This is a genomic window from Rhizobium sp. PP-CC-3G-465 (assembly GCF_004343445.1).
Classification (GTDB): Bacteria; Pseudomonadota; Alphaproteobacteria; order Rhizobiales; family Rhizobiaceae; genus Ferranicluibacter; species Ferranicluibacter rubi.
In genome coordinates, this window is record NZ_SLYH01000001.1 from 1,465,302 (window position 1) to 1,860,524 (window position 395,223).

A 395,223-nucleotide genomic window follows, 5' to 3' on the forward strand; every position below is an offset into this window, starting at 1 on the left:
CGTTGCGGGTCGCGATTTCCTGGGCGAGCGACTTGGAAAAGCCGATCATGCCAGCCTTGGCGGCGCAATAGTTCGCCTGTCCCGGATTGCCGGTGACGCCGACGATGGAGGTGATGTTGATGATGCGACCATGGCGGCGGCGCATCATCGGGTGGGTCAGCTCGCGGGTCAGGCGGAACACGGCGGTCAGGTTGACCTCCAGCACGGCATCCCAATCGGCATCGCTCATGCGGACGAACAGGCCGTCCTTGGTGATGCCTGCATTGTTGACGAGAATGTCGACGCCGCCGAGTTCGCTCTCGGCCTTTTCGCCGAGCGCCTTCACGGCGTCGCGGTCCGACAGGTTGGCCGGGAACAGGTGCACGCGCTCGCCGAGCGCATTGCCGAGTTCCTCCAGCTTTTCGACGCGGGTACCGTGCAGACCGACGGTCGCGCCCTGCGCATGCAGGATACGGGCAATCTCTTCGCCGATGCCGCCGGAGGCGCCGGTCACCAGGGCTTTACGGCCTGTCAGGTCGAGCATGATCATCTTCCTTTATCTTCGGTTCCCACGGCGGCGTCTCAGCCGACGTCGGGATCACCTGCCCGCAACCGCGAGCGTTCAGAGCACAGCCGCGAGAACGGCCTCGATATCGGCCGGCGAATTGACCGCAAGCCCCGTGACGGATTTGTCGATGCGGCGTGCGAGCCCGGTCAGGACCTTGCCGGAACCAACCTCGTAGAGGGTCGTCACACGATTTGCGCCGAACCATTCCACGGTTTCGCGCCAGCGTACCTGTCCCGTCACCTGCTCAACCAGGAGATCGACGATCTCGTCGGACGAGGTGACCGGAGCGGCACGCACGTTGGCGATGAGCGGCACCACGGGATCGCGGCGCTCGACCTTCGCCAGCGCCTCGCGCATCGCATCGGCTGCCGGCGCCATCAGCGCCGAATGGAACGGAGCGGACACAGGCAGGATGATGGCGCGCTTCGCACCGTTCTCGCTTGCCTGCTTGGCGGCCTTTTCCACGGCTTGCCTGTCGCCTGAAATCACGATTTGCCCGCCGCCATTGTCGTTGGCGATCTGGCACGGGCCGATCTCCGACATCTCGGCACAGAGTGCCTGGACGGCGTCATGATCGAGCCCGATGATTGCCGCCATCGCGCCCTTGCCCACGGGCACGGCCGCCTGCATGGCATTGCCGCGAATCCGCAGGAGGCGGGCGGTATCGCCCAGCGAGAAGGTGCCGGCGGCGCAGAGGGCCGAATATTCGCCGAGCGAGTGGCCGGCCACGAAATCCACATGCTTTGCGAGATCGAGCCCGCGCGCTTCCAGAACCCGGATCGCCGCGACCGAGACGGCCATCAGTGCCGGCTGTGCATTCGCCGTCAGCGTCAGCTGATCCTCCGGCCCGTTCCACATCACACCGGACAGTTTTTCGCCCAGCGCATCGTCCACCTCGGCAAAAACCGCAGATGCTTCGGGAAAAGCCTCTGCCAGATCCCGCCCCATGCCAACCGCCTGGCTGCCCTGCCCCGGAAACGTAAACGCGATCGCCATGAGGAACCTCCTGAATTTTTGGCTTCTCCATTCACATTAAGGCTCTGGAAGTCAAGCAGCGAGGGGAAATGGCATTGGTGAAGCACGACGTCGTGAAGGCATCGCAAGGCATCGACGGGGTCTTCCGAAGCGCTTGACCTTGCCTCCCTGCCGATTATGTTGCGTCGCAGCAGGGGCGCCAGCCTCTTTCGTGGATCACAAGGGGCCGGGTCTCCGGTCGCGTTCGACAAGGTCATTCCTTCATGCAGTACAAACAACTCGGCCGCACCGGCATCGAGGTCTCCACCATTTGCCTGGGGACTATGACGTGGGGATCGCAGAACACGCAGGACGAGGCTTTCGCCCAGCTCGACGCCTCGGTCGAGGCCGGGGTGAACTTTATCGACACGGCGGAGCTTTATCCGACGACGCCACTGTCGGAAGAGACCTATGGCGGGACCGAGCGGATCATCGGGAACTGGATGGCGGAGCGTGGCAACCGTGACCGGATCGTGCTCGCGACGAAGATCGCCGGGTCGGGCCGCAACTACATTCGCGGCGGCGGGCCGATGACGGCGGACAGCATCGCGACGGCGCTCGACGCCAGCCTGCAGCGGCTGCAGACGGACCATGTCGATCTCTACCAGCTGCACTGGCCGAACCGCGGACATTATCACTTCCGCAATTCTTGGAGCTACGATCCGAGCAAGCAGGACACCGACAAGGTGGTCGAGGATCTCGGCGCGCTGCTGCATGCGCTGGATGCACAGGTGAAGGCGGGCAAGATCCGGGCGATTGGCGTCTCCAACGATACGGTCTGGGGCACGCAGAAGCTGCTCGATCTCGCCGAGCGCCACGGGCTGACACGCGTCGCTTCCGTCCAGAACGAGTACAATCTTCTCTATCGCCCGCATGATCTCGACTTTGCCGAGCTGTCGCATCACGAATCGGTCGGGCTTCTTGCCTACTCCCCGCTTGCTGCCGGCCTCCTATCGGGCAAATATATCGGTGGATCGCGGCCTGATGGCAGCCGCCTGTCGATCAATGGCGATCTCGGCGGTCGCTTCACACCGCATCAGGAGCCGGCCGTCGAGGCCTATGTGGCGCTCGCCCGCGACCACGGCATCGACCCCTCGCAGCTGGCGCTCGCCTTCGTGCTCGCGCGCCCCTTCACGACCTCCGCCATCATCGGCGCGACGACGATGGAGCAGTTGGAGATCAATCTCGGCGCCGCCGATCTCGTGCTGACACCGGAACTGGTCAACGGCATTCGCCGGATCCACCGCCTCTACCCGATGCCGATCTGATCGGCATCCTGCGCCCACATTAACAGCGCGCTCTCGATACGTGGATTCTCCGGTCTTGCAATTCCGGAGAATCCACGTATAAGCCGCCGTGTTCGAAACACCCGGTTATCTGGCTGGTGGCTGAACGGAGGGCCGGCGCTCTTGTAGTGCCTGTCGGGATCCTGAAGGGATCCAGCCTCCCGTGTCTCCGCTCTCGACCGTCTCGAAACAACACTTTCTTGCCGGCGCTCGCGCGTCTTTAAGAACAGTCGTTGAGGCTTAGCGCCGTTGCCGGGTGACGTTAAACGCAAGAAAGGTAAGCCAATCATGGCTCTCTATGAACATGTGTTCCTGGCCCGCCAGGACGTGTCCGCACAGCAGGTCGAAGCCCTCGTCGAACAGTACAAGGGTGTGATCGAAGCCAATGGCGGCAAGGTCGGCCGGGTGGAAAACTGGGGCCTCAAGTCCCTCACCTACCGTATCGCCAAGAACCGCAAGGCTCACTACGTCCTCATGGACATCGATGCTCCGGCACCGGCCGTCCACGAAGTCGAGCGCCAGATGCGCATCAACGAAGACGTTCTTCGCTACATGACCATCGCAGTCGAAAAGCATGAAGACGGCCCGTCCGCCATGATGCAGAAGCGCGACCGCGACGACCGTCCGCGCCGTGACGGCGACCGTCCGGACCGTGGCTTCGGCGACCGTCCGCGCCGCGATGGCGACCGTGAAGACCGTCCGCGCCGTCCGCGCGAAGACCGCGTTTAAGATCGAAGGGATTATAGACAATGGCTGACATCTCCTCCGCTCCGGCACGCCGCCCCTTCCATCGCCGCCGCAAGACCTGCCCCTTCTCGGGCGCAAACGCTCCGCGGATCGACTACAAGGACGTACGCCTCCTGCAGCGCTACATTTCCGAGCGCGGCAAGATCGTCCCTTCGCGTATCACCGCCGTTTCCCAGAAGAAGCAGCGCGAACTGGCCCAGGCCATCAAGCGCGCCCGCTTCCTCGGCCTCCTGCCCTACGTTCTTTCGTAAGTCAGGCTTTCATTGACGAAAGCGGCCGATCCCGGATCGGCCGCTTTCTCCCTTCCGCGATGGGCGCGGATCGGACCTGAGCGCTTTAAGCGCCAAAACCCATGTTGGGGACATCTCGTCCTCTAACTGCCGAAGAGCAGGACAGCGACACGTGACAGCCATCAACAGGACATCGTTGCTCACCGGCATTCTGGCCGGCGTTACCGCCGCGTTCCTGTCGTTCGGCGCAACCACGCCCTCCTCGCTCGCCATCGTTCTCTATGCCGCCTCCGCGCTGCCGATCCTGATTGCCGGGCTCGGTTGGGGCAATGCGGCTGCCATCGTCGCCGTCGTCGTTGCGGGTTTTCTTGCGGCCATTGCCGTCTCTCCCTATTTCGCGCTGCTCATTCTCGTCGTCACGCTCATTCCCGCCGCATGGCTGTCGCATCTGGCAAACCTTGCGCGGCCGGCAAGCGAGATTGGCGGCCCCGACGACGCCATGGCGTGGTATCCGCTCTCCGATATCCTCACCCATCTTGCCGGGCTCGTTGCCGGGGGCATGCTGATCATCGGCGTGGTGCTTGGCTACAGCACGGAAACCGCGGCCGGCATGGTCGATATGGTCATCGAAGCGCTGAAGAGCCAGGAACCGACCTACAATCCGGATCCCGCCGCTCTCGCGCAGATCAAGGCGGTGTTCAGCGTCGCGCTGCCGATGGTTCAGGGTGCGCTCTGGGTGCTGATGTTGTTTGCGGCCTATTACACGGCAACGCGCATCGTACAGATGTCCGGTCGCAGCCTGCGTCCCCGCGAGGATATTCCCTCGACGTTGCGGATGCATCGCTTCGCCATCTTCGCCTTTCTCGGCGGGCTGGTACTGACCTTTGCCGGTGGTGCGGTGGGTGCCGTGGGTGCTCTCGTCTGCGGCACGTTCGGCGCCGGCTTCCTGCTCTCCGGCTTCGCCGTCTTCCACTTCCGCACCCGCGGCAAGTCCTGGCGGCTACCGGTGCTGTGGCTCGGCTACCTCTCCGTGCTGCTCTTCACCATTCCCGCCTTCTTCTTCCTCCTGTCGGGCCTCATGGATACACGCCGAGCGATCGCGCTGTCTCCGGGAAAGCCGACGGGAAAGACGCCTGAATAAACTCCAGACACAGACACCTGAAAGGACAAAACCATGGATGTCATTCTTCTCGAACGCGTAGCAAAGCTCGGCCAGATGGGCGAAACGGTCAAGGTCAAGGACGGCTTTGCCCGTAACTACCTGCTGCCGCTCGGCAAGGCGCTGCGCGCCAATGCCGGTAACAAGGCCCGTTTCGAAAGCGAGCGCGCAACGCTCGAAGCCCGCAACCTCGAGCGCAAGTCGGAAGCCCAGGCGGTTGCCGAACAGCTCGACGGCAAGAGCTTCAACGTCGTTCGCTCCGCCGGCGAAACCGGCCAGCTCTACGGTTCGGTCGCGGCTCGCGACGTTGCCGAAGTGGTTGCTGCCGAAGGCTTCAACGTCGGCCGTAACCAGGTCGACCTGAACAACCCGATCAAGTCGATCGGCCTGCACCCGGTCAAGATCCACCTGCATGCCGAAGTCGAGATCACGGTCACGATGAACGTTGCCCGTTCGGCCGATGAAGCCGAGCGTCAGGCCAAGGGTGAAAACCTCAACTCCGCCGATGCCATCTACGGCGTCGACGAAGATGCCCTGCGTCCGGAAGACTTCTTCAACCCGGAAGCCGAATTCGACAACGACGAAGAATAAGCCTTCGCGAATCGATCATGACAAAGGCCCCGGAGCGTTTGCCGCTCCGGGGCCTTTGTCGTTTCAGCCATGCCGTCTCATGCCCTCATTCAGCGTCTGCGATCTTCGCGTCGGGATCGAGCGACTTGTCGATGCGCACCACGACCGACAGGCCGGGGGCGAGCCGTTCGGCCGCCGCCTGGCCCGGGTCGATGGAAATGCGGACACCGACGCGCTGGGCGATCTTGGTGAAGTTGCCCGTGGCGTTGTCGGGACGGATGACGCTGAACTCGGAACCGGCAGCCGGCGAGAAGCGCTGCACATGGCCGGTCAGCCTCTGGTGCTCCAGCGCATCGACCGAGAAGGTGACGGGCTGGCCGACCTTCATACCGTCCAGCTGGGTTTCCTTGTAGTTGGCGACCACCCAAAGCTCGCTCGGCACCACCGACATCAGCTGGGTTCCGGCCGTCACATATTGTCCGAGACGAACGCCGACTTCGCCGAGATGCCCGTCGCGGGGCGCACGGATAGCGGTATTGGCAAGGTCGATCTCCGCAAGCTCGACGGACGCTTCGGCGCCCGCCACGGCAGCCTGCAGCGAACCGCGGTTGACGATGATGGTGGCAAGCGCCTGGCGGTTGACCTCGACGGCGGCCTCGGCCTGCGCTTCCGCCGCTTTCGCCTGCTCGAATGTCGCCTGCGCCGACTCGACCTCGCTGGTGGAGGCAACGCTGCGCGCCGCCAGCTGGTTCACGCGCTCGGAGGCCAGCTCCGCCCTGCGAAGGGCGGCTTTCGCCCCGAGAACCTGCGCATCGCTGGAGGCGATGCTGGCCTTGGCGGAGGCTTCCTGCTGGCGCGAATTGTCGAGCGCCGCCTTCTGTCCGGCAAGCGTCGCGCGAGCTTGCGCCACCTTCTGCTGGTAGATGCGATCGTCGATGCGGGCGAGCACGTCGCCCTCCTTCACCGCCTGATAATCGCGAACGGGAACCTCCACCACATAGCCCGCGACCTGCGGGCTCATGATGGTGACGTAGCCTTTGACATAGGCGTTATCGGTGGTTTCCACCGAGGTCACGAAGGGCGGCAACCGCCAGGCATAGAGCACCAGCAGGACGCCGATGACGCCGGCGAGGAGGACGAGGATGGTAACGGGAGAGCGGGTGAGCTTGGACATGGCGGACTCTGTTTAAAGGCGGCTTCAATGAAAGGATGTTGAAATCAGGCCGGGACGGCTGCCGGGTCGGAAGACGCGACCAGACGGCGCCAGATCAGGTGACCAATGAGGATGGCCAGCGAGATCGCGCAGCCGATGAAAATGACGAAGAAAGCATCGTTATAGGCGAGCACATAGGCCTCGCGGCTGACCTGTTGCGTCAGGAGTTGCAGCCCCTCGGCATTCAGAAGCGTCTTGTCGGTGATGACCTTGCCGTAAGAGCCGGCCAGCTGCGTCACGCGGTTGGCGACCAGCGGGTCCGACAGCATGATCTGCTCGGCCAGAAGGTTGGAGTGGAATTTCTCGCGAATGGTGACGAAGGTGCCGAGCGCGGCGGATGCCATCAAGCTGCCGAGGCTCTGGGTGAACAGGAAGATCACGATGAAATTGACGACGTAGATGGGTCCCTTGGCGAGTGCTGCGCCGAAGCCCGTCGTCATCACCGGTGGCAGGAACATCGCGGCGCCTGCCGCCACCAGAGCTTGACTCAGATACATCTGCTCTGGCCGGGTCAGGTTGGTCGACTGGCTGTCGAGCCAGGCACCGGCGCCGATGAGAAGAAGCGCGATGACATGGGCAAGATCGAGCTGTTTCTTCACCATGAGGAAGGTGCAAAACAGCCCCGCTGCGACCGAGGCCGCGAGCACGATCGCATAGAGCAGCGTCGTCTGGTCGTTCAGCAGGCCGATCTGTTGGTAGAAGCCAGAGACCGTCGCCGTCTGCTCGGAGGAAACGGTGCGGAACAGGATGAGGACACCGGCCATGTGGATGTTCGACCAGGAGAAGATCCAGCGCAGGTCGAGCATCGGCTGTGACCGGTTGATCTCGATGGCGACGAAGACCGAGAGCAGGCCGATGGCGCAGGCCAGAAGCACGCCGAGCCAAGGCGCCTCGAACCACCAGTAGAAGCGCCCGAGCGACAGGAGGATGGCGAGACAGCCGAAGCCGCCCGCGAGGATGAAATAGCTGAAGATATCGAGCGTTTGGATGACTTTCGCACGGGGCGGGGCTGTGACCGGCAACAGGTAGATGAAGGGCAGCGCGATCAGCGCCAGCGCCACCTCGAACGTATAGAGCGCACGCCAGCCGCCATACTCCATCAGCGCCGGCGAGATGATGCGCGCGAGGGGCGCCGACAGCAGCGTGTTCATGACCGCGAGGCTGAGGCCCATGGACAGTTTCTTCGCCGGCGGAAACGCCTCCAGCATGTAGAGAATGCCGATGGTCGAAAGCGGCGCGGCCGCGACGCCGTTGACGAAGCGGATGATCAACGCGGAATGCAGGTCGGACACGAAGAGATTGGCGAAGGCGGCAAAGACGAAGCAGAGGATGCCGAGTTCGGCAAAGCGACGCAGGCCGTATTGCGTGCGGATCTTGAAGAGCGCCACCGACAGGCTGGCATAGGGCGCCATATAGGCTGCCGACAGCCAGGCAAGCTCGTTGACGGTCGCCGAGAAAGCGCCCTGCAGCTGGTAGAGATTGGCGTTCAAGAGGTTCATGCCGAGGCCCTGCGTCAGGAACATCAGCACGGATGTGAACATGTAGAGCGAGGCACGGCCGCGCGAGATATGCACGGCCGGCTGCGGCACGGTTGCCGGCAGTGTGAGCGCTGGCATCTCGGGCTCGGAGGCCGGCCGGTTCTCTATCGAGGGCGTGATGGCGCTGGTCACGAGACGCTCTCCCGCCCGATCAGGATCATGTTGTCCGCCATCGCCGTCATTACCGCGAGCGCGGTCTCCTTGTCCTGAAGACTGACGCCGGAGAGGAGGTCTGCGCGGATGCCGCAGGCGATGACCTCGATCTCCTCAGCCAGCGCCCGCCCCATCGGCGTCATGTGGATCTGCTTGGCGCGCCGGTCGGACTTTTCCACCCGGCGCTCGATGAAGCCCTGCGCCTCCATGCCGTCCAGAAGCCGCACGATCGTGGGCGTCTCGATCGCCAGCTCTTCGGCAAGCTCGCGCTGGTTCAGTCCGTCGCGACGCGACAGTGCGAACAGCGCGCGCGCACGCGACAGCGTCAGTCCACGTTCCTTGACCTTGGCATCGAAGACGGCGCGCAGCTTCCGGTTCACGGATTGCAGGGCATCGAACAAAGCGCGATTTGCGAGATCGGTCAACTGCTACTCTTTCCATAATAGTAGTGTACTAACTATGTGTGGTCGAAGTAATACAGAGCGTCGGCTATTTCAAGCCGTCATCGGGCTGTCCACCGCATTTCATGCGGCGGTCGTTTGGCGTATCCTGCCGAAACGATTCGCTGCCGTGGCATATCCGGTGGCCGGTCAAGCAGAGATGGCGCAGACGGGACCGATTTCTACCGTACCCTCCCTGCGGCTGTGGAGAGCGGTAACAGGCCGTGCCCTCACCCCGACCCGGCACCAGCACCGCTTGACACCGTGTCCCGATCAGCCAATCACAGGCCCTCAAGCGGTACAGACGAGAGATGACGATGAATGAAGCAGCGCGCAGAGTGGCAGCGATGAGCCAACAGCCCATGGAACCCCAGTACCGGGAAGCTCCGAGCAATATCGAGGCGGAACAGGCCCTGCTCGGCGCGATCCTCGTCAACAACGACGCCTTCTACCGCGTCTCGGATTTCCTGAAGCCGGTTCACCTGCACGAGCCGCTGCACCGCAAGATCTACGAGGTCGCCGGCGACATCATCCGCATGGGCAAAACCGCCCATCCCGTGACGGTGAAGACCTTCCTCGCACCCGACCAGAAGGTCGGCGACATGACGATTTCGCAATATCTCGCGCAGCTCGCGGCCAATGCCGTGACGATCATCAATGCCGAGGATTACGGCCGGGCGATCTACGATCTGGCGCTCCGCCGCTCGCTGATCACCATCGGCGAGGACATGGTCAACATCGCCTTCGACGCACCGCTGGACATGCCGCCGCAGGGGCAGATCGAGGATGCCGAGCGGCGCCTGTTCGAGCTGGCCGAAACCGGCCGCTACGACGGTGGCTTCCAGGCGTTCAACGACGCCGTGGCACTGGCCATCGACATGGCGGGCCAGGCCTTCGAGCGCGACGGCCACCTGTCGGGCATCTCCACCGGCATTCACTCGCTCGACGGCAAGATGGGCGGCCTGCAGCGCTCCGACTTGATCGTGCTCGCCGGACGTCCCGGCATGGGCAAGACCTCGCTGGCCACCAACATCGCCTACAACATTGCAGCCTCCTACGAGCCGGAGATCCAGGCGGACGGCTCCTACAAGGCAAAGAATGGCGGCGTCGTCGGGTTCTATTCGCTTGAAATGTCGTCCGAACAGCTGGCGACGCGTATCATCTCCGAGCAGACGGAAGTCTCCTCCTCGAAAATCCGCCGCGGCGAGATCACCGAGCACGACTTCGAAAAGCTGGTCGCCTGCGCCCATATGATGCAGAAGGTGCCGCTCTATATCGACCAGACCGGTGGTATCTCGATCGCCCAGCTTTCCGCGCGTGCACGCCGCCTCAAGCGCCAGCGGGGACTCGATTGCCTCGTGGTGGACTATATCCAGCTGATGACCGGCGCCGGCAAATCCGGCGAGAACCGCGTGCAGGAAATCACCCAGATCACGACGGGCCTGAAAGCGCTCGGCAAGGAGCTGAACGTTCCGATCATCGCGCTGTCCCAGCTGTCGCGTGCGGTGGAAAGCCGCGAAGACAAGCGCCCGCAGCTCTCCGACCTTCGCGAATCCGGCTCGATCGAGCAGGACGCCGACGTCGTGCTCTTCGTGTTCCGCGAGGAATACTATGTGAAGAACATGGAGCCCCGCGACGAGTTCGACCCGAAATACGAGGAGTGGAAGCAGACCTTCGAGAAGGTGAAGGGTACGGCCGACGTCATCATCGCCAAGCAGCGTCACGGACCGACCGGCACGGTAAAACTCGCCTTCCAGTCCGAATTCACCCGCTTCACCGACCTCGCCGACCCCTCGTTCACGCAGTACGAGGAGCATTGATCGGGATGGGGGATGGCGCTATCTCGCTGAAGTGAGCGAGGCCTGAGAGCGTGTCCGCATTCAATGGGCTCGCTCCCCGCAAACTTCCGAGGGTATCATGGACGACGTCTTTTCCGCTGCGGCGAACCGCCTGACCATCGACCTGCAGGCGCTGGCCGATAACTGGCGCCAGATGAAGGCGCGGTCGGGACGTGCGCGGGCGGCGGCCGTGCTGAAGGCCGATGCCTATGGGATCGGGATCGAGGCGGCGGCGGAGACGCTTTACCGGGCTGGAGCGCGGGATTTCTTCGTGGCGAATGCCGAAGAGGGTGTCGATCTTCGCCCGCTGGTGCCCGAGGGCCGCATCTATGTGCTCGCCGGCCTCTGGCCCGGCATCGAGCCGCTGTTCTTTGAAAACGGGCTGGTGCCCGTCATCAATTCCGAGGAGCAGCTCGCCTTCTTCATGGCGGCCCTTTCCGAGCATGGCGATCACCCTTGCGTGCTGCATGTGGACACCGGCATGAACCGGCTCGGCCTTTCCATGGAAGAAGCGATGGCGCTTGCCTCCGACCCGGCGCGCCCGGCAAGCTTTTCGCCGATGCTGGTCATGAGCCACCTCGCCTGCGCCGACGATCCCGCGCATCCGCTGAACGCCCGGCAACTCACGGCCTTCCGCGAGGTCAGCGCCGCCTTCGAGGGCGTCGAGGCGAGCCTTGCCAATTCTGCGGGCGTTCATCTCGGGCCGGACTATCATTTCGACCTCACCCGCCCGGGCATCGCCACCTATGGCGGCGAGGCGGTCAACGGAATGGCCAACCCGATGACGCCGGTCGTGACCGCAGAGGCGCGGATCATCCAGGTGCGCTCGGTAGCGAAGGGCGGTTCGGCGAGCTACGGCGCCACCGCCGCCTTTGCCCGTGACAGCCGGATCGCCATCGCCTCGGTCGGCTATGCCGACGGCTACCACCGCTCGGTTTCCGGCAGCGGCGTCGCCCTGCGGCAGGCGGCACCCTCCGGCGCTTATGGCTTCCTCCATGGCCGCAGGGTTCCCCATGTCGGCCGCGTCACTATGGATCTCAGTCTGTTCGACGTGACGGACCTGCCGGAAAACGCGGTGCGTGCAGGCGATTACATCGAACTCTTCGGACGCAACATCGCGCTCGACGATGTGGCGCGCGCAGGCGGGACAATCGGCTACGAGCTGCTGACAAGCCTCGGCCACCGCTACGATCGCGCCTATCGCGAGGCCGACGAGGAAGTTTGACGCGGCATCTTGGAATGCCGTTCGAGATACGCTAGAAGAGAACAAAGGGAGATCAGAATGACTGACATCCATTTGAGCGACGAAGATTGCGCCTTCATCGAAGGGCAGCTGCAGATGGGTGCCTATCGCACCGCCGACGATGTGATCCGTGCCGGACTTCAGGTTCTGCGGGAAGAGGACGAGGAACTGCGGCGCCTCATCAAGATCGGCGAGGACGGTATCGAGGCAGGGCGGTACGTCACGTTCGAGAAGGTTGGCGACCTGAAGAAACATATCCTCGCACTCGCACGGAAACGACAAGATGCTCGCTCGGCGCCTGAACATGAGCCGTCGCGCACTGAAAGACCTGGCGGACGCCTTTGAGTACATTGCAGAAGAGAACCCGGTCGCAGCCGACGCTTTCATAACCGACCTGACGGATCACATCGAAAGGATGGCAGGCCTCGGCCTCATCGGCACCAGCCGCGACATCGTTCTCGGTCTGCGGTATTTCGTCTATCGCGAGCGCCGCATCTATTTTTTCGTCACTGAAACAGACCTCAACGTCCTGCGCGTCCTTCACGGACGCCGGACCATCTTCGCCTCAACTTTTACCGAAAGCGATACCGACTGAATGGCCAAGGCCAGAACGAATTTCATCTGCCAGAATTGCGGCACCGTCACCTCCCGCTGGGTGGGAAAGTGCGAGGGCTGCGGACAGTGGAACACCATCGTCGAGGAGGACCCGCTGGGCGGCATCGGCGGCGGGCCGGGCAAGACGCCGAAGAAGGGGCGCCCCGTTGCGCTGACCACGCTTTCCGGCGAGACAGAGGATGCGCCGCGCATCACGACCGGCATCTCGGAGTTCGACAGGGCGCTCGGCGGCGGCTTCGTGCGCGGGTCGGCGGTGCTGATCGGCGGCGATCCGGGCATCGGCAAATCCACGGTTCTCATGCAGGCGGCGGCAGCTCTTTCGCGCAACGGCCATCGCATCATCTACGTCTCGGGCGAAGAGGCCGTGGCGCAGGTGCGGCTGCGGGCCCAGCGGCTCGGCGCTGCGGATACCGACGTGCTGCTGGCCGCCGAGACCAATGTCGAGGACATCCTCGCGACGGTGTCTGAGGGTAAGCGGCCCGATCTCTTCATCGTCGATTCCATCCAGACGCTCTGGAGCGACGTCGTCGATTCGGCGCCGGGCACTGTGACGCAGGTTCGCACCGGCGTGCAGGCGATGATCCGTTTCGCCAAGCAGACCGGCGCCACAGTCGTGCTTGTCGGCCACGTCACCAAGGAAGGCCAGATCGCCGGTCCGCGTGTAGTTGAGCACATGGTCGATGCCGTCCTCTATTTCGAGGGCGACCGTGGGCATCATTACCGCATTCTGCGCACGGTAAAGAACCGCTTCGGGCCGACGGACGAGATCGGCGTGTTCGAGATGTCGGACAAGGGACTGCGCGAGGTCACCAACCCCTCAGAGCTTTTCCTCGGCGAGCGCAATGCGAAATCGCCGGGTGCTGCCGTGTTCGCCGGCATGGAAGGCACGCGGCCGGTGCTGGTGGAAGTGCAGGCACTGGTGGCGCCGACCTCGCTCGGAACGCCACGCCGCGCTGTGGTGGGTTGGGATTCAGCGCGGCTGTCGATGATTCTCGCGGTGCTGGAAGCCCATTGCGGCGTGCGGCTCGGGCAGCACGACGTCTACCTCAACGTGGCCGGCGGATACCGTATCGCGGAGCCCGCGGCGGACCTTGCCGTGGCTTCCGCACTGGTTTCCTCGCTTGCCGGACTTGCCCTTCCCACCGATTGCGTTTATTTCGGCGAAATCAGCCTGTCCGGGGCCATCCGGCCGGTTGCGCATACGGCCCAGCGCCTGAAGGAATCCGAGAAACTCGGCTTCTCGCAAGCTGTCCTGCCTTCCGCCTCCCCCGATCTGCCCAAGGGCTCGGGCATGGTGTGGAGCGAGATGGAGAGCCTGCCGGATCTGGTCGCGCGCATCGCCGGTGCCAAGGGTGCTCTGCGCCAGACGGATGAGGACGACTGACCGGACGGCGGGAGACCGCAAGACGGCTACTGCCCGAGATTATCGGGCCAAAGCATATCGGGACACGGCCGCCGTTTCGGTATAGATGCTGCGTCCGGTTCCGCGAGAGATCGGAGCCGGGTTCACGTGCGGTGACTGCAGATGCCCCGGTGCGGACCCCGCCTGGCGCTTGTTCGGAGTAGGACGACCATGCCCATAACCATTCTCGACGGGATCGTGATCGGTGTCGCGCTGTTCTCGGCCGTCCTTGCGATGGTCCGCGGCTTCTCGCGCGAGGTGCTTTCGGTTGCCAGCTGGCTCGGTGCCGCAGCGTCTGCCTATTTCCTCTATCCCTACCTGAAGCCCTATGCCGCGCAGTACACGACGAGCGATGCCATCGCCACGGCCGGTTCGGCCGGCGTCATCTTCCTCGTCGCCCTGATCATCATCTCCTTCATCACCATGCGGATTGCGGATTTCATCATCGACAGCCGCATTGGTGCGCTCGATCGCACGCTCGGCTTCCTGTTCGGTGCGGCACGCGGCGTTCTCCTGATCGTCGTCGCCATGCTGTTCTTCAACTGGATCGTGAAGCCCGAGCAGCAGCCGACCTGGGTCATCCAGGCGAAATCGAAGCCGCTGCTCGACAATCTCGGCACGAAGCTCGTGGCGCTGCTTCCGGAAGATGTCGGCACGACCGTGGTGAACCGCCTGACCGGCAAGCCGACGCCCGAAGGCGAGCTGGACGGTACGACGCCGCCGAACGAGCCGGTTCCATCCGACGATGCGCCGGCCCTTGCGCCCGCTGCGCCGACGACCAACAACTGACGCGCCTGCGCCAGAGATGCCAGCCCGCTTTGCGGGCTGTTGTCGTTTCATCGCTCTTTTCGCCGGTATTGCTGGTTGAAGGCGCGATGACGCGCTACGATATGCCAACCGCACCCGCCGAGAAAAAGGTGATACCGCGATGACCCTGTCCCAGTCCCCCACTGCCGCCGCCAAAAACCTGCGTGCGACCGAGATCCATGACGAGATGGACGGCGATACGCTGCACGAAGAGTGCGGCGTTTTCGGTATCCTGGGGCATGAGGACGCCGCCACGCTGACGGCGCTCGGCCTGCATGCGCTGCAGCATCGCGGACAGGAAGCGGCCGGCATCGTCACCTTCGACGGGCGGCAGTTCTACACCGAAAAGCGGATGGGCCTCGTCGGCGACCACTATACGGACCCCGCGACGCTTGCCAAACTGCCGGGCTTCATCGGCATCGGCCATACGCGCTACTCGACGACCGGTGAAGTGGCGTTGCGCAACGTGCAGCCGCTGTTTGCCGAACTCGAGGTCGGCGGCATCGCGATCGCGCATAACGGCAACCTGACCAACGGCCTGACGCTGCGCCGCCAGCTGATCGCAGATGGCGCCATCTGTCAGTCGACCTCGGATACCGAAGTCGTGCTGCATCTCATCGCCCGTTCCAAGCATGCCGGTTCCGGCGAGCGTTTCGTCGATGCGATCCGCCAGGTCGAGGGCGGCTACTCGATGCTCGCCGTCACCCGCACCAAGCTGATGGCGGCGCGCGATCCCTACGGCATCCGCCCGCTCGTGATGGGCGAACTCGACGGCAAGCCGATCTTCGCTTCCGAGACCTGCGCGCTCGACATCATCGGCGCGAAGTTCGTGCGCGATGTCGAGAATGGCGAAGTCGTGATCTGCGAGATCCAGCCCGACGGTTCGATCAGCATCGAATCGCGCAAGGCGGAAGCGCCGATGCCGGAGCGGCTCTGCCTCTTCGAATATGTCTATTTCGCCCGGCCCGATTCGGTCGTCGGCGGCCGCAACGTCTATGTCGCCCGCAAGAACATGGGCATCAACCTTGCCAAGGAAGCACCGGTTCAGGCGGATGTCGTCGTACCCGTTCCCGATGGCGGCACGCCGGCGGCCATCGGCTTTGCGCAGGCGAGCGGCATTCCGTTCGAACTCGGCATCATCCGCAACCATTATGTCGGGCGTACCTTCATCGAGCCGACGCAGTCGATCCGCGCCTTCGGCGTGAAACTGAAGCACTCCGCCAACCGCGCGATGATCGAGGGCAAGCGCGTCGTTCTGATCGACGATTCGATCGTGCGCGGCACGACCTCGCTGAAGATCGTCCAGATGATCCGCGAGGCGGGCGCGCTGGAAGTGCATATCCGCGTCGCAAGCCCGATGATCTATCATCCGGATTTCTACGGGATCGATACGCCGGACGCTGAGAAACTGCTGGCCAACCAGCATGCGGACCTTGCCTCCATGTGCGCCTTCATCGGCGCGGATTCGCTGGAGTTCCTGTCGATCGACGGTCTCTACCGGGCTGTCGGCGGCGAGCCGCGCAACCCGAAGGCGCCGCAGTTCACCGACCATTACTTCACGGGCGACTATCCGACGCGCCTTCTCGATCGCGAGGGGACCAGCAATGTCCGCAAGCTGTCCGTCATGGCGAGCAACGGCTGACGCATGAACCCGATCGACCTGAAGGGGCGCATCGCGCTTGTCACCGGCGCCTCGCGCGGCATCGGCTATTTCACGGCGCTTGAGCTGGCCCGTGCCGGCGCACAGGTGATTGCCTGCGCGCGGACCGTGGGCGGCCTCGAGGAACTGGACGATGCGGTCAAGGCCGAGGGCGGCCTTCCGCTCACGCTGGTGCCTTTTGACCTTGCCGATATGGAGGCGATCGACCGGTTGGGCGCGGCGATCCACGAGCGCTGGGGCCGGCTCGACATTCTCGTCGCCAATGCCGGCGTGCTCGGCACGATCTCGCCGATCGGCCATGTCGAGGCGAAGGTGTTCGAAAAGGTGATGACGATCAATGTCACCGCGACATGGCGACTGATCCGCACGGTGGAGCCGTTGATGATCCAGTCGGATGCCGGGCGCGCGCTGATCCTCTCCTCGTCGGCCGCACACAAGTGCAAACCGTTCTGGGGCCCCTACTCCGCCTCCAAGGCGGCCGTCGAGGCGCTGGCGCGGACATGGGCCGGGGAAACCCAACGCCTGCCGTTGCGCATCCTCTCGGTCGATCCGGGCGGTACGCGCACAGCCATGCGCGCGCAGGCCATGCCGGGCGAGGATCCGGAAACTGTCCCGCACCCCTCCGAGGTCGCGCGGACGCTGCTGCCGCTCGTCGGGCCGGACCAGACCGAGACCGGCAAGCTGTTCGTGGTTCGCGAGAAGCGGATCGTGGATTATCGCCTGCCGGAATAGCCGCTACAATCCCATCACAAGCCTCAGCGCGATCGCGAACATGACGATGCCGATAATCGCCTCCAGGATGCGCCATGCCGCTGGCTTCTCGAAGAGCGGCCGCAGGCGGCGGGCACCGTAGCCGAGCGAGAAGAAAAACAGGAACGAGGCGGACATCGCGCCGGCTGCAAACGCGCCCTGCGCACCGGGAAACCGCGTCGAAATGGTGCCGAGCAGGACGACCGTGTCGAGATAGACGTGCGGGTTGAGCCAGGTGAGCGCGAGGCAGGTCGCCAGCGTGACGCCAAGGCCGCGGCCCGTCTGCCCTGACATATCGAGAGCACCCGAAGCGCGCATGGCCGACAGCAGGCTGCGTGCACCATAAACGAACAGGAACGCGGCGCCACCATAGCGCATGAACGGGTCGATACCCGGCAGGATCTGCGCGATCTGGCGGAAGCTCGTGACACCCAAGGCGATCAGGGCAGCATCGGACACGGCACAGGCGAGGCAGACCGCGAAGATGTGCTCGTTGCGCAAACCCTGCCGCAGCACGAAAGCGTTCTGTGCGCCGATGGCGACGATGAGGGTGAGGCCCATCGCGAGACCGGTCGTAAAAGCGCTCAGGGTCATTTCGTCGAGCAGTGAGGCAGGCGGCATTGATCTCTCCCGAGTGGTGTGAGCTTCGATAGCGCTGAGTCTCGAATTAGGATAGTTAATGATCCTAATATTGATGAAGGACAGCTAATGGCGCTTGACTATATCTCCCTTCGCGCGGTGTCTGCCGTCGTACAGACGGGAAGCTTTGAAAAGGCGGCGCGCTTGTTGAACGTCACGCCGTCCGCCATCTCGCAGCGCGTGAAGGCATTGGAAGAGCGCCTGGGAACGGCGCTCATCATCCGCGGTGCGCCCTGCGTCGCGACCGAGAAGGGGGCGTGGCTCTGCCGGCACATGGAGACGGTGGGCATGCTGGAAAGCGAGCTCTTCAGCCACTTGCCAACACTTGCCGATCCGCTTTCGCCCAGTGCCCGCGTCACCCTTCACATCGCCACCAATGCCGACAGCCTTGCCACATGGTTCCTGACGGCGGCCTCAGCTTTTTCACGCGACGCGCCGCATCTTCTCAACATTGCAGTTGATGATCAGGACCATACGGCCGAATGGCTGCAACAGGGGCGCGTGCTGGCGGCCGTCACGTCGCTGGAAGCACCGATTTCCGGCTGTCGCCGCACGCCGCTCGGCGCGTTGCGGTATCGGGCGACGGCGAGCGCGGATTTCGTGGAACGGTATTTCGACGGCGGCATGACGCCATCCGCCTTCGCCCAAGCGCCGGCGCTGACCTTCAACCAGAAGGACCGGCTTCAGAGCCGATGGCTCCGGCAGGCGCTCGGCGAGGACCCGGTGTGCCCCACCCACTGGCTGCCTTCGACGCAGAGTTTCGTGGAGGCAAGCCTGTCCGGAATGGGGTGGGGCATGAATCCCGAGATCCTCGTCGCAGAGCACCTCGCCAGCGGTCGGCTGGTCGAGCTTATTCCGGACAGGCCGCTGGATGTTCCATTGTTCTGGCAGATCAATCGGCTCGCGGCAGACCAGTTGACCACGCTGACGCGGGCGGTGGTCGATACGGCGCGTGGGGTGCTTCACGCGCCATCTTGAGCGTCATCGCCGACTGATTACCCAGAGACTGGGGTGCACAGCTCCACCAGCAAACCATCAGGACACCTGACATAGGAGACGAACTGACCCCAGGGCTGCTTCTTTGGCGAACTGATCTCCTGCGCACCGCATGTCAATGCAAGGGCATGGGCCACGGCCACATCGTCGGTGACGAGAGCGATCTCCATCCCGAGAGGATGCTTCGACGCGTGCGCGAGCACATAGCCTTCGGGAAAATGGGCAGAGGCGAGATGGGTCGAGGCGAAGGCCAGCGTCGTCTCACCCGTCTCCAGTTCGCCGTAGTCCCCGCCCTCATGCAGGAACTTGACAGGGACGCCGAACGCCTTCTCGAAAAAGTCGAGAGAGGCTGCGACGTCGGGGACGTAGGTAATCGTGTAGCCGAACTTCATGGGCCAAATTCCCTCTTGCTGCCTCACCTCGGCCTGCTCATTTATTGTCCTGGCAAGCCGTCGTCCCTGACGCCCTCAGGATGCTCCGGCCACTTGCTGCCATACTTCTTTTTCCAGGCGCGGGCGCCGAAGGGAAGCGTGGCGAGGTAGGCGATGGCGGTGATGACCATAGTTTCCCAGGTGAAGCTCATCAGGGTCGCGACATAGATGACCACAGCCAGAATGACCGGGAGAACGAGATCGCGGCGGACGCGGTTTTCCGATTTGCCCGACCAGACGGGCAAACGGCTGACAAGGAGGAAGGCGATGAGCAGCGTATAGGCCGAAAAGATGAGGCCAATGGTGCGGTTGGGCTCGACGCCGATGAGGCCGAGATAGACCGGCAGAAGCACCAGCATAGCACCCGCCGGCGCGGGAACGCCGACGAAATATTCCGACTGCCACTTCGCCTTGATATCGCGCTCGGCCATCACGTTGAAGCGGGCCAGCCGCAGGCCGGCGGCGATGACGTAGATCAGGGCTGCGATCCAGCCGATCGACTTGGCTTCGTCCAGCACATAGGCAAACAGCACCAGTGCCGGGGCGACGCCGAAATTGACGATATCGGCGAGCGAATCCATCTGCACGCCGAATTTCGACGTGGCCTTCAGGAGGCGGGCGATGCGGCCATCGACGCCGTCGAGAAAGGCCGCCACCAGCACCATGGCCACCGCCAGCTCGAACCGGCCTTCGAAGGCCAGCCGCACGCCGGTGAGGCCGGCGCAGATGGCCAGCACCGTGATCAGGTTGGGAATGAGCAGCCGCAGCGGGATCTCCCGCAGGCGCGGGCCGCGGGCCTCGTCGTCTTTCGGCCCGTTCGGCTCGAAGGGGGGAAACGGCGTCGTATCCATGGCGCTTGGGTCCTCGGGAGCACGGCGGGACGGGTCGTCCCTGCGGAAGAATTGCAATTCAACATAGCGCGGCGGCGGAAGCGTTCCAGCGCGGTCTCACCTCATCTCCGATCAAAGCGGCTTGATCGGGCATCACCTTGACGTCAGTCGCGGCGACCGAGCGTCGGGCCCTTTTCAGAGCCGAACTCGGCCAGCACGGTCTCGCCGGCGATGGCGAGCTGTCCGAGGCTGACACGCGGCTCGGCGCCGGCCGGCAGGAAGACGTCGAGGCGCGAGCCGAAGCGGATGAGGCCGAATCGCTGGCCTGCCTGCAGCTGCTCGCCCTGCGAGGACCAGCAGATGATGCGCCGGGCAACGAGGCCGGCGATCTGCACCGTGCCGATGGCGCCATGGGCGGTCTCGATGACGAGGCCGTTGCGCTCATTGTCGCTGCTGGCCTTGTCGAGTTCGGCATTGACGAACTGTCCGGCGCGGTAAGCGATGCGCGTGATGGTGCCGCGCATGGGGGCGCGGTTCACGTGACAATTGAAAACGTTCATGAAGACGGAGATGCGCAGCATCGGCTCGAAACCGAGGCCCAGCTCTTCCGGCGGAACGATATGGGCGATGGACGAGACGCGGCCATCGGCGGGGCTGATGACGAGATCGTCATCGACCGGCGTCACGCGCTCGGGGTCGCGGAAGAAGTAGGCGCACCAGGCGGTGAGGATGAAGCCGATCCACAGCAGCGGCTCCCACAGGAAGCCGAGAAGAAGGGAGACGACGAAGAACCCGGCAATGAACGGGTAGCCGGCCTTGTTGATCGGCACCAGCGTGTTGCGAACGGACGTGATCAGGCTCATGAGGGCAGCGTCTCCATTAAACTCCGTTCCTGCACCTATAGGGAAACGTGCCCTGCGGCAACAATCGCGGTGATCAAGGGGATATGGGGCATGACTGCGAAAACGGTAGCGTTTCCTCGTGCGAAAGGCCCTACGCCTCAACAGTCTATGCGAACCGTTGACCTCATATTAAGGCTCATTATAACAGACCTATCTTATCTAAAGAGAAGACGGACATGCTGGCATGTTGCATCGACCGGGATTATGCCGAGCTTGCCGCCGTGATGCTGCGTTCGGCGCACGTCAACGGTAACATTCCCGACGTGGAATTCTGCGTTCTGGGCGACGGGCTGCGGGCGTCCGACAAGGAAAAAATCCAGCGCTCCGTCGGGCGGCCTGTCACGTTCATCGATATCGATGACGAAATGCTGGGCAGGATCAAAAACCTGAGAACGACGAGCGGATGGAGCCGCGCGACCTATGCGCGATTGCTTCTGCCGGACCAGATGGGCGCTGCCTATCCTCGCATTGTCTATCTGGACGCCGATACGCTGATCCTCGGCGACATCTCGTATCTCTTCACCCTGCCGCTCGGCGATCATCTCGTTGCAGGCGTCGCAGCCCGTGGCAGCACGAGTTCGGCCGAACTGAACATGGCGCTGGGGCGAAGCGACGATGCGTTCTATTTCAATGCCGGCGTTCTCGTCATCGACGCGACCAAATGGCGAAGCGAGAAGGCGAGCGAGACATGCTTCGCGCTCCTCCATTCGAGGCAATTCCCGTTTCTCGATCAGGATGTCCTCAACCTGCTCGCCAGCGGCCGGGCGCTGCAGCTCGGCTGGCAGTGGAACGCGCAGATGGCGGACGACTATACCGATGCGGTCGTCGTGCACTTCACCCATGCGAAGCCGAACTCCTTAGAATGCCGGCATCCACAGCAGGGCGCATACCTCGCGGTTCGCGCAACGACGGCCTGGGCAGACGCACCTCTGCGAACGAAGCGGCAGAGGCAATGGAAGCGTTATCGCCACTCCATCCGTAAAAGATGGCTGGCCGTGCTCCGCCGCCTTTCACCCCGGCGCGCGACGCCCTGAGCGACGCAGAACTGCCGACCGATAGGCGTCTCAAACCGCCGGCGGGCGGCGGGTGACGATACCGAGATCGTCTTCGTCCTGCACCTTCTTCAGCTGCTCGGCCGCCTGGGTCGCCTCCCGCTGGCGGCTCCACATCGAGGCGTAGAGCCCGTCCCGGTCGATCAGTTCGCCATGGGTGCCGCGTTCGGCAATCACGCCGTCCTTCAGCACGATGATCTCGTCGGCCTGGATGACGGTCGAGAGGCGGTGGGCGATGACCAGCGTCGTGCGGTTGCGCGAGACGATGTCGAGCGCTGCCTGTATCTCCTGCTCGGTGCGCGTGTCGAGCGCCGAGGTCGCCTCGTCGAGGATGAGGATCGGCGGGCTTTTCAGCACGGTGCGGGCGATGGCCACGCGCTGCTTCTCGCCGCCGGACAGTTTCAGACCGCGCTCGCCGACCATGGCGTCGTAGCCCTCCGGCAGTGTCTCGATGAAAGTGCCGATCTGCGCGATGTCGGCGGCAGCCTCGACCTCGGCCTGCGAGGCCGACGTGCGGCCGTAACGGATATTGTAGGCAATAGTGTCGTTGAAGAGCACCGTATCCTGCGGGACCATGCCGATCGCCGCACGCAGGCTCTTCTGCGTCAGGCTGCGGACGTCCTGCCCGTCGATGGTGATCGACCCTTGCTGCACGTCGTAGAACCTGTAGAGCAGGCGCGACAGCGTGGACTTGCCGGCGCCCGAGGGACCGACCACGGCAACGGTCTTGCCGGCGGGAACTTCGAAGCTGATTCCCTTCAGGATCGGGCGTGCCGGATCATAGGCGAAATGCACGTCCTTGAAGACGATGGCACCCTTGTCGATCGCGAGTTCCCTCGCGCCGGGACAGTCGACCACCTCGGCCTGTACCTCGAGTAGATCGAACATCTGCTCGATATCCGTCAGGCCCTGGCGGATTTCGCGATAGACGAAACCGATGAAATTGAGCGGGATCGACAGCTGCATCAGCATGGCATTGATGAAGACGAAATCGCCGATGGTCTGCTCGCCGCGCTGCACGGCCAGCGCAGACATGATCATCATGATGGCGGTGCCGAGGCCGAAGATCACCGCCTGACCGAAGTTCAGCCAGCCGAGCGAGGTCCAGACCTGCGTTGCTGCCTTCTCGTAGCGCGCCATCGACTGGTCGAAGCGCGTCGCTTCCATCTGCTCGTTGCCGAAATATTTGACGGTCTCGAAATTGAGCAGCGAATCGATCGCCTTGGTGTTGGCATCCGTGTCGCTGTCGTTCATCGAGCGGCGAATGGAGATGCGCCAGTCGCTCGCCTTGACCGTGAACCAGATATAGACCGCAACCGTAACGGCGGTGACCAGCAGGTAGGAGAAGCCGTAGCCCCACCAGAAGATCGCCGCGGTCAACAGGAACTCGATCAGCGTCGGCACGGTGTTGAGAATGGTGAACCGGACGATCGTCTCGATGCCCTTGGTACCGCGCTCGATGATGCGCGACAGGCCGCCGGTCCGGCGCTCCAGATGGAAGCGCAGCGAGAGTTGGTGCATGTGCACGAAGGTGCGATAGGCGAGCTGGCGCACCGCATGTTGGCCGACGCTGGCAAACAGCGCATCGCGCAGCTGGTTGAGACCGGCCTGCAGGAGACGCGCCAGATTGTAGGCGACGACCAGCATCAGCGCGCCGGTCATGACGGCCGGCAGGACGCCGCTCATATCGGCGCGGCCGTTCAGTGCGTCGGTCGCCCATTTGAAGAAATAGGGTACGAGCAGCAGCACGACCTTGGCGATCAGAAGGATCACCGTCGCCCAGACCACGCGCATCTTCAGGTCGGCCCGGTCGCTCGGCCACATATAGGGCCAAAGGTTGAGGATGGTCCGGAGCGGATTGCCGGCATCGGCCGACACGGTCTTCTTCTGGTCCGTCATATCTCTTCGATTTCACGCCGGCAGGGCTGTGCGGCCGACAGGGGAGTGCCGGTCAAACGTGCGAACGGCGCCCCCTGCGGAAGGCGCCGTTCGCGTCGAGCATCACATAGGCTTACCCGGCGGCCGCGGCAATGGCCTTGCGGACATGCCTTTGCTTGTTGCCACCGGGCGCGCTGCCGTCAGGGTGTGTGCTGCATATGCCGGCGGTGGATTTCCTGCGATTGCGCATCCGGCAGCGCCGTCTCGGGAACGCCGAAGACCTGACCCGGCAGGATGCGGTCGGGATCGAGGATCTGGTCCTCGTTGGCCACGTAGATCGTGGTGTAGCGCACCCCTGCCCCGTAGACCCGGCGCGAGATCTGCCAAAGCGTATCGCCACGGCGGATGATCACCGAGCTCTTGCTCTGCTGCAACGGTGCCTGCTGCACCGTCTCCGGCTCGCCGCTGGCCGTCTGCGAAGACGGGGCGACGGTGGGTTGCGATGGGGCTGCACCCGGCGCGGTCGAAGGCGTGCCGGCGTCCGTGTTGGGAGCTGGCTGGCCGGCTATGGACTGGCTTGTGGAAGGCTGGCCCACAGGTGCAGGCGATGTCGCAACGGACGGAGCCGTCTCCAGCACGCGGGCCATCGCGGTATCGAGGCGGCCGATGACCGCACCGACGGCCGCGGCATCGCGCGGCAGCGGCTTCAGGATCGCGAGCGCTTCGCCGGCTGCCTTCGTGGTGGCGTTGACGCGGTCGGTCACACTTGCCTGCATGCCGGTGACCGGCTTGACACCGGCCAGCGACGTCAGGGCGATTTCCGTGGCGGACCGTGCGGCTGCGAGCTGGTCGAGACCGGGCAGCTTGCCGCCGGCATAAAGACCCTTCAGCAGCGCGAAAGCCTTGGCCGCTTCCATGCGCGAGGCATCGAAGATGGCGCCGTCGAAGGCCGGATCGGAGCCGCTGGCCGGTGTCTGGGCGACGGCCGAGATCTGGTCGCCTTCCGGACGTTCGAAGGGAACGGCAGCGCGCATCTGCACCTTGCCGTCGGCGCCGACCATGTCGACCCGGATGACGTGCTGGCCGACGGACAGGCTGAGTTCGCCATCGATGACGAAGCGGCCCTGCGCGTCCGCCTTGCCTTCGCCGACCAGTTGGTCGTCTGCATAGATGCGCACGGTCGAGCCCGGACGCGCCGTGCCGGCGACGAACAGCTTGCGGCCCTCGATTTCGACGGCGGAGACGGCAACCGGCGAGGCCGGTGTGCCCGGAGCCGAGGTGCCCGGAGACGGCGTGCCATTGGCAGGAACGGGAACGGATGTCGTCGGTGTGGGTGTCTGAAGGGCGGCCTGATCGCCGGCAGCAGGTGCTGCGCCCGTGGGTGCAGCCGGGGCTGTCGCTGCCGGTGCAGCCAGCTCGCTCGGCGCGGTCAGGATACGACTTGCCTGTCCCGGCTTCGTCACCATGGCGAGAAGCTGGCCGTTGTCGACCTTGGGAATGGAAACGGTTGCGACTTCGTCTGACGCGGTGACGGCACCGGATGGCGTCGTGCTGCGCAGCGTCAGCTGATAGTCGCCGGGCGGAAGCGGCTTGTCGAAGACGGCCGCGAAATCGCCGGTGCCGCCGACATCGGCCGTGCCGACGACGGCATTGCCGTTGACGATCTCCAACTTGCTGTTGGGCTCGGCACGCCCGGCAATGACGGTGGAGCCATCGGGCTCGACGCGCAGCACGTCGAAGCTCGGCGTATCGGTGCCGTCAGCCATCTCAGTTGGCGCAGCGGGTGTCGCGGTCGAAGACGGCGCGGCAGCCTCGCCGGACGGAGCCGGCTGGGCGGTGTTCGCCTGATCGGTATCGGCCTGGCTCGTGGGATTTGCGGCATCGCCGGCACTGGGGCGGTTGCCCTTGGCGTCGGCCGTGGTGGTATCGCCGCTGCCAGAGAGCGCGTCGGGCGCATCGTCCGCAGCTGTCGAGGGGCTTTTCGCACCCGTGCCTTCGGCAACCGTCGGCACTGCCTCGTCACCGACATTGGGCAACACGACGAAGATCATCAAAAGCGTGGCGATTGCCAGCACGACGAGCGCGACCAGACCTGCCGTATTCTTCCTCATGCACCTCTCCACCACGGACGTTTCGGCTGACTGTGTTCGCCAAAAACGCTTGCCGTGTTCTGCAGCCCCAACCGGGGGCCATATCGTCTTGCGCGCAGGCGGCTCTGCTCAACGCACATCTCTTGAAATTGCTAGCGATATCCGGCCTTCTCCACAAGCAGCGATGCATGTTCTGAAGGCTTCGTGCGTGCCTTTTTACACGTTTTGCCTCTTCCGTACCTTGACGCGGTGCAGGACCGGATGTCTGCTTCCCCTATGAGTGATCAAACTGTTCCGATTCGATCCATCTGCGTCTATTGCGGTTCCCAGCCCGGACGTGAGCCCGAATTCATGGATGCGGGCCGCAGGCTCGGCAAATCCATCGCAGAGCATCATATGCATCTGGTCTATGGCGGCGGCACCAAGGGCATCATGGGCGCCGTCGCGAGCGGCGTCCTGTCCAATGGCGGCCGCGTGACCGGCATCATACCACAGTTCCTGATCGATATGGAGGCCACCCGGCACTCGCTCGGTCAGTTGAGCGAACTGGTCGTGACGGCCGACATGCACGAGCGCAAGCACAAGATGTTCGAGCGTGCCGACGCCTTCGTGACGCTGCCGGGCGGCATCGGCACGCTGGAGGAGATTGTCGAGATCATGACATGGGCGCAGCTCGGACGGCACCGCAAGCCGATCGTGCTCGTCAACATCAACGGCTTCTGGAACCCGCTGATGAAGCTGATCCACCACATGGCCGATAGCGGCTTCATCCACACCGCGCATCTCGTGCAGCCGCTGGTCATCGACGATCCGGATGAAGTGGTGCCCGCGCTGAAAGCCCACTGGGCCGGTACGGTCGATCGCGGCGGCGAGAGCGATATCATCGACAAGCTGTAACGTGCAGCCGCTTTAAACAGGCGGCTCACATTGCGGCTAACCGTTGCCGGATCAGGCCTTCAGAGCAGCTGCCGCCTGTCGGGCGTTCCGGCTTTCCACGAGCATTGAGCCCGTATAGATCACCAGCGCCATCCAGATCAGCCCGAACGCCATCAGCTTCACCATGCCGAACGGCTCGCGGAAGACGAAGACCGCGATGAGGAACACCATGCTGGGCGCGATATACTGCATGATGCCGATGGTGGAGAGGCGCAGCAGCTTGGCGCCGTTGGCATAAAACAGCAACGGCACGGCAGTGACGACGCCGGACGAGATGAGCCACACCACATCCGCGATGCCCGTATCGGTGAAATGCCCCTGCCCGGAGCTTTCCAGATAGAAGATATAGGCGAGCGACGGCACGGAGAGCAGCATGACCTCCAGGAAGAAGCCCTGGTTCGGCCCCACCGGCAAGGTCTTGCGGAAAAAGGCGTAGAACCCCCAGGACACGCAAAGCCCGAGCGACACCCAGGGCAGCCCGCCGGCATCCACGGCGATGATCGCGACGGCGGCGACCGCAAAGCCGATGGCGACCAGTTGCGCCGGGTTCAACTTTTCCTTCAGCAGCACGGCGCCGAGGAAGATCGAGAAGAGCGGATTGATATAGTAGCCGAGCGCCGCCTCCAGCGTTCGCCCGACGCTGATGGCCCAGACATAGATGCCCCAGTTGAAGGTAACGAGCGTCGCCGTCAGCGCCGCCATGGCCAGCATGCGCGGCGAGCGCAGCGCGACTTTCAGATCCGCGGTCCGGCCGAGCCACAGGATGAACGCGCCGACGAGCGGCACGGACCAGACGATGCGATGCGCGACCACTTCGGCGGCCGGAATATGGCCGATGCCCTTCATGAACAACGGCAGGAAGCCCCAGCAGGCATAGGCGATGGCGGCGAGCAGGAAACCGCGCGGGCTGTCGCCGTTGCCGGGAACGACGGCCGTCGGCACGGCGCCGGTCGTCGCCAGCGGCTCGCTTGTCCTATCAGCCATGTCGCGGCCCTCCTCCGGCCTCTGCGCCCCTGCCTGCACGCTTCCCGTCGCGCGGAAGGTAAAGCCCGCGTGGCGCATGTCGCTTCAAGGCGCGGCTTACGCGAAAAGGCGATGCCGCTCCAATTCATTTCCCTGAACCATCGACGAATTCTGGTGACACACGACCGTCGCTTTTGCCTGCGAGATTTCCGATTGCGGTTCGCGCGTCCACGATGAGCCGATGCCATCCGTCCGAAGGTCGCCAAGCCCGTCTTTTGGTATATGGTCGCTACGAAGTGATCCGGCACGAAAGGAACGTCATGTCCTCCCCCTCAGCGCCCTTCCTCCCCACCTCCCGTCCCGCAGCCATGGCGGTAACACGCCGCACCTTCCTCGGCGGGCTTGCGTCAGCCTCCGGGCTCGTCATGCTGCATCCGTTCGCCGCGCATGCCAGCGCCAACCAGGCGCATCTGCGTCTAATGGAAACGACCGACATCCACGTCCACGTCTACCCTTACGACTATTACGGCGACAAGCCGAACGAGACGCTGGGTCTCTCGCGCACCGCCTCGATCATCGACGCCATCCGCGCCGAGGCGGGCAACACCCTGCTGGTCGACAATGGCGACTTCCTGCAGGGCAACCCAATGGGCGACTTCATGGCCTACCAGAAGGGCCTGAAGGAGGGCGACGTCCACCCCGTCATCAAGGCCATGAACCTGCTCGGCTACGAGGCGGGCACGCTCGGCAATCACGAGTTCAACTACGGGCTCGACTTCATGGCGAAGGCGCTGGCGGGCGCCAATTTCCCTTACGTGTGCGCCAACCTGACGAAGGGGACGCTGGCCGATGACCCGACCAAGGACGTGCTGTTCTTCAAGCCCTATACGATCGTTGAGAAGACCGTGACGGACGGCAGTGGCGCAACGAGCCTGCTGAAGATCGGGCTGATCGGCTTCGTGCCGCCGCAGATCATGCTCTGGGACGTGAAGAACCTCGAAGGCAAGGCGCAGACGCGCGACATCGTGGAAGCCGCACGCGCTTGGGTGCCGGTGATGAAGGAGGACGGCGCCGACATCATCGTGGCACTGTCGCATTCCGGCATCGACGGCAGCGGGCAGACCGACCGCATGGAAAACGCGTCTCTCTATCTCGCCGGCGTGGAAGGCATCGATGCCGTGCTGACCGGGCACCAGCATCTGGTGTTCCCCGGACCGAAGAGCTTCGATGGCATTGCGGGCGTGGACCCGGTGAAAGGCACGCTGCAGGGCAAGCCGGCCGTCATGGCGGGCTTCTGGGGCTCGCATCTCGGGCTGATCGATCTGCTGCTGGAGAAGGACGTCAAGAGCTGGAAGGTCGTCGATTTCACCACCGAGGCCCGGCCGATCTACCACCGCGAGGACAAGAAGGTCGTGGCCGACGTCAACGACCGCGCCGACGTGCTGACCGCCGCCAAGGCCGAACATGAAGCGACCCTCGCCTATGTCCGCACCCCCGTCGGCAAGACCTCGGCGCCGCTTTACTCCTACTTCGCGCTGGTGGCCGACGACCCCTCCGTGCAGATCGTTTCACAGGCGCAGACCTGGTACATCAAGGACATGCTGAAGGAGACGGCATGGAAGGACCTGCCCGTGCTTTCGGCCGCAGCCCCTTTCAAGGCCGGCGGACGCGGCGGTGCCGACTACTATACCGACGTTCCCGCGGGCGACATCGCCATCAAGAACGTCGCCGATCTCTATCTCTATCCCAACACCGTGCAGGCCGTCGTCATCACCGGCGCGCAGGTGAAGAACTGGCTGGAAATGTCGGCCGGCATGTTCAATCGCCTGACGCCCGGGCAGAAGGACCAGCCACTGCTGGGCATCGGCTTCCCGTCCTATAATTTCGATGTCATCGACGGCGTGACTTACGAGATCGACCTGTTGCAGCCGGCGCGTTTCGATACGGACGGCAAGCTGGCCGATGAGGCTGCACACCGGATCACGGACCTCAAATTCGACGGCCAACCCATCGATCCCGCACAGACATTCGTGGTCGCCACCAACAATTACCGCGCCGGCGGCGGCGGCAAGTTCCCGGACATCGCCAGCGACAAGGTCGTCTTCGCCGCCCCCGACACCAACCGCGACGTCATCGTCCGCTACATCCACGACCAGGGCACGATCAACCCGACGGCCGACGCCAACTGGCGCTTCAAGCCCCTGCCCGGGACGACGGCCCTGTTCGAGACAGGCCCGAAAGCGCGGCTGCTGCTGGGCCAAGTCAAGGCGGCAAAGATCGAGGATGCTGGGGATGGTGCGGACGGGTTCGCGCGGTTCCGGCTGGTGTTGTGAGACTTGATCCACAAGACCTACGATCTGCCGTACCCCGTTTTTTCGCCGCTACGCGACCGTCTGCAAAACCAATTTCCGTTTCAGACGTCATGCGATAGAATATTTGCAGAACCTCAAAGGAGCCGAGGACATGCAGGCATTTCGCATCACTCTTCCGGACGAAATGGCAATGCTTGTGAAGGAGAAGGTCGCCTCTGGCGAATATGCGACAGAGAGCGATGTGTTCCGCGAAGGCCTCATGACGATCGCCATACAGGACGCGGCATTCGAAACTTGGCTGCATGACGAGGTTCTGCCGACCGTTGATGCGCTTGCACGGGAGCCGGGTCGCGCGATGAGTGCGGATGCCTCCTGGGCGGCGATCAAAGACCATATCGACAGGTCCAATTTCAACGACAAGCCGTGAGCGATCTGCCTGTCCAGTTCACGCCGGAAGCCAACGCCGATCTGACGGAACTCTTCGACTACCTTGCACCCCGAGCCGGATATGCCGTTGCCTTCAAGTATGTGAGTGACATTCATCGCCATTGCCTGGGCTTTGCACTGTTTCCACAGCATGGTTTCTCAAGAGAAGACCTCAGACCTGGACTCCGTGTCGTCGGTTTTCGCCGCCGGGCAAGCATCGTCTTTCAGGTGAAGGACGAGCAAGTGACCATCATTCGCATATTTCATCGCGGCCGCGATCTTCGCGTTTCCGAAGACTGATCTACTCCGCCGCAGCCGCCACCGCGCCGTCGCGGTTCTTCAGCAGCTTGAACACGATGCTGTCCATCAAAGCCTGAAACGAAGCGTCTATGATGTTGTCGGAGACGCCGACGGTCCACCAGCGGGCGCCGGTGGCGTCGGTGGATTCGATGAGGACGCGGGTGATGGCCTCCGTGCCGCCGTTGAGGATGCGGACCTTGTAGTCCGCGAGTTCGAGATCGGCGATTTCGTGCTGATACTTGCCGAGATCCTTGCGCAGGGCGAGATCGAGCGCGTTGACCGGGCCGTGACCTTCAGCGACGGAGAGGGTTTCCTCGCCGTCGATCAGAACGCGGACGACGGCTTCCGACACGGTCTTCAGCTGGCCGTTGGCGTCGAAGCGGCGCTCGACCATGACCCGGAAACTTTCGACATGGAAGAAATCGGGGACGTGGGCAAGGATGCGGCGGGCGAGGATGGCGAAGCTCGCATCGGCGCCTTCATAGGCATAGCCCGTCGCCTCGCGTTCCTTGACGATGGTGATCAGTCTGTCGAGGCGCGGATCGTCCTTGCCGACCACGATGCCGCGGCGCTTCAAAGCATTGATGAAATTGGCCTTGCCGCCCTGGTCCGACACCATGACCTTGCGCAGGTTGCCGACGCTCTCCGGCGTCACATGCTCATAGGTGCGCGGGTCCTTGAGCAGTGCGGAGGCATGGATACCCGCTTTGGTGGCGAAGGCGGAGGCGCCGACATAGGGCATCTGGTGGTCGGGCGAGCGGTTCAGCAGCTCGTCGAAGGCGTGGGAGAGCTTCGTCAGCTCCTGCAGGCGGTCGGTGTCGATGGTCGTTTCGAAGCGGCTGGCATATACATCCTTCAGCGCGAGCGTCGGGATGAGGGTGACGAGGTTGGCATTGCCGCAGCGCTCGCCGATGCCGTTCAGCGTGCCCTGGATCTGGCGAACGCCGGCCTCGACCGCGGCCAGCGAATTGGCCACCGCCTGCCCTGTATCGTTGTGCGCGTGGATGCCGAGACGGTCGCCGGGGATGCCGGCGGCGATGACGGAGGCGACGATCGTGCGAATTTCCTCCGGCTGCGTGCCGCCATTGGTGTCGCAGAGCACGACCCAGCGCGCACCGGCATCATAAGCAGTCTTGGCGCAGGCGAGCGCGTAATCGGGGTTCGCCTTGTAGCCGTCGAAGAAGTGCTCGCAATCGACCATGGCCTCGCGGCCGCTCATCACAACGGCGTCCACAGAGGCCGCGATGTTGTCGAGGTTTTCCTCGTTGGTGCAGCCGAGCGCGACCGCGACGTGATAGTCCCAGCTTTTCGCCACGAGACAGATCGTGTCGCTGGCCGACTGCAGCAGACCCGCAAGGCCCGGATCGTTGGCGGCGGAGACGCCGGTGCGCTTGGTCATGCCGAAGGCGACGAAGCGGGCGTTGCGGGTGCGGCGCTTTGCGAAGAAGGCGGTGTCGGTCGGGTTCGCACCGGGATATCCGCCCTCGACATAGTCGATGCCGAAATCGTCGAGCATAGAGGCGATCGCGATCTTGTCCTCGACGGAAAAATCGACCCCGGGCGTCTGCTGGCCGTCGCGCAGCGTGGTGTCGAAGAGGAAGATGCGCTCGCGCTTCATGGGTCAGGCTTCCTTGCCGGCGAAGGTGTCGGTGGTGCGGATCATCCGGTCGAGGATGCCGGGCTCGCTCATCGCGTGGCCGGCGCCTTCGACCAGATGGAATTCCGCCTGCGGCCAGGCCTTGTGCAGCGCCCAGGCGTATTTCGCCGGGCACGGCATGTCGTAGCGGCCCTGGATGATGACGCCAGGGATGCCGTGGAGACGGTGGGCATCGCGCACGAGCTGGCCCTCGTCCATCCAGCCTGCATGCACGAAGTAGTGTGTTTCCAGCCGGGCGAAGGCATCGGCGAAATCGTCTTCGGCGAACTTGCTGCTGGTGTCGGGCTGCGGCAGGAGCGTGATCGTCTCGCCCTCCCACGTGCTCCAGACCTTGGCCACCTCGCGACGCAGCGCCATGTCGTCGCCCGTCAGGCGGCGGTAATAGGCCTGCATCATCTCGTGGCGCTCTTCCGGCGGAATGGGTGCGACGAAGCGCTCATACTTGTCGGGGAACATCTCGGACACGCCGAACTGGTAGTACCAGTCGAGTTCGGCCTTGGTCAGCGTGTAGATGCCGCGCAGCACCAGTTCGGAGACATGCTCCGGGTGGGTTTCGGCATAGGCGAGCGCCAGCGTCGAGCCCCAGGAGCCGCCGTTGACGAGCCATGTGTCGACCCCGACCATCTCGCGCAGACGCTCGATGTCGGCCACCAGATGCCAGGTCGTGTTCGCCTCGAGGCCCGCATGCGGCGTGGACTTGCCGCAGCCGCGCTGGTCGAAGAGGAGCACGTCGTAGAGCGCGGGATCGAACAGGCGGCGGTGGTTGGGGCCGCTGGTGCCGCCGGGGCCGCCATGCAGGAACACGGCGGGCTTGGCGCCCGGTGTGCCGGAACGTTCCCAATAGATCGAATGTCCGTCGCCCACATCGAGATGGCCGGAGGCGTAGGCTTCGATCGGCGGATAGAGGCCGCGCAGGTTGTCGGTATCGTGTTCGGAGGTCATAGGCTCAATCCGTGAGTCGGCCAGTCGGCCGTATCGTGATCGGGATGCTGGAAGGAAATGACGGATTCCTGCTGGGCGTAATAGTCGGGATCGCCATGCACCGGCTGGTCGAAGATGGTGGTGACCCAAGGGATGCGGGCCTCGACATTGACCTGAATCTGCGGCGCGAGATCGGTGCGGTCGTCGAAGGCGCCGATGGCGATTTCGAGCCCGCCGGGATGGCGATAGGCCAGCGGCGTGCCGCAGGACGCGCAGAAGCCGCGGGAAATGTTGATGGACGACTGGAACCAGGCGGGCTCGCCGCGGCTCCAGCTCAGGCCGTTTTCGGGGGTAGTGACCAGTGGCCCGAAGAAGCCGCCGAAGGCTTTCTGGCACATGCGGCAATGGCAGATCGACGGGCGGCCGAGCGTGCCCTTGATCCGGAAGCGCACCGCGCCGCACTGGCAGCCGCCTGTTCTTTCGCCGCCTGTTCTAGCATCGTCGTTCATTGCGGTCTCTCCTCTAGCGGCCATTGGTCCGTCTCGTGGTCGGGGTGCTGGTAGGAAACGAGACCATCTAGGAAGGGCGCATCGTCGAGGTCCTCTTCCGTAGGGTGACCCGGCAGCTCATGTAAATGATCAACAAATGCGATCTTCGCCTCGGTGCCGAACTGTGTGCTGGGGACAAAGGCGGATGGATCATCGAAGGCTCCAGCCGCGATTGCCATACCGTCTGGCGCCTCGTACGTCAGAGGTGTACCGCAATCGCCGCAGAAGCCACGCGACACGACATTGCTGGAGCGGAAAGATTTCCGCTCGCCGCGCGTCCATCGAAAATCCAGTCCGCGCACGGAGACGAGTGGCGCGTAATACGCACCAAATGCCTTCTGACACATGCGGCAATGGCAGACGGAGGCGTCGTCGAGCGTGCCTTCCACCCGGAAGCGCACGGCACCGCACTGGCAGCCGCCGAAGTGTACATCCATCGTCATGATGCGGTCCTCTTCTGGTATGGAATGCTGGAAAGACCTGATGCGTCAAAGGTGTAACGCCGGTCGCTCACACTCTGAGTCTTCGTGCGCATGTATCGCATGAACGGACAGATCATCGCATTCTCCTCCCGCAACTCAACGTCCATTGTCGCGTCTCGCCGGCCGATCCGGCGATTCCACCCATTCCGCATCCCATGCCGATCGAGCGCTCAACGCAAGGCTGCTCCAGCAGCCTCTAGCGCTTGACCTCCCAAGTCGTCACCCGCTCGCCGGTCTGCGGGTCCTTGCCGTCCTTCAGCTGGATGCCGTCTGCAAGAAGTTCATCCCGGATGCGGTCGGCGTCAGTGAAGTTCCGGGCCTTCAGGAGCGCCAGCCGTTCCTCGATCCGCTGCGTCACGCCGGCCCATTTGTCCTCGTCGGCAAGGCTGAGGTCCAGATCGGTCGCCTGCTGGCTGAGATGCTCGATCGCCTCGAAACCCATCAGATCCAGTAGCCCGAGGAAAGCGGCAGCAGCAGCCGGATCGCCCTTCACCGCGTCGGTCGCGAGCTGGTTCATGCCGGTGATGACGGGATAGAGGTTGAGATCATCGAGGATCGGGCTATCCTGCGGCAAGGTCCAAACGGGCACTTCCGAGCTTTCAGCCAGAAGAGCGGCGACCCGAACCTTGGCGTCGGCCCAGCGACGCACGATGCCTTGTGCCTCCTCCAGCCGTTTGAGACTGAAATCGATCGGTTGGCGATACTGCGTCATCAGCATGGCGAGGCGCAGGACCTCGCCCGGCCACCTCCGGCCACCGAAGTTTTCCGTGTGCAGCAGGTCGTGGATGGTGACGAAGTTGCCGTCCGACTTCGACATCTTGCGGCCTTCGATCTGCACGAAGCCATTGTGCATCCAGACGTTGGCCATATTTTTCGTGCCGTGGGCGCAGCGCGACTGGGCGATCTCGTTCTCGTGGTGCGGGAAGATGAGGTCGAGGCCGCCACCGTGGATGTCGAAGGTCTCGCCGAGATAGCGGTGGCTCATGGCGGAGCATTCGATGTGCCAGCCCGGACGGCCGCGGCCCCAGGGGCTGTCCCAGCCGGGTTCGTTGTCGGAGGACAGCTTCCACAACACGAAATCGCCGGGGCTCTTCTTGTGCGCATCGACGGCGATGCGGGCGCCGGCCTGCTGCTCGTCGAGATTGCGATGCGAGAGCGCGCCGTAATCGGCCATCGAGGTCGTGTCGAACAGCACCTCGCCAGCCGCGACATAGGCGTGCCCGCGCGCGATCAGCGCCTCGATGATCGTGATCATCTCGGCGATGTTCTCGGTGGCGCGCGGCTGGACGGTCGGCTCCAGCGAACCGAGCGCGCGCGCATCGTCCCGGAACTGTGTCTCGGTCTTCTCCGTGACGGCCCGGATCGCCTCGTTCAACGGTAGATCAGGAAAGTCACGCAGCGCGCGCGCGTTGATCTTGTCGTCCACGTCGGTAATGTTGCGGACATAGGTGACGTTCGGCGCGCCATAGAGATGGCGCAGCAGGCGGAAGAGGACGTCGAACACGATGACCGGGCGCGCATTTCCGATATGCGCGAAGTCGTAGACGGTCGGGCCGCAGACATAGAGGCGGACATTGGCAGCATCGATCGGCGAGAAATCGGCCTTTTCGCGCGTCAGCGTATTGTAGAGCCTCAGTGCCGGCACGTCCGTCATGCGTATCGTCTCCCTTGTCGTTTGTCCCGAACGGTCGATCCGGCGAATGGCCGCCGCAGATCGCGCGCGCCGGCCTGCCGGCCTTCGCGTTGTCATCTTGGTCTTGGGTAAGGAGACGAAACGGAAAGGGCCAGCGGCAAGCGCTAGCGAATAATCGAGCCGCAGAAAATGCAGGTGTCCGTTTTCATGGCGGCTTTATCGCTGTTCTCGCGCCTGGGGTCAAGGGGCCCACCCCTTGGGTCAAGGGGGTCCGCCCGTTGGGCCGAGGGGTCATATCAAACCGACAAACTCGCCGCATCGCAGCATCCATCCGGTTGCATTGCAGCATGTTTTTGCTCGCAAAAAGCTCGCAGGATGGACATGAATTTGTCATGATTCAAACGTTTGAAAGCCGCAGAATTTCAGGAGATTCGAGCTTGCGGGGACAACGCGAGACGCTCGGTTCTCCGGGAACGAACGAGGTGCTGCAGGTTGTGATCGTCAAGCGACGGTTTCACCCAAGCAGGACCCGACCCGGGACGGAATCATTATCAGGAGAGAGTGACATGACGGAACGCAAGACGGACACGACTGAAGCCGCTGCCAAGAACGAAACGCTGATCGACCGCTACCGTCCGCTCGGCCTGAAGGCCGTGGCTGCCGCAGCGCTGCACCAGAAGCCCAAGGCAGCGGCGCAGCCGGCAAAGGTTGCCGATCGCATTCGCGACTGGCGCGAGCACTGATCGCTCGCCACGGCAGGGCTTGCCCTCGATTCCATCACTAGAACAGCGAGAGCTGTGGGCCGTCGCCATCGTCTGGCGGCCCTGCGGATGCAGGCTTGTTCCTGCCCGGTTTGGTCGACGTGTGCGCTGACTCGGTAACGCTGACAGGCGTCTGAATATCTGGCGTCGTATTGGCGACCTTGTTGACCGCGTCGGAGACCGGCACGAAATCGAACAGGTCGTCATCGGCCGGCACCATCAGATCGGCGACGTCTCGCGGCTCCTGCGTCTTGCAATCGAGCCAACGGGCGAAGTCTTCGGGCCGGATGATCACCGGCATGCGATCGTGGATGAAGGCCATCGCCGCATTGGCGCGGGTCGTGAGAATCGCGCCCGTGTCCATCTCCGAGCCATCGGCAGAGGCCCAGGTTTCCATCAGTCCGCCGAAAGCGACGATGCCGCCGGATTTCGGCCTTATCCAGTAGGCTTGCGATGGAAGGCCGCTGTCCTTGGGATAGCGCCGCCACTCGTAGAAACCCGATGCGGGCACGAGCACGCGACGGTGACGCATGGCTGCGCGGAACGAGGCCTTCTCGATGGCCGTCTCGGCGCGCGCGTTCAGGAGAAGCGGAAAATCGTTCGGGTCCTTGACCCAGCCCGGCAGGAAGCCCCAGCGCACGAGCGCGGTCCGGCGCGGCGGGGTGTTGCTGCGCGGATCGGTGCGGTCGGCGGCGGTGACGACGATGATCGGCTGCGTCGGCGCGATATTGTAGCGCGGCGGGAAATCACCGGCGTCGATGACGGCCAGCGCCTCCTCTAGTCCCTCGGGCTTGACCGTCAGAGCATAGCGTCCGCACATGATGTCGATCCCTTATCCTCGCCGAACTCTCGGGGCGTCGCGGCCTGCATTCGATCGCGCTCGCCCCTCCGGCTGATGTAGGATCGATTCGTCCGCAACGCCATAACGGAACTGCCATGACTGCCTCTCCGCCGCCTGCCCTCGCCTCTTCCGCCATCGTGGTGCGCAACGGTCGCTACCTGCTCGTGCGCCGCTCCAAGCCGCCATCTGCCGACATGTTCGCCTTTCCCGGCGGGCGGGCGGAGCCGGGCGAGACGCCGGCGGAAACGGCGGTGCGGGAATTGTTCGAGGAGACCGGCATCACGGGCTCAGTGCCGGTGCTCTTCGCAACCTACGACCTGCCGGTGGACACGGCGGATGGCGCGGGCGGGCGGCATTTCTTCCTCTCGGTGTTTCGCGTCGAGGCGGATATCGACGCCGAAGCGGTCGCCGGAGACGATGCGGCAAGTCTTGGCTGGTACACCGCCGCCGAAATCGCCGACCTGCCGGCCCCGCCGAGCGTGCGTGATTGCATCGCCAAGCTGGAAGCCACGAGGGCATGATGAGGAAGCCGGGACTTGCGAAATCGAGGGAAACGGGCATTTTCGCCGGCATGACCCTCAAGACTCCCCTGCGCCCTGCCCTTGCCGGCCTTCTCCTTGTGCTCGGCCTGCCGCTGTCTTCAGCCCAAGCGCAGCCGGTTACGGAACGCCTGCCTGCAGCCAGCGCCGATGCGCATGCGGCAAAGCCCGCGCCTTATGACGCAAGGCTTCTGCGGATGGCGGAAATCGTGGGGTCCGTCACCTATCTGCGGACGCTCTGCGCGGACGTGAAGGCCGGGGAATGGCGCGCCGACATGCAGGCGCTGATCGACCGGGAGGCCGGCGCGGAGCCGGATCGCAAGGCGCGGCTGACCGCCGCCTTCAACAGGGGCTATCGCAGTTTCGCCTCGGTCTATACAAGCTGTACGCCGAGCGCCGTGCTGGCCGACCAGCGCTACCGTGACGAAGGGGCAACACTGGCCGCCGAAATCGTCTCGCGGTTCGGAAATTAGGGCTCCGTTAACCTTTTTTCGAACGGGCCGTGTCGTTTCGGTAAAAGACTGCTAGTCTTGTTAAGACCATGGTAACAAGTGCCGCCGCGATTCCGATGCGGCGTGATGTGAAAGCGTATAATTGCATGGAACGGTCGATGGAACAGAGCCTCAACGAGATAGACGACATGATCGTCCACGAGAAGATGCAGGCGGCGCTGGAACATCAGAACGAAGCTTGGGCAGATGGCATGGCCGATGGAATCGAGCCGGAGATCATCGCCGATGCCGCCATCGCGCTCGCCATGCGCGAGACGATCCGCCTGCATGGCGAGGACAGTGCCGAGGCCATGCTGAATTCGCTTCGCGAGCGCATGCTTGCCGGCGAGTTTTCCCCGCAGCGTTCGCTTCAATAGCGGCTGCCCGATCCGGACCCCGTCCCCTTGCGGACGCTCCACCAGTAACGAGAGTGCCATGACACGTTCGTCGAATAGCCGGACTCCATCCGCTCTTCTTGGTGCGCTTGCGTTCACCGCCCTTCTTACCTCGACATGCCTCGTGCCCGCGGCACCGGCCCTCGCGCTGAGCCAGCTACGCACGATTCCGGGTGATGCGACGGCGGAAGAGCCGGATGCACCAACTGAGCCAAGCAAGGACGACACGGTTTCTCCGAGCGCGCCCGGTGCCATCCCCATGCCCGACCCGCTGGTGAACAAGCCGACGGCGCAGTCACCGAAGGGAAAGGCTGACGGTCCGGCACCGGGGCAGCATCCGGGCAAGACGCCGGACGCCGAGGCGGATGACGGGCCCGTCGAAGTGCTGACCGATATTTCGAAGATCCCGAAGCCCGTCGCCCGGATGCGCGAGCTGATCGTCGAGGCTGCCGCCTCCGGCGATATCGAGCGCCTGCGCCCGCTGCTCGGCAAGGGTGAAACGGCAACCGCCATCGGCGACAGCGAGGAGGAAACCGATCCCGTCGCCGCCGTGAAGGGTCTTTCGGGCGATGCAGACGGGCTCGAAATTCTCGCCATCATGCTCGACGTGCTCTCTACCGGCTTTACCGTGATCGACAAGGGAACGCCGGACGAAATGTATGTCTGGCCCTATTTCGCCGCCAAGTCTCTCGACAGCCTGACGCCGCCGGAAAAGGTGGACCTGATGCGCCTCGTCACGGCCGGCGACGTCGCGTCCATGCAGGAATTCGGCAGCTACAACTTCTACCGCATCGGCATCACGCCCGACGGGCAATGGAAGTTCTTCATCGGCGGCGACTGACGCCGGATGGCGTGTGAGGACCGGCAGACGCTTGCAGGGCGCCGGGCGAGAGCCTACCTTTTAGCGATCCGTCGTGTCTCTCCTGCCATTCCAATTTCTAGGATTGTGTGAGAGTGCGCAGATCAGCGTTCTCAGCGGGGACGCGTCTCATTTTGCATTTGCCGGGCGTGTCAGCCCTTTCAGGATCGATCATGTCTCTCTTCGCTGTCCCAGATCGCGCCCTCGTCACCGTTTCCGGAGAGACGGCGGTCGAATTTCTGCAGGCGCTGATCACCACCGATGTCATCCAGCTGACCGCTGACGAGGTGCGCCCCGGCGCGCTGCTGACGCCGCAGGGCAAGATCCTGTTCGATTTTCTGGTGAGCCGGACGGAAACAGGCCTGCGGCTGGAGACCGGCGCCGAGCAAGCGCCTGCCCTCCTGAAGCGGCTGACGCTCTACAAGCTCCGCGCGCCCATCACGCTCGCTCTGGACACCGAGATCAATGTCGCCGTGTCGTTCGATGCGGTCGAGGGCGCGCTGCTCGACGTGCGCTTTGCAACGTCGGGCGCTCCAGCCTACCGGGTCTATGGCACCAAGGGCATCGCGGACACCGAGGGACGTGTGGATGACGCGCGGATCGCCGGCGGCATTGCGGTGTCCGGCGCCGACTATGCGTTGCAGGACGCCTTTCCGCACGACATCCTTCTCGACAAGAATGGCGGGCTTTCGTTTCGCAAGGGCTGCTATGTCGGGCAGGAAGTCGTCTCCCGCATGCAGCACCGTGGCACGGCGCGGCGGCGGGTCGTGACGGTCGAGGGCATGTCCGACCTGCCGGCGTCCGGTACGGCGATCACGGCTGGCGGCAAGCCGATCGGCACGCTCGGCAGCGTGGCCGGGCGCTCGGGGCTTGCGATCGTGCGGATCGACAAGGCGGGCGACGCGCTGGCAAGCCAGACGGACATCTTGGCGGGCGAGGTCAAGGTGGCGCTGGCGCTGCCCGCCTGGACCGGGCTCGCTTTTCCCGTACCCTCACCCAACACCGAAACGTCCGAGGCTGGCGCCTGATGTCGCCACGGGCCTGGCAGCGCATGCTTTCCGGCCGGCGGCTGGATTTGCTCGACCCCTCGCCGCTCGATGTCGAGCTTTCCGACATCGCGCACGGGCTTGCGCGCGTGGCGCGGTGGAACGGGCAGACCGACGGGCCGCATGCTTTTTCCGTCGCCCAGCACTCTCTCGTGGTCGAGGAGATCTTTCGCCGCAATGGCAAGGCAACTGCATCGGAGTGCCAGATGGCGCTGCTGCACGATGCGCCGGAATATGTGATCGGCGACATGATCTCCCCCTTCAAGGCCGTCGTCGGCGGTGGTTACAAGGCGGTAGAGAAGCGGCTGGAAGGCGCGATCCACCTGCGGTTCGGCCTGCCGCCGATAACGCCCGAGGCGGTGAAGGAGCGGATCAAGAAGGCCGACCAGATCGCCGCCTTTTTCGAAGCGACCGTGCTGGCCGGTTTTACGCTGGAGGAAGCACGGCGTATCTTCGGGCAGCCGCGCGGCATTACCTGCGAGATGTTGACGATGGAGCCCCTGCCCGCGCTGGAGGCGCAGCGGTTGTTCATCGCGCGGTTCGAGGCGATCGAAGCGGAGCGCGCGGGCGTTCGCGTGTCAGAAAGAGCGGAATCATGAGCGTCATCATCGTCTCGCCGCTGGCTCGGATCGGCGAAATGGCCGTCCGGCACGGCTGTCTCGACATGCTGAGCCTGATGGCGGTCGGGCACACGTTTCACCGGCCGGGCGTGATCGCCGCCGGCCGGCACCTGACGCTGGGGCTGAACGACATCACCTTTGCCGGCAATGAAAAGCTGATCGCGCCCGCCGAAGAGCATGTGGACGGCATCGTCGCCTTTGCGCGCGGTTGGCAGCGCGAGACGCCGCTGCTCGTCCATTGCTGGATGGGCGTTTCCCGCTCGCCCGCCGCCGCCGCCATCGCCGCGCTTGCCATCGCACCCGACCAGGACGACGACGCGCTGGCCGACCGGCTGCGCGCCGCATCGCCCTTCGCCACGCCCAATGCCCGGCTAATCGCCATCGGCGATGCCATGCTCGGTCGCAATGGCCGGTTGATCACCGCCATGAAACGCATCGGTCGCGGCAGGGACGCCGATGGCAACACGCCGTTCGTGTTCGATCCGCACCCGTCTGCTATCGTGGTGCCTGCCGATGCCGGGTGAGCCGATGCCGGGCGGCATGACCGTCGAGATCGGGCTCAACGCGGCCATCGTCGCGATGGTCGAGCGGACACCACGCATTCTCGTCGTCAGCGAGGGTGGCGATGGCGGACGGGATGCCCTTCCCTTCGGCCCTTTCGACCCCGCCACACACCGCACCTTCGAGACCAGCCTGCGCGCGCGTGTCGAAGAGCAAACGGCGCTCGATCTCGGCTATATCGAGCAGCTCTACACCTTCGGCGACCGCGGCCGGCAGCGGCTGGCCAACGAAGACCGCCTGCACATGGTCTCCGTCGGCTATCTCGCGCTGACCCGCAGCGATGCGGAGACGACCCTGCGCCTGTCGCAGGCCGGAGCCGACTGGCGGGAATGGTATATCTACCTCCCCTGGGAGGATTGGCGGCACGGGCGCCCCCCGGTGCTCGATCGCGTCATCCTGCCGGCGCTCGCCACCTGGGAGCGTGCGGACCCTGCCAACCGGCGCAGCCGCATCCGGCTCGCCTTCGGGCTCGACGATTTCCCTTTCGACGAAGAGCGTGTGCTGGAGCGGTACGAGCTGCTCTACGAGGCGGGGCTGGTGGCGGAGGCGGCCAGCGACGCGCAGGGGCACGACGCCATAGAGGCAGGCCAGATTTACGAACGCGTCGGTCAGGCCATGCGCCACGACCATCGCCGGATCGTCGCCACCGCCGTGGCACGGCTGCGGGGGAAGATCAAATACCGGCCGGTCATCTTTGAACTCATGCCGCCGGACTTTACGCTGACGGACTTGCAGAACGCGGTGGAGGCGATCTCCGGGCGGCATCTGCACAAGCAGAACTTTCGGCGGCTGGTGGAGGGCGCATCGCTCGTGGAGCCGACCGGCATGACGACCAGCGCGACGGGCGGACGCCCGGCCGCGCTCTTCCGGTTTCGCCGGCAGATCCTCGACGAAAGACCGGCACCGGGCCTGAAGCTCGGCAATCGCTGAGGCGTATGAAGGTCGATCCAACCGGTTGACCCTCAAGGCTTCCGCCCCATGTCCCTCCTTCCAACGAAGAGGGCCTTTCATGGAACCACAACAGCCAGACGTCATCCTTGCCACCCGTACGGCGCTCAGCCAGGCGTCCGCCTTGGCCGTGCAATATTCCTTCTCGATCGTGGGCGCGCTGGTGCTGCTCTGCGCCGGCTGGCTCATCGCCCGGCTGCTGCACAACTGGGCCTATGCCGGCCTGAAGCGCGTTCATGGCATCGACGAGACGCTGGCCCGGTTCTTCTCCAACATCATCCGCTATGCCCTGCTGGTACTGGTCTTCGTGACGGTGCTGGGGCAGTTCGGCGTGCAGACGGCCTCGATCATCGCCGCACTCGGCGCCGCCGGTCTCGCCATCGGCCTCGCGCTGCAGGGTACGCTGCAGAACATCGCGGCCGGCATCATGCTTCTGGTTCTCCGGCCCTTCCGGGTGGGCGAATCCATCGAGACGTCGAGCGTCACCGGCACGATCCGGGAGATCGGGCTTTTCGCAACGGAGCTCGTGGATTCCGACGGCGTCTACAGGCTGGCGCCTAATTCGACGCTGTGGAACACGCCGGTGCGTAATTTCAGCCGCTTGCCGACGCGCAAGCACGACCTGGCCATCTCCGTCGGGGCGGATCAGGACATCGACGATGCGATGCAGCGGCTGCTGGACATCGCCCGTGGCAACGACAACGTGCTGAAGAACCCTTCACCGGCGGTTTTCATCTCCGAGCTTGCGGGCGACGGCGCGACGGTGACCTTGCGCTACTGGGTCTCGACGCCGAACTGGTGGGCGACGACGCGCAGCATGCTGAAGCAGGTGAAGGACGAGTTTGCGGTAAAGCCGGAGGCCGAACTCCAGACAAACGAAGACCGGGGCGATGACCCCGGTCCTCTTGATCCCTAATCCGGAAATCGGCCGGATTTACTTGATGACGGCGCAGGCGAGACGATCGCCCGCGTCGCCGGAAGGCTGGCTGCGGTTGTCGTCTGGCTTGGCATGGATCATCAGTGCGCGTCCGCGGATGCCGTTGGTCTTGTCGTCCAGCGTGACCATGCTGTTGAAGACCTGAGCACGGAGCGTGCCGTCGGCGCTGACATACTGGTTCGGCATATCCCCGGCATGCGGGCCATTGGCGGCGAGGAAGCCGTGTTCCGTCTTGTCGGGATTGAAGTGCGCGCCCGCCGAGGCGTGGGCATGCGCCGGATCGCACTTTCCCGTCTCGTGGACGTGGAACGCGACCCACGTGCCGGCCGGCAGGCCCGTCACTTCGACTTCCATGAGCACACCGTGTTTTCCGGCGGTCAGGAGTGCGCGTCCGGTCTCCTTATCGTCCTTGCCGACGAAGCTAGCGCTGGCGGTCTGGGACTGCATTTGCGCGGCAGCGGGCACGGCTGCGGCGACAGTGGCTGCAAGGGTGGCTGCAGCGAGCGTGATAAGCATGGAGGTCATGGTGGTCCTTCCCTGGTGTTCCCGGCCTTAGGCTTCCAAGACTCCGGGTTGCATTCATGACGTATTTGGAGAATGGCATGAACCCAACGTTTCGGGCTGCGCGAGGTTCCCGCACAAGCGCGTGACGGCAGACGGAACGTGCTGGAGGTCAAAAGAAGCGGACGACGGACGTGGCGATGATAATGAGGGAGACTGCAACCATCAGCGGACGGACCGGCAGGTGCTTGACGATGTAGGCGCCGATGGGGGCTGCGAGGACGCCGCCGATGATGAGGCCGACCGCCGCGTCGAGCTGCGACCAGCCGAGCGTGATGATGAAGGTGGCGGAGATCGTCAGCGTTACGGCGAATTCGGTGAGGCTGGTTGAGCCGATGACCTTCTTCGGGTCGTGCCCACGGCCGATGAGCGAGGTCGTGACGATCGGGCCCCAGCCGCCACCGCCGGCCGCATCGAGACCACCACCTGCAAAACCGACCAGCGGGACCGTCCAGTCGTGCACGTCACGCTGGAACATCGGCCGGAACGCCTTGATGAGGATATAGATGCCGATGAGGATGAGATAGACGGAGATGAAGGGCTCGATGACCTTGCCGTCAATATTGGAGAGGACATAGGCGCCGAGAACACCGCCGATCATGCCGGCCGGTGCAAGCCGCATCACGAGCTTCCAATCGACATTGCGCTGCCAGACGTGGGACGCGCCGGAGGCTGCCGTGGTAAAGACCTCCGTGATGTGCGTCATGGCGCTTGCCACCGCCGGCGGCATGCCGAAGGCGAGCAGAGCGGTGGTACAGAGGACCCCGAAGGCCATGCCGAGCGCGCCATCGACCAGTTGCGCGAAAAAGCCGATGAGGATGAACATCCAGATATCGCTCAAATGCCGTCTCCGTTGTCGTTTATGCTGCGCAAACCTGTGGCGTATCCGACAGGGTTTGCACCGTCAGGGGTTGCCGATCCCGATGTCCAGACCGATGTCGAGCGTCGGCGCCGCCATGGTGATCTTCGACGTGGAGATATAGTCTACGCCCGTCTCGGCAATGGCGGCGATGGTGGTGAGATCGACGTTTCCAGACGCTTCGAGGCGCGTGCGCCGCTGGTCGCTCGCGTAGACATCCGGGGAGAGCCCCCAATGCGCCGCATTCAGCGCCACGGCCTCGCGCAGGAGGTCCGGGCCCATATTGTCGAGGAGAATGGCATCGGGCGTGGCCGACAGCGCTTGCTCCATCTGCTCCAGCCCATCCACCTCGACCTCCACCCTGACCAGATGGCCGGCATAGGCCTGGGCGGCGCGGATGGCGGGAGCGACGCCGCCGGACACCGCGATGTGGTTGTCCTTGATCAGGATCGCATCATCGAGACCATAGCGGTGATTGGACCCGCCGCCGAGCCGCACGGCATATTTCTCAACAGCGCGAAGGCCCGGCAGCGTCTTGCGCGTGCAGCAGACCTTGGCCGTCGTATGGGCGATGGCGTCGGCATAGCGGGCGGTGGTGGTGGCGACGCCGCTCAGATGCATGAGGAAGTTCAGCGCCACACGCTCCGCCGAAAGAAGCCCGCGCGCCGGGCCTGAGATGCGGGCAATGGCGGTGCCGGCGGCGACACGTTCGCCATCGTTTGCCAGTGCCTCGAAGGCGAGCGACGGATCCACGAGGCGGAAGGCGGCGCGGGCAAGCTCGAGCCCGACAACGACGCCGGCTTCCCGGACGTTCATGGTCGCGGTCGCTATGAGATGCGGGGCGATGGTGGCCGCCGTGGTGATATCGCCGGCGCGGCCGAGATCTTCGAGGAGGGCTGCACGAACGATATCCTCGACCATGAGTGTGGGGAGGTAGGGTGGAAGAGCGGTCATCGGGGGTCTCTCGATAGGGTTCGGCGTGGTCACGACGTCGCGGTTTCCGTGGCGTCGGCGAAGATGCCGTCGGCCTCCTCCAGCGTCATGAAGGTGCGGTGCTGCCACTGCGCGCTGGGCTCGGGGAAATCGGAGCGGAAGTGCCCACCGCGGCTTTCCTCGCGGATCAACGCACCGGCGACAATCAGCTTGGCGGTCGTGACGATATTGGCGAAGCGCAGGCGCGGCGTGTCGCGCTCCAGCGCGGCGATGGTGCGGGCAGCCGTTAGCAGGCCCGCCCGGTCGCGGATGACGCCGGCATGGGCAGACATGGTGCGGCGGAGTTCCCGCAATTGCGGGCTGTCCTCGACCGTCACGAGATCGTCGCTCTCGCCGGCATTGCCGGCCCAGTTGCCCTGGCGCGGTGCCGGCAGCATGCCCTGGATGTTCTCGGCGATGCGGGCGGCGAAGACGACGGCTTCGAGCAGCGAGTTTGACGCGAGGCGGTTCGCGCCGTGAACGCCGGTGGAGGTCACCTCGCCGGCCGCCCAGAGGCCGTCGATCGAGGTGCGGCCCTCGGCGTCGGTGAGGATGCCGCCCATGTGGTAGTGGACGGCGGGCTCCACCGGGATCGGCTGCGTCACCGGATCGATGCCCGCTGCCATGCAGGAAGCATAGACGGTGGGGAAGACCTGCGGGAAATGGTCGCCCACCGCCTTGCGGCAATCGAGGAAGGCGCCGCGGCCGGCAGTCACTTCGGCGAAGACGCCGCGCGAGACGATGTCGCGCGGGGCAAGCTCGCCGTCCGGATGGATGTCGAGCATGAAGCGGTGGCCATCCCCGTTGATGAGCTGGGCGCCGTCGCCGCGAAGGGCTTCTGTCGCCAGCGGCGCGGGGTCGCGGCCGATATCGATGGCGGTCGGGTGGAACTGGACGAATTCGGGATCGGCGATGATGGCGCCGGCGCGTGCTGCCATACCGACACCCTGCCCGCTCGCCTCGCGCGGATTGGTGGTGACGGCAAAGAGGTGGCCGACACCGCCCGAGCAGAGCACGACGGCGCGCGCCGGAAACGAGATGCGCTTTCGCGACTGTCCGGCATCCGGCCGGGCGACGACGCCGGCGATGAAGCGGCCTTCGCGGATCAGCTCTTCGACGACATAGCCCTCCATCACCCGGATGGACGGCGTGGCGCGAACCGTGGCGATCAGCGCTTCCATGATGGCGCGCCCGGCCATGTCGCCCTTCACGCGCACGATGCGGCGCTCGGAATGGGCGGCCTCGCGCGAGAGCAGCAGGTGCCCTTCCAGATCGCGATCGAACGGCACGCCATAGGCAAGAAGATCGTGGATGCGGGCCGGGCCTTCCGACACCATCCGGCGCGCCATCTTCTCATCCACGATGCCGGCGCCGGCCGCCAGCGTATCGGCGACGTGGGAGTCGATTGAATCGCCGGGACTCATCGCCGCCGCGATACCGCCCTGCGCCCAGGCGGAGGATGCGCCTTGGCCGATGGGCGCGGCCGCCAACACCGTGACCGGGCGCGGGCTGAGTTTCAACGCGCAGAACAGGCCGGCGAGCCCGCCGCCGACGATGACGATGTCGTCGATGCCGTTGAAGGATTGGGGACGAAAATGATCGGTCAGCATGGCAGTCTCCTCCGCCGGCTTTTCAGGCTGCTACTGCTTGAGGTTGATCATCCGTTCGACGGCCAGCCGCGCGCGGTCGGCGATCTCGGGATCGATCAGCACCTCGTCCGTCATCGTCAGCAGGCTGTCGAGGATCTTCGGCAGCGTGATGCGCTTCATGTGCGGACAGAGGTTGCACGGCTTGATGAACTCGACACCCTCAACCTCCGCCTGGATGTTGGAGGCCATGGAGCATTCGGTGACCAGCAGCACTTTGGGCGGGCGCTTGTCCTTGACGTAGTTGATCATGCCGGCGGTCGAACCCGCGAAATCGCAGACCGCGATCACATCCGGATGGCATTCGGGATGGCCGATGATCTCGATGCCGGGATGGGCGGCCTTGTAGGCGAGCAGTTCGCCGGCCGTGAAGCGCTCGTGCACCTCGCAGTGGCCCTTCCAGGTGAGGATCTTCTTATTGGTCTGCTTGGCGACGTTCATGGCCAGATATTCGTCGGGAATGCAGAGCACGGTGTCGCTCTCCAGGCTCTCGACGATGGCGAGCACGTTGGACGAGGTGCAGCAGATGTCGGTCTCGGCCTTCACATCGGCGGAAGTGTTGACGTAGGTGACGACCGGCACGCCGGGATAGCGCTGCTTCAGCAGGCGGACATCGGCGCCGGTGATCGATTCCGATAGCGAGCAGCCGGCCCGTGAATCCGGGATAAGTACCGTCTTCTGCGGGTTCAAGAGCTTCGACGTTTCGGCCATGAAGTGCACGCCGCACTGCACGATGATCTCCGCATCCACCCGCGTCGCATCGCGGGCAAGCTGCAGGGAATCCCCGACGATATCGGCCACGCAGTGGAAGATCTCCGGAGTCTGGTAGTTGTGGGCGAGGATGACGGCGTTGCGCTCGCGCTTCAGCCGGTTGATGGCCGCGACGTAAGGTGCGTAGACCGGCCACTCGAAGGCAGGGATGAAGTCCCGGACCTTCTGGTAGAGGTGCTCCGTCTCCCGCGCGGTCTCGGGCGTGAAGGTGAGGTCCGGCATGGGCAAGACGCCGAAGCGCTCGGCGGCGGTTTGCGGACGCGCCAGCGTTGCGCCGTCCGTCGACAGGCCTTCCATCGCTAGAAATGCATCGGTCATGCCATCCTCGCTCTCCGCCGCTCCACCACGACAGCAAATATGCTCATTACGAGCATAAAGGGATTAAAACAAAACCGGCTTTGCCGGTCTTGCTGAATTAGAAAGTTTTGTGACAGATATCAAGCCGTCCGCGATCCCTTTTTATCATATCGAGCATAAGCCCTGGCTGCGACGGCGACGGCCCGGCCTTACCGACCATGTGCATTGCAACATAGACCCTCGGGTTCTATGACAGTTCGATGACACTCCGCTCCTTGTTCCGCGCTGCCGCCTGGGCCGCCCTCCTCGTGCTCGTTCTTGTGACGATCTCGCCCCTCGGCTGGCGGCCGCATACGGTGACGATGGTCGGTCTCGACCGGGCTGCGGCCTTTGCGCTGGCAGGCGCGATCTTCGCCATCGCCTATCCGCGACGGTGGATTTCGCTCGCGCTGTTTCTCATCGCCGCTGCCTTCTTCATCGAGATGCTGCAATGGATCTCGCCGACCCGGCACGCGCGGTTTTCCGATGCGCTGGTGAAGTCGCTCGGCAGCGTCATCGGCCTTGCCCTCGGCAAGCTGGCACTGGTCGCCCGCAGGCGGTGGTTCGCCTACAGGCAAAGTCCGGACATCCGGTCAGGCGCGATGCTTCATCGGCCAGCGCTCGGTGCGGGTCGAGACGATGCGGACGGGATCGCCGAGCGCGATGCGCCCGGTGCCGCGCGGTACCGCATTCCAGCCGAATAGGACACCGGGAACCCTGCGGTCGGCCGACATGCGCTCCACCCGCAGCGCCTCGATCGGGTTTCCACCGATGCGTTCGCCGGTCATCTGGTCCTGCGTGGTCATGATGCAGCGGGCACAGGGTTTGACGAGGTCGAACCGGATGCCGCCGATCTCGACCGCTTCCCACAGATCCTCCTCCCAGGCCGTGTCGTGATCGAGGAGAATATTGGTGCGGAAACGGTCCATGCCGACGATGGGCTGGCCCTTCGACGCGAGCGTCCGGTTGAGCGCGTCTAGCGAACCGATGGTCGTGATGAGGATCGGGAAGCCATCCGCAAACCCGACGGGTGCCGGCTCGCCTGCCCACTCCGCGCCAACCGTGCGTTCGGCCTTGTCATCCATGTGCACCAACCGGACCGGGCGGCCGAGCCAGCCGGACAGGGTTTCGTTTGCGGCGTCGTCCGCGCAGGCGGCATCGACGCTGCTCGACCAGACACGCACCGTCATGCGCCGGTCGCCCGTAAACCGAACGGACAGATGGGCGCCGCCCATTTCCAGATCGAGCCCGCCGTCTCGCGGCACGGCAGAGATCTGCGCCAGAGGTTGACACTCGCGCTGGGTGATGAACGTACCTTCGGGATCCACAAGCATGAAGCGGCGGTCGCCGGCAAAGCCATCCAGCCGAACCTCGGCGTGATCGACGGGGATCGCCCGGCCGCTCTTCAGCGGGTGGATATTGAGTGCGACGACCTTGGGGTTCACGGGCATTCGGGTAGTCCTTCAGCGGCAACGGGAAAGCTCCGTTGTAGCCGCCAACGGGTCACGCCGTCGATGCGATTCTTCCGCGCGGTTCGCTCTGCGCGACGACGGCGCTCCGCGCCCGATGCCGCTTCCAACGCTCCACCAGCCTGCGGCGTACCGGGTCCTCGATGAGGTGGTACGAGTAAGTCGCGAAGACGACGGCGAGACAGACCGAGAGGACGACCGCAGCGGGACCGGGGAGAAAGAGGCCGAGCGTCTTCATCGACAGGAACATGACCGGCACATGAAAGAGGTACAGCGAAAAGCTGATCTTGCCAAGGAACCGCAAGGGCGGACTTGCGAGAAGCGCCCGCGACAGGGACTGCTCCTGCGCCGTCAGGAAGACGATCACCCCCGCCGTCACCGCCATGACAAGCCCCCAGCCATCCTGCTGGTCGCGCCACAACAGGATCTTCGACAGGAAGACGAAACCCAAAAGCCCCAGCGTCGCGACGCCGACCACCCAACCTTTGGGGCGGAGACGTCCGGACGCGTAGAGAAGACCGGCGGCGACGCCTGCCATGAAGAAATGGATCTTCGACGGCAGCATAATGCCCGGGCCGGGGAAGTCGAAAACGGCATCGACAGCCACGCAGGCTGCCAGGAACAGCGCTAGAAAACGGTACCTGCGGGGATTGGATAGGCACAGCCAGACCAGCAGGAAGAAGAAATAGAACTGGATTTCCGGCGGCACCGACCAGAAGACGCCGGACGAGCCGAGAAGGATGACATGCCTGACGATCTCGACCGGACCGTGGATCGGGTGAATGTAATCGAGGCCCGGCACCAGCGACAGAATCACGACGAACAGCACGGCCACGAGATAGACGGGGTAGATGCGGGCGAAGCGGTGCACCAGATAATCGGTTGCCGCCACCCGGTCGAGCGGCCGCGCTGCGTAGAGGCTGGCCATGAGGAAACCGCTGAGCGCGAAGAAGATCTCGACCGCCTCGGCACCGATGTTCAGCGAGAACCAGCCCGGCAGGTGCGGATAAAGAAGGGCGACATGCGACATCACCACGAGGAAGGCGGCGATCCCCCTCAGGCCATCGAGGCTGGCAATGTGTCTGGTGGCGCGCATGGACATCCCGCTGGCGGCCGTTTCCGGTCACGTCTCGAAGGTGAAAGACGCGAGCAGAACACCATTGCAACCGGGCAGAGTCAAATTTCCATGGTGAATTTTCGGTTACGAGGTTAATGCCGGGACCACTCGCCGACGCGGCCGAGCGGATCGGCCGCTCTTCTTATTCAGGCGACCTCCTGCATCAGCATGTCAACGACGGTGCGCAGCCGATCCTGCCGTTCGCCCGCCATACGTCGTCCGCTCTCCGTCTGGAAGTTTGCGGCGAGCTTGAAGAGCTTCACTTCGAAGTGGTCGAGCGCGAAGGCCTTGTCATCCAGCGGCCGGCGCTGCGCCAGGGGGTCGAGCGGATCGTAGAGACCGCTGCCGAGGCGGCCGGCGATATAGAAGCAGCGTGCGGCGCCGATCATGCCGATCGCGTCGAGCCTGTCGGCATCCTGCAGGATCTTGGCCTCGATCGTCTCCGGCGGAATGCCGGCCGAGAAGCTGTGGGTGAGGATGGCGTGGGCGACGGCATCGATATCCGCCGCGTTCCAGCCGAGACGTGCGAGAAGTCCCCGAGCCTTGTCCGCCGCAAGCCGGGAAGCGCTCGCCCGGTTCGGCGCGTTCTTTTCGACCGCTACCCCGTCATGCAGCAGCACGGCGGCGCAGAGGCGGCGCAGGTCGCCGCCCTCCTCCGCCTGAAGGCGGCAAACATTGCGCCAGACCCGGACGAGGTGGGCCGCATCGTGCGACCCGTCGTCTCCCGTCGTGCCCTCGGCAAGGAGCGCTTCCGCGAGATCCGCGAACGGAGCGAAGGCGGCCGCCAAGGCCGATGCCGCCTGCGTCACGCGCCTGATCCGGGCAGGACATCGGCGGCGGGTTTCGGCCGCGCGGTCAGAACCTTCTGGTAGAACAGGCCGATGCCGATCAACACGATGCCGAGGCCCATGAAGGACAGCGCGCGCAGCAGGCCTTCCAGATTGGCCATGTCGAACAGAAAGACCTTGAGCACCGTGACGAAGACGAGCACGCCGGAGACGATGCGCATGCTGCGGCTATGGAAGCGAAGGCTGGCGACGAGCAGGAGCACCCCGAGAGCGAGCCAGACGACCGAATAGGTGTAAGTCTCGCCGGCGAGGAAGCCCTTCCAGTCGGCAATGCTCGGACCTTGCCAGGCGCGGCGCACCGACAAGGTAGCCCAGGTGAAGACCAGCACGGCCGCAGCCGTTGCAAGCGCCGCGACGAAAGCGGGCGGACGCCGGCCGATGGCCATGCGTGCCAGCGCGGCGTAGGCGAGGCCCGGCAGCAGGTAGCCGATCAGCAGCAGGTCGAACAGCGGATAGGGCCCGAGAAGTTCGCCGGTGAAATAGGGATTGAGGCCGACGAGGTGGGCGGAAAGCATCATCAGCAGAGAGATCGCGCCGAGACCGATGCTGCCATAGCGGAAGAACGAGCCGGGGCGGCTGAGATCGAGGCGCATGAGGATGGCAGAGGCGCCGATGACCAGCAGCGTATAGATCGACTGTTCCGACAGTGACGGCGCGCCGCCCTGCAGCTGCCCACCGTTCATGGCGTGCCGCACCAGAATGGCAAGCGTCAGCAGGCCGAACAGGCTGGCGATGGCCTGCAGCGTGTTCCGCAGACGGTCTGACGGCCAGTCCCGCAGCGTATAGGCCGACCAGAGGGCGAAGAGCGCGGGAATGCCATAGCCCGGCAGCAGCGCGTTCAGCACCGGTGTCCGGCCGAGCGCGAGCGGCCCGACGATGGTCGGTTCCCAGCCGATGCGCGCGAGGACGAACACGAAGCCGAGCGCTCCGACCCACGGCAGCGCCGCCCAGTTGCGCACCCGCGTGGCTGCGATGAAGGCGACCGCGAAGACGGCCATGGCGAGCACCGTCCACAATCCATCCGACAACGCATGTGCGGCAACGACCAGCTGACCGAGCGCACCAGCCAGCAGCAGGCCCTGGGCGACACTCGGGAAGGACGCATCGCGGCGGGCGAAAATCTCCGCAAGCGCGAGGAAGGCCATGGCGGCAGCCACCGCGGCAAGGCCGTGGAGAGGATCGAACGAATAGGTGCCCAAGATGAGGAAGGAGAGCCCGATGCAGGCGACCGAGGTGACGGCGGCAAGACCCGACCAGAGGATGGCGAACCGGTACCTGTCGCGATGACGATGCAGGGCGAAGGCGCAGAGCGCGATGAAGATGGCCGCGAGGCTCAAGGCAGCGACCGGCGATGTCGCGAACGACCTTTCGGCAACGACGCCGATGCTGGAGAGCTCCAGCAGAAACGGAAGCGTGGCCAGCGTCGAGACGCCGAGGATCGCCATGAGACCGGCCGTCAGTGCTGCGGTGACAGCGCGCGCGCGCAATGCGCCAAGGAAGCCGAGAGCCGCGGTGACCGCCAGGAATTCGAAGGTCGGATTGCCGTCGGTCTCCGTCAGCGGGCCGATGAGCGAAAGCCCCGTCATCAGCACGGCAAAGGCGCCGGTGAGGATGATGGGGGCATGACGCGGCAGCAGCAGGCGGCGCCAGTGCGCAGCGCGGCGCGGTGCCGGTACCGGTGTTGCCGAGGCGTCCCCTGCCCCCGTCGTCGTGTCTTCGGCAACCGGAAGCGTCTCCGCTTCGTCCTCGATTGCCTCCGGTTCCGCGTCGTCGGCACCGGCCGGCCAGACATAGGCGTGGCCGGCGATCAGGACGAGCAGCGAGAGGGAGACCGGCAGGGTGACGGCAGGGTCTTCCGCAATCAGGTAGACGGTGCCCCAGAGGGCAAGGCCGATATTGGCGAAGGCCGGCACGATCCGCCAGCGGCCGATCCGCGCCGTCGCCATCGCGGCCAGCCAGACGAGCGACAGGAAGGCGAACAGGCTCCATGGCGAGGGATCTTCGGCATCGATCAGAAGCGGCGTGACGAGCGACGCGGCAAGGCCGAGGCCGGCCAGCGCCTGTCCGTGACGCAGAGACAGGCCGAGAACGAGGAACGACACCAGCCCCATGAGGACGAAAGCCGTGGTCGGGCCGATGAAATCGTAGACCGCATGGGCCGCGAAGATCGCACCGAGCAGCGTCACCGCACCGGCCGCGGTCAGGATGCCGGGAATCATGGCATTGGCGAAGCGCTGTCCGCCATCTGCGGGACCGCGCCGGCGGATCATCTCGCCACCGACCATGAGTGCCGCGCCGAACAGCGCCGCCAGCACCAGCCGCACGGCGGGGCTGAGCAGCCCGGCATCGATCGACACCTTGACCAGAAAGATACCGCCAAGCGCCAGCGCGATGCCGCCGACCCAGACGGCCCAACGGGCACCGAGCCAGCTTTCGAGGGATTCGCGCGGCTTCTGCGGCTCTGTTTCCTCCGGTGGTACGGAGGCGGGCTCAGCCTCGATCGTCTCCGGGTCGATGGCCGCCGCTGATCGCTCACCCTCCTCCACCTCGGGAGCTTGCGTTTCCACCACCGCGACATCCGTCGCCGGGCCTGCCACAAGCGTCCCGGGAAGGTGGGCCGCGGAAAGGCGGGCGATCTCCGACTGGAGGAAGGCGATGTCGCGCGTGAACCGCTCGTTTGCCTGCCGGGTGCGGGCAAAGGCCAGGAACGAGAAGATGAAGGCAGCGAGGACAAGAAGGTCGGTCATGGGCACCCGTCATGCAAACCCCTGCGGCTGCGGCCGACAGAGGCGATAAGGAAAGACGGCAACTTATCGTCATTGCAGCGGAAACCAAGACAGAAACCGTGCGATTCTCCTCACGGGAGCAGGATGTCGATCGGCTTTTCCCCAGTCGGGGACGCATCAGGCATCGTCCGGACAGCGCCAAGTGCCTTCATCGCCGCCTGGACGAAGCCGTTTCTTGCAGCGGAGATTTCGATACCGCGTGGCTCGTAGACATGCCGATGCAGGAAATAGCCCGTCATGCGCAGCGCGTCTTCAAGGCTTTGCCTGTCGGCAGCCCTGCCCTCAAGCGCGAGGAAAGGCGGCAGCGCGAACATGCGATCAGCATAGGGCAGACCCGCCGTGCGGCTGACGGCGCGGCCGGATTTCGGAGAGATGAAAGCCAGATCCTCCCTTGCGCCCGTGGCGGCGCAGCGCGCGAGATCGAGGCCGAAGCCGAGATCCTCAAGCACCGCGATCTCGAACCGCACGAAGAGTTCGCCGGCATCCTTCGGGTCGTGCAGATGGTCGAGGATGACGGACAGCGACGTATAGAGATGCGGATGCGGATCGCGCTCGGGCAGCAACCGCAGGAGCGCCGCCATGGCCTGGACGCCGTAGACCGCCGTCGCCGTCTCCATCAGGCGTGCGGCGCGCAGTTCCACCGGCTCCATGCGGAATTCGCCGAGATGCTCGTCCAGCCGCGCCCGCCATGTGACCTCGACCGCATTGCCCGGCTGCAGCACGGGCTGGAGCGCTCGCGACCGGCCGCCACGCACGAGGCCGAGATGGCGCCCCCGCGCGCGCGTCATCACTTCGGCAACGACGGAGGTTTCCCCATGTCGCCGAATGCCGAGAATAATCGCCTCATCGGTCCATTGCATGGGAAACGGTCCAGAAAGCAGGAGGGGTGGCTCGAATGAGCGGACGCGGCGGACGCAAGGCCACGCGTCGTTGGCACCAATGGTGATGTAAGACGCGAGCGCCGCTTTGGGAAGAGGTTCCGCCATATCGAGTCCACCGAGGGCGCTCCGGCGGGCGAGGTTAACGATGTCTGAAGATATGACCGAAACGTCTAATGTAAACTCTTCAAAATAAGGATAGCCTGATGGGAATTCGATCCTGCTTTCCCGGAGTTTCCATGCATCCGACCATCAAACGCGTCGCCAAGCCGATCTTTCGCGCCGTCCGGCCGATCATCCCTGCGCCTCTCCTTCTGTGGTTCAAGGGATATTCGGAAATGCGTTTCTGGAAGGGCCTCTACGGTGAAGAGCGCAAGCTCGACAATGATCACTACGAATATTTTTATACCGAGTTCTTCTCGCTCGATAAGGGCTGGTACAAGGGCAAGACACTGCTCGATGTCGGCTGCGGCCCTGCAGGCAGCCTCGAATGGGCCGACATGGCGGGCACGCGCACGGGTCTCGATCCACTCGTCGATCAGTACCGCACGCTCGGCATCGACAAGCACAAGATGGACTATGTCTGCGCACCGGTCGAAAAAATCCCGTTCGCCAGCGGATCGCGGGATGTCGTCTGCTCCTTCAATTCGCTCGACCATGTCGATCACCTCGACACCGCGATCGACGAGATCTTCCGCGTGCTCAAGGTCGGCGGTTCGTTCCTCATCATCGTCGAGGTGAACCACAAGGCGCGGCCGACGGAGCCGATCGAGATCTGGGAAGACGCTTTGCGCCAGACGCTGGCGCGGCATGGCACGATCGCCTCCTGGCGCGCCTTCCCCATCCGCTACGACCACGACATCTATCGCAGCCTGCGCGAGGGAGCGCCGATCGAGCGGATGCCGGACGGCAAGGAGGGCCTGATCGCCGCCCGGGTGATCAAGGGCGTCTGATCGACGTCCGGGATCGGGTCGGGCTTGGCTGCCGTCCATCGCCCGGCCTGGGTATCCTGAAGACCTCGCCAGTGGAGATATCGCCATGTCCAAGATCGGTTCCTACCAGTCCATCCAGTGCCTGCGTGCCGTCGCGGTGCTGATGGTGGCGCTCGTGCACCTCTCTCCGCAGCAGGTGGCGATCGGGGCTGCGGGCGTCGATATCTTCTTCGTCATCTCCGGTTTCATCATGGCGACCATCGGTGCGCGGGAAACGCCCTCGACCTTCGCCGTGCGCCGCGTGGCGCGGATCGTGCCGCTCTACTGGGCGGTGACGCTGTTCATGTGCGCGCTGGCGCTGAAGCCCGGCTTCTTCTCCAACTTCACCTTCGACATGCCTCGCCTCGTGATGTCGCTGTTCTTCATTCCCTACCGCGATGTCGACGGCATCATCTGGCCGCTGGTGCAGGTCGGATGGACGCTCAACCTCGAAATCTTCTTCTATGCGGTGTTCATGCTCTGCCTGTTGACGGCACGGCCGGTTCCGGCCGCCATCGGCGCCATTCTTCTGCTCATCGTCGTCGGTCTATTGCTCGACCCGCAGCAGGCCGCGCCGATCATCTGGACCTCCCCGCTGCTGGCGGAGTTTCTCTTCGGCATGCTGATCGCCATCCTTCCGCGACCGCGCAGCCGGGTCGTAGCACTTGCGATCACGGTCGTGGGCGTACTCTGGTTCACCATCGCCGCCGCATCGCAGGTGACGCCCGATAACGAGGGCTGGCGGTTCGTCGTCTGGGGCGGGGGCGCCGCCCTCCTCGTGCTCGGCTGCCTCGGCCTGGAGGAAGCCGGCGTCTGGCCCCGAGCCGCCCGTCCGCTCGCCCTTCTCGGCGACGCGTCCTATTCCTTCTACCTCCTGCACGGGCTGGTCATCGCGCTCGTCGTCAAACTGCTCGGTCACGGCCTTGCGGCCGGCATCGTCGTCCTCACCGTCTCGACGGTCGCGTCCTTCCTGTCTCTCCATCTCTTCGAGCGCCCCGCCGCCCGCCTCGTCCGCAGCGCGCTGTCCCGCGGTCGCCGCTGACGCCGTCTATCCGGGTTCAGCTTTCCATAACCAAGATCGCCAGCGACTTCACACCCGCGCCGCCAAATCCGCGGATGCGTAAAACTTGAATGATCGGAAACGGCTTATCTTCATTTGGGACAATTAGGTTTTGCTGCATCACCTGCTGGCAATCGACTGCCGCGCAGGCCTTCTTCCTCGGATTTTGGAGATGACAATGGCAAAATCGATCAAGAATGCTGCTGGCAAGACTTTGTATTACAGCAACGACTCCAATGCGTGGGCTGCCGCGACGGAGGCCAATACGTTCGTAAACAAGAGCGGCGGATGGTTCTCGGGTACGGCGAAAGACGACTCGATCTGGGGGAAGGCCGGCCTGAAGGTCACCCTGATGGGCGGCGCCGGCGATGACATCTACTATCTCGCATCCGCCGACAACCTGATCTACGAAGCCGCCGGACAGGGAACGGACACGGTCAGCACATACTTCAGCTACCAGCTGACCAATCCGAACCTCGAAAACCTGATCGTCAACGGCAACGACACCTTCGCGTTCGGCAACAGCCTCGACAACATCATCACCGGCGGCAGCGGCAGCCAGACGCTCTGGGGCGCCCTCGGCAATGACGTGCTGACGGGCGGCGCCGGCGACGACACGTTCATCGTCACCGGCGGCGGCGGTCACGACACGATCACGGACCTCGGCGCCACTGATACCGTCCGCATCGCCTACTACACCTTCACTTCCTTCGCAGACGTCCTGAAGAACGCCAAGCAGGTCGGCAGCGACACCGTCATCAAGATCACCGACAGCGCATCGGTGACGCTTTCCAATACCAAGGTCGGTAGCCTGAAGGCCGACCAGTTCGACCTGAACATCTCCAAGGCCGGGATGAAGCTGACCTTCAGTGATGAGTTCAACAAGCTTAGCCTCAACACCGGCAAGGACGGCGGCACATGGGACACGAAGTTCTGGTATGCCAGCGAAAAGGGCTCATCTCTCGGTGACGGCGAACAGCAGTGGTATATCAACCCCTCCTACGCCCCGACCTCGAGCGTCAACCCGTTCTCGATCAAGGACGGCGTGCTAACGATCACGGCTGCGGAAACGCCGCCGGATCTGCTGAAGACCATCGGCTACGACTATACCTCCGGCGTGCTGACCACGCATTCGAGCTTCGCTCAGACATACGGCTACTTCGAGATCCGCGCCGACCTACCGGACGATGTAGGCGCATGGCCTGCCTTCTGGCTGCTGCCGAAGGATGGCAGCTGGCCGCCTGAACTCGACGTCTTCGAGGCGATCGGCGGCACGAACAGCTATTTTGCCACCGCGCATACCCAGGAAACGGGCAGCCACACGAAGGTCTCCACCCAGGTTCATACCCAGAGCACTGAAGGTTTTCACACCTATGGCCTCCTGTGGACGAAGGACACGCTGACCTGGACCTTCGACGGGACCAAGGTTGCCTCGACGAAGACCCCGGACGACATGCATTCCGATATGTATCTTCTCGTCAACCAGTCCGTCGGCGGCTGGGCCGGCACCCCGTCGGACAAGGATTTCGCGGACGGATCGCAGTTCAATATCGATTACATCAAGGTGTACTCGCTGCCAGCCGATGGCTCGATCATGTAAGCGAACGCCAAGCGTCATAACGGCACACACAAAGGCCGCGCATGCGAAATGCGCGGCCTGTGGCGTCTTTGTTTCCTGCAGGGCTCCCGGCGTTAACGACGGGTCACTGCCGTCTCGTCATCACTCTCACAGGCGATCCCTTTCTCCGCCCTCAGCCGCTCCACCTCGCTGCGCAGCCGGAGAACCTCGCGCTTCAGCGCATCCAGTTCGATTCCGAGCACGTCGATCACGATCATCAACCCCTGTCCCTGCATCATCGTCTCCTTCACGCCAGCGCAACTTCGCCGGAAACCAGAACGCCGGCGGCGTTCTTGGCGGTAATCTTGAACTTCGCATTGGCCTCGTCGTACCAGAAGGTCAGTTCAGCGTTGACCACATCGCTCGGGGCGGGTGCTGATGTCTTCCGGGTCATGACGTAACCTCCGTAGTTGACGCGGCTGACGACCTGGTCCGCGAAATTCAGCATCTGGATGAAATCGCCGGTACCGGATGAGGTCTCCTGGCTGAACTGCGCCACAGGCAGCGTCGCAGCATAGCCTGCAAGCTGCATGGCCGGCAGGTCGGTCTTGCCGGCGTTGGAGAATAAGCTGGAATAAGGCGCCATAACCCGCCCGCTCGACTGCACACGAAAGAGTTGCACGTCGGCGTTGTTCAGAATACTTAGAATATCGGCTGTCTGGCCGGACGCGCCCTTCGCCGTCAGCGCCGCCGTGCTCGTCGCGTTGCTCGTGACCTTCATCGGCGTGCGCCAGTCAAAAAACCCATACAGGATCGCGCCGCGCAAGGTCGTGCCGTCGGCATCGAAGAGGCTCAGCACCGGCTGGTTCGCCGGCACGGGGCGACCGCCGACGCGGAAGCGGATACCGGTGCCGGATGCGGAGGCGGCCTGCGAGAGCGTGACCGTCTGGCTGTCCACGACGGCGCTGATGGTGGTGCTGGCGGGAATGCTGCCGATGGGGCTCGATGCCCCGACAGATGTCAGCTGCGCGATCGTTTGCCCGACATCGCCCGCTGTGAACGTGGCACTAGCCGAGGTAAAGGTGGTGGAACCGGCGTTCGTCACCCCGTCCTTGAAGCCGGCGCCGGTCTTCGGTTGCAGCTTGATGCCGCCGGCACCGGCATAGAGGTCCATCTGCAGCGCGGGATTGGCAGTATACCCGGTGATGTAGGCGCCGAGGCCGGCACCGGGATTGTTGACGATGTTCAGGCCCCAGCTCGCATTCTTGTGGCTGATGAGCAGGCCGCCGCCCAAGCCCTCATCCGTGCCGATGCCGATCGCCCCTGCCAGACCGCCGGAATTGGGACCGGCGCGCAGATGGAAAATATAACCTGTGGTGTCGTCGTACTTGGCGTCCATGATGCCGCCGCGGCCATTTCCGGGGGGCTTGAGCGTGAAAGGCGTGTCGCCGAAGACGCTAAGGCGGAGCGCAGCCTCCACCTCCGTCTTCTCGGTCGAGGAGACCGTTCCGAGATAGGTTGCGAAGTAGGTCATCAGACCTCCGTGCCGGTAAGGCCGATTTGGGCTGTTGTGGTGAGGACGATGCCTGCGGCGGATGCCCAGGCGGCTCGGCCCGTCAGCGTGTCGCCGGCTGAATCCGTAAGGACGGTTCCGTTCTTCGCCGTCAGGGCCATCATCCCTGCGAAAGCGGATGCACCGCCACGGTCGAGGCTTAGGCCAAGGGAAATCTGATGCATGATCTGTCTCCTTTATGTGTCCAGATGCGCCGACCTCGACGGAATGGCGGCCGGACGGTGAATGAAGAAGCGTCAAGAGTATCTGCCGGGGAAGCGGGTTCGCTTCTCCGTCGTAAAAATCTGCAATGACGTGAGGTGGACCCGTACGCCGAAACCGGATTTGGCGGCCCGACTCTAGCCCGGTCGCGCCGAGAGGCGGGCGATCCGCCGGTTCCCGGCATCGGGCGGCAGCGTGTAGGGTCCGCGAATGCCGAAGACCTCCTGCGTGCTCGCATCTTCGTAGGTCAGGGTAATGTTGTGGAGCCTTGGGGGAAGCGCGATGACGACCTCATCCGCCTCCCGCACAGCTGCCTGTCCGGTCGTGGGTATGATGGAAGACGGCGCAGACCCTTTTTCAAGCTGCGGCAAGCCGATCCGGAAGGCGAAGCGGTTCGCTTGACCGACTAAGCAGGGAATGAAGAGATACGGGCGCAGATTTGTCGTGCCTGATGCGGACACGACTGCCGTGCAGGACTGTCGCAAGAGACTGCGTCCCGCCGCAACCTCGGTCGAATGACGCGCAAGCGGTTCGCCGGACGACGCCAGCTCGGTCAGTCCCAGCATCGGCCGCGGTGCATTTCCGCCGCCGATTCGCGCAAGGAAACAGGAGAGCGTCCAGCCATCCTCCGCGGCATCCGGCGTCACCGCGATCTCGCCTTCCTCCTCGAAAAACAGCGTCACGGCATCCGTCTCGGGCACGCCGTCCCATGCAAGGTCGAGGAAGGAAATGCCGGCTTCCGTGCCGGTGCGCAGGACGGACAGCGTCAGCCCATCGCCGCCAAGGGTGCTCCAATGCCGGGGCAGACCTCCGCTGGCCTCCGAGATATCGGTTATGCCGCTATTGCGGATCAGGTTACGTGCGGCAGGCTCGACCAGCAGCCCACCACCGTCGGCACGCCTCGGGTGATGGGCGGCAACGGCCTGCCAGCCGGTACTGCCCTCTGCAAAGCCCGGCGTTTTCCGTTGGCAGGAAAGAAGGCTCGCGAGCGCCGCGAGAGCGCCGTGGATGCGCGCGATATCGTTGACGAAATCGATCTCGATGCCGCGCCGGCCGGACGATACCACCGCATCTGCCGCCATGCGCTGGAAAGCAGCCGATGCGGCCGCGGCCATCGCAACGTGCCCTGCCGCCTGCGGGTGGATGCCATCTGCCGAAAGCGTTGCGCGAACCGGCGTGCCGGCGTCATGGGCAGCGCCGGGTCCGCCGTTCAGGACCGCGGTGACGGGATGTGTTGCCGAGACCGTCGTCACATGCGGCCAGTTGAGCTCCGCGCCCTCGCTTGCTCCGTCAGGCGCGACCGGCAGGAAAACGAGATGATCGCCCGGCAGAGGCGCATCGCGCAGCACGAGCGCGCCGCCCCAGGCCGGAACCGGGGCAGAAAGCACGGTTTCGAAAAGGGGCACATGCCATCTATGGTCCGTCTGCACGGCTCCGACGATATCGAGGATATCATCCGGACCTTCGTGCCCTGCATCTTCGCCGGGGGCACGCGCTCCGGCAGCGGCCCCGATGGCGTCGTTGACCGCCGAGACGACACTGGCTGCGCCGAAGCCGAGCTGGCTTTCCTGGCCCTCGATGGTGGTGTTGGCGTCCGGAGAAATCGTTTCGGAGAGGATGGTCGCCTGTGCGATGTGGCGGACGCCCGCTTCGCGCAAGGCGCTCCAGATCGTCTTCAGGTCGCTCGACAGCTGATCGGCCGTGCGACCGTCACGAATGTCATTGGTACCTAGCGCCACGATAGCGGCCGTGGCGCCCGCCCGCCGGACGAGGACCAGCGATTTTCGAGACCTGCCGCTCACGAACTGCGCCTTGTCGCCGGTGCGCGTCACCGAGAGATAGGGCAGCCCGGCAGCGAAAGCGGCCCGCCGCCCCCAGCCGCCGCCCGTCTGGCCATCGCCGGCCATGTCCACCGCCCCATCGAGGATGCTGTCGCCGATGCCGGCGACGGAGGTGACGGCCTGCGCCGGTGTACCGACCAGCATGACCGGGCACGGCGCCGGTACCCAGAGATCGGCGCCTTCCGGAATCTGCCAGCCGGTTCCATCGATATCATCGCCGCCCTGCCGTGGATCAAACAGCAGCTGGCTTTCACCGGGGAGATAGGCGGCATTGCCCTGCACGGCAATGAGACCTTCGGCCTCGAGATCGACCAGCATACGGATATGCACGACCGTTCCGGGCACAAACATTTTAAGACCGAACGCGTCGGCCGGCACCGCTTCCGGCAGCACCTCAACGGCGCCCGGCTCGACCACCCGGGACCTTTGCCCGTCGAAGAAGAACGGCACCGTTCGCCCTGCCACGGATGCCGAGACCTTAACGAGCGTATAGGCCACTTCGCCGTCGATCTCGCGCTCCGCTGCGTTGACGAGACTGAAATTGGAAAAGACCGGTGCGATCGATAGGGCGCCGCCAGCGCCAACGATGAACCGGGTCGCGATCTTCATGCGGGTCTTCGCGCCTTTGGCGCCGCCCATAGCGTTCGGCACCTGTCCCCGGTTGGCGATGTTCGAAAGGGGGATGGCGGGCGAACCCCATGCCGCACGGGGTCCGACCGCGCCGGCCACTGCCGCAAGGCCGGCAGCTGCGAGAAACTGTCGTCTGTCGATGGTCCACATGCCGCCGTTTCCCTTTTCCACTGTCCTGTCCTCCGCGTTCCGTCCGGCCCACTCCTGTTGCAGTGTCCCGGTCGCCCGCATCCGTGCCAAGCTTCCACTATCGCCGTGGCCCCCAGCAGCCGACACTATCGGCCTCAGCCACAGCACGGGGAGAAGTCGATAGCGGCCCGCGCGAGGGTCACCTTGATATAGCTTGAAAATTTCGCATGCTTTCTCGAAAACAGACGGATTTTCCACCCGGATTTTCCCCGTGACCGGCACGTCACGGTGCCTTCACCTGCCACGTCCGCGCTCCGGGGATAGCGCCGGTGCCGATGATGGCGTCGGCGAGGACCTTCGAGCCTTCCGCCGTCAGATGCCCATAGTCCCACTGCAGAGGGACGTCGCCGACCATCGTCCTGCAGGCCGTATCCGGATTCGGGCAGAGGAGCCGGTAGGGCGAAACGTAGATGGCGCCGGCGGCCTCGACCAAGGTCTGAAGGTCACGATCCCGCTGCAGCTGTTCGGTCGTGCGGCTGTCGACCAGAAGAACACCGCTACGGCCGCCCGCGATCTGGGCGAGGAGACGCGCTAGGGGCCGCTGGTACTCCACAATCGGGCCGGAGACGACAACGGCGCCCGCCTTGTCCTTTACCTGCCGGAGCGTTTCGGCCACCAGTGGCAGGTCGTAGTCGGCCCAGCGTGCCGAGAGGATCAGCACGTCAGGCTTGTTCTTGGGCAGAAAGCGCTCGAATATCATCTGCATCAGGCCGACGCATTCCGGATCGCCCCCCACCCCGATCAGCGGCTTGCATCCGCTGGATGCCGCCAGCATCACATGCGCCTGCGGCAAGGCTGCCTCGAAGCCACTGCGGAGATGGGCAGCGTGACTGTCGCCCATGATCAGGACATTCGGCTCGACCTTGGAAGGAGACAGGCAGTCGGCAGCGGCAAAATCCGCCACAGTCTGCTGGTAGCCAATGAGGAAGCAGGTTCCACGCCTGTAGACGTCCCGGTCGTCGTAGGTGAGATAGGTGGCGAGGCGATCGCTTTCCGTCTGCGGCGACGCGGCCGCGAAATGCCAGATCCCGAGGCCGAGAAGGCAGCAGAGGCACCAGGCAGCACCGGCCTGCCGCCACAGCGAGCCTGCCGTTCGTCCGATCCGGCGTTGCCGGAAGGGCTGTTCCACGAAGCGCCAGGAGAGATAGGCGGCGACCACGCTTGCAAGGAGAAGGCCGATGGCCTCCGGTATCGTCGGCGCCCGCGCGGTCGTCAGTGCGACACCGACGAAGATCGGCCAGTGCCACAAATAGAGCGAGTACGAAATCTTTCCGATGCCGACGAAGGGCGGCAGCGCCAGAAACCGCGTGACGTGGGAGCCGCCGGTGCTGCCGATCGCGATCAGGAGAGCGGCGCCGGCAACGGGCGCGATCGCAAAGACGCCGGGGAAGAACATGCCGCCATGGAACCGATAAGCGCTGCCGAGAATCAACGCGAGGGCGAGGAGTGACAGGCCATCGCGGATGCGCGCCGGCAAGCGGGGCAGCGGCAAGAAGACGAGCAGTCCGCCCGTGATCAACTCCCAGGCGCGAGACACGGGAACATAGTAGGCAAGATCGCGGTTGGCACCCGTCAGCCAGATACCGAAAAGAAAACTCGCGAAGGCAGTCGCCGCGACCACGGCGCCAGCACGCCAACGCCCCAAGCCCGACACGGCCAGAAGGATGAACGGAAAAACGAGGTAAAACTGTTCCTCGACGCCAAGCGACCACGTGTGGACGAGTGGCTGGCTGTAGACATCGGCGGCAAAATAGCCGGATTTCCCGAGCGTCTCCACGGCGAGATAAATGTTTGATACGGAGGTCAGGGCAGCCAGCCCCGTCCAGACCGTCGTCGTGCGCTCGCTCGCAAAAAGGACCAGCGGCGCGCAGACAAGAGTGACCGCGACGGTGACGACCAAGGCCGGGAAGATCCGGCGCGTGCGGCGCTCATAGAAGGTTAAGAGCGAGAACGTTCCCTGCTGCAGCTCATGCCAGACGGCTTTGGTGATCAGGTAGCCCGAAATGACGAAAAAGACGTCGACCCCAATGAAACCGCCGCGTAGTGGACTGATCCCCGTGTGGAACAGCAGAACGATGAGAACCGCGACGGCTCGCAGTCCGTCGATATCCGCGCGGTAGGCGCCCGGTTCGTACCGGGCGATGCCCTGCTCCGGACGTCGCAACGTTCCCTTCGAAACGTCCTGATCCAAAAGCATAAGCCGTCTCCAGTGCAGAGGAAGTCACGGCAGCGCTTGTTTGTCGCTTGCCTCCCTCGGTGTATCGTGTCACTCAATTAGATACAGATGAAATTTAGTTTGTCGACGGAATTTGCGCCGGATATGGAAGACGTTTGCGTGACATTTGGTAGAAACGCATGAGCACAGCGGTTCTCGTTGCCATACCGACCTACAGGCGTCCCGTCGAACTCGAGCGCCTGCTGTCGAGGATCGACCAGCTGGACATCGCCGTGCCTGTCACGGTGCTGGTGGCCGACAACGATCCCGAGAGACGGCAGGGCGAAGAGGTCGTTGCGGCGCTGGCAGCCCACTCCTATCGCTTCCCCCTGGAAGCAATCACGGTTTCAGCCAAGGGATTGGCGAACGTCCGCAATACGCTGTTTACGCATGCACTTTCGCATCACACCTTCACGCATATCGCGATGATCGATGACGACGAGTGGCCGGACGCACCCTGGCTCGGCGAACTCCTGCGCGTCCAGAAGGCGACCGGAGCGGATATCGTCGGCGCGCCCGTCGCCTCCATTTTCGAAGGCGCCGACGGTAGTTGGGTGCGTCGAGCGCGCCTGTTTCAACCGGAAGCCCGGCCCGAGGGGCCATGCCCGATCATCTGGGCGAGCAACAACGTGCTTCTCACGCGCGACTGCATCGAGACAGCCGGACCGCCCTGGTTCGATCTCGCCTTCAATATCACCGGTGGCGAGGATGTCGAGCTCTTCACCCGGCTGAAGGCGCAGGGCAAGCGTTTCGCCTGGGCGCCGGGCGCCCTGATCTTCGAGAGCGTGCCCCGGGAGCGCACGCAGGCGCGATGGCTTCTTCGGCGCGGGTTGCGCATCGGTTCGACGGACGCCCGCATCCAGTTGCGCCACGGCACCGGCCGTCTTCATCGCGTACGCACGGTAGGCAAGGCCGTTCTCGGTCTCGTCGCCAGCCTGTCGCTTCTGCCGTTGCGGGCGCTAAGCGGCAAGCGCCGCGCAGACGGATTGTTCTCGGCCGCGCGTGCGGCCGGCAAGTTCTATGGTTTTTACGGAGGCAGGGTCCATGAGTATCAGTAACGTCCCGGCCTATACGACATTGGCACTTGCGGGCGCGGTGCGGTCCAAGGAGCCGCTCTGGCTTCGCCGCTTCCTCGAATTCATGCTGTGCGCCTTTCTCGCCTACGTCTTCACCGACGGAACGCTGATTGCGGTCAATACCGGCGTCAGCGACATGACCACCCTCGTGCTCGATAGCGGCGAAGGCGACTCCAGCCGGCAGATCTTCTATATCGGCATCGCCATCATGCTCTTCCTGATCGCGGCACGCCACGGGCTGCGCAATGTCGTCTCGCCTTTTCCCACCTCCGTCTTCGTCGTCGTCTTCTGGTGCTTCTGCAGCGTTTCCTGGGCCATCATTCCGGATATTTCGCTGCGGCGCGCCATTCTTGCGACCATCATCATCTTTGCGACCATCACCATCGTCTCGGCGCTGGGGCCGCTCCGGGTCACGCAGTTGCTCTACCGGATCCTCGCCTTCTTCGTCGTCGCCAACATGCTCTCGGTCGTTCTCCTACCCGGCTATGCCATTCATTCCGAGCGGGAACTGGACACGGCGCTGGTCGGGGCATGGCACGGGCTCATGCCGCACAAGAACATCGCCTCGGCGGTAACGGCGCTTTCAGCCATCGTGTTCGGCTATCACGCCTTTCTCACACGCAGCTGGAAATCAACCGCGCTTCTGGTCCTCTCCATCATTTTTCTCCTGGGAACGCGCGGTAAGACCTCGCTCGGCATCGTCGTGCCCTGCCTGTTTGCCGGCATCATGTACAACCACGCCTTCCGCACCGAGCGGCAGAAGTTTCTCATGTTTGCGAGCATTTTCCTGTTCCTCGCAGGGCTTGCCGTGTTCGCCATGGTCTTCACGCCGCTGCTTGCGCAGATTTTCGACGATCCGACCTCGTTCACCGGCCGCGTAGCCATCTGGGACATCGTGCTGCGCTATGTCGAGGAGTATCCGATGACCGGCGCCGGCTTCGGCTCATTCTGGCTGATCGGACAGGATTCGCCCATCCTGCGTATCGGTGGCGACATGCCCTGGCTCTTCGGTATTGCGCATTCGCACAACGGTTACCTCGAAATGCTGGTAACCACCGGTGTCCCCGGGCTCGTGCTGACGGTTATCATGTTCGTCATCGTGCCGTTCTATTCCTTCGTCATGGCCGACCCCGTCTGGCGGAAGATCAATGGGCTCTACTTCGGCATCTGGCTCTTCGCGGTCATCTACAATCTCCTGGAAACGCACATCATGAACCGCGACCGACAGGTCTGGGTCATCATGCTCATCGCCATCCAGGTCGCGTTCCTCCACCGCAAGCGAGAGCCCGGCACCGGCCCCCGCATCGTTCTGGGCACCTAGGTTGATGTCCGCGAGCACGGATCCGCAGGTCAGCGTCGTCATCCCTCTCTTCAACAGGGCGCACCTTATCGGCGCGACCCTGCAATCGGTGCTGATGCAGTCGTTTCAGGACTTCGAGGTGATCGTGGTCGATGACGGATCCGGAGACGATCCACGTGCCGCCATCGCCACCATAGGCGATGCCCGCATCCGTCTCGTCCGGCAGGAAAACCAGGGTGCATCGGTCGCGCGCAATCTTGGCGTACAAGAGGCCCGTGGTGCACTCGTCGCCTTCCTCGATTCTGACGATCGTTTCCTTCCACACCACCTCGCCACCATGGGCGAGTTGCTCACCGGACGAGGGGACACGGCAGCTTATGCGCAGGTTATCGCCGATCGCGGGGATAACCGGACTTTCGTGAAGCCGTCTCGTGGCATCCGGGACGACGAGACGATGGCCGACTATCTCGTCTGCCGGAGCGGCTTCGTGCAGACCAGCACGCTGGTCGTTCCCCGATCCTGGGCTCTTGCCGTGCCCTATCGGCCGGATGTCGGCTTCGGAGACGACACCGACATCGCCATCCGGCTTTCGCTGGCAGGATGCAGGTTCATCATGGCCCCGACGCCGGGCGCCATCTGGTCGGACGAGCGGGGGACCGATCGCTTGTCCTCATCATCCGCGGCGAGCCAAGCGCGCTTTACCTGGCTCGACGATCTGCGCGGACAGATCCCACACAAGGCCTATGCCGGCTATCGCGGTTGGCATGTGGCCAAGACGCTGATCCGGACGGAACCGCGCAAGGCCTGGGGGCTCTACGGAAAGGCGCTTCTCAGCGGCGCCTATCCTCCAAAGCTTGCCCTGCGTGTCGCCCTACAACTGCTCTTGAATGGCGACGGCTACCGGCGGCTGGCCGATCGGCTGGTGGCGCGCAGACGAAGGATACCCTCGTGACCGGATTTCTCAGACGGCAGTTTCTCGCTGGCGCGAGCCTCAGCATCGGGGCGGGCGTTGCAGAGAGGTTCACGGGCGTTTCGCCTGTGGGCGCCGCTCTGGCGAACAGTATCGCGCCCTTCTCTACGACCGAAAGCCAGGACAGCCTGCGCAACCTCGCCGCTCACCGCGGGCTCTTCTACGGCTGTGCCATGAAGAGCGGACAGATCACCGAAGACCCTGCCTTCACCGCAGCGGTCGTCGCGGATTGCAGCGCCATCGTTCCGGAATACGAGCTGAAACGCGTTATCACCGAACCGTCGCCCGGCCGCTTCGACTTCAGCGGTGCCGACCGGCTGTCACGCTTTGCGCAGGAGCACAACATGCTGATGCGCGGACATACGCTGGTCTGGCATCTGGCCAACCCTGCATGGCTTGAGGCGGCTCTTACGGAAGCGCCCTCCATGAAGACGCATATGTTCGACTATATCGACACGGCGATGCGACGCTATGGAAACCGCGTTCCCGTCTGGGACGTCGTGAACGAGGCCGTTGCGCCCGAGGAGGGTGATTTTCTCGGCCGCAGAATCGGCTCACCCTGGTTCAAGGCTTTCGGCGACAGCTATATCGATGACGCCTTCCACCATGCCCGCGCCATCGCGCCCGATGCCGTTCTCGCCTACAATGATTATGGCGTTGAGATGTCGGGAAGCTGGTACGGCGCTCGCCGCAGGGCCATGCTGCTTCTGCTCGAAGGTCTCCTGGCCCGCAACGTTCCCATCGACATGGTCGGCATCCAGGGACATCTCATCGCCTTCGACAAGGCGTTCGACGAAGATGTCTTTGCCGGGTTCCTTGCCGAGATCGCCGGGATGGGGTTGAAGATCACGATCACCGAATTCGACATTACCGACCGGAAGGGCCCGGCCGACCCCGCCATACGCGATGTCGAAGTGGCGGCGCTCGGGCGCCGGTTTCTGGATGTCGCACTAGACTGTAAAGCACTTGTCGGCGTTCTCAGCTGGGGTCTCAGCGACCGGTATTTCTGGGTTCCGGAAGATCCCGAGCAACAGCCGCCCAAGGGTCAGAAACTCCGCCCGCTGCCGCTCGATGAGAACCTTGCGAAGAAGCCGCTCTGGGACGCGATCGCCGGTGCGCTTCGAGAGTCCTGATGGAGACGCGGCGCGGCGCGATCGATGTCAGGTCGAGGGCGTCTCGTTCAGCGACGCTTCGTTCAGGCGGCTCTTCAACAGCTTTGCCGGCACGCCGCCGATAACCGAATAGGGCGGAAAGGTGCCGCGCACCACGGCGCCAGCAGCGACCACGCTGTGCGCGCCGACATGGGCGCCATCCAGAAACGTCACTTTCGATCCGACCCAGACATCGTCATCGATGCGGATGCCGAGATCGGTCGAGGCCTGCATGCGGATCGGAATATCCGTGCGGTCGAAAACATGGCTCGCGGCATGGAACGAGACATATTGGCCCATGATCACGTTGCTGCCGATCTCGATGCCGCCGAGCGCGCCGAAATAGGAATACTGCCCGACGCCGCTGTCAGAGCCGATTTTCAAGCCCTTGCCCAGTTGGCTCGGGTGGTTGGTGATTCCGATAATCGTATAATCGCCGATATTGACGCGCTCGCCAAGGATGAGCCCCTCCCGCCCGTAGCCATCGAGTTGACAATGGGCACCGATGGTGGAGAACCGGCCGATCTTGATGCGGCGACCGCCGCTCATCTTCACGCCCGGCCCGATGAAGACCTTGTACCGCCCTCGGAGGAGCGCCCGCAAGAGCCAGGCCAGCCGGCGCACGAGCGTGTGAACCAGGAAGCCGGCGGGAAGCTCGGGCGACATCGCATAGGTCTTGCCGACCAGCCGCAGAAGGCCTGCGAAGATGCGGTGCAAAAAGGCATCCACTGTCTGTTTCCTTTTGGCGCGAGGCCCTTACGATCCGTGGATCGTCTTGTATTCGTTGTACCGGCGGCCGGCGAAGGCGTTCAGCATGCCGAGGCCGCGTGCGGCGCGCGAGAAGGCCTTGACCCTCGTTGCTGTGCCGAACGGCAGCGCCGCCACGGACAGGACAGCGCCTCCGCCAACACGTGCTAGACCCGACAGGAACAGGGAGACCTGCCGCTTGGTCGAGCATCCCGACAGCTTCTCGGAGAGCACATAGGTGTTGCCCTCGCGGAACTTGCGCGAGATCAGCCACTTCGACGACACGCGGGAATCCGGGACGATCTCGCGAACCCGGGCGTTGCTTGCCCAGAGCATCCGACCGCCCTTCTTGTGTATCATCATGCCGAGCAGCGTATCCGTTCCGCCCGTGTACCGCATGCGCGGATCGAACTGCAGGCCGAAGGCCTTGAAAACTTTGAGGTCGATCAGGATATTGGCCGTGTTCCCGAAGGGGACCACACCGCCATCGGCAAAATCCTGCGCAACGAAGAAGCCGCCTTCGGAGACCCATTGCGGCGGGGTCGTTTCGAACTCCGAGATAACAGGTCCGAGGATCGCCTCAGCACCGGTGGCACGGTATGTCGCCAGCAGTTGGTCCGCCCATTCGGGCTCTGGATATTCGTCATCATCGATGAAGAGAATGACCCCATCCGCGCCCTTCGTCTCCGCAACCACACGATTGCGAGCAAAGGGAATGCCCGATTCCGGGTGGACGGCGTAAGTGATGGGAAAAGGAAACGACGGCCGCATCTCCTCGATCAGCCCGGCCATAGGGCCCTCCCGATCGTTATCGACGACGATCACTGTTATCGGCGGCGGGGTGGTTTCGAAGGTCAGCGCGGCGATGCCTTCCAGCGCCCGGCGAAGGCCTTTCGGGCGCCGAAAGGTAATCAATCCGATGAAGAGATTGTCGATACTCATGTCCGCGATCCGCTTCTTGGTGTGTCCAGTCCGAAGGCCTCCACCATGTTCCGGCCATAGGCTTCCTCGGAGAAAAGCGCCTCGAACCGCGAGAAACCACGACCCCCCATCGCCTTGCAACGCACCCTGTCGACGACAAGCGCGGTCAGTGCCTCGGCCAACGCGTCCTCGCTTCCTGGCGCCACCAGGAACCCGGTTTCGCCATGCTCGACGATTTCCGAAAGGCCGCCGTGATCGGCGGCGATGACGGGGCGATGGTAGCTCATCCCCTCGATTGCGACGCGGCCGAAGGGCTCGGGAAGCGTTGAGGGAACGGCCACGACATCGCTCCAGAGGAAATGCTCGGACGGGTCATCGACGAACGGGTGGATGGTGACCGAGCGCTCCAGGCCGGACGCCGTAATCAGCGCCCTGACGTCGTCAACGAAGTGATCCTGCCCCCCATAAACACCACCAACCAGGCGAATCTCGACGCGATCGCGAATATCCGGTGCTAGGGCCGCCATCGCCTTGACCAGAACCTGCTGGCCCTTCCACGCGTTGAATCGGCCGATCAGAAGAACCTTGAGCGGCCCGGAAGCCTGGACATCGGACTGAACCGCCGGTGCCGCGACCCCGTTATAGATCACCGACTGCCATGTCTTTGCCGGGACGGCGAAGGCGTCGCTCGTGGCTTTGGAATTGAAGATAACCCGGCTGCGGCTGAAGGCGAGAACACGCGAGAAGATGGCCATCGCCTTGCCTGTCGGTATCTCATGCACGTGGCAGATCGTCGGCCCTTTGAAAAACCGGGCAGCGACCAGATAGTCGAACGGCACGAGCGTGCTGATATAGAGCAGATCGCATCCCGATTCGCGGATCACCTTGCAGGCACGCAGCACCGCAAGGGGGAAGCTGATGGCCGCCGTCAGGACGATCCGTTTCAGGTCCGCCTTTCGCAGGACCCACATGGGTCCGTAGAGAATGCGGGTCGAGGCGCGCTCGACATGCGGTGTGATCGGCCCCTCGCCCACGAGACGTACATCGACAGATCCGTCGGGATCAGCGGCCCTTACGGCCTCGAGGACCTGGAGGAAGCTCCTGTCCGAACCATAAAGTTCGATGTTTGGATGTACGCAGAGAATTTTCAAGCGTGGCTCCCCGGCCTGTCTTCGGTCATGATCGACGCCGTCACGGTCACAGGCACGTCAGAAGCAGCGCCTCGTAGGCAGCGTTCACCTTCAGCCAGGTGAATTCCGCCTGATGACGTGCGGCGGCCGCAGCCCCTGCCTGTTTGAGGTCGAGGCCGGAGCCGATCCGGTCGATGAGCGCTTCGAGCGCCGTCTGGCTGTCGAAATAGAATTGCTGATCGCCGGCAACCCAGCGATTGAAGCGGTTGTCGTGAGCGATGATCGGGTTGCCGGCACCGAGCGCTTCAACGAGCGAGGGGTTCGTGCCGCCGACCTGATGGCCGTGGAGGTAGGCCAGAGCATGGTAACGCAGGGCCGAGACGACCTCCGGTTCGTAGATGCCTCCGGGGAAGACGACGTCGTCCGACGCTGCGGCGCGAACCTTGCGGTGGTAGGCATTATCCGGCGAAAAGTTGCCGAGCACCATGAGCTTGATGTCGCGCTTCTTGCTGGAAAAGGCGCTGACGATCTCCAGAATCGAGTTTTCCGGCTCGGCACGGGCGATGGAGATGAGATACTGGCCGCTCTTGAGGCTGTAACGCTCGATCAGATCCTCCGGTGCGGCCTCGATTCGGTCGGCGCCGTAAGGGATCATCACGGCATTGCTGCAACCGTGGCGGCGCAGATGGCGCGCGATCTCGGGGTGATCGGCAATCGCGACATTGCTGATATTGGCCCCGATGAACTCATTGGCATAGAGCCAGATCTTCACCGGAAACGACCACTTGTCCCGGCGCCACTCCACGCCGTCCATGTTCATGAGAACCTTACGCCCTCTGAGCCTCTGGAGCGTGTTGAAGACGGCGGTGTTGTAGCCGAGAACGAGATCGATGCCCGGCCGCTTGCAAACATCGGCGACGCACTTCCTGTCGAAAACCACACTCCCCTTCGAGCCTGTGGCATCGCTGGAAATGTGGATGCGATGAATGCCGTTCCAATCGTCCTCGTAATCGGCTTTGCCGCTTTCCTGACAGTAGACGTTCACCGTCCAGCCATGCTCGACCAGATAGGGAGCGAGGCGACCTGCAAAGGTCTCGAATCCACCATGGGCCGCAGGAATACCGCGAATACCAAGAATGTTCACCACCTTGCGGCTCGTATCGACAGTCTTCGACTGTTCGATCATGCGATTGCTCCCTGTCACACTTCGGACCCAGACAGATATGTTCGTCATGACGTCGGGAGCGGCGCGATGAGCACTTGCCACGACCTCAGGACGGGCCTGTAAAGACCATCCTCGACCGGACAGGCTCAATCCGTATGCCTGTATCCGAATATTCTAATCTCATTTAGTAGGAAGCTATCGCATAGTTTCGCTGCAATGCAAAAAAAATTTGGCTGCAAAGCGCATTTTCCAGCGATTTCAATAGGTAATAAGTGGCTTACGCTCTGGGCTTCGGCGCATTCGCGTTCCGCGTCTGCCGCAACGCAATATAAAGAGCGACCGGATTCGTCGTGAGGTAACGCCAGAAAAGCTGTCGGGGGCGCAGCACCATGCGGTGCAGCCATTCGAGGCCGATCTTCTGCAGGAACAGCGGGGCCCGCTGGTAATGGCCCGCAGCAAAATCGAAACAGCCACCGCATGTGATGATCCAGCGACCTTCGAAATGGTCACGGATCGCCAGCGAGACGAGCTGCTCTTTCGGCTTGCCGAGGCCGACCCACAGGACGTCGGCTTTCGTGGCATTGATGTCCGCGACGACGCCCGGCAAGGCGGCCTCATCGAAATAGCCGTTGCGATAACCGGCGATGATCAGCTGGGGATAGAGGAACGTCATGCGGGCGACGCATTCCTCGATGACAGCGTCGGTCGCGCCGAGAAAATAGCAGGAAATGCCGTTTGCCTGGAAACCTTCGGCAAAATCGTAGAAGAGGTCGGTGGTCGCGCTGCGTCCTCGCACCGGCGTCGTCGTGAGCAGGCGCGACACCATGACCAGCGGCTCGCTGTCGACGTGCACGACGTCCGCCTTCACCAGGCTCTCCGCATAGCGCGGATCGGATCGGCAGAGGCCGACCGCATGGCCGTTGAGATCGAACAGAAGGCGCGGTGCATGGGCTGTTGCGTCGAGCGTCGTCTGTACGACATGCTCGGTCAGTTCGGCACGGCTCTTCCGCGTAACCTTGACCCCGGCAACGATCACCGAATCTTCGTTTTCTGCTTGTTTCGGCACGATGCGTTCTTTGGTCGGAGCTAGAAGGGTACTCACGCGTTCCGGCATCCCGCAACATTCGTTTCGTCGGCGGACGAATGGAGAGAGAGAACCGTCGGCGCGGCAAATCGGGCGATGTTAACCCTTTGACGGATCGACCCTGACAAGCATGCGTTCAGACAGTGCATTCTAAGGCCCCCTTCCTCTCATGCGCCACGATACCTAGTCTAAGTTAAGCATCACTAAAAGATATTTTATGAATGGAAATTTCAATATCCGTCGTGGTGAACGCAATGGGCGTGCACTCCAATGTTTATGACTGAAAACACATCCGACGAGCGCGTTTTCACAGAACCACTCAACCGTCGATGTGCGACGGCAATCATCAGACAGGGTGGTCGAACAGTTGCTTCTGGCGCGTCAGGCGAAAGACGAGCGCCGTCATCACCACCTCACCTGCGATGATGCCGACGATCGAGGCGATCGGGCTTACCGTGTAGATGATGACGGCCGCAATCATCATGGTGACGGGTGCAGCAATGAGGCTGGTCTGTGCGAGAGGTTTGAACTGCCGCGCCGCCTGGATGAGGCTGCTTGCGGGAATGCGCATCGACTGTATGAGGACCACGATGAACCAGAGGCCGCAGGCGACATAAAGCGTGCTCGCCTCGTAGGGCAGGCTCGCGACCTTGTCATGAAAGATGAGGGCGACGGCGACCGCCAGGACGACATTGCCGGCAAGAATCGTCAGGACGATGCGGAGGAACGATCTGGCTGTGCCGCGAGCCCCCTCGACATCGCCCTGGGCGAGTTGCCGCGCCATGATCGGCCGCTCGATGAGCATCAGCGAGGGCAGAACGACCGTCAGCGGGCGCCAGAACAGTGCGGCGACGGCGATCGGTGCAAAGGCCTGCGGCCCTGCCATGAGCGTGACGAGATAGGCATGGCCGTTGGAGGTCATTTCCGTGGTGACGACGCCGAGAAGCGCCCATCGGGACTGGCCTTTCCAGACGCCGGCATAGTGCGAAAGCCGGCTCCTGCCATCGACTCTCTCCAGCGACAGCCAGAGATAGATCGCCGAGAGGCTGGCGGCCGTCGCCACCGTGATGCTGGCCACCAGAAGCGTCTCGCCCAAGTGTCCCAAAAACATGACGACGCAACCGATGACGACGACGGAGGCGTAGATCAAGTCGGAAATACCGGTCGATTTCACCCTGTGACGCGCAAACTCCGCACAGCGAAAACCCCAGCGGAGCGCCGCGGCAAAGGTGAACAAACCCATGAAGAGCGTCACAGCCAGCGGCATGTCGAACAGGAAGCCGGACCCGATGGCAACCAGGCCGGCGAGCACAGAGAGAATCGCATCCACCTTCATGATGGCCAGATACTCCGGTTGCCAGTCCGGGGTGCCCCTGTTGAGGGTGATCGAGAGCGGCGTTCCGCCCATGGCATTCACGATGCTATAGCTGAAGGCCGTGAGCACCTGCCCGAAGATGAAGAAGCCGTAGTCGGCCGGCACGAGCAGCGGAATCAGCACCAGCGACAGAAGAAAGTTCGACCCGGCGATCGCCAGCGTTCCCGCCATCGACAGGCTGACACGGCTGGCTTTGGCCGCGACCGACCGCAGCAGTAAGACGGGCTTCGTCATGAAATCCTCAAGATCCGGAGATGGTTTGGAGCGGCAAGGTCGCCGGCTTCAGCTTCAGGGGTTGTTCAAACCGAGCGAGACGAGCATGTCCGCGTCCTGTTCGCCGCTGGCCTCGTCGAACAGGCCGAAATAACTGCCGTAACACCAATAGGACCAGGGAATACCGTTCGCCTCGGCCTCTCTGCGTACCGCAGACAGCCAGGCAAGCCGATCGGCATTGTAATCGGACAGAAGACCCGATTTTGGCCTCGGCGCGCCGAACTCGCCGAGATACAGGCGTTCCCTCGGTATGTCGTAGCGCTCCGCCCAGGCAAGCGCGCGCTCGAAGTCCTGCCTGATATCACCGGCATCGTAGCCACGGGCATAGTAGACGACGAGCTTCCAGAACCGAGAGCCGATATACCCCCAGGACGACGGCGTGCTCCAGAGATCGGCGACGCTATAACCGAATGCGAGGACCGATTCGCTTGCCCCTTCCGCAGTGGCCGGCCATCGAAACAAAGGCGGATACCGGGCGGCAAGATCCTGCGTCACCGGCGCGTAGCCCTGAAAGATGAACTCGGGCGGCGAGTAGTAATGCACGGAATAGAGAAGATTCGGATCGTCAAAGCTCGAGGGGTCGAGCCGAAGCAGACCGAAGAGGCCTCCGCCACAGGCACCGGTGACCACGAGCGTATGATCCGGCGCAATGCGACGCGCGACGGACACCAGCGTTTTCAGGTACCCTTCCCAAAGCCCGACCGTCTGGCATTCGACCTGCGGTTCGTTGAAGAGCTCCAATGCCACCCAATCCGTGGGACGGCTGGCCGTCCTCTCGGCAAACGCGGCAACAACGCGCGTCAGAGCATCGAACATCCCCGACCCCTCGACCAAGGACTGGGCGTCGTAAGGGTAGTCGCGGCCCCTGTCCGGCGTGTGAATATCGACGAGAACCTTGAGGCCGAGCGCGGAAATGGCATCCACCTGGGCAAAGACGTAGTCGGCGCGCGCCTGCAGCTCCTCCGCACTGGCAAGCACCAGGGGGCCGACATTGACCGGGAGACGGACATGGTCAAAGCCCATGGCCTTGATGCCCGAAAAGTTCGAAAGCGGGAAATAGGACCCGACGGTAACGTAGCCTGCGCCAGGGAACCGGCCATTCTTCAGTGCCGTCGGCTTCCAGAGAAAGGGAAAGACATTCACGCCCTTCTTCACGCGGAAAGCGGGCTGCACGTCATCGGCTTTAGCAATGGGCGTCGTGAGCGGGGAGACGGCAACGACGAGGGCAAGAACGGCTGCAAGAAGACTGCGCCAGAAATCGCGACGTGCGGTGAGAAACTGGGGAACGTGCGGTCTGCCGATCACGGAGTCTGCACCAAAAGACCGCAACCATCCGCGTGGCGGGAATGCCCAAAGACGATTCGGATGGCTGGATCGTCCAAACTGCACTCCTTCGGAACCTTTTTTGGAGAGGTCATCGCCGTCGCATCCGCACCAATTGGCAGGCTGGTTGCATGAACCGGCCGGACATCAACTTTGCGAAATCTACATTAGATATTTTTCATCTTCAAGCTGTGTCCTGCCTTGTCCCATGTCGACAGGTCGCCTTGTGCGGGTTAAAGGCCCATGGCGTGGCATATGATCGGATCTTTCCGATCGGGCGACGGTCTCTTCGCAAGCCTTGATTGGATGAGCATGCGCTATTTTATTACCGGAACCGCCGGCTTCATCGGCTTCCACCTCGCTCACCGCCTCGTCGGTGAGGGCCATACGGTCGTCGGATTCGACGCTATGACGCCCTACTACGATGTGGAACTGAAGCGGAAGCGGCACGCCCTGCTCGAGCGGTTCGAAGGCTTTACCGGCGTGATCGGCCGGCTAGAGGATCGCGTTGCGCTGGCGGCGGCCGTAGAGACGGCAAAGCCCGATGTCATCCTTCATCTCGCAGCTCAGGCGGGCGTTCGCTACAGCCTGAAGGAGCCGCGCTCCTACATCGATTCGAACCTTGTCGGCTCGTTCAACGTCATCGACATCGCGCGGGACATCCAGCCGCAGCACCTGCTCATCGCCTCGACGTCTTCGGTCTACGGTTCCAATGAAAAGGTGCCGTTCGAGGAGGATGACCGCGCAGACGAGCCGATGTCCCTCTACGCGGCCACCAAGAAGTCCATGGAGCTGATGGCGCACAGCTATGCCCATCTCTTTGCCGTGCCGACGACGGCTTTCCGCTTCTTCACGGTCTATGGCCCGTGGGGACGGCCAGACATGGCCTTGTTCAAGTTCGTGGAAGCCATCCGTCAGGGACGCCCCATCGACGTCTATGGCGAAGGGCGCATGAGCCGCGACTTCACCTATATCGATGATCTCGTGGACGGCATTCTTCGGCTGTCGCAGGCCGTTCCCTCGGAAGCCTCCCGCCTCCGCGATGGCGCGGTGGCCGACAGCCTGTCGCACCATGCACCGTTCCGCACCGTCAACATCGGCGGCGGTCAACCGATCGAACTCCTGACCTTCATCGAAACGATCGAGCAGCGGCTCGGCCTCAAGGCCATCAAGAACATGCTGCCGATGCAACCCGGCGATATGCAACGCACCTACGCGTCGCCCGATCTGCTCAAGGCGCTCACCGGCTTCCAGCCAAAGGTGACGCTCGCCGAAGGCGTCGGCCGGTTCGTCGATTGGTATGACGAACATTATCCGCAGGCCTGAGACGGCCGGACCAGCGAGGCGTGAGACTCTCATTCCCACTGTCGTGTCGCTGGCTTCAGAGATGAAGAACGGCGCTCTACGGCGCTTGAAACCTTGAGCAACCGAACCGGCGCTCCGTGAGAAGCGCCGGTCCGACATTGGCTATTTGGTTTCCAGATAATAATCGCCATAGCGACTGTTGTGGTAGAAGTTCTCGTCCTGGTGAAGGTAGAGCTTGACCTTGCTCAGATCGACCTTGTTCAGGATGACGCCTGCGCATTTGCGCATGATGGAGGGGTGCGTCTGGACGGCCGTGCGAACGATCCGGCGTGCGGTCGAACCCCATTCGATGATCATCAGGAAGCTATCGATCTTGCTGGAGATGGCGCGCGCATCGACCACGGGGCCGAGCGGCGGGAGATCGAGCACGATGTAATCGAAGGTCTTGGAGAAAGAGGCCAGGAGGTCGTTCATCGCGCCCGACGAAAGCAGCTCGGCGGAGAACAGGATGCGCTGCTTGATGATGGTCGGCAGGAAGACGAGGCCGGTTTCCACATCGGTCAACAGAACGTCTTCCACCGATTGGCTTTCACTGAGCACCTCGTAGAGGCCGCTGCGGGCATTGGCACCGATGGCGCGCGTGGCGCCGGGATTGCGCAAGTCGGCGTCGATCAGCAGTGTCCGGGCACCTTGCTTGGCCAGATGCTGGGCGAAGTTCACGGCGACCGTGGACTTGCCCTCCCGTGGGAGGACCGAGACCATCCCGATGACCCGGCCGGACTTATGCCCCGCCTTGAAGTCCGCCGCGATCTTCGCGCTGCGGATCGTTTCCGCAAAGGACGAGAGCGGATGATCGATGATGTAGCGATCGAGATTCGATTTGCTCAGCACCCCGCGGGGGCCGACGCGAGACGCATCCAGCTTTGAGCCGCCTGCCTCGTGCTTTTCCAGCGGGATCTGGCCGATGAACTCCATGGAGAGTTCCTTCTGAACCTGCTCACCCGTGCGGAAAAACCGTTCCCCGAACTCGCGATAGGCACCGATCGCCGCACCGACGCCGCAGCCCATGACGAGAGCGAGTGCGAGGATCAGCGGCTTCTTCGGGTAGCTGGCATCCTGCGGAGGCTCTGCCCGTGTGACCACGCGCGCAGCGGTCACGGGGAAGCTTTCCCGCTGGCTCGCTTCCTGGAAGCGCTGGAGATAGGTCTCGTAGAGCGTCTTGTAGGTTTCCGCCGCGCGCTCGTGTTCGCGCAGCTGGACGAGATCGTCGTTTGCGACGGCGGAGGTGCTCGTTGCCGCAGCGACCTGGCCTTCCAGGGCCTTCTGGCTCGCCGAGGCGACCTCGTATTCCTGCCGGTAGGTACCGGCGATACGGCGAAGCTCCTTGAACATGACCTCGTCATATTCCTGAAGCTTGGAGCGCAGGAGAACGGCCTGATAATGATCCCGGCCGAAGCGCTTGGAGATCTCGGCCTCGCGCCGGGACACGTCGAGTGCCTCCTGCTGAAGCTTGTTGATCACGGGGCTTTCGAGCGAACCGACGACGGCCGAACGGATATCGCCGCTCGCGACGACGGCCTGAACACTGTCATACTTGGACTTGGCATCCGCTGCCGCACTCTGTGCCTTGACGAGATTGGTGTTGATCTGCGTCAGCTGCTGCTCGCTGACGAGTTCGCCGCCGGTCGCGATCAGGCCTTTTTCCGCCCGGAACTTCTGCACGAGCAGGTCACTGTCGAGCGACTTCTGACGAAGCGCCTCGATCCGCGTCTGCAGCCAGTCGCTGGCGCGCCGCGTCGCATCGAACTTCGAATTGTACTGGTCTTCCAGATAGGCATCGACAATGGCATTGGCGATTTTCGCCGCGGTTTCGGGCGATCGGGAGACGTAATCGACCTCCAGAATATAGGTCCGGCCGACGCGCGATGCGGAGGTGTTCCGCATCAGGGCTTCCTTGACGTCCTGCTTGAGAGCCTCGACGTCCTCCGTTTTCGGCGGCGTGTCCGAAGCGACCAGCGATTTCAGTGTCGTGACCACCGTGGACACGAGCGATGGCGCCCGCTTCTGGAATTCGGGGTCGTTCACAAGGTCGAGCCGTTCGACCACCAGGGTCGCAACGCGCTCGGAACGCAAAATCTCGACCTCGCTCAGCACCGTCGCGTCATCGTCCCGCGTCGGGTAGCCGGAGTTCCGGTTGCCGTCGGAGAGAAGCTGATCGGCGATCTGCTTATTGTCGCCATCGATGAAGAGCGTTGAGGACGCCGTGTATTTCGGCGTCGCCGTGAAGGCAAACGCGGCACCGAGAAACAGCATCAGGATGCCGCACAGCGCCACGATCCTCCACTGCCGTTTGATGGTGGAGACGATCTCGTTGAGATCGATCCCACTCTCGTTCTGAGAAGGAAGGAACTCGCTTGTCTGGGCCTTATCCAATGTCTGTACGCCTTAATGATGCAACGCCGGAACGACTGTTTCGCATCATCATGGCAGAGATCGACAATGTAAAACCAGATGTTTTTTTGCAACGCAGCAAGTTAATACTTAGTAGGTAAAGACTTACACTGAATCAAACGACAGGATACCGCCGCCGCGCGCACTGACGTCTTGCGACTTGGTCTTGCATTCTGCCGTTCACCCTCGCCCCGCTATAGATCAGAGCTTGAAATCGTCTCTCCGTCGTGGACAGGCATCCGGTCTCTTCCGGACGCCCTTCGACATGCTGTTGCTAGAGGTCCTTCACCGCATCGCGCGTTTTCACGACGTCGGTCGAAACGCCGGATGCCGTCGAGGACACCGAGTTCACCACGTCGAGGAACTTGATCAGCTCCGTCGCCTTCGAATTGGTGATGTAGACGATGTCCTTGTCCTGCATCGGGAACTTCTGGATCATGAACATCGCGGAGGGGTCGCGCAGGTTGGCGCGGAACACCACGGGGATCTGATCGCTCGGGTAGCGGCTGACATCGACGTGCAGCTGCTTCAGGAAGTTGCGATCGACGACGCGGTAGAGAAGCACCTGCTCGGGATCGGCACGATTGTCGAGAAGGCCGCCGGCCTTGCCGAGCGCCTCTCCGAGCGTCAGGTCCGCATCCTCGAAGTCGATGCGCCCGTTCTGGCCGGATGCGCCGAAGGCGAGGAAGGTGCGACGCTCACGGTTGACGATCACGGTATCGCCGGGGACCATGAAGATGTTCTCGGCCGGCGTGTTGATCAGATAGTCGTAGAGGACCGTGGCCGTACGCGGGCCGCGCTGCAGCGTGACATAGGTCTCGAGGCGGGGAGTGCTGAGACCGCCCGCCTGGGAAATGACGTCGAGAATACGGTCGCCGGCTTCCGTCAGCTCGACCTTTGCCGGACTGTTGACGTCACCGAGAACCGCGACCTGGGCTGAGCGGCTGGCAACCTTGGAGATGACCACCTGCGGCTCGATGGCGCGATTGGCCAGCAGCTGCTGGAGTTCGTCCTGCACGGAACTCGTCGTCCGCCCGGCAACGCGGATGCGACCGGCATAGGGAATGGAGATTCGCCCACTCTGGTCGATCGTCTGGTTGGGCATGGTGACGAAATTGCCGGAGCGTGAGCCGGCATCGGCCGGAATGAACAGACCGCCCGACTGGGACTCGAACACCGTGACGCTGATGATGTCGCCGATCCCCAAGGGAAGGTTCGGCACGCCGCCGCGACGGTTTCCGAAACTGCCCTGCAAGGTCGGTGTCGTCGCCTGCGCGACATTGGCAAGGACCGCCGCACTGATATCGACGAGCGCGTAATCGACACCAGGACGCTTCCGCGACGCGGACCGTGTGTTCACCACTTTGAGGGCGGCCTGTTGTTCGACCTGTTCCGAGGCGGGACCCGAGCTCGGCAGGGAGGTGCAGCCGGCAACGAAGGTCGTCGCGGATAGGGCGATAGCGCTGATGCACAGACGGTATGACAAGAAACTCTCCTGCAATAGGTCGTGCAGACCAGCGACCTTCAATAGATTACGATGAGCGACTGCCGGGTGCGGCGACTTGAGACCACCCAGCCATGCCCAAGGGCATTTCGAGAATCACACACTCCAAAAGCGTCTTCTAACGCAAGAATGAAGAGTCGTGGTTAAGCAATCATTAAATTAACGTCAACGACTTTAGATCTTGAGATTTTAGTCATTTAACGCCTTGCCTACACGACTATCTTGACAGGGACACGATGTACAGTGATGCCTTAAATAATGTGGACGCCTTGGAAACAGAATTCACAGCGTAGAGAGAGGCCAGCCGCCTCTCGACAGCGACTGGACCTTCGACAGTGGGATATGGGTGGCAGCATCTATGTCGTCCCCGACATTCACGGCTGCCTGCATGCCCTTCACGAAGCCGAACGGCGAATTGCGGCTGATCGCGATGACACGGAGGGAACGGCGATCATCGTCTACCTCGGAGACTATGTCGACCGCGGGCCGGACTCTGCGGGCGTGATCGAGCACCTGATCGAGGGCTCCATCGAGAAGGCGCACCGGATCATGCTGTGCGGCAATCACGACCAGATCTTCCACGCCGTCCTCAGCACGCAGGCGGACCCGCGCGGCTGGCTGTCGCTGGGCGGACGCGAGACGTTGCGCTCCTACGGCATGTATGATGCGGACATCAATCGGCTCTGCGCTTCCCCCCGTAAGCTGGCTGAGGCCGTGCGGTCGCACGTTCCCGACTCGCACAAGCTGTTTCTGAAACTGCTGCCGGTCGCAGCCAGCATCGGCCCCCGGCATATCTTCGTTCATGCCGGGCTCTACCCCGGACGGCCGCTCGACCTCCAGACGGACAAACACCTGATGTGGATCCGCGAGCCCTTCCTCACCGACGGCCCGCAGATGCCAGTGGTCGTCGTCCACGGGCACACGATCGTTCGGGAGCCCGAGTTTCGCGAGGATCGTATTGCTCTCGACACCGGGGCCTTTCGGAGCGGTCGATTGACCGTCCTCAAGATCGCCAACGGCGTTACCAGCCTCATCTGATCGGCTTTGTGGCGTCGTCGCCCCGGACGACGCCAAACGGGCACACCTGCAGCAGAGCCATTGTAGCGGGCCTTCGCCTGCAACGGCAAAAACGAAAAAGGGCGCCCGACCGGCGCCCGTTACAAACATCATCTTATGGGAATATGGGAGCGTGTCACCAGGCGGCGGATCTCTGCGGCCGCGTGGAAAGCGCCCTGCCAGCGCGTTTGCGTCTTAGAACCCGCTACCGCCGCGCAGCTCGGACATGACCGTCCGGCCGATGATGCTCATGTCCATCCAGAACGAATAATTGTGCATGTAGTAGATGTCGCAGGCGATGCGGGCGCGGGCCTTGGCAGCGTCCGTCGTCGGGCCGCGCAGGCCCCGGACCTGAGCGAGGCCCGTGAGGCCCGGCTTGATCCGGTGACGATCGTGATAATGCGGCACGAGGTCTTCGTAGAGACGGTCAGCCGCCAGCATGCCGACGGCGTGGCAGCGCGGGCCGACCAGCGACATATGCCCGAGAAGCACGTTCACAAGCTGCGGAAGCTCATCGATGCTGGTCTTACGAAGGATCGCCCCGAGACGCGTAATCCGCGGATCGTTCTTCGTCGTCTGCGCGATGCCGCTCGCGTCGCAGAGATCCGTCCGCATGCTCCGGAATTTGTAGATGCGAATACGCGTGCAGTTCACGCCCCAGCGGACCTGGCTGAAGATCGGCGAGCCCTTGCTTTCCAGCCGGATCGCGATGCAGACGAGAACGAAGAACGGCAGCAGGATCGCCAGAGCCGTGAAGGAGACGGCGATATCCAGCGCGCGCTTCGCCGCCAGATGCGCCGTGCGGCTTCCGGAATGCCCGACGGTCGTCAGCGGACCGCGATAGGCGGCTGGCGAGGTCGGAACCGCGGTCACATATGTCATCGCACCAAACTCCTTCATGCCAACCTCCGAGCGAACGCATCTTCATGCTGCATCGCAATATGCCTCACTCTAAATCAGGAGTCACTAAGCAATATACACTTGATTAACTATGGACGGCTGCTATGCACCACACGCATGGCTGGCACATCGCATTTCCCTACGCGGCCAGGGAAAGCATGTGGATACCGCACGCCTCCAGTTGGAACGCACGAAAATGAACCGTTTTTTAGCTGTGTCTTCTGGAAGTCTCGGGTTTGGAGGCCGTTTGGGCCGGATTTAACGGCGTCATAAGATGCGTGCGCCTAGGGTTCCAGAAACGACCTGGAGAGCCCGATGTCCCTTCGCCTCAAGAGCCTGTCCGCTGCCTTCGGCTTGTCGATCGCAACCTGGAGCCTCATCCTGCATGGCGTCAGTTCGCTGTGATGGACGACCCTCATGCGGCAAACGAAAAGAGCGCACGCCGTTTCCGACATGCGCCCTTTCATCTCATGGGTACCCTGCAGCGAACCTGATCCGGCTCAGTCCGAACCGAAAAGGTCACGCGTGTAGACCTTTGCCGCCACGTCCTTCAATTCCGGCGTGTAACGATTGGCGACGATGACGTCGCAGGTTTCCTTGAAGACTTCGAGATCGCGGATCAGGGGGGATTTGAAGAAATCCTCGCCTTGCAGCGCCGGCTCGAAGACCACGACCTCGATACCCTTCGCCTTCAGCCGCTTCATGATGCCCTGAATGGACGAATCCCGGAAGTTGTCCGAGCCCGCCTTCATGACCAGGCGATAAATGCCCACCCGCTTCGGATTGCGGCGCAGAATGCTCTCCGCGACGAAGTCCTTGCGCGTCGTGTTGGCGGTGACGATGGCGCTGATCAGCGCCTGGGGCACTTCGCTGTAGTTTGCCAGCAACTGCTTGGTGTCCTTGGGTAGGCAATAGCCGCCATAGCCGAAGGACGGGTTGTTGTAGTGCGTGCCGATCCGTGGATCGAGGCCGACGCCGTTGATGATCTGGCGTGCGTTGAGGCCGTGAAGCTCCGCATAGGTATCGAGCTCGTTGAAATAGGCGACGCGCATGGCAAGATAGGTGTTGGAGAAGAGTTTGATGGCCTCGGCCTCGCTCGAATCCGTGAGGAGGATCTGCACGTCCTTCTTGATGGCGCCGCCGAGCAGCATGTCGGCGAAGGTCTGCGCCCGCTCGGACTGCTCGCCGACCACGATGCGCGACGGGTGAAGGTTGTCGTAGAGCGCCTTGCCCTCGCGCAGAAATTCCGGCGAAAAGATGATGTTGTCACGTCCGAGGCTCGCGCGCAGGCGCTGCGTGTAGCCGACCGGGATCGTGGACTTGATGACGATGACGGCCGTCGGATTGACCGCGAACACGTCTGCGATCGCCGCTTCGACGGATCGCGTATCGAAGTGGTTGGTCACCGTGTCATAGTTCGTCGGCGTCGCCACGATGACGTAGTCGGCCCCGGCATAGGCATCGGCCGTGTCGCCGGTTGCGCGGAAGTTCAGGGAGCGGCCGAGATAATCCGAGACCTCGGGATCGACGATCGGCGACTGTCCCGCATTCAGCATGTTCACCTTGTCGATGTTGGTATCGTAGGCGACCACCTCGTTGTGCTGTGCCAGCAGCATCGCATTCGAAATGCCGACATAGCCCAGACCTGCAACTGCAACTTTCATCATCACTCACTTTCTAAAAAAGACGGACCTCCAACGACATATCCTAATATTCCGGGTGATGGACACCTTAAATATCTTCAGCGGCAGCTTACCGTTTTACGTCCTGCATGTTGCAGACACGACGAGACCTCTCGCAGCACGGAAAAATGCTGCGGACACCAATGCGAAGGCAGGGGAATGTCGAGACGCGAGCAGCTTTACTAGTCGGTAGCGTTCCGGCGCGAGAGGCGGTCTTCCCAATCCAAAGCGTGGCGAACGATCACGTCGAGATCGTCATATTCCGGCACCCAGCCGAGTTCCTTCATGGCAAGCGCCGGGTTCGCGACGATCATCGCCGGGTCGCCCGCGCGGCGGGGAGCAAAATCGACCGTGAGATCCGAGCCGTTGACGCGCTTGACCGTGTCGAGAACCTCGAGCACCGAGAAGCCGTGGCCATAGCCGCAATTGGCAACCAGGGAGCCTCCCCCGGCACGCATGCGCTGCAAGGCTTTGAGATGCGCCTGTACCAGATCCCAGACATGGATGTAGTCGCGCACGCAGGTGCCGTCCGGCGTCGGATAATCCGTGCCGAAGACGCTCATGGAGGGGCGCTTCCCGAGCGCCACGGCGCAGGCGATCTTGATGAGATGGGTCGATGTCTTCGACGACTGGCCGGAGCGGCCCTTCGGGTCGGCGCCCGCCACGTTGAAGTAGCGCAGCACCGTATAGGTCAGGTCGTGCGCGGCGGCGGCGTCGCGCAACATGATTTCGGTCATCAGCTTCGAGGAGCCGTAGGGCGATTCCGGGCGAAGCTGGACGGTTTCCGAAACGGGCTCCAGCACCTCCGGCGTGCCGTAGACGGCAGCGGTGGAGGAGAACACGAAATGCGGGATGCCGGCCTCGACGACGCTGGCGATGAGCGCGCGCGACTTGACCGTGTTGTTCTCGTAATAGCCGAGCGGATCGCTGACGCTGTCGGGCACGACGATCGATCCGGCAAAGTGAATGACGGCGTCGATGGCGTTCTCGGCGAAGATCCGCGACAGCAGTGCCGCATCCGCGATATCGCCCTCGTACATCCGCGCTTCCGGCGCGATCGCCCAGCGGAAACCGGTGGAGAGCCGATCGATGACCACGACCTCCTCCCCCGCTTCCAGAAGCGCCCATACCATATGGCTGCCGATATAGCCGCCACCGCCCGTCACGAGTACTGCCATGCGTCCCTCACGTCTGTTCCTGCATCAGGTATGAAACGCCTGCCGGGAAATGACAAGCGTCACGCGTTACTTCCGCTTGGTCGCCCGCAACAGCGCCTCGCCCAGCGCCCCGGTGGCGGCTGGTGCCGGCTTCTCCTGCTTGATCGGTCGATGGTCGCGCCGGGGCTCGGGCGGAGATGCAGGCCGCCCACCCGCCTCGCCGCCATCCTTGCGCATGGTCAGGCCGATGCGCTTGCGCGGCACGTCCACCTCGGTCACGCGCACCTTCACCACGTCGCCGGCCTTTACCACCTCGTGCGGATCTTTCACGAACCGGTCGGCGAGTTGCGACACATGCACGAGTCCGTCCTGATGAACGCCGATATCGACAAAGGCGCCGAAGGCGGCGACATTGGTGACGGTGCCCTCCAGCAGCATGCCCGGTTTCAGGTCCTTGATGTCGTCGATGCCGTCGGCAAAGGTCGCTGTCTTGAAGCTCGGGCGCGGGTCGCGGCCGGGTTTTTCGAGTTCCGACAGGATGTCGCGAATGGTCGGCAGGCCGAAGCGGTCGTCCACGAAGACCTTTGGGTCGAGAGACTTCAGGAGCTGGGAATCGCCCATCACGGTGCGGACATCGCGGCCGCAGGCGGAAATGATCTTCTTGGCGACGCCATAGGCTTCCGGGTGGACCGAGGAGGCATCGAGCGGCTCCTTGCCGCCGGGAATGCGCAGGAAGCCTGCGCACTGTTCGAAGGTGCGTGCGCCGAGGCGCGGCACCGTCTTCAGTTCCGTGCGGGTCTTGAACGGGCCGATCGCATCGCGGTGCGCGACGATCGCCTCTGCCGTCGAGCGGCTGAGGCCGGACACGCGCGCGAGAAGCGGCGCGGATGCAGTGTTCAGATCGACGCCGACGGCGTTCACCGCATCTTCCACCACGGCATCGAGCGAGCGGCTCAAGCGGCCCTGATCGACATCGTGCTGGTACTGCCCGACGCCGATCGACTTCGGCTCGATCTTCACGAGTTCAGCCAAGGGATCCTGCAGCCTGCGGGCGATGGAGACGGCGCCGCGCAGGGAGACGTCGAGTGTGGGGAACTCATCGGCGGCCGCCTGCGAGGCCGAGTAGATCGACGCGCCCGCTTCTGAGACGATGACCTTGGTGGGCTTCGTGCCCGGCAATGTGGCCAGCATGTCGGCAACCAGTCGCTCGGTCTCGCGGCTGCCGGTGCCGTTGCCGATGGAGATCAGTTCCACCTTGTGGCGGGCGACGAGCTTGGCGATCTCGGCCTGCGCGCCGCGCACGTCGTTCTTAGGCGGAAAGGGATAGACCGTCGTGGTTTCCAAGAGCTTGCCGGTTCCATCGATGATGGCTACCTTCACGCCGGTACGAATACCCGGGTCGAGACCCATCGTGGCGCGGGAGCCGGCGGGGGCTGCAAGCAACAGATCCTTGAGGTTTCGCGCGAAGACGTGGATCGCCTCCTCCTCGGCCCGCTCACGCAGTTCGCGCATCAGGTCGAGCGACAGCGACATGGAGAGCTTGACGCGCCATGTCCAGCGGATGACCTCCATCAGCCATTGATCGCCGGGCAGACTGCCAAGCTGATAGGCGGCAGCGATGATGCTTTCGACCGGTTTGACGGGCGACGGATCGGCTTCGTCCACGATGATATCGACCGAGAGGATTTCCTCGTTCCAGCCGCGCAGCATGGCCAGCGCCCGGTGGCCGGGGGCTGTCGCCCAGCGTTCGGAATGGTCGAAATAATCGGAGAATTTCGCGCCGGCCGCTTCCTTACCGGCCACGACCTTCGCACGGAGAAAGGCGCCGCCGCGCATATGGCCGCGCAACCGGCCGAGTAGGTCGGCATTCTCCACGATGCCTTCGGCAACGATGTCGCGCGCGCCTTCGAGCGCCGCCTTCACGTCCGGCACTTCGGCGGAAAGGAACGAAGCGGCGCGGTCCGCGGGCGGAATGCGGCGATCGAGAAGAATGGCTTCGGCCAGCGGTCCGAGGCCCCTCTCGCGCGCGATCTCGGCTTTCGTGCGCCGCTTCGGCTTGTAGGGGAGATAGATGTCCTCAAGCTCCGCCTTTGTCGCAACGGCGGCGATCTTGCGCTCAAGATCGTCGGTCAGCTTGCCCTGACCGCGGATCGAGTCGACGATGGAGTTCCGCCGGGCTTCCAGCTCTCGCAGGTAGACCAGTCGTTCGGCGAGCGTGCGCAGCTGCGTGTCATCGAGGCCGCCGGTGACTTCCTTGCGGTAGCGGGCGATGAACGGCACGGTGGCACCGCCATCCAGCAGTTCGACGGCTGAGACGACCTGCGCCTGCGTCGCCTTGATCTCCTGCGCGATCAGGAGTGCAATCGGCGGAACCGTCCGCGGGGACGTTTGTGCTGGCTGCGACATGAGGCACGATCTCCTGTTTCCGAATCGGGCGGACCATAGAGAGATCAAGCGGGAACGCCAAGCGCGAGAGAGGATGCTCAGACGCGCTGGACGATCCCCTCGCCCGCAAGCCCATCCCGGCCATGCGGGCTGGTGAAATCGAGATCGGGGCCAAGGGGCACGATGCCCGTGGGGTTAATGTGGGCGATGGAGTAATAGCCGCGCTTGATATGGTCGATCCGAACCGTCTCCGCGATGCCGGGCCACTGGTAGATATCGCGGAGATAGGCCTGAAGATGCGGGTAGTCGGCGATGCGGCGCAGATTGCACTTGAAGGCGCCGTGATAGGCCGCATCGAAGCGCACCAATGTCACGAACAGGCGGATATCGGCTTCCGTGAGGTGCCGGCCGGCAACATAGCGGTTCCGTGACAGATGCTCCTCAAGTGTATTCAGGGTCGAGAAAACACCGGTGACGGCGTCTTCATAGGCGGCCTGCGTGCGGGCGAAGCCCGAACGATAGACGCCGTTGTTGAGCGTGTCGTAGATCAGCGCGTTCCAGCGGTCGATGTCGGGGCGAAGGGGTTCGGGATAGAGATCGCTACGGTTCCCGGTCAACGCATCGAAGCCGCCGTTGAGGATGCGCAGGATGTCGGCCGACTCGTTGTTGACGATCCGGCCTTCGCGGATGTCCCACAGCACGGGCACGGAGACCTTGCCGGTGTAGTGCGGATCGGACGCCGTGTAGAGTTCGTGCTGGTAGCGGATCAGACCGACGCGCGGCCCGGCATCGGCAGGCGGATCGTAGGTCCAGCCGTTTTCGCCGAGTTCGGGCTCCGAAATGGCGACGGGTATGATGTCGGTCAGGCCCTTGATGCTGCGCATCATCAGCGTGCGGGAGGCCCACGGGCAGATATAGGCGACGAACAGCTGGAAACGCCCGGCCTCTGCCTTGAGCGCGGGCTGGCCCTCCGGTCCCGGGCTGCCGTCCGGGGTGATCCAGCTGCGAAAACTGGTGGGCTCGCGATGGAAGGCGCCACCCTTCATTTCGCCGGCGGCGACATCGCCCTTTTCCCAAACCCCATTCACGAGCTGCGGCATCGGCCGTCTCCTTGTACCTGATATGGATCATCAGGTGACATGACGGATCGGGGCGCACAAGACGGGCGGGACTGGACGGAGCGTTCACCGAATCACGGCGTCGCTCCGCCATTTTACATCAGCGCGGGAATTCCAGCCCCATCTCGCGGAAGCGCTCGGGGTCGTCGCCCCAGTTTTCGCGCACCTTCACGAAGAGGAAGAGGTGGACGGGCTGCTCCAGAATCTCGGCGATTTCCTTGCGTGCGGCCATGGAGATCGCCTTGATCGCGTCGCCATTCTTGCCGAGTGCGATCTTCTTCTGGCTGTCGCGCTCGACATAGATGACCTGCTCGATCCGCACCGAGCCGTCCTTCTTTTCTTCCCAGCCCTCGGTTTCCACATGCGAGGAATAGGGAAGTTCCTGATGGAGGCGCAGGAACAGCTTTTCGCGGGTGATCTCGGCGGCCAGCTGGCGCATGGGCAGGTCGGAGATCTGGTCTTCCGGGTAGTACCAGGGACCTTCCGGCAGGGCTGCCGCCAGATAGTCCATGACATCCTCGCAGCCGGAGCCGGTCAGCGCCGATATCATGAAGGTGCGCTCGAAGGGAACGACCTCATTGGCGGCGGAGGCCAGTTGCAGCAGGACGTCGCGGGAGACCTGATCGATCTTGTTGAGCACGAGGATCTTCGGCTGGTGGACCTCCTTCAGGCCCTCCAGAATCATCTGCGCATCGCCCTTCAGCCCGCGCTCGCTGTCGACCAGCAGCATGATGAAATCGGCATCCTTGGCGCCGCCCCAGGCGGTGGTGACCATGGCGCGGTCGAGCCGGCGACGCGGCTTGAAGATGCCGGGCGTGTCCATGAAAACGATCTGCGCGCGATCGTGAATGGCGATGCCGCGCACGATGGCGCGCGTCGTCTGCACCTTGTGGCTGACGATCGACACCTTGGCGCCCACCAGCCGGTTGACGAGCGTCGATTTGCCCGCATTCGTCGCACCGATCATCGCGACAAAGCCGGAATGCGTCGGCCCGACATTCTCGGCGACATCCGTTGCAGCTTCGGCTTCGACTGCTGCGTCCTGCCCGGTTTCGGTAGGATCCGTGTGATCTTCGGTCATCATATCCGTCAATTCGTTGAGGGCCGGCGTGTCTGCCGACGTGAGTATGAACCGCAATCGCTTCCGCGACCAGAGGTTTGAAACAGGTTCGTTGCGCGCCGGATCAGGCGCACATGATCAGGTACCGGAAGCGGCCCAGACCCCTTCTCGCTCCAGAATGCGGGTCGCGGCAGTCTGCTCGGCGGCCCGCTTGGAGCGGTCCACACCCGTCTCGGGCGCAACGCCGGGAATAATGACCGTCACCGTGAAGCGCGGATCATGGTCGGGACCGGAGCGGTCGTCCACGCGATATTGCGGGGCGACGCCGAACTTTGCGTGCGACCATTCCTGCAATTCCGTCTTGGCATCCCTGCGGGCGCCGTCGGCGCGGGTCGCGCGGGCCTTCCAATGCTTGAGCACGAAGCCGCGCGCAGCCTCCAGACCGCCGTCGAGATAGATCGCGGCGATAAGCGCTTCCACCACGTCGGCACGGATGTTCAACACGTGCTTGCCGGAGAGCTTCTTGACGTCGGCGCCGGCGCGGATGAAGCGGTGAAGCTCGATCTCGTCGGAAATCGCAGCGCAGCTTTCGGCGCTGACCAGCTGGTTCAGCCGCACCGACAACTCGCCCTCGTTCGCCGTTTTGAACGTCTGGAACAGAAGCTCGGCGACACAGAGACCGAGCACACGATCACCGAGGAACTCCAGCCGCTCATAATCGGAGCCGCCGGAATTGCGGGCGCTCGAATGCGTCAAAGCACGGTCGAGCCTGACCTTGTCGGTGAAGACGTAGCCGAGCACGTCTTCCAGGCGCTCGCGCTCCTGCGGCCCCAGATCGCGCGGCTTCATTACTTCAGAACCTTGAAGAGGCGGTCGTAGCGCAGGTTTGCCGGCCACTTCCAGATTTCCAGGAAGGACGTATCGTGCCCGAGCGAGAAGAAGATGAGGCTGGCGCGACCGACAAGATTTTCGGCTGGGACGTAACCGACATCGAAACGGCTGTCGGCGGAATTGTCGCGGTTGTCGCCCATCATGAAGTAATGGCCTTCCGGCACCACGAACTCGCGGGTGTTGTCGCCGCGCGAATCCGGAAACTGGTCCAGCGTGTCGAAGCTGACGCCGTTGTCGAGCGTTTCGCGGAAGACCGGCACGTCGGCGCCGGTGTCGTACTGGTCGTCGGCCCGGAAGACGCCGTCGGGCGCGCGGGCGACTTCCTTGTCGTTGACGTAGAGAATGGAATTGCGCACCTGTACCCGGTCGCCCGGCAGGCCGATGACGCGCTTGATATAGTCGATCTCGGGATTAGGCGGGAAACGGAAGACGGCGATGTCGCCGCGCTTCGGCTCACTGCCGAAAATGCGGCCACTGAAGAGGTCGGGCGAGCGCGGCAGCGAGTATTTCGAATAGCCGTAGGCGAACTTGTTGACGAAGATGTAATCGCCCACGAGCAGCGTCGGCATCATCGAGCCGGACGGAATCGTGAAGGGCTGGAAGAGTACGGTGCGGATCACCAGGGCCAGAAGCAAGGCCTGGATGATGACCTTCACATTCTCCCAGAGGCCGCTGTCCTTCTTTGCGATTTTTTCTGCCACGCCCGTCTATCCTTGTTTGCCGCTGACCGGCGCTTGTTATCGTCTGAATGCCGTTGGTCTGCAGGGGTCCATGGCGCTCGCACGCGCTTGGGTCCATCGGGCTCAAGCGCCCTTGCGAACGCGCGCACCGTCAGGCGCAGCGGACCTCGACTTGGCCATCCTCTAGCCGCTAACGTCTTCCGGAGCAACGGGCAGCGCCTCTATTATGACGAAGGCCTGCGCCAAAGGATCGTCGTCGGTGATCGTCAGGTGCACGACGGCCCGGTGGCCGTGCGGCAGCATGCTCGCCAGGCGCACGGCGGCACCGCCGGTCAGCACCATGGTCGGCTTGCCACCGGGCAGGTTGACGACACCCATGTCCTTCCAGAGGACCCCCTGCCCGATCCCGGTTCCCAGAGCCTTGGAACAGGCCTCCTTCGCCGCGAAACGCTTGGCATAGGATGCCGACCGGTTCTTGCGGCCCTCGGATTTGGCGATCTCCACCTCGGTGAAGCAGCGCTGGATGAAACGCTCGCCGAAACGGTTCAGCGAGTTGTCGATGCGGCGGATGTCGATGAGGTCGCTGCCAAGGCCGATGATCATGAAAACCTGAGGGATCCGAAAGGTTGAGGGTTTAGGCCGCTTGCGAGGCCTTGAGCTTCTCCGCAAGACGCGACACGCGCCGCGACTGGAACAGCCGCGCCGCATAATAGGAGCCGATATAGAAGACAACCGCGCTACCGGCCGCCAGCGGCAGGCTGCCTAGCAGCAATGGCTTCAGCACAGGGCCCCAAAGCTCGGTCAGTTGCAGGTGCGTCAGCTTCTGCAGCATATCTTCGCCATCCAGCGGCGCGTGGGCGCCCGAGCCGAGGATCGCCGTGCCGATCTCGTAGCTGCTCGCGAGAATGACCGGGATCGTCAACGGATTGGCGAGCGTCGTCGCAATGCCGGCGGCGATCAGGTTGCCGGAGAAGAGATAAGCGGCCGCAAGTGCCAGGAGAATATGGAAGCCCACGAAGGGCGTGGCGGAGGACGCGGCCCCGGCTGCAACGCCCATGGCAATGGAATGCGGCGACGACGACAGGCGCAGGATGCGCAGGGCCAGATAACGCAGGCCGCGGGTAAACCCCTTGCGCGGCCAGACCAGCTCGCGGAGCCGGACTGAGAACGATGCGGGCTGACGACGTTTGAATACCATAGTGCCGTGATAGACGATGCCCGTGTGGCCGTACAATGGCAAATTGGGGCAATGCGACGCAATCTCGACGCAGGTGCAGCATTTCAGCAGCACATTTTCTCGACCGTGGCGTGGGGAGGCAGGCCGCGACGGACGGGATCATTTGCGATGCGGACCACTATCGATCCATGACATTCGTCGCCCGCAGGCGACGCGTCGATGATACGAAGATCGCGGCGGACGCGGGCCCCGTAAAGGGCACACCGCACGACGATCCCCGACCGCTCATCGATATCGGCCCATCATGAACCGCCATCTCTCGAGCCTTTCCCGGTCGAGCCGCCATCATGGCCGCATCCTGCCGGGAAAATTTTGGGACTGCTGATATGACCAAGCCCCAGATGAGCTTGCGCATGTCAGCCTTGCACAAGGCGCAAGGCTCTTATTCCTGTTTGCTTCGAATGAGCCTAGCTCAGAAGCCGCTACGGAACAGACCGCGGTCGATCTGGCGCTGGCGGTATTCGAGGTCTATGCGATCGGACGAGCCGTTGAGGTAGCTCAGTTCGCGTTCGGCTGCCGACAAGGGGCGCAGGGCGCCGGTGAGCTTCTTGATCTGCTTGAACATTGGTAAACCTTTCTTCGTTTACCTCCCGAGCCAGAACATAAGCGTATCGTTGCCTTTGCACCAGCGCCGGGTTTGGCGGGCAGCCATGCTGTCGGCGCATACCGCCTTCAGCGGCAGCCTATCTTGCAGGCAGACATCTCAAAGGAAGACCCGCTTGACCGTAGAGATGACGGGCAAGTCCTTCAGCTGCGTCAGCATATGGTTCAGCTGGCGCAGGTCCCAGACCTCGAGATCGAGCATCAGCTCGCTGAAATCGGCGGCGATCGGCCCCATGGTGATGGCGCGGATGTTGATGTCGCCGGTGGCCAGCGACTGCGCGATATCGGCCAGCGTCCCCGGCTCGTTCAGCGCGTTGACCTGCACGCGCACCATGAAGCGGGTGTTGTTGGCCTGGTCGAGATCCCAGCGCACATCGATCCATCGCTCCGACTCGTCATCGAACTGCTGCAGGCTCGGCGACTGGATCGGGTAGATGGTGATCCCCTTGTCCTTCTCCATGATGCCGACGATGCGGTCGCCGGGCACGGCGCCGGATGCGCTGAAGTGGACAAAGGCATTGCCCGAGAGGCCACGGATCGGCAGGTCTTCCGGCCCACCCGCATCGATGGCGGTGGCGCTTTCCTTGGAATGGCCCGGGATCTTGAACGCCATGCCGGCGGCCGAGCGCATCGCGAACCAGCCGTCATCGGTCGAGGGCTTCGGCGTGACGCGCTCGTCCTGGTGGTCGGGATGCATGGCGCGCAGCACATCGAGGGAGGAGAGCTCCCCACGGCCGACGGCGGCGATGGCATCCTCGACCTCTTTCTGGCCGAGCCGGTGCAGGATCGGCTTCATCGCTTCGCGCGTGAACGGCTTGCCGGCGCGCTCGAACGTCCGCTCGAGGATGCGGAAGCCGAGGCCCGAATACTGCTTGCGGATGGCCGCCTTGGTCGCGCGGCGGATGGCGGCGCGCGCCTTGCCGGTGACGACGATTTCTTCCCAGGCCGCCGGTGGCACCTGTATGCCCGAACGGACGATCTCGACCTCGTCGCCATTGGCGAGCCGGGTGACCAGCGGCATGATCCGGCCGTTGATCTTCGCGCCGACGCAGGTGTCGCCGATATTGGTGTGGACCGCATAGGCGAAATCGATCGGCGTCGCGCCACGCGGCAAGGCGATCAGCTGGCCCTTGGGCGTGAAACAGAAGACCTGATCCTGGAACAGCTCGAGCTTTGTATGCTCCAGAAACTCTTCCGGATTGTCGCCTTCCGCCAGCGCCTCGATGGTGCGACGAAGCCAGGAATAGGCGTTGGAGGTCGGCGACAGCTTGACGTCACCCTGCGCCTCGGCGCCATCCTTGTAGAGCGTATGCGCGGCAATGCCGTATTCGGCGATCTCGTGCATGCGGCGCGTGCGGATCTGCAGCTCGATACGCTGGCGCGACGGGCCAACGATGGTGGTGTGGATCGACTGGTAGTCGTTCTGTTTCGGCGTCGAGATATAATCCTTGAACTTGCCCGGCACGACGCGCCAGCGGGTGTGGACGATGCCGAGCGCGCGATAGCACGCCGGGATATCCTCGACGATCACCCGGAAGCCCCAGACATCGGAAAGCTGCTCGAAGGACAGGGACTTGGACTGCATCTTGCGAAAGACGGAATAGGGCTTCTTCTGCCGCCCTTTGACGGCGATGCCGGTGAGGCCCTTGGCGGCGAGCAACTCGCCCAGCTCATCTTCGATCTTCTTGATGAGCCCCTCGTTGCGGGCGGAAAGCTCGTCCAGCCGCTGCGTCACGGTTTCGAAGGCATCGGGATTGATGTGACGGAAGGAGAGGTTTTCCAGCTCCTCGCGCATGTCGTGCATGCCCATGCGGCCGGCCAGCGGCGCATAGATCTCCATCGTCTCCTCGGAAATCCGGGCGCGCTTCTCCGCCGACATATGGTCGAGCGTGCGCATGTTGTGCAGGCGGTCGGCAAGCTTGACGAGGAGGACGCGCACGTCGTCGGAGATGGCCAGCAGCAGCTTGCGCAGGTTTTCCGCCTGCTTGGCCTTGCGGCTGACGAGATCGAGCTTCTTGATCTTGGTCAGGCCCTCGACGAGCGCCCCGATGTCCTCGCCGAAGAGATCGTCGATCTCCGCCCGCGTTGCCGTCGTGTCCTCGATGGTGTCGTGCAGCAGCGCCACAGCGATCGTCGCCTCGTCGAGGTGCATTTCCGTCAGGATAGCCGCGACTTCCAGCGGATGCGAAATATAGGGGTCGCCGCTGGCGCGCTTCTGCTGGCCATGCTTCTGCATGGCATAGACGTAGGCCTTGTTGAGCAATGCCTCGTTGACGTCGGGCTTGTATTTCTGAACCCGTTCGACGAGTTCATATTGGCGCATCATGCGTGTGCGGCTCCGCGGGGGCTGTGTATCTGCAACATCACTCCTTTAATGGAAATCCATTTAAATCATGACGCAGCAGCAACGGAAAGCGCGTCCGGTGCAATCGGGCGCGATTCTTCCGGTATATCATGGCGCTACCGTCGATTTCACACCATCGGAATCATGGATGCGGAAATTTCTCGCGCTTTATCGCCGCAGGGATGCTCCTGCCGCGCGATGCACGGGATGCAGGAGTGAAGGGCGGCCAAAACGACAAAGCGCCGGACGATGCCGGCGCTTCGAAGATTGAATGCTGATAGGGACGATCAGTAGTCGTCACTCTTTTCCGGGGGAACGAGGCCCTCGATACCGGCCAGCAGTTCTTCTTCCGTCATGCGGTCGAAGGTCACGGCTTCGGGCTGATCGTCGTCTTCGGACGCATCGGAGAAGTTTGCCGAGCTGCCCGTGATGGAGGCCGGATCTGCTTCCGGCTCGTCGACCTCGACGTGCTTCTGCAGCGAATGGATCAGATCTTCCTTGAGGTCGCCGGGAGACAGGGTCTCGTCGGCGATCTCGCGCAGGGCCACGACGGGGTTCTTGTCGTTGTCGCGATCGATGGTGATCGCCGCGCCCTGGGAGATCAGGCGCGCACGGTGGCTGGCGAGGAGCACGAGCTCAAAGCGGTTGTCGACCTTGTCGATGCAATCTTCGACCGTAACGCGGGCCATTGCGTATCCTTCGATGGTTTCAAGCGCCGGACGCGGCCAGAGGCTGCCTGCCTGCGCAGATATTGATGACGAGAGCGACCGAGGCTGGCGCGGCTTTCCGGCTCTCAGGAACGGATTGGTTGCCGGATACAGCCATTGGCCTGAAAATTCAAGTTTTTCATGAGAGGGCGGGCGATAAAGGGTAAGCGTTGCCGATAGTATTGTTTTTGGACCATATCGTGGAAATTGCAAAAGGCAGGTTGCAACATTAGATTTGTATGAAAAGCAGACAGCTTACCACATATTTAGGGGTTCGTTTGTCATGTTGATGTGTGCGTTGCCGATCGAGACTAGTGAGCCGGGAAAATTTGTGCTCGAACGACGTTTGTCTTCTATCGAACTTTTCTCTCGATCACTGGTGCGATAAGGACAGTCATCACGATACGCCCGGTCTGCACTTGTTTCGCGTCCGATAATGGACAGGAAAAATTGCGCTCCTCGCCGGACTGAAGGAATGCCGATGTTCGATCCCCGCGAAAAAATAGCTCTCTTTATCGATGGTGCGAACCTGTACGCCGCGTCGAAAAGCCTCGGCTTCGACATCGATTATCGTAAGCTTTTGAAAGCTTTTCAGAAGCGGGGCTATCTGCTGCGCGCCTATTATTACACGGCGCTGATCGAGGATCAGGAGTATTCCTCGATCCGCCCTCTGATCGACTGGCTGGACTACAACGGCTACAAGGTCGTGACGAAGCCTGCCAAGGAATTCACTGATTCGCTCGGCCGCCGGAAAATCAAGGGCAATATGGACATCGAGCTTGCCATCGATGCCATGGAGCAATCGGAAACCGTCGATCATCTCGTGATCTTTTCGGGCGACGGCGATTTCACCACGCTGGTGGAAGCGCTGCAGCGCAAGGGTCGGAAGGTGTCCGTGGTTTCCACCATGTCGACGCAGCCGCCGATGATCGCCGACGACCTGCGGCGCCAGGCGGATCACTTCATCGATCTTATCAGTCTGAAGGCTGAAATCGGGCGCGATCCGTCCGAGCGGCAGTCCCGCACAGTCGAGCCGGCGCATCAGGACGATCTGAACTGACGTCATAACCTCGGATCGGCGCCCTGGCGCCGACCGCGATATCATCTGCGCGCTTCAGCCGTCCTTCAAAAGACGGCTTTTCTGGCGGTTCCAGTCGCGCTCTTTTTCGCTTTCCCGCTTGTCGTGCAGCTTCTTACCCTTGCCGAGTGCCAGCTCGAGCTTGGCGCGTCCCTGATCGTTGAAATAGATCTTCAACGGGATCAGCGACATGCCCTCGCGGTTCACTGCACCCTGCAGCCGGTTCACCTCACGCTTGGACAGCAGAAGCTTGCGGCGGCGGCGCGGCTCGTGATTGAAGCGGTTGGCCTGCAGATATTCCGGCAGATAGGAATTGATCAGCCAGATCTCGCCGGCCTCGTCGGTTGCGTAGGACTCGGCGATATTGGCCTTTCCCTCGCGCAGCGACTTTACCTCGGTGCCGGTCAGCACAAGGCCTGCCTCGTAGGTGTCGAGGATCTCGTAATTGTAGCGCGCCTTGCGGTTTTCGGCGACGATCTTGCGAACGGTGCGCTCGCTGCCCTTCGGGGCCATCAGTTCAGCAGCCCTGAATGAACGAGCGCCGCCTCGATCGCGCTCTCGGTTGCGGGCTCGAGCGACGGCATCAGCGGCGAGCGGACGTGTCGGCTCATGCCGCGCAGCCGGTTCAGCGCGAACTTCGAGCCGCAGACGCCCGGTTCCATGAAGATGGCCTTGTGCAGCGGCATCAGCTGGTCCTGATAGACGAGTGCCTTGGCGAAATCGCCGGCCAGCGTCGCTTCCTGGAACTCGGCGCACAAACGCGGCGCGACATTGGCCGTGACGGAAATACAGCCGACGCCGCCATGGGCGTTGAAGCCGAGCGCCGTCGCGTCTTCGCCCGAAAGCTGAACGAAATCCGCACCACAGGTGATGCGCTGTTCGGATACGCGCTCGATCTTGCCGGTCGCGTCCTTCACACCGAGGATCGACGGATAGGCCTTGCGCAGGGCACCCATGGTTTCCGGCGACATGTCGATGACCGAGCGGCCGGGAATATTGTAGATGACGATCGGAAGCCTGACGGCCTCGGCGATCGCCGAAAAGTGGGCATAAAGCCCCTTCTGCGTCGGCTTGTTATAATAAGGTGTCACGACGAGGATACCGTCGGCGCCAGCCTTCTCCGCGTGCTGGGCAAGCTCGATGGCCTCGCGGGTGTTGTTGGACCCGGCACCGGCGATGACGGGAACGCGACCGCCGGCGGCCTCGATGCAGAGTTCGACGACGCGCTTGTGCTCGGCATGCGACAAGGTGGGGGATTCGCCCGTCGTTCCCACCGGAACGACACCGTGACTACCCTCGGAGATCACCCACTGGACGTGATCGACGAATGCGTCCTCATCCACGGCGCCGGCCGGTGTGAACGGGGTGACGAGAGCGGGAATGGATCCCTTGAACATGCACGACTCCTGACGGCGCGCGGGCACTGGAGACCCATGCTTCGGCCGTATTTCACGGTTAGAAAATTGCCGGCACCTTAATCGTCCCGATCTCCGGCGGCAAGCATTGACTGGCAGCGACGACGCAGAGCGGAACGGACGAGGCGGCCTGAGGGTTCAGGCGGTTCACGCTTATTTTTGAACACTAGACGATCACGGTTCAGGGCAATCTCTCGATCCGGGACTGGCTTAACCTTTCATTAGCGTCTCGCTTGCCAAATGCGGTAGGCCAAATGCGGTAGGATTGCAAAACGGCGGGTTGATCATGGGCGGGAAAGTTTTCATGCGTGGTGCCATCCATCGAACACTGATCGCCGCCTTGGGTGTTTCCACGCTCGGGCTCGGCGCGCTCTTCGTCCCGAGTATCGCCGCACAGGCCGAACCGGCCGGCGTCCCCCTCCCCCTTTCGCGCCCGCCCCTTTCGCGCCCGACAGCCGTCGCATCCGCAGCGGAAGCCTTCGTACCCGTTCCCAAGGCGCCGGCCGCCTTCAGCGGCATGACGGATGGTGGCATGACCGGTGCCATTCCGCGCAGCACCATCCCTGCCTCCGTTGCCGCGCTCAAAGACGGTTTGGACGCCCTGACGAATCGCGATCCCGTGCGCGCCATCGCCGTGCGCAACGCCATGGGCGACGATACGCTCGACCGGCACATCCTCACCTGGGCCATCGCGCAATCGACGCAAAAGGGCATTCCATCCTACGAAATCGCACGCGCGCAGCAGGAACTCAAAGGCTGGCCCGGCCTCAGTGGGCTGCGCGCCAGCTCGGAACGTGCGCTCTACAGGGAGAACCCGGCGCCAAAGGATGTGCTCGCAGCCTTCGGCAGCACCACGCCCGAGACGTCGGAGGGCACGCTGATCCTCGCGCGGGCGCTGGTTGCGAAAGGCGACACGCGTCAGGCGGCAACAAGGCTTCGCACGCTCTGGGCGACGAAAGCGCTGGACGCGGCGACGGAAACAAACGTGCTGGCGGAATTTCCAAGCCTGCTGACGACGGCAGACCATAAGCGCCGCATGGAAATGCTGCTCTATCGCGGCCGTTTCGAGCAGGCGACGCGCTTCAGTGATCTCGGCAAGGCGCAGTCGCTCTATCGCGCATGGATCGCCATGTCGAAAAAGGCCGCGAATGCAGATGCGCTGATCGCCGCCGTCGATCCGTCCTGGCGCAGCGATCCGGCCTTTCTGTTCGTGCGGATCGAGCAGTTGCGCAAGCAGGAGAAGTACGACGCCGCCGCAAAGCTCCTGTCGCAACTACCGAAAGATCCCGAACGCCTGATCGACACGGGAGAATGGTGGGTCGAGCAACGGATCATCAGCCGCGGGCTCGCCGATGCTGGAGATTTCCGCGGTGCCTACCGGGTTGCCGCTGCGCATGTGGCCACGGATGCCGCCGATGTGGTGGATGCGGAATTCCATGCCGGCTGGTATGCGCTGCGCGGTCTTCAGGACGGGCAAACGGCTGCCGCGCATTTCGAGCGCATTCTCAAGGCATCCAACCGGCCGATCTCGGTGTCGCGCGCCTATTACTGGCTCGGCCGCGCTGCCGAGAAGGGTGGCCCCGGACAGGCCAAGACCTATTATGCCAAGGCAGCCGCGCTTTCGGGCACGTTCTATGGACAGCTGGCCAGCGCAAAGCTCGGCCGCAAGACGCTGAACGTCACCTACCCCAGCCCCACGGCCGACGACCGCACGCGGTTCGAGAGCCGTGAAGCCGTTCGCGCGATCGGTAGGCTTGAGGCGGCCGGACATGGCTGGCGGGCAGACGGGCTGTATCTGGCGCTGGCCGACAACCTGACCAGTCCGGGCGAGCTCGCGATTCTCTCTGCCCGCTCGGAAAAGACACGGACGCATAGCCTCGCGCTTCAGGTCGGCAAGCTGGCGTTTGGCCGCGGAATCGACGTGGCGGCCCTCGCCTTTCCCTTGGGCGTCATCCCGGGCACGGCGAACATTTCGGGTTCCGGCAAGGCGCTCGCCTATGCCATTGCGCGGCAGGAAAGTGCCTTCAACCCGGCTGCGGTGTCGCCGGCGAATGCGCGCGGCCTGCTGCAGATCCTGCCGACAACGGCAAAGCTCGTCGCGAGCCGCCATGGCATCCCCTATTCCAAGGAACGCCTGACGACGGATGCCGGGTATAATGCGACGCTCGGTGCCCATTATCTCGGCGAACAGATCAATGATTTCGGCGGCTCCTACATCCTGACCTTCATTGCCTACAATGCGGGCCCTCGCCGCGTGCCGGAATGGATCGGCCGCTATGGCGATCCGCGCGGAAAATCGATCGACGAGGTGGTGGACTGGATCGAGCGCATTCCTTTCGCCGAGACGCGCAACTACGTGCAGCGGGTGATGGAGAACTACCAAGTCTATAAATCGCGACTCGGACAAAGCGCCGATATCGTCGAGGATCTGCGGATGGGACGGCAGTCGTCCTGATCAGGCCGGCTCCCCTTTCTTCCTTTCGCCTTCGTCCCCTTTATAAAGAAGAGAGAACCGAGACGGCGGAGCGACACGAACCTCCGCGAATGGAGGGGATATGGACAGAAACGGGATCGTCGAGCATTTCATCCGGGTTCGTGATGATCTGACGCTATTTGCGGCGGAGTATCCTGCCGCCCATCGTGCAGCGGATGGTGACGATCCCCTGCCCGTTGTCTGCCTCCCCGGACTCAGCCGCAACTCCCGCGACTTCCATGGCTTTGCGCAGGCCCTCTCGAACGATCGGGAAAAGCCGCGGCGCGTGATCGCGGTCGATTATCGCGGTCGTGGACGATCCGACTGGGATCCGGATCCGAGCCGCTACCAGCTCTCGGTCGAGGCGGGCGATGTTTTGGAGATCTGCGGCGCACTCGACATCGATGCTGCCATCTTCGTGGGAACATCGCGCGGCGGCTTGATCCTCCACCTTCTGCCCGGCATGGCGCCCGGACTTTCACGGGCCAACATTCTCAACGATATCGGACCCGTGATCGAGATCGGCGGGCTGCTGGCCATCGCCCGCTACCTGAATGACGAAGGCCGCTACGCATCCTGGCGTGCCGCGGCCATGGCGTTGAAGATGCTGCACGGGCCGGCCTTTCCCGCTCTTCAAGCTTCGGATTGGGACGAGATGGCACAAAGCCTCTATCGCGAGGCCGATGGCGTCATCATACCGGACTTCGACCCTGCCCTCGTCGCACCCCTCCTCGAACTCTCGGCGGAAACGCCCCTGGCGGACCTTTGGCCCCTCTTCGATCGCCTCCGGGCCCAGCCCCTCATGGTGATCCGCGGCGAGACATCGTCTCTTCTCTCGCAGAAGACGGTTTTGGACATGGCGCGGCGCCATCCCGGGCTGCATTCGTTGACCGTGCCCGGTCAGGGTCACGCTCCCCTCCTCCACCTCCCCGGCGTCATCGAGCCGATCGCGGACTTTCTCGCGACACTGGCTTAAGCGACGAGACATATTCTGCGCCCGCGTCAGGTTCCGTCGTGCATCGCCTCGTGCGAAAACGAAAAAACCCGGCATTGCTGCCGGGTTTTCCATCAATGACCGTGAGGTCAAATGATATTAGAAGTCGCGCTGAAGGCGAACGAAGCCAGTCCACTGGTCGTCGGATACGAGCGCGTCAGCTGCGTCGCCGTCGAACTTCGTGTAGTTGACGGTTGCCAGCGTGCGCAGGCCTTCCGTAACCTGGTAGCCAGCCGTCAGGCCAACCTTCCAAGCGTCGAGGTCGTTGTTAAACTGGCTGCCCGTACGGACGTTGCCGAAGTACTGAGCGGCCGGGGTGATCGTCAGCTTGTCGGTTGCCTTTACAGCGTATTCAGCTGCAACGGTCCATTCAGCGCGGTCGTAGTAGTAGTTCGGGTTCGTGGCGTACTGGCCAGCGATGCCGAACGTGCCCGGGCCGATTTCAGCCGTAGCAAGCAGGCGGAACGCAGCTTCTTCGACGTCGACGTCGTAGGAAGCGAGACCGTAGACGTTGAAGCCGCCGATCGTTGCGCCGAGCTTACCGGTTACGCCAACGTCGTTGTTGCTGTCGCGGTCGGTGAAGTAGGTGTTCTCGATTTCTTCAACCGATACGCTGGCGACGAAAGAGCCGGCGTCATAGGTGTAACGAGCCGAGTTCTGCAGAGCGCCGAACGAAGAGTCGAGCGAGTCGGTTTCGCCAGAGAGACCATCGTCCCAGTAGCTGTAGAAGTAACCGACGTCGAAACCAGCGATGTTGATCCATGCGCCGTCAAGGAATACGTCGCTTTCGGTATCAGCCTGAAGGTTGATGTAGGACGACAGCGTGCCGTATTCCGTGTCGTTCTTGGCAGCGAACGTCAGGTAGCCACGCGAGTAGCCATCATAGTCGCCACGGCCGTTTGCGCCGTAGGTATTTTCGTTGAAGCGAACTTCCGTACGAACGTAGCCGCCGATCTTGAGGCAGGTTTCCGTGCCCGGGATGTAGAAGTAGCCGGTGCCGAAAGCGTCGCAAACGCGAACGTATTCCATTGCTTCCGGTTCAGCAGCGACGATAGCGTCGGCAGCGTGTGCGCCGGATACTGCTGCGAGAGCGGCAGCGGAGCCGAGAAGAAGGCTCTTAATGTTCATTTCTGACCTCCAGTCAAAAATGAGTCAAAACTTACCAAACGTCCGGTCAGCAGGGCTTTGAGGCAGTCGGCGCCTCGTGCGGTCCTGCGGCACCATCCGCGCGGGTCGACAGTCCGGACGCCTTGCTCTCGCAATATCGGGTGTCCGAACCTCTCGACATCGATTCTCTTTAGGGAATCATGCGCAGCAACCGATTCTCAGGTCCGGTCGAATGGCACGGTGCCAGGGCACCCAGGCGGCGGATGGTGACGGCGGGGAGGCCTTGCGACCGGCGTAGCCCCCGTTTTGACACCTTAAACACCAGTTTCGCGCAAGCCTCCGCACCGCTAAGCACTTCGCAATAAACGATTTTCTTAAGCTCTCATTAAGACTTCGGAGCCCGGATGGCCATTTTGTGTCGTTTCAGCAACAGGACATGCGGAAGGGCGGGCGAAAGAAGGCGGGATAGCAAGTTGGTGATTGCGCCATCGGCCGGGTCAGGTATTTTCAAATCCAGAAGCAAGGGCGGTTGATCGCCAACTTCTGAAGTGTTGGGGATGGGGCAGGGAACGCTGTCCTTCAGCAAAATACCCAGACCCGTTTTAAACTTTTGACTGGAGGTCAGAAATGAACATTAAGAGCCTTCTTCTCGGCTCCGCTGCCGCTCTCGCAGCAGTATCCGGCGCACATGCTGCCGACGCCATCGTCGCTGCTGAACCGGAAGCACTGGAATACGTTCGCGTCTGCGACGCCTTCGGCACCGGCTACTTCTACATCCCGGGCACGGAAACCTGCCTGAAGATCGGCGGCTACGTTCGTACGCAGTTCAAGTACGACGAAGACGCCTTCGGTATTGATCCTGTTGGCCCGCGCGGCAAGACGGGCGACTGGGACGCTCAGACGAAGGGCTACCTGACCATCGAAGCCAAGAGCGACACCGAATTCGGCGCGCTGACCGGCTACATCAACCTGGAAGCCAACGACACCAAGGACACGCTGCTCGACGGCGCTTGGATCAACATCGCTGGCTTTGACGTCGGTTACTTCTACAACTGGTGGGATGACGGCATTGCCGGCGAGACCGACGAAATCGGCTCTGAAGAAACCCTTCAGAACTCGGTTCGTTACACCTACGAAGGTGGCCCGGTTGTTCTTGGCGTTGCCGTTGAAGAACTCGCAACGACCAACCTGAAGTCCAACGACGACGTCGGCGTCTCCGGCAAGCTCGGCTACACACTGGGCGGCGTCTCGGCAAACCTCATCGGTTCCTACGACTTCAACGTTGAAGAATCCGCTTTCCGCGCCATCGTTACCGCTGATATCGGCCCCGGCTCGCTTGCTGTCGCTGGCGTCTACGCCACGGACCCGAACTACTACTGGTCCAAGTCCGAATGGGCTGTTGCAGCTTCCTACGCCCTCAAGGCATCGGACAAGCTGACGATCACGCCCGGCGCGCAGTATTTCGGAGACGTCAAGTTCAACAGCAACATCGATGCCTGGAAGGTCGGCGTAACCGCTCAGTACCAGATCACGACCGGCCTGAAGACCTTGGCAACCGTCAACTACTACGACGAAAACAACGACGCTGGCCCGGATTCCGAAAAGTGGACCGGCTTCCTCCGTCTGCAGCGCGACTTCTAAGTCACGCACCCGCAACGTCGTCAGACCTTCTGATGTGAAGGTCTGACATCCAAAAAAATAAAGCCTGCAGTTCTCACGAACTGCGGGCCTTGTGGTTTTGGAATTTTGAAAATAAGTATGCTCTGTATAAGGCATATTCACTATGCTTGATCGCGTGCCTCCTGCGCCGATCGGGCTCCCGAAACATCCGAAGCGATCCCGCTTCCCTCGTTCGCAAGGTCTGCATCGCACCCCGATGCCGTCACTGCCGGACTGCGTTCATCATGCTGCAGAGCCCTTCCACGGCCGAGCAGAGAGTACCTGCATAGGCACCCTCGCAGGGTGCATCATTGGAGACGGCATTCATGGATATGAACGGCAAACCCTTCGTAGCGGAGTCCTATGGCGCCGGCTCGTTTTCCGGGCTCTCCTACACGCTGCGCGCGGGGGGCGACTTCGAACGGCCGGCCACGCATACGCTCGTCACGCTTCTCGATCGTTATGGCGACACACTCTGGGAGGGCGGCAAGCACAAGGCCAATGTCGTCGCCTTCATATACGATCTCTACGATATGATGCCCGAAAAGGAATTCAGTGGCTTCTCCCAGGACATGCTCGACCGTCTGGTGAACGCGCTGCGCAAGCGTGGCAACAGCAATGCCACGATCAACCGCAAAATGTCGGCGCTGAGCAAGCTTCTGCGCAAGGCGCACAAGATCGGCGACATCAATGTCCTGCCGGATTTCACCCGTCAGAAGGAACGCGCGGGGCGCGTGCGCTTTCTGGAGCATGACGAAGAGGTGAGGCTTTTCGCGGCGATCGGTGCGCGCAACGAGCTTTATCAGCGCCTCTGCATCTTCCTGGTCGATAGCGGGGCCCGTCTTGGCGAGGCGCTCGGTCTCCGCTGGAACGACCTGCAGGGCTCCATGGCCACCTTCTGGATCACCAAATCCGGGCGCAGCCGCTCCGTACCCCTGACGACGCGGGCGCGCAAAGCCATTGGCCATGCCACGGCGCGCGGTCTCGGGCCGTTCTCGAGCATCGACCAGCAGCAGTTCCGCACGGTGTGGAAGGCGGCGAAGCAGGATGCCGGTTTTCTCGACGATCCGGATCTCGTGCCGCATGTGCTGCGCCACACCTGTGCCTCACGGCTCGTGCGCGGCGGCATCGATATCCGCCGCGTCCAGATGTGGCTCGGCCACCAGACGCTGCAGATGACAATGCGTTACGCCCACCTCGCCTCTCACGACCTCGATCTCTGCGTACCCGTCTTAGAGCGCGCCAGCCAAAAAGCCTCCATGTCCGCAAGGACAAACCGGGTGCCGCAACAGGCGCAGTCGGAACAGGCATGCTAAATTAGCGCCGACTTTCTCGAGAGAAAGCGAGCGCAGTGCGTGGAGAAGAGGCTTCTCCACGCCTGTCCATTTGCCCCTCAACCAAGGAACGTTAAGTCCCTCACCCTGCCCTATGCAACGATAGGCAGCAGAAGGCTTTCGCATGAAGCCCTATGAGGCTGAATCATGCGGAATTTCATCCGTCACCACGTCAAAGCGCACGAGCGCGGCGGGTCCGAAGGCTGTGGAGAGCGCGACGTCCGTCGCATCGCGTCCGGTTGCCATGAGGATGCGGCCGATGCGAGGCTTGTTGTGGCGGGCGTCGGCCGTGTGCCAGTGCCCGCCGAGATAGACCTCGAACCAGGCGCTGAAATCCATGGGATTGACGTCAACCGGCACACCAATGTCGCCGAGATAACCCGTGCAGTAGCGAGCAGGGATATTCATGGCGCGGCAGAGGGTAATGGCGAGATGCGCGAAGTCTCGGCAAACGCCGGTCTGATCGGTGAACCCGCCAAATGCCGAGCGCGTCGCATCCGCCCGCTGATAATCGAACCGGATGCGGTTGTGGGTGAATTCCATGATCGCTGCCACGCGAGGCCAGCCCGGAGGGACGTGGGAGAAGGTCTGCCAGGCAAAAGTCGCGAGGCGGTCGGTGTCGCAATAGCGGCTGCCGAGCAGGAAGACGAGCACGTCGTCGGGCAGATCCTTGATCGAATGCTGCACGGCATCATACGGGATGATATCGGGCTGGCCGCTGTCGTAGATCTCGAACGTGGTCGAGAGCGTCGTGATGCCGGCCGGCGCGACGATCCGGCTGCAGCTGTTGCCGAAGCCATCCACATATTCCCAGGCCTCGATCGGCCGGTCGAACTGCAAAACCTGTTCCGTCAGCAGATCCACGCGCCTGGAAGGATGAATATTAAGCACCAGCAACATGGCGGTGTCCTGTTGGCATTCATAGCTGATGTGGAAACCGGCTTTGATCTTCAAATGCTCTATCCTTCGTTGGGAGGTGACGGGAGGGTCATGCTGGACAGGAAATGGTTTAGGATGCCGATTGTTTCGCGCGCTCGCGTTCCGGTGTCTCGATCTCTGCGGTTTGTGGAACGCCGGCCTGCGCGTGGGGCTCGCTGGCGGATGTGTCGCCGGCCGTCGTCGGCGCCTCGCTTACCACATTGACCTGTACGGTCATGCTGTCGAAGTCGCCTTTCTTGCCGTCATAGCTTCCCGAAAGCGGCACCGCCTGCCGGGGCGTGCGGGCCACGCCGACGCGGATCAGATCGCGGTTGCCGACGATGCCGTTGGTCGGGTCGAATTCCACCCACCCTGCCCCCGGCAGGTAGACCTGACACCACGCATGGGTCGATCCGCCGCCCAGCGTGCGCTGCCCATCCCGGCTCGGCACGTAGATATAGCCGGTGACAAATCGTGCCGCGAGGCCGAGCGAGCGGGCGGCTTCCATCATCAACAGTGCGAAATCGCGGCAGGTCCCTTTGCGAAGACGCAGTGTTTCCAAAGGCTGCTGGGTGCCGTGCTCCTGTCGGCGAGCGTAAACGAAGCCCTCGCGAATCGCATAGCATAGGGTCATCAACAAATGTCCGGTCTCCGTCGGCCGGCCGACCCGCACGAACTGGCGCGCCCATTTGCCGACCTGGTCTTCGGGATCGGGACAATGTCGTTTCATCGTCCGTTCGAGGTCGAAGGCCTCTTCCGGATCGTAGGAGAACGGATAGGTTCGCGCCTCCTCGTCGATCACGAAATCGATCGGCACATGCGGCGTGTGTTCGAGCCTGATCAGCGTCTCGAACGTCAGTTCCCGCGCCGGCTTTTCAAAGCCGACCAAGGCCACGCAGTTGCCGAATACATCATGGATCCAGCGAACATAGCTCGGCTCCGGAGACACATGCAGGGACGCTTCCAGAAGCGTCTGATCGAAACTGTCGCGCGGTCGAAACATCAGCCGGTGCTCGCCGAAGGCAACCGGCCGCTTGTATCGATAGGACGTCTTGTGGTGAACCGAGAAGAGAACCATTAGCCGACGTTAGCACCTCGCCTGCCGTTCGTCGCCGGGAAAGCTTGCAAAAATTGGGATTTTGCAGGCTCACCGAGCCATTCGATCGGCCTCGCAGCGTCCATATGAACCGCGTAAAAGAACGCCCCGATCGCGATTATTGATCAAAAAAACGCATCCAGGGGTTGTCCAACGTCTTCAGCCTGTCGCCCAGTGCAGAGACTTTGCGACGGATCACGACCTCATATTCGCCAGCCGGCATTCCATCATAAACGACATCCGGAACGATGATCGTGACGCTGCCATATTTCCGGCTCTTGCGATGCCGCGTCGCGACGCGATCGACAAGCTCTATCGCACCGGCCTCGATGGCATCCGGGAGAAGACGGGGCTGTTTCATCACGATCATCCTTTCGCCCCATATGTGGCGCCAGCCGGGCAAACGATCAAGGGGTGGCATTCGGCTCGCCGCTGTCAGAACCAGACTTCGACGGCTGGCGAATGCGGGAAAATCGCGAGGCCGAAGAGCAATGCGCCATGCTGGACGTATCGGCACTGGCCGCATAACGTGAACCCATCCGCCTCAAACAAGAGACCTTGATATCGACATGCTTCGGAATGATCTCAACAGCTTCATCGACACCGTTTCCCGCGATCGAGAGGCACAGCTTGTCGCCATCCGCCGCGATCTGCACATGCATCCCGAAGTCGGCTTCAATGTCGAGAGAACGGCAGCCGTTGTGGCGCGGGAACTGTCTGGGCTTGGGATCGAGCATGTGACGGGCGTCGGGCGAACCGGCGTGGTCGGTTCCATCAAGGGGGGAGCGCCCGGCCCTACCCTCCTGATTCGCGCCGACATGGACGCCCTGCCGATCCGGGAGCAAACCGGGCTGCCCTTTGCCAGCGCTGTCGATGGGCGGATGCATGCCTGCGGACATGATCTTCACACCGCGACGCTGATCGGGATCGGCGCCGTCCTCAAGGAAATCGCGCCGCAGCTTCGCGGCAATATCAAGCTGATGTTCCAGCCTGCCGAGGAAACACAGGAGAGCGGCGCGGCGGCGATGATCGCCGATGGCGTTCTCGACGATGTCGATTTCGCGCTCGGCTTTCACAATCATCCCGATGAGCCGGTCGGGACCTTCAGCTTCGTCGAAGGCATCGCGAACGGTTCGTCCGACGAGTTCGACATCACCCTTCACGCAGCCTCTGGCCACGCCGCGCGGCCACATCTGGCCATCGACCCCGTCGTTGCCACCGCGCAACTGATCACGCAGCTCCAGACGATCATCTCGCGCGAAGTCGATCCCATGCAGCCGGCCGTGCTCACCATCGGCTCCATCCATGGCGGCGATACCCACAACATCATTCCTGACAGCGTGGCCATCATGGGAACCGTGCGTTGCCAGGATCCGGCATCCCGCGATGTCATCGAAGCTGCGATCCGGCGTGTCTGTGCGGGTCTGGAAGCGTCGATGCGGGTGCGTTGCGCGATCAATTTCGTGCGCGGCGTTCCGTCTCTCGTCTCCGACGACCGTCTCTTGAAGCTGACGATGTCGGCCATTCGCGATCATTTCGGCGATGTCGTCCATGCCCGTGCTTCAAACCTCGGCGCAGAAGATTTCGCACTGGTCGGAGCGCGGGTGCCGGCGTTCCAGCTGGGCGTGGGTGCCGGACAGAACGGGCGAAACGATCAGCTTCACAATTCGGATTACCAGCCCGACGAAGGCTGCATCGTCAACGGGGTCGTCGCGCTCTCGCTTGCAGCGGCCCGGCTGCTGTCGTGAGGCAAGAGTTCACGGTGTCGGACAGGGGCCGATCTGCATTTTCTTCTCTTTCAGAGAGCAAGTTTAGAACGATATTGCGGGATTGTGGCTTTCGATACAGCTAAGTAGCTCTGAACGCCGTGGGCTCCCGCTTTCGGCCATGAAACGCATTTTCCCAGAACGGATTACCGATGCCGGACCACACGACACCTTCCAGCTTCCTGCAGCCCACGCGTCGCCGGCTCCTGCAAAATGCGGGGCTGTTGTCCGCAACGCTCTCGGCCGGTGGCTTGCTTCTTCCCGGTGCAGCGCGCGCGCAACAGGCGGCACCAGTCAAGGGCGGGCATCTCGTTCTCGGTCTCGATACGGCTTCGAGCTCCGACAGGCTCGACCCGGCCTTTTATACCGAAGCCTATATGTACACGGTCGGCTTCCAGCTCTTCAACACGGTGCTGGAGCTTGGGCCGGATGGAAAGCTGATCGGCGCTCTGGCCGAAAGCTGGGAAGCGGCGACGCCGGATGCCAGCACCTGGGTGTTCAAGCTGAAGAAGGGCATCCAGTTCCACAATGGCAAGGAGCTTGTGGCGCAGGACGTCGTCTACTCGCTCAATCACCACCGCGGCGAAAAGAGCAATTCGGGCGGCAAGGGCCAGCTTCTGGCCGTGACCGACATCAAGGCGACCGACACGCATGAGGTGACGGTGACGTTGAGCGCCGGCAATGCCGATTTCCCGGCGGCGCTGGTGGATTATCACATGGGCATCGGCCCGGATGGCGGCGATTTCGACAAGGGGCTCGGCACCGGCGCTTTCGTTCTCGAAGACTTCCAGCCCGGCGTTCGCGCGCTGACCAAGCGCAACCCGAACTATTGGGCATCGGACCGCGCCTTTGTCGATTCCGTCGAGACCATCGCCATGAGTGACGCGACGGCGCGCATGGCAGCACTTCTCAGCGGGCAGGTTCACATCATCAACCGCGTCGAGCCGCGCGCCTTGAGCCGCCTAAGCGCGCGCCCCGGCGTTCAAATCCTGCGGTCGCAGGAAAACACGATGTTCTGCTTCCCCATGCGGGTGGACGCGGCGCCTTACGACAATGTCGATCTGCGGCTCGCGCTGAAATATGCGATCGATCGCGAAGAGCTGCAAAAGAGCCTTCTGGTCGGCACCGGTGCCATCGGCAACGACAACCCGATCGCGTCCTGGAATCCCTATTTCGCCAAGGACATTCCCCAGCGTCCCTACGATGCCGACAAGGCCGCCTTCCACTTCAAGAAGGCCGGTTCGCCCGGTGGCATTCAGCTCAGCGTGTCCGACAACGGCTTTCCGGGGTCGGTCGATGCAGCCCAGTTGTTTCAGGCGTCTGCCGCGAAGTCCGGTATCACCATCGATGTCGAGCGCGTACCCTCCGACGGTTATTGGGACGAGGTCTGGCTCAAGAAGCCCTTCGTCGCGTCCAACTGGTCCGTTCGGCCGACAGCCGATGCCATGCTGTCGCTGATCTTGCAGTCCGACGCGCCGTGGAACGAGACGGCCTGGAAGGACGAAGCCTTCGACAAGCTGCTGGCGGCCGCCCGCGTCGAACTGGACGAGACGAAGCGCAAGCAGATCTACCACGACCTGCAGGTGAAACTGGTCGACGAAGGCGGCGAACTGATCCCCCTCTTCGTTGACAACATCGCCGCAGCTTCCGACAAGATCGGAGGTTACGTGCCGGTTCCCGGCGGCGGCGACCTCAGCGGCTATCGCATCACGGAGCGCGTCTGGCTCAACGCCTGAGCGGAAAGCGCATCTGATACGGTTTCCGGTTGATCAGACCGGAAACCGTATGACAACCCCCACCCGGAGCAAGTCCGGGTGGCTTTACGGTCGAAACGTGCATCTCCCGTTGCATCGCGCACGGGATCGCGTTAGCGCCAGTGCTTCAACTCTTGCAACACAGGCGTCTTCTCCTTGGCTGATGGAATCGAAGCAGACATCAAGGTCATGTCCGTGCTCGCGGCACCGAAGGCCAGGGGTCTCAGCCTGTGGGCGATGCTCGGCAGGCGGCTTGCGCTCGGTCTCGTGCTGCTCTGGGCGGTGTCGCTCGTCATCTTCGCCGGCACGCAGATCCTGCCGGGCGATGTCGCAACCGCCATGCTCGGCCAGCAGGCGACGCCGGAGGCGGTTGCGAGTATTCGACAGGAACTGGGTCTTGAGCAGCCGGCGGCCGTTCGCTACGTCAAGTGGCTGGGCGGCGCCGTCACCGGCGATTTCGGCCGCAGCTACAGCAACCGGCAGGATATCGCCAAAAGCATTGCACCGCGCCTGAAGAATACGCTGTTGCTGGCGGCGATGGCCGCCGTGATCGCCGTGCCTCTGTCCATCGGTCTTGGCATTCTGTCCGCCCTTCACGCGGGAAGCTGGATCGATCGCACCATAGGCCTCGTGACGCTCAGCGCCGTTTCGCTTCCGGAGTTCTTCGCGGGCTACCTGTTGATCGCCTACTTCTCGGTGACGCATTTCTGGCTGCCGAGCAGCGCCACCGTTTCGGACAGCATGTCGCTGGGGCAACGGCTTATCGTGACGCTGCTCCCGTGCCTCACACTGGTTCTGGCCGTGGTCGGCCACATGATGCGGATGACGCGCGTGGCGCTCCTCAACGTCATGGCCTCACCCTATATCGAAACGGCGCTCTTGAAGGGGCTGCCCTGGTCGCGCATCGTGTGGAAGCACGCGCTGCCCAATGCCGTGTCGCCCATCGTCAACGTCGTCGCGCTCAATCTCGCCTACCTCGTCGTCGGCGTCGTCGTGGTCGAGGTGATCTTCGTCTATCCCGGCATGGGACAGTACCTCGTCGATCACGTGGCAAAGCGCGACGTGCCCGTTGTGCAGGCCGCTGGCCTCGTCTTTGCTGCGATCTACATTCTTCTCAACATCGTCGCGGATATGATCGCCGTCATCGCCAATCCGCGGCTGAGGCATCCGCGATGAGCCGGCTGCCTCCCCTGACGCCCATGGCGGTCATCGGCCTTCTCGGCACTGCCGCCTTCGTCCTGCTCGCAGCCTTCGCGCCGTGGTTGGCGCCGCATCCCGTGTCCGCCGTGGTGGGCGGCGTCTGGGACCCGCCGTCGGCCAATGCGCTGCTCGGCACGGACAATATCGGCCGCGATCTCTTCTCCCGCCTCGTCTGGGGCGCGCGAGTCACGTTCGCCATTGCCGCCCTCTCGACCGCCATCGCATTTCTTCTCGGGGTTGTCCTCGGCTTTTACGCCGCCGTTCGCGGCGGGTGGATCGATCAGGTCCTTTCGCGCCTCAACGACCTCATGATGGCCATACCGACGCTGATCTTTGCGCTGGTCGTGCTCGCGGTGCTGCCGAAGACCATGGTGGTGCTGGTTCTCGTCATGGCGACGCTCGAAGCCACGCGCGTCTTCCGCGTCAGCCGCGCTATCGCAGCGGATCTCGTCGTGCTGGATTACGTCGAGGTCGCACGGTTGCGCGGCGAGAGCTGGCGCTGGGTGATCCTGCGCGAAATCCTGCCGAATGCGCTTTCGCCGCTGCTCGCCGAACTCGGCCTTCGCTTCGCCTTCGCCATCCTGTTCCTCTCGACGCTGTCGTTCCTCGGCCTCGGCGTGCAGCCGCCCATTGCCGACTGGGGCAGCCTCGTGAAGGAAAACAAGGACGGGCTGCTGTTCGGCGTCTTTGCCGCGCTCATTCCAGGCGCCGCCATCGCTGTTCTGGTGATCTGCATCAACCTCGTCGTCGACTGGATGCTCCAGAAGACGACCAGCCTGAAGGGGACCCGCCGCAATGGCTGAGCTCCTGCTGAACGTCACCGACCTCGAAATCAAGGCCGGCACGACTGTCATCGTCGACAAGGTGTCGTTCACGCTCGAAAAGGGTCGCGTGCTCGGCCTGATCGGCGAGTCCGGTGCCGGCAAGTCTACCATCGGGCTCGCCTCCCTCGGCCATGCGCGGCAGGGCCTGCGGATCACCGGCGGCCGTGCCGAACTGAACGGCCGCGACATTCTGAAGCCGGCGCGACGGGATGCCCGGCTTCTGCGGGGCGCCTCCGTCACCTATGTCGCACAATCGGCAGCGGCGGCCTTCAACCCGGCACATCGGCTGATCGACCAGGTGATCGAAGCGACGCTCTGGCACCGATTGATGCCGCGCGCAGAGGCAAAAGAACGCGCCAAAGCTCTCTTTGCGCTGCTGGGATTGCCGGACCCGGCACATTTCGGCGACCGCTATCCGCATCAGGCCTCCGGCGGGCAGCTGCAGCGCGCCATGACCGCCATGGCGCTCTGCCCGAACCCGGAACTGATCGTCTTCGACGAGCCGACGACGGCGCTCGACGTGACAACGCAGATCGACGTTCTCGCGGCCATCAAGCATGCCATTTCGAAAACCGGCACCGCCGCCCTCTACATCTCACACGATCTGGCCGTCGTCGCGCAGGTCGCCGACGAGATCCTCGTGCTGCGTAACGGCCGGATGGTCGAGCGCGGTCCCGTCGAGCAGATCTTTCGTGCACCTGAGGAAGACTACACAAAGCGCCTCGTTTCGCTGAGCCGGAGCGACAAGCCGTCGCAGGCTCGCGGCGGCGATGTCCTTCTCCGGGTCTCCGGCATAAAGGCGGGATATGCTAGGGGCGTCTCCATTCTCGACGATGTCAGCATCGACCTCATGCGTGGCGAAACGCTGGCCGTGGTCGGCGAGTCCGGATCGGGGAAATCGACGCTCGCGCGCGTGATCACGGGGCTTCTTCCCGCATGGTCGGGACAGTTGCAGTTCGACGGCGCGGTACTGGCGCCGGCGCTTGCCGCACGGAATGCCGAGACCCACCGCAACATCCAGATCGTCAACCAGATTCCCGACCTCGCGCTCAATCCGCGCCAGACGGTCGAGGCGATCCTGTCGCGGCCCCTTGCCTTCTATTTCGGGCTGAAGGGTCCGGCTTTACGACAGCGCGTCGCAACGCTGCTCGACCAGATCGAGCTGCCGTCCACCTTCCGCGACCGATATCCTGCCGAGCTTTCCGGCGGCCAGAAGCAGCGCGTCTGTATCGCACGCGCGCTGGCGGCCGACCCGAAGCTCATCATCTGCGACGAGCCGACATCGGCGCTCGATCCGCTGGTGGCAGACGGCATCCTCGACCTGCTGATGCGCTTGCAAAGGGAGGCCGGAACCTCCTATCTGTTCATAACGCATGATCTTGCGATCGTGCGGTCCATCGCCGACAGCGTCGTTGTGATGCTCGGCGGCAAGGTGGTGCGCAGCGGTGGGAAAGCCGATGTGCTCGCACCGCCATTCGATCCCTATACGGAAAGGCTGATCGCATCGGTCCCCGAAATGCGCCCCGGCTGGCTCGATGATGCCATCGCGGGACGCAACCGATCCGAAATGCCCAAACCGTGACGCGGGACGTGAAGCAAAGGAATGATCGCATGACGAAGCAAGGGCTGATTCTGGACGGTGGTACGGGCCGCGAACTCGAGCGCATCGGCGCGCCCTTCCGGCAGCCGGAATGGTCCGCGCTCGCGCTGATGGAAGCGCCGGAATATGTGCGGACGGTGCACGACAACTACATTGCGGCCGGTGCCGACGTCATCACCACCAACAGCTATGCCGTGGTCCCCTTCCATATCGGCGACGCGCGTTTCGAAGCGGATGGTGCCATGCTGGCTGCCCGTGCCGGCCGTCTCGCGCGCGACGCTGCAGACGCCAGCCGTGATCGCAAGATCCTCGTTGCCGGCTCCCTTCCGCCCGTTTTCGGCTCCTACCAGCCTGACCTTTTCAACCCCGCCCTTGCCGGCCGCTACCTCGACGTGCTCGTGGAGGGCATGGCGCCGTCGGTCGATCTGTGGCTCGCCGAAACGCAGAGCAGCCTTGCCGAAGCCCGCGCCGCGCATCAGGCGACGAAGGAGACAGGCAAGCCGCTCTGGCTGTCGTTCACGCTGCGTGACGATATCCCGGTCTCGCAGATGCCCGAGCCGCTTCTCCGCTCCAACGAAACGGTCAAGGCCGCAGCCGAACTGGCGGCGTCCCTCGGTGCGGAGGCGATGCTGTTCAATTGCAGCATGCCAGAGGTCATGGAGGCCGCCATCGCAGCGGCCCGCTCGACGTTCGAAGGCCTGGGCGTCGATATCCAGGTCGGCGTCTACGCCAACGCGTTCCCCTCCCAGCAGGACGACGAGGAGGCCAACGCCACGCTGACCGAGGTTCGCGAGGATCTCGGGCCCGCCGCTTACGGCGAATGGGCAAAGCGGTGGGCGGCATCCGGTGCCAGCATCATCGGCGGCTGCTGCGGAATCGGAGCGGACCATATCCACAGACTGTCGACGGATTACCGCTGCTTTTAATGTCCTTCAGGCTCCGTAGCAGGAGCGAATGCGTTCGTTCCTGCTGACATTTTTCCGACACAGCCAACGCCCGGAAAGCGATCCAAGACCAATGGCCCGTAAGAACAGAGATGACGTATCTGCATGGGACATTGAGGCCTTGCCGCCCGTGCTGTGTCCGATCTGTGAGCGAATCATCCCCGATGATCAAACGGACGCGCATCATCTCGTCCCGAAGAGCAAAGGCGGCAAGAAAACCGTTGTCCTGCACCGGATCTGCCACGATCAGATACATGCGACCTTCACGGATTCGCAACTCGCGAAGACGTTCTCAACGATCGACGCCATCCTCGGGGACCCTGCCATGCAGAAATTCGTCGCATGGATCAAAGGCAAGCACCCGGGTTTTTCCGATACGGCCAAGCCATCCCGGCAAGCAGCCGGTTCCGGTCGAGGGCGCAAATCGTAACAACGTGGGCCTCAGAAGAATCAGCGGACGACCGAATCAGTCGGCTGGTTCTAGCACGGGAAGGCAGGCCGACCAGCAGATCGGCTATGACGTCCGCTATGCGGCAGCGAGCACGTGCGCCAAGCTCTGGACGCCGAACAACCGATACGCGTTGATCGGCTTGTCACTTAAAAGATTGACCGATAATCGGCTCAAGGTTTTTCGGGATTCGGCACTGGAGCCGACACTTCGAAAAAGACAATGAAATGAATGAAAATAATGGCGGAGAAGATGGGATTCGAACCCACGATACCCTTCCGGGTATACTCCCTTAGCAGGGGAGCGCCTTCGACCACTCGGCCACCTCTCCGTCGAGGCCCCTGATAGGATCAATCCTCGTGGGGATCAAGGGCTATTTGGTCTTTCCTGCAATGATATCGCTGATCGGCGGTAAAGATGAGATGGTTTGAGGACGAGTGAGAGACGCGCGAGCGCGCAGCTCTCGTTATTGCGGCCTGTGCCAGTTGCGCCTCTCCTCGGAGAAGCGCGAACGGCCTGTCAGGGCTCTAGCCGGCGGCCTTCGGCGTATCCGCTTTCCTTGAAGTGCGCCTTGGCGCGTGCTTCCGGAGAGGGATCTTCGCGAAAATGCGCGAGGTCGGCATTGGCCTTGACGTAATCGTCCCACTTGAAGCCGTTGAAGCCGGGAAAGCGGCGCTCCATGTTGCCGCGTTCCTGAAAATGCGAAAACCCGGAGGGGAAGTCGCCTCTCTGGACGGCCTGGCGGACGTCGGGATTGGCGCGGATATAGTCGGCCTCGTTGAAAAGGAGAAAGCCGTTCAGCAAATTCTGCAGGTCGCCCGTCGAAAGCTTGTCGCCCGAGGTCACTTCGTTCTTAAAGAGAAATTTTTTCATCGGTCCTACCTGAAGGACGGCGCCGGAAAGCACCGTGCCCCTGTTGAAAACATCTCCTCCTGCGAATTTTTCTAACGGAGAAACCCGAATAATGGAACCTCCAACTTACATATCAGTATCTTGTTAAAGACGGAACGAAGCGGCACTGACGGAATCGCTGGGGCAAATGACCGCTTCGAAAGCGCGCGTTCCCGCAACCAAAAAGCAAGCTCGAAACAAGCTTCATGGCCTAAGGCTTGGCGGAACCAGCGACCGAGCGACCCCTTTTCCGGAGCAATCCCATGTCCATGATCATGCACAGGGCGGAGGCCCGTCCGGGGCAGACGAGTGCAACCTACAAGCACTTTTTCGTCGAACGGCCGTGCCGCATCCTCGTCGTCGGCCAGCATCTGAAGCCAAAGACGAAATATAATGGCCTGCTGCGCCATATCTCGATTGGCGGCGCGATGATCGACTTCAATCCCGCCGTATCCCTGCCCCAGCATTTCTTCGTGGAGATCGTCGGCTTTCCCGAAGAGATCGGCAGCACCGTCGTTCACCGGGCAGGCTCGGAACTCGGCGTTCGCTTCAACATGCAGCTGTCGCAAGACGTCATTCGGCAGCTGATCCGCATGGATTTCGCGCAAAACAGCATCGCCAGCCGTTAAAACACGACTCACCGGTCCCATCCCCACCTTGGTGCCCTATCAATGACGCAGCATTCGGTAATCCGGTGCTGCCCGGCCTTCGTAGACGTGCGAAACAGGAGCGCGACGATGAAGACCTATCTGATTGCCTATGCCGGTACCCTTCTCTCCTTCCTCGTCGTCGATGCCGTGTGGCTAGGTCTGGTGGCGCGGACATTCTATCGCGACCAGCTCGGCGACTTGATGTCGCCGCAGCCGAATCTGACCGTCGCTGCCGTTTTCTACCTGTTCTTCGCCGCCGCCATCGTCATTCTCGCCGTTCTCCCGGGCCTGCGCGCGGGATCGATGATGACCACCATCGGCTATGGCGCCGTGCTGGGTCTCGCAGCCTATGGCACTTACGATATCACCAACCTCTCGACCTTGAGAAACTGGCCCACGATGCTGAGCGTGGTGGACATGATCTGGGGCACCTTCCTCACCGCGCTCGGCGCTGCGTGTGGTCTCATGGCTGTGCGTTGGCTGGGTAATGCTGCCGCTTGATCCTGGTCCGATCGCGGATGAGGAGATGTGTGATTAGCGGTTGATCACGGCGTCGGGCCGTTTCCGGCGCCGTGGTTTCTGCTAGGGTGGCTGACCTTCGTTATCATCGGACCCATCATGTCAGCCTTTGCCCGTTTTACGCCTCTTGCCCGTTCCCTGCCCGCGACCGTGCCCTTCGTCGGGCCGGAAGCCATCGAGCGCCAGCGGCATGCGCGATTGACGGCGCGGATCGGGGCGAATGAAAGCGGCTTCGGGCCGGCGCCGAGCGTGATCGAGGCCATGACGGCGGCCCTCACCAGTGTCTGGAAATATAACGATCCCGAAAATTTCGATCTGAAGCAGGCGCTTGCCGATCATCTCGGTGTGCGGCCGGACAATCTGGCGATCGGCGAAGGGATCGATGGGCTGCTCGGCCAGATCGTGCGGCTGGTCATCGAGCCCGGCATGCCAGTGGTGACGTCGCTCGGCGGTTATCCCACGTTCAATTTCCACGTTGCAGGCCACGGGGGCCGGCTGGTGACCATGCCCTACGATGGCAACGACCGGGAAAATCTCGAAGGCCTGCTGGAAGCCGTCCGGCGCGAGGATGCGCCGCTCGTCTACCTCGCCAATCCCGATAATCCCATGGGCAGCTGGTGGGATGCCGGGAGCATCGTGCAGTTTGCACTGGCTTTGCCGGAAACGACGTTGCTGGTGCTGGACGAGGCCTATGGCGAAACGGCGCCGGCGGGCACGCTGCCGGACCTCGCCGCCCTCATTGATCGGCCGAACATTATCCGGACGCGGACCTTCTCGAAGGCGTACGGCCTTGCCGGGGCGCGGGTCGGCTATGCAATCTCCACGCCGGGAACGGCGGCCGCCTTCGACAAGATCCGCAACCATTTCGGGATGAACCGGATCGGCACGGCAGCGGCTGAAGCAGCGTTGAACGATCAGGCCTATCTGCAGACCGTCATCGCGCGCATTGCCGCCTCCCGCGCAACGATCGCGGACATTGCCAGCCGAGCGGGCCTGAAGGCTCTGCCGTCGGCCACGAATTTCGTGACCATCGACTGCGGTCGGGATGCAGCCTTCGCGCGTGCCATTGTGGATGGGCTGATGGATGAGGCCGGTGTGTTCATCCGTATGCCGGGTGCGGCACCCCTCAACCGCTGCATCCGGGTGAGTGCCGGACCCGAGGCGGAAATGGACGCTTTTGCGGGCGCTCTGCCGCGTGTCCTCGACCGGCTTTCCAAGGCCTGAGGCGACACATCATTGGTCACCGGAAACGAAAAGAGCGCGCGGCCTGAGGCCACGCGCTCTTTTCTATTCGACGTTGTCGGTAATCAGTTGACCGAGGTCAGCGTCATCGATGTGCCTGCGGCTGCGATGTTCAGGCCGACCTGACCCTGAAGGCTCAGGAGCTGCAGATGGATCGAGCCCGACGTACCGCCAGCGAGGACGTTGGCACCGACGCCAAGGCCGACCGTAGCTTCAGCCGATGCGCCCTGGTAAAGGCCGGCCAGCGAACCATGGTGGTAACCGGCTGTCGGCGCGAGAACGGCCCAGATCAGGCGACCTTCCGTGGTGAAGCCGAGATCGACGCCCAGCTTGCGCATGGCACCGGAGTAGTCGTCGACAGGCTCGCCGTCGATGGTCGACTTGAAGGCGCAATTGACCTCCTTGGACGAGCCGAGAATGTAACCGGCACCACCGGCGATGGTGCAATCGAGGTAACCGATCTTCACGCCGTTGCGGGCGCCGGAATCGGAATAGGATTGTGCAGGGGCGAGGTCGGCGGCCACGACCGGCAGGGTGCCGGAAGCGATGGCTGCAGCGCAGACGATGCTGGCGAGGGATTTGTTCATGATTTTCTCCTGTCAGAACGAGATACGGACATCGACCCGAGTTAGGGCGGAAATGCGTTTGGCCGTTCATAACGCGCGAGAGGCTGAAACGATCCGCTCCCGCCTGTGACCGGGATGTCACAAAGAATGACACGCCGTCACGTTTCGCCAAGGCATGCCGCGATGACAACGCCCGGTGGCGCGTGTTTACCGGCTGTTAACCATAAACTCCGCATTTTGGTCTCCACAGAATCACCACAATCGAGGCCAGTCCATGTCCATCTCCCGCCGCGGCCTGCTGCTCGGCTTTTCCGCTCTTCTCGCCGGCTGTGCCGATACCGGGTCCCTTGCCCGGCTGAACTATGCGGCGCTTCCCGAAGAGCGATTCCCCCTGCCCGCCGTGCCGCTGGACCAGATCGAGCCAGAACTGCGCCGGCAGGAGGTCGCCTATGTCTCGGCTTACGCACCGGGCACCATCGTGGTCGATACGCCGGCGCGGCGGCTGTACTACGTTCTCGATAACGGCCGTGCCATGCGCTACGGCATCGGCGTCGGCCGCGAAGGCTATGCGCTGGCCGGCAATGCCTATATCGGCCGCAAGGCGGAATGGCCAAGCTGGACACCGACGCCCAACATGATCCGGCGCGATCCCGGCCGGAACCTGAAATATGCCGGCGGCTTGCCGGGCGGCCCCAACAATCCGCTCGGGGCCCGCGCGATCTATCTCTATCGCAACGGCAACGACACGATGTTCCGCATTCACGGCACGAACCAGCCTCGGTCGATCGGCCACGCGATGTCGAGCGGCTGCGTGCGCATGCTCAATCACGACGTGGTCGATCTTTACGGGCGCGTGAAGGCTGGTGGCCAGGTCGTGGTGCTGCAGGCCTCGGCCTGAGCATTCGGCCTTTATGCGCGGATGCGAAATAAGCAGGGCTCGTCCGCCTGCCATCATCTTGAACCCTGTGACGGACGCCGCATATACGATCCGGCAAGAGGGACAGGCCGGGAGTTTCCCGGTTTCGCCCAGCCTTGTGCTCAGACAAAGCCGGGATCCGCATGAAGCTCAAAGCCATACTGAATAGCGACGGCGGCACCTTTCGCACCACCGACATGGACCTTTACACGAAGGCGATGGACGAGGCGTTCCGGTCGGCCGGCCACGAGATCGAGATCGCCGTGGTGTCGGGCAGCGATATGGAAGCCGAACTGAAAAGGGCGGCGAACCGGGACGATCTGGATGCGATGATCGCCGGTGGCGGCGACGGGACGATTTCGGCTGCGGCTGGCGTCGCGTGGAAAAGCGGGCTGCCGCTCGGCGTCGTGCCCGCGGGAACCATGAACCTGTTTGCGCGCTCGCTGAAGCTGCCGCTCGATATCTGGAAGGTTCTCGACGTGCTGGCCAATGGCGAGGTCATCGACGGCGACATCGGCAGTGCCAATGGTCGCGCCTTCGTGCACCAGTTCTCGATGGGCCTGCATGCGCGCATGGTGCGCTACCGCGAATCCTACAGCTTCGCCTCACGCCTCGGCAAGATTTCCGCCAGCACCCGCGCGGCGATCGGCGTGGTCTTCAACCCGCCGCAGTTCAAGATCGAGTTTCGCGCGGATGGCGTGACGGAGCGTCGGAAGGTCTCGGCCCTGTCCGTCTCCAACAATCATTTCGGCGCCAATTCGCTGATGTATGCGGACGACCTGACCGGCGGTCATCTTGGCTTCTATACCGCCCCGCCCCTCACCCCGCCGGGCGTCGGGCGCCTCGTGTTCGACATCCTGCGCGGCAAGTTCCGCGAGAGCACGCTGATCACCGAGATGAGCGTCAAACAGGTCGAGCTCTATTTTCCGGATGCCCGCAAGCACAAGATCAACTGCGTCATCGACGGCGAACTGCTTCGGCTTCGCGGCGACGTGGAGATCAAGATCCACGCAGGCGAGCTGAAGCTGCTGGTCGGCAGTCCGGTGGCGCCTCAGGCCGCCGCCGTGGAGCCGGCGCCGGGCATGACCGTCTAAACGCGGGGTACACCCAACGCCGACCGGCACAGCCTTACCGCGCTACTGGAAGGCGGTTTCGAAGAAGCTGCGCAGCTTGCGGGAATGCAGCTTTTCCGGTGGCATGGCCGCAAGCTTCTCCAGCGCGCGAATACCGATCTGCAGGTGCTGGCTGACCTGGTTCTTGTAGAACGCCGTCGCCATGCCCGGCAATTTCAGCTCACCATGCAGCGGCTTGTCGGAGACGCAGAGCAGCGTTCCGTAAGGCACGCGGAAGCGGAAGCCGTTGGCGGCGATGGTGGCGGATTCCATGTCGAGCGCAATGGCGCGGGACTGCGAGAGCCGCTTGACCGGGCCGCGCTGGTCGCGAAGCTCCCAGTTGCGGTTGTCGATCGTGGCGACCGTGCCGGTGCGCATGATGCGCTTCAGATCGTAGCCTTCATACCCCGTGGTTTCCGCGACGGCTTCCTGCAGCGCCATCTGCACTTCGGCGAGTGCCGGGATCGGCACCCAGACCGGCAGATCGTCGTCCAGCACGTGGTCCTCGCGGACATAGGCATGCGCCAGCACGTAATCACCGAGCGCCTGGCTGTTGCGCAGGCCGGCGCAGTGGCCAAGCATCAGCCAGGCATGCGGGCGCAGCACGGCGATGTGGTCGGTGATCGTCTTGGCATTGGAGGGACCGACGCCGATATTGACGACGGTGATGCCGCCATGGCCCTTCTTCTTCAGGTGGTAGGCCGGCATCTGCGGCAGGCGGGCGAGTGTCAGGTCGCTATCCGGCTCATCGGAGCCGGCTTGCGTCACGATGTTTCCCGGCTCGACGAAAGCGGTATAGCCATTGCCGCCTTCCGCCATCTGCTTGCGCGCCCAGACGCAGAACTCGTCGATATAGAACTGGTAGTTGGTGAAGAGCACGAAATTCTGGAAATGCGCCGCGCTGGTCGCGGTGTAGTGGCTGAGCCGCGCGAGCGAGTAATCGATGCGCTGCGCCGTGAACGGGGCCAGTGGAAACGGCTCGCCGGGCCCGGGCTCGTAGGCGCCGTTGGCGATCTCGTCGTCGGTGGTCGAAAGGTCGGGCGTGTCGAACAGGTCGCGCAGGGGCACGTCGATGTTTTCGGCCAGCGATGCCTCGACATGCGCGCCTTCGCCGAAGGCGAAGTGCAGCGGGATGGGCGTGGAGGATTCCGACACGGTGATGCCGGTGCCGTGGTTGCGGATCAACAGGCCGAGCTGTTCTTTCAGATAGTGGCGAAAGAGTTTCGGGCGCGTGACCGTGGTCGTGTAGACGCCCGGCGCCGTGACATGGCCGTATGACAGGCGCGAATCGACATGGCCGAAGCTAGAGGTTTCCATGCTGACCTGCGGATAGCAGGCGCGGAACCGGCTCGCGGCGACACCCTTGCCGAGCGCCGTGAAGCCATCCACGAGGAAATTGGTGTTGCGCTCGTAGAGCGCCGTCAGCGCATCGACGGCCTTGACCGGATCATCGAATGTCTGCGGCTCGAAGGCCTCCGGCATTGCGGTGGGAAGGGCTTGGATGGAAGAGATTCGTGCGCTCATGCGGCATTATAGGACGCCGCAATTGACAAGCAAACGACAAGTTGAAGACGAACTAGAGCATTTCCGGTGAACACTGGTTCACCGGAAATGCTCTATTCTCCTGTTTTTGCCGCATTGTCCGACGCCGAAGCGATTTCGCTTCGGCTGGAAATGCTCTGGCGCAATTGATTGGCCCATATGCAGCTATCCGCGCGCAGGCGCGATGATGACGAGCGTACCGGCAAGCGCCAGCAGCACACCCGCGAGATCGAAACGATCCGGGCGAACGCCTTCCGCCAGCCACATCCACAAGACCGAAGCCGCGATATAGATACCGCCATAGGCCGCAAAACTGCGCCCGGCCGCCGGCTGCGGGCTGAACGTCAGAAGCCAGGCAAAGGCGACCAGGCTGGCAATGCCGGGAATGAGCCAGAGCGCGGACCGCCCAAGACGCATCCACGCCCAGAGGCTGAAACAGCCTGCGATCTCGAACAGAGCCGCAAGCGCATAGAGGAGGATGGTGGAGAAAGGGAGTGCGAACATTCCGCTAGATGACCGGAATGCGGGAGCGGACACAAGCCGATTTGCGCATGAAGGCACCCGTCTGGACGGTGCGTCTACCGTGTAACCCGCCGATCTGTGGCGGGTCCTGTCTCATTGTCGCGCCGGATCGAGCGCTCTCACATCAACAAGCCTCAGAGCTTGGCTTGGCAGAACTGGGCGGTGTGGGCGGTGCAGTCTGCAAGCGTCGTGGTGTAATCGTGCTGGCGGCGGCGCTCGGTGTCGGCGCTGACGGCGGCGGCCAGGCTCATGGCGAAGACGACCATGAGAGCGCTGATGATCGTGAGGCGGCGTGCAAGAATATCCATGACAGTCGATCCGTTCGAAGCAATTGGGTTGGTGTTGGTTCGATGACCGCCTTTTCGCACAGGCAAACTGAATTCTAGCTGAGAGGTCGGTTCATGTGCCGTTCAGGTTGAATGCTGCATCGCAGCGATTCCGCTTCTCGGACGTCTCCAGCACCCCTCATTCCGCATCACCTCTCCGGCACGATCGGGACCGATCATCGCGCACGAACGGTTTCGGTTCGCAGGTTTCTGCGCTAGGTTAGCGCCGAACCCGATGCATGCGAGAGACCGGAGACCATGATGTCCGCACCGATAGACCTCTACTACTGGCCGACCCCCAACGGCTGGAAGATCACCATCATGCTGGAAGAACTCGGCCTTCCCTATGCGGTCAAATATATCAACATCTCCAAGGGCGAGCAGTTCGCGCCGGACTTCCTGAAGATCGCCCCGAACAACCGCATGCCGGCCATCGTTGATCCCGATGGTCCGGGTGGCGCGCCGATCTCCGTGTTCGAGTCCGGTGCCATCCTGCAATATCTCGGCCGCAAGACCGGCCTCTTCTACCCGAGCGACGAGCGGGTGCGCGTGGATGTCGATCAGTGGCTGTTCTGGCAGATGGGCGGGCTGGGGCCGATGGCCGGACAGGCCAACCATTTCCGCCACTACGCCCCGGAGAAGATCGCCTATGGCATTGACCGCTATACGAATGAGGTCAATCGCCTCTACGGCGTCATGAACCGGCGCCTTGCGGATCGCGAGTTTCTGGCTACCGAGTATTCGATCGCCGACATGGCCTGCCTGGGCTGGGTGCGCCAGTATGAAAGCGGCGGACAGGATCTGAACGACTTTCCGCACCTGAAGCGCTGGTTCGAGACCCTCTCGGCCCGCCCCGCCGTCATCGCCGGCTTCGATGTCGGCCGTGAGGAGCGCGAGCGGCAGAAGCATCTGTCGGAAGACAAGGATGCGCAAAAGATTCTGTTCGGCCAGCGCGCGCAGTAGGGTGGATCGAGAGGGTAACTCTCCCTTCGTCTAGATTCCGGCTTTCCCGGTAAACCGGGAAAGCTTCGTTTCTCAATCGTTGCCGCATTGTGCGGCGGCGACGCTAACCGCCGTCGCCTCGCATAGGCCTACAGACGGCTCCAGGTCTGGCTCTTGCAGAGGACCTTCAGCACGCAGCCTTTCAGCTTCAGCTGGTTGCCGACGACGGCGGCCGAACCGCTATAGGTCTTGTCATTGTCAGGGTCCGTCACTTCGCCGGAATAGTCCTCGCCCGCGCCCGACAGGGTGCCGATCTTCTTTCCCGCATGCTTGCCGGTCTTCACCGTGATGCAGAAGCTGCCGCCGCAGGTGGCGATCACGGCTGTTTCGCCGCTCGCCGTCTTCCAGTTGCCGACGATCGGCTCCGCCGCCAGAACGGGCAGTGCGAGAAGAGCCGAACCGAGGATAGCGGCCGACATGATCCGTGTGATCTTCATGAAATCTCCCTCCATAGGACGCCTCCCGAGCGTCTCCCTGCTAAATTACGTGAACGTAAAAGGAATGTCAAAAGGCAGATTCGAAAAGATCGCGCATCTCGATATTTTTCGGTCGCGAAAGGCGCACAGCGTTTCGTGGTGAACGAAGCGTTGAAATCGAGATGTAAAAGATACGTAAAATTCGAGACGAAAGCCCGGCTTCGCAGGGGGCCGGATGTTTAACAAAAACCCAAGTTTACCAATCGTTTGAACTTTGTTTGTCGCGAATTAAGCATGCATTTTAAGCGGGAATTGAAGGCCGTGCCGCATACTCCAACCCATAAGACGAGCGGAGACGAACACTCCGCCGACAGCCTCCGGAAGATCAAGAGCCACGCAGAGGGCCGGGCTTTCAGGGGTCGAAACAGGGACTGCACGAAGAAACGCTTTAACGAAACAGGGACAACGACAATGGCACGCTTCGACCTCCAGAATTTCACCTACGCAACGATCGCCGGCGAAAACCGCGCGGAAGCCTTCTGCAACATGGGCCTGATGTACGCCACAGGCCGCGGCTGCGACATCGACGTCGTCGCCGCCCACAAGTGGCTGAACATCGCCGCCATCAAGGGCTCCGAGCGGGCAGCCGAGCTGCGCGCCGAACTCGCCGCCACCATGTCGAAGGCCGATCTCGCCATCGCGCTGCGCTCGGCCCGCGAATGGATGACCGTGCATTGATCGATCCTCACAAAGAAAAACCCTCCCTCCCCGCTGGCCCGACGTTTTGTCAGGCTGGCCGGGAGTGGAGGGTTTTCGTTTTCTAAAGACGCCGCAACTGCGTCTTCCCGGCTCGCATAAGCCTAAAATGTTCGTATATACTTACATATTGGGATAGACCGGCCCCTCACCGCCCTGCGGCGGAACCCAGGTGATGTTGCCGTTCGGATCCTTGATGTCGCAGGTCTTGCAGTGCACGCAGTTCTGCGCATTGATCACGAAGACCTCCTCGCCATCCTTCTCCACCCATTCATAGACGCCGGCAGGGCAATAGCGTGTGGACGGCCCGGCATAGATGTCGTGCTCGGAGCGCTTCTGCAGCTCCATGTCCTTCACCTTCAGGTGGACCGGCTGGTCCTCCTCGTGGTTGGTGTTGGAGAGAAACACCGAGGACAGCCGATCAAAGGTCAGCACGCCATCCGGCTTCGGATAGGCAATCTTCTTGTGCTTTGCCGCCGGCTCCAGGCTTTGCGCATCCGTTTTGCCGTGCTTCAGCGTGCCGAAGAACGAGAAGCCGAAAAGCTGGTTGGTCCACATGTCGAGACCGCCGAGCGCGACGCCGGCCACCGTGCCGAGCTTCGACCAGAGCGGCTTGACGTTGCGCACGCGCTTGAGGTCCTGCCCGATCGGGCCGGCCCGCCATTCGTTCTCGATCTCGACGACCTCGTCATTCGCCCGACCGGCCGCAATCGCCGCGGCGATCTTCTCGGCCGCCATCTTGCCCGAGAGGACAGCATTGTGACTGCCCTTGATGCGGGGGACGTTGACGAGGCCGGCGGAACAGCCGATCAGCGCGCCGCCGGGGAAGGTCAGCTTCGGCACCGACTGATAGCCGCCCTCGGTGATGGCGCGTGCGCCGTAGGACAGGCGCTTGCCGCCTTCGAAGGTACCGCGGATCGCCGGATGCGTCTTGAAGCGCTGGAATTCCTCGAACGGATAGAGATAGGGGTTCTTGTAGTTGAGATGCACCACGAAGCCGACGGCGACCGTATTGTCCTCAAGGTGATAGAGGAACGAGCCGCCACCGGTGCTCAGGCCCAGCGGCCAGCCGAAGGAATGCTGCACGAGGCCCTGTTTGTGGTTCTCCGGCTTCACCTGCCAGAGTTCCTTGATTCCCAGACCGTATTTCTGCGGCTCGCGGTCCTTCTGCAGGTCGTATTTTGCGATCAACTGCTTGGCGAGCGAGCCGCGCACGCCTTCGCCGATCAGCACGTACTTGCCGCGAAGCTCCATACCGCGGGCGAAGCTCGGACCGGGCTCGCCATTCTTCTCGATGCCCATGTCGCCGGTGGCGACGCCGACGACCGCGCCTTCCTCGTTGTAAAGCACTTCGGTCGCGGCAAAGCCGGGATAGATCTCGACGCCGAGCTCTTCCGCCTTGCCCGCCAGCCACCGACAGACGTTGCCGAGCGAGACGATGTAGTTGCCGTGATTGCTCATGAGCGGCGGCATGGCGAAATTCGGCAGGCGCACCGAGCCGGCCGGGCCGAGCAGCAGGAACTGGTCCTCCGTCACCTCCGTCTTGAAGGGATGGTCCGTTTCCTCGCGCCAGCCGGGCAGAAGGGCATCCATGCCGCAGGGATCGACCACGGCGCCCGAGAGGATATGGGCGCCGACTTCGCCGCCCTTTTCGAGAACGACGACGGTCAGTTCCGGATCGATCTGCTTTAGACGGATCGCGGCGGAGAGGCCTGCCGGGCCGGCTCCCACCACGACCACGTCGAAATCCATGCTCTCCCGCTCCGGCATTTCCTGTATTTCGCTCATGACCAGCCTCCGCTCCAACGGCCTATGCCGCGCCCGTCTCCATGGGTCGTCATGTCAAATAAGAGCAAGCTTGTCGAGCCGATGTGCGTCACGAAGCGGCGCGATGCCGTCTCTCCTTCCTGTTTTCAAAGGCGGGCCTTCCTGTTTTCGAAGGCGGGCGCTCTTGTTTGTGAGGGCGGGCCATGCGAGGGAGCGGCATCCCCACAGCCGATACCGGCGACCATTTCCATTCCCGCAGGCCCCCGCGAAGGGCCGGCCCATGCTCGCGATCGACAGCCGTTGCGGCGACCGGAACCCCCGGCGCTCGACCTGCCGCAGCACGGCGATCCCCATGAGGAGAGACACCATGACCCAGTCGCTCGGCTTTGATTTCGGCACCACGAACTCCGTTCTGGCCGCCGTCGAACACGGAAAAACACGCGCAATCGACTTCGACAGTCCTGCCGGACGATACGATACGATGCGGACGGCCCTGTCCTTCATGAAGCATCCGAACCTTGGCGCGCAGGCTCTGCAGATCGAGGCCGGACAGGCCGCCATCCGCACCTTTATCGACAATCCGGGCGATGCGCGTTTCCTGCAGTCGATCAAGACCTTTGCCGCGAGCCCGCTTTTCCAGGGAACGCTGATCTTTGCACGGCGGAATGGATTCGAAGACTTGATGCGCGCTTTCGTCGCACGTCTCAAGGACTATGCCGGTGACGCCTGGCCCGTCGAAGGCACTCGCATCGTCGTCGGCCGGCCGGTGCGCTATGCGGGGGCAAACCCGGACGACAACCTGGCGCTGGAGCGCTACCAGACGGCGCTCGGCAGTTTCGGCTTTTCGGATATCCGCTATGTCTACGAGCCGGTGGCCGCCGCCTTCTACTTCGCCCAGACATTGAAACAGGATGCGACGGTGCTGGTCGCGGACTTCGGCGGCGGCACCACCGACTACTCGCTCATCCGCTTCGAGACCCATGCCGGCGTGCTCTCGGCAACGCCGATCGGTCATTCCGGCGTCGGGATCGCGGGCGATCATTTCGACTTCCGCATCATCGACAACCTCGTGTCGCCGCTGATCGGCAAGGGCACGCAGTTCCGCTCGTTCGACAAGGTGCTGGATGTGCCCTCCGGCTATTACGCGAATTTCGGGCGATGGAACCAGCTGTCGATCTTCAAGACGCTCAAGGACTTCGCCGATCTGAAGCAGCTCGTGCGCTCGTCGCTGGAGCCGGAAAAGCTGGAAGCCTTTATTGACCTCATCGAGCATGACGAGGGCTATCCGCTGTATCAGGCCGTTTCCGCGGCCAAGATGCGCCTTTCGGCCGAGGAAGAGACCGAGTTCTTCTTCGCGCCGCTCGGCGAGCGCAGCCGCAAGATCGTGCGCCGCTCGGACTTCGAACAGTGGATCGCGCCGGAACTCGGACGGATCGAGAGTGCGCTGGACGAGGTGCTGGAAAAGACGAACACGGCTGCCGGCACGGTGGACAAGGTGTTTCTCACCGGCGGCACGTCCTTCGTGCCAGCCGTGCGGCGCATGTTCGAGCGGCGGTTCGATGCCGGACGCATCGAGAGCGGTGGCGAGCTCCTCTCCATCGCCCATGGTCTCGCGCTCATCGGCGCACGGGACGACATCGACCTGTGGACAGCGGAGGCGAAGTGACGCTTGGTGCCTGCGGCGAGCCCGTTCGCAGCATTTGCCGCTTTCAAGCGCGGCGGCGCTTCTGTAAACCTTCTGCCATGAGCTCCCCCGACGAGACACGGTTTTCCGACGGACCGACCCTGGATGCGATGACGCCGCACGAGTTGGCGGCGCTTTTGCATTTCCATGCGGATTCGGGCGTGGAGTGGCTGCTGGAAGACGACCCGATCGACAGGATCGCCGCCTTTGCCGCCAGCCAGACGGCGCGCGGCGAAGCCGGGTCGGGCTCTGGTCGTGGGAGCAACGCCGGAGCCTTGCAGACCGCGCAAAGCTACAGGGCGCCAGCGCCCAAAAATGAAGCGGATGGCCGCGCTCACCCCCCCGCTGCGGAAAAGCCGCAGACGAGAGGGAAGTCGGAGCCCGCACCACGCCCTGTCTCCACCCGCGTCGCCATACCCGATGAGCAGGCCGTGGCCGAAGCGCGGATCGCTGCCGGTTCGGCCCAGACGCTTGCCGACCTCAAGGTTGCGCTCGACGGCTTTACCGGCTGCAATCTGCGCAACAGCGCCCGCAATCTGGTGTTTGCCGAGGGCGATCCGGCCTCCGGGCTGATGATCGTCGGGCCGGGACCGAATGGCGACGACGACCGCGAGGGACGCCCCTTCGCCGGCCGGCAGGGCGACCTTCTGGACAAGATGCTGGCGGCCATCGGACTCGACCGGGCGGGTGTCCTGATCACCAACGTCATTCCCTGGCGTCCGCCCGGCAACCGCATGCCGTCCGCGCGGGAGATGGAGATCTGCCGGCCGTTCCTCGACAGGCAATTCGCGCTCGCCAAGCCGCAGCGCGTGCTGGTTCTCGGCAATTTTGCGGCACGATTCTTCTTCGGCGGCACCGATACGATCCACGAAATGCGCGGCGACTGGCGGACGATCACGACCGGGGGGGAGACCTTCCGGGCGCTGGCGACATTGCATCCGCAGGACCTGATGTCCGCGCCGATCTGCAAACGCCTTGCCTGGCAGGATCTGCAGATGTTTGCCGCCGGCAACGATTCCTGACGCTCCTGCGTCAGGCGCCTTTTTCCAATTGCGAAGAAACTATGAATGGCAAAGGGAAAAAGCCATGCAAGTTGCGCATGGCAGCAACCCGACATCGCGGCTTGTGAAAAAGATGGTGCAGCGCAATATACGATCACGGGGGGAATGGAATCTAAGGAACTGACAATGAACACCCGTCCGCGCCCTCTGCATTGCGGCTTCGAAACGCTCCGTCGCAGTGGCTCTGCCCTCCGCACGCCGTTCAGCGGCTTCGGCTCGGCAGCAAACGAACAGATGACGGCTGCCGGCTACGCTCGCGCCGCACGTCCTGCCAGCATCTACGCCGAATTCATCCAGCGCTGATCGCTGGCTCGCTCGCGAGCTTCAAGCGCTGACGCCGGCATGATCGCCGGCAGACACGACCTCAAAACCGTCTATCCGGGAAACTTTCCGGAAGAGATGAAAAGGACCACCCCATGGCCATCCGCGCTTTGAACGCTCTTGTTTCCGACATCCGAATCGCCGTGCGTGCATCCCAGACCTTTTCAGACCTCAGCCGCGATGCACGCGCATCGTCGGATGCGAACCGCGGTTCGTTCGGCCTGCTGCCGCGCTAAGGTTTACAGCATCTCGCTCTCCTCGCGGCATGATCGGCGTGGGATGGTGACGTTGCCGACATGACTTCGGGTGACGGCTGGCCCGTGTCATCAGGTCGGATGATCGCAAGCGTCTATGACGCCGAACCTGACAATGGCGCTGGCCTGATGCGCCGTCCCATCGAGGCTCACCTCGAACACCTCCCCCACCACCGTTCTTTTCCTCGCCCGTTCCACGTCACCCCTGCGGCGTCACATGCTTGCGGGCGGCCCTTCGCTCCAGGCCCAGCCGGTGTTCGCGCAGGATGATGAAGATACCGGCGCTGATGACGATGGCGGTGCCGATCAGCATGGTGACCGTGGGCACGTCGTCGAAGAGCCAGTAGCCGATCACCAGTCCGAGAACGATCGAGGTATATTCGAACGGCGCGATGGTCGACATATCGGCATAGCGATAGCTCTGCGTGAGCAGCAATTGCGCGACACCGCCGCAAAAACCCGCCGCCATCAGAAAGAGGAAGGCGCGCCAGGTCAGCGGCTCCCATCCGAAGGGCAGCGTCAGCAGCGAGAACAGGGAGGCGGACAGGGAGAAATAGAGGACGATGGTGTGCGTCCGCTCGTTCATCACCAGTTTGCGCACGAGCACCATGGCCGTTGCGCCCAGCGCCGCCGACAGCAGCACCGCCAGGGCGCCATAGGCGGCCCCCGCCTCCCCACCACCGCCCGCAAACAGCGTCAGGCGCGGATAGGTGATGATCATCACGCCGACGAGGCCGACGATGACGGCCGACCAGCGATAGATGCGCACGACCTCTTTCAGGAACACGGCGGCAAAGACGACGGCCAGAAGCGGCATGGCGTAGCCGATGGCGATCGCCTCGGGCAGCGGCAGATGTGTCAGGCCGTAAAAGCCGCAGCTCATGGCGAGAATACCGATGAAGCCGCGAACGAGGTGACCGAACGGATCGCGCGTCTTGAAGGCGGTCGCAAGATCGCCCTTGACCGCGAGGTAGCAGAGGATCGGCACCATGGCGAAAGCCGAACGGTAGAAGGTGATCTGGCCCGTCGCGATACCGTCGCCGGCCGACTTGATGAAGGTCGACATCGCCACGAAAACGAGAACGGAAGAAACTTTGAGAGCAATACCCAGAAGCGGGTTGGGCTCGTCGCGATCCATAAGATCGGTCCTGCATGCACGAGGAGGAAAAGGCAGCTTGAGGCGGCGCGGAGAATCGCAAGCCTACTGCATAAATCCCCAAACCGGAATCAGCCGAGGCGGAAATATGCGAATATCCGCCGAATCAGCGGTTCCCGCGTCCACGTTGCTCGTGACTTACGCATTCTCCGTGGCGGACGACAGCTTGCGCCGCACAGTTTGATCATCGTTACTCGAAAAGAATGAAGTCTGTTCCAAAATGGCTTATTGCTTAAAATCTTGTTAGGCCGAACCGCGTAATTGTTCAGGTCTTTTATCGGCACTGGCCTTCGCATCGTCGCGACCGGCTTTTCAGGGTGCCCCGGGGAGCAAAACGACACATGCGGACGGACACGGGCGAGATCATCCACCTCGAAGACTATCAGCCGACAGATTTTGTGCTTGAACGCGTCGATCTGACCTTCGAACTGGATCCGCTGGAAACCAAGGTCGAAGCCCGTCTGATCTTCCATCGCCGCGAAGGCGTGGCGGCCGACCGGCCGCTGGTGCTGGATGGCGACGAGCTGAAGATGACGGGTCTGCTGCTCGACCAGGAGCCGATCGCCGCCGAAGACTACACCGAGACCGGGGAGACGCTGACCATTCGCGGCCTGCCGGACAGCACGCCCTTCGAGATCACCGTCACGACCGAGCTTTCGCCGCAGACCAACACCAAGCTGATGGGCCTCTACCGGACGAACGACGTCTACTGCACCCAGTGCGAGGCCGAAGGCTTCCGCCGCATCACCTTCTTCCCCGACAGGCCGGATGTTCTCGCCGTCTACACGGTCAATATCATCGCGGACAAGGCGACCGTTCCGCTGCTGCTGTCCAACGGCAACTTCCTCGGCGGCGCCGGCATGGGCGACGGCCGCCACTTCGCCGCCTGGTTCGATCCGCATCCGAAGCCCAGCTACCTCTTCGCCCTAGTGGCCGGCGATCTCGGCGTGGTCGAGGACAGCTTCACCACCCTGTCCGGCCGGGAGGTCGTGCTGAAGATCTACGTCGAGCACGGCAAGGAGCCGCGCGCGGCCTATGCCATGGACGCGCTGAAGCGCTCGATGCGCTGGGACGAGGAGGTTTTCGGGCGCGAATACGATCTCGATATCTTTATGATCGTCGCCGTCTCCGACTTCAACATGGGCGCCATGGAGAACAAGGGGCTCAACGTCTTCAACGACAAATACGTGCTGGCCGACCCGGAAACCGCGACCGACCAGGACTACGCGAATATCGAGGCGATCATCGCGCATGAGTATTTCCACAACTGGACCGGCAACCGCATCACCTGCCGCGACTGGTTCCAGCTCTGCCTCAAGGAAGGGCTGACGGTCTATCGCGACCACCAGTTCTCCGCCGACCAGCGCTCGCGTGCCGTCAAGCGCATCGCAGAGGTTCGCCATCTCAAGGCCGAGCAGTTCCCCGAAGACGGCGGCCCGCTGGCCCATCCCGTCCGGCCGACGCGCTACCGCGAGATCAACAACTTCTACACGACGACCGTCTACGAGAAGGGCTCGGAAGTCACCGGCATGATCGCGACCCTGCTCGGGCCCGATCTCTTCAAGGCCGGCATGGATCTCTATTTTGATCGCCATGACGGACAGGCCGTCACCATCGAGGACTTCATCCGCTGCTTCGAGGAAGCGAGCGGCCGGGACCTGACGCAGTTTTCGCTCTGGTACCATCAGGCCGGCACGCCGCTCGTCAGCGCGTCGGGCACCTATGACGCAAGCCGCCAGACCTTCACGCTGGCGCTGGAGCAGACCGTGCCGCCGACGCCGGGGCAGAGCACCAAGCAGCCGGTGCACATCCCGCTTCGCTTCGCGCTCATCTCCGAAGACGGCACGATCACGGAAGCCTCAAGCGTCTCCGGCGCGGAGGTCACCGGCGACGTGCTGCATCTCGTCGAGCGCAGCCAGAGCGTGACGTTCGAGGGCATCGCCTCTCGTCCCGTCGTGTCGCTCAACCGCGGCTTCTCCGCCCCCATCAACCTGCATTTCGAAAAGTCCTCAGCCGACCGCGCCCAGATCTCCCGTTTCGAGACGGATCTCTTCGCGCGCTGGCAGGCGCTGAACGACATGGCGCTCGATGCGCTGGTCGCAGCCACGGCAAGCGTCCGCGCCGGTACGCCGGTCGTCTGCGACCAGGCTCTCATCGACGCGCTGATGGCGACCGTCTCCGACGACGCCCTGGAACCGGCCTTCCGGGCTCAGGCGCTGGCCTTGCCAAGCGAGTCGGACATCGCGCGGGAAATCGGACGGGATAACGACCCGGACGCCATCTTCGCCGCCCGTCGCGAGATCATGACGGCAATCGCCACGGCCGGCAGGGAAACGTTTGCCGGTTTGTTCGAGACCATGCGCTCGACGGAGGCGTTTTCCCCGGATGCCGCGAGCGCCGGCCGCCGCGCCTTGCGCAACAGCGCGCTTGCCTACCTCGTGCTGGCCGAAAACGCGCCGACACGCGCCGTCGAGGCCTTCTCTGCCGCCGACAACATGACCGACCTCAGCCAGGCGCTCACCATTCTCGTCCACCGCTTCCCGGACACGCCGGAGGCCAAGGCCGCGCTCGAAAGCTTCCAGACGCGGTTTGCGGACAACGCACTCGTTCTCGACAAATGGTTTACTGTCCAGGCGACCATTCCGGGTGCGGCGACGCTGGAGCGCGTCGAGGCCTTGATGGTGCATCCGCTCTTCAACGGCCTCAACCCGAACCGTGTCCGTGCGCTCGTCGGCACCTTCGCCTTCTCCAACCCGACCGGCTTCAACAGGGCGGACGGCAAGGGCTACCGGTTCCTCGCGCGCCAGATTCTCGACATCGACCCGCGCAACCCGCAGCTTGCCGCCCGCATTCTGACCTCAATGCGGTCCTGGCGTTCGCTGGAATCCGGACGGGCCGAGCATGCCCGCGCGGCTCTTAGCGAGATCGCAGCTGGTGAGAAGCTTTCTCCTGACGTCAGCGACATCGTGGAGCGCACGCTCAAGGGCTGATCTGCGTCATCAGAACCTTTAAAATATTGATTCCTTTCAGTGTCTTACACTGAAAATCGGGTTCGCGGCGCGGCAAGCTGCGAATTCGCACCAGTGATAACTGGTTAACGTCCCGTTACCCTTTTCGCTGGACAAGAAGAATCCGAATTGATTCATTGAGCCAGATTCGGGCGAGCGGCGCGTCGAATCAAGCGAGGTTCAAAGATTTGACGAAGATGGCGGAAGCGCAGCAGATGCGCGCGGCCGGGGATCGGCTGCGTCCACGATTCCCGGGCCTTGCGGGCCTTGAGCAGGGTTTCCTGCGGCATGTGCGCAGCCTTGCCGCACCGGCCTCCCTCCGGCTGAACCAGGCGGAGCCGCTCCTGAAGCGATCCATCCCGGTGCTGATCACAGCGTTCCTGATCGTGGTCGCCATCTCCCGCATCAGTGGCATCGTCAACGAATATGCCCGCATGGAAAACAGCGCACGCCAGACGACGGTGATGGCGGCAACGGCAGCCGAAGCCACGCTTGCCCCGCAGGCGCATCTCCTTTTCGATCAGGCGGAACGCACGCCGGTCGAGCAGACGCTGAACGACCTTCTCACGCCCGACATGCTGGAACCCGGCGCCTTCGCGCTCGCGGTGCGCAATGACGGGCGTATCTTCGCCTCCTCTTCGGAGGGCAAGCCCTTCACGGGCCGGGCCCTGTCGGCGATCTCACCCGAAGTCGCGGCCTTCCAGTATTTCGGCGAGCGATCCACCGTCATGAACGCCTTCATCGGTGGAGACGAGTACCTCGTCGCATTGATGCAGGTGGGTGACAAGGCAGGCACGCTGATGGTCGCGACGCCGCTCGCGCACATGGACCGGCTCTGGCGCGACGAGGTCTCGCTGAACGTTACGCTGTTTGCCGGCATTTCGGCGATCCTGCTCGTCGTGCTCTATGCCTATTACATCCAGGCCAAGCGCGCGCGCGACGCCGACCAGATTTTCGCCGAGTCGAACCTCCGCGTCGAAACCGCGCTGTCGCGCGGCCGATGTGGACTGTGGGATTTCGACATGCCGAACCGCCGGCTGTTCTGGTCGCGCTCCATGTATGAAATGCTGGGCATGACGCCGCAGGGCAGCGTTCTCTCTTTCGGCGATGCCGCGCGGCTGATGCATCCCGACGATACCGGCCTCTACAAGGTCGCTCGTTCCATTGCCCGCGGCGACATCCGCCACATCGACCACGTGTTCCGCATGCGCCATGCCGACGGCCATTACGTCTGGCTGCGCGCCCGTGCGCAGGTCATCCGCACCAGCGGCGACCGCGTGCACCTCATCGGCATCGCCATGGACGTGACCGAGCAGCACCGTCTCGCCCAGCGCTATGCCGAAGCCGACCAGCGGCTGGCGGATGCGATCGAGTGTACGTCGGAGGCCTTCGTGCTCTGGGACAAGAACGACCGGCTGGTCATGTGCAACACGCACTACCAGCAGGCCTACCAGCTCCCCGACAGCGTGCTCGTGCCCGGCACCGAACGCTCGGCCGTCAATGCCGCCTCCGCCCGCCCGATCATTGAGCGGCGCATCGCCGATCCGGATCGCGCCAATCATTCCTCCACGTCGGAAGTCCAGTTGGCCGACCAGCGCTGGCTGCAGATCAACGATCGCCGGACGCGCGATGGTGGCCTCGTTTCCGTCGGCACCGACATCACGCTTCTCAAGCGCCATCAGGTGCGCCTGCGCGAATCTGAGCGCCGGCTGATGGCAACCATCGGCGATCTCTCGACGTCCCGCATGACGCTGGAGCACCAGAAATCGGAACTGTCGATCGCCAACGCGAACTATCTGGCGGAAAAGCAGCGCGCCGAAGCCGCCAACCGGGCGAAGTCCGAATTTCTCGCCAACATGAGCCACGAGCTGCGCACGCCGCTCAACGCGATCCTCGGCTTCTCGGAAATCCTGAAGCACCGCATGTTCGGTCCGCTCGGCTCCGACAAATACGGCGAATACGCCCTCGACATCCACGACAGCGGCAAGCATCTCCTCAACGTCATCAACGATATTCTCGACATGTCGAAGATCGAGGCCGGGCAGATGCGGATCGACCGCGAGCGGATCGACCTTGCGCCGTTGATCGAGGAAACGCTGCGCCTCACCACCATCCCCGCCACGCAGAAGAACATCAGCGTCATCCACCAGGTTTCCTCGGGCCTGACGATGGTCGCGGACCGCCGGGCGATGAAGCAGGTGCTGCTCAATCTGCTCTCGAATGCCGTGAAGTTCACCAATGAAGGCGGCCGGATCTCGCTCCGGGCACGCAAGGTCTCCGGCGCGGTCATGCTGACGATCGCCGATACCGGCATCGGCATTCCCCGCTCCGCCATGCGCAAGATCGGCCTTCCCTTCGAGCAGGTCCAAAGCCAATACGCCAAGAGCAAGGGCGGCTCGGGCCTCGGGCTTGCCATCTCCCGCTCGCTGACCACGCTGCATGGCGGCCGGATGAAGATCCACTCGGCCGAAAATGTCGGCACGATCATTTCCGTGCGCATCCCCGACTCGGTCTGATCGCTCAGGCCGGTTCCGAAACGAGCGCGAGGAAAATGCGGCGCACGGCCTTTGTCAGCCGCCGCAGTTCGGCCTCCAGCACCTTGATGTCGGGCGCGTCGCCTGCCCGGCAGAGCCGCTCGATCAGGCCGGCCGGAGCTTGCTTCGGATCGAACGGGCCGTCGATGCAGAGGCGGATGATCTGCGAGAGATCGGTCATCAAGGCCAGCGCCCGCGTCATCAGCGTGAGGTCCGCATCCGACAAGAAGCGCGGGCCCAGTTGCTCCAGCACACCCGCCGTCGGCAGACCGCAAGCGGGCAAAGCCTCACTTTCCGCAGAGGCCAGCAGAAACATCAGCTGCGCCGAGAACTCGATATCCACGAGGCCGCCCGGGATCAGCTTGAAATCCCAACCATTTTCCGGCGGCTTTTCCGCCTCCACCAGCGCGCGCATCTCGCGCACGTCCTTCCGCAGCACCGTCGTATCACCCGGTTCCGCGATGATCGCCTGGATCGCATCCGCCGTCGCCTGCATCATATCCCCGTCACCCGCGATCGGGCGGGCGCGGGTCAGGGCCATGTGCTCCCACGTCCAGGCCTCCTCGCGCTGATACTTGACGAAGGCCGGCAACCGCGTGGCCACGGGCCCCTTGTTGCCGGAAGGGCGCAGCCGCATGTCGACCTCGTAGAGCACGCCTTCGGCCGTCGGCGCGGACAAAGCGGCGATCAGCCTTTGCGTCAGGCGGGCATGGTAGCGAGCGGCGTCGAGCGGGCGAGGACCGTCGGAATCCGCCGCGTCGCCATCATGATCGTAGATGAGAATCAGGTCGATGTCGGAGCCTGCCGTCAGCTCCCGGCTGCCGGCCTTTCCCATCGCAACCAGCGTCGCGCTGCTGCCGGCGATCTGCCCATGCGCCTCGGCAATCTCCAGGCGCACGGCCTCGAAGGTCGCAGCAACCAGGATCTCGGCGAGATCGGTCAGCGCGTGTCCCGTGGCCGGGCCATCGATCACACCGGTCAGGAGCCGGATACCGATGAGGAAGCGCTGCTCGGAGGCAAAGATCCGCAGACGGTCGAGCCGGTCCTCGTAGTGGCGTGCCGTCGAGAGGAAGTCATCCAGCCGGTGCGCAAGGTCCGCCCGCTCCGGCATCTCGTCGAGCACGCGCCGGTCGAGCATGCCGTCGAAGACATGCGGCTTGCCCGCGATGATATCGGCAAGCCGGGGGGCGGCCGACATGATGGTGACGATCAGGGAGAGAAGGGCCGGATTGTTGCCGAGCAGCGAGAAGAGCTGGATGCCGGCCGGCAGCTTGGACAAAAAGGCATCGAACCGCAGCAGCGCCTCGTCCGCCCGCCGGCTCTCGCCGAACACCTTCAACAGCCGCGGCGTCAGCTCCGTGAGCCGCTCGCGCGCCTCGACGGATTGGGTCGCCCGGTAGCGGCCATTGTGCCAGGTGCGCATCACGCGGGCGATGTCGTGCGGCCGCTCGAAGCCGAGGCCGTGAATGGTCTCCAGCGTGTCGGGATCGTCCTTCTGGCCGGTGAAGACGAGGTTGCCCAGCTCCGAGGAGAGTTCGGCCTCCCGCTCGAACAGCTGCACATAGCGCCGCTCCACCGTGCGCATGACGCGCGACAGCGCATCGGCGAAGGTCTTGGTGTCGGCAAAGCCCGCCATCAGCGCGATGCGCTTCAACTCACCTTCCGTGGTCGGAAGCGTGTGGCTCTGCTCGTCGCGCACCATCTGTATCCGGTGCTCGATATCGCGCAGGAACCAGTAGGCCTGCGTCAGCTCGTCCCGCGTCCCCGCGTCGATCCAGCCTGCCTCGGCCAGCGCGGCCAGCATCGCCTCCGTCTCGCGTCCCCGCAGGGCCGCGGCACGGCCGCCTGCGATCAGCTGCTGGGTCTGCACGAAGAACTCGATCTCGCGGATGCCGCCGCGGCCGAGCTTGACGTTGTGCCCCTTCACCGCGATCTCGCCATGCCCCTTATGCGCGTGGATCTGCCGTTTGATCGAGTGGATGTCCGCAATTGCCGCATAATCGAGATATTTTCGGAAGACGAAGGGACGGAGCGCCTTCAGAAACCGCTCGCCAGCCTCCAGATCGCCGGCAACGGGGCGCGCCTTGATATAAGCCGCCCGCTCCCAGTTCTGCCCGCGGCCCTCGTAGTAGATCATCGCCGCCTCGACCGGAATGGCAAGCGGCGTCGCGCCGGGATCGGGCCGTAGGCGCAGGTCCGTTCGGAAGACATAGCCGTCGCCCGTGCGCTCCTGCAGGATCCGCACCAGCCGGCGCAGCAGCCGCGCGAAGATGTCGGAGGCGTCGAGCACATCGGCAAAACCGAGCGCTTCCGGCTCATAGAAGACCACGAGGTCGATATCGGAGGAGTAGTTCAGTTCGTCGGCACCGAGCTTACCCATGCCGAGAACGATGACGCCTGAGCCTGCACTTGGCCGGTCTTCATCGCGGAGCCGGATCTTGACCTGCCGATGCGCGCCGAGAAGCAGATGGTCGATCGTGGCGGAGGTGGCAGCCGCCGCAAACAGGCTGAGCAGCCGGGCACTGTCGCGCGCCTCCGTCAGCCGCGCCAGATCGTGCAGCGCAAGCGCAAACGCCGCTGTTCGCTTGGCCCGGCGCAGACGCTCCATGAGCACGCCGTCTGTCACGTCGAGCCCGCGCCAGCTTTCGCGCGCCTGCCCGATGGTGTCGTCGAGAAGAGGACCGAGGGGTTCTGTCACCACTCTCAGGAGCAGCGCCGGATGGGCAACCGCGATATCGCGCAGATAGGGAGACAGAGAGAAAGCCGCAACGAGGAAGTCGCGCAGCGCAGGCGCCCTCTCCAGCAGCGGCTGAAGCAGCGGTTCGGCCTTCGCCATCGCCTTCAGATCGGCATTGACGCTCCGTGCCTCGCTCTGGCTCATCGGCTTCAGCGCGCATGTCGCCAGCGCCGCCAGCCGCGTCTGCTGCTCCTGCCCGGTCATGAAACCTCCCCGATCACGACGTTTTCCAACGTCTATCAGCTCGGACCTTGCGGGAAAACCATCTCCGTCGTCAAACCCTTCGCACCTTCTGCCTCGGGCAAGGTGCTGCCGAGTGAAAGGCTGCCGTGATGCAGCTCCATGACGGCCTCCACCAGCGACAGGCCGAGCCCCGTTCCCGGCTTCGACCGGCTCTGGTCGAGCCGCACGAAGCGCTGCACCACCACCTCCCGCTTGTCGTCGGGAACGCCGGGGCCGAAATCCGCAACCGATACGACGGCCGCGCCATCGCGCCGAACCAACCGGACGAGAATGCGCGGGTCAGCGGCACCCTCGGAATATTTGATGGCATTGTCGATGAGATTGCCAAGCGCCTGCCCGATCAGCTCGCGGTTGCCGGTGATCGAGATGCCCGGTTCGACCTCGGCTTCCAGCGCCAGCGCGTGCTCGTCCGCCAGCGGCTCGTAGAGCTCGACGCAATCGGCCACGCTTTGCGACAGATCGACGTCGCTCATCTCGGCAGCCGACGAGCCCGCCTCGACGCGCGAGATCATCAGCAGCGCGTTGAACGTGCGGATCAACTGGTCGGATTCGTTGATGATCTCGTCCATCGAACCGCGATAGCCGTCGATGGAGGTATTATGAGACAGAGCCGCTTCCGCCTTGTTGCGCAGGCGTGTCAGCGGCGTTTTCAGGTCGTGGGCGATGTTGTCGGAGACCTGCCGCAGGCCCTCGTTCAGCTTCTCGATACGGCCGAGCATGGCGTTCAGCGATTCCGATAGCCGGTCGAACTCGTCGCCGGAGCCACTCATCGGCAGACGCTGCGACAGGTCTCCGGCCATGATGCGCGTGCTGGCATCCGACATGCGGTCGATACGCTTCAGCGCGTTGCGGCCGATGGCAAACCAGATGATCAGCGCGCCGATGCCCATGACGCCGAGCGCGACCATCAGCGCCTGGCGGACGAGAACGCGAAATTTCTCCGGCTCCTGCAGGTCGCGGCCGACCAGCACGCGCAGGCCGTTGTCGAGAAAGAGGACATGGGCCAGCGCCACATGGCGGTCCTTGCCGTTTTCGTCCGTATAGCGCTGATAGGCAAAGGCCTCGTCGGTCCAGCCCTCCTTGGCGAGCAGGCCCGGCTGCAGGGAGGCGACGTTGCCCGCGAAGATCTCGCCGGTCGGCCCGGCGATCACGTAGAGCGCGGCACCCGGCTGGCGCGCGCGGCGCTCCAGCGTCCGCAGCAGCCCGTTGATGCCGGCCCGCCCGTAGATCGCCTCGATCTGCGAGACCTCGACGCTCACCGCATCCTTGGTCTGCTGGTCGAGCAGCCGCTGCGACATTCCGGTGACGTAGAAGACGAGGAAGGCGGCGCAGAGCGAGAACAGCACGAGATACAGCGCCGACAGCCGCACGGCCGTCGTGCGCATCAGAATGCCGACGCGGCTCATGCCTCGGCGCGCCCCTCGACCTTGGGTTCATCCTTGATCATGTAGCCGGCACCGCGAACAGTACGCAGCAGCGGCTGGTCGAAGTCCTTCTCGATCTTAGCGCGCAGCCGCGACACATGCACGTCGATGACGTTGGTCTGCGGATCGAAATGATAGTCCCACACATTTTCGAGCAGCATGGTGCGCGTCACCACCTGCCCCGCATTCTTCATCAGATATTCGAGCAACCGGAATTCGCGCGGCTGCAGCAGCAACTCTCGCCCCTGCCGCTTGACGGTGTGCGACAGCCGGTCGAGCTCGAGATCGCCGACCCGGTAGACCATGTCCTGCTCGGGTGCGCCCTTGCGCCGGCCCAGAACCTCGATGCGGGCCAGAAGCTCGTTGAAGGCATAGGGCTTCGGCAGATAGTCGTCGCCACCCGCCCGCAGGCCCGTCACCCGGTCGTCCACCTGGCCGAGCGCGGAGAGAATGAGAACCGGCGTGTGAATGCCGCGGGCGCGCAGTTCGGTGATGACGGAGAGGCCGTCGCGGCGCGGCAGCATGCGGTCGATCACCAGAGCGTCGTAACTGTTCTCGCTCGCCATGAACAAGCCGCTCTCGCCGTCGCTGGCGTGATCGCTGACGATGCCCGCCTCGCGGAACGCCTTGGAGAGATAGGCTGCGGCCTCGAGGTCGTCCTCGACAATCAATATCTTCATGTGGCTGACCATACTGCCGGTCCCGTCACTTTCACAGTGTTTCCTTGAAAACAGAACAGGTCTGAAAACGGCAACGCCGCGAAACCTCGTCGATTTCGCGGCGCGCCATTCTATCGAGGCAGCATCAACCCTGGTCGATCGGCAGCGCGATGAAGCGGCTGGCATTGTCGGCCTGGATCTGGAACAGCGCCTTGGAGCGGCCGTCCTTCTTGGCCTGGCTGATCACTTTCAGGATGTCGTCGGCAGACTTCACTTCCTGATTGTTGACCGAGACGATTTTCTCGCCCTGCTTCAGGCCGCGATCGCTCGCGTCGCTGTCCGGATCGACCTGCGAGATCGTCACGCCCTGTCCATCCTCGGAAGGGGCCACCGTCACGCCGAGATCCGCCAGTGCCTTTTCGCTCGCGGGCTGCGCAGGCTCGTCCGGCTGGGTCGTTTCAGCCGCCGCTTCCTGCTTGTCGTCCGGCAACGTGCCGATGACCAGCTTGACGCTCTGCGACTTGCCGTCCCGCCACAGCGAGACATCGACCGAGCTGCCCGGCTTCATCGCGCCGATCTTGCGGGCGAGTTCGCGCGGTCCCTTGATCGGATCGCCATCGACCGCGGTCACGACATCGCCCTTCTTGATGCCGGCTTTTTCGCCCGGCGAACCCGGCTGCGGCTCGACCACCAGCGCACCGCTGGCTTCCGCAAGGCCGAGGCTGTCGGCGATATCCTTGTTGACGGGCTGGATCTGCACGCCGAGCCAGCCGCGCGAAACGCTGCCGTCCTTCATCAGGTCCTCGACCACATCTTTCGCCACCGAGGCGGGAATAGCGAAGGCGATGCCGACATTGCCGCCCGAGGGTGAGAAGATCGCGGTATTGATGCCGACGACCTGGCCTTCGAGGTTGAAGGTCGGACCACCCGAGTTGCCCCGGTTCACCGCCGCATCCACCTGCAGATAGTCGTCATAGGGGCCGGAGCCGATGTCGCGTCCGCGTGCCGAGACGATGCCGGACGTCACCGTGCCGCCAAGGCCGAACGGATTGCCGACGGCCACGACCCAGTCGCCGACACGCACCTTGCTGTCGTCGGCAAAGCCCACATAGGTAAACTTGCGCTTGTCATCGACCTTGAGCACGGCGAGGTCGGTGCGGCTGTCCTTGCCGACCAGCTTGGCATCCAGTTCGGTGCCGTCATTCAGCACGACCGTGAAGGCCGAGCCGTCGCTGACGACGTGATTGTTGGTGACGAGATAGCCGTCTTCGGTGATGAAGAAGCCGGAGCCCTGCGAGGTCGGACGAAGACGACCTTCGCCGCCCTTGCCGTGCGGGCCGCGTTCGGCGCGCGGGCCGTTCGGCCCATGCTGCGGACCGCCGTTCGGGCCGCCGAATTCGCGGAACAGACGCTTCAGCGGGTGATCCTCGGGAAGATCGTCGAAACCGCGACCGCCGAAATCGAACGAGAAGCCGTTCGAGGCATCCTCGGAAACGGGATTGGCGCGGCTCTGCACGCGAACGGACACGACGGCCGGGGAGACGGCATCGACCACATTGGCAAAGCTCGGAACCTGCTGCGGCGCCGTGATGCGGACGGGCTCTGCAAAGGAACTGGTGATAGCGGCCGGGATGCCCGTCGAGAGCATGACGGCGGCCAGACCCGCGACGCCGGACGTCTTCAGGACGGTCTTGAGGGAGGGACGGAAAGAACGTGTCGTTGTCATCCTGATGTACCTTTTCTTCTCTGCTCTGGCTGTGACTGGAGGGAAACAACCGATGACGACAGAGATAGGCTCCCCCACCTTACGAGGGAATGTCTGGGGCATGAACATTTGGTAATGTTGGCTTTTTGCCAGCCATCAGGCGCCGCAGTCGATCTCCCGGGTCCGATGGAGATAGTCTGCAAAGAGGGGAACCGTGAAATCGATATCCCCATGGGACGGGCTGTAGATCATGCCCTTCCGTATGATGCTGGACCGCGTCGGTCCAAGGCTCGTAACCTTCTCGCCCATACGCTCGGCGACATCGCCCGATCGGTACGGACCACTCCCCAGTTCCGCCATGCAGATGACGTAGTCCCGCTCCTTCGGCGTCAGCCGATCGAAACGAACCCTGAAAAAGCCTTCGTCCAGCCGGCGTATCGCATCAACCGAGGCCGTATCGACATCATCGCCCGAAATCGGCGACGCGTCAGCGGTATTCCACACCTGATAGCCCCATTCCTGAAGAAAGTAGGGATAGCCCTGTGTCTTCACCACGATGTTACGGATGGCGTCATCGGTGATCGTCTCACCCTCTTCCTCGACCGGACCTCTGATGGCGGCCTGTGCATCGGCTGCGTTCAGGGCACCCACGGTGGGATAGGTGAAAAGTCGCTCTGCATAGGACTTGGCTTCGCCGGACAGAGCCGCTGCCTGCGGGAGGCCTGCACCGAAGAAAAGAATGGGCAGCGCCTTCTGGTTTGCCCTGTGAAGAGCGACGATCAGCGCCGAGAGGTCGTCGGAACTCAGGTATTGGACCTCGTCGATCAGCAGCGTCCAGGCGCGGCCGGCCGATTTCGCCGCCTCCCCGATCTTGAGAAACAGGTCGGATAGATCGAATTCGAGATTGCCGCTATCCGCCGTTCCGCTTTCCGGATCGACGGACAGGGAGATATCACCGATTTCGATCTTGAAAGCGCTTGCAAAACTGCGCAGCGCACGCATTCCCGAATGCGCCGAGGCCCGTGCGCGCTCCGTCGTGGACAGCTTGCGAAGCACCTGAACGAGTCTTGGATACAAGAGATCGACAATCCGATTGCTTTCGGGCGCCTCGATGAAGGAGGTCAGATGATCCTCATCTTCCGCCATTTCCTGAATGCGGTTGAGAAGAACGGTCTTGCCGACACCACGCAGGCCGAGCAGCATCTGAGATCGGCTGCTGCGCCCCCTTACGGCACGCTGCAAGGCGATGCGGGCCTCGCTGATGATACCGTCACGTCCAGCAAGCTCAGGAGGCTGCGTCCCTGCGCCGGGAGCAAACGGGTTTCGGACCTCATCCATGATATACCGACTTTACAGAGTTTATCGCCATAATGGCCGTAAACATATATGATGATATAACTGCATATAAGTCCATATAATTTGGTAAACCAAATGCAGAGGAGGCTCATTTTAGGAGCTGATCCAGCCGCGCCTCTTCCTCCGCAGACAGCGGCACCCCCGCCACCCGCGACGGCCGGCGGCCACGGGCGGCGAGCAGCATGGCTGCGCCACCGGCGACCAGCAGCAGGACCGGCGTTCCCCAGAGGATCAGGGTCTTGCCCTCGAAGCGCGGCTTCAGCAGCACGAATTCGCCGTAGCGCGAGACGACATAGTCGATCACGGCGGTGTCGGTGTCTCCGCGTGCGAGCCGCTCGCGCACGATCAGCCGCAGGTCCTTGGCGAGCTCCGCATTGCTGTCGTCGATCGACTGGTTCTGGCAGACCATGCAGCGCAGCTCGGCCGAAAGGGCGCGCGCCCGCGCCTCCAGCGCCGGATCGGGCAGCACCTCGTCCGGGTTGACCGCCAGCGCCGGTCCGAGCGTCAGAAGCCCGAGCATCAGGGCGACGAGCATCGTCGCCGCCATCTGCAGGCCCTTGCGCGCCCGTCGAGCCAGTCGAGCCATTGTCATTCCGCGGCCTCGGGCAGTCCGCGGACCGGCTTTCGCGCCCGCGAAGGCGCGCCGATGCGCAGGCGTCGGTCGCTGAGCGAGACCGCGCCGCCGAGCATCATCAGGACGGTGCCGCCCCAGATGCAGAGGATCAGCGGCTTCCACCAGATGCGCACCACGACGCCGCCGTTCGACTGGTCGTCGCCGAGCGAGACATAGAGCTGGCTCATCCCGAAGGTGAGGATGCCGGCCTCCGTCGTCGGCATGCGCCGCGCGGTGTACAGGCGGCGGGCCGACCAGACGTCGGCGACGACGATGCCGGCGCGGCTGATGGTGAAGTGCCCGCGTTCCTCGGTATAGTTGGGTCCCTGGGCCGCCTTCACGCCGTCGAAGCGCAGTGCGTATCCCCCCGCCTCCGTCGACTGCCCCGGCGTCATCGCCAGGATATGCTCGCTCTGGAACGCCGTCACGGCGACGATACCGATGACCGTCACGCCGACGCCTGCATGGGCGAGTGCCGTGCCGAAGCTCGAGCGCGGAAGGCCGGAGAGACGCCGCCAGGCGGTGCCGAGCGGCACCTTGCCGAGGCCGGAGCGGAGCACGAGATCCGTCACCGCGCCGCCGATCATATAGGCGCCGAGCGCGATCCCGAGCAGCGCCAGAACCGGACCGCCGCCCTGCGCATAGGCGACGCCGACGCCGACCAGCAGACCGAAGGCGACGGCGGCAAACAGCCGCTGCCCGGCCGCCAGCACGTCGCCCCGCTTCCAGGCGAGCAGCGGGCCGAAGGGCACGGCAAACAACAGGGGCAGCATCAGAAGGCCGAAGGTCATATTGAAGAAGGGCGGACCGACCGATATTTTGTCGCCGGTCAGGGCCTCCAGCGCCAGCGGATAGAGCGTGCCGGTCAGCACGGTCGCGGCCGCCGTCGTCAGGATGAGATTGTTGAAGACCAGCGCGCCCTCGCGCGAGATCGGCGCGAACAGCCCGCCCGCCTTCAGCCGCGCGGCACGGATCGCAAACAGCGTCAGGGCGCCGCCGATGAAGAGAATGAGGATGACGAGAATGAAGATGCCGCGGCGCGGATCGGTCGCAAAGGCATGCACCGAAGTGAGCACGCCGGAGCGCACGAGAAAGGTGCCGAGCAGCGACAGCGAGAAGGTCATTAGCGCCAGCAGCACCGTCCAGATCTTCAGCGCCTCGCGCTTTTCCATCACCAGTGCGGAGTGCAGCAGCGCCGTGCCTGCAAGCCAGGGCATGAAGGAGGCATTCTCGACTGGGTCCCAGAACCACCAGCCGCCCCAGCCAAGTTCGTAATAGGCCCAGTAGGAACCCATTGAGATGCCGGCCGTCAGGAAGCTCCAGGCGGCGAGCGTCCACGGCCGCACCCAGCGCGCCCAGGCCGCATCCAGACGGCCCTCGATCAGGGCGGCCACGGCGAAGGAGAAGCAGACGGAGAAGCCGACATAGCCGAGATAGAGCAGCGGAGGATGGATCGCGAGCCCGATATCCTGAAGCACAGGGTTCAGGTCCTGCCCCTCGCCGGGCGCCGGTACCAACCGCGCAAACGGGTTGGAGGTCAGCAACACGAAGAGCGCGAAGGCGGTGGCGATCAACGCCTGGATCGACAGGACGTGCGCCTTGAGGGTGGCGGGCAGGTTGCCGCCGAAGAAGGCGACCAGTGCCGAAAAGAAGGTGAGGATCAGCATCCAGAGCAGCATGGAGCCTTCGTGATTGCCCCAGACGCCGGAGAATTTGTAGATCAGCGGGATCGCGGAATGCGAATTGGCCCAGACGTTCTCGACGGAGAAGTCGGACGTCACATGCGCATGCGTCAGCGCCGCGAAGGACAGCGCCACGAGGACAAAGGTTGCGTAGGCGGCAGAGGTGCCGCTCGCCATCAGGCCCGCGTCGCGCCGGAAGGCGCCGATGGATGGCAGTGCGGCCTGCAGCAGGCTGGTCGCCAGCGCCAGCACCAGCGCGTAATGTCCGAGTTCCACCATCATCGGATCGTCTCCTGCCCGCCGAGCGAGACGCCCTGCGCCTTCAGCCGGTCGGCCACGTCCTTCGGCATATAGGTCTCATCATGCTTGGCCAGCACCGTATCGGCCACGAACACGCCGGCCTCGTTCATCGCCCCTTCCGCCACCACGCCCTGCCCCTCGCGAAACAGGTCGGGCAGCATGCCGGTATAGGTCACCGGCACCTTGGCCAGCGTATCCGTCACGGTAAAGGTCACCGTCGTGCCCGCGCTCCGCTCCACCGAGCCCGCCGCAACCAGCCCGCCCAGCCGGATGCGCGTGCCCGGCGCAACATGCGCCTTTTTCAGATCGCCGGGAACGTAGAAATAGGCCACTGCCTGGCTGAAGGCGAAGAGCACGAGCAGCACGGCCATGGTCAGGAATCCGACGCCGCCGGCAATCAGCGTCAGGCGCTTCTGCTTGCGCGTCATGGTGCCGCCCCCGTATCGATGCCCAGTTCCGCCGCCAGCGCCAGCAACTGCCGGCCGCCGTCTCCCGCGCGCGGAAAGGCCGCAAGCCCCTCGCGCAGCGCGCCTTCGGCCTTGGCGGTCTCGCCCAGCACCGCATAGGAGCGGATGATCCGCTGCCAGCCCTCGAGGTTGGCGGGGTCCTCCTTCAGCTTCGCGGCAAGGCTCGACACCATGCCTTCGATCATCTGCCGTCGGTCGTCCGTGCTCATGGCTTCGGCATTGGCGATCGCCGCTGCGTCCGGCCCGCCTAGCTTGGCCTCGCCGGCTGCGGGCGCCCCATCGGCTGGCGCCAGCGCCGCAATATGCTCGTTGACGAGCGGCAGCCACGGCGCGCCGGCCGGCGAGGTCTTCACGATCTCGCGAAACGCCGTCAGGGCCTCGGTCGCCTTGCCGTCCTGCTCCAGCCCCAGCGCGAGGTAGAAGCGCGCGCGGGGATCTCTCGGCTGCAACGCCAGCGATTGCTCCAGCGTCTTACGCGCCTCTGCCGCCACAAGTCCTCCGGATCGCGCGATCAGGCTTTCGGCATAGCCGCCCAGCCGCTGCGGCGATGGGCCTTTGAGGCGGATCGCATTGGAGAATGCGGAGATGGCATCGTCGAAACGGCCGCTCCGATAGTAGATCGGCGCCAGCACGTCATAGCCGGCGCCGTCGTCCGGATTGGCGGCCAGTTGCCGTTCGGCCTGCGCGATGAGAAGTTCGATGTCGCCGCCGGGGTCGGCGAGACGCGCGGCCAGCGGCGCATCGGGCAACTCCGGGCTGCCGGTCGTCAAGTAAAGACAGAGCCCGACCACAGGCAGCACGACGATGACAGCCGCCTGCGCCAGCCGGTTGGCCCTGCCAGCCGAAGACGTCCCGTTCGGCACCCTGTCCTTATCCGCCGTGGCGCTGGCGGCGAGCAGCCTCCGGGCGATCTCGGCGCGGGCAAGCTCGGCCTCTTCGGGCGCAATCAGCCCGTTCCGCGCATCCCGTTTCAGTTCTTCCAATTGGTCGCGATAGACTTCGGCGTCATGCTGTCCGGCGACAGTGCTTGGCCCACCTGCCCGCAACAGCGGCAGAAGCAGCAGCGCCGAGACGGTGGCCGTCATCACGGCAACAATGATCCAGAACAGCATGTCCAGTCTTTCAAGCCCTCACAGCGCGCCCGACAGGACGCTCCGTCATTGAGCCCTTCCTGATGCCTCGGCGGCAGACGGATCAGACCCACCTCGCAGCCATACTATGCGGACAGCCGTGTTCCAATCGGCAAAGCGGGCATGACGGAAAATTGAGGCATCGGCTGGACGGCGATACGCCGACCGCTGCCTTGCCGGCCGTGAAAGCCGGCGTCAGGTCAGCGGCGTCCAGGTGCCGTTGGCATTGCGGCAGGCGACGCCGCGCGCGACGTTGTCGGCGGTGCCCGCGGTCACCGTATGGCTGTACTGCCGGCAGTTCTGCGAGCCCACCTGATAGGGCGCCGCCGCCACGACCGAGCCGCGCATGCCACTGCCCTGCCAGACGACCGGCTGGCCGCCCGGTGCGGCCTCGAGCGCCCGATATTCCGCTTCCAGCGCCCGCTGACGATCCGCACCCGACAGCTTCACGTTGGCGTTCTGCCCGATGATGCCGTTGCCGAGTGCCGCGATAAAGGAGGACGATGCGCCACCCCGCGTCGCCACGCCGCCGAGTGCCGCCGTCGTCGGCCCGGCGGACTTGGAGGCACAGCCGCTCGCCACGCCCAGCGCGACGAGAAGTCCCGTGGTTGCGAGCCTGATCATGCGGGGAAAACGGTGTCTGTCTGTCATGCGCGAAGCGGATCCGGGTTTCATGGGCAAGCAATGATGGGCTTATTTTGCATTGCCGCAAAAGGCGGGCAACAGCTCATCGCGAAATAAGCAACGACATCGGTTCATTTCCCGCCGACCCGTGTCGAAAAAGCACGCCGCAGCGCGTGCCGCCCGTCACGAAGCGGCCGGCAGCACCAGCGTCGCTCTCAGGCCGCCGATCTCTGCGCGGTCCATGGCCAGCGTGCCGTGATATTCGCCGGCGATCTCCCGCACGATCGAAAGGCCGAGGCCGGTGCCCGGCTTGCTCTCGTCCAGCCGCCGCCCGCGCTTCATCGCCATGGCGATCTGTGCGGGCTCGATGCCCGGCCCGTCGTCCTCCACATCCACCGTGATCCAGGCGCGCCGTCCGGGGTCGAGCCCCTGCACGCCTTCGCCCGAGAGATGCGCCGTAATCCGGACTTCGCTCAGCGCATAGCGCGCGGCATTGTCGAGCAGGTTGCCGACGGTCTCCTCCACGTCCTGCTGCTCCATCGCCAGCACGAGGTTGGGCGGCGAGATCGTCAGGAGAAACGTCTTTTCCGAATGCAGACGGCGCATCACGCGCACCAGCCGCTCCAGGGCCTGCTCCACCTCGGTGCGCGCCAGCACGGATTCGCGCTGCGCGGCGATGCGCGCCCGGTTGAGGTAGGATTGCACCTGCACCTGCATGGCGTCGGCCTGGCTGCGCACGAGCTCGCCATGCGGCGCCTCCAGCACCCGCGCCTCGTTGATCAGCACGGCGAGCGGCGTCTTCAGCGAATGCGCGAGGTTGCCCACCTGCATGCGCGCCCGCTCGATGATGCGCCGGTTGCTGTCGATCAGCGCATTGACCTCGCTTGCCAGCGGCTGGATCTCGCGCGGAAACACCCCGTCCAGCCGCTCGCTCTCGCCGGCCCGGATCTTTTCAAGCGACCGCCGCGCCTGATCCAGCGGGCGCAGGCCAAAGAGGATGGCGAGCGCGTTCATGCCCAGCCCGCCGAAGCCGAAGATCGCCAGCGCCAGATAGAGATTGCGGTTGAAATCGTTGATATCGGCCTCGAGCACATCGCGGTTGCCGGCAATGCGGAACCTTGCGGTGCGGCCCTGAATGTCGAGCACCACTTCGGTCTCGGCCACCTCCACCTCGTTGCCGAAGCTGTCGAGCGTCGTGTAGAAACGCTCGTAGCGGATGTCGAACGGCACGTCGTCGACACTGACGATCGGCAGCTTGCCGGAGCCGAGCGAGGTCGAGACCAGCGGCGGCGTGTTGAATTCGCCGATCGGCTCGACGATCCAGTACCAGCCCGTCTGCGGCTGCGAAAACCGCAGGTCGCCCAGTTGCGGGCTGCCGGCGAGCACGCCCTTGTCGTTGACGACGATCGAGTTGATGACGTTGTAGAGCTGCGCCCGCAGAAGGTCCTGAAAGCCGCGCTCCGACCCCTGCCGGTAGAGCGTCGAGATGACGACGCCGATCACCACGAGCGCTGCCGCCGCCCAGATGGTGGAGACGAGGAGAACGCGGGCGGTGAGGGATTGCAGCCGCAGCATCAGCCGCGCCTCAAGACTTCGCGTCCTTGTCCGCCATGCCCTTTTCCGCGACGCCCTTTTCCACGACACCCGGCGCCTGCATGCGGTAGCCGAGCCCGCGCACGGTCTCGATCAGGTCGTTGCCGATCTTCTTGCGCAGCCGCCCGACGAACACCTCGATCGTGTTACTGTCCCGGTCGAAATCCTGGTCGTACATATGCTCGACCAGCTCGGTGCGCGACACCACCTGCCCCATATGGTGCATCAGGTAGGAGAGCAGCCGGAACTCGTGCGAGGTCAGCTTCAGCGCGATGCCGTTGACCGTCGCCTTAGAGCCCTTGGTGTCGAGCCGCACCGGGCCGCAGACGATCTCGGACGTCGCGTGGCCCGCCGCGCGGCGAATGAGCGCGCGGATACGGGCAAGCACTTCCTCGACATGGAACGGCTTCGTCACATAGTCGTCGGCGCCGGCGTCGATGCCGGCGACCTTGTCGCTCCAGCGGTCGCGGGCAGTGAGGATCAGCACCGGCATGCGCCGGCCGGCACCACGCCATTTTTCGAGCACGGTGATGCCGTCCATCTCGGGCAGGCCGATGTCGAGAATGATGGCGTCGTAGGGCTCGCCCTCGCCGAGATAGTGCCCCTCCTCGCCGTCGAAGGCCTGGTCCACGACATAGCCGGCTTCCTTCAGCGTGTCGGTCAGCTGCCGGTTGAGGTTCACGTCGTCTTCGACCACCAGAATGCGCATCAGATACCACTCTCCGTCTGTCCGTCGTCACGGACCTTACCGGGCAAGCCCGGCAGCATTGCGTTCAGTGCCCGCCCCCGCCATTCCATGGAAGAGGCACAGTCCTCCCAGGGCCGATTTACATCGGCACCCGCATCGTCACCTTCTTCGGTCGTCCGCCATTGCCGGGAATGAGCACCGTCACCACACATTGTCCGTCCGAGGTCATCTGCACCGACAGCAGGTCGCCGCCGGTTTCCTCGACGACCTGCGAGGCCGCCGAGCTGCAATCGCCGGAAACGGGCGCGACCTGCAGGGCTTCCACGTCCGCCACGGCGGCACCGGCCCCGAAGGGCGCCGCCGCCGTCGGCAGCGGAAGCAGCGTCAGGCTTCCGGCCAGGCTTCCGACAAGCATCGCGATGATCAGCGGTGACGGCATGAACGCACTTTCGCATTTCCGAGGTGTTGCGTGTGTATTAGGGGTCCCTGCCTGAATGGCGAATGAATGCGCGACTTACGCCACTTTCTCCGCTCCGGATCAAGCCCTGATCCGCCGTCCGATGGCCGCTTCCGGCGTGTCTTCCGGCAATTCACAGCTGCGATCGGCCCCACCTGTCTCACACGGCCAGCAGCGCCTCACCCGGAAGCCCGAGCGCCACCACCTGCCCCCGCTGCCGCACCCGCACCGACACCTGGCTCTGCCGCGCCCCGAAATCCGCGATCTCCTGCGCCAGCGGATAGGCGAAAGCGTTCGTGGTCGTGTCGCTTGCGCGCACCACCTGCGCGCCCGAGAGGATCTCGACACGGTAGGCCTCGACAGGTTCGTCGAGCGGCGTTTCCCCGTCGAGCCAGGCATCGGCGGAGGCACGCGCGCAGCGGATCCACCGGAGCGTCAGGTTACCCCCGGCATCCCGCTGCGCGCTCAGATGCACCGGCGCGAGCGGCGTTTCCGCGCGCAGGCCGCCGGCAAAGCTGTAGGTCTCCGCCGCACCGGCCGGCATGCCCTGCGCCTCGACGATCCAGTTGAGCACTTGGCCCGCTTCCGCACCGCTCAGGCCCAGCGGCTGCACGGCCGCGTCGAGGATCACGATCGCGGCACCGCCCTGCGCACCCGCCCCCTGCGCATCGGTCGATCCGGCAAGCCCGCGCAGCAGCCGGGACAACCGCCAGCGTCCGGGCGCGATCTCCTCGGCCAGACCGAAGCCGAGAATTTCCCAGGCGCCGTTGCGCGACAGCACGGCCATCCGGTTTTCACCCTGAAACAGCGCGAGATCGCTGATCGACGTCAGCTCCCCCGCATGCAGGTCGAGCGTCACCGCATTCGCACGGTCGAACCGCCCGGAAACGCCGACGCCGAGCGCCGCGACGAGCGTTCCCGTCCGCGCCGGCCGCGCCAACGACAGTCGCGCCGCATAGCCCTCGCGCGTCGGCGAGGCCGACAGCGTCACCGATGTCCAGGGCCGTGCAAACACCGCCGCCCGCGCAAAACTGGCCGCGTCCCCGTCCGTGTAGCGCGGCAGGTCCATCAGGTGCACCAGCGGCGCGAAGGCGGCAGAGGCGCTGTGGCCATTCGCGGCCACCCGCGCCTGCGGCACCAAGCGGCTGGCACCACCCATGACGATGCCCCGCGCCTCCACCCGGCGCACCTCGCCATCGTCGATCCGCTCGATGACGAACGTCCCGGACGGCCCTTCAGGGACGGTCACGATATCCCCCGGCATGGCCCCAAGCGCATTCGGCGGCAGCGCGAAGCTCAATTGCCGGCGCCCGGCCTGATGATCGCGCAGCGCCGCGTCCACGGCATCGGTCGCCGCCGCCTCGTGCAGCGTCCCCGCCAGCGACAGCCGCAGGATTCGCTCGTTACCGGGCGCTGCCCTGCGCGAGCGCGCCGTCGTCCGGCCATAATCGCTTGTGGGGTCGAGATGGTCGAGGATCGCCTCGCGGGCATAGTCGCCGGCATCGCCGCGCAGGTCCTGCGTCAGCGGCGCATCCTTCACCTCCGCCAGCGTTTCAAGCCGGGTCGGCGGTCCCGCCTGCAGCAGGCGCGAGCGGAAGACGAGCCGCCCGCCCCGCTCGACCGCATCGATGCCCGCCGCCGCCATCAGCGGCTCCAGAAGGTCGCGCGCCGACATCTGCTCGGCCTGCACATAGCCGCCGAGATCGCCGCAGACGAGATCGGTGTCGCCGTCCGCAAACCGGTGATCGGCCAGAATGGCGGCGATCGTGTCGGCCATCGTCGCCGTGCCCAGCCGGCCGTTCAGCCAGTGTCCCACCTGCCAGTTGCGACCGTCCGCCCAGACGTCGAGGGCTGCGGGAAAGGCCGGCTGCGGCCGCGCGTCCCAGGTCCAGACGAACATATGGTCGGGATCGACGCCCGCAGGCGCATCCGCGCCCTGCCAGAAATCATGGCTCGCCTCCAGAAACCGCCGCTGCACCGCATCGCTGCGCCCGCCACCCGAAAAATACGGAACCGCACTCTCGGAGGATTTCGGATCGGAAAAGACGTTCGGCTGGTTGCTCCCCTTGTCGATGGCCGGGCAGCCTGTCTCGGTAAACCAGACCGGCTTCATGCCCGGCACCCAGGCCGTCGCCACCGCCTGCTCGACGCCACCGATGCGCTCGTGATGCGCGTTCGCCCACCACGCGCCGATGTCCTTGACGCGAAACATCCACGGCTTGCCCGCAAGCCCGTCGGTGATCGCCGTGCGGCGGCGGGCCGTCCGGTCCGCCTCGCTGGCATAATACCAGTCGAAGCCCTCGCCACCTGCATTCATGGCCTTGAGCTTCGCCCCGTCCTCCGGCGTCCGCTGCCCGTCCGGGTTGCCCTCGGCGATGTCGCCGTCCCGCCAGTCCGATAGCGGCATGTAGTTGTCGATCCCCACCGCATCGATGGCCGGCGATGCCCAGAGCGGATCGAGATGGAAGTGGACGTCGCCCAATCCATCCGCCGGGTGGTAGCCGAAATACTCGCTCCAGTCGGCCGCATAGGTCAGCCGCGTCGCCGGCCCCACGGTCGCGCGCACATCCTGCGCCAGCACCGTCAGCGCCTCGACGAAGGGAAACCGGCGTGCCCCGTCGCGCAGCGTCGTCAGACCGCGCAGCTCCGAGCCGATGACGAAGCCGTTCACCCCGCCCGCATCCCACGCCAGCCGCGCATAATGCAGCACGAAAGCGCGATACCGCCCATCTGCGCCCCCAGCCCCCCCGTTGTCGTTTACCGTACCCGCACCGCAAAACGCCGAAATCTCGCCGCGCACGGCCGGCGTTTTATCTGTGCTTCCCGGCAGACCCGGCGCCACCGCCGCCGTGATCCGCCCGCGCCAGGGATAGGCCGCCTGCCGCACCCCGCCATAGGGGTCCGGCAGGGTGTTGGCGGCGGAAATATCCATCATCACGAAGGGATAGAGAAACACCTCCAGCCCCCGCGCCTTGCAATCGGCGATGGCCGCCACGACGCTCCGGTCGGAGGGCGTGCCCCCATAGGCCGGGCCACCACCATTGCGGCTCACCAGATGCGCCGCCTCGCGCTCCACGCCTGCGACCGACCATTCGCGGCTCTCCCGCCCTCGTTCGCGCGTCTCCACGCCCGGCAGGATCCGGCACTGCCCGGCGCGCAAATCGGTGCCGAACCAGGAAACGACCAGCGCCACGCGCTTGAGGTTCGGGCAAAGCGCCTGCAGCTCGTCCAGCGAGGCCTGCCAGTCCGTCTCGCCATGAAAGACGTTGCGGTTGACGATGCGGGCCTCCCCCGGCCCGGTCTTCTCCTGCACCGGCGCGGGGTCGTAGCCATGCTCCGTCGCGCCGGGAATGATCGTCACCGCCCGGATCTGCTTCTCCAGCCGCCCGACCGGGCGGATGACCTCGACATGCAACAGCGGAATCCGGTTGCCGTAAGGCCCGAGCGGCAGGCGCTCGAAGACCACATAGGCAAGGCCGCGATAGGCCGGCGTCTCGCCCAACGCCTGCTTCGCCGATATCAGCGGATCGGGCGCCTGGCTCTCGGCTCCGGTATGCAGCCGCATTTCGACGGTCGAGAGATCGAGCTCCCGCCCGTCCGCCCAGACGCGCCGGATGCCGGCGATCGGCCCCTCGCAAAGGCCGAGCGCGACATTCGCGAAATAGCGGAAGGTCTCGACGCGCGGCCCGCTCGCCTTGCCGCCCTGCCGCTCGCGATGCACCTGCTCCTCGAAACGCGTCGCCCAGATCAGCGTCCCCCCGATCCGCATCGTCCCGTAGACGCGGGGAATGGCCGTGCCTTCTTCGGCGCCCGGCACGCGGGCATCGCCCAGCCGCGCGCCGGTCACCGTCGTCATGCCGTTGAGGATCGAGCGGTCGATGGCAGAGCCCGCCAGCGCGCCTGCCGCACGCCCGACGATGGCGCCCAGCGGCCCGAACACGCTGCCGAGCGCTGCCCCCGCCGCCTGCAGAAGAATGGTCGCCATCTCTCTCAAACCTTCTCGGGAAAGCGGAAGACGCCGGCAATCCGCCGCCGCCAGGAAGGCACCAGCGCCGATTCCACGACGCTCGCCTGCTCATAGGCGTGGATGAAGCGCTCAGTGTCGCTCAAAATCCCCGCATGTTTGGCCGGCATCCCCAGCCGCCAGCGGAAGAGGATGAGATCGCCCGGCAGCATCGCGCTGAGGTCGATGGGCGGCCCCATCGCCCGCGTCGCCGCGTCCCACAGCCGGTCTTCCCCGCTCCGCTCCGCCCAGTCCGGCCGGTAGGGCGGCGGCGTCTCCGGTTCCGCGCCGTGAATGTCTCGCCAGATGCCGCGCACCAGCCCGAGGCAGTCGCAGCCCACACCCTTCAGGCTCGCCTGATGCCGGTAGGGCGTACCCAGCCAGTCCCGCGCCGTGGCCAGCACCTGAAGGCGCATGGACTCGTCATGCAAACAACGGCCGTCCGTCATGCACCGTCTCCCCATCCGCATAGCCATAGGAAAAGTCGCTGCCCGGCATATGCGGGAAGCCGCGAAAGTTGAGCGCGTTCTGAAAGCGGTCCCGGCAGGTGGCAAAGCTCTTGTCGCACCCCATGGTCACCGTGAGCGTATCGCCCGCCGACAGCGGCACCGGCGGCGGCAGCCACAGGGTCAGCCGCGCCGTCGCTCCATCACCCCCGGCGCCATCACCCTCGGCGCCCTCACTCCCGGCAATGTGATCCTCGACATCGCAGGTCCAGCCCGCATTCGCCCCGCTCGTCATGCGGATGAGCCCATAGCGATAGGCACCGACGGCGGCCGAAAGACCCGACACACGCAGCCCCACATCGCCGGCAACCTCAATGATCACGCCGGTCTCGCTCCGCCCGGCAAGGCTCGCGCCGCAGCGCGCATCCCCGAAAGCCGCGTCGCATCGCCGCCCGTAGCTGCGGCCCTGCACCTCGCCCAGCCGGTGCGTCAGGCTGCGAAGCTCGGCGCGAAAGGCGCCGCCCGCCCGCGTCACCTCGCCGATATCCTGCACGGTCAACAGCATATGCTGCTCGGGCGCCTGCCAGTTGACCAGAAACTGCTCGACCCGCGCGCCGTCATAGCGCCCCGCCGCCACATCGGCCTCGCTGATGGCGGCACTCGAAAAGCCGCCCGTCACCTCGCCCGCATCCGCCGCCAGTCCCGCCGCCGCCTCCGTCTCGCTCGCCCGAAAACCGCTCGCCGCCAGAAAGTCGATTCCGGCAAAGCGGAGATCGCGATCATGCTCGGTAAACCCGATGACCACGCCGTCGCGCCGCGTCACCCGCCAGCCATGGCACACCGTCGTCGCATCGCCAGCCAGATGTGCCGCCAGTGCTTCCGGGATCTCTCTCATGGCCGGATCTCCACCAGCGGAATGGTCGGAATGCGCCCGGCCTGAAACTGCGCCAGATCCACGTCGATCCGGTCGGTGTCGAAGCGCACGGGCACGTCGAACTCGAACCCCGCCCGCACCGCGGCCCCCGCAGGCGGCACATGCCCGGCCGCAAACGTCACCATCCCCGTCGTCGCATCCAGCGCCAGATGCTCGCCCGCCACATCAGTGCCATTCACGGTTACCAGCAGCGTTCCCACCACCGGCTTCACGATGTCGCGCACCGTACCGCCGCCCGCATCCGCATAGGTCTTGGTCAATTGAAAACGATCCGTCACCCCGTCGCCGGTGCCGATCACCTGATCGCTCGCCGTCACCGCTCGTCCCGGCGGCCCGGAGCGGAAATCCACCGGATCGCGAAATCGAAACCCGTGCAACTGTCCGGACCGCGCCTCGAAGAAAGCGAGAACCGCATAGAGGTCGTCGATCTCGCGGATGCCGGACCCGGCATCATAGTGCCGCCGCGCGTCCCGCCAGCGGTTGTTACGGTTCTCCCGCCCGTTCGACAGGCTGACGATATCCGTCCGGCGCACCGGTCCACCGCTGGTCCCCAGAGCCAGCCGCATCGGAAACCGCACCTCGTGAAATCCCTGATCCATCTCAACGCCTCCTCACACACCCCGCCGCCCGCGCCCGACGGTGCGGGTCAGCATGGCCGCGATCTGCCCTTCCGAACGTCGAAAACTATCGGCATCGCTGGCCGTCACGTTGAACACGACGTTCGGCACACCGCCTGCCGTCACGCCCGCCCCCGGCACGGGCGCAGCCGCATTCCCGGCAACGGACGACCCCGCACCGCCCGCTGCACCGCCCGCCAAAAGCCCCGACAGAAACCGCGGCGTGGCAAGGCTTCCACTGCCCGTGAACGGCGCCGCGCCACCCCCGCCGGACCCCTGCGCCAACCCGTCGAACACCGCCCCGATCCCGGTGGACACCGCATCCTGCAACGGCTTCAGCCCCGCAGACAGCGCGATATCCACCAGCCGAAGCCCGGTGCTCTTCAGGATGTCGTCGAGCCCCTTTCCACCGCGCACGGCGCTCGAGAGCGCGCTCGTCATCGCCGAACCGAACCGGCCGGCGCTCCGCTCCAGATCGGCGAGCACCGCATCCAGCGCCTTGCCCTCCGCAATCATCGCGGGGAAATCGCCGCCACTATCTGCCTCATCCGCCATATCAGCCTCCTTTGCCGTTATCGTCCGCCGCATCGTCGGGAAATTGTCGCATCATCCGGGAAAGCCCGGCCCGGTCGGGAGCCGCGCCCTTTCGCACGCCAAGGCCCAGCGCTGCCGCCAATTCCCTCGGGGTCAGCCGCCAGAAATCACGCGCCGGCAGCCGCAGACGGGAAAGGCCGGCTTCCATGGCCGCCTCCCACGGAAAGGGCGCCGGCGGCGCCCCGTCCTCACCGTCCACGGCGCTCAGGGGTCCGGCCGCGCCTCCGCATCTCCCGGCTCGCCGCCGAAGGCTGCGGTCAGAAGTTCGCCGACCAGCCGCGCCAGTCCCGCCAGCCCGCCCTCGACGGACATGCCTGCGACATCCTCGTCGGAAACGATGTTGCCGCCGCCGCGCAGGCCGATCGCGAGGATCGCAATCAGATCCTCCGCCTTCAGCCCGCCCGCCAGAAAGCGCCGCGCCAGAGCGGCGAGACTATCGGCCGCAAAGGCGGTTTCCAGTTCCGCAAGGCTGCCGAGCGTCAGGCAGAGGATACGGCGCTCGCCGTCGATCACGGCCTCCACCTCGCCGCGATGCCGGTTCGCGCGCCCGGTCACGCGTCTCTCGCGCGGCCGCATCAGGCAACCACGAAGCTGAGCGGACCGGCCGATTCCAGCGCCGCCTCGAACTGGACTTCACCATTGTGCTGGCCGCTATATTCCAGCGTCGTCAGCTGGAAGAGGCCGCTCACCGTGCCGAAATTCGGGATGATCACCTGCCAGGTCAGGATCGCGCCTGAAAAGAAGGTCGAGCGCACCAGCGCGTCGGAGGACTGATCCTTGAAAATCCCGGCACCGGCGATCGATGCGCGCTGCACGCCCGCCCCGCCCAGAAGCTCGCGCCAGCGCCCGCTGGATTACGCGTCGGTCACGTCGACCGTCTCCGCATTGAACGCCAGCCGCTTCGACCGCAGCCCAGCCACGGTCGTAAACCCGCCACCGGTCTCGATCTTCAGCAGAATATCCTTGCCCTTCTGCGCCACCATCGGCCCGTCCCTTTCCGTGTTCGTTCTGTTGGTTAGATCAGGCCCGGCGCTCGCTCAGCCCATCGGCTCGGTCACGGCGCGAAACCGCATCACCGCCACATGCCCCCGCGCCGCGCCGTCGCGCGCCGTGCGGGTGCCCTCATGCCGGAGGTTCACCAGATGATGGCCGGCAAGCGTCAGGCCTGCATCGTGCAGCAGCCCCCGCACGCGGCCCGCAATCTCCTGCACCACCCGGTTGCCGCCCTCTGCCCCGCGCACCTCGATCGTCATCGCATGCTCCTCGCCCGGCTCGCTCGCCGTCGACCAGTCGCTGCTCTCGATCCCGGCAAGGCGCAGATACGGATGCTCCGCCCGCTCCAGCAGCCGATCATGAATGCCGCCATCCCCCAGCACCGCCAAAAGGGCCGCATCGCCTGAAAGCTTGGCGAAGACCGCCGCCTGCAACGCATTCGCCGCGCTCATCTCAGGGTCTCCCGGCAGCGGCAGACGAGGTAGCGCCGGCTCTCGTCCGGATCGAACGCCGACAAGACGACAAACAGCCGCGCCCCCTTGCGAAAGCGCATGCCGGCGGACACGTCCGTGCGATGCCGGATCCACACATCATGCTCGACATCGCAAACCCCCTCGTCGCGCCGCTCCCCCGTCAGCGCCACGCGCGGCTCGATCAGCGTCCACAGCGCTCCGGCGCTCGCAAACGCCCGCGAAATGCCGCCCTGCCCGTCCGGCGTCTCTACCGGCCTCTCCAGTTCCATCCGCGCCGTCATGCGGCCGGGGTCGATCGTGTCGGTGCGCATGGTCAGAGCCTCAACCGGCGAAAGGGTGCGACCAGCCGGTCGTAGCCGGCCGGTACATCCGCCGGCTGATCCCCAGGGGCAACAGCACCGCGAAAGGCGTAAAGCAGCGCCAGATGCAGGAGCAGCGCCCGCTTCAGCGAGGCCGGCACCTCCGTGCCCGTCGTGCCGAAGCCGGCGGTGAAGTCGATCTCGATGCCGTTCACCGGCCGCACCGTTTCCAGCGCCGCCGGCAGGAACAGGCGTGCGGGAAGGCTCCCGCCATCCAGCACGAACCCCGTCATGTCAGCCTCGAACGGCGCCCCCAGCGCGTCATAGCCGGTGATGGTCTCGATGCTGATGACAGGCCCCCGCCCGATCTCCAGCACGGAGGCATCCGGCCAGCGGTCGAGATAGAGGCGGAAGCTGCGGGCGATCAGCACGAGGCCCGTTGTACGCTCCAGATGGTCGCGCACGATGGTGATAAGGTCGGCGATCACGGGGTCGTCGGCCGTGTCGTCGACGCGTAGATGCGCCCGCGCTTCGGCAAGCGTCAACGGCTCGCCCACCGGCGGCGCCAGTTCGGCAATGGTCATGGATATCTCCGGTCTGGGAAGGAGGAGGAAGCATAGGCGGCGGGCTCCGTCCGCCGCCTTGACGCGCCTGATCGATCAGTTGACGGCGAACTTCACCAGCTTGATCGCCTCGAAGTTCTGCACCCCGCCGCCGACGCGCTTGGTCGTGTAAAACAGCACGTAGGGCTTGGCGGAGTAGGGATCGCGCAGGATGCGCACGCCCGTCCGGTCCACCACGAGGTAGCCCGCCTGGAAGTCGCCAAAGGCGATCGCCATGCCGCCGCCGGCCACATCCGGCATGTCCTCGGCTTCCGCCACCGGAAAGCCCATCAGCGACGCCGCCTGGCCGACGTTCGACGGCGGCTGCCACAGGTAGTTGCCGTCGGCATCCTTGAACTTGCGGATGTCGGCCTGCGTCTTGCGGTTCATCACAAAGCTCGCCTTCTGCCGGTGGCCGGCCTTCAGCGCGTAGATCGTGTCGATCAGCACGTCGGAGGGCCCGCTTGAGCGAAACCCGCCCGCGGCGCCGGTCGCGATATAGCCGAGGCTGCCCCAGGCCCAGCTGGCCTCAGCCACAGTGCCGTAGCTCAGAAACCCCTTCGGCTTGTTGATGCCGTCGCCAGTCACGAAGGCCGTGCCCTCCTGTTCGCTGAAGGCGATGTCCACCTCGTCGGCGATCCAGCTTTCCACGTCGACGGCGGCATCGTCCAGCAGTGCTGCGGTTGCCGCCGGCATGGCATAGAGTTCCATGGTCGGGAAGGTCAGCTCGGAGAGCTGCGGCGTCGCGGTCTGCGGCCGTGCCGCCGTTTCCGAGACCCAGCCGGAGGCAAGGCCCGACACCGCGAACGGCTTCTTCAGAACGCTGCCCGACACCTGCCGCACCGTCGACAGCGCCCGGATCGGCGAGATCACCTGCAGCCGCCGGCCGATCTCCGTGTCGGTCTGCGCCGGCACGAGGTAGCCGCCGTCGCTGGCGGAGCCGATGGAGAACGCCTTTTCCTCCAGCGCCCGCAGCGCGCCTTCGTCGCCGCGGCGGATGTAGCTGTCGAAGGCCGCCTTGTGCTCGGCCGCCTCGAAGCTCATTGCCTCGGCCTTGCCGCCCAGCGCCGGACGCGCCTTCTTCAGGAGCATCTGGTCCAGCGCCCGCTTCTGCTCGTCCATCCCGCGCGAGATCCGGTCCACCTTGTCGCGCGTCACGACGTCGGCCGAGAGCTTGCTCTCGATCTCGCCCAGCCGCTGGTCGTTCGCCTCCTTGAACACCTCGAAGGCGCCCATGAAGTCCTCGAAGGCCGTGGCAATCGTGTCCGGTATCGTCTTGATCTCCGGGGCCGTCTTCAGAGCACCCGCGGTCTGTGTATTGGTCATCTCAAGAAATCCTTTCGTTCCACCATCATCCGGGTCGCCCGCCGCATCGTGCGCACGAGCTCCGTTTCCCTGTCGCGGAAGAACCGCGCATGCTTGACGTTCGAGACCCGCGCCGATGGCAGCATCGGAAAGGTCACGACCGAAATCTCCCAGAGGTCCGCTTCCAGCACGCGGCGGATGCCGCTCTTGGCGTCGGTGCGCGCCTTCACGGTCTGAAAACCGATGGAAAGCCCGTCGAGCGCGCCGCCCTTCATCAGCTGATGCACCTCGCGGGCCCGCGCCACGCCGGTCGAAAGCCGCCCCTCGACGAACAGCCCCCGCCCATCCTCCCGGATCGTCGTCCAGGTGCCGATCGGCTCGTTCGGGTCGTGCTGGAACAGCATCCGCACGCCGCCCGCGCCGCGCTTGGCCAGCGAGTGCAGGAAGGCGCCGCGCTCGATCGTGTCCTTGCCGAGATCGATCTCGCCGAACACGCTGGCATAGCCCGAAAACCGCCCCTCGCCCGTCACCCCCGCCAGCGTCAGCCCGGCAACCGCCGTCGTCCGCCGGACCGCATATCGGTCTGTCGCCATGGAAATCTCCCAGTGATGTGATGTGTTGAAAGGGCCGCCTCGCTCGGCGGAAGGGGCCGCCTATTTCTGCCCGTACCGCCGCGAAATCCGCACGGCGGCGCCCAGCGCCCACCAGGCCATGAGGCTCGCCGCCGCCGATCCCGTCAGCAGCACTTCGGCACCGGACACGAGCCCCGCGATCCCCAGCCGCTCGACAACCCACAACCCCGTCGGCCCGCCGAACACCAGCCCGCAGACCGTGCCGGTCAGAAACCGCGACGCCGCCTCATGCCGGCTTTTCGGCAGGAGATAGATGAGCGACACGGCAGCCCCCGCCACCGCGCCGATCCCGCGCACTGCCCACAGCACCGGGTCCGGCTGAAGTTCGGCCATATGTTTCGTCCTTATGGATGGAAGGAAAATGCGGCGATCACGGACGCAACATCCGATATCGCCTGTGATATCATTCGCCACAGATCAGAAAGGTTATCCTCATGAGCCAGTACCCTCTGCGCGTTCCCGACTATCTTCTCGATCAGGCCCGTGAAGCGGCCAAGGAGGAGAATGTGTCGATCAACCAGCTCTTTCTCGCCTTCATCTCCGATGGAATGGGCCAGCGCCGCGCCTTGCGTTCGTTGCAGGAGCGAGCCGCCCGGGGCGATCCTGCGCGCGCCCTCGCCCTTCTCGGATCCCTGCCGGATCACGGCCCCGAGCCGGACGACCGCATGCCCGAGGCGTTACAAAGCGAAAAGCGGCGCTGACGGCCCTCAATACCCCACCGCCGCCCGCTTCTCCGCGTCGGTCAGAAAATCCGCCGCCCCCACGCGCGCCCAGAGTTCGCTCCGCTCGCCCGAAAGCCCGTTCACCTGATCGAGGTCGGCCTTGAGATGCAGCGGCGCGTCGAAGCGGTCGGACAGCCAGGCCGAGAGCGCCGTCGCCGTGCGGTTGATCAGCGGCAGCACGGTCAGCCGGTAGAAGGCCCGGTGGGCCTCCTGATAGTTCGCATAGGTATTGTCGCCGGGAATGCCGAGCAGCATCGGCGGCACGCCGAAGGCGAGCGCGATGTCGCGCGCCGCGCCGTTCTTCGCCTCCACGAAATCCATGTCCTTGGGCGAAAGGCCCATCGCCTTCCAGTCGAGCCCGCCTTCCAGCAGCAGCGGCCGCCCGGCGCGCATCGGCCCGCTATAGCCCTCGTCCAGCTCGCTTTTCAGCCGGTCGTACTGGTCGGGCGAAAGATTGCCGCCCTCCTTCGGCTGGTAGACCAGCGCGCCCGAGGGACGGGCGGAATTGTCGAGCAGCGCCTTGTTCCAGGTCGCCGCCGCGTTGGAGAGGTCGAGCGCCGTCTGCGCTGCCGCCAGCGGTGGAAACCCCAGATGGTCGTCCAGCGGGTGGAACAGTTTGAGATGCAGCAGCGCCGTTCCCGCCGCATAGCGCCGCACGGCACTGCCCGCGCGATATTCGTAGCCCTCCGGCCACCCGTCCCGCCCTTCGAGAACCCGCACCCGGTCCGGCCGCAGCAGATGCAGCTCCCGTGTCTCGGTGCCGAGCGTCACCGCCTCCACATAGGCATTGCCCGAAAGCAGCAGATGGCCGTAGAGCGTTTCCAGAAAATCCGCCGCCGCCATCTGTCCGTTCGGCCGCGCCAGCAGTCGCAGCACGGGGTGGTCGGTCACCTCGCTCTCGCCGCGATAGACCAGCAGCGGCACGGCGGCAGAGGCCTCCGCGATCATCCGCACCGTGCGATAGGCGACCGGATTGCGCAAAAAACCCTCCCGCGCCAGCGCCGCATAGGATCGCCCCGTCCAGTGCGCCCGCCCCTCCTGCGCGATGGCGACGAAGCCGGCCGCCTTGTTCTCGCGCCCCGGCCCGGACGCCGTTCCCGATGGCTTGGGAACACTCTCGGCAAAACCCGGCATTTTCAAACCGAACGGCATCTTCATGAGCATCTTCACGACAGGGAAATCCTTCTGATAGAGGGCAGTCCCGCAGCGCTCAGCGCCGCATGATAGGCCCGGGCTTGCGCTGCGATATCGACGGCGCGGTCCCGCCCGTTGATGATCCGTCGCGCGCCCACCCAGTCGGTCCGGCCGGCACTGAAAACATCCTTCAGCGACACCCCGGTAAAGGCGCCCGTTTCCATGCCGATAAAGAGGATCTCGACGGCCGTCGCGCCGTCCATCGCCCGAGCAGGGTCAGCAACAAGGTCGATCCCGACAAGGCCCGACACTCTCTCGTAATTGCGCCGGTGCGTCAGCTGCACCAGGCCGCGGCCGAGCCACGCCTTGCCCTCGGCATCGCGCCGCCAGTAGGGCGTGCGCACGGTCGGCAGCTGTCCGGCCGCAAAAGCCTTGTCCAGCCGGGCGATCGCCTGCGCATCGCTCGCCGCCATCGTCTCCCGCACAGGCTGCATCTTTCGCCCGGTTTCGTGATGCACGGTCGCCAGCATGTAGGCGAGCCACCGCCCGTCATAGGACCCGGCAACACCGCCCGGCCCGGCCCGCGCCCGCTCGAGAATGGCGCTCATCCCCACCACCTGCCCGCTCGTCAGCCGCCCGCCAAAAAGCGTCCGGCGAACGTTGCCGAAGAATACAGCCTTGTCCATCCGCTGATCCCCTGTCCACCGGCGTCCGCAGACGCCCGGTTGTCACAAAAAATGCGCAATACAATCGATTTAAGAAAACTAAATCGTTTAAACCGCTTAAGGCACTGATTTACTTTTTGTTTAGGCTCTGCCAGCGTAAAACCAGCAGGCGGGACCGGCCACTCAGGGTCGAATTTAAAAAAACCAACAGGGAGAGACAGCATGACCTCGACGGAAAAGACGCAGACCACCGTGCGCGAAACCATCCCGCCGCATCTCCTCAGCCGTATCGAAAACGAGTGGCAGCAGATGCGCGCCGTCACTGTGGCCACCCCGCGCGCAGACGTCCGCCCGGATGCCCGCCCCGCCGCGACCCCGCGCGACTGACCTTCCGCCCCGCGGCACAGTCCACGGAACCTTTGTGCCCCTTAAGCGTTTTCGCCGCACTCAACCGTCGCGTTAAGGAGAGACCATGACCGTCAAGACGATTTCCCAGAGCCTTTTCGAACGCTTCGAAAACGAATGGCGCCAAATCCGCACCACAACCACCACCCCCGCCAAGCCCGTTCCGGCCAGCGCGAAGTAGGCGATCGAGGTTGGTTCGAGAGTGACGAGAGGCGCACATGGGGTGCGCCTCTTTTCGTTTGTGGGACGGGTTTGGGGGGGGCAAAAAGAAAGACCCTCTCTGCCCTGCCGGGCATCTCCCCCACAAGGGGGAGAAGACTTAGGGCACCCGCTCGCTCTCTACGCAAACCTTGAAGACTTGGGCTGAGGGCGTCCCACGAGTCCTCTCCCCCCTTTTGGGGGAGATGCCCGGCAGGGCAGAGAGGGCCTTCCTTCCTGAAATCCCAAAACCACCACCGTCAGCCCCTCATCCGCCTGCCGGCACCTTCTCCCCGCAAGCGGGGCGAAGAGACACGCGGCGTAGCTCCCGCCCCTCTCATCAGCCTTCGAGAAAGAAGCGAGCGCTTGCCCCAAGTCCCTTCGCCCCGCAGGCGGGGAGAAGGTGGCGGCAGCCGGATGAGGGGCCGCCACACCCGAAAATACCCGACACCATCACACCATCCGCAACCGCGGCTCGCCCCCGCCCTCCAGCATCAGCGCCGTCAGCGCCCAGACCAGCGCATCCAGCCGGTCCGGCGAGCGTCCCGAAGAGAGCCCGTCCGCACCGAAGTCGCACATCTGGTCCTCCAGCGCCGGAAACGCCCCCGCATGCACCACGCGACCCTGCTCGTACAGAGCCGCCACCGGCTCGGCACGCAGCCACTTGCCGCGGCTCGCCCGAACGTTGGTGATCGGCAGGCGCGCGTCGATGCCGCGCAGGACCGCCGCCACCATGTCGCCGCCCTGGTTGATTTCGGCAACAACACGGTCGGCGTCGAAGCGGCGGAAGGCGCGGACCACGGCCGCCGCCCAGCCGGCGGGGCTTGCGCCCTCCACCGAGCAATCCGCCAGCACCACCGCCCGTCCCCGCCCGTCGATGCCGGCCACCACAATGCCGCAGCAGCTGTCGGCACCCGAGCCCGCCGGCGGATCGACCGCCACGACGATGCGGCCGAGCGGCCCCGTATCACGCAAGGTCAGCGCCTCGATCGCCGCCCGGTTCCAGAGCGCATCCTCCCGGTCGGCGATCATCTCGCCGTCGAGTTCCTGCCGCCCGAGCCGCGTGCCGCCATAGCGGCCGTCCATCGCCTTCAGGAAACCCGGCGCCAGATTGCCGGCATTGTCCATGGTGCGGATCCGGCGCAGCACCGTCGCCGGGTCTGCGGCCAGCGCCTTCAGGATCGGGATCGGCCGCGGCGTCGTCGTCACCAGAATGCGCGGGTCTGCGCCCAGCCGCAGCGCGAACTGCAGCATGTCGAAGGTCGCCTGCGCATGTTTCCATTTCCCCAGCTCGTCGCACCAGGCATAGTCGAATTGCGGTCCGCGCAGGCTTTCGGGGTCCTCCGAGGAAAAAATCTGGGCGATCGTCCCGTTCGGCCAGACCAGCCGGCGGCGCGAGACCTCGAAGTCCGGCCGGTGCCGCGTCGCCACCCGGCAGATGCCGGAGACACCGTCGATCATCACCTCGCGCGCATCCCCCAGCGTTTCCGCCACCAGCGCGATCCGCAGGCCCGGCCGGGCGCCGGGCGCGGTCGCGAGATCATGCACCCAGTGCGATCCCGCCCGCGTCTTGCCGGAGCCGCGGCCGCCCATCAGCAGCCACACCCGCCAGTCGCCGGGCGGCGGTCGCTGCTCGGGCCGCCCCGTCAGCCGCCAGTCGGACGTCAGCCGCGCGAGAAGCACCGGCGAAAGATCTCCCGCCGCTGCCAGCCAGTCCGCGAAACCGTTGGGCTGCGCTCCCCCGTCCCCTTGCGGAATGGAGCCCGCCCCGGTCGGCCGAACCGAACCGTTATCCGCCAGACTTCCGGAAGCAATAGCCGTGGAAACCGGAGCTGGCGCCGGAGGCCTGGCAACGGCACCCCCGGCGATCATCGCAGCCATTCCCGCTCCGGCGGAACCACCGGCATCACCCCCGGCAGCTGCGATCCTCCGCGCCATGGTACCCAATCGCGCCGCAGAGCGCGTAATACCTTCATCGATCCGCGCCACGCCATCCTCGAAATCCAAAACGATCACCGCAAACCGCACCGCATGTGCCGCGTCGATCCGCCGACGCCGCGCGGCCTCCGCCGCATCACGCTCATCCGTAAGGTGCGAGGGGGTTTCCGCTTCGGGAGATGGCGGGCACGGAACCGTCGCCAGCCAAAGCGACAGCACCTGCAGCACATCCGGCCCCAATTGCTCCGTCTCGTTCTCCGCCATCCTGCGCCGGCGCCATGTCACGCTCCCGGCTACGCTCGACAGCGCGCTGCTCGACCAGAGCCTCGAGCGTGTCGAGAAGAGATTGGTACCCCGCATCGTCCAGTGCCTCCGCGTCCCGCCGTTCCCGGTCCTGCGCCAGCGTCCGCTGCAGGCTGTCGATTTTTTCCAGCGTCCGCACGATCAGCGACATCGCCTCGATCGAGGCCTTGGCGTCGGCCTGGGCGGCCTTGCGGTCGATCTCCTCGCCGGCCTCCGTCGGCCTGCGGTCGGTTTGCTGGCGCAGCATCTGGAACATCTGCATCTGCTCGCGCAGCTCCCGCGTCATGCCGTTCAGCATGTCCGCAAGCTCTTCGCCAGCGGGCATGTCCGCCGATTTGCGGTCGAGGATCAGGCGAATCTCGTCATCGGAAGGCTCCGCATCCCATGTCAGCGCCTCACCATAGACACACCGCTTCGTCCACGCGCCGAACAGCGCCGGATCATAGGTCCCGTCGGTCATCGCATCGTCCTGTCGTGGAGAAGGAAGGTTTGAAATGAAAAAGGCCGGCTGTGCGGCCCGCGGCCCCGCCGCATCCGCACATCTCCGACCATACGTAAAACCTACCGGAGGACCGTCACGCCGTCAAGGACTATTTTCCTAGTTCGGGAAAATAATCAGTATTCCGTCGCTCTGTTGCCATCTGTCGGCCAGTCCGCCAGATAGTCCTCGAAGTCGTCGATATCGACGTCGTCCTCGCTGACCGTGCGTCCGCGCGCGGAAATGCCGGCGGCATGTACCGTTTCCGGGTCGCCGGAGACCAGCGGATGCCACCAGTAGAGGTCCTCGCCGTCACGCACGAGGCGGTAACCGCAGGTGGGCGGCAGCCAGGGGAGTTCGCGCACCTCTTGGGGCGTCAGCTGGATACAGTCCGGCACGGTCGCCTGCCGGTTCGGATAGTCGCGACAGCGACAGGTGTCGCCGTCGAGCAGCGTGCAGCGGATCGAGGTCCAGGCGATCTCGCCCGTATCCCAGTCTTCCAGCTTGTTCAGACAACAGAGGCCGCAGCCGTCGCAGAGGCTTTCCCACTCCGCGCCGTTCATCGTCTCCAGTGTCTTGGTCTTCCAGAAAGGCATGTCGCCCATGGATCCGTCCTGCCATCCGTACCGGCTTCATCTATACCGAGCCGCCGTCCCGCGCTAGGTAAGTCTGTGTTTCCAGAATTTTAAGGCTGTTGCGACATATCCTCGTGGAAGGGAAAGTCGCTGCGTGGCAGTATAGCGCCATCACGCGCGAAAAAAGCCTGCTTTCGCCAGCAGCCTGTGCGACATCGAAACACCGTGCGAGATTGAGGACGGTCCGAAGCGTTGACAAGCCCGAGCGACGACATTCCCGACACGACACCGCGCCCGGCGCCACCGGAGGGCATGGCTTGCCTGAGTCCGGCTGAGCTTCCGAAGAAGCGCCACATCCTCCTGCGCATCGATGCCTTCATCGATTCGACCGTCTGGCACACCGGTTTTCGCCTCGCCGAATGGTGGGAAGACATCACCATCTTCTTCCGCCGTTTTCGCGTGCGCGGCTGGAAGCGCATCGTGTTCGAACTGCTCGGCGAAGGCATGACCTGGGGCACCGTCGGGGCCGTGGCTCTGCTCGCGCTGGCGCTGCCCGCCTTCCAGGAAACCAAGGGCAACTGGCTGGCGCAGAGCGATTTCGCGGTGACGTTCCTCGATCGCTACGGCAACGAGATCGGCCATCGCGGCATCATCCACGAGGACAGCGTTCCCGTGGACGAGCTGCCGGATACGCTGGTCAAAGCGGTGCTCGCCACCGAAGACCGCCGCTTCTTCGACCATTGGGGCATCGACTTCCTCGGCCTCACCCGCGCCATGACCGTCAATGCCCGCGCCGGCGGCGTCGTCCAGGGCGGCTCCACGCTGACGCAGCAGCTGGCCAAGAACCTGTTCCTCTCCAACGAGCGCACCTTCGAGCGCAAGATCAAGGAAGCCTTCCTGTCCGTCTGGCTGGAGTGCAACCTCTCGAAAAAGGAGATCCTGCGCCTCTATCTCGACCGCGCCTATATGGGCGGCGGCACGTTCGGCGCGGCGGCGGCGTCGCAGTTCTATTTCGGCAAGGCCATCACCGATATCAACTTGGCCGAAAGCGCCATGCTCGCCGGCCTGTTCAAGGCCCCGGCCCGCTACGCCCCCCACGTCAACCTGCCGGCCGCCCGCGCCCGCGCCAACGAGGTGCTGACCAATCTCGTCCAGGGCGGGCTGATGACCGAGGGCCAGGTGGTTGCCGCCCGGCTTCATCCGGCAAGCGTGGTCGATCGCGCCGAGGTCACCGCGCCCGATTTCTTCCTCGATTGGGCCTTCGACGAGGTCCAGCGCATCGCCGCCCCCTTCGCCCAGCACTCCCTTATCGTGCGCACCACCATCGATATGGGCCTGCAGCAGGCAGCCGAAGACGCCATCGAATCCAGCCTGCGCCAGTATGGCGAGAGTTACCGCGTCAAGCAGGGCGCGCTTGTCATGATCGAGAACGGTGGCGCCGTGCGTGCCATGGTCGGCGGGCGGGACTACGGCGAGAGCCAGTTCAACCGCGCCACAAAGGCCCTCCGCCAGCCGGGCTCCTCCTTCAAGGCCTATACCTACGCCGCGGCCATGGAAAAGGGCATGACGCCGGAGACGACGATCAGCGATGCGCCGATCACTTGGGGCCGCTGGTCGCCGCAGAATTACGGCCGCAGCTTCTCCGGCAAGGTCACGCTGCTCAGCGCCATCGCCCGCTCCATCAACACGGTGCCGGTGCGGCTTGCCAAGGATACGCTCGGCATTCCCCGCATCGTCGAGCTCGCCAAGGCTTTCGGCGTAGAAACGCCGATCCGCCCGGACAAGACCATTCCGCTCGGCACCTCCGAACTGACCGTCATGGATCAGGCGACGGGTTACGCCGTCTTCCCGGCCGGCGGCCTGCAGTCGCGCCGCCACGGCCTCAGCCAGATCCTCAATTACGACGGCGATGTTCTCTACGATTTCAACCGCGATGCCCCCCCGGCCCAGCGCGTGCTCAGCGAAAAGGCCACGGCCTCGATGAACTACATGCTGACGCAGATCCCGATCATCGGAACGGCCCGCAAGGCCGCCCTCGACAACGGCGTCGTCGCCGGCGGCAAGACCGGCACCACGCAGTCCTATCGCGATGCCTGGTTCGTCGGCTTTACCGGCGACTACACGGCCGCCGTCTGGTTCGGAAACGACGACTACACCTCCACCAACAACATGACCGGCGGCTCCCTGCCGGCCATCGCCTTCAAGCGCCTGATGGATTACGCCGAGACCGGCATCGACCACCGCCCCATCCCCGGCATCGCCCCGCCACCCGCCCCGTCCAAAAAGGACAAGCCCCCCGTCGTCGCGAAAACCGACGAAAATACCCTCCCCCCTCTCGTGCGCCCCCGCATGCTCTCCGGCGACGTCACCCGCCTCCTGAAGTCTCTCGGCACCCGCTTCGAAACCACCCCGCCCCTCGTCGGCAACGCCCGCAAAGTCGCCAGCGCCGCCCCGGACCCGGCGCTCGACGCCGCCAGCAACTGACGCGATGGTGACGTGTTCTGCTATCCAGACGTTGCCGGTCGCTGGCCAATAGGGTATATAGAAATGGCGTATTTCTATAGGAGCGTGCGATGTCCTCCACGATTTCGGCGAATGTCGATGGCAGAACGGCCACGAAATTGAAGATGGTCGCGTCGATGGAGAACAGGTCCGTCTCGAACGCGGTTTCCAGCGCGATCACGGTCTTTGTCGGCCTTCCCAAGGGTGTTCGAGACTTCCTGCTCGAGTTGAACGCTCAGAACGATCAGGACACGATCGTCCGGCTTGGCCGCGAAATGATGGCCGCGGCAGCGCGGGTTCGACTTGAGAAGGCGACCATGGACCTGGCATCCGAGCACCGTTTCGGAGGATCGGACGACGCGTCCAGCGAGATCGACATGATGGAAGAGGCAACGGCTTTCAGCCGTGCTGCGGCGCAACGGACATAGTCATGGACAGTCCCGTCCGCGTGTTGCTGGATGTCAACATTTTCGTGGGCAATATCATGGCGCACGACCGTGGTCGCAAAGGCACGGCAACACAGACCCTGTTGTCCATGGTCAGCAGCCAGACATGGGGCATGAATGCCAGAGCGCAGCTGGTCATCTCGTTCGATATGATCGACACCTTGGAAACGGTGCTCCGTCGGCTGGATTTTACGGAAGACAGAATTACGGCATATTCCGGCTCCATCATCGACATCATGAAGTATGGTCCGGAAGCGCTCGATCCCTATCTTATTTTGGGTGGAGAAGAGCGCTTTGCCATGCCGGATGTCGAGGATGCCGGCGTGTTGGCGACCGCCATCGGCACAGGAGCTGACATTCTCGTGACGGACAATTTGCGGGATTTCGCCACCAAGGATGCTTCCGTGATCGACACGCAAGTGGTGAACACGACGGCGTCGGGACAGCGAACCCTGCAGGCTCTCCGGTACCAGATTGGCGGCGCGGATCTCATCGTCGCACATCCGTTCGATGTGATGCAATGGATGCGCCTTGGCTATGATTTTACGCCGGAAACCCTATGGAACGCCATTCGGAAGCCCGGAAATGAGCACGTCCGATGACGGTGGAAAGCGGCCAGTCCTGATGTTTCGCGTGCCCTTCCTCGTCGCACTCACGCTCTGCGTCGCCTTCGGCGGCGGCATTGCCGTGAGCATTTCAGCGCTCAAGGCCTCCACCGGCTTCGGCTCCATCCACCTCGGGCCGTGGGTCGCCTATCCCAATGCCCAGACCGCCGACACAGACCCTTACGCCAAGGCGCACCGGGCGCGGGCCGGGCGGCTGCTTTACGGCAAGGCGGAGGGGATGCGCTTCACGGCGGAAACGGACGATACGGGCCGCCCGCTCTCCGGTGCCTGCCGCTACGACATCGTCGGCAACACGCCGCCGGCCCGCTTCTGGACCCTCTTTGCGACAGACACCGCCGACCGGCCGCTGACGGCGTCGGAGACGCTGCCGGTCGCGCTCAATGCCTGGAGCGTGCTGCGCGAGGCGGATACGTCCTTCGTCATCCACGTGGCACCGGACGCCCAGGCGGACAACTGGCTGGCGGTCACCGAACCCGGCCGCTTCCGCCTGGTCCTAACGCTTCTCGATGCGCCGACCGCCAATTCCTCCGGCGCGATCGAGCTGGTCATGCCGAAGATCACGGCGCGGGGATGCGGCCATGCGTAGCCTGCTCTATGCCGTCCTCGTCGGGCTGATCGGTGCCGCCCTGCTGCACATCGTCATCATCCTCGCTCTGCCGCGTTTCACGGCGGAGGATGCCTACAGCCGGGTGCTCGGGCTCTACGAAATGGACAGCTTCTTCCCGCTGACCTCGGCGCCGGGGCCGACGGGTCTTTCCAACGACGATCCCTATCTCCGTGTCGCGGTCTGCGGTTTCTCGGTGCTCGGGGGGCCTGTCCGGTTCACTGCGTCGGGCGATGTGCCGTTCTGGTCGCTCGCGATCTATGATTCCGGATCGAACGAAATCTTCAGCATGAGCGATGCGACGGCGGTCAACGACCGGGTCGATGTCGTCGCGGCAACGCCGCTGCAACTGGTGGAGCTCCGCAAACAGCCAGCGGAAACCATCGGACAAACCATCACGGTCGAGATGCCGGAAGACGAAGGCTATGCCGTTCTCAGAGCGCTCGCGCCGCTCGGCAGCTATGAGGCAGCGGCCAGCAAATTTCTCGGTGAGGCGGGTTGCGAGCCCATGTCTCGGTAGGGCTCAAGGCAGTCAACGCGCACATACGCCTTAAGACCTGCAATACAGCCTTGGATCGTCCGGGGAAAAATCAGTGTTTGTGGTTCGAACCGTTCAGCGGCTTGATCGTGGAAACACCGGGGGAAACCTTGGGAAGGGTCACGCCTTCCATCCGCTCGTAGCGAATACCGGTGAAAAGCAGGATCGTCGCGTCGTGACGTGCTCCATCGGGGTTCATCTTGCGGCCGCCGCGGTGCTGGCGGTCCTGAAGTCTGATTACATCTGCCATTCTCGTCTCCAATAAACGGGATGAGACGGATGAACTTGAAACAGATTTCATCCTGCCCTCGTCGGGCTGACGCTTCACCGACCCGTCAAGGCCAGCCATGAGCGCCGTTCTCGTTGCTCCTTCTTCCGGATGATTCCGGATGTATTTAGGCTCATACTGCGATGTCGGTGATACGTCCAAATCGTGCCGGCCCGCAGGATGATTGGGCCATAGCTTAGTAAACAAGCTCTTAACTTTGGATACCCCAAACCTAGCGATGGAAAACATCCCGAAAACCTGCCGTCCGCCCGTTGAAACCCGTGATTCGCATGTGAAAATGTGCGGCACCGATTGGAACGCCGGGCGCTCCAGTCGCCGAAAGCCGCAATATCCCTCGGGGACATTGCGGCTGAAGAACTTTGCGTCCTGACGACGGGCAGTGTGCCTTAGCGGCGGGCGAGAAGGCCCAGCACGAAGGATACGCCGGCAATCGTCAGAAGCGTGGTGACGGGCTCTTCGCGAACGCGGTCACGCAGGCGCTCGGTCAGCACTTCGGCTTCGGACTGGACGACGGCCTTCGCGCCGCTGCCGATGGCGGAGACCGAGTCGGTCAGGCGGGCGATTTCGGCACGCAGATCAGAGATCTGGCTGTCGAGGTCGCTCTTGGCAACGCTGGCTTCGACTTCGGCTTCCGTGCTGGAAACGGTGGCGAATTTCTTATCGATCATTGTCCGGGGCTCCTGTTCGAACTGACGCGTTAACGGGCGATCGTCCATTTTGTTCCCCGCTTTGCCGCAAGATGCCGTATTTCCGGGCGATGCTGCGCCTGGATCTTGTGACGCCAAAGACGTGCCTCCCGCCCGTTCAGGATCTGTTCAGGCCAGCCCGCCTAGGAACAAAAACAGGCAGACGCTGTTTTCTGCTTCGCCACTTCTAATGTGACGGCGTCCATCCGTGCCTTGCCTGCTTCCTGTGCGCTTGAAGATTTTCCCGGCGCCGTCGATCGACAATCTTTCTCGTGTCGAGGAGCGAACAGGAGGGAACAGTAGTCGGAAGATGCCATGATGTGGACGTGTTTTACCTTGCTCATAACGTTCGGCACGGTCTGCCAGCCCCGCCCGCAGGCCGAAAGCTCGATAAGCTACTGGAGGACCCTAGAGTGTATTCCGTCAAATCCATCCTGTCCGGCATAGCGCTGGCCGCCACGCTGCTGGCACCGGCCGTGGCCAGCGCTGCGGAGGGCTTTGCCACCGCCAATGTCAACATGCGCTCCGGCCCCAGCACCCGCTACCCCGCCGTCGTCGTCATTCCCGTCGGCGCGCCCGTCGAAATCCACGGCTGCCTTGCGGATGCCAACTGGTGCGACGTCTCCTTCTCGCGCGGTCGCGGCTGGGTCTCCGGCTCCTACGTCCAGGCGGAGTACCAGCGCAGCCGCGTCTATGTCGCGCCGCGCTACTATCGCCCGCTCGGCATCCCCACCGTCACCTTCGAACTTGGCAACTATTGGGATCGCAACTACCGTAACCGCGACTTCTATCGCGACCGCGAATACTGGCGCGGCGGCCCGGATCGCTTCGAGCGCGATCGCGATCGTCCCCGTTTCGACCGTGACCGGGACAGGGATCGCCCCCGCGTCGAGCGGGACCGCGACCGGGAGCGCTTCGAGCGTGATCGGGATCGTAACCGCTTCGACAATGACGGCCCGCGTTTCGACCGTGACCGCCCCGACCGCGACCGCCCCGACTTCGAACGGGATCGCAACCGGGATCGCGATCGCGATGGCAATCGTGACCGTCCCCGCTTCGACCGCGACAATGACGGCAACCGCGATCGCCCGCAGTTCGACCGGGATCGTCGCGACAATGATCGGCGGGACAACGACCGTCCCAACGGCGACCGTCGTGACAACGACCGTCGCAACCCCGATCGGCCCACCCTGGAACGCCCCGATCTGGACGGCACCAACGACAACCGCGGGAACCGCGACCGCGACCGCCGCCGCGCCTGCGAGATCGGTGAACCGGGCTGCACGCTCTAAGCAGCACGTCGTCCCAACGTAAGACAGCAGGCGGCGCCGACCACGGCGCCGCCTGCTGCGTTCGAGGGATGCCTCTCTCACGACCCAAACGCCCTCCCCAGCGTGCAACCCCGCCTTGCGGGCCCCTCGCACACAGCACGCCATCGCCTGCCCCATTGCCGCACGCCCTTAAGCCGATGTTAACCACGTCGGCATAATCTCCGTCTCATGGCGCGCTCGTTGCCATCGCCGGGACATCTGCATCATGGATTCCAGAGACTTCAACGCGTTGCGCGGAGACGTTCGGAAGACGCGTGAGCTGGAGCAGGCGGCACGAGGCCTGCGCCCGGAAAAGGGCAAGGGGTGCCTTGCCGAGGGATGCGTCGGTGTTTTGCGTATGAGGTGGACGTGTGGCGGACCGGTTTCGTGATTTGGAAAGACCTCAGAACGGCCGCGTGAAAGACGCGGTGCTGATGGCAACGGTGTCGAGTTTCGAGGGGCTTCGCCAGCCGCGGTCCTCGGATCTCAAGCAGTTCTGCGAGCTGTTCGAGCCGCTGTTTACGGCCTCCAGCGACGAGGCGCGCCGGCAGGCGGCGGCAGCGCTGGCCAGAAGCCCCCATGTGCCCCCGTCCGTCGCCCTGCAGATCGGCAGCGCGCCCATCGCCATCGCCGCCCTGTTTCTCACGCGCGCCGTTTCGATCGAGGAGCGCGTCCTCCTCGACATCATCCGCCACCAAAGCCCCTCCCACGCCAATGCCATTGCCCGCCGCGACAATCTGAGCGTTCGGGTGGTGGATGCCCTCGTGGAGCGGCGCGACAGCACCTCCCGCCCGGCGGCCTCCATGGCGGAGCCTGCCAAGCCCGCGACCGCCGCTGCCACAGCGGGCGCCTCGCTGGAGCGCGAGGAGCGTCTGCGCGCGGAGCTGAAGGCGCTTGCCCGCACCGCCGGCCAGCCGCTCGCAGCGCCTGCAACACCACCTCACCGTCCGCTGCTGGCGCTCGACGCCACGCATGAAGCGCTGCTTGTGCGCTTTTCCCGCTCGGGCGAGGTCAATCTGTTCGCCGCGACCCTCTCGCATGCGCTCGACTGCTCGGCCGTGTTCGGGGAACGCCTCGTCCTCGACGTCTCCGGCTGGCAGCTCGCCGTCACCCTGTCGGCGCTGGGCACGCCCCGCGCGGAAATGGTGCGCATGCTCACCACGCTCTACCCCTATCTCGGGGAAAGAAGCGGTGCGGGAACGCGCTGCGATGCGCTGCTCGACGGCATCGATCCGGTGGATGCAAAAACCCGCGTGGAAGGCTGGATTGCCGCTGACGATGCGCGCCGTAATGGGACTCATCGCCATGCGCCGATGCTCGGCCCGGAGCGCGCGGAAGACCCGCGCCAGCCGGCCGCCTACCCCGCCCCCGCCAACCAGACGCAGCAGGTCGCCTCCACCTTCTACCGCCGCAACCTGACACGCAGCGCGCGCTGATCGGCTTTCAGCCGTCCGGCTTGATGGTTTCGAAGAGATCGGAAACGTCCTGCGTTTCCAGTTCGACGACCCAGCAATCCGGATCGAACCGGATTTCTCCGGCGAGAGCCGCGTCGATGGCGTCAGCATCGGACGACGAGAGGCGGCACTCGAACAGCCGCCCGCCCTCTTCCTCTGCCGTCACGAGGCTCTGCGGCGCCGGCCCGAACAGCGTCTCCTGCCCGTCCCGCGTCCGCTGGCGAATGAAGATCGCACCGGCCGCCTCGGACCCCTTGCGCAGCACGGCCGCATAATCCCCGCGCGAAAAGACGCGGCGGGTGATGGCGGAAACGAAGATATCGGAACGGAGGCGCATGACCCTGCATAGCGCGGGCGAAGGACGGCGTCTATCGATGCCGGCACAAGTGGTTAGGTGCGGTATTCTCCACCGGTTCGCGAAGCGTTTCGCACGTTGATTCCGAAAACACGGAGAATCCGCTGGCGCGATTGTGTTTTCCAACCACCTCCGTCATTCCGGGCCTGTCCCGGAATGACGAGGAGCAATCAACCCGACGCCCCCTCAAATCGCGCCGATTTCCTTCATTTTCTTCAGCACCGCCGCACTCGGCTCGCCGGTTTCCGGCAGGCGGTAGTGCTTTTCGAAATGGCGGATGGCCATGCGGGTCTGGTCGCCCACCACGCCATCGACCGACACGTCGGTGTAAGCGAGGTTCGACAGCCCCCGCTGGATGGAGATGACCATGCCGGCACCGCTCGCGCTCGACTCGGCAGAGGCCGTTTCGGTCGCCTTGGCGTGGACGGACTTCGGCTTCACCTCCGCACCCCCCTCGGCCGCGCGGATCGCGGCGGCGATCGGATCGATCTCGGTTGGCGTCTTCGAGGCCGGCGGGATGGCCGTCGGGCGTGGTGCCGGCGTTATCGTGGCGATGCCGGGGGATGCCGGCGAGCCGCCCTGCAGAGCGGCGAGAAGGCCCTGGCTGACCACGCCAGTTTGCGGAAGGCCGTTGGCCTGCTCGAAGCGGCGGATGGCCGCCGTCGTCTTGGGCCCCAGACGCCCGTCGGCCTCGCCATCATAAAAGCCGTGCCGCGCGAGTTCGGCCTGGACGGTGCGCACGAGGCTCGTCGGGTCGAGGTCGGCCGTCGTGTCCTGCCGGGATGTCGGCTCGCCCGGCAGCGTCGCGAGCGTGTCGAACCCGGGAACGCTGGCGGTGCGCTCGCCGGTGGGCAGGGCTTCGGCGGGCACCTGTCCGGGCTCCGCCTCCCCTGCTTCGTCCTCCCTGCGGATGACGAAGGTCGTGACCTTGCTCGGGTCCGGCACGTCCTGCGGCTCGCTTAGCGACACGCGCGCCGGGTCGGGGTGGGTGAAGGGCAGCCGGGTGCGCATCAGCGGCGACGGGTGGTGGCCGGGCTGATACCAGAGCGCATTGGCCGCGACGAAGCCGAACACGACGGCAAACGCCGCGGTCCCGCCGAAGATGGCGGGATTGCGCAGCGCCAGACGCAACATGCCGGAGGCGGCACGCAGCACGATGTTCGGTCGGGACGTTCCCTTGCGCTTCAGCGCGGTCGCGCCCTTGGCGGCGCCCGTCTTCCCCTTGACTGTAGTTGCGGGGGCTTTGCGTCGGTCAGGCTGTTTTCGCGTAGGCTTCGCCATCTGCCGCACCTCCTTTCTCAACCCCTGATGTGTGCACACCGGGGTTCAGGGACGTGGAGCCGGCCTGGGTCTTCAGGCGCGGCGGAAATTCTGCGATGCTATCGGCGTCGGCAAGGTGATCGGCGCTGCTGATGCCGGAGCCGTCGAGCGGCAGGCTGATCCGGATCGCCGTGCCTTCGCGCGGCCGGCTGGAGATGTCGAAGCGGCCGCCATGCAGCGCCACCAGCCCCTTGACGAGCGCGAGGCCGAGGCCGGTGCCCTCGTATTTGCGGGTATATTCGTTTTCGACCTGCATGAAGGCCTGCCCGAGACAGGCGAGCTTGTCTGCGGGAATGCCGATGCCGGTATCGCTGACGGTCAGCCGCAGGTCTGCGCCGACGATCTCCGCGTCGATGGTAACGATGCCGCCGGCGTCGGTGAACTTGATGGCGTTGCCGACGAGGTTGATGAGGATCTGCTGCACGGCACGGCGGTCGGCATGGACTTCGCCCACGCCCCGCATGACGCGGCTCGCCAGCTTGACGCCCTTGGCGTCGGCCTGCAGGCCCAGCATCGCCTCGCAGGCGGACACGGCATCGGCAACGACGAAGGGCTCGGCGATCAGCTCGTAGCGCCCGGCCTCGATCTTGCTCATGTCCAGCATCGTGTTGACGACGGAGAGGAGATGGGCGCCGGACTGGTTGATCAGAGCGACATATTCGCGCTGGCGGTCGTTCTCCAGCCGGCCGAAATATTCGCCGGAGAGAATGTCGGAAAAGCCGAGGATGGCGTTGAGCGGCGTGCGCAGCTCATGGCTGACGGCCGCAAGGAATCGGGTCTTCGCGTCGTTCGCACTTTCCGCAGCTTCGGCTTTGCTCGCGGCATCGGCCTTGAGCGCGACTTCGGACGAGATATCGCGCGACTGGACGAGAATGCCCGACAGCATGCCGTCTTCGACGATGGCCGCGAGTTCGCACCGCATATGCAAAAGCTGGGCGCCGCCTTCCGTCATGGAGCCGCGTTCCAGCCGCAGCTCGACGGTCTCGCTGTCGGCGCCGAGCCGGATCGTGTCGATGGCGCGCAGGAAGGCGATGCGGTCGGAGACGTGGATCTGTTCGATGAAGCCGCGGCCGGTCGGGTCGCGCATCCAGGCGAGGAAGCTGGACGCATCGCGGCCGTGCACGGACGTTACCGAGCCGCGCAGGTCGTGCAACGTCACGAGGCCGGCGAAGAGGTCATAGGCGAGCGCTGCCGGAGCGACGGGTGCTGCGAGGGCCACGACCGGGGCCGCATTGCGGCCGGCAAGGCCGACGGCGGCGAGACCGCCGACCAGCGTCAGCGCGCCGACGAGGCCGGCACCGACCGGCAGGGCCAGCGACAGCGGCAACACGGCGGCAAGCGCCAGCGGGGCGATCGGGAAGGCGATGAGGGCGGAGGCTGCAACGGTGCGGATGGCGGAAAGCTCGCGCTCGGTGGGTGCCGGGCGGGGCAACCAGAGCCTGGCGGCATCGTCCACGCGGGACGCAAACCTTCCAGCGATGTTCCGCACAATTGTCACGCCCGACCCTGCATTTTTCGTTGCCCGGAACGTCCTGCCCCGGTTGTTCATGAAGTGCCGCGCGGTCGTTTCCGGCCCGTCGAAAAGGGTGGAACGATCGTCATCGGACAAGGCCGAATGTCTCACCGGCGGCTTAATGAAACTCTAAGTGAACACCCCCGATGTGTTGCAAAACGGCTTCACCGGCCCTCCTGAGCCAGATTTGGACGCCCTTCGTTTGTTGTGGTTAACGTGGTGTAACCGTTGAAATCATGGTATTTTTCGAGTTAATTTAACCACTGTGGCATCTCGCTCCACTGCCGGAAGCCGCGTTTGCAGTGGGTTTAGGCGCAGGCGCCGCCTTGACCCTTAACGCGATTGGCTCAAATGCCCTTCAAATGCGGGTCAAATGCAGATCGATCGAATTTTACGAAAAGACGCCTCAAATACAGGTCTCGTTTTCAAGGCCGTGTTGGAAGAGGTGCCGTAGTTTGACGTTCGACCGACCTGCTTCCCATCATCGGTAACCGGCACAGACCGGCCATATCGGTGAGGACATGGAACAGCAGGCGGTCGGGACAGTTGCGTGAACGTGAAGAACGGGGTCGACCATGTGGTTTCTGATCAAGGCAGCATTCTGGTTTTCGCTGGTGCTCGTCCTCCTGCCGATCTTCGGCACGGAGGAAGCCGCGCAGCCGCAAGCTGCGGCCGGTGCCAGAATGGATATCGGCCAGACGGTTTCCGCCGCCAGCGAGGCGATCGGCTATATCAGCGCCATCTGCCTTGAGAAGCCCGACGTCTGCACCAAGGGCGCCGCGACCTTCAATGCGCTCGGCCACCGCGCCAAGGACGGCGCCCGCATCGCCTATCAGCTGCTCGAAACCCAGTTCGGCGACGAGAAGACTGCCTCGGCAGGCGACACCGTAACACCGGGTGATGCCGTGACCACGGGTACCGTGCCGGAGCAGGCCCTGCCCCCAGCCGCGCCCTCTGCCGCCGCTGCCGCCGAACCTGCGCTTTCGGAGACCCATGAGGATCTCGGCTTCACGCGTATCCCGGTGCCGGAAAAACGCATCCCGCCGAAGCCGCATCGCGCCTCCTGACCGGCCCGGCGCTTGCCACCAAAACCCCTGCGAAAGCCTCGCCTACCCAGCCGATCCACCTTCTCAACGCGGACCCGATCCCTTATAGAGACGGCATGACCGATGCCGCCGCCTTTACCCCGACGCCCCTTTCCGAAATCCTCGAGAATTGCGCCTATCTCGACGATTGGCAGGACAGGATGAGCTATGTCATCGAGCTCGGGCGTACCCTGCCGGACCTGCCGGAAGAAAAGCGCACGGCTGATAACAAGGTGCAGGGCTGTGCCAGTCAGGTCTGGCTGGTGACCCACGCCGCAGAGGGCGCCGATCCCGTCCTGACCTTCGAGGGCGAATCCGACGCCCATATCGTGCGCGGCCTCGTCGCCATCGTGCTCTCGATTTTTTCGGGCAAAAAAGCCTCCGAGATCGCGGCGACCGATGCGCTGGACCTGTTCGGCCAGATGGGCCTCATCGAGTTCCTGACGGCCCAGCGCGCCAACGGCCTGCGCTCCATGGTCAAGCGCATCCAAGACCAGGCGGCGGTGCGGCTGAAAGGCTGAGGCGGTTTAAGGTTGATGGCTTCGGGCTTCGGGGGCGACCAATAGCGAAAATCGGAGACGTCCCTTTTCGCAACGATGCAATTTTGAAGGTCAAGCCATCCTCCTCCCCGTCATTCCGGCCTTGAGCCGGAATCCAGCCATCTCACGTCCGTGAGATGAGAAGACTCTTTTGACCTGACGGACGTCAGGTCGCTGGATTCCGGGTCAAGCCCGGAATGACGGAGGATGGTTGGCATCCCGTCAGAGGTTGGCGCGGTTTCAACGTCCCTTCGCGCGATGCCGCCGCCCACTACCCGCCGCGTCCGCGACCCCCGTCCATATCCGGGCGATAGCCCTCCGCGCCCCAGGCATGGGTGCGGCGCGGCGGTGATGCTGGTGGGGGTGGGGCGTAGTGGCGGGCGAGCGCCATGAGGGCGGCGCGCAGCAGGAGTTTTGCCGAGCGTGCCGGCCACTGGCGTTCGCGCTCCACCGTTTCCAGCCCCTTCTCGAAGCCGCAGACGTCGATGGCGACGCCGCAGAGTTCCGGGCCGATCGCCGCCATGGCGCGCGACACGCGGGTTCTGGCCGTCATGGCGCTGTCGGCGATCTCAGGACCGCCGCCGCTTCCCTTCGTGCGCGTTGACAGCCGGGGTTCGTAGGACATGGTCATGCGCGGCAGCAATTGCGCGCGGGTAAAATCCCGGTGCAGCCGCTGTCCGGCTTCCAGCGCTTCGGCCGGCAGAAACGGCTTGCCGGATTTCTCCTTCAGCCGGCTGATATGGGCGAGCGGCGATTCCGCGAGATTGACCTGCACCGTCTGCCGGCCGACTGCCGTTTCCACTGTGCTCGGCGCGATGTGCCGATGCTGGCCCGCGAACGCCGCCTCCGGATCGGACAGCGCGCGCTTGAGAAAGGGCACGGCGGGCGAAAGCACGTGCCAGCGCCCGGACACCTCCGCATCGGGCTTGGCGACGAGGCCGAGGGAGACGGCCTCGCGCATCGCCGCTGGTGGCAGGGTGCGCTTCGCACCGTCCGCACGCGTGACGATCACGTCGGCGCCCTCCTCCGTTACCGTGAAGGTGGCCACGACGGCGGCGTCTTCTGCTATGTCCGGCCGGGCTTCGTCGGATCTCGCCCGCCGGCCGCCCACGAGGTGGCGGACCAGCCGGACGAGGTCGGCGCGGGCGGCGGCCTCCGGAGGCCTCGTGTCACGCATGGGCGGCATCTCCGGCCGGCGGAAAGACGGCCGTGATCACGCGCTCGATGGCGGACACGAAGGCGTCGAAATCGGCATCGTCGCGGCGATCCTCCACCACATGGCAGGAATAGCTGACCGTGGAGCGATCCCGACCGAAGGCGACGCCGATATCGGTCAGCGAGACCTGCAGCACGACATGGCTGACATACATGGCGATCTGGCGGACATGCGTCATCATCCGCCGGCGGTCGCGCCGCAACTGCTGGCGATCGCCGACCATCATGGTGAGTTCCTCGACCACATCGGCCACCATGCGGCAGCGGGCCTGCGCCAGCGGGTCGGGCGCTGCCGTATCGGGCAGTTCGGAAACCCGGGATGTCGCGGGTGCGGCGGACGGCGGCCATACGGATTTGCATTCGGGCGCACGGGCAAACTCATGACCGGGCGCAGCCGTCCCGTAAGACGCGGCCCGGATCAAGAAAGGCCTCGTGGCCATAGAAGACCGTGCGACTGCGGGACGGAGATCGTCCGGATAACGGCCAAGGAGGCCCAGTGGGCCCATTGTCGTCAGAGCGCTATCGGCATGTGCAGGAGGCATGGTCATCGCGGATCTCCGTTATAGGAATAGTTTCACATAACCTACGCCGAAGATGAAGCGAGCGCTACAACCGACTCACAACTTTCTGTTGAATTCCTTCATGTTTCCGATAGCCTTCTGAATCATATAGGCATTTTTTCCTTGCTCCGGTTCCTGACCAGAGGCTTCCGCTCTCCGGACACGAAAAAGCCGGACCGGATAAAGATCCGGTCCGGCGCGATAGAAACGTTTCGCTTTGCAAGGCTTGATAAAAATCACGCCGAGCGTGCTGGTAAGCTTACTTGGCGGCGCGCTTGCGGCGCTGGCCGAGGCCCATTTCGCGGGCGAGGCGCGAGCGCGCTTCGGCATAGGCCGGGGCGACCATCGGATAATCTGACGGCAGTTCCCACTTTTCGCGGTAGTCTTCCGGCGACAAAGCGTGGTGCGTCATCAGGTGGCGCTTCAGCGACTTGAAGTTGCCACCGCATTCCAGGCAGGTGATCTGGCCGTCCTGAACCGACTTGCGCACCGATACGGCAGGCTTCGGCTTTTCCACGGCGGCGACGACGGGGGCCGGTGCACCGGTGTTGTTCAGCGCCGTGTGCACATCGCCGATGAGAGTCGACAACTCCGAGACGGGCACGACATGATTGCTGACATAGGCGGCGACGATTTCTGCGGTCAGTTCCACGAGCAACTCGTTGCCATGTCCTGCCAGGCTAAGTCCGGCCGTGCCATGTCCTGCCATCTGTTCACTCATTTTGTTCTCCTTTCGGGCGATTGTCTCGTTTTCACCCGCAGATTCGCAGGCTTTTCCATGAAAGCGTCATTTGTCCCATGGAAATGCGATCGATTGCGGTAAAAACCAGCACGATTGCATCACAATGGAACGACCGAATTACTTGATGAATGCACTTGCATTGGACGCCGCATATCTTTCCCCTACCCCGAAAAGACAACCGAATTCTGTAGAGATATTTCGGCGACGACAACCTGCAGTATTTTCAGTCTCAGACACTTTGCCGTTACTCGAATAACATTCACCCCAAAAATGTCAAACCCGTTTTTCAATAGATGCAAGACTTGGTGGGCGAAACGACGCGTCCCGGAACAGTTGTCACAAGCAATCCCGATAGAAATGCGCGCGTTCATCTATCGAGACCCCCCTTTCGGGGCAACATCCGTGCGTGCACCACCGGCGAGGGCTGCGATTCTCTGCAACCTGCGATTCTCACCTCGCTCGCATGCGTTTCCATGAGCAGACATTACTATAAAGCCGCGCAGCACGAGGGCTTGCGTTGGCTTTGCTTGCGCGCCGCGCGTTCCTATATGAAGCGCAGTCTCAAGATGAGGAGAACGACATGACCGAACATCGCACGCATGCTGCCGGAGACGGCGCAAACACCCCTCTGAAGGTCGTGAAGAGCGATGCGGAATGGCGCGAGCAGCTGACGCCGGACCAGTATCGCGTCACCCGCCAGCACGGCACGGAACGGGCGTTTTCGAGCCCCGATTTCGCGCTCGGCAAAGCCGGCACCTATCGCTGCATCTGCTGCGGCAACGCGCTCTACGACGCCCGGACAAAGTTCGATTCGGGAACGGGCTGGCCGAGCTTCTTCCAGCCGCTCGAGCCTGAAGCCGTGACGCAGGTCACTGACCGCTCCTACGGCATGACACGGACGGAAGTGAAATGCGCCGATTGCGACGCCCATCTGGGCCACGTCTTTCCGGACGGACCGGCCCCGACCGGGCTTCGCTACTGCATGAACGGCGTGGCGCTGAGTTTCGAACCGGCTTAGGCGACCCGGCTTGAGCGACCGGGCTCAAGCGGGGGTGTTGCCGATGACCGAGAACACGGCCGAGAAGTGGACGGCGGCGGCGGTCACGACGAAGCCGTGCCAGATGGCGTTCTGAAAGCGCAGCCGTTCCCACACATGGAAGATGACGCCGGCGGAGTAGATAATGCCGCCGGCGAGAATCAGCAGCATGGTGGCGCCATTCAGCGTCGTCAGCAGCGGCCCGACGGCCAGCACGCCGCTCCAGCCCATGGCAAGATAGAGCACGATGGCTAGCTTGTCGTAACGCCCAGGAAAGACGCATTTCAGCGCGATGCCGAGAGCCGCGATCAGCCAGATGCCGACGAGCATGACGGCCAGGAACGGATCGTTCCAGCCGCTTTGCAGGAAGGGCGTATAGGTCGCCGCGATCAGGATGAAGATCGAGGAATGATCGAACCGGCGCAGCAGCCATTTGGTGCGCGATACCGGCCACATATTGTAGACGAAGGAGATCGACAGCGTGGCGACGAGGCCGGCGCCGTAGATCGCGGCGGCAGCGATCTGCCCCGCGGTGCTGGCCGCACTGGCATGCACCAGCAGGATGGTGACGCCAATGAGCGCGAAGGCGAGACCGATGCCATGGACGATGCCGTCCGCGATCATTTCGGTCCGGTCGTAGTTCCACTTGATGCCCTTGATCTCCACGCGCGCTTCGTCTCCAGATCCGTTTCAGCTCAGGCTACGCATCCGCTGCCCGTTTGGCGAGCCCCGATGGGCGCGCATCCGTCACTTTCGGTGACGAATCGATCATCGGCGATGATGCGGGCGGGAGGATGACAGAATAGGCCCGACGGGCAGAAATTTGCTGCGAGTGCGAAAAAATTTTGACGCTGGTGCGAACACGTTCGCGCCGGGGCTGACGATTTCCTCGCGCAGGCACGAAAAGTTCGCAAGGGCGCGAATACATTCGCGCCGGGATTGTCAACGCATCCGCGACGATCCATCGCCGATCCTGGGGATTTCGCCTCGCGCCCAAGCGGTGCATAGTCGATCCTCTTCGGGGACCCTGCCATGGACGATCTGCGCCGACGCCGCCTGCTGCACATGACGGGTATGGCGCTCGTCCTGCCCGGCATCTTCCCGAACACCCTCGCAGGAGCGACCGAGATGACCCTTTCCGACCTGATGAGCACCCCTTCGCCGGACCGTCCGCTCGCGCCCGAACATCCTGCCCCTGAACATCCCTTGGCCATGCCGGCCTTTATCGATCACGCCCGGCTGGTGGTGCGCGACCTGCCGCTCGTCTCGTCCTGGTACCAGTCCGTGATGGGGCTGAGCCTGATGGAGCGGTTGCCAAGCGGCGAGACGCTCGGCGCCGGCGGACGGCCGTTGCTGACGCTCACGACCTCCGGCCATGCGACCACGGCGCCGCGCAACGCGCCGGGCCTGTTCCACACGGCCTTCCTCGTGCCCGACCGGGCAGCGCTTGCCCGCTGGCTGACCCATGCCGCCGGCCTTCAGGTGCCGTTGCAGGGCGCGTCGGACCATCTGGTCAGCGAGGCGATCTATCTCGCCGACCCCGAGGGCAACGGCATCGAGGTCTATCGCGACCGGCCCCGCGCCAGTTGGGCAACCCAGCCCGACGGCACGTTGAAGATGGCCACCCTGCCGCTCGATCTCCAGACGCTCTACGACGAGGGCCTCGCGCTTGCCCGGGGACACACCCATTGGGGCGGCATGGCGGCGGGCACGTCGCTCGGCCATCTCCACCTGCAGGTGTCGGACCTGCCGCAGGCGGACGCCTTCTTCCGCGACGTGCTCGGCCTCGATCTGATGGGCACCTATCCGGGCGCCAGCTTCTTCTCCACCGGCCGCTACCACCACCACCTCGCCGCCAATATCTGGAACACGCGCAACGCGCCCCGGCGCGTCGCCGAGATGACCGGGCTCGGCACCTACGCCCTCCGCTTCAACGATACGGCAGCACTTCAGACGGCGCTCGCCGCGCTGGACCGGCTGGAAATCCCCACCGCCCGCACCGGCGACACCGTCTCCCTCACCGATCCGTTCGGCATCGGGCTGACGCTGTCGGCCTGAGACGGCCGAGACCCCTCAGCCCGGGCGCCGCACCACGAGGGATGTGAGCTTCAGCGCGATCGGGCGGACGATCAGCACGCTGACGAAGGCGGCGGGCATGGCAACGAGGTAGGCGGCGGCCACCCGCATCGGCAGGCCGCTGTCGACGCCGCTGTTCACCGAGACGATGATCCAGCACATCACGAAGGCCATGATGCCGGCCATGAAGAAGGCGAAGACGTAAGGTGTCGCCGCTGGGGGAAGCCCCATCTTCGCAGACCGGGCGGCGGTGGATGTAGGGGTTGCGTTCGTGGGCATGGTCTCTCCGAAATGTTGAATGTCGATGTCCTTTCCTAGCCGCAAATGCCGCCTTCGATTAGAGGCTTGCAGGCTCCATCAATCTGAAGCAAAACTTTCGAATGATCGGTATCGGGAGTGCGCGCAGCTATGGACAGCCTTCGCGGAATCGAGAGTTTCGTGCGGAGCGTCGAGATGGGCAGCATTGCGGCCGCCGCCCGGCAGCTCGGCATCAGCCCTGCGGCCGCCAGCCAGAACATCGCCCGGCTGGAACGCGACCTCGGCGTGCGCCTGCTGCAGCGCACGACGCGCCGGCTGGGGCTGACGGATAGCGGGCAGGTCTATTTCGAGCGCGTTCGCCATGTCGTCCACGCGCTGGAGGCGGCGGCCACCGCCGTTTCCGCGCTGAACGACGCACCACGGGGCCGGCTCACCATTTCCGCCTCCGTCGCCTTCGGCCGTCATGTCATCGCGCCGCTTATTCCGGGCTTCGCCAGCCTCTACCCGCAGCTCTCCGTCGAGCTCGTCATCACCGACAGGGCCGTCGACCATATCGCCGAGGGCATCGACATCAGCGTCCGTTTCGCCGAGCAGCTGGAGCCCTCGCTGATCGCCCGCCGCCTCGTCACCGTGCCGATGATGATCTGCGCCTCGCCCGACTATCTCGCCCGCCGCGGCCATCCGAAGACGCCGGAGGATCTCGTGCATCATGATTGCCTGCTCTACCGGCTGGCGACGCATGGCCGCCTGTTCCGCTGGACGTTCCTCAAGGACGGCACATTGTACGAGCCCGACATCAAGCCGAAGATCATCAGCAACGATATCGACACCCTGACCTCCATGGTCCTTGCCGGCGCCGGCATCGCCCGGCTCGGCGCGTTCATCGCCGACGCGCTGATCGCCAAGGGTTCGGTCGTGCCTCTGTTCAGCGACACCACGGCCGGCAGCGACACAATCGCTGCGCACACGCCGTTCACCTTCTACGCCTGCACGCTCGACCGCCACAGCGCCACGCCGAAGATCCGCGCCTTCATCGATTACGCGGTCGCGGCCTTATCCTCGCGCTGAGACAACGCGCTTTGCCGCTTGAATGCACCGGCTGCGGCATCTATGTGCTCGATATCCCAGAGCATCGTCCTGCGGCTATAACGAAGAGATGGAGCGTTTCCGGTGATCCGGAAAGCTCCAGCGAACCCCCGGAGATCGCATTGTCCGACCAAGCCCCCGTCTTTTCCAGCCTGCCCGTTCCGCCTGCAGCACACAAGAAGCCGCTGAGCGACACCCGCCACGGCATCACCCGCACCGACGACTATGCCTGGTTCCGGGCCGACAACTGGCAGCAGATGTTCAAGGACACCTCCATTCTCGATCCCGAGATCCGCGCGCATCTGGAGGCCGAGAACGCCTATATGAAGGCGGCGATGGCGGATACCGAGGCGCTGCAGAAGCAGCTTTTCGCCGAGATGAAGGGCCGAATCAAGGAAGACGACAGCTCCGTGCCGATGAAGGACGGGCCGTTCGCCTATGGCACCGCCTTCGTTACCGGCGGCGAGCAGCCGCGCTACTTCCGCCAGCCACGCGACGGCGGCGAGCGCGTGGTGCTGCTCGACGGCGACAAGGAGGCCGCGGGCAAGGACTATTTCCGCCTCTCCGGCATCGACCATTGCACCGATCATTCGCTCGGCATCTGGGGCTATGACGACAAGGGATCGGAATATTTCACGCTCCGCATCCGCGACCTCTCGACCGGCGACGACCTCGAAGACGTGATCGCCAACACCGGCGGCGATGGCGCCTGGGCGCCCGACGGTCGCAGCTTCTTCTACACCGTGCTCGACGAGAACCACCGTCCGTCGAAGATCTTCCACCATGTCATCGGCACGCCGCAGGCCGACGACCGGCTGGTCTACGAGGAGGAGGATCCGGGCTTCTTCATGGGCGTCGGCGCCTCCATGCTCGACGACGTGATCTACATCGACATTCACGACCACGAGACCAGCGAATACCTGCTGATCCCCACCTCCGACCTCCATGCGACACCGAAGCTGGTTGCGCCGCGCGAGACCGGGCTCGAATACTCCATGACGGAAGGCGGCGACGTCTTTTACATCCTGACGAATGCCGATGGCGCCAAGGATTTCAAGATCATGGAAACGCCGTTCGACCGGCCGGAGCGGGAGAACTGGCGCGAGCTCGTGCCCCACACGCCCGGCCGGCTGATCCTCAACCATATGGCGTTTGCCCGCCACCTCGTCTGGCTGGAGCGCGAGAACGGCCTGCCGCAGATCAAGATCCGCGACCGCCGCACCGGCGAGGAGCACGCGATCGCCTTCGCCGAGGAAGCCTTCTCGCTCGGCCTGTCGGGTGCTGCCGAATACGACACCGACGTCATCCGCTTCTCCTACTCCTCGATGACGACACCGAGCCAGCTCTTCGACTACGACATGACGACGCGCGAGCGTACGCTGCTGAAGACGCAGGAAGTGCCCTCCGGCCACAATCCGGACGACTACGTCACGCGCCGCGTGTTTGCGCCCTCGCATGACGGCGCCTCCGTGCCGGTGACGCTGCTCTACCGCCGCGATGTGCCCCTGGATGGTTCCGCACCCTGCCTGCTCTATGGCTACGGAGCCTACGGCATGTCCATTCCCGCCTCGTTCAACACCAATTGCCTGTCGCTGGTCGACCGCGGCTTCGTCTATGCCATCGCCCATATCCGCGGCGGCAAGGACAAGGGCTTTGCCTGGTACGAAGACGGCAAGATGGAGAGGAAGACCAACACGTTCAAGGACTTCATCGCGGCGGCCGATTATCTGAATCAGGAACGCTTCACGTCCTACGCGAACATCGTCGCCGAGGGCGGCTCGGCCGGCGGCATGCTGATGGGCGCCGTCGCCAACATGGCACCGGAGAAATTCGGCGGCATCATCGCGGCCGTTCCCTTCGTGGACGTGCTGAACACCATGCTCGACGACACCCTGCCGCTGACGCCGCCGGAATGGCCGGAATGGGGCAACCCCATCGACGACGAAGCGGCCTATCACCACATCGCCAGCTACTCGCCCTACGACAATGTCAGCGAGAAACACTACCCCGCCCTCCTCGCCCTCTCCGGGCTCACCGACCCGCGCGTGACCTACTGGGAGCCGACCAAGTGGGTGGCGAAGCTGCGCGACAAGACCACGGGCGACCAGCCGATCCTTCTCAAAACCAACATGGGCGCCGGCCACGGCGGCGCCTCCGGCCGCTTTCAGCGGCTGGAGGAGATCGCGTTCGAATATGCGTTTGCGATCAAGGTGGCGCGGAAGATGTGAGGGGGTAAGGGAGAGAAGAAAGACCCTCTCTGCCCTGCCGGGCATCTCCCCCACAAGGGGGGAGAAGACTTGGGGCGAGCCGCTCGCTTCAAGAAAATACGTTCAAGATTGTAGCGAAGGTCGTGCCACACGTCTTCTCCCCCTTGTGGGGGAGATGGCCGGCAGGCCAGAGAGGGTCTTTCTTCCTTTCTACCCCCTCACCCCACCCTCGACACGCACATGCGCCATCTCGAAAATACACCACCCCGCCCTATAACTCTGCTGCGGCTGCCATCCGGCAGTCCGGTTCGGGAGGTCTTATGCTCAGGTCGAAACGTCTCTGGCAGGTGGTGCAGCTGTCGCGGCGGCTTTGGGTTCGGGCGACACTCTATTGTCTTGCGGGGGTTGCGACGGCGCTGGTCGCCATCCTTCTCGGGCCCTTCATTCCGGAGGAGATGACGCAGGCCTTCGGGGCGGATGCCGTGGATCCGATCCTCAGCATCATCGCCTCCAGCATGCTCGCCGTCACCACCTTCTCGCTGTCGACGCTGGTGGCCGCCAGCGCGGCGGCGGCCAGCGGCGCGACGCCGCGGGCGACGAGCCTGCTGCTGGAGGACACCACCGCCCAGCGGGCGCTCTCGACCTTTCTCGGCACCTTCCTGTTTTCGCTGGTCGGGCTGATCGCGCTGCATGCCGGGCTCTATGGCGGCGGCGGGCGGCTCGTTCTGTTCATCGTCACGCTCGGCGTCATCGCCGTGATCGTGCTGACGCTGTTGCGCTGGATCGACCATCTCTCGACCCTCGGCCGGATCAGCGAGACCATCGACCGGGTGAAGACCGTGGCGATGACGGGCATGCGCGATCATCTCGAAGATCCGCTTCTCGGTGGCGCGCCGCTCGGGCCCATGCCGTCCGGTGCCGTTCCGGTCTCACCTGCCAAGGTCGGCTATATCAAGCATATCGACATGCCGCAGCTGCAGGCGCTCGGTGCGACGAGCGATTTAGAACTGTATCTGGTCGCGCGGGCCGGGGCCTTCTGCGCGCCGGGCACGCCGATGCTCTTCGTTCGGACCCGGGCGACCGGCGGGCCCGACCCCAAGGTGCAACAGGCCCTTCTCGACGCCCTGACCATCGGCCCGCGCCGCACCTTCGAGCAGGATCCCCGCTTCGGCCTGATCGTGCTGGCCGAAATCGCCTCGCGCTCCCTGTCCTCCGCCATCAACGACCCCGGCACGACCATCGACGTCATGACGGCGATGGTCGAGGTGCTCGCCGTGGAGCCGAGAGCGGACCATCTGCGCGGCGCGCCCGCGTTCCCGCGCGTGCATGTGCCGCCTGTGACGCTTCGGGATATGTTCGAGGACGCCTTCCTGCCGATCGCCCGCGACGGCGCCGGCAACCTCGACATCGGCATCCGCCTGCAAAAAAGCCTGCGGGCCCTGGCGGGCCTGCCCGGCGGACGCATGCACACCATCGCCCGCGAGACCGCGGTGGCCAGCCTCACACGCGGGCTGGATAGCCTCGCCTTCGAGGCGGATCGGGAGCGGCTGAAGCGGGAGGCTTTCGTGGAGGTTTGAGGCTGGTCTCTCCAGACAAAGACTGTCGCGAACCACCGCCTGTGCGGGACGCCTGATCACCCTTTCATGCCGAGACCGCCCACCCTATCTAACATTGACGACACCGGTCTTCCGACCGGGCCGACGAATAACGGACAAGGCACGGAGCGGAGACGATGATGGAGGCGACGAACAGGACGCAGGCGCAGACGCCGCCCATCCCCTTCGACAACAGCTATGCACGGCTGCCCGACGCCTTCTTCTCGCGCGTCGATCCGACGCCGGTCGAAGCGCCGGTGCTGATCCGCTTCAACCGGGAATTGGCGGAAGAACTGGGGCTCGATATCGCGCAGCTGGAGGCCGACGGCGCGGCGATCTTTTCCGGCAACACCATCCTTCCCGGTGCAGAGCCGCTGGCCATGGCCTATTCAGGCCACCAGTTCGGCGGGTTCAACCCGCAGCTCGGCGATGGCCGGGCTATTCTTCTGGGAGAGGTGGTGGACCGACAAGGCCGCCGCCGCGATATCCAGCTGAAGGGTGCCGGTCCCACGCCCTATTCCCGACGGGGCGACGGGCGCGCGGCGCTTGGGCCCGTGTTGCGCGAATATATCGTCAGCGAGGCGATGCAGGCGCTTGGCCTGCCGACCACGCGGGCGCTGGCCGCCGTCGTCACGGGCGAGCCGGTCTACCGCGAGACGGTGCAGCCCGGCGCGGTGCTGACGCGGGTGGCGGCCAGCCACATCAGGGTGGGTACGTTCCAGTTCCACGCCGCGCGCGACGATCGGGCCGGAGTCAAGGCGCTCGCCGACCACGCCATCTCCAGGCATTACCCCGAGCTTGCGAACGACCCGCAGCCCTATCTCGCCTTCCTCTCCGCCTTTGCCGACCGGCAGGCGTCGCTGATCGCCCGCTGGCTCTCCATCGGCTTCATCCATGGCGTGATGAACACCGACAATGTGGCGATCTCCGGCGAGACCATCGATTTCGGCCCCTGCGCCTTTCTCGATGCCTATGATCCGGCCAAGGTCTTCTCCTCCATCGACCGCAACGGCCGCTATGCCTATGCCGCCCAGCCGGGCATCGGCCAGTGGAACCTCGCGCGACTGGCCGAAACGCTGCTGCCGCTTCTCGACACCGACGAGGAGGCCGCCGTCACTGCCGCCAACGGCGTGCTGAAGGCCTATGGCGAGCGCTTCCAGCACCATTGGCTCGCCGCCATGCGCGCCAAGCTCGGTCTGTCAACAACGGAGGACGGCGATCTCGATCTCGTGCAGGACCTGCTGACGCATATGCATCAGGAAGAGGCGGATTTCACGCTCGCCTTCCGCCGGCTGTCGGATCTCGCGGCCGATCCTTCGACGGAAACCGCGTTCACCGCTTTGTTCCGCAACCCCGCCAGCACCAGCCTCTGGCTCGACCGCTGGCGCCGCCGCGTGGAGGCCGAGGGGCGGAGCGCCGAAGACACCGCCGCCGCCATGCGCGCCGTCAACCCCGCCTTCATCCCCCGCAACCACCGGATCGAGCAGGCGATCGTTGCAGCCCAGACGAATGCGGATTTTTCGCCGTTCGACGCCCTCATCCGCGTGCTCGCCCGCCCCTATGACGACCAGCCCGACATGGCCCCCTTCGCCGAGCCTCCGGCGCCGGGCGAGGAAGTGCTGCGGACGTTCTGCGGGACGTGAGGGTTGCGAGAGGGCGGCACTTCGGCCACGTGGTGCGTGCGGCTGCCCCTCACCCTAACCCTCTCCCCGCTTGCGGGGCGAGGGGACGTGCCCTGCTCAGCACTTTGACGTGAGATAGAGCGGTGCCACGTGTCCCTTCTCCCCGCGCGCGGGGAGAAGGTGCCGGCAGGCGGATGAGGGGCCAGGCAGCGGCTCAGGGCGCCGCTGCGATGACACGACAGTTCCAGAGCAACACTCTCCAACGTGCGTCACAACCCCTCCCGCCACCGATTGTGCATTGCGGCATTGACCCGCGCGATGCCTGCCCTAATTTCGCCATAACGAAGCCCGGATCTGCATTCGGCTTCGGCTGCATCATTCCCGAAACTGGGATCGGTTTACGACGGGAATAATGCCGCAACTGCAAAGTGTTGGAACGACCTCAACGCGTCATGCATGACGCGCGGCGCTCCGATGTCGATATTGACGGGGCGCGCATCGCTGCGCCAGGAGTCTCTTCCATGATCATCTTTACGTCTGTCCTTTTTGCGCTGATCGGACTGGGGCTGACCGGCTTCGGGGCCTGGCTCGCCGTTCTCGGCGGCAGCTGGTACTATGTGCTGGCGGGTCTTGCCTTTCTCGCAACGGCCATCCTGCTCTCGCGCCACCGGTCGTCGGCGCTCACCGTCTATGCGGTGTTCATCGTCGCCACGCTCGCCTGGGCGCTGTGGGAAGTCGGCTTCGACTGGTGGCAGCTCGGCCCCCGTGGCGGCGTCGTCATCCTGCTTGGGCTCTGGCTGTTGCTGCCTTCGGTGCGCAAGCCTCTCGGCTTCACCAGCCCCACGGGCCATGTCTACCGTGCCAGCGGCTGGCCGCTCGGGATCGCCGTCGTGCTCTCGGTCGCGGTTGCGCTTTATTCCATGACGCAGGATCCGCTCGACATGGCCGGCGCGCTGCCGACCACGGTTGCCAATGCGACGCCCGCGCTCGGCGGCAACGTGCCGGATGGGGAATGGCACCAGTATGGCCGCACACAATATGGCCAGCGCTATTCGCCGCTGACGCAGATCACCACGGCCAACGTCTCCGATCTCAAGGAAGTCTGGCGCTACCAGACGGGCGACGTGAAGCTGCCGGAGGATGTGGGCGAGACCACCTATCAGGTGACGCCGCTCAAGATCGGCGACACGCTCTATGTCTGCACGCCGCACAACTGGGCGATCGCCATCGATGCTGCCACCGGCAAGGAAAAGTGGAAGTTCGACAGCAATTCCGGCATGAACCCGGACCGGCAGCACCAGACCTGCCGCGGCGTCACCTATTATGCGGATGCCGCTGCCGCACCGGGAAGCGCCTGCGCCACCCGCGTCTACCTGCCGACCTCGGATGCCCGCCTGATCGCGCTCGACGCGCAGACCGGCCAGGTCTGCACCGGCTTTGCCGAGCAGGGCACGCTGCGCTTGGAGCAGGGCATGCGCTACCAGCCGGCCGGTTACTACTACTCCACCTCGCCGCCCGTCATCACCGGCAACAAGATCATCATCGGCGGCGCCGTCAACGACAACTACTCGACGCAGTCGCAGTCGGGCGTGATCCGCGCCTTCGACGTCAACACCGGCGCCCTCGTGTGGAACTGGGACAGTGGCAATCCCGACGTCACCACGCCTCTGCCGGAAGGCCAGACCTACACGACCAACTCGCCGAACAGCTGGTCGGTGTTCTCCTATGACGAAGCCCTCGGCCTCGTCTATATCCCGCTCGGCAACCAGGTGCCCGACCAGCTCGGCATGGGCCGCAGCGAGAATGTGGAGCGGTTCTCCTCCTCTATCGTCGCGCTCGACATCAATTCGGGGCAGCTGCGCTGGGTTCGCCAGACCGTGCATCACGATCTCTGGGACATGGACGTTCCCGCCCAGCCCGTGCTGCTCGATATCGACGGCCGCCCGGCGCTTGTCGGCCCGACCAAGCAGGGCGATCTCTACGTGCTCGACCGGCGCACCGGCGAGCCGATCATCCCCGTGAAGGAAATCCCCGCGCCGACCGGCGCTATTCCCGAGGACTTCACCGCGCCCACCCAGCCGATCTCCGATCTCACCTTCTCGCCGCCGCCGCTGACGGACAAGAACATGTGGGGCGTCAGCATGTTCGACCAGCTGGCCTGCCGGATCGCATTCGAGCGACTGAGATATAAGGGGCGCTACACCCCGCCGTCGCTTGAGGGCTCGCTGATCTACCCCGGCAATTTCGGCACCTTCAACTGGGGTTCCGTCGCGGTCGATCCGGAAAAGCAGCTGATGTTCGGCATGCCGACCTACCTCGCCTTCACCTCGCAGCTCGTGCCGCGCGACCAGATCCCGCCGAAGGGGCAGGACCAGAAGGGCAGCGAACAGGGCCTGAACCGCAATGACGGCGCGCCCTACGGCGTGCTGATGGGGCCGTTCCTCGGGCCGCTCGGCATTCCCTGCCAGGCGCCGCCATGGGGCTATGTCGCCGGCGTGGACCTGAAGACCGGCGAGATCGCCTACAAGCACCGCAACGGCACCGTCTACGACATGACGCCGCTGCCCCTGCCCTTCAAGGTCGGCGTGCCCGGCATCGGCGGCCCGATGATCACCAAGGGCGGCGTCGCCTTCCTCGGTGCGGCCGTCGATAACTACCTGCGCGCCTATGACCTCACGACCGGCCGCGAACTCTGGCGCGGCCGCCTGCCCGCCGGCGGCCAGTCCACCCCCATGACCTACAGCACGGATGACGGCACCCAATACGTCGTCATCGTCGCCGGCGGCCACGGCTCGGTCGGCACCAAGCCGGGGGATTACATCATCGCCTATACGCTGCCGAAGTAAGGGTGGCATAGCGCGAAACAATCGAGCCCGGCCGCAAAAGCGCGCCGGGCTTTTTCGTGGGGCGAGGACAACTGCCAATGGCACCGATCAGGAAAGCCACAGCGCGATCTGCTGCTCGGTGAGATTGCCGCCGCAGAGCATGGTTGCGACCCGGCGGCCTTCAAGAGAGGAGGCTTGCGTCAGGATCGCCGCGAGCCCCGCCGCGCCAGCCGGCTCGACAATGCGCCCCCAGGTCCGATGCGCGAACCGCATCGCCTCCACGATCTGGTCATCATCGACGAGAATGACCTCGTCGATCGTGTCCTGCAACCAGTCGACAGCCGCCGGCACGGGAATGCGCACGGCGATACCGTCGGCGATCGTATGGCCCTCCGGCGTCGAGATCGCCTTTCCAGCTCTGTGGGACAGGGCCATGCAGGGCGCGCCTGTGGCTGCGACGGCGATGACGCGGGTTTTCGGCGATTGCGCCTTGAACCAGCACCCGACGCCGGCAGCCAGAGCGCCGTTGCCCAAGGGAATGAAGACGGCATCGAGCGCTCCGACCTCCTCCGTCAGTTCCGCCGCCATCGTGCCGGCCCCTTCCGCGATCGCCGCGCTCGCGCCATCCTCGACGAAGGCAAGCCCACGTTCGTCCGCATGCTGCCGTGCCACCGCCTTTGCGGCATCGAAATCGTCTCCTGCAAGAACGACCTCCGCGCCCAGCCGGCGCATGGCGTCGATCTTGAGGGGATTGGCGTTCACGCTGGCGAAAACGGTCAGGGATCGCCCGCGCCGCACGGCATTGTAGGCAAGTCCCTGCCCGAAATTTCCGGCAGAGGCCGTGACAAGAGGACCTTCGCCGCCCCTGTTTTCCGAGAGAAAATAGCCCGTACCGCGGCCCTTGAAGCTGCGGATCGGATTGTCGGTTTCGTCCTTGGCGAAGAGCGACAGGCCAAGCGTGTCGCAGGTGAGGACAGGGCTTTGCAGGAAAACCGGATCGATGACCTGCCGGGCCGCGCTGATATTCTGATGGGACAGTCTGGGTTGCTTTGTCATGGGCTCATAATAAAGGCTTGCAGCGCGGCAGATCCGCGATCATTACATAGTAGAAGCTGATTTTCCGCTCATGAAAGAGATCTGACGCCATGGATGATGTGGACAGAACGCTGCTGGCGGCGCTTCAGGAGAATGCCGACGTTCCCGGCAAGACGCTTGGCGAGACAGTCCATCTCTCGACCTCCGCCGTCGAACGCCGCATCACCAAGCTCAAGCAGGACGGCATCATCGAAAAGGTCGTCGCCGTCGTCAATCCAAAAGCGGTCGGCCGCCCTCTGTCGATCCTGGTGGAACTGGAGATTCAGAACGAGCATCGCCACACGCTGGACCAGTTCCAGCGATGGCTCGATCGCGCACCGGAAATTCAATCCTGCTGGTACGTGACCGGCGACATGGACTACGTCCTCCTCGTCGCCGTGCGCGACCTCGACGAATACAACGCCTTCATCGAGCGGCTCATGACCGAGCAGCAAGCGCTGGTGCGGAAGTACAAGAGCATCATCGCCCTGAAGACCATCAAACACAGTCTGGCCGTGCCTGTTGAGGAATAGAGGCGCAGACCCGGTAATGCTTCCCGTCGCCGATGGTTATCACTCCGCGCGCACCAAAACCCGTGACATCCATCTGACACACCTCTAAAATACGGGTGGATCGAACCGCCATCATCGCTTCCACCGGATTTCGGCCCTGAGCCTTCAGCAACAGAGCGGGAGGCGCAGGGCCTTGTGCTCCCCCCTCCATCCACCCCCTGGAGATCCCATGTCGTCAGCACCGCCTTCGCTTGTCCGCAGCATTCTCGTCGATTTCTGGCGGGCGTCGCGGGGGATGCTTCTGCTGGTGTCGGTGCTGACCATGGTGACAGCGGTGGTGGCGGTGGCGGGGCCTTATGTGTTTTCGCGGATGATCGACCGGATGCAGCCGGGCGCGTTGGCGGAGACGGTAGCGCTGGGGCTCGTTGCCTATGCGGTGCTGGTCGGACTTTCGAGCGCGCTGCAGCGGGCGCAGAACTATCTGGCGCATGTCTGCGGCGAACATCTCTCGCTCATCGTCTCCACCAGCCTGTTCGAGCGCCTGTTGCACAAGACCGCGCCGTTCTTTGTCGAGCACAATCCGGTGGAAATCGAAACGGCCGGGCAGCGCGGGGATCAGGCGCTTGTGACGATGCTGCATCTGACGCTCGGTTACCTCGTCTCCGGCAGCGTGCAGATCGCGCTCAGCCTGGCGCTGATCGGGGCGACCGTCAGTCTGGAGATCGTGGCGGTTTCGGTCCTCTACGGCGCGGCCTTCATCGCCCTGTCGGTGGCTGCCGACCGGCGCAGCACGCGCTATCTGGAGGCTGCCATCGCGGCGGGACAGGAGAATGCCCGCTTCGTCGGCAATGCGCTCACCGGCATGGAGACGCTGCGGCATTTCGGTGCGCATGGGTGGATGCGGAGCCTGTTTTCGCAGAAGGCAGAGGCCGTGTTCCGGAACTGGCGGGACTATTCGCTAAGCCGGATCGGCTTTGCCGGGCTTCAGGGGGCGGCGCTGGCGTTGCAGCTCGGCGTGACCTTTCTGATGCTGGTGCCGCGCATGCAGGCGGGCCTTATCTCCGTCGGGGATGTCGTGCTGTTCAACACGCTGCTGCTGGCGCTGAACCAGCCGTTCGAGGCGATCGGCGCGACCATCAACGAGCTTGCCAAGACGCGCGGCAACCTCGCGCCGCTTCAGGCCATCTGGGCGGCACCGGAGGAAGAGACGACGAGCGCCGCCGAAGCCCTGAGGCTTTCGGAGGGTACGCTTCGGTTCGAGGCCGTCGGCTATCGCTACGAGAACGGCCGGGGCGTTGAGAACGTCTCCTTCACGGCGGCCCGCGGCGGCATCACCACGCTGACCGGGGAGACGGGTGCCGGAAAATCCACCGTGTTTCGGCTGGCGCTGAAATCGCTGGAGCCGCAGAGCGGCGAGATCACGATCGACGGCCGGCCGCTGGCCGGGATCACGCGCGCGACATGGTATGGGCGGATTGGCGTCGTGCCGCAGGATATCCTTCTTCTCAGCGACACGCTGTCGGTCAACATCACGCTGGGGCGGCCGGTCGATGCGCAAAAACTGCGCCGCGTCGCACATCAGGCTGCCATCCTCTCGACCATCGAGGCGCTGCCGGAAGGGTTCGAGACCAGTGTGGGCGAGCGGGGCCTGAAGCTATCGGGCGGCGAGCGGCAGCGGATCGCCATTGCCCGCGCGCTCTATGGGGATCCCGACATCCTGTTTCTCGATGAAGCAAGCTCGGCGCTGGATGCCGCCACCGAACGGGAAATCCTCATCGGCCTGCGGCAGCTCGCGGATCGGGTGACGGTGATCGCCATCACCCACCGCACGGGCATGATCGAGCCCGGCGACACGGTGGTCCGCATCGGGCCGGAGGCTGGCGGGCCATAAGCGTGGTGGTTGCGTCGAGGCTGGAAAGCCGGGCTCCGTTCGCCTATCTTTGGTTAAAGCGGCCCTCACCTGCCGCACGGAGAACAGCCCCATGTATTCGATCGGCGATCTGTCGCGGCGCACCGGCGTGAAGGTGCCCACCATCCGCTATTACGAGCAGGCGGGGCTGATCGCGCCGGCCGAGCGGACGGAGGGCAACCAGCGGCGCTATGAGCGCCAGGCGCTCGACCGTCTTGCCTTCATCCGCCACGGTCGCGATCTCGGCCTGTCGATCGAGGCGATCCGCGACCTGATCGACCTCAGCGACCACCCGGAAAAGCCGTGTGCCCGTGCGGATGCCATCGCCGTCGAGCATCTTTCCGCCGTGCGGGCGAAGATCGCGCAGCTGCAGCGGCTGGAGCACGAACTGGAGCGGATCGTCTCCCATTGCGCCGGCCACACGGTGGAGGATTGCTATGTCATCCGCGCGCTTTCCGATCACACGCTCTGCGACGGCGACCATGCGCGGCCTCTGGAGGATATGCTGGTTCCCGGGCGGTCATGATCGCCTCTGCCTGCAAAAACCGGCCGGTTGACATGCCTCTCAAAAGGGATCATGCATTGCACATGATCACGACCGCAACCCGTGCCCGCTGGTATTTTACGCTGCATTCATAGATGCGGCTGTCTGATCACGTTCAACAAGCCGCCGCCAGGCGGCTTTTGTTTTGGACGGTGCCTGGGGCGGATCAGCTTCAGGAAACCTCGATGCCCACCTTGTCTTCTCCGTTTGTCTCCCCCTTGGCCAAACCTTCGGCCTCCCCGCTCGCCGGCGGCGCGCTGGACTTGCCCGCCGCGGCCCCCAGCCGGGCACCGCTGGTGACGATCCGTTCCGCGCGGCCGAGCGATATCGCCACGCTCTGCGAGATGATCACCGAACTCGCCGCGCATCACGGCGATGCCGCGCCGCTCGACGCGGACACGCTGGAGCGCGACCTGTTCGGCCCGGTGCCGTGGATCACGGCGCTCGTGGCCGAGGCCGGCGGGGCGCTGATCGGCTACGCCATTCTCGTGCCGCTCTACAGGGCGCAACTCGGCGTGCGCGGCATGGACCTGCACCATCTCTTCGTGCGCGACGCCCATCGCGGCACCGGCATCGGCCGCCATCTCGTGGCCAAAGCCCGCGAAGAAGCCCGCCGCGCCGGCTGCACCTACCTCTCCGTCAGCGCCGCCACGGGCAACGTCAAGGCGCACCGATTCTACGAGCAGCAGGATTTCACGGCGGGTCCGGTGACCGGCATGCGGTATGTGCAGGCTTTGCGGTAGGGGGTGAGTCGGCAGAGCGCATGCGCCTTGCCTTTCAAGACCTTTGAGAGGCGCGACGCTATTCGCTGACCCGTCCCGCGAGACCAAGACCCCGAGACCACGCCAAGCAAAGGAGGGGCATCAAATATTGTCCCGCTCGTCGGCCGCGGCTTCGGCCCGGCGTTCGGCAATCAGCTCCTCGGAGACGAGGCCGTGCCCGATATTCCGTCCCTTGAGCGCATCCTGCAACGCCTGAAGAGCTTCCAGCTGGGACATGACGGGCTGGACATCCCTGCCCGGAGCGGTTGCCGGGTCGTCTGCATCCGGGCCTCCTGTAACCGTCTCTTCAGGCATCTTCCATCGCCGCCTCCGCCAGCACTTCGGCGGCCCACTGGTTGAGGCTCTTGCCGGCGAGTGCTGCCGCGCGGGCGGCCTTGGCGTGGATCTCGGGATCGACGCGGAACATCATGCGGCCGGAATAGGGTTTTTGCGGGTCCTTGCCGGCCTTGGCGCAGGTCTCGATGTAGTCGTCTACGGCCTCGTGGAAGGCGGCTTTCAGGTCGGAGACCGTGTCCGCGTGGAACCCCACGCCATCGGTGATGCCGGCGAGACGGCCGAAGAAGATCTCGTCCTCGGCGTCATACTCCACCCGCGCGAAATAGCCCTTGTGCGACATGACGTTCATGGTTGACCTCCAATCCGCTTGATAAAATCACGCGCCGCTCGAACCTGGTAGCGCTTGGCTTCCTTCTCCGGATGCGGGCGGTGAAAGCTTTCGATCTCGGATCCGCTGACGAACCGCACACGGGACCCCGCCCCTTCCAGAACCTTGCAGCCGAGCGCGATCAGCAGCGCTTCGATATCCGACCACGCGATCGTTCCGGACACCGGGTCCGCAAAAACAGCCATCAGGATTTTGCGATGCCGATTGTTCATGCGGCACTCTACGTAATGCTTGCACTTTCTGCAAGCATTACCGCGCCGGCACCGTCTTCAGATAGGCGGCAATCGCCTCTCGGTCGGCGGCGGGGAGTTTGGCGATGTTCTGCTGGACCTCGACCATGGAGCCGCCGGCGCTGTCGAAGTCCGGGGTGAAGCCGGTTTCGAGATAGTTGGCGATGTCGGCTTCCGTCCAGTCGCCGATGGTCTTCGAGCCGGGCGTGATGTTGGGGATCTGGCCCTCGCCTTCCGGGTTCGGTGCGCCGGCGAGCCAGAGGTCGGTCTTAAAGCCGCCGAGCGCGTTGCGCGGCGTGTGGCATTCGCCGCAATGGCCCGGGCCTTCCACGAGATACTGCCCGCGCACCAGCTTGGCATTCGCTTGGTCGACCGGCACGCGCGGCTTGTCGCTGTAGAACAGCAGCTTCCAGCCGCCGAGCGACGCCCGGATATTATAGGGGAACGGGAGATCGTGCGGCGGGGCGATATTCGGGCTCTTCGGCAGGGTCTTGATGTAGCCGAAGAGGTCGTTGACGTCCTTCGGGGTCAGCCGGGCGTAGGATCCATAGGGGAAGGACGGATAGAGATGCTGGCCATCCGGGCCGACACCGCGCGTCATGGCATCGCCGAACTGGGCGAGCGTCCAGCGGCCGATGCCGCCGGTGTCGTCGGGCGAGATATTGGGGACGTGGAAGGTGCCGAAGGGGCTTTTCAGCGGCAGTCCGCCGGTCAGCACCAGCTTGGCATCGCCCTGCGCGCCCGGGGCCGCGTGGCAGCTGGTGCAGCCGCCGGCCCAGAACACCTGTTCGCCGTTGGCTAGATCCGGCGCGCGCAGCCCTTCCCAATGCGCGGCCGGCCATGCCTCGGGCTTGGTGGTAAACCACACGCCGCCCGCGACCACGATGCCGAGGAAAAGGACGGTCGAGACGAATTTGCGCGCGCGACGGGCCATGCGGCAGGTCCTTGTTGTCAGCGGCTGTCAGGTTCACTCTCAACCGGAAAAGCGCTCGTTTTGTCTGTTTTCGTCGGTCTTTTCGGGGTAACGGGTTTCGCCTATCCCTGACAAACGCCAGGGCACCGGGCGGTTGGGATCGACCCTTACCACCAAGGCGGTGGCGTCCCGCGCGGGCGCGGAATGCCGTGGTCTGCCGGGGCGTGGCTGAAGCTGGTCCCGGTCTACCGCCTACTTCTTGACGCGGTAGACCTGATGACAGTCGCCGCAATGGGGGCCGAGCTTGCCGAGCGCGGCACCGACGCCGGCCGGATCGGCCGGCAGCTGCGCCAGCAGCATATCGGCATCCGCACCCAGGCTCGCGGCCTTGGCGTCGAAGTCGGCCTTGTTCTCCCAGATCTTCGGGCTCGCCTCGGAATTGGCCTCCGACCCCGCCGGGAACTGATCCGGAAAGGCCTTGATGCTGGTGCTGATCGCGGTCAGCGATGTCTTGACCACCTCGGCATCGTAAGGCTTCTGGCCCTTGGCGATGGCCGAGAGCGCGCCCATGGAGCCGCCGATCTTCTTCATCAGGCCTTCGCGCACCTCTTGCGGCTCGGCCGCCGTCACGGCACCGGCGGCAAGGCCTGCCAGCGTTGCGGCGAGAAACAGGGTTCTCAGTTTCATGGGAGTCCTCTCTGGTGGCGACGCCCGTTGCGGGCGCCCGTTCCGACAGACATGGCCGATTCCTGCCGAAAATCCGGTCATTTCGTCGCAGGCATCTTGGCATCTTCCGGTCGCGTTGAAAGTAAAATTTTCGCGACATTTCGAGGGCGGAACAGGCGATGGACAGGGTGTCAGGGGCGCAGGGTTTTCGACAGCGCGGGCCACTCCGCCATCAGCGCATCGCGCGTCAGCACGCCCGGCGAGGTCTTCGTCTTTTCCCGCGTGCGGATCAGCCGGGCAAAGACCACGGCCTTGTCCTTCGCCTCATTCGGCTCGGCCCAGCCGACATACCAGCCCCAGCCATGGGCATAGTCGAAGCTGCGATCGGCGTTGCGCGGAAAGGCAGCCCCGGTCTTGCCGTGGATCGTCCAGTCGCCGACGGCGCGGCTTTCCACGATGCGCTTCGTCTTCTCGATCGCCTCGGGCCCGACCGGCAGCGTGGCATTGACGAGGCCGCGCAGGAACGCGACCTGCTCGCGCGGCGAGACCTGCAGCGACGAGGCGATCCAGGCACGCTCCAGCCCGTTGTCGAAACCGGGATCGCCGGAGAGGTCGGCATTGCCGTACTGAAAACTCTTGAGATAGCGCTCCGGCGTATCGCGGCCGAGATCGCGCGTGATGCGCTGCGAATACCAGACGACGGAATAGCGCATCCAGTCGGCCGGGTTCGTATCCCGCAGCCAGTTGGCGCCGCCCCAGTCCGGGTCGCCCTTCCGGTAGGAAAGAACGGGCGTCGCCTCGTCCTTGAGGAAGCCGGTGTCGTAGCCGATCAGCGCCAGCGGGATCTTGAAGGTGGAGGCCGGCGTCGTGCGGGCGGCGCAGTCGCCCTCCTCGATCAGCACCTTGCCGGTGGCGGCATCGAGCATGATGGTGCAGGTGACATCGACATCGCTAGCCGCGAAAGCGGCGGTGGCGGCGAAAGAGGCAGTGGAGGAGAGTGCGAACAGGCCGAAGGCGAGAGCAAGAGGACGCAAGCCGGTTTTCCTTTCAGGACAGGACGATGCCCGCACCATCCGGGGAAACAGGGCATCATTGCGGCGGCACCAGCGGTCGTTCCGCAGACTTTCAAGAATCCCCGCTTACTTTCCCGTCCTTAGAACCCGGCTTTCCTCCCGCCCGAAACCCTCGATCTCCAGCCGGTCCTCATAGAGGCTGACAATCGCGAAGGCGTTGCGGTCGGGCGTATCGACCATGCCGCGGAAGGTGATGTAGTGCGTGCCATCGCGTGTGACGGTATTGCCGGCGTGGTTGTGGCCGCAGAGCCAGGCGCGCACGTTCGGGTAGGTCTTGAGCAGGTCGAGCAGGCGCTGTGCGTCCCAGAGGTCGTGCGCGTTTTCGGGTGCGACGGGGTAGTGGCAGAGAATGACGACCGGCTCGCCATCGTCGCGGGCCTGGTCCAGCACCTCGGCAAGCCAGGTGAACTGCGCCTCGCTTAAGCCCCCATTCCAGCGCTGGGCATTGATGGCGCCCGCCGCCGTCAGCGCCTGCAGCCGGGCCTTCGCCTGCTCGCGGCGCGGATGGCCCTTCGGCACGGCAAACAGGCTGACCTCGCTGCCATCGAGAATGATGAGGCGATGGCCGGCGACGAGGAGATCGTGATAATGCGCCGGCATGCCGAGGCGGCGGTGCACCTCGCCCAGATGCTCCGGCGCCACCGCGAAATCATGATTTCCGGGCAGGAACAAGGCCTTGTGCCGCAGACGCCGATAGACCGCCAGCGCCGGATCGAAGCTTTCCCAGTCCCGGTCGATCAGATCGCCGAGCGTGACCACGGCATCGAGGTCGCGCCCGTTGAACACCGCGATCGCCTCCTCCAGCTTGCCGAGCGACTGGCGGAAATGGCGGTCGAGCGTGAGGTTCGGCGCGAGATCGGCATATTGCGGATCGGCGATGATGCCGAGGCGGAGGACGGGGTTTTGGGTCATGGGGGCCACCTAGCGCCGATGGATGACATGGGGATGACAGCGCATCGGTGAGGCACGAGAGGCCTCCGTTCAGGCTATCCTTTGAGCGTGCCTTGGTGAAACAACATCTGCCATTTCACTCCGTCATATTTCCAGATGGAACTCCTCAGGACACGACGCATCGAACCATCACCGGACAAGCGCTCCGTCTCATAGGTGAGAAGGACGGCATCGCTCGATATGCGCGTCAAAGCGTAATTCGACGTTCGAAGATCACCTTCATCGCTTCCGCTCTCCTGAGCGAGGAGGTCGATCAGGGTTGGACGGTCGTAAACCGTGCCGGATGCGCCGAACTCTATAAAGCCCTCCGCAAGCAGACGCTCCACGGCCCCTCTGGAACGCCTGATCTCAGGTCTATGAAGAGCCTCTTCAAGCGCTCTGATCTCCTGAAGGCTCGGCACTTCGGTCAAGGCTCTTACCTCCACGACGCCCCTCCAGGATTCACGCAAGATGCGCAGTAAAAAAGCGGGACCCGAAGGCCCCGCTTTTCCCAATTCCGAGCCTGATCAGGCTGCCTTTTCATAAAGCTCCAGGACGTAGTCCCAGTTGATCAGGTTGTCGATGAAGGCTTCGAGGTACTTGGGGCGGGCGTTGCGGTAGTCGATGTAGTAGGAGTGTTCCCATACGTCGACGCCCAGCACCGGGGTCGCGCCGTGGACCAGCGGGTTTTCGCCGTTCGGGGTCTTGGCGATCTGCAGCTTGCCATCCTTGACGGCCAGCCAGGCCCAGCCCGAGCCGAACTGACCGACGCCGGCCGCGATGAAGTCGGCCTTGAACTTGTCGTAGCCGCCCAGGTCGGACTTGATGGCCGTTTCGAGCTTGCCCGGCAGCGACGTGCCGCCGCCGCCCTTCTTCATCCACTTCCAGAAGTGGAGGTGATTGTAATGCTGGCCGGCATTGTTGAAGAGCGGCTGGTTGGTGCCGTAGGACTTCTTGACGATCTCTTCGAGCGAGAGATCGGCAAGGCCTGCCTCTTCCGCCAGCTTGTTGCCGGCCGTCACATAGGCCTGATGGTGCTTGTCGTGATGATATTCCAGCGTTTCGCGCGACATGAAGGGCGCAAGTGCATCGTAGTCATACGGCAGCGGGGGAAGTTCGAAAGCCATGGCGGTTCTCCTCTTGGCATCGGAATTCATTCACGAAATCGTCAAGGGAACATAGGCACCCCGACCACGCGAGGCAACCGGCGCCGTCGCTAAATTCACCTCGCCTTGTGAAATGGTTTTCTCTTGGGGCCGCTTCACGACTGCGTCATCACACTCGCGCCAGCACGATGGAGGCCGTGTGCACCCGGAGGCCGGCCTTCATTTCGCCCGTTTCTTAAGCCCCTGTTAAGACTTTCGAAACCAAGGGAATCCTCCATGGCGCTTGGCGCTTCGCATCGATTGCAGGACGGCATCGAGGCCGTCGAAACCATGACGCGTTTCGCGCTGGCCGTGCTGGCGCTCGCCTCCGGCGTCTATACATATCTGGGCGTGCGCTCGATCCTCGACGGGTCGGCGACGGCGGTGTTTTTCGCCGCGATGATCTATTCCTGCGCCGTATCTGTCGCGATCTATGCCTTCTGGACCTATATGGCGCGGTTCTACCCGCATGTGACCAGCCGTTCAGGCCGTACCGGCATGCTCGGCATCATGGCGCTCGGCTGCGTCATGATCATCGCCATGGCGAGCTGGCTGAATGCGGCGGCCCTTGCCGGCTCCGCCGCCGTCGAGCAGCATCTGGCCGAGACGATCGAGGACTACACGGCCGATCTCGACAAAGCACACCAGAACGCACTCGCCGCCCAGAGCCTGCTGCCCGATATCCAGCGCACCTCCGAGCGGTTCCAGCGCCTGTCGGATCAGGAACAGCGGAGCGGCGCGCTGACCGGAACGACCGGGGCCGGCAGCGTCGTGCAGCTTCTGGCGCAAATGGCGGCGCAGTTGCGCGAGCTTCAGGCCGGCATTGGGGCATCGCGCGACCGGGTGGAAAGCCTCTTCACCGAGGGTCAGGCCCGCATCTCCACCATGCGGGGGCTCCTCTCCTCCCCCGGCGCCATCGAGCCGCGGGCGGATGCGTTTTCCACCGAGGCCGTGGCGCTGACGGGCACGATCACCGCGCTCGAACAGACCTCCATCGCCGGCTCGGTCAAGCGCGCGGCCGACGACCTGTCGCTCGGCTTCATCGCGCCTGTGGCGAGCGGCATGGAGCCCGACCTCGTCAACCGGCAGGATCAGGTTATCGCGACGATCCGCACCTCGGTCGCCGCCCAGTCGAAGGTGCTCTCGGATGCCGCAGCCGAGATCCTGAAGCGCCCGCCTGTGGAGGAGCGCCGCTTCGTGCCGCTGTCGGCGGCGGCTGCCGTCCTCGTCTACGCCTCCGACTTCATTCCGAGCTGGGCCGGGGCGATCTCCATCGACCTTCTGCCGGCGGTTCTGGTGTTCATGTTGGCGATCGCCCATGCGTCGCTCCGCCGTCAGGAGGAAAGCATGCCCTTTGCCGCCCGCATCACCGCGGCCGAGTTGCTGGCGGCGATGGAGGTGCAGCAGGCGCTGGTGCGCAGCGGCGTGGATATCGAGGCGATGGCACGCCGGGAGGCCGCGCCGGGTGCGGACGGCGTTGCCGAGGAGCCCTCCAACATCACCAGCCTCGACCTGCCGCCGAAGGGGGCGCGCATAGGGCCGCAGGGTAAGGCACCTCAGGCATGAGGCCGACGGCAGGCGGCGCCATAAACGCCCTGACGCGCTTTTCCGCGAAGGTGGACGACGGCCAGATGATGCGCGCCTTCTTCTATATCCTGCTCGCAGCAGCCCTTATCTTCGTCGTCATCGATTTTCGCGAGATCGCGGGGCAGAACGCGGCCGCCGCCCTCGATCCGGCAAACCCGATGAGCGAGCCCGTCCTGCCGCCGGCGCTCACCACCGGCGAGCCGGAGGATGCGCCAGGCGAGGTGACGACCGACGCGGAAACCCTGAAGCAGGCGATCCGCTTCGAGCTGCAGCCCGGCGGCGTGATGCTCGCCAAGGGCGCGATCGACCCCGGGGCCGCCGCACGCTTTGCCGCGGAGATCGAGGCGCGCGGGGAATATGTGAAGGTGGTGCAACTGGATTCGCCCGGCGGCTCCGTTAGCGATGCGCTGGCCATGTCGAAGCTGATCCGCGATCGTCAGCTGAACACGATCGTGGAAAAAGGCGCGCTCTGCGCCTCCTCCTGCCCCATCGTGCTGTCGGGCGGGGTGGAGCGGACGGTGGCCGAAGGTGCCGTCGTCGGCGTGCACCAGATCTTCAACGGCACGCGCGAAAAGCTCTCGCCGGACATGGCGATGTCCGAAGCCCAGCGCACCACCGCCACCATCACCCGCCACCTCGACGCCATGGGCATCAAGCCCGGGCTGTGGCAACGCGCGATGGAAACGCCACCGGACCGGCTGGCGTATCTGAGCGTCAAGGAGATGCGGGAAGTTGGGTTGATCCGTGGGGCGGAGGGTGTGCGTTAGCCGTTGGGTGCGTCGGTGGGTGTGGCTGCCCCTCATCCGGCTGCCGCCACCTTCTCCCCGCCAAGCGGGGAGAAGGGACCTGGGGCGCGGCTTCTGCCCCTATCATCAACCTTCAAGAAACAAGCGAGCGCTCGCCGCGTGTCCCTTCGCCCCGCCTGCGGGGAGAAGGTGGCGGCAGCCGGATGAGGGGCGGCTCTACGCTAGAGACGACACATCGCCTCAGAAATCCGACCCATTCCCATGCGCCCAGTCCATATAGACCTCCAGTGCCTTCTTCGCCACCGGCCCCACCTGAAGCTGGCGGTCGTCGAGCCGGATGACGGGGACGATCTTGGAGTAGTTGCCGGAGGTGAAGATCTCGTCGGCGGACAGGAAATCCTCGACCGTGAGCGTCGTTTCGCGCACGTCGAGGCCGGCGCGGCGCAGGAGGTGGAGGACGCGGGAGCGGGTGATGCCGGCGAGGAAGGTGCCGTTGGCGAGCGGGGTGAAGACGACGCCGTCCTTGACCATGAAGATGTTGGACGAGGCGGTTTCCGCGACGTTGCCGTTCATGTCCTTCGCCAGCGCATTGTCGAAGCCGCGGGCGCGGGCCTCCAGAATCATGCGGCCGGAATTGGGGTAGAGGCTGCCGGTCTTGGCCGTGGTCACCGCGACCTCCGGGCTCGGGCGGCGATAGGGAGAGACGGTGAGCGAGGACGGCTCGGCCGTGTTCATCGGCGCCTCGAACAGGCAGAGCGCAAAGCGCGTGGACGTGGGGTCGGCAGCGACGACGGAGCCCGGCATGCCGTGTTCGGCCCAGTACATCGGCTTGATGTAGACGGCGGTCTGCCCGTCGAACTTCTTCACGCCCTCCCAGGCGAGCCCTTCGATATCATCCGCCGTCACGACCGGCTCCAGGCCGAGCGCCAGGGCCGAACGGTTGACGCGCTGGCAGTGGAGGTCGAGATCCGGCGCGATGCCGTCGAACCAGCGGGCGCCGTCGAACACGGTGGTGCCGAGCCACATGGCATGCGAGGTCGGCCCGATCAGCGGCGGATTGCCCGTCACCCACTCGCCATCGACGAAGGTCCAGGTGGTGCTGCGCGGTGACGTGTCGACGGCCATGATGCTTTCCTTGCTTGTCGTCTCGTGATGGATGCCGCGCCCGGTCTGTTGGTCCGCGCTGACATGTTCGACCTGTCTTGTCGCATAGCCGGAAAACGGAGAACAGGGGTGAATGGATCGATCAAAACTTCTGATCGACCGGATTTCAGGGCTTTGCCGGGTTACCCTGTTTGCGCTAGGCACACGGGAACACAACCCTCAAACCTCGCGGAGACCACCATGCGCGCCATGTATTTCGACACGTTCGGGAAGACGCCGGACATCCGCGATGTGCCCGACGCGGAACCGAGCGATGGCGGCGTGGTGGTGAAGGTGGAGGCGACGGGGCTGTGCCGGAGCGACTGGCACGGCTGGATGGGCCATGATGCCGACATCCGCCTGCCGCACGTGCCCGGCCACGAGCTTGCGGGAACGGTGGTGGCCACGGGCCGCGGCGTGATGCGTTATAAGACCGGCGACCGGGTGACGGTGCCCTTCGTCTCCGGCTGCGGGCGCTGCTCGGAGTGCCATTCGGGCAACCAGCAGGTCTGCCCCAACCAGTTCCAGCCGGGTTTCACCCATTGGGGCTCGTTTGCCGAATATGTCGCGATCGACTTTGCCGACGAGAACCTCGTGCTCCTGCCCGACGAGATCGATGCGGCGACGGCGGCAAGCCTCGGCTGCCGGTTTGCGACCGCCTTCCGGGCGATCGTCGATCAGGGCCGGGTGCGCGGCGGCGAGTGGGTGGCCGTGCATGGTGCCGGCGGCGTCGGGCTCTCCGCCGTCATGATCGCCTCTGCCATGGGCGCGAACGTGATCGCGATCGACATTGCCGACACCAAGCTGTCCTTTGCCCGCGAGATCGGCGCGGTCCACACCATCAACGCCACGCAGACGGGCGATGTCGCCGAGGCCGTGCGCGAGATCACCGGCGGCGGCGCGCATCTCTCCATCGACGCGCTCGGCTCGCCCGTCACCTGCTTCAACTCCATCCGCAACCTGCGCCGGCGCGGCCGCCACGTGCAGGTGGGTCTGATGCTGGGCGACCATGCCGCACCGCAGATCCCCATGGCGCAGGTCATCGGGCACGAACTGGAGATCTATGGCAGCCACGGCATGCAGGCCTGGCGCTACGAGGCGATGCTGGCGCTGGTGGCGTCCGGCAAGCTCAGCCCCCAGAAGCTGATCGGCCGGCATCTGTCGCTGGAGGAGGCCGTGCCCGCGCTGACCACGATGGACACCGCCACCGACCTCGGCATCAGCGTCATTACGACGTTCTGAGACGGCCGCGCCGGGGGAGCCAACCCGCGTTTGCGGCGGGAACACTTTGCTCGATCCCGTTTCGGCTGCTAATTTCGCGGGCGGGGCAGACAGAGAATCACGAGGTGGACCATGGCACGCGCAGCGCAGAAGCCGGACGAGGACGTCGTTTTTTCGCCGGTGCTGCTTCCCAATCCCGGCCATGCCAACGGCTGGCCGCTGGCGCTGATGGTGAGTTCGCAGACCGAGGCGCGGCACAATCGCGCCAGCTGGGCGCCGACCCATCTCATCTCTATCCGCGCGCCGGACACCAAGCTCCTGTCGATGATCGACCTGCCGGAAGAGAAGCACCTGCAGCTGATCTTCGGCGACACGATGGACCTGGAAGAGCGTGACGCGGCACGACCCCAGGCGATTGCGGACGCTTTCGCCTTCATCGACGGCCTGCCGGCCGACGCGCGGTTGCTCGTCCACTGCCTGCGCGGCATCGGCCGCTCGACGGCGCTGACGCTCGGCATTCTCGCGCGCTACATGGACCCCGAGGCCGCCGCAGCCGCGCTGCATGCGTTGCGGCCGGATGCCAAGCCGAACCGGCATGTCGTCGGTCTCTGCGATTCAGCGCTCGGGCTGAAGGGCAAGCTCGCCAAACAGGCGCTGCGCTTTCCGGCAAAGGTCTGGAAACCGGCAAAGGGATAAGTATGACTTGGTCGGCGGCGCAATATGTGAAGTTCGAGGACGAGCGGACGCGGCCTGCCCGCGATCTGCTGGCGCAGGTGCCCGACGTGCGGCAAGGCCCGCTGTTCGACATCGGCTGCGGGCCCGGCAATTCGACCGAGCTGGTGGCCGCGCGGTTCTCAGGCGCGCCGCTGACGGGCGTCGACAGCGATGCGGACATGCTGGCTGCGGCCCGGCGGCGCCTGCCGGGCATTCCCTTCGTTCAGGGCGACCTTACCGAGTGGCATCCGGGCGAACCGCCGGCGCTGCTCTTTGCCAATGCCGTGCTGCAATGGATGCCCGACCCGGCGGCCAGCATCGCCCGGCTGGCCGGCATGCTCGCGCCCGGCGGGGTGCTGGCGGTACAGATGCCGGACAATCTCGACGAGCCGACGCACCGGGCCATGCGCGAGATCGCGGCCGAACCGAGCTTTGCCGATGCCTATGAAGCGGGCCTGCCGAACCGGAACAGCCTTCCCGCGCCTTTCCGCCTGATCGACCTCCTGTCGCCGCTCTGCGCCCGCGTGGATGTGTGGCACACGATCTATTATCACCGGCTCGACGGGCCCGAGGCCATCGTCGAATGGGTGAAGGGCACGGGCTTGCGTCCCTATCTCGCGCCGCTGCCCAAGGAACGCCGGCAGGCCTTTCTCGCCCGCTATCTAGAGCGCGTCCGCGCCGAATACCCGCAGCTGGCCGATGGTCGGGTGCTGCTGCGCTTCCCCAGGTTGTTTCTGGTCGCGGTGCGCAAGGAAACCGTGCCGGCATGAGCGGCAGAGCGATCGGGCCCTGCCCTCATACAGAACCCGGGCATGAAAAAGACCGCTGAAATGCGAAAGCGCTTGCTTGCCCTGCCGGCCCGCTTCACAACAGAACAGCACAATTTTTCTAAAACGCATCCTGATCCATGATGGCATGTCTCGTCTTTCCCCTTTTTCCGCACGGCGCCCCGGCACCGGTCGCGGGCGTGTGCCGGGGAGTCTAAGACATGGGACAGTCCAGACAACCGGATTCCACCTCCGTCGTCCTGGTGGTGGAGGATGAGCCGCTGCTGCGGATGATGGCGGTGGACCTGATCGAGGACGCCGGCTTCACGGTGGTGGAAGCCAGCAGTGCCGACGAGGCCGTGCATCTTCTGGAAACGCGGCTCGACATCCGCATCGTCTTTACCGACATCGACATGCCCGGCAGCATGGACGGCCTGAAGCTCGCCGCCGCCATCCGCGACCGCTGGCCGCCGATCGAGATTATCATCACCTCCGGCGCCGTGACCAATGCGGCAGCCCAGCTGCCGGACCGGGCCGTCTTCTTCCCCAAGCCCTACGACCACACTCGGCTGCTTTCGACGCTGCAGGGTTTTGCAGACCTGCCGTCGCTGCCGGGGTTGTGACCGCGGGCAGACGCTCGACAGGGACGACCGACAGATGGCTGTAACGATGCAGCCTCCCCTACCTTCGTCATCCCGGGCTTGACCCGGGATCCAGCCAGCCCAAGTCCTTGGGCTGAAAGGAGTTTTTCGACCTGACGGACGTCAGGTCTCTGGATTCCGGGTCAAGCCCGGAATGACGGAGGGTGTGGGTGGCCTAACCTTCAAAATCGCGCCCTTGCATGAAGGGATTTTTCAGTTTTCGCTTTTGCTCGTCGGGGAAACCATCAAGAGGAGACCGTTCTGCCAAGACAAACCCCTGCGGCCTCTCCACCTCCGTCATCCCGGGCTTGACCCGGGATCCAGTCAGCCCAAGTCCTTGGGCTGAAAGGGGATTTTTCGACCTGACGGACGTCAGGTCTCTGGATTCCGGGTCAAGCCCGGAATGACGGAGGTGGATGGCCTGTCCTTCAAAATCGCGCCCTTGCATGAAGGGATTTTTCAGTTTTCGCTTTTGCTCGTCGGGGAAACCATCAAGAGGAGACCGTTCTGCCAAGACAAACCCCTGCGGTCTCCCTTCGCTCCGCCCCCACCTCCTCTAGAACCGATCCGCCGCCATCAAACCGGATCGCGGGCCTTTTCGCCACTGATCTTCACCACAGGCGTCGCCTCCAGCGCGGCCTTCGCTTCCCCGGACAGCGGTTGCGCAGCGGAACGGTCGCCGTGGAGCTTGCGGATTTCGTCGGCGACCAGGGCCTGGAGGCGCCAGAGGTTACGGTCGCGGATGCCGACGGCTTCGAGGTGGAGGACGGTGTTGTAGAGATATTCGGCGCAGGAGCCGACATGGCCGCAGGCGCGGGCGAGGATGCGGGCGACCTCTTCCAGCGGCAGGCGGGAAACGGCGTCGTGGCCGGTCGATCCGAGCCAGAAGCCGAGCACGTTGACCGGGCCTTCCGGGGTGCGGACCGGCATCCAGCGGACGGTGGAGATGGTTTCGCGGGAGGACAGCTCGCGGCGCAGCAGGCGCTCGATCTGGACGATGCGGTCGTCGTCGGGCAGGCGGTAGATGACGCCGTCGCAGCGCCCGCCCCGCTCCAGCGCCATCATCAGCCCCGGCGCCTCGCGCGAGCCGCGCCAGCGGTCGATCTTCAATGAGAAGGCGCGGTGCCAGCCATAGGCGGTGGCGCGGCGGCTTTCGACGGAACAGAATTCCGGCTTCCAGATCAGCGAGCCGTAGGCGAAGACCCAGAGCGGCGCGCCGCCCGACTGTGCATCGAGATCGAGCGCCAGCGCCCGGTAATCCTCGTCCTCCATGGGCGTCCACCGGGCATTCAGACCGGGATCGACCTCCTCGCGATAGCAGAGCGCCACCAGTTCCGGCGTCAGGGACATCCGGCGCGGCTTGGCACGAGGCAATGCGAGGCCTGGGGCGGGAGATGTTGCGGATGGCATTTCGGACATGGAAGCACGTTTCCTATCGGACATCGAAACCACCTCTTGGCCCCTATCGGAGGCCGAAGCGGTTCGTCTGTCAAGACGGCGGGGGGTGGTCTTCACGTAAGGCGTCGGGTGGCGGGTCTCAAGGGACCGTCGCTTCCTCCGGCAATGCACCTCCCACGGGATCGATACGGGCGACCAGAAAATCGATGAAGGCGCGGATGCGGGCGGCGAGGTGTTCGTGGCTGGCGAAGACGGCGTGGATGGTTTCGCGATCGGCCGGGCGGTGCGCCTGCAGCAGCGGCACGAGGCGGCCGGCATCGACATCCGGCTGGATGTGAAAGGCGCCAATGCGGCCGATGCCGACGCCATCGAGGCAGAGCCGCCGCATGATGAAGCCGGCATTGACGAGGACCGCCGGCTCGAACGGCCGCTGGATCGTCGCGCCTGTGGCCGCGTCGAGAAACGGCCATTCCGTGCGCATGCCCGGAATGTTGAAGCCGAGGCAGGCGTGACGGGCGAGATCGGCCGGCACCTGCGGCGTGCCGTGGCGGGCGAGATAATCCGGCGAAGCTACGAGCAGGCGGTGACTGTCGAGCAGTTTTCGCGTTTTCAGCGATGAGTCGCGAAGCGCCCCGGAGGACCGGATGGCGATATCCGTGCGGTCTCCGACGAGATCGACCACGTCGTCGCTCAGCGAGAGATCGATGAGGACATGCGGGTAGAGGCTGCGAAACTCGCCGATCAGCGGCAGGATGAAACGCTCGGCAAAGGCCATGAGCGCGCTGACCCGCAACACGCCGCGCGGCACGGCCTGCGTGCCGCTGGCGATCAGGCGCTCCGTTTCGTTGATATCGGTCAGGATGGCGCGGGCCCGCGCGAGGTAAAGCTCCCCCTCCGGCGTCGGCTGGAGCGTACGCGTGGTGCGCACCAGAAGCCGCGTGCCCAGCCGGTCCTCCAGCCGGGCGACGAGCTTGCTGACGGCCGACGGCGACAGGCCGAGCCTGCGGCCGGCCGCCGAAAAGCCGCCGCCATCCACCGCCGCCACGAAGACCTCCATCTCACCCGCCCGGTTGTCCATAGGACCTCTCTCATGAATTCAAATCACAGGTGATTATCCGATATGCCGGATTATCGCACAAGCGGGCTGCGCCTATATCTCGGTCATCCCTGCGGTTCGCTTCGAACGCCACCGCCACACAACCCTTTTCGCACCTCACGGAGGCCTTGATGCCCCTCGCCCTTCTTGCCCTGACGATCGCGGCCTACGCGATCGGAACCACCGAGTTCGTCATCGTCGGCCTGTTGCCGACGGTTGCGCGGGATCTCGACATCACCTTGCCGATGGCCGGCATCATCGTCTCGATCTATGCGCTCGGCGTCACCTTCGGCGCGCCCATCCTCACCGCGCTGACCGGGCGCATCGGGCGCAAACCCCTGCTGCTCGGGCTGATGGCGCTGTTCATCGTCGGCAACGGGCTGGCGGCGGTGTCGCCCGGCTATGGTCTTCTCCTCGTCGCCCGCGTCCTCTCGGCCTTTGCGCATGGCGTGTTCTTCTCCGTCGGCGCGACGATCGCGGCGGGGCTCGTGCCGGAGAACCGGCGGGCGTCCGCCATTGCCATGATGTTCATGGGCCTGACGGTGGCCATCGTCACCGGCGTGCCGCTCGGCACGCTGATCGGGCAGACCTTCGGCTGGCGCGCCACCTTCGTGGCCGTGGCCGGCCTCGGCGCCATCGCTCTTGCCGCCATCGCGCTGCTGCTGCCGGCCAATCTGCCCTCCAGCCCGCCGGCCCGGATCATGGATCAGGTGAAGGTTCTCGGCAGCGGCCGCCTGCTCCTCGTCTTCGGCATGACGGCGCTCGGCTACGGCGGGACCTTCGTCACCTTCACCTATCTCGCTCCGCTGCTCGAAGAGATCACCGGCCTGTCCGCCTCCGCCGTCAGCCTCGTGCTGGTGCTCTATGGGCTGGCGATCGCGGCCGGCAACCTGGCCGGCGGGCGGCTGGCCAACCGCAATCCGGTGAAGGCGCTCGCCTTTCTCTTTGCGGCTCAGTCGCTGGTTCTGCTGCTCCTCACCTTTACGGCCAGCGCCACCGTTCCCGCCCTCGTCACGCTGACCGCGCTCGGCTTCCTCTCCTTCGCCACGGTGCCCGGCCTTCAGCTCTATGTGGTGGAACTGGCACGCCAGCACCGCCCGGCCGCCGTCGATGTCGCCTCGGCGCTGAATATCGCCGCCTTCAACCTCGGCATCGCCGCCGGCGCCTGGATCGGCGGCCTCACCGTCGCCTCCACGCTCGGCCTCGGCGCCACGCCCTGGGTCGGTGCGCTGATGGTGCTCGGCGCGCTGGGCCTGACCGTGGTCAGCGGCGTCCTCGATGGCCGCGGCAAAAAGACAGAGGCCGTTCACGCATGACATCCCCCTTCGACATGACATCCCCCTTCGAAAGGACACCGTCCATGGAACATCGCACACTCGGCCGATCCGGCCTGAAAGTCCCCGTGTTGAGCTTCGGCGCCGGCACCTTCGGCGGCTCCGGCCCGCTGTTCGGCGCCTGGGGCACGGCGGGGGAAAACGAAGCGCGCCGGATGGTCGATATCTGCGTGGAGGCCGGCGTCACGCTGTTCGATACGGCCGATGTCTACTCGAACGGAGCCTCCGAGACGGTTCTCGGCGCGGCCATCAAGGGGCGCCGCGACAAGGTGCTGATCTCGACCAAGGCCGGCCTGCCGATGGGCGATGGCGCCAACGAGGCCGGGACGTCCCGCAGCCGGCTGATCAGCAGCGTGGAATCGGCTCTGCAGCGGCTCGGGACCGACGTGATCGATATTTTCCAGCTGCACGCCTTCGACGCATCGACGCCGGTCGAGGAGGTTCTGGCCACGCTCGACATGCTCGTGCGGGCGGGGAAAATCCGTTATGTCGGCATCTCCAACTTTGCCGGCTGGCAGATCATGAAGTCCCTCGCTGTCGCCGAAAAACATGGCTGGCCGCGCTACGTCGCAAACCAGGTCTACTACTCCCTCATCGGCCGCGACTACGAATGGGATCTGATGCCGCTCGGCAAGGATCAGGGGCTGGGTGCACTCGTCTGGAGCCCGCTCGGCTGGGGCCGCCTGACGGGCAAGATCGGGCGTGACAGGCCGGTGCCGGAGACGAGCCGCCTGCATGCCACCGCGGAGTTCGGCCCGCCGGTCGAGGACGAGCATCTCTACCGCGTCATCGATGCGCTGGATGCAGTGGCGAAGGAGACAGACAGGACCGTGCCGCAGGTGGCGATCAACTGGCTGCTGCAACGCCCGACGGTCGCCTCCGTCATCCTCGGCGCCCGCAACGAGGCACAGCTTCTCGACAATCTCGGCGCCATCGGCTGGCAGCTCAGCCCCGAGCAGATCCGGGTTCTGGATGCGGCGAGCACGGTGACGGCACCCTATCCGCACTTCCCCTATCGCAGGCAGGCCGGCTTCGCCCGGCTGGATCCGCCGCTGACCGCCTGATACGGTTTCCGCGGGGGCCGGGCTTTACGGGAACCTTCCGCAGCCCGGTCTCATTACCTCTCTCTCCGGACGGCGCATTTGCCGGCCGACCGGAAAACAAGCGCGGAGAATCCCTTGGCGGGATTTCAGCATCCTCTTGTGGAGGATCAGCGCCGCCCCCTTCCCCGCCCGGCCGCAGGACGGCCGCGCCATTTCGACCCAGGAGATACGCATATGACCATCGTCAAAGCCAACGGCGCCGACATCCCCGCGCTCGGTTTCGGAACCTTCCGCATGCCGGGACCGGAGGTTCTCGAGATCGTGCCGAAAGCCATCCGTCTCGGCTTCCGCCATGTGGATACCGCCCAGATCTACGGCAACGAGGCGGAGGTGGGGACGGCGATCCAGCAGTCCGGCGTTGCCCGCAACGAGATCTTCCTGACGACCAAGGTCTGGCCGGAGAAATACGCCCGGTCGAGCTTTGCGCAGTCGGTGGACGAGAGCCTGCAGAAGCTGAAGACCGACCATGTCGATCTGCTGTTGCTGCACTGGCCGCGCGGAAGCTCCGTGCCGCTCGAAGAGCAGATCGAGGGCCTGAACGCCGCCGTGAAGGCCGGCAAGACACGGCATATCGGCATCAGCAATTTCAATACGGAAGACATGCGCGCGGCGAGCCGCCTGTCGGAGGCGCCGCTGGTGACCAACCAGATCGAGTATCACCCCTATATCGACCAGTCGAAAGTGCTGCAGACGGCCCACGACCTCGGGCAGTCGATCACCGCCTACTACGCCATGGCCGACGGCCGGGTGCCGAAGGAAGCGCTGCTGAACGACATCGGCAGCCGTCACCGCAAGACCGCCGCTCAGGTGGTGCTGCGCTGGCTGATCCAGCAGGACGGCGTCATCACGCTGTCGAAGACCTCGACGGAAGCCCGGTTGGCGGAGAATTTCGGCATCTTCGATTTCGCGCTGTCGGACGAGGAGATGGCGGCCATCCACGCACTCGCCCGCCCCGACGGCCGCATCGTCAACCCGGGGCACCTTGCGCCGACGTGGGATGTGGCGGCGTAACGCGTCCGCTCGTTCGCGTTACGGTCAAACGAAAAACGCCGCGGGTCTCATGGCCCGCGGCGTTTTCTCGATCGTTGATCAAAACCTAGAAACGGCTTAGACGAACTGGCGAAGACCCGGGACCGAGTTGATCACCGCATCCACCGTTTCGTCGCCGGCGTGTTCGCGGGCGTAGGCCAGCGTTTCCTTGGCGAGGCCGGTGATTTCGCCCATGGAAAGGCCCTGGCCCATCAGCTGCTGGCCGAGCGCCATGACGCCGCCGCCGACGGCGCCGATGACCTTGCCGAGCAGGCCGGGCTTGGCGCCTTCGCCGTTGAAGCGGGCGACCAGATCCGGTGCGCCGGGCACGGCTTCGATCATGCGCGCGACAGGGCCGGCATCGGCTTCGCGCTGCAGGAAGCCCAACATCATGCCGATCGCCTTTTCCGCCTTGTCCGGCTCGATGCCGACATTATCGGATACGCGGGTGACCAGTTCGCTCATGCTTTTCTCCTCGGCAAGCGTTCTAACGTTCACGTCAACGTAAAGGGATGGCGGGAGAAATCAAGCCGTCTCGCGGCGCTTTTCAACCGGTCTCTACGAAAGCGAGCCGCATGGTAAAGCGCGGGCCCGCAGACCGCAATGCCGGCATCGGCAGGCCCGGTCTGCTTGCCGGCTTGTCTGCCTGCTTGTTTGCCTCTGGGCAACGTATAGTATCGCGCACAAACAAGCGAATGGATCCCGACATGGCAATGCTGCAGCCCGGAATGCTCTACCTCGGCACGAGCCGCAAGCCGGACGACACGCTCGACAAAGGCGAATATCTGACGCTCAAATACGGCAACCGCCACGGGTTGGTGACGGGTGCGACGGGCACCGGCAAGACGGTGACGCTGCAGGTGCTGGCCGAGGGCTTTGCCAGCGCCGGCGTGCCTGTGTTCTGCGCCGATATCAAGGGCGACCTCTCCGGCATCGCCGCCCGGGGGGAGCCCAAGGATTTCCTGCTCAAGCGCGCCGCCGAGATCGGGCTCGACCCTTATGAGTTCACCCAGTTTCCGGTGATCTTCTGGGATCTCTACGGCGAGAAGGGCCACCGTGTGCGCACCACCATGTCGGAGATGGGGCCCCTCCTCCTCTCGCGGCTGATGAATGCGACGGATGCGCAGGAGGGCGTGCTCAACATCGCCTTCAAGATTGCCGACGAAGGCGGCCTGCCGCTTCTCGACCTGAAAGATCTGCGCGCGCTTCTCACCTATATGAGCGAGAATGCGAGTGCGCTGTCGGCCACTGTCGGCCTGATCTCCAAGGCTTCCGTCGGGTCGATCCAGCGGGAGCTGCTGATCCTTGAGCAGCAGGGCGCCGAGCACTTCTTCGGCGAGCCGGCGCTGAAGGTGACGGACATCATGCGCGTGACGCCGGACGGGCGCGGCACGATCTCCGTGCTCGCCGCCGACAAACTGATGATGAACCCGCGGCTCTACGGCACCTTCCTTCTCTGGCTGCTGTCGGAACTGTTCGAGGAACTACCGGAGGTGGGCGACCCGGAAAAGCCGCGGCTGGTGTTCTTCTTCGACGAGGCGCATCTTCTCTTCAAGGACGCGCCGAAGGTGCTGCTGGAGCGCATCGAGCAGGTGGTGCGCCTGATCCGTTCCAAGGGCGTCGGCGTCTATTTCGTCACGCAGAACCCCCTCGACGTGCCGGAAACCGTGCTGGCGCAGCTGGGCAACCGGGTGCAGCACGCACTGCGCGCCTATACGCCACGCGAGCAGAAGGCGGTGAAGACGGCCGCCGAGACCTTCCGCCCCAACCCGGATTTCGACTGCGCCGAGGTGATCACCACGCTCTCGACCGGCGAAGCGCTGATCTCGACGCTCGAGGGCAAGGGCGCGCCCTCCATGGTGGAGCGCACGCTGATCCGCCCGCCATCCGCCCGTGTCGGCCCCCTGACCGACGCGGAGCGGGCACAGGTGATGGCGCTGAGCCCCGTCGCCGGCCTCTACGACACCGATATCGACCGCGAATCGGCCTACGAGATCCTCGCCGCCCGCGCCGCGCGCGCGAGCCAGCAGGCGGAGGCCGCGCGCGAGGCGGAAACCGGGACCGCGACGAAGCCGAGCCGCTGGACGCTGCCGGGTTTCGGCGACGATGCCGAGCCCACACAGACGGGGCCTATGGGGAAGCCCACACGCGCCGGCACGGCCGCCAAACCGCGCAGCGCCGGCTATCAGCGGGAAACGGTGGTGGAAGCCGCCATGAAGACCGTGGCGCGAACGGTCGCCTCCTCGCTCGGCCGGGCTTTGGTGCGCGGCATTCTCGGCAGCCTGAAGCGCTAGAGTATTTCCGCAGTGTCCGACGCCGAAGCGATTCCGCTTCGGCTGGAAATGCTTTAGGCGGAGATGCATGATCCGTCAGTGGTACGGTTTCCGGTCTGATCAACCGGAAACCGCAGGAAACGGCACCATCCGGCATTTTCCAGCCTTTCCAAGGCCTTGCCGGCCGGCTGTCGCCAGAAGATCGCGCAAATCGACGGAGATGACTTGCAATTGTCGGGGGGATCGGCTATCTAGTGCGTATCGATCTTGCATTTTGAGCTTTGCTCCCGCGCAACGCGCCGTTCAATCTTCTCTTTCAACGTCGATCTATCACCGCCCGCACACTGCGAGCGAAACTTCATCACGATTGAAAAGGAATCACGTCGTGGCAACAGGTACCGTAAAGTTCTTCAACGCAACCAAGGGCTTCGGCTTCATCGCTCCGGACAACGGCGCAAGCGACGTTTTCGTACACATCTCGGCCGTTGAGCGCGCCGGCATGCGTTCGCTGAACGAAGGCCAGAAGGTCAACTTCGAAATCGTTCAGGATCGTCGTAGCGGCAAGAGCGCTGCCGACAACCTGTCCGCAGCCTAATATACAGAATTTCGTTTCCGGCGCCTGACCACGGATGTACTGGCAGAAACCGTCGAGACGATATCGAGAAGGTCGGGAATTTCCCGGCCTTTTTTTATGCCTTTGCGCAAGGGCGCGGGTGGTGATTGCCTTCGCTGTCCGTTGCGACATTGGGCTGCCGCAGGACACGATCGAGCCGAATTCGACTGCTCGGAAAAGGTTGTCGGACAGTCCCGCCGGCGCGCTTTGCGGTTCAGCCTGCCCTTCTCACCGAATTGCCGCAGCCGTCCGGCCGGCCTGCTTCGACCGCTTGTTTCGCCCTGTATTTCCTGTTCCCGGCGCTTTCGATTTTCGGCGCAATGCAGTAAGCTGTTCATAACATTGCGTATGCCGGCCCTTTGCATCCGGAACCGGCCTTTGAGCGACGACGGGACAGGCATCGGATAGCGGGCGGGAACGACAGACATCAGACTGCGCGATCGTGGCCGACCGGCCTTCGACGCCTCACCGATACTCCCGAAGGAGAACGCCTTGGTTCCCGCCGACCGCCTGTTCAAGACCGAAACCCGCCCTGCGAACGCCAAAGCCACGCAGACCGATTCGGCCTCCAGATCCATCATCGAGGTGGAAGCCGCCCAGCGCCGCGCCAAGACCGAGCGCCTGAAGCAGGCCCGCATCGCCCAGGAAGCCAGCCAGCCCGTGCCCGAAGCGCCGGTAAAGAAGGTCGCCAAGTCCCGTAAGAAGGACTGAGGCGGGAGCGCGTCGCGCCAGTCCGCTCGTCAGGTCCGCGCATCGGGCGATCTTCCGCCATGAATGGCCATGCCTGCGGTATCGACCTTCTCACGATCGCGTGGGTAGGGATGTGGGCATTGAGATTCCCCTTGGCGCGTCATGCGTGACGCAGGGCGCTGTCATCCGGCACGGCGCTATTTTTCGTAATGGAAGCGGCACTGGATGATCTCCAGTTGCCGGGCGTCTCCCTTGCCCGACACGCGATATACAAATCGATGCTCGCCCAGGATCCGCCGCGACCAAAATCCCGAGAGGTTACCCTTTAGCGGCTCAGGTTTTCCGAGACCCTTAAACGGCGATCTCTTCGTATCGCTGATTAGGGTATTGATCTTTTCCACCATTGCCGGATCGAGGCGCTGCCAATCCTCGTACTCTTCCCACGCATATGCCGCCCAGAGGAGGTTCATGTTACAAGGTCGGGTCTTTCTCGATGACCTCTCCCTTGCGAAGTTGCGTCAGACTTGCTCGCAGTCGATCGGCGTTCGCTGGCGTAGAAAGAAGATGCAGCGTTTCCTGCATGCTCTCGTACTCGCCCTCGGCAATGAGAACCAATGCCTCTGACCCCTGACGGGTCACAAGCAGAGGCGCACGTGATTCGATCACGGCGTCGAAGTGTGTCGCTATGTTCTGTCGGAACTCGGTCAAGCGCACATGAGCCATTTAGACCTCCCTTGCTAGAGCGTACATATATCTGTACGGATTTTCCGAAATTGTCAATGTCGAACGATGGGAACGGTCGCCATTGGCAGAGGACAGGCCCCCGCAGGAAATCGGCTCAAGGCTCACGGCTCACAAGACCTCCCCGCCTCTCCTTGTATCCGCAATATGCGTAACCATCTATGGACTCTCGACAGGAGACCAGATTGTCCGACTTCATCAGCTACCTCTTCGCCATCTTCGTCGTCACGCCGCTTCAGGCCGAACTGACCGACCGCCTGCAGGGCATGCCCTCCGCCGAGCTGATCCAGGCCGGACGCGCCTGCATCTCGGCCGAAGGCCCTCGCCTGTTGCAGATGGCGCAGGAAAACTGGGGCTGGGCCGCTGCCAACGCCCTCGGCGTCAGCGCCGGCCTGGTCGATCCCGTCACCCTGCTCTCGACGCAGAACGGCCATTGCGGCCTCGTGCGCAACGCCTTGATGAACGAGGCCGGCGAGGACGCGTGAGCGGCCTGCGCGCCTCCTTCACCTGACCATCCGCGATCCGGCATAAGACAGCCGCAGCCTTTCGTTCGCGTCGGGCTGGCATTCGGGACGGTCTCCCGGATGGCGATCGATGACGTCTGGACGGTGCCGGTGCGGGGCTTTCTCGCCCGGTCTGGACGTCGTGAACCGTCGAGAACGTCCCCTTCCAGCTTCGTACAAGTTCCGCCTCATAAACTCTCGCGTGTACAGCATCGACAAGAAACCCTTCTTGCTGTCGACGAGAACCCTATGAAGATCCTAGCGCATCGCGGCTGGTGGCATGTTCCGGCCGAGAAGAATACGGAAGCAGCCTTTCGTCGTGCCTTCGAGCATGGCTTCGGCGTCGAAACCGACGTTCGCGACCAGAATGGTCTCCTGAAGATCTCGCACGACATGCCGATCGGCGATAGCGCCATGGATCTGGACGGGTTTCTGGACCTGCACAAGGCCCACGCGCATGCCGGCACGATCGCGCTCAACATCAAGGCCGACGGCCTTCAGGCGACGATCCGCTCGGCCCTCGACCGCTCCGGGGTTTCCGATCTCTTCTGCTTCGATATGGCCGTTCCCGACGCGCTCGGTTATCTGCGCGCAGGCTTTTCGAGCTACACGCGGCATTCCGAGATCGAACCGGTTCCGGCCTTCTACGACCGGGCGGACGGTGTCTGGCTGGACGCGTTCTTCGACGACTGGATCACGCCCGACATCATCGAGCGGCACCTTGCCGCCGGCAAGAACGTCGCGCTCGTCTCGCCGGAACTGCACGGACGCGACCCGGCGGCGGCCTGGGCGATGTGGCGCGGCCTGCGGGGAGATGGCCTTTCGATCTGTACGGATCTGCCCGACAGGGCTGCGGAATTTTGGACATAGCGCCCGGGGGGCCTAACGGTGGGAAGTCATGATCAAGGCGGTTCTTTTCGACATGGACGGCGTTCTCATCGATGCCAAGGAGTGGCATTACGAGACGCTGAACGACGCGCTGGCCGTCTTCGGCCTGAACATCAGCCGCACGGAGCACCTGGCGGTTTATGACGGCCTGCCGACGCGCAAGAAGCTCGAAATGCTGTCGCGCACGCGGGGCCTGTCGCCCAAGCTGCACGACTTTCTCAATACGCTGAAGCAGCAGATGACCTACCGCGTCATCGTGGAAAAGTGCCGGCCCGTCTTCCACCACGAATATGCGCTCGGCCGCCTGCAGCGGGAGGGCAAGCGCCTCGTCGTCTGCTCGAACTCCGTGCGCTCCACGGTCGAAGCCATGATGCAGCAGTCCAACCTTCTCAAATATCTCGACTTCCTGCTCTCCAACCAGGACGTGGCCAAGGCGAAGCCGCACCCGGAAATCTATCTCACGGCCATCGAGCGGCTGAAGCTGCAACCCCATGAGTGCCTGATCCTCGAGGATAACGAGCACGGTATTCAGGCGGCGCGCGCATCCGGCGCGCATGTCATGGTCGTCGGCTCCGTCAACGACGTCAATTACGAGCGCATCGGCAAAGAAATCGCAGCAATAGAGGCCGTCCACTGATGAGATATCTCATTCCGATCGCGTCGAAGGACGATCTGTTCCCCAAGGAAGACTTTCATTTTCCCAAGCCGCTGATCGAGGTGGACGGGATTCCGATGATCGCGCTGGTCGTCGGAAGCATTCGCAAACGCGACCCCTCGGCACGCTTCATCTTCATCGTTCTGCGGCAGGACGTGCTCGAATACAGCCTCGACTCGATCCTGAAGCTGATCGCCGGCGACGGCTGCACCGTCATCGAACTCGGCAACCCGACGATGGGCGCCATCTGCTCGGCGCTGATGGCCATCGACCATATCGACGACGACGAACCGCTCGTCATCTGCAACGGCGACCAGATCATCAATGCCGATCTCGGCGCCATCGCGGATTCCTTCTACCATTCGGACGCCGATGCCGGCGTGGTGACGTTTCCCTCCGTCCATCCGCGCTGGTCCTATGTGCGGGAGGATGCCGACGGCCGCGTCGTGGAAACGGCGGAAAAACGGGTGCTCAGCCGCAAGGCGATCGCCGGCTACTACTACTTCCGCAAGGCACGTCAGTTCGTGGCCCTCGCGCAGGATTGCCTGCTGAAGTCGGACCCGATCGGCGGGAAATATTATCTGTCTCCCGTCCTCAACGAGGTCGTCCTCTCCGGCGGACGCATCGTCCAGTTCGAAATATCAGCGGAAAGCTACGTCTCGTTCTACTCCCCGAAGCGCGTCGAACTGTACCAGGCCGAGAACCAGGGCCGCATCGCGCCGCTCTCGCAGCCGCGCCCGGCCGTTCAGGTCGTCATTCCCATGGCAGGCCTCGGCAGCCGGTTTTCGCAGGCGGGCTACACCAAGCCGAAGCCCTTCATCGATGTCGATGGCGCGACGATGATCGAGCGGGTCATGGACAATCTGCGCGTCGACAACGGACGCTTCGTGCTGATTGCCCGTCGTGACCATCTGGTGGCCGAACCGCTGGTGGTCGAGGGCCTCCTGCGCCGCGGCGATCTGGTATTCTCGCCCATCGATTTTACCACCGAGGGCGCCGCGTGCACGGTGCTGACGGCGCGGACGCATCTCGATCCCGACGCCCCGCTGATGATCGCCAATTGCGACCAGATCGTCGATTTCGACTGCAGCGCCTTCCTGGAAGACGCCATGAAACGCGATCTCGACGGCTCCATCCTCTGCTTCCGCGACGTCCATCGGGATCCGAAATGGTCTTTCGCACGCACCAACGACCAGGGATATGTCGAGGAGGTTCGCGAGAAGGTGGCGATTTCCGATCTGGCGACCGTCGGCATCTATTACTTCCGGCGCGCCCAGGCCTTCATCGATGCGTCGATCGACATGATCACCGCCAACGACCGGTCGAACAACGAGTTCTACGTTTGCCCGGTCTACAACTATCTCCAGCGCCGCGGGGGCAAGATCGGCGTCTATGAAATCGCGGCGACGGCGATGCACGGGATCGGGACGCCCAGCGATCTGGACGCCTATCTCGGGCTCCGCAAAATTGCATGAAGTGCATCGTGCCGCTCGCCGGCCCGGATCTTTGGACCGAGAAACACGGCCTGCGGCCGCTTGTGAACCATGAGGGAACGCCCCTGATCGAGGCCGCCTTGCGGCCTCGCGCTTGGGGCCCCAGGCTGTTGCCGAGCGACTATGTCTTCGTCGTCCGCGAGACGACGGGGCACCTCGATCTCGTGGCCTTCCTGAAAGACGCCTGGCCCGGCTGCCGGATCGTCACGCTGTCGCATCTCAGCGCCGGCGCCCTGTTTTCCTGTCTCGCCGCAACGGCCCTCGTGCCGGCGGATGAACCGCTGATCATCGACCTTGCCGACGTTCTTTTCCACGAAGGCCCGGACAATCCCGCAGCCCTGTTCGCGCAAGGCCCGTACGGCGCCATCGTTCCCGTCTTTGCCTCAAGCGAACCGTGCTACAGCTATCTGGCGATCACCGACGGGCTGGTGACCAGGGCACGCGAAAAACAGGTGATCTCAAGCCATGCCTCGGCCGGCGTCTATATGTTCGGGAACATCGAAGTCTTCCTCAGCGCCAGCGCCCACAGCATCGCGCATCGCGACGAACTCGCCCACAAGGGTAGCCTGTTCATCTGCCCGATGATCAACGGCGTCATCGCGGACGGACACGCGGTCATCGCGCCGCACATCTTGGACTGCCAGCCTGTGGGTAAGATCTTTCACGACGCGTGACAGCGTTGAGGCGAGAGCCATCCGAATGTTTGCGGGCCGGACGGCGGCGTGGCCGCTACGCCATGAGACCGTTGATATAGTCGCGGAGTTCGCACGCTTCCCGGGGAACGCGCTTGACGCTGAAGACGGCGTCGAGGACCGATGCGCCGATATGCGGCGACCGCAGCGCCCGCGGAATACGGCGCGCAAAGACGGCACCTTTGCCCGCCCGCACGAGATCGACGACATCTGCGTTCATGTCGAGATTGTTGCAATAATTGCACAGCGTGATCGGCTGGCCGACGGTCACGCCGGTCATGGCGAGGCGTGCGGCGAAGGTCGGAAGAATGACCTCCTCGACCGGGAAGCCGACCGAGGCCATCGGAAAATGTTCGATGAAAGCCCGGGAAAGCTGGGAAAAGATATGCCGGCTGGCAAACTGACCTTCCGCCTGTCCCCCGAAAAACAGCGGCAGACTCAAGGCCGAGAGAAATCCCTGCATGGAGGGGCGGTGGAGAAAGCTGTCGCGAAAAACGCCCCAGTCATTCGACGAATCATAGACCTCCATCTGGGACCCGATGTCATATTTTCCGACATAATCCGCGAGCCCTGGCTTCACGAGCATTTCGTTGGAGGAGATCAGGACGATCTTGTCGAAGGCGACATTCATCTCCGTCGCATGGAGAAAGTTGCTGACATGGGTGTGCATGATCCCGGCCGACCACTGCGTTTCGTAGGAGTTCGGATTGACCAGAACGTTCTCCGCCGCGCACAGCGCCCGAAACGCCTCCTTCTCCGCCAAAGCACCGGCAGAGACATGCAGGCAGATGACCGAGCCGGGGCAGAAATAATCGATATTCCTGATCTGCTCGAGAACGATGTCGGGCCGCTCGTGAACCGGAAGCGAGAAAAGAAGCCTGCTCATAACGCACCATTCCCATCGATCATCATCACACCGGCCACACGAACAGGAGTCGCGCAGTGTGGACGTCTTACGTATCGCGGCAATCTGTCGTCAGACTGGAAGCGCCGTTTGTCGAAACCGTAAGGGTTAAAGGGAGCTAAAACTCGCGGCCTGACGCTGGACTGTATGATTCAAGATATGAGTGGCTGGGGCGCCAGGATTCGAACCTGGGAATGCCGGTACCAAAAACCGGTGCCTTACCGCTTGGCGACGCCCCATTGCCGGCCCGGGTGCGGTGATGTCCGGGTGTTGGGCTGATAGCAAAGCGTGAGGGCGGGGACAACGGGTAAGTTTGGCCGGGCGTAAGTTTGTCTTGCGGGGGACGTTGGACGGGGAGCCATGTTTGACCGGGCGTTCCGTTTACGCGGGCGGCGATTTCGGTTCGGGAATTTTTGGGCTAGGGTCGGCCTTGAAGCGCCCGCGCAGTGCGGGCGTCTTCGCAAGGAGAGACGGATGGTGGGATTTCGGGCTCGGATGCCGGCGCGGCCGACGGGGATCGGCGACGATGCAGGGGTGGAGCACACTATCGTTGATGCCGGCACTGCACCCATGCGCTTCATCGAGATCGCACGGACATGAGCGGCGCACCCTTGGAGACCGAGGAAGAGCCGCACTTCGAGCGCGCTTTCGAGCCTGCGCACGGGCAGGCCATCGCCGTTGCCGATGGCGTGCGGCGGTTGACGGTGAACAACCCCGGGCCGTTCACCTTTCACGGCACGAACAGCTATATCGTGGGGGAGCGCACGCTGGCGGTGATCGATCCCGGTCCGCTGGACGATGCGCATCTGGCCGCCCTCCTGCGGGCGATCGACGGGCGGCCGGTCAGCCATATTCTCGTCAGCCATACGCATCGCGATCACGCGCCGCTGGCCCGGGTTCTGCAGGAAAAGGTGGGTGGGGTGATCGCGGCGGAAGGTCCGCATCGGCCGTCCCGGACGCTTCACGATGGCGAGGTCAATCCGTTTTCGGAAAGCGCCGACATGGATTTCGTGCCCGATCTGGCGCTTGCCGACGGCGCGACCGTCGAGGGCGACGGCTGGGCGCTGACGGCGCTCGCCACACCGGGCCATACGGCGAACCATCTCTCCTTCGCGCTGAATGGCACCGGCATCGTCTTTTCCGCCGATCATGTGATGGCCTGGGCGACGAGCATCGTCGCGCCCCCGGATGGCGCGATGCGCGACTACATGGCCTCGCTCGACAAGATGCTGGCACGCGACGACCGGCTCTATCTGCCGGGCCATGGCGGTCCGGTGACGGAGCCTGCGAAATTCCTGCGGGGCCTGCGCGCCCACCGGCGCATGCGCGAGCGTGGCGTGCTGGAGCGCATCCGCCGCGGCGACTCTGGGATTTCCGAGATCGTGCAGGCGCTCTATGCCTCCACCGATCCCCGGCTGCACGGGGCGGCGGCCCTCTCCGTGCTGGCACATCTGGAGGATCTGGTGGAGCGAGGCCTCGTGATGACCGACGGGCCGCCCGCGCTGATGGGGCACTATCGGCTGGCGGGGGATTGAAGGCCGGGCTCTCCGCCTCCCCGTTATTCCCAACGTGATACGGAGGCCATCCAGCGCACGTTCCTGGTCAGCAAAGATGCTTCTTGACCTGACGGACGTCAGGTCGCTGGTTTCCGGCTCAAAGCCGGAATGACGGAAGTTGGGGTTGCCGCTCGTGATACGGTTTCCGGCTGATCGCGTTCCGCGAACCGTAAACAAGAACCATCGAAAATCTCTGGCCGGAGGGCCGGATTTTCAATGGACGGAATACGGCTTCCGATCTGATTAACCGGAAACCGTATGAAATCTCCGCCAAACCAACGGCGGCGTTTCGCCGACCGTCGGGCGGACATAATCGTGCTTCAGTCCCCTGCGATCCCCAGCAGCTCCGCGTCGAGCGCGTGGAGGAAGCGTTCGGCCGTGGCGGCGTCGAGGCCGAGATCGTGGTGGCCGAGGCGGGAGGCGACGCGGATGTCGACGAAGGTGGTCTCGGATTCCTCGCGAAGACGGATGACGAGGTCGAAACGGAAGCCGGCGATGCGGCTGCGGCTTTCGCCCTGCAGGAGGATGTCACCGGCTTTTCGGCCGGGCGGCAGGGGGCCCGCATCCTGCTTCGGTCGCGAGAGCGGAATGGGAACCGGTCCCGGATCCCGTGCGGCGGGGACGTTGCGCCCACCTCTTCCCGTCGCCGTTTTGCCCACAGCCTTACTTGTGGCCTTGTCGGTGGCCTTATCGGTGGCCTTGCCGGGCGCATCGCGCAATGCGTCGGCCGGGGGCTCCGCCCGCAAAGCGAGATCCTCGAAATCCGGCTCGGCATTCTCAAGGCCCTCTTCCGCGACGATGGCGATGCCCGACTGGTCGGCCACTATGCGCACGCCGGTCAACACCCGGTCGAGCGCGCCGTCGTAGCGACGCCCCGTGAGGGCGGGATAGGCGCGCGCCTGGGCCTGCCGGTCGGCAACGACGGGGGCTGCCGGGGTCAGCCAGCCCGTCTCGATCGGACGGTCGCGGATGAAGGGCGGCGGCGTTGCGAGGTCGGTGGAGACATCGGTGATCGCGGGCTTCGCCATCACCTGCGAGAGAACGAGCCCGGCGGCGGCCAGCGGAAGAGACGCATAGAGCAAGGCCATGGTGGAGGCGATGCCGCCGACCGCAGCCACCTGCCACAAGCGGACGAAGCCGACGACGGAGAGGAGGACGGCCACCAGCGCCAGCCCGGCACTGACGAGGGCGAGCGTCACGAAGAGCGTGCTGGAGAGCGAGCCGAAGCGATGGGCTGCAAGCGACAGGACGAAGACGACGAAGGCCAGCCGCGCGACATGGCGCGCCCAGCGGGCGGCGTAGGATATCGGGCGCTCATAGGTGATCATTGTCGGCCGAACCTCTGTCTCTGCCTTTGTCCGGCCGATGCGCCGTTACCCCGTCCCTTGAGCCTGTCAGGAAACCCGGCGGCGGAGAGGCGGCTCTTCAAACAGTCTCTTACACCAAGTCTCGCCGATAAAAACCTGCCGGAAAGCGTCGCATGGGCAACATGCCATCGCCGAAAACCCGATGGCACTTGGCCCGCGCGGTTGCTCTCATCGAGACCTGTCATTTCTTATCCAAGGCTGATTCCGCCCATGACGCAACAGAGGACGGTGTGTTTGGGCAAGCCCCTGCCCTTCCCGCTCGCGACATCCGGAACCTTTCCGGGCATGCGGCGTTGGTAAGCGCTTCATGATCTTCCGCAACCGGGAGACGCGTTGCCACGGAATTGCCATTCTTGTTAACAAGATTATCGATGAACTTGGGCCTGCAAGACCACGGCTGGGCTCTATTCCACCGGATTGGGCCGGTTGCGAAGGGATGACGACCATGCGTTCTCACGATATCGAAACCCAGGCCACTCCGCCCACGCCGGAGGGCAGCGAGCTCGAATTCACGATGGAAATGCTGGAGCTGGAACTGTCGCTCGACGGCACGGCACCGGATGGCGACGACTTTTCCGACAGGGTGCGCGCCGCTGCGGCCGACCTCAAGGGGGCGTTCCTGTTCGATCTCCCCGCCTCGGGCCTCGTCGACAATTGCGAGCGGATCGCCGTCCTGCGGATCCCGCGCGACAGCGGCACGGGCAGCGAGACGATCTTCGCCTGTCTGGAAGCCGACGGCACCTCGATCCGGATCGAGAAGCCGAACGAGCGCACCATGGGCCTTGCCAGTTTCGCGCAGGCCTTCGTGGATGTGTTCCAGCGGATGTAGCTTTAGCCCGCCAGCGCCCGGCGTTCGGGCATGGGCCTTTCCAATGCGCTGCCGAAGATGCGGTAGGTATTCCGGCCGCCTCGCTTGGCGTCATAAAGCGCGATGTCTGCATTGCAGCAGAGCTGCGAGAAAGACGAAGCTCCCGCTTCCCTCCCTTCGCCATCCGTCATCAGGGCGAGCCCGATGCTCGCGCCGACCCGGATGGGTATGCCGTTGATATCAATCGGCCTGTTGAACTGGAGGAGGATATGGCGTGCGAAGGCTTCGAGCCCGGCTGCATTCGGCACGCCGGTGCAGATGGCAAATTCGTCGCCGCCCAGACGCGCGAGCAGGCTTTCCGGGCCTACGGCATTCGCAAGACGGACGGCGATGTCGCGCAGTAGCTGGTCACCCGCGAAGTGCCCGAGCGTATCGTTGACGGTTTTGAATCCGTCGAGATCGATATAGAGCACGCCGATGCGGCTCTGGGTCTCAAGCGTGTCCGCCTCTGTCGTGTCGCCCCGGGCAGTGTCGCCCATAGCGGCGGCGAACCGTGTATCGCCGAGGCCGAGAAACCGGGCGCGATTGAGAAGGCCCGTCAGCGGATCGGTTTCCGCCCGGACGCGCAGTCGCTCGGTCAGCTCGCGCCGTTCGGCAAGCTGCCCTTCCAGCCGGGCAATCGCGTCGAACAGATCGTTGAGTTCGCGCGTGTCCGCGTCGAAACCCGGGCGTCCGACCGGCTTTTCCTCGGCGAGGCCGACGATCATCTCATGGGCCGTCAGCAGCGGGCGAAGCACCGAGAGAAACATGCGCCGCATAACCGCGACCAGCAGCGTCAGAAGCAGCACGGTTCCCGCGCCCATGCCGATGAGCCGGACAAAGGCGATATCGCGGCTGCGGACGATATCGGTCACCATCTGGTGGATGGCCGCCTTGCGCAGGTCTTCGAGCGGAACGAGCGTGGGGACGTAGAGGCCGGTCAGCCCGGCGGGGGCAACACTGTAGTGCCCGCCGGCGCGTCCCTCCAAGGTCAGCTTTTCGATGAGGCGGACGCCCCGCCCGATGAAGAGGCGGCGGACCTCGCCCATCAGCGCGCGCAGGCCTGCATCCGACACGTCGAGACGCACACCGAGCGTCTGCATCAGCTGGTCGATACGGCCCTGCGTGCGGTCGATCCTGCCGGCAGCAATGGGCGAAAGCGGAAGCGCGCGGGATACGCTGGGCACGACATAGCTCGCCAGCCGGCCGGCCTGCTCCCGCAGATTGGTCACGACAAGGGCGGTGAACACGCTGCCGGCCAAAGCCGGGTTCCTCTTTTCCAGCGTTTCCGCCGCCAGCTCGACGGTCGGCTGGATCTCGTCCGCGATCCCGAACATGGCGGCGATCGCCTCGGTCAGCATAGCGAGGGTGCGCTCCGCGTACGGCGTCTGCGCAATGCCGTCGATGCGGGCGCGGGCAAGGCCCAGTGCCTCGCGCAGGCTGCGGACGATGCCCGGCGCAAGCGGTAGGTTCCGCGTCCGGTCCACCACCGACAGGGCCATATCGGTTGCGCGGCGGGCTTCCTTCAGGCGGGTTACGGCCGAGGGATCGGCGCCGACCTCGACCGACATGAGAACATTGGACGGCCCACGCTCGGCCGACAGCGCGCGCGACGCAATCAGCAGCGCTTCATACTCCTGGACGGAGACCAGGCTTCTCTCCGAATCGACATAGGCCGTCACCGATGGCGCGACGATCCAGACTGCCATGCAGATGAGGGCTGCCCCGACGACGAGGGAGGTGTTGCGCCACTTGCAGTAGAGCGATCGTGCGCCGCGCTTTCCCTGATTCATCCGTTCTGTCCTTGAGCTCTGTCTGCTTAATTCCTTACTGATGAACCTTTAAGCGGTCATGAATGACGCGCGTGCGCGCACCAAAAATGGGGTTGTATTCCAGAGATCAGACCCCCGAAATCTTGCCGTTGATGGCCGCCTGCGCGGCGGCGAGACGGGCGATGGGAACGCGAAACGGCGAGCAGGAGACGTAGTCCAAGCCCGTTTCCTCACAAAAACGGATGGAGGCGGGATCGCCGCCATGCTCGCCGCAGATGCCGAGTTTCAGGCCGTTCTTCGTGCGACGCCCGCGCTCGGCGGCGATCTGGATGAGTTCGCCGACGCCGTCATAATCGATCGACACGAAGGGGTCGCGGTCGATGATGCCCTTCATGCGGTAGGTGTTGAGGAACTGCGCGGCATCGTCACGCGATATACCGAAGGTTGTCTGCGTCAGGTCGTTTGTGCCGAAGGAAAAGAAGTCGGCGGACTCGGCGATGACATGGGCGCGAAGGGCCGCGCGTGGCAGTTCGATCATGGTTCCCACGAGATATTCGATGCCGACACCGGCCTCATTAAGGATATCGGCGGCGACCGCATCGATGCGGGCCTTGACGTAATCGAGTTCGGCCTTCAGCCCCACCAGCGGCACCATGATTTCCGGCACCACGGGCGCGCCGGTCTCATGGGCCGCCAGCACCGCGGCTTCGAAGATCGCACGGGCCTGCATTTCCACGATCTCGGGATAGGAAATGGCCAGCCGGCAGCCGCGATGGCCGAGCATGGGGTTGAACTCGTGCAGCGCATCCACGCGCTGGCGCAGCTCCAGCGGCTTCATGCCGAGTGCTGCGGCGACGTCGGCGATCTCCTCGTCGGTCTTCGGCAGAAACTCGTGCAGCGGCGGATCGAGCAGGCGAATGGTCACCGGCAGACCGTGCATGATGGAGAAAAGTTCCGTGAAATCGGCTCGCTGCATCGGCAGGAGTTTTGCGAGCGACACGCGCCGGCCGGCCTCGTCGGCGGCGAGAATCATCTCGCGCATGACATTGATGCGCTCGCCCTCGAAGAACATGTGCTCGGTGCGGCAGAGGCCGATGCCCTCCGCACCGAAGGAGCGCGCGGCACGGGCGTCGGCGGGCGTGTCGGCATTGGTGCGTACGGTCATGCGCCGGCTGGCGTCGGCCCATTCCATGATGCGGCCGAAATCGCCGGAGAGTTCCGGCTGGACCATGGAGACGCGGCCCTTGAGCACTTGTCCCGAGGAGCCGTCGATGGTGATGACGTCGCCCCGGGCGAAGGTGGCACCGGCGGCGATGAGCTTTTCGTTGCGCAGATCGACGCGGATGCTGCCGGCGCCAGAGACGCAGGGGATGCCCATGCCGCGCGCGACGACGGCGGCGTGGCTCGTCATGCCGCCGCGCGTCGTCAGGATTCCTTCGGCCGCGTGCATGCCGTGAATGTCCTCCGGGCTCGTCTCGACCCGCACCAGAATGACGGCGCGGCCCTCCTTCTTGGCCTGCACGGCCTCTTCCGAGGTGAAGACGATCTCGCCGGTTGCCGCCCCCGGCGATGCCGGCAGGCCGGCGCCGATGATGTCGCGGCGGGCGGACGGATCGATGGTCGGGTGCAGCAGCTGGTCGAGCGCTGCGGGATCGATGCGGGTCACCGCCTCCTCCCGCGAGATCAGCCGTTCGTCGGCCATATCGACCGCGACCTTCATCGCCGCGCGCGCCGTGCGCTTGCCCGAGCGGGTCTGCAGCATCCACAGCTTGCCCTGCTCGATGGTGAACTCGATGTCCTGCATGTCACGGTAATGCGCTTCCAGCCGGTCGCAGATGGCACAGAGGTCCGCAAACGCGTCCGGCATCACCTTTTCGAGCGAGGGCCGGTCGGAGCCGGAGGCGATGCGGGCGATTTCGGTGATGTTTTGCGGCGTGCGGATGCCGGCGACCACGTCCTCGCCCTGCGCATTGACCAGGAACTCGCCGTAGAGGGCCTTTTCGCCGGTCGAAGGATTGCGCGTGAAGGCGACGCCGGTGGCGGAATCATTGCCGAGATTGCCGAACACCATGGTCTGGACGTTGACCGCCGTGCCCCAATCGGCCGGGATGTCGTGGAGGTGGCGATAGGTGACGGCGCGCGGGTTCATCCAGCTGGCAAAGACCGCGCCGATGGCGCCCCAGAGCTGAACCGCGGGATCCTGCGGGAACCCCTCGCCCGTTTCCTCCCCGATGACCTCCTTGTAGCGATCGACCAGCCGGCGCCATTCGTCGACCGTGAACTCGGTCTCCTGCTCCTTGCCGATCCGGCCCTTCTCGTCTTCCAGAAGCTCGGCGAAGACCTCGTGGTCGAGGCCCATGACGACGTCGCCATACATCTGGATGAAACGGCGATAGCTGTCCCAGGCAAAGCGGGCATCGCCGCTGTCGCGCGCCAGCGCCTCGACCGTCTCGTCGTTGAGGCCGAGATTGAGCACCGTATCCATCATGCCGGGCATCGAGGCGCGCGCGCCGGAGCGCACCGACAGGAGCAGCGGCCGTTCCGCATCGCCGAAGCGGCGGCCGGCCATGCCTTCGACGATGGAAATGCCGGCGAGCACCTCGATCTTCAGACTATCGGGAATAGAGTGGCCGTTTTCGGAATAGAGCGCACAGGCGCGCGTGACGATGGTGAGGCCCGGCGGCACCGGCAGGCCAAGGCTGCACATTTCCGCAAGATTGGCGCCCTTGCCACCCAGAAGGTCGTGATCCAGCGCCCGCCCCTCGGCCTTGCCCCCGCCGAAGGTGTAAACCCACTTCTTCATGTCCGTCTCCACCCTGAGGCCCAAGCCGTCCGCATGCCGCATTCCCGCAACCTCCGATCCGCCCCGCCTCGTCTCCCCCTTCACGCTACAACATCAGCCCCCGATTAGGAATGCTGCGGATGCGGGATTATTGTTGCATTGCAGCAAAATTATTGCGGGGTGGGTGGGTGGTGGGGCGAGAACTTGCTGTCGGTTCGGTAGAGTTCCAACATCTGCCCCTCATCTGCCTGCCGGCATCTTCTCCCCGCCTGCGGGGAGAAGAGCGATGAAGCGGGCCGCTCGATCTTACTTGGAAACATTGATGGAATGGCGGCTCAACGAGTCCTCTTCTCCCCGCCCGGCGGGGAGAAGATGCCGGCAGGCAGATGAGGGGCAGGCCGGGGGTGACGTGCCTGATCGCGACAGTGGCGGAGGTGATAGCTGCGGACGCCCTGACCCAGTTCCGGGCGCTTGATACATCCAAGCCGGTGGGGATCGATGGCGACGTTTCGGAGAGCGGTTGCGATCAGGCGTTCATAGCGCAAACGGGCCTTGGTCCCGAAATGACCATGGGTCCACGCGAGGATATCGACAATGTCGGCTTCTGCTGCTGCAGAGAGGCGGAACATGACGTCCGACCATCAAGATCGAGATGTTTCAGCCCGACGCCCAAGATCGCCGATGACATCATCGAGCACCTCGTCCCGAATGTCCGTGAACCGCCCGTCATCGAGATCGTCGAAGCCGACCTTGGCAGCGTCGCGCAAGGCGTCGAGCTTGACGGCATCCAGATGCTCGTTGCGTTCGACAAGGCGAAGACCTTCCCGCAGCACGTCGCTCGCACTCTCGTAGCGCCCTGACGTCACGAGGCGATCGATGACGGTCGCGTGGTGTTCGGTCAAGACGACATTGCGCGTGGGCATGGACAATCTCCTTCAGAGAGCGCGTATCGCCAAGAATAGCAAGGACGTTCGGGATTGCCAACGGCTTCCCAGCCCCCTCACACCGCCTCCCGCAACTGCTCCGCCGTCTGCAGATCCACCGACACAAGCTGGCTCACCCCCTGCTCCGCCATGGTGACGCCGAAGAGGCGGTTCATGCGGGCCATGGTGATGGGGTTGTGGGTGATGATGACGAAGCGGGTCTCGGTGGCGTGTCCCTTGGAGAAATGTGCGCCTGACGGCGGATCGACAGGCATTTCGCCTATGAACGGGAAGTGCGCAGGGATTGCACGATCCGGGTGGGGCGCCACACAGGGCTAACGACTGACGTCATCTGCCAAAGCCCGCGCCCGACGTCGCAGCACCATGACGGTGCTCGCATCCCTTTGCTTTCATGACCGGGCGGAAGGCCGTGTTCGACAAGGGGCCTGCGGGGCCGGCTTCAGAACCATATCCGACTGCGATCCATCTCACTCTCTCCAACGACGAGACAGACCATGCACAACAGCATCGATCGCGTACCATCCAAAATCCGCATAATCGGCAAAGTCGCCGCCGTAACCCTGGCGTTCTGGATTATGAAAATTCTGGCAACCACACTTGGAGAGACCGCGGGCGACTTTCTGTCGATGACGCTGAACCTCGGATATTACATCGGGTTCGGCATCACCTTCACAGCTCTCGCCGTCATATTGTTCGTTCAGATCCGCGCTCCCCGCTACAATCCCGCGCTCTTCTGGCTCGCCATTGTCGCGACCACGACTGCCGGCACGGAGATTTCGGACATGATGGACCGGTCGTTCGGACTGGGCTACGCTTGGGGTTCCGCACTGCTCGTTACCGGCCTGATCGTGAGCCTTGGGATCTGGTACTCCCGCGCCCGCAACCTCTCAGTATACCCCATACTGCGTCGGGACGTGGAAATTCTGTTCTGGGTCGCGGTGGTGTTCTCCAACAGTCTCGGAACCGCGTTCGGTGATTTTCTGACCGACAATCTCGAACTCAGCTACTTTCAGGGCGCACTTGTCACGGCAGCGATCATCGGCGCGGTGGTTGCCTGCCACTACATGACGCGTCTCAATCACATTCTTCTGTTCTGGATCGCCTTCATCTTCACGCGTCCGTTCGGTGCGACGTTCGGCGATCTTCTGACCAAGCCCATCGAAAAGGGCGGAATGAACCTTCCCCGTGGTGCCGCATCGATGGTGACCTTAGGCCTCCTTGTTCTCGTCCTCATTGTCTCGACGATGTCGGCTGCGAGAACGACACGCTCCACACTCAAACCCGCAGCTTGATGCTGCAGGAGCCGGACAGGGCGGTAGCCCTGGCCCGACCGGCTTCCTCCGCGCCTCGCGCAAAGGCTCGGCGGAACACGGCTCTCAAACCGCCTCCCGCAACTGCTCCGCCGTCTGCAGATCCACCGACACCAGCTGGCTCACCCCCTGCTCCGCCATGGTCACGCCGAAGAGGCGGTTCATGCGGGCCATGGTGATGGGGTTGTGGGTGATGATGACGAAGCGGGTCTCCGTGGAGGCGGCCATTTCATCCATGAGGTTGCAGTAGCGCTCGACATTGTGGTCGTCGAGGGGCGCGTCCACCTCGTCCAGCACGCAGATGGGCGCGGGATTGGTGAGGAAGACGGCGAAAATCAGGGCCATGGCGGTCAGGGCCTGCTCGCCGCCCGACAGCAGCGTCATGGTCTGCGGCTTCTTGCCCGGCGGGCGGGCGAGGATTTCGAGGCCGGCATCCAGCGGGTCGTCGCTCTCGATCAGCTGCAACTCGGCCGTGCCGCCACCGAAAAGGTGGGTGAAGAGGCGCTGGAACTGGGCGTTGACGATGTCGAACGCCGCCAGCAAGCGCTCGCGGCCCTCGCGGTTGAGGTTCTGGATGGCGCTGCGCAGCTTGCGAATGGCGTCGATCACGTCCTCGCGCTCCTTGAGCAGCGCCGCGAGCCGGTCCGCAAGTTCCGTCTGCTCTTCCTCCGCGCGCAGGTTGACGGCGCCCAGTCGCTCGCGCTCGATCTTCAGGCGTTCGAGATCGCGCTCCACGGTGCGCGGATCGGACGGCAGGGCATCGACCGCGCGGCCGGTGAGGCGCAGCACATCCTGGGGGCCGATGGACAGAGCCTGGCGGATCGCGGCCTCCACCTCGACGCGCTTTTCACGCGCCGACATCAGCCGTTCCTCAGCGCGGCCGCGCTTCTCGCGGGTTTCCGCCAGTTCGGAGAGAGCGGTCGCGGCAAGGCGATCGGCATCCCGCTGGCGGGTTTCGGCCTCGACCAGCCGGTCAGCCGCCGCGCGGCGGGCCGCTTCCATGTCCGAGAGGGCGCTCATCAGCGCGCGGCGCTTCTCGTCGAATTCGTCGGGCGCGTCGAGAATGGCCTCGATCTCGTCACGCGCTTCCGCCTCGCGGTCGCGCAACGTGGCGATATGGTCGTCGGCGCTGGCCGCCCGGCTCGCCCATGTCTGGCGCTCGGCGGCGATCGCCCGCAGACGGCGCTCGCGCGCTTCGGTCTCGCGGTTGAGGCCATCCGAGAGAGCGCGGGCCTCGGCGAGCGCCGCTCGGTCGGTCGCAACGGCTGCGCCTTGCGCGGCGAGGCGCTGGTCGAGGCCGGCCATGTCGGGGGCGTCCTCGAGCGCTGCGACGGCATCCTCCAGCGTGGCCACCGCCTCCTCGTGGCTCTCCGCGATGCGGGCGGCGGTCTCCGTCAGCACCGCACGACGCCGGGCGAGATCGCCCTGGGCGCGCTCGGCCGAGGCCAGCGCATCGCGCGCCTCCGACAGGCGGCGGATCGCCTGCCGTTCCGCCTCGCGCGTCATCCGCACGGCATCGTCGCCCGCGCGGATCGCATCCGTCGCCGCCTTCAGGGCGCGTTCGCAAAGCTCCAGACCGTCGGCGGCCTCCACAATCTCGGCGTCCAGTTCGCTCAGGCGGTTGCGGTTCTCCAGCCTCAGGGTGGCGGCACTCGGGGCGTCGGCTCCGGTGACATGGCCATCCCAGCGCCAGAGCGCGCCGGACCGGGTCACGAGCCGCTGCCCGGGGTTAAGCACCGGGAGCAGCCGCGCCGCCTCGGTATCATCCGCGACGATGCCGACCTGCGACAGGCTGCGCTTGAGGGCATCCGGCACTGTCATATGATTGATCAGCGGGGCGACGCCTGTGGGCAAAGCAGGATCGGCATCCCCCAATCCGGGATCGCGCCAGTGCACGGGAGCGGACGGGTCGAGCGGCGATTCGAGATCGTCGCCGAGGGCCGCACCCAGCAGCGCCTCGAAACCGCGCTCGACGGTGATGGCATCGACCACGGGGCTCGCCCCACCTGCAAGGGTTGCAGCTTCGAGCAGACGGCGGATGGTGCGCGCTTCGGTTTCCGCCGCACTCAGCCGCGCCCGCGCGGCCTCCAGCGGGCCACGGGCCTCGGCCTCGCGGGCCCGCGCCTCGCCCAGCGCGTCCTCGGCCTCGGCAACGGCCTCTGTCCGCGCCTCGATGTCGGCTTCTGCCACTTCCACGGCTTCGCGGCGGATATCGGGGGCTTCGAGCGCGGCAATCTCGCGGTCGAGCGTGTCGATCTCGCTGGCCTGATCGGACATCTGGCGGGAGAGGCGCATGCGGCGGTCGCCGAGATCGCGGATGGTGCGCTCCAGCTGGCCGCGGGATGCCTGCGCTTCGGCGCGTTCGGCCGTCAGCGTGGAGAGTGTCCGTTCGCTCGCGGCCAGCACGTCCTGCGCATCTGCAAGGCGCTCGCGCGCCTCCTCCGCCCGCTCGCCGGCATCTTCGGCGTCTTCCTGCAGGGCTTCGGCTTCCTCCTCCAGCCGCGCCATCGCGCCGGCATTTTCCAGCGCCAGCCGCTCCTCGCGGGCGATGTCTTCGCCCAGCTGCGTCAGGCGGCGCTGCAGCTCGTCGCGGCGGCGCAGCGTGCGGCTCATATCCTCGTCGAGCTGGGTGCGGGCGATCTGCAGCCGCTGGAGGCCGGCGGCGGTGCGGGCCTCCTCCTCGCGCAGTTCCGGCAGCTTCAGGCTTGATATCGCCTGGTTCTTCGCCGCCTCCATTTGCGCCTGCGCCTTTTCGGCCACCAGCGAGGTCGCCTGGTTCAGCAGGCTTTCGGCTTCCGCCTCGGCCTGCTTGGCCTGCACCCAGCGGATGTGGAAGAGCATGGCTTCATGGGCGCGGATCTCGGCCGAGAGCATCTTGAAGCGATTGGCCTGCCGCGACTGGCGCTTGAGGCTTTCGATGCGGTTTTCCAGCTCGCCCGTCACCTCGTCCAGCCGCTCGAGGTTGGTTTCGGCACCGCGCAGGCGCAGCTCCGCCTCGTGGCGGCGGGAGTGGAGGCCGGAAATGCCGGCGGCTTCTTCGAGCAGTTGCCGGCGGGCCTGCGGCTTTGCGGCGATCAGCTCGCCGATGCGGCCCTGCCCGACCATAGAGGGCGAGCGGGCACCGGTCGAGGCATCCGCAAAGAGCAGCTGCACATCCTTGGCGCGAGCCTCGCGGCCGTTGATGCGGTAGACGGAGCCGTTTTCGCGCTCGATGCGGCGCGTGACCTGAATTTCGTCGCTGTCGTTGAAAGCGGCGGGCGCGGTGCGGTCGGTGTTGTCGAGATAGAGGCCGACCTCGGCCGTGTTGCGCGCCGGGCGCTTGCCCGAGCCGGAGAAGATCACGTCGTCCATACCGGACGCGCGCATGTTCTTATAGGAATTCTCGCCCATCACCCAGCGAAGCGCTTCGACGAGGTTCGATTTGCCGCAGCCGTTCGGGCCGACCACACCGGTCAACCCGCGCTCGATGACGAACTCGGACGGCTCCACGAAGGATTTGAAGCCGACCACGCGCAGTTTGGTGAATTTCATGACGGCGTGCCCGTCATGACCGGGAACGGCATCGTTGGGAAAAACGGCACGGTTTCCCGTGCCGCAATCCGTCGCGACTTAGAGCAGAGGGTCGATAAGGGCCGACATGGTGTCAACCGACATGTCTCCGGAATAGCGCTTGCCGTTGATGAAGAAGGTCGGCGTCGAAGCAACCTTGTACTCCTTCATGCCCTTCTGCATCACGGCGTTCACATCATCCAGAAGCTTCTGGTTCGTCAAGCAGGTCTCGAAGCTCTCCTGTGAGAAACCGGCAAGCTTGGACATCTGCAGCAGCGCATCGCGGCCGTTCTGGGCGGCGGCCCACTGTTCCTGCTGCTTGAAGAGCATGGAAACCATCGGGAAATACTGGCCTTCCGGCGCGCAGCGCGCCAGCATGAAGGCGGCAGCGGCACGCGGATCGAACGGGAACTCGCGCAGCACGAAGCGCACCTTGCCCGATTCCACATACTTCGCCTTGATGGCGTCGAAGGTCTTGTTGTGGAAATTGGCGCAATGCGGGCAGGTCATCGACATGTATTCGACGACCGTGACCGGCGCATCGGCCTTGCCGATGGCCATTTCCGGCAGCGCGCCGGGTTCCATCAGCTTGGAAAGCTCGATCTCGCCCTCGGCCTGGGGCAGCTCTGCCGCCGCCGGAGATGCAGCGGGCGCTGCCGCCTGAGCCATCTGGGTCTGGCCAGCAGCCGGAGTCGTTGCGGGAGTGGCGCTGGTCGACGACGTCGTCATCGTATCCGCGGGCTTCATCTCCGTCTTGGTCGCGGTATCGACCGTTTCGACAGGAGCCGCCGCATTCGCCGTCTCCTTCTTCTCGTCGCTGCAGGCGACAAGCGCGAGCGCCAGCGTGGCGATGGCCACACCGCTCGAAAGGCGTTTCAGCAAGGTCATTTCGGAAAGGGACATGGTTCACCTGTTCAAGCGGAGACGGGACCTTTGCGATATCGCGCCCGTCGGGACCGGACAAGGGGGCCCCATGGCTCATCGTTCAAAGAATTGTGAGGCATTTGTGGCGTGGGGGGTGGATGGTGGTGGGAAAGACATCATTGGCAGCGTTGGTGGATGTGGTTTTGAAGGAAGGCCCTCTCTGGCTTGCCAGCCATCTCCCCCACAAGGGGGGGAGAAGACCCGAGGTGGGCCGCTCGCCCAGATTACGAGATTTCAGAAGAAGCGAGCGCGTGCCGCACGTCTTCTCCCCCCTTGTGGGGGAGATGGCCGGCAGGCCAGAGAGGGTTTTCTTCTCCCAAACTCCATCCCCCTACCGCTTCTGCCCCAGCACCGCCGTTCCCAGCCGCGTCAGCGCCGCCTTCAGGCCCTCGTCCTCGATCTCGGCGGTCAGGGCTTCCAGATGCCGGGCGGGTTGGCCGGTCAGGGGGCGTGGGCGGCGGCGGGTGCGGGTTGTGGGGGTGACGGGTTTCTGGACGATGCGGACGCGGTCGATGGCGGGGAAGCCGAAGAAGCCGTTGATGCGCTGGACGAGTTCGCCCTCGGTATGGGCGAGGAACAGCGCGCGGGCGCCGTCGCAGGCGATGGTGAGGACGCCCGGCTGGTGGCGGCTTTCGCCCGCCATTTCGGAGACGCGGCGCGGCCAGGCGATCTTTTCCGGACGGGTGCAATCGGCGAAGGCCTCGCCGGCGATCTCGTCCCAGGAGCCGAGCAGCAGCGTGCTGATGCCGGCGCGCTTGGCCAGAACCGGATCGAGCAGGCCATTGGCGACCTCGCTGATCTGACGGGCGCCCCTCGGGGTATAAGGCTTGGAAGGCGCCATGCGGTTGCTCCCTTGGGCATTGAGTGGGGGTGGCGATGGTGTTGCGGCTCTACCCCGCCGGCGCCATTTCGGCTATGACGCTCGAAACGATACCGGCTTTGGCAAGGCTGCCTGCGACGATCTATAGGGGAAGTCGGGCCCGAGGACCATGATGCAACGTTCCAAGTCCACGGCGGAGGCCCTGCCCCTGCCAGATTCTCTCTCGACGCAATCTCCCGCAGCCCTGCTGCTCGACTGGTACGACCGCAGCCACCGCGTGCTGCCGTGGCGCATCACGCCGCCGATGGCGAAAGCCGGCAAGCGGCCAGACCCCTACCATATCTGGCTGTCGGAAGTGATGCTGCAGCAGACGACGGTGCAGGCGGTGAAAGCCTATTTCGCCAAGTTCCTGACCCTGTGGCCGACGGTCGGCGATCTCGCGGCGGCCGATACCGAAGAGGTGATGAAGGCCTGGGCCGGGCTCGGCTATTACGCCCGCGCCCGGAACCTGAAGAAATGCGCCGAAGAGGTGGCGAGCCAGCATGGCGGGCGCTTTCCCGATACCGAGGAGGGCCTGAAGGCGCTGCCGGGCATCGGCGACTATACCGCCGCCGCCATCGCCGCCATCGCCTTCAACCGGCAGAGTGCCGTGCTCGACGGCAATGTCGAGCGGGTGATCTCGCGGCTCTACCGGGTGGAGACGCCGGTGCCGGCGGCGCGGCCCGAGATGCGCCGGCTGGTTGCCGCCCTCACCCCCACTGAGCGGCCGGGCGATTTCGCGCAAGCCATGATGGATCTCGGCTCGACCATCTGCACGCCGCGCCGGCCGGTTTGCGCGCTCTGTCCGATCAATGCCGATTGTCGTGCCTTCGCGGCCGGCGACCCCGAGCGCTTTCCGGTGAAGCTGGCGAAGAAGGCAAAGCCGGTGCGATACGGCACCGCCTATGTCGCGACCGATGCTGCGGGTGCGGTCTACCTCTGCAAACGGGGCGACAAGGGGCTGCTCGGCGGCATGACCGAGGTGCCGGGCACCGACTGGACGACCGATCCCGGCCAGAACCAGACGCCACCCTTTGCCGGGAAGACCACGCCCCTCTGGCGCGACTGCGGCGGCATCGTGCATGTGTTCACCCATTTCGAGCTGCGCCTCGCTGTGCGCCATGCCGAGGTCGAACGGGACGCTATCGTCGCGAATGGCTGGTGGGAGCCGCGCGAAACGCTCGCCGCGCAGGCGCTGCCCACCGTGATGAAGAAGGCGATCGAGAAGGCGCTGCCCGGCTGTTTCGCAAAAACGTCATAAATCTCGTGCCGTCATGCGATAGGAACCGTCCGGAGACGACCAATCCCCGGATCGATCATTAAGAGGAGAGAGCCCCATGACCGACGCGACGACACCCATCCGCCATATGTTTTCGACATCGGCAAGGTGCTGATCCATTACGATCCGAATATCCCGTTCAGCCGGCTCATTCCCGACGAGGCCGAGCGCAAGGCCTTCTTCGCGACCGTTTGCACCCATGAATGGAACCTGGAGCAGGACCGCGGCCGCAGCTGGGCGGATGCCGAGGACCTGCTCATCGCGCAGTATCCCGAGCAGGAGGCGAACATCCGCGCCTTCCGCACCCACTGGGGCGAGATGGTGCCGCATGCCTATGAGGAGAGTGTCGTCCTTCTCGAAGGTCTCGTGGCGAAGGGCTACGACGTGACGATGCTGACCAATTTCGCGGAGGACACCTTTGCCGAGGCGCGGGCGCGCTTTGCCTTCCTCAACCTGCCGCGCGGCGTTACCGTGTCCGGGGAGAAGCGGCAGATCAAGCCCGACCTTGAGATTTACGAGACGCATCAGGCGGCGTTCGACCTTGAACCCGCAGCCACGCTGTTCATCGACGACAGCCTTGCCAATGTCGAGGGCGCGCGGGCGGCCGGCTGGCAGGCGGTGCAGTTCATCGACGGCCGGACGCTGAAGGCGGATCTGATAAAGCTCGGGCTGCCTGTCTGAGGGCGGGCTGTCTGAGGGCGGGCTGTCTGACGCCGCCCTCTTTGCGCCTGATTTTCATATCACTGAAAAGCCACATTCGGTTCAGCCGGCATTCACACCGCTCCTCGCATGATGGGCGTGTCATCTTGAACGATCATTCTGCGAGGACGCATTCATGGCGAATTATTACGGCACCAACAGGAACGACATCCTGACCCAGAACAAGCTGTCCGAGGTGTCGATCTACGGTTACGGCGGCAACGATACGATCAACCTCAACCGCACCGACAGCCTCGGCGGCTTCAATTATGTGGATGCGGGTTCGGGCAACGACCGGGTGGTGAACTATTACGAGGGTGGCAACGACATCTTCCTCGGCACCGGCAACGACCTCTACATCGCCGACATCCGCGCCGACGACGGCAAGGCCTATGACGTCGTCTCCGGCGGCGACGGCAATGATATCTTCCAGGTCAATTCGGAAGCCAGCGTCTACAAGGGCGACAGCGGCAACGACACCTTCCGCTCCGTCGGCTACAACAACAGCTTCAACGGCGGCACGGGCATCGACACCATCAGCTACGAGCTGCAGGACGCCTATGCCTCGCAGCGCGGCAAGGGCGTCGATATCGACCTCGACAAGGGTACCGCCACGATCGACAGCGACCAGATCGAGGTTCTCGTCAACATCGAGAACGCCTCGGGCACGAATTCCGCCGACGACATCACCGGCTCTGCCGATCGCAACGTGCTGAAGGGCTTCGGCGGCGCCGACAATCTCTACGGCCTCGAAGGCAATGACGGGCTCTATGGCGGCGCCGGCAACGACGTCCTCTATGGCGGCTCGGGCGCCGACGACCTCACCGGCGGCATCGGCAGGGACTATCTGAACGGCGGCACGGGTGCTGACATCTTCTACTTCGATACGCTCATCGACAGCCGGGTCGGCAGCGGCCGCGACGTGATCGCCGACTTCACAGCCAGTGAAGGCGACCTTATCGACCTCTCCGGCATCGACGCCAACACGCGCTCCGGAGGCAACCAGACATTCGACTATATCGGCAATGACGGTTTCAGCCGCCATGCCGGCGAACTGCGCTTCTCGAACGGCATCCTCTCCGGCGACGTCAATGGCGACGGCCGCGCCGATTTCGAGGTGAGCGTGTCGGGCGTCACCAAGATGTATGCAGACGATTTCATTCTCTGAATGCTTTTGACAGGCCTGCAAAACAGCAACGCCCGGCCGCTTTTTCAAGCGGCCGGGCGTTCCAGATTCCTCCGGGACTGAAGGTACGAAACCGGAGGAAAGACGACTGTCGGCGGACTTTCCCGTCGACAGATCGCAGTCCCGCTTCGTCTTAGGGCACCAAGCTCCGGCAACACCCGGAACCCCCGCCCGCATCGCGGTCTGCCGGTGGTTGATCACGCGGCGGTATCGCAGGCATGAGACTAGCGGCGGAGAGGTTAAATTCTCTTAAACATTGCGGGGGGATTTTTGGCGGGTGGGTGACATTTGGACACGACAGGTCACCACCGCCCTCGGCGTGGAAGTGCCTCACCCTTTCACCCCGTCGCTGCCCCTCACCCTAACCCTCTCCCCGCGCGCGGGGAGAGGGGACTTGCCCTGCTCGTTGTTTTGAAATCGGGTAGAAGCGGTGCCACACGTCCCTTCGCCCCGCTCGGCGGGGAGAAGGTGGCGGCAGCCGGATGAGGGGCTGACGCAGGCGTTAACGCGTTGATTTACACCCTCACCCCATCCGCGCCATATCCGCCCGAATAACGGTGCGCAGGTCGTCGATCGGCCGCAGCACGCCGCCGTCGTCGTAGTGCCAGAAGGTCCAGCCGTTGCAGGCGTCGAGGCCCTGCACCTTGGCGCCAAGGCGGTGGATGGAGCCGGCCTCTCCGCCTGAAGCCAGCGTGCCGTCGGCGCGCACGATGGCGCTGTGGCGGCGGCGGGCGTCGGTGAGGATGGCGCCGGGCTTGATGAGGCCGCTTTCCACCAGCACGTTGAAGGCAACGCGGGGCTCGGCGCGCTTGCCGGTCATGACCGACAATGTGGCACCGCCCAAGGGCTCGACCGCCTCGATGCGGGCACGGGCCGCGTCGATATAGGTCTGCTCGCGCTCGACGCCCACATAATGGCGGCCGAGGCGCTTGGCGACGGCGCCCGTGGTGCCCGAGCCGAAGAACGGATCGAGCACGACATCGCCCGGCCGGGTGGAGGCCATCATGATGCGGGCGAGCAGCGCTTCCGGCTTCTGGGTCGGGTGGACCTTGTCGCCGTTCTCGTCCTTCAGGCGCTCGCCGCCGGAGCAGATCGGGAACACCCAGTCGGAGCGCATCTGAACGTCGTCGTTCGCCGCCTTCAGGGCGTCGTAGTTGAAGGTGTAACCCTTGCCCTTGGCGCTCGGGCTCGCCCAGATCAGCGTCTCATGCGCGTTCTGGAACCGGCGCCCCTTGAAGTTCGGCATCGGGTTGGTCTTGCGCCAGACGATGTCGTTGAGGATCCAGAAATTCAGGTCCTGCAGGATCGCGCCGACGCGGAAGATGTTGTGGTAGGAGCCGATGACCCACAGCGTGCCGTTGGGCTTCAGCACGCGGCGGCAGGCCAGCAGCCAGGCGCGGGTGAAGGCATCGTAAGCCTCGAAGGAGGCGAACTGGTCCCACGCGTCATCGACGGCATCGACCAGCGACTGATCCGGCCTGTGCAGCGCACCGCCGAGCTGCAGGTTGTAGGGCGGATCGGCGAAGACGACATCCACCGAATTGTCGGGCAGCTTTTCAAGGGCGGAAACGCAATCGCCCTTGATGATGGTGTCGAGCCACCCACCCGAAGCAGCGGGGGAGATTTCAGCAGACAAAACGACGGAAGACTTCAGGGACACCATGACTACTCGCTGATACGCTGACTCTGGGACACAAATTCTGCTGCTATGGTTACCGAGTTTGGTTACCAAAGGCTGAAGAGGCGTAAAACTTGCGCGAAAAACCGACGGATGGAACAGAGGCGCGTTTTACGGTAAGCTTGCTTTCATGAAAAAGCACCTTGATCGAAGACATGTCATGGAGCGCCTCCGCGATGACGCAGAGGCGGTGCGCTCACGTGGTGCCACATCGCTTTACGTTTATGGCTCCGTTGCACGGGACGAGGCTGAAGCGTCGAGTGACATCGATCTTTTCATCGACTACGACCCTGCCAGTCGGTTCAATGCATTCGATCTCATCGGCATAAAGCTGATGCTGGAAGAGCGTTTGGAATCTACGGTCGATATAACGACCCGAGATGGACTTCACCCAAGGTTGAAAGCAGACATCGAAGCCTCTGCTCTCAGGGTGTTCTAGTGGCGCGTGACTTCCGGCACGCGCTCGATGACATGAATGCTGCGATTATCGGAATTCAAGCAGCAGTCGCCGGTAAGACGATACAGGATTACAGTTCGGACTGGATGCTCAGGCATGCGCTGCAAAGGGCCATCGAGATCATATCCGAGGCGAGCCGATCTCTCCCTGAGGATGTGCGGGCAACCCAGCCTGAGATCCCATGGCCGCGCGTGAGGACGATTGGAAACGTTATCCGTCACGAATATCACGGGCTTTCGGACACAATTTTGTGGGGTGTCATCATCGATGAAATTCCACGGCTCGAGCGTGCCGTTTCGGCCCTCATGGAGCAGTATCCTTAAGCTCGTCGCCTTCGGCGCAGCGCCTCTCCCTCCAGTTTCCATCGTTAGCGCATTGTCCCCCGCCGCCCCCTCGTGTAAAGCGCGGGCATTCCCATGCATCAGAGATTTTCCCCATGTCCGGTATCGACCTCATCATTTTCGATTGCGACGGCGTGCTCGTCGATTCAGAGATCATCGCATCCGAAGTCGAGGCGGCGCTGCTGACGGAAGCGGGGTATCCGATTTCGACGGAGGAGATGGCAGAGCGCTATGCCGGGATGACGTGGCAGAACACGCTCCTGGCCGTCGAGCGCGAGGCGACGATCCCGCTGTCGGCGAGCCTCATCTCGCGCCATACCGAGATTCTCGAACAGCGGCTGAAGGACGACGTCGAGATCATCGAGGGCGTCAAGGCGGCGCTGTCGCAGATCCGGCTGAAAAAATGCGTCTGCTCGAATTCCACATCGGAGCGGCTGGCGATGATGCTGGGCAAGGTGGGCCTGAAGGACGTCTTCGGCCGCAACGTCTTTTCCGCGCGCGACCTCGGTGACGACCGGGTGAAGCCGAAGCCGGATATCTTTCTGCATGGCGCAGCCCAGATGGGCATCGACCCGTCGCGGGTGATCGTGGTGGAAGATTCGGTGCACGGCGTCCACGGCGCCCGCTCGGCCGGCATGCGCGTCATCGGCTTCACCGGCGCATCGCACAGCTACCCCTCGCATGCCGACGCGCTGACCGAAGCCGGCGCCGAAACCGTCATCTCCCGTATGACCGCCCTGCCCGCCACCATCGAGGCGCTGGCGGAATGGTCGGAGGAGCTTGGGGACTGATCGGGATCGCGGGCCGAAAGCGGCGGAGCAAGCGAAACGGGCGAATGCAAGGAAGCGCGGTCTTTAAAAGGACCGCGCCCTTCTACGTTTGATTACTTCCGCTTCTTCGGCGCAGCCGGGGCCGTGTCGAAGCCGACATAGACCTTGGCGAAGTCGCCGGCGCCGCCGTTGATGGGGGCGGATTTGGTGAAGATGAACTGCTGGGCGCCGGTGCCGGCCTGGACGGTGACGGGCAGCTGGGTCACTTCGGAGAACAGCGTGTTGTTCTCGTCGCTCGCGGTGACGCGGATGGGCAGGTTGATCGTGCCGGGGCCGCCGGCCGGACCCGAGGTGACGCGGCCCTGCACCACGACGTTGACCGTCAGGGTCGTATCGCTCTGCACGCACTGGCGCGTCGAGTCGGCGAGCGAGGCCTGGTAGATGATCTGCGACGGGTCGTCCTTCGCGCCCTTGGCGTAGGTGCGGTAGACCGACGTCGCATCGCGCATGACGATCTGCGGGCACTTCGCCTGGATGACGGCCGGCGTGGCGGATGCCGCGCTGGCGCCCGCGTCGATCGCGCCGCCCGTGTCCGGCGTATTGCAGCCGGCAAGCGCCATGAGACCCGCAAATGCCGCGATGCGGCTGACTGTATGACCCACCATTCGATCCGACCCCCTGTCGCTCTTCCCGCGCTCTCGCGGCGCGTGTCCGTCGCTGCCTGTATAGCCGGTTTCGACCGGCGCATACGGCATAATTTCCACCGCCCGACTGCGAGCGGCCGTTGCGCAGACCCGGCGGCACTTGCCGAAAGGCAAGGCTTTCCAGTGCTGCGGCGATGGTCTATAGCAGCGGCGCGCCGGAAAATCGATTGGACTCGCGCGTGTTCCGATCTTTTTTGTAAGCCCCGCCCGAACTTGAGCGTCACGTGCCGCGCTCACCTTCAGGCCCGAACACCGTCGCCGCGCGGCACGAAACGAGGATGACGAACGTGAAGTATGTTTCGACCCGGGGCGAGGCCCCTGCGCTCGGTTTCAGCGATGCCCTGATGGCGGGCCTTGCGCGCGATGGCGGGCTCTATGTGCCGGAGACGTGGCCGACCCTGTCGAAGCGCGAGATCCGGGACTTGCGCGGCCTCTCCTACCAGGAGGTCGCGTTTCGGATTCTCCAGCTGTTCGTCGATGGCGAGATCGAGGATGCGACGCTGCGCGGCATGATCGACGAGGCCTATGCGACCTTCCGGCACCCGGCCGTAGTGCCGATCGTGCAGACCGGGCCGAATGCCTTCGTGATGGAGCTGTTCCACGGCTCGACGCTCGCCTTCAAGGATGTGGCGATGCAGCTGCTGGCGCGGCTGATGGACCATGTGCTGGCCACCCGCAACACCCGCGCCACCATCGTCGGCGCGACCTCGGGCGACACCGGGGGTGCTGCGATCGACGCCTTTGCCGGGCGCGACCGCACCGATATCTTCATCCTGTTTCCCCACGGCAAGGTCTCGCCGGTGCAGCAGCACCAGATGACGACGTCCAAGGCCTCGAACGTGCATGCGATCGCCATTCGCGGCAATTTCGACGATTGCCAGACGCTGGTCAAAGATATGTTCAACGACGGGCCTTTCCGCGACCGCGTACATCTCTCGGGCGTCAATTCGATCAACTGGGCGCGCATCATGTCCCAGATCGTCTATTATTTCACGACGGCGGTTGCGCTCGGCGGACCGGACCGGAAAGTGGCCTTCACGGTTCCTACAGGCAATTTCGGTGATATATTTGCGGGCTATGTCGCCATGAAGATGGGGCTGCCGATCGCGCGCCTCGTGGTCGCCACCAACGAGAACGACATTCTCGCCCGCACGCTGAAGACCGGGCGCTACGAGATGCGCGACGTTCGCGCCACGACCTCGCCCTCGATGGACATCCAGATCTCCTCCAACTTCGAACGTCTGCTGTTCGAGGCCTTCGACCGGGATGCGGGCAAGGTGCGCGCCGCCATGGGCGGGCTGAAGCAGTCGGGTGCCTTCGAGATCGAGGAAAAGGCGCTGAAGATGATCCGCGGTCTCTTCCGCGCCGGGCGCGCGACGGAAAAGCAAGTGGCGGAAACCATCCGCACCACGCTCGCGGAAACCGGGTATCTCTTCGATCCGCACAGCGCCATCGGCGCCTTCGTTGCCGCCAAGCATATGAAACCCAACGCACCTATGGTGACGCTGGCCACCGCACACCCCGCGAAATTCCCCGCCGCAGTAAAATCGGCGAGCGGTATTGACCCGGCGCTTCCGACGTGGCTTGCTGACCTGATGGACAGGGAGGAGCGCTTCGACATTCTGGATCCCGAGCTGAAAGCCGTCGAGGCCTATATCGGCGAGCACGCCCGTATCCGGAACTAGTGCGCAGAAAGACCGATGATGAAAGTTGAGTGCACCCGGCTCGCCTCCGGGCTGACGGTCGTTACCGAAACCATGCCGCATCTGGAAAGCGTCGCGCTCGGCACGTGGATCAAGTCCGGCTCCCGCGACGAGACCACGGACGAGCACGGTATCGCGCATCTGCTGGAGCACATGGCCTTCAAGGGAACGGCCTCGCGGTCGGCCCGCGATATCGCCGAGCAGATCGAGAATGTCGGCGGCGAGGTCAATGCCGCGACATCGACCGAGACGACCTCCTATTACGCTCGCGTGTTGAAGGACGACACGGCGCTGGCCATCGACATCCTCGCCGACATCCTGACGGAATCGTCCTTCGACGAGGAAGAGCTGGAGCGCGAGAAGAACGTCATCCTGCAGGAAATCGGCGCGGCGAACGATATGCCCGATGACGTGGTTTTCGACCGCTTCGCCGAAACCGCCTTTGCCGACCAGATCGTCGGCCGGCCGATCCTCGGCACGCCGGAAACCGTCATGTCGTTTTCCGCCGACCAGATCCGCACCTATCTCGGGCGCAACTACACCACCGACCGCATGTTCGTCGTGGGCGCCGGTGCGGTCGATCACGATGCCTTCGTGGCGCAGGTGGAGGAACGCTTCGCCAGCCTGCCGCAGCAGCCGGCGGAAGCGCCGCTGATCGAAAAAGCCCGCTACACCGGCGGCGACACGCGCGAGAACCGCGACCTGATGGATGCGCAGGTCCTGCTCGGCTTCGAGGGCAAGGCCTATCACGGCCGCGACTTCTACTGCTCGCAGATCCTCGCCAATATTCTCGGCGGCGGCATGTCCTCGCGGCTCTTCCAGGAAGTGCGCGAGCATCGCGGCCTCTGCTATTCGGTCTATGCGTTCCATTGGGGCTTTTCCGATACCGGCATTTTCGGCGTTCACGCCGCGACCGGCGGTGAGAACCTGCCGGAGCTGATGCCCGTCATCATCGAGGAGCTGCGCAAGTCGGCCGATCATATCGAGCAGCAGGAAATCGACCGCGCCCGCGCGCAGATCCGCGCGCAGCTGCTGATGGGGCAGGAAAGCCCCGCCGCACGCGCCGGCCAGATCGCCCGGCAGATGATGCTCTACGGCCGCCCCATCCCCAACGAGGAGCTGATGGACCGGCTGTCCGGCATCACCGTGGAGCGGCTGACCGATCTTGCCGGACGCCTGTTCTTCGAGACCGTGCCGACGCTCTCGGCCATCGGCCCCGTCGACAAGCTGGCGCCGATGGCGGATATTCTCGGCGGGCTGACCCGCGACACAGCCCTGCCGCGGGCGGCGAACGGCTGAACCCCGGTCCGGCGTCTTCTCGCCGGCACCGTCCTTATTTTACGATCCCGGCGGAGCTTTCATGACACGATCGGTGTTTCGGTTTCTGTCACGGCAGCCGGACCCGGTCAGGATCGAAAGCGACACGCATCTGCTGCGCCTGCCGCGCGGCGCCGACTATCGGCAGTGGTTCGCACTGCGCCGGGAAAGCCGGCCGTTTCTCGAGCCGTGGGAGCCGACATGGCGGGCGGAGGAGATGACCGAGAGCGCGTTTCGCGCGCGCGCCATCCGCAGCGAGCAGGAATTCCACTCCGGCCAGGCCATTCCCCTCTTCGTTTTCGCGCGCGACACCGAGACGCTGCTGGGCGGCCTCACCATCGGCTATATCAGGCGCGGAGCCGCGCAATGCTGCATGATCGGCTACTGGATGGGCGAGCGCTTCGCCGGTCAGGGGCACATGTCGGCGGCGGTCAGGCTCTCCATCCCCTACATCTTTTCGACCCTTCAGTTGCACCGTATCGAGGCAGCCTGTATTCCGGAAAACGACAGGAGCATCAGGCTCCTTGAAAAGGTCGGCTTTCATCGCGAAGGCTATCTGCGTGAGTATCTCAAGATCAATGGGCAGTGGCGCGACCACCTGATCTTCTCCCTTCTTTCGCGTGACATCGCGCCCAACAGGACTGCTAGCGAGTGACCCATCCCTTCCGTCCGACGCTTTTGCCGTCGATCCGCAGGCTGCCCGGGCTGATGCTGGCGCTGGTGCTTGCGATGATGTGGCTCGGCGGGAGCCAAGCCCAGGCCATCGAGCCCGTGAAGATCTCGCGCGAGGACACCGCGCTCGACCTCACCGCGACGACCGAGATCTATACCGGCCGGGGCGAGGCCTTTCAGGTCTCCACCGCGCCCGGCACCGACGGCATCGTGCGGCGCATCGAGGTGCGCTCCAGTGCCGACAACCATCAGGGCGACTGGGCGGTCTTCGCGCTCGCCAACGTGTCAGAAGAGCAGCTGGAGCGCGTGATCGTCGCGCCGCATTTCCGGCTGGTGAATTCCAAGATCTTCTGGCCCGACCTCGGTTCGCAACGCATCCTTTCCATCACCCCGTCGGAGGGCTTTGCACTCGACCGGCAGCCGAGCGAGGAGGCCGACGTCTTCCGCATCACGCTCAATCCCGGTTCGGTCATCACCTTCGTCGCGGAGCTCGCAACGCCCGACCTGCCGCAGATGTATCTCTGGGAACCGGACGCCTACAAGGACACGGTCAACGCCTTCACGCTCTATCGCGGCATCGTGCTCGGCATTGCCGGCCTGCTGGCGGTGTTCCTGACCATCCTGTTCGTCGTCAAGGGCACCTCCATGCTGCCGGCGACGGCCGCGCTCGCCTGGGCGGTTCTTGCCTATATCTGCGTCGATTTCGGCTTCCTGTCGAAGCTGATCGCGATCACCGCCGGCGACGAGCGAATATGGCGGGCGGGAACGGAGGTGTTCCTGGCGGCCGGCCTCGTGATCTTCCTTTTCACCTATCTCAACCTCAACCGCTGGCACCAGCACCTGTCCTATGCGACGCTCGCCTGGATTCTCGGCCTCGGCCTGCTCTTTGGCGTGGCGATCTACGATCCCGCCATTGCGGCCGGCATCGCGCGCATCTCGTTTGCGCTGACGGGCACGGCCGGCATCATTCTGATCGCCTACCTCGGCCTCAACCGCTACGACCGCGCCATCCTGCTCGTGCCCGCCTGGCTGCTGACGCTTGTCTGGCTGTTCGGCGCCTGGCTGACGGTGACGGGGCGGCTCTCCAACGACATCGTCCAGCCGGCGCTCGGCGGCGGGCTTGTGCTGATCGTGCTGCTCATCGGCTTCACCGTGATGCAGCACGCCTTTGCCGGCGGCGCCTACAGCCAGGGCCTGTTCTCCGACCTCGAACGCCAGTCGCTGGCGCTGACCGGCTCGGGCGATACCGTGTGGGACTGGGATGTGGCGCGCGACCGGGTGGTGACCATTCCAGACGTGTCGCAGCAGCTCGGCCTCACGCCCGGCGCCATGCACGGGCCGGCCCGCAACTGGCTGCCGCGCCTTCACCCCGACGACCGCGACCGTTTTCGCGCGACGCTCGACATCCTGCTCGAACACCGTCGCGGCCGGCTCAACCATGATTTCCGCATTCGTGCCGAAGACGGGCATTATCACTGGCTGTCGATCCGCGCGCGGCCGGTGCTGGGCTCGAACGGCGAAATCATTCGCTGCGTCGGCACGCTGGTAGATATCACCGAGCAGCGCAATTCGCTCGACCGGCTGCTGCACGATGCGCTCCACGACAACCTGACCGGCCTGCCGAACCGCCAGATCTTCCTCGACCGGCTGCAATCGATCCTGGCGCTGGCGCCGGGTTCGAACGGCGTGCGGCCGACCGTGATCGCCATCGACATCGACCGCTACAAGCAGAACGTCAACGACGTGCTGGGGATCGCGGCCGGCGACAACATCCTGATCGCGCTGACGCGGCGGCTGCGGCGGCTGCTGAAACCGCAGGATACGCTGGCGCGGCTCGGCGGCGACCAGTTCGGGCTGATCCTGATCTCGGAACGCGACCCTGCCAAGGTGGCGGATTTCGCCGAGGCCGTCAGCCGCGCCATCATGGTGCCGATCAGCTTCGGCAATCGCGAGATCAGCCTCACCGCCTCCGTCGGCCTCGTCTCCTGGGTGGACCAGAGCCAGAGCGCGGCCGGCCTGCTGGACGACGCCGAACTCGCCATGTTCCGCGCCAAGAAGGCCGGCGGCAACCGCGTCGAGCCCTATCGCCCGGCCTTCCGCACCTCCGGCACGGACCGTCTGCAGCTCGAAACCGACCTCCGCCGCGCCATCGAGCGCAATGAGCTCAGCCTCGTCTACCAGCCGATCGTGCGGCTGAACGATGCGGAAATCGCCGGTTTCGAGGCGCTGATGCGCTGGGACCATCCGAAGCGCGGCAGCATTCCGCCCTCCGAATTCATCCCCATTGCCGAGAGTTCCGAGGTCATCAACCAGCTCGGCCTGTTCGCCTTCGAGCGGGCGACCAGCGATCTCGGGGAATGGCAGATCCAGACGGGTCAGCTGCCGATCTTCGTGTCGGTCAACCTGTCGAGCGGCCAGCTGCTCAACAATGACCTCCACGACGACATCCGCGCCATCCTCCACAAGAACCGCTGCAACCCATCGCAGGTGATGGTGGAGCTGACCGAATCGCTGATGATGGAGAACCCGGAACAGGCGCGTCTGGTGCTGCAGAAGCTGCGCGACAGCGGGCTGAAGCTGGCGCTGGACGATTTCGGCACCGGCCACTCCTCGCTCGCCTATCTCACGCGCTTCCCGTTCGACACGATCAAGATGGACAAGGCGCTGGTGAAGGACGAGAGCGACAAGCGCACCATCCTTCTCCGCTCCGTCATCGGCATGGCGCGCGAACTCGAGATGCAGGTGGTGGCGGAGGGTATCGAGTCCGAGGAGGACGCGATCCAGCTCGGGCAGATGGGCTGCCATTACGGCCAGAGCTTCCTGTTCGGCCCGCCGATTTCGTCGGATCTGATCCAGCGGTTGTTGAAGGAGCGGTTTCCGTTGATGAAGCGGGCGTAAGGGCGGGCAGTTGGCAGTTGGCAGTTGGCAGTCGAAGAAGTTTAGATTTAGGGAAGAAAAACCCTCTCTGCCCTGCCGGGCATCTCCCCCACAAGGGGGGAGAAGACTCGCGGTCCTCGCTCGCTTTGCCTTTACGTACGCGCCTGAAGAACCGTTTCAAAACGCTCTAGTTTTTCGACGAGAACGAGCGGGTGCCCCCCGTCCTCTCCCCCCTTGTGGGGGAGATGGCCGGCAGGCCAGAGAGGGTCTTTCTTCAAAATTCCACCCACAAACCCGCACCCCAAAACAGAAAAACGCCCCTCCTTTTCCAAGGAAGGGCGCTCCGTATCTCAAACCTGAAACCCTCAGGCCGCAGCCGGCGTCTGCATCGGCGGCTGGGACATGGTCAGCTGTCCCTGCCCGGCCTTGTGGATCAGCCGGTTGAGGAATTCCAGCTTCTGGACCACGGGGATCGACAGCACGAAGGGGTAGCTGTCGGTCTGGCCCATGGAGCGCTGTATACTGTTCAGCGCGACGCTGAGCGGCACCCAGGCATCGACCAAGGTCTGCGAATCCTGAGCGTTGTAGGGGTCGAAATCGACTTCGGCGGCCATTTCCTGGTGGCGGCGGGGATCGGTGGAGAGACCGAAGGCGCGGGCGGTTTCGAGCGTGTCGACGATGTGGAAGAAGTGCGCCCAGCATTCGGCGAAGTCTTCAGACGGATGGCAGCTGGCATAGGTCGAGATGAAGCGGTTCTGCCAGTCGGCCGGCGGGCCCTGCTCATAGTTGCGCTGCAAGGCTGCCGCATAGTCCTCGCGCTCGTCGCCGAAGAGGATGCGGGCTTCAGTCAGCGTTTCCTCGTCGCGGCAGAGTTGGGCGAAGTAGAAATGGCCGATCTCATGGCGGAAATGGCCGAGCAGCGTGCGGTAGGGCTCGCCCATGGAGACGCGGATGCTTTCGCGCGTGGCGTCATCGGCTTCGGCGGCGCGCAGGCTGATCAGACCGTCTTCGTGGCCGGTCATCGCGGCCTGGATGACGTTGCCGTTGGCATCGACCTCGTCGGCGAGGAAATCGAACACCAGACCGCCCTGCGGATCGGCATCGCGGCCCGGGCGCGGCAGGTTCCAGCGCAGGATCGAATAGAACAGGTGACGCTGCGCCTGGCTGATCTTCTGCCAGCGCTGAACGCCTTCCGGATTGTCGGTGACGGGCACGATGTGGTTGTAGCTGCAGGCCACGCAATAGGTGTTCTGGCTACCGGCGGGGACGAGCCAGTTGCAGATGTCGTTCATCGCATTGGCGCAGAAGCGCACGGCGGTATCGGTCTTGCCGATCACGGTCCACTGATCGCCGCCGGCCGGAGCCAGCGCCTTCATGCTCAGGGACTCTGTCTCGAAACCGAGGCGCGATCCGCAATTCACGCAGGTTCGATTGTCGAAATGCACGGAATTTCCGCAATTGCTGCACGTAAAGAGCTTCATAGTCGTTTCGTCCCTGGGGCCATCCCTGCGAATGGCATCTGATTGTTGTGGCTCCGCAGCGCCGGCGTCTTTCAGAACATCCTGTTTTCGCTGCCCTACATATTATGTTGCCTGAAGCGATGGCCATCCGTTTTCACTGACGATGCCGCCTATCGCGCGATTCCGACTGTCAGACGAGGAAATGCCCGCCGGCACGAGGCACAGCGGGCATTCGGCGCACGTCGCCATCCAGTTGAACCCGTCAGGACGGCAACGGTTGCGCACCTGATCGCTACGGACAGAGCCGTAGCAAAACTTTGTTACAGGCGATCGACGGCACCCTTTACGGTGTCCTTGGCCTTGCCGGATGCCTGCTGGACTTCGCCCTTGACTTCCTGTGCCTTGCCTTCGGCCTGCAGACGCTCGTTGTCGGTCATCTTGCCGACGCCCTGCTTGACGTTGCCTGCTGCCTCGTTGGCGAGACCGGAAACCTTGTCGGAAATGCTACCCATGTGCGTAACTCCCTGTCACTGAGGCGGCTGCTTTATTGCTGTGCCGCTTGCCTTCAAAACGGGGTGTCGGACAAAATGTTCCGCGATTTGTTCATCAGGAATCGAGAAAGCAACGCCTTGATCAGGGTAGATAGCGGACACGCCGTTACGCGTGACCGGCCGTCATCGACAGCATGGCGGGGGCGACGCCCATCGCGGCAAGGGTGCGATCGTACTTGTCGCCGAGGTCGCGATCGAAGATCAGGTCCTCGTTGGCCGCGCAGGTCAGCCAGCCATTGTTGGCGATCTCGGCCTCCAGCTGGCCGGCGCCCCAGCCGGCATAGCCGAGCATCATCATGGCGCGGGACGGGCCCGCACCGCGCGAGATGGCGCGCACGATATCGAGCGTCGCCGTCAGGCAGATGTCGTCGCTGACGGGGATGCTCGATTCGCTCAGGTAATCGTCGGAGTGAAGCACGAAGCCGCGACCGGTCTCGACGGGACCGCCGGTCTGGATCTGGAACTCCCGCGTCCGCTCCGGCAGCCGGATCGCCTGAAGGCGATCGACGATCTCCAGGTGCAGGAGCACATCCGGAAAGGTGAGTTGCTGCGGCCGGTTCAGAATGAAACCCATCGCGCCGTCGTCGGAATGCGCGCAGACGAAAATGACCGTACGGGCGAAGTTGCTATCGACCATGCTGGGCATGGCAATCAGGAACTGCCCGTCCAACATGCCCCGTTCACGGTTTTTCTGGAATGTCGCCATCATGGTGCCTTGCCCTTGTTCCGGTTGAGGTCTGTCCCGCCTTTTCGATGCCTGCCGTTTTCTGGTTTTCCGAATGCCGGCGCTGCGGGTGCCCTTGGGGATGACAGCTCGGCCGTCACACCTGTCGAAGCCGATGTCCCGCCAATCGTTCCATCGACCCGGGTCGATTATTGCATCGCGCATTCAAGAAAAGTTGCACGACATTCCGAGCCGCCGCATCATGCCGATCTTCTCCGACTCTGCCAAAACCGCTATGGCTTTGCCCATGATCGAACGCCTCACACCGCAGAGTTTGACGTTTTCGGCACGCGTGGCAACCCTGGCCACCGTGTTTTTTTTCGCGATCGCAGCATCGGGCGGCACGGCCTTTGCGGCGCGCAGCGCCTGGGTGGAGACCGTCGGCGGCGGCATCCGGCTGGTCACCGGCGCGCAGCAAGCGGACGGAACGCTGCCGGCCATGCTGGAAATCCGGCTGGAACCGGGCTGGCGAACCTACTGGACGGACCCGGGCTCGAGCGGCATTCCGCCGGAGGTGACCATTACCGGGAAAGGCCCGGGCGCGGGCAGCCTCGTCTATTCAGGCCTGCGGCTGCCGCCGCCCAAACGGTTTGCGGAGGGCGATCTCGAATATACCGGCTACGACCGGCCCGTCTCCTTCCCGCTTCTGCTCAAAAGCGATACCGGCAAGGATCTGACGCTGGAAGCGTCCGTTTTCCTCGGCATCTGCAAGAGCATCTGCATTCCCGTGCAGGCGGAGCTGGACCTTGCGCTTGCCGCCGATGCTGCCGACAACCCGCTGGACACCGCCCGCGTGCGCGCCGCCTTCGCCGCCCTGCCGGCAGCCCCCTCACTGGATTTCGACGTGGTGCATGCCGCCTTCGATGCGCAGACGCACGAGATCGCGCTGGCCGTGAGGCTGCCGGAGGGTGCGGCGCTCTTAGACGTGTTCCTCGCGGCGCCCTCCGGCTATGTCTTCCATCCCGTAGACAGCCGGAACATGGACAGCCGGAGCGGGGCGGACGGCCTGATACACGTGCGGATCGCCGCGAAACTGCCACTGACAAGCGCGGGCGGGCCAGCGGACGGCGCGATCCGCGCGACGATCAGCGTGCGGATGGGGTCCGAGAACAGGGCCATCGAAACGCCGCTTGTCTTCAAGCCCTGAAAATCTATATCTTTCCTCTGCGCCTGTCCGGCGCACGGATGTTCCACGGGGCGCGCTGCTTGCGCTTCGCGCCGTCATCAGAGCCCATTCCCTGAAGCCCCCCATTCCCTGAGCGAGGATATTCCCTTTGACCATTTCGATCGGCGACAAGATTCCATCTGCGACCTTCAAGGAAAAGACCGTTGACGGCCCTGTGGAAGTGACCACGGACGCCCTGTTCTCCGGCAAGCGCGTCGTGATCTTCGGCGTCCCCGGCGCCTTCACGCCCACCTGCTCGCTCAACCACCTGCCCGGCTATCTCGAAAACCGCGACGCGATCCTCGCCAGGGGGATCGACGACATCGCCGTCGTCGCCGTCAACGACATCCACGTCATGGGCGCCTGGGCCACGGCCTCCGGCGGCATGGACAAGATCCACTTCCTCTCCGACTGGGATGCCGGCTTCACCAAGGCGCTCGGGCTGGATATCGACCTCTCGGCCGGCACGCTCGGCGTGCGGTCGAAGCGCTATTCGATGCTGGTGGATGATGGTGTGGTGAAGACTATCAACATCGAGGAAAGCCCGGGACAGGCGACGGTGTCTTCGGCAGCGACGATGCTGGAGCAGATCTGAGGGGTGTGGAGGGGGTTTAAAAAGACCCTCTCTGGCCTGCCGGCCATCTCCCCCACAAGGGGGGAGACGACTCGCGGGATGCACCCAGCTTTATCCGCACACCTTCTTCGATGTAGCGAGCGGCCAGCCCCAAGTCTTCTCCCCCCTTGTGGGGGAGAAGGCCGGCAGGGCAGAGAGGGTCTTTTTCCCTTCTATTTCATCAACATAGCGCCGCGCCAGCCCCTCATCCGGCTGCCGCCACCTTCTCCCCGCGCGCGGGGAGAAGAGAGCTGGAGCGCCGCTTGAGACCCAACCATTGACCTTCGGGAGGAAGGCGAGTGCTCTCGGCATGTCCCTTCGCCCCGCCTGCGGGGAGAAGGTGCCGGCAGGCGGATGAGGGGCTTGCCGCACATCCGGCGGTGACGCGTCACCTCACCCCAGCTTCACCGCCCGCTTCCCCTTGAACGGCTCCATCCCCTTGCGGGCCAGTTCATCCGCGCGCTCATTCTCCGGGTGGCCGGCGTGGCCCTTGACCCAGTGCCAGGTGACCTTGTGGGTGCTGTTTGCGGCGTCGAGGGCCTGCCAGAGTTCGCCGTTCTTTACCGGCTTGCGGTCGGCCGTCTTCCAGCCGTTCTTCTTCCAGCCGTGGATCCATTTCATGATCCCGTCCATGACGTATTTGCTGTCGGTGTGGAGATCGACCTCGCAGGGCTCCTTCAGGGAGGTAAGCGCGGTGATGGCGGCGAGCAGTTCCATGCGGTTGTTGGTGGTCTCGGCCTCGCCGCCACAGAGGTCCTTTTCGGTCTCGCCGTAGCGCAGCACCGCGCCCCAGCCGCCGGGGCCCGGATTGCCCGAGCAGGCGCCGTCCGTGAAGATGTCGATGTGTTTCATGCGTCGGGTTCCGAAATCGTCAGGCCATATTCGAGCGCCGTGTTCACCGAGCGGTGGAACTGGAGCTTGCGGAGATATTCGAGCGGATCCTTCTTGACCACCAAGGCGCCTGCCGGCGTCGTCAGCCAGTCGTAAAGCCTTGTGAGGAAGAAGCGCAGCGCCGAGCCGCGGGCGAGAAGCGGCAGGGCGGCGATTTCGCCAGCTGTCAGCGGGCGCACCGACTGGTAGCCGGACAGAAGCGCCATGCCCTTGGTCATGTTGAAAGCGCCGTCCTTCTCGAAGCACCAGGCATTGAGGCAGATCGAGACGTCGTAGGCCAAAAGATCGTTGCAGGCGAAGTAGAAATCGATCACGCCGGAGAGGTTTTCGCCGAGGAAGAAGACATTGTCGGGGAAGAGATCGGCATGGATGACGCCTGCGGGCAGATCGGACGGCCAGTTCGCTTCGAGATGGTCGAGTTCGGCGGCGATCTCCGCGGCCACGCCCGGCTGCACCGCGTCGGCGCGGTCCTTCGCCTTGTCCCAGAGCGGACGCCAGCCGGAGACGGACAGGGCGTTCTCCCGCGTCAGAGCGAACCCCTCGCCCGCAACATGCATTTCGGCGAGCGCCCGGCCGACCTCGCGGCAATGGGCGGCGTCCGGCTTGCGCAGCCACATGCCCTCAAGAAAGGTGATCATGGCGGCCGGGCGGCCCGACAGCATGCCGAGCAGAGCGCCGTCCCTGCGGGCGAGCGGCAGCGGGCAATTGAGACCGCGGTCGGCCAGATGCTGCATCAGGCCGAGGAAGAACGGGAGGTCGCCGGGATCGACGCGCTTTTCATAAAGCGTGAGGATGAAGGCGCCCGTGGTGGTGTGGAGCAGGAAGTTGCTGTTCTCGACGCCTTCGGCGATGCCTTTGTAGGAGGTGAGGTCTCCCACGTCATAGGCGCTCAGGAATGTCTTGAGGTCGTCCTCGGAGATATCGGTATAGACGGCCATGTGAGCCCTTGAGGTGGGTGGTTGAAGGAAGGTCCTCTCTGCCCTGCCGGGCATCTCCCCCACAAGGGGGGAGAGGACGTGTGGTGACGTGCACCACCCTTAGACGGCAGATGCAGAGGTCGGGGCCGCTCTTGGTCAGTCGCCGTTGACGAAGGCCATGTCGGCCTGGGTCAGGGGGACGTGGCGCAGTTCGCGGTTGACGAGGAAGTTTTCGGTTTCCTCCACCGTATCGGCCAGCTCGACCACCGCATCGTAGCGCGCGCGAAAAGCCTCGATGATCTCGTTGACGATCACCTCGGGTGCCGAAGCGCCGGCCGAGAGGCCGACGGTGCGGATCTCGCCGAGTGTGTCCCATTCGATATCGCTGGCGCGCTGGACGAGGATCGACTGGCGGGCGCCGGAGCGGAACGCGACTTCGACCAGACGTTTGGAATTGGAGGAATTGGGCGCGCCGACGATGAGGAACAGATCGCAGCCGGGGGCCGCCTGCTTCACGGCTTCCTGCCGGTTGGTGGTGGCATAGCAGATGCTGTCGGCGGCGGGCGCCGTGAGATTGGGGAAGCGCTCGTGCAGGCGCTTGATGACGCCGGCGGTATCGTCCACCGACAGCGTCGTCTGGGTGACGAAGCCGAGGTTGTCGGGGTCGGGCGGCGTGTAGGTATCGACGTCATCGATGGTTTCGACCAGCGAGACGCTGCCCTCGGGAAGCTGCCCCATGGTGCCGATGACTTCGGGGTGGCCGGCATGACCGATGAGCACGACATGGCGGCCCATGCGGTTGTGGCGCATGGCCTGCTTGTGCACCTTGGAGACCAGCGGGCAGGTCGCATCAAGATAGAAGAGATTGCGCTGGTCGGCGTCCGCAGGCACGGACTTCGGCACGCCATGGGCGGAGAAGACGACCGGCTGCTTGCGGTGCTCCGGCGGGATCTCGTCGAGTTCCTCCACGAAGATCGCGCCCTTGGCCTCCAGCCCTTCCACGACATAGCGATTGTGCACGATCTCGTGGCGGACATAGACGGGGGCGCCGAATTCCTTCAGCGCGAGCACCACGATCTGGATGGCGCGATCGACCCCGGCGCAGAAGCCGCGCGGGCCGCAGAGTCTAATCGTGAGCGCCGATTTCTGCGAAACGGGCTTTTCAGCGGGACGAAATTCCATGGGATCAGAACGCCAAGACTGTGAACAGGAGTGCGAGCATCGCCGGGCCGCCCTGCACAGCAAGAATGCGCGCACTGACCGACCACGCGCCATATATAGCGGCGATGACAACGCACACAAGAAAGAACAGCTGTACCTGCACGGCAAAGGCAGGCGGAGACGCCAGAAGCGACCAGCCGAGACCGGCGGCGAGAAAGCCGTTGTAGAGGCCCTGATTGGCCGCAAGCACCCGCGTCGCCTCGGCCTGCTCTTGGGTCATGCGGAAGATGCGGCGCCCCTGCGGCTTTGTCCAGAGGACCATTTCCAGCACGAGGAAGCCGACGTGGAGAAGCGCGGTGAGGCCTGTGAAGATCTGGGCGAGCAGTGTCATTCCGGGTTCCTCCGTCGTGGTTCAGCGTGGTCAGCGCGCGCCTCTGCTCTCTTTCGGAACATGAACAGGCCGCTAACCCCGACCAGCGCAGCGGCAAGGCCGTACCAGGTCAGCGCATATTGAAGGTGATTGTTCGGCAGATCGAACTGGGTGACGCCGCCGACCGGCAAACTGCCTGAATTGGGGCCGCCGGGATTGGGGGTCGCATCGGCATCGATGAAGAAGGGCAGCGTGCGCGCTGGCGACAGGCCGGATGCCGCCGTCATCGCGGTCCAGTCCTTCCAGTAGAAGATGTTCTTGGCGATATCATTGTCCGGCACCACCCAGGAGGGTTTGGCATCGAGCCGGGCGCGGGCAAGGCCCGATATGGTGACGGGGCCTTCGCGCTGGCTCTCCGGTCGGGTCGCGGGTTCCTTGCGCTCATAGGGCACGAAGCCGCGATTGATCAGGACAGTGCGGCCGTCCGCCAGTGTCAGCGGCGTATAGACGTAGAAGCCGGTCTGGCCGTTATAGGTGGCGAAGAAATGCCGCTCGCCCGTGTTTTGAAACGTGCCCGAGACGCGGACGGTGCGGTATTCGATATCCGCGCCGGTCGCCACCATTCCGGCGATGGCATCGACATCCACCGGCGGTGCGTTGCGGCGCTCGGCGATGGCCGCGAGCAGGCTCTCCTTCCAGTGCAGCCGCTGCATCTGCCAGGTGCCGAGCGCGACGAGGGCCGCGAAAAGGGCGAGCAGGAGGATGCCGGAAAGGAGGCGGGCGACGGGTCCGCTCCGGCGGGGTGTCGTGCCGGCCGGTCGGACAGACTCAGCCACGGTCGATTTCGCCGGGCCTGGCATTGTTGCGATATTGCAGATCGATCAGCACGCCCTTGAGCATGCGGGTGAGCGCGAGCGACAGGACGATGGCGAGCGGGATCCAAAGCAGGAAATGCAGCCAGAGCGGCGGGCTGTAATTGACCTCGGCCCAGAGCGCCGCACCCACTGTGATGAAGCCGATGATGAGGATGACGAAGACCACGGGACCATCGCCCGCATCGGCGAAATCATAGTCCAGCCCGCAGGCGGCGCAGCGGGGGCGCATGGCAAGGTAGCCCTGAAACAGCTTGCCCTCGCCGCAGCGCGGGCAACGGCCGCGCAGGCCCGCCTTGATGGGATCGACCGGCGGATAATGCGCGCTGTCTTCGGTCATGATGGTCTCTCGATCCCCCGTATTCGGCGGCACGAGCATGGTCCCTCGTCCCTTTCGGACGTTGTATCGGCAATGCGGGGCTTCGTCCAATCGAACATCTGCGACAAAGGTGACAGGCAGGTAGGATGCCGCCCTGCGGTCATCTATTTTCGTCGTTCAGGGAGCCTTTACTCCATGCGCCCTACAGTCACGTCATCCATCCAGCAGGAGTATCGGCAGGTCGTGAAGCGGTTGATCAAGAGGGGTGTCATTGCCGGCGGGCTAGCGGTTGCGCGGGGGCTTTCCGCGGCGGGGCTGATGCGGGGCGCGCGGAGGCGCGGGGCGATCTTTACGCTGCATCATGTGCGGCCGTTCGTAGCCGCCATGTTCTCGCCGAATGCGCATCTGGAGATCACGCCGCAATCCCTCGATGCGGCCATCGTCCGGCTGAAGCGGGAGGATTACAGGTTCATCGCGCTTGCCGACCTGCCGGCGCATCTCGCCGGCGACGACCGGCGCCCGGTTGCCGTCTTCACGCTCGACGATGCCTATCGCGACAATCTCGACCATGCCGCGCCGGTCTTTGCCCATCACGGGGTGCCGTTCACCGTGTTTGCGACGGAAGGCTTCGTTAAGCGCACGCGGAGCCTCTGGTGGGAGACGCTGGCGGAGCTGCTGCAGGCGAAGCCCCGGCTGACCTTCGACTTCGGTGCCGGGCTGGAGCGCCTGCACCTCCAGACACCGCAGCAGATGCAGGCGGCGTTCGCGCGCTTTGCGGATTTCGTGCATGCCGGGGACGAGGCGACGGCGATTGCCGATATCGACCGGCTGGCCCGCGCGGAAGGGCTCGATCCGCTGTCGCTCACCGATCGGCTGACGCTGGATGCGGCGGGGCTTGGCGTGCTGTCCCGCCGGCCGGGGGCGGCGATCGGGGCGCATACGGTGACCCACAGGGCGCTGGCGCGGCTGTCGGATGCGGACGCCGAAGACGAGATCGTGCGGTCCGTCGATGCCGTGGCCGCCATCACCGGCGTTCGACCGACGACGTTTGCCTACCCCTATGGCGATGGGCGGGCGGTCTCCTCGCGCGACATGCAGCTTGCCGGCAGCCACGGCCTTGTCGCCGTGACGACGCAGCCGGGCACGCTTGCAAGCGATGCCGACCTGACCGCCCTGCCCCGGATCTCGCTCAACGGGCATTTCCAGACGCCGGGCCATGTCTCGGCATTGGCCTCCGGCATTCCCTTCCGCCTGATGAAGGGCCGTTGAAGCCTCAGGGATACATTCGCACCTTGGACCAGTCGCCGGCGGTTTCGGGCCGGCGGAACTCGATGCGGTCGTGCAGGCGGAAGGCGCCGTCCTTCCAGAACTCGATCGACACCGGACGGATGCGGAAGCCGGACCAGTAAGGCGGGCGCTTGATCTCGCCGATCGGGTGGCGGGCGGTGAACTCGGCGACCGCTTTCTCCAGCGCGAAGCGGCTTTCGAGCGGGCGGGACTGCTTGGAGGCCCAGGCGCCGATGCGGCTGCCGCGGGCGCGCGACTGGTAATAGGCGTCGGCCTCCGCGTCGCTGACGATCTCGACCGTGCCGCGCAGGCGCACCTGCCGGCGCAGGCTCTTCCAGTGGAAGCACATCGCCGCCTTGCGGGTCGCCAGGATCTCGCTGCCCTTCTGGCTTTCGAAATTGGTGTAGAACACGAAACCGTCGGCGTCGAAGTCCTTCAGCAGCACCATGCGGACATTGGGCAGGCCATCCGGATCGACGGTGGCGAGCGCAACGGCGTTGGGGTCGTTGATCTCGGTTTCCTGCGCCTCCTTCAGCCAGGTGCCGAACAGCGTAAAGGGTTCGTTTTCCTCGGTGAAGTCACCAGTTGTTAACCGGATTTCCGTCATATTCCGTTTCCAATGCAGGCTGCCGATGCTGACCTCACATGTAGGCCGCGGACATGCCGTTTCGAGCGACACCGTAGCCATTTCCAGTCCGACAGGGTGACCGTGAAAGACATAGCAAAACGCGTCTGCGACACCAAGCTCTTCTCGCGCCTTGCGGGAGCGATGACGCTTGGGCTCTGCGTGGCCGGGCTCTCCGGCTGCATGGGCAACGGGATCGGCCTCGGCGACGCCGCCGGCGTCGACAGCGTCCGCACCGGTTCCATCCCCGCCCCGCCCAGCCCCGCGATGATCGATGCCGCCGCCGTGCAGACCGCGGTTTCCACCGCCGATGTGCGCGAGGTCGCCGGCAACCCCATTCCCTGGGCCAATGCGCAATCCGGCAGCGCCGGCGTCATCTCCAGCATTGAGGAGCAGACCGTCGGAGGCGTGGTGTGCCGCCGTTTCACGACGACGCGCCATTCCTATCAGGGCATCGCCAAGTTCGACGGCAATACCTGCCGGACGGGCGACGGCGACTGGACGCTGACCAGCTTTGCGCGGCGCAGCTGACCCTTTCGCAAAGGCTTTCTTAACCCTCTGCGCACATATGCGTCCGGGTTCTGCCGCAATAAACCTGTCCTTAAGGCGCTTCTTTTCATCATCCCCACCGGCAATGGCGACCCGGCCAACGCTGGACGAGGATGAACGATGAAGATGTCGATGCAGGACCCCTATGCCGTCCTCGGCGTGCGCCGCAATGCCGGCCCCGACGAGATCAAGGCCGCATGGCGCGCCGTGGCGAAGGCCGTGCATCCCGACCAGAACCGTGAAGATCCAAACGCCACCGCCCGCTTTGCCGAGGCTGGCCGCGCCTACGAGGTCCTGAAGGACCCACAGATGCGCAACCGCTACGACCAGGCCCGCCGCAATGCGGACCTGCGCCGCATGGAGGAAATGAAGCGCCGCGCCAACCCCTCGGCACCCGAACAGGCCGTCGGCCCGGAAACGGCCGAGGAGGCGGTATCGCGCATCTTCGGGACGGACGGCGGCAAGCCCGAGGCAGCGAAAACCACTGCCCCGAAGCCTGCGGCGGCACGCCCTGCCCCGCCTCCGAGAAACGAAGCACCGGCCGAGGCGAAGGTCGCGGAGGAGGCTGCGGCCGAGACCGCCACTGACGCTCCGGCAAGCCATGTGCCCTTCGGCCCGGGCATTCTTGCCCGCGCTGCGGCACCGGCGGCCGAGATCGTCTCCAGCCTCTTCCGCCGGATCTTGCCGGCATCCTCGCTCGAGGGCGGCGAAAAGGCATCCGACAAGGCGCATGAAAAGGCCGGCGAAAAGCCTGCCGCCGACCGCGTTCCGGATCTCGTCTGCGAGGCCGTGGCGACGGTGGAGGACCTGTTCCGCAGGCGGCGCGTGACGGCGGCGCTGCCCGACGGACAGGTGCTGAAGGTGGCGCTGCCGGCCGGCACGAGCGATGGGAGCCTCATTCGCCTGCGGGAACAGGGCTATCGGCAGGGCATTGCCCGCGGCGATGCGCTCGTCAGCATCCGTGTCGCGCGGCATGAGCAGTTCCGCGTCGACGGCACGGACGTGCACACCACCCTCTCCCTATCGCTGCACGACGCCGTGCTCGGCTGCACCACGACGGTCGCGACCGTCACCGGACAGGCATCGCTCGTCGTGCCCCCATGGTCGGGCCCGGACAGGCCGCTGCGCATCCCGGACCAGGGCCTGCCGACGGCCGACGGCCAGCGTGGCGCCCTGATCGTCGAACTCAGCCTGACCCTGAGCGCGCGTCCTGACCAGAAGCTGATGGACCTCATGCGCAGCCAGCGCGACGGACTGGTGCTCTGACGCCTCTTTACCGCGCCCTTCACACAGCTTGCGCGTGAAATTCTCCCCCTTCGTGACGAACATGCGACATTCACAGTGGACACTGACCGTTTGTTACCGGTCCTAACAGTTCCTGATCCTCCCCAAGCTTGAACGCCTTGTGAGCCTATGCCATAGCGAGGCCTCGCGAACCGGACCGCCCCTCGCAGACGAGCGGGTGCGGACGCGTTCCGGGCAGTCAATTTTCAGAGACGATTTCGGCTGGCGCCTGGCCGGTCCGATCCAAAAGGCATTCGGGGACAGACACGATGGCGCAGACATCCGGTTTGATGAGTGGAAAGCGCGGCGTGATCATGGGCGTCGCCAATAACAGGTCGATCGCCTGGGGCATCGCCAAGGCGATCCATGCGCAGGGTGCCGAGATCGCGTTCACCTACCAGGGCGATGCCCTGAAGAAGCGCGTCGAGCCGCTAGCGGCCGAACTCGGCGGCATTCTCGCCGGCCATTGCGACGTGTCCGACGAAGCCAGCATCGACGCCGTCTTCGACCATATCGAGAAGACCTGGGGCAAGATCGACTTCGTCGTCCACGCCATCGGCTTTTCCGACAAGGACGAACTGACCGGCCGCTACGTCGATACCTCGCCCGACAACTTCGCCAAGACCATGCAGATCTCGGTCTACTCCTTCACCTCGGTCGCGCGCCGCGCGGAAAAGCTGATGACGGATGGCGGATCGCTGCTGACCATGACCTATTACGGCGCCGAAAAGGTCATGCCGAACTACAACGTCATGGGCGTTGCGAAGGCAGCACTGGAAGCCAGCGTAAAATATCTCGCGGTCGATCTCGGCCCGAAGAACATCCGCGTCAACGCCATCTCCGCCGGCCCGATCAAGACGCTGGCCGCCTCCGGCATCGGCGACTTCCGCTATATCCTGAAGTGGAACGAGTACAATGCACCGCTGCGCCGCACTGTAACGATCGACGAGGTTGGCGATGTCGGTCTCTACATGCTGTCGGATCTCTCGCGGTCGGTGACCGGCGAAGTGCACCATGCCGATAGCGGCTACCATGTCGTCGGCATGAAGGCGGTCGACGCGCCGGATATCGCCGTCGTCAAGGACTGACGTCCGCTCTTCGATCGCGCATCGCCACGCGGCCGGCCTGTGATCCGGCCTTTCCGTGGGATGCGCGTCGCGCCCTCCCCCACAGTCAGGCAATTCCTTATGTTGATCTATATGATCCGTCACGGCCAGACCGATTGGAACGCGGAAATCCGCCTCCAGGGCCAGAAGGACATTCCGCTCAACGATACGGGGCGTAACCAAGCGCGCGGCAATGGCCGGGCGCTGGCCGACATCCTCGGCACGCAAGCGATCGCGTTCGACTATGTGGCAAGCCCGCTCGGGCGGACGCGCGAGACGATGGAGCTGCTGCGCGGCGCGATGGGGCTCGCGCCCGAGGCCTACCGGACCGACGACCGTCTGAAGGAGGTTTCCTTCGGCGACTGGGAAGGGTTCACGCTGGAAGAGCTGGAGGCGCGCGTGCCGGAGCGGGTCGCCGAGCGCGAGGCCTCCAAGTGGGACTTCATTCCCCCCGGCGACGACGCGGAAAGCTACGAGATCCTCTCCTGGCGCATCGCATCCTGGATGAAGGACGTCACGGTTCCCACCGTCTGCGTCAGCCATGGCGGCGTCATCCGCAGCGTCTTCAAGCTTCTCGGCGCCATGGCGCCCGAGGAGGCCTCGATGGGCGCCATTCCGCAGGACCGGATATTGAAGATCGAGAACGGAACGGTCGGCTGGGTCTGAAAAGACCCTTCTACTGAACGACTTCGAGATCGTTGATGACGCGCTTGCCGTCGACTTCCGTGTAGAACACGACGACCTTGACGCCGGCCTTCAGGCCTTCGAAATTGAATTCTTCCGGCGCCTGATAGCTCTTGCCGTCATCCAGCGAGAGGCTGAGCCGCTCGGTGTCGATGCCCGTGATCGTGGCTTCGATATCGGCGCTATCGGCAAATGCCGCGAGCGGCGAGAAGAAACTGGCGGTCGCCATCAATGTCGCAACGACGAAACGCATACCAAGTCTCCCTCTTGACCGTTTGATTCACTGTTCGAATATGATGCAGTTTTTGGGCGCCGATTGTGGCAAAAATTCACCAAGCTTGTGACAATCCGATGAGCATGTGACGGCGAACCAGGTTAGCGCGAACATGGTTAGCAAAGTCTTGACGTCGCTCCAGGCTGCTTTGCAACCCGCTGGCCACCCCATTGCATAAGAGGATCTTAATCTTCGGGCACTACCGTCGGGCGAGTTCACACGGTGGACGAGCGCACAGGGAACGGGTCACATGGCGGGAATTGGGGACGCTGTTCGCGCCAGAGCGTCGATCTTCGTGCGCTTCACCCGTTCCTCCATCATCCCGTCGCTCCTAGCGACGCTGATCCTGCTTGCCGTCGGGCATTTCTATCAGGCACAGAACAGCACGAACTTCCGCGAAGCACTGAGAAGCGACGTCCAGAGCACGCTGCGCCTTGCCGAGGCGCAGATCCAGGCGAATATCGACAGCAATACCGTCGCCCTTTCCGGCCTTGCGAACGATATCGCCCTCGATGGCGACATATCCTCCGCCCGGTTCGCCGCGCTCGCCACGAAAATCATGGAGCGCAATCCCGGCATCCGCCGGATCAGCCTTGCGCCCGGCGGTGTCATTTCCCGGGTCATGCCATCCATGGAGCACGCCCGGATGGCGGGCATGCGGCTCGACAGGTTCTACTCCCAACGCAGCGCATCGCAACGAGCGCAGGCCCATGGGCGCGCCGCCATCGGCAGCCTGCTCGTGCTTCCCGACGGCTCCACGGGTTTCGACGTCTACACGCCGGTCTTCTACAGCCCCGACGGCGTGCCCGCTCTCTGGGGCTTCGTCGAGGCGGTGATCGACGAAAGCGCCGTCTATCTGGGCGCGAATCTAACGACCGGGGCCGGACGCGGCGCGGTGGCCGCCGGCAGGAGCACGCCGGTGATGCTCGGTATTCGCGACATTTCCGATTCCGCCAATATCGGCGATGCCTTCTTCGGTACGAATGCGACGTTTCATGCCGAGGCGGTGCTGCAGAATGTCGTTCTGCCCGGGGGCACGTGGCAGCTCGCCGGCGCGCCCGTCGGCGGCTTCGACCAGCGGCCCGACAACCAGCAACAGATCGCGCTGACGATCATGGCCTTCGCCATGATCGTGATCGTGCCGATCGTGCTGACATTCGGGCTGATGGGCGAACGCCGGCGCGCCATCACCGCGCTCGACCGTCGCAACCGGGAATTCCTGGCCATGTCGCAGCGGCTCAATCTGGCGCTCGAATGTTCCAGCTTCGGGGTGTGGGAGATCGACCTGGAGACGCGGCTGCGCACCTGGGACGACCGGATGTACAGCCTCCACGGCCTTCCATCGCGCAACGGCGCGCCCGGACCGATCTGCTGGAAAGCGAACATTCATCCCGACGACCTGCCGCACGCGGAAGAGGTGCTGAACAATACGGTGATGTTCTTCGAGCGGTACCAGACGGACTATCGCGTCGTCCTGCCGACGGGCACGCGCCATATCCGCCACATCGGCTCGGTCAACATGGGGGCCGACCGCCGCAAGACGGTGACCGGCCTCAGCTGGGACATTACCGAGGACGTGCGCCTGACGAACGCGATGATGGAAGCCAAGGCCTTTGCCGAGGCGCAGTCGGCGGAACTGGCCGCGGCCAAGGACCGGATCGAGCACAATGCGCTTCACGACCCGCTGACCGGGCTCGGCAACCGGCGCATGCTCGATGCCGCGCTCGCCGCCCTTCTGGAGCGGGATGCCGAGCGCGCCACCGACGTGGCCCTGCTGCATCTCGACCTCGACCGCTTCAAGCAGATCAACGACACGCTCGGCCATGCCGCAGGCGACGCCATGCTGGTGCACGCCTCGCAGGTGCTGAAGACGGAGGCCGGGCCGGACGATCTGGTCGCGCGGATCGGCGGCGACGAATTCGTCGTTCTCGTGCCGAACCCGGTCCCGGGGAAGCTGGAAGCGCTCTCCGACAGGATCATCACCCGGATGCGCCAGCCCGTCGATTACGAGGGCTTTTCCTGTCGTTTCGGCGTCAGCGTCGGCATTGCCGTCGGCCGCGGTGCGGACGCCGATCTCGGACGGCTGCTGGTCAACGCCGATATCGCGCTCTACCGCGCCAAGGAGAAGGGCCGCAATCGCTACGAATTCTTCAGCGAGGCGCTCCAGTCCGAGATCTTCAACAGCAAGCGCATCGGCGACGAAATCCTCGAAGGCATCGAGCGCGGCGAATTCACGGCTTGGTATCAGCCGCAGTTCGACGCGGAAACGCTGGAGCTCTGCGGGGTCGAGGCGCTGATCCGCTGGAACCATCCGCGCGACGGCGTGCTGACGCCCGACCGGTTCCTGTCGATCGCCGAGGACCTGAACGTCGTGGCCACGCTCGACCAGATCGTGATGGAGCGCGCGCTGATCGACCTCATGCACTGGACGGCCGCCGGGATCTCCATTCCTAGAATCTCCGTCAACGTCTCGGCGCGGCGACTGCGGGACGAGGCGCTGCTCGACACGCTCTCCAACCTCGCATTCGCGCCGGGACAGCTCTGTTTCGAACTCGTGGAGGCGATTTTTCTGGATGGCGACGACGAGATCATCACGGCCAACATCGCCGGCATCGTCGCGCTCGGCATCGATATCGAGCTCGACGATTTCGGCACCGGCCACACCTCGATCGTCAGCCTCTTGAAGATCAAGCCGAAGCGGCTGAAGATCGACCGGCAGCTGGTCTCCCCCATCACCCACGCGCCCCGCGAGCAGGCGCTGGTGCGGGCGATCATCGAGATCGGCCGGTCGCTGGGCATCGGGACGGTGGCCGAAGGCGTGGAGACGCTGGCGCATGCCGAAATGCTCGCCGTCCTCGGCTGCGACATTCTGCAGGGCTATGCCTTCTCCAAGCCGCTGCCGGCCGACCGGCTCGCGGATCTCGCGGCGGCGAAGTGGCAGCTCGCCTCTTAACGGACCTCTCGCCGGCATCCCCTGTTTTTCTGTGCAAAGCGTTTCCGCCTTGCGACTTATGCAGTAAGAGTGTCCGCCAGAGAACGGGCGCTGCCAGTGGAGGCCGCCCGCAGCAGATAATGGTTGCCGCAGCATGTCGCATAATACGTTCGGTCATCTCTTCCGCGTCACCACATGGGGCGAAAGCCACGGTACGGCGCTCGGTTGTGTCGTGGATGGGTGCCCTCCGGGCATTCGCTTCACTTTGGCCGAGCTGCAGGCCTGGATGGACAAACGCAAGCCGGGCCAGTCGCGCTTCGTCACCCAGCGGCGCGAGGACGATCTGGTGCGCGTGCTCTCCGGCGTGATGCCGGATGCGGACGGCGAGACGCTGATCACCACGGGCACGCCGATCTCCATGCTGATCGAGAACACCGACCAGCGCTCCAAGGACTATGGCGAGATCGCCCGGCGCTACCGCCCGGGCCATGCCGACTACACCTACGACCTGAAATACGGCATTCGCGACTATCGCGGCGGCGGGCGCTCCTCCGCCCGCGAGACGGCAGCAAGGGTTGCAGCCGGCGGGCTGGCGCGGCGCGTGGTGCCGGGCCTCACCGTGCGCGCAGCGCTGGTGCAGATCGGCCAGCACAAAATCGACCGGGCGAACTGGGACTGGTCGGAGGTGGGCAACAATCCGTTCTTCGCGCCGGACCCGGCGATCGTCCCCGTCTGGGAAGACTACCTCGACGGCATCCGCAAAGCCGGCTCCTCCGTCGGCGCCATCATCGAGGTTGTGGCGGAGGGCGTGCCTGCCGGCATCGGCGCGCCGATCTATGCAAAGCTCGACCAGGATATCGCCTCGAACCTGATGTCCATCAACGCGGTCAAGGGCGTGGAGATCGGCAACGGCTTTGCGGCTGCCGGCATCACCGGCGAGGAAAATGCCGACGAAATGCGGATCGGCCCGGATGGCAAGCCGGTGTTCCTCTCCAATCACGCCGGCGGCATTCTCGGCGGCATCGCCACCGGAGAGCCCGTCGTCGCGCGTTTCGCCATCAAGCCGACCTCCTCGATCCTTTCCGAGCGCCGCTCCATCGACGCGGACGGCCAGGAGGTGGACGTGCGCACCAAGGGCCGCCACGACCCCTGCGTCGGCATCCGCGCCGTTCCGATCGGCGAAGCCATGGTCGCCTGCGCGATCGCCGACCACTACCTGCGCGACCGCGGCCAGACCGGTCGCCTCGATTAGTCAAACGGTCGGGCCAGCCGACAAGACCCTGCGGCCCGAGCGGCCATGCGAAACGAGAGGATTCCATCCATGTCCTTCGACCAGAAGCGCGTCGTCGATGCCATCCGGGCCTTCGAGGCCGGCGAAATCGTCGTCGTCACCGACGATGACGGCCGGGAGAACGAGGGCGACCTGATCGTTGCCGCCGTCCACTGCACGGCCGAGAAGATGGCCTTCATCGTGCGCCACACCTCCGGCATCGTCTGCGCGCCCATGCCCAAGGAAGAGGCCAAGCGGCTGAACCTCAACGCCATGGTGGCCGACAACGACAGCGCCCACACCACCGCCTTCACCGTCAGCGTCGATTTCAAGCATGGCACGACGACCGGTATCTCGGCCGACGACCGGACGCTGACCGTGCGCAATCTTGCCAATCCCAATGCCGGTGCCGCCGATTTCGTCCGGCCGGGCCATATCTTTCCGCTGGTATCGCGCGAAGGCGGCGTGCTGATGCGCTCCGGCCATACGGAAGCAGCCGTCGATCTCTGCAAGCTCGCCAGCCTGCCGCTGATCGGCGTGATTTCGGAACTCGTCAACGACAATGGCACGGTCATGCGCGGGCCCGAGGTCGCGGCCTTTGCGGAAGCGCATGGCCTCAAGCAACTCTCCGTCGCCGATCTCATCGCCTATCGCCAGCGCAAGGAAACGCTGATCGACCGCGGCGACGTCTTCGACATCGAGACGCCGTTCGGCATGGCCAAGGGCCACGCCTTCTCCCTGCCCTGGGACCCGATGCAGCACCTCGCCGTCGTCTTCGGCGATATCCGCGATGGCGTCGATATTCCGGTGCGGCTGCATCTGGAAAATGTCGGCGCCGATGTCTTCGGCAAGCAGGGCCAGCTCGACCACATCCTCCAGCGCATCTCCGACTACGGCCGCGGCGTCGTCGTCTATCTCCGCGAAGGCTCCGTCGGCGTCGGCGCGTCACAGACCGCGCGCAAGGGCATGCAGAACCGCGAAGGCCACAGCGAAGCCCAGGCCCGCGACAGCGAATGGCTCGAAATCGGCCTCGGCGCCCAGATCCTGAAAGACCTCGGCATCTCCTCGATCAAGCTCCTTTCCACCCGCGAGCGGCACTATGTCGGGCTGGAAGGGTTCGGGATCGAGATTTCGGAGACGGTGATTTTGTGAGGTCTTGCGGACTGTATCGAATTTGATACAGTTAGGGCATGAAGCCCGTTTCATTTCTTGGAGATAGCCGGGATGTGCTGCGGCATTTCCCGGAATCGGTTCGCTACCGTGCCGGCGTTGCGCTTCGAACGCTGCAACACGGCCTCGACCCTGCGGACTGGAAACCGATGAAGGCGATCGGTTCCGGTGTACGGGAAATCCGAATCCGAGACGAAACGGGGGCCTTTCGGATCATCTACCTCGCGACGCTTGCGGATCGTGTTCTCGTGCTGCACGCGTTCCAGAAGAAGACACAGGCAACCTCGCAGCGCGATCTCAATCTGGCAGCGACACGTCTCAGAAACTGGCAGGCATCTCATGGATGAAACGTTCGACAATGTCTTCGACGCGCTTTCGGACACTGCTGCGGAAGCTGCCAATCTAACGGCTCGCGCCGACCTGATGATCGGCATCCGGCAGAAGGTGACAAGCTGGGACATCCCTCAGGAACAGGCTGCCGTGCGGCTCGGCCTGACACGTCCGCGTCTGAACGACCTGATGCGCGGCAAGGTCGATAAGTTCTCACTCGACGCCCTCGTCAATATCGCGACGGCTGCCGGCTTCAAGCTGCGCATCGCGCTCGACGAGCCGCATGCGGCCTGACAGGTGTGCGGCCAGATCTTGGTTCATCAAGGATTTCGGCAAGTCCTTAAGTAATGGCGAGGACCGGCTTCGGCTGATCGGGAGGCGTCAGGCGCCGCGGTGGTCCTCTGCGGCGGCCTCTATCACGTCGGGGAGCATCGTGATCAACGCAGGAACCGCCTGTTCCAGAGTCGCCCAGATCGTATCGAAATTGAGCGTCGAGAAGCCATGAGCGATGTGGTTCCTCATTCCCTTCATATTCGGCCAAGGCATATGCGGAAACCGGTCGGCGAAAAGACGGTGATCCTGAAGGATGCGGGCCGAGCACTCACCGATGATGAGAAGATTGAAAAGGCACGCCTGGCGCGTCTTCTGGTCTGCAAGAAATTGCTCGCGGCTCATGCCATCACAAAATCGGGACGCCCAGAGAGCCATGTCTTGCATTTCACGCAGATGCAGAACGGCTCGTCTTGAACTCATACAGGCACGGCCTCGTCCAGCACCTTTGCCCGGAGCCCCTCCGGCAAACCGCCTGGCGTCAGCACATAGACCTGCGTGCCGAAAAGCTCCTCCAGCTCGACCTGAAGTCCGCCGAGATCGAGGAGCGTGGTGCCGGGGCGATCGTCGACGAGGAATTCGAGTTCGTCGCCTTCCGCCTCGCCGTTCTCTCCTGCAGCACCGACGATCCGGGGGTTGGACAGGTGAAAGCGGCGGACCAGCGCGTGGACGGCTTCGCGGTGTTTCTCAACGGCGGCGGACGGCTTCATCTTCGGTCCTCTGGGTGGCTCTTATCATGCGCTCGCCTCGGCATCGTACAACAGATGCCGCTGAAATAAAACAGCCCTACCCCCTCGCCCCCTCCAGCCACACCACCTGCTCGACACCGGCAAAGCGGGCGATGCGGGCGAGTTCGGCGTCGAGGCGGGCGTCGCGGCCTGAAGAAGCTCGAATGCCCGGTTCCCACCAGAGGCGCTTGACCTCCAGCAAGCCCGCCTTGCGGTTGGCCTTCATGTCGATGCGGCCGATGAGACGGTCGCCTTCGAGGAGCGGGAAGACGTAGTAGCCGTACTGGCGCTTCGGCTCGGGCACGAAGATCTCGATGCGATAGGTAAAACCGAACAGGCGCTCGGTGCGGGCGCGATCCCGCAGGAGCGGATCGAACGGGCTGAGGACGCGAAGGCGGGCCGGCGGGTCTTCGAGGTCGCCGAGGGTATCGGGGAAGCCGGCGAGCGCATGGGCGGCGCGCGGACGGCTGCCGTCGGCGGGCTCGATCACCACGGATTGCAGCTCGTGGGCGTGGGACAGCACCCATTGCCGCGCGTCTTCCGGCGAGATCAGCGCGAAGAAGGCGGCGAGTTCGCCGTGGGTGGCAAAGCCGAGACGCTCGAGCGCCGCCCGGCAGCACCAGTCGATGAAGGCCTCGCGGTCCACCTCGCCTAATCGATAGGTCTCGGGGATCACGCGTTCGGTCAGATCGTAAATCTTCTGGAAGCTGTCGCGGCCGGCAATCGCCAGTCTGCCGGTGCGCCAGAGATATTCGAGCGCGGTCTTGGAAGGGTGCCAGTTCCACCAGCCGCCGGAGGTGCGGTCCTCGTATTTGAAATCGCGCGCGAGCACGCGGCCGGTCTCGGTGATCTGCTTCAGCGTGTCGTCGAAGACATCCTCGAACCCCGCCTCCCGCCATTTCCGCCAGCGCTCCACCAGCGTCTCGCTTTCGCTCGCGAAGCGATGCTTCCAGTAGACGAAGAAGGCGCTGGGAATGATCGAGGCGTCATGCGTCCAGTGCTCGAACAGCGCGCCGTCCTTCTCCAGAAGGGCTGTCAGATGCTCGGGCCGATAGGTCTGGCTGCGGGCGTGGAGAATCATATGGTGGGCGCGCTCCACCGTGGAGATGCTGTCCACCTGCACGAAGCCGATCTTCGTGATGAGGTCGAGCAGGCCGGCCTTCGTCAGCGCCCGGTTGGGCGGCGATGCCAGCCCTTGGCGGTTGAGGAAGATGCGGCGGGCATCGCGGTTGGATACGAGAATCGTCATGTTTTTGATCATGCTTTGTTCTGACGAAGAATCAACTCCCGCTTTGCCTTTTGCCCGCGTTCGCCTATGAACCGGCGATCCACTGCGACATCCGAGGAGACGGGATTGGAGATCCGCTTTGCCGATTGCAGCATTCGTTATGGCGAGACCGTCGCGCTGCATCCGCTCGACCTCGCGCTCACCGAGCGGCGGATCGGGGTGATCGGGCTCAATGGGTCGGGCAAGACGACCTTTGCGCGGGCCATCAACGGCCTCGTCAAGCCGAGCCGGGGCCACGTGACGGTGAACGGGCTCGATACGGTCGCGGATGGCCCGGCCGTTCTCGGCACGGTCGGCTTCATCTTCCAGAACCCGCAAAACCAGCTGATCCTGCCGATCGTCGCCGACGATATCGCGCTTGGGCTGAAGAGCCGGGGCGTTGGGAAAGCGGAGGTCGCGGCGCGGGTCGAGGGCATTCTCATGCGGTTCGGTATCGAGCATCTGGCGCGGCGGCGGGTGCATGCCCTGTCGGGCGGGGAGACGCAGCTGGTGGCCATGGCAAGCGTGCTGGTGACCGAACCCGACATCCTCATTCTCGACGAGCCAACCAACCAGCTGGACCTCAAGAACCGGAAGCGGGTGATCGACACGCTGGCGAGCCTCGACGAGGCGGCCATCGTCGTCAGTCACGACCTGTCGCTGATCGAGAGCTTCGAGCGCGTGCTTCTGTTCCACGAAGGCCGCCTGATCGCCGACGGCATACCGGGGGATGTCGTAAAGGCCTATGAGGCGGTGGCGCTGTGCTGAAGAGCCTGCATGTCGAGGGCGCGACGCTGCTGCACCGGCTGTCCGTGCGCACCAAGCTCGCGGTCCTGTTCGTCGCCAGCCTTGCGGTCTTTCTCACGGTCGATCCGTTCGTTCTCGGCGGGGCGGTTCTGCTCTCGGCGCTCGTCTTCGCCACGGTGGGCGTGTCGTTTTCTGAAGGCCTGTCGCGGCTTGCCTGGCCGCTCGTCTCCATCGGGCTTGTGGCGGGAGCAACGGCTTTCTTCGAGACGCCAGTTCACGGTCTCGTCGTCCTCTTCCGGTTCGCCACGCTCATTCTCCTTGCCGCCACCGTCACGGCCTCGACAGAGGTGGGCGACTTCATGGAGGAGATCACCCGGCTGATGATGCCGTTCGAGCGGCTGGGGCTCGTCAATGCCGCCGATATCGGGCTGGCGCTGGGGCTGGTGCTGCGCTTCGTGCCGGAGATCTCGACGCGATACGAGAGCCTGCGGGAAGCGCATGCGGCGCGGGGCCTGCCCGTGCGCCCGCTGAAAATGCTGGCGCCGTTGATCATCCTCACGCTGAAAGATGCCGACATGATTGCGATGGCCATTGACGCACGGGGCCTGCGGCGTCACTAATCGGCCTCCATCAGCAACTCGTGAAAGGAGAGGCGAATGTCGACGCGCGACCTGGTTCTGACCGCCCTGTTTACTGCCATCATCATCGTCCTCGGCATCATCCCGCCGATCACGCTCGCCTTCGTGCCGGTGCCGATCACCGCGCAGTCGATGGGCGTCATGCTAGCCGGCTGCATCATCGGTGCCAAGCGCGGTGCGCTCGCCTATCTCCTCCTCATCCTCATGGTGGCCGTCGGCCTGCCGGTCCTTTCGGGCGGCCGCGGCGGGCTCGCCGTCCTTGCCGGCCCGACCGGCGGTTACATCGCGGGCTGGGTTCTGGGCACCTTCGTCACCGGCCTCGTCGCCGAACGGATCGTTCGCGAAACCCAGGGCGGCGCACGCCAGATCGCTGGCTTCTTCCTCGCCTCGATCATCGGCGGCATCGGCGTCGTCTACCTCATGGGCACGATCTGGCTGGCCATCAACACCGGCATGGGCTTCGTGGCCGCTCTCTCGGCAAACGCCGTCTTCCTGCCGGGTGACATCCTCAAGGCCGGCATCGCAGCACTTGCCGCCCGCGCCGTCCTCGTCGGCTATCCCCTGCTGCCGCAGCGGAGCTGACCGGAACCAAGCCTGAAGAGGGAACGGGCGGGGAAAAGCCGGCAAGGTGCTGGACCCTGCCTCTTTAGCGCTCTAGCTTGGCGCCCATGACAACCATCCTCTACGAAAACCCCATCTTCCTCGAGCATCAGGTGCCCGAGGGCCACCCGGAACGGCCGGATCGGCTGCGGGCGCTCAATCTGGCGCTGGAGCACGAGCGGTTTTCCGATCTTGTCCGCAAACAAGCACCGCAGGGCAACGAGGATCTCGTGCTGCTTGCCCATCCGGAAGAGCACCTGCGGGCTGTGATGTCGGTGATCCCCGAAGAGGGCATCAACAGTTTCGAGGCCGATACGCATGCGAGCCCCGCGAGCCTGCAGGCGGCGCTGACCGGCATCGGCGGCGCGGTGGCTGCGGTGGACGCGGTTTTCACCGGCAAGGCCGACAATGTCTTCGTCGCCTCCCGCCCGCCCGGGCACCATGCCGAGAAGATGAAGGCCATGGGCTTCTGCTTCTTCAACAATGCCGCCATCGCCGCGCGGCATGCCCAGCGCGTGCACGGGGCCGAGCGCGTGGCGATCGTCGATTGGGACGTGCACCACGGTAACGGCACGCAGGACATCTTCTATGACGATGCCTCCGTCCTCTTCTGTTCGACGCACCAGATGCCGCTCTATCCCGGCACCGGCGCGAAGGACGAGACCGGCACCCACAACACCATCGTCAACGCGCCGCTTTCCCCCGATACCGGCAGCGAGCATTTTCGCGAGGCGTTCAAGTCGCGCGTGCTGCCGGCGCTCGAGCGTTTCCAGCCGGATCTCATCATCATCTCGGCCGGGTTCGATGCCCATCACCGCGATCCGCTGGCGCAGATCAACCTCGTCGGCGACGATTTCGACTGGGCGACCGGCCGGTTGCTTGACGTTGCGGGCAAGCATGCCAGCAACCGCATCGTCAGCCTGCTCGAAGGCGGCTATGACCTCGTGGGGCTCGCCGAATCGGCGGGTCTTCATATCCAGCGCCTGATGAGGGGATGACCGCCATGGCAAACGAGACACGCACGCAATCACCAAGCGCTGGCCCGGCGGAGCCTTCCGGCCCGGCCGATGTCGCCTCGCTGTCCTTCGAGCGAGCCGTCGAGGAACTGGAATCGATCGTATCAGCGCTGGAGCGCGGCGATGTCGCCCTCGACCGCTCGATCGAGTTCTACGAGCGCGGGGAAGCGCTGAAGAAGCATTGCGAGGCCCTGCTCAACGCGGCCGAAAACCGCATCGAGAAGATTCGCCTCGACCGCGCCGGCAAGCCGCAGGGTGTGGAGCCGCTGGACGGCAACTGATCAGGCGGCCGCGCTTTTCGCGGGCGCGGATGTTTCCGATGCCGATATGGGTTCCGATATGGGTATGAGCCGCAGATGCATGTCCATCACGGCGGCAAGCTTGCGGGCCTTTCTGGCGACGATCATGCTGAGATGGTTGCCCGAGGCCGAGACCCATCTCGCCTCCGGCAGGTAGGCCTTCCAGATGCGCCTGGCGTTGCAATCGATCGGCGAGCCGGACGTCGAGGCAAAGAAGACAAGCGGTCCATCATAGACGCTCGGCCTGTAGAGGCCTTTCATCTGCAGCAATTGACGGGCGCAGGCATCGTAAGCGGGGGTATAGCCGCCTGCCCATTGCGGCGCGTAGAGCGGGTAATCCGACCGACGCGGATTGCGAAAGCGGAAGAAGAGTTGGTGGCCACGCCGCGGCGGGCTGTGATGCGAGGCGGAGACGTCGAGACCCGGACGCGGGGCTTCGACACCGGCATCGCCTTGACGCTCCGCCGACGGCTTGCCGCGGCGCAGGGCGCGGCCTGCCAGTTTCCCGAGCACCGACTTCACCTGCCGCGTGATCGTCCGGCGCATCAGCCCGGCCCAGAGCAGGAGCGGCCAGCTATGATCGTTCTGCGGCGGATCGAGCAGCATCAGCGCCTCGATCACGTCGCCATCCGCCCGCGCCCGGCGGGCAAGCTCCAGTGCCAGCACGCCGCCGAAGGAGTAACCCGCGAGACGATAAGGCCCCTCCGGCTGGATGGTCTTCATGGCGCGATAGGCGCATTCGACCTCGTCGGCGACCTCAGGCGGAGAGCAGGCCGGCCGGCCGAAATCCGTCAGCGTGATGCCGTAGATCGCGCCCTCGAAGGTCAAGGCATCGACAAGGTCCTGCGTCTCCAGAAAGCAGTTCACGCCCCCGGCAAAGAGGAAGAGCGGGCGCGTGCGGTCGCCCTCGCGCAAAAGCAGAATCTTGTCGGTCGGCTGCACGCAACCCTGCCCGATCGCCTCGACGATCGCGCGGGGCGTGCGGTGGAGGTAGAACACGTTGACGTCGAGTTCGATCCCGGTCTGCATCCATAACTGCTTGATAAGCGCGAGCGCCTTGTTGGCGTTCAGGCCTTTGGCCACCAGATCGTCATCGGCGGCAATGGCGGTGCGCATCGTTTGCTGGCACAGGCCTGTCAGTGTCGCGAGCATCCCGTTCATCCCATGTTCGAATGCCGGAGGTCCGACCACCCGTTCGCGCCTGTCGCCGCGTCATGACTTGGATATAGACACTTCGAATTACCAAAGCGTTGAATAGGACATGCTCCATGCGTGTCCTTTCAACATCATACGTCCCGCGTGCCAGCCGGGAATATGCAACCCTGAGGCGATTTCGAATTTCCTCATGGTCTTACCGGATGCATCTTTCCTTCGCGGCTGGCAGAGCTATGTCATTGCGAACAACATCCATGGGAGAAGGGGTTTCCGATGACGGGGCAGGAGAAACAGACGACGCAACCCGAACTGAAGCGCGTGATGGGGCCGGGGCTCCTGCTGCTCTTCATCATCGGGGATATTCTCGGCACCGGCATCTATGCGCTGACCGGACAGGTCGCGGCCAAAGTCGGCGGCATCGTCTGGCTGCCCTTCCTGATCGCCTTCGCGGTCGCGCTGCTCACCGCCTTCAGCTATCTCGAACTCGTGACGAAGTATCCGAAGGCGGCGGGCGCCGCGCTCTATACCCACAAGGCCTTCGGCGTGCATTTTCTCACCTTCATCGTCGCCTTCGCGGTGATGTCGTCGGGCATCACCTCTGCCTCCACGGCGGCGCGGGCGTTTTCCGCCAACTTCACGGCGGCGCTTGGGCTCGATGTGGGCGATGGCATGGTTGTGCTGATCGCGGTCCTGTTTCTCGTACTTGTCGCCGCCATCAACTTTCGCGGCGTCGGGGAGAGCGTGAAGCTGAATGTCGGGCTGACGATGATCGAGCTGACGGGCCTGCTGATCATCATCGGCATCGGCTTCTGGGCGATTTTTCACGGTCAGGGCGACGTGTCGCGCGTCACGACCTTTACGCCCGCTGGGGATAGCGGCGTGTTCTGGTCGGTCATCGCCGCCACCACGCTCGCCTTTTTCGCCATGGTGGGCTTCGAGGATTCCGTCAACATGGCCGAGGAGTGCAAGGATCCGAGCCGGATCTTTCCGAAGGTTCTCCTGACCGGCCTGCTCATCACCGGCGTCATCTATGTGCTTGTGTCCATCGCCGCCATCACGCTCGTGCCTGCCGGCGAACTGAGCGAAGGCGAGACGCCGCTGCTCAAAGTCGTGCAGGCCGGCGCGCCCGGCTTTCCCATCAGCATCTTCGGCGTCATCACCATGCTCGCGGTCGCCAACTCCGCGCTGATCAACATGATGATGGCAAGCCGGCTGCTCTATGGCATGGCCCGCGAAGACGTCATTCCTGCCATTCTCGGCCGCGTGCATCATGGACGCCAGACGCCCTATATCGCCATCGGCTTTACCACGCTGCTGGCCGTCGGCCTGCTGATCTTTGCCGGCGGCGTTCCCCAACTCGGGGGAACGACGGCGCTGCTGTTGCTCTGCGTCTTCGCCATCGTCAACATCGCCGTGCTGGTGCTGCGCAAGGATACGGTGGAGCACAAGCACTTCCGCATTCCCACGGTCTTCCCGGTGCTAGGCGCGCTGACCTGCACCTTCCTCGCCGGCCCGTGGACCGGGCGCGATCCCGTCCAGTACCTCATCGCCGGCGCGCTTCTCAGCATCGGCGTGGTGCTCTGGCTTGCCACCGTCACCATCATGCGCCGGACGAATGCCGCGCGCGCCTGATGCGCCCGGCCCTGAACGTTCAGGGCCGAACATTCAAGGTCGAACTTTGTTGTAGGATCGAGACGGGGGTTCCGGTATCCTGACCGTCGCCCCTTGATGCAGATTCGGGAGCGGATCGTCCTTACCGACCGATCTGCCGCATGGCCTTTTTCGGACACTGCACCATCGTGCGGATGTTGCGGCGACGGGCTTTTGCAATTCCGGCGAATTGCGATTAAGACGCCTTTTTGCGAATGATTTCTATCGCGGCCTACCAACGACCGCGGGTATGAGGACAGCGTGACCCAACCGAACTCCCCGCCGTCGACGCCGCTTCTGGACAAGGTCAACCTGCCCCGGGATCTGAAAGCGATCGACGACAAGGACCTACCGCAGCTTGCCGGAGAACTGCGCGCCGAGATGATCGACGCCGTATCGCGCACCGGGGGCCACCTGGGCGCCGGCCTCGGCGTGGTCGAGTTGACCATCGCCATCCACAAGGTGTTCGACACGCCGCACGACCGGCTGATCTTCGACGTCGGCCACCAGTGCTATCCCCACAAGATCCTGACCGGCCGCCGCGACCGCATCCGTACCCTGCGGCAGGAAAACGGCCTCTCCGGCTTCACCCGCCGGGCCGAAAGCGAATACGACCCCTTCGGCGCCGCGCACTCCTCCACCTCGATCTCAGCCGGCCTCGGCATGGCTGTGGCCTCCGAGCTGCAGGGCGTGAAGCGCAACGTCATCTCCGTCATCGGCGACGGGGCGATGTCGGCCGGCATGGCCTACGAGGCGCTGAACAATGCCGGCGCGCTCGATGCCCGGCTGATCGTGATCCTCAACGACAACGACATGTCGATCGCGCCGCCGACCGGCGCCATGAGCGCCTATCTGGCGCGGCTCGCCTCCGGGCGGACCTATATGGGCTTCCGCGAGCTCGGCAAGAAGCTGACGGCCTATCTCGGCAAGTCGATCGACCGCGCCATTACCCGCGCGGTGGAGCATGCCCGCGGCTATGTGACCGGCGGCACGCTGTTCGAGGAGCTGGGTTTCTACCATATCGGGCCGATCGACGGGCACTCCTTCGAGCACCTGCTGCCGGTGCTGCGCAACGTGCGCGACAATGCGCATGGCCCCGTGCTGATCCATGTCGTGACGCAGAAGGGCAAGGGCTACGCGCCGGCCGAGGCTGCCGCCGACAAATATCACGGCGTCAACACCTTCGACGTCATCACCGGGGCGCAGGCCAAGGCCAAGCCGAATGCACCGTCCTATACCGCCGTCTTCGCCGAGACGCTGGTGCAGGAGGCCAACGAGGACGAGCGGATCGTCGCGGTGACCGCCGCCATGCCGAACGGCACCGGACTCGACAAGTTCGCGCTGGCCCATCCGACCCGCATCTTCGACGTCGGCATCGCCGAGCAGCATGCCGTGACCTTTGCGGCCGGTCTTGCGACGGAGGGGCTGAAGCCTTTCGCGGCGCTCTACTCCACCTTCCTGCAGCGCGGCTACGACCAGGTCGTCCATGACGTTGCGATCCAGGGGCTGCCGGTGCGCTTTCCCATTGACCGCGCCGGTTTCGTCGGTGCGGATGGCCCGACGCATGCCGGCTCGTTCGACACGACCTATCTTGCCGCCCTGCCCGGCTTCGTGGTGATGGCCGCGGCCGACGAGGCCGAGCTGAAGCATATGGTGCGCACCGCCGCTGCCTATGACGAGGGTCCGATTTCCTTCCGCTACCCGCGCGGCGAGGGCGTCGGCATCGACATGCCGGTTCGTGGCGAGATTCTCGAGATCGGCCGGGGCCGCATCGTCAAGGAAGGCACGAAGGTCGCCCTGCTCTCCTTCGGCACGCGGCTCGCTGATTGTCTGCTGGCGGCGGAAGACCTCGACGCTTCGGGGCTTTCCACGACGGTCGCCGATGCGCGCTTTGCCAAGCCCCTGGATCACGACCTCATCCGCCGCCTTGCCCGCGAGCACGAGGTGCTGATCACCATCGAGGAAGGCTCGGTCGGCGGCTTCGGCAGCCATGTGCTGCAGTTTCTGGCGCTGGAAGGCCTGATGGATTCGGGCCTGAAGGTGCGACCGATGGTGCTGCCGGACATCTGGATGGAGCAGAGCAAGCAGGAGGCCATGTATGCCCAGGCAGGCCTCGACCGCGCCGGCATCGTCTCCACCGTGTTTCGCGCGCTCGGGCAGAAGCGCGTCGGCCGCGACGCCGCGGGCTAACCTCGGACGCTTATGATGGGGCGCTACGCCGCCGAGATCCGTGCGATATGACGCAAAAGGCTTGTCAGCCGGGCCCTGACACGCCATGACAGGCGCCATGTCAAACGAACCAAAAACCACCGTCCGCCTCGACCAGCTCGTTCTCAACCTCGGGCTCGTCGCCAGCCGGTCCCGCGCACGCGATGCCGTGCAGCGCGGAACCGTGCGGGTCAACGGCCGCGTCGTCACCAAGCCGAGCTCCACCTTTCCCGACGATGTGACGATCGAGATCGACGATCCGGTCCAGGCCTATGTCTCGCGCGCGGCGCTGAAGCTGAAAGCCGGGCTCGATCATTTCGCGCTGTCGCCTGAAGGGCTCGACTGCCTCGATATCGGCGCCTCCACTGGCGGCTTCACCGAGGTGCTGCTGCATGCGGGTGCCGCGCACGTCATTTCCATCGATGTCGGGCACGGGCAGTTCCATCCGCGCCTCGAGGCCGATCCGCGCGTCACCAACATCGAGGGCCTGAACGCGCGCGTGCTCGACGAAGAGCATCTGGAAGACCGCGAGGTCGGCATGGTCGTCTCCGACGTTTCCTTCATCTCGCTGAAGCTCGCTCTGCCGCCGGCGCTCGATCTTGCCGTGCCAGGCGCGCTCTGCATTCTCCTGGTGAAGCCGCAATTCGAGGCCGGCCGCGATTTCGTCAGCAAGGCGGGACTGCTGAAAGACCCCTCGACGGCGCCCGAGGTGGCGGCGGAGCTGGAGCGCTGGCTCGTGGAAGAGATGGGCTGGGAAAGCCTCGGCCTCATCCCCTCCCCCATTACGGGCGGTGACGGCAACGAGGAGTTTCTTCTCGCCGGCCGCAAGCCTCTGGACGACGGCGAGGATGCCGATCTCGACACAGAGACCGACGAGGACGCGGCATGAGCGCGGAAACCGCGACGATCGAACGGCTCGGCCTGCAGGGAGACGGCATCGTCTCCTCCCCGTCCGGGCCCGTCTTCGTGCCCTTCACGCTTCCCGGCGAACGGGTGACGATGGCCGTCAACAAGCAGCAGGGCACGGTGATGTCGCTGCTCGAACCGTCGCCCGACCGTGTCGCGCCCGCCTGCCGGCATTTCGGGCCGGAAGGCGAGAATGGCACCTGCGGCGGCTGCACGCTGCAGCATGCCGGCGACGACCTCTACCATGCGTTCAAGCGGCAGATCGTCATCGACGCCCTGCGGTCGCGCGGCATCGAGACGGAGGTGGCGCCGCTCGTCATCGCCCGCCCCGGCGAGCGCCGGCGCACGGTCTTCACCGCACGCCGCACCGAGAAGGAGCTGCTGCTCGGCTACAACCAGACGGAAAGCCATCACATCGTCTCCATAACGGAGTGTCCCATCGCGAGCCCCGGCATCGTGTCGCGGCTCGCAGCCATCCGCATCATCGCAGCAGCGCTTGCCGCCAGTGCCGAGCCGTTCCGCATCACCGTGCTGGAGACGACGACCGGGCTCGATCTGGCTGCCGAGGGCATCAAGGCGCTGTCGGACAGGCACCGGCAACAGGCGATCGAGGCCGTGCTGAAACTGCGCGGCATCGCGCGGCTGGCCGTCAATGGCGAGACGATCGTCGAGCCGCTGAAGCCGCTCATCACCTTCGACGGCATCGCGGTCTCGCCGCCGCCCGGCGGCTTTGCGCAGGCAAGCGCCGTTGCGGAGGCCGCGATGGCGGAGCTCGTCATGACGCATCTCGGCAAGGCCAAGCGGGTCGCCGATCTCTTCGCCGGCACCGGCACCTTCGCCCTGCGCATGGCCCGCAAGGGCCGCGTGCATGCCGTGGAAAGCGAAGAGAAGGCGCTGAAAGCGCTCGATCTCGCCGCCCGCAACACGCAAGGCCTGAAGCCCGTCAGCATCGAAAAGCGCGATCTCTTCCGCCGGCCGATGATGACCTCCGAGCTGAAGGTCTACGACGCCGTCGTCTTCGATCCGCCCCGTGCCGGCGCCGAGGCGCAATGTCGCGAACTGGCGCGCTCGACGGTCAAGACCATCGTCGCCATATCCTGCAACCCGCAGACGCTGGCACGCGATCTCTCCATCCTCATAGAAGGCGGCTACCGCGTCACCAAGGTCACCCCGGTCGATCAGTTCCTCTGGTCATCCCACGTCGAAGCGGTGGCGACGCTGACGCGCTAACGGTCCATCATTTTTTTCTAATATTCTGAAAAAGCCCGTGCTACGCTTCGGTCGTTCGTAGCTGAAGCAGAAAGCGCTGCGCCAGCCAGCGCGTCGGGGACGATAAGCCTCCCCGACCTTGGCATAGGCTTTGCTGTCGAACAGGAGTGAAGCAAATGGGGTATCTACCCGTTGGTATCACGCTTGAGATAAGGAAAACCCGCACCGGCTGGCAAGTCCAGGTGCGAGTCATATTCCTAGTCTGAGCGAAAGGCAGTCGGAGTTCGCGCTTCGGCTGCCACTCCGCTAATATACAGCCTTGTCTGCCGGGTGCAAGACACGTCGAGCCACCTCGTCGGCTGCTCCGACGATATAGAAGAAATATCTTATATAAAGAATTTCGTTCTGCTACGCTTGGCCGTTCGCAGCCGAAGCAGAAAGCGCTGTGCCAGCCAGCGCGTCGGGGACGATGAGCCTCCCCGACCTCGGCATAGGCTTTGCTGTCGAACAGGAGTGAGGCAAATGGGGTATCTACCCGTAAGCATCACGCTTGAGATATGGAAAACCCGCACGGGCTGGCGAATGCGCGTGCGGGTTCTATTCCAAGTCTGAGCGAAAGGCAGCCGGAGTTCGAGCTCCGGCTGCCACTCCGCTAATATACATCCTGATGCTTCCTGCTGCAAGACACCGCAGGCCCTTCCGGGCTCCGTCAGCGCTTGGAGAGGAAGGCCATGAAGGCGGCTTGGGCCTCTGTGCTTTTGAGGCGGGCGGCGAAATGGTCCGCTTCGAGGTCGATGCGGGCCAGGGTTTCCGTGGTGTCGCCGCGCAGGAGCTGCCGGGCGATGCGCAGCGCCTGTGGCGGCTTGGCGGCGAGCATGGTGGCGGCGGCGAGCGTTTCCTCTTCCAGCGCCTCGGGTGCGACCGCTTTCCAGACGAGCCCGACGGCGACGGCGTCTTCGGCAGCGATCGGCAGACCGGCGGCGAGCAGCGCGAAGGCGCGCTGATGGCCGATGACGCGGGGGACGATGAGGCTGGAGGCGGCCTCCGGCACCAGCGCGAGATCCACGAACGGGGTTCGCAGCTGGGTGCGGGTGGAGATGACGGTGAGATCGCAATGCAGGTTCAGCGTCGTGCCGATACCGATCGCCAAGCCATCGACCCCGGAGACGAGCGGCTTGGTGGCCGTCGCGAGCACATGCAGAAAGCCGAGGACCTCCGTTCCCAGCGTTTCGCTCATCGCCATCTGGGCGAAGTCGGCCATGTCGTTGCCGGCGGAAAAGCAGCCGGGCGTGCCGAGGAAGACGATGACGCGAACGTCGTCTTCTGCCTCGGCCGCAGCGAGCGCTTCCGTCATCGCCACATACATGGCGCGGGTAATGGCGTTCTTCTTTTCCGGGCGGTTCAGCCGGATGACGCGGATCGCGGCGTCCGGCTTTTCGATGAGGATCGTCTCGTCGGTCATATCAGGGTCTCAGTTCAGCGCGATGCGCGCAGCCTCGAGGCTGTTGGCGCCGTGGAGGATGGCGTCGGCAAGGGCTGCCGTTTCGCCGAGCAGGTTCTCGGCGAAGAAGCGCGCAAGAGCGATGCGCTGCGGCTGACGGCCATCCTCCACCACGACCGCCGCACCCTTGGCGAGAAGCACGCCGGAGAGGACGAGGCCGAAGAGGCGTTGGTAGGCCGTGGCACCGGCAAGGGCTGCCGCCAGGCGTCCGGCGGCGAGTTCGGACTGGAGCCAGTCGGTCGCCGTGATCAGTTCGCCGATCGCCTTGTCGAGACGCGCGGCGGTTTCGCCCCATGCGCCCTTGTCTCCCTCGACTGAGGTCACGGCTTTCGCGATCGCTGAGAGTTCGGCAATCAGGCCGCGCACATGGGCGCCATCGCCGAGGGGCAGCTTGCGGGTGACGAGATCGATGGCCTGGATGCCGTTCGTGCCTTCATAGATCGGCGCGATGCGCGCATCCCGCAGCAGGCGGGCAGCACCCGTTTCCTCCACGAAGCCCATGCCGCCATGAACCTGGATGCCGAGCGAGGCAACCTCGACGCCGACATCCGTCGGGAAGGATTTCGCGATCGGGGTCAGGAGCGCTGCACGATCCTGCCAATGACGCTTTTCGTCGCCTTCAGCCTCGTGGGCGCGATCGACCGCCTCCGCACAGAGATAGGTGATGGCGCGCGACCCCTGCGTCAGCGCCTTCATGGTCAGAAGCGTGCGGGCGATATCGGGATGATCGATGATCGGGCTGGCCGTGGCGGCACCGGGGGCCTTGCCCTGACGGCGCTCCCGAGCATAGGCAAGCGCGCCCTGCGTGGCGGCTTCCGCCATGGCAACACCCTGGGCGCCGACCGCGAGGCGGGCGTTGTTCATCATGGTGAACATGCAGGCAAGCCCGCGATTTTCCTCGCCGATCAGGTAACCGACGGCGCCCGCCTCCTCGCCGAAGCGGCCGTCGCCATAGATCATGGTGCAGGTGGGCGAGGCATGAATGCCCAGCTTCTCCTCGATCGAATGACAAAAGAGATCGTTGCGCGCGCCAAGCGTCTCGTCTTCATTGACGATGAACTTGGGCACGAGGAACAGGGAAATGCCGCGCGTCCCCTCGGGCGCATCGGCCAGGCGGGCGAGAACGAGGTGGACGATGTTGTCCGTGAAGTCGTGTTCGCCCCAGGTGATGTAGATCTTCTGGCCGAAAATCCGGTAGGTGCCGTCGTCGCGGCGTTCCGCACGGGTGCGCAGCGTACCCAGATCCGAACCGGCATGGGGTTCGGTCAGGTTCATCGTGCCTGTCCACTCGCCGGAGACCATCTTCGGCAGGAAGCGGGCCTTGAGCGCATCGGAACCGTGCGCGGCGAGCGCTTCTGCAGCACCGGCGGTCAGCATCGGCGCCAGCGCGAACGCCATCGAGCCGCCGTTCCAGATTTCCATGGCGGCGATCTGCAGGCGGTGCGGCAGGCCCTGCCCGCCCGCCTCCATCGGCGCGGCAAGGCCATTCCAGCCGGCGGCAGCCCAGGCGCGATAGATCTCCGGCCAACCGGTCGGCGAGCGGACCTCACCATTGGCGAGCTTTGAGCCCTCCTTGTCCCCGCGCGCGGCCGCAGGTGCGATCGTCGCGTCACAGAAGCGGCCCGCCTCCCAGATCACGGCCTCCACGATATCCGCATCGACGGACGCGTCGCCATCGAGACCTGCGATATGATTGAGCGTGAACAGAATGTCGTCCACAGGGGATGTGTACATAAGGTTCTCCTGCCTTTGCCGGCGCCCACCCGTCTTCTCCTGCGCCGCGGGTCAAATTATTGATTTTTACGTAAACGTCAACTGGGAGATGCGCGATTGATCGCTAATGTTCCCGATCTCCCGGCCCGGTTTGCGAGGCTTCATTTTGCCTTGCAACGAAACTGTCATAGAACGTCGATACAGCACGACTCCGACTGCCGGACATTCTGTCATGAACCTCGTTTCTCCCGAAATTCCCGGCCTCGTCTGGGCCTATCGCTTCCGCCCGGGACAGGGCCGCGGCGAACGCATTTCCGCGGATGCGCCATTGGAGACGTTGACGGAGGGCGAAGGCTGGCTCTGGCTGCATCTGGCGCTGAGCGACGCGCGCACGCCGGCGCTGATCCAGAAGATCTGCGACCTGCCGCCGGACGCGCTGGCCACCCTGTCGAGCCATGATACGCAAGCCGCGATCACGACCGACGAGGCCATGGTGCACGGCACGCTGGTCGATTTCGAGCGCACCTTCGACCAGATGACGAAGACCATCGGCTGGCTGCATTTCGTCGTGACCGACAAGGTCATCGTGACGACGCGGCTGCATCCGCTGCGCAGCATCGACCGGGTGAAGGCGGCGATCGAGAAGAACCCGCGCTGCCTGCGGCCGATCGACCTTTTCGAGATGATGGTGATCGAGTTCCAGCGCACGCTGATCGGCCTCGTGCTGGAACTGACGGAGGAACTGAACGTCATCGAGGACGAAGTCTACGGAGAGGCCGGGCACAACGACCAGCCGCGGCTAGCGCCGCTCCGCCGCACCGCCGTCCGCCTGCACCGGCATCTGCGGACGCTGCTCGCTCTTCTCAGACGAGCCGCGGCATCGGACGAAGACGAGGTTCCCACGGGCTTCATCGACGTCGCCGAACGCCTGACCGACCGGCTGGAAACGGTCGACCGCGACGTCTTCGCGCTGCAGGAACGGGCGCGGCTGCTGCACGAGGAAATCGACAGCAAGCTCTCCTCCGAGACCAACCGCCACCTCTACATCCTCTCGCTGATGACCGCCTTCCTGCTGCCGCCGACGCTGGTCACCGGCTTCTTCGGCATGAACACTAGCGACCTGCCGCTGGCCGGCGGTATCCACGGCACCCTCATCGCCGGCGTTTTTATCGTCATGTCCATGGCCTTTGCCTGGACCATCCTGAAACGAATCGGGATTCTTTGACACAGAGGTCATAACGCGCAAAAGGCACCGGGGAACCGATGCCTTTTGCGTATTCAAGCCTGCAGGTTCAGCCGATCAATACGGCGAGTTGCACTGGCGACGGGGACCGTTGTTGGGCTGGTAGGTGTTGTCGTAGGCGCGGTAGGAGCGATAACGATCCTGGCACCAGGCGACATGGCTTCCACCGACGCGGGCCGGGCGGTCGTTGTTGATGGCGCCGCCGATGATCGCGCCGGTCGCAAAGGCTGCGAGCGGGAACCAGACGCCATTGTGCTCACGGTAACCGCGGCGGCGTTCGCGATAGCCGCGATGGCCATTATAGTAATAGGCATCGCCACGGCGATGCATGCCGCGACGGCGCCAGTCGTCGCGGTCGCGATCGCGATACTGAACGGGCTCGGCCGCATTCGCCGTCTGGACGGGCTTCTGGACCGGAATCGGCACCATGGCCTGGACGGGGACGAACGATGTGACGAAAAGCGCGGCCGAGAGGCCTGCGGCCGAAAGGAGCTTGGCGTTGAAGAGACCCATTGTTTCCTCCGTGGATTTTTATCGAACGACGGCGAGGCGCACGACGTTCACTGGTCTGACAACGGCCGGAATCGTCGTTGGTTCCCTCTGTGACAGACACATGACGGGCGCAGGCGGCCAAAATTAACGGCGCGTTAACCATGTGGGCGCAGCATTGTGCGCATGCGAAACATCGCCCGAACCATTGCCGGCGCGTTCACTCCCTCCTCTCTCGGGCGATGGCCAGTCGTGTCGCTGGGCCTCCTGCTGGCATTGGGCGCCGTGTTCGCGCCACAGCCCGGCCTTGCCATCGATCTGGAGCCCTGGAAGACGCCGGAGCCGGCGCTGGTCATCGATGCCTATGAGCTGAATATCGTCGACTGGCAGGAGATGCTGAAGGACAAGCGGATTGCGGGTTTCGTGTCGAAAGCTTCCGACGGTCTGCCGGAGAGCTTTTCCTGCACCGGCGACCACAAGGGCGATACGTTCGCGCACTGCAAGACGATGTGGCGGAAATATGCGGTCAGCCGCGAGCTTTACCAGACGCGGCGCATGGTGGCGCGGGCAAGCGGATTGCTCTGGGGTGCCTATCACCTCGCGCGGCCGGGCAACCCGATCGAGCAAGCGAACCACTTCCTCGACTATGCCGAACCCGCGGCCGACGAGCTGATGGTGCTCGACATCGAGGGCATCGACCCTGACAATTTCATGTCGCTCGAAGATGGCGAGATCTTCGCGCAGCATATCAAGACGCGCACGGGTCGGTATCCGATGCTCTACACCAACCACTCGACCGCCCGCCACATCGCCGACAACCGCGCGCTCTATCCGATCCTCTCGCGTCTGCCGCTCTGGTACGCCCGCTACAAGCCGGGCATCCGCAACGTCTTCCCGATGGGCAACTGGGACAGCTACGCCCTCTGGCAGTTTTCCTCCGGCGCCAACTGCAACAAGCGCCGCTGTCCCTACCGCATCAGTGGAACCCTGCCCGATATCGACGTCAACGTGGCGCCGATGGATGCCGCGCGGCTGAAGGTGGAATGGGCGAAGGGCGAGCTGTTGCCGGAAAAACCGCTGCCGCCGGAGCCCGCACCGACCCTCGGTCCGCCGGTCATCATGCTCGTCTCGGCCAACGGCACCCGCCTGGTTTGCATCGGCACGCAAGCGATCGGCGTGGACGCGATGACGACCTCCTCCATCGGCGTTCGGGGCACGCGGATCGCCTTGCGCTAGAATACCGACAAGCTGCGGCACGTTGTCTGAAGGCGCAGTTTCCCCACCCTCGGTCATCGTATCAGGCCGTCTCGCCGCTCAAGCCTCGATCTGCACGTCCGTCAGCGGGCGGGAGCAGCAGGCGAGGATGTAGCCTTCTTCGATGTCCTCGTCGAGGATGCCGCCATTGTGGTTCATCTCGACCTCACCCGAGATCTTCATGACGCGACAGGTGCCGCAGAGGCCGCTTTCGCAGGCGGCGCCGATGCGGACGCCGGCGGCGCGGGCGGTCTGGAGGACGGTCTGGCCGGGGATGCATTTCGCCTCCTTGCCGGCCATGGTGAAGGTGATGCTGGGGGCGACGATCGGCTGGTCGGTATCGGCCTCGCCGGAAGCATCGCCAGGACCGGCGCGGACGGCGAGTTCGTCGACATTGGGGGCTGCCGCCGGCTGGAAGCTTTCCTCGTGGTAGCGGGCCATGTCGAAGCCGGATGCCTGCAGCAGTTCGCGCACGCCGCGCATGAACGGTTCGGGACCGCAGCAGAACACCGTTCGGGACATGAAATCGGGCGTCAGCAGCGCCACCTTGGCGGCATCGATGCGGCCGCGCAGGCCGTGCCAGCCGTGGCGGGGCTCGTGGCCTTCCACGACGAAGCCGAGCGACAGGTTCGGCATGCCGGGGCTAAGCGTTTCCAGCTCGGCCCGGAAGAGCAGATCGTCGGGTCGGCGGGCGCAGGAGACGAAGGCGACATCGGTCTGCGGCGCGCAATCGGAAAACCAGCGCGTCATCGACATCATCGGCGTGATGCCGGAGCCGGCAGAGACGAACAGGTATTTCTCGCCGGGATAGCGCACGAAGGAGAAGTCGCCGAGCGGGCCGAAGGCCTTCAGCGTCATGCCTGGGCGCAGGTTCTGAAACATCCAGCGGGTGCCGATCGACGTCGCCTGCGCCTTCACCGTCACGGCGATGGAAAACGGACGCGAGGGCGTCGAGGACAGCGTGTAGGTCCGCATCACCGGATCGTCCGCCGTCACCGGGATTTCGAGCGTGACGAACTGGCCCGGCAGGTAGCGGAACCAGCCGTCGCGATCCGACTTGAACACGAAGGTCATGACGTCGGGCGCCTCGAGCGTCACCGCGATGCATTCGAGCAGGTGCTGGCGATCGTTCCAGGGCTGGAGTTCGTCGAAGTGACGGAACGGCGATACGACGGACATGCTACCTTGGCTCATGTCAGGCCACGCGCACGAGCGGCGCGCGGACGCCCGTCAGGCGCTCCTGCATGAAGTTCGTGTACCACTCGACGAACTGCATGACGCCGCCCTCGTGCTCGGGCGAGTAAGGGCCGGGCTCATAGGCCGGCGAGCGGATGCCGAAGGCGTTTTCCTCGACGATCTGGCGGTCCTGATCGTTGGTCTCGGTCCAGACGTGGGTCAGTTCCTCGAGATTGTAATCGACACCTTCGACGGCATCCTTGTGGACCAGCCACTTGGTGGTGACCTGCGTCAGTTCGGGGCCGAGCGGCAGCACGCGGAAGGTGATGGCGTGGTCGGCCAGCACATGGTTCCAAGTGCTCGGGTAATGGAACATCAGCAGCGTGCCGATATGGCTCTGGGGCACGGCGTCGGACAGGCGGCGCTTGACGGCGCGGGCACCGGACATGGTGTAGCTCTCGGCATCCTGAATGAGCGGCATGCGCGCGACGCGGAACTGGCCCGTCGCATCGATGCAGAATTCGCTCGGCAGACCGGAGGCTTCGCAGCGGCTCCAGTGCTCGGAGATGACGGGATCGTCCTTCGCACCCTGGACGCCGGTGGCCGACGGCGCCTCGGGATAGGTGCGGCAGAGCTCCGGGTGGTTGCTGGCGCAGTGGTAGCACTCGCGGTTGTTTTCCCAGACGAGCTTCCAGTTGCCCTTCTCCACGATGGTGCTCTCATAGGCGACCTTCGTGTCCTTGAGATTGTGCGGCGCGAGGTAGGACGTGACCATGTCGCGCACGGGCGCAAAATCCAGCGGCTCGGCGGCCAGGCTGATGAAGATGTAGCCGGCAATGGTCTCGCAGGCGACGGGCTTCAGGCCGTGGGCGGATTTGTCGAAGTCCTCGCCCATCTGGCGGGCGAACATCAGCTTGCCGTCCAGCTCGTAGGTCCAGTTGTGATAGGGACAGACGAGCCGCGCCGAGGCGCCCTTGGCCTGGGTGCAGACGCGCGAGCCGCGGTGGCGACAGGCATTGTGCAGGGCATGGATGGCGCCCTGGCGGTCGCGGGTGATGACGACGGGATAGTCGCCGATCTGGACCGTGAAATAGTTGCCGGCCTTGGGGATCTCGCAGTCATGGCCGATGAAGAGCCAGTCCTTGTACCAGATCTCCTGCAGGTCGAGCTTGTAGAGATCAGGATCCGTGTAGAATGCCTGCTCGAGGCTGTGGGTCTCGCGCCGGTTCCGGAGCGTGCGGAGCACTTCGCTGCGAAAATCCATGTTCCCGTTCCTTTATACCACGGACCTCGCCAGGAGGTCGCAATCCCAAGGCCCGCTACAGGCCAACTTAAGGGCTGGTATGGCCGGGAAAGCCCTTCGAAGCTCACACCCGGCAACCCGCCGCACCAAGACATTCACATCAAAGACCGTAACATTGGCACATCAAAGTCCGTCACATCGGCCCCAAGACAGGTGTTCGGGCTCAGGGGCATCTCGCCATGCCGACCTTGGGGATGCTAACCCCTGACAAGGATCTGCCGGCTTCATACTCCACCACCGTTGCGGGCGCAGCGCCGGGTTTCGACCGGCTTCCCAATGTGTCCGGATCCCTTTGAAACCGGCGCCTTGAGCCTCTCACTCTAACGCCGCTCCGGCCGATTTCAGAGGCCAAGAAGCGACACGCGATTTGAGAAAGGCGACACGCGCATTTGCGGGCCATTTTTGAGGCTTCGTGCGCCGATCCTTCAAGATAAACAAGACGATGCGAGAAATTTCGGCAGATGTCGCTTTTCCGGTCAGGCCGATGCGTCGTTGCCGGGTGCGCATTTGCGACATCGAGGCACGCGCGCCTGCTGCCCGCCCCGAGGCGAAGGGCCGGATGACGCAAGCCTCGCGCCATGGCGGGCCTGTAAAACCATGCAAAAGGAAGATCATCCATGCTGGACCAGACCATGGCCAACCTGCGCTACTTCGATGATGCCAAGGCTCCCAAGGAACCACGCGGGGGCGTCTACACGGATTACCTGCGCACCGGCCGGATCAACCGCCCGACATCCGAGGCGCGTGCTGCAAAGCGCTACCTGACGCACAAGGAAGTGGCCGAACGCACGGGCCGCAAGCTGGAGGCCGCGGGCACGCTCGCCTACGACCGCATCAGCGGCTTTCACGCGTCGATCCGCTTTCCCAAGATGATCTTCCACCGCACGCTCGATGGCAGCCCGCATCTCGGCTACTGTCATGTGACGGCGGCGCGCACCAAATTCGCGGACTACGACGATGTCCGCTGGTCGTTCTACATGGCCAACTTCTTCTGCGAAATCGGCAAGGACGAACATTTCTTCGACGATGTCCGCCGCGGATATTCGCGCATGTATTTCGCCGTCGCGATGGACCTCGACCGCGAGCAGGGCAAGCTCGTGATCAACCGGACCGTCCGCGACGGCGGCCTCCTTTTCCGCACGCAGGACCCGAAGACGGCCCTGAAGAACGTGCTGATGCTGGGCGCCCGCAACGACGCCCTGCGCACGATCATCCGCGCGCTCTGAGACGCTTTGCAGCCGTTATCGTTTTGCACTAAGACGTCCACCTCATCGGGACGGAAGCGCGAGACGGCATGGCAGAGATCATCGAGACGACCCTCGACCGGGTGCGGGCGCTGGAGCGCGCCGTGGATGTGCTCGGCCAAGGCCGGCCGATCGCGCTGCCGACGGAGACCGTTTACGGGCTTGCGGCCGATGCGACTCGGGCCGATGCGATCGCCTCGATCTATGAGGTGAAGGGCCGGCCGCGTTTCAACCCGCTGATTTCGCATGTGTCCGACATGGAGATGGCCGAAAGCCATGGCTTGTTCGATCCCGTTTCGCGTCGGCTGGCGGAGGCCTTCTGGCCGGGGCCGCTGACGCTGGTGGTGACGCGGGCGCCCGGCAGCGCCGTGCATGCGCTGGCGACGGCCGGGCTCGATACGCTCGGGCTTCGGATGCCGGCCGGTTTCGCGCGCGAGGTCATTGCCGCTTTCGGCAAGCCGCTGGCAGCGCCCAGCGCCAACACGTCGGGGCGGATCAGCCCGACGACGGCGGCGCATGTGGCCGACGATCTCGGATCGGCCATCGACCTTATTCTCGACGCCGGACCGGCGGGCATCGGGCTCGAATCGACCATCGTCAAGGTGGAGAACGGCCAGCTTCGCCTGCTGCGTCCCGGCGGGCTGGAGGCGGCCGACATCGAGACTGTGGCCGGGCAGCGGCTTTTGCGGCAGGATTCAGCCGGTGCCACTTTGGAGGCGCCGGGCATGCTTGCCTCGCATTATGCGCCGGGTGCGGCCGTTCGGCTGAATGCGACGGATGTGCGGCCGGGGGAGGCCCTGATCCGCTTCGGGGGCATGGCCCTTCCCGGCGAGGCGGCGGCGGTGATCGTGCTCGATCTCAGCCCATCCGGCAATCTGCGGGAAGCCGCCGCCAACCTCTTTTCCTATATGAAGCAGGCGGACGCCACGGGCGCCCGGACGATCGCCTTTTCCGCCATTCCGAGCCAAGGCCTCGGCGAGGCCATCCGCGACCGGCTGGAGCGCGCGGCGGCCCCCCGCTGATCCTGCCATCTTGAGAGCACCGTCATGACCAACACCGTCCCCTCGCCCGATCTCGTCCAGCGCTTCGTCGATCTCGTCGGCGGCCATGCGGAGGTGGGGGCCGATGTCGAGGATCGCTATCTGGTGGAAACCCGCGGGCTCTATCGCGGCACGACACCGGCGGTCTTGAAGCCTGCCAACGTCGCGGAGGTCTCGGCGATCCTGACGCTTGCCAGCGAAACCGGTGTCGCCATCGTGCCGCAGGCGGGCAATACCGGCCATGTGGCCGGGCAGATCCCCCGCACGGGGGCTGCCGACATTCTCCTGTCGCTGGAGCGGATGAACCGCATTCGCGACGTCGATCCGGTCGGCAATGTCATCGTGGCGGATGCCGGCTGCATTCTCGCCGATATCCAGACGGCGGCCGACCGGGTGGACCGGCTGTTTCCGCTGTCGCTCGGCTCGGAGGGCTCCTGCCGGATCGGCGGCAACCTCTCGACCAATGCCGGGGGAACGGCGGTGCTCGCCTATGGCAATATGCGCCAGCTCTGCCTGGGCCTCGAAGTGGTGCTGCCGACCGGCGAGATCTGGGACGGGCTGCGGCGCCTGAAGAAGGACAATACGGGATACGATCTGCGCGATCTCTTCATCGGCGCGGAAGGCACGCTCGGCGTCATCACCGGTGCGGTGCTGCGGCTGTTTCCAAAGCCGCTCGGGCATGAGGTGGCCCTTGCCGGCCTGCGCACCGTCGAGGATGCGCTGGCGCTATTCGAGCGGGCGTCCACGCTGTGCGGGCAGACGCTGACCGGATTCGAGCTGATGCCGCGCATCGGCATCGACTTTTCGGTGCGCAACATTCCCGGCGTCACGGACCCGATGGCGACGGTGCATCCCTGGTACGTGCTGATCGACATCTCCAGTTCGGACAGTGCGGAAAGTGCCGGGCGCACGATGGAGGCGCTGCTCTCCGGCGCCATCGAGAACGGGCTCGTGGACGATGCGATCGTCGCCTCCAGCGAGGCGCAGCGAAAGGCGCTGTGGCACATGCGCGAAAGCCTGTCGCTGGCGCAGCGGCCGGAAGGCGGGTCGATCAAGCATGATGTGTCGGTGCCGATCGCCAGCATCCCCGCCTTCATGGCGCAGGCCGATGCGGCCGTGATGGCGGCGATACCCGGCGCGCGGATCTGCTCCTTCGGCCATATGGGCGACGGCAACATCCACTACAACATCTCCCAGCCGGTCGGTGCCGACAAGCAGGCATTCCTCGAACGCTGGCGGGAGATGAACGCGATCGTGCACGGCCTCGTGCTGGCCCATGGCGGCTCGATTTCCGCCGAGCACGGCATCGGCCAGCTGAAGCGCGACGAGCTGGCGGAGGTGCGCTATGGCATAGAGATCGACCTGATGCAGCGGATCAAGCATGCCTTCGACCCGGCCGGGATCATGAACCCGGACAAGGTGTTGCAGATCAAGCCATAAAGCCGCGGCGGCCGTCGTCCTCAGCCACCCATGCGCAATTGCGAAATGGCGAGCAGCGATTCGCTGCTGATGCCGCCGCTTCCGGCCGTCGAGTTGAAGATGGCCAGCGCCGGAGACGTGTCCGTGTTGTTCTGGACGTCATAAAGTGCGGTAAACCGCTTCATCAGTTTTTCGAGCTTTTCCGGATCGCGCAGATCCTTCACGTCCAGAACCCGCTTGATGTATTCCGACTGGACATCGACGTTGGCACTGCTCATCTCTTCGGGGATGCTGTAGGCCGTCCGCACCACCTGCATCAGGGCATTGTCGGCGAGAATGTCGAAGGTGGATCCGATACCAGGCGCCATACGGCGGAAGTACAGCGCGAGACGGACGCCGGCATTGTCCTCGCCCTTCTGCTCTTCGAGCGTCTGATTGTAATAGAGGTCCTGCGTTTCCAGAAGACCACGGCGGGTCTGGATCTGGTTTTCCTGCGGGCGAACCGTCTTGCCGGTCGCGTCGAAGTTGAAGGAGGCCACGAGCGCGTGGTAGCGCGGGTCGGCCTCCGTGTTGATGAAGCTCTTGGGGTCGGAAACGTCCGATGTGAAGACCTTCTTCAGCTCGTCCTTCTTCACCGTCTTCGGATCGATGCCGGTTGCGACCAGGATGAAGTTCGTCATGCGCGGATCTTTCAGGAGATCGTCGAGCGTTTTGACCTTCTCCATCTGCGCGGCGTAGTATTTGGCCTCGTTCGTCGCGTCGGTCTTGTCCTTCTCCGTGCCGAACTGGCCTTTGGCCACCACATAGGCCTTGGAGATCTGCAGGATTTCGGACTCCGACTGCGCAAGCTTCGGCGCACCGACCTTGCCGTCGGCCTTGAAGTTGAAGGCGTTGGTCAGCTGGACGTAGCGGTCGTCCTTCAGCGTGTTGACGTAGCTCTTCGGGTCGTTGACGTCGCTGGTCAGGATCCTGCGCAGCTCGCGCGCGCTCTTGCCTTCGTTCTCCAGGCCGAAAGCCGAAAGTGCGACCTGCACGCCCTTCGGGTTGTTCAGCAGGGCATCGACGGTGGTGACCGTGCCGATCAGCTTTTTGTAGGCGGAGATCAGGGACTCATCCGTCGCATCCGCCGCATCGTTGTAGCGGTTCATGTAGTTTGCCGAGGCCGCACTTTTCTGCGCCGCCGTCTGGGGTACGTCGCCCGCCGCCAGCGTTCCGTCCGGCTTGAAGTTGAAGCCGGCGGCCAGCACCTTGTAGGCGGCGTTGTTTTCCGCGCCCGTCGTATTGGCATAGCTGGCGGGATCGTTGAGGTCGCTGGTGATGATGGCGTTGAGCACGCTCGATCCCGTTCCGCGCGGAATGCCGTAGGCCGTGATGATGAAGGAGCGCATGCGGCTGTCGGCCAGCAGGTCCGTCGCGGTCGTGAAATCGTTGACGTGCGCCTCGAAGTAATCCTTGTTGATCAGCGCGCCGGTGCCCGTGAGGCGCGGTGCGGAGGCGAAGTAAAGCTCGCGCATCGAGGCCTTGTCGGCATCGCCCACGAGCGGGGTCACGGACGGCGCGGTGCCGTCGGCGTTGAATTTGAAGGCCGTCGCCATGGCCTTCAGATTGATGGCGAGGGTGCCCGCATAGTCCAGCTGCGCATATTCCGACGAGAGCGCCGCGACGTTGGCCGCCGTCTGGGAAAAGGGCGGTAGTTCGGCGTTGCGGGCATCGTAGATCGCCTGCTGTTCATTGATCTTCGCCTGAATGGCCGGCTGGTCGGCGCCGGGCTGCGACAGGCTTGCGGTCAGCGACGCGATCTGCGCGGACGCGCTGGAGCGCTCGTCGTATTTGACGACCGTCGCCCGGATCTCCGCTCCGCGACCGGACAGCGCATCGGCGGCCGTCTGTTGCAGCGTGTTGACGTAGCTCGCGGGGTCGTTGATGTCGCTCGTCAGGGCCTGGCGTACCTGCGCAAAATCGAAACTGTCGGGTTTCAGCCCGAAAAGTGGGAAGGCGTATTCGCGCAAGCGCTCGTTCTGCAGGAACTGATCGACGGTCTTGATATTGCCGCCGACGGTCATTGCGTTGAAATAGTTCACTTCCGTGTTCATCGCGCTGTCGGCATTGGCGATATTGGCATTGTAGAGACCGATCAGCGCATCTTCCTGTGCGCCGGTCTGTGCCACGGTGGTCGACTTGTCGAAGCTGAAGGCCATCGCGAAATTGCGATAGCGATCGTCGCTCAGCTTGTTGGCATAGCTGGCATCGTCGTTGAGGTCGCTTTCCAGCACCTTGCGCATGAACGCCTTGGCGTAGGTCATGTCCTCGAGGCCGTGGGCCTTCATGGCGTAGGAATAGAGCCGGTAGTCGTCGAGGAAGGCATCGACGGTCGTGACCTTGCCGATGTTCTCCTTGTAATACTGGGTATCGCGCTCGACCATCTTCTGCTGGGAGATGCGATTGATGCTCTCCTTCATGTCTCGAACGACGAGATTATAGTCGAGATAGGTCGATGCCATTTGCCGCCCTGCCGCCTGCTCCTGCCGCACGCCGGGCACGCGCCGAAGGGCACGCGCCGGCAAGCTGCGGCCATGTCGCTTCACCATGACGGCTGCTGCTTGCGCGAGGCTTTTTGCGGAGAATGCGCGACCGCGCGTTGACGTCTTCTAAACCGTAAAGCGTCGAGCTTTGCTAACCATCGGGGAATGCAAAGTTTTTTAACCGCGAATTTTAAGCGGTCTCAAACAGGCGCCGCCTATGTTGACCTCCATAGAAGACGAAAACGTCTCGATGAGAAAAGACCGGAAACCGGCTCTCAAAGGTAAAACAAGGGCGAAATGACATGCTGAAAACCGTTTCTCAACCTGCATGGGTCGACACCGAACTGCGGCTCGATCCGAAGCGTTTCCCGCAACATGCCAGCTTTGCGCTGCCGGGCGCCCGGAGCAATGTGACGATCAGCCTCGACGAACGCGGCGCCGTAATGCGCAAGGTTCTGCCGTCGAGCGGCCTGCCGCTTTCCATCGCGCTGCCGGCGCGGGCCTTCAAGGGCGTTGCCGCCCGTGCCATCGATCATGGCGACGGCGAGGTGACGGTGACGCTGGAACTTCACCATGACGATCCGGACCTGTGCGTGCCCCTGCTCGTCGCCCACGACCTCTCCGACATCGCTGCCGACTGGCGCGCCTGGTCGGAAGCCTACCGCATTCCCATGCTGATGGTGGAAGCCGACGGGGTCGCCCGGCCGCTCGACAACCATCTCGGCGATGTAAAGACCCATGCGATCGTCCCCCGCCGCCGCCATTCGCTTCACGCCCAGCGCCGTCCGCGCTTCCTGATGCGCCGGGCCACCGGCAGCCTCGGCGTGGCGATGAAGATCGACGGCTCCGAGATCATCGCCCGTCGCTGATATCTCCGACCTCCTCCAGTGCAAAAAGTCGGCCGTCCCTGCGGCCGGCTTTTTGTTTGTGGAGGGAGCTTGTTTCGTGGGGTTTGCAGAGGAACAATCATGGCGCCGTTCCTGTTGCCTTCGTGAAACCACCAAGGAGGATGCCATGACAGCGGACAAGACGACAACGACAGACGATGCCGCCTCGACAACCCCGAAGACGGAGGCCGAGCGCGAACGGTTGCTGAAAGACGCGGACCAGAACCGGGTCGATAGCGATGATGGTGAGGACGAGGTCGTGCCCGATCCCGCCAACGACTGGCCGGCTGCCTGAATAGGTATGTTTTTTGTGGGCGCGGGTCCGGCGGTGGGTTGGGCTAGGAAAAAAGACCCTCTCTGGCCTGCCGGCCATCTCCCCCACAAGGGGGGAGAAGACCTGTGGCAGGCCCTTCGCCACAATCTTGAACGTTTTTGAAGCGAGCGGCCAGCCCCGAGTCCTCTCCCCCCTTGTGGGGGAGATGGCCGGCAGGCCAGAGAGGGTTTTTCTCTTAGACCAAGCAAACCCACACCGTTTCTGACAAAAGTTGCCCCTAAATCAACCGAACCAGAAACGCCGCCGCCAGTCCTGCAAACACGATCAACCCGACCATGCCGTTGAAGCGGAAGAGTGTCAGGCATTGTCCGGCATCGTGGATGTCGAGGACGAGGATCTGGTAGAAGAGCATGATGGCGGCGGCGGCCAGCGCGAGGTAGGCGAGTGCACCCGCACCGGCGAGTGCGAAGGCGAGACACAGCAGGACGATGGTGAGGCCGTAGAGTGCGACCAGCCAGGGTTTGGGGCGCTCTCCGAAGCGGCGGGCGGTGGAGCGAACGCCGACGAGTTCGTCGTCTTCGCGGTCCTGATAGGCATAGATCGTATCGTAGCCGACCGTCCAGGCGATGGCGGCGAGGTAGAGCACGACGGGTGCGGCCGAGAGGCTGCCGAACTCCGCTGCCCAGCCCATGACCGCACCCCATGAAAAGGCCATACCGAGAAAGAACTGGGGCCAGTCGGTGAAGCGCTTGGCAAAGGGGTAGATGGCGACGAAGCCGAGCGAAAGGATGCCGAGCACGATCGAGAAGCCGTTGAACTGCAGCAGCACCACGAGGCCCACCAGTGCCTGCAAACCCATGAACAGCTTGGCGTTGCGGCGCGACACCCGGCCGGACGGCAGGGGACGCGAGCGCGTGCGGGCGACGGCCATGTCGATCGTCTCGTCGACGATGTCATTATAGGTGCAGCCGGCACCGCGCATCGCGATCGACCCGATGAGAAACAAAGCGAGATGCAGGACGAGGCGCCCGACCGAGGCCGTGCCATCCAAAGCGGCCGCATTGGCCGCCAGTGCCGCCGACCAGAAGCAGGGCCACATCAGCAGCTGCCAGCCGATCGGCCTGTCCCACCGGGCAAGCTGCGCATAGGGCCAGAGCGGCCGCGGCAGGATGCGGTAGACCCAGTTGGTCGACGGCGCATCGAAGACGCGCCCGCTATCGGAGGGCATTGTGTTCATGCCCTCTTGTTTGCCGTCTCGTCCCCGGCCGGTCAAGCCGCTTGAGCGGACCGATCAAGCCGCCTGACTCGCCTGGTTAGAAGGGTTTGACGACGACGAGAAGCACGATGACCAGCATGGTCGCGAGCACGATGGTGCCGGCATGGCGGGCAAAGGCCGGCGGCAGGCGGCTCGGATCGGCGGCGGTGCGGCGCAGCGCGCCGGAGAGCATGCCGTGCAGCGCCGAGAGAAGGACGACCAGCAGCAGCTTTGCGTGCAGCCACGGCGCCGTGAACCAAGCGCCCTGCCAGGCCGCGATGAGGCCGAACAGCCAAGTCAGGCCCATGGCCGGCGAGGTCACGCGCCCGTTCCAGCGCCGGACGGCTGTGATGACCGCGGTCTCGCGGTCGGTGCGCGGACACTGCGCCCGCGCCAGCCACAGATGGATCGCCGACAGGAGAACCATGCCGCCCATCCAGGCAACCATGGTGGCGACGTGGAGGGATTTGATCAGAAGATAACTCAAGGCGACGTCTCCTATGCGCCATCCTCGACCCGGATCGGTCGGATGGCCCTGTGCAATGTCTTGATAGGGCGCGTCGGCCGTTGCCGCGAACACCCGATATCACGAATACCGTGCCCTGTGATGGACGTCTTCCGCAAGGTCTTTTCGTAAGGGCGGCGAGACCTTTCTCAAGGCTTTACCGCGCCCGTTCTCCCGGTAAAGCGCCGTAAAGTTTCAGCAAGTTTTACAGTCTATTCTGCCCCACGACGATCGAAGGGAAGCCGGATGCGACAGGGACTTGCGGCGACAGCGCTTTTGCTGGGGCTTTTCAGCTGCACGACACTGGCGCGGGCGGAAACACTCAACCTTCTGATCTGGGAGGCCTATATCGACCAGGCCATTCTCGATGCCTGGACGGCCTCGACCGGCGTCAAGGTACGACAGATCTATTTCGATAGCGGCGACGCCCGCGACGAGATCCTTGCCGACCCCAACAGCAATATCGACCTGACGGTCGTCGGCGAGAACGGCAGCGCCCTTTTCGGCAAGCGCGGCGTCCTCGCGCCCCTCACGACGGGGGACGTGCCGTCGCTGAAGGACTATGCGACCCACTGGACATCGCGCTGCGGCGGGTATGGCGCGCCCTATCTCTGGGGAACCATGGGGATCGTTTATCGTTCCGACAAGGTAACAACCACGCCGACCTCCTGGAAGGATCTCATGCAACCGGCACCTGCGCTGAAAAAGCACATCGCCATGTATGACGACCACAACGAGGCGTTCATCGCGCCGCTGATCCTGCTCGGCAAATCGATCAATGCCAATGACAGCGACACGCTGAAGCAGGCCTTCGAGCTGATGAAGGGACAGGCGCCGTCCGTGCTGACCTACACCTACGTCATCACCTCCATCGACAATCCGGATTACGGGCGCGACATCTACATGGCGCTGGCCTATAGCGGCGACCAGAAGGTGCTGAACGAGAAGGCGGGCACGCCCGACCTCTGGCGCTATTCCGTCCCGCAGGAGGGTACGCTGTCCTGGCTCGACTGCCTGGCCGTCACCGCGGCTTCGCCGCGCAAGGCGCAGGCGATGAAGCTGGTCGACCATATCCTGTCGGCCAAGAGCGCCGCCCTGAATGCACAGACGCTCGGCATGCCCACGGCCAGCACCGCGGCGCTCGCGCTCCTTCCCGAGGCGATGAAGAACGATCCCGCTATCTATACGCCCGCCGACATCATGGAAAGGAGCCAGTACCAGACGGAGCTTTCGGTTTCCTCGATCCAGACCCGACGACGGATCATCAGCGCGATGGCGAATTTCCAGTGACCCTCGGCAAGCGCGCAGTCTTCCTGATCTTTCCCATCGTGCTTGCCGGATATCTTCTGGCGGCCTGCCTTGTCTATGTCGTGGAAAGCAAGGCTCTGCTGTCGCTCGAACGGGCGCGGATCTTCCAGCAGCTCGACCATGCCGAGGCGCTGTTCCGCGCCGATGCCAACCAGAGCCGCAGCTTCCTCTATTCTCTTCTGGAGGGCAACGCGGTCCGGCTGTTCATGTCCGAGCCGGATGCCAGCTATCGCAACAATGCGCTGTCGCTGCGCATTCAGGAATCCATCCGCATGCTGTCGGACGATATGCGGGCCTATGTCTCGTTCTCGATCCTCCAGCCGGATCTCTCGATCGGCTACTACTTCGAGAACAGCGACGACCCGTTCGCCGAGATCAGCCCGGCGCAGATGACGCTGGCGCGGACCCTGTTCAAAGGCGAGCGCCTGCGAAACTGGACCTACCTGAACGAGGGCACGAGCCGGCCGCTCATCGTCTATTCCGAGTTCATCGACCCCACGACCTTCAGCCGTGCGCTGCCGAGCAACAAGGACCGGGCGCTCCTCGTCCAGGTCGCCGTCCAGCCAGACCAGTTTCTGGCGATGCTCCAGTCGCTGCAGAGAGAGTATGCCACCGAGCCTCAGTTCACGAGCGACGCGCCGAAGACGGCGGCACCAGGCGACCTCTCGGCCTCCGTCGAACTGATCCCGGCGCTGCACCTGACGCTGCGCGTTCCCCAGGCGTATGCGTCGGCGGCGCTCTGGCAGCTGAAGCTGGTGCTGGGCGTCGGCACCATCGGCATGAGCCTCATTTCCATCGGCCTGATGATCACCCTCATCCGCCGCTTCATCACCGATCCCATCGCCGCACTCGACCAGCAGGTGACCGCCGTCATGGACGAGCGGAGCGAGCAGATCGTCGCGGCCGGCGGCGATGGCGAGATCGGGCGGCTGACCGGCAATATCAAGAAACTGCACGATCAATCGTCGAGCGCGCTCCGCCGCGTGCAGGAAGCCTCCTGGACCGACGCGCTGACCGGCATGCAGAACCGCAGCCGGTTCAACGTGCTGGCTGGACGGATCGTGCAGGATGCCGTCGCCGGCCGTGGCAGCGCTGCCCTTCTCTTCATCGACATCGACCACTTCAAGTTCGTCAACGACAAGCATGGACACGAGGTCGGCGACGAGCTGCTGCGCGTCTTTGCAACGCGGGTGCACGATGCCGTGGCACCCATCATGCAGCAGCGCGCTCTGCCGGAGCCCATGCTCGCGCGCCTGTCGGGCGACGAGTTCGCCGTGCTCATCCAGGCGGAACCGGGCACCGGCGCGATCCGCGAGGCGTGCGACGCGATCCTCGCGCTGTTCACCCATGGCTTCGAGGTTCAGGGCAAGATCTATCCCGTGACCGCCAGCATCGGCGTCGCCCTCTGCCCGCGCGATGCGGAAAGCGTCGCGGCGCTGATTTCCAATGCCGACGCGGCGATGTACCAGGCCAAAACCAGCGGCAAGAACCAGTCCTCACGCTTTTCGCGCAACCTGCAGGACAAGCGCGACCGGGTGCGCCAGATCCAGGAAGAGCTGCGCATGCTCGATCCGGACGAGCAGTTCCACCTTGTCTACATGCCGATCGTCGATCAGGCAGGCGCCGTCACCGGCTGCGAGGCGCTTCTGCGCTGGACCTCGCCGACGCTCGGCCGGGTGACGCCGGACGAGTTCGTGCCGATTGCGGAAAGCTCCGGCCAGTTCACCAAGATCGACTGGTGGGTCGTCTCCCGCGCCATGGCCGACTACGGCAAGATCCGCGACATGTTCGGGCCGCAGGCGGTGCTGGCTATCAACATCTCCTCGGCCGAGCTGCACTCCCGCAGCATCGGCGACCATTTCTCGCGGGAAGCCGCCCGTTACGGCATTGCGCCGGACCGGATCGAGATCGAGCTGACCGAGACCTATGCCGTAAAGCTCGGCGACCAGCTGCATCGCAACATCGAGGCGCTGCGCAGCCGCGGCTTCCGCATCTCCATCGACGATTTCGGGGCGGGCTATACCTCCGTGCAGCAGATCATCGAATATACCGCCGACACGATCAAGCTCGACCGGGCGATCGTCGAGACCATGGCGACGCCGGATCTCTCGCCCGCCCTGACGGCGCTGATCGCGCTCTGCCACGCGCGCGGCATGGCGGTCATCGGCGAGGGCGTCGACAATGAGCGGAAAGTCGCATTCCTCACCCGTGCCGGCTGCGACTTCTTCCAGGGCTACCTCATCTCCAAACCGCTGGCGCTGGACGAACTCGGCATCTGGGCGCTGCACCGGCTGGGCGGGACGGCACTGGCGCCGCATGACGAGCATGGGGCCATGATCGGCCCGCGCAAGCAGGGCACGCTGCGGCTGCTGTAAAGACGCCGACATCCGGGCATGACATCCCCGCATCACACCCCAGTGCAGCCGTGGCGGCACGGGATAGCGGGCGTTTTTCCTTGACCCGGGGGGAGCGCCGCCTTAACCGCAACAGCACGGTTGCTTCCCCGGTTGCTTCCCCCATTGTTTCAAGGACGAGACACGATGAAGGTATTGCTGATCGGTTCGGGCGGGCGCGAACATGCCCTGGCTTGGAAACTGGCCCAGTCGCCTCGCCTCACCCAGCTTTTCGCAGCCCCCGGCAATCCCGGTATCGCGGACGTGGCAACGCTGATCGAGATCGACGTCGAGAACCACGAGGCGGTCCTGTCCTTCTGCCTCAGCGCCGGCATAGACTTCGTCGTCGTCGGCCCCGAAGCGCCGCTGGTCGCCGGCCTTGCCGACATGCTGCGCGCGGAAAACATCCTCGTCTTCGGCCCTTCCCAGGCGGCGGCCCAGCTCGAGGGCTCCAAGGGCTTCACCAAGGATATCTGCGCCCGCTACAACATTCCGACCGGCGCCTATCGCCGGTTCACGGACGCGGCCGCGGCGATCGCCTATATCCACGAGCAGGGCGCGCCGATCGTCATCAAGGCGGACGGGCTTGCGGCCGGCAAGGGCGTGACCGTCGCCATGACCGTCGAGGAGGCCGTTGCCGCCGTCGAGGACTGCTTCTCAGGCGCGTTCGGCGCGGCCGGTGCCGAAGTCGTGGTCGAGGCGTTTCTCGATGGCGAGGAAGCGAGCTTCTTCTGCCTCTGCGACGGGACCAACGCTCTGCCGCTCGGCTCGGCGCAGGACCACAAGCGCGTGGGCGAAGGCGATACCGGGCCGAATACCGGCGGCATGGGCGCCTACTCCCCCGCCCCCGTGATGAGCGCCGAAATGGTCGAGCGCACGATGCGCGAGATCATCGAACCGACGCTTTCCGGCATGGCCGAGAGCGGGCACCCCTTCGAAGGCGTGCTCTTTGCCGGGCTGATGATCACCGAAAAAGGCCCGGAACTGATCGAATACAATGTGCGGTTCGGCGATCCCGAATGCCAGGTGCTGATGATGCGGCTGAAGAGCGACCTGCTGCCGCTGCTGCTGGCGTCGGCCACCGGCGAGCTGGCCGGACTTCAGGCCGAATGGCGCGACGACACGGCGCTGACCGTGGTGATGGCCTCCAAGGGATATCCCGCGGCCTACGACAAGGGCACGCCCATCGCCGCACTGCCGGCGGAAGAGGCTGCGATGAAGGTGTTTCACGCGGGCACCGCGCTGAAGAACGGCGCGCTGGTTGCGACCGGCGGGCGCGTGCTCAACGTGACGGCCATTGGCGACACCGTGGAGGCTGCGCGCGATGCGGCTTACGCGGCCGTGGACAAGGTTTCCTGGGAGAACGGCTTCTGCCGGCGCGACATCGGCTGGCGCGCGATCGGCCGCAACGTCTGACACGCGCTTTCGCGCGGTTCATTCAAACTTTACCAATTCTCCTGACGGGTCCGTAACGGCCGGCCGGTAGTGTGCTCCCGAACCTGTGGGAGAAGACTATGCGCGGATTTCTGCTGGCGGGCCTCGCTTTTGCCTCGGCCATCCCGGCCCTGACGCCGTCGTCGGTGCTCGCCTCTTCGATCGAGTATCTCGGCACACCGCCGGCATCGGCGCCGAGCGTGACGGTGCTGCACTGCACGGATTGCCCGGCCCTCAAGCCCGATGCGCGCGCAGTGACCTATGTCGTGCCCGATCTTGCGCCCGGCACGGACCGCACCGAAGTCAAGGATATCAACGGCGAAATGAAGCTCGTCCGGGCGGAAGCCTGGCTGGGTGGCTCGCCGGTGACGTTCGTGAGCAAGGCGTCCGACGAGCAGATCCGGATCGCGCGCGGGGAACCGGCCATCGCGCCGCTCACCATTATCGCAACGGCGGCAGGCGATGCCGGCGGCGGCGCAGCCGCGGCAACCAGCATGAACGTGGCGGTGGATGCGGCGATGACGACGGCCTCACTCAGCCCCGCGACCGCGGTCTCGATCGCCTCGGCCTCGGCGGCCCCTTCCCCACTGGCCGATCAGGCTCCCGCCGGGGCCGAATCATCTTCACACGATTTTGATGGGCAAAGCCTTCAGCTTCGGCTAAACTGATCCCGACTTCCAGTCCCTGCCCTCTCCGGCCTCCAGGCCTGACGGGCAAGCGCCTTACATCAAGGCGGAAAATTGCGTCCCTGAGAGAAGCAGGGGCGCAATTTTTTTGAGGGCTACCTCCCCTAAAATCAGGAGCCGTCGATCTCCGCGGCCAGCGCCTCGATTTCGTGATCGGCGAAGACGCGGATGCCGTTGCGGCGCAGGAGTGCGGCGGCAACGCCCTCGCCTTCGTGTTTGCGCCCGGAAAACCCGCCATCATAGATCATATGCGAGCCGCAGGACGGGCTGCCGTCGATCAGCAGGGCGTGGGTGCAGCCGGTTTCGAGCGCAAGCCTCAATGCATTTTCCGCCGCCTGCCGGAAGCCTTCGGTGATATCGCCGCCGGTCGCCTCGACGACGCGGGCCGCGCCCGAGAGGACGTCGCCGCCGCTCCGGCCGCCGGCGATTTCGGCAGGGGGACGCGGCACTGGCATACCGGCCGACATTTCCGGACAGATCGTCACCAACCGGCCTTCCGCCCGCCAGCGGTCAAGGCTGGCATGGCGCAGGGGCTTAGCCTTGCCGTCATAGCGAACGGCATGGCCCATGAGGCAGGCGCTGACGAGAATTTTACCCCGCGCAGCCACCGCCCGCTCAGCCGGCGATGCGCGAGAAATCGGCGACCGTACCGGTGGCGGCGCGGATGCGGCCGAGAAGTGCCAGGCGGTTTGCCCGGATCGCCGGGTTCTCGTCATTGACGAGGACATCGGCGAAGAACCGGTCGATGGGCGCGCGCAGCGTCGAGAGCGCCTCCATGGCGGAGCGGAAATCCTCTCGCGCGACGGCCTCGGCGGCGTCCGAGGTGGCGCTGCTGACGGCTGCGTAAAGCTCGCCTTCGGCCGGGAGGGCGAACAGCGCCGGATCGACAGCGTCGGTGATGACGGCGCCCTTCTTTTCCTCGGCGGCCAGAAGCTGCGTTGCGCGCTTGGTGCCGGCGAGCAGGTTCAGTCCCTCCTGCGACGTGACGAAAGCCGTCAGCGCCTCGACGCGGCGGGCGACCATGAGGAGGTCGTCGTTGGCGGAGGTAGCTTGCCCCTCATCCGACCCTTCGGGCCACCTTCTCCCCGCCTGCGGGGAGAAGGACGCGGCACCCTCAGCGCTCTCCTCTCCTTCTCCCCGCCTGCGGGGAGAAGGTGCCCGGAGGGCGGATGAGGGGCCGGCCGCAAGCACGGCATCGATCAGGTCATGACGGGCTCCAAGATCGCGGAGATAGACCTTGAGGCGGTCGTGGAAGAAGGTGAGGAGGTCGGATGCTTGCTCTTCATCGAAAGCGCGCGCATTTCCCGACTTGATATCCGCGACAACACGCGGGCCATGAGCCTTGAAAACCGACGTCAGCGCCACACGGATCTTCCGCTCCAGCAGCATCCGGTTAACACCGAGCGCCGCCCGCCGCAGCGCAAACGGATCCTTCGAACCCGTCGGCTTTTCATCGATGGCCCAAAACCCAACCAGCGTGTCCAGCTTGTCGGCAAGCGCCACGGTCAGCGAGACCGGGTCGGTCGGCACGACATCAGTCGGGCCCTGGGGCTTGCGGTGTTCGGCGATCGCCGTCGCCACCGCGTCGTCCTCTCCCTGCAACAGAGCATATTTGCGGCCCATGATGCCCTGGAGTTCGGGGAACTCGCCGACGGCTTCGGTGCGCAGGTCAGCTTTCGAAAGGACCACGGCGCGGTCGACCAGCTTGGGGTCCGCACCGGTGACGGCGCAGAGGTCGGCGGCGAGGGCGCGGATGCGCTGCACGCGTTCGCCCTCGGTGCCGAGCTTGGCATGGAACGTCACGTTCAGCGCATCGAGCTTTGCCATGCGCTGGTCGAGCGGCTTTGCGAGGTCGAGGCCGAATTTTTCGGCGGAGGCGCGGAGCGTCTCCAAGTCCGGCAGGTCGCGCTGGTCGCGGGTCCAGAAATGGCGGGCGTCGGAGAGGCGGGCGCGGACGACCTTGCCGTTGCCGTGCACGATCTCCTTGCCGCCGTCCTTCGCCTCGATGTTGGAGACGAGGATGAAGTGGTTGGAAAGGGTCTCCTCCCCCGGGCGGCGGGTGACGAAGCACTTCTGGTTGGTCTTGATGGTCAGTCGGATGATTTCGGAGGGAATCGAGAGGTCGCCCTCATCGAAGGTGCCCATGAGCACGACCGGCCATTCGACGAGGCCCGCGACCTCCTCGAGCAGCGCGGGGTCCTCGACCAGTTCCAGTCCGCTGGCAAAGGCGAGATTGCCGGCGTCGGCGGCGATGATCTCCTTGCGCCGCTCGGCATCCAGCACGACCTTGGCCCGTTCGAGCTTCTCGATATAGTCGGCAAAGCGGCGGACCGTGATCGGGTCCGGTGCGTGAAAGCGGTGACCATAGGTGACGTTGCCGGCGACCAGACCATCGACCTCGAAGGCGATGACCTGGGTTTCCTCGTTTTCAGGGCCGAAGGTGCAGACGATCGATTGCAGCGGGCGCACCCAGCGCAGCGCGCCGGGACGGGTGGAGGCGACGCCCGAGCGCATGGAGCGGGGCCAGGGGAAATTGCGGATGATGCCGGGCATCACGTCGGCGACGATCTCCTCGGCGGCGCGGCCGGGCTTCACCAGATGCGCGACGTAGAAATCGCCCTTCTTCGGATCGGTATGGACATGCGCGTCGCTGATGGAGGCGAGGCCTGCGGCGCGCAAAAAGCCTTCGATGGCCTTTTCGTTCGCGTCGGTGCGCGGGCCCTTCTTTTCCTCGCGCACATCGGCGGAGCGGGCGGTGACGCCGCGAATGTCGAGCGTCAGGCGGCGCGGGGTCCAGTATTCGCGGGCACCCTCATAGGTCAGGCCCGCCTCGACCATGGCGTCCGTCAACAGCTTCTTGAGGTCGCCGGCAGCCTTGCGCTGCATGCCGGCAGGGATTTCCTCGGAGCGGAGTTCAAGCAGAAGATCGGGCATGGCACTCAGACTTTTCGGTAAAGCGAACGGATGCCCGTCGCCTTAGCAATCCCGCTGCGAAAAGTCACCATGATAGGCGCGGTTCGGCAGCGTTGTTTGCCAGCGACAGAGGCAAGCTACCAGCCGCCACCCCCGCCACCGCCGCCACCCCCGCCGGAAAAGCCGCCGCCGGAGGAAAAGCCGGAACTGGAGCTCTTGGGCGGTGGCGGAAGCGACGACTGCATGGCGCCCGCCATGGAGCCGGCAAAGCCGCCCATGCGGTCGCCGAACCCGCCATAGCCACCGGCGCCCGCATACCAGCCCGGTGCATAGGCAGCAGCCCCGGCGGCCGCGGTGGCGAGCCACGCGTCGAAGGTCTTCGACCAGGGCTTTTCCACACCCAGCGCCACGGCATAGGGCAGCAGGGTTTCATAATGTTTGGGCGACATGGTGGGCGCGCCGGCCATGTTCATGCGCTCCTGCTCGGCCAGCGTCAGGTACTGTCGCAGACCCGTGATATGCGCCGACATCTTCGCGCCGACCGGCGTCGGGGCGCCCATCAGGAACAGGAAGACGAGGTTGACCAGCACGATGCCGCCAATGCCCGCGAACAGCGGCAGCTGGTGCGTTTCCACGGCCTCGAACGCGATGGAGGCGATGAGGCCGCCGAAGACGGTGACACCGATGAAGCCGAAGACCGACACAGCGACGATGCCGGCGATGCGCCCGGCAAGGCTCGACTTGCGTCGGACGGAGCGGCCGAAGACGGCAATGAAGATGGCGACGAACACGGCGATGACGACGGGCACGAGGACGATGGCCGCACCGGCATCGTCGAGCGTTCCGAGCACGAGAATCGCGAGGATGAAGGCGACGGACAGCGCGATGCCGGCGATGATCGCGCCGATATTCGCCTTGTAATATTTACCGCGATGCTCGCTTTCCATCGCCTTGCGGAAGGCTTCACCCGCCTTCTGGACGGCGGGGCCGTTTTCGCGATCGATGACCAGTCGGCCGTCGGCATCCTCGACGGCGCGCATGAGGGCGGCTTCGCCGGTCGGCAGCTTGTCGGTCGCGACCTTCTTGCCGGTGGCGGCGATGACGAGCGCCTTTTCGAGGTCTTCCAGCACGACGCGGCCGGTGACGGCGAGGTTGAGGGCTGCGGCGGAAATCGCGGTCCAGCCGCCATCGGCAAAGCCGCGATTGTCGATGTAGTTGACCAGCGCCGGCGAGGCGTTTTCGGGCGGGTCCCATCGCGGCACGACGACGCCGCCATCCGGATCGCGCCCGGCGCGCCGCCAGATCCAGCCGTAATAGGCAGCGACGACGAGGAGGCCGACGCCGGCAAGGATCGCGGCCATGTTCTCCTGCCACCAGGCCGCCCGCAACTGCGCCTCGCTCGGCGGCGCGATCACGCCCTTCTTCAGGCTCATGACGATCGTCAGGCCTTCCTGGGGCCCGAGCGGTCGCGTGGTGTGGAACGTCGCGCCGTTGCCAGCCGTGGCGCCGCGCGCGAACTTATCCGTGGAGCCATAGGCACCGGTAAAGACATTCAGCGCCTGCGGCCGCGCGCCGCCCGGCAGGAGCACGGTGGCGCTCGCCTCGTCGATCGGAAAGGCCCAGCCGGTGCCCGTGACGTTCCAGAAAAGCTCGTCGTGATCCTCGAAATAGCGGATCTGGCGGTCGGTCGTGTAGGTCAGCGCAAAGGTGTGGACGCCGTTCGGCAGGAAGACATCCTTGTCGCCGGTATAGATGCGGATGCCGCCATCGATGGTTTCGGTGCGCGACGGCTCCGATTCACCATCGCGCTCGACCGAGATCAGCTGGAAGCCGACGCGGTGCGTGCGGCCATCGTCGTCGGTGAAGGTCAGCGGAAAATCGCGATAGATGCCGCGCTTGATCAGGTCGCCCTCGGCGATCGCGCGGATCGTCTCGGTGACCGTCAGGGTGCCGTCCCGGGCGACGTCGATCTGCGAATCATAGGAGAGGATACGCTCTTCGGCTCTCGCAAAACCGGCGGTGATGCCGGCGAGGAGAAAGAGAGCGGTGAGAACCGCGATCAGCCGCGATGCACCTTCTCTCTGCGCCTTTTGCGCCAGCGAACCTTGCCAGATCTTGGTTCCCGCGCGCTTCATCGGATCACGCCGACCGGACTGTCATATCGACGCCCAGCGAAGCGAGCGCATCCCAGTAATCCGGATAGGTCTTGCCGACGCAATCCGGATCGAGAATGGCGATGCCGCCGATCTTCAGGCCTGCCAGCGCAAAGCTCATGGCGATGCGGTGATCGGCGAAGGTGTCGATCTCGGCCGGCAGGGTCTGCCCGGCAAGTCCGGGATCCGAGGCGACCAGCAGATCGTCGCCTTCCTCGGTGGCAAGCCCGGCGCGGATGTTCGTCAGGCCGAGCGAGAGCGCGCGAACGCGGTCGCATTCCTTGACGCGCAGGTTGGCGATGCCGGTGAAGCGGACCGGCGTTTCGTTGAAGGCGGCGAGCACGGCGAGCGTCGGCACGGCATCCTGCATCTGCGACCCGTCGATGACGGCGGGGAGATGCGGGAATTGCGCGATGACATCGTAGGCGCGGGCATCCGGCTGCGAGAAATCCGCCGTGGGAACGCCCAGATCGATGCGGCCACCGGTCAGCTTTTCCATCGCCCAGAGATAGGTGGCGGCCGACGCGTCGGGCTCGATGCGGAAGTCGGTCGCGGTGTAGCCCGTCGGCCAGACCCGCCAGACGGAGGACGAGGCCTGCTCGACGCGGGCGCCGAAGGCGCGCATGGCGGCAAGCGTCAGGTCGATATAGCCGCGCGCACCGATCTCGTCGCCGGCCAGCACGATTTCGAGCGGCTCGACAGTTTCATCTGATGGCGCAGCACCGGCCGCGGCCATCAGCAATGCGGAAACATACTGGCTGGAGAGGCCGGCATCGATCTCGACCCGGCGACCGGGAATGCGGCCCGTGCCCGTGACGGTGACCGGCGGGCAGCCGGTTTCGGCGGAGAGCACGACGCCGAGGGAGCGCAGCGCCTCGACCAGCGGCGCGATCGGCCGCTTGCGCATGTGCTGGTCGCCATCGACGACCACGGTGCCATCGACGAGGGCGGCGGCGGCCGTGAGGAAGCGGGTGGCCGTGCCGGCATTGCCGAGGAAGAGCGGTTCGGAGGGGGCCGTCAGCCGGCCCGTGCCGGTGACGACGAAGGTTGTCGGGTCGGGCTCGCGCACCTCGACGCCCATGGCGCGCAGGGCCTCGGCCATATAGCGCGTATCGTCGCTGCGCAGAGCGCCCGTCAACCGGCTGGTGCCATTGGCAAGGCCCGCGAGCAGCAGCGCGCGATTCGTGATCGACTTCGAGCCGGGCGGGCTAACGGCGCCCTCAAGCGGGTGCAACGGCGGCGTGATGGTCACGGATTTCTGGGTCGAGGTCTTCTGGGCATGGATCATGCGACTGTCTCTTGTGATCTTTTCGGCGCGGCTCAGAACTTGATCGCGGGAACCGCGCGGTCGGCTTCGCTGGTGATCTCGAAATAGGGTGCCTTGGAAAAGCCGAGCGGACCGGCGACGAGGTTCGACGGAAAACTCTCGACCTTGACGTTCAGGTCGCGCGCGGCACCATTGTAATAGCGGCGCGACATCTGGATTTCGTCTTCGGTACCCTCGATCGAGGCCTGCAGTTCGGAGAAATTCTGGTTGGCCTTGAGGTCGGGATAGGCTTCCGCCAGGGCGAACAGCTTGCCGAGCGCCTGGCCGAGCATGCCTTCAGCCTGCGCACGCCCCGCGACATCGCCGGCCGGCACCGCCTGGGCGCGGTTGCGCAGGTTGACGATCTCTTCGAGCGTGCCGCGCTCATGCGCCGCATAGCCCTTGACGGTTTCGAGCAGGTTGGGGATCAGGTCGGCGCGGCGCTTCAGCTGCACGTCGATGCCCGACCAGGCCTCTTCCTTGACGTTCCGCGCCTTGACCAGCCCGTTATAGACCAGGACGAGATAGCCGGCGACGACAGCCAGAATGACGAGACCTGCGATCATTTTCTCTCTCCCCAGATGCCGCACATCTCGATGTGCACGACGAATGACACGGAACACGCGGGCCGAACCGGACCTTACGCCCTGCCGGCCCGCATCTCCATAGCGTGCTTTTACCCCGCTGCCCACTGCCTTGCAGGCCGGGACAAGGCTCTGGAGCCGTCCTTTCACCGGAAATGATGGGCGATTTGTCAGGATTGGCGTCAGCCTCGATCCGGCTTAACCTGCCATGATGGATCTCACGATGACGACGCACTGCCGATGGATGGCGCGCGGCATCTTCCGATTTCCAACGCCGGACCTTGGCGGATACCTCGATCGAGGAGACCGCTCGTTTCGGCACACGTCCGACGTTGCAGCGCGTTCGCGCTGCCGGGTGTCATGGATGTCTCGCTGTCGCGATGCATCGGCACCGACCTGTCGGCAATGACGGCCTGACAAACCTCATTCGGAAGCTATGGCTTCCTCAAGACAAGGAGACCGTGACCATGACGCTTCTCGCCATCATCGCCCTGTCCGCCGTGATGCTCACCGGCATCAGTCATCTCGTCGCGCTGCGCGGCGAACGCAATCGCTTCACGCCGCGCCTGCTCGACAGCGCGCCGCTCAACATCCATCGCCCCATCCGTTCCTGGCAGGACTGAACGTTCAGGCAGCGGCTGACGCTGCCACGAGGTTGACGCCGCCGGCATCGGTCATCAGGAAGGCTTCGCCGCAGGCCTTGGCCAGCGTGCGCACCCGCAGAATATAGCTCTGGCGCTCCGTCACCGAGATGACGCCGCGGGCATCCAGCAGGTTGAAGACGTGGCTCGCCTTGATGCACTGGTCGTAGGCCGGGAACACGCATTTGTGCAGAGCGAGGTTGGCGCTGTCCCCCGGTGCGCTATCCCCGGGTGCGCCGGCCTTCAGCAAGGCCAGGCACTCGGCTTCCGCATCGATGAAATGCTGGTGCAGCATCGTGGTGTTGGCATATTCGAAATTGTGACGTGAATATTCCTGCTCGGCCTGCAGGAAGACGTCGCCATAGCTGATCTTCTCCGCACCCTCGCGGCCGTTGAAGTTGAGGTCGTAGACATTGTCGACGCCCTGGACATACATGGCCAGCCGCTCGAGGCCGTAGGTCAGCTCACCGGACACGGGCGAGCATTCGATGCCGCAGACCTGCTGGAAATAGGTGAACTGCGAGACCTCCATGCCGTCGCACCAGCACTCCCAGCCGAGACCCCAGGCGCCGAGCGTCGGGCTTTCCCAGTCGTCCTCGACGAAGCGGATATCGTGCAGCAGCGGATCGAGGCCGATGGCGGCGAGCGAGCCGAGATAGAGCTCCTGCAGGTTCGACGGGTTCGGCTTCAGGATGACCTGATACTGGTAGTAATGCTGCAACCGGTTGGGGTTCTCGCCGTAGCGCCCGTCCGTCGGGCGGCGCGAGGGCTGCACATAGGCGGCCCGCCAAGGCTTGGGGCCCAGCGCCCGCAGCGTGGTCGCCGGATGGAACGTGCCCGCGCCCACTTCCATGTCGTAGGGCTGCAGCACCGCGCAACCCTTGTCGGCCCAATAGGCGTGTAGGGTCAGGATCAGGGCCTGGAACGAGCGCTTCGGGTTCATGTGGTCGGGCAGGTCGGGCAAATCGGTCAGGGCAGACATGGCAGATCAATCACCGGTGACTTATTATGGAGACCGGACGAGTGCCACGGGCGGCGACAGGGGTCAATGTTTAAGCTATCATGGCCCGTGGTTTTGTCCCCGCCGCCATATGCGTGCTTCCGATCTGGAGATGCCGATGACCATCAAGACGACCGTCAGCCTGCCGGACCATGTGCTGCACTATGCCGAGCGGCTGGTGGAGGAAGGGCGCTACCCCTCGCTCGACAGCGTGCTGGTAGCGAGCGTCGAGGACATGATGCGGAGCCATGAAAATGTCGCGGACGATCCGCTGGCCGGCATGGCCGACGAGCTGCACCGCCGGATGGCGTTGCCGCGGGACCAGTGGATAGCCTGGGACGGCGATGCGATGATCGAGCGAATGACGAAAAAGAGCGCTGGAGACCGCGGGCGCTAGAATGCGCTACGCGGTCACGCGCCATCCGGCGTTCGAGGCGGATCTTCGAGAGATCCAGCGCCTCATCGAAGACTATGCCGGCGCAGGCGTCGCCAACAGAAAGATCGTCGAAATCGTCCGTTTCATCGAACGGCTTTCCGACTTTCCGAAGATCGGCAGCGTTCGCAACGACATCATGGAAGGCCTTCGCGCGATCCCTGCCACCGACAAGGCGACCGTCTGCTTCGTTGTGGATGATGAGGCCATGGATATCCTCATCCTTGCCGTGGGCTATGCTGGCTCCGACTGGCAGGCGCGAATGGCAGAGCGCAGACGACCGCAATGAGCGCCTGTTAACGGGCGGCGACAGGGGTCAATGTTTAAGGTATGTTGGTTGCGGGATTTGCGATGGAGACGCCGATGAATGTCAAGAAGACCGTCACCTTGCCGGACCATGTGCTGCACTATGCCGAGCGGCTGGTGGAGGAAGGGCGTTACCCCTCGATCGACAGCGTACTGGCGGCAAGCCTTGAAGACATGATGCAAAGCCATGAGAACGATCCGTTGACCGGCATGGCCGACGAACTGCACCGCCGGATGGCGTTGCCGCGGGACCAGTGGATAGCAATGGATGAAGATGATCTCTTCGATCGCGTGCGCGAACGCCTTGCTGCCCGTTCGCGAGGATGACGGGCCGGTATAGCATCCTCTACCTGCCGGAAGCCGTGCAGGAGCTCATCGATATCAATGACATGATTGCAGCCTATGCCGGGGTCGAGATCGCGGGACGAAAGCTCGCCGACATCGAGACGGTCACGAAGACCCTTGCGGATATGCCCTACAAGGCTCCGATCCGTGAAGGTTTCCCTTCGGGGTTACGCACCATTCCTACCGGACAGAAAGGCGTTATCTGCTTTACCGTGGACGAGGAAGCGCGAACCGTCCAGATCGTCGCCATCAGCTATGCGGGGTCGGACTGGATGTTGAAGGCTAGAGACCGGCTTTAGCGGGTGAGCGAAGGCTAAATGCCTGCGGCCGGCCTTCACGACGTCACCACCAGGCTCCATGCTCAATTGCATCAATCCTGCTTGAGCCGATACTCCCCCGTCGCCGGGTCCTTTACCAGCGTGCCCTGCGACCCGGTCTGCTGCTGCTTGCGGACGCGTTCGCGCTGGCGGGCGAGGCGTTCGGCGTCGAGCACGAACTTGCGGTAGCCGAACCAGGCAATGGCGGCGACGATCAGAAAGAGGATGAGTTGCGGCATCTTGGGTTCCAGCGGGGGATAGGGCCCGACCTTGTTGCTTTCAAAGGCCGAACCGGCCCCATAATGCCTTTTCTTCTGCCGCTTCGGCAAGACCTGCGACGGCGGAAAGGGCGAGGCCGCTGCCGATGCCTGCTGCAAGGCCCACGCCGGGCTGGCGGCGGCCGAGCAGGCCGCGCGATGCGCTGACCAGCCGCAGCTCCGTCTTTTCGCCGTAACGGCGCTTCAGTTCGCCGCGCATGTCGCCGAGGCCATCGACGAGGCCGAGGGCGCGGGCGCGTTCGCCGGTCCAGAACAGGCCGGAGAAGATTTCGGCGTCATCGGTCAGCAGATGCCCGCGCCGGGCCTTGACCATGCCGGTGAAGACGCCGTGGATTTCCTGCTGCAGGCTTTTCAGATAGGCGACGTCCTTCTCCTTCTCGGGCTGGAAAGGATCGAGCATCACCTTGTTTTCACCGGCCGTGTAGATGCGGCGCTCGATACCCACCTTTTCCAGCAATTCGGTGAAGCCGAAGCCGCCGGAGACGACGCCTATGGAGCCGACGATGGAGGTGGGGTCGGCGATGATCTCGTCACCGGCGAGCGCGATCATGTAGCCGCCGGAGGCCGCGACATCTTCCACGAAGACGAGGACGCGCTTGTTCTTTTCCACCGCGAGATCGCGGATGCGCTGGTAGATCAGCCGCGACTGGACGGGCGAGCCACCCGGCGAATTGATGGCGATGGCGACCGCCGGGGCGTCCTTGTCGGCAAAGGCGCGCTCGAGAAGCGGGCCGACGGCGGAAATATTCAGCATCGGCCGGAACGCGCTGCCGCCCGCCATGATGGCGCCGTGCAGGCGAACGACGGGAATCGTCACACCCTGCTTGCGAAAGCGCTTCGGCAGCAACCTCTTCATGAAACCGGCCAAGTCCGTCTCCTTATCGTGAACATTCTCTGCCGGATGTAGGAATTGCCGCTGCGGACACAATGGCATGCGGGGGGCATCACGGTAAATTCAGCGCCGGGCGTGGAAGGCGCGGCCGTTGTTGAGGTCGTCGACCTCTTTCAGAAAGGCGTGGGAGCCCTCCCCGTGCATGACGAGCGGCGCGCGCAGGGTGAGGCGCGCGCGCGACTGCTTGATGCCCGTTAGGAGGATGCGCACCGCATTTTCGCCGGCCCGCGGCAGGAGCGGCGTGATCTCCACACCGCCGAACCGGCGCCCGCAGGCCGCCATGATCTCGCCGATCGATTCCGGCCGCGCGATCAGCGACAACTGGCCGCCGGGCCGCAGGATCGCGCCGGCCGTGCGGATCCAGGCGTCGAAAAGCCCGTCGCTCATGGCATGCGCCTCGGCTTTCAGCGCGTCCGGCGTCCGGCGGTCGGCGCCGTTGTTGAAGGGCGGGTTCATGACGACATGGTCGAAGACGTCGCTCGGCAGGCCGGCCGCGATGCGGGCGCGACCGGTCAGCGCGACATCGGCCTCCAGCACATCGAGGCGATCCGCAAAAGCGGCGTTTTGCGGCAGGGCAATGCTGCGGCGGGCAAATGTCGCCATTTCCGGCGCGCGTTCCACGAGCAGGACCTGCGCGGAGGGCACGCGAACGGCCACCGCCATGCCGGCCGCACCCGCGCCGGCACCGAGATCGGCAACTTTCACGGCCACCCGGCCTGTGTCGGGCACCAAAGCGGCGAGCAGCATGGCATCCATGCCGGCGCGATGGCCGCGGCCGAGCGGCTGGACGAGGTGGAAGCGTCCGCGGTGGAAACTGTCGACTGTCTCGCCGGCGGCATCCCGATCCATGGTCATCTCAGGCGTCATGCGTGCCCCCGCCGCTCATGGATCCCGCAGTTCCGCCGCAAGGCCCGCATCCGACAGGATGCCCCTGGCTTCGTCGGCACGCTCGCCCTGCACCATCAGCCGGCGCGGCAGCAGGCCGAGCGAACCGTCGAGAATGCTCATGCCCTGATCGGCAATGAAGCAGATAATGCCAGCGTCGCGCATCAGACTTTCGGCGAAAGAGAGCACGACGGCATCGTTGGTACGGATCAATTCTTTCATCTGTCTCGCTTTTTCCCCATTCGTCAGTGGCTTGGGACAAATCGCCACTTGCCGCGAAAGCCACCCCTTTCTATTCTCAGAGGAGTAGCTTGAACAGGAGTGCTTCGCCTTGGGCGTCGTGATACCGCTGGAAGACGGCAAGAACAAACAGGCCTCGGTGCAGCCGCTGGTCGATCTGACCAAAGCCGACATGGAGCGGGTGAACCAGCTGATCCTGGCAAAGGCCGGGTCGGATGTCGAAATGATCCCCGAGGTCGCCAACCATTTGATCTCGTCAGGCGGCAAGCGGCTCCGGCCCATGCTGACGCTCGCCTCGGCCGCCATGTTCGATTTCAAGGGCGATGCGCATGTGAAGCTGGCGACCAGCGTCGAGTTCATGCACACGGCAACGCTGCTGCACGACGATGTGGTGGACGAGAGCGACCTGCGGCGCGGCAAGTCCACGGCACGGATGATCTGGGGCAACCAGGCGAGCGTGCTCGTCGGCGACTTCCTGCTCGGCCAGGCCTTCCGGATGATGGTCGAGGTCGGCTCGCTCGATGCGCTGGACGTTCTCTCCACTGCTGCATCGGTCATCGCCGAGGGCGAGGTGCTGCAGCTCTCCGTCGCCAAGAACATGGAAACGACGGAGGATGACTATCTCTCCGTCATCCGCGCGAAGACCGCAGCGCTGTTTGCGGCGGCGGCCGAAGTCGGCCCGATCGTCGCCAAGACCGATCGCTCCGCCCGCAACGCGCTGAAATCCTACGGCATGAATCTCGGCCTCGCCTTCCAGCTGGTCGACGACGTTCTCGACTATGGCGGCAAATCGGCCGATCTCGGCAAGAATGTCGGCGACGACTTTCGCGAGGGCAAGATCACCCTGCCGGTCATCCTGTCCTATCGCCGGGGAACGGCGGAGGAGCGCAGCTTCTGGAAGGACGCGATCGAGGGCGGCAATGCCACCGACGAGAACCTGGAACACGCCATGGGGCTCATCACGCGCTATGGCGGCCTGACCGACACGATCGCCCGCGCCCGGCATTACGGCATGATCGCACGCGATGCGCTGGCGCCCCTGCCCGCCTCGCCGTGGAAGGATGCGCTGCTGGAGGTTATCGACTTCTGCATCGACCGGGTGAACTGACGCCGGCTGCAGACCGTAGGGATCTGGATGGCAAAGGCAATTTTGTGAGGCTTTGCGCCAAAAAAGCCATTCTGTCTTGCCAAGCCTGCCGCAACCAAGGGTGATGCTTTTCGAGACTCGGCAAACCCGGGTTTACCGAGGGCAAACTCGGCTGGACGCAATTCCGGTTCTGCGCGGACTGCGTTATCACTACAGAACTGATTCCGGTTAGGCGCTTGCGCGGCGCATCCGAAACGAAAGGCTTGTCATGCGGCAAAAACATATTCTTCGGATGCTCACCAGCGTGGCGTTTCTGACGCTTGCCGGCATCGTTTCGGGCCCGGCCTTCGCGCAGGAGGCCAAGGCTCCGGTCGCCAAGGCCGAAGCGGAGACCGCTAAGCCCTTCGACGTCAATTCCGTCAACAGCTTCTCCGGCTCGTTCCTTGCGGCGCGCACCGCGGACGTCGATCACGATCTCGACACCGCGACCAAGCTCTACCGCACGGCGCTGGAGTTCGAGCCCGACAATGTCGAGGTCAAGCAGCGGCTGATGATCACCTCGCTGATGAACGGCGACTTCCCCGAGGGCGTGAAGATCGCGACGCAGCTGAAGGACGATGATTCCGTCGAGCGGATCACCACCGTCGTGCGCGGCGTCGATGCGATCCGCAAAAAGGAATTCCGCAACGCGGAAAAGATCCTGAAATATTCCGGGCCGAACGACCTGGACCGGATGATGAACGGCCTGCTGCTGGCCTGGGCGAAGGCCGGACAGGGCAAGCCCAAGGACGCCATCGCCATGATCCAGGAGATGAAGGGACCGGAATGGTTCGCCATCTTCAAGAACTACCAGCAGGGCGCCATCGCTCTGGCGGCCGGCGACAAGCAGACCGCGCGCACCAAGTTCAACGAGGCCGTGACCGACCGCAACGGCGGCGGCGCTGCCCCCGATACGTTCATCCGCTCGGTGATCGCGCTGGCGCGGCTGGAGGCGACGGACGGCAACAAGCAGAAGTCGCTCGACACGATTTCGCTCGGGCAGAGCTTCGTCAACAATTACGCGCCGCTCGACGCCCTTCGCAAGAGCATCGAGGATGGCAAGCCGCAGGAACAGCAGGTTCGCAATGCGAGCCAGGGTGCTGCCGCCGTGCTGTTCTCCGTGGGTGCCGCCCTCAACCGCGAGGGTGCGGAAGATATCGTCTCACTCTACCTGCAGACGGCGCGCGCGCTCGATCCCGACAGTGCCGACATCCTCGTGATGCTCGGCGGCATTGCCGAGACGCTGAAGAAGCCGGAGCGCGCCATCGCGCTCTACCAACAGGTGCCGCAGGGTTCGCCCATGCGCCGCCTGTCGGAAATGCAGCTGGGACTGGCGCTGGCCGAAGTCGGCAAGGTGGATGATGCCAAGAACCACCTGCGCGAGCTGATCGACCTCGATCCGAAGGACATCCGCAGCTATGTCGCCTATGGCAGCGTGCTTTCTGATGCCAAGGACTACAAGGAGATGGCCGTCACCTACGACAAGGCCATCGAGGTTCTCGGCCCCGTGCCGAAGCGCACCGACTGGTCGATCTACTTCCAGCGCGGCATCGCCTATGAACGGCTGAAGGAATGGGAAAAGGCCGAGCCGAGCTTCAAGAAGGCGCTGGAGCTGAACCCCGACCAGCCGCAGGTGCTGAACTATCTCGGCTATTCCTGGGTGGACAAGAACATGAACCTCGACGAGGGGCTGAACATGATCCGCCGCGCCGTCGAGCTGAAGCCGGATGACGGCTACATCGTCGATTCGCTCGGCTGGGCCTATTTCCGGCTGGGACAGTTCGACGAGGCCGTGGCCGAGCTCGAACGCGCCGCCGAGCTGATGGCCGGCGATCCCACAATCAACGACCATCTGGGCGATGCCTACTGGCGCGTCGGCCGCAAGCTCGAGGCCGTGTTCCAGTGGAACCAGACGCTGGAGCTGAAGCCCGAGGAAGACGAGATCCCGAAGATCAAGGCGAAGATCGAGAACGGTCTGCCGGCTCTGGAGACGAAGGTTCCCGCCGCAGCCGACGCCGAGGGCAAGCCGAAGCCACCGGAAGTGGCTGTGCCCGGCAAGAAGTCCTGATGCCGGCCCGTGCCTGACACCCTTGTCATGCCGGAGGTCTTGAGCGCACCTGCTCCGCTGGATCAGGGTGCTGACGTGCCGCTGGTGCTCTTGGCACCGGCGAAGATCAATCTCGCGCTGCATGTCGTCGGCCAGCGTGCCGACGGCCATCATTTGCTCGAAAGCCTCGTGACCTTTGCGGATGAAGGCGACAGGCTGTCGCTGGCTCTCTCCGAGACCGACAGCTTCACCGTCTCCGGCCCCTATGCAGGCGATGTGCCGGTGGGTGCCGATGGCGGGCATGCCAATCTCGTGCTGAAGGCACGCGATCTGCTGCGCACGCGGCTGACCATGCTCGGCCTGCCCTGCGGCCCGGTTGCCCTGCATCTGACGAAAAGCCTGCCCGTCGCCTCCGGCATCGGCGGCGGTTCCGCGGATGCCGCAGCGACCCTGACCGGGCTTCTGCACCTCTGGGCACCTTCACGTGACAACGATGTGGAAATCGACCTCGCCGCGCTCGGCCTCTCGCTCGGCGCGGACTTGCCGATGTGCCTGACCGGTCGGCCGCTGGTTGCGCGCGGCATCGGCGAGGCGATCACGCCGGTTATCGGCCTGCCGGCCTTTCCGGCCCTGCTGGTCAATCCCGGTGCTGCGGTCTCCACGCCCGCCGTGTTCCGCACGTTGACCGACAAGACCAACCCGCCGCTGACGCTTCCCGAGCGCCTCGCCTCGCCGGAGGACTGGATCGCGGCGATCGCCGCGACACGCAACGATCTGGAGCCGCCGGCGCTCTCGCTCGCGCCCGTCATCGGCGCAGCGCGGGCGGCGCTCGCCGAGGCCGGCGCGGCGCTTGCCCGCATGTCGGGCTCCGGCGCGACGTGCTTCGGGCTCTTCCTCGACGTCGCGGCGCGAGACCGGGCGGCGGCGCGCATCCGCGAGGCTCATCCCGACTGGTATCTTCTGCCCTGCAACACGCTGGGAAGCTAAGGACGAACGGCTATGACGATCGACACGACACGCACCTTCGTGCCCGTTTCCATCGCGGTGCTCACCGTTTCCGACACCCGCACACCGGAGACGGACAAATCCGGCGACACGCTGGTGGCGCGACTGACGGAGGCCGGCCATGGGCTGGCCGCTCGCGGCATCGTGCCCGACGACCGCGCCGCCATCGCCGGTCAGGTAACGGCCTGGAGCCTCGACCCCGAGATCGACGTCATCATCACCACCGGCGGCACAGGCTTTACCGGGCGCGACGTCACGCCGGAGGCGCTGGAGCCGTTGTTCGAGAAGAAAATGGACGGATTCTCCGCCATCTTCCATCGCATTTCGTATGAGAAGATCGGCACCTCGACCATCCAGTCGCGCGCGACCGGCGGCGTGCTCAACGCCACCTTCGTCTTCGTGCTGCCCGGCTCCCCCGGAGCCTGCCGTGATGCCTGGGACGGTATCCTTAGCCAACAGCTCGACCTGCGCCACCGGCCCTGCAATTTCGTGGAGATCATGCCGCGGCTGGACGAGCACCTGAAGCGGTGAGTGTGGGTGGATTTAGAAAGAAAGACCCTCTCTGCCCTGCCGGGCATCTCCCCCACAAGAGGGGGAGAAGATCCTGGGCTGGCGGCACAACCCTATAAAAGACGTCAGAGATACCCTGAGGGCGGGCCACGAGTCCTCTCCCCCCTTGTGGGGGAGATGCCCGGCAGGGCAGAGAGGGCCTTCCTTCTTCAAACCCTCACCGACCCGAAGCCCAAGCCGGCATAAGCTCGCTCGACAGGCGGTGCACGCTGCGACGGGACACGAAATCGGCGAGCGTCATACCCGCCCGCGTCATACCGGCGGCCTGCGTGCGCTTGATCAGAAACCCCTGTTCCAGAACCGGGCTGCGCAATGCGAGACGCGCCAGAAGGGACCGGCGGTGCCGGCGGGAGGCCGAGAAGCAGGCGGGGCCGCGGCCGATGGCCATGTGCTCGGCGATCTCATCCACCCAGCGCCCGAGCGGCCGAGCACCCGGCTCGATCAGAAGCAGCCATTCGCCGCGTACCGAGCGGATGACATCGGCCATCTCCCAACTGGTGAGGAACCGCGCGCCCGCGGCATCGGCCACGTGTCCGGAGGCATCCTGCGAACCGTGATCGAGGATGATCACGTCGCTGACGAGACCTTCCACAGCGCCGGCCACCAGCGCGGCCAGCGATTGCGCCAGCCTCGTCTCGCTATCGCGGGTTTCCATCAAGATCGTCAGCATGGCCGGTCGTACCGCATTGCACGCGGGAATGCCATAAAACCTGTGCGGAACGGAACAGTATCCCGTCATTCATGATGAATCCGGAGGCGTCGGCAATGCCGCCGTGAGATTGCCAGCGCATTTGTTCTTGCATTGTTCTCTTTTTATGGTTACGGCTAACGGAAGAGAGAACGACATGACGGTTCGGCGAAAACCGCACCGTCCATGTTCCCCGGAGTGTCCCATGAACGATCTGTCCCATGTGAGGCAGGGTGCATTTGCGCCCGGCAATCGGGCCGATGTGGCCGACGCACTGATGGTCGAAAGCGGCCTTCGCATCGAGGTGGACCGCCGTCGCGGCCGTGGCGCCGGGATCAACACCTCGGGAAGGTTCGAGCCTGTGACGCGCAGCACGGAGGATGACGGCTGGAACTCGCTGGAGGACCTGCCGCCGTTCAAGACCGAGGTGCAGGTGGAGAAGCCGCGCACGATCATCGCCCGCAACGATTCGCCCGATATTCCCTTCGACCGCTCGGTCAATCCCTATCGCGGCTGCGAGCATGGCTGCATCTACTGCTTCGCCCGGCCGACCCATGCCTATATGGGCCTGTCTGCCGGTCTCGATTTCGAGGCGCGGCTTTTTGCCAAGCCCGATGCGGCCAAGCTTCTGGAGCGCGAACTGGCCAAGCCCGGCTACAAGGTGAAGCCGATCGCCATCGGCACGAATACGGATCCTTACCAGCCGATCGAGAAGGAATGGCGGATCATGCGCCAGATCCTGGAGGTGCTGAAGGCGGCGGATCACCCGGTCATGATCGTCACGAAATCGGCGATGGTCCTGCGCGACATCGATATTCTCGCGCCGATGGCGGAGAAGGGGCTCGCCCGGGTCGGCCTTTCGGTGACGACGCTCGACCGCAAGCTGGCGCGGCTGATGGAACCGCGCGCCTCGACGCCGGAAAAGCGGCTTGATGCGATCCGCAAGCTGTCGGAGGCCGGCATTCCCACCAGCGTGCTGATGGCGCCCGTCATCCCGGCGCTGAACGACCACGAGATCGAGCGCGTGCTGGATTCCGCCAAGGCGGCCGGTGCGACGGAGGCGAGCTACGTCCTTTTGCGCCTGCCGCTGGAGGTCAGCCCCCTCTTCCGCGACTGGCTGCTGCAACATTATCCGGATCGCTATCGCCACGTCATGTCGCTCGTGCGCTCGATGCGCGATGGCAAGGACTACGATGCCGATTTCACCAAGCGGATGAAGGGTGCAGGACCCTATGCCTGGCAGATCGGCCGCCGCTTCGACCTTGCCGCCAAGCGGCTGGAGCTGAACACCAACCGGCGGGCGCTGAACTGCGATATCTTCGTTCCCCCGCTCGGGACAGGCGTGCAGCTTTCGCTGCTCTGAGGCCGTCATCTTCGTTCGGCACGTGCCGGACAGCAAATGGGATCGCATGTCCCTCGTACCATGCGATCGCTCGCGGCAGGTGTCTTCCGCAAAGCCACCTGCCCTCTGCCCCCCGGCGGCGCCGCATCCGCCTGGGGGTCTTGCGGGGAATCGGTCTCCCGTGCGAGTTTGCCGCCATGGCACGCCGCACCACGACCGATTCCCCGCTCCTCTTCGACATCCGCCTGAGCCCCGATTTCAGTCTGGAAGAGGCGGCACAGCGCGAGGGTCTGTGGCCGGTCGCCGGCACGGACGAGGCCGGTCGCGGTCCGCTGGCCGGCCCTGTGGTCGCCGCCGCCGTCATCCTTGACCCGCAGCGCATTCCCCAAGGATTGAACGACAGCAAGCAGCTGACGGCGCAGCGGCGGGAGGTGCTGTTTACCGAAATCCTCGCGAACGCCACCGTTTCCATCGCATCCTCCGGCGCCGGCCGCATCGACGGTACGGATATCCGCAAGGCGAGCCTCGACGCGATGCGCCGCGCGGTCTGCGGCCTTCACCGGCGGCCGGCTTTGGTGCTTGCGGACGGACGCGACGTGCCGCCGGGGCTGGCCTGCGAAGGCCGGGCGGTCGTCAAGGGCGATGCCCGCTCCCTCTCCATCGCCGCGGCCTCCATCGTCGCCAAGGTCGCGCGCGACCGGATGATGACCCGGGCGGACGGCGTCTTTCCCGGCTACGGCTTTGCCATGCATGCCGGCTACGCCACCGCGCATCACCGCAGCGCCATCATTCTCCACGGGCCCTGCCGGCTGCACCGCATGACGTTTCGACCGCTGCGGGTCGACGACGCCGAGATGGATGTCTTGGCGGCCGACATACCGTCGTTACGCTGAAGCCTGCCGGCACGCTGCGTCTGGATCTGCGTTCTATGCCGAGGTTCAACGATGCACGGCGGTTCGGCGGACTTACAGACTGTATCTTCATTTTTAGTAAATGCTTTTATACCATAATTCGCCTCATGAAATTGAGGGCCAGGGCGCCCTCGTCATATCCATGGGGGGGATCATCATGCGCATCGAGGACTATATCCAGACATGGCCGAGCCAGGACCAGGCACGCGGCGAGGCTATCCATGCCCGTGTATCCAAGCATCTGGATGCGGTTCTCCTGAACGTCTACAGGGGTATGGATGCGAACCTGACCGCCCTCCCGCCTGACGTTCTCAACCGCGAACGCCGTAAATTCCGTGCCATCGCCACCGGTAACTTCACGCCGGACTATTTCGCTGAACAAGCGGTCATCGCGCGGAACATCGCTCAGGTGTACACCTATCCCCAATATCTGCTCGGCTATGCGGACTATGCAGCGGGTCTCGTCAATGGCCTGCTGAAGGAAAGCAGCTGGAGCCGCGCAAAGCGCGACGAGGAGGTCGGTCTGCTGCTGCGGTCCATCTTCAACGATGTCACCGTGGCGCTTTTCCACTTCTTCAACGAGATGAACGAAAAGGCCGACGGCGAACGCGCGGCCTTCAACGCGGCACGCGAAGCCGAGGCGCGTCATGACGAGGAGATCGTCAACGAGATCGGCAAGGCCCTGCGGGCGCTGGAAAACTGCCGGCTCGATTACCGGATCGACGCCGATCTGCCGCAGAAGGCGCAGCAGATGAAGAGCAATTTCAACGAGGCGACGGAACGGCTGGCGACGGCCATGTCGATGATCCGCGACCTTTCCAACACGGTCGGCCACACGATGGAAGAGATCGCCTCTGCGACGAACAGCCTCTCCCAGCGCACCGAGCAGCAGGCCGCCGCCGTGGAGGAAACCTCCGCAGCGCTCGCCGAGATCAACCAGACCGTCCGGCGCACCGCCGAGGGCGCGGTGCGGGCAAAGCAGGTCGCATCCGAGGCACGGGCCGATGCCGCGCGATCCGGCGAGATCATGAGCCAGGCGGAAAGCGCCATGGCGGCGATCGCCCATAGTTCGGGCGAGATCAACCAGATCGTCTCGGTGATCGACGAGATCGCCTTTCAGACCAACCTCTTGGCGCTCAACGCGGGCGTCGAGGCGGCGCGCGCCGGCGAAGCCGGCAAGGGCTTTGCCGTCGTCGCCTCCGAAGTCCGGGCCCTCGCCCAGCGCTCGTCCGACGCATCCAAGCAGATCCGCAGCCTGATCGGCGCCAGTGCCGAGCAGGTGACGAAGGGTGTAGGTCTCGTCAACAGCACCGGCGAGGTTCTCAAGGCCATCGTGGCGAAGGTGTCCGACATCGACAGCCTGATCACCGGCATCTCGGCCTCCGCCGGCGAGCAGTCCGCAGCGCTCGGCGAAGTCACCTCCGCCGTCGGGCAGATGGACAAGGTCATCCAGCAGAACGCCGCCATGGTGGAGGAATCGAGCGCCGCGACCGAAGGCCTGCGCGACCGCGTCCGCGAACTCGCCCAGTTGGTCGACGCCTTCGACCTTGGTGCACCGGCCGCGCAACACCGTCCGCAGCAGGCCCGCCGCCGCGCCGCCTGAGCCTGATCAAGGCTATGTCATTGAACGAGAGCCTCGTGTGTCCGTGAGGGCCCGCGGGGCTCTGCGTTTGGCTACCACTTCTTTCGGTCCCGTAGCCTTTCCACCTGAAGAGCCGCGGAGGTGCACCCCCTGCACAGGGCAAAGGCCGTCTTCGCCGCGCATCGCGTCAGCCGTCCCTTTAAGACGCTCTTAGCAGAGAGGATAACCTGCCACTGGCATCGCGGCAAAAGAGAGAATACGCTCGGCTCCAATGGCGGCCACCTTGCCCGCCGGAGGAGATCGACATGGATGCCGTGACGCTTCTTGCTTTCGCTCTGACCTTCTTCGTCTTCGCCGCGAGCCCCGGGCCGGACAATATGACGATCGTGTTGCGCACGATCTCGCATGGCCCCGCCTCGGGCCTTGCCTATGGCGGCGGCACGGTCTTCGGCATTCTCGTCTTCCTGTCGCTCGCCGGCTTCGGTCTTTCCGTCCTTGCCACGGAGATGGGAACGCTGATGACGGTGCTGCGGTTCGCGGGTGTCGCCTATCTCGTCTGGATGGGCATCCGGCTCTGGACGGCGCCGCCTGTGCTTCCGGAGATGCAGTCGATCTCCGAGCGGGGCAGCCTCCTCGGCGTCTTCTGCACCGGCATCGCGCTCAACCTCGGTAACCCGAAAATGCCGCTCTTCACCATCGCGCTTCTGCCGAACGTCGTCGGCACGACGTTTACGATCACGATGCTTCTCGAACTCGCTACGATCATTCTCGCTGTCGAGGCCGTCGTGATCGGCGGGCATGTGCTGCTCGCCGTCCGGGCACGCCGCCTGCTGCGCACCACCAAGGCCATCCGCCGCATCAACCGCGCCGCCGGCGGGTTGATGATCGGCACTGCCATGGGGATTATTGCGACACGGTGATGGTTGTGGATGGTGGTGTGGGTTCGGCGTCGGTATGCGGCTCTCGCCCCTCATCCGGCTGCCGCCACCTTCTCCCCGCGCGCGGGGCGAAGGGACTCGTGGCGCCGGGCTACTTCTCTCGAAAGCGTCGAGCAGGGCACGTCCGCTCTCCCCGCAGGCGGGGAGAGGGTTAGGGTGAGGGGCAGCCTCGACGCGAGGCCTTGCCGGCCGGGCAGACGATCTACGCGAGAACAGGCAGAGAACCGGTCGGATACATTGTCCTCATCCTCATTTCCGTCGCGCCCCAAACGAAAAAGGCCGGCACGATGGCCAGCCTTTTGATCGTTTCAATGCGACTTACCGGATGTCCGCTCGCCTTGCGGCGTATCCGATATTCGGGGGGCTTCGGTGCCGGTAACGCCTCAGTTGAGGCGCGTCTTGACCTCGTTGACCGAACTGGCGAAGAGGGCCTGCTGGGTCGAGGCATCGGCCTTGGCGGTAATGACGCGTTCGGCTGCGGCGATGGCGATGTCGACGGCTGTGGCGCGGACGGCGTTGATGGCGTCGGTTTCGGCCTGGCGGATTTTCTGTTCCGACAGCGTGGTGCGGCGGGCGACGAATTCTTCCGTCTTCAGCTTGGCATCGGCGGTGAGAGCTTCGGCTTCGCGCTCGGCGGCGGCCACGATGTGGGCGGCTTCCGCTTCGGCTTCCTTACGCTTCTGCTGGTATTCCACGAGCAGAGCCTGGGCTTCTTCCCGCAAACGCTTGGCTTCGGCCAGCTCGTTGCGGATGCGCGTCGCGCGCTCGTCGAGCTGCTTGCCCATCATGCCGGGTACCTTGAGGTACACGATGAGAGCGAGGAAAAGAACGAGGCCGACGGTGGCCCAGAATGTCGCCAGAGAGGTCAAATCCATCTGTCTTCTCCCTTACTCTGCCGCAGCCTTGACGGCGGATGCGATTTCGGTGCGCGGCACATCGCGGCCGAGCAGCTGCTCGACGATGGCGGACGCGGTTTCCTCGGCGATGGCGCCGACATCGGCCAGCGCGCTGGCCTTGATCTCGGCGATGTGGCTTTCGGCAGCGACGATCTTGTCGTTCAGAGCAGCCTCGATGGCAGCGCGGTCGGCAGCGGCCTTCACCTTGGCAGCCTCACGGGCGCTGGCGGCGATGGCGTTGCCCTTGGCGCGGGCGGCGGCCAGCTCCTGCTCGTAGGACGCGATGGCAGCGTCGGCTTCGGCCTTGGAGCGCGAGGCGGCGTCGAGATCGCGGGCGATGGCATCATGGCGCTCGCCGAGGATAGCGGCGATCCGCGGCATGATCACCTTCTGCATCAGCAGATAGAACAGGCCGAACGTAATCGCCAGCCACAGGAGCTGCGATGCGAATGTCGATTGGTCGAAAGGCGGAAACACGCCGGAGCCGTGGGCGCCTTCTGATGCGACACCGGTCTCGGTGTGCACGTCGCCAGGCGCGGCATGGGGTGTCTCGCCCTCGGGAGGTGTGGTTGACTGGGCATAGGCCGCGGTCACGAACATGCTCATCTCCAGGGGCAACTCAAAAGGCCACGCTCATATCCCCCTCGATACGCGAGAAAGAATGGCGGCACTGTAAAAGGATGACGGGCCGCGATAGTGTCGCGGCCCGGCGAGCTCGACCGTCTTAGACGGCGAACAGGAGGAGCAGAGCTACGAGCAGCGAGAAGATGCCCAGAGCTTCCGTAACGGCGAAGCCGAATACGAGGCGGCCGAACTGGCTGTCGGCTGCCGACGGGTTGCGAAGTGCGCCCGAAAGGTAGCTGCCGAAGATGTTGCCGAGGCCGAGAGCCGTGCCGGCCATGCCGAGGCATGCCAGACCCGCGCCGATGTACTTTGCTGCTTCCGCTTCCATGTTGATCTCCTTGAGAAGGGTTGTTGCGGCTTTTCTTGGCAGGCGCGACGGTGGTTTGCCGGCCTGCGTGACTTATTCCTCAGTGACCGCCCGGATGGACCGCGTCGTTCAGGTACATGCAGGTGAGTACCGCGAAGACGTAGGCCTGAAGGAAGGCGACGAGGAATTCGAGACCCGTGAGCGCCACGGTCATGATGAGAGGCAGGATGGCGCCGCCGATGCCGAGCGCACCCATGGTGCCGAGCGATGCGACGAAGCCTGCAAAGACCTTCAGCGTGATGTGTCCGGCCAGCATGTTGGCGAAGAGACGGACCGACAGGCTGATGGGGCGCGACAGGAACGAGATGATTTCGATGGCGACGACCAGCGGCAGCAGGATGCCGGGAACGCCGGAGGGCACGAAGACCTTCAGGAAGCCGAAGCCGTGCTTGTAGAAACCGTAGACCAGCACCGTGCCGATGACGAAGAGCGCCAGCGCGAAGGTGACGATGATCTGACTGGTGATGGTGAAGAAGTACGGCACCATGCCGAGCAGGTTTGCCGTCAGGATGAACATGAACAGCGAGAAGACCATCGGGAAGAAGTGCATGCCGTGGCTGCCGGCGCCTTCGCGCAGCATCGAGGCGATGAATTCGTAGGAGAGTTCCGACACCGACTGCATGCGGCCAGGAACGACCGAGCGTGGCGTGGTGGTGAAATAGAGGAAGCCGATCGCCACGACCAGCGTCGCGACCATGAACAGGGATGCGTTGGTGAAGGAGAGATTCAGGCCGCCGATATGGATCGGCACGATCTCGTTGATCATAAACTGGTGGGTCGGATCTACCTTATCGCCTGCCACTGTCGTTCTCTTTCGCTCTCAGCCGCTTGAAGCGGTTGTTTCCCGTTGCCGCACCCTGTCAGGCGCCGCCATCCTTGTTGTCGTCGCCGACGCTGCCCTGTCCCCGACCCAAACCTCCGGGGGCAGTGCGATCGGCCGGATGGGGCGAAGCCACCATGCCTGCAGATCGCATGACGTTCAGCACGCCGGCACAAAAGCCGAGGAGGAGAAGCACGATCATCCCCCAGGGCGCTGTACCCGCAAAAGTATCCAGAAGATAGCCCAGAAGCGCCCCGACAATGACGGCCGCCACGAATTCGCTCGAAAGCTTTATCGCGACTTGGTAGCCCTTGCGGTTGCTGGCAGCCCTCGCCTCATCCGCCGCGTCGCGGCTTTCATTGCCGAGCCGTTCCGACAGTTGAGCATCGAGGCGTTTGCGCCGTTCCTCCAGACCTTCGTTCCGGTCGTCCGTCATGTGGCCCCTCCCCCGCATCTCCGCCGCCCGTGATAAACCATGGGAGCGGCCACACAAAGGCCCGATTTGAAGCCACTCTGGCCCGTTTGAAGTCGGCCGCACCATAGTTTTGGCGCCGCGCATAGTCAAGGCGAAGACACGCCTTGGTGGACGACAATATTCGACTGACAAATCAACGAGTTGTGATCGAAAATCCCGCGTCTGGCGGAATCTGTCCCCAGCTGTTGCGGGGAATGGCCGTCTGCCGACGGGCCGTCAGGAGACCGCCGGGGCAGACGCGCCGTTCTCAAGCCCGATTCCGGGCGATGCGGCGTGGTGGGCGATTCTCAGGCCCTGTGCTCGGCAGACCCTGGGCGCGGTCAGCTCCAGCCGCCGCCATAGGTGCGGTAGAAGATGTGCTTGCCGATCTGCGTCACCCGCTTCATCGTCGGACCCCAGTCGGGGCGGACATAGGTCGCGTGGTAATGCGTGGCGGAGCCGACTTCGGGCAGCCAGATCTTGCCGGCGGTGACGGCCAGCGCGATTTCCTGGGCCGTCTGCCAATGGGCTGGCGACCAGACGATGTCGGGGATGCGGTCGCAGGCAAACGAGAACTGGCAGCGATTGTAAAGCGCCTTGTTCTGGTAGACGACGCCGCAGATGGAGCCGGGATAGGACGGGTTGCGGACGCGGTTGAGGATGACCTGCGCGACAGCGGCCTGTCCCTTCACCGATTCTCCCCGCGATTCGAAATAGATGCCGGCCGTCAGGCATTTCTGCTCGGCTTCGCTGAAGGCGTCGGCCGGCAGCGGATTGGCGGCCCAGGCGTGATCCTCAGGCGAGATATCGGGGATGAAGCGTCCGCTGGCCGTGTCGTCCTTCAGGATCGAGTCGAAAGGCGATTCGCGGGCGTAATCGGGTGCTGCGGGGGCGTAGGCGGTCGCGAGAATATCGGCGCGGTTGTTGGTAACGAGGCTCGCGATCATCGGCGACATGGTGTCGTCGCGCTTCGGCGGCGCCTTCTTGTAAAAGGCCATGGCGATCTCGATTTCCTGGCCGCGGATCTTCGGCCGGGCGAAAACCATGCGCTCCTGTGTGTCGAACAGCGGCTGCGTCAGCGCGCTGGTGCGCTGCAGGATGGAACCGGCCGAGAAATCCTTCGGCGGCGTGACCGGCGCGACGGTGACGATGCGGCCCTTCTTGTCCTTGCGGTTGACGCGCTCCTCGTCGGTGCGCGGATCGGACTGCTTGTCGGCGGAGGCGAGCGAAACCTTGCCCCCATCCGGCAGCGTCATGCCGGCGCCATCACCCAGCGCCACGGTGGTGATCGGATCGTTGAAGACCATCTCCGCCTCGTGGATCGATCCTGCCGGCGACGCGGTCATATGCATCCGCCACCGCTCGCCGCCCCGGTTGATACCGGAGATGAACGTTGCGAGATCGGCATGGGCCGAGACGCTGGGGAAGCCGACGAAGAGGCCGAGGGCGATGAGGAGTGGCGTGGACCAGCGCCGGGAAGGGCTTGGCGAAGCGGATGCTGGGGAAGCAAATACCGGGGACCGGCCCTTGGAACGAACTCTCTGACGCACCGGCAACTCCACGCCCACTCTGGCAACGCACACGCGCAAGACCGCCTGCCCGGTCGAGCGGATCGGCCGGAACGCGTTTTTTCCGCGAACATCCAACGAAATTGCAGGTTTGGCGCGATTCATCCGAAGCGTTGCCGCGTGCCTGCTCTAGGGATGACAATGAAGCATTAACCTTAATGCGGGGTAAATGCAGAGTGACGGATGGGGGTAGCCGAAGAGGAGAAAAGGAAGAAAGACCCTCTCTGGCTTGCCAGCCATCTCCCCCACAAGGGGGGAGAAGACCCGGGGCGGGCTGCTCGCTCCGACCGCAAACCTTGAAGACTCGAGCTGAGGGCGTCCCGCGAGTCCTCTCCCCCCTTGTGGGGGAGATGGCCGGCAGGCCAGAGAGGGTCTTTCTTCTTCCCTTCCACAAAACCTCAAATAATCACATGCGACCCCAGTTCCACCACCCGGTTCGTCGGCAGGCGGAAGTAATCCGAGGGGTCGATGGCGGCGTTGGCCATGGCGATGAAGAGGCGGTCCTGCCATTCGGGCATGCCGGACTGGGCGTCGGGCACGAGCTTGCGACGGCCGAGGTAGAAGGAGGTCGACATGATGTCGAACTTCAGGCCGCTCTTGCGGAAGAGGCCGAGGGTCTGGGATACGTTTTGCGTTTCCATGAAGCCGAAGCGCATTTCGAGCAGGGTGAAACGGTCCGAGAGTTTTGTCGCGCTGACGCGGTGTTCCTTGGAGACGACGGGCGTGTTCGTGGTGCGGATGGTCAGGATGAAGTTCTGCGCGTGCAGGACGTGGTTGTGCTTGATGTTGTGCAAGAGGGCGGCGGGGGCGGATTCCGGGTCGCTCGTCAGGAAGATCGCGGTGCCCGGCACTTCCACGGGCGCATGCTCGCTCTTGCGCTCGATCGACTTGATGAACGCGGCGAGCGGAATGTTGGTGTGGTGCGTCTTGTCCTGCAGGATCTTGGTGCCGCGCCGCCAGGTCCACATGACCAGCACGAAGCTGGCGGCGATCATGACGGGGACGTAGCCGCCATCGTGAATTTTCAGGAGGTTCGCACCGAGAAAGACCGATTCGAGCGCCAGAAGCGGCATCAGCAGGCCGATGGCGAGCGCGAGCGGCCAGCGCCAGCGCATGCGGACGAACTGGAAGGCGAGCAGCGTATCCACAACCATCGCGCCGGTGACCGAGATGCCGTAGGCGGTGGCGAGCGATTCCGACGAGCCGAAGATGAAGACCAGGGCCATGACGCCGAACATCAGGATGATGTTGACGTTGGGCACGTAGATCTGCCCGGTATTGGTTTCCGACGTGTGGAGGATCGCCATGCGCGGCATGAAGCCGAGGTTGATGGCCTGTCGGGTGAGCGAGAAGGCGCCGGTGATGACGGCCTGGGCGGCGATGATGGTGGCGGCGGTCGCGAGGATGACGATCGGCAGCAGCGCCCATTCCGGGAACATCAGATAGAAGGGATCGGACATCGCCTCCGGGTGCTTCAGCACCATGGCGCCCTGCCCCAGATAGTTCAGCGCCAGCGCCGGGAAGACGAGGCACATCCAAGCGCCCTGGATCGGCCGGCGGCCGAAATGGCCGAGATCGGCGTAGAGCGCCTCGGCACCGGTGACGGTGAGGAAGACGGCGCCGAGCACGACGATGCCGACGAAGCCCGCATGGATGAGGAAGCGCACGGCGTGATAGGGATTGAACGCGGCGAGGATGCCGTAATCGTCGTGGATATGGCTGAAACCGATGACGGCGAGGACGATGAACCAGACCAGCATGATCGGCCCGAAAAACTTCGAGACGGCTTCCGTGCCGCGCGACTGGACCGCAAAGAGCGCCAGCAGAATGACGACGGAGATGGGCACAACGTAATCGCTGAAGGACGGCGCGACGAGCTTCAGGCCTTCGACGGCCGAGAGCACGGAGAGCGCCGGGGCGATGATCGCATCGCCCATGAAGAGCGCGGCGCCGGCGATGCCCATAAAGAAGAGATAGGCGGATTGCCCGCGCGTGAACTTCATGAGAAGCGCCAGCAGGGACAGCGTGCCGCCCTCCCCGTTATTGTCGGCGCGGAGCAGGAAGATGACGTATTTCAGCGTGACGATAATGGTCAGCGTCCAGATCATCAGCGAGACCAGGCCGATGATCTCCCCGCGCGTCACGCCATCCACTGCCACCGGGCGCAGGGCCTCGCGAAAGGCATAGAGCGGGCTCGTGCCGATATCGCCGTAGACGACGCCGATCGAGCCGATGGCGAGGCCGAGATAGCCCTTCTTGCCGCCATGCGCCTGATCGTGACCATGCCCATGGCCCTGTCCATGACCTTGGAATTGCCCCGACGCCTGCCCGCTACCGGCCGCCGTTCCCAAGCTCTCGGGAGCCTTGATATCCTTGTGCGCCATGAGAGATGATCCGGCTCGTCAGAGCCAGCCTTTCCAGCGGAAGATATAGAACGGGACGATGGCCGAGACCACCATGGCGATGAGCGCCATCGGATAGCCGTAGGTCCAGTGAAGTTCCGGCATGATCTCGAAGTTCATGCCGTAGAGCGAGGCGACCAGCGTCGGCGGCAGGAAGACCACCGAAGCGATGGAGAAGATCTTGATGATCGCGTTCTGCTCGACGCTGATGAGGCCGAGCGAGGCATCGAGCAGGAAGGTGATGTTGCCGAAGATGAAGGAGGCGTGCTCCGTCAGCGACTGCACGTCGCGGCTGACGGTGCGGCAAAGCTCCTTGGCTTCGCGCGTCTCCTGCAAGGCTGGCACCGTATAGAGGAAGGTCAGCACGCGGGAGAGCGAGGCGAGGCTGTCACGCGTCTTGGCCACCAGCCGGTGATGCGAGGCGACATCGAGCAGCCGGGCTTCCAGATAATGCGGCGGGCGACGCTTGTTCTGGGTGCGATCGCCGAAGACCTGCTGGGACAGATTGTCGAGGCTGGCGACGGCGTGCTCCAGGATCTCGGCCGTGCGGTCGGAGATGGTCTCGAACAGGCGGGCGAGCATCATCGCGCCGTTGGAGCAGCCGCCGACGATGCGCGGCAGGCCGGCGCGGAAAAGATCGAACGCTTTGGGCTCGTCGTAGCGCACGGTGATGAGCTTGCCACGCGCCAGCACGAAGGCGACGTCGGTGATGTCGGGATGGCCGCTATCGGCGCGACAGACGAGCGAGGCCGTCATGAACACGGCATCCGGCGTCGTGTACATGCGGCTCGACGGCTCGATGTCCTTGAGGTCGTCGCGGGTGGGAATCTCGATCTGGAGAAAGCGCTCGATCAGATGGTCCTCGGCACGATCCGGGCGCAGCATGTCGATCCAGACGATATCCTCGGGCATGGCGGCCGCCGGCGCGGCGGCATCGATGACCATCGCCTCGCCTCGGGCGTCATAGACAGTGATCATGGTGTGAACCTCGTGCCGCGGGCCGTGGTGACGCAGGGTCACGGGCGCATGCGGATCTATCCCTGGGAGTGAACGGCGAAAGGAACGGCTGAACTGTAAACCCTGACGAGCGGACCTGCGATGGCCGGACACGAGACCCCGGGATTGCGGCTGAAACCTGCGTCTCGAGGACGCGCCAACCGCAAGGGGGTCGCGACCGACCGACGTGCGGACAGGCATATGACGCAAGGCCCTTCCAAAATCAACCGTCATCCGGTCCCCGCGCCATCCTTTAGCCACAGGACTTAACAGCCGTGGCTGAGGGAAAGTCAATCGGCATCGGTGCGGGACCTATGCGGGATCGGCGGATGTCCTGCGAAGATGGCGGTGGTCGTCGCCTAGTCGAAGACGATCGACGGCATCTCGCGGGAGGTGTCCGCCTTGGCGGCCGCGACCTGCTCCCAGACCTTGGTGGCGATGTCGCGATAGACGGCGGCGACCGGGCCGTCCGGCTCCAGTGCGACCAGCGGCGTTCCCGCGTCCGACGTTTCGCGGATGGCGATGGTCAGGGGGACTTCGCCGAGGAAGGGCACGCCGATGCGCTCCGCCTCGTTGCGGGCGCCGCCATGGCCGAAGATGTCGTAGCGGGCGCCGGTATCGGGGGCGATAAAGTAGCTCATGTTCTCGACGATGCCGAGCACGGGCACCTCGACCTTGCGGAACATGGCCAGCCCCTTGCGCGCATCGATCAGCGCGAGGTCCTGCGGCGTCGAGACGATGACGGCGCCGGCGAGCGGCACCTGCTGCGCCATCGTCAGCTGCGCGTCGCCGGTGCCGGGCGGCATGTCGACCACGAGCACGTCGAGCTCGCCCCAGGCGACTTCGCGCAGCATCTGCAGCAGCGCCGACTGGATCATCGGGCCGCGCCAGATCATCGCGACCTCCTCGTCCACCAGAAAGCCCATCGACATGACCTTGAGGCCGTAATTCTCCATCGGCTTGATCATCTTGCCGCCGATCTGCTCCGGCCGGCCGGAGATCTTCAGGAGCCGCGGCATGGAGGGGCCGTAGATATCCGCGTCGAGGATGCCGACCTTCAAACCGTTTGCATGGAGCGCGAGCGCGAGATTGGCCGAGGTGGTGGACTTGCCGACGCCGCCCTTGCCCGAGGCGACCGCAATGATGGCGCCGACGCCGGGAATACCGGCCTTGACGGCCCCGCGCGGTGCGGGATGGGCGTGTGCGGGGGCTGCCGGACCGGGTGCTCGCGAGGGTGTTCGGCCGGCCGGACCACCGGGAACGGGCGGAGCGGCTGGACGCGAGGCGGGTGTGCCGGCCTTGCGGTCGGCGGTCAGGGCGACCATCGCGCCCTTGACGCCGGGGATGTCCTTGACGACGCGTTCGGCCGCAGCGCGTAAGGGATCGAGTTCACGGGCGCGCTCGGCCGGCACGGTGATCGAGAAATAGACCTTGGCATCCGAGATGAACACATCGGAGACGAGGCCGAGATCGACGATATTGCCTTCCAGCTCCGGGCCGCGCACCGCCCTCAGGGCGTCGAGCACCCTCTCCTTGCTTACGTCGGCGTGATCAGCGGCCATACTCGTTTTCCCTACGCGACGACGCGCGAGCCGCGCATCTCCTGGCAGGTAGATAATCGAGCCGGGCCACTTCGCCAATGGAACGATGGGAAAAGATGTCGGAACCCAAGACCCTCGGCACTCGACGCTCGACGCTTGAGAATGACAAAGGCCGCCTTCTGCTTCCGCGTCCGTTCATCCGGGATCACGTGAGCAAAAGACGGCCTTGTTCGCGACCTTCTGGGGCGCAGTTTTTATAGAGTGGTCCCCTCTGGACCTTGCGTGGAGAGATGCAGGAAGCGTGCCAGTTGGAGAATCCTTGCGTCTTCGGGGTCGTTCGCCCAACAGTTGTTGGCACTTGCTCATTTCGCGAGCAGAATTTCACGCCGTGCATCTTATTCAGACGCTTGCCCAAGGGAAATCAGCTGATCAGGCCGAGCCGCATGGCTTTGACGACAGCCTGAACGCGATTGGCGGCGTCGAGCTTCTTGGCCACATGGTTGAGGTAGTGATTGACCGTGTGCTCGGAGAGGCCAAGGATATCGGCGATTTCCGAGCTCGTCTTGCCGGCAGCCGTCCAGTTCAAACACTGGATCTCGCGATCCGACAAATCGACCTTCTCGGTTTCCTGGTCCATGCCGCCGATGCCGACCAGACGATTATAGACGTGCAGGCAGATCATATGCAGATCGGTCATGACCTCGATGGAGAGATCGGCATCGCCGCTGAGAAAGATGAACACGGCCCGCCCACCTGCGGCATCGTGAACGGGGAAAAAATAGGCCTCGCAGAACTCCACCTCCTGCAGGAGCGTTTCCCGCTCAGGCGAGAAGAGGCCGCCCGCGCTTTCCCGACACTCGTCCGCGGTCATTCGAAACGGCGTGGTCGTCGTGCGCAGCATGACGAAAGCCTGGTTCTCGTGCACCGAGCCGCTGTCGTCATAGCGCCGGGTGACATCGTCGGGGACGTTGGAGAGAACGGCAATCTCGGAATATTTCGTCTGATCGACCGTCGGCAGCGTACAGAGGAGAATGAAGGGAAAGCCGCGCGCAGCCGTGATGCGCGTCATATGGGCAAGGACGTCGTCTCGACTTTTAAGCCGCTCAAGCGCGGCAAGATCGTTTTCGGACGCATCTCCCGCCCATCCGCCTTCCGGCATGGCGGCATTCGACGCAGTGGGCTTCGTGTCAGGCATGGAGCGTCTCCATCCACCTGCCGCTTCTGCCATGCGGGCGTGCCGGCATGGGCTCCGCCACCTGCATCCTTGTCCCATCCTCCAACGGCACTCGGTTCACGTGATCAGCCCAGCCCGAAGGGCTTTTGCGATCGTCTGGACCCGGTTGACCGAATCCAGCTTTCGGGTCGCACGGTTGAGATAGTGGTTGACGGTATATTCCGACAGGTTGAGCAGGCGTGCCATTTCGACGGTGGTCTTGCCGCCTGCGGCAAGGCGCAGGCATTCGATCTCGCGGCGGGACAGGGAGCCGGGTGCACGCCGGGAGGCCGACCAGATCTCGCTCAGGCGATTGAAGGCATGCCCCGCCACGAAGGTCACCACGTTCAATTCCTGTCGGTTCAACTCCGGCCGGTCGCCGCCGAACGCAATGGCGCTGCGACGACCATCGGCATCGTGAACAGGCACGAACACCATGCGCCCGAAGCCCGAACGCGCAAACAGGCCCTTGGCGATCTTGACCGTCCTGACGAAGGCCAGCGGCGAGGTATTGTCGACCGTGAAGGGCACGGTGCTCAACCGCAACTGCTCGAAAACCGGACTGGTCTTCAACAGGCCCAGCGCGTCATACTCCTTGACGATATCCATCGGCCAGTTCGTCATCATCACCAGCTTGCGAAGCGACGAGACGGACCGGGATGGCAGGGACAGGACGGCGTATCCCTGGAACTCATAGAGCTCACAGATGCTCTCGAACAAGCTGCGGACATCGCCTTCCTGATCCAGGTCGCCGATCGTCCAGCTGTTGCCGGAAACGACAATCTCGGGCGAGACACTCCTCAAACCCATGAACATTCCTTTGAGTGATTATGATTGCCGCAGCGAATTCCAACAACGTGGCATGCACCGAATTCCATCATCTGAAACGATTCCGGTGGGCTTTTTTGCCTGATCCGCTGCCGTTCCACTATAAATAAAGTCCATGTGGCGTCTAGCACCACTTAGCAATTGGTCTGATAAATACACAAGACCGAGGTTCGAACGTCCGCTTCACCGGTCGGGCGCAGACACCGGACAGAGACCGACACCCGCATCGTGAGAGATGGAATTCGCCACGTCTCTGACAAGTCCCGACCATGCCTCCAATTGACGGATCGTCACGCGATAAGCCGGTCCCGTCACCGAAATGCCCCCGACGATCCCGTGGCTCTCGCATGCCTTGTCTCCGGAGGAGACCGGCGCGGCGACACAGTGGATCTCGACTTCATGTTCCTCCGCATCGATCGCATATCCTCGTCCGCGGATCCGGTCGAGGTCGGCCATCAGCGCGCCTCGCGACCGGTGCGTATTGGCCGTGAAGGGGTGATAGGAGATGCGCGCGAGGCTCGCATCCAGCCGCGCAGGTGGCAAGACGGAAAGTGCGGCCTTACCCAATCCCGTGCAATAGGCCGGCGAAACCCGGCCGATCTGGCTCTCCATCCGCACCGTCTGGCGACTTTCCACCTTGTCCAGATAGATGATGTCGGTCGTGCGAAGGACGCCCAGATGTACTGTTTCGCCCGTTTCCGCGTGAAGACGATCGAGATGCGGCCGGGCGATTCGCCGGAGGTCGTTGCGCGACCATGCCCGGTGCGCAAACGACAACAGCCTCAGGCCCGGCTCGTAGGCGAGGTCCGCACGCTGAAACAGCAGGCCTTCCTCGACCAGATGCGACAAATGCCGATGCAGCGTGCCGCGTGGCTGGCGCGAGAGCGCGTGAATGTCGGTAAAGCGCAGCGGCATGTCGGCGTTGACGACGAGTTCGAGCACGGCCATCGCCTTCCCGAGCGTTCCCGTATCCAGAGCGGCCGACGACTCCACGCGGTCGCCCGCATGGTCTGCCGTCCTACCGTCGCTGGTCGATGTCTTCACTCTGCCGTCTTTCACCCGCAAGATCCAACGGGGGTTTCGTAGCCTGTTTTGTGCCCTGCCGCGTCGCCGGCGGCACGGTGCCGCGCACCTTTCCGCCTTGACACCCAACCGGGATTTGGCCGATATTCCACATACTAAACGATTGTTCCGAATATTGGAACAGAAATATGAAATGTATGCCTTGAGGGAGGGCGTCGACAGCATGCCCGGCCCTTCTGCAACGTTTCCGGATCTCGCAGATCGTGGCGTACTCATCACGGGCGGAGCCTCGGGCATCGGTGCGGCATTGGTCGAAGGTTTCGTGCGCCAGGGTGCACGGGTCGCGTATATCGACATCAACGCAGATACGGCGGCGGAAGTTTCAGCCCGCCTTAAAGACGTCGGACCCCATGCGCCGCTTTTCATAGAGGCGGATCTTCGGGACATCGCCGGCATACCCGCGCTCGTCGATCGCGCAGCGGCGGCGCTGGGCGGGCTGAAGGTGCTCGTCAACAATGCAGCCCGCGACGATCGGCAGGTTTTCGGCGCGATCTCTGAGGCCGACTGGGACGAAAACCTCGGCATCAACCTGAAGCCGGTCTTCTTCATGAGCCAGGCGGCAGCGCCCTATCTCAAAGCCGGTAATGGGTCCTCTCTTTCGGGCGGGTCCATCGTCAATTTCTCCTCGATCGCCTATCTCCTCAACATGGGTGAGGTGCCGGCCTATGCGACCGCGAAGGCCGGGATCGTCGGCCTGACGAAGTCGCTCGCCGGCGCGCTCGGGCCCTCCGGCGTGCGAGTCAACGCGCTGCTGCCGGGCATGGTGGTGACCGAGCGGCAGAAGGCGCTGTGGCTGAGCGAGGATAGCATCGAAGCGATGCGCCGGCGGCAGTGCATTCCCGAAACGCTTTATGCCGACGACCTCGTCGGCCCCTGCCTCTTCCTCGCCTCCGACTGTTCGGCGCGGATGACGGCCCAGACGATGATCATCGACGGAGGTGTCTTGTGACGACAACGATAAGCCAGCCGGCAGCGGCCCGTTATGCAGCAGCGGATTGGGGAACGTCGAGTTTCCGGATCTGGCTGATCGGCGAAACGGGCGAGGCCCTTGGCGAGCGCCGCAGTGCCGAGGGCATGACGACGGCGGCGAAAACAGGGTTTTCAGCCGTTCTGGAAACGCATCTGGAGGCCATGGGCGCCAGCGCCACGCTGCCGGTCGTGATCTGCGGCATGGCGGGTGCACGGCAGGGCTGGGTGGAGGCGGGCTATCTCGACACGCCGGCCGCCCTCTCCGACATCGTCCGCCATGCGGTCGTCGTTCCCGACGAGCGTCGCGACATCCGCATCCTGCCGGGGCTCGCCCAGCGCGATGCGGTGAGGCCCGACGTGATGCGCGGCGAGGAAACGCAACTGCTCGGCAGCGTCGGTGCCCTTTCGGGCACGCGGCTCGTCTGCATGCCGGGCACGCACAGCAAATGGGTGCGGGTGGCCGACGGCAAGGTCGAGCGGTTCTCGACCTTCATGAGCGGCGAACTGTTCGACGTCGTGTCGCGGCAGTCGATCCTCAGCCATGCGGTGGCCGATGCCGGCGCCTTCGACGGCACGCATCCGGCCTTTGTCGCCGCCGTCGCCGAGGCGATGGAAAACCCTGCCATGGCGACCAATCTCCTCTTCACCGTCCGCTCCGGCCAGTTGCTGCACGGGCATGGCGCAACGGAGGCGAAAGCCCGGCTGTCCGGGCTGATGATCGGCCTGGAGATCGCGGGTGCGACGACCATGACGGCCGATGCCCAAACGCCGGTCAGCCTCGTCGCCTCCGGCCCGCTTGCCGGGCTCTATACACAGGCGCTCACGGCTGCCGGGCTTCAGAGCGAGCTTGTGGATGCCGACGAGGCCGTTCGCGACGGCCTTGCGGCGGCGGCCAAAGCGCTCTGGCCGGCCTGAGATCATTCCCTATTTGCCGCTTTCGAGCCTATTCTTTGCTGATTTCAAGAAAGACGAGATCATGACACGCGTTCCCTTCCCCACCATGAAATATCCCCTGATCGCCATCCTGCGCGGGCTGAAGCCCGAGGAGACGGAGGCGGCGATTTCGGCGCTCGTCGAGGCCGAGTTCACGGCCATCGAAATTCCGCTGAACTCGCCGGATCCGTTCCGCTCCATCGAGATCGCCGTGAAGACGGCGCCGGCCAACTGCCTGATCGGCGCCGGCACCGTGCTGACAAAGGACCAGGTGGAGCGGCTGGAGCAGGCCGGCGGCCGGCTGTTCGTCAGCCCGAATGTCGATGTGGACGTCATCGCGCATGCAGCATCGAAGGGCATGGTGACCATGCCCGGCGTGTTCACGCCGACGGAAGCACTGGCGGCGGCTGCGGCCGGGGCAACCGGGCTCAAGTTCTTTCCGGCGAGCGTGCTCGGCGCCTCCGGCATTTCGGCCATCCGCGCCGTGCTCCCGACCGATCTTGAGATCGCGGCCGTCGGCGGCGTGTCCGAGGCCAATTTCGCGGAATATGCCAAGATTGGGGTCAAGAGCTTCGGGCTCGGGTCCAGCATCTACAAGGTCGGCATGAGTGCCGCCGAGATCGGCGCCCGTGCCCGCATCACCACCAAGGCCTATGACGCCGTCTATGGAGCGTCCGCATGAGTGCCAACGCGAAAATCGTCAGCGACAACCCGTCGGAACTCGGTGAAGGCCCGGTCTATGACCCCTCGACGGGCACCGTCTGGTGGTTCAACATCGTCGGGCGCGAGCTGCACGGGCTGCATCTCGAAAGCCAGGCCAAGAGCGTCCAGCCGCTGAACTTTCTCGCCAGCGTCATGGCGCTGGTGGATGGGGAGCGACAGCTGATCGCCAGCGACCAGGGCCTTTTCCTGCGGGATGCCGAGACGGGGGCCTTCGAGACATACGGCGTGATCGAGGACAAACCGGGCAACCGCACGAATGACGGTCGCGTGCATGCCTCGGGCGCGCTCTGGATCAGCACGATGGGCCGGAGCGCGGAAAAGAACGCCGGCGCGATCTACCACGTCGCCAAGGGCAAGGTGACGCGCATCGTCGGCGACATCACCATCCCGAACGGCATCTGCTTCTCGCCGGACGGCCGCACCGGTTATTACTCCGACACCGGTCTCAACCGCTTCATGCGCGTGGCGCTGGATCCCGCAACGGGCCTGCCGACCGGCGAGCCTCAGCTGATGGTCGAGGAGCCGGAAAGCGAAGGCGGGTTCGACGGGGCGGTGTGCGATGCCGAAGGGCTGATCTGGGCCGCCCGCTGGGGCGCCTCCGCCATCGACGTCTATTCGCCCGAGGGCAAGCGCCTGGCGCGGCATACGGTGCCGGTGTCGCAGCCGAGCTGCCCGGCCTTCGTCGGACGCAGCGCCGACCGGCTGCTCTTCACCTCGGCCTGGCAGGGACTGGACGAGGCAGGGCGCTCGAAAGACCCGGATGCCGGCAAGACCTTCCTGCTCGACATCGACGTGAAAGGCCGTTTCGAGCCCGTCTACGTGCTCTGATCACCGCTGCCGATCGCGCGCCCCCGGGAGGAGAGCGTCATCGGCGATTTACAGTCGAAACGGTAAAAAGTATGATTATTGGTGAACGGCCGAAGCGCCGCGCCAAAGGGAGGTTTCCATGAGCGACGAGAAGAAACGGGAACTGAGAAGCCGTCACTGGTACGGCGGTACCGACAAGGACGGGTTCATTCACCGCTCGTGGATGAAGAACCAAGGCTTTCCGGATCATGCCTTCGACGGACGCCCGATCATCGGCATCTGTAATACCTGGTCGGAACTGACGCCCTGCAACAGCCATCTGCGGATTCTCGCCGAAGGCGTGAAGCGCGGTGTCTGGGAGGCCGGCGGCTTTCCGGTCGAGTTCCCCGTGTCCTCGCTCGGCGAAACGCAGATGCGGCCGACGGCCATGCTGTTCCGCAATCTGCTCGCCATGGACGTCGAAGAGGCCATTCGCGCCTATGGCATCGATGGCGTCGTGCTGCTTGGCGGCTGCGACAAGACCACGCCCGGCCAGCTGATGGGGGCGGCATCCGTCGACCTGCCGACCATCGTCGTCTCCTCCGGCCCGATGCTGAACGGCAAGTGGCGCGGCAAGGACATCGGCTCCGGCACGGATGTCTGGAAGTTCTCCGAGGATGTGCGCGCCGGCAAGATGAGCCTGGCGGAGTTCATGGCGGCGGAAAGCGGCATGTCGCGCTCGCCCGGCGTCTGCATGACGATGGGCACGGCGACGACCATGGCGTCGGTGGTGGAGGCCATGGGCCTGTCGCTGCCGCTGAACGCCGCCCTGCCCGCCGTGGACGCGCGCCGCATGGCGCTCAGCCACATGACCGGCAAGCGGATCGTGGACATGGTGCATGAAGATCTGCGCCTGTCGAAGATCCTGACCAAGAAGAACTTCGAAAACGGCATCGTCGCCAATGCCGCCGTCGGCGGTTCGACCAATGCGGTCGTGCACCTGCTTGCCATCGCCGGACGTGCCGGCGTCGATCTGACGCTCGACGATTTCGACCGGGTCGGCGCGCAGGTTCCCTGCATCGTCAACTGTATGCCCTCCGGCCAGTATCTGATCGAGGATCTGGCCTATGCCGGGGGCCTTCCCGCCGTGATGAACCGCATCCAGGACCTGCTGCATGCCGACGCGCCGACCGTCTACGGCTGTCCCATCTCGGACTATTACAAGGATGCCGAAGTCTTCAACGACGACGTCATCCGGCCGCTCGACAACCCGCTCCGCAAAGCCGGCGGCATCCGCATCCTGCGCGGCAATCTTTCGCCCAACGGCGCCGTGATCAAGCCGTCGGCCGCCAGCGAGCACCTGCTGGTGCATGAGGGACCGGCGCATGTGTTCGAGACGATCGAGGACATGAAGGCGCAGATCGACGATCCCGACCTCGATGTGACCGAAGACACGATCCTCGTGCTGAAGGGCTGCGGCCCCAAGGGCTATCCCGGCATGGCGGAAGTCGGCAACATGCCGATCCCGAGGCGGCTGGTGGAAAAGGGCGTGCGCGACATGGTGCGCATCTCTGACGCCCGCATGTCCGGCACGGCCTTCGGAACCGTGGTGCTGCATGTCAGCCCCGAGGCCAATGCCGGGGGACCGCTCGCCATCGTGAAGACCGGCGACCGGATCCGGCTCGACACGCTCAAAGGCGAACTGAACCTGATGATCCCCGAAGCCGAGTTCGCTCAGCGCATGGCCGCCTGGGTGCCGCCGGAGCCGAAATGGACGCGCGGCTATTACAAGCTCTATCAGGACACGGTGCTGCAAGCTGACAAGGGCGCGGATCTCGACTTCCTCGTCGGCGGCAGCGGCAGCGAGGTTTTCCGCGAAAGCCACTGACCGAAGCCGGCCGAGGTATTTGGTCGGTCTATACTTACCTTATGGCCTGCAGAAAGTTCCTCTTTCCGCAGGCCATTTTTTTTCGGAACCACTTTCCGGGACGGGCCGTTCTCTCAGCATCACCGGTGCGGCGTGTTTGAACCCCGCGCCACGATCCGAGAAGAAACCGAAACAGGAAGGTTACATCATGACCAACAAGCTCGTTACTTCCGTCGCCGCCGGCGCCCTCTTTGCCGGCATCGTTGCTTTCGCACCGTTCGCCTCCGCACAGGACGCCGCACAGCCGGCACCGGCCGCGCCTATGGCAGCAACGGCAGCTGCATCCGGCAGCTACATCACCGAGCAGGGCGCGGATCAGATCGCTGCCAGCACCTATCTCGGCCAGTCTGTCTACAATTCTTCGGATGAGAGCATCGGCGAAATCAACGATGTGATCTTCTCCAAGGACGGTTCCGTCGAAGCAGCCGTCATCGGCGTCGGCGGCTTCCTCGGCATCGGGGAAAAGAACGTCGCCGTACCGCTCGATACCGTGATGGTTACCGAAGTCCCGAACTCCGACGACCTGAAGCTGACCACGACCGAAACGGCCGACACGCTGAAGGCTGCACCGGAGTTCAAGACGAAGGCCGCACAGGTCGCAGAACGGAACGCGACGACACCGGTTGACGGCTCGACGACCTCGTCGACGACCCCGATGGCACCTGCCGGTGGCAACACCATGGCTCCGGCCGGTGGCGCTGCCCCTGCCGGCCAGCCGGCCACGACGACCCCGTAATCCGCTAAACGTGGCTTACCAAGCGGCGGTGCGAAAGCACCGCCGTTTTCGTTCGTGCAGACGACATTAGGGATCAGATGGCGATGGGTCGCTTGGTGTCCGTGTCGCGGTAGCGATCGCGGAGGTATCGCAGGGTTGCCGTGGCATCAGCCGGCTTTCCGTAGAAATACCCCTGCCCCATACCGCAACCCAGCCCCTTGAGCATCAGCGCTTCGGCGAAATCCTCGATGCCCTCCGCGACGACCTCGAGACCCAGGCCATCGCACATGGTGACAATCGCTTTGACGATGTGCTCGGAGGCGCGATCGTTGACGATGCGGCAGACGAAGGAGCGGTCTATCTTCACCTTATCAAAGGTGAAGTCCCGAAGGCGGCCGAGGCTGGACTGTCCGGTTCCGAAATCATCGAGCGAAATCCGCACACCGGCGTCACGTAGTTCCTGCACGATCTTCTGCGCCATGTCGGCATCGCGCATCATCGCCGTTTCGGTAATCTCGAGTTCCAGCCGGCGCGGATCGAGGCCAACGCGATGGATGATGGCGAGCACCGTGCTGCTGGTCGCAAGGTCCATCAGCTGGGCCGAGGACAGGTTGAACGAGAGAAACAGCTCCTTCGGCCAGAGCAATGCCGCTTCCGCTGCCTTGCGCAACAAGGTCTCCGACAGGGCATCGATGAAGCCGCGTTCTTCGGCGAGCGGCACGAAGATGGCCGGCGAGACATAGCCGAGATCGCTGTCGCACCAGCGGGCCAGCGCTTCGAAACCGACCACCATGTCGGTGTCGAGGCTGACGATCGGCTGGAAATGCACGTCGATCTCATCGGCGATGATGGCGTTGCGCAGAGCCTGCTCCAGCAGCGTCGCGCGGCGCATTTCCTGAGCGATTTCCTGGGAATAGACGGTGATCTGCCCGCGGCCGCGACGCTTCGAGCGATAGAGCGCGGTATCCGCACTCTTCAAGAGGTCGTCATAGGCTTCGCCGGCGAAGGGATAGACCGCAAAGCCGAAGGAGGCCGAGAGACGCACCGTGCGCTCGGCCAGTTCGAACGGTGCCTGCAGCACCTCCTTCAGCATATGGCCGATCTTCTCGGCGCCCTTGCGCTCGAAAACGAGCGGCAGCACGAAGGCGAACTCGTCATTGCCCATGCGGATGACGGTCGCACCATCGGGCATGCAGGCTTCCAGCCGGCGCGCGACCTGGTAGAGGATCTCGTTGCCCGCGGCGTGGCCGAAGAGATCGTTGAGCGGCTTGAACCCGTCGAGATTGGCAAGACCGATCGTGAAGGGTGCCGGGTCGGCAGCGCGTTCCGTCGCGATTTCCCGCACTTTTTCCCGCAGCCGGTGGGAATTGCCAAGGTCCGTCAGAGGATCGATGAAGGCCAGGGCATGAAGATCGCGAGCGTGACGGTCGAACGCAGGACTACCGATGTCGTACGGATCGTGTTCCGGGGAGACATCATGACGGCGCTGAGGCATCGCAGCCTGCCGCTCTCGCTGGCTCGGCTCCGTAAGGCGTGACGGACCTTTCTGGCGCGAAGCTGTTTCGTCCTGATCCATTGCGGAGGTCCTGCATATTTTGGTCGGCACGCTGACCGCATGGACCATGGGACCACATCGTTAAGAAATTACAACAGTCTATATCCCTAATTCTCGTATCGCTTGCAAGAACGCGAAGGAAAGAGTGGATTCTATACCTGAAGATGCAGGAGTTTCTCCACTATCGTGGAAGACGTATCAGCGCTGCTGGCGATGATCGCTGCTGTCCTGAAGATAGCGGTTCCGCACGCGCTCGATCATGTCGGGGCTGATCGGCTTTACGATATGGTCATCCATGCCGGCAGCGCGCGCATGCTCCAGGTCGATATCGAGGGCCTGCGTCGTCACCGCGACGATCGGCGTGCGGGACGACAGGTGCACTTCTGCCGCCCGGATGGCCCGCGTCGCGTCGAAGCCGTTCATGACCGGCATGGAGACGTCCATGAAGATGAGCTGCGGGCGGAATTGCTGCCAGAAGCGGACGGCTTCCTCGCCATTGGCGGCGATCCGGTAGGACAGTCCGAGACCTTCGAGGATCTGGGAGAAGACGAACTGGTTGATGTCGTTGTCTTCGGCAACGAGGACGTCGATATCGGAGGTCGGGCGCTCGGTGACCGGCAGGACGATGTCCCAGTCGGCGGGAGATTGCAGGATGGCGGCGGGATCGTCGGGTATCGGCGAGCCCATTGCCGTTTCCCGTATCGTGAACGACGCAAGAACGTGGTCCGCCAGAGCCTCCTCCGCCCAGGATGGATCGAAAACGATGCCTGGCGGACCGGCAGCCGTCTCCAATGTCGCCTTGAGGTCGCCAAGGGCGGGATCGATGAGAACGAGGTCGAGCGAGAGGTTCGCTTCGCGAATGGCGTCGAGGAACGCCGTCATCTCCGGCGCGGAGCTGAGCGCGCAGGCTTCGTGGCCGCGCTTCGACAGGACCGAGAGCAGACGCGCCTCGACGGTCGCATCCGGCGTCATGACCAAGATGCGACCCGCAACGATAGGCTCGGCGGCTTCGGTTGTCCGTTGCTGAGCCGCCATGTCCTGCGGCGTCGGGGCCTGAGCGGTCTGGGCGAGGACGTGCAGGTCCAGTGCCTGATAGGGATCGTGGCAGTTCTGTGCCGGCTCGAACGCATCGTATCGCGCGACGGCGAGGTTTTTCGCCATTTCCGGCGAGACCACGCCCTCGTCGTAGCCCACGACGATATCCGTGACGTCGTTCATGCAGGTCACGAGAAGGCCGCGATGCGCGTCGCCGACGCGGAATTTATGCGTCACCACCCAGCAATCGTCGCCGTTTGCCCGCACGATCTGTTCCGGCAGGCTGTGTTCGCGCCCGGTTTCCAGCACCATGCGGTCGGACGTCTCGAATTTCTCTGCAAGCTCCGGTTCGATGAGATCCCAGACGGAGCGTCCGAGAATCTGGTCGGGCGTCATGCCATGCAGGTCGCAGAAGGCCTTGTTGACACCGATGTAGTTGAGGCTTCGATCCTTCACGCAGATCGGGTTGGGCAGGCCGTCGAGAATGCCTTCCGTCATCTCCATGCGCTCGACGTCGAGCTGCATCTGCTCTTCCCTCTTCTTCTGCTCGGAGACTTCGGTCAGGGAGACGACGCAGAGGCCGCTGGCCAGCCGGCGCTTGCGCACATTGATCCAGCGCTGGCGGGCGATGCGCTCGACCACCTCGTAGCGCTCGCGCCAGTGAAGGGAGACGCGTGCAGAGATCCATTCGTCGCGGTTCACGCGCCGGCGGCTGCGTTCCGTCGCCGTTCCCGAACGCACGCCGAGATCGAAGACGGCGCCCAAGAAATCGCGCAGCCGCGTGCCGCGTGCGAGGAAACGGTCCTCGACGGGGTAGAACTGCTGGATCGGCTTGCTGGCAAAGATCAATTCGTCGTTGCGGTCGCACACAAAAACGGCCAGGCCCAGCGCATCCGAAACCGCTTCCAGCAGAGAGAGCTGGACAGCTGCGCCAGATGACGCGAGATCATTCATTCACGGCCTCACATTTCTGGCGAGCATTGACGGGAACATGCCGACGTCATGACCCTTTACCGGGCATGGCGTTTTCTCCGGGAGCGCGCGGTCAGCATCGCGATCGCTCCGGCGCAGCGCCCACCCGGAAACGGGCCTGGCTGCGACATCTTTTCGTCCGTCACGTCGGGTCATGTTCGCCGGCAACGCCAATGCTGCATGTCCCTCCGGCGGCAGCACCCGGTGTCCTGTCGACCGTTCCGGCTGCCTTGGCCCAACGTCAACCATGCCACAGCGGGCTTAATGCACCCTTAAACCCTCAAGAACCCATGCTCGTTACAACCCATCTCCGTCCCTTTTCGGATCTCACAGGGGATATCCCGGCCGAGCCGCGATCCGGTCCTTGGCGGGGGAGCGGGAATGGCGGAGAATGCACCATGGCCATTACCCTCCTTTCCGAAACGCTCATCAACCAGATCGCTGCCGGCGAAGTCATCGAGCGGCCGGCGAGCGCTGCCAAGGAGCTGATCGAGAACGCGCTCGATGCCGGCGCCACCCGCATCGAGATCGCGACCGCCGGCGGCGGCAAGACGCTGCTGCGCGTGGTCGACAATGGCTGCGGCATGGGGCCGGACGATCTGGCGCTCGCCGTGCGGCGGCACTGCACCTCCAAGCTCGACGGCGGCCTGTTCGACATCCGCACGCTGGGCTTTCGCGGCGAGGCGCTGCCCTCGATCGGCTCCGTCGCGCGACTGACGATCGCGAGCCGGCCGGCCGGCAGCGACCATGGCGCCGAAATCGCCGTGCATGGCGGGGTGGTGCAGGCCGTGCGGCCGACGCCGGCCAACCACGGCACGGTGGTGGAGGTGCGCGACCTGTTCTTCGCGACCCCTGCCCGGCTGAAATTCATGAAAACGGAACGCGCCGAGGCGGCGGCGATTTCCGAGGTGGTGCGGCGCATGGCGATCGCGTTTCCCGGCGTGCGCTTCCTGCTGTCGGGCCCCGACCGCACCACGCTCGAATTTCCCGCGACCGGGGACGACCGTCTGGCGCGCATCGCGCAGGTGCTCGGCCGCGACTTCCGCGACAATGCGATCGAGATCGATGCGGAGCGCAACGAGGTGCGGCTGACCGGCTTTGCCGGCGTTCCCACCTTCAACCGGGGCAATTCGCTGCACCAATATGTGTTCGTCAACGGCCGGCCCGTGCAGGACAAGCTGATCTTCTCGGCGCTGCGCGGCGCCTATGCCGAAACCATCCCGCATGGGCGCTATCCCGTCGCGGTGCTGTCGATCACGATCGACCCGGCGCTGGTGGATGTGAACGTGCATCCGGCAAAGTCGGACGTCCGCTTCCGCGATCCCGGCCTCGTGCGCGGCCTCATCGTCGGCGCGATCCGTCAGGCGCTGGCGGCCGACGGCGACCGGTCCTCGACGCTCGGCGCGCGCGGACTCGTAAACGCCTTTCGGCCGGAATCTTCGGCCCCTGCGTCCGGTTCAGGCTTCGCCTCAGCCGCCCGTTCCCCCGGCGGTTATGGTGGCCAGACCGGGTATGGACAGGCTCCCTCGCCCCCTTGGGCGGCGGAGCGTTCGCCCTACCGGCCGCTGGAGACGGGCGGTCGCGGTTTCGGGGAGGCCGCGCAGGCCGCTTTCGGATCGTTCGCACCGGCCGCAAGGATGGCGCCGGAGCCTTCGGGATCGGAGCCTGTAGTGCCCGAGACGGCGCTGCCGGAGCATCCGCTGGGCGCGGCGCGGGCGCAGCTGCACGAGAACTATATCGTCGCGCAGACGGGCGACGGGCTCGTGATCGTCGATCAGCACGCCGCGCATGAACGGCTCGTCTATGAGAACCTGCGCAAGGGGCTCTCGACGAAGGCCCTGCCCGCGCAGGCGCTGCTGATCCCCGATATCGTCGATCTCGCGGAGGACGATTGCGACCGGCTGATGGTGCATGCCGAAGAGCTTTCGCGGCTGGGGCTCACCATCGAGCGCTTCGGCCCGGGCGCGGTCGCCGTGCGCGAGACGCCGGCCATGCTCGGCGAGATCGATGCGGCGGGGCTCATCCGGCAGCTGGCCGACGAGCTGGCGGAATGGGACACGGCCAACGGCCTGGCCGGCCGGCTGGAAGCGCTGGCAGCAACCATGGCCTGCCACGGCTCGGTGCGCTCGGGCCGCCGGCTGCGGCCGGAGGAGATGAACGCGCTCCTGCGCCAGATGGAGGCGACGCCCGGCTCCGGCCAGTGCAATCACGGGCGGCCGACCTATATCGAGATCAAGCTTGCCGATATCGAGCGCCTGTTCGGACGCAGCTGATGGTGAGAAGCGCCAGCCAGACGGCTCCAAGAGGCGGCTGGCAAAACGGGCGGTGAAGGTTTACAGCGGCGGGACAGGGTTCGGCCGCTTGGGCGAGACGATCAGTCAGGGGATGAGACACGATGAACCGGTTCGAAGGCAGCGGCAACAGGATTGCGAAAATCCGGTATCTCGACGGCGATTTCAACGTCATCCTGCCGGGATCCTTCGTCATCTGCGCCATCACCGGACGCGAGATCCCGGTCGAAGAGCTGCGCTACTGGAGCGTGGCGCGGCAGGAACCGTATGTCGACGCGCAGGCCGCCTTCGATGCGGACAAGCGTGCGGGGATCCTGCCCGGGCAGACGGCAGACGCGGGGTCGTCGGTTACGCCGTAGGCTTGCGGTGGCCCCTCACCCTAACCCTCTCCCCGCTTGCGGGGAGAGGGGACGTGCCCTGCGTGAGGTTTCGATGTGAGGTGGAAGCAGCGCCTTAAGGTCCCTTCTCCCCGCGCGCGGGGAGAAGGTCCCGGCAGGGGGATGAGGGGCCGACGCAAACCGCAAGCCTACGTGACAGAACGCTTTACGCCCCGCTCCGGCGCAACAGCCGATGGCGGGCGGCGAACAAAGCGGCGTCGATCATCTTGTCGGGGGCTGCGGGATCGTCGAAGACGATCTCCACATCGATGACGCGGACTTCGCGCGCGAGTTCGCCCATGCGATCCGCCTCATGACCGGCGTCGAGACGAACGCGGTCCTTGGCGGTCGTCACCAGAAGCAGGCCGGATACGTCGGCATCGTCGAGAAGACCGGCGATCTCGTCGGCTTCCAGATGATGGTGATCCGGGAAATTGCGCGTCGTCACGATCTCCGCGCCGGTTCCGCGCACCGTCCGGTAGAACTTTTCAGGATCCGCGATCCCGGCGAAGGCGAGCACGCGCTGGCCTTTCAGCGAGCCGTCATCCTCGTGCACAATATTGGCGACGAAGACCGGCCGTCCGGCCCGCGCCGCGGTGCGGATGACCGGGTCGGCCGCCGTCTCCCGGCCGATCTTCAGGACGGCGGAGGCGTGGCGCAACTGGTGGCCGAGCGGCGCGCGCACCGGGCCCGCCGGCACGAGGCGGCCGTTGCCGATGCCGCGGCGGCTGTCGATGACCAGCAGCGCATAATCGAACACGAGGCGCGCGCTCTGAAAGCCGTCATCCATGATGATGAGATCGATGCCTTCCGCCACCAGCCGCTGTGCGCCTTCGACGCGCTTTCTCGATATGACCGTCGGTGCCGCGCGGGCCAGCAGCAGCGGCTCGTCGCCGACCTCCTGCGCCCGGTGGTGACCGGGATCGACCAGCGTGGTCACATCCAGCGACCCGCCATAGCCGCGGCTGAGAAAGCCGGGCTTCAGGCCGCGGCGGCTCGCGGCCCTGGCGATGGCGATCGCGGTCGGCGTCTTGCCGGCGCCACCGACGGTGAAGTTGCCGACGCAGATGACGGGAACGGGGGCGGCCCAGCGGCGCGCACGGTCCATGCGGCGGCCGGCGATCTGCCCGTAGACCCAAGCGACGGGGCTGAGCGCGCGGGCGGCCCAGCCGGGCTTTTCCCACCAGAAGGGCGGCGCTTCCGATGCCATCAGGAGGCCGCCTCGTTCATCGTGAGGTCGTCGCCCGTCGGCAGGTGACGATCGAGGAGCGCCAGAAGCTCGGTGATATCGGCAAGGCAGTGGTCGCTGGCGGCGGCGAGCGACTGGCGGGAGCCGGTGCCGGTGAGCACGGCAACGGTGAGGCCGGCGCCGGCATTTCGCCCCATATGCATATCGTGATTGTTGTCGCCGACGACGACGACCTGATCGGGGATGAGGCCCGTCGTCGCGCAGAAGCCATGGACCATGCCAGGCTCCGGCTTGACGCCGTAGCCGCTGTCATAGCCCGCGACATAATCGAGGCATTCGGCAAAGCCGAAGCGTTCGGCCGTGCGGCGGATGGAGGCCTCGTTGTCGCTGGAGGCGACGCCGAGCTTGTAGCCGCGTGTCCGCAATGTCGTAAACAGAACGGAGAGATCCGTCACCGGGACGGCATAGGCGGCGGAGCGGGAGAAGAGGTCGTCGAGGGCCTCCGTCAATGCCTCGCGCGTCCACGGCGCGCCGGCCTCCACCATGCCTTGCGCGATCTCCGCCGTGTTGCCGGCCGCAAGCAGGCTGTCGGGGCCGACGAAACCCGTCTCAGGATCCATGCCGCCGGCGCGCAGCAGCGTGGCGCCGAGGTCCGCATCGTCGCGCGAGGCGATGCGGGCGACCTCGTAATTCACCGGCACCCAGCTTTTGGCATAGTCGAGCAGCGTCCCGTCCTTGTCGAAGAGGATGCCGGCGATCGGTATCGGAAGCGGTGCCTTGCTCATCTCGACGGTCTCTTTGGGATTTGAAACGTGCAGTATGACGCCTGCCGGACTGCGCTAGACATCGTCGCGCGGCAACAGGCGGGCCTTCACCGTCAGCGGGTTGATGTAGGGCTCAAGCCCGCGGATCGTCGCGGACAGAGCACCGCGCATCTCGTGCACGGCTTCCTGCCCCGCCTCGATCATCTTGCGGCGCACCTCGTCATTGGTCAGCAGGTAGTGCACGCCCTTGGCCAGCATCTCGGTATCGCGCACGATCTTGGCGCTGCCGTTCTTGGCAAGCGTCTGGTAGGTCTCGCGGAAATTCTGGACGTTGCCGCCCGACAGGATGGCGCAGCCGAGCATGGCCGGCTCGATCGGGTTCTGCCCGCCCTCCCCGAACAGCGACCGGCCCACGAAGGCGACATCGGTCAGGCGGAGATAGAGGCCCATTTCGCCGACGGTATCGCCGAGCAGGATGTCGGTTTCCGGCGTGACGGGATCGTTGCGGGTGCGGCGCGCGACGGTCAGCCCCTTGGCGACCAGCATGGCCTCGATCGCGTCGCAGCGCTCGGGGTGCCGGGGGACGATGATGGTCAAAAGCGCGTTACGCTCTTTCAGGGCCAGATGCACCGAACCCGCCGCGGCCTCCTCCCCTTCAAAAGTGGAGATCGCCGCCCAGGTCTTGCGGGTCTCGATCTGCTGCCGGTACTGGCGAAGCACGGCGTTATCGACCGGCGGCGCATCCGTATCGACCTTCAGATTGCCCGACACCATGACCGGCAGAGCGCCGAGCGCGCTGAACCGCTCGGCATCGGCCTCCGATTGCGCGATCACGAGCGCAAGGTTCTCGAAGATGGCGTCGGCAAGGTTCGGGCGTTTCTTCCAGCGGGCGAAGCTGCGGTCGGACAGGCGGCCGTTGACGAGGATCTGCGGGATATGGCGCTTGCCGAGTTCCATGATGGTCATCGGCCAGATCTCGCTTTCGGCGATGATCGCAAGATCCGGTTCCCAATAATCGAGGAAGCGGGAGACGGCCGGCTTGAAGTCGAGGGGCACATATTGGTGGATGGCGATATCGCCCAGTCGCTCGGCGACGACCCGGGCCGAGGTGGTGGTGCCGCTGGTGAGCACGACGGCGATGCCGCGGCGGTGGATTTCCTTGATCAACGGAATGACGGACATGGTCTCGCCGACGCTGGCCGCATGAAACCAGACCAGCGGACCCTGCGGGCGGGCGGCACTCGGAAAGCCGTAGCGTTCCTGCCGGCGCGCGCGATCTTCCTTGCCGCGCGCGGCGCGCAAGGCAAGGTAGGACCAGACGAGCGGATAGACCGCGGTTCCGACCCAGCGATAGCCGGACAGCGCCGCGCGCGCCAAGAGGCGCGTCATCTGGCGCTATCCACGCGGGCGGGACGCGACGGCCCGGACACGCGCATGCCGCATCCGCCCAGGTTCATCAGAGCTGGCCCGGATCGAGCAGGCGGTGCATGTGGACGATGAAGTAGCGCATATGGGCGTTGTCGACCGTCGCCTGCGCCTTGCCGCGCCAGGCATGCAGCGCGCTCTCATAGTCCGGGAAGATGCCGACCACATCCAGCTTCTCGAGATCGCGGAACTCGACGTCCTTGAGGGTCTTCAGTTCACCACCGAAGACCATGTGCAGCAGCTGCTTCTTTTCCGTCATTTTCGCCTCTTTTCGTCAGTTTTCGTCGTCTTAACGTGCTGTTTTCGACTGGTGATGTGCGGCATCCAGCCGGAAAGGTCAATGCCCGTGCAGGCCGGCCGATGCGTCCAGCAGTGCCGGCAGAGCGGGCAGTGCCGCCGCGCACAGGACGTCGTGGCGCACGCTGGGCCGGTTGTAGGTCAGGGGCTCGCCGTCGAGACCGGTGAGCACGCCGCCCGCCTGCTGCAGGATCAGGTCGGCGGCGGCGAGATCCCAGTCATGGGCGTTCTTCTTCACCACCGTGCCGTCGATCTGGCCGTCGGCGATCATCGCGATGCGATAGGCGAGCGAGGGAACGTGGGAAACGCGCGCGACATCCTTGCCGTAACCCGCCTTCAGCTTCGGCAGGAGGTCCTCGGCGATGGCGAACCGCAGCGGCTGGCCCGCCACCGGCTTGGCGACATGGATAGTGACGCCGTTGCGCCGGGCTTCCGCGCCGTGCCTTGCCTGATAAAGCTCGATGAGGGCCGGCGCGTAGAGCACGCCGGCGACCGGACGGCCCTTGTGGACGACGGCGACGCTGACGCACCAGACGTCCTTGCCGGCGATGAAGCCGCGCGTGCCATCAATCGGATCGACCACGAACACCGTGTCGCAGCCAAGCCGCGCCTCGTCGTCATCCGTCTCCTCCGACAGCCAGCCGTAATTGGGGCGGGCCGAGAGCAGGCGCTCCTTGAGGATGTCGTTTGCCGCGTAATCCGCCTCGCTGACCGGCGAGCGGTCCTCGTTCTTGTAGCGGAATTCCGGGTTCTTGCGGAAATAGGTCAGGGCCTTCTCGCCGGCGGCCATCGCTGCCGTGGTGATCAGGTCCAGATCCCTGGTCCACTGATCCGGCGGGTGATGGTCGGCGTTCATGGGCGTCCTTTCCGTATGGTCGTGCGATGTATCAGGCGATGTCCGCGTCAGACAGGCGAAGTGCGGCCAAAACATGGTGGCCGCTTCGTCATCCCAGCCTTTCGGTTTTTACCGGGCCGCCCTTACTTTCCGGCGAGCGTCATGCCTTCTACGGCGATCGTCGGCGCGGCGACCGAGTAGGAGCGATCGATATCGTTTGCGAGCGTCAGGGCCATGAACATCTCCTTCAGGTTCGAGGCGATGGTGACCTCGGAGACGGGGAAAGCGATCTCGCCGTTTTCGATCCAGTAGCCGGAAGCACCACGGGAATATTCACCCGTCAGCATGTTGACGCCATGGCCGATCAGCTCGGTGACGTAGAAGCCGGTGCCGACGCTGCGGATCAGGTCCTCGCGCGAGATATCGCCAGGCTCCAGCGCGAAGTTGGTGGAGGACGGATTGACCGCCGTGCCGCTGCGCGCGCCACGGCCGTTGGTTTCAAGGCCGAGTTCCCGCCCCGTAGCGGTGGAGAGGAACCAGTTCCTGAGGATCCCGTCCTCGATCATGGTCATCTTCTGCCCGGTCACGCCTTCGCCATCGAAGGGCCGCGAGCCGGAGCCGCGCACGATCAGGGGATCGTCCGTCAGGTTGATGCCGGCTTTCAGGATGCGCTCGCCCATCTTGTCCTTGAGGAACGTCGTCTTGCGGGCGACCGAGGCGCCGTTGATGGCGCCGGCGATGTGGCCGGCAAAGCTACGGGAGACGCGCGGATCGAAGACGACGGTGACGTTCTTCTGCGTGTCCACCTGGCGCGGATTGACGCGGGCGGCGGCACGCTCGCCGGCATGGCGGCCGATATCGGCGGCACCGCGCAGGTCGGACAGGAAGAGCGCGCTGTCGAAATCGTAGTCGCGCTCCATCTTCGTGCCCTCGCCGGCAATGGCGCTGACGGAGAGGCTGAAGCGGGTGCCCATATAGGCGCCGGAGAAGCCGTTGGACGTGACGAGCACGAGGCCGCCCATGCCGGTGGAGCCACCGGCGCCGCTGGTCTTGGTAACGCCGGGCACTGCAAGGGCCGCGGCCTCCGCCTCGAGCGCGCGTTCGGTCAGCTCTTCGGTGGAGATCTCGCTGGGGTCGAAGAGGTCGAGATCGGGAAACTCGCGGGCGATGCGGGTGTCGTCGGCCAGCGTCGCGTAAGGGTCCTCCGGAGAGGCCTTGGCCATGGCGACGGCACGCTCGGCCAGCACCTTCAGGTCGAAGCCCGGATTGGCGGAAACGCTGGCGACGCGGCGGCCGACGAAGACGCGGAGCGAGAAGTCGTCGCTCTCGGAACTGTCGGTCGCCTCGACCTTGCCGAGGCGTACGGACACGGAGCGCGAGCGGCCCCGGAGCACGACGGCGTCGGCCTGATCGGCTCCCGCCTTTCTCGCAAGGTCCACGAGCTCTGCGGCCCGCGTTTCGAGTGCGGCGGAATCAATCGTCTGGGGCATGAATTGGCCTTTCATTCCCGTCCCATTTATTGTGCAGTGGCCCGGGCATCAAGGGCGTGGCACGATTCTCCCGGAACGCGCGCCTTATTTCCGTCTCGCCACCCGGTGAGAAGGCCCTTTCGCAAAAAACAGGTCGGGCCCGGTGCGTCCAGCACGAACGGCAAAGCCACAGGAAACGTCACGATGTCGACAACGCCCGTCATGACCTCCCAGGCGCTTTTGCTGCTCGGCGGCGCCGTCGTGGCGGCCCCCATCTTCAAGAAGCTCGGGCTCGGCACCGTGCTCGGCTATCTCGCGGCCGGCGTCATCATCGGCCCGGTCTTCCACCAGATCACCGATGGGGAAGCGATCCTCGGCTTTGCCGAGCTTGGCGTCGTCTTCCTGCTGTTCGTGATCGGACTGGAGCTGAAGATGTCGCGGCTCTGGGCCATGCGGCGCGATATCTTCGGGCTGGGGTCCGCCCAGGTGCTCGTCACCGGCGGGCTGCTCTCGGCCATCGTCTACGAACTCGGCCTGCTCGATGCTGCCGGCAGCCTCATCACCGGCTTCGGCCTCGCTCTGTCCTCCACTGCCTTCGCGCTGCAGATCCTCGACGAGAAGGGCGATACGAATACGCGCTATGGCCAGCGCGCCTTCTCCGTTCTCCTCCTGCAGGATCTTGCCATCGTGCCGCTGCTGGCGCTGATCCCGCTGATCGCGCTGCAGGCGCCGGAGGATACGACGCCGCCGATCGAGGATTTCTCGGTCGCCGTCGGCGCCATCCTCGTGATGGTGCTGGCCGGACGGTATCTCATCAATCCGCTCTTTCGTATTCTTGCGCGCACCGGCGCGCGCGAAATCATGATCGCCGCCGCGCTGCTGATCGTGCTGGGTGCTGCGACCCTGATGCAGATGGCGCAGCTTTCCATGGCCATGGGCGCGTTTCTCGCCGGCGTGCTGCTGGCGGAATCGAGCTATCGGCATGAGCTGGAAGCCGACATCGAGCCGTTTCGTGGCCTGCTGCTGGCGCTATTCTTCATGGCGGTCGGCCTGTCGCTGCAGATCGACGTGATCTTTTCCAACTGGCTCACGGTGCTGATCGCGGTTCCCATGCTGGTGATCATCAAAGCCGTGACGCTTTACGCCGTCTGCCGGCTGTTCGGCTCGGCCCATAACGAGGCGGTGCGCATCGCGCTGCTGCTGCCGCAGGGCGGCGAGTTCGGTTTCGTGCTGTTCAGCGCGGCGGCGGCGGCGGGCGTGTTTCCGGCCGCGACCGGTTCGCTGCTCGTCGTCATCGTCACGCTCTCCATGGCGCTGACGCCGGCCGCCTCCGCGCTCTCGCGCACTCTCACGCGGGACGAGGAGGAAGAGGCCGAGGACGATATGGAGGAGGATTTTGAGGGGGCTGGCGCCGATGTGCTGATGATCGGCTTCTCGCGCTTCGGGCAGATCGCCGCGCAGATCCTGCTGGCCGGCGGACGCGACGTCACCATCATCGACCACTCCGCCGCGCGCGTGGAACAGGCTGCGACCTTCGGCTTCCGCATCTATTTCGGCGACGGGACACGGCTCGACGTGCTGCGCGCCGCCGGCATCGAGCGGGCGAAGATCGTGGCGATCTGTACGCACCGGAAGGAGACGACCGACCGGATCGTCGATCTCGTCCAGTCGGAATTTCCCAATGCCCGCATCTTCGCACGCTCCTACGATCGCCAGCATACGCTGCAATTGCGGGCGCGTGGCGTGGATTACGAACTGCGGGAAACGCTGGAATCCGGGCTACTCTTCGGCCAGCGCACGCTGGAGGAGCTTGGCGTTACCGACGCGCAGGCCATCGCCATCACCACCGATATCCGCCGGCGCGACGAGGCGCGGCTGGAGGTGCAGGCCGTGGACGGGCTGGCGGCCGGTCGCGACATGCTGCATTTCCGCCCCGTGAAGCCCGAGCCGCTGATGAAGCCGAAGCGGGAGCCGGTGGCGCCTCAGGGGCCGGACGAGGAGATCGCCGAGGCACAGCGGCCGCGCTGAAACGGCGACGGCGTCTACCGCGACAGAAGCTTGTCGAGCGAGGCCTTCACCTCGTCCTTCACGCCGGCGCTGACCGCCAGCACCTCCTGCGCGCGCAGGAAATCCATGACGCGGAAGCGGCCGACATCCGGGCGCACGAGAAGGTCCGGCGCATGGGCCTTCATCTTCATGGCCGTGATCGTCTGCATCATCAGCTGGCTCGCGCCGAACATCGCGTCCATCCGCGTCGGCAGGGTCGTGCCGTCACCCTCCGGGCCGCCGACGACATCGACGGCCAGTACGATGTCGGCGAGACCTTCGAGATGATCGAAGGGAACCGGATTGACGAAGCCGCCGTCGATCATGACGCGCGCGCCGAGCCGCACCGGCTGGAACATGCCAGGAATGGCGGCGGACGCGGCGATGGCACTGCGCAGGTCGCCCGCCTCCAGCACCGTTTCGCACTGCGCGTAATAGTCGGTGGCGATGACCTTAAGGGGAATGGACAGGGCTTCGAACGTGTCCGGAATGGCTTCCGGCAGGAAGGCAGAGAGCACGCGTTCGAGATTGAACGGGCCGAAGCGCAGGCTGCCGCCGATGGCCTGCAAGGTCGAGGGGCGCAGCCGCCAGAGTCGGTTGGCGATCTCTTTGCGCCGGCCGACGGTGGAGAGCGCGAAGTCGCGAATATCGCTGCCGCGCATGCCGGCCGCCATGCCGGCGCCCATGATGGCGCCGATCGAGGTGCCGGCAATGACGCGCGGGCGGATGCCGAGGTCATCCAGCGCTTCGATGACATGGATATGGGCGAGACCGCGCGCACCGCCGCCGCCGAGCGCCAGAGCGACCGATGGGCCGCTCGATGCTGTGCTGGCGGACGGCATCTCCGACATGACAGGGTCAGCCGCGCTTGCGGAAGCGATAGAAATGCATGCGGGTGTCGCCGAACTGGCGGATGTCGAGCGTCTCGAAATCGGGCCCCGCCATCGGCGTTACATCGGCGCGCTCTTCGAGGATCACAAGCGCATCGGGCAGGATCCAGCCGCCGGCGGAGGCCGCCGCCAGTGCTCGCTCGCCAAGACCCTTGCCATAGGGCGGATCGGCGAAGACGAGGTGGAAGGGCTCGACGGTGCCGACCGTGCCGAGATCGGTCGCGTCGCGCCGGAAGATCCTGGCGCGACCGGTGAGGCCCAGCGTCTCGATATTGGTGCGCAGCAGGCCCCTGCCCTCCGCGCTGTTTTCGACGAACAGCGCCTGCCGGCAGCCGCGCGACAGGGCTTCGAGCCCGACGGCACCGGTTCCGGCGAAGAGGTCGAGGATACGGGTCTCCTCCAGCCGGTCGGGATAGGCGTGGCTGAGGATGTTGAACAGGCTTTCGCGCGTCCTGTCGGATGTCGGCCGGATATCGGCCGTTGCCGGGCTCGCGAGAGCCCGGCCGCGAAATTCTCCGCCGACGATGCGCACCGGGTGCTACTTCCCGCCGCGCGGCTTGGAACCGCCCGGTTTGCCACCGAAAGAGGGTTTGCCGCCCGTTGGGCGACCGCCTGAAGGCTTGCCGCCGAAGGAGGGCTTGCTAGCGGATTTCGCACCGGGCTTGGCAAAGGACTTAGCCGCAGGACGATCGCCGCCAAAGCTCTTCTTTTCGCCGAAGCTTTTCTTGGCACCGAAAGACCGTTCGCCGTCGGGACGATCGCCCCGCGGCTTGCGGTCACCGAAGCTCTTCGTTTCGCGATCGCCGCCGTCGCGGGACTTGAAGCCGCCGCGTTCCTCGCGAACCGGGGGCTCGCTGGCCTTGATCCAGTCGCGGTCCTGCGAATCCCGCTCGACGATCACGCGCGGGCCTGTGTCGGGACGGGCAAAGCTCGCGTTGCTCTTGCGATCCGGATCGAAACGCTGCTTGCCGACAATCGCCTGGCCATCCTTGGTGCGGCCGTAGCGCTTGACCTTGGGCGCGCCTTCGGGACGCTCGCGGCGAACCGGCTTTTCAGCCGATGCCGCCTCGGGGCCGGTCTTCTTTTCGGCGAGGGGACGGGCGCCGGGCGCCATCCAGACATTGGCCTTGCGCGGACGGCCGAGCGGCTCGCGCTTCGGCCCGTCGCCACGCGCTGCCGGTGCGCTATCACGGCCACCACGCTTGTTGTCTGCGGGACGCGTATCGAGACGGCCGCGCAGGCGCTCGTTGCGGTCGGCCGTCTTCTCGCGGAAGGCCGGCTTCTCGTAAGCGCCCTGCCCGCGGTCACTCGACCGGTCGTTGCCGCGTTCGGCACTGCGCTCGGTCGAGACCAGCGGACCTTCATCGTCGGCATCCGGATTGTTGAAGAGCGGTGCATCGAAGTTCGCCTTGGCATCCTCGATCAGGCGCGGGCCCAGCTGGTCGCGCAGCGTGCGGCCGCGGATTTCCTGGGCAGCACCTTCCGGCAGTTCGCCGAGCTGGAACGGGCCATAGGAGATGCGGATCAGGCGGTTCACGTCGAGGCCGAGCGCGCCGAGGACGTTCTTGATCTCGCGGTTCTTGCCTTCGCGCAGACCCATGGTGATCCAGACGTTGGCACCCTGAACCTTGTCCAGCGTCGCATCGATCGCGCCGTAAAGCACACCATCGACGGCGATGCCGTCCTTGAGCTTGTCGAGGTCGGCCTGTTCGATCTTGCCATGCGCGCGGACGCGGTAGCGGCGCAGCCAGCCGGTCGCCGGTAGTTCCAGCACGCGGGCGAGACCGCCGTCATTGGTCAGAAGCAGCAGGCCTTCGGTGTTGATGTCGAGACGACCGATGGAGAGCACGCGCGGCAGGTCTTCCGGCAGGCGGTCGAACACCGTCGCGCGACCTTCCGGATCGTTGTTCGTGGTCACCAGCCCGGTCGGCTTGTGGTAGAGCCAGAGACGGGTGCGCTCGATGCCGCGGATCTGCTGGCCATCGACCTCGATCTTGTCGGACAGGGTAACGTTGACGACCGGCGTGTCCAGCTTGGTGCCGTTGACGCTGACGCGGCCTTCCATGATCATCCGCTCGATGTCGCGACGCGAGGCGATGCCGGCACGGGCGAGGATCTTGGAGATACGCTGGGGCGCTTCGTCGGACACGGCCGTCGCCGCTGCGGCGCGCGCGCGGGCAGGACGCTCGTCGGCGACACGCTCGGCCGTGCGTTCGCCACGCGGCTTATCGAACTTGGGCTTGTCGAACCTGGGTTTGTCGAATGGGGGCTTGTCGAATTTCGGCTTGTCGGAACGGGCCGTCTCGGCGCCGCCCTTCTCGAAGCGAGGCCTGTCTGAACGGGGCTTGTCGAAACGCGGCTGTTCGCCCCACGGCTTGTCGGAGCGGGCCTGTTCGGCACGCGGCCTGTCGAACGCCGGGCGCTCTGTCGCGCGCGTTTCATGCGGCGTCGCGTCGTCGCGCTTTGCAAAAGCGGGCTTGCCACGCGGCGGTCCGCTGGTTTTTCCGAAGGCCGGCTTGCCGAAGGCCGGCTTTCCGCCCTCCCTCTTTTCAAAGGGCTTCTTGTCGCCTGCGTTTTTACCGAATGCGGGCTTGCCGAGTTTGGCCTTGCCGTCGGCTGCCGCTGCGCGCGGCGCGCGGTCTGTCGTCTTGCCGCCGCTTGCGGGCTTGCCGCGCGGACGCTGGGGCTTGTCATTGGATGTCATTTGTGTTGCCTGCCTTTTCAGGCTCTCCTATCAGGTCGGAGCCGATGGGTTAAGAGAAATAATGACGCGAATGGCCGCATCACCGGGGTTCATGGATCTGGCGCTGGCGGAAGCACGGGCAGCGCAAGTGCGCGGCGAGGTGCCGATCGGTGCTGTCGTCGTGCTCGACGGCACTGTGATCGGCGCCGGCGGCAACCGGACGCGCGAGCGCCGCGACGTGACGGCCCATGCCGAAATCGAGGCGATCCGCGATGCTGCGCGACGGCTCAATGCGGAACGACTGGCCGGCGCCGACCTCTATGTCACGCTCGAACCCTGCGCCATGTGCGCCGCCGCCATCTCCTTTGCCCGCATCCGCCGCCTCTATTACGGCGCCGGCGACCCGAAGGGCGGCGGGGTGGATCATGGCGGGCGCTTCTACGCCCAGCCGACCTGCCACCATGCGCCCGATGTCTATTCGGGGCTGGGAGAAACGGAAGCGGCGGGATTGTTGCGCACCTTCTTCGAGGCGCGGCGGTAGGTTTTCAGCCGGTGGCGAAATCCTGCAAGGCCCGGCCGGTCAGGCGGTAGCGGGTCCAGCCGTCCATCGGCTCCGCACCGATGGCGCGATAGGCGCGGATGGCGGGCTCGTTCCAGTCCAGCACGCTCCACTCGAAACGGCCGCAGTTCTTGTCGACGGCGATTCTCGCCAGATGTCGCAACAGGCTGCGCCCGGCGCCCGTGCCGCGGGCTTCCGGGGTGACGTAGAGATCTTCGAGGTAGAGCCCGTTGCGGGCCTGCCAGGTGGAGTAGATCAGGAACCAGACGGCGAAGCCGATGGGCGCGCCATCACGCTCGCAGATCACGGCTTTGGAAACGCTGTCCGGGCCGAAGAGGGCCAACGCGGTGGTGTCCACCGTCGCTTCCACTTCGTGCTCCAGCTTTTCGTAGGCTGCCAGTTCCCGCACGAAGCGCAGGATGATAGCGGCATCCTCAACGGTGGCCTCGCGGATGGTGACGCTCATGGCCGAATCAGAAAACCTGCCACCACTTCTTGCCGCTGCCCTGCACCTGCGCTTCCTTCTTGCGACGACGTTCCTTGATGGTTTCGTCCTCGCCGAGATCGGTCAGGGCTTCCTCGGGTGCCTTGCGGTAGGCGAGCGGGGGATCGCTGAGGAAACGGCGCTTGTCGGCATAGGCCCCCATCTGCACCTTGCGGGCTTCACGATAGGCTTCCTGCTGTTCCTTGGCGGTGAGCTTGCGGCCGTTGGCCGAGGCTTTCGCGAGCGGCGAGACATAGCCCGGCCGGTCCGCGTTCTCGTCGGCTTCCTCGCGCAGACGCTGGCGCGTTTCCTCGGGCGATTCGACCCAAGCCGGATTATCCTTGTTGGCCAGCGAAGCCTGCGGCTGGACGAGGGCCGTGCGCTCAGCCGACGGCGGCAGGACGAGACCCGGGCGCGGCTGGTACTTCACGTTGGCGGACTTGTCGCCGCCCATGCTGACCGTGCTGCCGAGGTCGTCCATCAGGTGCTCGCCGGCCGTCTTGTCCGTCCCGTAGGTCGGCCCGCCGATGCAACCGGTCAGCACGAAGCTTGCGGCCATGATCGAGAGCACGCCGGCGCCCGCACCATACTGTCGCGTCATTGTCATTCAAACCCTTCCAGCGCGTGCGGCCTGCCCCGCCAGCCTCCCGGCGCTCCCGGACCCCCCGGGATGCGCTTGGGCCGATCTGCCCGCCAATTCCTGCCCCATGACGGATAAATCCGCCCATTTTCAGGCAGGGTTCTACCGGATGAACGGCGCGAGCGCAATTCATCCGGTCGTCATGACATCACGACACGTCAAAGCGAAATGCCGAGCTCCCGCAGAGCCGCCGCATCGCGGGCGGTGACATCGGGATAGGCCGGGTCGGAACCGACATCCGTCGTCACCTTCCACGAGCGGGCGCATTTGCGGCCTTCGGCCAGACGCGGCTCGACGGAGACCTTGCCCTCGCCTTCCAGGCGGAACGCGTTTTCCGGCCCCTTGCCGACGACCACCTCGATGGCCGAGGTGATGCAGATCTCGGCGAAATCCTCACCGTCCAACGCTTCCGCCGTTACGGCATCGGCGATGTAGACGACGGGGGCTGCCTCCAGCGAAGCGCCGATGCGCTTTTCACGGCGCTCGACTTCCAGCGCGCCGGTGACGACGCGGCGGATGTCACGGATGACACGCCATTTCTCGGCAACGGCCTCATTGCGCCATTCGGCCGGCAGGTCGGGGAACTGCTCCAGATGGATGGAGACGGCATCGGGCTTCAGCGACAGCCAGGCTTCTTCCGTGGTGAAGGGCAGCATGGGTGCCAGCCAGGTGACGAGGCACTCGAAGAGGCGGCGGATGACGCAGAGGCTGGCGCGGCGGCGCAGGCTCGACGGCGCGTCGCAATAGAGCGCGTCCTTGCGGATGTCGAAGTAGAAGGCCGACAGCTCGACATTGGAGAAATCGATGAGCGCGCGCGTCACCTTCTTGAAGTCGAAGGCATCGTAACCGCTGCGCACGACCTCGTCGAGTTCGGCCAGCCGGTGCAGCATCAGCCGCTCAAGCGAGGGCATGTCGGCCAGGGCGACGTCTTCGCCGGGGTCATGCGCCAGCGTGCCGAGCATCCAGCGGATGGTGTTGCGGAGCTTGCGATAGGCATCGATGTTGGTCTGGATGATCGCCTTGCCGACGCGCAGGTCGTCGGCATAGTCCGATGTCATGACCCAGAGGCGCAGGATATCGGCGCCGGCATCCTTCATGACCTCCTGAGGAGCCGTGACGTTGCCCTTCGACTTCGACATCTTCTCCCCCTTCTCATCCATGATGAAGCCGTGGGTGACGACGGTGTCGTAAGGCGCGCGGCCGCGCGTCGCCGCGCTTTCGAGCAGGGACGAGTGGAACCAGCCACGATGCTGGTCAGAGCCTTCCAGATAGACATCGGCCGGCCATTTGAGATCCGGCCGGTCTTCCAGCGTGAAGACATGGGTAGAACCCGAGTCGAACCAGACATCGAGGATGTCCATGACCTGGGTCCATTCGGCCGCGTCGTGGTCGTTGCCGAGGAAGCGCTCCTTGGCGCCGGCCGCAAACCACGCGTCTGCGCCTTCGGCCTCGAAGGCTTCGAGAATGCGGGCATTGACGGCCTCGTCATTCAGCACCGTGCCGTCCTCGCGGGCGAAGACGCAGATGGGAACGCCCCAGGCGCGCTGGCGGGACAGCACCCAGTCCGGGCGGCCTTCGATCATGGCGCGCAGGCGGTTCTGGCCGGCGGCCGGCACGAAGCGGGTGTCGTCGATGGCGGTGAGCGCGCGGGTGCGCAGCGTCGTGCCGTCGGCAAGGTCCTTGTCCATGTAGACGAACCATTGCGGCGTGTTGCGGAAGATGACCGGCTTCTTGGAACGCCACGAATGCGGATAGGAATGCTTCAGCCGGCCGCGGGCAAAGAGCGTGTTGGTCGCGATCAGCGCCTTGATGACGCGCTCGTTGGCATCGCCCTTCTTGCCGTTGTCGTCCATGACGCGCGCAGGGCCACCCTCGGCCTCCGGGCCGAAACCCGGCGCGTCCTTGGTGTAGTAGCCGGCGTCATCCACCGTGAAAGGAATGCTCGACGAAATGCCGCGTGCTTCGAGATCGCGGGCAACAGACATCCATGCGTCAAAGTCCTCGCGGCCATGACCGGGGGCCGTATGGACAAAGCCGGTGCCGGCGTCTTCGGTGACGTGATCGCCAGAGAGAAGTGGAACATCGAAGTCGTAACCGAGATCGGTCAGCGGATGGGCGCATGTGATGGCGGCAAGTTCATCTGCGGTCACAGTCCGCCGACGTGCGAATACCAGCTTCGCCTTGGCGGCGCATTCCTCGGCCAGTCTGTCGGCAAAGATCAGTTTTTCACCCGGACGCGGCCCGAAATCATTGACCGCTTCCGTGACTTCAAAGAGGCCGTATGAAATCTTCGGCGAATAGGCGATGGCGCGATTGCCGGGGATCGTCCAAGGGGTCGTGGTCCAGATAACGACGAAGGCGTTATGGAGATCCAAATCAATCGTATTGACGACACCGTTGCGGCCGATCCTTGTATCGGGTGTTTCCGCAATCACCGGAAACTTCACCCAGATCGTGTCACTCTCGACGTCGTGATACTCCACCTCGGCCTCAGCGAGCGCCGTGCGCTCCACCACCGACCACATGATCGGCTTCGAGCCGCGATAGAGCTGGCCGCTTTTGGCGATCTTCAGGAGTTCTCCGGCGATGCGGGCTTCGGCATGAAAGTTCATCGTGAGGTAGGGATTGTCGAAATCGCCGGTGATACCAAGGCGCTTGAACTCGTCGGCCTGCACCTTGATCCATTTTTCGGCATAGGCGCGGCATTCGCGGCGGAACTCGATCATGGCGGCGGGCTCGCGCAGGTCGGGCTTGCCCTTCCCCTTGGCGCGGTAGTTCTCCTCCTCGATCTTCCACTCGATCGGCAGGCCGTGGCAATCCCAGCCGGGCACGTAATTGCTGTCGAAGCCGCGCATCTGGAACGAGCGGGTGATGACGTCCTTCAGGATCTTGTTCAGCGCGTGGCCGATGTGGATGTTGCCGTTGGCATAGGGCGGGCCGTCATGCAGCACGAATTTTGTCCGGCCAGCGGCGGAGGCGCGCAGCTTTTTGTAGAGGTCCATCTGCTGCCAGCGGGCCACCATCTCCGGCTCCTTCTGCGGCAGGCCGGCGCGCATGGGGAAGTCGGTTTCGGGCAGATAGAGGGTCTTGGAATAGTCGAAGGTTTGGGTGGTCTCGGTCATATCGGCGATCATTCTCTGGCGCTTGGGAAGCGCAATGTCGGGGCAGGAAACAGACGCGCGGGGCGTGCAAGCCCTGCGGCGGCGCAAATGCTTGAAACCCGGACCTTCCGGCCGCTTAGCGCGCGCGGAAGGCCGGGCCGATAATTCGCAGGGAAGACGCAGGCCGCATGTGTGTCATGATGGCCCGTTGTCTAAGGGTTTTTGCAGCGGAATGGAAGGGGGCCTCCGCACGCAGCAAATGGACTTCACGGGTCGGCTCCGCTATGCTGACCATCTGACGAGATGGGAGTTTTTCCATGGCCAAGAATCTCGCAAAACCTCCAACGTGGAAGCTGGAGGACGCAAAAGCTCGCTTCAGCGAAGTCGTCCGGCGCGCGCGAAGCGAAGGTCCACAACGCGTTACGGTGCGGGGGCGCGACAGCGTCGTCGTCATCAGCGTCGAGGAGCACGAGCGGCTGACGGTATCTCAACCACGGCAAAGCTTCTTGGAGTTCATGGAAGGACTTGGTCATCACGGGTTCGACCTCGATATCGAGCGGGAAGACGACCGGGGACGGGACGTTGATCTGGGAGGATCATGGGCATGAAACGTACGTTCTTCGTGAGGGCCGTCTGGGATGCTGAAGCCGGGGTTTTCATTTCCGAAAGCGACATCGTGGGCGTGCATATCGAAGCCGACGATCTTGATGCCTTTCAGGCCATCATGGCGGACGCGGCCATCGCGTTGATCGTCAACAATCATATCTCGCTGCCGGAGCTGGCAACGACACCGCTGAAGGACCTGATCCCCGCGATCGTCTGGCAGGCACCCATCCTGCCGGTCGCGGCCTGATGCCGGACGGGTTCTACCTGAAAGATGCCGGCTACGACGGCAAACTCTAGAAACACAGCCCCATATCGATCCCGCTGAGCGGCGTAACGCCTGAGAGAAGCGCGCGGGCTTCCGCGTCGTCCTGCTTCATCTGGACGATCAGCGGGTCGAGGCCGTCGAACTTCAGTTCGTCGCGCAGGTGGCCGAAGAAGGAGACGGAGGCGATTTCGCCGTAGAGGTCGCCTGAGAAGTCGAACAGGAAGGTCTCGAGCAGGGCCTCGCCATCGCTGGTCACCGTCGGGCGGCGGCCGAAGCTGGCGACGGCATCGTGCAGGGAGCCATCGGCGCGGCGGAAGCGGACGGCGTAGATGCCGTTTCTCAGGCAGACGCCGGGGTCGAGGCGCATGTTGGCGGTGGGATAGCCGAGCGTGCGGCCAAGCCGTTTGCCGCCGATCACCTCCGCCTCCACCGTGTAGCGATAGCCGAGCAGGCCCGCCGCCTGCGCCACGTCGCCTTCGACGAGAAGGCTGCGGACGCGGCTGGACGAGATGACGTCGGCGTTCTCGTCGCGATAGGCATCGACCAGCGTGACGCCGAAACCGTTGTCGGTGCCGGCCTTCATCAGGAAGGCGGGACCGCCTTCCCGGCCCTTACCGAAATGGAAGTCGAACCCGGTGACGACATGGCCGGCCTTCAGCCAGTCCATCAGCACGTCGCGGATGAAATCATGCGCCGACATCTGCGAGAAGCTGCGATCGAACGGATATTCGATGACAGCGGCAAAGCCCATGCCTTCGAGGATGCGCGCCTTAAGCGGCGCCGGCGTCAGGCGGAAGACGGGCTCGTCGGGCCGGAAGATGGCGCGGGGATGGGGCTCGAAGGTCAGCACGAGCGCGGGCACGCCCAGCGCGTGGGCCTCGACCAGCGCACGATCGAGCACCGACTGGTGACCGCGATGCACGCCATCGAAATTGCCGATGGCGATGACGCCGCCGTGGAGGGCGGCCGGCAAAGGATTTTTCGTCTCGTTGCGGTGAAAGACTGTCATGTCACGCGAGCCGGGGCATCCACCATTTCGGCGTCGCGCCCTCCTTTTTCAGGAAGGCGGCGAGTTTCGCCTCATCGGTCTTTTCGCCGGTCATGTACTCGGCTCCATGAATGCCCGCGCTGATATAGAGAACGTCGATACCGCTGTCCTGCGCGCCGCGAACGTCGGTTGGCATGCCATCGCCGATGGCGATGACGCGGGCGCCTTCCAGCGTGCCGCGGACACCCTTGGCTTCGCTCAGCGCCGCACGATAGATCGGCTTGTGCGGCTTGCCGGCGATGCGGGCCTCGCCGCCCAGATCCTCATAGAGCTTGGCGATGGCGCCGGCACAGGGGATCAGCCGGTCTCCCCGCTCGACCACGAGGTCCGGATTGGCGCAGATGAAGGGCAGCTTGCGCTTGGCCAGGACCGAGAGCGTGGCGCGGTAATCGTCCGGCGTCTCGGTTTCGTCGTCGAAGAACCCGGCGCAGACGACGATCTCGGCATCTTCGGAGGCGACGATATCGACGCCGAGGCCAGCCAGCAGCGGAAAATCGCGATCGGAGCCGATGAAGTAGATCTTCTTCGGGCCAGCGGCGATCAGCGCGCGGGTGACATCGCCCGAGGTGACGATGCGGTCATAGGCGGTATCGGGCACGCCGAGCCCGCGGATCTGGACGATGACGCCGGGATGCGGACGGGGGGAATTGGTGACGAGAACGACGGTGACGCCGCGGCTGCGCGCGTCCGTCAGCGCTTCGCAGGCCGAACGGAAGGCCGCAACGCCATTGTGAAGGACGCCCCAGACGTCGCACAGCACCACGTCATAGCGGCTCGCGATGTCACGAAAGCTGTTGATGCGAACGGCCATGCAGGCTTCCCGTTGAGACTTCTATCGGCTGACATCGCAAGGACGTCGCCAAAAGACAAGCCTAAACGCGGCAATCGTATCGCTTATCCGCCGCATTCCTCTGTAAATTGCGCGCCCCGGCGCCTCAGAGCAGCGAGAGCATGAGCCCGCCGGCGGCGCAGACGGCGAGCGTGCCGACCACGCCAAGCCGCGCGACGAAGAGCAGGCTGCCTGCCAGCAGCGCGAGAAGCGCTGCCGCGACGTTGAAACTCGCCAGTTCGGGAACGGACAGGACCAACGGCCCGAACCGGCTCTGCTGCACGTTCGCAAACAGCACGTGCAGGGCGAACCAGACGGCGAGGTTGAGGATGACGCCGACCACGGCGGCCGAGATCGCGCTCATGGCCGCGACCGCCATGCGGTTGCCCCGCAGCCGCTCGACGGAGGGCGCGCCGAGGAAGATGAGGGCGAAGCACGGCACGAAGGTGACCCAGGTGGCGACGAGGCCGCCGATGAGGCCTGCAACCACGGGATCGAGCCCGGCCGGCGGCAGGCGGAAGGCCGCCATGAAGGCGACGAAGGTCAGCACCAGAACCAGCGGCCCCGGCGTGGTTTCCGCCAGCGCCAGCCCATCCAGCATTTCACCGGGCCGCAGCCAGTGGTGGGTTTCCACCGCCTGCTGGGCGACATAGGCGAGCACCGCATAGGCCCCGCCGAAGGTGACGACAGCCATCTTGGAAAAGAAGATGTGGAGGGCGAAGAAGACGTTTCCGGCGGCCCAGAGGGCGAGGATGAGGCCGAGCGGGGCGACCCAGAGGCACGACCAGAGGCCGACGAGCGCCAGCGTCTGCGGCCAGGTTCTCGACCTGTCCGTTGCCCCTGCCACCCATCTAGCTTCCGCCTTCCGCTTGGCTGTGAGCAGGCCGAACAGGCCGGCGGCGAGGATGACCAGCGGAAAGGGCACGGAGAAGAAGAACAGGGCCGCGAAGGCCAGCGCGGCAATGGCGCGCGACGAGACCGTCTTCAGCGCGCGCCGGGCGAGACGCAGGAGCGCTTCGACCACGATGGCGAGCACCGCAGCCTTCAGGCCGAAGAATACCGCCGAGAGCATGCCCGTCTGGTGGTAGAGCGCGTACAGCGTCGAAAGGCCGAGCAGAATGCAGAGACCGGGCGCCACGAAGAGGATGCCGGCCACGAGCCCGCCGCGCGTGCCGTGCAGCAGCCAGCCGATATAGATGGCGAGCTGCTGCGCTTCCGGACCCGGCAGCAGCATGCAGTAATTCAGGGCGTGCAGGAAGCGATCCTCCGGCACCCAGCGCCGCGTTTCCACCACCTCGCGGTGCATCAGCGCGATCTGCCCGGCCGGGCCGCCGAAGCCGAGAAGACCGATACGGGCCCAGACGCGCGCGGCTTGTGCGAAAGACGGCTTCGGGCTGTTACCCGCCTCTGTGGAAACATCGCGCGGATGGTCGGAAACGGCGCCCGTCTCATTCGTGCCGTGTTGATCGTTCATCGTCCGCCCCGCGCCTTATCCCGTCCGAATCGTTCTGACAACGATCGATCGGCCCCTTGCGACGCGCGTCTCACCCGTGTCGCAGACCGTCTCTACGATGGTCATGTGACAGGCGGCGGACATAAATGATGGCCGCCAATCTTGACTCCGGCACAAACCGTCCTTATCTCAGCCTTGCTAGCACTCGACCTACCGGAGTGCTAACAGATCGATGGATCCTAGAGATCCCAGCGTCATTTGATCGAGGGAAAAGACAATGACAAGCACTACCTTCCGCCCCCTGCACGACCGCGTCGTCGTACGTCGCGTCGAGTCCGAAGCCAAGACCAAGGGCGGCATCATCATTCCCGACACCGCCAAGGAAAAGCCGCAGGAAGGCGAAATCGTCGCCGTCGGCTCCGGCGCGCGTGACGACAGCGGCAAGATCGTTCCTTTGGACGTCAAGGCCGGCGACCGCATCCTGTTCGGCAAGTGGTCGGGCACCGAAGTCAAGCTCAACGGCGAAGACCTGTTGATCATGAAGGAATCCGACATCATGGGCGTTATCGCCTGATATCGGCTCTGCCTTCGGCAGGTCCTTCGCACAATCCGACGACACTTAAAATTTGGGCTTATGCCCGGGAGTTTTCAAAATGGCAGCTAAAGAAGTAAAATTCGGCCGCACCGCGCGCGAAAAAATGCTGCGCGGCGTCGATGTCCTCGCTGATGCCGTCAAGGTCACGCTGGGCCCCAAGGGCCGCAACGTCGTCATCGACAAGTCCTTCGGCGCACCGCGCATCACCAAGGACGGCGTTTCCGTCGCCAAGGAAATCGAACTGGAAGACAAGTTCGAGAACATGGGCGCACAGCTCGTTCGCGAAGTCGCTTCCAAGACCAACGACATCGCCGGTGACGGCACCACGACTGCAACCGTTCTGGCCCAGGCCATCGTTCGCGAAGGCAACAAGGCCGTTGCAGCCGGCATGAACCCGATGGACCTGAAGCGCGGCATCGACCTCGCCGTTCTCGCCGTCGTCAAGGACCTGCAGGCCAAGGCAAAGCCGATCTCCACATCGGAAGAAGTCGCTCAGGTCGGCACCATCTCGGCAAACGGCGACAAGCAGGTTGGTCTCGACATTGCTGAAGCCATGCAGAAGGTCGGCAACGAGGGTGTCATCACCGTCGAGGAAGCCAAGACCGCCGAAACCGAACTCGAAGTCGTCGAAGGCATGCAGTTCGACCGCGGCTACCTCAGCCCCTACTTCGTGACCAACCCGGAAAAGATGCTGGCCGAGCTCGAGGACGTTTACGTTCTCCTGCACGAAAAGAAGCTTTCGAACCTGCAGGCCATGCTTCCGGTTCTCGAAGCTGTCGTCCAGACCGGCAAGCCGCTCCTGATCATCGCTGAAGATGTCGAAGGCGAAGCTCTTGCAACGCTCGTCGTCAACAAGCTGCGTGGCGGCCTCAAGATCGCTGCCGTCAAGGCTCCGGGCTTCGGCGACCGCCGCAAGGCCATGCTGGAAGACATCGCCGTTCTGACGGGTGGCACGGTCATCTCCGAAGACATCGGCATCAAGCTCGAGAACGTCACGCTCGAAATGCTCGGCCGTACCAAGAAGGTCTCGATCTCCAAGGAGAACACGACCATCGTCGACGGTGCCGGCGCCAAGAACGAGATCGAAGGCCGCGTTGCCCAGATCAAGGCGCAGATCGAAGAAACCTCTTCGGACTACGACCGCGAAAAGCTTCAGGAACGTCTGGCCAAGCTCGCTGGTGGCGTTGCCGTCATCCGCGTCGGCGGCTCGACGGAAATCGAAGTCAAGGAACGCAAGGACCGCATCGACGACGCGCTGAACGCAACCCGTGCAGCCGTTCAGGAAGGCATCGTTCCCGGCGGCGGCGTGGCTCTGCTGCGTTGCTCGGCCGTTCTCGACGTCAAGGGCGAGAATGCCGATCAGGACGCCGGCGTCGCCATCGTTCGCAAGGCTCTCCAGTCGCTCGTTCGCCAGATCGCCGACAATGCCGGTGACGAAGCTTCGATCGTCGTTGGCAAGATCCTCGACAAGAACGACGACAACTACGGCTACAACGCCCAGACGAGCGAATATGGCGACATGATCGCCATGGGCATCGTCGACCCGGTCAAGGTCGTGCGCACCGCGCTGCAGAACGCAGCTTCGGTCGCTTCGCTCCTGATCACCACCGAAGCCATGATCGCCGAACTTCCCAAGAAGGACAGCGGCGCCGGCGGCGGCATGCCCGACATGGGCGGCATGGGCGGCATGATGTAATCAATCCGAAAAGGATTGACGGAATGAAGGGGCGGTCCGCAAGGGCCGCCCTTTTTCGTTCCACGGGGCTTCAGGGCATGTCCCCGGGGATCGACCGCTTCGAGCTACCGACTTCCTATTTTTCGGAACGGGTATTGCTTCACCGCATCACCGCCGTGCTCAACCTCACGCGAAATGTCACGAGAACCGTTTGTCGGAGGCGGCGGCATTTGCCAGACAGGCTCCAAAGGCGCACTGTCGGCGAACGTTCCCGCGCGCTTCCGCTGATCCGGAAGCCTCGTCGAAGGAACGGCCGACAGGAGTGCCATCATGAACGTACGCGATATGACAACGCCGGAATGCGAGGCGGTGTTGGCCGCCAATACCATCGGGCACCTTGGCTGCAGCACCGGAAACCGGCCTTATGTCATCCCGATCCGGTATGCCTTCCGAAAGGGCGCTTTCTACAGCTTTTCACTGCCGGGCAGGAAGATCGATACGCTGCGCGCCAACCCACAGGCTTGCATTCAGGTCGAGACGCTGGCGACGCCGGAGGAATGGCAGAGCGTCCTGCTGGAAGGGCTTTATCAGGAACTGCCCGACGACGAGACATGGCACGGCGAACACGTCTACGCCTGGTCGCTGCTGCAGGAGAAAGGCAACTGGTGGGAGCCGGGCGCCTACAAACCCGGCGAGACTGCGTCCTCAGGCGAAGCGCTGCTTCCGGTATTCTACAGCATCCAGATCGAGAGCCTGTCGGGGCGTCATGCGACGAACGCCTGATGCGGGCCGCCGGTGACGCGATCTTTTGGCGAGTGAGCGGGTGCTCGTTCGCCAGATGGCAGACAATGCCGGTGACGAAGCTTCGATCGTCGTTGGCAAGATCCTCGACAAGAACGACGACAACTACGGCTACAACGCCCAGACGAGCGAATATGGCGACATGATCGCCAG

Annotated in this window: 378 protein-coding genes, 2 tRNA genes, 2 pseudogenes and 1 riboswitch (1 of these 383 cut by a window edge); of the genes and pseudogenes, 177 read left to right on the forward strand and 205 right to left on the reverse strand. The window is 64.3% G+C overall.

Translation table 11 applies throughout. The features are described from left to right. Window positions 1–523, reverse strand: the 5' portion of a protein-coding gene (fabG, locus tag C8J33_RS06855; RefSeq protein ID WP_062594962.1) for a 3-oxoacyl-[acyl-carrier-protein] reductase. 215 nt of this gene lie to the left of the window's left edge; 523 of the gene's 738 nt are visible here — the first part of the coding sequence; the start codon lies at window positions 521–523; the stop codon falls past the left edge of the window. Between the two features lie 78 nt (window positions 524–601). Beyond that, window positions 602–1,543 (reverse strand): ACP S-malonyltransferase, encoded by a 942-nt coding sequence (gene fabD / locus C8J33_RS06860; protein WP_132663533.1) that lies wholly within the window; start codon window positions 1,541–1,543, stop codon window positions 602–604. A gap of 242 nt (window positions 1,544–1,785) precedes the next feature. Here fabD and C8J33_RS06865 point away from each other — a divergent pair, with 242 nt between their 5' ends. The 5 genes from C8J33_RS06865 (at window position 1,786) to rplI (ending at window position 5,574) form a co-directional block, all read left to right on the forward strand. Further along, a complete protein-coding gene (locus C8J33_RS06865) occupies window positions 1,786–2,829 on the forward strand; it encodes an aldo/keto reductase (RefSeq protein WP_110799656.1) in 1,044 nt (347 codons plus the stop codon). 306 nt (window positions 2,830–3,135) lie between these two features. Next, complete coding sequence (gene rpsF / locus C8J33_RS06870) at window positions 3,136–3,576, forward strand: 30S ribosomal protein S6 (RefSeq protein WP_092933040.1); 441 nt, start codon at window positions 3,136–3,138, stop codon at window positions 3,574–3,576. A 20-nt stretch (window positions 3,577–3,596) separates the two neighbouring features. Further along, window positions 3,597–3,845 carry a 30S ribosomal protein S18 gene (rpsR, locus tag C8J33_RS06875; RefSeq protein ID WP_062468866.1) on the forward strand — a complete coding sequence of 83 codons (249 nt, stop codon included), beginning with the start codon at window positions 3,597–3,599 and terminating at the stop codon, window positions 3,843–3,845. A 151-nt stretch (window positions 3,846–3,996) separates the two neighbouring features. Next, a complete protein-coding gene (locus tag C8J33_RS06880) occupies window positions 3,997–4,965 on the forward strand; it encodes a DUF2232 domain-containing protein (protein ID WP_132663534.1) in 969 nt (322 codons plus the stop codon). 33 nt (window positions 4,966–4,998) lie between these two features. Continuing rightward, window positions 4,999–5,574 (forward strand): 50S ribosomal protein L9, encoded by a 576-nt coding sequence (gene rplI / locus C8J33_RS06885; protein WP_110726460.1) that lies wholly within the window; start codon window positions 4,999–5,001, stop codon window positions 5,572–5,574. Window positions 5,575–5,659: 85 nt separating this feature from the next. Here rplI and C8J33_RS06890 read toward each other — a convergent pair whose 3' ends face one another. Genes C8J33_RS06890 through C8J33_RS06900 form a run of 3 tightly spaced genes read right to left on the reverse strand, consistent with a single transcriptional unit; the run spans window position 5,660 to window position 8,882 of the window. Further along, on the reverse strand, window positions 5,660–6,727 hold the full coding sequence (locus C8J33_RS06890; protein ID WP_132446842.1) for an HlyD family secretion protein: 1,068 nt from the start codon (window positions 6,725–6,727) through the stop codon (window positions 5,660–5,662). 44 nt (window positions 6,728–6,771) lie between these two features. After that, window positions 6,772–8,382, reverse strand: coding sequence for an MFS transporter (locus tag C8J33_RS06895; protein WP_132664476.1), 1,611 nt, complete (start codon window positions 8,380–8,382; stop codon window positions 6,772–6,774). A gap of 50 nt (window positions 8,383–8,432) precedes the next feature. Then, window positions 8,433–8,882 carry a MarR family winged helix-turn-helix transcriptional regulator gene (locus C8J33_RS06900; RefSeq protein WP_110726462.1) on the reverse strand — a complete coding sequence of 150 codons (450 nt, stop codon included), beginning with the start codon at window positions 8,880–8,882 and terminating at the stop codon, window positions 8,433–8,435. A gap of 332 nt (window positions 8,883–9,214) precedes the next feature. Between C8J33_RS06900 and C8J33_RS06905 the strand changes: the two genes are divergently transcribed. From C8J33_RS06905 to C8J33_RS06940, 8 genes are all read left to right on the forward strand, one after another. Beyond that, entirely contained in the window at window positions 9,215–10,717 is a 1,503-nt protein-coding gene (locus C8J33_RS06905) for a replicative DNA helicase (protein WP_132663535.1), read from the forward strand. Between the two features lie 97 nt (window positions 10,718–10,814). Beyond that, on the forward strand, window positions 10,815–11,960 hold the full coding sequence (alr, locus tag C8J33_RS06910; RefSeq protein WP_132663536.1) for an alanine racemase: 1,146 nt from the start codon (window positions 10,815–10,817) through the stop codon (window positions 11,958–11,960). 57 nt (window positions 11,961–12,017) lie between these two features. Next, window positions 12,018–12,323 carry a type II toxin-antitoxin system ParD family antitoxin gene (locus C8J33_RS06915; protein ID WP_132663537.1) on the forward strand — a complete coding sequence of 102 codons (306 nt, stop codon included), beginning with the start codon at window positions 12,018–12,020 and terminating at the stop codon, window positions 12,321–12,323. Then, window positions 12,283–12,573: a type II toxin-antitoxin system RelE/ParE family toxin gene (locus C8J33_RS06920; RefSeq protein WP_165929748.1), complete on the forward strand. Its 291-nt coding sequence runs from the start codon at window positions 12,283–12,285 to the stop codon at window positions 12,571–12,573. Before C8J33_RS06915 ends, C8J33_RS06920 begins: the two co-directional genes overlap by 41 nt. Further along, window positions 12,574–13,977, forward strand: a complete 1,404-nt coding sequence (gene radA / locus C8J33_RS06925) for a DNA repair protein RadA (RefSeq protein ID WP_110799661.1) — start codon at window positions 12,574–12,576, stop codon at window positions 13,975–13,977. A 189-nt stretch (window positions 13,978–14,166) separates the two neighbouring features. Beyond that, the gene (locus C8J33_RS06930; RefSeq protein ID WP_110726467.1) at window positions 14,167–14,784 is read left to right on the forward strand and encodes a CvpA family protein; all 618 of its coding nucleotides are present in this window, start codon (window positions 14,167–14,169) and stop codon (window positions 14,782–14,784) included. 139 nt (window positions 14,785–14,923) lie between these two features. After that, window positions 14,924–16,444: an amidophosphoribosyltransferase gene (purF, locus tag C8J33_RS06935; RefSeq protein ID WP_110799662.1), complete on the forward strand. Its 1,521-nt coding sequence runs from the start codon at window positions 14,924–14,926 to the stop codon at window positions 16,442–16,444. 3 nt (window positions 16,445–16,447) lie between these two features. Next, entirely contained in the window at window positions 16,448–17,194 is a 747-nt protein-coding gene (locus tag C8J33_RS06940; RefSeq protein WP_132663538.1) for an SDR family NAD(P)-dependent oxidoreductase, read from the forward strand. A 3-nt stretch (window positions 17,195–17,197) separates the two neighbouring features. Here the strand turns inward: C8J33_RS06940 and C8J33_RS06945 are convergent, their stop codons facing one another. Then, on the reverse strand, window positions 17,198–17,806 hold the full coding sequence (locus C8J33_RS06945; protein ID WP_132664477.1) for a LysE/ArgO family amino acid transporter: 609 nt from the start codon (window positions 17,804–17,806) through the stop codon (window positions 17,198–17,200). Window positions 17,807–17,920: 114 nt separating this feature from the next. Here C8J33_RS06945 and C8J33_RS06950 point away from each other — a divergent pair, with 114 nt between their 5' ends. After that, on the forward strand, window positions 17,921–18,829 hold the full coding sequence (locus C8J33_RS06950; RefSeq protein WP_132663539.1) for a LysR family transcriptional regulator ArgP: 909 nt from the start codon (window positions 17,921–17,923) through the stop codon (window positions 18,827–18,829). Between the two features lie 17 nt (window positions 18,830–18,846). Here the strand turns inward: C8J33_RS06950 and C8J33_RS06955 are convergent, their stop codons facing one another. From C8J33_RS06955 to C8J33_RS06965, 3 genes are all read right to left on the reverse strand, one after another. Then, on the reverse strand, window positions 18,847–19,239 hold the full coding sequence (locus tag C8J33_RS06955; protein ID WP_132663540.1) for a VOC family protein: 393 nt from the start codon (window positions 19,237–19,239) through the stop codon (window positions 18,847–18,849). A 41-nt stretch (window positions 19,240–19,280) separates the two neighbouring features. Further along, the gene (pssA, locus tag C8J33_RS06960) at window positions 19,281–20,129 is read right to left on the reverse strand and encodes a CDP-diacylglycerol--serine O-phosphatidyltransferase (RefSeq protein WP_132663541.1); all 849 of its coding nucleotides are present in this window, start codon (window positions 20,127–20,129) and stop codon (window positions 19,281–19,283) included. Between the two features lie 143 nt (window positions 20,130–20,272). Further along, window positions 20,273–20,971: a phosphatidylserine decarboxylase gene (locus C8J33_RS06965; protein ID WP_110726473.1), complete on the reverse strand. Its 699-nt coding sequence runs from the start codon at window positions 20,969–20,971 to the stop codon at window positions 20,273–20,275. Between the two features lie 215 nt (window positions 20,972–21,186). On the opposite strand from C8J33_RS06965, the gene C8J33_RS06970 reads away from it, so the two are divergent. Next, window positions 21,187–22,044, forward strand: coding sequence for a glycosyltransferase family 8 protein (locus C8J33_RS06970; RefSeq protein ID WP_132663542.1), 858 nt, complete (start codon window positions 21,187–21,189; stop codon window positions 22,042–22,044). A gap of 30 nt (window positions 22,045–22,074) precedes the next feature. On the opposite strand, the gene C8J33_RS06975 is transcribed toward C8J33_RS06970, so the two are convergent. Next, window positions 22,075–23,961, reverse strand: coding sequence for an ABCB family ABC transporter ATP-binding protein/permease (locus tag C8J33_RS06975; protein ID WP_132663543.1), 1,887 nt, complete (start codon window positions 23,959–23,961; stop codon window positions 22,075–22,077). A 179-nt stretch (window positions 23,962–24,140) separates the two neighbouring features. Next, on the reverse strand, window positions 24,141–26,051 hold the full coding sequence (locus C8J33_RS06980) for an Ig-like domain-containing protein (protein ID WP_132663544.1): 1,911 nt from the start codon (window positions 26,049–26,051) through the stop codon (window positions 24,141–24,143). Between the two features lie 255 nt (window positions 26,052–26,306). Between C8J33_RS06980 and C8J33_RS06985 the strand changes: the two genes are divergently transcribed. Continuing rightward, the gene (locus tag C8J33_RS06985) at window positions 26,307–26,927 is read left to right on the forward strand and encodes a TIGR00730 family Rossman fold protein (RefSeq protein WP_110732643.1); all 621 of its coding nucleotides are present in this window, start codon (window positions 26,307–26,309) and stop codon (window positions 26,925–26,927) included. Between the two features lie 51 nt (window positions 26,928–26,978). On the opposite strand, the gene rarD is transcribed toward C8J33_RS06985, so the two are convergent. Continuing rightward, the gene (rarD, locus tag C8J33_RS06990) at window positions 26,979–27,950 is read right to left on the reverse strand and encodes an EamA family transporter RarD (RefSeq protein ID WP_132663545.1); all 972 of its coding nucleotides are present in this window, start codon (window positions 27,948–27,950) and stop codon (window positions 26,979–26,981) included. A 347-nt stretch (window positions 27,951–28,297) separates the two neighbouring features. On the opposite strand from rarD, the gene C8J33_RS06995 reads away from it, so the two are divergent. The 3 genes from C8J33_RS06995 to C8J33_RS07005 all read left to right on the forward strand — a co-directional run bounded on the left by C8J33_RS06995 (window position 28,298) and on the right by C8J33_RS07005 (window position 30,967). Continuing rightward, entirely contained in the window at window positions 28,298–30,262 is a 1,965-nt protein-coding gene (locus C8J33_RS06995; protein ID WP_132664478.1) for a bifunctional 2',3'-cyclic-nucleotide 2'-phosphodiesterase/3'-nucleotidase, read from the forward strand. A gap of 130 nt (window positions 30,263–30,392) precedes the next feature. Beyond that, window positions 30,393–30,668, forward strand: a complete 276-nt coding sequence (locus C8J33_RS07000) for a ribbon-helix-helix domain-containing protein (RefSeq protein ID WP_110800076.1) — start codon at window positions 30,393–30,395, stop codon at window positions 30,666–30,668. Then, window positions 30,665–30,967: a type II toxin-antitoxin system RelE/ParE family toxin gene (locus tag C8J33_RS07005; RefSeq protein WP_245419935.1), complete on the forward strand. Its 303-nt coding sequence runs from the start codon at window positions 30,665–30,667 to the stop codon at window positions 30,965–30,967. Before C8J33_RS07000 ends, C8J33_RS07005 begins: the two co-directional genes overlap by 4 nt. A gap of 1 nt (window position 30,968) precedes the next feature. Here C8J33_RS07005 and cimA read toward each other — a convergent pair whose 3' ends face one another. The 5 genes from cimA to cysS form a co-directional block, all read right to left on the reverse strand. Then, window positions 30,969–32,585 carry a citramalate synthase gene (cimA, locus tag C8J33_RS07010; RefSeq protein WP_132663546.1) on the reverse strand — a complete coding sequence of 539 codons (1,617 nt, stop codon included), beginning with the start codon at window positions 32,583–32,585 and terminating at the stop codon, window positions 30,969–30,971. 3 nt (window positions 32,586–32,588) lie between these two features. Beyond that, entirely contained in the window at window positions 32,589–33,566 is a 978-nt protein-coding gene (gene pip, locus C8J33_RS07015) for a prolyl aminopeptidase (RefSeq protein ID WP_132663547.1), read from the reverse strand. After that, a complete protein-coding gene (locus C8J33_RS07020; RefSeq protein WP_422037649.1) occupies window positions 33,563–34,078 on the reverse strand; it encodes a GFA family protein in 516 nt (171 codons plus the stop codon). The genes pip and C8J33_RS07020 overlap by 4 nt, the downstream gene beginning before the upstream one ends. Next, a complete protein-coding gene (locus tag C8J33_RS07025; RefSeq protein WP_110800078.1) occupies window positions 34,051–34,530 on the reverse strand; it encodes a GFA family protein in 480 nt (159 codons plus the stop codon). Before C8J33_RS07025 ends, C8J33_RS07020 begins: the two co-directional genes overlap by 28 nt. 241 nt (window positions 34,531–34,771) lie before the next feature. Next, a complete protein-coding gene (gene cysS / locus C8J33_RS07030) occupies window positions 34,772–36,229 on the reverse strand; it encodes a cysteine--tRNA ligase (protein ID WP_165929749.1) in 1,458 nt (485 codons plus the stop codon). Between the two features lie 545 nt (window positions 36,230–36,774). On the opposite strand from cysS, the gene C8J33_RS26985 reads away from it, so the two are divergent. Further along, window positions 36,775–36,951, forward strand: coding sequence for a hypothetical protein (locus C8J33_RS26985; protein ID WP_165929750.1), 177 nt, complete (start codon window positions 36,775–36,777; stop codon window positions 36,949–36,951). A 37-nt stretch (window positions 36,952–36,988) separates the two neighbouring features. On the opposite strand, the gene C8J33_RS07035 is transcribed toward C8J33_RS26985, so the two are convergent. After that, a complete protein-coding gene (locus tag C8J33_RS07035) occupies window positions 36,989–37,789 on the reverse strand; it encodes an SOS response-associated peptidase (protein WP_132663548.1) in 801 nt (266 codons plus the stop codon). Window positions 37,790–37,905: 116 nt separating this feature from the next. Here C8J33_RS07035 and C8J33_RS07040 point away from each other — a divergent pair, with 116 nt between their 5' ends. The 9 genes from C8J33_RS07040 (at window position 37,906) to C8J33_RS07080 (ending at window position 44,185) form a co-directional block, all read left to right on the forward strand. Next, window positions 37,906–38,331 carry an NUDIX hydrolase gene (locus C8J33_RS07040; protein WP_132663549.1) on the forward strand — a complete coding sequence of 142 codons (426 nt, stop codon included), beginning with the start codon at window positions 37,906–37,908 and terminating at the stop codon, window positions 38,329–38,331. Between the two features lie 50 nt (window positions 38,332–38,381). Then, window positions 38,382–38,822 (forward strand): TIGR02301 family protein, encoded by a 441-nt coding sequence (locus C8J33_RS07045; protein ID WP_132664480.1) that lies wholly within the window; start codon window positions 38,382–38,384, stop codon window positions 38,820–38,822. 125 nt (window positions 38,823–38,947) lie between these two features. Continuing rightward, on the forward strand, window positions 38,948–39,217 hold the full coding sequence (locus C8J33_RS07050) for a hypothetical protein (protein WP_092932990.1): 270 nt from the start codon (window positions 38,948–38,950) through the stop codon (window positions 39,215–39,217). A 58-nt stretch (window positions 39,218–39,275) separates the two neighbouring features. Further along, on the forward strand, window positions 39,276–40,076 hold the full coding sequence (locus C8J33_RS07055) for a hypothetical protein (RefSeq protein ID WP_245507077.1): 801 nt from the start codon (window positions 39,276–39,278) through the stop codon (window positions 40,074–40,076). Between the two features lie 191 nt (window positions 40,077–40,267). Next, window positions 40,268–41,122, forward strand: coding sequence for a YgfZ/GcvT domain-containing protein (locus C8J33_RS07060; protein ID WP_132663550.1), 855 nt, complete (start codon window positions 40,268–40,270; stop codon window positions 41,120–41,122). Further along, on the forward strand, window positions 41,119–41,739 hold the full coding sequence (locus tag C8J33_RS07065; RefSeq protein WP_207904027.1) for an HD domain-containing protein: 621 nt from the start codon (window positions 41,119–41,121) through the stop codon (window positions 41,737–41,739). The genes C8J33_RS07060 and C8J33_RS07065 overlap by 4 nt, the downstream gene beginning before the upstream one ends. Next, window positions 41,736–42,284, forward strand: coding sequence for a tyrosine phosphatase family protein (locus tag C8J33_RS07070; RefSeq protein ID WP_132663552.1), 549 nt, complete (start codon window positions 41,736–41,738; stop codon window positions 42,282–42,284). Before C8J33_RS07065 ends, C8J33_RS07070 begins: the two co-directional genes overlap by 4 nt. Beyond that, window positions 42,274–43,251, forward strand: a complete 978-nt coding sequence (locus C8J33_RS07075; protein ID WP_132664482.1) for an NUDIX hydrolase — start codon at window positions 42,274–42,276, stop codon at window positions 43,249–43,251. The genes C8J33_RS07070 and C8J33_RS07075 overlap by 11 nt, the downstream gene beginning before the upstream one ends. Before the next feature lie 79 nt (window positions 43,252–43,330). After that, a complete protein-coding gene (locus tag C8J33_RS07080; RefSeq protein WP_132663553.1) occupies window positions 43,331–44,185 on the forward strand; it encodes a mechanosensitive ion channel family protein in 855 nt (284 codons plus the stop codon). An 18-nt stretch (window positions 44,186–44,203) separates the two neighbouring features. On the opposite strand, the gene C8J33_RS07085 is transcribed toward C8J33_RS07080, so the two are convergent. The 5 genes from C8J33_RS07085 to nadA form a co-directional block, all read right to left on the reverse strand. Next, window positions 44,204–44,722, reverse strand: coding sequence for a superoxide dismutase family protein (locus C8J33_RS07085; RefSeq protein WP_132664483.1), 519 nt, complete (start codon window positions 44,720–44,722; stop codon window positions 44,204–44,206). A gap of 157 nt (window positions 44,723–44,879) precedes the next feature. Then, window positions 44,880–45,593, reverse strand: a complete 714-nt coding sequence (locus C8J33_RS07090) for a sulfite exporter TauE/SafE family protein (protein WP_110800080.1) — start codon at window positions 45,591–45,593, stop codon at window positions 44,880–44,882. A gap of 78 nt (window positions 45,594–45,671) precedes the next feature. Next, window positions 45,672–46,580: a carboxylating nicotinate-nucleotide diphosphorylase gene (nadC, locus tag C8J33_RS07095; RefSeq protein WP_132663554.1), complete on the reverse strand. Its 909-nt coding sequence runs from the start codon at window positions 46,578–46,580 to the stop codon at window positions 45,672–45,674. Window positions 46,581–46,609: 29 nt separating this feature from the next. After that, complete coding sequence (locus C8J33_RS07100; protein WP_132663555.1) at window positions 46,610–48,208, reverse strand: L-aspartate oxidase; 1,599 nt, start codon at window positions 48,206–48,208, stop codon at window positions 46,610–46,612. A gap of 30 nt (window positions 48,209–48,238) precedes the next feature. Continuing rightward, window positions 48,239–49,312 (reverse strand): quinolinate synthase NadA, encoded by a 1,074-nt coding sequence (nadA, locus tag C8J33_RS07105; RefSeq protein WP_132664484.1) that lies wholly within the window; start codon window positions 49,310–49,312, stop codon window positions 48,239–48,241. A 260-nt stretch (window positions 49,313–49,572) separates the two neighbouring features. On the opposite strand from nadA, the gene C8J33_RS07110 reads away from it, so the two are divergent. Next, the gene (locus C8J33_RS07110) at window positions 49,573–50,055 is read left to right on the forward strand and encodes a VanZ family protein (protein WP_132663556.1); all 483 of its coding nucleotides are present in this window, start codon (window positions 49,573–49,575) and stop codon (window positions 50,053–50,055) included. Here the strand turns inward: C8J33_RS07110 and C8J33_RS07115 are convergent. From C8J33_RS07115 to recO, 5 genes are all read right to left on the reverse strand, one after another. Further along, on the reverse strand, window positions 49,945–50,802 hold the full coding sequence (locus C8J33_RS07115) for an MOSC domain-containing protein (protein ID WP_132663557.1): 858 nt from the start codon (window positions 50,800–50,802) through the stop codon (window positions 49,945–49,947). The two genes, C8J33_RS07110 and C8J33_RS07115, sit on opposite strands and share 111 nt — an antisense overlap. Before the next feature lie 52 nt (window positions 50,803–50,854). Continuing rightward, complete coding sequence (locus C8J33_RS07120) at window positions 50,855–51,916, reverse strand: acyltransferase family protein (RefSeq protein ID WP_165929752.1); 1,062 nt, start codon at window positions 51,914–51,916, stop codon at window positions 50,855–50,857. A gap of 167 nt (window positions 51,917–52,083) precedes the next feature. Beyond that, the gene (locus C8J33_RS07125; RefSeq protein WP_132663559.1) at window positions 52,084–52,746 is read right to left on the reverse strand and encodes an HD domain-containing protein; all 663 of its coding nucleotides are present in this window, start codon (window positions 52,744–52,746) and stop codon (window positions 52,084–52,086) included. Continuing rightward, complete coding sequence (locus C8J33_RS07130; RefSeq protein ID WP_132663560.1) at window positions 52,743–55,532, reverse strand: DUF2339 domain-containing protein; 2,790 nt, start codon at window positions 55,530–55,532, stop codon at window positions 52,743–52,745. The genes C8J33_RS07125 and C8J33_RS07130 overlap by 4 nt, the downstream gene beginning before the upstream one ends. 110 nt (window positions 55,533–55,642) lie before the next feature. Next, window positions 55,643–56,431 carry a DNA repair protein RecO gene (gene recO / locus C8J33_RS07135; protein ID WP_132446778.1) on the reverse strand — a complete coding sequence of 263 codons (789 nt, stop codon included), beginning with the start codon at window positions 56,429–56,431 and terminating at the stop codon, window positions 55,643–55,645. Window positions 56,432–56,688: 257 nt separating this feature from the next. Here recO and C8J33_RS07140 point away from each other — a divergent pair, with 257 nt between their 5' ends. From C8J33_RS07140 to C8J33_RS07150, 3 genes are all read left to right on the forward strand, one after another. Next, window positions 56,689–57,402: a class I SAM-dependent methyltransferase gene (locus tag C8J33_RS07140; RefSeq protein WP_165910679.1), complete on the forward strand. Its 714-nt coding sequence runs from the start codon at window positions 56,689–56,691 to the stop codon at window positions 57,400–57,402. An 85-nt stretch (window positions 57,403–57,487) separates the two neighbouring features. Then, window positions 57,488–58,462, forward strand: coding sequence for an acyltransferase family protein (locus tag C8J33_RS07145; protein WP_132663562.1), 975 nt, complete (start codon window positions 57,488–57,490; stop codon window positions 58,460–58,462). A 196-nt stretch (window positions 58,463–58,658) separates the two neighbouring features. Continuing rightward, a complete protein-coding gene (locus tag C8J33_RS07150) occupies window positions 58,659–60,080 on the forward strand; it encodes a family 16 glycosylhydrolase (RefSeq protein WP_132663563.1) in 1,422 nt (473 codons plus the stop codon). Between the two features lie 92 nt (window positions 60,081–60,172). On the opposite strand, the gene C8J33_RS26990 is transcribed toward C8J33_RS07150, so the two are convergent. The 5 genes from C8J33_RS26990 to C8J33_RS07170 all read right to left on the reverse strand — a co-directional run bounded on the left by C8J33_RS26990 (window position 60,173) and on the right by C8J33_RS07170 (window position 66,669). Beyond that, entirely contained in the window at window positions 60,173–60,316 is a 144-nt protein-coding gene (locus C8J33_RS26990) for a hypothetical protein (protein WP_207904011.1), read from the reverse strand. A gap of 29 nt (window positions 60,317–60,345) precedes the next feature. Next, window positions 60,346–61,572 (reverse strand): hypothetical protein, encoded by a 1,227-nt coding sequence (locus C8J33_RS07155; RefSeq protein ID WP_132663564.1) that lies wholly within the window; start codon window positions 61,570–61,572, stop codon window positions 60,346–60,348. After that, entirely contained in the window at window positions 61,572–61,775 is a 204-nt protein-coding gene (locus tag C8J33_RS07160) for a hypothetical protein (protein WP_110799696.1), read from the reverse strand. The genes C8J33_RS07155 and C8J33_RS07160 overlap by 1 nt, the downstream gene beginning before the upstream one ends. Before the next feature lie 174 nt (window positions 61,776–61,949). Next, a complete protein-coding gene (locus tag C8J33_RS07165; RefSeq protein ID WP_165929754.1) occupies window positions 61,950–64,454 on the reverse strand; it encodes an SGNH/GDSL hydrolase family protein in 2,505 nt (834 codons plus the stop codon). Window positions 64,455–64,695: 241 nt separating this feature from the next. Continuing rightward, window positions 64,696–66,669: an acyltransferase family protein gene (locus C8J33_RS07170; RefSeq protein ID WP_132663566.1), complete on the reverse strand. Its 1,974-nt coding sequence runs from the start codon at window positions 66,667–66,669 to the stop codon at window positions 64,696–64,698. 158 nt (window positions 66,670–66,827) lie between these two features. Here C8J33_RS07170 and C8J33_RS07175 point away from each other — a divergent pair, with 158 nt between their 5' ends. The 4 genes from C8J33_RS07175 to C8J33_RS07190 are packed head-to-tail and all read left to right on the forward strand — an operon-like array spanning window position 66,828 to window position 71,166. Further along, window positions 66,828–67,745, forward strand: coding sequence for a glycosyltransferase (locus tag C8J33_RS07175; RefSeq protein ID WP_132663567.1), 918 nt, complete (start codon window positions 66,828–66,830; stop codon window positions 67,743–67,745). After that, window positions 67,732–69,084: an O-antigen ligase family protein gene (locus tag C8J33_RS07180; RefSeq protein WP_165929755.1), complete on the forward strand. Its 1,353-nt coding sequence runs from the start codon at window positions 67,732–67,734 to the stop codon at window positions 69,082–69,084. The genes C8J33_RS07175 and C8J33_RS07180 overlap by 14 nt, the downstream gene beginning before the upstream one ends. A gap of 4 nt (window positions 69,085–69,088) precedes the next feature. Beyond that, entirely contained in the window at window positions 69,089–70,015 is a 927-nt protein-coding gene (locus C8J33_RS27315; protein ID WP_132663569.1) for a glycosyltransferase family 2 protein, read from the forward strand. After that, window positions 70,012–71,166 (forward strand): endo-1,4-beta-xylanase, encoded by a 1,155-nt coding sequence (locus C8J33_RS07190; protein ID WP_207904012.1) that lies wholly within the window; start codon window positions 70,012–70,014, stop codon window positions 71,164–71,166. Before C8J33_RS27315 ends, C8J33_RS07190 begins: the two co-directional genes overlap by 4 nt. Window positions 71,167–71,193: 27 nt before the next feature. Here C8J33_RS07190 and C8J33_RS07195 read toward each other — a convergent pair whose 3' ends face one another. The 7 genes from C8J33_RS07195 to C8J33_RS07225 form a co-directional block, all read right to left on the reverse strand. Next, window positions 71,194–71,913, reverse strand: a complete 720-nt coding sequence (locus C8J33_RS07195) for an acyltransferase (protein WP_132663571.1) — start codon at window positions 71,911–71,913, stop codon at window positions 71,194–71,196. Window positions 71,914–71,940: 27 nt separating this feature from the next. Continuing rightward, the gene (locus tag C8J33_RS07200) at window positions 71,941–72,873 is read right to left on the reverse strand and encodes a glycosyltransferase family 2 protein (protein WP_132663572.1); all 933 of its coding nucleotides are present in this window, start codon (window positions 72,871–72,873) and stop codon (window positions 71,941–71,943) included. Next, complete coding sequence (locus C8J33_RS07205) at window positions 72,870–74,003, reverse strand: glycosyltransferase family 4 protein (RefSeq protein WP_132663573.1); 1,134 nt, start codon at window positions 74,001–74,003, stop codon at window positions 72,870–72,872. The genes C8J33_RS07200 and C8J33_RS07205 overlap by 4 nt, the downstream gene beginning before the upstream one ends. A 46-nt stretch (window positions 74,004–74,049) precedes the next feature. Then, window positions 74,050–75,168, reverse strand: a complete 1,119-nt coding sequence (locus C8J33_RS07210) for a DUF1972 domain-containing protein (protein ID WP_132663574.1) — start codon at window positions 75,166–75,168, stop codon at window positions 74,050–74,052. Between the two features lie 256 nt (window positions 75,169–75,424). Continuing rightward, window positions 75,425–76,213: a WecB/TagA/CpsF family glycosyltransferase gene (locus tag C8J33_RS07215; RefSeq protein ID WP_165929756.1), complete on the reverse strand. Its 789-nt coding sequence runs from the start codon at window positions 76,211–76,213 to the stop codon at window positions 75,425–75,427. Between the two features lie 364 nt (window positions 76,214–76,577). Beyond that, window positions 76,578–77,840 (reverse strand): hypothetical protein, encoded by a 1,263-nt coding sequence (locus tag C8J33_RS07220; protein WP_132663576.1) that lies wholly within the window; start codon window positions 77,838–77,840, stop codon window positions 76,578–76,580. A 54-nt stretch (window positions 77,841–77,894) separates the two neighbouring features. After that, on the reverse strand, window positions 77,895–79,184 hold the full coding sequence (locus tag C8J33_RS07225) for a cellulase family glycosylhydrolase (RefSeq protein WP_132663577.1): 1,290 nt from the start codon (window positions 79,182–79,184) through the stop codon (window positions 77,895–77,897). A gap of 330 nt (window positions 79,185–79,514) precedes the next feature. Here C8J33_RS07225 and C8J33_RS07230 point away from each other — a divergent pair, with 330 nt between their 5' ends. After that, window positions 79,515–80,528, forward strand: a complete 1,014-nt coding sequence (locus tag C8J33_RS07230) for an NAD-dependent epimerase/dehydratase family protein (protein WP_132663578.1) — start codon at window positions 79,515–79,517, stop codon at window positions 80,526–80,528. Window positions 80,529–80,669: 141 nt separating this feature from the next. Here the strand turns inward: C8J33_RS07230 and C8J33_RS07235 are convergent, their stop codons facing one another. Both C8J33_RS07235 and C8J33_RS07240 read right to left on the reverse strand, forming a co-directional pair. Continuing rightward, window positions 80,670–82,940, reverse strand: coding sequence for a polysaccharide biosynthesis tyrosine autokinase (locus C8J33_RS07235; RefSeq protein WP_132663579.1), 2,271 nt, complete (start codon window positions 82,938–82,940; stop codon window positions 80,670–80,672). A gap of 292 nt (window positions 82,941–83,232) precedes the next feature. Next, a complete protein-coding gene (locus C8J33_RS07240) occupies window positions 83,233–84,444 on the reverse strand; it encodes a polysaccharide biosynthesis/export family protein (RefSeq protein WP_132446736.1) in 1,212 nt (403 codons plus the stop codon). A gap of 360 nt (window positions 84,445–84,804) precedes the next feature. Here C8J33_RS07240 and C8J33_RS07245 point away from each other — a divergent pair, with 360 nt between their 5' ends. After that, on the forward strand, window positions 84,805–85,500 hold the full coding sequence (locus tag C8J33_RS07245) for a metallophosphoesterase family protein (protein ID WP_165916886.1): 696 nt from the start codon (window positions 84,805–84,807) through the stop codon (window positions 85,498–85,500). A gap of 213 nt (window positions 85,501–85,713) precedes the next feature. On the opposite strand, the gene C8J33_RS07250 is transcribed toward C8J33_RS07245, so the two are convergent. The 13 genes from C8J33_RS07250 to rpoZ all read right to left on the reverse strand — a co-directional run bounded on the left by C8J33_RS07250 (window position 85,714) and on the right by rpoZ (window position 100,264). Continuing rightward, entirely contained in the window at window positions 85,714–86,400 is a 687-nt protein-coding gene (locus tag C8J33_RS07250) for a sugar transferase (protein ID WP_245508050.1), read from the reverse strand. Between the two features lie 518 nt (window positions 86,401–86,918). Then, a complete protein-coding gene (locus C8J33_RS07255; protein ID WP_280953113.1) occupies window positions 86,919–88,085 on the reverse strand; it encodes a nucleotide sugar dehydrogenase in 1,167 nt (388 codons plus the stop codon). 197 nt (window positions 88,086–88,282) lie between these two features. Then, window positions 88,283–89,278 (reverse strand): UDP-glucose 4-epimerase GalE, encoded by a 996-nt coding sequence (gene galE / locus C8J33_RS07260; protein ID WP_132663580.1) that lies wholly within the window; start codon window positions 89,276–89,278, stop codon window positions 88,283–88,285. A gap of 66 nt (window positions 89,279–89,344) precedes the next feature. Further along, window positions 89,345–91,663: a Tex family protein gene (locus C8J33_RS07265; RefSeq protein WP_132663581.1), complete on the reverse strand. Its 2,319-nt coding sequence runs from the start codon at window positions 91,661–91,663 to the stop codon at window positions 89,345–89,347. Between the two features lie 77 nt (window positions 91,664–91,740). Continuing rightward, window positions 91,741–92,742 carry a glutathione S-transferase family protein gene (locus tag C8J33_RS07270; protein WP_132663582.1) on the reverse strand — a complete coding sequence of 334 codons (1,002 nt, stop codon included), beginning with the start codon at window positions 92,740–92,742 and terminating at the stop codon, window positions 91,741–91,743. A gap of 118 nt (window positions 92,743–92,860) precedes the next feature. Then, complete coding sequence (gene era / locus C8J33_RS07275; RefSeq protein ID WP_132664485.1) at window positions 92,861–93,841, reverse strand: GTPase Era; 981 nt, start codon at window positions 93,839–93,841, stop codon at window positions 92,861–92,863. A gap of 117 nt (window positions 93,842–93,958) precedes the next feature. Next, a complete protein-coding gene (gene rnc / locus C8J33_RS07280) occupies window positions 93,959–94,669 on the reverse strand; it encodes a ribonuclease III (protein WP_132446728.1) in 711 nt (236 codons plus the stop codon). Beyond that, window positions 94,669–95,412, reverse strand: a complete 744-nt coding sequence (lepB, locus tag C8J33_RS07285) for a signal peptidase I (protein WP_110799717.1) — start codon at window positions 95,410–95,412, stop codon at window positions 94,669–94,671. The genes rnc and lepB overlap by 1 nt, the downstream gene beginning before the upstream one ends. A gap of 162 nt (window positions 95,413–95,574) precedes the next feature. Then, window positions 95,575–95,994: a holo-ACP synthase gene (gene acpS, locus C8J33_RS07290; protein ID WP_110732686.1), complete on the reverse strand. Its 420-nt coding sequence runs from the start codon at window positions 95,992–95,994 to the stop codon at window positions 95,575–95,577. A gap of 31 nt (window positions 95,995–96,025) precedes the next feature. After that, complete coding sequence (locus C8J33_RS07295; protein ID WP_132446726.1) at window positions 96,026–96,589, reverse strand: DUF2062 domain-containing protein; 564 nt, start codon at window positions 96,587–96,589, stop codon at window positions 96,026–96,028. Between the two features lie 451 nt (window positions 96,590–97,040). Then, on the reverse strand, window positions 97,041–97,193 hold the full coding sequence (locus C8J33_RS07300; protein WP_110726527.1) for a DUF3563 domain-containing protein: 153 nt from the start codon (window positions 97,191–97,193) through the stop codon (window positions 97,041–97,043). A gap of 138 nt (window positions 97,194–97,331) precedes the next feature. Further along, entirely contained in the window at window positions 97,332–99,557 is a 2,226-nt protein-coding gene (locus C8J33_RS07305; protein WP_110799719.1) for a RelA/SpoT family protein, read from the reverse strand. Between the two features lie 305 nt (window positions 99,558–99,862). Next, window positions 99,863–100,264, reverse strand: a complete 402-nt coding sequence (gene rpoZ / locus C8J33_RS07310; RefSeq protein WP_132446722.1) for a DNA-directed RNA polymerase subunit omega — start codon at window positions 100,262–100,264, stop codon at window positions 99,863–99,865. A gap of 499 nt (window positions 100,265–100,763) precedes the next feature. Between rpoZ and C8J33_RS07315 the strand changes: the two genes are divergently transcribed. Next, window positions 100,764–101,342: an NYN domain-containing protein gene (locus tag C8J33_RS07315; RefSeq protein WP_132446720.1), complete on the forward strand. Its 579-nt coding sequence runs from the start codon at window positions 100,764–100,766 to the stop codon at window positions 101,340–101,342. Window positions 101,343–101,396: 54 nt separating this feature from the next. Here C8J33_RS07315 and smpB read toward each other — a convergent pair whose 3' ends face one another. Together smpB and dapA are read right to left on the reverse strand one after the other, a co-directional pair. After that, window positions 101,397–101,873, reverse strand: a complete 477-nt coding sequence (gene smpB, locus C8J33_RS07320) for an SsrA-binding protein SmpB (RefSeq protein ID WP_092932893.1) — start codon at window positions 101,871–101,873, stop codon at window positions 101,397–101,399. Continuing rightward, window positions 101,873–102,757 carry a 4-hydroxy-tetrahydrodipicolinate synthase gene (gene dapA / locus C8J33_RS07325; protein WP_132663583.1) on the reverse strand — a complete coding sequence of 295 codons (885 nt, stop codon included), beginning with the start codon at window positions 102,755–102,757 and terminating at the stop codon, window positions 101,873–101,875. The genes smpB and dapA overlap by 1 nt, the downstream gene beginning before the upstream one ends. 322 nt (window positions 102,758–103,079) lie before the next feature. On the opposite strand from dapA, the gene C8J33_RS07330 reads away from it, so the two are divergent. Continuing rightward, complete coding sequence (locus tag C8J33_RS07330) at window positions 103,080–105,230, forward strand: lytic transglycosylase domain-containing protein (protein ID WP_132663584.1); 2,151 nt, start codon at window positions 103,080–103,082, stop codon at window positions 105,228–105,230. 100 nt (window positions 105,231–105,330) lie between these two features. Then, the gene (locus tag C8J33_RS07335) at window positions 105,331–106,224 is read left to right on the forward strand and encodes an alpha/beta fold hydrolase (RefSeq protein WP_132663585.1); all 894 of its coding nucleotides are present in this window, start codon (window positions 105,331–105,333) and stop codon (window positions 106,222–106,224) included. A gap of 117 nt (window positions 106,225–106,341) precedes the next feature. Here the strand turns inward: C8J33_RS07335 and C8J33_RS07340 are convergent, their stop codons facing one another. Further along, window positions 106,342–107,370, reverse strand: a complete 1,029-nt coding sequence (locus tag C8J33_RS07340; protein ID WP_110799723.1) for a porin — start codon at window positions 107,368–107,370, stop codon at window positions 106,342–106,344. A 606-nt stretch (window positions 107,371–107,976) separates the two neighbouring features. On the opposite strand from C8J33_RS07340, the gene C8J33_RS07345 reads away from it, so the two are divergent. Both C8J33_RS07345 and C8J33_RS07350 read left to right on the forward strand, forming a co-directional pair. Further along, complete coding sequence (locus C8J33_RS07345) at window positions 107,977–108,990, forward strand: porin (protein ID WP_110799724.1); 1,014 nt, start codon at window positions 107,977–107,979, stop codon at window positions 108,988–108,990. A 350-nt stretch (window positions 108,991–109,340) separates the two neighbouring features. After that, window positions 109,341–110,324 carry a tyrosine-type recombinase/integrase gene (locus tag C8J33_RS07350; protein ID WP_422038074.1) on the forward strand — a complete coding sequence of 328 codons (984 nt, stop codon included), beginning with the start codon at window positions 109,341–109,343 and terminating at the stop codon, window positions 110,322–110,324. 150 nt (window positions 110,325–110,474) lie between these two features. On the opposite strand, the gene C8J33_RS07355 is transcribed toward C8J33_RS07350, so the two are convergent. From C8J33_RS07355 to C8J33_RS07365, 3 genes and pseudogenes are all read right to left on the reverse strand, one after another. Further along, window positions 110,475–111,296: a transglutaminase-like domain-containing protein gene (locus C8J33_RS07355; RefSeq protein WP_110799726.1), complete on the reverse strand. Its 822-nt coding sequence runs from the start codon at window positions 111,294–111,296 to the stop codon at window positions 110,475–110,477. Window positions 111,297–111,471: 175 nt separating this feature from the next. Next, window positions 111,472–112,338 (reverse strand): annotated as a pseudogene (locus C8J33_RS07360) (transglutaminase family protein); the annotation flags it as partial. Window positions 112,339–112,474: 136 nt separating this feature from the next. Then, window positions 112,475–112,717, reverse strand: coding sequence for a hypothetical protein (locus tag C8J33_RS07365; protein ID WP_132446708.1), 243 nt, complete (start codon window positions 112,715–112,717; stop codon window positions 112,475–112,477). Window positions 112,718–112,925: 208 nt separating this feature from the next. On the opposite strand from C8J33_RS07365, the gene C8J33_RS07370 reads away from it, so the two are divergent. The 7 genes from C8J33_RS07370 (at window position 112,926) to C8J33_RS07400 (ending at window position 120,874) form a co-directional block, all read left to right on the forward strand. Continuing rightward, on the forward strand, window positions 112,926–114,104 hold the full coding sequence (locus C8J33_RS07370; RefSeq protein WP_245507078.1) for a M20 metallopeptidase family protein: 1,179 nt from the start codon (window positions 112,926–112,928) through the stop codon (window positions 114,102–114,104). Between the two features lie 170 nt (window positions 114,105–114,274). Beyond that, window positions 114,275–115,858, forward strand: coding sequence for an ABC transporter substrate-binding protein (locus tag C8J33_RS07375; protein ID WP_132663587.1), 1,584 nt, complete (start codon window positions 114,275–114,277; stop codon window positions 115,856–115,858). A 207-nt stretch (window positions 115,859–116,065) separates the two neighbouring features. Continuing rightward, on the forward strand, window positions 116,066–117,052 hold the full coding sequence (locus tag C8J33_RS07380; protein ID WP_132664486.1) for an ABC transporter permease: 987 nt from the start codon (window positions 116,066–116,068) through the stop codon (window positions 117,050–117,052). Then, entirely contained in the window at window positions 117,049–117,879 is an 831-nt protein-coding gene (locus C8J33_RS07385; protein ID WP_132663588.1) for an ABC transporter permease, read from the forward strand. The genes C8J33_RS07380 and C8J33_RS07385 overlap by 4 nt, the downstream gene beginning before the upstream one ends. Beyond that, window positions 117,872–119,482, forward strand: coding sequence for an ABC transporter ATP-binding protein (locus tag C8J33_RS07390; RefSeq protein ID WP_132663589.1), 1,611 nt, complete (start codon window positions 117,872–117,874; stop codon window positions 119,480–119,482). The genes C8J33_RS07385 and C8J33_RS07390 overlap by 8 nt, the downstream gene beginning before the upstream one ends. Before the next feature lie 29 nt (window positions 119,483–119,511). Then, complete coding sequence (locus C8J33_RS07395; protein ID WP_132663590.1) at window positions 119,512–120,426, forward strand: homocysteine S-methyltransferase family protein; 915 nt, start codon at window positions 119,512–119,514, stop codon at window positions 120,424–120,426. Window positions 120,427–120,454: 28 nt separating this feature from the next. After that, complete coding sequence (locus C8J33_RS07400; RefSeq protein WP_245507079.1) at window positions 120,455–120,874, forward strand: HNH endonuclease; 420 nt, start codon at window positions 120,455–120,457, stop codon at window positions 120,872–120,874. Window positions 120,875–121,133: 259 nt separating this feature from the next. Here the strand turns inward: C8J33_RS07400 and C8J33_RS07405 are convergent. Then, a tRNA-Ser gene (locus C8J33_RS07405) sits at window positions 121,134–121,223 on the reverse strand. A 188-nt stretch (window positions 121,224–121,411) separates the two neighbouring features. Further along, entirely contained in the window at window positions 121,412–121,765 is a 354-nt protein-coding gene (locus C8J33_RS07410) for a hypothetical protein (RefSeq protein WP_110799736.1), read from the reverse strand. A gap of 281 nt (window positions 121,766–122,046) precedes the next feature. Here C8J33_RS07410 and C8J33_RS07415 point away from each other — a divergent pair, with 281 nt between their 5' ends. The 3 genes from C8J33_RS07415 to C8J33_RS07425 all read left to right on the forward strand — a co-directional run bounded on the left by C8J33_RS07415 (window position 122,047) and on the right by C8J33_RS07425 (window position 124,176). Then, the gene (locus C8J33_RS07415; RefSeq protein WP_132663591.1) at window positions 122,047–122,412 is read left to right on the forward strand and encodes a PilZ domain-containing protein; all 366 of its coding nucleotides are present in this window, start codon (window positions 122,047–122,049) and stop codon (window positions 122,410–122,412) included. A gap of 108 nt (window positions 122,413–122,520) precedes the next feature. Next, on the forward strand, window positions 122,521–122,934 hold the full coding sequence (locus tag C8J33_RS07420; protein ID WP_132663592.1) for a DUF2177 family protein: 414 nt from the start codon (window positions 122,521–122,523) through the stop codon (window positions 122,932–122,934). A gap of 117 nt (window positions 122,935–123,051) precedes the next feature. Beyond that, window positions 123,052–124,176: a pyridoxal phosphate-dependent aminotransferase gene (locus C8J33_RS07425; RefSeq protein WP_132663593.1), complete on the forward strand. Its 1,125-nt coding sequence runs from the start codon at window positions 123,052–123,054 to the stop codon at window positions 124,174–124,176. An 83-nt stretch (window positions 124,177–124,259) separates the two neighbouring features. Here C8J33_RS07425 and C8J33_RS07430 read toward each other — a convergent pair whose 3' ends face one another. Next, a complete protein-coding gene (locus C8J33_RS07430; protein ID WP_110732701.1) occupies window positions 124,260–124,781 on the reverse strand; it encodes a DUF992 domain-containing protein in 522 nt (173 codons plus the stop codon). 253 nt (window positions 124,782–125,034) lie between these two features. On the opposite strand from C8J33_RS07430, the gene C8J33_RS07435 reads away from it, so the two are divergent. Both C8J33_RS07435 and C8J33_RS07440 read left to right on the forward strand, forming a co-directional pair. Then, window positions 125,035–125,658, forward strand: a complete 624-nt coding sequence (locus C8J33_RS07435) for a L,D-transpeptidase (protein ID WP_132663594.1) — start codon at window positions 125,035–125,037, stop codon at window positions 125,656–125,658. Between the two features lie 161 nt (window positions 125,659–125,819). After that, window positions 125,820–126,770 carry a diacylglycerol/lipid kinase family protein gene (locus tag C8J33_RS07440; protein ID WP_110799740.1) on the forward strand — a complete coding sequence of 317 codons (951 nt, stop codon included), beginning with the start codon at window positions 125,820–125,822 and terminating at the stop codon, window positions 126,768–126,770. Between the two features lie 42 nt (window positions 126,771–126,812). Here the strand turns inward: C8J33_RS07440 and C8J33_RS07445 are convergent, their stop codons facing one another. The 3 genes from C8J33_RS07445 to C8J33_RS07455 form a co-directional block, all read right to left on the reverse strand. Further along, window positions 126,813–128,312 (reverse strand): AMP nucleosidase, encoded by a 1,500-nt coding sequence (locus tag C8J33_RS07445; RefSeq protein ID WP_110799741.1) that lies wholly within the window; start codon window positions 128,310–128,312, stop codon window positions 126,813–126,815. Between the two features lie 183 nt (window positions 128,313–128,495). Continuing rightward, window positions 128,496–128,834: a YnfA family protein gene (locus tag C8J33_RS07450; RefSeq protein WP_110799742.1), complete on the reverse strand. Its 339-nt coding sequence runs from the start codon at window positions 128,832–128,834 to the stop codon at window positions 128,496–128,498. 152 nt (window positions 128,835–128,986) lie between these two features. Next, window positions 128,987–129,160 carry a hypothetical protein gene (locus C8J33_RS07455; RefSeq protein WP_092932804.1) on the reverse strand — a complete coding sequence of 58 codons (174 nt, stop codon included), beginning with the start codon at window positions 129,158–129,160 and terminating at the stop codon, window positions 128,987–128,989. Between the two features lie 279 nt (window positions 129,161–129,439). Between C8J33_RS07455 and C8J33_RS07460 the strand changes: the two genes are divergently transcribed. Continuing rightward, the gene (locus tag C8J33_RS07460) at window positions 129,440–130,141 is read left to right on the forward strand and encodes a glutathione S-transferase N-terminal domain-containing protein (RefSeq protein WP_132663595.1); all 702 of its coding nucleotides are present in this window, start codon (window positions 129,440–129,442) and stop codon (window positions 130,139–130,141) included. Between the two features lie 128 nt (window positions 130,142–130,269). Here C8J33_RS07460 and C8J33_RS07465 read toward each other — a convergent pair whose 3' ends face one another. After that, a complete protein-coding gene (locus C8J33_RS07465; RefSeq protein ID WP_422038076.1) occupies window positions 130,270–130,599 on the reverse strand; it encodes a DUF2147 domain-containing protein in 330 nt (109 codons plus the stop codon). Window positions 130,600–131,067: 468 nt separating this feature from the next. Here C8J33_RS07465 and C8J33_RS07470 point away from each other — a divergent pair, with 468 nt between their 5' ends. Further along, on the forward strand, window positions 131,068–131,334 hold the full coding sequence (locus C8J33_RS07470; RefSeq protein ID WP_092932801.1) for a sel1 repeat family protein: 267 nt from the start codon (window positions 131,068–131,070) through the stop codon (window positions 131,332–131,334). A 141-nt stretch (window positions 131,335–131,475) separates the two neighbouring features. Here the strand turns inward: C8J33_RS07470 and C8J33_RS07475 are convergent, their stop codons facing one another. Then, complete coding sequence (locus C8J33_RS07475; RefSeq protein WP_132663596.1) at window positions 131,476–133,140, reverse strand: electron transfer flavoprotein-ubiquinone oxidoreductase; 1,665 nt, start codon at window positions 133,138–133,140, stop codon at window positions 131,476–131,478. 346 nt (window positions 133,141–133,486) lie between these two features. On the opposite strand from C8J33_RS07475, the gene C8J33_RS07480 reads away from it, so the two are divergent. The 4 genes from C8J33_RS07480 (at window position 133,487) to C8J33_RS26995 (ending at window position 136,421) form a co-directional block, all read left to right on the forward strand. Beyond that, a complete protein-coding gene (locus tag C8J33_RS07480; protein ID WP_132663597.1) occupies window positions 133,487–134,785 on the forward strand; it encodes an Hsp70 family protein in 1,299 nt (432 codons plus the stop codon). Window positions 134,786–134,862: 77 nt separating this feature from the next. Further along, window positions 134,863–135,825, forward strand: coding sequence for a uracil-DNA glycosylase (locus C8J33_RS07485; protein ID WP_132663598.1), 963 nt, complete (start codon window positions 134,863–134,865; stop codon window positions 135,823–135,825). Window positions 135,826–135,870: 45 nt separating this feature from the next. Beyond that, a complete protein-coding gene (locus C8J33_RS07490; protein WP_132663599.1) occupies window positions 135,871–136,167 on the forward strand; it encodes a hypothetical protein in 297 nt (98 codons plus the stop codon). A 113-nt stretch (window positions 136,168–136,280) separates the two neighbouring features. Continuing rightward, window positions 136,281–136,421, forward strand: coding sequence for a hypothetical protein (locus tag C8J33_RS26995; protein WP_165916885.1), 141 nt, complete (start codon window positions 136,281–136,283; stop codon window positions 136,419–136,421). A gap of 217 nt (window positions 136,422–136,638) precedes the next feature. Here C8J33_RS26995 and C8J33_RS07495 read toward each other — a convergent pair whose 3' ends face one another. Beyond that, entirely contained in the window at window positions 136,639–137,577 is a 939-nt protein-coding gene (locus C8J33_RS07495) for a DMT family transporter (RefSeq protein ID WP_132663600.1), read from the reverse strand. 359 nt (window positions 137,578–137,936) lie between these two features. Here C8J33_RS07495 and pepN point away from each other — a divergent pair, with 359 nt between their 5' ends. Together pepN and C8J33_RS07505 are read left to right on the forward strand one after the other, a co-directional pair. Beyond that, a complete protein-coding gene (gene pepN / locus C8J33_RS07500; protein WP_132663601.1) occupies window positions 137,937–140,585 on the forward strand; it encodes an aminopeptidase N in 2,649 nt (882 codons plus the stop codon). 215 nt (window positions 140,586–140,800) lie between these two features. Then, the gene (locus C8J33_RS07505; protein ID WP_110800093.1) at window positions 140,801–143,119 is read left to right on the forward strand and encodes a PAS domain-containing sensor histidine kinase; all 2,319 of its coding nucleotides are present in this window, start codon (window positions 140,801–140,803) and stop codon (window positions 143,117–143,119) included. A 4-nt stretch (window positions 143,120–143,123) separates the two neighbouring features. Here C8J33_RS07505 and C8J33_RS07510 read toward each other — a convergent pair whose 3' ends face one another. The 27 genes and pseudogenes from C8J33_RS07510 to C8J33_RS07640 form a co-directional block, all read right to left on the reverse strand. Continuing rightward, the gene (locus C8J33_RS07510; protein ID WP_132663602.1) at window positions 143,124–146,078 is read right to left on the reverse strand and encodes a bifunctional [glutamine synthetase] adenylyltransferase/[glutamine synthetase]-adenylyl-L-tyrosine phosphorylase; all 2,955 of its coding nucleotides are present in this window, start codon (window positions 146,076–146,078) and stop codon (window positions 143,124–143,126) included. Window positions 146,079–146,113: 35 nt separating this feature from the next. Continuing rightward, a complete protein-coding gene (locus C8J33_RS07515) occupies window positions 146,114–147,523 on the reverse strand; it encodes a sensor histidine kinase (protein ID WP_132446672.1) in 1,410 nt (469 codons plus the stop codon). Next, the gene (locus C8J33_RS07520; RefSeq protein ID WP_110799752.1) at window positions 147,520–148,233 is read right to left on the reverse strand and encodes a response regulator transcription factor; all 714 of its coding nucleotides are present in this window, start codon (window positions 148,231–148,233) and stop codon (window positions 147,520–147,522) included. Before C8J33_RS07520 ends, C8J33_RS07515 begins: the two co-directional genes overlap by 4 nt. A 112-nt stretch (window positions 148,234–148,345) precedes the next feature. Next, window positions 148,346–149,926 (reverse strand): Do family serine endopeptidase, encoded by a 1,581-nt coding sequence (locus C8J33_RS07525; RefSeq protein WP_132663603.1) that lies wholly within the window; start codon window positions 149,924–149,926, stop codon window positions 148,346–148,348. A 135-nt stretch (window positions 149,927–150,061) separates the two neighbouring features. After that, on the reverse strand, window positions 150,062–151,243 hold the full coding sequence (locus C8J33_RS07530) for an ATP-binding protein (protein WP_132663604.1): 1,182 nt from the start codon (window positions 151,241–151,243) through the stop codon (window positions 150,062–150,064). 106 nt (window positions 151,244–151,349) lie between these two features. Next, complete coding sequence (locus C8J33_RS07535; RefSeq protein WP_132664488.1) at window positions 151,350–151,796, reverse strand: cytochrome c-type biogenesis protein; 447 nt, start codon at window positions 151,794–151,796, stop codon at window positions 151,350–151,352. A gap of 53 nt (window positions 151,797–151,849) precedes the next feature. Then, a complete protein-coding gene (locus C8J33_RS07540; protein ID WP_132663605.1) occupies window positions 151,850–153,838 on the reverse strand; it encodes a heme lyase CcmF/NrfE family subunit in 1,989 nt (662 codons plus the stop codon). Beyond that, window positions 153,835–154,284, reverse strand: coding sequence for a cytochrome c maturation protein CcmE (ccmE, locus tag C8J33_RS07545; RefSeq protein WP_132663606.1), 450 nt, complete (start codon window positions 154,282–154,284; stop codon window positions 153,835–153,837). Before ccmE ends, C8J33_RS07540 begins: the two co-directional genes overlap by 4 nt. Next, entirely contained in the window at window positions 154,281–155,435 is a 1,155-nt protein-coding gene (ccmI, locus tag C8J33_RS07550) for a c-type cytochrome biogenesis protein CcmI (protein WP_132663607.1), read from the reverse strand. Before ccmI ends, ccmE begins: the two co-directional genes overlap by 4 nt. 213 nt (window positions 155,436–155,648) lie before the next feature. Beyond that, a complete protein-coding gene (locus C8J33_RS07555) occupies window positions 155,649–156,104 on the reverse strand; it encodes a hypothetical protein (RefSeq protein WP_245507080.1) in 456 nt (151 codons plus the stop codon). A 156-nt stretch (window positions 156,105–156,260) separates the two neighbouring features. Then, window positions 156,261–157,649, reverse strand: coding sequence for an ATP-binding protein (locus tag C8J33_RS07560; protein WP_110733362.1), 1,389 nt, complete (start codon window positions 157,647–157,649; stop codon window positions 156,261–156,263). 13 nt (window positions 157,650–157,662) lie between these two features. Next, complete coding sequence (locus tag C8J33_RS07565) at window positions 157,663–158,379, reverse strand: response regulator transcription factor (protein ID WP_132663608.1); 717 nt, start codon at window positions 158,377–158,379, stop codon at window positions 157,663–157,665. A 118-nt stretch (window positions 158,380–158,497) separates the two neighbouring features. Continuing rightward, window positions 158,498–158,758 carry a hypothetical protein gene (locus C8J33_RS07570; protein ID WP_422038079.1) on the reverse strand — a complete coding sequence of 87 codons (261 nt, stop codon included), beginning with the start codon at window positions 158,756–158,758 and terminating at the stop codon, window positions 158,498–158,500. A 217-nt stretch (window positions 158,759–158,975) separates the two neighbouring features. After that, entirely contained in the window at window positions 158,976–162,800 is a 3,825-nt protein-coding gene (locus C8J33_RS07575) for a baseplate multidomain protein megatron (protein WP_132663610.1), read from the reverse strand. Between the two features lie 5 nt (window positions 162,801–162,805). Then, a complete protein-coding gene (locus C8J33_RS07580) occupies window positions 162,806–163,267 on the reverse strand; it encodes an NlpC/P60 family protein (RefSeq protein ID WP_422037685.1) in 462 nt (153 codons plus the stop codon). Continuing rightward, window positions 163,242–164,159, reverse strand: a complete 918-nt coding sequence (locus tag C8J33_RS07585; RefSeq protein WP_132663611.1) for a DUF2163 domain-containing protein — start codon at window positions 164,157–164,159, stop codon at window positions 163,242–163,244. The genes C8J33_RS07580 and C8J33_RS07585 overlap by 26 nt, the downstream gene beginning before the upstream one ends. Continuing rightward, window positions 164,156–164,797, reverse strand: coding sequence for a DUF2460 domain-containing protein (locus C8J33_RS07590; protein WP_132663612.1), 642 nt, complete (start codon window positions 164,795–164,797; stop codon window positions 164,156–164,158). The genes C8J33_RS07585 and C8J33_RS07590 overlap by 4 nt, the downstream gene beginning before the upstream one ends. Before the next feature lie 12 nt (window positions 164,798–164,809). Then, window positions 164,810–165,370, reverse strand: a complete 561-nt coding sequence (locus tag C8J33_RS07595; protein WP_245507081.1) for a phage tail tape measure protein — start codon at window positions 165,368–165,370, stop codon at window positions 164,810–164,812. A gap of 1 nt (window position 165,371) precedes the next feature. After that, on the reverse strand, window positions 165,372–165,608 hold the full coding sequence (locus tag C8J33_RS07600; RefSeq protein ID WP_422037688.1) for a rcc01693 family protein: 237 nt from the start codon (window positions 165,606–165,608) through the stop codon (window positions 165,372–165,374). Window positions 165,609–165,613: 5 nt separating this feature from the next. Continuing rightward, window positions 165,614–165,985: a gene transfer agent family protein gene (locus tag C8J33_RS07605; protein WP_132663614.1), complete on the reverse strand. Its 372-nt coding sequence runs from the start codon at window positions 165,983–165,985 to the stop codon at window positions 165,614–165,616. After that, window positions 165,985–166,392, reverse strand: a pseudogene (locus C8J33_RS07610) (phage major tail protein, TP901-1 family). The gene C8J33_RS07605 and the pseudogene C8J33_RS07610 overlap by 1 nt, the downstream one beginning before the upstream one ends. A 54-nt stretch (window positions 166,393–166,446) precedes the next feature. Continuing rightward, window positions 166,447–166,854: a DUF3168 domain-containing protein gene (locus tag C8J33_RS07615; RefSeq protein WP_132663615.1), complete on the reverse strand. Its 408-nt coding sequence runs from the start codon at window positions 166,852–166,854 to the stop codon at window positions 166,447–166,449. Beyond that, a complete protein-coding gene (locus C8J33_RS07620) occupies window positions 166,851–167,186 on the reverse strand; it encodes a phage head closure protein (RefSeq protein WP_132663616.1) in 336 nt (111 codons plus the stop codon). Before C8J33_RS07620 ends, C8J33_RS07615 begins: the two co-directional genes overlap by 4 nt. Before the next feature lie 2 nt (window positions 167,187–167,188). After that, window positions 167,189–167,758, reverse strand: a complete 570-nt coding sequence (locus tag C8J33_RS07625) for a head-tail connector protein (protein WP_132663617.1) — start codon at window positions 167,756–167,758, stop codon at window positions 167,189–167,191. A gap of 75 nt (window positions 167,759–167,833) precedes the next feature. Further along, on the reverse strand, window positions 167,834–169,102 hold the full coding sequence (locus tag C8J33_RS07630; protein WP_132663618.1) for a phage major capsid protein: 1,269 nt from the start codon (window positions 169,100–169,102) through the stop codon (window positions 167,834–167,836). Next, window positions 169,099–169,674: an HK97 family phage prohead protease gene (locus C8J33_RS07635; protein WP_110726577.1), complete on the reverse strand. Its 576-nt coding sequence runs from the start codon at window positions 169,672–169,674 to the stop codon at window positions 169,099–169,101. The genes C8J33_RS07630 and C8J33_RS07635 overlap by 4 nt, the downstream gene beginning before the upstream one ends. 60 nt (window positions 169,675–169,734) lie before the next feature. Continuing rightward, window positions 169,735–170,046 carry a DUF6107 family protein gene (locus tag C8J33_RS07640; RefSeq protein WP_110799771.1) on the reverse strand — a complete coding sequence of 104 codons (312 nt, stop codon included), beginning with the start codon at window positions 170,044–170,046 and terminating at the stop codon, window positions 169,735–169,737. A gap of 101 nt (window positions 170,047–170,147) precedes the next feature. On the opposite strand from C8J33_RS07640, the gene C8J33_RS07645 reads away from it, so the two are divergent. Beyond that, complete coding sequence (locus C8J33_RS07645; RefSeq protein ID WP_132663619.1) at window positions 170,148–170,414, forward strand: hypothetical protein; 267 nt, start codon at window positions 170,148–170,150, stop codon at window positions 170,412–170,414. Between the two features lie 6 nt (window positions 170,415–170,420). Here C8J33_RS07645 and C8J33_RS07650 read toward each other — a convergent pair whose 3' ends face one another. Further along, entirely contained in the window at window positions 170,421–171,593 is a 1,173-nt protein-coding gene (locus tag C8J33_RS07650; RefSeq protein ID WP_132664491.1) for a phage portal protein, read from the reverse strand. 8 nt (window positions 171,594–171,601) lie between these two features. Further along, the gene (locus tag C8J33_RS07655) at window positions 171,602–172,255 is read right to left on the reverse strand and encodes a hypothetical protein (RefSeq protein ID WP_132663620.1); all 654 of its coding nucleotides are present in this window, start codon (window positions 172,253–172,255) and stop codon (window positions 171,602–171,604) included. Between the two features lie 201 nt (window positions 172,256–172,456). Between C8J33_RS07655 and C8J33_RS27000 the strand changes: the two genes are divergently transcribed. Next, window positions 172,457–172,621, forward strand: coding sequence for a hypothetical protein (locus C8J33_RS27000; RefSeq protein ID WP_165929758.1), 165 nt, complete (start codon window positions 172,457–172,459; stop codon window positions 172,619–172,621). Between the two features lie 669 nt (window positions 172,622–173,290). On the opposite strand, the gene C8J33_RS07665 is transcribed toward C8J33_RS27000, so the two are convergent. From C8J33_RS07665 to C8J33_RS07675, 3 genes are all read right to left on the reverse strand, one after another. Then, window positions 173,291–174,709 carry a DNA-packaging protein gene (locus C8J33_RS07665; protein WP_422038081.1) on the reverse strand — a complete coding sequence of 473 codons (1,419 nt, stop codon included), beginning with the start codon at window positions 174,707–174,709 and terminating at the stop codon, window positions 173,291–173,293. A gap of 208 nt (window positions 174,710–174,917) precedes the next feature. After that, on the reverse strand, window positions 174,918–175,538 hold the full coding sequence (locus tag C8J33_RS07670) for a hypothetical protein (protein ID WP_132663621.1): 621 nt from the start codon (window positions 175,536–175,538) through the stop codon (window positions 174,918–174,920). A gap of 155 nt (window positions 175,539–175,693) precedes the next feature. After that, a complete protein-coding gene (locus tag C8J33_RS07675; protein ID WP_132446632.1) occupies window positions 175,694–176,161 on the reverse strand; it encodes a YcgN family cysteine cluster protein in 468 nt (155 codons plus the stop codon). A gap of 282 nt (window positions 176,162–176,443) precedes the next feature. Here C8J33_RS07675 and C8J33_RS07680 point away from each other — a divergent pair, with 282 nt between their 5' ends. The 5 genes from C8J33_RS07680 to C8J33_RS07700 all read left to right on the forward strand — a co-directional run bounded on the left by C8J33_RS07680 (window position 176,444) and on the right by C8J33_RS07700 (window position 180,829). Further along, window positions 176,444–178,615 carry a PBP1A family penicillin-binding protein gene (locus C8J33_RS07680; RefSeq protein ID WP_132664493.1) on the forward strand — a complete coding sequence of 724 codons (2,172 nt, stop codon included), beginning with the start codon at window positions 176,444–176,446 and terminating at the stop codon, window positions 178,613–178,615. 89 nt (window positions 178,616–178,704) lie between these two features. Beyond that, a complete protein-coding gene (locus tag C8J33_RS07685; RefSeq protein ID WP_110799778.1) occupies window positions 178,705–179,061 on the forward strand; it encodes a hypothetical protein in 357 nt (118 codons plus the stop codon). 2 nt (window positions 179,062–179,063) lie between these two features. Next, window positions 179,064–179,681: a PIN domain-containing protein gene (locus C8J33_RS07690; RefSeq protein WP_132663622.1), complete on the forward strand. Its 618-nt coding sequence runs from the start codon at window positions 179,064–179,066 to the stop codon at window positions 179,679–179,681. Between the two features lie 22 nt (window positions 179,682–179,703). After that, window positions 179,704–180,291 (forward strand): DUF1214 domain-containing protein, encoded by a 588-nt coding sequence (locus tag C8J33_RS07695; protein ID WP_132664494.1) that lies wholly within the window; start codon window positions 179,704–179,706, stop codon window positions 180,289–180,291. After that, complete coding sequence (locus tag C8J33_RS07700; RefSeq protein WP_132446626.1) at window positions 180,284–180,829, forward strand: DUF1254 domain-containing protein; 546 nt, start codon at window positions 180,284–180,286, stop codon at window positions 180,827–180,829. Before C8J33_RS07695 ends, C8J33_RS07700 begins: the two co-directional genes overlap by 8 nt. 70 nt (window positions 180,830–180,899) lie before the next feature. Here the strand turns inward: C8J33_RS07700 and C8J33_RS07705 are convergent, their stop codons facing one another. Together C8J33_RS07705 and C8J33_RS07710 are read right to left on the reverse strand one after the other, a co-directional pair. Further along, the gene (locus C8J33_RS07705) at window positions 180,900–181,097 is read right to left on the reverse strand and encodes a hypothetical protein (protein WP_132663623.1); all 198 of its coding nucleotides are present in this window, start codon (window positions 181,095–181,097) and stop codon (window positions 180,900–180,902) included. A gap of 425 nt (window positions 181,098–181,522) precedes the next feature. After that, window positions 181,523–181,804, reverse strand: coding sequence for a hypothetical protein (locus C8J33_RS07710; RefSeq protein ID WP_092932722.1), 282 nt, complete (start codon window positions 181,802–181,804; stop codon window positions 181,523–181,525). A 431-nt stretch (window positions 181,805–182,235) separates the two neighbouring features. Between C8J33_RS07710 and C8J33_RS07715 the strand changes: the two genes are divergently transcribed. Beyond that, entirely contained in the window at window positions 182,236–183,114 is an 879-nt protein-coding gene (locus C8J33_RS07715; RefSeq protein WP_245507084.1) for an SH3 domain-containing protein, read from the forward strand. 434 nt (window positions 183,115–183,548) lie between these two features. Further along, entirely contained in the window at window positions 183,549–184,568 is a 1,020-nt protein-coding gene (locus C8J33_RS07720) for a DUF2336 domain-containing protein (protein ID WP_132663624.1), read from the forward strand. Window positions 184,569–184,575: 7 nt separating this feature from the next. Here C8J33_RS07720 and C8J33_RS07725 read toward each other — a convergent pair whose 3' ends face one another. The 3 genes from C8J33_RS07725 to C8J33_RS07735 form a co-directional block, all read right to left on the reverse strand. Further along, window positions 184,576–184,923, reverse strand: coding sequence for a DUF1491 family protein (locus tag C8J33_RS07725; protein WP_132663625.1), 348 nt, complete (start codon window positions 184,921–184,923; stop codon window positions 184,576–184,578). A gap of 204 nt (window positions 184,924–185,127) precedes the next feature. Further along, window positions 185,128–186,222 carry a peptidoglycan-binding protein gene (locus tag C8J33_RS07730; protein ID WP_132663626.1) on the reverse strand — a complete coding sequence of 365 codons (1,095 nt, stop codon included), beginning with the start codon at window positions 186,220–186,222 and terminating at the stop codon, window positions 185,128–185,130. Continuing rightward, complete coding sequence (locus tag C8J33_RS07735; RefSeq protein ID WP_165929759.1) at window positions 186,194–187,759, reverse strand: sensor histidine kinase; 1,566 nt, start codon at window positions 187,757–187,759, stop codon at window positions 186,194–186,196. Before C8J33_RS07735 ends, C8J33_RS07730 begins: the two co-directional genes overlap by 29 nt. Window positions 187,760–188,349: 590 nt before the next feature. On the opposite strand from C8J33_RS07735, the gene C8J33_RS07740 reads away from it, so the two are divergent. Both C8J33_RS07740 and C8J33_RS07745 read left to right on the forward strand, forming a co-directional pair. Continuing rightward, window positions 188,350–188,841, forward strand: coding sequence for a DUF5330 domain-containing protein (locus C8J33_RS07740; protein ID WP_132663627.1), 492 nt, complete (start codon window positions 188,350–188,352; stop codon window positions 188,839–188,841). Window positions 188,842–188,936: 95 nt separating this feature from the next. Then, window positions 188,937–189,380, forward strand: a complete 444-nt coding sequence (locus C8J33_RS07745; protein ID WP_110799786.1) for a SufE family protein — start codon at window positions 188,937–188,939, stop codon at window positions 189,378–189,380. A gap of 289 nt (window positions 189,381–189,669) precedes the next feature. Here C8J33_RS07745 and C8J33_RS07750 read toward each other — a convergent pair whose 3' ends face one another. The 3 genes from C8J33_RS07750 to C8J33_RS07760 all read right to left on the reverse strand — a co-directional run bounded on the left by C8J33_RS07750 (window position 189,670) and on the right by C8J33_RS07760 (window position 191,882). After that, the gene (locus tag C8J33_RS07750; RefSeq protein WP_132663628.1) at window positions 189,670–190,575 is read right to left on the reverse strand and encodes a DUF6456 domain-containing protein; all 906 of its coding nucleotides are present in this window, start codon (window positions 190,573–190,575) and stop codon (window positions 189,670–189,672) included. Continuing rightward, window positions 190,568–191,035 carry a helix-turn-helix domain-containing protein gene (locus tag C8J33_RS27495; protein WP_245507085.1) on the reverse strand — a complete coding sequence of 156 codons (468 nt, stop codon included), beginning with the start codon at window positions 191,033–191,035 and terminating at the stop codon, window positions 190,568–190,570. The genes C8J33_RS07750 and C8J33_RS27495 overlap by 8 nt, the downstream gene beginning before the upstream one ends. 397 nt (window positions 191,036–191,432) lie before the next feature. Further along, the gene (locus C8J33_RS07760) at window positions 191,433–191,882 is read right to left on the reverse strand and encodes a MucR family transcriptional regulator (protein WP_110727756.1); all 450 of its coding nucleotides are present in this window, start codon (window positions 191,880–191,882) and stop codon (window positions 191,433–191,435) included. Window positions 191,883–192,495: 613 nt separating this feature from the next. Between C8J33_RS07760 and msrB the strand changes: the two genes are divergently transcribed. Further along, window positions 192,496–192,933 carry a peptide-methionine (R)-S-oxide reductase MsrB gene (gene msrB, locus C8J33_RS07765; protein ID WP_110799788.1) on the forward strand — a complete coding sequence of 146 codons (438 nt, stop codon included), beginning with the start codon at window positions 192,496–192,498 and terminating at the stop codon, window positions 192,931–192,933. A 24-nt stretch (window positions 192,934–192,957) separates the two neighbouring features. On the opposite strand, the gene trhA is transcribed toward msrB, so the two are convergent. Then, entirely contained in the window at window positions 192,958–193,575 is a 618-nt protein-coding gene (gene trhA, locus C8J33_RS07770; protein ID WP_165910768.1) for a PAQR family membrane homeostasis protein TrhA, read from the reverse strand. A gap of 522 nt (window positions 193,576–194,097) precedes the next feature. Between trhA and C8J33_RS07775 the strand changes: the two genes are divergently transcribed. After that, window positions 194,098–195,009: a VOC family protein gene (locus C8J33_RS07775; RefSeq protein WP_132664496.1), complete on the forward strand. Its 912-nt coding sequence runs from the start codon at window positions 194,098–194,100 to the stop codon at window positions 195,007–195,009. Between the two features lie 15 nt (window positions 195,010–195,024). Here the strand turns inward: C8J33_RS07775 and C8J33_RS07780 are convergent, their stop codons facing one another. Next, entirely contained in the window at window positions 195,025–195,306 is a 282-nt protein-coding gene (locus C8J33_RS07780; protein WP_132446608.1) for a DUF2798 domain-containing protein, read from the reverse strand. A gap of 129 nt (window positions 195,307–195,435) precedes the next feature. On the opposite strand from C8J33_RS07780, the gene C8J33_RS07785 reads away from it, so the two are divergent. The 5 genes from C8J33_RS07785 (at window position 195,436) to C8J33_RS07805 (ending at window position 204,641) form a co-directional block, all read left to right on the forward strand. Beyond that, window positions 195,436–196,353 (forward strand): LysR family transcriptional regulator, encoded by a 918-nt coding sequence (locus C8J33_RS07785; protein ID WP_132663630.1) that lies wholly within the window; start codon window positions 195,436–195,438, stop codon window positions 196,351–196,353. A 140-nt stretch (window positions 196,354–196,493) separates the two neighbouring features. Next, a complete protein-coding gene (locus C8J33_RS07790) occupies window positions 196,494–198,599 on the forward strand; it encodes a S9 family peptidase (RefSeq protein ID WP_132663631.1) in 2,106 nt (701 codons plus the stop codon). Between the two features lie 299 nt (window positions 198,600–198,898). Next, window positions 198,899–200,155, forward strand: coding sequence for a DUF2254 domain-containing protein (locus tag C8J33_RS07795; RefSeq protein ID WP_132663632.1), 1,257 nt, complete (start codon window positions 198,899–198,901; stop codon window positions 200,153–200,155). 158 nt (window positions 200,156–200,313) lie between these two features. After that, complete coding sequence (locus tag C8J33_RS07800; protein WP_132664497.1) at window positions 200,314–201,816, forward strand: protein adenylyltransferase SelO; 1,503 nt, start codon at window positions 200,314–200,316, stop codon at window positions 201,814–201,816. A gap of 500 nt (window positions 201,817–202,316) precedes the next feature. Next, window positions 202,317–204,641: a glucose/quinate/shikimate family membrane-bound PQQ-dependent dehydrogenase gene (locus C8J33_RS07805; RefSeq protein WP_132663633.1), complete on the forward strand. Its 2,325-nt coding sequence runs from the start codon at window positions 202,317–202,319 to the stop codon at window positions 204,639–204,641. A gap of 87 nt (window positions 204,642–204,728) precedes the next feature. Here the strand turns inward: C8J33_RS07805 and C8J33_RS07810 are convergent, their stop codons facing one another. After that, window positions 204,729–205,676, reverse strand: coding sequence for a threonine ammonia-lyase (locus C8J33_RS07810; protein WP_132663634.1), 948 nt, complete (start codon window positions 205,674–205,676; stop codon window positions 204,729–204,731). Between the two features lie 89 nt (window positions 205,677–205,765). Here C8J33_RS07810 and C8J33_RS07815 point away from each other — a divergent pair, with 89 nt between their 5' ends. From C8J33_RS07815 to C8J33_RS07830, 4 genes are all read left to right on the forward strand, one after another. Further along, window positions 205,766–206,227 carry an Lrp/AsnC family transcriptional regulator gene (locus C8J33_RS07815; RefSeq protein WP_132663635.1) on the forward strand — a complete coding sequence of 154 codons (462 nt, stop codon included), beginning with the start codon at window positions 205,766–205,768 and terminating at the stop codon, window positions 206,225–206,227. A gap of 208 nt (window positions 206,228–206,435) precedes the next feature. Then, a complete protein-coding gene (locus tag C8J33_RS07820) occupies window positions 206,436–208,097 on the forward strand; it encodes an ABC transporter ATP-binding protein (RefSeq protein ID WP_132663636.1) in 1,662 nt (553 codons plus the stop codon). Between the two features lie 91 nt (window positions 208,098–208,188). Beyond that, window positions 208,189–208,641 (forward strand): MerR family transcriptional regulator, encoded by a 453-nt coding sequence (locus C8J33_RS07825; protein ID WP_110799799.1) that lies wholly within the window; start codon window positions 208,189–208,191, stop codon window positions 208,639–208,641. Between the two features lie 203 nt (window positions 208,642–208,844). Further along, window positions 208,845–209,402, forward strand: coding sequence for a GNAT family N-acetyltransferase (locus tag C8J33_RS07830; protein ID WP_132663637.1), 558 nt, complete (start codon window positions 208,845–208,847; stop codon window positions 209,400–209,402). A gap of 120 nt (window positions 209,403–209,522) precedes the next feature. Here C8J33_RS07830 and C8J33_RS07835 read toward each other — a convergent pair whose 3' ends face one another. The 9 genes from C8J33_RS07835 to C8J33_RS07875 all read right to left on the reverse strand — a co-directional run bounded on the left by C8J33_RS07835 (window position 209,523) and on the right by C8J33_RS07875 (window position 215,044). Further along, window positions 209,523–209,735 (reverse strand): hypothetical protein, encoded by a 213-nt coding sequence (locus C8J33_RS07835; protein WP_110807640.1) that lies wholly within the window; start codon window positions 209,733–209,735, stop codon window positions 209,523–209,525. Beyond that, window positions 209,728–210,066 (reverse strand): type II toxin-antitoxin system HicB family antitoxin, encoded by a 339-nt coding sequence (locus tag C8J33_RS07840; protein ID WP_132663638.1) that lies wholly within the window; start codon window positions 210,064–210,066, stop codon window positions 209,728–209,730. Before C8J33_RS07840 ends, C8J33_RS07835 begins: the two co-directional genes overlap by 8 nt. After that, window positions 210,063–210,317, reverse strand: coding sequence for a type II toxin-antitoxin system HicA family toxin (locus C8J33_RS07845; RefSeq protein ID WP_132663639.1), 255 nt, complete (start codon window positions 210,315–210,317; stop codon window positions 210,063–210,065). The genes C8J33_RS07840 and C8J33_RS07845 overlap by 4 nt, the downstream gene beginning before the upstream one ends. A gap of 37 nt (window positions 210,318–210,354) precedes the next feature. Next, the gene (locus C8J33_RS07850; protein ID WP_132663640.1) at window positions 210,355–211,269 is read right to left on the reverse strand and encodes a cytochrome c; all 915 of its coding nucleotides are present in this window, start codon (window positions 211,267–211,269) and stop codon (window positions 210,355–210,357) included. Between the two features lie 231 nt (window positions 211,270–211,500). After that, the gene (locus tag C8J33_RS07855; protein ID WP_132663641.1) at window positions 211,501–211,935 is read right to left on the reverse strand and encodes a c-type cytochrome; all 435 of its coding nucleotides are present in this window, start codon (window positions 211,933–211,935) and stop codon (window positions 211,501–211,503) included. A 170-nt stretch (window positions 211,936–212,105) separates the two neighbouring features. Continuing rightward, a complete protein-coding gene (gene blaOXA / locus C8J33_RS07860; protein ID WP_422038085.1) occupies window positions 212,106–212,921 on the reverse strand; it encodes a class D beta-lactamase in 816 nt (271 codons plus the stop codon). A 132-nt stretch (window positions 212,922–213,053) separates the two neighbouring features. Next, on the reverse strand, window positions 213,054–213,899 hold the full coding sequence (locus C8J33_RS07865; protein ID WP_132663643.1) for a metallophosphoesterase: 846 nt from the start codon (window positions 213,897–213,899) through the stop codon (window positions 213,054–213,056). Window positions 213,900–213,973: 74 nt separating this feature from the next. Beyond that, window positions 213,974–214,339: a DUF4440 domain-containing protein gene (locus tag C8J33_RS07870; protein WP_245507143.1), complete on the reverse strand. Its 366-nt coding sequence runs from the start codon at window positions 214,337–214,339 to the stop codon at window positions 213,974–213,976. A gap of 105 nt (window positions 214,340–214,444) precedes the next feature. Continuing rightward, on the reverse strand, window positions 214,445–215,044 hold the full coding sequence (locus tag C8J33_RS07875) for a superoxide dismutase (RefSeq protein ID WP_132663645.1): 600 nt from the start codon (window positions 215,042–215,044) through the stop codon (window positions 214,445–214,447). Between the two features lie 255 nt (window positions 215,045–215,299). On the opposite strand from C8J33_RS07875, the gene C8J33_RS07880 reads away from it, so the two are divergent. Together C8J33_RS07880 and C8J33_RS07885 are read left to right on the forward strand one after the other, a co-directional pair. Next, complete coding sequence (locus C8J33_RS07880; RefSeq protein WP_132663646.1) at window positions 215,300–216,628, forward strand: hypothetical protein; 1,329 nt, start codon at window positions 215,300–215,302, stop codon at window positions 216,626–216,628. Beyond that, window positions 216,625–217,416 (forward strand): hypothetical protein, encoded by a 792-nt coding sequence (locus C8J33_RS07885; RefSeq protein ID WP_132663647.1) that lies wholly within the window; start codon window positions 216,625–216,627, stop codon window positions 217,414–217,416. Before C8J33_RS07880 ends, C8J33_RS07885 begins: the two co-directional genes overlap by 4 nt. 219 nt (window positions 217,417–217,635) lie before the next feature. Here the strand turns inward: C8J33_RS07885 and C8J33_RS07890 are convergent, their stop codons facing one another. Beyond that, complete coding sequence (locus C8J33_RS07890; protein WP_110799809.1) at window positions 217,636–218,520, reverse strand: branched-chain amino acid aminotransferase; 885 nt, start codon at window positions 218,518–218,520, stop codon at window positions 217,636–217,638. Window positions 218,521–218,739: 219 nt separating this feature from the next. On the opposite strand from C8J33_RS07890, the gene C8J33_RS07895 reads away from it, so the two are divergent. The 4 genes from C8J33_RS07895 (at window position 218,740) to C8J33_RS07910 (ending at window position 221,863) form a co-directional block, all read left to right on the forward strand. Continuing rightward, window positions 218,740–219,780, forward strand: a complete 1,041-nt coding sequence (locus tag C8J33_RS07895) for a zinc-dependent alcohol dehydrogenase family protein (protein WP_132663648.1) — start codon at window positions 218,740–218,742, stop codon at window positions 219,778–219,780. A 111-nt stretch (window positions 219,781–219,891) separates the two neighbouring features. Next, window positions 219,892–220,455, forward strand: a complete 564-nt coding sequence (locus tag C8J33_RS07900) for a phosphatase (protein ID WP_132663649.1) — start codon at window positions 219,892–219,894, stop codon at window positions 220,453–220,455. Window positions 220,456–220,457: 2 nt separating this feature from the next. Beyond that, window positions 220,458–221,243, forward strand: a complete 786-nt coding sequence (gene tam / locus C8J33_RS07905; protein ID WP_132663650.1) for a trans-aconitate 2-methyltransferase — start codon at window positions 220,458–220,460, stop codon at window positions 221,241–221,243. Between the two features lie 218 nt (window positions 221,244–221,461). Next, complete coding sequence (locus C8J33_RS07910; RefSeq protein WP_132663651.1) at window positions 221,462–221,863, forward strand: response regulator; 402 nt, start codon at window positions 221,462–221,464, stop codon at window positions 221,861–221,863. A gap of 193 nt (window positions 221,864–222,056) precedes the next feature. Here the strand turns inward: C8J33_RS07910 and C8J33_RS07915 are convergent, their stop codons facing one another. From C8J33_RS07915 to C8J33_RS07925, 3 genes are all read right to left on the reverse strand, one after another. Next, a complete protein-coding gene (locus tag C8J33_RS07915; RefSeq protein WP_132663652.1) occupies window positions 222,057–222,395 on the reverse strand; it encodes a hypothetical protein in 339 nt (112 codons plus the stop codon). Window positions 222,396–222,457: 62 nt separating this feature from the next. Continuing rightward, window positions 222,458–223,291: a gamma-glutamylcyclotransferase gene (locus C8J33_RS07920; RefSeq protein WP_245507144.1), complete on the reverse strand. Its 834-nt coding sequence runs from the start codon at window positions 223,289–223,291 to the stop codon at window positions 222,458–222,460. Window positions 223,292–223,418: 127 nt separating this feature from the next. Continuing rightward, window positions 223,419–224,357, reverse strand: coding sequence for a LysR family transcriptional regulator (locus tag C8J33_RS07925; RefSeq protein WP_132663653.1), 939 nt, complete (start codon window positions 224,355–224,357; stop codon window positions 223,419–223,421). A 149-nt stretch (window positions 224,358–224,506) separates the two neighbouring features. On the opposite strand from C8J33_RS07925, the gene C8J33_RS07930 reads away from it, so the two are divergent. From C8J33_RS07930 to C8J33_RS07940, 3 genes are all read left to right on the forward strand, one after another. Next, window positions 224,507–225,691, forward strand: coding sequence for an MFS transporter (locus tag C8J33_RS07930; RefSeq protein ID WP_132446565.1), 1,185 nt, complete (start codon window positions 224,507–224,509; stop codon window positions 225,689–225,691). 44 nt (window positions 225,692–225,735) lie between these two features. Continuing rightward, window positions 225,736–226,773, forward strand: coding sequence for an aldo/keto reductase (locus C8J33_RS07935; protein WP_132663654.1), 1,038 nt, complete (start codon window positions 225,736–225,738; stop codon window positions 226,771–226,773). Window positions 226,774–226,986: 213 nt separating this feature from the next. Beyond that, on the forward strand, window positions 226,987–227,823 hold the full coding sequence (locus C8J33_RS07940; RefSeq protein ID WP_132663655.1) for an aldo/keto reductase: 837 nt from the start codon (window positions 226,987–226,989) through the stop codon (window positions 227,821–227,823). A gap of 96 nt (window positions 227,824–227,919) precedes the next feature. Here C8J33_RS07940 and C8J33_RS07945 read toward each other — a convergent pair whose 3' ends face one another. Continuing rightward, complete coding sequence (locus C8J33_RS07945; RefSeq protein ID WP_110799819.1) at window positions 227,920–228,306, reverse strand: DUF2780 domain-containing protein; 387 nt, start codon at window positions 228,304–228,306, stop codon at window positions 227,920–227,922. Window positions 228,307–228,554: 248 nt separating this feature from the next. Here C8J33_RS07945 and C8J33_RS07950 point away from each other — a divergent pair, with 248 nt between their 5' ends. The 3 genes from C8J33_RS07950 to C8J33_RS07960 all read left to right on the forward strand — a co-directional run bounded on the left by C8J33_RS07950 (window position 228,555) and on the right by C8J33_RS07960 (window position 231,438). Next, the gene (locus tag C8J33_RS07950) at window positions 228,555–230,135 is read left to right on the forward strand and encodes a helicase HerA-like C-terminal domain-containing protein (protein WP_132664499.1); all 1,581 of its coding nucleotides are present in this window, start codon (window positions 228,555–228,557) and stop codon (window positions 230,133–230,135) included. A gap of 364 nt (window positions 230,136–230,499) precedes the next feature. Continuing rightward, entirely contained in the window at window positions 230,500–230,709 is a 210-nt protein-coding gene (locus C8J33_RS07955; protein ID WP_062469383.1) for a cold-shock protein, read from the forward strand. A 510-nt stretch (window positions 230,710–231,219) separates the two neighbouring features. Next, window positions 231,220–231,438: a hypothetical protein gene (locus C8J33_RS07960; RefSeq protein ID WP_092932649.1), complete on the forward strand. Its 219-nt coding sequence runs from the start codon at window positions 231,220–231,222 to the stop codon at window positions 231,436–231,438. 176 nt (window positions 231,439–231,614) lie between these two features. Here the strand turns inward: C8J33_RS07960 and C8J33_RS07965 are convergent, their stop codons facing one another. Continuing rightward, window positions 231,615–231,887 carry a Txe/YoeB family addiction module toxin gene (locus C8J33_RS07965; RefSeq protein ID WP_110799820.1) on the reverse strand — a complete coding sequence of 91 codons (273 nt, stop codon included), beginning with the start codon at window positions 231,885–231,887 and terminating at the stop codon, window positions 231,615–231,617. Window position 231,888: 1 nt separating this feature from the next. Beyond that, complete coding sequence (locus tag C8J33_RS07970) at window positions 231,889–232,140, reverse strand: type II toxin-antitoxin system Phd/YefM family antitoxin (RefSeq protein WP_110799821.1); 252 nt, start codon at window positions 232,138–232,140, stop codon at window positions 231,889–231,891. 203 nt (window positions 232,141–232,343) lie between these two features. On the opposite strand from C8J33_RS07970, the gene C8J33_RS07975 reads away from it, so the two are divergent. The 5 genes from C8J33_RS07975 (at window position 232,344) to C8J33_RS07995 (ending at window position 236,371) form a co-directional block, all read left to right on the forward strand. Then, entirely contained in the window at window positions 232,344–232,643 is a 300-nt protein-coding gene (locus C8J33_RS07975) for a hypothetical protein (RefSeq protein ID WP_110799822.1), read from the forward strand. 267 nt (window positions 232,644–232,910) lie between these two features. Further along, a complete protein-coding gene (locus C8J33_RS07980; RefSeq protein WP_110799823.1) occupies window positions 232,911–233,531 on the forward strand; it encodes a hypothetical protein in 621 nt (206 codons plus the stop codon). A gap of 28 nt (window positions 233,532–233,559) precedes the next feature. Continuing rightward, window positions 233,560–234,186: an HAD family hydrolase gene (locus C8J33_RS07985; protein WP_110799824.1), complete on the forward strand. Its 627-nt coding sequence runs from the start codon at window positions 233,560–233,562 to the stop codon at window positions 234,184–234,186. Beyond that, complete coding sequence (locus C8J33_RS07990) at window positions 234,186–235,679, forward strand: glycosyltransferase family 2 protein (protein WP_110799825.1); 1,494 nt, start codon at window positions 234,186–234,188, stop codon at window positions 235,677–235,679. Before C8J33_RS07985 ends, C8J33_RS07990 begins: the two co-directional genes overlap by 1 nt. Then, on the forward strand, window positions 235,676–236,371 hold the full coding sequence (locus C8J33_RS07995; RefSeq protein ID WP_110799826.1) for a hypothetical protein: 696 nt from the start codon (window positions 235,676–235,678) through the stop codon (window positions 236,369–236,371). The genes C8J33_RS07990 and C8J33_RS07995 overlap by 4 nt, the downstream gene beginning before the upstream one ends. Before the next feature lie 55 nt (window positions 236,372–236,426). Here the strand turns inward: C8J33_RS07995 and C8J33_RS08000 are convergent, their stop codons facing one another. Both C8J33_RS08000 and C8J33_RS08005 read right to left on the reverse strand, forming a co-directional pair. After that, window positions 236,427–237,275 carry a hypothetical protein gene (locus C8J33_RS08000; RefSeq protein WP_132663656.1) on the reverse strand — a complete coding sequence of 283 codons (849 nt, stop codon included), beginning with the start codon at window positions 237,273–237,275 and terminating at the stop codon, window positions 236,427–236,429. Between the two features lie 182 nt (window positions 237,276–237,457). Then, a tRNA-Gln gene (locus C8J33_RS08005) sits at window positions 237,458–237,532 on the reverse strand. Between the two features lie 235 nt (window positions 237,533–237,767). On the opposite strand from C8J33_RS08005, the gene C8J33_RS27790 reads away from it, so the two are divergent. Continuing rightward, window positions 237,768–237,893, forward strand: a complete 126-nt coding sequence (locus C8J33_RS27790) for a hypothetical protein (RefSeq protein WP_281024607.1) — start codon at window positions 237,768–237,770, stop codon at window positions 237,891–237,893. After that, window positions 237,890–238,828, forward strand: a complete 939-nt coding sequence (locus C8J33_RS08010) for an MBL fold metallo-hydrolase (protein ID WP_132663657.1) — start codon at window positions 237,890–237,892, stop codon at window positions 238,826–238,828. The genes C8J33_RS27790 and C8J33_RS08010 overlap by 4 nt, the downstream gene beginning before the upstream one ends. A 341-nt stretch (window positions 238,829–239,169) precedes the next feature. Here the strand turns inward: C8J33_RS08010 and C8J33_RS08015 are convergent, their stop codons facing one another. After that, window positions 239,170–240,177 carry a DUF1499 domain-containing protein gene (locus tag C8J33_RS08015; RefSeq protein ID WP_132663658.1) on the reverse strand — a complete coding sequence of 336 codons (1,008 nt, stop codon included), beginning with the start codon at window positions 240,175–240,177 and terminating at the stop codon, window positions 239,170–239,172. Between the two features lie 484 nt (window positions 240,178–240,661). Between C8J33_RS08015 and C8J33_RS08020 the strand changes: the two genes are divergently transcribed. Continuing rightward, the gene (locus C8J33_RS08020) at window positions 240,662–241,045 is read left to right on the forward strand and encodes a hypothetical protein (RefSeq protein WP_132663659.1); all 384 of its coding nucleotides are present in this window, start codon (window positions 240,662–240,664) and stop codon (window positions 241,043–241,045) included. Between the two features lie 2 nt (window positions 241,046–241,047). Here C8J33_RS08020 and C8J33_RS08025 read toward each other — a convergent pair whose 3' ends face one another. The 5 genes from C8J33_RS08025 to C8J33_RS08045 all read right to left on the reverse strand — a co-directional run bounded on the left by C8J33_RS08025 (window position 241,048) and on the right by C8J33_RS08045 (window position 246,815). Beyond that, window positions 241,048–242,856, reverse strand: a complete 1,809-nt coding sequence (locus C8J33_RS08025; protein ID WP_132663660.1) for a GGDEF domain-containing protein — start codon at window positions 242,854–242,856, stop codon at window positions 241,048–241,050. Between the two features lie 106 nt (window positions 242,857–242,962). Beyond that, window positions 242,963–245,638 (reverse strand): pyruvate, phosphate dikinase, encoded by a 2,676-nt coding sequence (gene ppdK, locus C8J33_RS08030; protein ID WP_132663661.1) that lies wholly within the window; start codon window positions 245,636–245,638, stop codon window positions 242,963–242,965. 314 nt (window positions 245,639–245,952) lie between these two features. Then, window positions 245,953–246,246 (reverse strand): type II toxin-antitoxin system RelE/ParE family toxin, encoded by a 294-nt coding sequence (locus C8J33_RS08035; RefSeq protein WP_132663662.1) that lies wholly within the window; start codon window positions 246,244–246,246, stop codon window positions 245,953–245,955. A 12-nt stretch (window positions 246,247–246,258) separates the two neighbouring features. Further along, entirely contained in the window at window positions 246,259–246,540 is a 282-nt protein-coding gene (locus C8J33_RS08040) for a type II toxin-antitoxin system ParD family antitoxin (protein ID WP_132663663.1), read from the reverse strand. Window positions 246,541–246,617: 77 nt separating this feature from the next. Next, complete coding sequence (locus C8J33_RS08045; RefSeq protein WP_132663664.1) at window positions 246,618–246,815, reverse strand: hypothetical protein; 198 nt, start codon at window positions 246,813–246,815, stop codon at window positions 246,618–246,620. Window positions 246,816–247,136: 321 nt separating this feature from the next. Between C8J33_RS08045 and C8J33_RS08050 the strand changes: the two genes are divergently transcribed. Then, complete coding sequence (locus C8J33_RS08050; RefSeq protein WP_245507087.1) at window positions 247,137–247,853, forward strand: hypothetical protein; 717 nt, start codon at window positions 247,137–247,139, stop codon at window positions 247,851–247,853. An 84-nt stretch (window positions 247,854–247,937) separates the two neighbouring features. Here C8J33_RS08050 and C8J33_RS08055 read toward each other — a convergent pair whose 3' ends face one another. The 3 genes from C8J33_RS08055 to C8J33_RS08065 all read right to left on the reverse strand — a co-directional run bounded on the left by C8J33_RS08055 (window position 247,938) and on the right by C8J33_RS08065 (window position 253,185). Continuing rightward, a complete protein-coding gene (locus C8J33_RS08055; protein WP_132663665.1) occupies window positions 247,938–251,402 on the reverse strand; it encodes a chromosome segregation SMC family protein in 3,465 nt (1,154 codons plus the stop codon). A 78-nt stretch (window positions 251,403–251,480) separates the two neighbouring features. Continuing rightward, window positions 251,481–252,323, reverse strand: a complete 843-nt coding sequence (locus C8J33_RS08060; protein ID WP_132663666.1) for a DsbA family protein — start codon at window positions 252,321–252,323, stop codon at window positions 251,481–251,483. Window positions 252,324–252,675: 352 nt separating this feature from the next. Further along, window positions 252,676–253,185, reverse strand: coding sequence for a DUF721 domain-containing protein (locus C8J33_RS08065; RefSeq protein WP_132663667.1), 510 nt, complete (start codon window positions 253,183–253,185; stop codon window positions 252,676–252,678). Window positions 253,186–253,336: 151 nt separating this feature from the next. Between C8J33_RS08065 and mutY the strand changes: the two genes are divergently transcribed. The 3 genes from mutY (at window position 253,337) to C8J33_RS08080 (ending at window position 256,349) form a co-directional block, all read left to right on the forward strand. Beyond that, window positions 253,337–254,464 (forward strand): A/G-specific adenine glycosylase, encoded by a 1,128-nt coding sequence (mutY, locus tag C8J33_RS08070; protein ID WP_132664500.1) that lies wholly within the window; start codon window positions 253,337–253,339, stop codon window positions 254,462–254,464. 126 nt (window positions 254,465–254,590) lie between these two features. Next, the gene (locus C8J33_RS08075; RefSeq protein WP_245507088.1) at window positions 254,591–255,163 is read left to right on the forward strand and encodes an HAD-IA family hydrolase; all 573 of its coding nucleotides are present in this window, start codon (window positions 254,591–254,593) and stop codon (window positions 255,161–255,163) included. Between the two features lie 154 nt (window positions 255,164–255,317). Then, entirely contained in the window at window positions 255,318–256,349 is a 1,032-nt protein-coding gene (locus tag C8J33_RS08080) for a calcium-binding protein (protein ID WP_132663669.1), read from the forward strand. A 541-nt stretch (window positions 256,350–256,890) separates the two neighbouring features. Here the strand turns inward: C8J33_RS08080 and C8J33_RS08090 are convergent. Then, a complete protein-coding gene (locus C8J33_RS08090) occupies window positions 256,891–258,030 on the reverse strand; it encodes a site-specific DNA-methyltransferase (protein ID WP_110799840.1) in 1,140 nt (379 codons plus the stop codon). 175 nt (window positions 258,031–258,205) lie between these two features. On the opposite strand from C8J33_RS08090, the gene C8J33_RS08095 reads away from it, so the two are divergent. The 3 genes from C8J33_RS08095 to C8J33_RS08105 all read left to right on the forward strand — a co-directional run bounded on the left by C8J33_RS08095 (window position 258,206) and on the right by C8J33_RS08105 (window position 259,634). Continuing rightward, window positions 258,206–258,484 carry a nucleotidyltransferase family protein gene (locus C8J33_RS08095; protein ID WP_245507089.1) on the forward strand — a complete coding sequence of 93 codons (279 nt, stop codon included), beginning with the start codon at window positions 258,206–258,208 and terminating at the stop codon, window positions 258,482–258,484. Further along, window positions 258,484–258,825, forward strand: a complete 342-nt coding sequence (locus C8J33_RS08100; protein ID WP_245419967.1) for a DUF86 domain-containing protein — start codon at window positions 258,484–258,486, stop codon at window positions 258,823–258,825. The genes C8J33_RS08095 and C8J33_RS08100 overlap by 1 nt, the downstream gene beginning before the upstream one ends. 113 nt (window positions 258,826–258,938) lie before the next feature. Beyond that, complete coding sequence (locus C8J33_RS08105) at window positions 258,939–259,634, forward strand: HAD family hydrolase (RefSeq protein ID WP_132663671.1); 696 nt, start codon at window positions 258,939–258,941, stop codon at window positions 259,632–259,634. 92 nt (window positions 259,635–259,726) lie between these two features. Here the strand turns inward: C8J33_RS08105 and C8J33_RS08110 are convergent, their stop codons facing one another. Further along, on the reverse strand, window positions 259,727–260,278 hold the full coding sequence (locus tag C8J33_RS08110; RefSeq protein WP_110799843.1) for a hypothetical protein: 552 nt from the start codon (window positions 260,276–260,278) through the stop codon (window positions 259,727–259,729). A gap of 317 nt (window positions 260,279–260,595) precedes the next feature. Here C8J33_RS08110 and thrC point away from each other — a divergent pair, with 317 nt between their 5' ends. The 4 genes from thrC (at window position 260,596) to C8J33_RS08130 (ending at window position 266,907) form a co-directional block, all read left to right on the forward strand. Then, entirely contained in the window at window positions 260,596–262,002 is a 1,407-nt protein-coding gene (gene thrC, locus C8J33_RS08115; protein WP_132663672.1) for a threonine synthase, read from the forward strand. A gap of 15 nt (window positions 262,003–262,017) precedes the next feature. Next, window positions 262,018–263,319, forward strand: coding sequence for a M16 family metallopeptidase (locus C8J33_RS08120; RefSeq protein ID WP_110726667.1), 1,302 nt, complete (start codon window positions 262,018–262,020; stop codon window positions 263,317–263,319). A 61-nt stretch (window positions 263,320–263,380) separates the two neighbouring features. Beyond that, window positions 263,381–263,992 carry a GNAT family N-acetyltransferase gene (locus tag C8J33_RS08125; protein WP_092932558.1) on the forward strand — a complete coding sequence of 204 codons (612 nt, stop codon included), beginning with the start codon at window positions 263,381–263,383 and terminating at the stop codon, window positions 263,990–263,992. 53 nt (window positions 263,993–264,045) lie between these two features. Continuing rightward, the gene (locus C8J33_RS08130; RefSeq protein ID WP_110733390.1) at window positions 264,046–266,907 is read left to right on the forward strand and encodes an EAL domain-containing protein; all 2,862 of its coding nucleotides are present in this window, start codon (window positions 264,046–264,048) and stop codon (window positions 266,905–266,907) included. A 344-nt stretch (window positions 266,908–267,251) separates the two neighbouring features. Here the strand turns inward: C8J33_RS08130 and C8J33_RS08135 are convergent, their stop codons facing one another. From C8J33_RS08135 to C8J33_RS08145, 3 genes are all read right to left on the reverse strand, one after another. Beyond that, on the reverse strand, window positions 267,252–268,367 hold the full coding sequence (locus C8J33_RS08135; RefSeq protein ID WP_132663673.1) for a zinc-binding metallopeptidase family protein: 1,116 nt from the start codon (window positions 268,365–268,367) through the stop codon (window positions 267,252–267,254). A 299-nt stretch (window positions 268,368–268,666) separates the two neighbouring features. Then, window positions 268,667–268,858, reverse strand: coding sequence for a CsbD family protein (locus C8J33_RS08140; RefSeq protein ID WP_092932552.1), 192 nt, complete (start codon window positions 268,856–268,858; stop codon window positions 268,667–268,669). A 145-nt stretch (window positions 268,859–269,003) separates the two neighbouring features. Continuing rightward, window positions 269,004–269,603 (reverse strand): YqgE/AlgH family protein, encoded by a 600-nt coding sequence (locus tag C8J33_RS08145; RefSeq protein WP_132664501.1) that lies wholly within the window; start codon window positions 269,601–269,603, stop codon window positions 269,004–269,006. A 265-nt stretch (window positions 269,604–269,868) separates the two neighbouring features. Here C8J33_RS08145 and C8J33_RS08150 point away from each other — a divergent pair, with 265 nt between their 5' ends. Continuing rightward, window positions 269,869–270,768, forward strand: a complete 900-nt coding sequence (locus C8J33_RS08150; RefSeq protein ID WP_132663674.1) for a protein-disulfide reductase DsbD domain-containing protein — start codon at window positions 269,869–269,871, stop codon at window positions 270,766–270,768. 127 nt (window positions 270,769–270,895) lie between these two features. Next, window positions 270,896–271,381 carry a peroxiredoxin gene (locus C8J33_RS08155; RefSeq protein ID WP_110799847.1) on the forward strand — a complete coding sequence of 162 codons (486 nt, stop codon included), beginning with the start codon at window positions 270,896–270,898 and terminating at the stop codon, window positions 271,379–271,381. 411 nt (window positions 271,382–271,792) lie between these two features. On the opposite strand, the gene rnhA is transcribed toward C8J33_RS08155, so the two are convergent. From rnhA to C8J33_RS08190, 6 genes are all read right to left on the reverse strand, one after another. After that, the gene (gene rnhA, locus C8J33_RS08165; RefSeq protein WP_110726677.1) at window positions 271,793–272,251 is read right to left on the reverse strand and encodes a ribonuclease HI; all 459 of its coding nucleotides are present in this window, start codon (window positions 272,249–272,251) and stop codon (window positions 271,793–271,795) included. Next, window positions 272,248–273,228 carry a homoserine kinase gene (locus tag C8J33_RS08170; RefSeq protein ID WP_132663675.1) on the reverse strand — a complete coding sequence of 327 codons (981 nt, stop codon included), beginning with the start codon at window positions 273,226–273,228 and terminating at the stop codon, window positions 272,248–272,250. Before C8J33_RS08170 ends, rnhA begins: the two co-directional genes overlap by 4 nt. 135 nt (window positions 273,229–273,363) lie before the next feature. Further along, entirely contained in the window at window positions 273,364–274,389 is a 1,026-nt protein-coding gene (ispH, locus tag C8J33_RS08175) for a 4-hydroxy-3-methylbut-2-enyl diphosphate reductase (protein ID WP_132663676.1), read from the reverse strand. A 4-nt stretch (window positions 274,390–274,393) separates the two neighbouring features. Then, entirely contained in the window at window positions 274,394–274,759 is a 366-nt protein-coding gene (locus C8J33_RS08180; protein WP_132663677.1) for a DUF1304 domain-containing protein, read from the reverse strand. Then, window positions 274,756–275,598, reverse strand: a complete 843-nt coding sequence (locus C8J33_RS08185; RefSeq protein WP_132663678.1) for an SURF1 family protein — start codon at window positions 275,596–275,598, stop codon at window positions 274,756–274,758. The genes C8J33_RS08180 and C8J33_RS08185 overlap by 4 nt, the downstream gene beginning before the upstream one ends. After that, a complete protein-coding gene (locus C8J33_RS08190) occupies window positions 275,567–275,950 on the reverse strand; it encodes a DUF983 domain-containing protein (RefSeq protein ID WP_110800118.1) in 384 nt (127 codons plus the stop codon). The genes C8J33_RS08185 and C8J33_RS08190 overlap by 32 nt, the downstream gene beginning before the upstream one ends. 174 nt (window positions 275,951–276,124) lie before the next feature. Here C8J33_RS08190 and C8J33_RS08195 point away from each other — a divergent pair, with 174 nt between their 5' ends. Continuing rightward, window positions 276,125–277,198 carry a polysaccharide deacetylase family protein gene (locus C8J33_RS08195; RefSeq protein WP_132663679.1) on the forward strand — a complete coding sequence of 358 codons (1,074 nt, stop codon included), beginning with the start codon at window positions 276,125–276,127 and terminating at the stop codon, window positions 277,196–277,198. 4 nt (window positions 277,199–277,202) lie between these two features. Here the strand turns inward: C8J33_RS08195 and pdxH are convergent, their stop codons facing one another. Continuing rightward, on the reverse strand, window positions 277,203–277,823 hold the full coding sequence (pdxH, locus tag C8J33_RS08200) for a pyridoxamine 5'-phosphate oxidase (protein ID WP_132663680.1): 621 nt from the start codon (window positions 277,821–277,823) through the stop codon (window positions 277,203–277,205). A gap of 102 nt (window positions 277,824–277,925) precedes the next feature. Here pdxH and C8J33_RS08205 point away from each other — a divergent pair, with 102 nt between their 5' ends. The 4 genes from C8J33_RS08205 (at window position 277,926) to C8J33_RS08220 (ending at window position 281,446) form a co-directional block, all read left to right on the forward strand. Then, on the forward strand, window positions 277,926–278,372 hold the full coding sequence (locus tag C8J33_RS08205; protein ID WP_245507090.1) for an RT0821/Lpp0805 family surface protein: 447 nt from the start codon (window positions 277,926–277,928) through the stop codon (window positions 278,370–278,372). Between the two features lie 138 nt (window positions 278,373–278,510). Next, complete coding sequence (locus C8J33_RS08210) at window positions 278,511–279,656, forward strand: DnaJ C-terminal domain-containing protein (protein WP_165929760.1); 1,146 nt, start codon at window positions 278,511–278,513, stop codon at window positions 279,654–279,656. A 287-nt stretch (window positions 279,657–279,943) separates the two neighbouring features. Then, window positions 279,944–280,762, forward strand: coding sequence for an enoyl-ACP reductase FabI (gene fabI / locus C8J33_RS08215; RefSeq protein ID WP_092932534.1), 819 nt, complete (start codon window positions 279,944–279,946; stop codon window positions 280,760–280,762). Window positions 280,763–280,861: 99 nt separating this feature from the next. After that, a complete protein-coding gene (locus C8J33_RS08220) occupies window positions 280,862–281,446 on the forward strand; it encodes a histidine phosphatase family protein (RefSeq protein ID WP_132663682.1) in 585 nt (194 codons plus the stop codon). Window positions 281,447–281,456: 10 nt separating this feature from the next. Here the strand turns inward: C8J33_RS08220 and C8J33_RS08225 are convergent, their stop codons facing one another. Further along, on the reverse strand, window positions 281,457–281,717 hold the full coding sequence (locus C8J33_RS08225) for a DUF1344 domain-containing protein (RefSeq protein WP_110726688.1): 261 nt from the start codon (window positions 281,715–281,717) through the stop codon (window positions 281,457–281,459). Between the two features lie 271 nt (window positions 281,718–281,988). Here C8J33_RS08225 and C8J33_RS08230 point away from each other — a divergent pair, with 271 nt between their 5' ends. The 5 genes from C8J33_RS08230 (at window position 281,989) to C8J33_RS08250 (ending at window position 287,734) form a co-directional block, all read left to right on the forward strand. Continuing rightward, window positions 281,989–284,691 (forward strand): bifunctional diguanylate cyclase/phosphodiesterase, encoded by a 2,703-nt coding sequence (locus C8J33_RS08230; protein WP_132663683.1) that lies wholly within the window; start codon window positions 281,989–281,991, stop codon window positions 284,689–284,691. 133 nt (window positions 284,692–284,824) lie between these two features. Beyond that, window positions 284,825–285,922, forward strand: coding sequence for a chorismate synthase (gene aroC, locus C8J33_RS08235; RefSeq protein ID WP_132663684.1), 1,098 nt, complete (start codon window positions 284,825–284,827; stop codon window positions 285,920–285,922). A gap of 69 nt (window positions 285,923–285,991) precedes the next feature. Beyond that, window positions 285,992–287,092 (forward strand): 3,4-dihydroxy-2-butanone-4-phosphate synthase, encoded by a 1,101-nt coding sequence (gene ribB / locus C8J33_RS08240; RefSeq protein ID WP_132663685.1) that lies wholly within the window; start codon window positions 285,992–285,994, stop codon window positions 287,090–287,092. A gap of 38 nt (window positions 287,093–287,130) precedes the next feature. Next, on the forward strand, window positions 287,131–287,457 hold the full coding sequence (locus C8J33_RS08245; protein ID WP_132663686.1) for a type II toxin-antitoxin system RelE/ParE family toxin: 327 nt from the start codon (window positions 287,131–287,133) through the stop codon (window positions 287,455–287,457). After that, window positions 287,450–287,734, forward strand: a complete 285-nt coding sequence (locus C8J33_RS08250) for a helix-turn-helix domain-containing protein (RefSeq protein ID WP_132663687.1) — start codon at window positions 287,450–287,452, stop codon at window positions 287,732–287,734. Before C8J33_RS08245 ends, C8J33_RS08250 begins: the two co-directional genes overlap by 8 nt. An 87-nt stretch (window positions 287,735–287,821) precedes the next feature. Here C8J33_RS08250 and C8J33_RS08255 read toward each other — a convergent pair whose 3' ends face one another. The 3 genes from C8J33_RS08255 to C8J33_RS08265 all read right to left on the reverse strand — a co-directional run bounded on the left by C8J33_RS08255 (window position 287,822) and on the right by C8J33_RS08265 (window position 289,747). Continuing rightward, the gene (locus C8J33_RS08255; RefSeq protein WP_110732809.1) at window positions 287,822–288,148 is read right to left on the reverse strand and encodes a HepT-like ribonuclease domain-containing protein; all 327 of its coding nucleotides are present in this window, start codon (window positions 288,146–288,148) and stop codon (window positions 287,822–287,824) included. A 41-nt stretch (window positions 288,149–288,189) separates the two neighbouring features. Further along, complete coding sequence (locus tag C8J33_RS08260) at window positions 288,190–288,480, reverse strand: nucleotidyltransferase family protein (protein ID WP_110732810.1); 291 nt, start codon at window positions 288,478–288,480, stop codon at window positions 288,190–288,192. Window positions 288,481–288,556: 76 nt separating this feature from the next. Then, complete coding sequence (locus C8J33_RS08265) at window positions 288,557–289,747, reverse strand: winged helix-turn-helix domain-containing protein (protein WP_132663688.1); 1,191 nt, start codon at window positions 289,745–289,747, stop codon at window positions 288,557–288,559. 105 nt (window positions 289,748–289,852) lie between these two features. Here C8J33_RS08265 and C8J33_RS08270 point away from each other — a divergent pair, with 105 nt between their 5' ends. The 5 genes from C8J33_RS08270 (at window position 289,853) to C8J33_RS08290 (ending at window position 293,047) form a co-directional block, all read left to right on the forward strand. After that, window positions 289,853–290,533 (forward strand): energy-coupling factor ABC transporter ATP-binding protein, encoded by a 681-nt coding sequence (locus tag C8J33_RS08270; RefSeq protein ID WP_132663689.1) that lies wholly within the window; start codon window positions 289,853–289,855, stop codon window positions 290,531–290,533. After that, on the forward strand, window positions 290,530–291,132 hold the full coding sequence (locus tag C8J33_RS08275) for an energy-coupling factor transporter transmembrane component T family protein (protein ID WP_165929799.1): 603 nt from the start codon (window positions 290,530–290,532) through the stop codon (window positions 291,130–291,132). Before C8J33_RS08270 ends, C8J33_RS08275 begins: the two co-directional genes overlap by 4 nt. Before the next feature lie 36 nt (window positions 291,133–291,168). Further along, window positions 291,169–291,732, forward strand: a complete 564-nt coding sequence (locus C8J33_RS08280) for a biotin transporter BioY (RefSeq protein ID WP_110799864.1) — start codon at window positions 291,169–291,171, stop codon at window positions 291,730–291,732. Window positions 291,733–291,818: 86 nt separating this feature from the next. Next, window positions 291,819–292,748, forward strand: coding sequence for a histone deacetylase family protein (locus C8J33_RS08285; protein ID WP_110726702.1), 930 nt, complete (start codon window positions 291,819–291,821; stop codon window positions 292,746–292,748). Window positions 292,749–292,753: 5 nt separating this feature from the next. Beyond that, complete coding sequence (locus tag C8J33_RS08290; protein WP_110800121.1) at window positions 292,754–293,047, forward strand: exodeoxyribonuclease VII small subunit; 294 nt, start codon at window positions 292,754–292,756, stop codon at window positions 293,045–293,047. Here the strand turns inward: C8J33_RS08290 and C8J33_RS08295 are convergent, their stop codons facing one another. Next, window positions 293,048–294,217 carry a thioesterase domain-containing protein gene (locus tag C8J33_RS08295; RefSeq protein WP_165929761.1) on the reverse strand — a complete coding sequence of 390 codons (1,170 nt, stop codon included), beginning with the start codon at window positions 294,215–294,217 and terminating at the stop codon, window positions 293,048–293,050. It abuts the gene before it with no gap. A 276-nt stretch (window positions 294,218–294,493) separates the two neighbouring features. On the opposite strand from C8J33_RS08295, the gene C8J33_RS08300 reads away from it, so the two are divergent. From C8J33_RS08300 to C8J33_RS08315, 4 genes are all read left to right on the forward strand, one after another. Next, window positions 294,494–295,852, forward strand: a complete 1,359-nt coding sequence (locus C8J33_RS08300) for an APC family permease (RefSeq protein WP_132663692.1) — start codon at window positions 294,494–294,496, stop codon at window positions 295,850–295,852. 279 nt (window positions 295,853–296,131) lie between these two features. Further along, window positions 296,132–298,060, forward strand: a complete 1,929-nt coding sequence (dxs, locus tag C8J33_RS08305; RefSeq protein ID WP_132663693.1) for a 1-deoxy-D-xylulose-5-phosphate synthase — start codon at window positions 296,132–296,134, stop codon at window positions 298,058–298,060. Between the two features lie 97 nt (window positions 298,061–298,157). Beyond that, the gene (locus C8J33_RS08310) at window positions 298,158–298,967 is read left to right on the forward strand and encodes a TlyA family RNA methyltransferase (protein ID WP_132663694.1); all 810 of its coding nucleotides are present in this window, start codon (window positions 298,158–298,160) and stop codon (window positions 298,965–298,967) included. Further along, on the forward strand, window positions 298,964–300,214 hold the full coding sequence (locus tag C8J33_RS08315; protein WP_132663695.1) for a class I SAM-dependent RNA methyltransferase: 1,251 nt from the start codon (window positions 298,964–298,966) through the stop codon (window positions 300,212–300,214). Before C8J33_RS08310 ends, C8J33_RS08315 begins: the two co-directional genes overlap by 4 nt. Window positions 300,215–300,902: 688 nt before the next feature. Here C8J33_RS08315 and C8J33_RS08320 read toward each other — a convergent pair. Together C8J33_RS08320 and C8J33_RS08325 are read right to left on the reverse strand one after the other, a co-directional pair. After that, entirely contained in the window at window positions 300,903–301,655 is a 753-nt protein-coding gene (locus C8J33_RS08320; protein WP_132663696.1) for a crotonase/enoyl-CoA hydratase family protein, read from the reverse strand. A 9-nt stretch (window positions 301,656–301,664) separates the two neighbouring features. Then, complete coding sequence (locus C8J33_RS08325; RefSeq protein WP_132663697.1) at window positions 301,665–303,428, reverse strand: acyl-CoA dehydrogenase; 1,764 nt, start codon at window positions 303,426–303,428, stop codon at window positions 301,665–301,667. A gap of 211 nt (window positions 303,429–303,639) precedes the next feature. Between C8J33_RS08325 and C8J33_RS08330 the strand changes: the two genes are divergently transcribed. Beyond that, window positions 303,640–304,632, forward strand: coding sequence for a transporter (locus tag C8J33_RS08330; RefSeq protein WP_132663698.1), 993 nt, complete (start codon window positions 303,640–303,642; stop codon window positions 304,630–304,632). A 75-nt stretch (window positions 304,633–304,707) separates the two neighbouring features. Here C8J33_RS08330 and C8J33_RS08335 read toward each other — a convergent pair whose 3' ends face one another. Then, entirely contained in the window at window positions 304,708–305,163 is a 456-nt protein-coding gene (locus C8J33_RS08335; RefSeq protein WP_110799873.1) for a BA14K family protein, read from the reverse strand. A 162-nt stretch (window positions 305,164–305,325) separates the two neighbouring features. Here C8J33_RS08335 and C8J33_RS08340 point away from each other — a divergent pair, with 162 nt between their 5' ends. Further along, entirely contained in the window at window positions 305,326–306,375 is a 1,050-nt protein-coding gene (locus tag C8J33_RS08340; protein ID WP_132663699.1) for a glycoside hydrolase family 25 protein, read from the forward strand. 78 nt (window positions 306,376–306,453) lie between these two features. Here the strand turns inward: C8J33_RS08340 and C8J33_RS08345 are convergent, their stop codons facing one another. Both C8J33_RS08345 and C8J33_RS08350 read right to left on the reverse strand, forming a co-directional pair. Continuing rightward, complete coding sequence (locus C8J33_RS08345) at window positions 306,454–307,572, reverse strand: hybrid-cluster NAD(P)-dependent oxidoreductase (RefSeq protein WP_132663700.1); 1,119 nt, start codon at window positions 307,570–307,572, stop codon at window positions 306,454–306,456. A 16-nt stretch (window positions 307,573–307,588) separates the two neighbouring features. Then, complete coding sequence (locus C8J33_RS08350; protein WP_110799876.1) at window positions 307,589–308,833, reverse strand: aromatic ring-hydroxylating oxygenase subunit alpha; 1,245 nt, start codon at window positions 308,831–308,833, stop codon at window positions 307,589–307,591. Window positions 308,834–309,003: 170 nt separating this feature from the next. After that, window positions 309,004–309,196: riboswitch (cobalamin riboswitch) on the reverse strand. 308 nt (window positions 309,197–309,504) lie between these two features. Here C8J33_RS08350 and C8J33_RS08355 point away from each other — a divergent pair. From C8J33_RS08355 to C8J33_RS08365, 3 genes are all read left to right on the forward strand, one after another. Continuing rightward, window positions 309,505–310,098: a DUF6656 family protein gene (locus C8J33_RS08355; protein WP_110800122.1), complete on the forward strand. Its 594-nt coding sequence runs from the start codon at window positions 309,505–309,507 to the stop codon at window positions 310,096–310,098. Between the two features lie 68 nt (window positions 310,099–310,166). Then, complete coding sequence (locus C8J33_RS08360) at window positions 310,167–311,138, forward strand: L-threonylcarbamoyladenylate synthase (RefSeq protein ID WP_132663701.1); 972 nt, start codon at window positions 310,167–310,169, stop codon at window positions 311,136–311,138. A gap of 24 nt (window positions 311,139–311,162) precedes the next feature. Then, window positions 311,163–312,596 carry an FAD-binding oxidoreductase gene (locus C8J33_RS08365; protein WP_132663702.1) on the forward strand — a complete coding sequence of 478 codons (1,434 nt, stop codon included), beginning with the start codon at window positions 311,163–311,165 and terminating at the stop codon, window positions 312,594–312,596. Window positions 312,597–312,616: 20 nt separating this feature from the next. Here C8J33_RS08365 and C8J33_RS08370 read toward each other — a convergent pair whose 3' ends face one another. Continuing rightward, window positions 312,617–315,163, reverse strand: a complete 2,547-nt coding sequence (locus tag C8J33_RS08370) for a DUF1217 domain-containing protein (protein ID WP_132663703.1) — start codon at window positions 315,161–315,163, stop codon at window positions 312,617–312,619. A 236-nt stretch (window positions 315,164–315,399) separates the two neighbouring features. On the opposite strand from C8J33_RS08370, the gene C8J33_RS08375 reads away from it, so the two are divergent. Together C8J33_RS08375 and C8J33_RS27005 are read left to right on the forward strand one after the other, a co-directional pair. After that, the gene (locus C8J33_RS08375; RefSeq protein ID WP_132446462.1) at window positions 315,400–315,966 is read left to right on the forward strand and encodes a DUF6101 family protein; all 567 of its coding nucleotides are present in this window, start codon (window positions 315,400–315,402) and stop codon (window positions 315,964–315,966) included. A 145-nt stretch (window positions 315,967–316,111) separates the two neighbouring features. After that, a complete protein-coding gene (locus C8J33_RS27005; RefSeq protein ID WP_165929762.1) occupies window positions 316,112–316,279 on the forward strand; it encodes a hypothetical protein in 168 nt (55 codons plus the stop codon). Window positions 316,280–316,535: 256 nt separating this feature from the next. Here the strand turns inward: C8J33_RS27005 and ubiA are convergent, their stop codons facing one another. Together ubiA and C8J33_RS08390 are read right to left on the reverse strand one after the other, a co-directional pair. Continuing rightward, window positions 316,536–317,495 carry a 4-hydroxybenzoate octaprenyltransferase gene (ubiA, locus tag C8J33_RS08385; RefSeq protein WP_132663704.1) on the reverse strand — a complete coding sequence of 320 codons (960 nt, stop codon included), beginning with the start codon at window positions 317,493–317,495 and terminating at the stop codon, window positions 316,536–316,538. Between the two features lie 76 nt (window positions 317,496–317,571). Further along, window positions 317,572–318,000 carry a CopD family protein gene (locus C8J33_RS08390; protein WP_110726729.1) on the reverse strand — a complete coding sequence of 143 codons (429 nt, stop codon included), beginning with the start codon at window positions 317,998–318,000 and terminating at the stop codon, window positions 317,572–317,574. Between the two features lie 264 nt (window positions 318,001–318,264). Between C8J33_RS08390 and C8J33_RS08395 the strand changes: the two genes are divergently transcribed. The 4 genes from C8J33_RS08395 to C8J33_RS08415 all read left to right on the forward strand — a co-directional run bounded on the left by C8J33_RS08395 (window position 318,265) and on the right by C8J33_RS08415 (window position 323,821). Next, on the forward strand, window positions 318,265–319,308 hold the full coding sequence (locus C8J33_RS08395; protein WP_132663705.1) for a polyamine ABC transporter substrate-binding protein: 1,044 nt from the start codon (window positions 318,265–318,267) through the stop codon (window positions 319,306–319,308). Further along, window positions 319,305–321,701: a putative bifunctional diguanylate cyclase/phosphodiesterase gene (locus C8J33_RS08400; RefSeq protein ID WP_132663706.1), complete on the forward strand. Its 2,397-nt coding sequence runs from the start codon at window positions 319,305–319,307 to the stop codon at window positions 321,699–321,701. Before C8J33_RS08395 ends, C8J33_RS08400 begins: the two co-directional genes overlap by 4 nt. A 165-nt stretch (window positions 321,702–321,866) precedes the next feature. Beyond that, entirely contained in the window at window positions 321,867–323,135 is a 1,269-nt protein-coding gene (gene purD / locus C8J33_RS08405) for a phosphoribosylamine--glycine ligase (protein ID WP_132663707.1), read from the forward strand. Between the two features lie 98 nt (window positions 323,136–323,233). Continuing rightward, window positions 323,234–323,821: a plant virulence effector HPE1-like domain-containing protein gene (locus tag C8J33_RS08415; RefSeq protein WP_165929763.1), complete on the forward strand. Its 588-nt coding sequence runs from the start codon at window positions 323,234–323,236 to the stop codon at window positions 323,819–323,821. 128 nt (window positions 323,822–323,949) lie between these two features. Here the strand turns inward: C8J33_RS08415 and C8J33_RS08420 are convergent, their stop codons facing one another. The 5 genes from C8J33_RS08420 to C8J33_RS08440 form a co-directional block, all read right to left on the reverse strand. Then, window positions 323,950–324,447: a DUF523 domain-containing protein gene (locus tag C8J33_RS08420; RefSeq protein WP_281024608.1), complete on the reverse strand. Its 498-nt coding sequence runs from the start codon at window positions 324,445–324,447 to the stop codon at window positions 323,950–323,952. A 7-nt stretch (window positions 324,448–324,454) separates the two neighbouring features. Beyond that, complete coding sequence (gene glyS / locus C8J33_RS08425) at window positions 324,455–326,773, reverse strand: glycine--tRNA ligase subunit beta (protein ID WP_132663711.1); 2,319 nt, start codon at window positions 326,771–326,773, stop codon at window positions 324,455–324,457. A 116-nt stretch (window positions 326,774–326,889) separates the two neighbouring features. Beyond that, on the reverse strand, window positions 326,890–328,887 hold the full coding sequence (locus C8J33_RS08430; RefSeq protein WP_132663712.1) for a DUF2207 domain-containing protein: 1,998 nt from the start codon (window positions 328,885–328,887) through the stop codon (window positions 326,890–326,892). Between the two features lie 4 nt (window positions 328,888–328,891). Beyond that, window positions 328,892–330,193, reverse strand: coding sequence for a 3-phosphoshikimate 1-carboxyvinyltransferase (locus tag C8J33_RS08435; protein WP_132663713.1), 1,302 nt, complete (start codon window positions 330,191–330,193; stop codon window positions 328,892–328,894). A 32-nt stretch (window positions 330,194–330,225) separates the two neighbouring features. Next, window positions 330,226–330,777, reverse strand: a complete 552-nt coding sequence (locus C8J33_RS08440; RefSeq protein ID WP_110726744.1) for a LemA family protein — start codon at window positions 330,775–330,777, stop codon at window positions 330,226–330,228. A gap of 485 nt (window positions 330,778–331,262) precedes the next feature. Here C8J33_RS08440 and C8J33_RS27010 point away from each other — a divergent pair, with 485 nt between their 5' ends. Next, window positions 331,263–331,418, forward strand: a complete 156-nt coding sequence (locus C8J33_RS27010) for a hypothetical protein (RefSeq protein WP_165910600.1) — start codon at window positions 331,263–331,265, stop codon at window positions 331,416–331,418. A gap of 4 nt (window positions 331,419–331,422) precedes the next feature. Here C8J33_RS27010 and C8J33_RS08445 read toward each other — a convergent pair whose 3' ends face one another. Further along, the gene (locus C8J33_RS08445) at window positions 331,423–332,418 is read right to left on the reverse strand and encodes a glycine--tRNA ligase subunit alpha (RefSeq protein WP_132663714.1); all 996 of its coding nucleotides are present in this window, start codon (window positions 332,416–332,418) and stop codon (window positions 331,423–331,425) included. Between the two features lie 136 nt (window positions 332,419–332,554). Between C8J33_RS08445 and C8J33_RS08450 the strand changes: the two genes are divergently transcribed. The 4 genes from C8J33_RS08450 to C8J33_RS08465 all read left to right on the forward strand — a co-directional run bounded on the left by C8J33_RS08450 (window position 332,555) and on the right by C8J33_RS08465 (window position 333,819). Further along, window positions 332,555–332,833 carry a hypothetical protein gene (locus tag C8J33_RS08450; RefSeq protein ID WP_132663715.1) on the forward strand — a complete coding sequence of 93 codons (279 nt, stop codon included), beginning with the start codon at window positions 332,555–332,557 and terminating at the stop codon, window positions 332,831–332,833. A 1-nt stretch (window position 332,834) separates the two neighbouring features. Continuing rightward, the gene (locus C8J33_RS08455) at window positions 332,835–333,158 is read left to right on the forward strand and encodes a type II toxin-antitoxin system RelE/ParE family toxin (protein ID WP_132663716.1); all 324 of its coding nucleotides are present in this window, start codon (window positions 332,835–332,837) and stop codon (window positions 333,156–333,158) included. Between the two features lie 62 nt (window positions 333,159–333,220). Beyond that, window positions 333,221–333,502 (forward strand): hypothetical protein, encoded by a 282-nt coding sequence (locus C8J33_RS08460; RefSeq protein ID WP_245507091.1) that lies wholly within the window; start codon window positions 333,221–333,223, stop codon window positions 333,500–333,502. Further along, window positions 333,499–333,819 (forward strand): type II toxin-antitoxin system RelE/ParE family toxin, encoded by a 321-nt coding sequence (locus tag C8J33_RS08465; RefSeq protein WP_132663717.1) that lies wholly within the window; start codon window positions 333,499–333,501, stop codon window positions 333,817–333,819. Before C8J33_RS08460 ends, C8J33_RS08465 begins: the two co-directional genes overlap by 4 nt. 71 nt (window positions 333,820–333,890) lie before the next feature. Here the strand turns inward: C8J33_RS08465 and C8J33_RS08470 are convergent, their stop codons facing one another. The 4 genes from C8J33_RS08470 to C8J33_RS08485 form a co-directional block, all read right to left on the reverse strand. Next, window positions 333,891–334,076: an NfeD family protein gene (locus C8J33_RS08470; RefSeq protein WP_110726750.1), complete on the reverse strand. Its 186-nt coding sequence runs from the start codon at window positions 334,074–334,076 to the stop codon at window positions 333,891–333,893. Window positions 334,077–334,116: 40 nt separating this feature from the next. Next, the gene (locus tag C8J33_RS08475) at window positions 334,117–334,983 is read right to left on the reverse strand and encodes a S49 family peptidase (RefSeq protein WP_132446440.1); all 867 of its coding nucleotides are present in this window, start codon (window positions 334,981–334,983) and stop codon (window positions 334,117–334,119) included. An 87-nt stretch (window positions 334,984–335,070) separates the two neighbouring features. After that, complete coding sequence (locus C8J33_RS08480) at window positions 335,071–335,874, reverse strand: methyltransferase (protein WP_245507092.1); 804 nt, start codon at window positions 335,872–335,874, stop codon at window positions 335,071–335,073. Window positions 335,875–335,889: 15 nt separating this feature from the next. Then, entirely contained in the window at window positions 335,890–336,114 is a 225-nt protein-coding gene (locus tag C8J33_RS08485) for a DUF2007 domain-containing protein (RefSeq protein WP_110799895.1), read from the reverse strand. 109 nt (window positions 336,115–336,223) lie between these two features. Between C8J33_RS08485 and C8J33_RS08490 the strand changes: the two genes are divergently transcribed. The 4 genes from C8J33_RS08490 to moaB all read left to right on the forward strand — a co-directional run bounded on the left by C8J33_RS08490 (window position 336,224) and on the right by moaB (window position 340,841). After that, window positions 336,224–337,240 (forward strand): polyprenyl synthetase family protein, encoded by a 1,017-nt coding sequence (locus C8J33_RS08490; protein WP_110799896.1) that lies wholly within the window; start codon window positions 336,224–336,226, stop codon window positions 337,238–337,240. Between the two features lie 247 nt (window positions 337,241–337,487). Then, window positions 337,488–339,326 (forward strand): tetratricopeptide repeat protein, encoded by a 1,839-nt coding sequence (locus tag C8J33_RS08495; protein ID WP_132663718.1) that lies wholly within the window; start codon window positions 337,488–337,490, stop codon window positions 339,324–339,326. Window positions 339,327–339,353: 27 nt separating this feature from the next. Continuing rightward, window positions 339,354–340,292 (forward strand): 4-(cytidine 5'-diphospho)-2-C-methyl-D-erythritol kinase, encoded by a 939-nt coding sequence (locus C8J33_RS08500; RefSeq protein ID WP_132664505.1) that lies wholly within the window; start codon window positions 339,354–339,356, stop codon window positions 340,290–340,292. A 12-nt stretch (window positions 340,293–340,304) separates the two neighbouring features. Then, window positions 340,305–340,841: a molybdenum cofactor biosynthesis protein B gene (gene moaB, locus C8J33_RS08505; RefSeq protein WP_132663719.1), complete on the forward strand. Its 537-nt coding sequence runs from the start codon at window positions 340,305–340,307 to the stop codon at window positions 340,839–340,841. Between the two features lie 196 nt (window positions 340,842–341,037). Here the strand turns inward: moaB and C8J33_RS08510 are convergent, their stop codons facing one another. Beyond that, window positions 341,038–341,550 (reverse strand): glycosyl transferase, encoded by a 513-nt coding sequence (locus C8J33_RS08510; protein WP_132663720.1) that lies wholly within the window; start codon window positions 341,548–341,550, stop codon window positions 341,038–341,040. 223 nt (window positions 341,551–341,773) lie between these two features. On the opposite strand from C8J33_RS08510, the gene C8J33_RS08515 reads away from it, so the two are divergent. The 4 genes from C8J33_RS08515 (at window position 341,774) to C8J33_RS08530 (ending at window position 346,323) form a co-directional block, all read left to right on the forward strand. Next, window positions 341,774–342,931, forward strand: coding sequence for a PA0069 family radical SAM protein (locus tag C8J33_RS08515; protein ID WP_132663721.1), 1,158 nt, complete (start codon window positions 341,774–341,776; stop codon window positions 342,929–342,931). Between the two features lie 176 nt (window positions 342,932–343,107). Continuing rightward, the gene (locus tag C8J33_RS08520; protein WP_132663722.1) at window positions 343,108–343,803 is read left to right on the forward strand and encodes a ribonuclease HII; all 696 of its coding nucleotides are present in this window, start codon (window positions 343,108–343,110) and stop codon (window positions 343,801–343,803) included. A 175-nt stretch (window positions 343,804–343,978) separates the two neighbouring features. Beyond that, window positions 343,979–345,424 (forward strand): methyl-accepting chemotaxis protein, encoded by a 1,446-nt coding sequence (locus C8J33_RS08525; protein WP_165929764.1) that lies wholly within the window; start codon window positions 343,979–343,981, stop codon window positions 345,422–345,424. A gap of 284 nt (window positions 345,425–345,708) precedes the next feature. After that, window positions 345,709–346,323, forward strand: coding sequence for a LysE family translocator (locus tag C8J33_RS08530; protein WP_132663724.1), 615 nt, complete (start codon window positions 345,709–345,711; stop codon window positions 346,321–346,323). Window positions 346,324–346,724: 401 nt separating this feature from the next. On the opposite strand, the gene C8J33_RS08540 is transcribed toward C8J33_RS08530, so the two are convergent. From C8J33_RS08540 to C8J33_RS08595, 12 genes are all read right to left on the reverse strand, one after another. After that, window positions 346,725–347,216, reverse strand: a complete 492-nt coding sequence (locus C8J33_RS08540) for a F0F1 ATP synthase subunit B (protein ID WP_110726765.1) — start codon at window positions 347,214–347,216, stop codon at window positions 346,725–346,727. Between the two features lie 12 nt (window positions 347,217–347,228). After that, on the reverse strand, window positions 347,229–347,837 hold the full coding sequence (locus C8J33_RS08545) for a F0F1 ATP synthase subunit B (RefSeq protein WP_132663725.1): 609 nt from the start codon (window positions 347,835–347,837) through the stop codon (window positions 347,229–347,231). Window positions 347,838–347,961: 124 nt separating this feature from the next. Next, the gene (locus C8J33_RS08550; protein ID WP_056332699.1) at window positions 347,962–348,189 is read right to left on the reverse strand and encodes a F0F1 ATP synthase subunit C; all 228 of its coding nucleotides are present in this window, start codon (window positions 348,187–348,189) and stop codon (window positions 347,962–347,964) included. 79 nt (window positions 348,190–348,268) lie between these two features. Further along, window positions 348,269–349,030, reverse strand: a complete 762-nt coding sequence (locus tag C8J33_RS08555; protein ID WP_280142397.1) for a F0F1 ATP synthase subunit A — start codon at window positions 349,028–349,030, stop codon at window positions 348,269–348,271. Window positions 349,031–349,088: 58 nt separating this feature from the next. Beyond that, window positions 349,089–349,484 (reverse strand): AtpZ/AtpI family protein, encoded by a 396-nt coding sequence (locus C8J33_RS08560; RefSeq protein ID WP_132663726.1) that lies wholly within the window; start codon window positions 349,482–349,484, stop codon window positions 349,089–349,091. A 359-nt stretch (window positions 349,485–349,843) separates the two neighbouring features. Continuing rightward, complete coding sequence (locus tag C8J33_RS08565; protein WP_245507146.1) at window positions 349,844–350,953, reverse strand: cell wall hydrolase; 1,110 nt, start codon at window positions 350,951–350,953, stop codon at window positions 349,844–349,846. A 515-nt stretch (window positions 350,954–351,468) separates the two neighbouring features. Further along, window positions 351,469–353,454: a potassium transporter Kup gene (locus tag C8J33_RS08570; protein ID WP_132663728.1), complete on the reverse strand. Its 1,986-nt coding sequence runs from the start codon at window positions 353,452–353,454 to the stop codon at window positions 351,469–351,471. Window positions 353,455–353,472: 18 nt separating this feature from the next. Next, window positions 353,473–354,450 carry a magnesium transporter CorA family protein gene (locus C8J33_RS08575; protein ID WP_132446419.1) on the reverse strand — a complete coding sequence of 326 codons (978 nt, stop codon included), beginning with the start codon at window positions 354,448–354,450 and terminating at the stop codon, window positions 353,473–353,475. A gap of 377 nt (window positions 354,451–354,827) precedes the next feature. After that, on the reverse strand, window positions 354,828–356,030 hold the full coding sequence (locus C8J33_RS08580) for an Mrp/NBP35 family ATP-binding protein (RefSeq protein ID WP_132663729.1): 1,203 nt from the start codon (window positions 356,028–356,030) through the stop codon (window positions 354,828–354,830). Window positions 356,031–356,430: 400 nt separating this feature from the next. Next, on the reverse strand, window positions 356,431–357,204 hold the full coding sequence (locus tag C8J33_RS08585) for a helix-turn-helix transcriptional regulator (RefSeq protein ID WP_245507093.1): 774 nt from the start codon (window positions 357,202–357,204) through the stop codon (window positions 356,431–356,433). 96 nt (window positions 357,205–357,300) lie between these two features. Next, on the reverse strand, window positions 357,301–358,032 hold the full coding sequence (locus C8J33_RS08590) for a helix-turn-helix transcriptional regulator (RefSeq protein WP_245419977.1): 732 nt from the start codon (window positions 358,030–358,032) through the stop codon (window positions 357,301–357,303). A 201-nt stretch (window positions 358,033–358,233) separates the two neighbouring features. Next, complete coding sequence (locus C8J33_RS08595; protein ID WP_422038090.1) at window positions 358,234–359,043, reverse strand: IclR family transcriptional regulator; 810 nt, start codon at window positions 359,041–359,043, stop codon at window positions 358,234–358,236. A 253-nt stretch (window positions 359,044–359,296) separates the two neighbouring features. Here C8J33_RS08595 and C8J33_RS08600 point away from each other — a divergent pair, with 253 nt between their 5' ends. The 6 genes from C8J33_RS08600 (at window position 359,297) to C8J33_RS08625 (ending at window position 365,207) form a co-directional block, all read left to right on the forward strand. Continuing rightward, a complete protein-coding gene (locus C8J33_RS08600; protein WP_132663730.1) occupies window positions 359,297–360,082 on the forward strand; it encodes an SDR family oxidoreductase in 786 nt (261 codons plus the stop codon). Window positions 360,083–360,090: 8 nt separating this feature from the next. Further along, window positions 360,091–361,017 carry a 2-dehydro-3-deoxygalactonokinase gene (locus C8J33_RS08605; protein ID WP_132664508.1) on the forward strand — a complete coding sequence of 309 codons (927 nt, stop codon included), beginning with the start codon at window positions 360,091–360,093 and terminating at the stop codon, window positions 361,015–361,017. Window positions 361,018–361,078: 61 nt separating this feature from the next. Continuing rightward, complete coding sequence (locus C8J33_RS08610; RefSeq protein WP_132663731.1) at window positions 361,079–361,717, forward strand: 2-dehydro-3-deoxy-6-phosphogalactonate aldolase; 639 nt, start codon at window positions 361,079–361,081, stop codon at window positions 361,715–361,717. After that, a complete protein-coding gene (locus C8J33_RS08615; protein WP_132663732.1) occupies window positions 361,714–362,586 on the forward strand; it encodes an SMP-30/gluconolactonase/LRE family protein in 873 nt (290 codons plus the stop codon). The genes C8J33_RS08610 and C8J33_RS08615 overlap by 4 nt, the downstream gene beginning before the upstream one ends. Before the next feature lie 118 nt (window positions 362,587–362,704). Then, window positions 362,705–364,432, forward strand: coding sequence for an IlvD/Edd family dehydratase (locus tag C8J33_RS08620; protein WP_132446412.1), 1,728 nt, complete (start codon window positions 362,705–362,707; stop codon window positions 364,430–364,432). A 187-nt stretch (window positions 364,433–364,619) separates the two neighbouring features. After that, window positions 364,620–365,207: a PRC-barrel domain-containing protein gene (locus tag C8J33_RS08625; RefSeq protein ID WP_132663733.1), complete on the forward strand. Its 588-nt coding sequence runs from the start codon at window positions 364,620–364,622 to the stop codon at window positions 365,205–365,207. 73 nt (window positions 365,208–365,280) lie between these two features. Here the strand turns inward: C8J33_RS08625 and C8J33_RS08630 are convergent, their stop codons facing one another. Together C8J33_RS08630 and C8J33_RS08635 are read right to left on the reverse strand one after the other, a co-directional pair. Next, complete coding sequence (locus tag C8J33_RS08630; protein ID WP_245507094.1) at window positions 365,281–366,762, reverse strand: putative bifunctional diguanylate cyclase/phosphodiesterase; 1,482 nt, start codon at window positions 366,760–366,762, stop codon at window positions 365,281–365,283. Window positions 366,763–366,939: 177 nt separating this feature from the next. Beyond that, the gene (locus tag C8J33_RS08635; protein WP_132663734.1) at window positions 366,940–368,730 is read right to left on the reverse strand and encodes a response regulator; all 1,791 of its coding nucleotides are present in this window, start codon (window positions 368,728–368,730) and stop codon (window positions 366,940–366,942) included. Between the two features lie 416 nt (window positions 368,731–369,146). Between C8J33_RS08635 and mutL the strand changes: the two genes are divergently transcribed. Both mutL and C8J33_RS08645 read left to right on the forward strand, forming a co-directional pair. Next, complete coding sequence (mutL, locus tag C8J33_RS08640; RefSeq protein ID WP_132663735.1) at window positions 369,147–371,021, forward strand: DNA mismatch repair endonuclease MutL; 1,875 nt, start codon at window positions 369,147–369,149, stop codon at window positions 371,019–371,021. Between the two features lie 122 nt (window positions 371,022–371,143). Continuing rightward, window positions 371,144–371,398, forward strand: coding sequence for a DUF2093 domain-containing protein (locus tag C8J33_RS08645; protein WP_092932401.1), 255 nt, complete (start codon window positions 371,144–371,146; stop codon window positions 371,396–371,398). A 184-nt stretch (window positions 371,399–371,582) separates the two neighbouring features. Here C8J33_RS08645 and lpxK read toward each other — a convergent pair whose 3' ends face one another. From lpxK to C8J33_RS08675, 6 genes are all read right to left on the reverse strand, one after another. Beyond that, window positions 371,583–372,626, reverse strand: coding sequence for a tetraacyldisaccharide 4'-kinase (gene lpxK, locus C8J33_RS08650; RefSeq protein ID WP_132663736.1), 1,044 nt, complete (start codon window positions 372,624–372,626; stop codon window positions 371,583–371,585). Beyond that, window positions 372,626–373,390, reverse strand: a complete 765-nt coding sequence (locus C8J33_RS08655; RefSeq protein WP_132663737.1) for an HAD family hydrolase — start codon at window positions 373,388–373,390, stop codon at window positions 372,626–372,628. The genes lpxK and C8J33_RS08655 overlap by 1 nt, the downstream gene beginning before the upstream one ends. A gap of 54 nt (window positions 373,391–373,444) precedes the next feature. Beyond that, entirely contained in the window at window positions 373,445–374,758 is a 1,314-nt protein-coding gene (gene waaA, locus C8J33_RS08660; protein ID WP_132663738.1) for a lipid IV(A) 3-deoxy-D-manno-octulosonic acid transferase, read from the reverse strand. A 67-nt stretch (window positions 374,759–374,825) separates the two neighbouring features. Next, entirely contained in the window at window positions 374,826–375,053 is a 228-nt protein-coding gene (locus C8J33_RS08665) for a DUF4170 domain-containing protein (protein ID WP_092932394.1), read from the reverse strand. Window positions 375,054–375,131: 78 nt separating this feature from the next. Then, a complete protein-coding gene (locus C8J33_RS08670) occupies window positions 375,132–375,947 on the reverse strand; it encodes a 3'(2'),5'-bisphosphate nucleotidase CysQ (protein ID WP_110799922.1) in 816 nt (271 codons plus the stop codon). Between the two features lie 122 nt (window positions 375,948–376,069). Further along, complete coding sequence (locus tag C8J33_RS08675; RefSeq protein ID WP_132663739.1) at window positions 376,070–377,416, reverse strand: TldD/PmbA family protein; 1,347 nt, start codon at window positions 377,414–377,416, stop codon at window positions 376,070–376,072. Between the two features lie 183 nt (window positions 377,417–377,599). Between C8J33_RS08675 and C8J33_RS08680 the strand changes: the two genes are divergently transcribed. Next, the gene (locus C8J33_RS08680; protein WP_132663740.1) at window positions 377,600–379,423 is read left to right on the forward strand and encodes a monovalent cation:proton antiporter-2 (CPA2) family protein; all 1,824 of its coding nucleotides are present in this window, start codon (window positions 377,600–377,602) and stop codon (window positions 379,421–379,423) included. A gap of 14 nt (window positions 379,424–379,437) precedes the next feature. Here C8J33_RS08680 and C8J33_RS08685 read toward each other — a convergent pair whose 3' ends face one another. Genes C8J33_RS08685 through C8J33_RS08695 form a run of 3 tightly spaced genes read right to left on the reverse strand, consistent with a single transcriptional unit; the run spans window position 379,438 to window position 383,035 of the window. After that, a complete protein-coding gene (locus tag C8J33_RS08685) occupies window positions 379,438–380,292 on the reverse strand; it encodes a patatin-like phospholipase family protein (RefSeq protein WP_132663741.1) in 855 nt (284 codons plus the stop codon). A gap of 7 nt (window positions 380,293–380,299) precedes the next feature. Continuing rightward, on the reverse strand, window positions 380,300–380,863 hold the full coding sequence (gene rsmD, locus C8J33_RS08690; RefSeq protein WP_110799926.1) for a 16S rRNA (guanine(966)-N(2))-methyltransferase RsmD: 564 nt from the start codon (window positions 380,861–380,863) through the stop codon (window positions 380,300–380,302). 6 nt (window positions 380,864–380,869) lie between these two features. After that, window positions 380,870–383,035 (reverse strand): pseudouridine synthase, encoded by a 2,166-nt coding sequence (locus tag C8J33_RS08695; RefSeq protein ID WP_165929765.1) that lies wholly within the window; start codon window positions 383,033–383,035, stop codon window positions 380,870–380,872. 70 nt (window positions 383,036–383,105) lie between these two features. Between C8J33_RS08695 and C8J33_RS08700 the strand changes: the two genes are divergently transcribed. Continuing rightward, window positions 383,106–383,555, forward strand: coding sequence for a nucleoside deaminase (locus tag C8J33_RS08700; RefSeq protein WP_132664510.1), 450 nt, complete (start codon window positions 383,106–383,108; stop codon window positions 383,553–383,555). 4 nt (window positions 383,556–383,559) lie between these two features. Here the strand turns inward: C8J33_RS08700 and C8J33_RS08705 are convergent, their stop codons facing one another. The 3 genes from C8J33_RS08705 to ileS form a co-directional block, all read right to left on the reverse strand. Beyond that, window positions 383,560–384,039: a GNAT family N-acetyltransferase gene (locus tag C8J33_RS08705; RefSeq protein WP_132663742.1), complete on the reverse strand. Its 480-nt coding sequence runs from the start codon at window positions 384,037–384,039 to the stop codon at window positions 383,560–383,562. 7 nt (window positions 384,040–384,046) lie between these two features. Further along, a complete protein-coding gene (locus C8J33_RS08710) occupies window positions 384,047–384,664 on the reverse strand; it encodes a hypothetical protein (RefSeq protein ID WP_110799929.1) in 618 nt (205 codons plus the stop codon). A 191-nt stretch (window positions 384,665–384,855) separates the two neighbouring features. Beyond that, window positions 384,856–387,819: an isoleucine--tRNA ligase gene (gene ileS, locus C8J33_RS08715; RefSeq protein ID WP_132663743.1), complete on the reverse strand. Its 2,964-nt coding sequence runs from the start codon at window positions 387,817–387,819 to the stop codon at window positions 384,856–384,858. A 296-nt stretch (window positions 387,820–388,115) separates the two neighbouring features. Here ileS and C8J33_RS08720 point away from each other — a divergent pair, with 296 nt between their 5' ends. Together C8J33_RS08720 and C8J33_RS08725 are read left to right on the forward strand one after the other, a co-directional pair. Beyond that, complete coding sequence (locus C8J33_RS08720; protein WP_132663744.1) at window positions 388,116–388,406, forward strand: type II toxin-antitoxin system Phd/YefM family antitoxin; 291 nt, start codon at window positions 388,116–388,118, stop codon at window positions 388,404–388,406. Next, window positions 388,403–388,651 carry a DUF1902 domain-containing protein gene (locus C8J33_RS08725; protein ID WP_165929766.1) on the forward strand — a complete coding sequence of 83 codons (249 nt, stop codon included), beginning with the start codon at window positions 388,403–388,405 and terminating at the stop codon, window positions 388,649–388,651. Before C8J33_RS08720 ends, C8J33_RS08725 begins: the two co-directional genes overlap by 4 nt. A 46-nt stretch (window positions 388,652–388,697) precedes the next feature. On the opposite strand, the gene C8J33_RS08730 is transcribed toward C8J33_RS08725, so the two are convergent. The 3 genes from C8J33_RS08730 to chrA all read right to left on the reverse strand — a co-directional run bounded on the left by C8J33_RS08730 (window position 388,698) and on the right by chrA (window position 392,020). Continuing rightward, window positions 388,698–389,678: a bifunctional riboflavin kinase/FAD synthetase gene (locus C8J33_RS08730; RefSeq protein WP_132663746.1), complete on the reverse strand. Its 981-nt coding sequence runs from the start codon at window positions 389,676–389,678 to the stop codon at window positions 388,698–388,700. A 1-nt stretch (window position 389,679) separates the two neighbouring features. Next, window positions 389,680–390,528 carry a TIGR01459 family HAD-type hydrolase gene (locus C8J33_RS08735; RefSeq protein WP_132663747.1) on the reverse strand — a complete coding sequence of 283 codons (849 nt, stop codon included), beginning with the start codon at window positions 390,526–390,528 and terminating at the stop codon, window positions 389,680–389,682. 124 nt (window positions 390,529–390,652) lie between these two features. Further along, the gene (chrA, locus tag C8J33_RS08740; RefSeq protein WP_132663748.1) at window positions 390,653–392,020 is read right to left on the reverse strand and encodes a chromate efflux transporter; all 1,368 of its coding nucleotides are present in this window, start codon (window positions 392,018–392,020) and stop codon (window positions 390,653–390,655) included. A 256-nt stretch (window positions 392,021–392,276) separates the two neighbouring features. Here chrA and groES point away from each other — a divergent pair, with 256 nt between their 5' ends. From groES to C8J33_RS08755, 3 genes are all read left to right on the forward strand, one after another. Next, window positions 392,277–392,573, forward strand: coding sequence for a co-chaperone GroES (gene groES, locus C8J33_RS08745; RefSeq protein WP_092932367.1), 297 nt, complete (start codon window positions 392,277–392,279; stop codon window positions 392,571–392,573). A gap of 79 nt (window positions 392,574–392,652) precedes the next feature. After that, entirely contained in the window at window positions 392,653–394,290 is a 1,638-nt protein-coding gene (gene groL / locus C8J33_RS08750; protein WP_110726816.1) for a chaperonin GroEL, read from the forward strand. 309 nt (window positions 394,291–394,599) lie between these two features. Next, the gene (locus C8J33_RS08755; RefSeq protein ID WP_245419985.1) at window positions 394,600–395,052 is read left to right on the forward strand and encodes a pyridoxamine 5'-phosphate oxidase family protein; all 453 of its coding nucleotides are present in this window, start codon (window positions 394,600–394,602) and stop codon (window positions 395,050–395,052) included. Window positions 395,053–395,223: the final 171 nt, after the last annotated feature.

Excerpts from the sequence above, each read along its gene's own strand:
- lpxK (WP_132663736.1), bottom strand. The coding sequence starts at position 372,626 with ATGGCATCGGAAGCGCCGCCCTTCTGGTGGGAAAAGCCCGGCTGGGCC.
- C8J33_RS08670 (WP_110799922.1), bottom strand. The coding sequence starts at position 375,947 with ATGAACGCCGACCATCACCCGCCGGATCAGTGGACCAGGGATCTGGAC.
- C8J33_RS07090 (WP_110800080.1), bottom strand. The coding sequence starts at position 45,593 with ATGTTCATCCTCATCGGCTTTTTCGCGCAACTGGTCGATGGCGCGCTC.
- C8J33_RS07025 (WP_110800078.1), bottom strand. The coding sequence starts at position 34,530 with ATGGATGTACACTTCGGCGGCTGCCAGTGCGGTGCCGTGCGCTTCCGG.
- C8J33_RS08375 (WP_132446462.1), top strand. The coding sequence starts at position 315,400 with ATGCTGAAAACCGTTTCTCAACCTGCATGGGTCGACACCGAACTGCGG.
- C8J33_RS08295 (WP_165929761.1), bottom strand. The coding sequence starts at position 294,217 with ATGCTCGCGACACTGACAGGCCTGTGCCAGCAAACGATGCGCACCGCC.
- C8J33_RS08190 (WP_110800118.1), bottom strand. The coding sequence starts at position 275,950 with ATGACCGAAGACAGCGCGCATTATCCGCCGGTCGATCCCATCAAGGCG.
- C8J33_RS08325 (WP_132663697.1), bottom strand. The coding sequence starts at position 303,428 with ATGTACACATCCCCTGTGGACGACATTCTGTTCACGCTCAATCATATC.
- era (WP_132664485.1), bottom strand. The coding sequence starts at position 93,841 with ATGACCGAAGATCACACGGATCCTACCGAAACCGGGCAGGACGCAGCA.
- C8J33_RS08090 (WP_110799840.1), bottom strand. The coding sequence starts at position 258,030 with ATGGTGTCCCTGAAGTCTTCCGTCGTTTTGTCTGCTGAAATCTCCCCC.
- C8J33_RS08560 (WP_132663726.1), bottom strand. The coding sequence starts at position 349,484 with ATGACGGACGACCGGAACGAAGGTCTGGAGGAACGGCGCAAACGCCTC.
- C8J33_RS08105 (WP_132663671.1), top strand. The coding sequence starts at position 258,939 with ATGTCCGGTATCGACCTCATCATTTTCGATTGCGACGGCGTGCTCGTC.
- C8J33_RS07705 (WP_132663623.1), bottom strand. The coding sequence starts at position 181,097 with ATGGCAGATGTAATCAGACTTCAGGACCGCCAGCACCGCGGCGGCCGC.
- C8J33_RS08580 (WP_132663729.1), bottom strand. The coding sequence starts at position 356,030 with ATGGCCGCTGATCACGCCGACGTAAGCAAGGAGAGGGTGCTCGACGCC.
- C8J33_RS07725 (WP_132663625.1), bottom strand. The coding sequence starts at position 184,923 with ATGCGCCTCCGTTCCGATATCTTCGTTTCCGCCATCACCCGCCGCGTC.
- C8J33_RS07175 (WP_132663567.1), top strand. The coding sequence starts at position 66,828 with ATGAGCACAGCGGTTCTCGTTGCCATACCGACCTACAGGCGTCCCGTC.
- C8J33_RS07655 (WP_132663620.1), bottom strand. The coding sequence starts at position 172,255 with ATGGACAAGGCTGTATTCTTCGGCAACGTTCGCCGGACGCTTTTTGGC.
- cysS (WP_165929749.1), bottom strand. The coding sequence starts at position 36,229 with ATGACGGACGTGCCGGCACTGAGGCTCTACAATACGCTGACGCGCGAA.
- rarD (WP_132663545.1), bottom strand. The coding sequence starts at position 27,950 with ATGGCTGATAGGACAAGCGAGCCGCTGGCGACGACCGGCGCCGTGCCG.
- C8J33_RS07265 (WP_132663581.1), bottom strand. The coding sequence starts at position 91,663 with ATGTCGCAGCCAGCACAAACGTCCCCGCGGACGGTTCCGCCGATTGCA.
- C8J33_RS07415 (WP_132663591.1), top strand. The coding sequence starts at position 122,047 with ATGTCCATGATCATGCACAGGGCGGAGGCCCGTCCGGGGCAGACGAGT.
- C8J33_RS07330 (WP_132663584.1), top strand. The coding sequence starts at position 103,080 with ATGCGTGGTGCCATCCATCGAACACTGATCGCCGCCTTGGGTGTTTCC.
- C8J33_RS08515 (WP_132663721.1), top strand. The coding sequence starts at position 341,774 with ATGAACGATCTGTCCCATGTGAGGCAGGGTGCATTTGCGCCCGGCAAT.
- C8J33_RS06895 (WP_132664476.1), bottom strand. The coding sequence starts at position 8,382 with ATGCCAGCGCTCACACTGCCGGCAACCGTGCCGCAGCCGGCCGTGCAT.
- groL (WP_110726816.1), top strand. The coding sequence starts at position 392,653 with ATGGCAGCTAAAGAAGTAAAATTCGGCCGCACCGCGCGCGAAAAAATG.
- C8J33_RS07875 (WP_132663645.1), bottom strand. The coding sequence starts at position 215,044 with ATGGCTTTCGAACTTCCCCCGCTGCCGTATGACTACGATGCACTTGCG.
- C8J33_RS07525 (WP_132663603.1), bottom strand. The coding sequence starts at position 149,926 with ATGACAACGACACGTTCTTTCCGTCCCTCCCTCAAGACCGTCCTGAAG.
- C8J33_RS07650 (WP_132664491.1), bottom strand. The coding sequence starts at position 171,593 with ATGAAGATGCCGTTCGGTTTGAAAATGCCGGGTTTTGCCGAGAGTGTT.
- C8J33_RS08395 (WP_132663705.1), top strand. The coding sequence starts at position 318,265 with ATGCGACAGGGACTTGCGGCGACAGCGCTTTTGCTGGGGCTTTTCAGC.
- C8J33_RS08210 (WP_165929760.1), top strand. The coding sequence starts at position 278,511 with ATGAAGATGTCGATGCAGGACCCCTATGCCGTCCTCGGCGTGCGCCGC.
- C8J33_RS07675 (WP_132446632.1), bottom strand. The coding sequence starts at position 176,161 with ATGGGCGACATGCCTTTCTGGAAGACCAAGACACTGGAGACGATGAAC.
- C8J33_RS07750 (WP_132663628.1), bottom strand. The coding sequence starts at position 190,575 with ATGCGTGACACGAGGCCTCCGGAGGCCGCCGCCCGCGCCGACCTCGTC.
- C8J33_RS08225 (WP_110726688.1), bottom strand. The coding sequence starts at position 281,717 with ATGCGTTTCGTCGTTGCGACATTGATGGCGACCGCCAGTTTCTTCTCG.
- C8J33_RS06865 (WP_110799656.1), top strand. The coding sequence starts at position 1,786 with ATGCAGTACAAACAACTCGGCCGCACCGGCATCGAGGTCTCCACCATT.
- C8J33_RS07980 (WP_110799823.1), top strand. The coding sequence starts at position 232,911 with ATGAAGATCCTAGCGCATCGCGGCTGGTGGCATGTTCCGGCCGAGAAG.
- rpsR (WP_062468866.1), top strand. The coding sequence starts at position 3,597 with ATGGCTGACATCTCCTCCGCTCCGGCACGCCGCCCCTTCCATCGCCGC.
- C8J33_RS07830 (WP_132663637.1), top strand. The coding sequence starts at position 208,845 with ATGCCCACCTTGTCTTCTCCGTTTGTCTCCCCCTTGGCCAAACCTTCG.
- ccmE (WP_132663606.1), bottom strand. The coding sequence starts at position 154,284 with ATGACGCGCAAGCAGAAGCGCCTGACGCTGATTGCCGGCGGCGTCGGA.
- C8J33_RS07020 (WP_422037649.1), bottom strand. The coding sequence starts at position 34,078 with ATGGCCGCTAGAGGAGAGACCGCAATGAACGACGATGCTAGAACAGGC.
- C8J33_RS08015 (WP_132663658.1), bottom strand. The coding sequence starts at position 240,177 with ATGATCACCTATGAGCGCCCGATATCCTACGCCGCCCGCTGGGCGCGC.
- C8J33_RS08495 (WP_132663718.1), top strand. The coding sequence starts at position 337,488 with ATGCGGCAAAAACATATTCTTCGGATGCTCACCAGCGTGGCGTTTCTG.
- C8J33_RS07920 (WP_245507144.1), bottom strand. The coding sequence starts at position 223,291 with ATGCCATCCGCAACATCTCCCGCCCCAGGCCTCGCATTGCCTCGTGCC.
- C8J33_RS08585 (WP_245507093.1), bottom strand. The coding sequence starts at position 357,204 with ATGCCTGACACGAAGCCCACTGCGTCGAATGCCGCCATGCCGGAAGGC.
- ccmI (WP_132663607.1), bottom strand. The coding sequence starts at position 155,435 with ATGCTGTTCTGGATCATTGTTGCCGTGATGACGGCCACCGTCTCGGCG.
- C8J33_RS08300 (WP_132663692.1), top strand. The coding sequence starts at position 294,494 with ATGACGGGGCAGGAGAAACAGACGACGCAACCCGAACTGAAGCGCGTG.
- C8J33_RS08430 (WP_132663712.1), bottom strand. The coding sequence starts at position 328,887 with ATGAAGCGCGCGGGAACCAAGATCTGGCAAGGTTCGCTGGCGCAAAAG.
- C8J33_RS07815 (WP_132663635.1), top strand. The coding sequence starts at position 205,766 with ATGGATGATGTGGACAGAACGCTGCTGGCGGCGCTTCAGGAGAATGCC.
- C8J33_RS08460 (WP_245507091.1), top strand. The coding sequence starts at position 333,221 with ATGGAGACGCCGATGAATGTCAAGAAGACCGTCACCTTGCCGGACCAT.
- C8J33_RS08065 (WP_132663667.1), bottom strand. The coding sequence starts at position 253,185 with ATGGCGCCTTCCAAGCCTTATACCCCGAGGGGCGCCCGTCAGATCAGC.
- C8J33_RS07130 (WP_132663560.1), bottom strand. The coding sequence starts at position 55,532 with ATGACCGACCTTCTTGTCCTCGCTGCCTTCATCTTCTCGTTCCTGGCC.
- C8J33_RS08255 (WP_110732809.1), bottom strand. The coding sequence starts at position 288,148 with ATGGCTCTCTGGGCGTCCCGATTTTGTGATGGCATGAGCCGCGAGCAA.
- C8J33_RS07605 (WP_132663614.1), bottom strand. The coding sequence starts at position 165,985 with ATGCGGCCGCGCGAGAGACGCGTGACCGGGCGCGCGAACCGGCATCGC.
- C8J33_RS07350 (WP_422038074.1), top strand. The coding sequence starts at position 109,341 with ATGAACGGCAAACCCTTCGTAGCGGAGTCCTATGGCGCCGGCTCGTTT.
- C8J33_RS07340 (WP_110799723.1), bottom strand. The coding sequence starts at position 107,370 with ATGAACATTAAGAGCCTTCTTCTCGGCTCCGCTGCCGCTCTCGCAGCA.
- C8J33_RS08520 (WP_132663722.1), top strand. The coding sequence starts at position 343,108 with ATGGCACGCCGCACCACGACCGATTCCCCGCTCCTCTTCGACATCCGC.
- aroC (WP_132663684.1), top strand. The coding sequence starts at position 284,825 with ATGTCGCATAATACGTTCGGTCATCTCTTCCGCGTCACCACATGGGGC.
- C8J33_RS07055 (WP_245507077.1), top strand. The coding sequence starts at position 39,276 with ATGACACGTTCGTCGAATAGCCGGACTCCATCCGCTCTTCTTGGTGCG.
- C8J33_RS06950 (WP_132663539.1), top strand. The coding sequence starts at position 17,921 with ATGGCGCTTGACTATATCTCCCTTCGCGCGGTGTCTGCCGTCGTACAG.
- C8J33_RS08665 (WP_092932394.1), bottom strand. The coding sequence starts at position 375,053 with ATGACGGAAAAGAAGCAGCTGCTGCACATGGTCTTCGGTGGTGAACTG.
- C8J33_RS08195 (WP_132663679.1), top strand. The coding sequence starts at position 276,125 with ATGCGCCCTACAGTCACGTCATCCATCCAGCAGGAGTATCGGCAGGTC.
- C8J33_RS07845 (WP_132663639.1), bottom strand. The coding sequence starts at position 210,317 with ATGAACAATCGGCATCGCAAAATCCTGATGGCTGTTTTTGCGGACCCG.
- C8J33_RS07995 (WP_110799826.1), top strand. The coding sequence starts at position 235,676 with ATGAAGTGCATCGTGCCGCTCGCCGGCCCGGATCTTTGGACCGAGAAA.
- C8J33_RS08110 (WP_110799843.1), bottom strand. The coding sequence starts at position 260,278 with ATGGTGGGTCATACAGTCAGCCGCATCGCGGCATTTGCGGGTCTCATG.
- C8J33_RS07475 (WP_132663596.1), bottom strand. The coding sequence starts at position 133,140 with ATGAGCGAAATACAGGAAATGCCGGAGCGGGAGAGCATGGATTTCGAC.
- C8J33_RS07490 (WP_132663599.1), top strand. The coding sequence starts at position 135,871 with ATGGCAAAGGGAAAAAGCCATGCAAGTTGCGCATGGCAGCAACCCGAC.
- C8J33_RS07885 (WP_132663647.1), top strand. The coding sequence starts at position 216,625 with ATGAGGCCGACGGCAGGCGGCGCCATAAACGCCCTGACGCGCTTTTCC.
- C8J33_RS08345 (WP_132663700.1), bottom strand. The coding sequence starts at position 307,572 with ATGTCCGTCGTATCGCCGTTCCGTCACTTCGACGAACTCCAGCCCTGG.
- thrC (WP_132663672.1), top strand. The coding sequence starts at position 260,596 with ATGACGAACGTGAAGTATGTTTCGACCCGGGGCGAGGCCCCTGCGCTC.
- C8J33_RS08465 (WP_132663717.1), top strand. The coding sequence starts at position 333,499 with ATGACGGGCCGGTATAGCATCCTCTACCTGCCGGAAGCCGTGCAGGAG.
- C8J33_RS07380 (WP_132664486.1), top strand. The coding sequence starts at position 116,066 with ATGTCCGTGCTCGCGGCACCGAAGGCCAGGGGTCTCAGCCTGTGGGCG.
- C8J33_RS07565 (WP_132663608.1), bottom strand. The coding sequence starts at position 158,379 with ATGCGCATTCTGGTGGTCGAAGACGACGTGAACCTCAACCGGCAGCTG.
- C8J33_RS08370 (WP_132663703.1), bottom strand. The coding sequence starts at position 315,163 with ATGGTGAAGCGACATGGCCGCAGCTTGCCGGCGCGTGCCCTTCGGCGC.
- C8J33_RS07060 (WP_132663550.1), top strand. The coding sequence starts at position 40,268 with ATGTCTCTCTTCGCTGTCCCAGATCGCGCCCTCGTCACCGTTTCCGGA.
- C8J33_RS08220 (WP_132663682.1), top strand. The coding sequence starts at position 280,862 with ATGTTGATCTATATGATCCGTCACGGCCAGACCGATTGGAACGCGGAA.
- radA (WP_110799661.1), top strand. The coding sequence starts at position 12,574 with ATGGCCAAGGCCAGAACGAATTTCATCTGCCAGAATTGCGGCACCGTC.
- C8J33_RS07220 (WP_132663576.1), bottom strand. The coding sequence starts at position 77,840 with ATGACGAAGCCCGTCTTACTGCTGCGGTCGGTCGCGGCCAAAGCCAGC.
- C8J33_RS07700 (WP_132446626.1), top strand. The coding sequence starts at position 180,284 with ATGCGTAGCCTGCTCTATGCCGTCCTCGTCGGGCTGATCGGTGCCGCC.
- C8J33_RS07540 (WP_132663605.1), bottom strand. The coding sequence starts at position 153,838 with ATGATGGTGGAACTCGGACATTACGCGCTGGTGCTGGCGCTGGCGACC.
- C8J33_RS07115 (WP_132663557.1), bottom strand. The coding sequence starts at position 50,802 with ATGCCCGTGAACCCCAAGGTCGTCGCACTCAATATCCACCCGCTGAAG.
- C8J33_RS08170 (WP_132663675.1), bottom strand. The coding sequence starts at position 273,228 with ATGGCCGTCTATACCGATATCTCCGAGGACGACCTCAAGACATTCCTG.
- C8J33_RS06945 (WP_132664477.1), bottom strand. The coding sequence starts at position 17,806 with ATGACCCTGAGCGCTTTTACGACCGGTCTCGCGATGGGCCTCACCCTC.
- C8J33_RS27315 (WP_132663569.1), top strand. The coding sequence starts at position 69,089 with ATGTCCGCGAGCACGGATCCGCAGGTCAGCGTCGTCATCCCTCTCTTC.
- C8J33_RS07485 (WP_132663598.1), top strand. The coding sequence starts at position 134,863 with ATGAGCTCCCCCGACGAGACACGGTTTTCCGACGGACCGACCCTGGAT.
- C8J33_RS08635 (WP_132663734.1), bottom strand. The coding sequence starts at position 368,730 with ATGAATGATCTCGCGTCATCTGGCGCAGCTGTCCAGCTCTCTCTGCTG.
- C8J33_RS07880 (WP_132663646.1), top strand. The coding sequence starts at position 215,300 with ATGGCGCTTGGCGCTTCGCATCGATTGCAGGACGGCATCGAGGCCGTC.
- C8J33_RS08510 (WP_132663720.1), bottom strand. The coding sequence starts at position 341,550 with ATGCTGACGATCTTGATGGAAACCCGCGATAGCGAGACGAGGCTGGCG.
- C8J33_RS08335 (WP_110799873.1), bottom strand. The coding sequence starts at position 305,163 with ATGGGTCTCTTCAACGCCAAGCTCCTTTCGGCCGCAGGCCTCTCGGCC.
- fabI (WP_092932534.1), top strand. The coding sequence starts at position 279,944 with ATGGCGCAGACATCCGGTTTGATGAGTGGAAAGCGCGGCGTGATCATG.
- C8J33_RS06985 (WP_110732643.1), top strand. The coding sequence starts at position 26,307 with ATGAGTGATCAAACTGTTCCGATTCGATCCATCTGCGTCTATTGCGGT.
- C8J33_RS07775 (WP_132664496.1), top strand. The coding sequence starts at position 194,098 with ATGAGCACCCCTTCGCCGGACCGTCCGCTCGCGCCCGAACATCCTGCC.
- ubiA (WP_132663704.1), bottom strand. The coding sequence starts at position 317,495 with ATGAACACAATGCCCTCCGATAGCGGGCGCGTCTTCGATGCGCCGTCG.
- C8J33_RS07810 (WP_132663634.1), bottom strand. The coding sequence starts at position 205,676 with ATGACAAAGCAACCCAGACTGTCCCATCAGAATATCAGCGCGGCCCGG.
- C8J33_RS07145 (WP_132663562.1), top strand. The coding sequence starts at position 57,488 with ATGTCCAAGATCGGTTCCTACCAGTCCATCCAGTGCCTGCGTGCCGTC.
- C8J33_RS08250 (WP_132663687.1), top strand. The coding sequence starts at position 287,450 with ATGGATGAAACGTTCGACAATGTCTTCGACGCGCTTTCGGACACTGCT.
- C8J33_RS07245 (WP_165916886.1), top strand. The coding sequence starts at position 84,805 with ATGGGTGGCAGCATCTATGTCGTCCCCGACATTCACGGCTGCCTGCAT.
- C8J33_RS07470 (WP_092932801.1), top strand. The coding sequence starts at position 131,068 with ATGGCACGCTTCGACCTCCAGAATTTCACCTACGCAACGATCGCCGGC.
- C8J33_RS07825 (WP_110799799.1), top strand. The coding sequence starts at position 208,189 with ATGTATTCGATCGGCGATCTGTCGCGGCGCACCGGCGTGAAGGTGCCC.
- C8J33_RS08710 (WP_110799929.1), bottom strand. The coding sequence starts at position 384,664 with ATGACAATGACGCGACAGTATGGTGCGGGCGCCGGCGTGCTCTCGATC.
- C8J33_RS07250 (WP_245508050.1), bottom strand. The coding sequence starts at position 86,400 with ATGACATATGTGACCGCGGTTCCGACCTCGCCAGCCGCCTATCGCGGT.
- rnc (WP_132446728.1), bottom strand. The coding sequence starts at position 94,669 with ATGAAGCCGCGCGATCTGGGGCCGCAGGAGCGCGAGCGCCTGGAAGAC.
- C8J33_RS08045 (WP_132663664.1), bottom strand. The coding sequence starts at position 246,815 with ATGCCTGTCGATCCGCCGTCAGGCGCACATTTCTCCAAGGGACACGCC.
- ispH (WP_132663676.1), bottom strand. The coding sequence starts at position 274,389 with ATGGAATTTCGTCCCGCTGAAAAGCCCGTTTCGCAGAAATCGGCGCTC.
- C8J33_RS07940 (WP_132663655.1), top strand. The coding sequence starts at position 226,987 with ATGACCATCGTCAAAGCCAACGGCGCCGACATCCCCGCGCTCGGTTTC.
- C8J33_RS08080 (WP_132663669.1), top strand. The coding sequence starts at position 255,318 with ATGGCGAATTATTACGGCACCAACAGGAACGACATCCTGACCCAGAAC.
- C8J33_RS26995 (WP_165916885.1), top strand. The coding sequence starts at position 136,281 with ATGGCCATCCGCGCTTTGAACGCTCTTGTTTCCGACATCCGAATCGCC.
- chrA (WP_132663748.1), bottom strand. The coding sequence starts at position 392,020 with ATGAACGATCAACACGGCACGAATGAGACGGGCGCCGTTTCCGACCAT.
- C8J33_RS07465 (WP_422038076.1), bottom strand. The coding sequence starts at position 130,599 with ATGTCGGCCGCTATCCTCGGTTCGGCTCTTCTCGCACTGCCCGTTCTG.
- C8J33_RS07990 (WP_110799825.1), top strand. The coding sequence starts at position 234,186 with ATGAGATATCTCATTCCGATCGCGTCGAAGGACGATCTGTTCCCCAAG.
- rpsF (WP_092933040.1), top strand. The coding sequence starts at position 3,136 with ATGGCTCTCTATGAACATGTGTTCCTGGCCCGCCAGGACGTGTCCGCA.
- C8J33_RS08500 (WP_132664505.1), top strand. The coding sequence starts at position 339,354 with ATGCCGGAGGTCTTGAGCGCACCTGCTCCGCTGGATCAGGGTGCTGAC.
- C8J33_RS07590 (WP_132663612.1), bottom strand. The coding sequence starts at position 164,797 with ATGGATCAGGGATTTCACGAGGTGCGGTTTCCGATGCGGCTGGCTCTG.
- mutY (WP_132664500.1), top strand. The coding sequence starts at position 253,337 with ATGCAACGTTCCAAGTCCACGGCGGAGGCCCTGCCCCTGCCAGATTCT.
- rpoZ (WP_132446722.1), bottom strand. The coding sequence starts at position 100,264 with ATGGCCCGCGTTACGGTCGAAGATTGCATCGACAAGGTCGACAACCGC.
- C8J33_RS07695 (WP_132664494.1), top strand. The coding sequence starts at position 179,704 with ATGTTTCGCGTGCCCTTCCTCGTCGCACTCACGCTCTGCGTCGCCTTC.
- C8J33_RS08680 (WP_132663740.1), top strand. The coding sequence starts at position 377,600 with ATGTCGACAACGCCCGTCATGACCTCCCAGGCGCTTTTGCTGCTCGGC.
- C8J33_RS08040 (WP_132663663.1), bottom strand. The coding sequence starts at position 246,540 with ATGCCCACGCGCAATGTCGTCTTGACCGAACACCACGCGACCGTCATC.
- C8J33_RS08150 (WP_132663674.1), top strand. The coding sequence starts at position 269,869 with ATGATCGAACGCCTCACACCGCAGAGTTTGACGTTTTCGGCACGCGTG.
- C8J33_RS07795 (WP_132663632.1), top strand. The coding sequence starts at position 198,899 with ATGCTCAGGTCGAAACGTCTCTGGCAGGTGGTGCAGCTGTCGCGGCGG.
- C8J33_RS08730 (WP_132663746.1), bottom strand. The coding sequence starts at position 389,678 with ATGACAGTCTTTCACCGCAACGAGACGAAAAATCCTTTGCCGGCCGCC.
- C8J33_RS07140 (WP_165910679.1), top strand. The coding sequence starts at position 56,689 with ATGCATCCGACCATCAAACGCGTCGCCAAGCCGATCTTTCGCGCCGTC.
- C8J33_RS07925 (WP_132663653.1), bottom strand. The coding sequence starts at position 224,357 with ATGGACAACCGGGCGGGTGAGATGGAGGTCTTCGTGGCGGCGGTGGAT.
- pssA (WP_132663541.1), bottom strand. The coding sequence starts at position 20,129 with ATGGATACGACGCCGTTTCCCCCCTTCGAGCCGAACGGGCCGAAAGAC.
- C8J33_RS08120 (WP_110726667.1), top strand. The coding sequence starts at position 262,018 with ATGATGAAAGTTGAGTGCACCCGGCTCGCCTCCGGGCTGACGGTCGTT.
- C8J33_RS07480 (WP_132663597.1), top strand. The coding sequence starts at position 133,487 with ATGACCCAGTCGCTCGGCTTTGATTTCGGCACCACGAACTCCGTTCTG.
- C8J33_RS08620 (WP_132446412.1), top strand. The coding sequence starts at position 362,705 with ATGAGCGACGAGAAGAAACGGGAACTGAGAAGCCGTCACTGGTACGGC.
- C8J33_RS08285 (WP_110726702.1), top strand. The coding sequence starts at position 291,819 with ATGACAACCATCCTCTACGAAAACCCCATCTTCCTCGAGCATCAGGTG.
- C8J33_RS07615 (WP_132663615.1), bottom strand. The coding sequence starts at position 166,854 with ATGAGCGCGGCGAATGCGTTGCAGGCGGCGGTCTTCGCCAAGCTTTCA.
- acpS (WP_110732686.1), bottom strand. The coding sequence starts at position 95,994 with ATGATCATCGGCCTTGGCAGCGACCTCATCGACATCCGCCGCATCGAC.
- fabD (WP_132663533.1), bottom strand. The coding sequence starts at position 1,543 with ATGGCGATCGCGTTTACGTTTCCGGGGCAGGGCAGCCAGGCGGTTGGC.
- C8J33_RS07625 (WP_132663617.1), bottom strand. The coding sequence starts at position 167,758 with ATGACCATTGCCGAACTGGCGCCGCCGGTGGGCGAGCCGTTGACGCTT.
- groES (WP_092932367.1), top strand. The coding sequence starts at position 392,277 with ATGACAAGCACTACCTTCCGCCCCCTGCACGACCGCGTCGTCGTACGT.
- C8J33_RS07395 (WP_132663590.1), top strand. The coding sequence starts at position 119,512 with ATGACGAAGCAAGGGCTGATTCTGGACGGTGGTACGGGCCGCGAACTC.
- cimA (WP_132663546.1), bottom strand. The coding sequence starts at position 32,585 with ATGAAGCGCGAGCGCATCTTCCTCTTCGACACCACGCTGCGCGACGGC.
- C8J33_RS07670 (WP_132663621.1), bottom strand. The coding sequence starts at position 175,538 with ATGACCGACGGGACCTATGATCCGGCGCTGTTCGGCGCGTGGACGAAG.
- C8J33_RS07170 (WP_132663566.1), bottom strand. The coding sequence starts at position 66,669 with ATGCTTTTGGATCAGGACGTTTCGAAGGGAACGTTGCGACGTCCGGAG.
- C8J33_RS08360 (WP_132663701.1), top strand. The coding sequence starts at position 310,167 with ATGGCAGAGATCATCGAGACGACCCTCGACCGGGTGCGGGCGCTGGAG.
- C8J33_RS07970 (WP_110799821.1), bottom strand. The coding sequence starts at position 232,140 with ATGGCTCATGTGCGCTTGACCGAGTTCCGACAGAACATAGCGACACAC.
- C8J33_RS07665 (WP_422038081.1), bottom strand. The coding sequence starts at position 174,709 with ATGATCGCCGGGGGTGCCGTTGCCAGGCCTCCGGCGCCAGCTCCGGTT.
- C8J33_RS08095 (WP_245507089.1), top strand. The coding sequence starts at position 258,206 with ATGGAGCGCCTCCGCGATGACGCAGAGGCGGTGCGCTCACGTGGTGCC.
- C8J33_RS07835 (WP_110807640.1), bottom strand. The coding sequence starts at position 209,735 with ATGCCTGAAGAGACGGTTACAGGAGGCCCGGATGCAGACGACCCGGCA.
- C8J33_RS07645 (WP_132663619.1), top strand. The coding sequence starts at position 170,148 with ATGAGCCAGTACCCTCTGCGCGTTCCCGACTATCTTCTCGATCAGGCC.
- C8J33_RS07620 (WP_132663616.1), bottom strand. The coding sequence starts at position 167,186 with ATGCGCACCGACACGATCGACCCCGGCCGCATGACGGCGCGGATGGAA.
- C8J33_RS07460 (WP_132663595.1), top strand. The coding sequence starts at position 129,440 with ATGTCCGCACCGATAGACCTCTACTACTGGCCGACCCCCAACGGCTGG.
- C8J33_RS07510 (WP_132663602.1), bottom strand. The coding sequence starts at position 146,078 with ATGACCGGGCAGGAGCAGCAGACGCGGCTGGCGGCGCTGGCGACATGC.
- C8J33_RS07300 (WP_110726527.1), bottom strand. The coding sequence starts at position 97,193 with ATGTTCAAGCAGATCAAGAAGCTCACCGGCGCCCTGCGCCCCTTGTCG.
- C8J33_RS07450 (WP_110799742.1), bottom strand. The coding sequence starts at position 128,834 with ATGTTCGCACTCCCTTTCTCCACCATCCTCCTCTATGCGCTTGCGGCT.
- C8J33_RS07760 (WP_110727756.1), bottom strand. The coding sequence starts at position 191,882 with ATGGCAGGACATGGCACGGCCGGACTTAGCCTGGCAGGACATGGCAAC.
- C8J33_RS07930 (WP_132446565.1), top strand. The coding sequence starts at position 224,507 with ATGCCCCTCGCCCTTCTTGCCCTGACGATCGCGGCCTACGCGATCGGA.
- C8J33_RS08025 (WP_132663660.1), bottom strand. The coding sequence starts at position 242,856 with ATGAATCAGGGAAAGCGCGGCGCACGATCGCTCTACTGCAAGTGGCGC.
- C8J33_RS08035 (WP_132663662.1), bottom strand. The coding sequence starts at position 246,246 with ATGTTCCGCCTCTCTGCAGCAGCAGAAGCCGACATTGTCGATATCCTC.
- C8J33_RS07425 (WP_132663593.1), top strand. The coding sequence starts at position 123,052 with ATGTCAGCCTTTGCCCGTTTTACGCCTCTTGCCCGTTCCCTGCCCGCG.
- C8J33_RS07080 (WP_132663553.1), top strand. The coding sequence starts at position 43,331 with ATGGAACCACAACAGCCAGACGTCATCCTTGCCACCCGTACGGCGCTC.
- pepN (WP_132663601.1), top strand. The coding sequence starts at position 137,937 with ATGCGGACGGACACGGGCGAGATCATCCACCTCGAAGACTATCAGCCG.
- C8J33_RS08245 (WP_132663686.1), top strand. The coding sequence starts at position 287,131 with ATGAAGCCCGTTTCATTTCTTGGAGATAGCCGGGATGTGCTGCGGCAT.
- C8J33_RS08455 (WP_132663716.1), top strand. The coding sequence starts at position 332,835 with ATGCGCTACGCGGTCACGCGCCATCCGGCGTTCGAGGCGGATCTTCGA.
- C8J33_RS08705 (WP_132663742.1), bottom strand. The coding sequence starts at position 384,039 with ATGAGCGTCACCATCCGCGAGGCCACCGTTGAGGATGCCGCTATCATC.
- C8J33_RS07180 (WP_165929755.1), top strand. The coding sequence starts at position 67,732 with ATGAGTATCAGTAACGTCCCGGCCTATACGACATTGGCACTTGCGGGC.
- C8J33_RS07710 (WP_092932722.1), bottom strand. The coding sequence starts at position 181,804 with ATGATCGATAAGAAATTCGCCACCGTTTCCAGCACGGAAGCCGAAGTC.
- C8J33_RS07110 (WP_132663556.1), top strand. The coding sequence starts at position 49,573 with ATGACACTCCGCTCCTTGTTCCGCGCTGCCGCCTGGGCCGCCCTCCTC.
- recO (WP_132446778.1), bottom strand. The coding sequence starts at position 56,431 with ATGCAATGGACCGATGAGGCGATTATTCTCGGCATTCGGCGACATGGG.
- dapA (WP_132663583.1), bottom strand. The coding sequence starts at position 102,757 with ATGTTCAAGGGATCCATTCCCGCTCTCGTCACCCCGTTCACACCGGCC.
- galE (WP_132663580.1), bottom strand. The coding sequence starts at position 89,278 with ATGGCAGTACTCGTGACGGGCGGTGGCGGCTATATCGGCAGCCATATG.
- C8J33_RS07965 (WP_110799820.1), bottom strand. The coding sequence starts at position 231,887 with ATGAACCTCCTCTGGGCGGCATATGCGTGGGAAGAGTACGAGGATTGG.
- C8J33_RS07040 (WP_132663549.1), top strand. The coding sequence starts at position 37,906 with ATGACTGCCTCTCCGCCGCCTGCCCTCGCCTCTTCCGCCATCGTGGTG.
- C8J33_RS06970 (WP_132663542.1), top strand. The coding sequence starts at position 21,187 with ATGCTGGCATGTTGCATCGACCGGGATTATGCCGAGCTTGCCGCCGTG.
- C8J33_RS08060 (WP_132663666.1), bottom strand. The coding sequence starts at position 252,323 with ATGTCCCTTTCCGAAATGACCTTGCTGAAACGCCTTTCGAGCGGTGTG.
- C8J33_RS07800 (WP_132664497.1), top strand. The coding sequence starts at position 200,314 with ATGGAGGCGACGAACAGGACGCAGGCGCAGACGCCGCCCATCCCCTTC.
- C8J33_RS26990 (WP_207904011.1), bottom strand. The coding sequence starts at position 60,316 with ATGATCGTGATCGACGTGCTCGGAATCGAACTGGATGCGCTGAAGCGC.
- tam (WP_132663650.1), top strand. The coding sequence starts at position 220,458 with ATGACTTGGTCGGCGGCGCAATATGTGAAGTTCGAGGACGAGCGGACG.
- C8J33_RS06905 (WP_132663535.1), top strand. The coding sequence starts at position 9,215 with ATGAATGAAGCAGCGCGCAGAGTGGCAGCGATGAGCCAACAGCCCATG.
- C8J33_RS07035 (WP_132663548.1), bottom strand. The coding sequence starts at position 37,789 with ATGTGCGGACGCTATGCTCTGACGGTCAAGCCCGAGGGACTAGAGGAG.
- C8J33_RS07580 (WP_422037685.1), bottom strand. The coding sequence starts at position 163,267 with ATGACGGACGGCCGTTGTTTGCATGACGAGTCCATGCGCCTTCAGGTG.
- C8J33_RS08260 (WP_110732810.1), bottom strand. The coding sequence starts at position 288,480 with ATGAAGCCGTCCGCCGCCGTTGAGAAACACCGCGAAGCCGTCCACGCG.
- rplI (WP_110726460.1), top strand. The coding sequence starts at position 4,999 with ATGGATGTCATTCTTCTCGAACGCGTAGCAAAGCTCGGCCAGATGGGC.
- C8J33_RS08355 (WP_110800122.1), top strand. The coding sequence starts at position 309,505 with ATGGCCAACCTGCGCTACTTCGATGATGCCAAGGCTCCCAAGGAACCA.
- C8J33_RS08365 (WP_132663702.1), top strand. The coding sequence starts at position 311,163 with ATGACCAACACCGTCCCCTCGCCCGATCTCGTCCAGCGCTTCGTCGAT.
- C8J33_RS07345 (WP_110799724.1), top strand. The coding sequence starts at position 107,977 with ATGAACATTAAGAGCCTTCTTCTCGGCTCCGCTGCCGCTCTCGCAGCA.
- glyS (WP_132663711.1), bottom strand. The coding sequence starts at position 326,773 with ATGCCCGATCTTCTGCTTGAACTCCGCTCCGAGGAAATCCCTGCCGGC.
- C8J33_RS07370 (WP_245507078.1), top strand. The coding sequence starts at position 112,926 with ATGCTTCGGAATGATCTCAACAGCTTCATCGACACCGTTTCCCGCGAT.
- C8J33_RS08435 (WP_132663713.1), bottom strand. The coding sequence starts at position 330,193 with ATGATCCATGCCCAGAAGACCTCGACCCAGAAATCCGTGACCATCACG.
- C8J33_RS08265 (WP_132663688.1), bottom strand. The coding sequence starts at position 289,747 with ATGACGATTCTCGTATCCAACCGCGATGCCCGCCGCATCTTCCTCAAC.
- C8J33_RS07420 (WP_132663592.1), top strand. The coding sequence starts at position 122,521 with ATGAAGACCTATCTGATTGCCTATGCCGGTACCCTTCTCTCCTTCCTC.
- mutL (WP_132663735.1), top strand. The coding sequence starts at position 369,147 with ATGGCCATTACCCTCCTTTCCGAAACGCTCATCAACCAGATCGCTGCC.
- C8J33_RS07855 (WP_132663641.1), bottom strand. The coding sequence starts at position 211,935 with ATGAAACTGAGAACCCTGTTTCTCGCCGCAACGCTGGCAGGCCTTGCC.
- C8J33_RS06930 (WP_110726467.1), top strand. The coding sequence starts at position 14,167 with ATGCCCATAACCATTCTCGACGGGATCGTGATCGGTGTCGCGCTGTTC.
- C8J33_RS08545 (WP_132663725.1), bottom strand. The coding sequence starts at position 347,837 with ATGTTCGTGACCGCGGCCTATGCCCAGTCAACCACACCTCCCGAGGGC.
- C8J33_RS06915 (WP_132663537.1), top strand. The coding sequence starts at position 12,018 with ATGACTGACATCCATTTGAGCGACGAAGATTGCGCCTTCATCGAAGGG.
- C8J33_RS07075 (WP_132664482.1), top strand. The coding sequence starts at position 42,274 with ATGCCGGGTGAGCCGATGCCGGGCGGCATGACCGTCGAGATCGGGCTC.
- C8J33_RS07535 (WP_132664488.1), bottom strand. The coding sequence starts at position 151,796 with ATGCTCGTCGCCCTGATGCTCGGGCTTCTGACGCTCGGACCGGCGCTG.
- C8J33_RS07690 (WP_132663622.1), top strand. The coding sequence starts at position 179,064 with ATGGACAGTCCCGTCCGCGTGTTGCTGGATGTCAACATTTTCGTGGGC.
- purD (WP_132663707.1), top strand. The coding sequence starts at position 321,867 with ATGAAGGTATTGCTGATCGGTTCGGGCGGGCGCGAACATGCCCTGGCT.
- C8J33_RS07230 (WP_132663578.1), top strand. The coding sequence starts at position 79,515 with ATGCGCTATTTTATTACCGGAACCGCCGGCTTCATCGGCTTCCACCTC.
- C8J33_RS07445 (WP_110799741.1), bottom strand. The coding sequence starts at position 128,312 with ATGAGCGCACGAATCTCTTCCATCCAAGCCCTTCCCACCGCAATGCCG.
- C8J33_RS07900 (WP_132663649.1), top strand. The coding sequence starts at position 219,892 with ATGGCACGCGCAGCGCAGAAGCCGGACGAGGACGTCGTTTTTTCGCCG.
- C8J33_RS07085 (WP_132664483.1), bottom strand. The coding sequence starts at position 44,722 with ATGCTTATCACGCTCGCTGCAGCCACCCTTGCAGCCACTGTCGCCGCA.
- C8J33_RS07515 (WP_132446672.1), bottom strand. The coding sequence starts at position 147,523 with ATGAGCCGCGTCGGCATTCTGATGCGCACGACGGCCGTGCGGCTGTCG.
- C8J33_RS07305 (WP_110799719.1), bottom strand. The coding sequence starts at position 99,557 with ATGATGCGCCAATATGAACTCGTCGAACGGGTTCAGAAATACAAGCCC.
- C8J33_RS08020 (WP_132663659.1), top strand. The coding sequence starts at position 240,662 with ATGCGTTCTCACGATATCGAAACCCAGGCCACTCCGCCCACGCCGGAG.
- C8J33_RS07050 (WP_092932990.1), top strand. The coding sequence starts at position 38,948 with ATGGAACGGTCGATGGAACAGAGCCTCAACGAGATAGACGACATGATC.
- C8J33_RS07850 (WP_132663640.1), bottom strand. The coding sequence starts at position 211,269 with ATGGCCCGTCGCGCGCGCAAATTCGTCTCGACCGTCCTTTTCCTCGGC.
- C8J33_RS27005 (WP_165929762.1), top strand. The coding sequence starts at position 316,112 with ATGACAGCGGACAAGACGACAACGACAGACGATGCCGCCTCGACAACC.
- C8J33_RS08575 (WP_132446419.1), bottom strand. The coding sequence starts at position 354,450 with ATGATCACTGTCTATGACGCCCGAGGCGAGGCGATGGTCATCGATGCC.
- C8J33_RS06980 (WP_132663544.1), bottom strand. The coding sequence starts at position 26,051 with ATGAGGAAGAATACGGCAGGTCTGGTCGCGCTCGTCGTGCTGGCAATC.
- C8J33_RS08415 (WP_165929763.1), top strand. The coding sequence starts at position 323,234 with ATGCGCGGATTTCTGCTGGCGGGCCTCGCTTTTGCCTCGGCCATCCCG.
- msrB (WP_110799788.1), top strand. The coding sequence starts at position 192,496 with ATGACCGAACATCGCACGCATGCTGCCGGAGACGGCGCAAACACCCCT.
- C8J33_RS08470 (WP_110726750.1), bottom strand. The coding sequence starts at position 334,076 with ATGCCGCAACTCATCCTCTTTCTGATCGTCGCCGCCATTGCCTGGTTC.
- C8J33_RS07155 (WP_132663564.1), bottom strand. The coding sequence starts at position 61,572 with ATGACCTACTTCGCAACCTATCTCGGAACGGTCTCCTCGACCGAGAAG.
- C8J33_RS08010 (WP_132663657.1), top strand. The coding sequence starts at position 237,890 with ATGAGCGGCGCACCCTTGGAGACCGAGGAAGAGCCGCACTTCGAGCGC.
- C8J33_RS08280 (WP_110799864.1), top strand. The coding sequence starts at position 291,169 with ATGTCGACGCGCGACCTGGTTCTGACCGCCCTGTTTACTGCCATCATC.
- C8J33_RS06890 (WP_132446842.1), bottom strand. The coding sequence starts at position 6,727 with ATGTCCAAGCTCACCCGCTCTCCCGTTACCATCCTCGTCCTCCTCGCC.
- smpB (WP_092932893.1), bottom strand. The coding sequence starts at position 101,873 with ATGGCCCCGAAGGGCAGCGAGCGCACCGTTCGCAAGATCGTCGCCGAA.
- C8J33_RS06965 (WP_110726473.1), bottom strand. The coding sequence starts at position 20,971 with ATGAGCCTGATCACGTCCGTTCGCAACACGCTGGTGCCGATCAACAAG.
- C8J33_RS07255 (WP_280953113.1), bottom strand. The coding sequence starts at position 88,085 with ATGATGAAAGTTGCAGTTGCAGGTCTGGGCTATGTCGGCATTTCGAAT.
- C8J33_RS08610 (WP_132663731.1), top strand. The coding sequence starts at position 361,079 with ATGACACGCGTTCCCTTCCCCACCATGAAATATCCCCTGATCGCCATC.
- C8J33_RS08230 (WP_132663683.1), top strand. The coding sequence starts at position 281,989 with ATGGCGGGAATTGGGGACGCTGTTCGCGCCAGAGCGTCGATCTTCGTG.
- C8J33_RS07430 (WP_110732701.1), bottom strand. The coding sequence starts at position 124,781 with ATGAACAAATCCCTCGCCAGCATCGTCTGCGCTGCAGCCATCGCTTCC.
- C8J33_RS08350 (WP_110799876.1), bottom strand. The coding sequence starts at position 308,833 with ATGGATTTTCGCAGCGAAGTGCTCCGCACGCTCCGGAACCGGCGCGAG.
- C8J33_RS08735 (WP_132663747.1), bottom strand. The coding sequence starts at position 390,528 with ATGGCCGTTCGCATCAACAGCTTTCGTGACATCGCGAGCCGCTATGAC.
- ppdK (WP_132663661.1), bottom strand. The coding sequence starts at position 245,638 with ATGAAGAAGTGGGTTTACACCTTCGGCGGGGGCAAGGCCGAGGGGCGG.
- C8J33_RS08000 (WP_132663656.1), bottom strand. The coding sequence starts at position 237,275 with ATGAGCAGGCTTCTTTTCTCGCTTCCGGTTCACGAGCGGCCCGACATC.
- C8J33_RS08675 (WP_132663739.1), bottom strand. The coding sequence starts at position 377,416 with ATGCCCCAGACGATTGATTCCGCCGCACTCGAAACGCGGGCCGCAGAG.
- C8J33_RS07390 (WP_132663589.1), top strand. The coding sequence starts at position 117,872 with ATGGCTGAGCTCCTGCTGAACGTCACCGACCTCGAAATCAAGGCCGGC.
- C8J33_RS07385 (WP_132663588.1), top strand. The coding sequence starts at position 117,049 with ATGAGCCGGCTGCCTCCCCTGACGCCCATGGCGGTCATCGGCCTTCTC.
- C8J33_RS08180 (WP_132663677.1), bottom strand. The coding sequence starts at position 274,759 with ATGACACTGCTCGCCCAGATCTTCACAGGCCTCACCGCGCTTCTCCAC.
- C8J33_RS08695 (WP_165929765.1), bottom strand. The coding sequence starts at position 383,035 with ATGACATCCAATGACAAGCCCCAGCGTCCGCGCGGCAAGCCCGCAAGC.
- C8J33_RS08725 (WP_165929766.1), top strand. The coding sequence starts at position 388,403 with ATGAAACGTACGTTCTTCGTGAGGGCCGTCTGGGATGCTGAAGCCGGG.
- C8J33_RS08625 (WP_132663733.1), top strand. The coding sequence starts at position 364,620 with ATGACCAACAAGCTCGTTACTTCCGTCGCCGCCGGCGCCCTCTTTGCC.
- C8J33_RS07640 (WP_110799771.1), bottom strand. The coding sequence starts at position 170,046 with ATGGCCGAACTTCAGCCGGACCCGGTGCTGTGGGCAGTGCGCGGGATC.
- alr (WP_132663536.1), top strand. The coding sequence starts at position 10,815 with ATGGACGACGTCTTTTCCGCTGCGGCGAACCGCCTGACCATCGACCTG.
- C8J33_RS07895 (WP_132663648.1), top strand. The coding sequence starts at position 218,740 with ATGCGCGCCATGTATTTCGACACGTTCGGGAAGACGCCGGACATCCGC.
- C8J33_RS07985 (WP_110799824.1), top strand. The coding sequence starts at position 233,560 with ATGATCAAGGCGGTTCTTTTCGACATGGACGGCGTTCTCATCGATGCC.
- C8J33_RS08140 (WP_092932552.1), bottom strand. The coding sequence starts at position 268,858 with ATGGGTAGCATTTCCGACAAGGTTTCCGGTCTCGCCAACGAGGCAGCA.
- C8J33_RS27000 (WP_165929758.1), top strand. The coding sequence starts at position 172,457 with ATGACCTCGACGGAAAAGACGCAGACCACCGTGCGCGAAACCATCCCG.
- C8J33_RS07950 (WP_132664499.1), top strand. The coding sequence starts at position 228,555 with ATGCTGCAGCCCGGAATGCTCTACCTCGGCACGAGCCGCAAGCCGGAC.
- C8J33_RS08615 (WP_132663732.1), top strand. The coding sequence starts at position 361,714 with ATGAGTGCCAACGCGAAAATCGTCAGCGACAACCCGTCGGAACTCGGT.
- C8J33_RS07410 (WP_110799736.1), bottom strand. The coding sequence starts at position 121,765 with ATGAAAAAATTTCTCTTTAAGAACGAAGTGACCTCGGGCGACAAGCTT.
- C8J33_RS07365 (WP_132446708.1), bottom strand. The coding sequence starts at position 112,717 with ATGAAACAGCCCCGTCTTCTCCCGGATGCCATCGAGGCCGGTGCGATA.
- C8J33_RS07045 (WP_132664480.1), top strand. The coding sequence starts at position 38,382 with ATGACCCTCAAGACTCCCCTGCGCCCTGCCCTTGCCGGCCTTCTCCTT.
- C8J33_RS07890 (WP_110799809.1), bottom strand. The coding sequence starts at position 218,520 with ATGGCCGTCGACACGTCACCGCGCAGCACCACCTGGACCTTCGTCGAT.
- C8J33_RS26985 (WP_165929750.1), top strand. The coding sequence starts at position 36,775 with ATGACGGAACGCAAGACGGACACGACTGAAGCCGCTGCCAAGAACGAA.
- C8J33_RS07785 (WP_132663630.1), top strand. The coding sequence starts at position 195,436 with ATGGACAGCCTTCGCGGAATCGAGAGTTTCGTGCGGAGCGTCGAGATG.
- C8J33_RS07505 (WP_110800093.1), top strand. The coding sequence starts at position 140,801 with ATGGCGGAAGCGCAGCAGATGCGCGCGGCCGGGGATCGGCTGCGTCCA.
- C8J33_RS08185 (WP_132663678.1), bottom strand. The coding sequence starts at position 275,598 with ATGCCAGGCCCGGCGAAATCGACCGTGGCTGAGTCTGTCCGACCGGCC.
- purF (WP_110799662.1), top strand. The coding sequence starts at position 14,924 with ATGACCCTGTCCCAGTCCCCCACTGCCGCCGCCAAAAACCTGCGTGCG.
- C8J33_RS08055 (WP_132663665.1), bottom strand. The coding sequence starts at position 251,402 with ATGAAATTCACCAAACTGCGCGTGGTCGGCTTCAAATCCTTCGTGGAG.
- C8J33_RS07680 (WP_132664493.1), top strand. The coding sequence starts at position 176,444 with ATGGCTTGCCTGAGTCCGGCTGAGCTTCCGAAGAAGCGCCACATCCTC.
- moaB (WP_132663719.1), top strand. The coding sequence starts at position 340,305 with ATGACGATCGACACGACACGCACCTTCGTGCCCGTTTCCATCGCGGTG.
- C8J33_RS08315 (WP_132663695.1), top strand. The coding sequence starts at position 298,964 with ATGAGCGCGGAAACCGCGACGATCGAACGGCTCGGCCTGCAGGGAGAC.
- C8J33_RS08600 (WP_132663730.1), top strand. The coding sequence starts at position 359,297 with ATGCCCGGCCCTTCTGCAACGTTTCCGGATCTCGCAGATCGTGGCGTA.
- C8J33_RS07555 (WP_245507080.1), bottom strand. The coding sequence starts at position 156,104 with ATGACAGACAGACACCGTTTTCCCCGCATGATCAGGCTCGCAACCACG.
- C8J33_RS07440 (WP_110799740.1), top strand. The coding sequence starts at position 125,820 with ATGAAGCTCAAAGCCATACTGAATAGCGACGGCGGCACCTTTCGCACC.
- C8J33_RS08570 (WP_132663728.1), bottom strand. The coding sequence starts at position 353,454 with ATGGCGCACAAGGATATCAAGGCTCCCGAGAGCTTGGGAACGGCGGCC.
- C8J33_RS08050 (WP_245507087.1), top strand. The coding sequence starts at position 247,137 with ATGAAAATTCTGGCAACCACACTTGGAGAGACCGCGGGCGACTTTCTG.
- ribB (WP_132663685.1), top strand. The coding sequence starts at position 285,992 with ATGTCCTTCGACCAGAAGCGCGTCGTCGATGCCATCCGGGCCTTCGAG.
- C8J33_RS08480 (WP_245507092.1), bottom strand. The coding sequence starts at position 335,874 with ATGACGCCTGAGATGACCATGGATCGGGATGCCGCCGGCGAGACAGTC.
- C8J33_RS07150 (WP_132663563.1), top strand. The coding sequence starts at position 58,659 with ATGGCAAAATCGATCAAGAATGCTGCTGGCAAGACTTTGTATTACAGC.
- C8J33_RS07685 (WP_110799778.1), top strand. The coding sequence starts at position 178,705 with ATGTCCTCCACGATTTCGGCGAATGTCGATGGCAGAACGGCCACGAAA.
- C8J33_RS07335 (WP_132663585.1), top strand. The coding sequence starts at position 105,331 with ATGGACAGAAACGGGATCGTCGAGCATTTCATCCGGGTTCGTGATGAT.
- nadC (WP_132663554.1), bottom strand. The coding sequence starts at position 46,580 with ATGACCGCTCTTCCACCCTACCTCCCCACACTCATGGTCGAGGATATC.
- C8J33_RS07635 (WP_110726577.1), bottom strand. The coding sequence starts at position 169,674 with ATGGCGACAGACCGATATGCGGTCCGGCGGACGACGGCGGTTGCCGGG.
- C8J33_RS08525 (WP_165929764.1), top strand. The coding sequence starts at position 343,979 with ATGCGCATCGAGGACTATATCCAGACATGGCCGAGCCAGGACCAGGCA.
- trhA (WP_165910768.1), bottom strand. The coding sequence starts at position 193,575 with ATGATCGCGGACGGCATCGTCCATGGCATCGGTCTCGCCTTCGCGCTC.
- C8J33_RS07400 (WP_245507079.1), top strand. The coding sequence starts at position 120,455 with ATGCGTTCGTTCCTGCTGACATTTTTCCGACACAGCCAACGCCCGGAA.
- C8J33_RS08135 (WP_132663673.1), bottom strand. The coding sequence starts at position 268,367 with ATGAAGCTCTTTACGTGCAGCAATTGCGGAAATTCCGTGCATTTCGAC.
- C8J33_RS07820 (WP_132663636.1), top strand. The coding sequence starts at position 206,436 with ATGTCGTCAGCACCGCCTTCGCTTGTCCGCAGCATTCTCGTCGATTTC.
- rnhA (WP_110726677.1), bottom strand. The coding sequence starts at position 272,251 with ATGAAACACATCGACATCTTCACGGACGGCGCCTGCTCGGGCAATCCG.
- C8J33_RS08450 (WP_132663715.1), top strand. The coding sequence starts at position 332,555 with ATGACCATCAAGACGACCGTCAGCCTGCCGGACCATGTGCTGCACTAT.
- C8J33_RS06955 (WP_132663540.1), bottom strand. The coding sequence starts at position 19,239 with ATGAAGTTCGGCTACACGATTACCTACGTCCCCGACGTCGCAGCCTCT.
- C8J33_RS08685 (WP_132663741.1), bottom strand. The coding sequence starts at position 380,292 with ATGTCGGAGATGCCGTCCGCCAGCACAGCATCGAGCGGCCCATCGGTC.
- C8J33_RS08700 (WP_132664510.1), top strand. The coding sequence starts at position 383,106 with ATGGCCGCATCACCGGGGTTCATGGATCTGGCGCTGGCGGAAGCACGG.
- C8J33_RS07200 (WP_132663572.1), bottom strand. The coding sequence starts at position 72,873 with ATGAGTATCGACAATCTCTTCATCGGATTGATTACCTTTCGGCGCCCG.
- C8J33_RS07100 (WP_132663555.1), bottom strand. The coding sequence starts at position 48,208 with ATGCTGACCGATCATTTTCGTCCCCAATCCTTCAACGGCATCGACGAC.
- C8J33_RS07740 (WP_132663627.1), top strand. The coding sequence starts at position 188,350 with ATGTGGTTTCTGATCAAGGCAGCATTCTGGTTTTCGCTGGTGCTCGTC.
- C8J33_RS07780 (WP_132446608.1), bottom strand. The coding sequence starts at position 195,306 with ATGCCCACGAACGCAACCCCTACATCCACCGCCGCCCGGTCTGCGAAG.
- C8J33_RS08145 (WP_132664501.1), bottom strand. The coding sequence starts at position 269,603 with ATGGCGACATTCCAGAAAAACCGTGAACGGGGCATGTTGGACGGGCAG.
- C8J33_RS27790 (WP_281024607.1), top strand. The coding sequence starts at position 237,768 with ATGGTGGGATTTCGGGCTCGGATGCCGGCGCGGCCGACGGGGATCGGC.
- C8J33_RS08445 (WP_132663714.1), bottom strand. The coding sequence starts at position 332,418 with ATGTCTGCCCTGACCGATTTGCCCGACCTGCCCGACCACATGAACCCG.
- C8J33_RS07070 (WP_132663552.1), top strand. The coding sequence starts at position 41,736 with ATGAGCGTCATCATCGTCTCGCCGCTGGCTCGGATCGGCGAAATGGCC.
- C8J33_RS07805 (WP_132663633.1), top strand. The coding sequence starts at position 202,317 with ATGATCATCTTTACGTCTGTCCTTTTTGCGCTGATCGGACTGGGGCTG.
- C8J33_RS07000 (WP_110800076.1), top strand. The coding sequence starts at position 30,393 with ATGCAGGCATTTCGCATCACTCTTCCGGACGAAATGGCAATGCTTGTG.
- C8J33_RS08440 (WP_110726744.1), bottom strand. The coding sequence starts at position 330,777 with ATGATCGCAGGTCTCGTCATTCTGGCTGTCGTCGCCGGCTATCTCGTC.
- C8J33_RS08130 (WP_110733390.1), top strand. The coding sequence starts at position 264,046 with ATGCTGGCGCTGGTGCTTGCGATGATGTGGCTCGGCGGGAGCCAAGCC.
- C8J33_RS07575 (WP_132663610.1), bottom strand. The coding sequence starts at position 162,800 with ATGGCGACCATTCTTCTGCAGGCGGCGGGGGCAGCGCTCGGCAGCGTG.
- C8J33_RS07455 (WP_092932804.1), bottom strand. The coding sequence starts at position 129,160 with ATGGATATTCTTGCACGCCGCCTCACGATCATCAGCGCTCTCATGGTC.
- C8J33_RS06940 (WP_132663538.1), top strand. The coding sequence starts at position 16,448 with ATGAACCCGATCGACCTGAAGGGGCGCATCGCGCTTGTCACCGGCGCC.
- C8J33_RS07630 (WP_132663618.1), bottom strand. The coding sequence starts at position 169,102 with ATGACCAATACACAGACCGCGGGTGCTCTGAAGACGGCCCCGGAGATC.
- C8J33_RS06920 (WP_165929748.1), top strand. The coding sequence starts at position 12,283 with ATGAGCCGTCGCGCACTGAAAGACCTGGCGGACGCCTTTGAGTACATT.
- C8J33_RS07210 (WP_132663574.1), bottom strand. The coding sequence starts at position 75,168 with ATGATCGAACAGTCGAAGACTGTCGATACGAGCCGCAAGGTGGTGAAC.
- waaA (WP_132663738.1), bottom strand. The coding sequence starts at position 374,758 with ATGACGCGCCTCTTGGCGCGCGCGGCGCTGTCCGGCTATCGCTGGGTC.
- C8J33_RS07945 (WP_110799819.1), bottom strand. The coding sequence starts at position 228,306 with ATGAGCGAACTGGTCACCCGCGTATCCGATAATGTCGGCATCGAGCCG.
- C8J33_RS07595 (WP_245507081.1), bottom strand. The coding sequence starts at position 165,370 with ATGGCGGATGAGGCAGATAGTGGCGGCGATTTCCCCGCGATGATTGCG.
- C8J33_RS07520 (WP_110799752.1), bottom strand. The coding sequence starts at position 148,233 with ATGGTCAGCCACATGAAGATATTGATTGTCGAGGACGACCTCGAGGCC.
- ileS (WP_132663743.1), bottom strand. The coding sequence starts at position 387,819 with ATGACCGAGACCACCCAAACCTTCGACTATTCCAAGACCCTCTATCTG.
- C8J33_RS07865 (WP_132663643.1), bottom strand. The coding sequence starts at position 213,899 with ATGACCCAAAACCCCGTCCTCCGCCTCGGCATCATCGCCGATCCGCAA.
- C8J33_RS27010 (WP_165910600.1), top strand. The coding sequence starts at position 331,263 with ATGACGCTTCTCGCCATCATCGCCCTGTCCGCCGTGATGCTCACCGGC.
- C8J33_RS07585 (WP_132663611.1), bottom strand. The coding sequence starts at position 164,159 with ATGAGAGAGATCCCGGAAGCACTGGCGGCACATCTGGCTGGCGATGCG.
- C8J33_RS07910 (WP_132663651.1), top strand. The coding sequence starts at position 221,462 with ATGGGACAGTCCAGACAACCGGATTCCACCTCCGTCGTCCTGGTGGTG.
- C8J33_RS08755 (WP_245419985.1), top strand. The coding sequence starts at position 394,600 with ATGAACGTACGCGATATGACAACGCCGGAATGCGAGGCGGTGTTGGCC.
- C8J33_RS08630 (WP_245507094.1), bottom strand. The coding sequence starts at position 366,762 with ATGGATCAGGACGAAACAGCTTCGCGCCAGAAAGGTCCGTCACGCCTT.
- C8J33_RS06975 (WP_132663543.1), bottom strand. The coding sequence starts at position 23,961 with ATGACGGACCAGAAGAAGACCGTGTCGGCCGATGCCGGCAATCCGCTC.
- C8J33_RS08340 (WP_132663699.1), top strand. The coding sequence starts at position 305,326 with ATGCGAAACATCGCCCGAACCATTGCCGGCGCGTTCACTCCCTCCTCT.
- C8J33_RS08590 (WP_245419977.1), bottom strand. The coding sequence starts at position 358,032 with ATGGGTTTGAGGAGTGTCTCGCCCGAGATTGTCGTTTCCGGCAACAGC.
- C8J33_RS07375 (WP_132663587.1), top strand. The coding sequence starts at position 114,275 with ATGCCGGACCACACGACACCTTCCAGCTTCCTGCAGCCCACGCGTCGC.
- C8J33_RS08540 (WP_110726765.1), bottom strand. The coding sequence starts at position 347,216 with ATGGATTTGACCTCTCTGGCGACATTCTGGGCCACCGTCGGCCTCGTT.
- C8J33_RS07730 (WP_132663626.1), bottom strand. The coding sequence starts at position 186,222 with ATGGCGAAGCCTACGCGAAAACAGCCTGACCGACGCAAAGCCCCCGCA.
- C8J33_RS07270 (WP_132663582.1), bottom strand. The coding sequence starts at position 92,742 with ATGCCGCAGCTCGTGAATGGGGTTTGGGAAAAGGGCGATGTCGCCGCC.
- C8J33_RS08655 (WP_132663737.1), bottom strand. The coding sequence starts at position 373,390 with ATGAGCAAGGCACCGCTTCCGATACCGATCGCCGGCATCCTCTTCGAC.
- C8J33_RS07435 (WP_132663594.1), top strand. The coding sequence starts at position 125,035 with ATGTCCATCTCCCGCCGCGGCCTGCTGCTCGGCTTTTCCGCTCTTCTC.
- C8J33_RS07495 (WP_132663600.1), bottom strand. The coding sequence starts at position 137,577 with ATGGATCGCGACGAGCCCAACCCGCTTCTGGGTATTGCTCTCAAAGTT.
- C8J33_RS08330 (WP_132663698.1), top strand. The coding sequence starts at position 303,640 with ATGAACCTCGTTTCTCCCGAAATTCCCGGCCTCGTCTGGGCCTATCGC.
- C8J33_RS08720 (WP_132663744.1), top strand. The coding sequence starts at position 388,116 with ATGGCCAAGAATCTCGCAAAACCTCCAACGTGGAAGCTGGAGGACGCA.
- C8J33_RS07840 (WP_132663638.1), bottom strand. The coding sequence starts at position 210,066 with ATGAACGTCATGTCGCACAAGGGCTATTTCGCGCGGGTGGAGTATGAC.
- C8J33_RS07315 (WP_132446720.1), top strand. The coding sequence starts at position 100,764 with ATGTTCGATCCCCGCGAAAAAATAGCTCTCTTTATCGATGGTGCGAAC.
- C8J33_RS07530 (WP_132663604.1), bottom strand. The coding sequence starts at position 151,243 with ATGGATGAGGTCCGAAACCCGTTTGCTCCCGGCGCAGGGACGCAGCCT.
- pdxH (WP_132663680.1), bottom strand. The coding sequence starts at position 277,823 with ATGACGGAAATCCGGTTAACAACTGGTGACTTCACCGAGGAAAACGAA.
- C8J33_RS08550 (WP_056332699.1), bottom strand. The coding sequence starts at position 348,189 with ATGGAAGCGGAAGCAGCAAAGTACATCGGCGCGGGTCTGGCATGCCTC.
- C8J33_RS08320 (WP_132663696.1), bottom strand. The coding sequence starts at position 301,655 with ATGACCGACGAGACGATCCTCATCGAAAAGCCGGACGCCGCGATCCGC.
- C8J33_RS07935 (WP_132663654.1), top strand. The coding sequence starts at position 225,736 with ATGGAACATCGCACACTCGGCCGATCCGGCCTGAAAGTCCCCGTGTTG.
- C8J33_RS06995 (WP_132664478.1), top strand. The coding sequence starts at position 28,298 with ATGGCGGTAACACGCCGCACCTTCCTCGGCGGGCTTGCGTCAGCCTCC.
- C8J33_RS08310 (WP_132663694.1), top strand. The coding sequence starts at position 298,158 with ATGTCAAACGAACCAAAAACCACCGTCCGCCTCGACCAGCTCGTTCTC.
- nadA (WP_132664484.1), bottom strand. The coding sequence starts at position 49,312 with ATGGAAGGCCTGTCGACGGACGGCGCAACGCTGGCGCGTCCGCAAACC.
- C8J33_RS07120 (WP_165929752.1), bottom strand. The coding sequence starts at position 51,916 with ATGCGCGCCACCAGACACATTGCCAGCCTCGATGGCCTGAGGGGGATC.
- C8J33_RS08290 (WP_110800121.1), top strand. The coding sequence starts at position 292,754 with ATGGCAAACGAGACACGCACGCAATCACCAAGCGCTGGCCCGGCGGAG.
- C8J33_RS08485 (WP_110799895.1), bottom strand. The coding sequence starts at position 336,114 with ATGAAAGAATTGATCCGTACCAACGATGCCGTCGTGCTCTCTTTCGCC.
- C8J33_RS08645 (WP_092932401.1), top strand. The coding sequence starts at position 371,144 with ATGAACCGGTTCGAAGGCAGCGGCAACAGGATTGCGAAAATCCGGTAT.
- C8J33_RS07160 (WP_110799696.1), bottom strand. The coding sequence starts at position 61,775 with ATGCATCAGATTTCCCTTGGCCTAAGCCTCGACCGTGGCGGTGCATCC.
- pip (WP_132663547.1), bottom strand. The coding sequence starts at position 33,566 with ATGACCTCCGAACACGATACCGACAACCTGCGCGGCCTCTATCCGCCG.
- C8J33_RS07295 (WP_132446726.1), bottom strand. The coding sequence starts at position 96,589 with ATGGTATTCAAACGTCGTCAGCCCGCATCGTTCTCAGTCCGGCTCCGC.
- C8J33_RS08530 (WP_132663724.1), top strand. The coding sequence starts at position 345,709 with ATGGATGCCGTGACGCTTCTTGCTTTCGCTCTGACCTTCTTCGTCTTC.
- C8J33_RS08125 (WP_092932558.1), top strand. The coding sequence starts at position 263,381 with ATGACACGATCGGTGTTTCGGTTTCTGTCACGGCAGCCGGACCCGGTC.
- C8J33_RS07745 (WP_110799786.1), top strand. The coding sequence starts at position 188,937 with ATGACCGATGCCGCCGCCTTTACCCCGACGCCCCTTTCCGAAATCCTC.